This window comes from Streptomyces sp. NBRC 109706, assembly GCF_000974485.1.
Lineage (GTDB): Bacteria > Actinomycetota > Actinomycetes > Streptomycetales > Streptomycetaceae > Streptomyces.
Genome location: NZ_BBOM01000010.1, coordinates 1 through 453,229 on the forward strand (window position 1 = coordinate 1; position 453,229 = coordinate 453,229).

Here is a 453,229-nt window from a genome sequence, read left to right on the forward strand (position 1 = left end):
GACGGGCGGGTCGAGGCCCTGCGGGCGTTGCGGGTCGCCCGCCGCAGCGCGGTCCAGCAGCGCTCGGACGTGCAGCGGCAGGTCAAGAACCTGATCGTCACCGCGCCGGAAGGCGTCCGCACCATGCTGCGGCACCTGAAGGACAAGGACCTGCTGACCACCTGCGCGGGCTTCCGCCCGAGCCTGGACCAGGCCGGCGGTCCGCTCACCGCGACGAAGATCGCCCTTCGCTCTCTCGCCCGCCGCCACCGCGACCTGGGCCAGGAGATCGACGAACTGGACGAGCTGATAGCCCCGCTCACCCAGGAGATCAACCCGGCCCTGACCGAGCTGAACGGCGTCGGCCCGGACGTCGCCGGCCAGCTGCTGGTCACCGCGGGCGACAACCCCGACCGGCTCCGCTCGGAAGCGGCGTTCGCCATGCTCTGCGGCGTCGCCCCGCTGCCCGCGTCATCCGGCCGCACCCACCGCCACCGGCTCAACCGGGGCGGTGACCGGGCCGCGAACGCGGCCCTCTACCGGATCGTGCTCTGCCGCCTGCGCTGGGACCAGCGCACCAAGCAGTACATGGAGCGACGGACCAAGGAGGGCCTGTCCAAGAAGGAGATCATCCGCTGCCTCAAGCGGTTCGTCGCCCGCGAGGTCTACCACGTCCTGACCACCACGAACGCCACCGCACCGGCCCCGAATCACCTCGCAACCGCTGCTTGACATCCATAAGAGCATCTCCCTGGCCGTCGGTGCGCGGCACCTGGAGGTCGGTGGTGAGTGGGTGGCGAGCTTCGCAATCGTCGGCTACCCCCGTGAAGTGCACCCGGGGTGGCTCCAGCCGCTGCTGACCTACCCAGGCCGCATGGACGTCTCGGTCCACATCGAACCCATCGACCCGGTCACCGCCTCCGCCCGGTTGAAGAAGCAGCTGGCGAAGTTCGAGTCCGGCCGCAGGTCCAACGACGAGCACGGCCGCCTGCCCGACCCACACGTCGAGGCCGCCACCGAAGACGCCTACGACCTCAGCTCACGGGTCGCCCGTGGCGAGGGCCGGCTCTTTAGGCTCGGGCTGTATCTGACCGTGCACGCCGCCAGCCGCGAGGAACTGGTCACGGAAGTCGGGGCCGTGCGGTCGCTGGCCGCCAGCCTCCTGATGGACGCCAAACCGGCGAGCTACCGGGCATTGCAGGGCTGGGTGACCTGCCTGCCCATGGGGCTCGATCTCCTGTCGATGCGCCGGACGTTCGATACCTCCGCCCTCGCCGCGAGCTTCCCGTTCACCAGCCCCGACCTGCCGCCGGCCGACCCCACCTCGGTCGCCGCCCCCACCGGCGTGCTGTACGGCTACAACGTCGGCAGCCAGGGGCTGGTGCACTGGGACCGCTTCGCCCTCGACAACCACAACTCCGTCATCCTGGGCCGCTCCGGCGCCGGCAAGTCCTACCTGGTGAAACTCGAACTCCTACGGTCGCTGTACCGGGGAATCGAGATCTACGTCGTGGACCCGGAGGACGAGTACGCCCGCCTCGCCCAGGCCGTGGGCGGCACCTATGTGCATCTCGGCGCCGAGGGAGTCAGGCTCAACCCTCTCGACCTGCCCGTTCACACCCGGCCCGACGGCCGGCGCACCGCGCCCCGCGACGCCCCGGTGCGACGCTCGTTGTTCCTGCACACCGTCATCGGCGTGCTCCTCGGCACCCAGCTCACCCCCGGCGAACGCGCCACCCTCGACCGCGCCATCACCGCCACCTACCAGCAGGCCGGGATCACCGGCGACGCCCGCACCTGGACCCGCCCGGCCCCGCTGCTGGCCGACCTCGCCCACACCCTCGAACGCTCCGAAGACACCGAGGCCGCCGACCTCGCCGCTCGCCTCCACCCCTATGTCCACGGCGCGTTCAGCGGCCTGTTCAACGGGCCCACCACGAGCCGGCCCGACGGACACCTCGTCGTCTTTTCCCTGCGCGACCTGCCCGACGAACTCAAGGCCATCGGCACCCTGCTCACGCTGGACGCCGTGTGGCGCCGGGTCTCCAACCCGGCCATCCGCCGTCCCCGCCTGGTGGTGGTCGACGAGGCGTGGCTGCTGATGCGGGACCCCGCCGGCGCGGACTTCCTCTTCCGGATGGCCAAGGCCAGCCGAAAGCAGTGGGCCGGCCTCACCGTCGCCACGCAGGACACCGCTGACGTGCTGGGCACCGAGCTGGGCAAGGCCGTCGTCGCCAACGCCGCCACCCAGATCCTGTTGCGCCAGGCATCCCAGGCCATCGACGAGATCACCACCGTCTTCAACCTCTCCGACGGAGAGCGCCAGTTCCTGCTCTCCGCCGAGCGCGGCCAAGGCCTCCTCTCGGCCGGCACGCAACGCGTCGCCTTCGAGGCCATCGCGTCGCCCGCAGAGCACCGGCTGGTCACCACCAACCCCGCCGAACTCGCCACCTACGACGACGAACCCGACACGACGGAACAGGAACGGGCCCCGTTCATCGACCTCGACCCCGCGAGCGACGACCCGCTGGCCGCCTGACCACTTCCCCTTGTCCCTCCCGAGCTTGGAGGTGAACTCCCCCTTGCCGCATCCACCCAACGTCATCGCGCGCCCCAAACGGCTCATCACCCAGAACCGCGCAATGAAGTCCATCGGGGTGTGGAACTGGACCCTGCCCGCATGGGCCGGCCGCTTCCCCGACGGCCGCACCTACAACACCTGCCCCTCCGCGGGGATATGCAGCTCGGTCTGCTACGCCCGCCACGGCACCTACTCCTGGCCCCAGGTCCTGGCCAAACACCAGGCCAACCTTCGCTTCGTCCTCGACGACCTCACCAGCTGGGAACACACCATGGTCACCGAGCTGGGCGCAGCACGGCTCCGTCGTGCCTGGGTGCGAATCCACGACTCCGGCGACTTCTTCTCCGACGCCTACACCCTGGCCTGGCTCCGCGTGGCGCGTGCCCACCCCGACGTGACCTTCTACGCCTACACCAAGGAAGTCAGCCGGTTCCGGGCACTCGTCGAACCCGCCCCGCCGGAGAACCTGTTGTGGGTCTACAGCTACGGCGGCACCCAGGACTCCACCCTTGACGCCGAACGGGACCGAGTCGCGGACGTCTTCCCCGACGAAGCCGCCATCCGCGAGGCCGGCTGGCACTCCCAAGAGGCGAACGACCTCCTCGCGGTACTGGGGCCCCGGCTGGTCGGCGTCCCGGCCAACCGCATCCCCCACCTCCTCAAGCGCCTGAACGGCCGAACGTTCCGCTCCTGGCAGGCCGAAGTCGACGCCGAACGACGCGCCCGCGCAACGCGACACGGCCATCTACGACTCCTGCCCGACGGCCGTGCTCGCAGCGCTGCCTCGCAGTCCGGGACGCGATCCCCCGGTGAGCGGCACGACCAGGCCGCATAGCCACTGCTCGCCCCTTCCGTCCCCGTTTCCAGAGAGGCGACCGTGAACCGCAACCCTGCCGAAGAGGAGCCGAACTCCCCGGTGCGCGACTATCTCCTCGACCCTTCCGGAGCGCTCGACCACCTGCTGGACGATGTCCTGGCGTGGGCCGCCCAGTGGGGCCTGCTGACCGGCACCATCGCCATGCTCGCTCTCGCGATGTTGGGCCTGGGATGGCTGTGGTGGCGACGGCATTGCCGGGAACGGATCGCCGCCGACGCCAGGATCGTCCGGATCCTCCCGCCACCGGAAGTCGACGCGAGCGGCGCCGCCGCCTTGTGGGCCAACCTGGTCGGGCTGCTGCGCCCGGCCATCAAACGCCTGGCGGGTCAGCCACATGTCGTCTTCGAGTACGTCACCGACCGGGAGACGCTGTCCCTCCAGATATGGGTACCGGGCGTCGTCCCACCGGGACTGGTGGAACGGGCCGTTGAGGCCGCCTGGCCCGGTGCGCACACCCGCACCACTCCGGCCACCAGCCCACTCCCCGGCCGGCTGGCCAAGGAGGGGGACGGGGAGATCGAGTTGGTGGCGGGCCAGTTGCGGCTGGCGCGCAGCGAAGCCCTGCCGATCCGCACCGACTTCGCCACCGATCCCATCCGAGCCCTGCTGGGTGCACCGGTCGGCCTGGGCCCCGGCGAACGCGCCGTCGTACAGATCCTCGCCCGCCCGGTGGCCGGGCGCCGGCTGCGCGCCGCCCGACGTGCCGCCCGTCGACTGCGCTCCGGGCGCTCCCCGCATACGATCAGCCGCCTGCTGGAGACGTTCCTGCTGCCCGGGCCCACCCCACGTCGCCCGACGCGCACAGCCCAACTCCAGGACCGGCACACGGTGTTGGAGACGGCGGCCGAGGACCGAGCGATCGTGAACAAGGCGCGCGGCGCGCACTACGAGACGCTGGTCCGCTTCGCGGTCTCCAGCACCCTGCCCCACCCGTCCGACAGCACCGAGCGGACGGTCGTGCGCGACCGGCTGACCGGCCGCGTCCACGCGCTGGCAGCGGCGTTCGCGACGTTCAGCGAGCACAACTACTACCGCCGCACCCGGCTCGGCGACCGGCGCGCCCTACCCCGACTGACCCAACGGCGCCTGGACCGGGGCGATCTGATGTCCGTCGACGAAGTCGCCGTGCTGGCCCATCTCCCCTGGGACACGGATATCCCGCAGCTGGATCGGGCCGGAGCACGCGCCGTCGCCCCACCCCCCGGCGTGCCAGCACATGGCCCCGGCGTCAAACCGCTCGGGCACACCGACACCGGCCGGCCCCGCCCCGTCGGCCTGCATGTGGCCGACTCCCGCCACCACCTTCACATCCTCGGGGCAACCGGCTCAGGAAAGTCCGAGTTGATGGCCCGCCTCATCCTGGACGACGCCGAGGCCGGCCGAGGAGTCGTCGCCGTGGACCCCAAGGGCGACCTGATCCAGGACGTGCTGGCCCGACTGCCCGAAGAACTCGGCGAGCGCGTCGTGCTCTTCGACGCCGACAGCTCCACCCGCCCCCCGATCCTCAACCCCCTCGAAGGGCCGGACACCACCCGCATCGTCGACAACCTCATGAGCATCTTCTCCCGGATCTACGCCTCCTCCTGGGGCCCGAGGACGGACGACATCCTGCGCGCCGGCCTCCTGACCCTGCGAGCCCGCCCCGGCGACGAGGCGCCGCTGCTGACCGACCTGCCCACCCTGCTCACCGACCCCGCCGCCCGCCAGCGCGCGGTCAACCAGCTCGACGACGACCTGCTGAAGGGCTTCTGGACCTGGTACGGAAAGCTCTCCGATCCCGCCGCCGCACAGATCACCGCCCCGCTGATGAACAAGCTCCGAGGGCTGCTGTTGCGGCCGTTCGTCCGCAACGCCCTGGCCGGCGGGCCCTCCACCGTCGATATCGACCGCGTCCTGAACGAAGGGGGCATCTGCCTGGTGCGCATCGCCCGAGACGCCCTCGGGCTGGAGACCTCCCGGCTGTTCGGCTCGCTGGTCGTGGCCCGCACCTGGCAGGCCGCCACCGCCCGCTCGCACGTCGGCCAGCATCAGCGCCCCGACGCCAGCCTCTACCTCGACGAGGCGCACAACTTCCTCAACCTGCCGTACCCGTTGGAGGACATGCTCGCCGAGGCACGCGGCTACCGGCTGTCCATCACCCTCGCCCACCAGTACCTGCGCCAGCTCCCCAGGGAGTTGGAAGAGGGCATCTCGGCCAACGCCCGCACGAAGGTCTACTTCAACGCCTCGCCCGAGGATGCCCGGGTCCTGGCCCGTCACACCGCTCCCCGACTGGCCGAGCAGGACCTCTCCCACCTCGGCGCCTACACCATCGCGGTCCGCCCAGTGCTACGAGGCGCGGAGACCGGCGCGTTCACCGCCATCACCGAGAAGCTTCCACCCCGAATCCCCGGCCGCGCCAAGACCATCCGCGCCACCGCCGCCCGCTCCGCACGCACCCGACTCACCGCGCCCCAGGCCCAAGGTCGACCGGCCGCCTCGGACCCCCGCCGCACGCCGTGACCCGGGGCCTTCCCGTCGACAACTCCGCGCCTGCAACGAGAGGTTCCTCCGTGACCGACGAATACCCCTTCCGCCGCCCCCTGCGCAGCCACCAGCCCGGCCGCATCACTTCCCGGCTCGCCGTCAACGGCGCACACCTGGCCCGACTGGCCGGACGCCTCACCGTCCGCGACCGGTGGCTGGCCCGCATGGTCCACGAGCACAAGGTCCTCACCACCCACCAGATCACGCAGATCGGTTGGCCGTCCGTCCGATCCGCCAACCTGCGCCTACTCCAGCTGTACCGGTGGCGCGTCCTCGACCGCTTCCAGCCGTTCACCGCCAGCGGCTCCGCCCCCATGCACTACGTCCTCGACACCGCCGGCGCCTCCATCCTCGCCGCCGAAGACGGCCTCGACCCCCGCAAGCTCTCCTACCGACACCACACCGCCATCGGCATCGCCCACTCCCGCCAGCTCGCCCACACCACCGGCACCAACGGGCTGTTCACCGCCCTCATCGCCCGTGCCCGACACCCCGCCGCGCAGGAGCGGCTGACGGCCTGGTGGTCCGAAACCCGCTGCACGTCGATCTTCGGCGACATCGTCCGCCCCGACGCCTACGGCCGCTGGCACCACCAGCGCGCCGGAACCACCGAATGGTTCCTGGAATACGACCGCGGCACCGAACCACTCACCAAGCTGGCCAGAAAACTCGGCCGGTACCACCAGCTCGCCCGCGCCTCCGCCATCACCACCCCCGTGCTGTTCTGGCTGCCGTCCGCCGAACGGGAAAGCGGCGCCCGCACCGCCCTCGCCGCCGCGCACCAGTCCCTGGAGGACCCCAGACTCGTTCCCGTCGCCACCACCCACACCAACGCCGCACCCCCGAACAACGGCGACCCCGCCGCACCCCGCTGGCTCCCCCTCCCCAGCAGCCAGAGCGGACGCCTCCCCCTGGCCGGCCTCACCCGCGCCTGGCTCCACCTTCCCCCCGTCTCCCCCACCGCCACACAGAACACCACCACCCCCGACTCCGGCCTCCGGCCGCCCACGCCCATGCCGCCCAACCAACTCGGATCCATGGCGACTTCAGGAAGGTGGTGAACCACCACGTTCAGGACCACAGCCGCGTTCCTCACCGGCCTTCTGCTTCTTGTCGTACTCGGCGCAGCCGGAGCAGCCGGCATGCTCTCCACCCTCACCGGACAAGGAGCCAGCTCACCCAGCCGCACCGCCATGGAGGACATCCCGCCCGAGAACTACGCCCTCTACACCGCCGCTGCAGGGACCTGCCCCGGCCTCGACTGGACCGTTCTCGCGGCCATCGGGAAGGTCGAGAGCGACCACGGCCGCTCCCCTCTCGACGGTGTCACCAACGGCACCAACCACAAAGGCGCTCGTGGACCGATGCAGTTCCTTCAACCCACATTCGACGAAGTCGTCACCGAACACCCCCCACCACCGGGCGAATCCCAACCGCCCTCGCCCTACAACCTCCACGACGCGACCTATGCCGCAGCCACCTACCTGTGCGACTCCGGCGCCCGAAACGGCGAGAACCTCCCCGGCGCCCTCTTTACGTACAACCGCGCCGACTGGTACGTCGCCGACGTCCTCACCCAGGCCACCCAGTACCAGAGCGCCACCACCATCGGCGACGACAACGACGCCTCCCCCATCGCCCTCCAAGCCATCAACTACGCCCAAGGACAACTCGGCCTCCCCTACCTCTGGGGCGGCGACGGACCCGCCGCAGGCGAAGACGGCTTCGACTGCTCCGGCCTCACCCGCGCCGCCTACGAAACCGCCGGCATCCCCATCCCCCGCGTCGCCCAAGACCAGTACAACGCCGGCCCCCACATCCCCGAAGACCAACTCCAACCCGGCGACCTCGTCTTCTACGGCACCCCAGACGACATCCACCACGTCGGCCTCTACATCGGAGCCGACCAAATGATCCACGCACCAAGAACCGGGGAGCTGATCCAGATCGCGCCGTACCGATACGCGGGAGACGACTTCGCGGCGGCAACTCGGCCTTCTACATCGCAACGGCAGGGCTAGGATCGAATGTCCGCGCTGGAGCCCTCGCGTCTTGCCCTTCCCATCTCGCACCTGGAGGCGCATCAGCCGAGCGACCCTTCTCTGTGAGCATTGAGCGATGTGCCTCGCGAAGTCACAGGTCACGGGCCTGCTATGAATGGCGATTGGAGTACTCGTGCGGTCGGTGCCCGATGACCATGGCGTAGATCATCGGGCCGGCTCGGGCAGGATGCTGGGTTCGACTGCTCCCACGGCCGACTGCCGCCTACGATCCGTCAGCAGGTCGACAAATCGCGAGAAAGCGGGGGCGCGGAGGGTACAGGAGCGGCAGTGGATCAGGGCCCGGCCGGAGCGAACTGCAACCCCTCGACGAGGAGTTGACCACGAGGCCCCAGGAAGTCCAGTCCGAACCGGATGAACTGGCAATCGCGCGGGAGGCCGAGGGCTCGGTCCAGGTCAGGGCGATCTGCGAGCGGCTGAGCCTGGACGCCTCGGTGCGCGGCAAGCTGGAACCTTCTCGGGTGAAGGTGACCAAGCTCGCCGAACCGCAACTGGCTACATACACGCTCTGACGGGCAGTTACCGCACGTCCGCAACTGCGTGGGGCGGGCCGTACCTGACAGGCCCGTGACGGCAGTCGAGTTGGTGTGAAGAGAAACAACAGTCCGTCGAGGGCCCTGACGGCCTTGTCTGCACCGCCCGCCTGCCGCTGTCGAGCGCCACTCTGAACCGGCTCGCCGACCTGTGTGGAGGAGAATGGTCTGCGCAGGTCTCGGTGAATCGGAAGGGCGAGGGGTGCTGCACGAAACCGCACATGGTGCGCTGGAACAACTCACGGATGATCTTGTTCTGGAGCGGGTGGCGCTATGGGTGCTGCGGGAGCGGTATCCCAGCCTCCGGCCTACCAGCGCCACGAGTGATACCGGTCTCGATGGCTACAGCCGGCCCCTGTTCAAAGACGAGATTGACGTGGCGTTGTGGGTCAGCCTGCAGCGCACATGGAGCACGAAGCTCACCATCGAGTTGGAGAAGCACAAGAAGCACGGGCGTACGGCGCCAGCCGTCTTCGTGATGAACCGCTCGACGACCGAGATCAAGAAGAGGCAAGCGCGGAAGCGGGCAAAGACGGAGTTCGGGGTGGACCTGGAGATCGTCGACCTTGCCGAGCTCGTCACGGAGCTGGAGTCGGACAGTCTGCGATGGGTGGCCGAGGCCGAACTCGGTGTCCGTCCGCGCCAGCCCCGGGCCCTGTCCACTGCGGAGATGTACCTGGAGCGACTCTCCGGCACCATCCCGGGAATGACCGCCGAACTCCACGGCGCAACTGAGATCCAGGACCGGATCCGTACCGAACTCGACGCGGAAGGCCCCACAAGCAGGATCGTCGTCGTGGAGGGCCCTGGAGGCAGCGGGAAGACCCGGATTGCGAATAGTCTAGCGTGGCCTCTCGTTATGACGACTGTCATAACGAGAGGTTGTCGAAGACCGAGGAGCTGCCATGCCGATGATCCGGTTGACCGTCCCGACCGGTGCCCTGACCAATCAGGGCCGCATGACGGATCCAGCGAGATCTCGCCGCTGTACTGCTGCGGTGGGAGGGCGCGCCCGACACCGCTTTCTTCCGGGCCGGGCGTGGAGCTACCTGACCGAGCTGTCCGAGGGGGCGCAGAAGACGGCCGAGGACGACGCGCCACGCTTCCTCGTGGAGGTGACGGTTCCGCAGGGGGCTCTTTCGGAGCGGCGCAAGGCGGGCCTGGTCGAGGAGGCCACCGTTACCGTGCTCGCGGCTGCAGATCTGTCCCCGGACCAGGCGCTGCGTGTGTGGGTGCTAGTGCACGAGCAGCCCGAGGGCACCTGGGGAGCCGGCGGTTCTGTCGTCCGCTACTCCGACCTGGTGGCCCTGGCGAAGGGGCAGCGGGCCGATGCGTGAACTGACCTACATCGCCCGGCGCACCGTTGAATGGCGCGAGGCGCCCGACCCCGAGATCGGTTCCGGCCTGGAGGCGATCGTCGCCCCCGTCGCCGCGACCTCCTGCGACGTGGACTCCGCGATCCTGGCCGGGCACGGCTTCATCGACCCGCCGTTCGCCCTCGGCCACGAATGCGTCGCCCGCGTCACCGACATCGGCGACCAGGTCACCACCGTGGCCCCCGGCGACCTGGTCGTGGTGCCCTGGTCCATCAGCTGCGGCACCTGCGCCCCCTGCCGCGCAGGACTCACCGCTCACTGCGGCTCGGTTCCGCACATGGCGATGTATGGCGCGCCGATCGGCGGCAGCTGGGGCGGCCTCTTCTCCGACCTGGTCCGCGTCCCGTACGCCGACGCCATGCTCGTCCCGCTGCCCACCGGCCTAGACCCGGTCGCCATGGCCTCGGCCAGCGACAACTGGTCCCTGTCCTGGCGGCTCGTCGCCCCCCATCTCAAGGCCCGTCCCGGCGCCCGGGTCCTGGTCGTCGCCCGAGGCAGCATCGGTCTGTACGTGTGCGACATCGCCCGCGCACTCGGCGCCTCCGACGTCCTCTACGTCGACCCCGACGCCGAGCACCGCAAGCTCGCCGAGGGCTTCGGCGCCCGCAGCGCCGAGACGCTCGAACCGATCCCGCACGGCTTCGACATCGCCGTCGAGGCCACCGGCCGCGTCGACCAGCTCGCGATCGCAGTCAGATCTCTCGCCCCCGAAGGCATCTGCGAGTCCGCCGGCAACCACTTCCGGCCCGGCGAGCTCCCCCTGCTCGACATGTACCTCACCGGCGTCACCCTGCGCATCGCCCGCGACAACGCCCGCACCCACATCCCCGACGCCCTCAACCTCGCTGCCTCCGGCACCGTCGACCCCGCCCGCGTCGTCTCCCACGTCCTCGACTGGGAACAGCTCCCCGACGCGCTGCCGGACAAGCACCTCAAGCCCGTCTTCGTACGGGACATCACCCCGACACGGGCCCCGGCCCCGAGCTGATCCCTCCGCCCGGCCGCTGCATGCGGCCACGCACCGAGAGGCCCCGATGACATCGCCCCTGCCCCACCGCTCCGCCACCAGCACCGCCCCCGAGCGACACGACGAGGAGGAACTCCACCAGCGACGGACAGCGATCGCCGCGCTCGGCCACGAGCTGCGCGCCCTGGTCGACGCGGCCGTCCGCACCACAGCCGCACCAAGCACCCTGAACCGCGTGTCAGACGGCGTGCACAGGCTCACCGCGCAGCTGACCGGACGTCGCCGCACCCGAGCGGAAGTCCCTGAGGTTGACGAGTTCCCGGGCGGAGTGCGGATGTACAGCCCCGTCACCGGGACCGGCAGCCCGCTCGCTCCGCCCCTGCGCGTGACACGACTGGACCGCGGCGCCGCGGGCACCTGCGCCCTGGCCATGGCCCACGAAGGGCCGCCCGGCTACGGACACGGCGGCATCAGCGCCACGCTGCTGGACGAGCTGATGGGCTGAGCCTGCGCCACCGGGGGAATGCCGGGTGTGACCGTCTCCCTTCAGATGCGCTACCACCGCCCCGTTCCGCTGGAATCCCCGCTGCGCGTGCTCGCCCATGTCACGGGCACCGAGGGCCGCAAGGTGTACGTGACGGGTTCGATCGCCACCGAAGAAGACCTCTCCTCTCCACGGTCCTGGTGGCGGCAGAGGGCGTCTTCGTCTCACCGGACCCCGAGCAAGCCCGGGCCCTGTTTCCCAGCCTGCGAAGCGCTCCTGGGTAGGCTAGCTCCGCTCCAGCAGGAGCCGTTCAGCGGCGGCTGCCTCCCGGGGCGAGCAGAGCCGTGAGTTCGGCGATCGCCTCTGGGGACGGCTTGAAGTACCGGCGGACGTTCTCCGGCTTCTTGTGCCGGGACTTCGCCATCAGCATCAGCAGCGACGCTCCCTGCTCACCGAGGTGGGACAGGGAGGAGTGGCGGTACTCGTGCAGGTCCCAGCCCGTACCCGGCCCGCGGGTGCGGCCCTTGAGCAGCCGCGGCAGGAGCCGGGCAGTGCCGGCGTCCCAGTACACGGTTTCCAGCACGAAGTCCTCGCGGACCTGGCCCCGGCGGCGGGACTTCGACTTCGCCCCCTTCGCCTTGACCGGGCAGCGGCGGCCTGCGAAGTCGAGGTCCTCGATGTTCACCCCGAGGATCTCCTCCGAGCGCCCGGCAGTCTCGTAGAGCATCCGCCACAACGTCTTCTCCCGCAGGTGCACCTCGCGCCGCGCGATCAGCCGGTCGATGGCCATGCGTGAGTGGGCCGGGGTCTCGGAGTCGGGCACTGCCAGCCGCTTCGCCCAGGCCGGGACGGCGGGACCGTCGTAGCCTCGCTCCCGCCACCAGCCGAGCCAGGACAGCACCGCCGCGCGCCGGGAGTTCCAGGTGTTCGCCGCGGAAGTGCCCCAGAGCAGTTCGAGGGCCTCGCCGATCTCGTCGTCCGCGACCGAGGCCAGCGGCCGGCCCTCGCCGAGCCGTTCGGCGGTCTTGCCGATCCCTATCCAGTAGTTGCGGACCGTGTTCGGGTTGCCGAGCGAGTCGAGGAAGACGTCGGCCGCCGTCCGGACGGTGAGCGCCTTGTCGGTCGGCAGCTGTACGACGGTGGGCACCGCTTCCCCCTTGCCGCAGATAACAGGGCCGCTTCACGTACGGCCCGGAGAGCATCACCGCAGGTGACGGATCAAGCTACCGCAGATATTGGGGTGTTATCTGTGGGACAACTTCAAACCGGTCCCATCGCCGACGGCCCGCCGGCCGCCCACCAGGGCCGACGAAGGCTTAGCGCACGATCTGACACCGATGTTCCTCAGGCCCCGACATCGACCGAGCCGGGGGCGAGTTCGCGACGGAGGGTCTCGACATACGGAGTGTGGTCGATAGCGCCATTGCGGCGCCACAAGCAAGCTTGAAGGACACACTCTGAGGGCCATCTGGGGCCTAGCCTCCTGACCTGGTAAAAATGGGAACATCGACCCGAACTCACGTGGTGCCACAGATGGCTCAGGCACCTGGCTGTACGACATCGTGCGGCGGCGGGCATCCCGCCGATCGGGTATGCGCGAGGACCGGATCACCCGGCGGGATGGCCCGCGTGGTCAGGCGCACGCTACAGTCATCGGGATGCGCCGGAGCGGCGCTGGTGTGCCGGGAAGGCTGGTCGGCGACAGAGATCGAACTGTCGGCCAGCGGATCCCGGAGTACTCCGATGTCAATCAAGTGCGGTAGGCGGAAGCCAGTTGGCGTCCGCCCCTCTGCCCGGTGGGAGGCGCGCCCAACGGGCGCACCGCTCACGTCGTCGCCCCGCGCCCCGGGCGGGACGGGTCAACCGCGCTCGCCTCGGCCCGTGTTCCGCGCCATGCCCTGCGGACGGCGCGGATGACCGGCATCTATCGAAGCCTCAAGGCTCATCGAGACGTGACTTCGTGGTGCGCGGAAAGGCTGGCCGGCTGGCCCGTCGACCACCGGACCACGTTGCTCGAAACGAGCCTCGGTCGAACCCATGTGGTGATGTCGGGAGAAGGAACCGGGCCGGAGGGGACACGGGTCGTTCTCGTTCCGGGGACCAACTTCAACGCGGCCACCAGTCTGTCGCTCGCAACGTCGCTCGCGGAACGGTGGTCGACCTCGGTGGTGGACGTGCCCGGGCAGCCCGGGCTCAGCGATCCCCGTCGCCCCGGACGGCAGCGGCTCGCGGTCTACGGGCGGTGGCTCAGCGAAGTCCTCGACCGCCTTGGCCATGAGCGTGTCGTGGTGGTGGGGCATTCGCTCGGTGGTGGCATCGCGCTGGCCTGCCCCGCACCACAGATCCGGGGGCGGATCCTCGTCGCGCCCGCCGGGCTGGTCGGGCTCAAGGTCACCGGCGATCTGCTCATGGCCACCGTGCCCTGGTTCACGCGGCCCACCGAGGTACGCAGTGCACGGCTTCTGCGGCACCTGTACGCACCGGGTGTGCAACCACCGGCGGAGATCGTCGCTTGGATGACGCTCCTGGCCCGCTCCTGTCGCTCCAGCCTGGCGCCCGCGCCGCTCCCGGGGCACCTGCTGGCCCGTGGCCTAAGCCCCATCGACCTGGTCGCCACGGGCGAGCACGACGTCTTCCTCCCTCCGTCGCGATTGATGCCCGCCGCTTCACAGCGTCTCGGGCTGTCGGTGCGTACCCTCCCCGGGGCCGGGCACCTCGCGGTCGAGGAACAGCCGGAGGCCATCGTCAACCTGGTGGAGCAGGCAATGAACAACGGCGAGAAGAACGGCTGTTGATCGCCGAGGCCACTCAGTCCAGCGCGGAGGCGACAAGGTCGAGTGAATGCCGCCCCGCTCAGGAGAAGAGGATCAAGGGTGCCCAGAACCGGAAGCAACCGGCAGAAGGCCCCCGAGCGGTGAATGCCGCTCACCGAGCACGCCGCCGATCTGCTCGACCACGCCTGGTACTCCCCCCAACGCACCATGCACACGGTCGACCTGTGCCTCAACGCGCTCTCCGCCGCCGTGCCCTTCGACGGCCAGGGCCAACTCCTGCGCGACCGCGCCCGCGAAGCCGCCGCCGAATGGCCCGAGAACCACCTCTTCGTCATCTGACTCGCCACCGGCCTGCACCTCAACAAGGAACACGACGCCGCACTCGAAGCCATCAACCTCGCGCTCGCCCTGCTCCCCTCCATCGGCAGCCGCGGCAGCCACGCCCAGCTCCAGGAGCAGTACCTCGCCAAGCGCGAACTCATCCTCGAAGGCCAGCAACGCGGCGCCGAGACAGCCGCCCACCGCCAACAGTGGGACCGGCAGCACGCCGCCTACCGCCGGGTCGAGGCCCGGCTCAACTCCGCCACCAACCACCTCATCACCATGATCACGGTCTTCGTCACCGCGATCGCCTTCATCATCAGCAGCATCCAACTCACCTACGGCGGCGACCTACCCCTCGGCGACCGCATCCTGCTCATCCTCGCCCAGGGCGCCGTCATGCTCGGCTTCTCCGCCCTCCTCATCCACGGCACCCACCTCCTCCTCCGCTACCGCCAACAACCAGACCCCCACCCCAACGACCCCGACGGCGCCCGGGACTGACGCGGCGCCGCCGCCCCAGCCACGGCTTCGCGTTCGGAGAACAGCCGCCAGGGACGGTGATCGTGGTGGTGCGCACGGACACCACGAGCTGAGGTGGTAAGCCGTCACGACCGAAGAGACGGCAGCTGGAGAGCACGCAGACCTTGAGCGGCTGCACCCGCGTGCCTCAGTCCGTCAGGGGATGGCGGAATGACCAGAAGCCACGTGCCGAGGGTGCTGCCGACACTCACGAGTGACGGTGGCGTGAAGCGAGATTTCAAGGTTCTCAGGGCTCTCTCCAGGGCGCACTCGTGGGCGGCCACGTCGTCGGCACATCCGCGTCTCGCCCCTCCGCCGTACTCGGGCCGGCGCTGGGCCTCAGGGGTCTGCCGGCGTGGCACTCGGGACGCGCCTCCGCAGGGCGAGGGAGACATAGACGAGGGCGACCAGGACCGGGACCTCGATGAGGGGGCCGACAACGCCGGCCAGGGCCTGTCCCGAGGTGACGCCGAAGGTGCCGATCGCTACGGCGATGGCGAGTTCGAAGTTGTTGCCGGCCGCGGTGAAGGCGAGGGTGGCGGTGCGCTCGTACGGCAGTCCGGCGGCCCGACCGATGGCGTAGGAGCCGAACCACATGAGCGCGAAGTAGGCCAGTAGCGGCAGGGCGAGCCGGAGGACATCCCCTGGGCGGTTGGTGATGGCGTCGCCCTGGAGCGCGAAGAGCAGCACGATGGTGAACAGCAACCCGTGGAGCGCCCATGGCCCGATCCGGGGGAGCACCTTCGCCTCGTAACGCTCGCGTCCCATCCGCCGCTCCCCCAGCCGGCGGGTGGCGAAGCCCGCGAGCAGCGGGACGCCGAGGAAGACCAGGACGTTCAAGGCGATCTCCGTCGCGGAGATGTCGAGATTCTCGCCTTCGCCCAGACCGAGCCAGCCGGGCAGGATGTCGAGATAGAACCAGCCCAGGACGCCGAAGGCGAGGACCTGGAAGACGGAGTTGAGGGCGACCAGAACGGCGGCGGCCTCACGGTCGCCGCAGGCCAGGTCGTTCCAGACCACGACCATGGCGATGCAGCGGGCCAGGCCGACGATGATCAGCCCGGTGCGGTACTCCGGCAGGTCGGGCAGGAAGATCCAGGCCAAGGTGAACATCACCGCGGGGCCGATCAGCCAGTTGATCATCAGGCTGGCGGCCATCAGGCGGCGGTCGGTGGCGACGGCGCGCCAACTGGCTGCGTCATAGCGGACTTTGGCCAGCACCGGATACATCATCACCAACAGGCCGAGCCCGATGGGCAGCGAGACTCCGCGAACCTCCAGGCCGGCCAGCATCTCGTCCAACCCGTCGACTGCCCGCCCGAGCAACAGGCCGGCGGCCATGGCGACGAGGATCCACACAGGCAGGAACCGGTCCAGCGGGGAGAGCTTCGCGACAATGGCGGCCCGGCCGACGTCCACGGCGGCGTGACCGCCCGCGGGTGCGGTGGTCACGGACAGGCCCGCTTCCGGTCGTTCTCCGCGGTGGCGCGGGCGATGCCGGCCAGGACACCGAACCGGCCGGCCAGGGCCTCCAAGACTTCGGGCCTGAGCTTGTAGTAGGTGAAACGGCCGCACGGTTCGGTCTCCACCACCCCGGCCTCGCGCAGCACCCGCAGATGGTTGGAGAGGTTGGTCTGCTTCGCTCCGGTCTCCTCCACCAGGTGCGTGGTACACAGCGTTTCGTGTGCCAGCAGCGTCACGATCCGCAACCGGAGCGGGTCGGCCAACACCCTGAACAGATCAGCATCCACTGAAATCAGCATGTGCTGATACTGTCACATCACCTGAGACTGACACCAGCCGCAGCTGACATCCTGCTGCGCTCCGTAAAGGAATGAACGAAATGCCCCCTCCCCCGACCGCGTCAGTGCTGTTCGTATGCGTGCACAACGCCGGCCGTTCCCAGATGGCCGCCGGCTTCCTCACCCACCTCGCGGGCGACCGGATCGAGGTCCGCTCCGCCGGCTCGCTGCCGGCCGAGCAGGTCACCCCGGCCACCGTCGAAGCCATGAAGGAGGTGGGCGTCGACATCTCGGCCGAGCGACCGAAGGTACTGACCACCGAGGCCATCCGGGCGTCCGACTACGTCATCACCATGGGCTGCGGCGACACCTGCCCGATCTTCCCCGGCAAGCACTACCTCGACTGGCAACTCGACGACCCGGCCGGCCAGGAACTCGACGCTGTCCGGCCCATTCGAGACGAGATCCAACGCCGGACCGAAGCACTGATCGCCGAGATCGACGCAAACCAGCAGGCGTGACCGGAGGAGCACGATCCCCGGTCCGGGCCGTCACGGCCCATCGACCGTCCCACTCGCCGAGCCCGCCGGCTGGACCTCCAACCGAGGTTCTTCCAACTGGATGGTGGTGTCGCACAACCGCGCGACCTGCGCGGGGTCGTGTGAGACCAGGAGAACGGTTCTGCGTCCGCGCAGGGAGGCCACGGACTGTTCGACGGTGTCGCGGCTCCGTTCGTCGAGCGCGCTGGTGGGCTCGTCGAGCAGCAGCGCCACGGGTTCGAGGGCGAGGGAACGCGCCAGACAGAGTCGCTGTTTCTGCCCGGCGGAGAGGTTGCCTGCTGGGGTGTCGAGGCGATCGCGAATTTCCTCCCAGAGACCGGCTTCGGCGAGTGCCAACTCCGCGCGCTGACGGAGTCGTTCCTTGCTCTCCCTGAGGACATGCCGGATGCCGAACAGGGCGTTGTCCAGGATGCTGCCGCCGAAGACGACGGGGGTCTGCGGCACCAGAACGACCTTGGACCGCAGATCGGCGTCCCCCTTGCGGTGGACGACGGGCCGGCCGAGTACGTGGATCTCCCCCTCGGTCCTCAGCTCGGGCGGCAACAGGTCGACGAGGGCCCGCAGCACGGTGGACTTCCCGGCGCCCGAGGGCCCGCAGAGGCCGGTGGTGGTTCCGTGCCGGAGTTCGAAGGAGAGCGGACCGACGAGAGTGGTCCCTCGCGTGAGGACCCGTAGTTCGTGAGCTGCTATGACGATGTCCATCGCTGTCCTTCCAGGCGGTTCCGCAGCACGACGGCGGCTGTGAGGAGGAGGGCGGTGATGACGATGAGGACGAGGGCGCTGGACCATGCCTGGGTTACGGCCTGGGGGTCGCCCGAGTCCTGGGAGAGGTTGAAAACATGGGTGGGTAGGGACTGCACCGGACTCTCGACGACACCGCCGGGCAAAGCCGGTGCACCGGCGAAGACGGTGGCGGTGAAGAGGAGCGGGGCGGTCTCACCGGCGGCGCGCGCGAGCCCCAGGAGGAGCCCGGTGATGGTGGCCGGCCAGGCGTAGGGGACAACGACGGAACGCAGGTACTGGGCCTGAGTCAGTCCCAGTGCCTTGGCACTCTCGGTCAGCTCCGGGGGCATGCCCCTGATCCTGGCCGCAGTGGCGAGGGCCACCACGGGGACGACAACGGGCACCAGGACGATGACGCCGGCGAGCCACGACTTCCCCCAGCCCATGGCCGTGGAGAGGACCACAAAGCCGGCGAGGCCGAGGAGGATGGTGGGCACGCCGCCGATGACGACGGTGAGCACGTTCAGCGTCCGGATCAGCCGCGAACTTCCGTAGACGCCCAGCAGGATGCCGGCGGCGAAGCCGAGTGGTAGGGCCGCGGCCGCGGTGCCGACGATGAAGAGCAGGGTGCCGGAGATCTGGTTGCGCACGCCGCCGCCGGAGGAGCCGACGGACTCGGTGAGCCAGAAGGTGGGGTCGAAGGCGGCGGTGCCGCGGGCGGCCAGCAGCATGAGCATCGCGATGAGCAGTGCGGTGGGCAGCAGGAGCGCGGCGAACCGCAACGCGGCGGTGGACCGGTCGCGTTGAAGTCGGAGGGCGGTGAACACGGCGCGGGGCGCGGGCAGTCGCTCGTCGCCCGGCCGCGCGTGGCGGGTTCTGGTGCCCAGGACGGTGGCCGCGGCGACGGCGGCGAGCAGGACGACGCCCAGCGCGCACAGGGCGGCGAAGTGCGGCCCCGATGTTCCGGCGAGCATGGATTCAGGGCCGGCCAGCTTGGTGGTGAGGGTCTGGCCCGGCTGGAAGAGGGAGTCGAAGAACTCGCCCGGTGTGGTGGGGAGCCTCCCGTCCGCGCGGCCGATGACGAGGTAGACGGCGATGGCCTCGCCGAGGGCGCGCGCCAGGCCGAGAAGCACGCCGGTGCGCATGGCGGGCCGGGCACGTGGGAGGACGGCGGAGCGGACCACCTCCTGTCGGGTGAGCCCGAGGGCGTATGCGGACTCGCGATAACGGTCGGGGACGGCCTTGAGCGCGTCGACACTGACCGCGATGACGGTGGGGGTGATCATGACCGCCAGCACGATGGCGGCAGCGAGCAGGCTGTCGCCCCCCGGCACCGCGCCGAGAGTGGAGACCAGCGGCCGGATGGCCATGATGCCAATCAGCCCGTAGACGATGGACGGGACGGCCGCCAGGAGTTCGACGCTGGTGCGCAACGGGCGGGCCAGCCGCAGCGGCAGGTACTCGTTCAGGGCGATCGCGGCGGCCCAGCTGACGGGAACGGCCAAGGCGAGGGCCATCAGGCAGACGATGCCAGAGCCGTAGATCATGGCCAGCCCGCCGAACGCGGCGTGCGTGGGACTCCAGGTGCCGGCGGTGAGGATCTCTCCCCAGTCGACCGACCCGCCGGTGAGGCCCGAGGTGAGATAGCCGACCAGCACGAGGAGGATGCCCAGGACGGTGGCGGCCCCGAGGACCGTCCAGGTCCAGATCCACCGCGAGGGTCGTGGACGTGGCTCGGTGGCCGGTGCGGCCGACAGGGGCCGCACCGGCGTCTGGCTGGTCAACTGTCAGCCCCCGAGTTCGCGGATTCCGAGGTAGCCGTGGGTGGGGAGGATCGCCTGCCCCTCGTCGGAGAGGACATAGTCGATGAAGTCCTTGAGCTGCCCCTCCGGTGGCCCGTCGGTGATGAGGTAGAGGGGGCGCGTCATCGGGTACTCGCCGGAGGCGACGTTCTCGATGTCAGGGGAGATGCCGTCGAGGTGGACCGCGACGAGGTCGTCGTGCCTGTCGATGAACCCGGTGGACAGGGGGGCGACGGCGCCGGCCGTGGACTTTACCTTGCTGCGGGTCTCAAGGTTGCCGCCCACGATGGCAAAGTTGTCGGTGTCGGGAGGTGGCGGGGGGTCACCTTCGCCGTAGAGGTACTTGTCGAGGACTTCGCGGGTACCTCGCCCCGGTTCCTTGTCGTAGACGAAGATGCCGAGGTCAGGACCGCCGACTTCAGACCAGTTGGTGATGGTCCCCTCGAAGATGCCCTGAACCTGTTCGCGGCTGAGGTTGGTGACTCCGGCGTCCGCTACCTCGCGGTGGATGATCACGCCGACGGCATCGGCGCCGATCTGGGTGGGGTGGAAGTCGGTGTCGGGGTGCGCCGCCTGATCCTCTGCGGAGAACGGCTTGGAACTCATGGCGATGTCGATCTGGTCCGCACCGAGTTGGGATATCGCGCCGGCGGACCCGCCGTCGGTGGCGACCGTGATGTCGTACCCCCGCTCCCGCAGCACCTCGCTGGCATCGGTCGCCACTGGAGCAACCGTGGTGGAACCGCTGACCCGCATCGTCCCGGAGCCGGCATCGCCGTCGGCGCACGCCGAGAGAGTGACGGCGAGCAGCATCACCACACATCCGACACCCACGCGATGCGTCAACGGGGCGCCGATGACCCGCTCGCATGTCTCCCTGTCACCGTTACGCCTTTTCCACCCCTTAGCGGGAAATGTCCCCGTGTGAGGCATGCAGCTCCTCCTGTGACTGGCATCGCTGATTCCATGGGAGTCTAAACAGCAGATGGCGCACAGGGGAACAGTTTCTGAACAGCCAGTAACTGTAAGGGAGTTCACACCCAAAGCGGTTGCATCGAGGACCTCCCCCACCCCGACAGCCACCACCGCGAACGCCGAACAGAGCCGCGCCGCTCCAGCAACAAGGACCACGCCGGACGCCCGCCAGAACTTCACGACACAAACCGCAGGCGAGGGGGCGTCGAGGGGATTCCGGACCCAGACCCCCTCTATGTTGACGTTTATCGAATCAAGTGGAAGTGTGTAATCGACAACCGTCGATATCGCATGGAGGAGCAGGCTGTGTCCCGCACCCAACTCGCACTGCGCGTCGCCGACCTGGAAGGGTCGATCACCTTCTATTCCCGACTTTTCAATACCGAGCCCGCGAAGCGGCGCGAGGGCTACGCCAATTTCGTCATCACCGAGCCGCCCCTGAAGCTGGTCCTCCTGGAAGGGGAGCCGGACCAGGACACGCGACTGGACCACCTTGGCATCGAGGTGGAGTCGACCGAGCAAGTGAGCTCGGCGACCGAGCGTCTGAAGGGCGCCGGGTTGGCGACGTTCGAGGAGAACGACACGTCCTGCTGCTACGCGCTACAGGACAAGGTGTGGGTGACAGCCCCCGGCAAGGAGCCCTGGGAGGTCTATGTGGTGAAGGCGGACGCGGACACGCTCGGCAAAAGCGCTGCCACCCGCCCCGAGAACCAGGGCTGCTGCTGATTCGTCAGTAGCAGAACAGGAACCACTGGACGCACACCCTCCCCCGCTCCGGGCCGACCGATCCGACGAACGCCCGGCGGCGGGCGGAGGGCCACGTCAGGCAGCGGGAACGCGCACGGGGCTCAGGAGCCGCCCCATGACCGCGAGAACAGAGGGCTCGACACGGTAGTAGACCCAGGTGCCCCGCCGATCGGCGAGCAACAACCCCGCCTCCCTCAGCTTCTTGAGGTGATGGGAAACCGTCGGCTGCGAGACACCGACATCCGCGATGTCACAGACACAGACCTCCCCCTCAGGATGTGAGGCCACCTTGGAGAAGAGGCGCAGCCGAACGGGATCACCCAGCGCCTTGAACATCACAGCCGCGATCCCGGCTTCGTCGGCGGTCAACTCCCGCTCGGTGAGGGCCGGACAGCACGGCTCAGCGGCGAGCATCGCCACCTTCACCCGGGGATTCGACATGCATCTATGTTGACACCAATCACCGGCGAATGCAAAGATCAAACAATTTGACATCTATCAAATCAATGGGGGACCCTCATGCCCGATACCGGGACCCGCCCCACTGCGGTGATCACCGGCGCCAGCAGCGGCATCGGAGCGGCCACCGCTCGTCGTCTGGCAGATGAGGGATTCGCCGTTGTCCTGATCGCGCGTCGGGAGGATCGGCTCGCCCGGGTCACGGAGGAGATAGGCGACGCGGGTGGGACGGCGCGAGCGCACGCCGTCGATGTGACCGACGCCGAGTCGGTGGCCGCTCTGGCCGCCACGGTGGAACAGTGCGACGTACTCGTCAACGTCGCCGGGGGCGCCTTCGGGGTGGAGGAGGTCTCCGAGGCGAACCCCGCCGACTGGCTGCGCATGTACGAAGTGAATGTCCTGGGCACGCTGCGCCTGACCCAGGCACTGCTCCCCCGGCTTCTACGCGGACGGGCCGGCACCGTCGTCGTCCTCACCTCCACCGCTTCATTCACCTGCTACGAGGGAGGCGGTGGCTACAGCGCGGCGAAGCATGGCGCCCACGCGCTGGCCCAGACGCTCCGGCTGGAGGTGTGTGGCACGCCGCTGCGCGTGGTAGAGATCGCGCCGGGCATGGTGCAGACCGAGGAGTTCTCCCTCAACCGCTACCGCGGGGACGCCACCAGGGCGGCCGACGTCTATGCCGGCGTACCGGATCCGCTGGTGGCCGAGGACATCGCCGACACCGTGGCGTGGGCGGTGACCCGCCCTCCGCACGTCAACGTGGACCTCCTGGTCGTCCGGCCTCGGGCGCAGGCCGCGCAGCACAAGGTGCACCGGCTGGGCTGAGGCGGCCCACGCGACTTGAGAGCTGGCTCCGTCACGGACGATGGAGCCAGCCCACATGTCGCCCCGAAGTCAGCAGGCGGGCGCCGCCCCGGGGGCGTCGAACTGTTCGGCGGTGTAGGCGGCGAGTTGGAGCGCGGCGGTGTGGTCAATGCCCAGCTCGGTGGCGGCGGTCAGCACGGCTTCCGAGGCGCTGGACGAGGTACCCAGGTGCCTGGCGGTGGCATGGAGAAGCTGATCGTAGCGTTCCTTGGTCAGACCCAGGCGTAGCGCGATGGCCTCCGCTCCCCCGGTGGCGGAACAGACCCCCGTCTCCGGCAGTTGCAGCTCGACGGACTCGGCCGCCGCCAGGTCTCCGGCGATGGCTGCGGCGACGGAGCGGACCTGCTCGTAGCCGGTGACCATCAGGAACGTGGGCGCACGCCCGTAGCTCTTCATCCCCACCACGTAGTAGCCGGGTTCGGGGTGCGCCAGCTCGCGGAAGCCGTGCGGGGTAACGGTTCCACAGGAGTGCTGGTTGGGGTCGATGAGGGGAGCGACCGCGCGGGGGGCGGACGTGACGGGGTCGAGGTCGAGGCGCAGTTCGTCGGTGATGCGGTGGTCGGGACGGAAGCCGGTGGCGGCGACCACGCGGTCGGCGGTGATGGCGTACTCGCTGTCGTCGTCGGTGTGGGAGTAGAGCCGGATCCGTCCGTCGTCGAGCGTGTGGACCCGGTGCGTGCGGAAGTTGGGCGCGAGGGTGACGCGTCCCGTGTCGACGAGCATGCGCAGTCCTGAGCCGAGCGCGCCGCGTGCGGGCAGTTCGTCGTCGCCTCCCCCGCCGAAGGAGCCGGCGGGCTCGGCGGCGCGGATGGCCCAGGTGACCGCAGTACCCTCGGCGGCGTCGGCGAGTTCGGCGAGCGCGAGGAGGGTGTTGGCTGCGGAGTGCCCGGCGCCGACCACCACCGTGTGGTGGCCAGCGTAGGCGGGGCGGTCGGCGCCCAGGACATCGGGCAGGCCGTGGCTAATCCGGGCGGCGGCCTCCCGCTCCCCATGGGCAGGCAGGCCGTTGGCCCCCAGGGGGTTGGGCTGGAGCCAGGTACCGGAGGCGTCGATGACGGCGCCAGCAAGGACCTCGTCCCCTTCGGACAGCCGGAGCACGAAGGGGACGGCGTCGCGCCCTGCGGTGCGCAGCCGGTCCACCCCGTGCCGGCTGATGGCCTCGACCCTGGCCCCGTAGCGGATGTGCGGGGCCAAGGCCGGATGTTCGGCCAGGGGCTGGAGATACCGCTTGACAAGGTCACCCCCAGTGGGGAGCTCCTCGCCCGGCGGCTCCTCCCAGCCGGCGGACGCGAGGAGACGGCGCCCGGCGGGGTCGGTGTTGAACTCCCAGGGGCTGAAGAGCTGGATATGGGACCAGGAGCGCACCGCCGCGGCTGGCGTGTCACCCGCTTCCAACAGCACGAAAGGAACCTCTCGTTCGGCGAGGTGCGCGGCGGCGGCGAGCCCGATGGGGCCAGCTCCGATGACGGCGACGGGATGTGCGAGGGGGAGGCGGTCGGCCACGGGGGGTCCTTTCGGCGTGCGGAGCGGGCGGGGCCCATCGGAGCGGGCCCGGGTAGTCACTCGACAACAACCCGCTATATAGACACTTAACGAAATAGAGGATTTCCAGGGTTCCCCGCGCGCCGAAGGATGTCAACCCGGCGGGTCCCGCCCGAGCCGCGCATGGCTGGGCCGGGGGTCGACGCGGCGCCAGGGGACCGGGTAGGGTCTATCTCGACAATCGTCTAATCAGGGCGGTGCGGCGGGGGTGCTCCCCTCGCCGGCGTCGCGGGGCGGGCTTCGCGGGTTGTGCCGACGACCTGCCGGCCCAGCATCCCCGGACGGCCGGTGTCCCGTCCCGTCCTTCGTCCTTCCGTCCGCGGGCACGTCCGCCACCGGGTACGGCCTCGTCCGTCCCCGCCCACCGTGCCTACTCACGGCTCTCCGTGCTGCTGCCCAGAACGGCTTCGCCATGCCCGGAGGACAGCAATGCCGCACGACCATCCCGTCCCCACCCCGCGTGAACCGATCGCCATCGTCGGTCTCGCGGGCAGATTCGCCGACGCGTCGACGCCCCCGGAACTGTGGCGGATGCTCGTCGACGGCCGCGACGCGGTGACCGAGATTCCCCCCGAGCGCTATGACATCGACAGCGTGTACGACCCCAGGCCACGCACCCCGGGCCGGACGATCAGCCGTTGGGGTGGCCTGCTGCGGGATGTCGACGCTTTCGACGCCGAGTTCTTCGGGATCTCACCGCGCGAGGCCGACCGGATGGACCCGCAACAGCGGCTGCTGTTGGAGACCGCCTACGAGGCCCTCGAAGACGCCGGCCAGACCAGGGCCAACCTCGCCGGCAGCGATGGCGGGGTCTTCATCGGCCAACTCGGCGGCGACTACTGGCATCTGCAGTACGCCGACCGGGAGCGGCTGAATCTGCACGCGATGACCGGCGCCGCCTCCCGGGCCATCACCTCGGGGCGGCTCTCATACGCTTTCGACCTGCGTGGACCCAGCGTCACCGTGGACACCGCCTGCTCATCCGCCCTGGTGGCGGTCCATCACGCCGTTCAGGCGCTGCGCCTGGGCGAATGTCCGGTGGCACTCGCCGGCGGCGTGAACCTTGTGCTGCTTCCCGAGGAGGGAGTGGTGTACTCGGGCGCCGGCATGCTCGCCGCCGACGGTCGCTGCAAGTTCGCAGACGCCTCGGGGGACGGGTTCGTCCGCAGCGACGGGGTCGGCGTCGTCGTGCTCAAGCGTCTGACCGACGCGCTCGCCGACGGCGACCGGGTACGGGCCGTGCTCCTGGGGTCGGCGATCGGCAACGACGGCGACTCCAGTGGCTACCTGGTCACGCCATCCGTCGAGGGGCAGCGGCGGGTGTTGCAGCGCGCCTATAGGGACGCTGGCGTGGACCCGCGCGACGTCGACTTTGTCGAGGCCCACGGGACCGGCACCAGCGTCGGCGACCCCGTGGAACTCGCCGCGCTCGCAGACGTTCTCGGCCCCCGCGCGGCGGGTGAGGAGTGCCTGGTCGGCTCGGTGAAGACCAATATCGGGCATGCCGAGGCGGCTGCCGGCATCGCCGGGCTGATCAAGGCCGTGCTCTGCCTGGAGCACGGCACAGTGCCGCCAAACCTGCACCTGGAGACCCCCAACCCGGCCGTCGACTGGGACGACCTCCCGCTCACCGTGCCGACCCGGGCCACCCCGCTGCCAGCACACGACCGACCCGCGCTGGCGGGGGTCAGCAGCTTCGGGTTCTCCGGCACCAACGCGCACCTGGTCCTCCGGGCCGCTCCCCCGGCCGACGACGCCGGCCTCGAAAACGATGACGGCCGAGCCCGACTGCTGACGCTGTCGGCCGCCACCACGCCGGCGCTGCGCGCAAGCGCGGCAGCCCTGGCCGACCATCTCACCGGCGATGGCACCCGCCAGTCGCTCCGCGACATCTGCCACACGGCCGCCACCCGGCGCACCCGCCACGAGGCTCGTCTCGCCCTCGCGGTCGAGGACCGGGCGGAGGCCGCCGAGTCGCTGCGCGCCTTCGCCGAGGGCCAGGCCGAGGCGGGCGTGGCCACCAGCGACTACACCGCCCCCGGCCACAGGCCGCGCATCGCCTTCGTCTTCCCGGGCCAGGGTTCGCAGTGGCCGGGAATGGCGCAGGAACTCCTCGACGACGAACCGGTCTTCGCGCGAACCATGGCAGCCTGCGACAGGGCGATCCATGCGGAGGCCGGCTGGTCGGTGCGCCAGGTGCTCCGCGAGGCCGACGAGGACCGGCTGGCTGAACTCGATGTCATTCAGCCGACCTTGTGGGCCATTGAGATTTCCCTGGCCGAGCTATGGCGCTCCTGGGGCGTGGAGCCTGATGTGGTCATCGGCCACAGCATGGGCGAATCGGCCGCCGCCTATGTCAGCGGGGCCCTCTCGCTGGCCGACGCCGCCTCGGTGATCTGCCGCCGCAGCCGGCTGGCCAAGGCGCTCACCGGCCGGGGCACCATGGCGTGGGTGGCGCTCCCCGTGGAAGAGGCGCGCCAGGCGCTGGCCGGCCACGAGGAGCGGGTGGCCGTGGCCGCCGTCAACAGCCCCACGTCCACTCTGCTCTCGGGGGAACACGAGGCGCTGGAGCAGATCCTGGCCGCCCTCGACGCACGCGAGGTGGACAACCGTCGCGTCAACGTCGACTTCGCCTCGCACTGTCCGCAGATGGACGAGCTGCGCGAACCACTGCTGGCGGCGCTTGAGCACCTTCGACCGCGCGCCGGACGCGTCCCGCTGCAATCGACCGTGCTCGGCGAGGCCATCGACGGCGCCGGCATGGACGCCGCCTACTGGGCCCGTAACCTCCGCGAACCCGTCGACTTCGTTTCCGCAGTCCGAGCCCAACTGGCAGACGGCGAGACCGTGTTCGTCGAAATGAGCCCGCACCCGCTGCTGGTCGCCGGCATTCGCGAGGTCGCCGACGCCCACCCGGGCGCCGAGGCGTGGGCCACCGGGAGCATCCGGCGGTACGCCGGCAGCCGGGCGGATCTGTTGGGCGCCGCAGCGGTGCTGCACACCGCCGGAGTCGAGTTGGATGCGGCAGCGCTCAACGACACCGGCCGGTTCGTTCCGCTGCCCGGCTATCCCTGGCAGCGGACCAGGCACTGGCTCGCCCCACCGAACACACCCGCCGAACAGGCCGCGACGCACCCGCTGTTGGGCGAGCCGGTGCCAGGCGTGGAGGGCGCGCTGGCCTGGGAGGGGTCACTGTCGCTCGACCAGCACGCCTATCTGCGCGACCACCGGGTCCAGGACTCCGTCATCGTCCCTGGCACCGCGCACCTGGAACTGATCACGGCGGCGGCCCGCTCCGCGATCGGCGCCGGCCCGCTGTCCCTGTCCGAGGTTCGGTACCACCGGGCACTGTTCCTGGATGAGGGCGGGCCGGCGCCCATGGTGCGGGTGACCCTCGCCGAGACCCCCCAGGGCGCCTGGCGGGCCAGGATCCTGGCCGAGGACGAGACGACCGACGGTGGCTGGCTCCTCCACACCGAGGCCGAGGTGCGGCGGCTGGAGGGGGCGACCCCGTCCGGCCTCGATGACCTCGCCACGGTGCGGGAGCGCTGCCAGGAACAGCAGCGCGGCGCGGAGTTCTACCCCTGGCACGCCGCGCGCGGAAACCAGTGGAACGGCGCGTTCCGCGCGATCGAGAGGGTGTGGCGCCGCGACGGAGAGGCGCTGGCGGAGCTGAGCTGCCCCATGTCGATCCGCGCGGACATCAAGGGCCATCACTTCCATCCGGCGCTGCTGGACGCGAGCGGGCACGCGATGGCAGCGGCCCGGGCGGCGACCGCGCCCGGCGATGAGGGCGTCTTCGTCCTAGGCGGCATAGAGGAGTTCCGGCTGTACCGCCGGCCGCCCGCCGAACTGTTCAGCCACGCCCGGCTCAGGGAGAGCGACCGTCAGGACTCGTTCACCGCGGACATCGACATCCGTGAGCGGGACGGGGCGCTGGTGGCACAACTGGTCGGCCTGCGCCTCCAGTATCTGAGCGGGCGCGCCCCCGAACCACTGGCAGTTCCGGAACCGCCCGCATCGACGTTGGGCAACCGGGCCCTGCACACCGTGGTCTGGGAGCCGGTCGCCGCCGAGCCGGCACCGACCAGTGGCACGGATCCGGAGAACTACTGGCTGGTGCTGAGCGACAGCGGCCCCACCGGCCGGGCCCTCGTCCGTGAACTCGGGGACCGTGGCGAGCGGGTCGTCGTGGTGACCGCCGGCGCCGGCCCGCTGGCGGGGGCAGGAGACCGCTACCGGATGGACCTGGGCCAGGGGGACCACTACCGGCAACTGCTCGCCGAGGTCGCCCGGGAACCCGGCCGGTGCCGGGGGATCGTCCACCTGTGGGCGCTCGACGCGGTCGCCGGACTCGACGCCAGCGACGCCGAGATCCGGCGCGCGCAACTACTTTCCGCCGACAGCGTGGTGTCGCTGTGTCAGGCGCTGGAGAACGAGGGCCTCGAAGGAGCCCCACTCTGGCTGGTGACTCAGCACGCGCAGGCCACCCATCCCGAGGAGCGGGTACGTGCACCGTTCCAGGCGCTCCTGTGGGGACTGGGCCGCACCATCGCTGCCGAGGCTTCCGGCCTCGGCAGCCGGTTGGTCGATCTGGACCGGTCGCCGGCGAGCGTCGCCCGGCTGGTGGCCTCGCTGCGCGCCCCGGATCGCGAGGACCAGATCGCCTTGCGCGGCGGCAGGCGGCTGGTCGCGCGCCTCGTCCCGGCCCCGACATCGGGCGCCCACGCGCTGACGCTCACCAGCCCGGGCGTCCTGGACGATCTGGGACTCGCCGAACTGCCGCCCGCCGAGCGCCTGGCGGACGACGAGGTCCGCATCCGGGTCAGCCACGCGGGCGTCAACTACCGCGATGTCCTGCTGAGCGTGGGGATGTACCCCGGCCAGGACGAGAGCGCACCGGTCCTGGGCTGGGAGTGCGCCGGCACGGTCATCGAGGTCGGCCGCCAGGTCCGTGACGTGGCCGTGGGGGACGAGGTCATCGCCCTCGCCGAGGGGGCGTTGGCCTCGCAGGTGACAACCCTGGCGTGCCTGACAGCGCCACGTCCACGGTCGATCGGCGCGGCCGAGGCGGCGGGGCTGCCCGCCGCCTATCTGACGGCCTTTCACGCGTTGCACGAGTTGGCCGGGGTGAGCCGGGGACAGACGGTCCTGGTGCACTCGGCTACGGGCGGCACCGGCCGCGCCGCGCTGGCGGTGGCCCGTTGGCGGGGTGCCCGGGTCTTCGCCACCGCGGGAAACGCCGAGAAGCGCCGGCTGCTGACGGAACTGGGAGTCGAGGCGGTCGCCGACTCCCGCACCCTGGAGTTCGCCAGTACCTTCCGCGACGCCGCGGGAAGTGACGGCTTCGACATCATTTGCAATACCCTGGCCGGCCCGGCGGTCGAGGCCAATCTCTCCCTCATGGCGCCCTACGGCCACTATCTGGAGCTGGGGAAGCGCGACATTCTGGAGAACAACGCCCTGCCGTTGGGAGCGTTCGCACGCAACCTCTCCTTCCATGCGGTCGACGTCGTCCACATGATCCAGCACGCGCCGCGACGCGCCGGTCGGATCCTGCGGGCGGTCGCCGAGCTGGTCGACCGTGGTGAGCTTCCGGCGCTGCCCCACAGCGTGCACCCGGCCGAGAAGGCCGCCGGTGCGTTCCGGTTGATGGCCACGTCCCAGCACACCGGGAAGCTCGTGATCGCCTTCGAGGCGGATGGCTCTTCCCCGGTGCCGGCCGCGCGCACCGCCCCGGTCTCGATCCACGCGGGCGGCACCTACCTGGTCACCGGCGGTGCCGGTGGTATCGGCAGGTCGTTGGTGCGCTGGCTGGCCGACCAGGGGGCGCGCCATCTGCTGCTGACAGGCCGTCGTCAACTCGCCGATGTCGCAGGTTCCGAAGGGTGGCAAGCGCTCCAGGACGAGTTGGCGGGGCGTGGGGTCCAGTTCACCTACGAGGCGGTCGATGTCGCGGACGCGGGTGCCATGCGGGCGCTCCTCCGTGCCCGGCGGGCCGCAGGGTCGCCGCCGGTGCGCGGCGTCTTCCACGCGGCGGGTGTCATCGACTACCGACCGCTGTCGGACCTGCGCCCGGCGGAACTGGCGCGCGTGCTGGCCGCGAAGGTGAGCGGAGCATGGAACCTGCACCGGATGCTGGCGGAGGAGCCGGTGGACGCGTTTGTGCTGTTCTCCTCCGGGTCCGCGCTCCTGGGATCCCCGCTGCTCGGCGGCTATGCGGCGGGCAACGCCTTCCTGGACGCGCTGGCCCAGCACCGGCACGGGGAAGGTCAGCCTGCCACGGTCGTCAACTGGGGCTTCTGGAACAGCGTCGGAATGGTCGCCCGGCAGGAACAGGCCGAGGAGCGACGGCTGGTACCGCAGGGGATGTCCTCCTTCAGCCCGGACGAGGGGCTGGAGCTGCTGGGGCGGATCCTCGCCGATGGTCGCCCGGCGACCGCGGTTCTGCCTGCCGACTGGCCCGAGTGGGCACGCGCCTACCCACGCGCCGCCCAGACGCCGCTGCTGGCCCACCTGGTCACCCACCCGGCGCCGGCCGCCGAGGCGGTGGATGGTGGCGACCGCGAACCGACCGTCGCCGTCACCGTGCCCAGGCGGGAACCAGCACAGGCACAGGTACCGGCACCAGAGAAGCCGTTGGCCAGGCAGGCAACGACGACGGAGCCCGCACCGGCCGCCGCCGAGGGCGGCGGGACCGACCTGGCTGAACTCCTCGACTTCCTCCGGCAGGAGGTCGCCGCCGTGATGGGGACCCGGCCTGAGCGGGTCAACCCGAACCGGCCGTTGAGCCGCATCGGGATGGACTCCCTGATGGCTGTGGAGCTGCGCAACCGGATACAACGCGCATACCGGGTGAAGCTCCCGATGGTGCGACTGCTCAAGGACGGGACCGTCACTACGGTCGCCGAGGCGCTGGCCACCGAACTCACCACCGTCCATGTCTCGGCCTGACCGAGCGCGCGAGAAGGACAGCTGACGATGAAGACACCCGACATTCGCATCGCGGGTCTGGGGACATACGTTCCCGAGACCGTCGACGCGCGCAAGGCCGTGGCGCTGGGCCTCTACGACGCGGAGGACTACGAGTTCTACGGCTGGACCGGCGCGGCCGTGGCCGATGACATGCCGGCCCCCGACATGGCGATCGCCGCCGCCCAGCAGGCGATGGAACGCTCGGGGGCCCACCCCCACGACCTCGATCTCCACATCCACGCCTGCGGGCACGAGCAGGGGCCGGAAGGCTGGTCGGCGCAGCACTACATCCTGCGGCACCTGACCGACCGCGACATTCCCTCCTTCCGGGTATGGCAGGCGTGCAGCGGCCTGATCGGCTCGCTGGAGCTGGCGGCCTGCTACCTGATGGCAGTGCCCGAGCGCACCACCGCGCTGCTGACCGGTTCGGACAACGTGGGGACCCCGAACTTCAACCGGTGGGCGTTCGGCATCCAGAACGGGGTGCTGGGCGATGCGGGCAGCGCGGTGCTGCTCTCCACCCGCGAGGGCTTCGCCACTCTGGTAGCGATCAACACAGGCTCCACCGCCGAGGTGGAGGAGCAGTACCGGGGCGCGGAGCCGCTGTTCCCGCCGTCGCTGACGGTGGGCCGTTCCATGGACTTCAAGGAACGGCTCGCCGCGGCCGGCGGCCTGGAGGAGACCGTCGCCGAAGTCGTCCGACGCCAGGGCGAGCTGCGGACGGAGATCGCGCTGCGCACGCTCGCCGAGGCGGGCCTTGAGCCGGCGGACGTGACCAGGGTGGCGCACGTCTTCACGGGTCAGGAGAGCTATCTCAAGGTCATTCTCGACCCTATGGGGCTCTCCCCCGACCAGGGGCTGTTGGAGTTCGGCCGGGCTCTCGGGCATCTGACCGTCAGCGATCAGGTCGTCGGCCTCGACCACCTCGTCGCCGAGGGTGAGGTCGGCCCCGGAGACCACGTCCTGATCGTCGCCCACGGCGGTGGGGTCTCCATCACCTGCGCCGTCGTGCGCATCGACCAACGGCCGCCCTGGGCCCGCCGCCGCTGACCGTCACCCACCGGGGCGGGCACCCCCGCCCCGGTGGGGCCGCATCCGACTCATCCACTCCTGGGGGCTTCTTCCCGTGTCCACGCTTGCCTCGTCGTCACCGCTGCTCGACGCGGAGGCGCTGATCTCCGCGTTCGGCTTGCTCGGCATCATGATCACCGTCTTCGCCCAGTGCGGCGTCGTCTTCTGCTTTTTCCTCCCCGGCGACTCCCTGTTGTTCACCTCGGGACTCCTGGTGGCCAACGACCAGTTCCTGCACCAGCCTCTCTGGGTGGTGATGCTGGTGGTGGTCGTGGCCGCCGTGCTGGGCAACCAGTTCGGCTACGCTTTCGGAAACCGGGTCGGGCCGGCTCTGTTCCGACGCCCCAACTCCCGTTTCTTCAAAGCGCAGAACGCGGAGCGCGCGCACGACTTCATGCTCAAGCACGGCCCCAAGGCCCTGCTCATGGCCCGGTTCATTCCCGTCTTCCGAACCTTCATCCCGATCATCGCCGGGGTGGGACGGATGCGGTATCGCACCTTCCTGCTCTACTCCATCGTCGGGGCCGTGGTGTGGTCGGTCAGCCTCAACCTGATCGGTTTCTATTTGGGGCAGATCGAGTTCGTCCGGAACAACATCGAATCCATCGTCATCGGGATCGTGTTGGTCTCCGGCATCCCCGTCATCATGGAAGCGGTCAAGATGCGCCGCCGAGCGAAGGCGGAGCGCTCCGCCGCTGCCACCGACTCACCCGCCGACGCCACCTCCGACGCCCAGGAAACGGAGCCGCAGCCGTGATCAGCGCCGAGGATTTCTGCACCCTGCTGGAGGCCCGTGGGTACACCACGGCCAGCGGCGTGCCCTGCTCCCACTTCGGAGGCCCCATCGCGCTGTTGGGAGCCAGGGAGGGGCGCTATGTGCCGGCGCCCAACGAGGGCAGCGCGCTGGCGGTGGCGGCTGGCGCCGCCCTCGCGGGACGGCGTGCCTATGTGATGCTGCAGAACTCGGGTCTTGGCAACCTCATCAACCCGCTCACCTCGCTGGTAATGATGTACCGCCTGCCGGTCCTGACGTTCACCAGCCTCAGGGGCTGGCCAGACCCCACGACCGACGAGCCACAGCACGCCGTCATGGGGCCGGCCACACCCCCGCTGCTCGAAGCGGTCGGCGCCCCTCACCACATCCTCCGCAAGAACGACGGCCCGTCCGAGTTCGAGCTCATACTCGACGCCACGGACAAGGAACTCACCGCGGGGCGCGCGCCCTTCGTCCTGGTCGAGCGGGGCGCCATCGGCAAGGTAACAGTCGAACTACCCCCCGAGAAGCTGGGGTTGACGGCAGCGCAAGCGATCCGGGTGGTGACGGACGCCTTGCCAGGAGCCATGGTCATCGCCACCACCGGCTACACCGGGCGCGACGCCTTCGCGGTCGCTGACCGCCCCGGCGCCTTCTATATGCAGGGGTCGATGGGACACGCCCCCTCCCTGGCGCTCGGGGTGGCGCTCTCCCATCCGGAACGGACCGTGGTCGTACTCGACGGCGACGGTGCCCTGTTGATGCACCTGGGGGCACTGTCGATGATCGGCCACATGGCTCCGCCGAATCTGGTCCATGTCGTACTGGACAACGGGGTCCACGAGTCGACGGGGGGCCAGGCGACGACGTCCGCGACCACGTCGTTCACCGAGTCGGCGCTGGCGGCGGGCTATGTGAGCGCCCTTTCCTGCACGGCCGAGCAGGACCTGGCGCGGGCGGTCGTCGCCGCCGACGCGGCCGAAGGCCCCGCGTTGGTGCGGGTCAGGACCCTGCCGCGTACCGGAGAGATGCCGCCACGAGCGACAGCGGCACTGGGGCCCGAGGCGATGCGGGACCGGTTCCTCAATGCACTCGACGCCGGCGAACCCCCTCAAAACTGACGGTCTGGCGGCCCGCCCGGGACGGGCCGCCGGACCGCGATCTCATCCCCCGGCACCCTCGGGAGCGCTATTGGAACAGGCCGCGACCGCCCGGGGATCCAGCGCGGCAAGGCTGGCGAAGACCCGCAAGGGCTCGGCCAACGCCTGACAGCACATCACGTACTGGTTGCTGCGCCCCTTGGGGATGGCCTCCACCAGCTGTTGTTCCCGCAGCGGAGCGAGGTGGTGGCTGACCAGGGTCTGGCTGAGCCCGGTCGCCTCCTGCAACTCCTTGACCGTGCGCGGGCGTTGAGCGATCAGCAGGACCAGGGTCAGGCGTGTCTCGTCAGCCAGGGCCCGAAGCTTGGGGGCGAGCACCTGGGCATGCTGGCGTTCGCCGAGCCAGCGCGCCGGGTCGCTGACGGCGACGTTGAGTTCGGATGGGCGTCCCATCGCCACCTCCTCCTGCCTCCTGGCCTCGGTGCCGGGCCGCGGCATGGCGGAGGCCCGGTCGATCCTACGTGTCACGGGGCGTCCGCGTCCGTCAGGAGCCGGTCGCTGTCTCGGCCGTCTCACGGTGCGGTTCCCCCGGCTCTGGGCCGTCCTCGTCCGGGTCGAGCCGGGTCCGTGGCAACACGAAGGCGGAGACGATCGCGCCGATCGCCGCGACAGCCGCCGCCACCGTGAGGGTCGCGGCGAAGCCGGAGACAAAGGCCTGTTGGGCGGTCTCCAGCAGCCGTTGACCGGTGGCTCCACCGGTCTGTTCAGCGACGGCAGTGGCGCCGGCGAGCGACTCCCGAACGGTGTCCCCCACGCCTGCGGGCAGTTGGTCGGCGGCGGGCAGCTCGGACCGGTAGAGGGTGACGATCAGACTGCCGGAGACAGCGATGCCCAGGGCGCCGCCGACCTGCATGCCGACGTCGGCGACGGCCGAACCGGCGCCGGCCTGGCGGGCGGCGGAGACCACCAGGATCGCGTCGACAGCGGCCGGCAGCGCGATGCCCATGCCCAGCCCGAAGACGGCCAGGCCAACCAGCGCCTGGGTCTGGTCATCGACCCCGAGACCGGCCAGGACGCCCAACCCGGCGGAGCACAGCACCAGGCCGACGACCACCGTGGCCTTCAACCCCAACCGCTCGACCAGGCGCGGCGAGAGCGGCGCGCCGATCATCATGGTCCCGATGGCGAGCATCCGCAGTCCGGCGCCGAGGGGGTCCAGTTCGAGGACCGACTGCAGGTACTGGGTGAGGAGATAGAGGCCGCTGTAGAGCCCGAAGGAGGTGCAGGCGATGGCGAGCGCCCCACCGCCGTAGCGACTGTTGAGGAAGAGCCCGATGGTGATCATGGGCTTGGAGGTGTGGCGCTCCCAGGCGACGAAGGCGGCCATCAGGGCAAGGCCGAGGGTCAGGGAGGCCAGTGTGACCGGGTCGGCCCACCCGTTGTGCGGGGCCTCGACGAGGCCGTAGACGATGGCGACCAGGCCCGCGACGGAGAGCAGGGCGCCCACCAGGTCGAGTCCCGGGTGGTTCTCCGCCCTGGATTCGGGGATGAGCTTGGCCGCGCCGACGAGGGCGACGGCGGCGAGCGGCACGTTGATGAGGAAGAGCGAGCCCCACCAGAAGTGCTCCAGGAGCAGGCCGCTGACGAGCGGGCCAAGTGGCACGCCGACAGCAGCGGCGCCCGACCAGATGCCGATGGCCTTGCCCTGTTCCTCCAGGGGAAAGACGTCCTTGATGATCGCCAGGGTGGCCGGCATCATCAGCGCCGCCGAGATGCCCATCAACGCCCGGAAGGTGATGAGCAGTTCCGGGCTGTTGGCGAACGCCGCTCCCAGGCTGGTGAGGGCGAAGGCCGTGAGGCCGAGCGCGAGCAGCCGCCTTCGGCCGAAGCGGTCGGAGAGGCCACCGGCCATCAGCAGCAGCCCGCCGAAGGCCAGCGCGTAGGAGTCGACCGTCCACTGCAGTTGGCTGCTGCTCGCGTCCAGGTCGGTCTGGATGCTGGGAAGGGCGAGGTTGAGGATCAGGGTGTCCAGGCCGATGAGGACCAGGCTCAGGCACAGGATGGCCAGAATCTTCCACCGGTCCGGATGACCGCCGGGGTGCTTCACGTACTTCTCCTCGGTGCGTGGCAGGAGGGCCCTGCTGTCTCGTCGGAGTGGGAGGGCCCTGTTTCGGCGCGCCACACTAACCACAGATGCTGTTATCAACAGCATGGACTGTTGAATTGAGAGACAATCAAGCGCGCAATCAAGCCAGTTGGGATCCGCCCTTCGACGCTCCCCCCGCCCCACCACCCTGACATGCCCGAACAGTCACACCCACGGATGCGGCGCACCGGACCGGCCGACACCCCCTCTCCCCCCCTCCGGCGGCCCGCAACGCTCCAGACCCCCTCGGAGCCGCCGACCAGAAGCGCTATAGCCCTACAGAAAGACCCCCGTCCGCCCCGGCGGGCCACGGGGCAAGGACTGGCGCAAAACACTCGGCGGCTGGAACTAACCCCTCGATTACTTCGATTGCCATCGATACATTGAGCAAGACGCAGCACGGGGGCCTCTGCGGACGGCTTCCCATGGATGCCTAGGGGGCTGGAATCATGCGCATACCCGGTAACGAACAGCATCAAGACGTGACCGGGCCACGCATCCGGCGGTAGCCCATCCGCCTTCTCCGTATCCCGACGGCGAGCCCGCGCGTGGCGGCGCGGGCGCCGAGAACACCTCTCCCATCCCGCGGCGGTGAACCGTGTCGGCACGCGGTCCACCCCGCCCAGGCAGCGGAGCGGTCCGGCATGTCCGGCTCCGGCCCGCCCAACGCAGCGAAAGGCCAGCGATGTCTCTTACCGACCGGCCCCGGCTCGCCCTGGTGGGCGATCGGGGCAACCACAACGAGCCGTCCCACCCTCGGATAGACGCGATGCGCGAACTGTGGGACCTCTCCACCCAGTGGGTGCCCACCGAGAACATAGGCGACGACGGAGTACTGGCCGGCTTCGACGGCGTCTGGGTCGTGCCCGGAGCCCCCTACCACAACCAGCGTGGGGTGCACATCGCGGTGCGCCACGCACGCGAGCGGCACCTCCCCTTCCTGGGAACCTGCGGAGGGTTCTTCAGCGCGCTGATCGAGCACGCCCAGAACGTGCTGAAGCTCCCCCAGGCGCAGGGCGTGGACGAGGACCCGGAGAAGCTGACACACCTGGTCACCCCCCTGACGTGCTCCCTCAACGGGGAGACGGCACCGTTGCGCGTCGCCGCGGGCTCGCTGCTGTCCACCATCTACGGGCGCACGGAGGCCGAGGAAGTCTTCCACTGTTCCTACGGGTTGACGCAGGAGTTCATGGACGAGGCCAGCGACGGCACGCTGCGGATCAGTGCCTGGGACGGTGACGGCGCGCCGCGCGCGCTGGAGATCACCGACCACCCGTTCTTCGTCGGCAGCCTCTTTCAACCCGAGCTGTCCTCCGAACCCGGCGCCGAACACCCCATCCTCACCGCGTTTCTTGACGCGGTACGGCGGCGCGCGGCGGCGCCAGTGGGAAACGCCGGCTGACCAGAGCCAACGAGAGGGCAGCCATGAGAAGGGAAACCAGAGGCGTGTCCCGCCGTGGACTCATGCGGAGCGGCGCTGGACTCGGCGTGCCGGCGTTGCTGCCGGTCATCCATCCCATCCAGGCCCACGCCGGCACCCCGGCCACCGGATCGGGCACGGCGACGGTAGCGGGGACGGGTTCGACGCAACTCCATGCGCCCGACCGGGCGGAGTTCGTCGAGCAGTCGGCCGCGATGACACCAGACCGCACGGCACGCACCGCCTGCCAGTTCTGCAACTCGAACTGCGGTCTGCGCGTTGACCTCAAGGCGGACCAGATCCTGGCCGTCCGCGGCGAGGAGGAAGACCCCGTCCAGCGCGGGCAGCTATGCGTCAAGGCCGAAATGATGCCGCAACTGACCTACAACGCACGGCGGTTGACCACTCCGCTGGTCCGCATCGGCGGCGTCAAGGGGTCGGGCGAGAGCCGCTTCGAAGAGGCCACCTGGGACGAGGCCCTGCGGGCGGTGGCAGAGCGGCTGCTGGAACTTCGGGACGCCGGGCAGGCCCACACCATCGCCAATCGGACCACCGGCCGGCTCCCCCGCGGCACGGGCTCGCTGGTGGCCCGTCTCTTCGCGATGCTGGGCAGCCCCAACAACACCGACGTGGGCCCGGTCTGCAACGACGCGGGCGCCAACGCCCTCGCCGCCACCTTCGGTCTCGGGAACTTCACCAACGGTTACGGCATCGACGGGGCGACCGGCCAGGAGGACCTCGGCGCCGCGCGCCACTACCTATTCCTGGGCACCAACCAGGCCGAGACCCATCCGGTGACTTTCGACCACCTCCTGCGCGCCCGGGAGTCGACCGGCGCGACGCTGACCGTCGTGGATCCGCGACTCACCCCCACGGGGGCCCTCGCCAACAGGTGGGTGGCTCCCAAGCCGCACACGGACCTCGCGCTGTTGCTGGGCATGCTGTACCACATCATCGAATGCGGTTTGTACGACGCGGAGTTCGTCGACCGGTGGGTCACCGGCTTCGCCGAGCTGCGCGACCACCTCGCCCAGCACGGCTACACCCCTCGGTGGGCGGCCGGTGTCACCGATGTGCCTGCGGCGACCATCGAGGCTATGGCCGAGGAGTACGCCACCGCCCGGCCCGCCGCGATCTTCTGCAACGCGGGGATATCCCACCAACTCGGTGCCTTCGACACCTATCGCGTGATCACCTTCCTCGCCGCGGTCACCGGCAACATCGGTCGCGCGGGCGGCGGTTGCAACTTCATGCACAACACCTGGCCCGGGGACCTCCACCTGCCGCCGCTGGACGTCGACCTCCCCGAACCGGCCACCGCGGCGCTGCCCGTCGGCCCCGACTACTTCGCCGAGTCGATCCTCACCGGCCAGCCCTACGGGCTGCGCGCGGTCATCACGCAGGGCAATCCGCTGGTGTCGTCCGCCAACACCACCAAGGTCAAGGAGGCGTTCGCCGCCCTCGACTTCTATGTCTATGCCGGCCTGTTCATGGAAGAGGCCGCCGACTACGCCGACGTGATCCTCCCGGTCTGCGGCGGTCTTGAGATGGAGGGGGTGTATATGCGGCGCGACGACCGGGCCATCCGTTGGCAGGAGCAAGTCCTCGCGCCCGTCGGCGAGTCCCGGCCCGACTGGCAGATCTGGATCGGCCTCGCCCACGCGCTCGCCGATCTCGACACCAGCCGCCCCGCCGCCGAGTGGCGCCGGGCCTTCCCGTCGGACTGGATGGACTACGGCGCGCTGTGGGCGGAGTTCGTCGCCCACACACCAGGCATGGGCGGCATGTCCCAGCAGCGCCTGGCGGACCGCGCCGAGCCACTGCGCTGGCCCTGTCCCACCGCCGAGCACCCAGGGGTGAGTACCCTCTACCTGGACCACCCCAGCTGGTACGAGGCGGCCGAATCCCTCGATGCGGCACACCGGGGCAAACGGTTCCTCACCCCCAGCGGCACCGTTGAGATCACCACGCCCGCACTCCAACGCAGCCTCGCGAGCGCCGGACACGACGCGCTGCCCACCTTCTACACCCACCCCGAGGTGACCGGAGCCCACCCCACCGTGGCCTATGGCACGGACTTCGTCACCAACCCGGTCAACCCCCAGGCGCTCACCCACCCGGTACGCCTGGGGGTACGGGGCGATGGCTCGGTACACCGTCGCTATCCCCTGATGGGCATGACGGGGCGCCCCAGCGTCGTGCACTTCGCGAGCGTCACGCACTGGACGGACACCGGGAAGCAGCTGAACGGGATCCGCTTCGTCCAGATCCACCCCGCCACCGCGCGCGCCGCCGGCATCTCCGACGGCGAGCCCGTCCGGGTCGAGTCCCCGCGTGGGTCGGTCACCGGCACAGCTCTGCTGTGGGAGGGCATCCGCCGGGACACCGTCTTCGTACCCAACACCTTCGGCCCTGCCCAGGAAAACGGCGATCTCTTCCAGGCGCCCCGATACTCAGCCGCCAACACCCTTGTCGACGACCGCTACTACGACAACCTCTCCGGCCAGCAGGCATACAAGTGCTTCGCCTGTCGGGTCGTCCCAATCTGATCCCCTCCGGCACCGCCCGCCCATCCTTCGCAGTCCTTCGAAAGGCAGCGCATGTCCCCCACCCCTGACGCCCGCCTCGCCGCGGCGGCGCTTACCGTGCGCCCCCTCAGTGGATTCGACGCCACGGTGCGCGTCCTCGGGTCCAAGAGCTACACCAACCGCTACCTCGCACTGGCCGCGCTCAGCGGCGAACCCACCGTCATCGATAACGCTCTGCTCTCCGACGACACCCGCTACCTGGCGCACGCCGTCGAAGCGTTCGACCACGTCAGCTGCGCGATCGACGAGACGTCCGCCCGCATAACCGTCACTCCCACCGGGCGTCCGATGCGCGCGCCCGACGAGGAGATCTTCGTCGGCGGGGCCGGCACCCCGTTGCGGTTCCTGATCTCCATGGCCGGCCACGCCTCCGGCACCACGGTGATCACCGGCAACGCCCGGATGCGGGAGCGGCCCATGGGGGACCTGCTCTCGGCGCTCGGCCCGTTGGGGGTGGCGGCCACCGCCGTGCACGGCAACGGCAGCCCGCCCATCCGGGTCACCGGCGGCTCCTTCAAGGGCGGCACCACCAGCATCAGCGGCGCGGTGTCGAGCCAGTTCACCTCCAGCCTCCTCATCAACGCGCTGCGCGCGGAGAGCGACACCGAGATCACCATCGCCGACGACCTCGTCTCCAAGCCCTATGTGGAGATGACGATCGCGGCAATGGCCGAGATGGGAGTTCACCTCTCCCGTGAGGGCTACCGACGCTTCACCGTGCCGGCCGGACAGCACATCCGGGGTGGTCAGGTCGCCGTCGAGCCGGATGCCTCCGGCATGTCCTACTTCCTCGCCGCGGCGGCGATCCTCGGATCCACCGTGACCATTCCCGGCATCGGCACCACCTCCCACCAGGGAGACGTCCACCTCGTCGACGCACTACGACGGATGGGCTGCGAAACGCGCGCCGACGCCGACTCGGTCACCCTCACCGGCGGCCAACTGACGCCCATCGACATCGACATGGAGGCGATGCCAGACGTCGTACCGACCCTCGCCATCGTCGCCGCGCACGCCACCGGCACCACCCGCATCACCAATATCGCCTCACTGCGCGTCAAGGAGTGCGACCGCATCGCCGCCGTCACCACCGAGCTCCGGAAGATGGGCATCGGCGTCGAGGAACACCACGACGCCATGTACATCACCGGCGGCACCCCGCACGGCGCGACCATCGACACGTATGACGACCACCGCATCGCGATGACCTTCGCCATCGCCGGGCTCCGCACCGAAGGGGTCGTCATCAACGACCCCGGGTGCGTCGCCAAGTCGTTCCCCACCTTCTGGTCCGCCCTCGACGCCCTCCACCCGGAAGGGGTCAGCACCAAGTGACCACGCCTCAGCCCGGTCTGCTCCTCATCCTCGACGGCTGGGGCCACGCGCCGCCCGCACCGGACAACGCGATCTCCCTGGCCCACACCCCCACCCTCGACGCGCTCACGGAACACGCCACCCTCGCCGAGGCGTCCGGAGACGCCGTCGGGCTACTGCCCGGCACCGTCGGCAACTCCGAGATCGGACACCTGGTCATCGGCGCCGGCCGCCCGCTGCCTTACGACAGCCTTCTGGTGCAACACGCCATCGACGACGGCAGCCTGGCGCGCGACCCGAGGCTCACACAGCTGATCTCAGACGTCGCGGCCCGAGACGGCACGCTCCACCTGATCGGCCTGTGCTCGGACGGCCAGATCCACGCCCATGTCGACCACCTCCGCATCCTATTGGCCGCTGCGGCGTCAGCGTCCACCCCACCACGCGTCGCGATCCACGCCATCACCGACGGCCGGGATGTCGCTGACCGCACCGCGGCCGGCTATCTCGACCGTGTCCTCGCCCACACCGGGGAGGCGGGCATCGGAACGCTGGCGACCGTCATCGGCCGCGGCTACGCCCTCGACAAGGCAGGCCGCTCCGACCTCACCGACCAGGCGGTCGCGCTGGTCGCGGACCTTCAGGGCCGCAGGACGGAGACCCCCGAGGCGGCCGTCTCCGGCGACAACGGCGACGAGTGGACCGCCCCTACCCGCTTCCCCGGCGCCGCCCCGATCGCCGACGGCGACGGACTGATCTGGTTCAACTTCCGCAGCGACCGCATCCAGCAATTCGCCGACGGCCTGCACGACCACCTCGCCGCCACAGGCCGCGCTGTGTCCGCGCTCAGCCTCGCCCGTTACGACACCCGCACCCCCATCACCCCACTCGTCGAGCGAGCGGACGCCTCAGGCGGTCTTGGTGACCAACTGCGGGCCGCCGGCATTCGCTCGGCGCGCATCGCCGAAGCCGAGAAGTTCGAACACGTCACCTATTACCTCAACGGCCGCGATCGTGCCGCCCGTTCGATCGAGGAGCACCTCCGGATCACCGACGCCACGCCCCCGGACTATGTCGCCCGCCCGGATATGAACATCGACCGGCTCACGGGCGCCATTCTGGCGGCGACCACCCGGGCCGACCTTCCCCTGGTGGTCGCCAACCTCCCCAATATGGATGTCGTCGGACACACCGGCGATCTCGAAGCCACCGTGGCCGCCTGCGAGTACACCGACCGCGCCATGGCGACCCTCCTCAAGGCCGCCCAGGAGAGGGGCCGTTGGATCCTCGCCGTAGGCGACCACGGCAACGCCGAGACCATGACCATCACCAGCGGCGCCGCGAGACGCCCCTACGGCGGCCACACCACCAACCCGGTCCCGTTGGCCATCCGCACCAGCGACGGAGGGACTCCCCCGGCAGCCCCGCACGCGACGCTCGCCGACGTCGCCCCCACCGTGCTCCGGCTGCTGGACGTGCCACCGGGGCTCACCATGACCGGCAAGCCCCTTCTCTGACACGGCAGAGGTTCACAGCCAGTGCCGCGCCCACGGAGCGACGGCCGGGACCAACCGGTAGTACACCCGACTCGCCCGACGTTCCGACACCAGCAGACCCGCCTCCCGCAGCTTTCGGAGGTGATGGCTCACGGTCGGCTGGGAAACGCCCACGTCCTGGATGTCACAGACACACGCCTCGCCCCCGGGTCGACTCGCGATCCGGGACAGTAACCGCAGCCGCACCGGATCCGACAGAGCCTTGAACATGCCGGCCAGCTTCTCCGCCTCCGACATCGAAAGCCCTTCGACCCCCGACGACCCACAGCACCCATCCGGCGACGTCACCAATCGGGACACGACACAGTCACACGAGGAAACCGACATGCGTCGATTTTGACAGCTGTCGATTCAGCACGCCAAGTGGGCCCCGGCCGGGAAAGGGAACCTCGCAAGGGGCCGCAGGCATCGTGACGCCCAGCAGCACCTGGGACACACGACCGGTGGGCAGCTGCTCGCGAACAGCCGACTCGGGAGCATCCGACCCGTGCGTCAGGTCCACCATCCGCCCTCAGCGCGTTCCTAGTACATCGGGCCTCGCGAACTTGCGGCACCGACGGCGGTAACCAGCGAGGGCATCAGCGTCGACACGGTATCTGTACCCGCAGTTCCCCCATCGGCCGACCCAGGGCGACGGCCAATGCCTGCCTGCCGCTACGTGGTAGCGACCTGCGGCCTCGCAACTCCGGGTGCCTACACGATTCCTTCGAGCCTCTCGCGGAAATCCGTCGCCAGCGAAACCCACTCGCTGAGCAGCCGATCACCGATGATGCCCACCGCGTCCTCGGGCATCCAACCATCGTGCACCGTGCCGATCGCGTACTCGCCACGGTCGCCCCGCCAGACAATGACCGCGCTCTTCCGCCGCTCTGACCTCGTGACGCCGCGCCAGAAGAGGTTGTCCGGCTTCGACGCGCGGCCGATGGAGGGGTACTGATCCGCATGCGGCCACCGCCGCCACGCGTAGGAGAACGCGAATTCAAGGTCGATCTTCTGCGAGGTTACACGGGAAGCTCCCAACGCTACGAGGCCAAGCCCAAGACCCTCGACAATCTCACGAACCTGCTGATCTCTGCTCGCCATCCGGCCCCACCCCTCGATCTCGACCCCACTTGGTCACACGTGGTGGCTCTACCCTGCCAAGGGCACCCCACCAAAAGTTTTCTACCACGCATCCGCTAGCAAACTGCCATTGTTGCATGGAGCACGTCGCAATCAGCTCCTCCGAACCATCGTGAGGCATCACTCCGATATACCGGATTCGGCGCTTCCCCTCACACCGCCAGATACCGTTTCAGACATCGAGCATCGAAATGCGGCTATGCGGGCGGCCTTACGAGCAGCGCGGTTCGCGGGTCGACATCCGGCGCACAGGCAAGGGTCGGGAGTTCATGATCAAGCAGGCCTGCTAGTTCGACAGCGGCTTGCCCGGAGCAGTGGGCAGCCAAGATCGATTGCCCATTAGCCACACTGGCGTAGAACTGACCAGCATAGTAGATTGCATCCGTGTCCCCAATTTCATCGGCCATCCCGATGGCGAAGGGAATCGAGCCGATCAGGTCGTCCAGATGGGCCGCTGAACTGCAGGAATTGAGCAGGACCAGCAGGGGTGGATCGTCGGTCGCGGTCACCGCACGGCGAAATGCGCGCGCGGTAACGATGGCACCCTCGTGAGGTTCGTCGAGATCCCGTTCGAAGACGACGAGGTCCTTGGTGCTGTGGCCAGAGAAATGGATCACATGTGGACGGAAGCGAGTGACGCCGTCCAGAAGATCTACCACCGTTGCCGCAGTGCGGAGGTCAAACGTGATCAGGTCACGATGTAGGGCTCGTTCAACCATGCTGCGAATACGTGCCTGTTCCCGGCCAACGCGCAAGTCGCCCTCCGAGGATGCGCCCAACATCAGTACACGCAGTTTCTCTGGTTTGGGTGGCCTCAGTTCCCGCAGGACCATGTGCATCTGGATCTCTGCGGCTGTCAGGCGCTCCTTAAGCTCGGCCTGTTCGTTCGCCACGCGGCGGGCCGCCGCCGCGTGCTCTTGCTGGAGCCTTTGCTTTTCAGCAGCATCGCGACGGTTCACTTCCGACTCCAGGCGCTTCCTTTTACGCTCCGCTGTATTGCGGTCCGATTCCTCCGCCTTGGCCAGCTTGCTCTGGAGATTTGCGGCTTCCTTGCTGTACTTGGCAGCCTTCGTGGTCCATCCGGCCGCGTCACGACTAGCGGTGTTGGCCTCCTGTTCGCGCCTTTCGGCCTCCCGGAGCTTGCTCTTGACCGTTGAAGCGTTCGTCGACCTCGCGGCGGCCTTCCGCGCCGCAGCCGCAGCAGAGCGCTTGCCAGCTTCCTTGCTCCGCTGCTCCCCGGCCTTCTTCTCAGCAGCAGCGCGTGCCTTCAACTTCGACTCCAGCTGACTACGGTAGTAACTCGCGTTCATCTTCACGTCCTTCGAGCCGTCCAGGCGCATCAGGCTACGCCCGGGCACTGACATCCGAGCTTGCTCCACGGTGCTTCGACCCGTATTCGGACTGGTCCCCCGATTCGTGGGCCTACACGGACAACTCGTTACGGGGACGCTGTCCGCACCCCGAGCCCCGGTTCGGGGGCGTCTCGGGCCGGCGTCGGACCCTCTCTCCCCACGTACTCCACTCAGGACCATGCATCGCCCAGACGGGAACGGGTCACGACCACTAGCGCAGCGATGAGTTCAACGCCACGGGAGCGCGATGCAGAGAGGCGGAGCCAGTCCCACCGCGCTGACGATGGCCCCGTGGAAGGAAGCTCAGAGAAGGAGACCCACGGGAGTTCTGGACCGAGCGCATGCGAGCCTTCCGGTCGACACCTCATGGCTCCCGCGGGGTGACGCTTCTTGCCTGTCGGCTTGCGTGGGATCCTGCCCTCCTTGCGGAGAGATGCGCACCCGAAGGTCTTGCTTCAGCACATTGCGCCCGCGTAGGCCGCAGCTTCGCTGACCTGATGCTGCGGTACGAACAGCTGGATCAGGATGGTCTCATGGTCCGCCGAGGTCTCGGGGAGATCAGTTACCAGTACCCGCCACTCGCCTATGAGCACCAGCCTTCCCACGTCTCCAGGCCAGGCCCTCATCACGAAGAAGCGGTCTTCCCCCTAGACCTTCACTGAGATCCACCCAAAGAATTCCTTAAAGAACTCCACACGGCGCGCGATCTGGTAATGGAAAGGTTGTGAACCAGAGTGCCAAGAAGCTGAGCTTCGCCAGCTCGTCTTGGCCCCAGACAAGCCGGTCTCTTCAACAACTCCCATGCCCACGCCGACACGGCGCCGACGCGTGGCTGAACAGGCGCCCAGAGAACATTGATATTTACCTCGAACAGTTCCTATGTCATGTCAACGACCAAGTTCCTCAGAGCCATATTAAGGGCTGAAGGGGCCGCGCCCTCCGCCAGGAAACTGGCGTCGCCGGCAGAGGGCCGCTCACTATATGGGCCGGGCATCGCTGTGTGACCCCCTCGAACCGGGTTCACCCCCCTCCCCAAGACGAACTGGAGCACCGAGGTCTTCCCGTCAGACCGCAGTTGTTTCGGAACGCACCGCAGCCACCAACGCGCGGGACTTCCGCGCGCCGACTCCGAGCCGCATACGGAGGGTCTCCGCCGAGATCGGCCGCTGGTGCTCCTGCTGGTGCTGGGCATCCTCCGCACGTGCCCGCTTCAGTAGTTCCTGTTCCAAGTGTGGTGTGTTCGTCCTCCGCGGCTGGACGCGGAGTTCCGAGACCGGCCGAGACCGCCCCTTGTCCAGAACCACAGCCGTCTTAGTCGCTTGGTGCACAGACTTCACCGGGGAGGAAGCCGACTCCGCCCCCGTATGGAATGGGCCGGACTGATCAGGTTGTGCCGTCGCCCCAGACGCCGTGCCCACGGCGGCGATGGCCTGGAGCAGGCCAGGGCCGACCTCGGCCCAGCCGATCAGCAGCAGCGGGCCGACCGCGTCGAAGGCGGCCTTGCCGTAGTGACCGGCCAGTACCGGCTCCGCCATGTTCAACGCCAGCGTCATCACGCTGGCCAGCACCAACAGGCGACGTGCGGGACGGATTTGCTCCTTCGGTGCTTCGTTCATCGCCAAGTAGCGCACTCCGAGCAGCAGTCCGAGAACCGACAGGTCCACAGCTGGCGCGACCAACGGGGCGACGTAGGCCGGCACCCCCAGGCGAAGCCCCAGTGCCAACACGTTCCCGAAGCCGAACAGGAACGTCAGGCCGATCACGGCGCCCACGATCCCGGTGACCGCACGCTCTATCGCCACATGTCCTGCGGCCGACCCCTGGCCGGGCGACGAGGGAGGTGCCATCATCGCCTCCCCAGTACGACCGCAGGCTCAAATCGCCCTTCGAACACCAGCCGACCCGCGAGAACCTGCGGGTCGGCCGTGCGACCATCTGCGTAGTGCCTTGCCAGGGGCACGAACTGGCACAAGCGGCGATGATTCCGCAGGCACCCACTTGCGCAGAGCCACCTCGGACCGGCGACCTCAGCGCCGCGAACGGCAACTCCCAAAGCGGTCATCGGGAACCACCCCGCGGGGACGACCGCTCCGGCTCTCCACCGCAAAGACGCAGGTCACCGCACAACAGGAGCGGTTGGGGTTTTGGGTCAAGTCCCCCCTCGGACACGAACCTTTACCCAACGGGATGATGTTGGGTCTGCCAGGTGCGGGTCGGGGGCAGCCTCGATCCGCACCTGGCGTTTTGCTGGGTGGTAGGTGCCTTGGATTCCCAGGGCGCGATAGATGGCGGTCTTCTCCTCCGCCGAGGCCCCCTGGACCGCATTCACGAGGTCCCCAAGCTCACGGATCATCGCTTCGATGTCGTCGCGGGAGAGCGTGGGCTCCTCAGGCCGGGAGACGGCGTTGAGACGGGCCTGAGCCTTGGTCCTGCGTGCCCTGACGTCGTTGGTCCAGGCGGCGATGGTGACGGGGTCGCCCCCCGCGTCCAGAGTTGTCTGATACCGGGCGAGCTTCTGGTCGCAGTCCTTGATCACCTGGCGAGCCTGCTCCTCCTCGGGATCGATGCCGGTGCCGGATGCGGTGGCATCGACCATGGCGTCGACGGTGGCCCGCAGGCGGTGCGGGGCGAACGCTCGGGCCAGCCATCGATCCAGCGGGGGCAGTACGTCGGCTTCCCTGAGGGTGATGTTGCGGGGATGTTGGACCCGGTTGGCCAGCGCGTACTCCTCCGGATACCGGCAGCGGTAGTACGCCTCTCCATGGCTCTGTTGTCCTTAGCCGTCCAGGAACTCCCGGAAGACCCGTTGGACGACCAGGGAAGCGACCGGATCTGGATCCAGGCCGTTGATCATTTTCCCCTCTGCGGCTTTGGCCGGGTGAGGGTGAGGGCCGAGGGGCACGATCGACGCGAACTCCGCGCAACACGTTGCCGTTGGCCCGCAGCCCCTTCAACCGGCGGTCCGCTTTCTTCGCCGCCTCCTGGATCTCAGGCTTGCGGCCAGCACGCTTCTGGTCGTCCAACTCTCTCAGAACTGCGGGCATCAGGCGGACCATGTACGGCTTCCCCAACAGCGGGGTGTAGATGGCCACAACGGGGTCATCCAGCAACATGTTGGTATCGACCACCAAGCGCACCGCCCACGGATCGGTGGGCAGAAAGTCGCCCAGTTACCGAAGCGTTGCCACAGCAATCCCGATGTGGTCGGTGGCCTTCTCAATGGTGGCCGGCACCGTGCCGGCAATCGGCCCAGCAGCTTCATCCTTCGTGCCTCCAACTCGCGGCTGCTGGGCGCCCAGCCCCACTTCGGCGCACCAAGATGCACGGCATAGCCGAGTCTGCGGTTGGGATCGACGTTGCGGACCTGCGAGTCCGCGAGGATCAGTACGAAGTCCTGCTCGATCAGGTCCAGTTCCGATCGCAGACGATCCAAATTGGTCAGCGGGGCCACAGGCATGGAAGCCATCTACCGGTGATGCCGCACACCGCTGACAGCTGGCGCATGCACCAGCGCGGGGCAGGGTAACGCCTCGACAGCGTCGCAGCCACGTTGCGCTCCACCTCCTGGGCGGTCATGGCCACTCCCCCCATATCCAGCCCTTATCCGACACGCCCACCTCTGCTCCGGGATCCGACATAAGTCATCCCGCCTGCCGGCTCCGCAGGGGCGATGATCGGCCGACCGGCCCTCGGTGGCGCCGCTGATCAGCTTCCGGCGGGAGTGTAGGTCTGGGAGCCTGGCAATAGCCAACGGGGCGACGGGGCGCCATGCACCCCGATAGGAGGGGATTCGTCGGTGGACTGGCACGTGGCGCTCGGGCTGGGGGCTCTGGGCGGACTGATCGTTGAGGCGGTGGTCTTCTACAGCCGCGTCTCGGCATGGCAGACCGCCCGACACAGGCAGCGAGAACAAGGCCGGAAACGGTTACCCCCACTGCGGAGATATGTCGACCCACTCGCCGACGCGTTGGCCGGGCTGACCCGAGTCATGCTGGGAGCTGGGGCGGGCTGGCTGTTCCACCCCCAGGTCACCGGCGTCTACGCCGCAGTCGCGGTAGGGGCCGCCGCTCCCGCCTTGCTCCAGCAATTCGGTGCTGCCCGTGCGGCCCGCATGACTTCGCAAGGCCCCGAGCCATCTGATACACCAGCCGCAGCAACAGGGCCACAATCCCCTGGCGTAAGAGGCACCGAACGCTTGCGGGGGGAGCAACCCTCGGCACAGGCCACCGTGGAGTCCCAGCGGCAGGGGGTCACAGAATGAGCCGGCCCTTCTCACGGCGTTACCTCGACTCCCTCCTGCCACTCGGCTTCACAGGCCGGGCACCTTCCCGCCATGAACGGCACGCCGACGGCAACACGCTGTGGCGCCGCTACCTCGCCTCCCTCCTCACCACACCGCTGCCTCCACCGGTGCCCGCCCAAGCCAGTCCCGAACCGGAACCAGAACCGGACACCCCGCCAGCGGAACATCCCGAGCAGGCCTTACCCGCGATACAGCTTCCCGTTTACCTACGGAGGGCAGCCGCGCGTTGGAAGACCGTGCACCCCCATGTTCGCCTTCAACACCGCACCGCCCTCCTCCACCTCTCGGACGCCCTCTACCGCACGGACACCAGCGCAGCATTCCTCGCCTTTGCCCTCACTCTCGACTTTGACTTCGACCGCGAACTCGCCCTCGCCCGCGACCTCGCCTTCGACCTCGACCGCGCCCGCGACCTCGCTCACGCCCTCGACTTCGACCGCGAACTCGATCTCACCCACGACCTCGCCCACGCCCTCGACCTCGTCTACGGCCTCGTGAACGACCTCGCCCACGCCGTCGACGGCACCCACACCCTCGACCTCGCACGCAACCTTGACAGCGACCTCGCCCGAGCTTTGGCCTCGGTTCAGGAGGATCTGGCTGCCGCCGCCAACGATTTCACCGGCGCCGATCTCAACCCCACCAGCCTCGAAAATCTCAACCTCGCGGGACTGCGCTGGGATCAGCACACCCGATGGCCCACCCCCCTATGGGAGCAACGCATTCGCCGAGCATCTGCCGAAGATCCCCCCGGTTCCGGTACCTACATCGTCCTTCCTGAACGGCACGACACCCCCACCGAACACATCCCCTCATAGTCACTCCCCCCGACGCATCCACAGAAGCCAGTGCGAGCGGGCCTCCGCTGCCGAGGCGCCAAGGAAGCACGTGCCGCGGGACCCTTGCCGCGGAATGCCAGCGCTGACCACCTCGGCCGTCTCCTGTCCGCCAGCCGCGCAACGGGCGGCCACGCCCAAGGCTCGCACCAGCGCGGTGGCGGCACGGGAACGGGCGGCCGAGTCCGGCTCCGGCGTCATGCTTAGACTCTTGGATGGCGACCGGCGCCCCCGCGCCCCGGGATCAGGAGAATGGTCTCCGCCACTTCCCTGGCCACCCACTGCGGGCGGCTCGCGGTGCTGCGCCACGACTGCCCGCTCAGCGGCGTGGCCTTCACTCACGCGGGTTCCGCGAAGGGAGTGGAGCCACCCATTCGACGCTCTTTCGCTCGGGGTGGGCGCCCAACCGCGATGGCTCCGACTTCGGCCGGTGGTTCGCCCGATGAGGATAGGAGGGAAGGTTGGCGAGCCGGTGTAGTCGCCACACCACCACCTGGTGGATGTCCTCGGCGGTGCCCAGTTCGCCTGGGGCGACGGCTTCTCGCAGGAGCCTCGGGGGCCCCTGGCGCGCAGTGGACGGAACGGCAACTGCCATGCTCGTCTCCGTCCTGCCGCCCAACGGCATCCATCCGCGTCGCCATCGGACACGAACTTGACGCTTTGGACCAGGCGGCACGCGACATCGCCCCACTCCTCATCGGTCAGCAGACGATCGCCGGGCGCGGTGCGGACCGAACAGTGCCAGACATGCTTGGCCGGGGCCCTGGAACCAGTCTGCTTGACGGGGAAATCCAGTGCGGCGGTGAGTCGGGACAGTGTCGCTTCGCTGTCGCGGCCAGGATCGGGGACGAAGCCGTCCCAACTTCTCACGAGGTGGGGGTCCGTGTGTTCGTCCCGCTTGCCGGGCCCGTAGAGATAGGCGAGCAGACCGGGTGTCCGCGAGCCGCGCCGAATCTTGGGGATCATCAGATCCGCCTCCGCACCAGCCTGTCAGCCGCTCGATCGATCTGCGCCAGCGAGTGTTTCAACATCGCAAGACCGCGCTGCAACTCGTCAGGGAACGGCGTTCCACCGACGTTGTAGACATAGTCGATCTGATTGAGGTTGTTGCCGACGCGAGAGATCTGGGTGCGGAGCGCGGCCAGCTCGTCGATGGCTGCGTCCAGTTGCTCGTTGAGATGCGTCGCCCCCGGACTGCGGGCGGCGATGAGCGCCAAGGTGGCGAGGAAACGTGCAGTAGTGATCGCCTTCTTCATGGCGGCGGCTTCGATCTCGCTCCTCTCAGCCTCTGAGAAGCGGACGGTGAGCTTGTCAGGGCGCTGGCTGGGGTTGCGGGATCGACGGCGCGGTTCTCGGTCGGGGAAAGCGGTGAAACTCGGCGGCTGCTGAAGAGCTGGATCACGGGGGCGGCTTCTCCCACAGTAACCGGTTCCTCCGGGTGCCCGGACTCTGGTTGCTCCTCGCACGCCCTCGTGCGAGGAGCAACCAAATCTCCCTCGCCCTCCTGGGCGAGGGAAGTGCATATGACGGGCCGTGGGACCGTCATATGCGATAACTTGCTCCGCCGGCGGCCCGATGTGGGTCACCCTCCGGTCCGGGGGTGGGAGCACCGGGTTGTCGACGCTCACCGACCATGGTCGAGGCCACGCCGCTGGAGGTTCCGGAGCAGCCTCTCCACCCGGTCCATCGCCAGGACTGGATGGTGCAAAGTCCACGGGCGGCTGTCGGGACGGCGGCGCACTGTCCAACTGCCCTCCGCAGCACGCTCGATGCGATGAAGGTGTCCGCGCTGCTGCAGCAGGGACAGCCAGCTGTCCACTTCGGTCGGACAGGGTGTCGTTGGACAGCGGGATGCGCTGGCCGCGAATGGCTCGCGCAACGACTTTTCGGGTCAGTTTGTCCTCCGCGCTGACCGCCACCCGAGCGATCCTGAGCAGCTGCTCGGTGTCTCGCTCACCTCGGCGGAAAGCAAGTTGCCGGCCTTCTCCAGCAGCCCCCGGCGGTCGGGCGCTGCCCGCTCGGGCACCGTTTGCTCACAATGTGTCCGGGCTGACCGAACCGTTGTCCTCCGAAGGAGGACAGACCTCGACGCTTGTCCCGGTGCGCTGACGCGGGTTGTCCGGGAAGAGGCCAGCCACAGGGGCAACTCGGGTGAATTAATTCCCGTTCGGGGATGATGCCCTGGGCGATCGAGCCGGGCGGTCGGTGGACACTGTCCTGGGACATCACAACCGGAGTGTCCGAAGTCCAACCGGACACCCCCATGTCCACCCGTGATCGAGCTTCGAACGATGAGGATGTACAAGTACACTGCTCCGGTCAGGACAAACGGTGCAAGGATGAGCAAGGTGGCCGCCACCATTCGCCCAGCCGGAGTCCGGTCAGTGACCCAGCCTGCTGATTGAGTCTGAACGCGTGGAGGGCGTTGGCCCAGATGCTCGCCGAGGTGGCGACTCCGAAGAGTGTCCAAACAGAGAGCCCAGCGCGTAGCGGAGCTTCACGGAGGACGAGCAAGGCCCGGACGCCATAGGCGATGAACCCGTCGATGACCGAAGGCAAAAGATAGATAAGCGCCGACGACCAAAGTGCACATCGAATCGATCGTGCCGCACGCGGCCCGCCTCAAGCCCGCGCACGCGCGGCACCGAACTTACCGCCAACTCGCAGTCTTCGCCTCCACAATCGCAACGATGACTTCTTCTGTTCACCATCGAGCAATCCGTGAACCATTTCCCGAAAATCCACATTCTTCACACCTTCACGTACACATGCTCCCTATTTTTCGCGATTAAAGAGCTTCTGCATCAGACCCTACGTCACGCGAAATTCACCAAAACCACCCCCATGCGCGTCGACTTTCGGATTCACACTGCCGCCGCTCGCGTGGTCAATCAGCAAGTACTTGCTCGACGTTGGGAAACTCATTCGCTCACTGCACTTCGCCCTCTATGAGAAGACCTTCCCACGGCGGTCCCAGAAATCGTCCTCCCTTCATCAGAATATGTCGCCGAGAGCGGTCCCGATAGGTCCAGCTTCACGCTGCATCGATATGTCATTGAGATCAATGACGGTATTCTCGCCTTCCGTCCGTCCCGATCTGTGGCTGAATATCAAGCCGCATGTCGGTCCGGGGCACGCCCCGCATCGTCCACCGCCCAGCTGCGGACCGAGACGCATCGGCTTCTCGCGGTCGCCCGTGCCTACGGCGACGAGGAACTCGTTTTTCTCCGCGAGTCGCAGCTACCGTCCTCCCCAACAGGAGCATGAAACACATGACCGCCCCTACACAGGACTCTCAATTCTTCCAGGACCCCTACCCCATGTACGCCAAGCTGCGCACCGAAGCCCCCGTGCAATTGGGTCCCATTCGCTCGGAAGGGCGGCGCCGCTACCTCGTGCTCGGCTATGACGAGGCCCGGCAGGCCCTGGCCGACCCTCGACTCTCCAAGGATCCGGCCCCCTTCTTCGCCGACCAGCCACCCCGCGACATCCACCCGGCCGTCTCCCGCAGCATGCTGGCCACCGACCCACCCGCCCACACCCGGCTGCGCAAACTGGTGGCAAAAGCGTTCACCACCGGAGCCGTCACCCGACTGCTCCCCCGCATCACGGAGTTGACCCACGAACTGCTGGACCGCTGGCCACTCGACGGCGAAGTCGACTTCGTCGAAAGCCTGGCCACCCCCCTCCCCGTCACCGTGATCTGCGAGCTCCTCGGCGTCCCGACCGACGACCGACCCACCCTCCAACGGTGGTCCGCCGACCTCTTCGCAGCCGGCGACCCCGCCCGCCACGACGCGGCCTCCCACCAGGTCGCCGACTACACGGCCGACCTCATCACCACCAAACGCAGCCACCCGGGCGACGACCTCCTCGACCACCTGATCGCCACCAGGGACAACGGCGACCACCTCAACGAGGACGAACTCGTCTCCCTCGCCGTCCTGTTGCTCATCGCAGGCCACGAAACCACCACCAACTTCCTCGGCAACGCCCTCCTCGCCCTCCTCCAACACCCCCAAGCACTAACCCACCTCCGCGACCACCCCGACCAGATCCCCCACGCCCTCGACGAACTCCTCCGCTACGACGGCCCCATCAACACCGCGACCTTCCGCCACACCACCCACGACATCCCCCTCGGCGACACCACCATCCCCGCCGGCACCGCCGTACTCATCTCCCCCGCAGCCGCCAACCACGACCCCCAACGCTTCCCCCACCCCGACCAACTCGACCTCACCCGCGACCCCACCGGCCACCTCGCCTTCGGCCACGGCATCCACCGCTGCCTCGGCGCCCCCCTCGCCAAAGCCGAGGCAGACATCGCGCTCACCACCACCCTCACCCGCTTCCCCAACCTCCGCCTCGCCATCCCACCCGACCAACTCCACTGGCGCCACACCCGCCTCACCCGCGGCCTCACCACACTCCCCCTCCACACCTGAACACCGAGCGGGCGTCGCCCGTTCGCACAACGGGCGCTGGCTAAGTCCTCTTTCTGGTGCGGCAGTGGCGGGCGCGTCAGGCCCAAGGGCGGGCACGACGGTGATCTCGACAGGTGCGGAGAGAGCACCGGGTGGGTGACTTCTGCGGTGAGGTCGTGGAGACCAGGAGCTGCCCGTTCATTCTCTGGGGCCGGGAGCTGGGATTTCGGCGAGGGTCAGGATCACGGAGCGCTTTCTGAGGTGGAGGCGATGAGGGACGTCCTGCGGCTTGGGGTCGATGGGTTGACGAGGCGCCCGGGAGGAGGCGTGGCCGCTCGGTCCGGGCAGGGGAAGGAAACGCGGGTCAGGTGGTCAGGGTGCTGTGGGCACGTTCGTGGAAGTCTCGGGCCTCGGGTGCGGAGGAGTTCCGCAGGTGGTTGGCGAGGTCGAGCGGCGGTGCGGTGGTGCGGCGTGAGGTGATGGCTTCGCTGAGGTCGAGAGCCTGGGAGGCGGTGGAACAGGCTGCTTCGATGTGGCCGGCGTCGTACTCGGCATCGGCCTGTCGGCTGAGGTAGAGCGCTCGATCTCGGACGTAGACCGGGTCGTACAGGTTGGCGGTCTGTGCGAACTGCAGGGCGGCGAGGTCGGGCTGGCCCTTGTCGCGGTGGCTGCCGGCGCGTGCGGCGGGGATGTCGGGAGTCCCGAACCAGTAGGCCCAGCCGGGATCTTGGTGGTCGCCGGCGTCGGCGAGCAGGTGCTCGGCGCGGTCGAGGTCGGCCCAGCATCCCTGATCGCGCAGGTGTGCGCGGGCGCGGGTTCGGCGTGTGGTGAGCATCGCCTCGACGCGTGGGGTGGTGCAGCCCCTGAGTGAGGAGAGCGCGACCGTGGTCATCGTCTCGGCGTCCTGTGGGCAGTCGGTGTTGTAGGCGGCCACCGCCCAGAACCCCAGGACGTTGGCGCCCAGTGCGTCGTCGCCGGCGATCCGGGCGGCCCGCAGGGCGCTCTCGAAGAGGGCGTCGGCGCACACGTTGTGTATGTCGAAGACGGCGGCGGGCAGCACGGTGACCGTGCTCGACATCGACGGGGCGCGGGCCTCTTGGACGGTGCGCACCCCCGGCGGTCCTCGCGTCCCTCGCCGCGTACGCGGCGGGCCGCGCCCTGGGCGAGGCGCCCGAAGCGTTGGCAGTCGGGCTGTCCGGCTTCGCGGGGGTGCACCGCAGGATGCAGAGGCTTCCCCGCACGCGGGACGAGGTGAGGGTGGTGGATACCTTCGCCCACCACCCCACCGCGATCCACGCGGACCTCACCACCGCGCGGGAACTGGCCGCCGGCGGCCGGGTGATCGTCGCTTTCAAGGCGTGTGGGGAGCCACGCGTTCGGGCTCTGGGCACGCGGATGGGCGCGGCACTCGCGGCGGCGGACGAGATCGTGCTCCGCCGGTGCGAGGCACGGACGCCGAGGCGACCGTGCCCACGAGCACGGACGGGATCGAGCGGGCCGCAGTCGTGGCCGGGGCCCGCGTTCACCGGGCCACAGGTCTGGTGGAGGCCGCCGCCGTGGTCACCGCCGCTGCCAGGCCCGGGGATGTGGTGGTGACGATGAGCGTGGGCGAGGTCGCCAGCCTCGCGACGCTGATCAAGCAGGCCCTCGACCGGCCGGTGGCCGCCGTTGTCTAACGGCCGTCGCTCACGGGGTCGGGCTGGGCCAGGCACACCGCCACATGCTCCAGCCCGACACTGTGGGAGCTCTTGACCAGGACGACGCCACCGGGGCGGAGCAGTTCACGGGCCACGGTCAGGGCGTGGTCCCGGTCGCGGGACTCGACGATCTCCAGGCCCGGCCGCGCCTGCTTCGGGGCGTCGACCATCACCCGCGCGTCATCACCGCCGACCGTCACCAACAAGCTGATCCCGGCGTCGGCGGCCAGACGGCCGACCCGAGCATGTTCCTCGCCGGCGCCCGGGGCGGACGGTGCAGTGGCGGGAGGGATCACGGCCCGGCAGTGGGCGCAGCGGACACAAACGCATTTACTCGCGCTTCGTGGCTCTGCGGATCCGGACCGCCGAGCGTGAAATCCACGAGGCCACGGCCGACACCGGCCTCCCGGTCCGCTGGCTGCTGGCCGAATGGCCCGCCGGCGGGGACGAGCCCGTCCAGTTCTGGCTCTCCAACCTGCCCGAGACCACACCGCTGCCCGTCCTCGTGCGCACCGCGAAGCTCCGTTGGCGCATCGAGAATGACTACCGCGAGATGAAACAGGCCCTGGGGCTGGCCCACTTCGAAGGCCGAACCTGGCCGGGATGGCACCACCACGTCACCCTCGTCTCGGTCGCCCACACCTTCTGCACCCTCCAACGACTGAGCCGATCTCCAAAAGAGACGGCGTCGGCCTGAGACTCTGCCGAGTCGTCCACGAGCTGCAGATAGTTCTCGTGATCTGGACCGGCGCCCGCCCCACCTGTCACCGTGACATGCCAGCCCCCGGTCCAACATGACCAAGCACTACTAGGTGGCGGCGTAGCTGTGCGACCTGTTCGATGGTGACGGGGCGGGTGGTGGCGGGGAGTTGGTCCAGCGCCATGGGTATGGGGGATGGTGAGGGTGCGGGCACGAGTCTGCCTGGTGGGCATGGGGCTCGACAACCACATGATCACCGACGCCGTGCCTGTTCCGCGTCCCGAACCTGTGCTCATCGAACGGGGCATGACCGCCCATTACGCATGAAGGACGCGAAGCGGGACTCTTCGCGATCTTGCAATGCCTGCACTCAGCCAAGTGGCGGACATCCGGCCGGTGATCTGCCTGGCACCGCGCGAGGTGTTGGGGCAACGGATCCGGACGCGCTTGGCCGAGAGCCCCTATCACCGCTGAACCGTTCCCCGACACGAGAGGGCTGGACCAACTCCGACACGCCTCACTGCCGCTCGACGAACTCGAAGACCTGCTCCTTCACGGCGCCCGCTTCACCTCACCGCACTGGTCGTCCCACATCCAGGCGGCGAAAGCGGAGCGCCTTCAGGGTGCGGCCTCCGCCCGCCATGTCGAGAACCAACTCATCCTGGCGCCAGGTGCCCTGGACCGTGACACGTGCATCATCGAAGTGCCCCCGGGTCGTGAAGGACAGCTGCTTCCCCCGGAGGGTGTACGTGGAACTGTGGGTACCGCGCGGAGCCGTGTCTGGGCGCAACCAGCGTTCGATCGCGGCCGCCTGATCGGGTCCCGGGGCCGGTTTGACCAACACGTCGAGAACTGTCCCGTCCGGGTAGAAGCGAAAGACTTGTACGTCTGCGGCGAAGATCCCCTCGATCCGTCGGGAACGGCCACGATGGCGGGAGGTGGGTGGCATGGTTGCGGCGTCCTGGCCCTTCGGTCATTGGTTCTGGATCTGATGCAGAAAGCCATTGAGGCGGTCGAGTTCGGTGACGGTCTCCTTGTGCTTCTGTACCAGGACATCCAGGCCGCGGTCTGTCATTGAATCAGGCGGGTTCTGCATTTCTCGCTCAAGAGCGCGGCGGATATTGTTCAAACCGTTTCGGCCCTGGGTGAGGTCGGCAACATGGTCGAACGGCGTGCCGTCGGGGCGCACGGCGACTACCTCGCCACCCGCCTCTCTGCGCGCGGCGGAGTAGTGGTTGTGGCCCGGTTGCGAATTGATGGCACCGACCGGGTCTTCCAAGATGTTGTGCAGCTTCTGGATGGCGTTGTCGGCCGTGCTGCTGAGGCCGAGCCGTCGCATCGGGTGCGCCGACAGGCCGAGCGGATCGAGCCAGGTGAACGGGTTGACCGGGTAGCTATACGGGTTCGGTGACGGTTCCAGACCGAGCGGGTCGGGGCTGGTGTAGCGGCCGATGGCCGGGTCGTAGTGCCGGTGGAAGTTGTAGAACCAACCGGTTTCCTCGTCGGCGTACTGACCGGGGAATCGCAGCGGGGTGGACGACGTGTCGGCCGAGTCGAGGCGACTGTTGCCCCACAGGGTGGACGGCTGCCAGGCGAGGTGCGTTCGGGCGTCATCGCCGACGAGGTGCGTCGGGGTGCCGACGAGATCGGTGACGATCCCGAAGAAACGCCGATCGATCTCGTTCTGGTCCAAGCTGCGGGCCTCGTTCTGGGTGAGGGGGTGATTCCCGTCGTGGTCCCAAGTGAGGGTGATTTCCGCGCCGTCGGCCGTGGTGTTCGTCGTCTCGACAAGGGTGGTGCCGTGCCAGGAGAACATGGTGCGTTCCACGACGAGGCCGTCCGCGTCATGGCGCTCCTTGGCCACGCGTCGACCGAAGGGGTCGTAGAGGTAGGTCCACACGGTGCCGTCCGGTGTCTCTGTCCGGATCAGCCGGTCATCCGCGTCCCACGCGTACTGCCAGGTGCCGGGCTTCTTCGACAGGCGCGTGCGTTGCCGCTGAACGGTGCGCCCGGCTTCGTCGTACGCGTAGCGCACACGTCCGGCCCGCACGAGCGTGCCGTCGTGGTAGTGGCGTTCACCGGTCACATCGGTGTCGGCCAAACCCGTGGGCCACTGAGCGTCGGTTTGGTTGCCCAGGGCGTCATAGCCGTAGCTCTCCCGCTCGCCGGGACCGGTCAGCGCGAGTACGCGACCTATCGGGTCGAGGTCGAATCGGTGGTGTCCAGTGGCGAGGTCGTCGAGTTCGGTCAGGTTACCGTCGGACCGGTAGTGGTAGCCGCGGCTGGTCAGCATTTGCTCGCCGGGACCGACGACACTCTGCCGGGACAGGCGCCCGGCGGCATCCCAGTACCGGGTGAGCGTCATTTCGGAGGCCAGCGCGCGACTTGACTCGCGACCGGTGGCGTCGTACGTGAACTCGATTGGGTGCCCGCCGGAGACGAGGCGTAGCGGCCGCCCGGCCGCGTCGTAGGTCCACGTGCTGAGATGACCGCTGGGGGTGATGCGCTCCGACAACTTTCCGCGCGGGTCGTGGGTGAGAGTGAGAGTGAGGCCGTTGACAGTCTCGGAAAGCAACTCGCCGCAGGCGTTGTAGGAGCGGGTCAGCTCAACTCCGGGGCTGGTGGCGCGGATGACGCGGCCCTGGGAATCGCGGATGAAGGTGGTGACCTCCCCTCCGGAGGAGATCCGGCGGGTCAGCAGACCCTGGGCGTCGTATACACAATCCACGCTCTGCCCTGCGGCATTGACGCGGCGAGTGAGTTGGCCGGCGGCGTCGTGCTCGTACGTCGTGGTGCGACCACCGAAGTCGGTTTCCGTGTTCAACCAGCCGTTCGGCGCGTAGTCGTACCGCCAGGACTGGTCGAGCGGATTGGTGACCTGGACGAGTCGCAGTTCAGTGTCGCGTTCGAAGCTGTGGGTCGCGCCGTCCGGAGTGGTATGAGAGATGGGCAGGTCGAAGGGGCCGTAGGTGAACGAGGTGACCCTGCCGTCGCCGTCGGTATGGGTGAGGAGGTTGCCCTCCGGATCGCGCTCGTATGTCTCCGAGGTGCCAGTGGAGCTGCTGCGCCGCAACAGGTGCCCGTCGGTGGACCACTCGAAGCCGGTTTCCCCGACACGGGAGTCGAAGATCCACACTGGGCGGCCGAAGGAGTCCCGCGTGATCGTTGTGATACTGCCTGCGGGATCGATAGCCTCCCGTAGGAGTCCCGCAGCGTCTCGGCGTATCCGGGTCTCCTCACCGAGAGCGTCCGTTATGCCGGTTATGCCACCGTGGGCATCGTAGGCGTAGCGGGTGCGGCGTCCAGCCGCATCCAGAGCCGAGGTGCAGTTGCCGGCGGCGTCGTACTCGAACGACCAGGACGTGCCGTCCTCGTGGACGACGGCGGTAAGGCAGCCAAGCGCGTTGTACTCGCAAAACACGCGGTTGCCCAGGGGCAGAACGATGGTCGTGACGTTGTCGTCCTGGTCGTACTCATGGCGCCTGACGCGGCCGAGCGGATCGGTGATCGCGACCAGTCGATTGCTGTCGTCCCACTCCTGGTGCGTGGTGTGACCCGCTGGGTCGGTCGTGGAGACGAGTCGGTACCGGTCGTTGAGTTGGTAGACCGTACGGTGCCCGAGGGAGTTGATGGTCGTGGTGCGAAGGTGTTCCTCTTCGTAGACGTACCGGTATTCGAGGACTCGGTCGGTGCCTGTCGTGTGCACACAACGGCCGGCGCCGTCATAGGTGTAGGCGTACCAGGTGTCGTTGCGGTCCTGCCAGCGGATCATGCGGTGTTGATCGTCGTAGTCGAACGTGAGGGGCATCCCCGACGAGTCGAATACCTTGGCCAGGTTTCCCGCCACGTCGTACTCGAACGCGCGCAGCAGGGGCTGACCTGGTGCGGACAACAGAGAGAGGGCGGTGACGCGGCCGTTCTGCACTGCCACGCCAACCCGGTAACCACTGGAGTGGAGGACCTCCCGAGGCACCGCGGTCTCTTCGTCATAGAGGATATCGATGCGGTTGGCGTTGCGGTCGGTTATGGCGGTCAACGGGAGTTCCACGTTCGGCTGGCCGGACACCGGAGCGAAGTGGAGGGTGTGGCCACTGGCCGGCTGGTGGATCATGAAGTCGCCGCCTCCCTGACCGTCCCAACTCAGTCCCCAGCGAGGGCCGGTGACGGGAAGGACGGGGGTCTCCGGATCAGCCAGGGGTACCGGGTAGTGCAACCGCATGCCGTCGGCCGCGAAGAAGTCTGCTCCGAACTCGCCCAGCACGAGTCGCTGGTCGAGCGTGGAGGCCCAGGATGCGCCGAACCAGCGACCGTCGCGGTACGCGGAGAGATGCTCACGCTCCAGGAGCAGTGGGAGAACTCCCGGAAGTTGCACGTCCGTATGGCGTAGCGTCATCTCGCCAGTGGCTATGTCGATGGGGTCGCCCACCAGAACCTTACCGATTCCGCGAATCCCGTCCAGCTGCCACATCTGGCCCAGATTGCGGAGATTGCCGGCGTAGGCCCGAAGCCCGGTGCGGGCGGCGGAGAGCCCGCCGCGCAGTCCTCTGGCGAGCCCACCGAGGGTGGTGAGTCCTTTCATGCCGGGGATGCAGTCGAGTGCCGCGAACGCGACGTCAAGAAGTCCAGCTTCTCCTCTGGCGTATTTGATCAGCGTGTCCGTGAGGACGACGAGGGCTGCCGCCAGCACCACCCAGGCCAGCGGTCCGCCGATGATCATGACGACAATGCCGAGTACGGCAACGATGACCTTGCAGATCTCGACGAGAGTGTCCCAGTTGTCGGTCACCCACTTGATGGCCTTCTCCCACCAACGCCGGTTCTGGATACCGGCATCCGAGGCCGCGTCGACGTCACGAGCGCACTCCCGCGCCGCCTCCTCCCGCATCTCCTGGGCATCGAGGGCGAGTTGGCGCGCGGCTGACAGCCGCTCCTCCGCATCGTTCACCCGGGACCGCGCGGCACCCGCCGCAGCCTCGGCCGCCTGCTGATCGCGGGCGGCGGAACGCACATCGGCCTCGTCCGGCGGCTCGACGTCCTCCCGCTCCCCCTCGCGCTGAAGGCGTTCCGCCTCCTCACCGGCCCGGCCGACCCAGTCGGTGGCATCCCCTAACGCCGACTGCGCGGAGTTGAGATCCGCCTGCGCACTGACCGCACGATCCAACGCGCGATCCGCCATCCCCTGCGCCGTCTGGAGCTTCGGCCAGTATGTGTGCAACGCCTGAGCGCAGAGGGAGTAGCTTTCCTCCAACTTGGTCAGGTTGTCCGGCACCCCATCGAACTCGGTGCGGAAGGCGTCCGCCGAAAGCCCCGCCCAGTCCAGCACCGCACGCTCCGAGGCCAGACCCCGGATCTTGCCGAGCGCCTCGCCAACGTCATCGGCGAACTCCTGTAGGTCATCAGCCAGTTCCCGTACCTCGTCCGGATCGCCAGGGGTGGGGTCCCGGTCCATGTCCACCGGGCTCCAGTCGAACGCACGTACCACGACCTACCTCCAGACAAAGAGCTAAGATCATCATAGAAAGGGTGGGGACAGAGCGTCAAAGCCGACGAACGCACCGTCGCCGAGTTTTATTTGATGAGCTGTCGCTTGTTGCCGTCGGCCGCAGTGACCCCGCGTAGAGGGAACGTCGAGGTGCCGTTCCGTACGCTGCCGCATTCGAGGGCTACAACCCGCGTAGCCGGTAACGCCGAACTCACAGTTAGCCGCAGCGGAGCTGCCCGGGCCTGCCTTAGGGTCTGTCTGATGTTGTGATCACGAGGTGGGTTGCAGGCTGCGGATCCAGAGGAGTGCTGCGCGGAGTCCGAGGCCGATTGATAGTTGGCGGGGTCTTTGTCGTAGCGTGTGGCCAGGCCCGCCAGGGCGTGATCTTGTTGATGCCGCGTTCGACGGTGTTGCGCTCGCGATAGAGGCCGGGGCCACAGCTGACGGGGCGCCCGCCGCGTGATCCCTTCCTCCGGCGGTTCGCTGCCTGGTCCTTCGGCTCGGAAACCACGGCCTTGATTCCGCCTCTGCGCAGGTAGGTGCGGATGCGGCGAGAGGAATAGGTCTTGCCGCCGGCTACGACACCGGGCCAGGTCCGGACGACAGTCCCTCGCGCACCGCCCCCACCAGTGGGTGCCGTGGACCGTCCGGTGGTTGCAGCATGTGGCCGGCAGCCACGCCCACACGGGGAATGCGGGGGTCCGGGAGGCACAGATAAGGTTTGCTCTTCACTGCCGCCTCGGGAGGGTGTCCTCAAGATGCAACGCGTCGCGGTCCACACCCGGTTGAAGCCCGGCCGGGAGGAGGAGTACGACCGTGTCCACGCCACCATCCCACCCGAGCTGGCGACGCGGCTGCGCGCCGCCGGCGTTCGGAGCTGGCGTATCTGGCGCAGTGGGCGTGAACTCTTCCACGAGATCGAGGTGACCGACTACCGGGCGATGCGCCACGCGCTCGCCGACGATCCGGTCAACCTGGCCTGGCAGGCGCGGATGGCCGATCTCCTGGAGGTCGAGGACGACTACTCGGGCGAGGACGACGGCCTGCCGATGGTGTGGAGTCTGGAGTGACCCACCGTGGCCGACCGCGCCGGTGGCCTCCCGCTAGGGTCCCGCCCCGGTGACGGGGGCGCCTCCCTCGGTGACCGGGAGCGGTCGGCCGGCGCCCGGCGGGTAGATTCTGGCGCATGGGAACCAAGCGCGTCACGATCAACGATGTCGCCGCCGCGGCCGGCGTCTCGCGACAGACGGTGACGCGCGCGATGAACGCGATGGCGGAGATCACGCCGGCCACGCGCGAGAAGGTGCTCCGGGTCAGCGAGGAACTCGGCTACCGTCCCAGCCGGTTCGCGAGCAACCTGGCCCGCCAGAAGCATCACTCGCTGGGCCTGGTCGTCGGCACCCTTCGCAACCCCTACTACACGGACCTGGCGGCGGACGTCCTCGACGTGGCTGCCGCCGAGGGGTGGCAGATCCTGATGGCGACCAGTGAGGGTTCCTCCGGCCCCGAGGTCGTCGCCCGGTTGGCGCCCCAGGTCGATGCCATCGCGGGCTACTTCGAAGAGCCCGAGGAGTCGGTCGTCCGCGCCGCCCGCCGCGTGCCCGTCGTGTTGATCGAGCGCCCCACGACGATGCCGGGAGCGCACTCGGTCCTGCTCGACTTCCGCGAGGGCATGGCGCGACTCATCGACGACCTGCGCCGACAGGGCTCGCGCAGGTTCGCCATGATCGACTCGGAACGCACCGGGCCTCCCTACCGGCCCACCCCGCGCCGGGAGGTCTTCGAGGAGTTCGCCGGCCGCTCCGGGGTTCCCGTCGAGACGGCGCCCGAGACCATTGAGGGCGCGGCCCACGCCTTCGTGCGGCTGCGCGGTGTGGCGCCGGACGTCGACACGGTGATCGTCTTCAACGACCTCATGGCCATGGGCGCCCTCCAGAGTGCCCACGCCCTGGGGCTGGCCGTTCCCGACGACGTCAGGGTCGTCGGCATCGACGGACTCTCGCTGGGAGCGGTGACATATCCCCCTCTGACCTCGCTTTCGATCGACCGTCACGCCATCGCTGTCGCTGCCCTCGACATCGCCAGGCGATGCCTCTCCGACGAGTCCCCGGGTCAGATCACCCGGGTCGTCACCCCTCACCTGCTGCGGCGGGAGTCCGCGTAGCGACCCGGTGCGCCCCGTGGTGGCCCGGTCCTCGCCCACGGACGTGGGCCTGCCGGTCTGTTGGAATCTGTCGGAGTGAGTTGAGGACGGCGGGGCACGGCTGAGGTCGGGTCAGCCGCAGGGACGGAACACGTCGTACGGATCCCCGCCGCGTTCGGGCGCCCTGTCGGCGCTCGCCACCGCCTCCCCCGCGCCCTCGCGACAGCTCGCAATCGCTCGCGACGGCTCACCCCAGGATCCGCCTTCTGGTGGTTTTTGTTCAATCTCTTGACATCGACACCGGGCTTCGTGAACATTCACGGGAATGTTCACGGACACGGAGGCGGACAGTCCCATGAGGGCCCAGGAGACAGCGGGACGGGTCGTGTCGGCGACCCGGTGGGGTGATCTCGGCCGCATCGCGCCGACCGCGCCTCCGGACGGCGCGCCTCGCCGGTGGCACCGACGACCGACCTCACCGGGTGGCACCGGTTCGACGTCCACCACCGGAAGGAGGCCGACATGACATCGCCGTCTCGGGCCGGCAGGCGGCTGGCGGCGCTGTGCGTCACGGGAGTCCTGGTGACGAGCGCCTGCACGGGCGGCGGCAGCTCCGGCGCGGAAGGCCCGGTGACCATCTCGTTCCGGGGCTGGGTGCCCGGAATCGAGCGTGCCGTCGACCTGTGGAACGCCCAACGCTCCGACATCCGGGTGGACTTCACCCGGATCGCCAGTGCGGACATCGCCAACATGCCGTCCCAGATCGACACCGGGACCGCGCCGGACATCGCCCAGCTGCAGGTCCACGCGCTGCCGGACTACGTCATCGACGGACGGGCCCAGGACCTCACCGAGTACCTCGGTGAGGACGAGGACCTCTACTCCGAGGCCGCCTGGGCGGGGGTCGTCTTCCGGGAACGCGTGTACGCGGTGCCGCAGGACGCCGCGCCCGTGGCGTTGATGTACCGCCGGGACATCTTCGAGGAGTACGGCATCGAGGTACCGCGGACCTGGGACGCGTATGCGGCGGCGGCAGAGGAGTTGCACGCGGCGAACCCCGACGTCTACCTCGCACACTTCTCCCCCAACGAGCCGTCCTTCTGGTACGGAGACCAGATCCAGAGCGGCGGCTCCTGGTACGGCATCGACGATGACGCCTGGACCGTCGAGATGGACAACGCCGAGACCCAACCGGTCGCGGAGCGCTGGCAGTACCTGCTGGAGAACGATCTGATCAAGGTCGAGCAGATGTGGACCCCCCAGTTCTGGGCCAACGTGAACAACGGCACGATCGCGTCCATCAACTACGCGGCGTGGTTCCCGGTGCTGCTGGAGGAGAACGCCCCGGCCCTGGCCGGCAAATGGGCCGTGGTGCCAAGCCCGTCGGACGACGGCGAGGGGCCCTACGGGGAGCTGGGCGGGTCGGTGAACATCGTCACCAGGACAGCCGACCATCCGGAGGAGGCCGCGGAGTTCCTCCGCTGGTTGAACGGTTCCCCGGAGTCCTTGGAGATCCTCATCCGGGACGGCGGGCTCTTCCCCGCGGCCGTCGCCGGTTTCGACTCCCCCGCGCTGAACGAGCCACGGGAGTTCTGGGGCGGGCAGAACATCGCCGAGCCCTTCGTCGAGTCCGCCGCGAACCCGTCGCGCACCGCCGTGGAGGGGCCCGCCTACGACCTGGCGCTCTCCGCGCTCGGCGACGAGTTCAACAGGGTGGCGAACGGCCAGATCACCTTCGCCTCGGCCCTGTCCAACGCGGCGGCCGAGACGCGGGAGATCATCGAGTCGACGGGGTTGACGGTCAGATGACTTCCTTCACCTCCGCCAGGAAGGCGGCCGGACCTCCCCGGCGCCGCAACCGGGGCAGGGCACGCAGCGCGCCGTACCTGTTCGTGGCCCCCTTCGTCGCGCTGTTCCTGGCGTTCCTGGTGGCGCCGACGCTCTACGCGATCGTCAGCAGCTTCTTCGGTATGCGACGCTCGGGCCTGGGCCTGGACGGCGAAGGGCCCTCGCTCGAATTCGTGGGTTTCGACAACTTCCGTGCTGCTCTGGGGGACTCCGAGTTCCTCGCCGGGTTCGGCCGCGTCTTCCTGTTCGGAATCGTTCAGGTGCCCGTCATGCTCGGTCTCGCGTTGGTGTTCGCGCTTCTCATCGACTCCGCCCTCGTGCGGTTCAAGAAGTCCGTCCAGCTGGTGATCTTCCTGCCGTACGCGATTCCCGGCGTCGTCGCGGCCCTCCTCTGGGGGTTCCTGTACCAGCCCGGGGTGAGTCCCGTGGTGGGCTTCCTGGAATCCGTCGGCGTCCAGGCGGACTTCCTGGCTCCCGGAACCGTCCTCTGGTCGATCGCGAACGTGACGACCTGGAGCTATATCGGCGTCAACATGGTCATCCTGTTCGCCGCGCTCCAGGCCATCCCGACGGACGTGTACGAGGCGGCGCGGCTGGACGGAGCGGGCGGGCTGCGGATCGCGCTGGGCATCAAACTGCCCCTGATCCTGCCGACGCTCCTCCTGACCTGCCTCATGTCGATCATCGGGACGCTGCAACTCTTCAACGAGCCCGAGGTGTTGCGCAGCCTCACCTCCAACGTCTCGTCCGACTTCACGCCGAACATGGCGATCCTGGAGGTCACCACGATGGGGAACAACCGCAACCTCGGGGCTGCGATGGCCATCGTCCTGGCCGTGGTGAGCCTGGTCCTGTCGCTCGCCGTGTCCCGGTTCGACCGCAGCAAGGAGAGCCCGAAGCGATGAGCGGTACGACAGCAACGGTGCGCGGCGGGCGCCGGCGGGCACGCGAAGGATCGTCCTGGTGGGCGCGGACCCTCTCCCGGGTGATGGTGACCGCCGCCGTCGTCTATTTCGTCGGGCCCGTGGCCTGGCTGTTCATCGCCTCGACCAAGTCGGCCGGCGACCTCTACTCGACGCCGGGGTTCGCGTTCGCCGACTGGCGGCTGTGGGAGAACATCGAGGCGCTGTTCGCGTACCGGTCGGGGATCTTCTCGCGCTGGCTCCTCAACTCCCTGGTCTACTCCGTGTTCGGCGCCTTGCTGACCGTCCTCGTCTGCGCCCTGTGCGGTTATGCCCTCGCCCTGTACGAGTTCCGTGGACGAAGGCTCCTCATGGGGGCGCTGCTGGCCAGCCTGCTGATCCCGGCCACGGTGGTCGCCCAGCCGATCTTCCTGCTCCTGGTGTGGCTCGGGCTGAACAACACCATGGCGGGCGTCGTCCTGCCCTCGCTCGTCTATCCGTTCGGCGTCATGTTGTGCTACGTGACGGCCAGGGCGTCGGTCCCGGACGAGATCGTCGAGGCCGCCCGGCTCGACGGGGCGGGCGAGTTCCGGATCTTCTTCACCATCGCGGTGCACCTGATGCGGACGGGGCTGACGACCGTGCTCCTGTTCGCCTTCACCGCGAGCTGGAACTCGTTCCTGCTGCCGCTGCTGGTCCTGGACGACGAGCGGCTGTTCCCGGTGACCCTCGGTCTGGTCGACTGGTCGCAGCAGTCGGCCTCGGTGGCCCAACTCGGCACGCTGACCATCGTCGGCGCCTTCGTCTCCGTGTTCCCGGTGGTGCTGGTCTTCGTCCTGCTGCAACGCTACTGGCGGTCCGGGGTGTCGGCGGGCAGCCTCAAGATGTAGCGGGGACGAGGGCGACGGCGGGGCGGGGCGTGCCCGGGGCGGTCGCCCCCGGCACGCCCGGGCCGTTCAGGACGCCTGGTCGGGACTGGTGCCGAACGGCCGGTCGTACAGCTCCAGTTCGCGGATCGACGCGTAGCTCCCCGCCCGCAGCGAGGTGACGGTGACCCGGACGTACCGGGCGTCGGCCGTGAAGGTGTGGGCCCGCACCCGCGCGGTGTCCGTCGACCCGGTGAGGTCGGCGAGCGTCGACCAGGTGGTGTTGTCGGTCGAACCCTCCACGCGGTAGCGGTAGTTCACCTCGTCCTTCTCCCAGACCAGGCGCGTTCCGGTCAGTGACCTGGTGGCGCCGAGGTCCACGGTCAGCCACTCCCCGGTGGCGCCGGTCGCGGCGCACCAGCGGGTGGCCGTGGAGCCGTCGACCGCGTTGCCGGCCGTGTTGCCGTGGTTGGTCTCCTCGCTGCTGGCGGTGGCCGTGGCCCCGACGGCGATGTCGGCGGGGACGACCGACCGGTCGAGGGTCACCCCGAACACGGTGTCCTCGGGGTGCCGCTCCCGGTCGATCCCGGTGACGGTGACCCGGGCGTCGCCGTCCACGCTGTGGGCCAACTCCTGCCCGGTGGCCACGTCGAACACCCGCCGCACCACGCCGTCGCCGACCGAAGGCGTGGTGAAGCCTGTTCCCGAGTAGCCGGGCAGCAGGTGCACATAGAAGGTGTCGTCCCGGTGGGTGAAGCCGTACCGGCCGTCCGTCGGGTTCCACGGCCCGCCGCGCGTGCCGTACACGGCGTCCCCGTAGGTGTCCAGGAACGCGCCGATGGCGCGGACGGCGTCCGCCTGGTCGGAGGGGATCGTCCCGGTCCGGTCGGGGCCGACGTTCACCAGGCAGGTGATGTCCCGGACCCAGGCGTTCACCAGGATGTTCATGGCCGTGCCGTAGGGCATCACGGGCTGTCCGGCGCGGTAGCCCCAACTGCCGCAGATCGTGAAGCACTTCTCCGCCAGGTGCCCGGTCCTGATGGCCCCTGTCGGAACGGATGGACCCTCTTCGTTGTCGTAGTCCCCGATCCAGCCGGAGCGCAGGTTGGCGACGACGTCGGGCTGGTGGTGGCGCACCAGTCCGCTGATTCCGAAGGGTTGTCCGGTCGCGGGGTCGGTCTCGCTGTAGGCGTCGTCCACGGGCCACTCGTTGGCGGCGTCGCGATGGGCGCCGGGCTCCCAGAAGAAGGCCGCGTCGGCGTCGGAACCCTGCTGTCCCAGCCAGCCGCCGTCGTAGAAGATGTCGTCGATGACGCCGTAGCGGGTCACCAGCTCCCTGATCTGCTGGTAGACCTCGTTCTTCATGATCCGCGCGTTCTCCTTGTGCGCCGGATCGGTCTGGTAACCCCAGCGGTTGGGAAGGCAGTTGGTTCCGGTCACGTCGTAGTAGCCGGGGTAGCGCCAGCTCATCGGGGAGTAGTAGAGGCCCACCCGGAGTCCGGCGGCGCGGACGGCGTCCACGTAGGGGGTGACAAGGTCGCGCTCCAGGGGCGCCTGGCCGGCGTGCCAGGCGTTCTCGTGGTCGCTGGGGAAGAGGGAGAACCCGTCGTGGTGGCGGGTGGTCAGCACGGTGTAGCGGGCGCCCATCTCGGTGGCGAGGGCGGCCCAGGCGGCAGGGTCGTAGGACTCGGCGGTGAACTGCTGATCGCCCTCCTCGGTCAGATAGCGCCGGTAGTCCTCGGGGGGCACGGCGTCGTTCTCCATGTGCCACTCGCCCTTGGCGGGGCCCGAATAGACGCCCCAGTGGATGAACATCCCCAGCTTGGCGTCCCGGAGCCAGCCGAGCTTCTCCTCCGGCTGCTGCGTCACACCCTGGTCCGTCTCGGGGACGCGGGGTGGCGGGACGGGCAGCGGCAGTGGCGCGGCGTGCGCGGGCGTGGCCGGCGCGTGGAGGGTCACGGCGGCGGCGGTCATGGCGGCCATGCCCGTGAGCACTCCGCGCCGGCTGAGGTGATGCGACATCACTGGTCTCCTCTCTCCCCCTCTCCAACAAAACCAAACATGGAGAAGGTGGGGACGGGATGGGATACAGAGGAACACACGCCTCAAGGAAGGGCGCATGGACATGGGATGCATTAGGAGGGTGCCAGCCGGCCCGTGTCCAGATGTGTGCGTGGTTTACGCAAACTTTCGCCCTGCAGGACTGGTTCGAGATGCCCTTCATCCAATGCCTGGAGCAAGATCGGGACAAACCGAGGGGGAGTCCGTTCGGTCGAGACGGTTGACGGGCCCCCGTCACCGCCCTAATCTCCACCGGAAAGACACTCGATCAAACATTTAACGACGGGAGGCCGACGCCTCCCCCGCTCCCGAGCCGCGTCCCCCGTTCTGGTCGAGCGCCCCCAGCACCCCCACACCCGGGCCGGAGGTCCGCTTCCGGTCCCCTCCGAAAGGACCTCGATGTCTCGTCGCGTCCTGACCATCCTGGTGGCGGCCGTCACCGGCCTGTGCGCCATGCTTCTGGCCGGACCACCGGCCCACGCCGCCCCCGTGACGGTCGTCAGCGGAACACAGTTCACCGACACCTCGGGCGCCCTCGTGCACGCGCACGGCGGCGGCGTGCTCCAGGTCGGCGACTACTACTACCTGTTCGGCGAGAACCGCCACGACGACAACACCTTCAGGGCCTTCTCCGTCTACCGCTCGACGGACCTGCGCGACTGGGAGTTCAGGAACGACGTCCTGACCCAGGCCAGCGACCCTGAGTTGGAGCTGTCCAACATCGAACGGCCCAAGGTCGTCTACAACGACTCCACGGGACAGTTCGTCATGTGGATGCACAAGGAGAACGGCACCGACTACACCGAGGCCCGCGCCGCCGTCGCCGTATCCGACACCGTCGACGGCGACTACGAGTGGCGGGGCAGCTTCCGGCCGCCGAGCGGCACCACCTCACGGGACCAGACCGTCTTTGTCGACGACGACGGCACCGCCTACCAGGCGACCTCGACGGAGGGCAACGCCGACCTGCACATCTACCGACTGACCGACGACTACCTCGGCTACGACACCCTCGTCGCGAACCCGTGGTCCGGTACCTTCCGCGAGGCTCCCGCCCTCTTCCGGCGGGACGGCGTCTACTTCATGCTGACGTCGGCGAACAGCGGTTGGGAACCCAACCAGCAGCGCTACGCGACCGCGCCGTCGATCGAGGGCCCCTGGACCCCGATGGCGGACGTGGGAGACGCGACCGGCTACGGCTCCCAGACCACGTTCGTCCTGCCGGTGCACGGCACCGAGGGCACCTCGTACCTCTACCTCGGCGACCGCTGGGGGAACTCCTTCGGAGGCACCGTCAACGACTCCCGTTACGTATGGCTGCCGTTGGGCTTCCCGACCAGAACCACGCTCAACCTGCCGTGGTACCCCGAAACCGTCATCGACACGGAGGCCGGCACCGTCACGGGCAGCGGCGGCGGCCCCTACCACACCCTGGTCGCCGGGCACAGCGGACGATGCGTGGACGTCGCCGACAACTCGTCAGCCGAGGACGCCTCGGTGGTGCAGTACGCGTGCAACGGCGGCCTCAACCAGCGGTGGCGGCTGGCGGACGCCGGCGAGGGACGCGTGCGGATCATGGCGCAGCACAGCGGCAAGTGCCTCGACGTCGCCGACGGGTCGTCCGCCGACGGGCAGCGCGTCATCCAGTACTCCTGCGGCACCGGCGACAACCAGCTGTGGCGCGTCGAGGACCGGCCCGACGGACTGAAGCGGCTGGTGGCGCAGCACAGCGGCAAGTGCCTGTCGGTGTCGGATGGTTCGGCCGAGAACGGCGCCGAACTCGTCCAGCAGACCTGCGGGAACGACGGCGCACAGGGATTCGAACTGCGCGCCATGGAGTGATACCACGTCAGCCTCCGGACACCCACCTCCCCTCGGTCGGGTGCCGGTACCAGTCCGCACTCGTTCTCCACGGCCTGGAAGGCTTCCTCGATCACCCAGCGGGTCCCGGCGATGCCGACGGGTGCGTGGGCGAGGCAGTACTCGATCTCATCGGACCTGGCCGCCGCACCGGGCCGACACCCGCCGCTGGTGGCGAACTCCCGCTCGTCCGGGATCTTCGCCGCCCCGCGGCGGTCCCGGCCGGAGGTCCAGGATGGGGCGGGTACAACTCCCCCCGCACAACCAGATTCACTGTCGTAGAAGTCGAAACGGCCGGTTTCGTTGGTAAATACCCCGCCCAGCACTCCCAAGGCACATGACGATCGTGGGTCCGCTCCCTGCTCCAGCGCTGACCCACCCTCCTCTCCTTCGGGGCTCTCTCCGGATCAGTCGAACAGCGCATCCAACCTGTCCTCGCCCGCCATGATCCGCCAGGCCGGCACCCGCAGCGTCCGACTCACCTCGCACGCCTTCGCCCCGTGGCCGCCAGACGGCAGCCCGGTGAGCAGGTTCTCGCGGGCGTGCGCCAGCCGCAGGTGCCGGGCCGGATCCTGGCCGGGGCGCGGGCCCGAATCGATCAGCACTGCTGTGTTCTCCCCGTCCGTGGTGAACACCAGGTCCACCGGGTGGCCGCCGACGACGGCCGCGCGCTCGAGATCGGTGACCCCGCGCCTTTCGAGGTACTGCTGAAACCGGTCGGCGAGTTCCTCACGGAACGCACCCGCCACACTCCCGGCGTGCACGGCCCCGGGCGCCCCACCAGTAAGGCCGCTTTCCGCTTCCTGGCCGAAGGCACCCGCCCCCGCCCCCAGCAGGACCGAGCGTCCGGCGAGGATCGCGGGAAGACCGCTCTGCCCCTGCCAGAACGCGTGGCTGCCCACGGTGATCAGCTGCGACTTGGCCCGGGTGATCGCCACGTTCCACAGGTTGACCTGGCTCGCCACCCAGTGCGTCGTCCTGGGCGGGGTGTTGAGCGTGGCCACCGGACTCAGCACCATCACGTCGCGCTGGCCGCCCTGGAAAGCGTGCACCGTCCCGACCCGCACCCGCTTGTCGTCGGGCCACATCCGAGCCAGGGCCACCGCCTGCGCCTTGAACGGCGTCACCACACCCACCTTGGCGTCCCGCGGCAGCCGCGCGAGCAGTTGGTCCACCACCCGCCGCGTGGCGGCAGCCTCGGCGTCGTTGCGCCAGGACCGATCGCCGCTGCCCCGCGCGGACAAGCCGCCCGGCACGTCGACCCAGCCCAGTACGGGCGCCGGTTCGGCCGTGCCCACCGGGTCGAGCGCGGGGACCTGCCGCCGCACGTCGGTGAGTACCCGCAACTGCCCTGCGTAGCAGTAGCCGTTGACGACATCGGCGATCTCCGGGTGGCACCGGTAGTGCTCGTCGAGCAGCAGCGCGGTGTCGCCGTGCTGCGCGGCCGCGTGGTACGCCGAGTGGACGTGGTAGGTGAGCCGGTGGTCCTCCAGTTGTGCCGCGCTCAGCCCGGCCCGGATCCGCGCCTGACGTTCCTGCTCCGGCGCGATGGTGGCGATGTGGTCGAGCTGCATGGGGTCACCGATGATCAGCGCCCGTCGAGCTCGGAACAGCAAGGGCAGCACCGACGGGATGGAGCACTGGCTGGCCTCGTCGATGACGACCAGGTCGAACAGCTTCGGCACCAGTTCCAACTGCCCCACGGAGTGGGTGCTGATCGCCCATCCCCTGATGTGCGCCATCAGGTTCCGCTGGCTCTTGCGCTTACCTGAACGTTCTCCTCGCAGCGCCTGAACCCGCTGCCCCATCAGCCCGCGCGCCCGCGCGAGGGTTTCCGCCGAGATCGCCCGGGACAGTTCCGTGGACAACTCCGACAGGGCACCGGCCGTCTCCAGCCGCGACTTCTTGAGCTCTTCCTCGTCCCAGTCGCCGTGCTCATGGACGAGTGCGCGCAGCTGGCGCTCCACGGCCACCACGTCCGCCAGGCTCTCCAACGTCTCAGGAGGCACGGGCCGCTCGTCCGCCCATCCGGGCCACGGCGGGCCGTCGCTCGTCGACGCGCAGCCGGACCGGAGCAGCGCGGCCAGCGCCCGCGCCCGGCGCCAACGGCCGAACCGCCAGGACGGTGCCCCGGCCGCGTTCCGGGCCCTGCTCTCCCAGCGCCGCAGCGCGGCCGTTCCGCTCCCCGTCGCCCAGGCACCTTCCAGCAGCGGCAGCGGCAGCTCAAGCGCGCCCGCCCGTTCCTCACGCTCCTGAAGCAGGTCCAGCAGCCGCACCTCCTCGCCGACCCGGCCCCCCGCCTCAGCCCGCTGTCGGGAGGCCAGCGCCCGGGTGTTGCGCAGCGCTCCGCCCACCGTGGCGGAGTTCCGCCGCTGTTGCTCCACGGGCTCGTCGAGCAGTCGATCCAGCTTGGCCGCCTCCAGCTGCTGCTTCTCGACGTTGCCCGTCCGCATCAGCAGCCCCGGCGCCACGTTGTCGCAGCGCTCGGCGACGACGTCCACCGCCTCGTTGTTGGTCGAGGCGACCAGCACGGACTGTCCCGCGGCGGCGCAGGTGGTGACCACGGCCGTGACCACCTCGCTCTTGCCCGTCCCCGGCGGCCCGGTGGCCACCGTCAGCGTCCGTGACATCGCCGAGGAGACCACCAGTTCCTGACTCTCGTTGCACGGCCCCGACGCCACCAGAACGGCCCTCGGGTCCGCCTCCGCTTCACCGCCGCTCAGCAACGCGTCCATCGCGGTGCCGGGAATCTGCCCGGTCCGCGTCGACATCTGCAGCAGGTTGTCCACCAGTGCCTGCGTGAAGTTGGTCTCGGCACTCGACGGTGTCAGCAGCACGGCGGCGTTGTGCGCCCCGGTCCGGAGCGTCTGCGCCACGGTCCGCTCGCTGAGCGCGGACGGGTCCAGCGGCTCAAGCTCCGGCAGCCCCAGCTCCTCCAACAACTGTCGTACGGCTCGCAGCATTTGGGCGTCGTTGCCCTCCTGCCAGGTCGGCTGCCAACTCGCGAGGAGGTCGGCCGCGTCCTCCTCGTCGAGCAGTTCCGAGACCACGCCGGCGTGCGGAACCGGCACCCCGGTCGGCCGGAGCACGTCCCGGCCGTCCTCGTCGGGCGCGAGTTCCATCTGCTGGATCAGCAGAGGCGCGATCCGCACGGCCCCACGACGTCCCTGACCGCCTCCCTCGGACCTGGGAAGCGTGACAGCCGGATACCCGTACCAGTACACGTGCTGAGTTCCGCCGTTGGCGTCCGCGCTGTCGCGCCTGGGCCGTGGTCGGGGGAGGCGGCCGGGGGCGGGGAAAGTCGAGCCCCGCCCCGACTGGATGATCTCCTCCCCACCGCCCAACAGGAAGTAGCCCTTCTCCCTTTCGCGGTCACGGTCGGGCAGCATACCGGCGGCCGCTTCGGCCGTCAGGCAGTGCACGTAGTAGCGCAGCAGCCACTCCCAGTCCACGCCGTTTCGCGCGTCCAGCGCCGCCAGCTCCCGCGCCTTCCGCAAGGTGGGGGAGGATCGCACCGCCTCCCGCGCGTCGCTGTTCGGTAGCACTGGCAGGTGTACGGGACGTGCCACCGACCGTGCGAAGTAGAGGATCTGCGTGGCCCGGAACGTGGACTTGGTGGGCCGTTGCTCCTCAGGGACGCCCTTGCGCACCATCTGCGCCGTCAGATACTCGAACAGGTCGTCCGGGGAGATCCACCCACCTCCCTTGATGTGCCCGTTGCGCAACCCCTCTACGATCTCGCCGGTGAACCGCGAGGTACCGAGCGTGGATCCGGGCGGCGCCATCGCGGAAGCGGACTGCAACGCGTCGGAGGCGGTGATGAAGTACACGCCGGTCGGTCGCAACAGCGTGCTGCCCGTGGGTGGCTGGTCGGCGTCGCCCGCGGCCCCCTTGGCTGTCCACCCCTGGACGACGGAGCCGCTGGAGCAGCAGTCCAGAAGCACGATTTTCGCAGAGGCGCGGCAGGCCGTCAGCATCCGCTCAAGGAAATCCGACGGCACCGCCGTGCTCGGCAGGTCGTTGGGGTCGGTGTCACGGGTGAGGAAGTACAGCTGGTTGTCGTCCTGGCAGAACTCCCCGTGCCCGCTGAAGTACAGCAAGGCGGTCTCGCTCGGCTGCCGTTCCGCCAGGAACGTCTCGATGGCGTGCAGCATCTCCGCGCGGGTCGGCTCGGCGACCATCGCGCAGTCGTTGTACAGGCCGATCTCGGTGTTCTCCAGCACCGCCCGCATGTAGTGCAGGTCGGCACGGACCGGCGGCAGATCGTGATATCTGTCGCTGTCGTACGTGGAGACGCCGATGAGCATGGCGTACCGGTCGTTGTCGGTCATGTGCCCTCAGCCCGCCGCCGATCCGTTGCCCGTGCCGTTGCCGTTCATGTCGTCGCTGCCTCCGTCGTCGCCGTCGGTGGCGCCGCCCGCGAGGAACCGCTCGATCCGCGTGTCGTCCTCGCGAGCCTCCCTCCCGGTGATCCGGAGGGTCACGCCATCGGGCCGCTCCACGACGATCGTCCGCTGCGGTACCCGGGACAGCCACAGCTGCACTCCGGCCACGGCCAGCGAGGCCGCACTGATCAGTACCCCGATGGTCTCGACGGACAGCCCGCCCTTGTCCGTGCCGCCGGGCGTACCACGAGGGGGGATGTCCAGGGCCGCGCCGGGGTCGGCGCCGGCAACCTCCGCGAGGAGTTCGCGTGCGTCCTTGCGCGCGCGCAGCGGATCGTCGTCGACGACTGAGATCCGGCACCCGGTCGGGTCGTTGAGCATGGTCGTCACTGTGCTTCCCTCGGCCATAGGCGGTCTGGGCAAGTCGCGCGACCGCACAGTTACACGAGGTTAGTGGGCGGCTCGGACAATGGTGAGGCCGTCGCCGAAAAGACACTGCTCGTTGGCGCGAAAGCCGTCGGTCGGTGACGGCCACGCGCCCCTCACCATCGCGGGCGCTGCTCCGGCGCCGAGACGCGGATCGTTCGCCCTGGGTGACGATCCGGGCCCCGCGATCAACTGAATGCCCCAGCGCCAAGAGTCCTGACGACCACTCACCGTGCCCCGCTTCAGGGCGCGTCCGGTCGGTGCCGGTCGGCGGGCCGGCCATGGGCGTGGGCGAGGTGACGTTGCAGCCGGATGTGCCGGAACTGGTACACGGCGCCGGTCTGACGCAACACGCCCCGGCGATAGGCGTCGTCGAGGAAGGCGGCGGTGTCCCAGGGCAGTTTGCCGGTGAGCGGCAGCCAGAACCGGGCCAGCGTCAGCCACTGCCCCCACGCGGTGAACACCAGGAGGTAGGTCGTCGCGCCGCCCAGTCCGCCGATCAGAGCCACCACCACCATGGCGTCCATCTGCCAGATCGGATTCCAGTGCAGCACCTGTTGCCACAGCTGGACTATGCCGTGCCCGCCGAGGGAGCAGCCGAGAGTAACGGCGGGAACCAGGAAGAGAAGCCGCTGGATCGCGATGGCACGGTTGACGGACAGCAGCCGGATCGGCGAGGCGGCGGCGGTGATGTCCATGGGGGCTTCGAACGCGGCGAGCAGCCCCAGGGCCACCCCGACCGTCAGGCCGAAGACCGTCCCGTAGGCCAGCATGTTGACGATCGCGTCGCTGACAGCCGGTTCCTGGGAGGAGCTGTTGGCGGATCGCACCAGGAAGTCACCCCAGGCCAACCCGGAGCCCAGTGCCGCCCCGCCCAGCAGCCCGGCCAGGAGGTGGACGAGCGCCTCGCGGGGTGGCCGGTACCCGGTCCGCCGGTGTGGCGCGGACAGCCTCAGTCGCACCTGGGAGGGGACGGCCACGGACCGGCCGAAGGCGGCCACCACGACGTGCACAAGGCTGAACGCGACCCCGGAGGACAGTCCGACCACCGCCACCGACCGCAGGTAGCCCGCCAGCCTGAACTCGAACGAGTACACGAAGACGTAGCCGAGGGGCTCTAGGAGCAGAGCGGCCAGCGACATGCACAGGGCGGACAACAGCGCGGTGTGCAGCAAGCGTGTCGGGAGCCGCACGGACTCGCCGAGACGCCACCAGGCGAGGTCCTGCCGCTCGCGCGAGCCGTTGGTCAGGTGGGAGGCGAGATACCCGAGCCAGCGCAACGCCTGGTCGGGGGCGTACTCGCGCCGCCCCCGGGCTGTGTCCAGCCGCTCGGGAGCGCGGTGTCGGTAGACGGTGGGCACGAACCCCGCCAGCAGGTGTTCCTCCAGGTGTCTCTCGGTGGGGAAGCGGGCGGTGTCGAAGAGTTCCGCGGGGTCCTGTCCCGGGGCCCCGCTGTACAGCGTCCGCGCCAGCATGACCATCAGCGGGGTGCTGAGGACCCGTCCGAGCCGTACGCTCGCCTGCGTGTCCTGCCTCCGCAGGCGCTCCAGGGCCGCGTCCCACACGCCCGCATCGTCGTGGCCACCGGAGGACATGACACGGCGGTCTGTCCGGGGGAGGTAGGCGTCGAGGTCATCGACGGTCAGTTCGGCGAGTTCGACGCACGCGGCCCACACCAGAGGTGAGTGCACTTCCCTGACCGCCTGGGCGTACTCGTCCCGGCGACTTGTCAGGATCAGGGGCAGGGAGGTCTCGTTGAGCGCGGCCAACGCCGGCCCGCGCAGTCCAGGGGCGAGTTCGTCGAAGCCGTCCAGGACCGGCAGGATCACGTCCGCGTCGACGAGGGCGGCGGCCAGCGTCGCCCCGTCAGGTAGCCGGCCGGCCAGATGGGGGTGGTCCTGCAGGAGGCGGTCGACCAGGAAGTCGCGCAGCCTGGTGCTGGTCGGATCCCAGGAGCCGATACCGAAGATCATCGGTATCCGGACCGGGGTGGCGGCGGCCGCGAGGAGATCGAGGACGAACGTGATGGCCAGGACCGACTTCCCCGAGCCGGCCCGCCCCAGGACGACCAGCCGCTGTGACGCGACCCCCTGGTAGGTGCCGACGACACCACGCAGATCGCCGCTGAGCCGCAGCTCCTGGGGCGCGGCTCCCGGCTGTAGGCGCTGGATGTTCTCTGGGAGGTCCATCAGGTCGGCGGGGGCCGGCCGGAACCGCACGGGCAGCGGAAACGGGTCGTGGACCCGGCGCTGCTGCTCCTCGCGCTGCCAGCGGCGCTTGACCTCACGAGCCAGCGAGGCGGCCGCGTCCGCGACCTCGTCGGCCAGCGGCCCGGCGGGAGCCCTGTCGGTCGGGACGAGGGGGGCGGGAAAGTCCCGCCGGTCGACCGGCTCCGACCGTGACCTGTCGAGAAGCGCGGTGAGTCGTTGCCGCTCCGAAGCGTCCAGCTCAAGCGCCTCCGCCAGCAGGTGCAGCGTCCTCAGCCGGAGATCGGGGGATCTTCCCGTCTCCAGCCGGCGAATCGTGCTCACGCTCACGGTGGAGCGCTCCGCCAGCTGTTCCTGGGTAAGGCGAGCGCGTCTACGGGCCTGGCGTAAGAGTGTGCCCAGCTCGTTGCTCACCTAGCTCCCACTTTCCACGGTCGCCACGAGGACAGGCCAGCCTAACGTGACGGCCGGTCACAGATGACCGGTTCCCGATGACCGGCCCCTGACCTGTTCTGTGAGCTGGGCGGACCCCCATGGTGGTCGAGCCGGCGGACCCGTCGGTCACCTCGCATCAAACGGCTCTGCTCCGACGCGGGTCACCGAACGCACGAACGGCGTCCGTGACGGGAGATCCCGCTCAGGGCCGCTGCGACGAAGTGACCGGTCAGGGCCTGCCGAACGGGAAACGCTTCCAGAGGAACGGAAACCATGGCAATCGCACGGAACAGCAAGATGCTCGTCCCCGTCGTCGGCGCTCTGTGCGCGTCGATGCTCGCACTGACGAGCCCGGTGGCTCATGCCGACACGACCGCCGAGGAACACCCCGCCACACTCGCGGCGCTCCGGGCGTTCCAGGCGGCGGCTGGCCCGGGCGCCGCGGTCTACGCCGGTGACAGCGGCGAGACCTGGACTGTCTCGGCGGGTACGGGAACCGTCAACGCCGACCGACCCATCAGCTCGGACGAACACTTCCGCATCGGCAGTCAGACCAAGACGTTCCTCGCGACGGTGGTGCTGCAACTCGCCGAGGAGGGCGGTGTCTCGCTGGACGCACCGATCGAGGACTACCTGCCGGGCGTGGTCACCGGCAACGGCTACGACGGCACCCTCGTCACCGTGCGCCAACTGCTCCAGCACACCAGCGGCATCGGGGCGTACTCGCCCTACCCCGGCCTGAACACGCCCCAGCCGGAACCGGACGGCTCCTTCAGCCTGGCGGCTCTGGTACGGCATGGGCTGAGTTCGTCGCCTCCGGCCTCCGAGCCGGGCGAGGGCTTCACCTACACCAACACGGGCTACTACATCCTCGGCATGCTCGTCGAGGAACTGACGGGGCAGCCGGTGGACCGGGCCGTGACCGAACGCGTCATCGAGCCCCTTGGCCTGTCCCGGACCGTCTTCCCCACATCCGGCGAGCACACCCTGCCGTCCCCGGCCGTCAACGGCTACCACGGCGTCCGGGTGGGCCCCGTCTACCTGTGGACGCCGGTGACCTCCTACTCCCCCTCCCTCTACAGCAGTGCTGGGGGAATGGTCTCCACGATGGAGGACCTGACCGCCTTCTACCACGCTCTGGACGACGGGGAGCTGCTCTCCGCCGAGAGCCTCGCTGAGATGCGCGGCACGCGGGTCGACGACAAGGACGTGGCCTACGGCCTGGGGATCATCAGGCACGATCTGTCCTGTGGTGGAACAGCGTGGGGCCACAACGGTGTCGTACCGGGCTACATGACCTACACCCTGACCACCGACGACGGCCGTCACGCCTCGCTGGTCACCAACTGGGCGGTCATGGTGGGGCATCGTCCGACCGCGCAGATGACCGAACTGATGGACACGGCGCTGTGCGAGGACGCACCGCAGCGTTCCTGACGCCTGGAAAACGACGCACGGGCCCCCGGCCCCTCGTTGACCCGGGGTTCGGGTGCGGCAGTTCGTGAAGCGAAGAGCCAATATGCCTGCTTCTTCAGCTGATCGGTGTTCCTGTCGGCCGCCGCACGGGGGGCGGCCGACAGGGCAGTCGGGACAGCTGCCGGAGAGGCCCCGGGTGGCAAGTGCCCTTGACCGCGCACCGGGCGTTCGCCGCGCGCCCGCTGTCAATGGTTCGCCACCCGCCCCCCGATGTCGAGGAGGTGACATGTCATACCGCTACCGGTGCGGCGAATGCTCTTATTCCGCTCGGTGGACCACCGAATCCGAGGCCGAGGACCTTGCCGCCGCCCATTACGCCCAGAGCCATCCCGGACTCGCTCCAGGAGGCGGCTCGGAACCCAACCGGATGAGCCGCAGGTCCCGCGGTTGCATCGCTGTGTTTGTTATCGCGCTTTTTCTGATTCTCGTCGTTGCGCTGTGAACGATCGACTCAATGCGAAGGGAACATCGTGGTGGATCTCAACACGCTCATCGGCCAGATCGCTCCGGCGGTCGGGGCGGCGGTGAGTGCCCATGGTGTCGGAGTGCTGAGCCAGGCAGAGGACGAGGCGGCCAGTGCGTCGGTGCGACTGGGACAACGGGTGCTCGTCCGGATTCCGAGCAGGGCCACCGATCCGGCCCCGGTCCGGGACGCGGTCGCCAACCTGGCAACCGCCGCCGGCGATCCGGACGCGCTCGCCTCGCTCCGTTGGCATCTTCTGCTGCCACGCGCCGGCGGGAGCAAAACGCTGGGGCAGCTCCACGGGCGCCTCGCCGGGTTGTTCTTCGGCAGGAACTTCCTGCGCGAGCCCGACGAAGCGATGCTCCGTACCGCCGTGGCCGGGACCACCGACCACGTCACCCTGAGCGACACGACCCTGAGCGGCGAGGACCTGTCCAGCCTGGTGGACACGTTCTCCGGTTGCACCTTTCTGATCACTTCCGAGGTCTCCCGGCTGCCCACACCCGCGATGTCCCAGCATGTGCAACCGTTGAGCCGCGCTGCCGCGGTCGAACTGCTCAGCGGCGAGCCTCGGTTGCCGCTCGGCCCGGTCGGCCTTCAGAACCTTCAGTTCGAGCATGTCTACGGCATGGCAGCGGCGGCAGTCGCCACCACAGCGGCGGCGGGGACCGCCATCGCGCTCGTCGTGGCGACGTCCGGCGGGAGCAGCGTGCCCGCCACCGCAGGCACCTCCGACGGGATCGCTTCGCCGGCCGGCTGCGCCGAGGCATACCAGGCCCACGACGCAGCCCTCCAGCGGCAGGTGAGCACGTTCGACGAACTGACGGAGCCTCAGCGTCGAAACACCACCGCTCTGCACGCCGCCGCCACGGCGACCGACACCTCGGTGAGATCCGCACGCACTCCAGGGCCCGGGCCACGGAGCGGGAGGCCCAGGCCGACTCGCCCCCCACCGCCGAGGACTCCTTCGGCCAGGACGTCCACCCCGACGTGACGGCGGCCGTCTACGACTCAAGAAGACGCGAAGCGACATCGAGACCTACCAGGTGATCATGAATGTCTGCCCTCCGCAGAACTGACTCCCCGACGCCCGCCCATCTTGCCGCCCGGTCCCGGCACGACTACCTCAAAAGTGAGAATCCTGCGTGGGCACACAACCCGGGAGAGGCCGGGTGGCAGGCGGAAGGACCGTTGACGCGTGGACAACAACGGTCAGGAGAAGACGAGAACCCCAGGTAGCGAGCACGAAGGACGATCCGTGCACCGGGCCCATCGAGCAGTGAGTACCGCAGGTCAGAAGTCCGATTACGTGGAGTCCGGGGGCAGTTCAACTCCCCACTCCGACACGGACTTTATCCCCGACTGGTACGGGTCGAGGCAGGCCTCGGCTCGCACCAGTTGTTTCTCGGGGTGGTAGGTCAGGGTCAGGCCCAGACTGCGGTAGATGTCGACCTCCGCTTCCGGGTCCGCCGTGGCGGGAGTCTTGCGGATCGATCCGAGCGGTTTGATCATGCTGTGGATCTCCTCCTTGGTCATCCTGCGCGAGGTTTCGGCTCGGTACGCTTGTGCCTTGGCGGTCCACACGGTGACGAGCTTGGGTCGGTGCCGGCTTCGAGGGCTTCTCGGTGGCGGGCGAGCGTCGGCCAGGCGGTCCGGGGTGAAGCCGCCTCCGAGCCAGTCGTCGAGCCGGGGCAGGAGGTCCGCCTCGTTGCGGTAGACGTTGCGCGGGTGGTCGACGGTCAGGCATGGGAGGACCCCAGATCCTGAAGATCTTCGGTGGGGCATCGCCCGGCGAAGGCGAACGTGGTCGTCATGCGACCCGCCTCCGAAACTGCTGTGGTGCGGCGCCGTTGTGGCCTTCCAGGTCCTGTTCCCCGGGGTTCCGGGGGCGCCGCTGGTGGGCGATCCGCAGTAGCCGCAGCAGTGCGCGGGCCGCCGGGTTGAATGACGGAGGCTGATCGGGCACCAGAGCCCTCAGTTCCCCAGCCACCCGAGCCTTGGCCGGTCGAGAGGAACGCGGCAGCGTCCGCAGGACGTGATCCGCACGTGACGCGTCCTCATATCGCGATCATCTGTAAGCGAATCGTGAGGGCCTGGTTTCGATGAGGTTGTCAATCCCGGCGCGTGGAGTTACCGGCCACAGACTGGAGCTAACAGCCCGCGCCGCCTTTCTCGGTAACAGACGAGCTTTCGGCGGCCTTGGCGGCAGCATCGGCAGTGGCCTGAGCAATCACCGGGCCGGCGACCTGTGGACGACCGGCGGTGCACGCAAGGCATCCATTTTGTCCTGTTACACCGGGGTCTTCTGACAACGGCTGCCGCCGGAACTGGGCTTCCGCTCCGGTCGGACCTGCTGACGCAGGTCGGGCCGGTGACACGGGGCCGGTGTCCTCGACCAGCTACACCGCATGCTCCTGGCCGAGTTGAACGTGGCCGGGAAGATCGACCGGACGCGAGCCTGCGTGGTTGTCTCCCCGCGAAGGTAAAAATGGGACGAGGCGACCGGCCCCTCACTCCGGTCGACGGCGTCCCACCGTCGCCGGCCGGGTCGGGCCACCCCCACAACCACCGTTGAGAACGGTCACTCGCGTCGCCACCATCGGGTGGTCACACGCACCACTGTTTGATCATGTTGATATTTGCGTGAAAGAAAGTTCGCTCCTGGGTATTTACGTCGTTGTAAGGCTGCGTCAGCCTGCCAGTGCGCACATCTTCGGCCTGAGAGCCGTCCCGCGCTCTCCCGACAAGAGGATCCCCACGTGAACAGACGCTGGCGCGGACCGAGTTCCGTCTGTCTGGCGGCGGCCCTGGCCGTGACCGCGGGGGCCTTCGCGCCCCCTGGCACGACCGACTCCAGTGCCCCGACCGATGCCCGGCCCGCCGGACGGCCACTCCAACCCACCAACGAAGACCCGCTCTTCGACCACGCCGAGAAGCTGGCCGGCTTTCCTGAACAGCAGTGGTTCGAGGGCTCCATCCCGTTTGTCGACCTGCCGGCGGACGAGGGCGGCGCGAGTATCGAGGAGATCTACTACTACCGGTGGTCCGTCACCAAGCGGATGCTCCGCTACGCCGGACCGCACGACGGCTGGTACGACGCGGTGTTCGTCTTCGGGCCCTGGATGGGACCCAACGCGATGCGCGACCTGAGGTGGCTCCGACACCCCGGCATCGTCGAGAACGACATCGCCACCCACCAGATCACCGAGGGCCTGCGCTACACCGACCCCACCGCCGACAACGTCCACCAGTACGCCCTGGCCACCGGCAGGACCGACCTGTTGGTCGACGCACTGCCGGACCTGGTGGACCAGTGGCACGCCAGGGACGACTACTTCGACGAGGAGGTCGGCCTCTACTGGCACCAACCCGTCTGGGACGCCACCGAACACACCATCGCCGCCAAGAAGACCGACTTCGTCGTGCCGATGGACGTGCAGTTCCCGAACCCCGAGGACTTCCTGCTACCGCTCCACGAGTTCTTCGGGGGCTGGGGCTACTCCACCCCGCTGAACACCGCGCAGGCCGCCGACGCCCGGGTGATCGCCGAGACCGCGCGGCTGGTCGGGGACGAGACGCTGGCCGAGGAGTTCGAACGGCGGTCCACGGATCTGACCGAGCGGATCATCGACCACCTCTGGGACGACGACCGCGACTTCTTCTACCACGTGATGCGGGACAACGAGGCCCAGGGCTATCTGGCGCCGGACGGCTCCGTCTACCCGGAGGGCACCGAGCTCTCCGGCCGTGAGATCTGGGGCTACTACCCCTGGCAGTTCGAACTCCTCCCCGACGACGCGCGGTTCGCCGGCGCCTGGGACTTCCTTGAGGACCCGGAGGGCTTCGGCACGCCCTACGGGCCGAGCACCGCCGAGGTGCGCGACCCGGACACCGACACTTCCGGCGCGTACTCCCCGGACAAGGACAACGGCAACTGCTGCCGCTGGGACGGCGCCGCCTGGCCCTACAGCCACGCTCGCACCCTCGTTTCCGCCGCCAACGCGCTCAACAGCTACGAGCAGTTGACACCGGAGGGTGCAGACGCCCCCGCCCTCACCGTCGACGACTATGTCGAGCTGCTGGACCGCTACGCGCGGCTCCAGTACAAGGACGGCGAGCCCTATGTGGCCGAGGCTGCCGACTCCGTGACCGGACAGTGGATCTACGACAAGCCCAACCGCTCGGAGCACTACAACGCCTATCCGTTCACCGACCTGGTGCTCAACGGGCTGCTCGGGGTGCGGCCCCAGGCGGACGAGACCCTGGTGCTGAACCCGCTGGTGCCCGAGGAGTGGACGCACTTCGCCGCCGAGAACATCCCCTACCACGGGCGGGACCTGGCCTTCGCCTGGGACCAGGACGGCAGCCACTACGGCCGCGGCGCCGGCCTCTCCGTCTGGCTGGACGGCGAACTGGTCGCCCAGGAAGCGGCGTTGGGCGAGCTGACCATCGATGTGGGTCCGACCGTGGTACCCGAGGCGGAGCCCCTTTCCACCGCCAGCCGCTACGACGGCTCGCGTGCCAACTTCGCCGCCGACACGCCGCAGGCGTTCCCCGCGTTCGACGCCTCCTACGCCGGCTATGACAACACCCGGGACGGTGGCGAGAACCGTCAGGCCGAGGAGGTGCGCAACGCCTTCGACGGTGCGCACCTCTATGACGACGACCTGGACTTCGCAAAGTGGTCCACCCGGGGCTCGCCGAACCAACAGGACTGGCTGTCCGTCGACTTCGGCACCGAACGGACGCTGGACGAGGCCCGGATCGCGATCTACCAGGACGAGGCGGTCGCCCCGCCGAGCGGACTGCGCCTGGAACGCTGGGACGGGGACGGCTGGGCACCACTCGCCGAGGCGGGGCCCGGGCAGCTGGTCGGCGACGACGTGCTCTCGCTGCCCTTCGCCGAGCCGGTGACGACCAGCCGACTGCGGCTCCTGCTGCCGGAGGGCGACGCGCCCGTCGGCATCACGGAGTTGGAGGCATGGGGCCCGGCCGAGCAGCTCGCCGAGCCGGTGAACTGCCCCAGCGCGGGCCCGCAGCACTACGAGGCCGAGCACGGCGTGGTCAACCTCGGCGGCAAACAACCGTCCGCCGCCGCCTGCGGTTACGGCGTCGTCGGCGGGCTGAACACCGAGCACGCCTACTTCGTCGACGACTGGTCTGCGGTGCGGCCCGGCGACTTCGGCGACACCAGGACCGGCCCGATGTGGCAGGGCTTCAACGGCACCAGCGATGTGAGCTTCTACGTCGATGTGCCCGAGGCCAGGACCTGGACCGTCCAGGTGCGCTATGCCAACGGCATCGCGGGCAGCGACGGGGCGTACTTTCTGTCGGTCAACGGCGGCGAGCGCACCCCCATCCAACTGCCCGCCACCGGCGGCTGGTCCGGCTCGGCGGACAACATCGCCACCGCCACCTTCGAGGTGGACCTGACCGCCGGGCCCAACACCATCACCTTCACCAAGGGGGCGGGCTTCGCCGAATTCGACTCCATCGATCTGGAGTAGACACCCCACACCACCCCCCGGCCTCGACGACGGGGCCACCCCGGCCGGCGGCCTCGGCCGGCAGGCCCGACGTGGGCCTATCGGCCGGGCCGGCCGGCTCCGTTGAGCCGGTGACCTTGTCCGATTCGGCCCGTTCGACCCTGCTGGTCGGACGGGCCGGGCCGGCGGGCTCGGCTGCGCCCTCTTGACCCATGGTGCGCGCAGCGGTGGTCGGGGCAGCAGCAGTGTCCTGGTCGGTCGCATCGGTCGTGCCCGTCGGACCCCGGCGCGCCCGAGCGGTGGATGCCGCTGCACCGAGGGAGTCCGCGGGGCTGGCCGCGCCCGGTATGCCAGCCGGCTTCTTCGTGGCGCCCATCCACCCGGTTGCACGGGCCTTACCAGCAACGCCGCCCGGCTCGGCCGCTTTTCGTGAACTCCGCGCACGGACCGCGCTGGTCGCACCGCCCGCGTCCCGGGTTCCCAGCTCACCACCCGAGCTGGCCGCCTCTGCCGGGCCAAGCGAACCCCGTCCATCCCACGCACCGACCAAGCTCGCCACATCCAGCGCGCCCCGCGCACCGCGCGTACCAGCGCTCGCCGCACCCCACGCGTCGGCCAAGCCCCGCGCACAGCACGGGTGTCACGCGCACCGTCCACCGCGCACACCGCGCGTACCGGCGCTCGCCGCACCGCGCGCATCGACCAAGTGCCGCACATCTCGCGGGCCCTGCGCCCCGCACCTACCGGCCAAGCCCCGCGCACGGCACAGGCGTCCCGCACACCATCCCGCACAGGCACCGCGTCCACCGCGCGCACCCCGCGCGGCGGGCAAGCCCCGCGCACCGCGCGCACGGCGCGGACCACGCGCACCCCGCCTGGCCTGGCTCGCGCAGCGAACCGCTGCCACATCCTCCGTCGGTCCGACATCGTCTCTCTCGTCTCCTCTCCGCTCAGCCACCCCCGGGTGGCTCCCAGACGGCAGCCACTCCGCTGGGCGGCCGCCCCGCCACCGTCACTTGCGGTTGCGCTACGCCATGGTATAGTCACTCTCAGTAATCAGCAAGCTCGACTCCGTTCCCTCCGACCGCAGTTGACCCCGGCGAGGGCCCCGCCCCGGCCCACCCGGGTCGCATCCATCCTCGTCCCATCTCGGAAAAGTTCAGAAAACCCTTTCCGGACCATTGACGAGGCCACCCACCCATCTCTACAACGTTGGAAACAACTCGTTGGAAAGCGCGCCGTTCGGCCCGAACCAGGGCCCGACGGTTGGCTCAACTCGCGCCGAGCCCTCCGACCCGCGATCACGTCGGTGCCGGGAGACGGAGCCAGAAGACGGACCGGGAAGGCATGACCAACAAGAAACTCTTCAGCAGACGACGCTGGCTCGGGATGACCGGCGCCGTCGCCCTGGGTTCCGCCGGGGTGGCCGGGCTCGCCGGCTGCACCGCGAGCGACGCGCCCGCCGGCGCGGAGGACGGTGACGATCCCGACCAGTACGCCGGTGAACGCGTCGACGGGCCCGAGCTGGTGGTCTGGGCGGACAGCTCCCGGGTTCCCGCGATGGTGGCGGCCAGCGCCGCCTTCAGCCGGGACTACCAGGTCAACGTCCGCTACCAGCCGTTGGCGTTCAACGACATCAACGCCAACTTCCAGAAGGCGGGCCCCTCCGGCGGTGGCCCGGATCTGCTCGACGGCAACATCGACTGGATGGGCACGCTCAACCGGGCCGGGCTGCTCGCCCCGGTCGAACTCGGTGCCCGCGCGCGGGACTTCGATCCCAGGGCGATCGACGGTTGGACCATGGACGAGACCCTGCTCGGGGTGCCGTACGCGGTCGAGTCGCTCTGTCTGTACCGCAATCCGAACGTGCTGCCGGAGCCGGTCGAGAGCTGGGACCAGTTCCGCGAGGTCGCGCCCGGCCTGTTGGAGCGCGGCGTCGAGTACCCGTTGATCATGGACGCGGGCAACGCGTACATGTGGCCGGGGGTGCTCACCTCGTTCGGCGGCTATGTGTTCGGCGAGCGGGACGGCGTGGTGGATGTCACGGACATCGGCCTGGACAGCAAGGGCGGTCTGGCTGCCGGCGCCTGGCTGGCCGAGATGGTCGCGGAGAGCTGGCTGCGCCCCGGCACCACCGACGACGTGGCGACCAGCGTCTTCGGCGAGGACAAGGCCGGGGTGCATCTCTCCGGGCCGTGGATGGCGCCGCGCTACGTGGAGTTGGGCGTCGACTTCGTGATCGACCCACTGCCCGCCGGTCCGGCCGGGCCCGCGCGGCCCTGGCTCTCGGCGCGCGGCTTCATGGTCAACCGCAACTCCGACCAGCTGGCGCTGGCCCGCACCTTTCTGACCCAGTACCTCGCGGACACCGGCCCGATGACCGCCATGGCCACCAAACTCAGCATGGAGTCGTCCTGGATGCCCACCCGCAGGGCGGATGACAACGACATCGTGGCCGCGCTGAGCGCGGCCGGCAGCGAGGCCCAGCCCATTCCGTCCGCGCCGGAGTTGGCCACCTACTGGGAGGCGGCCGGCGCGGGTCTGACCGCGATCCTCAACAGCCAGCAGGGCTCGGACGCGGCGATGCGCAACTCCGCGCGCCGGATGCGCAACGCGATCGAGGAGAGCTGAGCAGCCGCCATGACAACCACCCGAACACCCCCCAACCCCGGGAAATCTCCCCGGAAATCCCCCGGCAAGTCGCTCGGCAAGTCTCCCTGGAAGTCCCCGTTGGGACAGAGCCCGTTCGGGCGCCGGCGCGGCTCGGCCGCCTCGGCGGCGGCCAGCGCGCGCTCGCCCCTGGCCTGGACGCTGACGCTGCTCGCGCTGATGCTGATCGACACCTTCACCATCGTGGCGGTGCGGAGCTTCCTCGCCGAGGGCACGTGGTATCTGGCCGGCGCGTTGGCGCTGACCGTGATCGGCGTCAACGTGGTCGCGCTGGTGCCGAGTCTGGTGCCGATGCGCTGGCTGGCGCCCGGCATATCGCTGCTGGTGCTGCTGACCATCGCGCCCCAGGCGTACAGCTTCTACATCGCGTTCACCAACTACAGCGCCGACCATCTGCTGACCAGGTCGCAGGCGGTGGACGCGCTGGAGTCGGTCACCTATCTGCCGGACGACGGGCGCACCTACGACTGGCGGGCGTACGAGAACGACGCCGGCGAGGCGCTGTTGGTGGTCAAGCCGGGCGAGGACGCGGGGGCGGCGCCGCTGGTCGCCGCGCCGGGCGAGGAGCTGCGCACGGTCCGCGACACGGAGTTGAACGCGGACGGCTATCCGACCGAGGTCGACGGCCACCGGCTGCTGGACGTGCCGGAGACGGCGCGGGCGCTCGACGGGCTGACGGACCAGGAGTTCGGTCCCGAGGACACGCCGATCACCGTTCAGTCGATGGGCCTGGCCGGCGAGTACCAGCACCGTTACGCCTACGACGACGGGGTGCTGACCGACCTGCTGACGGGCCGCGAGTACGAGCCGGTCGAGGGCACGTTCACCACCGCCGACGGTCAGTTCGAGGTGTCGCCCTCGTTCCAGACCACCGTGGGCTGGGACAACTTCACCGAGGTCTTCAGCAACCCGGGCATCCGGGGGCCGCTGTTGGAGATCTTCCTGTGGACGATCGTCTACGCCGTGGTGGTGGTGGCCGGCCAGCTGGTGATCGGCATGATCATCGCGTTGGCGCTCAACAGCCGGGACATTCCCCGCAGGTTGGCGAAGTTCATCCGCTCGTTGCTGCTGCTGCCCTATGTGGTGCCGATGTATCTGACGGTGCTGGTGTGGGCGGCGATGCTCAACGCCAACCTGGGCATCATCACCGAGCTGGGCGAGACACTCTTCGGCCTGGACCGCAACTGGCTGGGCGATCCGACAATGGCGCGGCTGGCGCTGCTGGTGGTGACGTTCTGGCTGGGCTTCCCCTACTTCCTGCTGATCGTCTCGGGCGCGCTCCAGGCGATACCGGAGGACCTGCTGGAGGCGGCCCAGGTCGAGGGCGCCGGCTGGTGGGCGCGGTTCCGGCTGGTGGTGTTGCCGCTGCTGATGCGGATGATCTCGCCGTTGATCATCCTCGGCATGGTCAACAACTTCAACAACTTCGTGGTGACGTTCCTTCTCACCGAGGGCGGTCCACCCATGACGGACACGGACACGCCCGCCGGCTCGACCGACCTGCTGATCTCGTACACCTACAAGCTCGCGTTCGTCTTCGGCAACGGGTCCGACTACGCCCAGGCCGCCGTGATCACCATGATGATCTTCGTGGTGCTGATCCCCGTCGTGGCCTCGCAGTTCCGCCGGTACGCCGTCTGGGCAGAGGAGAACTGACATGGCGACCTCCACCCCCGTCCGCCGCGCGCCGCACCCCAATCCCAGGGCTCGCAGGCTGAAGCGCTGGCGTCAGGCCGGCATCGCCGTGATCCTGACCGTCTCGCTGGCCTTTGTGCTCTTCCCGCTCTGGTACGTGGTGGTCGCCGCGTTCGACGACACCGACGCGCTGGGCACCCAGGGCTTCTGGCCGAAGAACGCCTCGCTGGCGAACTTCCATGTCCTGGTGGACGATCCGACGTTCCCCTTCTTCCGCTGGCTGTGGAACACCCTCAAGGTGTCGTTCCTGGTCGCCGGGATATCGGTGGTCGTGACCACCATGTCGGCCTACGCCTTCTCCCGGTTCCGCTTCCGGGGCCGGCAGACGCTGATGCGGGCCATCGTGCTGGTCCAGCTCTTCCCCAACCTGCTGGCCCTGATCGCTCTCTACCTGATGGTGCAGGAGGCCGGGAGGCTGCTTCCGGTGCTGGGTCTGAACAGCAACTGGACGCTGGTGCTGATCTACCTCGGCGGTGTGCTGGGCGGCAACGTCTGGCTGGTGAAGGGGTATATCGACTCGCTGCCCAAGGAGTTGGACGAGTCCGCCATGGTGGACGGCGCCACCCACGCCCGGATCTTCTGGACCATCATCCTGCCGCTCGCGCGGCCCATGCTCGCGGTGATCGCCGTGCTGTCCTTCGTCGCCACCTATGGCGAGCTGATCGTGGCCAGCGTGTTGATCACCGACGCCCCCGAGATGACCCTGCCGGTCGGCATGTGGAGCTATCTCAGCGGCGAGTACACCAACCGCTGGGGGCCGTTCGCCGCCGGCGCGATCCTCGCCGCACTACCCGCCCTGCTGTTCTTCTACCTGCTCCAGGACTGGCTGGTGCGGGGACTCACTTCCGGAGCCGTCAAATCGTGACCGCCAACCCCACACCCACCGCCAACCCCACGCTCAACCCCACGCCCACCGCCGAGCCGACCCCCGTCGACCCACCCACTGCGCCCGGCGTCCGGCTGCGGCAGGCCGATCCGGCGCGCGTCCGGCTGCTGCCGGGGCCGTTCGCCGAACGGGCGGGCCACGCGGCGGGTGTCTACGGTGGGCTCTCGCCCGCCGATGTGCTCAAGGGCTTCCGCCGCAACGCCGGCCAGCCGGCGCCGGGCAACGATCTGGGCGGCTGGGCCAGCCGCACCACCGAGGCCACCTTCGGCCAGTGGGTGGGTGGCCTGGCCCGGCTCGCCCACACCCTGGGCGACACCACGCTGGCTGCCCGCGCCGTGGAGCTGGCCGACGGCTGGGCGGCGACGCTGCCCGCCGACGGCGACGCCCGGATGGCCACCTACGGTTGGGAGAAGGCCGCCTGCGGCCTGGTCGACGTCGCCGAGTACGCCGGCCACCAGGACGCGTTGCGCGCACTGTCCCGGATCACCGAGGCAGCCGCCCGCACGTTCGACCGCACCCGCAGCCCGGCCACCCGCACCGACCGCGACGGCCGGCTGCCGTACGGCACGCTGGAGTGGTACACGCTCGCGGAGAACCCCTACCGCGCGTTCACGCTGACCGGGGACACATCGTTCCGCGACTTCGCCGAGCTGTGGCACTACGACGCCTACTGGGACGCCTTCGCCACCCGCCCCGAGCCGGGGCAGCCGTGGGACGTGCCGGTGTGGCTGCACGCCTACAGCCATGTGAACACGTTCTGTTCGGCCGCCGAGGCCTATGTCGCCACCGGCGACCGCCGGATGCTGGACATCGCCCGCAACGGTCTGGAGTGGACGGCCGAGACACAGTCCTACGCGACCGGCGGCTACGGCCCGGGCGAGTGGTCGGTGCCGGACGACGGCTCGTTGGGCCGGGCGCTGGAGTGGCGCACGGATTCGGCGGAGATCCCGTGCGACACGTGGGCCGTCTTCAAGCTGACCCGTCGGCTGCTGCCCGCCACCGGCCAGGCAGCGCACGCCGAGTTGGCGGAACGGCTGCTCTTCAACGGGATCGGCGCGAGCCTGCCGATCCGCCCGGACGGCCGTTCGTACTACTACGCGGACTATCGACTGGGCGGACAGTCCACCAAGTTGCGGCACTGGGACGCCTGGCCCTGCTGCTCGGGCACCTATCTCCAGGCGGTGGCGGCCGTGCCCGATCTGATCTTCTGGCCGTCGGACGACGGGATCGCCGTCGCGCAGTTCCTCCCCGCCGAGATCCGCTGGTCCCATGCCGGGCAGGAGGTCACCCTGCGCCAGCACACCCTCTTCCCGGAGACGGACACCACCGAACTGCGGGTGGAGAGCGACAGTCCGGTCACCCTCACGCTGCGGGTGCGCATACCGTCCTGGAGCGAGGGCTTCGGGTTGCGCGTCAACGGGGAGCCGGTCGCCGGGTGGGACGCGGCGTACGGCTGGGCGCTGGTCACCAGGGAGTGGCAGCCGGGGGACCGCCTCCAGGTCACCCTGGGCGCCACCCTGCGGGCGGAGGCCGTGGACCGCTTCCATCCGGAGCGCGCCGCGCTGCTGCACGGCCCGGTGGTGCTCGCCCAGGAGGGCGTCTTCTCCTCGCCGTTCGCCCTGCCGGGCGCCGCCGCCGACCCGACACTGCTCGCCGCCGCGCTCACCCGGGTGGATCCGGACGACGGGGACGGCCCGTTCGCCCCCAGGCTGCGCTACCAGCCCACCGACCGGGGCGCGGAGGAACAGCCGGTCGGCCCGTTCCGGGCCCTGGCCGGCGTGAAGGAACGCTGGCCGCACCGGGTTTACCACGATCTGAACGCGCCACGATTCCTGTGAACCGGCATGGTGGAGGGGCGCCCCCGACGGGCTCGCCCCTCCCCCACGACCGCCCCCCGCCCCCCACCCCCGTCCAGCGTCCCCGAAGGCCCGACACAACCCCCTTTACCGGGTACCGATTTACCGGGTACCGAGCAAAACCGAGCACCGAGTACCGAGCACCAAGCACCCCGCACGGAGGGACCCCAACGTGCCGCACCACCGGCTCACCGACCTCTACCCGCGCGAGAAGCTCGCCACCGCCCTTCCCCCACCGGGCGGTTGGCGCCCGCTGCCGCCCGCCGCCGACCGCGCCGCCTGGGGGCGGGTGCCGGCCTCGACGCGCGGCCGGCTGCTCGACCTCACCGCCCGGCACCTCGCCGACGAGCTGCCGCCGCTGCCCGCCGACGGTTTCACCGCCTACGGACGGACCGGCGACCGCCAGCGCTACGAGCACGCCTACTTCGCCCGCCGCACCCGGCTCAACGCCGCCGTCCTGCGTACCCTGCTCCTCGGCCCCGGCGCGGCGAGCGCCGAACTCGACGCCGTGGTCCGGCTGATCTGCGCCGAGCTCACCTGGTGCCTCCCGGCCCACGAACTCGGCCACAGCGCCCAGGGCGACCCCGCGCCCGACCCCACCCGGCCCACCGTCGACCTGTTCGCGGCCGACACGGCCGCCCTGCTGGCCCACACCCGGCTGCTGGTCTGCGACGAGCTCCCGGCCGAGACGGAGCGCGTCCTGGTGCGCGAGGTCCGCGCCCGGGTGCTGGCGCCGTTCCGGGAGCGGGACGACTGGTGGTGGCTCGGCCGCTCCGGCGAACGGCTCAACAACTGGACCAGCTGGATCGTCTCCAATGTCCTGCCCGCCGCCCTGCTGCTGGAGGAGAGCGCCGACACCCTGCTGGCCAGCGTCTCCCGCGCGGTCGACACGCTGGACCGCTATCTGGCCTGCGCCCCGGCGGACGGCGGCTGCGACGAGGGCATCTGGTACTGGTGGCGCTCCGGCGCTTCCTACTTCGAGTGCCTGGAGAACCTCGCCGACGCCACCGGCGAGCAGGGCGCGTTCGCCCTGCCCGGCACGGCGGCGCTGGCCCGCTATCCGGTCACCGCACACATCGCCGGCGACTGGTACGTCAACTTCGCCGACGGCCGGCCCCTGTTGGGCCATGTCGAGCCGGGGCTGCTGCACCGCTACGGCGTGCGGGTCGGCGAGCCCGAGGTGGCCCAGCTCGCCACCGCGACGCCGCCGGCCGGTTCGCTGGCCGCCCCCGACGTCTCCCTCGCGCGGCTGGTCACGCCGCTGCTCGACGCCGACTGGCAGTCGGCCGCCGAGCGGCCGGGGAGGGCGCCGCTGCCCAGGCAACGCTGGCTGCCCGATACCGAGTTGCTGGTCGCACGGGAGCGCGCGGGCGACCCCGAGGGCCTGTTTCTGGCCGCCAAGGGGGGCCACAACGACGAGTTCCACAACCACAACGATGTGGGGTCCTTCGTCCTGGCCCATCGGGGCCGCCCGGTCGTCATCGACCTCGGCGTCGGCACCTACAGCCGCCAGACGTTCGGCCCGGACCGCTACGACATCTGGACCATGGGCTCGGCCTGGCACAACCTCCCCCTGGTCGACGGCCACCAACAGGCCTCCGGCGCCCGGCACACCGCGCGCGAGGTGACGGCCACCCTCACCGACCGCTCCGCCACGCTCTCCCTCGACCTGGCCGCCACCTGGCCCGACGAGGCCGGCATCGAGCGCTGGGACCGCACGTTGACGCTGCGCCGCGCCGCCGCCGACACCGGCCCCGCCGAGGTCTCCGTCACCGACCGCTGGCGGCTGTCCTCGCCGCCCGAGGCCCTCGCGCTGCACCTGGTGACCACCCACCCGGTGGACGTCGGGCCCACGCCCGGCAGCCTGCTGCTCGGCGCCCCCGGCCATCGGGTGCTGCTGGGCTACGACGCCGCCGCCTTCTCCCTCGAAGCGGAGGAACGCGCCGTCGACGACGCCAAGTTGGCGTCCGTGTGGGGCGCCACCGTGCACCGGGTGCGGCTGATCGCCACCGCCCCCGCCGCCGAGGGCCACACCCGGCTCACCTTCCGCGCCGCCGACACAGGCGCGGCCGACACAGGCGCCGCCGACACCGGGGAGCACGCCGATGCCGACTGACCCGCCCGCCCCCTACACCGGCTGGACCAGGCGCCGGTTCGAGGAGCACGCCGATCTGCTGCTGCGCGCGGTGCGCCCGCACGCGTCCGAGGCGCACGCGCTGATCCTGCCGCCGGGGCCGCACAGCGTCTCCGGCGAACGCAGCGACGGCCTGGAGGGCTTCGCGCGCACCTTTCTGCTGGCCGCGTTCCGGCTCGCCGGCGCGCGCGGCGACGACCCGCTGGGCCTGGCCGACTGGTACGCCCGGGGCCTGGCCGCCGGCACCGATCCCCACCACCCGGAACGCTGGCCGTCGTTGGTGAAGGTGCCGCAGGCCAGGGTGGAGGCCGCCTCGGTGGCGCTCGCCCTGCACGAGACCAGGCCGTGGCTCTGGGACCGGCTCGACGACGGCGTCCGGCAGCGCGTGGTGGCCTGGCTCTCCGGCTGCCTGGGCCTTGAGTACTACGCCACCAACTGGCTCTGGTTCCAGAACATCACCGAGGCGTTCCTCGCCTCGGTCGGCGCCGACTGGAACGAGGAGGACGTCGAACGCAACCTCGCCACCCACGAGAGCTTCTACCTCGCGGACGGCTGGTACGGGGACGGCGGCCGCACCCATATCGACCACTACAACGGCTGGGCGCTGCATCTCTACCCGCTGTGGTGGACGGCGATGGCCCCCGACCATCCGGCGGCGGCCCGCCAACGGCCACTGTGGCGGGAGAGGTTGCGGCAACAGCTGGCCGATCTGGTGCACACCGTCGGCTCCGACGGCGCCCCGCTGCACCAGGGCCGCTCGCTGACCTACCGGTTCGCCGCCGCCGCGCCGTTCTGGGTCGGCGCCCTGCACGACGCGACGCCGCTGGCCCCCGGGCTCACCCGCCGCGCCGCCGTCGGCATCGTCAAGCACTTCGCCGACCACGGGGCGCCGGCCGCCGACGGGCTGCTCAACCTCGGCTGGCACGCCGAGCATCCGGCGATGAAGCAGTACTACTCGGGCCCCGGATCGCCCTACTGGGCCAGCAAGGGCATGGCCGGACTGCTGCTGCCGCCCGACCATCCGGTGTGGACGGCGCCCGAGGAGCCGCTGCCGGTGGAACTCGGCGACACCCGACGGACGATCCGCCCGGCCGGCTGGCTGCTGCGCGGCACCCGCGCCGACGGGGTGATCCGCGTCTACAACCACGGCGCCGACCACGCGGAGCCCGGCCGGCCCGGCTGTGACGACGCGCTGTACTCGGCGATCGGCTATTCCGGGGCGTCGGCCCCCGGCAGCCGGCGGGCGGCGCATCTGGCGCCGCTTGAGTCCACGCTCACCCTGCTGGACGACGCCCAACGCCCCTCGCATCGCCGCGCGTTCCGGCTCGTCGCGCTCACCGAACACACCGCGGTCTCGGTTTCCCGGGCGCACTGGGTGGTGATGGGCGAGCAACAGCTGTTGCACGAGGCGCCGTTGCAGCTGACGGACGGCCCCGAGCTGTGGCTGGCCTCGGTGGTGCGCGGCCCGTGGGAGGTGCGGCTCGGCCGGATCGCGCCGGGGCCGGCTGCGGTTCCGTTCCGGCTGCGGGTCGGCGGCTGGTCCCTGGCCGGCGCGCGGGAGCCGGCGACGGAGACGGCCGCCGGGCGGGCCCTGGTGGAGAACGGGCGCCTCGCCTCGGTGCTGGTCGCGCTGCACGGCTTCGACCTGGCCGGCGTCGCCACGTTCACCGACGACAATCCGATGGGCCCGCACAGCGCCGTGCCCTGGCTCGCCACGGCCGAGCCCCGCGCGCCGGGCTCGCCGGTGGCCGCCCTGGTGGGCCTCGGCGCCGGCCTGACAGACGTCCGACCGCCGGACATCCACGTCTCGTTCGGGGCCGACGACCCGGCCGAGGCGCTCGTCGAATGGCCCGAGGGGCGGCGGGACACCGTCCGCCTCGGGCCCTGACGAGAGGGAACGGGGGCCCGGGAGGGCCAATGCAGTTGCTTTGAGTACCCGCCCGCGTACCCGCCCACTTCACTGGGCTCCTCTGCGCTTCGGCTTCGCCGCCGCGGGCGCTCGCAGCCATCACCCGCAGCTGCCATGCCCCGGGATACACTGCCGCGCCGCACCCCGACCGGAGGTCATCTCAGTGTTCCCCGCACGGGTACTCGCCGTCGCCCCGCTGGCTCTGGTGATTCTCGCCCTGTCCGGCTGCTCTTCCTGGGTCTGCACCGACACGACGGCAGAGCGCGGTAGGGCCGGTGTCCGGGTGCAGATCGTGGACACGGATGGGCAGCCTCTCGGCGTCACCGCCGCGGTTGTCGACTGGAGTCTTGAGCCCCACCCGCAGGTGCCATCCGAAGGTGACAAGGTCCACTTCCGCTTCCGCTTCGACGGCGCCGACGAATACTCCGACCCCGCAGTGGACGCCTGCGCGGTCGACAACAAGCACGTGACGTTGGGGTGTCAGAGGGTTTCCTCGTCCCAGGCGTTCGGGCCGGCCGAAGATCCCCTCACGGGCGATGACTGGCTCGGCGTCGAGCACCCCGAGCAGGTTGCCGAAGTGCTGTTCATCCCCAACGACCAGTCCTACGACCGCCCCTCCTGCAAAGTGGACGCCAAGGACGGTGGCGGGATACATCCACCAGGGCCGCCCAGCAGGGGGGACCAGCTGTAGGGAGGTCAAGGCGGTTGAGCGCGAGGCACGGGTCTGCCGGCGCCCCGGTGTTTGCGCCGTGCCGGGACGGTACGCTGCGCCGGCGATCCGGACACGGCGGAGGTAGGAGAGCCTGTCGGCATCCAGGTCGGGCCATGGGCACCGGACGTGGTGAAGGCGTGGACGAATTCGACCGACCAGAACCCGCGGTCGGCGATGACGAGATCCCCGGGGCCTGTCGAGCTGGCCAGCGGATAGGCAAGGCGCCGTTCGCTGTCCCGGTAGCCGCCCGGACCGGCGTCGAGGATGGCGTGGGTGCCGATCTCCGCGAGCACGGCGGCTCGCACCTGCGGAAAGCCGAACGGCGTCCCGCCTGTGGAGGGGCCGTCGAAGGTGTCGCTGTTGCCCACCGAGTCCGGCACGTCGAACTGTGTGCCCTACCAGTCCCGAAGGCCGTCCAGCGCCAGGAGGCGCAGACCACGCCACCACGCGCCCGGCGTCTCCGGGACCGCCGGCACCCCGCGCCCCCGCCCCTCCACGAGCAGGTCAACGGACCAGCCAGCTCAGAAGCAACTGCATTGGCCCGGGAGGGCCCGGCTCCGGGCGCGGCGGTGGTCCCGTCAGCCGGCGAGCGGGATCCACACCTGCATGGGGCCCGGGGTGCGGTTGGCCCAGAGGTGGTAGGGAAGCGCGGTCAGTTCGACGCGGCGCGGCGCGGTGGTCTCCGCCCGGGCCTGGCGGTAGAGGGGCGCGTCGGGGGCCGGTGCCGGTCGGGCCCAGCCGGGGCCGTGCAGGGTGACCGTGCCATCCCACAACTCGGGGCGCTGACGGACGGTCCACTCCGCGTCCACGTCGACCGAGACGTCCCGAATATCGACCTCCGGGTGGTCCATCTGTTCGAGACAGAACACCAGGGGGCCCCGGGTGAGCGCGATCCGCCCGTGCGTCGCCCGCACCCGGGGATGCGCGGCGAGTGGCCGCACCGGCATCGCGTAGGCGCCGGTCAGCCGCTCGCCGGCCCGCCAGCGGCGCCGCAGCACGGTGAACCCGTCCGCCGCCTCGACCGCCGCCTCGACCCCGTTCACCGACCAGGCCACGGGGCCCGCCCAGGCCGGCGCCGGCAGCGCTATCCCGCACGCCTCCTCGGGCGCGCGCACCACCTCCACGGCCACCGCGCCGTCCAGCGGATAGGCGGTCGCGATCCGCAACTCCAGTGTGCCGCCTGCCACTTCGGCCGTCACCGTGCCCTCGGCGAGCAGCAGCGTCCACAGCGTGTCGTCGCCCACGGCGTGCGCGTACGCCGGCAGGCTCGCCACCAGCCGGGCCAGGTTCGGCGGACAGCAGGCGGTGCCGAACCACGGGCTCCGCCGGTGCCGGCCGTTGTCCGCCAGCGGGTTGACATAGAAGAACTCCTCGCCGTCCTGGCCGAGCCCGGAGAGCAGCCCGTTGTGCAGTACCTCGTCCATCGCGTCCCGGTACTCGCCGGCGCCGGTGCGCAGGAACATCCGCCACGCCCACTGGAAATGGGCCACCGAGGCGCAGCTCTCCGCGTACGCCCGTTCGTCGCCCAACTCCCAGCGCTCGCCGAACGCCTCCCCGTCGTGCCGGGAGCCCGCGCCGCCCGTCACATAGCGCTTCCGGTCGGCGAAGTCCCGCCAGAGCGCGTCCACGGCCTCCGCCAACGGCGCGATCCCCGTGGTCCCCGTCGTCCCCGTGGCTTCCGTCGTTCCCGACGTCTCCGTGACCACATCCGTGGCGCCCGTGTACAGATACAGGGCACGCACCGCATGGCCGGTGACCTCCCGCTGCTTGTGCAGCGGCGCATGGTCGAGGTGGTACTCGCGGCCGCCGATCGCCGCCGGGCTGGCGCCGTGCTGGTCGATGAACCACCGCGCCTGGACGAGGAAACGTTCCTCGCCGGTCGCCCGCCACAGCTCGACCAGCGCCGTCTCGTACTCCGGATGCCCGTCGGCGCCGGGGCGGCGGCCGGGCCCGAAGACCGTCCACACATGGTCGACGAACCGGATCGCCACCTCGACCAGCCGCCGCTCCCCGGTGGCCCGCAGATGTGCCACCGCCGCCTGGACCAGATGGCCGCCGCAGTACATCTCGTGCTCGTCGCGGATATTGGTCCAACGACGGGCGGCCCGCTCGTTCATGAAGTACGAGTTGAGATAGCCGTCGTCCTGCTGGGCCGCCTCCAGGATGCTCACCATGGAGTCGATCCGGGCGCGCAGTTTCTCGTCCTCGGGGGACTCCGCGAGCTGCCAGCAGGCCGCCTCAAGCCATTTGAAGACGTCCGAGTCGGCGTAGTACTGGCCCTGGAAGTCCGCCACCGGATCACCGTCGAGCAGCCCGCCGGCCCGGCGCAGGTTGTCCACCGCGCCGCATTCCTCGCACCGCTGGTGGATGATCTCCAGCGTCACCTCGCGATTGCGCTCGCGCACCCGTGCCAACGGGCCGCCGGTGAGCGTGGCGGCCCGCAACGGAACGGGCGTCCGCAGCGCGCCCGGCGCCCCCCGGGGGTCGGCGGGCGCGGCGAACGGGGTCTCGGCTCGTGCTCTGGACATGCCTCAACGTCCTTTCGATCACATGAAGTCAGGTGAAGTCAGGTAATGCCGCATGCGGTCACGCGCGGACGCGTTCGGCCGCATGCGGTGGGTGTTTTTTGGGGGGCGGGTCAGTCCTGGCGGAGCGGGCCGACCCCGCCGCGGCCACGCGAGGGCGTCGGGGCGCCCGAGTCGCGCACCACCAGCCGGCAGGGCTGCCGCAGCAACCCCGACTCGCGATGGCCCTCGATCATGGAGAGCAGCCGGCGGGCCGCCAGCTCGCCCAACTCCTGGAGGTTCATGTCGACCGAGGTCAGCGGCGGACGGGCGTCCTCGGTCAGCACCCCCCAGTTGTCGAAGCCCACCACGCCGACGTCGTGCGGCACCCGCCGGCCGCCCTCGCGCAGCGTGTCCAGCACACCGCGCGCCAGCTGGTCGCTGCCGCAGAACACCGCGTCCACCTCGGGGTGCCGTTCGAGCAGATCGGCCGTGGCGTCCCGGCCGAACGCCTCCCGCCAGGGCCCCGAATAGACGCGCCGGTCCGGCAGTTCGAGGCCGGCCTCGGCCAGCGCGGCCCGGAAGCCGGCCAGTCGGTCCCGCACGGCGGCGAAGTCCATCGGCCCGGTGATATGCGCGAACACCCGCCGCCCGGCGGCCAGCAGATGCTCGGCGGCCAACCCGGCCCCCTGCTCGTCGTCCGGCAGCACCGAGAGATCCCCCGGATCGGTGGAGCGCGAGTACGCGTACACCACCGGCACGGGCAGCGGCGTGGCGGACAGCGGAGGCCGGGCGTCCGTCCGCACCCCGGTCACCACGATGCCGTCCACCCGGCGGGCGAGCAGCGACTCCAGATAGAACCGCTCGCGCAGCGGATCGGCCCGCCCGTCGCAGAGGAAGACGGAGACCCGGCCGGCGCCCAGCGCGTTCTCGATGCCCAGGTGGAGCGGGATATTGAACCGGTCGGCGCTCTCGGTGGAGAGCAACCCGACCGTGAAACTGCGTCGTTGCACCAGACTGCGCGCCAACGCGTTGGGCTGGTAACCCAGTTCGTTGGCGGCGGCGAGCACCCGCTCGCGCGTCTCCGCGCGCAGCTGCCCGCGCCCGTTGAGCGCCTTGGACGCGGTGCTGATCGCGACCCCGGCGCGCGCCGCGACCTCCGTGATGGTGACCGTGCCATGGCCCTGGCCGTCCGGCATCAAGGAAAACCCTTTCCGTCCTTTTCGTGAAAGTCTCCCCCGACCCCTCGACCCACGTCAAGCTCCGTCCGCCGCCGCCGACGCGACCAACGGGGCGACGTACGCCGGCACGCCCAGCCGCGACACGTTCCGGAACCCGAACAGGAACGTCAGGCCGATCAGGGCACCCGTGATCCCGGTGACTGCACGCCCGTTCACCACATGCCGCGCGGCTGCCCCCGGTTGGGCAACGGGCGTGATCTTGCTGAATCAGCCGACCGTGGACAAGACGATCCACTCGCCTATGGTTGCCTCAGCTGGTGCCCCGCTGGTCCGAGCGGGAGGGCGGCGACGACGGCTGCCATCCCGGCGCGGTGAGCAGGTGTAGCGCGCGCTGGCGAATAAGGGAGATCTGCGCCCCCCCCCCGGCGAAATTCGATTTTCGTCCGGAGATCTGCTCCGGGTGTTTGCGGTAGCGCAGTGTCGGTGCGCCGATGAGGACGCCGCCCGCGCGGGCGGAGGCGGCCATCAGGGTGCCGGTGTCCTCCATGCCCCGCATCGCCGCCCAGCCGCCGAGGGAGAGCAGGAGGTCGCGCCGCCACATCACCCCGGCCGGGTGGATGGGCAGGCGGTAGCGGCCGGTTTCGGTGGACCAGTGTTCCAGCAACACCCCGCGCGCCAACCATCCGCCCGACAGCGGTAGTTGATGCTCACGCAGTTCGCCCGATGGAAGGAGATCGCGTGCCTGGCCGGCGGCGAACCCGGCCAGGTGGTGACCGTCCAGCGCGTGGGAGAGGTCGGAGAGGGCCGACGGTTCGAGTTCGTCGTCGGCGTCGAGGTTCTGTATGAGGGGCGCGGTCGAGCGCCCCAGGGCGAGGTTCCTGGAGACGGCCGGGCCCTCGGTGGTGCTGTGGATCCCCACACTCACCCGGGGGTCGCTCGCCGCACCGCAGGCGCGCAGTGCGGCCCGGAGCGGGCCGGCGTCGGTGCCGTCGAGCTGGATCACCCACCGCCAGTCGCGGTGTGTCTGGGCACGCAGAGAGGACCAGGCCGCTGCGAGGTACCTGGCGTTCGGGGCATGAGCGGCGGTGACGACATCCACGCGCATGGCGGGAGATTTTACGCGGGTCCGGTCTCCCTGCACAGCGAGACATGTTGACGTGCTCCCTGGCCTAAAGTCCAGGGATTCCGGCCTGGGTCGTCTGCCCCTTCCGGGGGCTTCCTGCTTCACCGCGCTGTGCGGGCACGTGTGCCCGTCTTACCGGCGCTCCACAGGCGTTTAGCGTCTCCGCCCGTCCGGCGGCGACGATACGGCGTCCTTCGAAGAGGACGTTGCGGGCTGCGTTGTGGTCGCGGTCGTGCACCGTGCCGCACTCAGCGCACGCCCACTCACGGACGTGGAGAGGCTTCGGGCCGTCCCGGAATCCGCAGGCCGAGCAGACCTGAGAGGACGGGAAGGCCCGGTCCACCTTGGCGAAGGTGCGGCCGTGCTTGACCGCCTTGTACTCCAGCATGCCGACGAACGCGGACCATCCCGCGTCGTGCACGGACTTGGCGAGCCGGGTGCGGCCGAGGCCGGACACCGCGAGGTCTTCCACGTACACCGCTTGGTTGTCGCGGATGATCTGTGTGGATACCTTGTGGTGGAAGTCCCGGCGCCGGTCCGCCACCTTGGCGTGCTGGCGTGCGACCTTGATGCGGGCCCTGGCCCGGTTCTTCGATCCCTTGGCCTTGCGGGACAGCTCCCGCTGAAGGCGCTTGAGCTTCTTCTCGGCCCGGCGCAGGAAGCGTGGGCTGTTGATCTTCCGGCCGTCGGACAGGACGGCGAATGCGGACAGGCCGAGGTCGATACCGGCGTCGGTCTCCGCCTCGGGGAGGATGTCCGGCTCGGTGTCGACGACGAAGCTGACGAAGTACCGACCGGAGCTGTCCTTGGTGACGGTGAGAGAAGTCGGGGCTGCCGGAAGTCGGCGCGACCACTTCACCTTGAGGTTGCCGACCTTGGCCACGTACACCGTGCCGTCGCCCTGGAGGGAGAAGGCGTTGGTGTTGAGGCGGATCGACTGCCGGGTGTCCTTCTTCGACTTGTACCGGGGCGGCCCCATCTTGCGGCCCTGCCGCTTGCCCTTGACCGAGTCGAAGTAGTTCTTGTAGGCGGTGTCCAGGTCCCGGAGGGACTGTTGCAGGACGACCGCCGACACGTTGGCGAGCCAGGTGCGTTCCTCGGTGCGCTTGGCCTGGGTGATGCGCAGCCGGGACAGCTCGGCCGACTTCACGTACGGCAGCCCCGCCGCGTGCGCTTCCTTCCGGTCACGCAAGCAGTCGTTCCACACCACGCGGGCGCACCCGAACGCACTCGCCAGCGCACGGCGCTGGGAGGCATCCGGGTAAACCCGGTAGTTGTAGCGGAGCTGCACAGCCAAGATCCTACTACGATTGGTCTCATGGATGGGCAGAACGATTACAGGCGTGGCAGACATGTGGTTTCGGCGATGCACGTACACTTGGTCTTTGTGACGAAGTATCGGCGCGGGGTGTTCAACGACGAGATGCTGACGCGCTGCGAAGAGATCATGCGCAAGGTCTGCGAGGACTTCGAGGCGGAGCTGAGGGAGTTCAACGGCGAGCGCGATCACGTCCACCTCCTGGTGCACTACCCGCCGAAGGCCGCCGTCTCCAAGCTGGTCAACAGCCTCAAGGGCGTCTCCGCCCGGCGGATACGGCAGGAGTTCACCGGCAGGATCAACCGCGCCATCATGCACGGGCACCTGTGGTCACCTTCCTACTTCTCCGCGTCGTGCGGCGGTGCGCCGTTGGCGATCGTCCGCCAATACATCGAGCAGCAAAAACGTCCGCTCTAACGTGCACGTCAGAGCAGTCTTGAGATGCATTCATCTCCGGCGTGAACGCCGGGGCTTTCTGCAAGGAACCCGGTAAGTACGTTGCTATGGAGGGCAATTCGATCACCGCGCGCCTCAACCAGGTCGCCACCGAGGACTCCCGCGAGCTGGACCGCGTATGCGAGGAGGTGGCGCGTTCCCTGCTCGATTCCGGGACCGAACCACCGTTCCGCATCGGCTCGGCGAACTTCGCCGGCGACCCCTTCCTCATCTGCGCCGACCGCTACTGGCGGCTGCGCTTTCTGAACCGGCCCTCCGTGCGCACCGCCGCCGACTGTGCCAGCTGGCTCCACCAGCACCTCCAGGACGCCGCCGACGGCACCGGGCAGGCCCATCGCGCCGAGATCGAGCAGAAGTGGGCGCTGGGTTACGCCTTCATCACCCGGGACAGCGAGGAGTCCGCGACCGAGATCGCCGAAGCCTGCGCCGAGATCGTCGGCTCGGCCGACATCGCCTACTTCGCCGCGCTCTACCACGCGGGAAAACTCCGGGCGAACTTCCGCTTCGACGAGCTGCACTCCTTCGTCGAGTCGTCCATGCTCGCCCTGGCCACCGGCCCGTACCGCAGCGGTCCCGTCTTCACCGCCCTGCGCGCGTTCGCCGCCTTCGGCAGCCGCCGCGTCACCACCGAGCACGCCGCCGACCTGCTCGACCACGCCTGGTACTCCCCCCAACGCACCATGCACACGGTCGACCTGTGCCTCAACGCCCTCTCCGCCGCCGTGCCGTTCGACGGCCAGGGCCAACTCCTGCGCGACCGCGCCCGCGAGGCCGCCGCCGAATGGCCCGAGAACCATCTCTTCGTCTTCCGGCTCGCCACCGGTCTGCACCTGAACAAGGAGCACGACGCCGCGCTGGAGGCCATCGACCTCGCGCTCGCCCTGCTCCCCTCCATCGGCAGCCGCGGCAGCCACGCCCAGCTCCAGGAGCAGTACCTCGCCAAGCGCGAACTGATCCTCGAAGGCCAGCAACGGGGCGCCGAGACAGCCGCGCACCGCCAGCAGTGGGACCGGCAGCACGCCGCCTACCGCCGGGTCGAGGCCCGGCTCAACTCCGCCACCAACCACCTCATCACCATGATCACGGTCTTCGTCACCGCGATCGCCTTCATCATCAGCAGCATCCAACTCACCTACGGCGGCGACCTACCCCTCGGCGACCGCATCCTGCTCATCCTCGCCCAGGGCACCGTGATGCTCGGCTTCTCCGGCCTCCTCATCTACGGCACCCACCTCCTCCTCCGCTACCGCCAACAACCGGACCCCGAGCCCAACGGCCCCGACGGCGCCCGGGACTGACGCGGCACGGCGCCGCCACCCCGGCCCCGGCGTCACGTTCGGAGAACAGCCGCCAGGGACGGTGATCGTGGTGGTGCGCACGGACACCACGAGCTGAGGTGGTAAGCCGTCACGACCGAAGAGACGGCGGCCGGAGAGCGTGCGGACCTCGGACCGCTGGATCTGCGTACGCCTCGGATCGTCAGCGGACAGGACATCACCCACCGAGCACCTGACGTGGCACGCCGTCGGCTGCCCACGGTTCCGGCAGCTCGTCCAAAGGTGAGACGGAGAGCAATCGCTCACGGCCGAGACGGGTTTCCATGAGTGGTGGCGTCGCGGTGAGGCTGGTCCGCTCAACGGGCCCTGTAGGCGGGGTCGGTGTCGGATGGGCGGGTGCGTTGTCGTTCGAGGAAGAGGTCGGTGAAGACGGAGACCTTGGCGCGTAGGGCCCAGGGGTCGAAGGGTTTGCTGATGTAGTCCACGGCTCCCGCCGCGTAGCCGCGGGCGCTGTGTTCGGCGTCGATGCCCATCGCGGTGAGGAAGATGATGGGGATGTCGCGGGTTCGGGTGCGGCGTTTGATGTGTGCGGCGGTCTCGTAGCCGTCCATCTCCGGCATCTGGACGTCCATGATGATCACGGCGAAGTCGTCGTGGGTGAGTAGCGCCTTGAGGGTGTCCCGGCCGGAGTAGGCGATCACCAGCTTCTGGCCGAGGTTGGCCAGTGCCGCGGTCAGGGTCAGGATGTTCGGCCGTTGGTCGTCCACGATCAGGATCTTGGGTAGCCGCTCCCGCCTTCCTCGGGCTGCCGGCGAGGGCGGCAGCGAGTGCTCCGGGTCGGCGGCGCTCTGCTGTTCCACCAGTTCCATCTGCCGCTCCAGCAGGGCGCAGCGTGCCTCGGCCTCCTCGCGGCGGCGTTGGGCGTCCGTCAGTTCGTGCTTGAGCTGGGTGACCTCCGACTCCAGCCGGTCGCGTTCCTGGCGCAGCACATGGGCGTCGCCCCGCTCCGTCTCCAGTCGGTCGGCGCGGGCCCGTTCGGCGGCCCATTCGGACTCGAACTGGTTGAGCCTGACCTCCAGGTCGGCGATCCGGTGGCCACGGTCCAGGAGCGCTTCCTCCAGGACCTCCCCGTGGGCGAAGGAGCGGCGGGAGGTGCGGTCGGCGTCGGCGAGTTGTTGGGCGAGCACCTCGGCGGCGTGCCGTGGCGAGCTGCCGGCCTGGACGGCGTCGCGGTGGAGGCGTCGTATGTGCTCGATGGTCGCGGGCGTGGTGGGCCGGCCGTGGTGCTCGGCCAGGTCGGTGAAGAGGTCCATGACGACTTCCCACGGTGGGATACGGGTGCCGTTGAGGTAGCGGGACAGGGCCCCTGGATCCCGACGGCGCCGTGCGGCGTAGCGCCGTACCGAGATGCCGAGACCGGTGAACAGGCCCCGCAGGGCCTCGGCCAGGGCATGGCACTGAGGCGACAGATCGGCGGCCAGGGGGCGGAGGTCAGGCACGATCGATCTCCCCGGCGTCGGCGGCGATCAGCCGGTGCAGCGCCGGCACGGTCGCGCCGAACGCGCCACCGGCGGCCAGTAAGGCTCCGGCGGTGGTGCCGCCGGCGAGGAGCGTGAGCACGGCGGTGCTCGCGGCGGTGATACCGCCAAGGGTGAGGATGACCGCGGTACGCAGCGTCATCAGCGGGCCGTTCACGGCGGGCGCCTCCCGGGACGTCGAGCCGACACCGTGCCGGCCACCCGCCCAGGATCTCGCCCTCGCCCACCACCCCGGGCCCCGTTGCGCGGAGTTGCCCCACCGTTGCGCGCCGCCGACACGGATCGTCGCAGACCAGACCACCGGGCGTGCGCTGTTGCCGTACGAGCTGGCAACAGGACCGGCTGACCGCCCGTGGAGGGGTCAGTCTTCCGGCGCCGCCGCGCGGTCGATGGAGGAGGGACGGGCGGAGAGGCGCAGTTCCCCCCAGGGCATGAGGTTGAGGGCGACGGCCCTGAGCCGTTCGCCCACCGGGGGGAAGTCCTGGGGGTGACCTCGGTGCCGGCCTCCGCGAGGAGGACGGAGTCGATGAAGGCGGGCGTCCCGACGGGCGGAGAGACCACCTCGACATCGACTCCATGGTGGTCACGGTGTGCGGTGACCACACACTCCACGATCTGGTTCTCCCGAACCCCGCCGGGTTCCCATCGTGGGTCCGGTCTGACCATGCGCATCCCTGGTGGAGGTTGATGCCGGAAAACCTCTCGTCCCACCATGCCGCGCGCCGCCGGCAGGCGATGCGGACGTCGCGCACGTCGGGGATCGTCCGCTCGGCAGAGGTGCGCACGCGGGGCAGGGCCGCTGTGCGGGCCGGCGGCCCGAACAGCGGCCCGAGGCCGGGGGGCTAGCCGGCCAGTTCTCTCGCGCGGTCGATCAGTTGGCGGGCGGTGGTCTCCACCGCGTCGTAGCGGTCCGGGTAGGCCGAGATCTGTACGGCCTGGGCCACCTGCCCGGCGGTCAGGTTCGGGTTGTTCGCCGCCACCGTGATGGCGCGGGTGAAGAAGGAGTTGGACGCGTAGGACACGTTCATGATCTGTTCCGGTGTTCCCCAGCCCTGCGACGGGCGTTGCTGGAAGACCCCGAGCGAGTCCCGGTCGCCGCAGTCGAGGTTGTTCATGTTCGACTCGACCACGCCGGCCTCGAACCCGGCGAGCATCACCTTGTCGCTGACGCCGAGTCCGACGCCGGTCAGGTAGACGACCCTCAGCACCTCGGGGTCGGGCTCGGCCGGGACCCTGCAGCCGCCGCCGTCGTCTCCCCCGCCGGTGCCGAGGAGGGTCTGCCAGGTCTGGGGGCCGATGATGCCGTCGACGGCCAGCCCCTTGGCGCTCTGGAACGCGGTGGCCGCCGAGGCGGTGGCCGGGCCGAACTGACCGTCCACCGCGAGCCCGTAACCGTGCTTGTTCAACGCGGTCTGCGCCGCCGCCACCGCGTCACCGCTGTCCCCCTGCCGAACGGTCACGATCAACCCGGGCCAGGTCTCCGCCCCGATGATCCCGTCCACGGCGTAACCCCTGGACTGCTGGAAGGCGATCACCGTGTTCTCGGTCGCGGGGCCGAAGTCGCTGTCGACCGAGATGTCGTAGCCGTGGCCGCGCAGCAGGTACTGGGCGGTGGTGACGTTGGCCCCGGTGGTTCCGTTGGCGAGCACCGGCCAGGCCGGTGCGGCGGAGGCCGACGGCGCGAGGCCGAGGGAGACCACCAGGGCCGCGCAGAGCGCGGTGAGCGCGATCCACGCGCGGTAGGTCGCTGGTTTCGCGGACAGAGTTCTCGTGTGCAACCCGGACTCCCGTGGTGAGTGCGCTGGGACTGGTGAGCGGGCGAACGCCGGGGCCCGGCGGGCGGGTTGTCGTACCCCGCCGGCCGGGCCCCGGGGTGCGCTTATCCGACGCAGCCGCTGGTCGGCAGGCTGCCGGGCGAGGGCGGGCTGACGCCGTCGTAGATGGCGAGCATCGCGGGCTGCGGGCAGCGCTGCGCGCCCCCGGCGATGACCTCCAGGTGCAGGTGCGGGCCGGTGGAGTTGCCGGTGTTGCCCGACGAACCCAGGTGGGCGCCGGCGTTGACGCGGGCGCCGGAACCGACTCCGTACGCGGACAGGTGGCAGTAGAAGTAGGTCGCGCCGTCGTCACCGGCGAGCGAGTAGCCGAGACCGCACCGGTCGTTGCTGACCCGGGTCGCCACGCCGGAGTGCACCGCGTAGACCGGGGTCCCGGTGCCCACCGGCAGGTCGAGGGCCGGGTAGGTGTGGTGCGGGGCGTTGTAGTAGCCGCGGGACAGGGTGCCGCGCGGGATGGGCAGCGAGTAGGAGCCGCCACCGCCTCCGCCCTGGCCGAGGAGGTTCTGCCAGGTCTGGGGGCCGATGATGCCGTCGACGGCCAGCCCCTTGGCGCTCTGGAACGCGGTGGCCGCCGAGGCGGTGGCCGGGCCGAACTGACCGTCCACCGCGAGCCCGTAACCGTGCTTGTTCAACGCGGTCTGCGCCGCCGCCACCGCGTCACCGCTGTCCCCCTGCCGAACGGTCACGATCAACCCCGGCCAGGTCTCCGCCCCGATGATCCCGTCCACGCCGTAGCCCCTGGACTGCTGGAAGGAGCGGGTGGCGCCCTCGGTCGCGGGCCCGAACTGGCCGTCGGCGGCGATGTCGTGACCGTGGCTGCGCAGCAGGAACTGCGCGCTGGCGACATCGGGGCCCGACGACCCGTTGCTGATGACCGGCCAGCTCGGGGCGGCCACCGCCGGTGGCGTGAGACCGAACGAGAGCAGCGCGGCCACGCACACCGTGGCGACCGCGATCCACGCACGGCTGAATCTTGTTACCGGTATCAAGCCGACTCCCAGCGTCGAGGAACAGTCGAGAAAGTGTCGAGAAAAGGCGCACGCCGAACGTAGCAACGGACGGCCCGCCGGGCATCGGGTGTTCGACCGACCTGATGGGCCGGGACATGTCATTTTTCCCGCCTCCACCCCACCGTGGGCGGGTACTTCGGCGTCTCGGCGTCTCGGCGTCTCGGCGCGTGAAGCCGTTCATACGGCTCCGGTATAGTCCCGGCTCGTCGGAGTACGGGGTCGGCGGGTGCAGCGGCCGGCCCGACCTAGGGGACGGTGAACCGATGCTGGGGGCCGTCACGCCGCGGCTTCGCACCGGCGGCAGGGGGCTCTGCCCGTCGCTCCCCCGCGCGCGCCCGGCGGGTGGCGGCGGTGGCACGGCGGAGGGACCGGCTCGATGAGCCGTCCGGCTCCGGGTTCTTCGGGGAGTGGCGTCGAGGCGTCGTTCCTGGCGTCCGCGCGTCGGTGGGTTCCTCCCGTGCGCGGGATCGCGCTGGTCGTCATCAGTCTCTTCGGCCTTCTCGCGGTGCCGAACGAGGCTCTGCCGCTGGGCTTCGCGCTGCTCGGTCTTGTGCTCGTGGGGAGCGCGGTGGACTGCTGGGCGGGGTTCACCGGACGCGGCGCGGCGCTGTCGCTGGCGTTCGCCGTCGTGCGGGTCGTGGCGGTCTGCGTGACGCAGGAGTGGACCGGCGGGCCGGCGAACCTGTGGGCGCTGAACATGCTGACCACCACGGCGATCACGCTCCAGTGGGAGTGGTCGCCCGCGGTCGCCGTTCCGGTCACGGTCGGGATGCTCGCGGTCGACCTGGCGGTGGTCGGGGCCGGGGCCGTGGGCACCCTGGTGCCGCGCCTGTTCTTCGAATGTCTGCTGGCGCGCCTGGGGTTCGTTCTGCTGCGCCGGTCCGGCGCGCGCGTGGACCGGTTGCGGGAACGCCGTTCCGCGCTGACCCGCGCGGAGGCGGTGTCGTTGGCGCGGCACCGGCAGGAACGGGAGTACCTGGCCCTGCTGCACGACACGGCGGCCTCGACCTTTCTCCTGGTGACCGTGCAGGGGAAGGACCTGGCCCCGGATCAGGTCGCCGCGTACGCGCGGCGCGATCTCGCGGTGCTCACCGGCGCCGCCGGAGGAGCCACCGCGCAGGACAGCCCGGTGGACCTGACGGCCTCGCTGCGTACCGTCGCCGCCCGCGCCGGACTTGCCGTCGAGGTCAGGGCGGACGGCGCCCCACGGGTACCGGCCTCGGTGGCGCTCGCCTTCGTGCGGGCGGCTCGCGAGGCGCTGGTGAACGTCGAGCGGCACGCCGGGGTCGACCGTGCCGCCCTGGAGGTGCGCCGCGAGGGCGACCGGGTCGTCGTGGTGGTGGCCGACAGCGGTGCGGGGTTCCACCCGGAGGAGGTGGCGCGCGTCCGGCGTGGCATTCGGGGCTCGGTGGTCGAGCGGATGGCGGCCGCCGGCGGCGGTGCCACGGTCACCTCGTGTCCCGGCGCGGGGGCGACGGTGCGGATGGTGTGGCCCGGTGAGTAGGCGGAGCGCGGCGAGCGACCATGTCTACGCGACGATGCGGATCATTCTGGTCTGTGCCACCGGGGTCCTGCAGTTCGGTCTGTCCCTGCACCCCCTGCTCACCCGGGAGTACCGCGACCGGGGCCTGGCCGTGGCCGCCTTCGTCGCCCTGGCCTGTGTCACCGCCGTCTGCTGCGGGTGGGTGCTGCGGCGCAGGCCGTTGCCCGCGGCCGTCGCGGTGGGGGGCACGGCGGTCGTGCTCGTGGCGTCGTTCTGCGCCATGGTCGCGGTCGAGCCCGACCAGCGGTTCCAGGCGCCGGACTGGTCGTTGGGCCTGGTGGGGTGGCATCTGCTGTTGCTGCTTCTGGACCGGGTCCGGGTGCTGGTCACGGTGCTGGCCGCACATCTGGTGACGAGCATGGGGCTGTTCCTGTGGGCCGGCGCGCCGGACCGCGCCGCGTTGGGTGCCGCCGGAGCCGCCGCGTTCGGGGCGCTCAACGTCCAACTCGCGGTCATCCTGATCACCCGGATGCTGCACCGGCGGTCCCTGGAGGCGAGGGCGGCGGCCGAGGAACGGGACCGGCTGGTGCTCAGGGTGCTGATCGCGCGGCAGTGGGAACGGGACCAACGCGGCGTCTTCGCGGGGCAGTTGGGTTTGACGCTCCCCCTGCTGGCCGGACTGGCCGACGGCGAACTCGATCCGCGCGACAGCGGGACCCAGCGGCGGTGTGCCCTGGCCGCGACCCAGTTGCGTCGCCTGTTCGCCGAGAACGACGAGGTGCCGGACCCGTTGGTCCACGAGGTCACGGCCTGCTTGGACGCGGCCGAACGTCGGGGCGTCGACGTGTCGTTCGCGGTGAGCGGCGCGGCCGTGCCACTCCCCCCTCAGGTGCGGCGGGAGCTGACCGGCCCGGTGGTCGCGGCATTGTCGGCGGCGGACGACCGTGCCAGGGTGAGCGTGCTGCGCACCGGCGACGAGGTACGCATCGCGGTGGTGGCCGACGGCAGCGCCGACGTGGGCACCGCGTCCTCCTGGCAGGTGGAGGTCGAGTACGGCGTCTACGGTGAACAGCTGCGGATGGAGGCCCGATGGCGCAGGCAACACCGGTGACCGCGGTCATCGTCGACGACCACCCCGCCGTGCGCGCCGGGGTCGCCCAGTGGCTGTCCGCCGGGAGCCCGCCGATCCGGGTCGCCGCCTCGGGCGACGATGTCCGGGTCGCGTGGTCGGGCGACGGGGCCACCGCCGATGTGGTCATCCTCGACCTGCACCTGGGCGGGCCGACCCCCGCCATGGGCGAGCTGCGCAGGCTGGCCGAGGCGGGCCGCCGGGTCGTCGTCTACTCGATGCGCGCGGACGACGATATCGCCCTGCGCTGCCTGGAGTTGGGAGCGCTGAGCTATCTGACGAAGGCCGAGGGCGCGGAGCACCTGGTCGAGGCCACGGCCACGGCGGCGGCCGGCCGCGCGTACACCCCGCCCGCGCTGGCGGGGGCGCTGGCCGGTGACCGGTCCGCCAACCGTCCGACGCTGTCGGCGCGCGAGGCCGAGGTGCTGGTCGAGTGGTTCCAGTCCGAGTCCAAGGACCTCGTGGGCCAACGCCTGGGCATCTCGCCGCGCACGGTGAACACCCATCTCGAACGCATCCGGATCAAGTACGCGATGAACGGCAGGGCCGCCCCCACCAAGGCGGCCCTGCTGGCCCGGGCGATCCAGGACGGTCTGGTCCGCCTGGACGACCTGTGACGCGGGCCGGGATCCGCCGCCCGGCGCTCAGGGCGGTGGGGCGGGGAGGAAGGTCCCCTTGTCCAGGATGGCCTCGACGGCGTGGCCTTCGGCTGTGGTGAACCGGCCGTGGGCCGGGGTGACGCCCAGGGCCTCGGCGAGGGACAGGAGCTTGGTGTCCGTCAACGCCTCGACGAGGACGCCGAGTTCGGCCGCCGCGCGGCGGGCGGCGGCCCACGCCGACAGGTACAGCGCGCCGCCAGCCACCGCGGCCGGCCACCACAGGATGCCGAGCGCCAGATAGCCGAGGGCCCACGCGGCGCGCACCGCCGCCGCCGTGTAGCGGTCCCAGGCGGCCTGGAGGGGGGCGCGCTCGCTGTCGTCGCACAGCTGCCACAGCCGGGGCCAGGCCCGGACCAGCCGGACGCCGTACTGGGCCGCCACCCGCCGCTCGGCGAGCAGCAGACGGTCTCCGATCAGGGTGGCCCGTTCGGGCAGATACGGGGTGGGAACGCGGTGGCCGGGCGGCGCCTCGCGTTCGGCGCGGCGGACGCGTCGGCGGCGGAGCGGGGCCAGCAGCGCCCGGCTCAGCCGGCCCTGTCCCAGCCACAACCGGGCGATGGCACGGCCGAGTTCGGTGGCCGCCGCGGCCGAGGCCACGGCGCCGAGGACCACCAGCGCGGCCAGCACCAGCCGGTGCGCGGTGTCCGTCAACCAGCGGGGCGGGGTCCGCTCAAGACGGTCGCCGAGCACGGTCGGGTCCAGGGCGTGGGCGGCGCCGACCGGGTGCAGCCACCAGGACAGCGCCAGCGTCAGGGCGAACACCACGCCGGGCAGCGCCAGCAGGACCACCCAGCGCTCGGCGAACTTGGTGCCGAGGCCGTTGAGAAAACCGTCCACGCCGTTTCGCCCGCCTAGGTGTCGAGCCGGTGGGTGGTCGCCCGCAGCGGCCGGTCGTCCAGATGGCACCAGGGCTCGCCGGCGTCCTCGGCACGCGCGCGCGGCGGGCAGGTCGAGCGCGGGCAGTGGAAACGTTGCCCGATCGGCGCCCTGTCCCATACGTCCCGCAGCGGCACCTCGTCGGCGTGCCGCAGCGTGCCCTGGTCGGATAGGAGCAGCGCGTCCAGCGCCTCGGCGACGGGGCGGCCCTCCCGGACGGCCGTCACCTGAGCCTCCAACTCCCTGCGCCAGCCGTGCAGATCCGCCTGGGCGCGCAGCTGCGGCAGGCGCTCGCAGAACCAGGCGAGGGCCGGCGCCGGATCCTTCGGCGGGGCGCCGGGGCCGGCACCGGGCCGCGGCGGTGGCGCGGCCGGTTCGGCACGGCGTCGGCGTCGACGTCGCGGGAAGAGCGGGGACATGCGTCAAGTGTGCCCGAACGTAGGGGAGTTCAGGGCCCGATATGCACAAACGGCGCCCAGCGCGCGGGATCTCCGGGGGCCGCCGCGCGCAGCCGGCGTTGCGCCTGGTGAAGGGCCTCGGCGGGGGTGCGGCCCTCGGTCAGGAGCAGTCGGTAGAAGTCGTCGGCCAGGGTCGGCCCGTCCGAGCTGACGATGTCCCACAGCGTCCCGATCACCTGGGGGAAGCCGCTGATATGGAACGCGGCGGCCGGGTGCAGCACCTCGTCCACGGTCCTGGGGTCAGGGAGGGCCGTGACACAGGCGGAGAGGAACGCCAGCCGCTCCCCCGTCAGGTTCATGTCCGCCAGTTCGTCCAGGCCGAGGCGGCCGTCGTGCAGGACCAGCCCGCCCTGGTCGCCGTGGCAGGCGATATGTACCCACGGGTGGGTCGGCAGCGCGGCCCGGATCTCCCGCACGGTCGCCTCCTGGCCGGTCAGCCGGCGGGCCGCCGGGCACCGGCCGGCGACCCGTAGGGCCTCCTCCTCGGCGTGTGGCAGCGCCGGTTGGCCGGGGGTGTCGCGCAGCGAGGCGATCAGCATCGCGGCGGGAGACGGGGCGGCGGGGTGCGGGGCGGCCGGGGCCTGGGCCTGGGCCCGTCTGGCGTCGAGCAGCGCCCAGAGGCTGGGGGTGTAGGAGGAGACGACGTGATCGATCAACGCGGGCCCGTCCGTCCGGTCGTGGTGGCCGGCCAGGTGCAGGGGAACGGCCGCCAGCGGCCCGGTCGGGCACCACCAGATCCGGCGGTCGGGTCCGAGGTGCGGCTCGACGGCGGCCAGCACGGGGGCCGCGACGGTGTCCCACAGCTCGCGGGCGATGGAGCGGGCGTTGATGCGGCGCGTGGTGGGGGCCAGCAGCCCGCCGGTCCAGGTGGCGACCGTGGCCGAGTCCACGTCGGGGAGCACCACATGCACCGGATCCCCTTCGGCGAGCACGATGATCGCGTCGCAGCGGGCCTCGCCGACGTTGATGACGACGACCGGCCCGCCCGAGGCTGCCCGCCGGATTTCGGCGTACCTCATGCGGTGGCGCGCGCCGTGCGCGGCCGTCAGCGCCTCCCATTCGGCGTTCAACTCGGCGCGCCTGGCGGCGGCTTGGTGCGCCGCGAGGGGATCGTCCGGTTCCGGGTTCGCGTAGCCGGGCCGGTCCAGCGCGGCGCGGATCTCCGCCAGGCGCGCCTCGGTGTCGGGCGACGGGACGAAGCGGCGCAGGGTGCGGGTCCCGGACCAGATGACGGTCCGGCCCAGCTCCAGCAGTTCCACCGAGCGCTCGACCTGTCCCAGGGCCAGGAGGGTTCCGGCGAACTCGTCGGGGCCGGTGATCATTCCGCTGAGCTGTCGCTGGCGGTCCGCCCTGCTCAGTCCGAGGGACGCCGCGACGGCCAGCTGGGTCAGCGCGTGCTCGTAGTGACGCGTCCCGGCCTCGTGGTCGCCGCGTTGAAAGGCCGACAGGCCCTTGACGATCGCGATGAACTGGATTGTCCCGGGGGACAGTCGGGGCAGGGCGTCCAACCGTGCCAGCGCATCGGTCACCAGGTCGCTCCCGGGCCCGTGCCACCAGTTCGGCCGCTGCACCAGGGCGAGCAGCAGGGCGCCGAGCGCGGTCTCGGACGCGATATCGTCGGCGGCCGCCTCGTCGGTCACCGCCTCCTGGGCCAGGGCGGTGGCGACGGCCCGCGTCAGATCGTCCTGGCTGCCCGCCACCTGGTACCGGATGACCAGCGCGAACACCAGCTCGGGCGTGGGGCGCACCGGTCCCAGCAGGGCGACGGCCCGGTCGAGGGCGGCCCGGTCGTCGTTCTCCTCGTGCCGGTCGAGCAGCAGCCGGCCGAGGAACTGGACGGTCGCCTCGCGCTCGTCCGGGGGGAGCAGGGCGGCGGCGCCGTCGGCCAGTTGGAACGCCCGGTCGAGGTCGTGGCCGTCGGCCGTCATCTCGTGCCGATGGCGCACGGCGAGGGCGTGCGCAAGCGTCAGCGCGACCCAGGGGCGGAGCCGGCGGCCGACGAGGATCGGCGGGCGGCGATGGATCCCTTCCAGGATTCCGATGGCCAGCTCCAGATGCGGCCGGGCGCTGCTGTGGGCGAACCTGGTGATGAACGCGTCGGCGAGCAGGTAGCGGGCCCCGTACTCGGCCGACGAGGGCCCGATCCGGAACAGCCAGCCGGGCCGGTTCACCAGGCCGGGAACCCGGGCCAGGGCGTGCAGCGCCCGCTCCGCCGGTTCGGCGTTGGGCAGTTCGCTGTGGTAGCGCAGAAGCAGGTTGACCAGGATCTTCTTGCGGTAGGGCCGCTCGGTGACGCGCTCGCCCAGCTCCATGACCAGCTGCGCCGGAACGTGCCAGTCGCCCCGCTCCCGCGCCTGCCGCAACCGGCGTTCGTTCTCCCGCAGTCGGATGAGGTGATCCACCTGCCAGGGGCCGATGACGGCGCAGAAGGCGCTGATCACCAGCAGGAGGGTCGCGAGGAACCAGGCGAACGGCGGGTCGGCCCACACCAGGTGGCGGAGGTGGCTGCCCGGCGGCACCCGCCGTTTCAGGTCGTACAGCAGGATGACGACCAGCGCGGTGGTGGGCATCAAGGCGGCCGAGGACAGCGAGGCGAGGACGGCGACGGGACGCTTTCGCCAGCCCGCCAGCACCCGGCGGATGTCGGCGCCGCGCCGGTTGAGGAGGACGGCGATCAGCAGCAGCAGACCGATCACGGCGAGCGAGTGGGCCGGTAGGGCGCCGCCCGATCGCGTCGCGGTGCTGAGCGCGCCGCTGTCCGGGTCCCGGTACAGCTCGAGACGAACGGCGGGCCGCCGGTCGAGCCACCAGCCCCACCCCAGCAGACCTGTCCCCCCGGCGACCGCGAGGCCACGTAACCACACCATCACGGCAGTATGGCCACGACACCGGGCGGACGTCACACCCTCGGGCGGCGCCGGATCGACTGACGGCGCGGTGCGGCCGGTTGGCGAACGACGGCGGGCCCGGGACCGGTGGCGTCCGGCTCTGGCAGCGGCCGGCGGAGGATGGCCAGGGCGCCCGCCGCCGACAGCAGTGCGGCGAGGGGGAAGCTGATCCACAGCCAGGGTGTGCCGAAGAGGCTGAGGACGAGCAGAAGTGGGATATGGACGGCCAGGATCGATCCCACGGAGATCACAAACGAGGGGCGGGCCCGGCCGCGTGCCTGGAAGTAGGTGGCGATCAGGGCCGTCACCCCGGCGAAGGGGTAGCCGAGGGCGATCAGCCGCAGCACCCCCGCGGTCCGCTCCGCCGCGTCCCGGTCGTCGGTGAAGGCGGCGGCCAGGGGATCGGCGACGAGCAGCAGGACGAGTGCGGCGGCCGTTCCGTAGAGCACGGTGGCCCGGAGCGCGAGGACCCGGGTGCGTTCGGCCCTGGCGGTCAGGCCGCGGCCGGTGTTGTAGCCGATGAGCGGCTGCATGCCCTGGGCGATGCCGGTCTGGGGCATGAGGACGAAGGTGGTGACGCGGACGGAAGTGGCGTACGCGGTGGGGGCCACCGGATCGCCGAGCGCGGCCAGCCGGTTGTTGGCGATGAACATGACGAGGGTGGCACCGAATCCGGCGAGGAACGAGGGGGTGCCGACGGCCACCAGCTCCCGCAGGGTCGGGCCGTGCGGGCGCAGGTCGGCGAGGGTGATCCGGTAGGGGCGGTCGCGCTGGAGGAAGAAGAACCACAGGCTCAGCCCCATGGAGACGGCCTGGCCGCCGATGGTGCCGAAGGCGGCGCCGCGCACGCCCCAGCCGAGGCCGAAGATCAGCAGCGGATCGAGCACGATCTGGCAGAGCACCGGAAGGACCCACAGCAGGGTGGAGAACCGCAGCCGCCCCTCGGCCCGTACCAGGCTGGAGAATCCGGTCGCGGTGATCGAACCGGCCAGCACGATCAGCGCGTAGTCGTGGGCGTGTTCGCGGATCTCCGCCCTGGCGCCCAGCAGGGTGAGCAGCGGATCGAGCAGCAGCAGGCCGAGGACGGTGATGACGACGGCGGCCGTCCAGTAGACGAGGAACGTGTTGCCGGCCGCCCGGGCGGCCCCGCGGGGATCCCCACGGCCCAGGCTCCGCGAGACGATCGACGCGCCGCCGACGCCGACCGTGGTGGAGACCGCGCCGAGCAGCAGCAGGACGGGCGCCACGATGTTCACCGCCACCAGCGCCTCGGGCCCGACGCCCCGGGCGACGAACCAGGCGTTGGTCAGGGCGTAGATGCCGTAGGTGGCGACCGACATGGTGGTGTGGGCGCTGGTGCTCCACAGCAGCCGTCCGATCGGCCGGGTGCCGAGCGCCGCCGTGTGGTCGCGCCGGGTGGCGCGCTCCTCCCCCATGTCGTCCACGCCCCTCAGCGCGCGACGGGACCGCGGCCGAACTGGGCCATCAGCAGGTCGAGTTGTTCGCGGGCGAAGTCGTAGGTGGCCGGGTCCTGGTGGCCCCGGTACTTGGTCTCGACGACCATGATCACGGCGAGGTAGAGGGAGTAGAGACGCCGGCGGACGCGCTCGGAGGCGGACAGCTCCCCGATCCCGTATCCGGTCATGAAGTCGGTGGGGTCGCCGAACACCGGCAGGTCGATGCCGGTGAATCCGGCCTCCATCAGCGGATCTCCATAGACGGCACGTTCGTGATCGAGGATGGCGACGATCCGACCGTCTTTGATCATCGAGTTCTTGGTCCAGAGGTCCAGCTCGACAAAACGTGGCTCGGTCACCTCGTCGAGCGCGCCCGCGTGCTCCGCGAGCACGGCGCGGATCTCGTCATGGCTCCAGCCGATGTCGACCTGGACGCGCGCGCCGTCCGTCAGGGTGTCCTCGATCATCCGACTGAACGCGACCCGCCAGCTCGCCGAGCCCGGGCCGCGCAGCGGACCGAAGTGCGGGCCCACGATCGCGTTCAACTCGCGGTTGAGCGCGCCCAGTTGCCGGCCTGCCGCGACGACGACCTCGTTCGGGAGGCGCCCCTCGGCGGCGGCGATGCCGAAGTTGTCCGCGTCGACGTACTCCATGAAGAAGTAGTCGGCGTCGACCAGTTCCCGGGAGAGGTCGGCGTGGTCGATCCGGGGTATCGGCACCCGGGTGCGGTCGGCGACCAGCTCCATGGCGGCCAGCTCGGTGCGCATCATGTCCTGCTCGCGGGTCAGCACGGTTACATCGGCGGGCGGCGCGATCTTCAGCACCGCCTGTTGTCCGTCGCGCAGCCGGATCCGGTACGCCACGTTGAACCAGCCGTGCGTGATCTCCTCGGCGAAGTCGTCGCCCCCGGGCACCTGAGCGGCCCCGTAGGCGCGTTCGATCATGGCCCGCAGGGTCGCCGGCGGCTGCCGGTTCTTGGTGATGCTCTCGGTGACGGCTTTCACGGACGTTCCTCCGGGACGTGACGCGGGGAATCGGCCCGGCGGTGACCTGGTGTGTCTCCCGACGGGTGGCCGACGGATCACACCGTATGGCGGGATGGCGCTCCGGAACCATGAGAGCGTTCCCATCTTCGGCGGGCCGGCTCAGTGCGTCCCACAGCTCTCCCTCAGCAGCACCCTGACCGGCACCCGCAGGTCCTGCCGTGGCAGTTTCGGATCGGCCAGACAGGCGCGCAGCACACCCACCGCGAGCCGGCCCAGATCGGCCATCGGCTGCTCGACCGTGGTCAGGCGCGGCGAGGAGGTGCGCGCGCCGTCGACCCCGTCGAAGCCGGTGACCACCACGTCGCCCGGCACCTCGATGCCCTCGGCGTTGAACACGTCCAGAAAGCCCAGGGCCGTCTCGTCGTTGGCGCACACCAGCGCGCCGGGCAGCGGGCCATGGCCGTCGCGGTGCTCGGCCACCAGCCGCCGGGCCAGCGTCCGCCCCGTCGCCCGGGTGAAGTCGCCGCGCAGCGCCGGGTTCTGGGGCGCCGGGAGGCCCAGCGCCGTCAGGGCCGCGCGGTAGCCGCGGAAGCGGTCGATATCGTCGGAGGTGCGTACCCGGCCCGCCACGTACCGGACATCGTGGATGCCTTGCGCCCGGACGAGGTGTTCGACCAGGACCCGCACCCCGCGCGCGTTCTCGACACCGACATGGTCGTATCCGCCGGCCGGTCGCGGCCCGGCGAGGAGAACGACGGGCAGCCGGTGCGCCACATGCTCGATGAGCTGGTCCGACAGCGTCTCGGCGACCACGATCAACCCGTCGACCTGCCCGGCCAGATCCCGCGTCCGCTCGGCGGCCTGGGGTGGTCGGGCGACCACCACGGTCAACGCGTACCCGGCCTGCCAGGCCGCGTACTCGGCGCCCCGGACCACCTCGCCGAAGTACAGGCTGCCCCACGAGGGGCCACCGGGTACGTCGGCGTCGTCGGTGACCACCTCGACGCCCGAGCCGGTCCGTACCGGCACCCGCAGATCGGCCGCCGGCCCCACGTCGGGCAGGCACAGGCCCAGCATCCCGGTCCGGCGCGCCACCAGCCCCCGGGCGGCCCCGGAGGGCACATAGCCCAGCTCCTCGACCGCCCGCTCGACCAGCAGCCGGGTCTCGGGCGCCACATATCCCGTGCCGCTGACCACCCGCGACACCGTGGACACGGAGACGCCGGCGCGTCGGGACACGTCCCGCATGGTGGTGGCCCTGACCGAAGAGCCACCGCCGGCGAGCCCACCACCGCCCGACGGCCGGCTCACCGAAACCCCTTCTGAACGCACACGTGTACGAGCGTACATGTGCACGTTTCGGGGGGCCGCCCCGGCGCCCGGCGGTCGACAAAGCCGCCGGGCGTCGCCGCGCGCCGGCGGACGCGGACCGTCAGACCTCCCGCCCGGCGTCGATCTCGGCGATCAGGGACCGGACGCGTCGGTGGATCTCGTCGCGGACGGGGCGGACGGACTCGACTCCCTGACCGGCGGGGTCCGGCAGGGGCCAGTCGAGATACGTCTTGCCGGGGAAGATGGGGCAGGCGTCGCCGCAGCCCATGGTGATGACGTAGTCGGATGCCGTGACGGCCTCGGGGGTGAGTGTCTTCGGCCGCTCGGTCGAGATGTCGACGCCCACTTCCGCCATGGCCGCCACCGCCGCCGGGTTGACGCGCTCGGCCGGGAGCGATCCGGCGGAGCGGACCTCGACGCGGTCGCCCGCGAGACGGGTCAGGAACCCGGCGGCCATCTGGGAGCGGCCGGCGTTGTGGACGCAGACGAACAGCACCGAGGCGATCGGAGCGGCCGGGGACGGGGACGGGTCGGGCGACATGGCTTCGTTCCTTCACGGGGCGGGCCGGGGCAGGGCGGGGTTCGGCGGCGGCCGGGGCCGGGGATCGTGGTGCCGCCGGCGTGCGGGACGTCGTGCGCCACGGGGTCCCGGCGCCCGCCGGTCTCAGGCGGGGGTGGTGCCGGCGGTGCGCAGGTCGAGGGTGGCGGACAGCGCGGCCACCACCGAGGGGGCGACGGCGTAGTAGACCCAGGTGCCGCGCCGTTCGGCGGTCAGCAGGCCGGCCTCCCGCAGCTTCCTGAGGTGGTGGGAGACGGTCGGCTGGGAGACGCCGACGTCCTGGATATCGCAGACGCACGCCTCGCCGCCCGGATGCGAGGCCACCTTGGAGAACAGGCGCAGCCGCACCGGGTCGGACAGCGCCTTGAACATCAGGGCCATCCGCTCCGCGTCGGCCGCCGACAACTCCCCGGCGGTCAGCGGCGGGCAGCACGGCGCCGCCCCGTCCTCCGGTGTGAGCAGCGGGAGTTCCGCGCGCTTCTGCTTCGACATACGTCTATGTTGACATCCGTCGATACCGTGCGGCAAGCTCCCCATATCGACAGCTGTCGAAACAGTGAGGAGCGCTGATCATGCCGGACACCACCGGTCCCCCCGTCGCCGTCATCGGGGCCGGCCCCGTCGGTCTCGCCGCCGCCGCCCATCTGCTCGAACGCGGCATCGAACCCGTGGTCCTGGAGCGCGGCACCCGCGCCGGCGCCGCGGTGCGCGAGTGGGGGCATGTGCGGTTGTTCTCCACCTGGCGCGAGTTGGTCGATCCGGCCGCCGAGCGGCTGCTGCTCCCGACCGGTTGGGCCCGCCCCGAGGACGACCGCTACCCGACCGGGGCCCAGTGGGCCGACGCATACCTCCAGCCGCTCGCCGCCGCGCTGGGCGAACGCGTCCGCTACGGCACCACCGTCACCGGCGTGGCCCGGGCCGGACGGGACCGGGTCGTGGACTCGGGTCGCGCCGCCCAGCCCTTCACCGTGCATCTGGCGCCCGCCGACGGCGGACGGATCGCGGCCCGGGCGGTCATCGACGCCTCCGGCACCTACGCCACCCCCAACCCCCTTGGCGCGGACGGCTATCCGGCCGCCGGGGAGCGCGCCCTGGCCGCCGAGGGACGCATCGGCTACCGCGTCCCGGACTTCAGCGACCCGGCCGTCCGCGCGGTGTTCGCCGGCGGGCGCACGGCCGTGGTCGGCGCCGGCGCCTCCGCGTTCACCGCGCTCGCCGGCCTGGCCGAGCTGGCCAGGGCCGAGGGCGGCGGCGGGACCCGCGCCGTATGGGTGCTGCGCAGGGGCATCTCAGGCGCCACGTTCGGCGGCGGCGACGCCGACCAGCTGCCCGCCCGTGGCGCCCTGGGGCTGGCCGCCAGGGCGGCCGTCGACGAGGGCCACGCGGTCGCGGTCACCGGCTTCCGCACCGTCGCCGTCGAACGCGCGGGCGAGGGGCTGGTGTTGGTCTCCGACGACGGCCGCCGCACCGAACCCGTCGACCGGATCGTCGTCCTCACCGGGCTGCGTCCCGATCTGACCTTCCTGTCCGAGGTCCGGCTCGGGCTGGACGAACGCCTCGCCGCGCCGACCGCCCTGGCCCCCCTGATCGACCCGAACCAGCACTCCTGCGGCACCGTCCACCCGCATGGCGTCGACGAACTGTCCCATCCCGAGGAGGACTTGTTCCTGGCCGGGATGAAGTCCTACGGCCGCGCCCCCACCTTCCTGGCCATGACCGGCTACGAGCAGGTGCGCTCGATCGCCGCCGCCCTGGCCGGGGACCTGGAGTCCGCGCGGCGGGTGGAGCTGACCCTGCCGGAGACGGGGGTGTGCGGCGGGTCGGGACTCTTCGACCGGGCCGCCCCCGGGGACACCGGAACGGCCGGCGGATGCGGCGCCCCCGAACCCCGGCTCGTCCAACTCGGCGTCGGCGCCCCGGCGATGACGGAGACCGCGCCGCCGGGCGGCTGCTGCGGCTCCTGACCGACCCGACGCCCCGGACGAACGGGGGCGGAGGTCACTCCAGGACGCCGCGTTCTATCCGCTCGAGACGGTCGGCGATCTCCGTGAGGCGGGAGCGCAACCAGCCGTCCTCGGCGTCGCGTTCCAGCCGGATGCGGCCGAAGGAGACCCCGAAGTAGAGGGCGGAGAGCACGGCGGGGGTCACGGTGTCGGCCACGCCCGAGCGGCGCATCGCCTCGCCTGCCGGGCCTGCGTCGCGGATCAGGCCGAGGAGCAGATGGCTGGCGGTGGTGAGATCGGAACCGTGCTCGGTCGCCTGGTCCGCGCCCCTGGTGAGCGCGGTCCTGGTGCCGGCGGACAGGCTCGGCGGTGAGGCCGCCGCCGAGCCCCTGGCCGCCGGCACCGCCACCGCGTCGGCGCGGTGCGCGGCGGCGGCGCGCGCCAGCGCCTCGCCGATGAGCGCACGGGGGAAGCCGAGCCGTTCGACGGTGGTGAGGGCGACGCTCTCGCCCTCGTCGAGCATCGCCTGGAGCACATCGGCGGTGTCCACCTCGGCGGCGCCCCTGGCCTCGGCGGCCTCGTAGGACTGACGCAGGATCAGCGCGACATGGTGGTTGGGCGGGGGCGTCAGGGCGAGGGGTTCGGGCAGACCGAAGTCGCTCGCCCCCCACTCCGCCGCGTCGCCGACGGTCTCCAGCGCCTGGGTGAGCGCGATCTGACAGATGCGCGAGATCGGGAGCCTGGCCTCGCGCACGCGATCAGCGAGGCCGTCGGGCAGATAGACGTTGACCTTGGGCACGGGGTGCATCCTGTCACGGACCCGGCGTCGGTGGACGAGGGTTGAGGGACTTATACCCCTGGGGTTATAGTCCCCCCATGTTCGCGTTGCTGACCGCCCGCCGCGCCGTTGACTACGGCTTCGTCGCCAGCGCGCTCTGTCACGGTCGCTGACCTTCTCCGGCTCTCCTCCCCCGCCGCGCCGCCGCACGCCCGGGCCCTCGCGCCCGTCGGCCCCGCCGCGCCCCGGCACCACGAGACAAGGCTGCGACACCATGACTTCCTCTCCCCCTTCTCCCCTTTCTCCCCCTTCTCTTGACGGCACCGAGCCCTTCGGCGCCGACGAACTGCGGGCCGCGCGGACCGAACTCACCACGGCGGTCAACCGGCTCTTCGCCAACTCGGTGATGTCCGCCAGCGGACACGGCAACATCAGCGTCCGGTTGCCCGGCCACGACGATCTGCTCGCGGTCAACGCCGGTGAGCTGCTGCGCCCCTGGCCGGCGGACGATCCGAGGGTCGCCGTCCCCGGCCTGCGCACGGTCAACGACGAGGTGGTCGTGGTGAACCTCGACGGCGAGGTGGTCCACGGCCGGCCGAGTCCTTCGGTGGCCGCGATCCTGAAGATGCATGTCGGCGTCTATCTGACCCGGCCGGACCTCACCGCCGTCATCCACACCCACTCGCCACAGGCCACCGGTTACGCGCTGGCCTCGGTCGCGCTGCCCGCCCGGTACGAGGCGTTGCTCGTGCACGGTCAGCATGTCGACGTGCCCGTCGCCCCCTGGGCCCCCCGGGGCACGGAGGAGGCGGTGCGCGCCATCGCCGACACCTACCGGGCCCATCCGGAGACCTATGGCGTGCTGTTGGGCAACCACGGCCTGCTGGTCGCCGGTGACACCGCCGTGCACGCGGCGACGTTGGTGACCGCGATCGAGGAGGCCGCCGTCTCCAGCATCGGCGCGCTGCCCCTCGGCGGGCCCGTGCCCTTCCCCGAGTACGCGCGCGATCTCGATCTGCGCCTGCGCTTCTGACCTCCGCCGGGCCGGTTCGGGCCCGGTCCCCCGCCAACCGGCCCCGCCGTCAGCGCGTCAACCGGCCCCGGACGCCGCCACGTTGACCCTGGCCCGCGCCGGCCGGCCCCGCACGTCTCCCCCGTTCTTCCGAAAGTGAGCACCGCCATGTCCCCTGCCCGTTCCCACCCCCGTCCCGGCGCCTTCGGCGCCGCCTCGCCGCCGCGGTTACCGCCCTGCTGCTGGGCGGTGTGCTGGTCGCCTGCGGAGACGACGCCTCCCCCGCCGACGAGGCCGGCACCGGCGACGAGGGGCTGACCACCGTGAGGCTGGCCTCCGCCCCGCTCGGCCATCTCGCGCCGATCCGGATAGCCCAGGAGCGCGGCATCTTCGCCGAGCACGGGCTCGACGTCGAGGTGGACACGGAGAGTTCGGACCTCACCTCGGTCCCCTCCGTGCTGGCCGACCGGGTGGACTTCGCCACCGGCGACCTCACCACGCTGATCGTCGCCCGCTCCAAGGGGCTGGACGTCAAGGCCGTCGTGCCGGCCTCGGCCTCGACGGGGGTGCCGGGCGAGGACTACGGCGCGCTGGTCGTCGCCGGCGACTCCGGCATCACCAGGCCGAGTCAGCTGGAGGGCAGGACGGTGTCGGTCAACATCCTCACCAATATCGCCGCGGCGGCGGCACGCGAGGCCGTCACCGCCGACGGCGGCGACGCGGACGCGGTGGATCTGGTCGAACTGCCCTTCCCGCAGGTGCCCGCCGCGATCAGCACCGGGCAGGTCGACGGGGCCTGGGTGGTGGAGCCGTTCCTCTCCGCGGCCAAGGCCGAGGGGGCGGTGCCCATCGGCTGGGGCTTCACCGATCTGGCCGAGGACCTGACCGTCTCCTCCTGGTACACCTCGGGGAGCTACGCCGAGCAGAACCCGGAGACCGTCGAGGCGTTCCGCGACGCGGTGCGCGAGGCATACGCCTATGCCCGCGAACACGAGGACGAGGTACGGGAGATCATCCCCACCTTCACCGAGATCAGCCCCGAGGTGGCGGCGTCGATCACCATCACGGGCTGGCGCGACGAGGTGAGCCGCGAGGCGGCGGAGAAGCTGGTCGGCTACGCCCTGCGGGACGGGCTGATCACCGAGGAGCCCGATCTCGACGAGCTGATCCTGCCGTGAGCGCCGGCCACCGCGCGGTCGGGTGGCCCCGGCAGGACAGCCGCCTCCTGGGATCCGTCGGACTGGTGGGCACCGCCGTTCTCTACGAGGTTGTGGCCAGGGCGTTCTTCGACCCCCGGCATGTTCCCCCGCTGAGCGAAACCCTGCCGGAGGCCGTCGGCCTGCTGGGCGAGGAGGCGTTCTGGACGGCGACCTGGCGCACCCTGGGGGCCGCCGGCGCCGGGATCGGGATCGCGGCCGTGGCCGGGATCGCGTTGGGCTTCGGCATCAGTTCCCTTCCCCGGCTGCTGCGCGTGGTGTCGTCCACGCTGGACTTCCTGCGCCCGGTGCCGTCGATCGTGCTGATCCCGGTGCTGGTCTTCGTCCTGGACATCGCCCGGATCACCGTGCTGCTGGTCGCGGTCTCCTGCTTCTGGATCGTGCTGTTCCAGGTGCTCTACGGGGTGCGGGACGTGGACCCCGTCGCCAGGGAGACCGCGCGCTGTTTCGGTCTCGGCCGGCTGGCCAGGGCCGTCCATGTCACCTGGCCGACCGTGCTGCCCTACCTCGGCACGGCACTGCGGCTGGTGGTCTCGGTGGCGCTGGCGCTCGCCCTCACCGGAGGGCTGGTGATGGGCGCGGCCGGGCTGGGCGAGCTGATCTGGCGCAGCCAGGAGGCCGGCGACATCACCGGGATGTACGCGCTGGTGCTGCTGACCGGCGGCGTGGGAGTCGGTCTCGACCTGCTGGCGCGGCTGGCCGAACGGCGGCTGCTGCACTGGCATGTCGGCAGCAGGGAGGCCGTCCGATGAGCGGCCGGGGCGCGACCGTGCTGCGGGGACTGGCCGCGCTGGGTGCCGTGTTCGGGCTGCCGCTGGCGCTGCTGGCGCTGTGGTGGGTCGCCAGCGAGGACAGTTCCAACATCTTTCTGCCGCCGCTGCGCGACATCCTGGACGCGTTCGGCCGGGTCTGGTTCTCGTCGACGTTTGTCGACGATGTGGTGCCCAGCCTGCGGAGGTTGGGCCTCGGGCTGGCCATCGCGGTCACGGTCGGCGTCGGCGGCGGCTATCTGCTGGGGCGTTCGCCGCTGCTGCGGGCGCTGGCGAGTCCGGCGCTCGCCTGTGCGCGGGTGCTGCCGCCCCCGGTGATCATCCCGGTGCTGCTGGTGGCCGTCGGCATCGGGGAGACCACGAAGATCGTCGTGATCGCGCTGGGGGCGCTGTGGCCGATCCTGCTCAACACCTGCGACGGGGTCCGCGATGTCGACGAGGTGACCTGGGAGACGGCGGCGGCCTACGGGCTGCCGGGCTGGACCAGGCGCCGGTTGGTGCTGCGGGCCGCCAGCCCCCGCGTCTTCGCCGGCCTGCGGCAGGCGTTGGGCATCGCGATCATTCTGATGGTCGTCAGCGAGATGTTGATGAGCACCGACGGTCTGGGCTTCACCGTCGTGCAGTTCCAACGGTCGTTCGCCCTGCCGGAGATGTGGAGCGGCGTCCTGCTCCTCGGCCTGCTCGGCTTTGTCCTCGCCAAGCTCCTGGAGCTGGTCGAACGGCATGCGCTGCGCTGGCACCGGGGGCTGACCGGACGCGAGGAGGGATCACCGTGAGCGACCGGACCGAGAAGACCGACGCGCTGCTGCGGGTCGTCGGGCTGGGCAGGACGTACCAGGCCAGGGAGCGCACCGTGGTGGCGCTGGCCGGGATCGATCTGGCGGTGTGCGACGGGGAGTTCGTCTCCGTCGTCGGCGCGTCAGGGGGCGGCAAGACCACCCTGCTGAAGATCGTCGCCGGGCTGCTGCCCCCGACCACGGGGGAGGTGGTCCTCGACGGCCGCCGGGTCGAAGGGCCGCCCGCCGAGATGGGCGTCGTCTTCCAGGAGTACGGCCGCAGCCTGTTCGCCTGGAAGTCCGTCCGGGCCAACGTGGAGCTGCCGCTGCGGCAGCGACGGCTGTCCGGAGCCGAACGCCGGGAACGGGTGACGGAGGCGCTGGACGCCGTCGGCCTGGGCGACGCGGGGGACGCCTACCCGTGGCAGCTGTCCGGGGGGATGCAGCAACGGGTGGCCATCGCACGGGCGTTGGCCATTCGGCCCCGGCTGCTGCTGATGGACGAACCGTTCTCCGCGGTCGACGCCCAGACCAGGGGCGATCTGGAGGATCTGCTGGCCGGCCTGTGGCGGCGCTATGCCTTCACCGTGCTGTTTGTCACCCATGACATCGACGAGGCGGTCTATCTCGGCCAGCGGGTGGTGGTGCTCGGCCCGGCGCCGGCCGGGATCGAAACGGAGATCGCCGTCGATCTGCCGGGCCCACGCGACCAGTTGACGACCCGCTCCGACCCCCGCTTCGCCGAGCTGCGGGCCCGGGTGTACGAGCGGATCCGCCGCTCCCCGCGGCCGGGCACCCCCCACGACAACCGACAGGAGAGCACGAGCGGATGAGCACGCCTACCGAGAGAACGCCCCCCACCGCGCCGCGTTGGGTGGACACCGGCGGGGGCAGCGGACCGCTGTGGTCCTTCCCCGTGGGGGACATCAGGGTCCACCCCGTCAGGGAGGTGGACTACCTGCCGCTGCCGACGGACTTCTTCCCGCAGCTGGAGACCGAGTCCTGGACGGAGGGCGCCTTCTACACCAGGGAGCCCTTCACCCGCGACGGTCGTATCGTCCTCAACCAGGAGGCGCATCTGCTGGTGACCGGCGACCGGCGCATCCTCGTCGACGCGGGCGGCGGCAACGGCAAGCGCCGCAACGGGGGTGTCTTCGACCGCGCCGACCGCCCGTTCCTGGAGCAGTTCGCACGCGCCGGCGTGGCCGTGGAGGACATCGACACCGTGGTCTTCACCCATCTCCATGTGGACCATGTGGGCTTCGCGACCAGCGCCGACGGCGCCGGGGGCTGGGTGCCGACCTTCCCCAACGCCCGCTATCTGCTGGTCGAGGAGGAGTTCGCCTGGTGGACGGGGCCGGAGGGCGCCCGGCAGTTGGAGCGCACCGGGGACTATGTGGCGGACAGCATCCTGCCGTTGCACGCCGCCGGCGTGCTGGACCTGGTGCCGGCCGACCACGAGGTGGCGCCGGGCATCCGGCTGGTGCCGGCGTTCGGGCACACCCCGGGCAACGTGTACATCGAGGTGACCTCGGCCGGCAGCCGGGCGCTGTTCGCCGGGGACATGCTGCATCACGGCGTCCAGTTGGAGCGGCCGGAGTGGAGCATCCGCTACTGCGTGCTGCCGGGCGATTCGGCGGCGCAGCGCCGCGCCCTGCTGGAACGGGTCGCCGACACCGGGGACCTGCTGGTCCCGACGCACTTCCCCTTCCCTTCGGCCGGCCGCGTCAGCAGGGCCGAACGCGGGTTCACCTACACCTTTGTCGACCTGTGAGGCGGCTGAACGAGCCGGTGCGCCGCTATATCGCCGACTTCCACACCCACCACGCCAACCCCAGGATGCCGGCGCTGCCCCCGCCGCACTCCGCCGCGTCGTTGGCGGAGCGGTGGGACGGGCTCGCCGCCCGCATCGCCGATCTCGACGATCTGCTCGGCGAGACGGGCCGTCAGGACATCGATCTGCGGGTGCTGAGCGCGCCCCCCTCGCTGGTGACGCCGGCGGGACGCAGGATGACGCCGGCCGAACTGCGGCTGCTCAACGACCATTTGGCGGCGGTGACGGCCGAGGTGCCGGACCGGGTGGCGGGGCTGGCCACCGTCGACGCGTTCGCCGGTGACGCGGCGGCGGACGAGGTGGTGCGCGCCGTCACGGCGTTGGGGCTGCCGGGCATCGTCGTCGACTGTGCGACCGAGAGCCAGCTGCTCGGCGCGCCCGTCGCCCGCCCCACCCTGAGGGCGGCCGCCGAGCTGGGGGTGCCCGTTCTCGTCCATCCGGTCAGCACCCGGACGCTGTCGCTGGCCCTGACCGGCCTGGGCCGGTTCGGCACCTCGCTGGCGCGCGGGACGATCAACGCGGCGGCGCTGTTGTCCCTGCTCACCGACGGTGTGCTGGAGGAACTGCCGGAGCTGCGGGTGGTCTTCCCCATGCTCGGCGTCGCCGGGCTCGCCCTCGCCGCCGCCTCCGACGAGGGCGCGGTCCTCACCTCGCGCGCGCCCGGGCGGGAGCGGGCCCATGTCTATCTGGACACCATGGGCTTCGCGCCGGCCGCGATCCGTTTCGCCGTCGACGTGCTGGGCGCCGACCATGTGCTGGTGGGCAGCGACTGGCCGATCGGCGCCAGGTCCGCGAGCAGGGAGCGGGTGAACGCGGCGCTGGACGCGGCCGGCCTCACCACCGCGCAGGCGGATCTGGTCGCCGGCGACAACGCCGCCCGGCTCCTGCGCCGTGCCCTCCCGGGGCCCGGCGCGTGACCGGGGGCGGGCGGCTCAGTCGCGTTGGGCGTACTCGATGACATAGGCGATCGAGTCGCCGGTGTACCAGGAGCGGGCGAAGTCGATGACGGCACCGTCGGCGTCGGTGGAGACGCGTTCGGTGGCCATCACGGGGTCGCCGAGGCCGATCGACAGGGTCTCCGCCGCGTCCGCGTCGGCGTGCTGGGCGCGCAGCGTCTGGTGCGCGTGGGTGATGCGCACCCCCTGGTCGGTGAGCAGCCCGAAGATGCCCCTGGTGCGCAGTGCCTCGGCGCTCACCAGGCGTCCCGGCTCGTCGGGCAGGTAGTTGAGCAGCAGGCCGACGGGCCGGTCGGCCAGCCGCCGCACCCGGCGGATCACGGTGCCGACGGGCTCGGCGAGGCCCAACCGGCGTGCGGCGTACGGCGGCAGCGGCGCGGCATGGTCGACGCCGACGGTCTCGATCCGCGCGGAGACCACGCTGTTGGAGGTGCCGTGCAGATCCTCGATATCGCCGCGCAGCGAGTAGCCGATGCTCGCCCGGTCGACGTCCAGGACAAAGCTGCCGCGCCCCTTCTGGGTGACGATCAGATCGTCGGCCGCGAGCTCCTGCAGTGCCTGACGGACCGTCACCCGGCTGACCCCGAACTCCGTGGCGAGCCGTTCCTCCGACTCGATCTTGTTGCCGTGCTGCTCGTAGTAGCCCTCGATGATCCGCTGTCGGATGGCCCGCGAGATCTGGTAGTAGACGGGGATCGGCGAACGGCTGCCGTTCCACCCGCGCTCGGTGGGGTTGGCCCGCGGTCGTGTCATGCGTTCAGCCCTATCAGGATCTCCTCCAGCGTGTGGAGTACGGAGTTCACCGTCAGTTCCCCACCGAAGAGGACGATCAGTTCGGTCGTGTGTGGCCAGGTGCTCTCGGCGCGCAGCGAGTCGGCCACCCGTGCCCCGCTGCCCCGGTGCACCGACAGGCGGTCCAGACAGGCGCCGTCGGTGAGACCGGCCGGGAGGCGGCCGGCCGCCGTCGCCGCGTCGATGCGCTCACGGTACTCGGCGGCCAGCCTGGCCTCCAACGCCGCGTGGTCGTCGCCGATGTGGACCGCCCGCAGCACGCCGACTTCGGGCGGTTCCGTGCCGGGGTCGGCGTGGCCTTCCCGGTGGGCGTGGATCAGGTCGAGTTGGCTGTCGTCGGTCCGGCCGTCGAGTTCCTTGGCGTTGCTGGAGACGAGCAGGCCCAGGCCCGCGCGGCCGGCGCCGCGGGCCGTCGCCGGTGCGGAGGTGGCCCGCCACAGCCGCCGGCCCAGAGTGCCGGGCGCGGGCTGGAGGGAGAGCGTCGGATCGGCGTCGACGGTTCGGTCGCGCAGCAGGCGCAGCAGCCGGTCGAGGGTCCGTTCCGTGTGCCGGCCCCGGTCGTCGCCGGGGACGCCGAACTCCCGGTCGATGCGCGCGGACGTGGCGTTGTAGGCGAGTCCGAAGCCGCTGCCGAGGCCGAGTCGGAGTCGGCCGCCGGACAGCAGGTCGACGGTGGCCGCGTCCTCGGCCAGCCGCACCGGGTTCTCGAAGGGCAGCATGACGGTCGCGGTGCCGAGCCCGATGCGGGTGGTGGCCTGCGCCACGGCGGCGAGCACCACCAGGGGGGAGGGTGATCGGCCGGCCTCGAAGTGGTGTTGGGCCAGCCAGCCGGTGTGCGCGCCCAGCGCCTCGGCGCCCCGGAAGACCTCGACGGCGCCGGTGCGGGCGTCGGCCGCGTTCCACCGGCCCTGGAGCAGGAAGCCGAGCCTCGGTGTGTTCACGCGTCCTCCGGGCGGGTCAGTCCGTAGTGCTCGCGCAGGGTCCTTCCGGTGTACTCCGCGCGGAACACGCCGCGTCGGCGCAGGCGGGGCAGCACCTGGTCGACGAAGTGCGCCAGATCGGTGGGGACGACGGCCGGCTTGAGGTTGAAGCCGTCGGCGGCGCCGGTGCGGAACCACGACTCCAGTTCGTCGGCGACGCGTTCGGGCGTGCCGACCAGCCGGAAGTGTCCGGCGCCGGCCGCGGTGCGGTGCAGCACCTCGCGCAGGGTGTGGCCCGCGCGACGCGCCCGGCCGATCAGCACCTCGTGGAACGCCTGGCTGGTCGGCGCGGTCTCCGGCAGGTCGAGGTCGGCGACGCGTCGGTCGAGGTCGTCGGGGCCGATCGGCAGTCGCAGGAAGTGCGCCAGCCACGGCAGTTCGTTCTCGACATCGACCAGCGCGTCCAACTCGGCCTGCCGACGGCGCAGTTCCTCCTCGGTCGAGCCGATCAGCAGATAGACACCGGGCAGCACCCGTAGTCCGGCGGGGTCACGTCCGAGGGCGGCGGTCCGCCGTTTGATGTCGGCGTAGAAGGCGCGGGCCGTCTCCACCGAGGGTTGGACGGCGAAGAGCGCGTCGGCGTGGCGGGCGGCCAGGTCGCGGCCCTCGTCGGAGCCGCCGGCCTGCACCAGCACCGGATGGCCCTGTGGCGGGCGCGGGATGTTCAGCGGGCCGGCCACGGAGAAGTGCCGCCCGGTGTGGTCGACGGGCCGTGGCCCGTCGGACGACCAGCTGTCCCACAGGGCCCGCACGACCTCGATCGACTCGGCGGCGCGGGCGTACCGGTCGGCGCGGTCGGCGTGCGGGGCGTCGCTGAAGTTGCGGGCCTCGGCGTCGTGTCGGGAGGTCACCACGTTCCAGCCGGCCCGGCCGCCGCTGAGATGGTCGAGCGCGGCGAGGCGTCTGGCGATGTGGTACGGCGCGTTGTAGGTGGCCGACAGGGTGCCGATGAGGCCGATCCGTTCGGTGGCGGCGGCCAGCGCGCTCAGCGCGGTCACCGGCTCCAGGCAGGACGGCGGCGTGGCGGTGGCGGCCGGTGGGGCGTGCAGTACGTCGGCGAAGAACACCGAGTCCAGCGCGCCGCGTTCGGCCAGCCGCGCGATGCCGAGGAGATCGTCCAGGACGCCGCCGGGCTCGCCGCGCCCCAGCCGCCAGCTGGCGCGGTGGTGCCCGGTGCGGGAGAAGAAGAGGTTGAGGTTCATGGTGTCGGCGCGCTCGGCGCCGTCCCGGGGGTGGATGGTCATCCGGGGCTCCTGGTGGTCGTGGGAACGGGGTCGATCGACGGCACGGCCTCGACCAGCGCCCTGGTGTAGGGGTGGCGCGGCGCGCCGAAGACCCGGGAGACCGGGCCCGATTCGACGACGGCGCCCGCGCGCAGCACGGTCACCTCCTGGCACAGTCGGCTGATCACGCCGAGGTCGTGGGAGATGAAGAGCAGCGTCAGCCCGAGCCCGGCGCGCAGTTCGGCCAGCAGGTCGAGCACCTGGGCCTGGACGGTGGCGTCCAGTGCGGAGACCGCCTCGTCGCACAGCAGCACCCGGGGGCGGACGGCCAGGGCCCTGGCGATGGTGACGCGCTGCCGCTGGCCGCCGGACAGCTCCTGCGGGCGCCGGTCGAGCACCGTGTCGTCGAGTCCGACCGAGGCCAGCAGCTCCCGTGCGCGGTCGAGGGCGGCGGCCCGGTCGAGCCGGTCGTGGCGGCGGATCACCTCGGTGAGCGAGGCGCGCACCGGCCAGCGCGGGTCGAGCGCGTCGGCGGTGTTCTGCTGGATGGGTTGGATGGTGCGCACCCGGCGCGGGTCGCCGACCGGCAGCGGCGTTCCGTCGTCGGGTGAACGCAGCGTCGCCGTGCCGGAGTCGGGGCGCCGCAGCCCGAGGACGACCTGGGCCAGCGTCGACTTCCCCGATCCTGATTCGCCGACCAGTCCGACGGACTGTCCCGCGCGCACCGTCAGGTTCACGTTCCTGACGGCCTGGCGTCGGGTCCGTCCCGGGCCGGCGAAACTCACCGAGACATCGGCGAGTTCGATCACGGCCGGTGCTTCCGGCCCGGGTTCGGCCGCCGCCGTCGCGCGCTGCCCCGACGGGCGGGCGAGCCGTGGTACGGCCCTGACCAGCGCCCTGGTGTAGGGGTGGGTGGGGCGGCGCAGGATCTCCTCGGTGCCGGCGGTCTCCACGATCCGGCCCGCGCGCATCACCGCCACCCGGTCGGCCAGCCGGGCGACGGCGCCCAGGTCGTGGCTGACCAGCAGGACGCCGACGCCGCTCCGCCTGATCTCGGCGACGAGGTCGAGCACCCGCCGTTGGACCGTCGCGTCCAGCGCCGAGGTGGGTTCGTCGGCGAGCAGGATCGCCGGGTCGCCGGCGAGCGCCGAGGCGATCAGGGCGCGCTGGCGCAGCCCGCCGGACAGCTCGTGCGGGTACTGGCGGGCCCGGATCTCCGGGTCGGGGATCCCGGCGTCGGCCAGCAGCCGCAGCACCCGCCCGCCGGTCTCGCCGCGCGGCGCCAGCCGGTGTCTGCGGATGGTCTCGGCGACCTCGGCGCCCACCGTCCGCGCGGGGTCGAGCGCCACCAGCGCGTCCTGGAGGACGACGCCGATCCGCCGGCCGCGCAGCAGCTGCCAGCGGCGGTCGGTGCAGGGTCAGGGCGTCCTCGCCCAGGACGGACAGCTCGGCGGCCGTCACCTGGGCCCGGCCGCCGACCAGCCCGATCAGCGAGCGCAGGGTGACGCTCTTGCCGGAGCCGGACTCGCCGACGATCGCCAGGCACTCCCCGGCGCGCAGTTCGAGGTCGACGCCGCGCACCGCGTGGCTGCGCCGGCCGTGCCGGCCGACATAGACGTGCAGATCGCGGACCCGCAGCAGTGGTTCGGCCGGGTTCCGTTCCTGATGGTCGCCCATCATGCCTCCTGTCCGTGGGATCGGGCCCGCACCCAGCGGCCGAGGACGGTGAACGCCACCACGACCGCCGTGATGCTCAGTCCGGGGAAGACCACCAGCCACCAGCCGTGGGCCAGTTGGTTGCGGGCGTTGGCCAGCAGCAGGCCCCACTCCGGTTCGGGGGGCACGGCGCCCATGCCGAGGAAGCTCAGCCCGGAGCCGATGATCAGGGCGTTGCCGACCCCGGTGGTGGCGACCACGAGCAGCGGCCCGAGGGCGTTGGGCAGGACATGCCGGGTGAACAGCCGGAACCGGCCGATGCCCAGCAGCCGCAGCGCGCTCACGAACTCGGCCCCCGCCGTCACCACGACGCGGCTGCGGACCAGCCGGACGAAGACCGGCGCGGTGGCGAACGCGATCGACAGCAGGATGTTGGTCCGGCCGCCGCCGATCAGGGCGATCACCACCAGCGCGAAGAGCAGCGTCGGGAAGGCCATCACCAGGTCGGCGAGCCGGACGACGACCAGGTCGACGAAGCGGCCCAGCGTGGCCGCCGCCAGTCCGAGGGCGATGCCGATCAGCGCGGCCAGCGCGGTGGCGCCGACGCCGATGAGAAGCGAGGAGCGGGCGCCGTGGACGACCCTGGCGAAGACGTCGCGGCCCAACTCGTCCGTGCCGAACCAGGCGTTGGCCGACGGCGGGCTCAGGGCGGCGGCGTAGTCGCTGGCGTAGGGGTCGTCGCCGGCGACCAGGCCGGGGGCGAGCGCCGCCAGCACGGCGGCCACCACGACCAGCGCGCTGAGGAGGGCGCCGGCGGCGCCGGGGACGAGTCGTCCCCGCCCCCGGTCCGCCGGCGGCGCCTCGGTACCGGCGCTCATCCCACACCTCCGGCCGGGGCCGTCTCGGTGGCCGCCGGCGCCGGCGCCGACCGGCGGCTCCGCAGCCGTGGGTCGACCAGCCGGTGCAGGGCGTCGACGGTGATGCTGATCGCGGTGAACGCGACGGCCGACAGCATCACCACGCCCATCACCATCGGCATGTCGCGGGTGGTCACCGCCTGGAGCGTGACGCGGCCCAGGCCGGCCCGCCCGAACACGTTCTCCACCAGCACCGCGCCGCCGACCAGGCCGCCGACGAGGGTGCCCGACATGGTCAGCACCGGGCCGAAGGCGTGCCGCAGCGCGTGCGCGACGGTGACGGCGCGGCGGCTGAGGCCCCGGGCCCGCGCGGTCAGCGCGAACGGCTGCCGCAACGCCTCCTCCAGGCCGTCGCGCATCAGCTGGGCCATCACCCCGACGCTGCCGAGCGCCAGGGTGACGGCGGGCAGGGTGAGGCCGACCAGCCCGGACTTGGCGGTGACGGGGAACCAGCCGAGTTGGAAGGAGAACACATAGAGCAGCACCAGCCCGATGAAGAACGACGGCATGGCGACCGTGCTCAGCTCAAGCGCCGAGGCCACCGCCCGCGCCGGCCCCCGCCGCCCGGCGGTGCTCAGCGCCAGCGCGAGGGCCAGCAGCACGGTGAGCGCCGCCGCCAGCGCCGCCAACTGCACCGTCGGGCCCAGGTTCTCCGCCAGCAACTCGGTCACCGGGCGCCGCTGTTGGTAGGAGGTGCCCAGATCGCCGCGCGCCATGGCCAGCAGATAGTCCGCGTACTGTGCGGGCAGCGGCCGGTCGAGGCCGAGGTCCGCGCGGATCCGTTCGACGGTCTCGGGCAGCACGGCCTCCCCGCCGATCACCATGTCCACCGGATCGCCGGGGATGACCCGCATGGCCAGAAAGGTGACCGTGGCGGTGCCCCAGAGGATCGCCACCCCGGTCACCAGGCGGCGGGGCACGGCCGACGGCACGAACCCGGCCACCGCCTACTCCTCGATCCAGGTGTCGTACAACAGCTCGGGGAACCCGACGATGTCGTAGGTGACGTCGTGGACCCGGGATCCGGTGGCGCCCAGCCAGGCCCGCACCTGCAGCGGCACGGCGACGGCGTTGTCGAGGACCCAGCGCTGCACCTCGGCGTAGTTCCGGGCGCGGATGTCGTCGTCGGTCGTCGTCGAGGCGGCCAGCAGCCACTCGTCCACCTGCGGGTCCTGCACGCGGGCGTAGTTGTGCAGGCGGTTCTCGGGCAGCGCCCAGGAGGAGAACAGGTTGGAGCCTAGGATGTGCGCCTCGGCGCGGTTGGTGCCCTGTCGGACGATCTCGTAGTCGTTGGCCTCGCCGCGTTCGGCGAAGGTGCCGGCGTCCACGGTCTCCAGGACCACCTCGACGCCGATGCGCTTCGCGGCCTCCTGCAGTGCCTCCGCCAGGGTGGTGTCGAGGGTGTCGGCGCTGTCGCCGTTGATGAGCCAGCGGGCCGAGAGCCGTTCGCCGTCCCGCACCCGGTAGCCGTCGCCGTCCCGTTCGGTCCAACCGGCCTCGTCCAGCAACTCCTCGGCCAGGTCCGGGTCATGGGGCCAGCTGTTCTCCAACCCCGCGTCGTAGTAGGGGGTGTCGGGCGTCAGCACGCTCCAGGCGCGTTCGTCGGTGCCCTGGTAGATGGTGTCGATGATGGTTCCGATGTCGATCCCGCGCAGCAGGGCGGTCCGCACGTCGGGGTCGTCGAACGGGGCGCGGCTGGTGTTGAGCAGCCACAGATCGGGCGATCCGGCGTTGAGCGCCTTGAGCTTGGTGTACTCCCCCTCGGGCAGCGCGTTGTAGTCGGCGGGGGCGATGTCGTAGGCGTAGTCGACCTGTCCGCTGGTGAGCGCGCCGATGCGGACGGACGACTCGTTGAGGAAGGTGAACGTCACCTCGTCGAGGTAGGCGGGCCCCTCGTGGCCCGAACCCTCGGGCGGCCAGGCGTAGTCGGGGTTCCTGGTCAGGGTGATGTGGTCGTTGGGCGCGTAGTCGGCCACCACGAACGGGCCCGAGCCGACGAGGAGTTCACCGCCGCCGCAGAGGGTCTCCACATCGTGCGCGGCGGCGGCCGGCGACAGGATCGCGCCGCCGGGTGACGCGGCGATCTGGAGGAACGGCGCGTGCGGTTCGCTGAGGTCGATGCGGACGGTGTGGTCGTCCAGCGCCTCGGCGCCGGCGTAGGGGAAGTTGCCGGCGTAGGAGCGGGAGGCGGTCTCCTCGCTGGTCAGCCGGTCGAAGCTGGTCTTCACCGCCTCGGCGTCCAGCGGGGTGCCGTCGGAGAACGTCACATCCGTGCGCAGTCGGAAGGTGTAGGAGGTGCCGTCCTCGGAGATGTCCCAGCTCTCCGCCAGCCAGGGCACGATGTCGCCGTTCTGCGCCTGGTGCACCAGTCCGTCGAACAGGTTGCGCTGGATGGGGACCAGGGTGGCGCCCTGGCCGTTCTGGAAGTCCCAGCAGCCGGGGTCCTCGGGGTAGGCGACGGTCAGGGTGCCGCCGGAACGGGGCTCGCCGGCGGGGGAGTTGTCGGAGCCGCCGGTGGAGCCGGGGTCGGCCCCGCCGCAGGCGGCCAGCGCCAGGGCGAGGGCCGGGGCCAGGCCCGCGACCGCGGTACGCGCGCTTCTCATGGGAGGTGTCCTTGTCTCAGCTTCTGTCTCAGCCGGTGGTGGGCGGGTCGGCGGGGGGCGCCGTGGTGAACGGGGTCGGGGCGAGATGGCGGAGCAGCGGCCCTTCGAGGTCCCCGGAGCGGGCCCATTCGACGAACCTGACGATCTCGCCGGAGACCGAACGCGAGGTCCGGTCGTTGAGCACATCGCGCCGCCCGCCGCGCACCTCGACGCTGGTGACGCGCGGCAGCCGGGTCCGCAGCCGGCGCAGCAACTCCCGGTCGGGGATGGGGTCCTGATCGCCCGTCAGCAGCAGCACCGGGGCCTGGATCGCCGCCAGTGCGGACGGGTCGTCGGGCGGGGCGACGGCCGGCGGATCGACCAGCGTTCCGCGCGAGACGCCGGGGTCGGCGTCGAGTTGGCCGGTGTATCCGGGGCAGCCGGCCCGCAGCTCCAGCTCGGCGGCCCAGTCCACCGGGGCCGGCAGGGCGCGGCGTCCCGGAGAGGAGAGGACCAGCGCCGTCAGCCGCTCCCCGAGGGGGTCGGCCAGCCGCAGCGCCAGGTTGGCCCCGGCGTCGTGTCCGACGAGTACGAGGTGGTCGTGGCCGGCGGCCGCGACGCCTGCCGCGATCTGTTCGGCGACCCCGGGGATGTCGGCCTCGTCGGCGGTGGGTTCGAGCACGGTGACGGCGAGCGTGTCGTAGGCGAGGCGGGCCCCGAGGCGTCGGTAGGACCGCGTCGTCTCCCCCCGGCCGGGGAGGACGACGACCGCGGTGCGGGCCCGCGCCTCGGCGCTCGGGTCCCACTGGTTGCGGACAGGGAAGGGTGTGCTGCTGGTGGGCATGGGTGGTCTCCTCGCGCGGGAAGGACACCCGACGGCGTCCCCCCTGGGCGTGCGTGCGGAGCCGTCGTGACAACGGGCGCATCGGAAAAGGGGAAGGGCTGATCGGCGAGCGATCAGTGGGAGATCAGCGAGCGATCAACACCGGTCGGAAACCGGGGGGATCGAGGGAAGAGCGCGCCGGGAGAGGGGCGCGGGCCGAACCGGCGGCGTGCCGTTCAGCGCCCGGTACAGGACCGGCGGAGAAGCCGGGACCGGGGGCTGTGCGCGGACCGGAAGGACAACATGGAAAGGAATCTATACATGTTGTCCGGTGAAGGTCAACGGGCTCCGGGTCGCCCCCTGCGTGATCCACGTCCCGAACTCCGCCCACCGGCATGCCGGTTCTCGTTTCGCCGGTTTCTGACCGATCCGTTGACGCTCCCCCGGCGGGGCCCTAATCTCCGTGCTCTCACTTCCGGGAATCTTCCGGAAATTTTCGGAGCCGTCTATGTCACCCGAGGGACCTCCCATGAGATCCGTCCGTTCCGTCATCCTGATGTTCGCCACCGCGGCCCTGGCCGTTCCGCTGGCCGCGACGCCGGCCGCCGCCGCGCCTTCGGCCGGGGAGTCCGGGGAGTGGGGCGCCGCCGCGTCGCACGGCTTCGGCAACCGGACCGACAGCCTGCGTCGGGCCGCCCCCGAGGGCTTTTATATGGGCACCGCCGTGGCCGGCGGCGGCCACCACCTGGAGCAGGACTACCCGGACCCCTTCACCCATGACAGGGAGTACCGGAAAATTCTCGGTAAGCAGTTCAGCTCGCTCTCCGCCGAGAACCAGATGAAGTGGGAGTTCATCCACCCGGAGGCCGACCGCTACGACTTCGGGGCAGCCGACGCCATCGTCGAGTTCGCCGACCGCAACGACCAGGTGGTGCGCGGGCACACCCTGCTCTGGCACAGCCAGAACCCCGCATGGCTGGAGGAGGGCGACTTCACCGACGAGGAGCTGCGCGCCGTCCTGCGCGAGCACATCACCACCGTCGTCGGCCGCTACGCCGGACGGATCCAACAGTGGGACGTGGCCAACGAGATATTCGACGACCAGGGCGCGCTGCGCACCGAGGAGAACATCTGGATCCGGGAACTCGGCCCGGACATCGTCGCGGACGCCTTCCGTTGGGCCCATGAGGCCGATCCGGAGGCGCGGTTGTTCTTCAACGACTACGGGGTGGAGAGCGACAACGCCAAGAGCGACGCCTACCACGCACTCGCCCGGGAACTGCTCGCCGAGGGCGTGCCCGTGCACGGCTTCTCCGTGCAGGGCCATCTGAGCCTGCGGTACGGCTTCCCCGGCGATCTCGAACAGAATCTGACCCGGTTCGCCGATCTGGGCCTGGAGACCGCCATCACCGAGCTGGACGTCCGGATGGACCTGCCGGCGGACGGCCAACCGTCCGACGAGCAGCTGCGGCAGCAGGCCGACTACTACCAGCGGGCGCTCGCCGCCTGTCTGGCCGTCGAGGGCTGCGACTCGTTCACCATCTGGGGCTTCACCGACAAGTACTCCTGGGTGCCGGTGTTCTTCGAGGGCGAGGGCTCGGCCACCGTGATGACCGAGGACTTCGCCCGCAAGCCGGCCTATTTCGCGCTGCGTTCCACCCTGCGGGACGCCGCCGGCCGCTGCTGAGACCCCAGGCGCCGACCTTCGGTTCGGCGGGCGGGGTGGGGGCCCGTGCCTGAACGGCCCCGCCCCGTCCGCCGCTCAGCCGAAGGCGCCGAGCTTGTCCGGGTTGATCACGTGATGGATGGTGTGGACGCGCCCCTCGGGGCCCAGCACGACGGCGATCAGCCCCCAGGGGCGCCCGCCGGCCGAAAGCAGCGCCGCCGGCTCCCCGTTGACCTCCAGATGCCGGGTGCTCAGCCCGGCCGGAAGGCGCCGGGCGGTGGCGGCGACCAGCCGGAGGAACTTGTCCCGGCCCTCGATCACCCGCAGCGCGGTACGGGTCTTTCCGCCGCCGTCGCTGCACAGCCGCACATCGGGCGCGAGGATCTCCATCAGCGCGTCCAGATCGGCCCCGATGGCCGCCGCCAGAAAGCGTTCGGTGGCGGCCCGCACATCGTCGGAGTCCGAGGCATAGCGCGGACGGCGGCCGCGCACCCGTTTCCTCGCCCGGTGCGCCAACTGCCGTACCGCGTCGTTGGTCCGGTCCAGCATGTCGGCGATCTCGGTGTACTCGTAGCCGAACGCCTCGCGGAGCACGAACACCGCGCGCTCCAGCGGGGAAAGCGTCTCCAGCACGACCAGCATCGCGAACGAGACATGCTCGCTGCGCAGCGCGCTGTCCTCCGACGCCCCCTCGGTGACGACCGGCTCGGGCAGCCAGGTGCCCACATACCGCGCCCGTCTGAGCTGTTCGTCGCGCAGGCACCACAGCGCGCGGTTCACCGCGATCCGCACCAGATAGGCACGTTCGTTGACGATCTCCTCGCGTCGCACCCCGGCCCAGGACAGCCAGGCGTCCTGGAGGACGTCCTCCGTGTCGGCGACGGTCCCGAGCAGGTTGTAGACCAGGCCGAACAGCAGGTCCCGGTGCTGGTCGAAGGCGTCGCCCGCCGCTCCGTCGGCCGTCTCGCGACCGACCGGCACCGCCGTCGACACACTCGTGTCCATCGCGCGCGTCCCCTCCCTCGTCCGCAGCGGTCTCGGCACCCGCGCCCCCGAGCATAGGTTCGCGACAGACAGTCAGTTGTGAGCTGCGTCTCACTATCCCCGGTGATGTCACAGACGGAGGTCCCGCACTCTCTCATCCTCGCCGGTCGTCCGGCCGGCGTCGGGACAAGAGAGGAGCGGGGCAGGCATGTTGGCGAGGCTGGCAGGGCTGATCTGGCGTCGGAGCAGAGCCGTACTCGTGGTCGCCGCACTGCTCGCGGTGGTGGGCGGGGCACTGAGCGCGACGCTGTTCGACAAGCTGACCGCGGGCGGGCTGACGGACACCGGTGCGGAGTCGGGGCAGGCGGCACGGATCCTTCATGAGGCGGGCCAGGGCGCCCCCAACCTGACGCTTCTGGTGACCACCGAACAGGGCGTGGACGATCCGGGTGCCGTCGCCGCCGGGACGCTGCTGACCCAGCGGCTCGCCGAGGAGCCCGGGGTGCGGGCCGTCTCCTCGTACTGGTCCGCCGGCCGGCTGCCGCAGCTCCGCAGCGAGGACGAACGCCAGGCACTGGTCATCGCCACCATCACGGGCGACGAGACGACGGTGGGCGAACGCCTCGACGAACTGCTGCCGGAGTACGACGGCGAGCACGACGGCCTCGAAGTCGCCGTGGGCGGCATGGCGATGTTCGACAAGGAGTCCGCGACGCTCAGCCAGGAGGACGCCACCAAGGGAGAGATGATCGCCCTCCCCCTGACGTTGGTGATCCTGGTGCTGGTCTTCGGCAGCATCGTCTCGGCCGTGCTGCCGCTGATCGTCGCCGTCTTCTCGCTGCTGGTCGGCATGGGCGTCATGTGGGTGCTGGCGAGCGTGACCGATCTGTCGGTCTTCGCCATCAGCGTGGTCACCCTGCTGGGGCTCGGCCTGGCCATCGACTACTGCCTGCTGATGGTCAACCGCTATCGGGAGGAGCTTCGTTCGGGCACCCCCGAGCAGGCGCTGCGCACCACCATGGTGACCGCCGGGCGCACCGTTTCCTTCTCGGCCGTGACCGTCGCCGTGGTCCTGGCCGGGCTGCTGTTCTTCCCGCTGCAGGCGGTGCGCTCGCTGGCGTACGGCGGCATCATCACGGCGCTGCTCTCGGCGGTCGCCGCGCTGACCGTGCTGCCCGCCCTCTTCGTGGTGCTCGGCCCGCGCATCGAGAAGGGCCGGATCCTGCGCCGGCGCGCCGCCGCGCACGCCGGGACCAGCACGGAGAACGGGTTCTGGCACCGCCTCGCCGTCCTGGTGATGCGCCGCCCGCTGCCCGTCGCCACCCTGGCCGTGGTGGTGCTGCTGCTGTTCGGCGCCCCCGTTCTCGGCATGAACCTGGGGATGCCGGACGAGCGCAGCATGCCCGAATCGTCCCAGTCCCGGCAGGTCGCGACCGAGATCAAGGAGAGCTTCGACGCGGCGGAGCTCAACGCCGTGCAGGTGGTGGCCGGAGTCTCGCTGGGCGTGGGCGACACGGTCGAGGGCTACGCCCTGGACCTGTCCCGACTGCCGCACGCGGGCCGGGTGGACACCACGACGGGCTCCTATGTGGACGGCGAGCGGGTGCAGTCGGCGTCGGAGCTGCACCAGCGCTTCGCCATCAACAACACGGCGTACTTCTCGATCGTCCCCACGTCCGACTCCACGGCGGTGGCCGAGGAGCTGGTGGGCGAGGTGCGTTCCGTCGAGGCGCCCTTCCCCACCCTGATCGGCGGCACGGCGGCGGTGAACGAGGACACCACCGACGCGTTGAGCAACCGGCTGCCCTACGCCCTGGCCGCCGTCGGGCTCGCCATGGTCGTGCTGCTCTTCCTCCTCACCGGCAGCGTGCTGCTGCCGCTGCTCGCCCTGCTGCTGAGCGGGTTGAGCCTGACGGCCAGCTTCGGCGCGCTCGTCTGGATCTTCCAGGACGGCCATCTCGCGTTCCTCTTCGGCGACTTCACGGTGACCGGCTCGATCGCCTCGATCGTTCCGGTGATGCTCTTCGCCCTGGCCTTCGGACTCGCCATGGACTACCAGGTGTTCATGCTGGCCCGGATCAGGGAGGAGTACGAACGCACCGGATCCGGAACCACCGCCGTGGCCGTGGGACTTGAGCGCGTCGGCCGGATGGTCACCGCGGCCGCCGTGCTCATCTCCGTCGTCTTCATGGCGTTCCTGGTCTCGGACATCACCTTTGTCAAGGCGTACGGTGTCGGCCTGCCGCTGGCCGTGCTGATGGACGCGACGATCATCCGGGGGGCGCTGCTGCCCGCCGCGATGCGGCTGGGCGGCGACGCCATGTGGTGGGCCCCGGAGCGGCTGCGCCGGCTGCACGACCGGTTCGGCATCAGGGAGTCGGGGGAGCCGAACGGGCCTGCGGCGCCGGAGGAGGACCCGGCGACGACCACCAGGCACCAGTTCATCTGAGGCCCGTCGGGGCGGCCGCCCCCTTGTCGGGGCAAGGGGGCCGGCCGCCCGGCCGCATGACAGGTTGCTGTTGATGGGGCGTCAACTGTCGCCTACAAGCCCCTGCTATAGCGGTGTCGCGGAGGGCGTTTCTAGGGTGACGGACCGGCGGCCCCTGTGCGCTGCCGAGTCTGGCTCCCACCGGCTCCCCCTGGCCGAGGGATCGAGTGACCGCGATCGAGCGATATCGCGGACGACCGAGGACGGACACGCCCATGAACGAGGTCGGGAGAGCCGAGCCGGAGCAGCGCCTGCGGGTCTGCGTCATCGGTATGGGCCCACGCGGCCTGTCGGTCCTGGAGCGGATCTGCGCCAACGCCCGGCACGAGGCGCCTCCCGGCGGGGTGACCGTGCATGTCGTCGACCCCCATCCGCCGGGCGCCGGGCAGGTCTGGCGGGTCGACCAGTCGCGCCGGCTGTTGATGAACACGGTGGCCAGCCAGGTGTCGGCGTTCACCGACGAGACCGTCGTGATGGAGGGACCGCTGGAGCCGGGACCCAGCCTGTACGAGTGGGCCGCCGGGCTGCTGGAACCGCGCGAGGACGTGGGCCTCGACGGCGAACTGCTGCGCGAGGCCAGGGAACTCGGCCCGGACGACTACCCCAGCCGGGCGCTGTGCGGGGCCTACTACCGCTGGGTGTTCGCGCGGATCGTGGACAAGGCACCGCGCCGGGTGCGGATCGACGTCCACCGGCAGCGGGCCGTCGCCCTGTCCGACGAGCCCGGCCCAGGGCCCCGGCAGCGGGTGCGGCTGGCGGACGGCCGGACCCTGGAGGAACTGCACGCGGTGGTGCTGACCCAGGGGCATCTGCCGCTGCTGCCGGAGCCGGAGGAGTCCGCCCTGGCCGGCTTCGCCGCCACCCACCGCCTGCGGTACACGCCCCCGGCCAACCCCGCCGATCTGGATCCGTCCGCCGTCCCCGCCGGGGAACCGGTGCTGCTGCGGGGCCTTGGCCTGAACTTCTTCGACCATATGGCGCTCCTCACCGAGGGCAGGGGCGGTCGCTACCGGGACGCCGGCGGACGTCTCGTCTACGAGCCCTCCGGCGAGGAGCCGCTGCTCCACGCGGGCTCACGCGGCGGCATCCCCTACCACGCCAGGGGCGAGAACCAGAAGGGCGCCTACGGCCGCCACGAGCCGCTGCTGCTCACCGCCGAGCGGGCCCTGAAGCTGCGGGCCGGGACCGCGGCCGACGATGTGGGCCTGAACTTCCGCGAGACACTGTGGCCGCTGATCGCCACCGAGGTCGAACTGGTCTACTACCAGGGGCTGTTGGCCGAGCGTGGCCGGCTCTCCGAGGTCGAGCGGTTCCGGGCCGACTACGCCGCCGCGCCCTTCGGCACCGGGGAACGTGACCGGGTGCTGGGCCGGTACGGCCTCGCGCCCGGGGACCGCTGGGACTGGGACGCGCTCACCCGCCCCTGGGGCGCGCGGACCTTCGCCGGCCCCGAGGAGTTCCACCGGTGGCTCCTGGGGTACCTGCGCGCGGACATCGCCGAGGCGCGCCGGGGGAACCTGGCCAGCCCCCGCAAGTCGGCGCTGGACGTGCTGCGCGATCTGCGCAACGAGATCCGGCTCGCCATCGACCACGGCGGGGTGTCGGGCGACTCCTACGAGCGGGACGTCGACGGCTGGTACACGCCGCTGAACGCGCTGCTGTCCATCGGGCCGCCGGTGCGTCGGGTGGCGGAGATGGCCGCGCTGATCGAGGCGGGGGTGCTGCGGGTGGTCGGCCCCGGGCTCCGGGTGACGGCCTCGGCCGCCACCGGCGAGTTCGTCGCGGACTCCCCGCTGGTGCCCGGCTCCCGGGTGCGCGCGCGGGTGTTGGTGGAGGCGCGGCTGCCCGTGGTGGACCTGTCGCGGACGGCGGACCCGTTGCTGCGTCAGCTGCTCGAATCCGGCCGGTGCCGCCCGTACCGGATCCCGACCGAGGCCGGCGGGAGCTATCCGACCGGCGGCCTCGATGTGACCGAGCGGCCCTATCACGTGGTGGACGCCGGGGGCCGCCCCCATCCACGGCGGTTCGCGCTGGGGGTGCCCACCGAGTCGGTGCACTGGGTGACGGCGGCCGGTATCCGTCCGGGCGTCGGCTCGGTGACGCTGACCGACTCCGACGCCGTCGCCCGCACCGTGCTCGGCCTGGCAACCGACGCAACGGCCGACGCAACGGCGGACGGGGAGGTGGCGGCGGAAACGGACCGGGAGTTGACAGGTGATTGTCATAGCCGCGGCGCATCTGCCACCTGAAGGATTGCGGCCAGCCTGCCACGGGTGGAGCCGCTTCCGGGGACCCGAGGCGCAGGGACGCGCCGGTCCCCCGCGCACGCCCCACCTTCCCGGGAGCGGGGTCGGGGCTGTGCTCGGGGAGCGCGTCGACGCGGCCCGCGCGCGCTTCCGGGCGGGCCGCCCCGACCGAACGTGGGCAGGCGGTGCCGCGTTCCGTGATCGCCGAACGGACCTTTCGTTCCAGCACATCGACGACTACGACCCAGGAGGGACCTTGCCCACCAGAGCACAGGGCTCATTCAACATCGGTCTGCTCTTCGAGACCCAAGCCGCGCACCACCAGCAGGCGTTCACCCTGGACCGTCCCTTCGACATCGCGCCGGACCGTGGCGTCGGCTGGACCCTGTCCGGCTTCGCCCGGTTAGTCGCCGAGGCATCGGGCTGGCTGCACGCCAGCGGGGTGCGGCCCGGCGACAACGTGGCCGTCGTCAAGCGCAACCACTACGACATCGTGCTGCTCGCGGCCGCCGCCGCGCGCATCGGCGCGTTCCCCGCGATGATCTCCGCCGAGGTGCCGCCCAAGGCGCTGCGGGTGATGCTCGACCGGCTGAACCCGCGCACGGTCCTCGCCTCGCCCGAGGTCATCAGGGGCGCCCTCGACGACGGCGTCGACCTGGGCGGCCAGGAGAGCCGGATCGTCTCCATCGGCGAGCCGCCGGCCGACTCCGACGCCACCCCGCTCGACGAGTACCGTGACGCGCCCGTCCCGCCGGCGTCCCCCGTCGCCGACGACCAGCCGATGATCGCCACCCACACCTCGGGCACCACCGGGGTGCCCAAGCTGGTGGTGCACTCGGCCACCACCCTCTGCCGGGAGGCCCCGCGTCTGGAGCGGATCCGTTGGGCCCCGTGGACCCCGTCGGCCAAGGACGTGGTGGTCAACTGCACGGCGTTCAACCACGGCAGGAACGTCTCCTGGACCTCCGGGGTGCTGGCCTGCCCCTCCCGGGAGATCGTGATCATCTCCGAGGCCAACCCGGAGAACGTGGCCCGGGTGCTGAGCGACCGGCGCCCCACGCTCTTCGAGGCGCATCCGAACATGTACCAGCTCTGGGAGGACATCGTCCGGACCCATCCGGAGGTCTTCTCCCGCGTCCGGCAGTACATCAGCACCTTCGACGCCATCCATCCGCGGACGGTGCGCCGGTTCCTGAACGCCTCCAAGAGGCGGCTGCCGCTGTGGAGTCAGGGCTGGGGGCAGAGCGAGACCGCGGTGATCGCGTTCAGCACCTACACCCGACGCTCGATGCGGAAGTTCGGTCCTGGCAACCCGGCCCTGGCCGCCGGTGGCCGCCGCGCGCCCGGATCCAAGGTGAAGGTGGCCGGCTCGGCCGAGCAGCCGGCCCTGCCCAGGGGCGAGGTGGGCATCGTCTTCGTCCGCAGCGCCAGCCGCTGCGTCAACTACCTGGGCGAGGAGGAGCGTTGGCGGGAGAAGACCGCCGCGAACTGGTGGAACACCGGCGACCTCGGGCGCTTCGACGCGCGCGGCAGGGTCACCCTGGTCGACCGTGAGGTGGACCGTATCCCCGGCATCAGCTGCATCGAGGCCGAGGGCCTGCTGCTGGAACGGCTCGACCGCGCGCACGAGGTGGTCGTCCTCCCCAATCCGCAGGGGCTGCCCGTGCCCGTGGTCAGCATGCCGGACGGCGAGCTGAGCCCCGACGAGTGGAAGCGGGCCAGCGAGGGCCTGCCCCCGATGGAGGAGCCGCACCTCGTCAGTTGGGACGACATCCCCCGGACCTCGACCTGGAAGGTGCGCCGCCTGGAGCTGCGCGAACGGATCGTCGGCGGCACCGAGGGCTTCGGCACGGGCAAGTGGACCTGACACCGCCGGCGGCCGGGGCGCTGCCGGCGCGTCCGCCGGGCGGCGGACGCACTCCTCCCGACACCACACGAGAGACCGAACGGAAAGACTGAGCCGTGCTCATTACCACCATCGACATGCTGTCGGTGAGCTTCCCCTCTCCCCCACCCGTTCTCCAGGACCGTGAGGAGGTCAACTCCTTTGTCCTCCAGCTGCTGGTGCTCACCGGCGGCATACCCTGGATGCTCACCTATTTCTGGATCATCCGGCGCGGTTTCAAGGACCGCTATCTCGCGATGCCGCTGGTCCCGCTGTTCTTCAACTTCGGCTGGGAGTTCACCTACTCCTTCGTCTATGTGCCGCCGTTCACCGGTCAGCACTATGTGAACATCGCCTGGTTCTTCCTCGACATCCTGATCATCTGGCAGGGCATCAAATTCGGTCGCAAGGACTATCCGCATCTCACCCAGCGGCAGTTCCTGTGGATCTTCGCCGGTGTGCTGGTCCTCGCCTACGCGATCATGATCCTGATGAACCGGGACCTGGGCGACGACATCGGTGGCTACACCGCGTTCACGCTCAACGCCTTCATCAGCTACTGCTTCATCCTGATGCTGACCAAGCGCAAGTCCACGGTCGGCCAGACGATGTACATCGGCCTCGGCAAGCTCTTCGGGACGCTTTCCTCGTCGATTCTGTACATCCTCTTCTACCCGGACCGCTGGGGCATGATGGTGCTCTACACCACCATCCTGTTCCTGGACATCGTCTATCTGGTGATGCTGCGCCGCCAGTTCATCGCCGAGGGCTCCTCGCCGTGGAAGAAGTTCTGACCGACTGAACGAAAAACAGCAGCGGGACCCGCCGGATTCGTCCGGCGGGTCCCGCTTCCGTTGTTCTCCAGCCGTGGGCGCGACGGGCGCGCCCGGCCACCCGCATCCGCCCCGCCCTCCCCCGGGGACACGCGCCGCGTCCGGTCGATTACGGGCGATATTCGCTTGGTTCACCCTCTTGACCCGCTTCGGGGTCGGGTGCAGCCTGGTCCGCCCCAAAAGACGGAACAACTGTTCCGTTTAACGGAACGGCGCCGAGGGCGTGAAGTCGCGGGAGAGGACCATGATGGGAACACCGGCCAGGGCACGCCTGCACCGACTGTCGATCTTTCCGTTGGCCGCTTTGGTCATCGCCGGCTGCGGGGGCCCGGCCACCGGCGGCGGCGAGACGGAGGACGGGCTGACCACCGTCCGGTTCGGCTCGGTCGGTGGCCTCACCGACGCCGGGCTCTATCTGGCGGACGAGCGCGGCTACTTCGAGGAAGCCGGCATCGAGGTCACCTTCGAGCGGATGGACAGCGGCCCGGCGCTCACCAACGCGATCGCCACCGGACAGCTGGACGCGGCGGGCATCTCGGTGACGCCCGGCCTCTACAGCGCCTTCACCCAGAACATCGACATGCAGGTGGTGGGTGACAAGCAGAGCCTGCGCGAGGGCTTCTCCGCCACCCGGCTGGTGGCCAGGCCCGAACTGGTCGGCGCGGGCACCGAGGAGTCGCTGGAGAACCTGAGGGGCCGCACCGTCGCGGTCTCCGCCACCGCGTCGGGCGCCTATCTGCTGCTCAACGACCTGCTGGAGGCGCATGGGATGACCCTGGACGACATCGAGGTCACCGAGCTGTCCTACGCCAACATGTCCGGCGCCCTCTCCAGCGGCGCCATCGACGGAGCGGTGATGCTGGAGCCGTTCCTCGCCCAGGCGTTGGACTCGGGTGACGCCGAGCTGGTCTCCGACCTGCTGGAGGTGGTGCCGCCCGAGGGCATCACCCTGGTGCCGCTGGTCTACGGCCAGGACTTCATCGACGACGCCGAGACGGCCCAGAACTTCATGAACGCCTATGTGCGCGGGGTCCGCGACTACAACGCGGCCTTCGGCCAGGCCGAGGTCGACCAGGACGTGATCGAGCTGATCGCCGAACGGGCCGACGTCCCGCCGGAGTTGGTGCGCCAGGCGTCCCCCGGCGGGCTCCATCCCGACCAGCTGGTCAACGTCGACTACCTCGGCCATCTGCAGGACTTCTTCGTCGAGCAGGACCTGCTGCGGGAGCCCATCGACGTCGCCGACATGGTGGACAGCAGCTTCGCCGAGGCCGCCGTCGCCGCCCTGGAGGAGTCGTGACGGCCGGCCCGCCCGTCCGGCTGGTCGCCCTGCATCCGGTGGGCCTGGACTCCCGGGTCTGGGAGCTGGTACCCGGCCTCGGGCGGCTCGCCCCGGGCCGGGGCCCGACGTCCTGCTCGCTGACGGCCCTCGACCTGCCGGGGCACGGCTCCCGCCCGCCGGTCGAAGGGCCCCCGGAGCTGGAGCGGCTGGCGGACGAGGTGGCCCGGGCGCTGGCCGGCCGGCAGGCCGGCGCCCGCACCGTGCTGGTGGGTCTCTCGCTCGGTGGGATGGTCGCCCAGCTCACCGCCGCCAGACATCCGGAGTTGGTGGACGGCCTGGTGCTGGCGGACACCGTGGCCTGGGCCTCGCCACCGCTGCGCCGGGCGGTCGAGGCGCGGGCCGAACGCACCCTCGCCGGCGGGCTCGAAGCGGTGCTCGACGAGACCGAGGAACGGTGGTTCTCCGCCGGGTTCCGCCGGGCGCACGCGGGGACGGTGGCCCGGGTGCGGCGCTGGCTGGCCGGCGCGGAGCCGGTGGCGCACGCCTGGACCTGGCGGGCGATCGGCGCCTTCGACGCCCGGCCGTTCCTCCCCGCGCTGCGGATTCCCGCGCTGGTGGTGTGCGGTGCGGCGGACCGTTCGACGCCGCCGGCCGCGAGCCGGGAGCTGGCCGCGCTGATCCCGGGGGCCCGCTACGCCGAGCTGGCCGGCGCCGGCCATCTGGCGCCGCTGGAACGCCCGGAAGCGTTCGCCGGGTTGATCGCCGAGGCACTGGCACCCGGCGGACCGCTCGCCGCCCCCGGGCCACGGCCCGTCGGGAACTGAGCACACCCGCACATCCGAAGCACCGACCGAAGCACCGACCGAAGCACTGACCGAGAGAGGCATGCCATGGCCGATCCCAACCCCTTTGCCGTGACGGTGAGTGAACTCACCAAGGTCTTCCTGACCCGCAGGGACGAGACAGTGGAGGCCCTGCGCGATATCACCCTGTCCGTGGAACGCGGCCAGATCCTGGCGGTGCTCGGGCCGAGCGGCTGCGGCAAGAGCACCCTGCTGCGCATCCTGGCCGGTCTCGACCGTGGCTTTGTCGGCCGGGTGGACTGGCGGGAGGAGCGGTCCACCGGCCCGGCGGACCGGCTGCGCTGCGCCACGGTCTTCCAGACCGACTCCACGCTGCCCTGGATGTCCGTCGCGGAGAACGTCAGGCTCGGCCTGTCCAGCCTCCGGCTGTCCAGGGGCGAGGCCGAGGAACGGGTCGGCTGGGTGCTCGGCCTGGTGGGCCTCGCAGACTTCGCCGGCGCCTACCCGCACGAGCTGTCCGGCGGCATGCGGCAGCGCGTCGCCATCGCCAGGGCACTGGCGACCAGGCCACGACTCCTCCTCATGGACGAGCCGTTGGCCGCGCTCGACGCCCAGACCCGGCTGGTGATGCAGCAGGAGCTGCTGCGGCTGTGGGAGGACACCGGCTCCACCATCGTCTATGTCACCCATGACATCGAGGAGGCGGTGACGCTGGCGCACCGGGTGGTGGTGCTGTCCGCCCGCCCGGGACGGATCTGTCTCGACCAGCGCATCCCGTTCTCCTTCCCCCGGCAGGTCACCGAGGTCCGCCAGCGCGCGGAGTTCGGCCAACTCACCATGGGGCTCTGGCAGATGGTGGCCGACCAGGTCGGCCAGTCGCTGGCCGGCACGGGCCGCGACGAGCCCGCCGGGCCCGTCGAGCCGGTCGGCTCGGGCTCCGGCAGCGCGGGACGGGTGGCGGCGCGATGACCACGATGACGGAGCGCCCGCCGAGGGCACAGTCGGCCGTGGTGGCGGAGATCTCCCGGGAGCTGCGCCTCGGGCGCCGCCGCGCCCGGGTGACCCGGCTGGTGTTGAGCGTCGCGACCCCGGTGGCGCTGCTGCTGCTCTGGGAGGTGCTGTCCCGCTCCGGGGCGTTGGACGCGCGGTTCTTCCCGCCGCCGACGGAGGTGGCCGACCAGGCCGCCGCCTTTGTGACCGACGCCGAACAGCGGTCGGATCTGCTGCACAACCTGTCGGTCTCGGGCGTGCGGCTGTTCGCCGGCTTCGCCATAGGCGCGCTGGCCGGCTTTGTCGTCGGCCTGGCCATGGGCCTGTCCAAGCTCGCCCGCGACGCCCTGGACCTGCTGATCAACGCGACCTACCCGTTGCCCAAGCTGACGCTCTTCCCCCTGATGATCATCTTCTTCGGGATCGGCGACGCCAGCAAGATCGCGCTGGTGGCGCTCGGCGTGTTCTACATGCTGGCCATCAACACCGCGCTGGGCGTCCGGCAGTCCAACCCGGTCTACGGGGATGTCTCCACCGCCTTCCGGCTGCCGCTGTGGACGCGGTTCCGGCGGGTCGTGGTGCCGGCCGCGCTGCCGTCCATCCTGGCCGGGATGCGGCTGGGCTTCGGACAGGCGCTGATCCTGGTCGTCTCCACCGAGTTCCTTTCGTCCAACGACGGCATCGGCTACTTCATCTGGAACTCCTGGCAGGTCCTGGACGTCCCGGCGATGTTTGTCGGCCTGGCGATCGTCGGCGTGGTGGGCGGCCTGTCCGCGTGGGCCTTCAACGCCCTCGGCCAGTGGCTGGCGCCCTGGGCCGAACAGAAATAGCCGAGCAGTAACAGCTCAGGGGAGAGACAGCGGCCATGAGCGGATACCGACAACGAACCGAAGGGGAGTCTCCGGTGCACAGCAGCGACCAGTCACGCCGACCACGACCAGGGACCAGCCGACCGGGAGGTCGGGGGGACGGGCCGGAGATCGCCATCGTCGGCGCCGGCATCGGCGGCCTGGCGCTGGCCCGGGCGCTGCGCCAACGGGGCATCGCCAGCACCGTCTACGAGCGCACCGCCCGGTTCGACCGCATCGGCTCGGGGATCAACGTGTCCCCCAACGCCACCGCGGCGCTCGCGGGGCTCGGGGTGCTGCCGGCCGTCCGGCGTCATGCCTCGCTGCCCGGATCGTGGCGCAACTACGACGCCGGCACCGGGGAGTTGCGCCACGAGTTCCCGCTCGGCAGGAGCGCGGCGACCGCCTACGGGCAGCCGTTCATCCAGATGCACCGGGGCGATCTGCACGCCGCGCTCAGCGCCGCCGTGCCCGCCGGGTCCGTGCGGCTCGGCAAGCGGCTGGTGGGGCTCGACGACCGTGGCGAACGGATCGGGCTGCGCTTCCAGGACGGCTCCACCGCCGAGGCCGATCTGGTGGTGGGCGCCGACGGCATCCGCTCCCGGGTCAGGGCCGAACTGTTCGGCCCCGACGAGCCCACGTTCACCGGCCGGGTCGCCTACCGGGACGTGATCCCCACCGAGGGGCTCGACATCGCCGGTCTCGACGACTTCGCCAAATGGTGGGGCGAGGACCGGCATATCGTTCTCTACTTCATCAACGGCGGGCGCGAGATCTACTACGTGACCAGCGTCCCCGAGGACGAGTGGACGGACGAGTCCTGGTCCGCGCACGGCGATCCGGCCGAACTGCGCGCCGCGTTCGCCGACTTCCCCGAGCCGGTGCGCCGGGTCCTGGGCCACGGCACCCGCACCTACAAATGGGCGCTCTGCGACCGTCCGCCGATGGACAGTTGGGGCCGGGGCCGGGTGGTGCTGCTCGGCGACGCCTGCCATCCGATGGTGCCCTACATGGCGCAGGGCGCCGCCATGGCCCTTGAGGACGCGGTGCTGCTCGGCCGGGCGTTGGCCGAATCGCCGGACGATCCCGACCGGGCGCTCGCCGACTACCAGGCCACCCGGATACCGCGCACCGCCTGGATGCAGACGGAGTCCCACAAGAACACCTTCATGCGGGAGGCGGGACCCGTCGCGGCCGTGTACGGCTACGACCCGTGGACGGCGGAGCTGACCCGTGCCACCCCCGTTCCCCCGATGCCCGAGGAGTCCCTGTCATGACCGAGGCCCGTGTGTCCGGTACCGACCATCCGGCCGACTGGCAGCGGCGCGACGGCGGCTGGTGGCTGGTGGCCTCCCGCTGCGACGGGTGCGCCAACCACGCCTATCCGGCGGCCGACCACTGCCACCGCTGTGGCGCCGAGGGGCCGCTGCCCCGGGTGCCGATCCCCGCCCGCGGCCGGGTCTACACCCACACCCGGGTGCACACCGCGCCCGCCGGGTTCCCCACCCCCTACACCCTGGCCTATGTCGATCTGGACGACGGGCCACGGGTGTTGGGCCGGCTGGCCGAGGAGCCGCCGACGCCGGCGATCGGCGATCAGGTGCTGGCCGTCCCCCGGGTGATCGGCCACACCGCGCAGGGTGAGCCGCTGCACGCCCCGTACTTCGTCCGACAGGAGGGCTGAGCCATGTCCCAGCGGGATCAGGACATCTATGTGACGGCGGTCGGTATGGCCCCGTTCGGCAAGCATCGTGACCGTGACTTCGAGAGCCTGGGCCGGGAGGCGGTGACCAGGGCGCTCGCGGACGGCGGGCTCGGCCGGGAGGACATCGACGAGGCGTTCTGCGGCACCGGCTACGGCGGCCCGATGGCGGGACAGCGGGTGCTGGGCCGCCTCGGCCTCACCGGCATCCCGGTGAGCAACATGGAGAACGCCTGCTCGAGCGGCGCCACCGCGTTGCGCGACGCCATCGCCGCGATCCGCTCGGGACGCTCCGAGACCGTGCTGGTCATGGGCGTCGACCATCTCACCAGGTTCGGCGGCGGCACCCTCCCGCTGGAGACCACCGACCCCGAGGTGCGGGCCGGAATGGTGATGCCGGGCGTCTACGCCATGCGCGCCAACCGCTACCTGTACGAGACCGGCACCGATGTCTCCGCGTTGGCGCGGGTCAGCGTCAAGTCCCGGCACAACGGGGCCCGTAACCCCTATGCGCACTTCCGCAAGGAGAGCACGGTCGACGAGGTGCTGGCGGCGCGGCCGATCGCCGATCCGTTCACCCTGCCCATGTGCTCGCCGGTCAGCGACGGCGCCGCCGCGCTGGTGGTGATGTCCGGCACGGCCAGGGACCGGCACGGTGCCTCGGGGCCCAGAATCGACGCCTCGGTGCTGTTGTCCGGGCAGTTCGAGACCGGGTTCCGCGATATGGCGCACAGCGATCTGGCCCGGCGGACCGCCGAGGCCGCCTACGAACAGGCCGGCGTCGGCCCGGAGGATCTGGACCTGGTGGAGCTGCACGACGCCTTCAGCAGCGCCGAGTTGATGTACTACGAGTCGTTCGGACTGTGCGGCCCCGGGGAGGCGGCCGAACTGCTGGAACGGGGGGAGACCGCGCTCGACGGGCGGATACCGGTGAACCCCAGCGGCGGCCTGCTGTCCAGGGGCCACCCGGTGGGCGCCACCGGCGTCGCGCAGATCTGCGAGGCCGTCTGGCAGCTGCGCGGCGAGGCGGGCGACCGGCAGGTCCGCGCGCCGAGGGTGGCGATGACGCACTGCAGCGGCGGGGGGATCTCCGGGTTCGACCACGGCGCCTCCTGCGTCCACATCCTCACCAAACCCTGAAGTGCCGAAGTTCCGAAGTCCTGAAGTTCCGAAGTCCTGACGTCGCGACCGAGCAGGGGATTACTGATGACGACCCAACCGTCCGCGGGTCCGTTGGCCGGCCTCCGGGTACTCGATCTGACCACCTTTCTGTCCGGCCCCTACTGCACGCTGATCCTGGGCGATCTGGGCGCCGATGTGATCAAGGTCGAGTCGCCCGCCGGGGATGCCACCCGGCGGCTGCCACCGCACTTTGTGGCGGAGGACAGCGCCTACTTCCTGAGCGTCAACCGCAACAAGCGCAGCGTGGTCCTGGACCTCAAGTCCGAGGCCGGGCGGTCCGCCCTGCTGCGGCTGGTCGAGGGGTGCGACGCCGTGGTGGAGAACTTCAGGGCCGGGGTGCTCGACCGGCTCGGTCTGGACTACGAGACGCTGCGGACGGCCAACCCCGGCGTGGTGCTCTGCTCGATCAGCGGCTACGGCCAGCAGGGGCCGCGTCGCGACGCGCCCGCCTATGACGCCATCATCCAGGCGCTCTCCGGCGGGATGAGCATCACCGGGGAGGAGGGCGGACCACCGGTGCGGGCCGGGATACCCGTGGGCGACCTGGCCGCCGGCATGTTCGCCGCCACCGGGCTGCTCGCCGGCCTCTACCGTCGTCAACAGACCGGCGAGGGAAGCCGGTTCGACGTCTCCATGCTGGACGCCCAGGTCTCGATGCTCACCTACCAGGCCGCCTACTACCTACTCTCCGGTCAGGTGCCCGGCCCCCAGGGCAGGGGGCATCTCAGCATCCCCACCTACCGCTCGTTCACCTGCGGCGACGGTCAGGACGTGATCGTCACCGCCAACACCGAGGCCATGTGGCGGGGACTGTGCGGGGTGCTGGGCCGGGACGAGCTGCCGGCCGATCCCCGGTTCGTCGACAACGGCAGCCGGCTGGCCCACCGGGCCGAGCTGGACGCCCTGTTGGAGGCCGCGTTCGCCGCCCGTCCCTCGGCGGAGCTGCTGGCCGGGCTGAGCGCGGCCGGGGTGCCCTGCGCGCCGGTGAACTCGGTGGCCGACGCGCTGGCCGACCCCCAGGTGCGGCATCGCGACATGGTGGTGGAGCTGGCCGACGAGGCGGCCGGGCGGCGGATCGAACTGGCCGGCAACCCGGTGAAGCTCGCCGAACCGGCCGCCGACCAACCCCTGCGCTATCCACCAAGGTTGGGCGAGCACACCGAGGAGGTGTTGCGGGAGTTCAAGGCGCCCGACGAGCTGATCGCCTCGGTGCTCGGCCGGACCACCACCACCGCCGCCGGAGGCCGCTCGTGACCACCACCCGGCCCCCACACCCCGATCCCGCCTCCCCCCGTGGGCCGGGACCGCACGCCCCTGGCGAGCCGAGGGAACGTGGCCAGAGCCCGGTGGGCCGCGCCTTCCAGGTGCTGCGCTGCCTGGTGGAGAGCGGCGACGACTGGGGGGTGCGCGAGCTGGCGAACCATCTGGGCATGCCACCGTCCGCCGCGCACCGCGCCCTCGGCATGCTGGAGGACGAGGGCGCCGTCCGCCGGGACCCGGCAACGGGCCGCTATCTGCTGGGCTTCGACTTCCTGCGGCTGGCCAGGGTGGCCACCGACAGCTTCCCGCTGTGGCGGGCCGCCAGGCCGATGCTCCAGGAGCTGGTAGGCCGGCGGGACGAGACGGCGCTGATGAACATCTACGACTACCAGCGGATGGAGCTGTTCGTCGCCGCCTGTGTGGAGTCCACCCAGCCCATCCGCTACACCGAACAGCTCCACAAGTGGCTGCCGGTGCACGCCGGGGCGACCGGCCTGGCCATCCTGGCGTTCCTGTGCGAGGCCGACCGGGAACGGGTCCTCGACCAGCGGGGGCTGCCCGCGCTGACCGAGCGCACCGTGCCCGACCGGGAGACGCTGGACCGCGCGCTGGAGCGGATCAGGGCCGACGGCTACGCCGTCTCCCGGGGCCAACGGGTGCCGGGCGCGGCGGCCATCGCGGCGCCGATCTTCGACCGCCACCGGGTGATCGGCGATATCGCGCTGACCATCCCCGACTTCCGCTATCCCGAGGACCACCTGGAAGAGGTGGCCGCCGATGTGATCAGCTGCGCCAGGGCGGTCAGCGCCGCCCACGGCGCGAACGGCTGACGGGTGTCCGCCGAGGCGGCACGGCCGCGCGCCGGCTGGGGTGCGAACGCCCTGCTGCTGGCGGCGGTGATGGTCAGCGCCAGCCTGACCCAGTTCCTGCTGGGGGCGCTCGGCCCGTTCCTGCTGGCCGAGTTCCGTCTGGAACCCTCGGCGCTCGGCCTGTTGACCGCCTGCTACTACCTGGCGGCGGCGGGGCTCTCCCCGCTGATGGGCCGCTGGGTCGCGGCGCTCGGCGGCGTCGGCGGGATGCTGCTCTCCGCCGGCCTCGGCGCGGCCGGCACCGCGCTGCTGGCCGGCTCTGCCGGGCTCGGCTGGCTGATCGCCGGACTGCTGGTCGCCGGCGCCGCCGCTGCCGCCGCCAATCCGGCGACCAATCTGGTCATCGTGGCCCTGCCCCGGCCGCACGGCTCGCTGATCGGGATCAAACAGTCGGGTGTGCAGGCCGCCGCCTTTCTCACCGGGGCGCTGCTGCCCGCCGTGGCGCTCGGCGTCGGCTGGCGGGCCGCCGTGCTGTGCTGCACCGGCGGCTGTCTGCTGGCCCTTTCGCTGGTGCTGGCGCGGCGGGCCGACCTGGGCGCCGGCCGCCCGGCGCGGCGGGAGCGGGCCGCCCGGTCGGGGCGCGCCGCAGCCCGGCCCTGGCTGGCGCCGCTCACCGGCTATGCGGCGCTGATGGGCGCGGGCGCGGCCAGCGTCAACACCTATCTGGTGGTCTACGGGCACCAGCGGCTCGGCCTCGATATCCGGCTGGCCGGCGCCCAGTTCGCGCTGGTCGGCCTGGTCGCGGTGGTGGCCAGGATCTGGCTGCCGGGGATCGCCGACCGCTCGCCCCGGCCGGCGGCGCGCGGTCTGACCATGCTGCGCGATCTGGCGTGCGGCGCCACCGTCGCGGCGCTGGTGATCGCCGGCGCGCAGTGGGCGGGGTCCTGGGCGCTGTGGGTGGGGGCGGTGCTCGCCGGGCTCAGCTCGGCGTCCTGGAACGGCCTCGCCATGCTGGTGGTGGTCCACGACAGCCCACCCGAGGCGGTGCCCAGGGCGTCGGCGCGGGTCCAGGGCGCGTTCTTCCTCGGCCTGATGGTCAGCCCGCTGGTCTTCGGCGGGCTGCTGGCCTGGTTCGGCAGCTATCTCGCCGGCTGGCTCTGGACCGTCGGCTGCTTCCTCGCCGCCGCGCCCCTGGCCCACCGGGCACTGGCCCACACCCGAGGGGGCCCGGGCGCGGACCTGTAGTGCGTGCGCACCCGTGCGGACACCCCGCTGGTCCCGGCCCGCCGGCTGTCGGCCGTCCGCGCCCATCTCCAGCGCGCCATGGGCACACCGGAGGCCCGCGACCGGGCCCAGCTCGTCGTCATCGTCTACCGTACGGGCCTGGTCCGCCCCGATCCCCCGGCCTGGCGCCACCCACCCCACCCACGACGGAAAGGGCCCCGCATGCCGTCACCGACCACACGTTCAACGGCCGAACCGCGGCCGGCCACGGACGACCCCGCCGGCCTCTTCGTCTACGGCACGCTGCGGCTCGCGCCCGTGCTCGAAGCGCTCCTGGGCCGGATACCGGCCCGGACACCGTCCGCCGTGCACGGCTGGCGGGCGGCGGCGCTGGACGGGCGGATCTACCCCGGGCTGGTTCCCGCCGCCGGCGGCACGGCGGCCGGTCAGCTGCTCACGGATCTCAGCGCCCTGGAACACGCCGTGCTCGACGCCTTCGAGGGCGAGGAGTACCGTAGGACCGTGCTCGCCCTGGCCTCCGGCGAACCCGCCTGGGCCTACCTCTGGACCGGCGGCGACATACGCGCCGACAACTGGGACATCGACCTCTTCACGGCCCGCCATCTGCCGGCCTACGCCGCCCGCTGCGCCAGGATCGCCCCGGGGTTGACCGCGCTCGCCACCGGCCGTGGCAGGCCGTGACCGGCGGCCCGGCCGCACGTTCCCGGGGGTGTCCTCGGCGCCCGCGCCCGCCCTTGGGACAGGATCGGTCCATGCACGCGCATGCCACACCCGAGGAACCCCCCGGCGGGCCGGCCCGGATCCTGATCGTCGAGGACGATCCCAATATCCTCGAACTCCTCACCGCCTCACTGGAGTTGAACGGCTTCACCACCTGTGGCGCGGCCGACGCCCACGCGGCGCTACGGGCGGCCGACGCCCATGCCCCCGATATCGCGATGGTGGATGTGACGCTGCCCGACCGCAGCGGTCTGGCGCTGGTGGGCGATCTGCGCGGCCTCCTCCCCGATCTGCCGGTGCTCTTCCTCACCGCCCGGGACACCGTCGAGGACCGTCTCGCCGGCTTCCGGGCCGGCGCGGACGACTATGTGACCAAACCGTTCAGCCTGGAGGAGGTCGTCTTCCGGCTGCGGGCGATCCTGCGCCGCACGGGCCGCGCCGAGGAGCGGGCGGAGCCGCTGCGCTACGCCGATCTGGAGCTGGACGAGGACGCGCACGAGGCGCGGCGGGCCGGCCGTCCGGTGGCGCTCTCCCCCACCGAGTTCGCCCTGCTGCGCTATCTGCTGGTCAACTCGGGCCGGACGGTCACCAAGTCCCAGATCCTGGAACAGGTCTGGCACGGCGGGACCGAGGACACCCGGGTGGTGGAGACCTACATCAGCTATCTGCGGCGCAAGGTGGACTCCCTGGGCCGCCCGCTGATCCAGACCGTGCGGAGCGTCGGCTACAGCCTGCGGCTGACCAGGGAGGACCGGCGGTGAACGGGGGCCGTCCCCGGCTGCGGCCGCGCGGCCTCGGCGCCCGGCTCACCCTGACCCTGCTCTGCCTGACCACGCTGGGCCTGCTCGCCTTCGGCACGGCCGGCACGGTGCTGCTGCGCCGTTCGCTGATCGCCGAGGTGGACGACCAGCTCGCCGCCCTGCCGGCCAGCCGTGGCCCGGCCCCGTCCCAGCCGGTCGAGGAGCGGCCCCCGCCGTTCCCCACCGAGCTGCGGAGCATCCAGCTGGACGCCTCCGGCGAGGTGGCGCGGGTGGTCGGCCGCACCTCGTCCGACGAGGCGCTGCCCGACCTCGCCGACCGGGACCTGGAAGGGCTGCGCGCGGCCGGGGGCGAACCCTTCACCGTCCCGAGCACCCAGGGCGACGGCTCCTGGCGGGTGTTGACCACGCCGGAACCGGACGGCGGGGTGCGGATCACCGCGCGGTCCCTGAACGATGTGGAGCACACCCTCGACCGGTTGCTGATCATCGAGACGGTGGTCGGTCTGGCCCTGCTGCTGGCCCTCGGGGCCGGCGCGGTGGCGACGGTCCGCCTCCAGCTGCGGCCGCTGCGCGAGATCGAACGGACGGCGCAGGCCATCGCCGGCGGCGACTTCGACCGCCGGGTGCCGGCGCAGGACCCGGCGACGGAGACCGGCCGGCTGGGCGCGGCGCTCAACACCATGCTCGGCGAGCTCGCCCGGGCCATCGGGGAGCGCGACCGGTCGGCCGAGACCACCAAGCGCTTTGTGGCGGACGCCTCCCACGAGCTGCGCACCCCCCTCTCCTCCATCCTCGGGTTCGCCGAACTGCACCGGCAGGGCCGGGCGCGGGGGGTGGTCGCCGAGGACCCGCGCACCGAGCGCTGGATGTCCAGGATCGAGGAGGAGTCCCAGCGCATGAGCACCATGGTCAACAATCTGCTGATCCTCTCCCGGTTCGACGAGACCCCCCATCTCCAGCCGGCCGACGTGGAGTTGGGGGAGATCGCGACGCGCGTGGCACAGGCGGCCAGGGCCCGGGAGCCGGGCGCCCGCATCGAACTCCGGGTGCCCGAGCCGGTGTTGGCGGTGGCCGACAGCGAACGGATCCGCCAGGTGCTGGAGAACCTGGTGGGCAACGCCCTCGTCCACACCCCGCCCGGCACCCCGGTGCTGGTGGAGGTGCGCCGCGCCGCCCAGGCCCCGCCGCCCGGCCCCTCGACGGTGGGCACCCTGCCGGCCGGCGTCGCCGAGGTCGCCGTGATCACCGTCCGGGACAGCGGCCCCGGCATCCCCGCCAACGAACTCCCCCGGCTCTTCGACCGGTTCTATCGCGCCAACTCGCCCCAGGGGCGCGGCGGCGCCGGTCTCGGCCTGGCCATCGGCGCGGCGTTTGTCACCGCCCACGACGGCCGGCTGTCCGTCGCTTCGACGCCGGGCCGGGGCACCGTCTTCACCGTGGTGCTGCCCCTCGGCTGAGCCGACCCGGCGGGCGCGTCGCGGGCGGCCCGCTTCACGGGCGGCCCGCACGGCGGGCTCTCAGGGTTCTCTCAGGAAGTTCTCCGGGTTCTCCCACACTCGTCGTGTTCCATTCGTCTTCGGATCACCACGATGTCGAGAGGAGCCGCTATGTCGCCGCCGGGCACGTCCCGACTGCACGCCTTCAACCGTTACGAACTGAAGTACCTCGTCCCGGCCACCCAGGTCGAGGAGATCCGCGAGGAGATCGCCGCCCGGATGCGTCCCGACGGCAACGCGGGCGCGCATGGCTACGGCGTCTGGAGCGTGTACTACGACACCACGGGACTGCGCTTCTACTGGGAGAAGATCGAGGGCCTGCGGTTCCGCCGCAAGCTGCGCATCCGCCGCTACGGCCCGCTCGGCGCGGCGCCCGACGACACCCCGGTCTCCGTCGAGATCAAACAGCGGGTGAACCGCGTCACCCAGAAGCGTCGGGTGCTGCTGCCGTACCACCTGGCCGGCGAGCTGTGCGACGGGCGGCGCCGGATCGCGCATCCGGACGCCGACCAGGGCTTCGTCGACGAGGTGCTGGAGCTGATCCAGCGGCTCGACCTGCGCCCGGTCGCCATGACCGGCTACCGGCGTGAACCCTATGTGGGCACCCACGCCGACCTGGGGCTTCGGGTGACGTTCGACCACCGGGTCCGTGGCCGGGACCGCGACTTCGACCTGCGCGCCGAGGCCGAGAGCCGCTACATCATCAGCCCTCATCTGGTGGTGATGGAGGTCAAGGCGAACGAACGGGTCCCGTACTGGATCACCGACCTCGCGGCCAGGTTCGGCCTCCAGGTGCAGCGCATCTCCAAGTACTGCCAGAGCGTGGAGGCCTTCGGCCACGCGCCGCGCTCCGTCTTCCACGTCCCGGAGAGCGAGGCGCCGCCGGCACCCCCGGTCGCCGCGCCGGAGACCGCCGCGCCGGAGGCGCCCGTCCGGACCCACCGCTAGACCCGGCCTGCCCCCCCACCAGACAAGGAACCCCGTATGGAACTCGACTTCGGGATCACCGACCTCTCCGGCACCTTCAGCGTGCTGGACGTGACGGTCGCCCTCGCCCTCGCCTTCGCCGCCAGCCTGGTGGTGGCGTGGACCTACCGGGCCACCCACCGCAACATCTCCTACAGCCAGAGCTATGTGCACACCCTGATCATCCTGGGGATGCTGATCGCCCTGATCATGCTGGTGGTCGGCTCCAACATCGCCCGGGCCTTCGCCCTGGTCGGCGCCCTGTCCGTGGTGCGGTTCCGCAACGCGATCAAGGAGACCAGGGACGTCGGCTTCATCTTCCTGGTGATGGCCATCGGCATGGCCTGCGGAACCCGCTTCTACGCGCTGGCCGCCATAGCCACCGTGCTGATCTGCACCGTGGTCCTACTGATGCACAAGTTCAACTGGTTCGCGCTCCAGGTGCAGCGCCAGGTGGTCAAGATCCAGGTCCCGGCGGACGACTACGACTACGGCCCGAGCGTCGACGACGTGCTGCTGCGCTACGCCGACGAGCACGAGCTGATCAGCACCGAGGCCGTGCGCGGCGGAATTATCCTGGAGATGGCGTACACCACCCGGCTGAGGAAGAACGTGAAGCCGGCCGAACTGGTCCAGGCGCTCCGCGGGCTCAACGCGGGCCAGAAGGTCGCCGTACTCACCGGCTACGACCAGACGGACCTGTGACCATGGCCGGCCACTCAACTGCGCGACGTCGCCCCTGGCGTCACCTGGTTCCGCTCCGGCTGCGGCGCCACTGGAAGGCCCTGGCCGGCGCAGCGCTCGTCGTGCTGCTCCTCGCCGTGGTGCTGGGCGGGATGCGGGTACGCCCCTATGTCAGCTCGGAGTTGGTCGCCGAGGACACCGTCACCCAGAACATCGAGGGCGAGGGCGATCTCTTCGACGACGGGGAGCACGAGATCGAGATCACCTTCAACGAGGACGAGTACGCCGAGATGCTGCGCGTCTTCCGCGAGGAGGGCGAGAAGGAGTTCATCCGCGCGGATATCGTCATCGACGGCACCGTGCTCAACGACGTGGGGCTGCGGCTCAAGGGCAACTCCACGCTGATGAGCCTGCGTTCGGACGGCGACGGCGCCGCCGGCGAGGGCGGCGGCTTCGGTGCCGGCGGCCCCGGTGGGACGACCCTCTCCGACGAGGAGCCCGAGAACCTGCCCTGGCTGATCAGCTTCGACGAGTACCAGAGCGGACGGGCCTTCCAGGGCCGCACCGAGATCGCGCTGCGCCCGGGCACGGCCACCTCGGACACCGCGCTCAACGAGGCGTTGGCCCTGTCCCTGACGGCGGCCGACGGACAGGCCACCCAGGACTTCACCTTCACCTCGGTCGCCGTCAACGGCGGGGACTCCGTGCCCCGGCTGCTGCTGGAGTCGCCCGACGAACCCTGGGCGGCGGAGCTGGGCGACGGCGTCCTCTACAAGGCCCGCGCGGGCGGGTCACTCGACTACCTGGGCGACGACCCCACCGACTACGAGGAGGCGTTCCGCCAGGTCAACGCGGAGGGCAGCTACGATCTGACACCGGTGATGCGGCTCCTCCAGTTCGTGGCCGACGCCGACGACGAGGAGTTCGCCACGGAGCTGGAGAACCACCTCGACGTGGACTCCTTCGCCCGCTATCTGGCCACCCAGGCCCTGATCTCCAACGGCGACGCGATGGACGGCCCGGGCAACAACTACTACCTCTGGTACGACACCGACAACGAACGGTTCACCGTCCTCTCCTGGGACCTCAACCTGGCGCTCGGCTCCATGGGCACCCCGGGCGGCGGCGAGGACACGGACCCGCCCGAAGGCATGGACCCTCCGGACGACATGGAACTCCCCGAAGGCATGGAGCTGCCGGACGGCATGGAACTCCCCGAGGGCTTCGAACCCCCCGAAGGCATGGTCCCTCCCGGCGACAGGGAACTCCCCGAAGGGATGGAACTCCCCGAAGAGGGGGCCGGCGGCGGCAGGGGCAGCGGCGCGTTGAAGGAACGCTTCCTCGCCGACGACACCTTCCAGGAACTCTACGAGCGGGCCTATGCCGAACTGCGCGAGGAACTGATCGACGACGGGGTGGCGCTGGACCTCCTGGACTCCCTGACGGAGCAGGCCGGCAACGCCGGCGACGACGGCGCCGCCGAGGCCGGGGAACAGCTCGCCACCCAGCTCTCCACCATCTCCGAGACGCCCCAGGAGAGTTCGATGTTCGGCGGTGGCGGTGGCGGTGGCCGTGGCGGCCAGGGCCGCACCCGACCGGCCGCGTAATCCGACATACGAGACTCCCGTCCCAGAACCATTCCCCCGCCTCTAACGTCTCGGTACGCACAGAACATCCCAAAGAGCGCGGAGAACCACCATGCGACGTATCAGTCGGAGCCGGATAGCGGCGGGAACAACCCTGGCAGCACTCACCGTGCTGCTCACCGGCGGCTGTTCGTCGGGTGACCCGACCATCGACAAGGAGAATGTCGCCGAGAAGGTCTCGGCCGCCCTGACGGAGGAGACCGGCCAGACCCCCGACGACGTCACCTGCGCCGAGGACCTACCGGCCGAGGTCGGCGCCACCGTCCGCTGCGAAGTGACCGCCGGCAGCGACACCATCGGCGTAACGGTCACCGCGACCGCGGTCGAGGGCACCAACGCGGAACTCGACATCCAGGTCGACGAAACCTTCTAGCCCGGGCAGCGGCACCCCGCGACGCTACTCCGACGCGGTCCCGTCGTCCCACTCGCCGGTTTCCGGCGGTGGGGCGACGAGATCCGCGAGTTCGTCCGCCTCCTCCTTTCGGTCCTCGGCGCGCAGCAGATCGGCCAACCGGTCGGCCAGCAGGGCGATATCGGGGTCGTCCGCGCCGATCCGAAGCCAGTCGGCCAGAGCGTCCACGACGCGCTCCGCGCCGGCCACCGGCGGTTCCTCGGGGGTGAAGGCGTCCTCGGCGACCGGCTCGGGGGCGGGCGGCAGCGCCCACTCGTAGAACGGGGACGGCACCTCGCTGTTGTTGGCGGCGGCGGAGAGCCGGGCCAGCAGCCCGATCCGGTCCACTGTTCCCTCCACTTCGTCGTCGTTCCTGGCCAACCACCAGACCACCGCGCTGCCCGGGTCCTTCAGCACGTCCTGGCTGAGGTAACTCCGCTTGCTGCGCTCGTAGTTGCGTTCGTGCTCCCAGACCTCCTCGTCCTTGCGGACGGCGGAGAGCTTGCTGAGCCGGTCCTGGTCAGTCTCGCTGAGCGTCAGCGTCACGTTTCTCGCCATGGCCAGTACGCGTCCGGAGGGGTCCGTCTCCATCACCCCGAGCACCCCGTTGAGGTGGTGCTGGGCCAGACTGCTGTCCGCCGGATCCTGCCGGGAGGTGAACGCCTTGGCACGCATCAGCACAGACCGCACGGCGAGGCCACCCGGATCGAAGTAGGCCATGCCCTCCACCTCGTGTGGCAGCCAGCGGACCGTGGCGGAGAACAGGAACTGGTAGTCGGGCTCCGCGCTGGGCAGGGCGACCTGGCTCACCCGCTGTTCCAGGGCGTTCTCCTGCGGCATCCGGTCGCGCGACCCGCCGGTCAGCGCCAGCAGAACGCCGGCGCCCAGCAACAGCGCTCCGCCCAGCGTGGGCCACAGCCACCCGGGCCACCCTGTGACGAGGCCGAGGATCGAGGCGACCAACAGGTAGAGGACGGCGAGAAACACCGTGAGGGTGCGGTGTCCTGAACTCATCGAACATTCTCCGTGGTGTGGTGGTTCGGGGTCGGCGCGGGGCGGGTCCAGGCGTCGAGCCCCTGTGCCGTGTCCAGGGCGCGGCGAAGGTGGTCGGCGACGGGACGTCGTGCCGTACGTTCCTCGGGGACCTCGTTGGCCCAGGTCCGGGAGATCACATACATGCGGCCCACGGCACGGGGGCTTGCCGCGCCAGCGGTGGCCAGGGTGGTCACCAGGCAGTCGCCCAGCTGGCCTTCGGCCTCCAGCACGGCGGCCAACCAGCGCCGGACGGGGGGCTCCCACTCCTGGTGCGGCAGATGTCCCAGGGCCTCGGCCCAGCCCAGGACGAGCGGTTCCTGGACGGTGTCGTCGGCGCAGAGCGCGGGTCGTGCGGCGATCGTTCCGGTGAGTGCCAGCAGAATCCTGCGGTCGGCCGTGAGGTGCGCCGCACCGTCCCCGATATGGCGGAGCAGGCGTTGCAGCAGCTGGGCGCAGCGTCGCGGCCCCTCGGCGGCCAGCCCCAGCAGCGCGTCCCAGGCGGGGCGCCGAGGCAAGTCGGCCTCGGCCCGGGCCAGATGGTGCAGCCGGACCAGCGCCTGGTCCGGGTGGTGCACCGCCATCACCTCGGAGCAGACCAGGGCCAGGGCCAGCCGGAAAGGCTCGGACAGTCCTGGCTCCCTGGCACGCTCCAGGATTTTCCGGCGCACGGCCCGGCCGTGGCGTGGGTGCCTGACCCCGATGGCCAGGGCCTGGGTGGCGTCCGGCACCAGGCGCCGGTCGGAACCGCGGCCTGTCCACCCGCCGGCCACATCGACGAGCCGCACGGGCTCATCTGATCGAAGCACCTGCTCGGCGAACCGGGCGACCACGGGCGCCCGTTCCGCACCGTCCAGCGGAAGGTGCCGCAGGCACTGCTCGACCCACCATTGGACGGCGCCCCGCAGGTCGGGGAAGTAGGTCCAGAAGTGGTGGAGGACGGCGGTCTCCCGAACCGTCTTCGCGAAGCGGGTCCGCCCGTCCCGCCCCGGCAACGCCCCAATCTTCCCGAGTTCCGCGCCCAGATCGGTCCGGTCGAAGCGCGGCCGGTCGTCCCTGGTGTGGTCCACCAGGTTCAGCAGCTCGGTGCAGGCGCGGTGGATGATCTCCGGCGGCGCGCCGTGGAAGAGGGCCACGGTCAACGCCAGGGCGCGGCGCCGCCCGTCGGGCAGGCCGGCGACAAAGGTCGCGGCCAGGGAGCCGTCCTCGGAGAGCCGGTTCCGAGCGGCGCGCAGCCAGTCCTGGAAGGTCGCCTCGGGGTCGGCGCCGCGCGCCTCGTCGACCAGTCGTGCCAGATCGGCGACTTCGGCGAGCGAGGAGCTGGCCAGTTCGGGGAGGTCGAGTTCGTCAGGTTTCGGGGTGATGCCGGCGCGGCGCAGATAGCGCGCCAACACGTGGTGAGGGGGAGGGCGCTGGATCGTCACCTCGACGGGCCGCAGTTCCGGGTCGACATGGCCCTCGGCGTGCTGCGGCAGCACCACGACCAGATGCGCGTCCTGTCGTTCCACCACGGCGCGGAAGCCGGTCAACTCGCGTTGTGCCCGCAGGAACTGGGGGATGTCGCTGCCGGAGAGATCGAGCAGCAGCCGGTCGCCACGGCCGATCGTCCGCGCGTCCAGCGCGCTGCCCTCGTCCTCCTCCCCCAGATCGATCTCGTGGATGTCGTCGCCGTCGGGAGCCAACTCGTGGAGAAGCATCCATGCGGTGGTCCGCCGTCCGCTTCCTGGCGGGCCGGCGAGGGCGACGGTGTGCCACTCCCCCAGCCGGCGGCGGGCCCTGGCGCTGCCGGAGGGCGGCACGAACCGGGCACGCAGCCAGCGCAGGTTCCGGCCGGCCATCGTGCGCGGATCACGACCCGGCCGGCCCAGCCGCTCCAGGGTCTCGGCCATCACGCCCTGGATATACGTCACATGGCCGGAGCCCGTGTTGGCGAAGCCGGTGTTGCCGATGAACGTCCGGGCGTCCCCCGTCATGCGTCCTCCCCCGTGTCGCGGTTTCGGACCGGGCCGAAGTGCAGCTGGCTGCCCGACGCATCGCCCTGGCCACCGCTGAGCACCTGGCCGTTGACCTGGTCGGCCTTCACCTGACCGCCGGCGACTTGGTCCCCGTTCACCTGGTCGCCGCGAACCTGGGTTCCGATCCGGTCACCGTGGTAGGTATCGCCGCTGACCCGGTTTCCGAGCACCAGATCGCCCGTACCCGAGTGGACCGGGCCTTGGGAGGTGCCGATCAGCGTTCCGCTGTTGTCCTGCGCGGTACTGAACTGCGACGCCCCGTCCGCGCTCCCGTTCCTTCTGTCGTTCCCGTCGTCGCCGGGTCGCGGTCGGTCGTCGCCCTGGGCGGGGGCGTCGCGGTCGGTCGTGGCGAGATCGGGGACGATCCTGACCAGTTCGTCGCCGAGTTCCCGCAGGTCATGGGCTGCGGTGCGCAGCGCGAACCGCGTGTACTGGCACTCGGCCAGCGGCGCGATGCTCGACGGCAGTCGCCTCGCGTCCAGTTGTTCGACATGCCTGCCGATCAGCACCGGCAGGATCACCAGCCCGCACCTGATGGCCTCCTCGATCTCCCGGCGGACCCAGTCCTGCTCGTTGTCCAGGGCGCGCCGGTCGGGCCGGTCGCGCTCGGGCGCGTCCAGCCAGCGGGAGCCGATCAGGACCAGCAGCACCTCGCTGCGGCGTACGCCCCGGTCGAGGGCGCTCTCATAGTTGTCGCCCTTGGGGATCGACTGGCCGGCTAGGAACGCCCGGCCCTCGCCGAAGCGTCGCGTCAGCTCGTCATAGATTCGGTAGGCGATTTCCTTACCGTCGATGGTGCGGTAGTTGATGAAGATTTCGGGCATGGCGAGGTTCCCTCTCTCGGGTGGGTCGGGGGGTGAGGATCGAGGTGCTGGTTCAGAGGCGGCCGAGTGCCCCCGCCAGATCGGGGCTCAGTTCCTTGACAGCCGGGTTGGCGCGGTGTCGTCCCCAGATCTGGGCCGTGCGGCGCAGTTCGGCGGCGATGGTGGCCGAGCGCACCGGCCCCAGCCGGGGCAGCAGCGGTGCGAGGACGGCCGTCGACTCCTCGATCTCGCCGGCCGCCGCGTGCGCGAGACCGAGGCGTACTCCGTGGCGGATGAGGGCGCGTTGGGCGTGTGGCGGTACCCGGGCCGCCTCGGCCGCGAACACCTCGGCGGCGCGGGCCGGTTGACCCAGGTGGTGCAGGCACCAGCCGGTGTAGGTGGCCACCAGGTCGGGAACGTGAGACGAACCGATCATGGTGCCGTCGCCCTCCTGGGCGGCCCGGGTGAGCAGATCGCGTGCCCGGTCCAGACCGTGCATCGTGGCCCGGTGGTCGCCGGCGACCGCGTGTGCCTGGGCAAGGTGTTGGGCTGCCAGTCCGCGCACCCGGGGCGTGTGGGCTTCGTCCGCCGCCCGTTCGGTGAGCGCGATGGTGGTCGCCACATCGCCGCGCAGCAGATGCACCAGCCCGCGTCTGACCAGGCCATATGCGGCGAAGCTCGGATCGCCCCCGGCATCGGCGAGGTCGACCGCGCGGTCGGTCCACCACAGCGCGGCGCGGTCGTCGCCCGACTCCTGTGCCATCCAGCCGGTGTATTCGGCGAACCGAGCGGCCAGGGCGAGGAGTTCGCGGCGGGTGCGTCCGGAGGCGGTCAGTGCCAGTTGTTCCATGCTGTGGGTCTGTGCGGTGAGCGCGGGGATCAGGAGGCCGGGGTCGGAGGTCTGGCCGAGGCCGCGGAACTGGGTGAAGAGCGAACGGGCGGCCTTCAGCAGAGTGGTGCCCTCGTCGTCGGCGACGGAACGCAGGCCACCAAGTCCGACCGCCAGCACCGAGCCGGCTCCGGCGGCCGTGACCCGGCGACGGTCCATGGCCGCGAAGCGACTTGAGCCGTCTGCTCTGTTCATGCTCAGCACCCACACCTCTCCGTCGTCACTGGCGTCGGGGACCTGGACCGGGGTGGCACGCCCGGGGACGAGCGAGGCGAGCGCGCCTCCCGCGTGCAGCGCGGCATCGCAGAGCTTGGCCAGATCGGGGGTGGGTCTCTTGCTGCCCGTCTCGACCTTGCTCAGATGGCTCTTGCTGTAGTGCACCCGGCCGGAGAGACGGTCCAACGTCCACCCCTCGGCCAGGCGTCGCCTGCGGAGTTCCGGCCCGAACCGTGCTGTTTCGTCAGGCACATGAACCCCCGCGACCTTCGCACCTGTTAGTCCGTCGGTCACCGGCAGTAAGACTGCGGCACCCCGCATCACGGCGGCAAGGAGAATCAGCGTGTTTCCCGTTTCCCATGCGGAGAGTGAAGAGCCATCACCGCACGGTGTCGAGAGGGCCTTGGGCGGGTGGGGGTGCGGCGACCGGGTGTCCCGCCGCGCGGGAGAGGATCGACCGTGGCGGAGCGTAACCCCCCGTACCGGACAGTGGCGTTGCCGCGTCGGCGTGCCATGCGATGGGATGAGACCGGCCGGATGTGGGGTGTCCGTCCGTGGTCGTCGAACGGCCCGTCGTGGGCCGGGCACGGTGGTTGTCGGCACCGGGGCCCGCACGGTCCGCCTGGGGAAGGGAAGTTGGCGTGGATGTTGCCGCGACCGTGGGGCTGCGCCTCGGATCGGCCGTGGTCGCACCGCTGGTGCGACGGCTGTTCCGTGCTGAGCAGCCGGGCGCCGGCCTGGTCGACGGGCCGGTTCGGATCGACTCGCTGCTGTCGTTCCGGGGCGAGCGACCCACCCTGACCCGCCGTGGCCTGGAGAAGCTGTCCGGACGGCTGGTGAACCGTGCCGTGGCGGCGATGGGGCCGCATGACGCGCCCCCCGTCGAGGATCGCCTCCCCGTCACGATGGCGCTGGTCGACACCCTCTCCGGCCTCGGGGACCTGACCATGGACGATGTGCAGGCCGTCCAACTCGGCGCCGACGGCCTGGCCGAGGCGTTGCGCCACGGGCGTCCCGCTCCGCTGTCCCGGGACGCCGAGCTGTTTCACGATCGACTGGTGCGGCTGGCCGCCCTGCACATCATCGACTATTTCACCCGGCGTTCCACGTTTGTGGCCCGCACCCTGGTGGAGCAGAGCCGGGCGAACGCCCGCGTTGTCGAGACATTGAATCTGTTGGTCGAGCGCCTGCCCGCGCCGCACAGCGAGGACGCGCGGTTCGAGGAAACCTACCGACGCCATCTCGTGCGCCGCCATGGCACGCTCACCATCCTGGGCATCGACGTGGACGACGAATGGCCGCTGGACGACGCCTATCTGAGCCTGGAGACCACCGAGACCGAGCGGCGGAAGGGGGGCGGTCCGGAGCACGGCCGGCGGCCCGTCGCCACACCGCCGCAACGCGCCGAGCAGGCGCTCGCCGGCCTGAACCGGGTGCTGCTGCGCGGGGTGGCCGGCGCCGGGAAGACCACGCTGGTGCAATGGCTCGCCGTCACCATCGCCGAGCACCGGGCCGATGCGGGCCCACCGCACCTGGTCGGTCGGATCCCGTTCGTGCTTCCCCTGCGCACCCTGCTGCGGGCCGGGCGGGAGCTGCCGCCCCCTCGTGACTTCCTGGCGGCCGTCAACTGTCCGCACACCCCGCCGGCCGGTTGGGCGGAGCGGGTGTTGACCGCCGGCCGCGCCCTGCTGCTGGTCGACGGCATCGACGAGGTACCGCAGGACCGGAGGGAGCAGACCCGCTGGTGGCTGCGGGAGATGCTGCGGGACTTCCCCGGCAACGCCTGCCTGGTCACTGCCCGTCCGTCCGCCGTCCGGGAGGACTGGCTGGCCGCCGACGACTTCCGTGAGCTGTCCCTCTCCCCGATGAGCCACGCGGATGTGGCGGCGTTCGTCACGCGCTGGCACCATGCCGCCCGCGCCGGCCGGAACGAGGCGACGGCCCTGCTGACGGCCGTGCGCAGCCGCCAGGACCTGAGCCGGCTGGCCACCAACCCGCTGATGTGCGGCCTGATCTGTGCCCTGCACCGCGCCAGCCACGGCTTTCTGCCGCAGGGCCGGGAGGAGCTGTACGAGGCCGCGCTGCGGATGCTCCTGGAGCGGCGGGACCTGCAGCGGAGCGTCGACCAGGGTCTGCGGATGGACGCCAGGTCCCAACGCGTGCTGCTGGAACGGCTCGCCTACTGGCTGATCCGCAACGGCCACTCGCAGATGGAACGCGAGGACGCGGTGGAGCTGATCGAACAGGCGCTGCCCACCATGCGGCAGGACGCGGTGCGCGGCTCGGCCGAGGAGGTGTACCGGCAGCTGCTCGACCGTTCGGGCCTGCTGCGCGAACCGGCCGAGGGCGTCGTCGACTTCGTGCACCGAACCTTTCAGGACTATCTCGCCGCCCACGCGGCCGTGGAGAACCGGGACTTCCCACTGCTGGTGCGGAACGCGCACCTGGACCTGTGGGAGGACGTGGTGCGGATGGCCGTGGCCCACGGTCGGCCGGACGAACGGCGCCGGCTGCTTGGGCAGTTGCTCCGTCGGGGCGACACGGTGCGCAAGCACCGGGTGCGGCTGCACCTGCTGGCCATGGCCTGTCTTGAGCACGCCACCCAGCTCGATCCCGAGGTGCGCGCCGAGGTGGAGCGCCGGGGGGCGGCGCTGCTGCCGCCCAGGACCTTCGGCGAGGCGACGTCGCTCGCCTCCGCCGGTCAGGTGGTGCTGGAACTGCTCCCCGGGCCGGAGGGGTTGCCATCGGAGGAGGCCCATGCGGTGGTGGAGACGGCGAGGTTGGTAGGGGGCGACGCAGCGCTGGCCAAGCTGGCGCCGTTCCGTACGCATCCGTCGCCGACGGTGCGGGAGCGGCTTCTCCGGGCGCGGAAATCCTTCGACCCCCACCGGTTCGTCGTCGAGATCATGCCAGGACTGTCGCTCGAAGGGGCGCCGCATATCACCGTGTACGAACTGGCGGAGCTGAGCACCCACCGCCGGCTCGCCGAACATCCCTATCTCTCGCTGTTCGGCGCGTTCTCCCGGGAGGAGATCGTCAAGGTGCTGGCCGGGGCACCGGTTCGACAACTTTCGCTCTCCTGCGAGCGCCTCGGTGACCTGACGGTCCTTGACGCCTTTCCCCGGCTGGAGCGCCTTTCGCTGATCGACGGTCCCGCGCTCACGGATATCTCGGCGGTCGCCGGTCTGCCGCTCCGACGCCTGCTGGTGCGGAAGCTGCCGAGGGTGTCCGACCTCACCTGTCTCAACGCCCTGCCGGAGCTTCGTTCCCTCTATGTGGGCGACGAGATGCCGGGCACGAGTCTGTCCTCCCTTCCCACCCTGGCCCCGCTCACGGATCTCGGGGTTCCTCCCGGGGTCACCGATCTCACCGGGATCGGCGTCTGGGAGGAGCTGACAACGCTGCGGGTCGTCGAGGGGAAGAACGACTTCGGGCCGGCGAGTCTGGCCGCGGTGGCGGCGCTGCCCGCGCTGAACCACCTGGCGACCACCCCGCCCCTGATGACCGCGCTGCGCGTCCACGGACCCGCACTGCCCCGGATCACCAGACTGGACCTGTTCGGCCTGGGCGGCGAGGTGGATCTGCGGCAGGTCGTCGACCTCTTCCCCGGACTGCGGACACTGCAACTGGCCGGTGAGGATGCCATGGTGGATCTGGCCCCGCTGGCCGAGCTGAACGACCTGCGCGCGCTGACGGTCTGGGAATCGATCACCACACGGAACGACGACCGGTTGCGGGAGCGCACGGGATTCGCGCCGCTGACGTCGCGGTACTGACGGCCGGGTCGCCCGCCCGGAAGGATCAGCGGCGGGTGGCCAGGACCAGGCGGCAGTGGGGGGCGCCGTCCGGGCGGTGGCCCGGTTCGGCGAGGGCCGGGGTTTCGACCGTGAAGCCGGCCCGCGTCAACTCGGCCCGGACATCGGGGAGTCGGAAGGTGCGGTAGTACATCACAAACGGCGGGTGCCAGAGCGCGTTGCGCACCCGCATCGCCGTGTCGAAGCCCCAGAGCAGCCAGTAGCCGGCGGAGCCGACCCGGGGTGGGGCGGTGACGGGGAAGGCGAGCAGCCCGCCGGGGCGCAGCGCGGCGTGTGCCTGGGCGAAGAGGGTGGGGCGCTGGTGCGGGAGGAAGTGGCCGAAGGCGCCGAAGCTGACGATCAGATCGAAGGCGTTCCGGAAGGGTAGTGCCAGCGCGTCGGCCCGCACCAACGAGGTCGCCGGGGCGGCCGAGGCCGCCGCGACGGCCAGCATCCCGGCGCTGCGGTCGACGCCGACGACGCGCTCCCGGCAGACCTCCTGCAGCACGCGGAGGCCGGCGCCCGTACCGCAGCAGAGGTCGAGGCCGGCCGCGTACCCGCCGCGCGCGGCGAGGGCACGGGCGGTCGCGGAGAGAAACACCTCGGGGGTGCGGAACGGGGTCTCGTCGAACTTGGGGGCGAGCAGATCGTAGCCACGCTCGACGGAGGACAACGCCTGAACGACGAGCTCGCGAACCGTGGGCCCCCGCTCGGTGAACACCCACCCACCCTAACCCGCCGGACGGACGGGCCCGGGTACCTCCCGGTCGCGGCCCCGAACGGCAGCTTCCGACGGACGACACCCCCTCACCGACCCAACGGCCCGCCCGCCCACCGACTTCACCGGGCCGGCCACCCGCCATCAACCCCACCGCCCGGCACCGCCAGCCACTCACCACCAACTCACCGTCCACGACCGCCTTCTGACAGACCGTCGGACAACCAGACCCCTGCCGTCCCGGCGAAGCCCGACGCGCAACCCATCCGCCACGACACCCCCACCGCCAAGGACCTATCCCCCCACGTCCCCGGCCCCGCCGCTCGGCCCCGCCCGCCACCCGCCACCGACCTCTCGTCGCCGCCCGGCACCAGGCCCCGACGACCGGACGCACCTCCCGACAGACCGTCGGACCGTCGGCCCGTCGGCCCGGCCGCCCGCCGTCCGGGCGGAGCCCGACGCGCCGTTCCGCCTGGCCCCGCCGGCCAGGCGTCAGCGGGTCGCCGTCAACAGCGCTTCGTTCACCTGTTCCGGGGAGAGCGCGTGGTCGATGGCGAGCAGCCCCGCGCCCAGGGCGACCGCGTCGCGGCCGGACTGGCTGGGTTCGATGCGGAGGTTGCGGGTGGCCAGCGGGTGGGAGCGGCGGTAGACCACCTCCCGTACGCCGGCGAGGAGTTGGTCATGGGCGGCGGCCAGGGCGCCGCCGAAGACGACGGCCTCGGGGTTGAAGAAGTTGACCAGCCCGGACAGCACCTCGCCGACGGACCGGCCGGCCTCCCGCACCAGCCGGACGGCCTCGCGGTCGCCGGACTTCACCAGGGTGGCCACCTCGATGGTGCTGGTCAGCGGCGCTTCCGGGGTGCTGAGCCGGCGGGCCAGGGCGGCGCCGCCGACGGTGGCCTCCAGGCAGCCGAGGTTGCCGCAGCGGCAGGGCGTCTCGTCGGTGCCGACGCGGATATGGCCGATGTCGCCGGCCGATCCCCGGGCGCCACGGTGGAGTTGGCCGCCGGCGATGATGCCGCAGCCGATGCCGGTGCCCATCTTGACGAAGAGCAGATGGGCGGCGTCCGGCAGATGCCGGCGGCGTTCGGCGAGCGCCATCAGGTTGACGTCGTTGTCGACCAGCGTCGCGGCGCCCAGCCGGGTGGTGAGGAACGCCGGCACGGGGAAGCGGTGCCAGCCGGGCATGATCGGCGGGTCGACGGGTTGGCCGGCGCGGAACTCGACGGGGCCCGGCAGGCCGACGCCGATGGCGCGCAGCACGGAGGGCGGTTGGCCGACCGCTTCGAGGAGTTGGTGGGCGAGGACGACCACCCGGCCGAGGACCCGTTCAGGACCGTCGGCGACGCGCAGCGGCTCCTCGTCGGTGGCCAACTCGGCGCCGGCGACGTCCAGGAGGGAGACCCGGCCGTGGGTGGCGCCGAGCCCGACGCCCAGCACGAGCTGGTCCCGGGTGCGCAGCCGGAGGCGGCGGGAGAGGCGCCGGCCGCCGGCGCCCGTCTCGGTGGGTTCGTCCAGCAGGCCGTGCGCGATCAGGGCGTCGACGCGTTGCGAGACGGTGGAACGGGCGAGGCCGGTGAGTCTGGCGATATCGGCGCGGGTCTCGGCGGAGCCGCCGGCGATGAGGGAGAGCACCCGGCCGGGGGAGGCGGGGGCTGACCCCCCGTCCGTGCGCGTGTCGCTCCGCGTTCGACTTCGCATCTCGGCCCGCACCGGCCCCAGTTCGGACATAACACCTCCATGCCCTCCACTTTCGCCTCTCCGAAGCGAAAGTTACCAACCATTCAGTCTTAGTTTTGCCCAACCGTTCGATCCTGAAGCTGCTTTGTGTCTTGACAGGCGCAACTTTCACCTCAACATTGCTTCCATGCTGTCGATGCAGGACATGACAAAAAGTTTCCTCGGCATCCGCGTACTCAACGGCGTCTCCCTCGATCTGAAGGCGGGAGAGGTGCACGCCGTCGTCGGTGAGAACGGCGCCGGCAAGTCGACTCTGATGAAGCTGCTCAGCGGGGAGCACGTCCCCGACAGCGGGCGGATCGAGATCGACGGAACCCCCCACTCCTTCAGCCACCCCGCACAGGCCCAGGCCGCCGGGGTCGGGATCATCCACCAGGAGCTGGCCCTGCTCCCCGACCGCACCGTCGCGGAGAACGTCTTTCTCGGCCGGGAGCCCACCCGGCGGGGCCTGGTGGACCGTGCCGCGATGGCCGAGCGAACGGCCGCCCTGCTCGCCGAGTTGAACGCCGAGGGAGTGAGCCCGGGCACCCCCGTGCGCGAACTGTCCGTCGCCCGTCAGCAGACCGTCGAGGTGGCCAAGGCGCTCGCCGCCGACGTGCGGATCCTGATCATGGACGAGCCCACCGCTGCCCTCGCCGAACACGAGGTCGCCACCCTCTTCGACCTGGTCCGCCGGCTCACCGCCCGGGGTCTCGGCATCCTCTATGTCTCGCACCGGATGCGGGAGATCTTCGAACTCTCCGAGCGCATCACGGTGTTGAAGGACGGTCAGCTGGTCACCTGCGTGCCGACCGACCGGACCGATGTGGACGGCATCGTCCGGGCCATGGTGGGAAGGGAGTTGAGCGCCTACTACCCGCCCAGGGCCACCGAGAAGGAACTGGGCGAGCCGGTGCTCACCATCAGGGACGGCGGCAACGAACGGCTGTCGGGCATCTCCCTCTCCGTGCGCGCCGGCGAGGTCCTGGGCATCGGCGGGCTCCAGGGCTCGGGCCGCAGCGCCCTGGCCCGGGCGGTCTTCGGCGCCGACCCGTTCACCCGGGGCGAGTTGACCGTGGCGGGACGGACGATCAGGCCGCGCCGTCCCAGGGAGGCCATCCGCGCCGGCATCGCCCTGGTCGGCGAGGACCGTAAGGCCGAGGGACTGGCGCTCCGTCAGTCGGTGCGGGACAACGCCCTGTTGGTGACCCGCGCGGTGCGGATGCCGAGGGAGCGGCGCGAGGACGTGCCGGTGGCCGAGCTGTTGCGACGGGTCAGGCTCGCCTCGCGCGGCGGCGCCGGGCAGGAGGTGCGCTATCTCTCGGGCGGCAACCAGCAGAAGGTGGTGATCGCCAAATGGCTGGCCGCCGGGCCCAGGGTGCTGCTGTTCGACGAGCCGACCCGGGGCGTCGACGTCGGTGCCAAGGCCGCGATCCACACCCTGGTAAGGGAGTTGGCGCGCGAGGGCCTGGCCGTGCTGCTGATCTCGTCCGAGCTTCCCGAACTCATCGGCATGAGCGACCGGGTCCTGGTGATGGCCGAGGGCCGGATCGCCGGCGAACTGCCCGCCGGTCCTTCCGAGGAGGAGATCATGCTGCTCGCCACCACGGCCCCTGGCCGGCAGGCCGAGGCGGGTGCCGCCTGATGGCCGCCACCACCGACGCCAGGGCGCTGCCCGCCATCGGCGGTGCGGACCTGCGACGTTGGCGCCGCAACCTCAGCGATCCGGCCGTCGGCATCTGGCTCGCCGCGCTCGCCGTCACCGTGCTGGGCTGGGCGGTGGTCGCCGTCAGGGGCGGCGAGTTCCTCACCCAGTCCAACATCACGGGCATCCTGCAGAACTGTGTGGCGCTCGGCCTGATCGCCCTGGGCCAGACCATGGTGATCCTCACCGGCTCGCTCGATCTCTCCGTCGCCTATCTGGCGAGCCTGGGCACCCTGGTCGCCGCCGAGACCATGGCCGGCGACGACGGCAATCTGGTGCTCGGCATCCTGGCGGTGCTGGCGCTGTGCACGGGCGTCGGGCTGGCCAACGGGCTGATCGTCACCAAGCTGAAGGTCAACGCCTTCATCGCCACGCTGGGCGTCGCGCTGATCCTGCGCGGCTGGATCGAGGACAACTACACCGGCCCCGCCGGGCAGGTCTCCCCGGGCTTCCAGCGGCTGGGCTATGACCGGATCGGGCCGATCCCCGTCTCCCTCTTCCTGCTGGTGGGCGTGGCGCTGGCGCTGTGGTTCGTGCTGCGGCACACCCGCCTCGGCCATCACATGTTCGCCACCGGTGGCGACGAGCACGCGGCGCGGCTCTCCGGAGTAAGGACCGGGCGCACGGTGCTGATCGCCCATGTGCTGTGCGCGCTCTGCGTGGGCATGGCCGCGCTGTTCCTGACGGCACGCTTCGGCTCCGGCTCGCCCTGGGCCGGCACCGAGGCGTCCTACGACCTGGAGTCCATCGCCGCCGTGGTGTTGGGCGGCACCATCCTGGCCGGTGGACGCGGCGGCGTGGTCGGCACGTTGGGCGGCGTCGTCGTCCTCGCCGTGCTGGACAGCGTCTTCGACCAGCTCGCCATCGATCCGTTCTTCAAGAACGTGCTGCGCGGCGTGGTGATCATCGCGGCCGTGGCCGTCTACGCCCGCCGCCGTCGCTCGACGAGGAGGTCGGCATGACCACCGTCACCGCAACCCCGGTGCGGGTCACGGAGAGCCGACGCGTTCGGCTGACCCAGGCGCTGGGCACCGCGCTGCCCGTCTACGCCCTGCTGTTGCTGCTTTTCGGGGCCCTGGCGATCACCGATCCCAACTTCTTCGAGGCGGACCGCTTCCTGGCGTGGGTGCGCCGCGCGGCGCCCCTGGTGCTGTTGGCCGCCGGCCAGTATCTGGTGATCGTCAGCGGGCACTTCGACCTGTCGGTCGGCGCCGTCGTCACCACCGGCGTGGTCGTCGCCTCCGAGCTGTACCAGGAGTTCCCCGGGGCGCACTGGCTGGTGGTCACCCTGGCCCTGATGGCCGCGGGGGCGCTGGTCGGCCTGGTCAACGGGATGGTGACCACGCTGCTCAGAGTGCCGTCGTTCATCACCACACTGGGCATGATGCTGATCCTCCAAGGCGGCGTCTTCTACTGGACGGGCGGCTCGCCCACCGGCCATCTGCCGCAGGACTTCCGGGCGATGGGCCGCGAGGAGGTCTTCGGCTGGCTGCCGTGGGCGGTGCTGGTCTGCGCCGCCGTCGGGGTCGGCGTCGCGCTGCTGATGCGGTCACGTTATGGCCGCACGCTGATCGCCACCGGCGACAGCGACCGCACCGCCGAGTTGTCGGGCGTCTCGGTGCACCGGGTGCGGATCGTCGCCTTCGTTCTCTCCGGCACGGCGGCCGCGCTGGCGGCCGTGCTGGTCGCCGGCTACTCCGGGCTGTCCGCCCAGGCGGGCAACGGGATGGAGTTCGAGGCCATCACCGCCGTGGTGCTGGGCGGGGTGCTGCTCGGCGGTGGCCGGGGCTCGGTGCTGGGCGCGATGGCCGGGGCGTTCGCGCTGACCGCGCTGTTCAGCCTGCTCAATCTGCGCGGCGTCTCCGGATCCCTGGAGCCCACCGTGCAGGGCGTCATCGTGATCGCCGCCGTCGCCCTCGGCGCCGCCAACTGGTCCCGCCCACGCCGCCGTTCCCCCACCGGCCCCGCACCGGGCCCCACTACCCCAGCCGACTCCAGAAACCCACGAGATCCACAAGAACCACGAGATTCCAGCGATTCCAGCGATTCCGCAGGTTCCCCGGGAGGTTCCACCGCATGAGAAGCCCCACCCGCAAGAGACTGACGCTGGCCGTCTCCGCCGTGCTGACGGCGGCCCTGATCACCTCCTGTTCCTCCGACTCCCCGACCGAGGGGCCGCCCGACCCGGCCGGCTCCGCACAGCCGGGGGACGGGGACGGGGGTGACGCCGAGGAGGCGGAGTTCTTCGAGGAGGACGAGTACACCCGGCAGCTCGCCCTCACCGGGGAGACGCCCGAGGGCCCGGCGGACCGGCCCTGGGAGCAGATGCTGCGTCCGGAGCTGGTGAGCACCGAGGAGTACGCGATCCCCGACGAGGAGATCCACCTCTGCTTCTCCAACGCCGGCGTCTTCAACCCCTGGCGTCAGGTCGGCATGACCACCATGCGGGCCGAGGTGGCGCAGCATCCGGAGATCACCGAGTTCACCGTCCTCGACGCCGAGGGCAAGGACGACAAGCAGATATCCGATATCCAGAACCTCAGCAACCAGGACTGCGATCTGCTGATCGTCTCGCCCAACACCACCGCGACGCTGACCCCGGCGGTCGAGGAGGCCTGCCAGAAGCTGCCGGTGATCGTCTTCGACCGGGGGGTGAACACCGACTGCGCGGTCACCTTCATCCACCCGATCGGCGGCTACGCCTATGGCGCGGCGGCGGCCGACTTCCTGGTGGAGCACGTGGACTCCGGTGGGAAGATCCTGGCGCTGCGGATCTCCCCCGGCGTCGACGTGTTGGAGAACCGCTGGTCGGCGGCGGAGATCGCGTTGGAGGAGGCCGGACTCGAAGTCGCCGACGTGGAGTTCACCGAGGGCGACCCGGCCGCGACCAAGTCGATCGTGACGGACGCCATCCAGCGGCACGGTTCGATCGACGGCGTCTGGATGGACTCCGGCGCCACCGCCGTGGCCGCGATCGAGGCGTTCGAGGACGCCGGCGTCGACGTGCCGCCGATCACCGGCGAGGACCAGCAGGACTTCCTCCAGGCGTGGGCCGACAACGACCTCACCGCGATCGCCCCCGGCTACCCCACCTTCCAGTGGCGCACCCCGGTGATCGCGGCGCTGGCGGTGCTGCGCGGCGAGGAGGTGCCCGGCGAGTGGGTGCTGCCGCAGCCGGTGATCACCAGCGAGAACCGCGACGACTATCTGCGGGCCGAGATGCCGCCGCTGCACTACGGGCTGTGCGGCTGCGAGGACCTGCCGGGCTACCCGCAGGACTGGGGAGGCCGCGGGTGAGACTCTCCGTCGGAGCCAACCCGTGGATCTGGCACTCGCCGGTGAACGACGCGGCGCTCGCCGAAACCCTGCCCAGGCTGGCCGAATGGGGCTTTGACGCGGTCGAGTTGCCGCTGGAGTCGGCGGACGACTGGAACTACGCCGCCACGGCCGAGCTGCTGAAGCGGCACGAGCTGCAGCCGGCGGCCGTGATCGCCGTGATGCCGCCGGGCCGCGATCTGGTGCGGACCGAACCGGCGGCGGTCCGCGGCACCCAGGACTATCTGCTGCACTGTGTGGACGCGGCCCAACTGACCGGCGCGCCCGTGGTGGCCGGGCCGATCTACTCGGCGGTCGGCCGCACCTGGCGGATGACCCCGGACGAACGCGAGGCGGCCTACGCCGAATGGCGTGAGCATCTGGCGCCGGTGGTCGAACAGGCCCTGGCCGCCGGGGTGCGGCTGGCCGTCGAACCGCTGAACCGTTACGAGACCAGCCTGTTCAACACCGTCGGCCAGACCCTCCACGCCATGGAGGGGATGCCGCCGGCCGGTATCGGTGTGGCCCTGGACACCTACCACCAGAACATCGAGGAACGGTCCCTGCCGGACGCCGTGCGTCAGGCCGCCGGCCGGATCGCGCATGTGCAGGTGTGTGCCAACGACCGGGGCACCCCCGGCGCCGACCACCTCGACTGGTCGGGCTTTCTGCGCGCGTTGCGGGACGCCGGCCACACGGGACCGCTCTGCATCGAGTCCTTCACCGCGCACAACGACAGCATCGCGGTGGCCGCCTCCGTCTGGCGTCCGCTCGCGGAGAGCCAGGACGAGATCGCGGTGGCCGGCCTGCGCTTCCTGCGCCGCGCCGGCGCCGCCCTCTGACCCAGCACCTTGGGAGCCGCAGCACAAGGAGCGAGAGAGGAAGCAACCCCCACATGAAACGCCCATCGAGAATCAGACGACGCACGGTGGTGGCGATGGTCGCCGCGCCGCTGCTCGCCGTCGGCGCACTACCGGTTCTGGCGACCGAGGCCCAGGCCGCCGAGTTCCGGGCCCTGCTCTTCACCCGGGCCGTGGGCTATGTCCACGGCTCCATCCCCGCGGGCATCGAGATGTTCGAGGAACAGGCCGCCTCGAACGACTTCGAGATCGTCGAGACCGACGATCCCGCCGTGTTCAACGATGAAGAACTCGCCACCTACGACGTGGTGATCATGCTCCAGAACTCGGGCATGGTCTGGGACACCGACGAACAGCGCGCCGCCATCCAGACCTATGTCAACAACGGCGGTGGGGTGGCGGCCATCCACAACACCCTCGACATGGGCATCGAGGAGGAGTTCCCGTGGTGGGACGACCTCATCAACGGCGGCGCCCATATGCCGACGCACTCCCCCGGCACGCTGGACGGCACCGCGCATGTCGCCGACCGGGTGCACCCCTCCACCGCCGGACTGCCCGAACGCTGGGAGCGCGCGGAGGAGTGGTACAACTTCGACCCCAACCCGCGCGGCGACGTGCATGTGCTGGTGACGGCCGACGAGTCCACCTACGACCCGGGCGGCGACGCCATGGGCGCCGACCATCCGATCTCCTGGTGCCGCGAGGCCGAGGGCGGCAAGGTGTGGGCCACGGCCATGGGCCACGAGTCCGGCGCCTACAGCGAGGCGGAGTTCATCGACCATGTGGTCGGCGGCGTCAAATGGGCGGCCGGCAATCTGCCGGGCGACTGCGGCGGCACCGTCTGGAGCAAGTTCGACAAGGTGACGCTGGACGACAACACGTCCGACCCGATGGAGCTGGCTGTCGCCGACGACGGCCGGGTGTTCTTCGCCCAGCGCGGCGGCGAGCTGAAGATCTACGATCCGGCGACCAACTCCACCGTCACCGCAGGGGTGTTGGACGTCTACACCGGCGGCGAGGACGGACTGGTAGGGCTCGCGCTCGACCCGGACTTCGCCGACAACGGCTGGGTCTATCTCTACTACGCGCCGGCGGACGCCGACGAGGACATCAACCGGCTGTCCCGTTTCACCGTCGAGGGCAACTCCCTGGACCAGGCGAGCGAGCAGACGGTGATCGAGGTGCCGGCCTACCGGGACCGGACGTATCCGGAGCCCGGACACACCGGCGGCAGCGTGGACTTCGGTCCCGACGGCAGCCTCTACCTCTCCACCGGTGACGATGTGCCGCCCAACCTCTCCAGCCACTGGCAGGGTTGGGCCCCGATCGACTGGCGCGACGGCGAGGAGATGCTGGACGCCGCGCGCACCTCGGGCAACACCAACGACCTGCGGGGCAAGATCCTTCGGGTGCTGCCCGAGGACGGCGGCGGCTACTCCGTCCCGGACGGCAACCTCTTCGCCGAGGGCACCGAGGACACCCGGCCCGAGATCTACGCCATGGGCTTCCGCAACCCGTTCCGCTTCACCGTGGACTCCGAGACCGGCTATGTCCATGTCGCGGACTACGGCCCCGACCGGGGCGGGCCCACCACCGAGCGGGGTCCCGAGGGCCTGGTGGAGTACAACATCATCAAGGAGCCGGGCAACTTCGGTTGGCAATAATATCGTTTAGGGGTAACACTCTGTAAGGAGCGTCGCGTTGGGCATCACCACTGTGTATCGGGCCTATGACCAGCAGAAACGCCTGCTGTATGTCGGAATCAGCGACGGCGAGTTCATCCGCCTCAGCCAGCACGCCGCCTCGTCCCCTTGGACCCGGTACGCCGTCACCATCACGCTGGAGCGGCACCCCTCCCGGGCCCACGCCATGCGAGCCGAGCGCGCGGCAATCGCCACCGAGGACCCCGTCTGGAACATGGACGGACGCCCCCTGAGCCGGTTCCGCGCGTGGATGGCTTCCTACCCGTACACCCCGCCGGACGACACCGAGCCCCAAGACACACAGGCGTAAGTTGCCGCAGCACGGCCCCTGACCGACTCGGGCTGTCCCGCGGGACCGGAGGACAGCCCGCGCCTATTCGTTCTACGCCAGGGCGTACCGCAGCCGCTCCAGGTCGAACTCCGCGAGCACCAACGCGTGATCCGAGCAGGCAACGACCTCTGATGAGTCATCCACCCACAACCTGAGCAGCGCCGACACCAGATCCCGCGTGCAATACATGCGATCCAGACGCTGAGGCGGGCCCTGGTCTGTACGCCACAGGCTCGCCGTCGGCGTCAGGGCGTCCCGCTGGTGCAGCACGGTGGCGGCCCACACCCCCAGCTCCACATACGGCGCCTCGCCGTTCTCCGTCGGCCCGGACAGGATCCGGTCCGGCCCGATATGCGACACCTACCGGCCGCCCTCCCAGATCGTGAACCGCCGGGCGTGCGCCGTGTCTGCCACCATCCGCCAGTCCGGCAGCCTGTGCCGCTCCATGGCGGTGTGGGGGTAGGAGTTGCCGTCCATGCCGATGAGCGCCGAGCGGCCCTTGTCTGCGAGGACCAGGAGCCGCTGGGCCTCGCGTTCCCGCCACGCCGGATCCCACGAGCACAGGTGAGCCGACGCGAGGCCCAGCGGTTTGCTGGTACCTCGGAGACGTACGACGGGGTTGGCGATCGGGTGCCACATACCAGTGGTGTGGACGTATCGGTGCTCGACCTCGAACAGCTCCGGATCGACCAACACCGCGGTTGCGTTCGGGGACTCGTCCGTGCCTGGCGCGAGCACGGCGATCTCCAGCCCCAGTGCGGCAGCCTCCGTCTCCAGCTCGGTCAATGCCGACTCGAATGTGCCTTTCGGGCCGCGCACCTCCTGGCGCAGCACGATGTGCGGCCGGTGAGCGGCCAGCACGGCGCGCGCTCGGGCGCGGCGGTCAGGCTGTCCGCCGATGGGGATTCCGTTGTGCTCGATGTTCCAACTCACAACGCGCAGCACCTCGCCGTCACTGGCCGGGGCGTTCATGCGGGCTGCCCGGTGGCGAGGTTGGTGACTCGCTCTGCGTCCTGGTGTGCGCCGATGGCGCGGTAGATGTCGGCTGCGGCGGTGTAGTGCTGGCGCGCTGCCTCCGCGCTGCCGGCGGCGGTCTCGACTTCTCCCAGCGCTTCTTGGGTCGCCGCCAGGTCCGGTGTGGCGCCGAGCTGATCGAGTACCCGCGCGGCGGCGTGCAGTGCGCCGCGCGCCGCACCGAGGTCACCGGCGCGTGCGTGTGCCTGCCCGAGCCACCGCTGGGCGATGCCGACGCTGTGCGGGTCGTCGACGCCGAGGAGTGTGTCGCGGGCGTTGGTGAGGTGGGTGATGGCTTCCTGGTGGCGGCCTGCCATGCTCTCCGTCGCGCCGAGGAGGGCGCGTGCGCGGGCCGCGCCGCGCGTGTCGCCGATGTGTTGGCGGATCGTCACGACCTGGACGAGGAGACCGCGGGCCTGGTCGAGGTCTCCGGTGCGCTGGTGGATGACGGCCATGTGGTGCAGCGCGGTCGCCTCGCCGTGCGGGTCGTCGATCTCGCGGCGGATGGTGAGCGCGATGCCGTACTCGTCCAGGGCCTGGTCGTACCGCTGGTGCTCGCGCAGTGCGGCGCCGAGGCCGGTGCGCATGCGTGCCTCGCCCAGGCGGTGGCCGGCCAGAACGGCGGCCTGGACGCCGAGCCGGTAGCAGTCCACCCACTCCGGCGCGTGGAGGTGGGTGAACAGCGACCAGGCGGCATCAGCCAGCTGCCACACCGTGGCGTTGTCGCCACGGCCGTACAGAATGCGCTGCATCGCGAGGAGGTTCGCGCGCTCGGCGTCCAGCCAGGTGAGGGCTGCTGCACGGTCGCTCGGCGCCTCGACGAGCGGGGCGGGGGCGGTGTGGTGGTAGGTGGGTCGGGGGCGGCGCCGGTTGGGGGTGAGGACGATGTCGGCGGCGTCCGAGCCGGCCAGGTAGTAGTCCGCCATGCGGTCCAGCACCTCGGTGCGGGTGTGCTCGGCGTCCTCGGTCTGGGCGAGCTGGGCGGCGTGCTCGTGGATGACGTCGTGCATCGTGACGAAACCGGGGCGGTCGGAGGTGGTGAGGAGGCTGGCTTCGGCGAGCGTGGCCAGTGCCAGGGCAGGGTCGGTGATGGGCGGCGCGGTGTGGGCGATGGCGTGGGCGCAGGCGGTGGACAGGGTGGGGGTGGGGTGGAGGCCGATATGGCGGTAGAGCTGCTGGGCGGGGGGTGGGAGGGCGCGGTAGGACTGGGTGAGTGTTGTTGTCATGGTGTGCTCCGCGGTGGGTGGGGTGGTTGGCCAGTGCAGTCCGGTGGCGAGGAGAGCGCCGGTGAGGCGGATCTCCAGGGGCCAGGCGCCGGTGGGGCGCAGGAGTGCGCGGGTGGCGGGGTGGGGGGTTGGTTGGGGGCCGGCGATGCGGGTGATGAGTTGGAGGGTCGCCTCGGGGTTGAGGGGGTTCAGGGGGAGGGGGGTGGCGCCGTCGATGACGAGGTCGAGGAGTCTGTGGCGGCTGGTGATGAGGGTGGTGGTGTGGGGTGAGGTGGGGATGAGGGGCCGCACCTGGTGGGCGCTGGATGCGTTGTCGATCAGCAGCGCGAGGCGGCGGGTGGCGGTGAGGGTGCGGTAGAGCGCCAGCTGGTCGTCTGGGTTGGTGGGGATGTGGGCTGGTGGTGTGCCCAGGGCGCGTAGCCACCCGGGGAGTGGGGCGAGTGGCTGGGCGGGGGTGGTGGTGTGGCCGCGGAGGTCGGTGTAGAGCTGGCCGTCGGTGAACTGGTGGGCGTGCTGGTGGATCCAGTGGAGTGCGAGGGCCGATTTGCCGGCGCCGCCGGGTCCGGTGAGGAGCGCGAGGCGGTGGTCGCCGAGGGCGTTCAGCTGGGCGAGTGGTGTGTCGCGGTTGGTGAAATGTGTCGGGGCCGGGGGGAGTTGTCGTGGCGGGTCGGGCTGGTGGGTGGGCGGGGTGGTGATGTGCACGCCGCCGTGCACTGTGCCGGCCTGGACGGCGGGTCCGGATACGGCCCCGGAAAGTGCATTCGTTGTGTGGGAGTGGGCGGGCTGCGTCACCGTGTTCCTCGTCCGGGTCGCGTGGCGGACCAACCCGCTGTGCGGCGGGGGCGCACCGTTCCTCGTTGGGCGCCCCGCCGCACAGGGGGTTGGGTGTCAGTGGGTGAGGCCGAGCGTGGCGAGCATCGGTACGCCGGCCGCCAGCTGGCGCAGGCCGGGCGGGGCGAGCCGCAGGCCGGCGACGAGTGCCTGTGTCTCGCCCCGGCGGCGCGGTGTGATGCGAAGTCCGGCCTCGGTGGCGATGCCCGAGGCGGTCTCGACCTGTCCGGTCGGGCAGCCGGCGACGTCCACCGCGAGGTGCGTCGTCGCCAGCGCGGAGCGCGCCGGTAGTACGCCAGTGATGCGGCCGATAGTGCGCGCAGTGAGGGGCCACGTGGCTGGCATTGGCCACAGGATCCCGACCGGTCGGGAGAGGTCGGCGCCGGCGGCCCGGGCGGCGGTGAGGATCGCGGCAGGGTCGGTATCGGTGCACAGGGCGTGCTGCACGGTGCAGCCCGGGGCGTCGATCGGCCGGCTGGCGCCGCCCAGACGCACCGCCGTGGCGTCGCGGTGGATATATCCGATGTGGGCGCTGGCACGGTTGGGTGCGGCCGCCGCGATCCGGGGCGCGAGACACGCCCCGGGCCAGTCCACGACGAGAAGCTGCCGAATACTCAGGTCGGCCACCATGCGGGTTGCCGCCCACGCGCTGTAGGCGAGCGCGGCCCGCCAGGTTCGAGGGGCGCCTGGCCACGCCTTGATGACGCGGTCGGCCAGGACCCGCTCGGGGCCCCTTGTGTCAGGATCGAGCAGCGCGGCGTGGAGCGCTCCGTATGTCAGGGCTGGAACCGTGGTCGTGGCCATCATGTGTCCCGGGGGCATGGTGAGGGGTGGATGTAGAGGGAGTGGGTACGGCCGTCCGGATCCGTGGCAGTCCCTGCCGGGTGGGGGTAGACCCCCGGGGCGCACAGGGTCCGGCCGCAGCGCGCGCACTCGCGGCCCGCGAGCTGCAGAGGCGTCAGGTTCTCGCCCCGCACAATCCCGCGCAGGGGTTCGGGGAGGGTCCACACCGCGCACCGGTGCAGTCGCCCCTCCTCAGGGGTCGCGCCGCAGGTGGTACAGCGGATCAGGAGCCGAGCGGGCTGGCTGAAGCTATCGGGCACGCCGGCTCCTGCCATGTCGTGACGCCGTATCCAGCTCGTCCAGGGCGCGGCGCAGCGCGGCAGAGTCCGTGATCGGCGCTGTGGGTGGGGCGGTCCACCACACCGGGGGCGGTCCGGCTGCGGGGTGCGGCGGCGCGGTGTCCGGCGCCGGCACGACGACCTGCCCGAGTGTCACCAGCTCGACCTCAGCCGGCAGCTGCCAGCCCCTCGCCGCGCCGAGCGGCACGAGCCAGATGCTGGTGAACCACCCCTCATGCCGGATCGCGGTCGTACCGTCGGGCAGGCACCGGGCAATCGCAGGCGCGTCCAGGATCGGGGCCCGGATCGCATCCCACCACTCCCCGGCCGGCACCAGCTGCGGCCGAGCGCCGTCCGGTGGCATCCACGGCGGCCAGGCGGCGGTCACGGCTCATCCCACCCAACGGTGGGAAAGAGGCGCGCCATTCTGGCCAGCACGTCCCGTAGGCCGTCAACGTTATGGACGATTCCGTTGCCAGGAGCAGACGTCCAGTACACGACTGGCGGCGACTCAGGGGGGAGAGTCCAGGGTGCTGGCGGGACCCGCACCGGCTGCCCCGCCACCAAAAGGCGCGCGACGCTCGGAAGTTGCCAACCTGTGGCCGCGCCGAGTGGGACGAGCCAGGTCACGGTCATGTGCTCGCGGTCGTGGATCACCGGGGCGCGGTAGCCGCACTGGACCACCGCCCCATCAAATGCGTGCACCTGGATTGCATCCCAGTGGCGGCCCGCAGGGATCACGTGCAGGTCCGGGGCGGTGGGCACCCAGGAGGCGGCATCAGGCGTCATAGCGGCAGCCCCTCGTGACTGGACAACAGCTCCGAGCGCGTCCCGTCGGCAAGAGGGCGCCCTTCGTGCTTCACGCAGCTCACGGTCTGCCACTCGCGACCGCCGACAATCACAGGGCCGGTAGGGGTGAGGGAGCAGTAGACCGCGCCACAGTGCCAGCATGCCTCGCCATGGAGGCGAGCGATGCTGACCCCGTCGGTCTCATCTGGGGTGGTGATGTGCACGCTGTGTCCTATCTGCCGAAGGCGTCGGCAGATGGTTGCGCGCGAACTGGGCCAGATCTGACCCAACGCGGGTCAGTGACCCAGGTTGGGTCAGATCATTCCGCGCCGCACCACTGAGCGAAGCTCGTCAGAGACTCCACGCTGGTCTTGCGGCGCCGGATGAGCGCTGAGATGTCCTCGCGCACCCAGCGGTGCTCGCGCACGTGCTGCGGTGCGAGGCGTTGCGCGACCTTCAGCGCCTCGAAAGCGTGGCCCGGGTGCCCCGCATGAAGTTGGGCTCTGGCCATCTCGATGTAGAAGCCGCTGCGCCGCTCCGCGCACATACTCCGAGGCGGTGCCCATTCGCGGGCGATGGCGAGCGCCTGCCCGAGGCGCGTCCCGCCCAGGGACACCGACAGCGACACCTGGTGGATGCGCACCGAGTCCGGCCCGACGGCAGTCCCGGCGTAGACCCCCTCGCGGACCGTTTCCGCGAGTCGGGTGGCGTGGCTGGTGTGCTCGTCGGCTGCGTCACCGTCGCCCGCGCGCGCTGCGATCACGGCCGCGCGCATATGCAGCGCCGCGCGCGCCGCTACCGCTCCGCTGGTCGTTGGCGCGGGTGCCACGTCGATCGCGCGTTCCAGAGCGCGCTGGCCGGCCGCGTGCGCGCGGCTCGCGAAATACTGCTCAGTGCGAACGTAGGCCACAGTGGCGTGGGTGATCGGATCGTCGGCGACATGGGCCAGCCAGCGCATCGTGTCAATGATCCTGCCCGAGAGGTCCACGGCGCCGTACTTGTAGGCGGCGGCGTCCACGGTGCGGCAGGCCGAGATCGCGATCCGCGCCGCCTCTGCCCTCTCTGCTGGTTGGGCGGCCGCCAGGGCGCGCAGCGCTTCGGCAAGGAGGGCCGGCCCCTCGCGCATGATGCGCGCGTACTGCGCCGCCAGGCGGTACTGCTGCACCTCGTCAACGGCTTCGCGTAGCTCTGGCAGGAAGCGCGTCGGCCCGTCGTCTGGGTCGTCCCAACTGGCCAGGATGGCCCGCAGGTTGGGCATCATGGTGTGTGCTCGCTCTGCCGATGGCAGGTGGTGCTCGCGCAGGCTGGCTGGGTCGATACCGAGCGCGTCTGCGATCGATTGGAGCACGTGGTCGCTGGGCAGGCGGGCGCCGCGCTCGATCTTAGGCAGGGTGCCGCTACCGAGGCCCGCCCGGTCGGCGAGGCGGTCCTGAGTCAGGTTGGCGAGATGCCGGTGGTAGGCGATACGGCGCCCTACCTCGGCGGGGCTGTCTGCGGGCATACTGGCTCCCGTTCGGTACTCAACACCCGAACGGTACCCGGGCGGTGACGCCCGGGTACTTGCTTTCACTCTTCCGTGACGATGGCGGCCAGCTCGTTGAGACTGGTGATAGACCAGTCCGCCGCCTCCCGCACACCAGCATCATCCGCCCACAGGTGCCCCCATGGGCCGCGCCGCAGATGTGCTGTCAACAGGCCCAGGTCGCGCGCCGGGTAGATGTCGTTCTGTGGATGGTCACCGACGTAGAGAACCTCCTCGGCCCGAGCTTCGGCGAGGCTGATCACCCGAACGAAGAACTCTTCTGATGGCTTGGCCGCGCCCCAGTCCCCGGACACGGCAACCGCTTCCGCCGGCAAGTCCAGCGCCCGCAGCAACTCCCCTGCCCGCGACGTCTGGTTGCCGGCCACGATCACCCGCACACCGAGCCCACGCAGCGCGGCCAGGGCCGGACGCACGTCCGGGTACAGGTCGGACTCGTCCAGGCACTCTCCCCGCCCGGCCGCCTCGCGGGCGGCGTACTCGGCCGCCAGGTCCAGGCCCGGGCGCACCAGGCGCAGCGCATCGGCGTTGTCCTGACCGCGTGCCACTACCGAGCCGACGAGCGCTGACAGCGTGTGGCGTGGGACGTCCAGCCAGTCCGCCCAGGCCGCCCAATACCGGTCATCGCGGGTGAGGGTCTCTCCGATGTCGAGGGCGACGCATCTGATCACGGCGCCAGCCTAGGGCCGCAGCAGCACCACGGCGGTCGCGTCGTCTCGGTATCCCTCGCTGTCCTGCTCGGCTGCTGCCACGAGCGCGTCCGCGAGGGCCTGAGGATCATCCGCATACTCGGCTACCAGGCGGGCCATGTCCGGAACCTGGTCCGAGACGCCGTCCGACACCAGCAGCACCAGCCCCACCTCGGCGGGGATCTCCGCCTCTCGGCAGGTCGCCGCAGACGCCTGCGCCAGGCCGAGCCGCGCCCACTCATCATGATGCTCAACCAGATCCACCGCGACGCCGCCGTGCCGCCGCAGGTACTGGCCCATGGTCTGGTCCGTGGACCACTGCGTCTGCTCGCCGGTCCATCCGTAGATGCGGCAGTCCCCGATCCAATGCACCCCAGTCGGTTCCCCTGGCACGGCGCGGGCGTAGACCGCAGAGGCGTGCACATAGTGGTCGTACGCCTCAGCCATCTGACCGGCCGTCATCAGACCGGCCAGCCCGCCCAGCGTCATGCCGATCTGGGTGATCACCGGAGCGGCGCACTGCACGTACTGGACGGTGTCGGGGTGATGCCCGGCCCCGTCGACCACCGCCGCGGTGACCTCTCCACCACGGCGCTGCACGTGCGTGCCGTCCGCGCACGGCGGCTCGGTCCCCGGCCGCTGCGCCGTCCGCACCGCGATCGCTCCCACCGGCTGCTGCTCGGCCTCAGGCACGTCTACTCTCCCCTGCTCGCACGCTGGCCCCCTACCGTCGCCAGAGATACTCGGCGCCCCGCAGGCACTCCGGTGCTCCCCCGATCAGCCCTGCCCGCCTGGCCCCACCCGGCGCGGGGACGCACGCTCGACGTGTGCCCTCACCGAGGATCGTCGTGTACCCGCCCACACCCGGCGGCGGGCGGCGCGTGCGCGCCGATGGGCAGGCCATCGGCCTCGCACGTTCCGCCCGCGAGCTGCTCGAATTCCTCCGGCGCGCCGGCCTCGACCCGGACCTGATCGACCTGCGCGATCCGACCCTGATCGAGTGGCGCGGCGGCGGCCCCGACACCTGGGAGTGAGCCCCGGGCCGCAACGGCGCCCCACCGCCCCAGTCAGGCTGGGAGGGCCGAGACGCGTTCCCGGAGCGCCCGCACGTCCGGTAGGTCAGCGCTCCCAGCCATCTGCCCGGCCAGATCCCGCAGCGGCCCGGCCGGCGGGCCCTCGTCGAACACGACGGCCCGCGGGATCTGTGGGACGAGCGGCTGCCCCTCACCGCGGGCTGGCTCGCCGCCGGCCGCCCCCACCCGGCGGACTACACTCTCACCGTCGTTGCGGGCATCCACACCCTCCGGCGAGAAGGGGCACGGCCGGCGGCGTGGTCTGTCTAAGCCTCGTGGCGCCTGGCTGCTTGAATGCCGGGGTGAGCCACGGAAACGGCGACCGCGCACCGCAGACCAGCCCTCCTGATGCCGTGCGCGCCCGACCGTGGGGCCCCGACGACGGGTCAGAGCCCCGTGTGCACGTCTATCCGGCCAGATCACAGCCCGTGATGTGGGTACGCGCCGGCGGACAGTGGCTACGCGGTCGGGTCATGGCCCGTCAGGACTGGGCCGGGGCTGGCCCGGTGTACCAGATCGCGGTCCCCACCCCCAGCCTGAGCTATCGCATCGTCTCCTACCGGTGGCCCCAGCCCGGACTGGTCGCCGAGACACCGCCCGCGCGCGATACCGAGGATCAGCGCTGAGACGCCGCAGGCAAGAGCCGATCGGGGGTGTCCAGCCAGACCCGCGCCGCGCCCCCCGGCCGGCGGTCGACCCCGAACCGGTCCACCCCCGGAGCACCCACACCGATCCACCAGCGCCACGCCGCGCCGACCTCGTCCCACAGGCGGCGCGCACCGGCCTGTCGAACCGTCATCGTCCCGCCGGTGGCCACCTCCACCACCGCCGTGCTGCCGCCGTCCTCCGCATACAGCCACAGCTGGGCGTGCACGCCGGGGGTGTCGTCTGCGGTGTCCCAGGCGTGCCACACCCCAGCGGTCAGCAGCCCGATCGCGAACTGAGCCTCGTAGTCCTCGCCAGCCACGACCCATGGAGACAGAGAGGTCACCTCGGCGGGCACCGCCGACAGGTCAGAAGCGTCCGCCATCACCCCGGGCCCGTGGCCCACACGACGCATCGGCATATAGGACCCGCCCGCAACCCAGCGACCCCGCAGCGCCCCGCCCGCCTCCATGTCGGCAACCAGCGTGCCGTAGGTGCACCACGCGGTATCCCACGGCGCGACGATCCGCCCGCCCTCCGCCAACTGCGACGCCCACTCCGCAGGGATCCCCCGCACCGAGCACGTGGCGATGATCCGGTCATACGGCGAGCCCGCCGCCCAGCCCTCCACACCATCCCCCCGCACCACCAGCGGGCGCAGCCCAACAGCCTCCAGCGTCGCGCGGGCACGCTCCACCAGGTCGCGGTCCAACTCGACGCTGACGACCTGGGAGTCACCCAGGTACGCGGACAGCAGCCCCGCGTGCCACCCCGTCCCCGTGCCGATCTCCAACACCCTCCCGCCAGGCGGCACATCCGCCAGATCGAGCATGGCGATCACTGTGCCAGGCGCAGACGCCGACGACATCGGCCGCACGCCTCCGCCCAGCTCAGCCTTCACCTGCACCACCACCGGAACATCCCCCCAGGCCGCCTCCTGCCACCGGGCAGGCTCCAACTCCCGGTCACACACCCGATAGCCGCCCAGCCCATCCCGCAGCCACACCCGCGCCGGCAGGAACCGATCGCGAGGCACAGCACGCATCGCGGCCAGCCACTCCGGCGACACAGGCCGACCCAAGCGGGCGGCGATCTGCCCGGTGAGCTGATCCAGCAGCGGCGTGCTGGCGACCGCAGTCACGACCCGCCCTCGGGCTGATCAGCCGTGTCATCCCGCTGCGGCGGGGGCGGGTCCTCGGGGAGCGGCGGCGGGATCGGCCGCCCCGGCTGGTGCCCGTCATCACTGATCGGCGACCGATGTTTCCGCTCCGGCACCTGCATCGTCTAACCTCCCCACACCTCGGTGATTGTCACCTGACGCACCGTAAGGGCGCGCGAGGGGCGCGCGAAAGGGCGCACGCCGGCAGACCTCAGAACTCCCCGTGCCGACGCGTTTTGCCAGACTGTCGAACCGGTCCACGCACAGCCGCCGTGCGCGCTACGCTCCCGTTCGTCACCCAACTGGTCGGAGGAGGATCCCTTGAGCCGGTACGCATACCGCTGCGGCGCCTGCCAGGCCCGAGACCCATGGCGCCGCTCCCGCTGGGACGCCTGGGCCGACCAGGACACCCACCGCGCCAACCACCACGGCGGCATGACACCTGATGGGGACACCATCCTCGTCTACCAGGAGGGCCCCACCACCGGTCAACTCCTCACCGGCATCGTCACCGGCATCGGCCGCGTGCTGGGCGCGATAGCCGACGCGTGGCGCCGCTCCCCACTCATCCGCGCGATCCGCGTCGAGCTGGGCCGCACCAGGTGGTGGAAGCCCACCATCATCGGCCTACGCCTCGCGTTCTTCGCCTGGGTGATCCTGCTGCTCCTCAAACCGGAGTGGGGGGCGATTCCGCTCGGGTTGGTGCTATAGCCAACCACGTCCCCTGGCAGCTCTTACCATGAATTTCGCTGTTCGCGCTCCGCGCGTTCCAGCTCTCGCTGATCCCACAGGAATGTCTCCCAGGCATCACATGCATTGACGAACCCTTCATTCCGATCCGGAAGTGAATCTTCCCTCCTAAGCGCTCCAAGGCACTCCACTGCATGAGCGGCAACGTCAGAAAGAACCGACGAGGGGTCGATCTGTACTTGGCCGTAGTTCGAGTACGCAGTCCCAAGGTGACGCCAGTTACGGAGCAGTTCAATGGCCTTCGCCAGGGTGGCGCGCGCTGATTCATCTCGAACAGTTAGTACCGACACTTCCAAGGGCGCCAGAATCTCCATGAGTTCACGCTCCCAGGAATCCTCTGCTGCTCTGAGGCGTTCCTGCTCCTCGAGTGACCGATTGCGGCGAGAGATCCTGGAGCCCGGCACGTCGCGCACGTGGCGCAGGACTCGTCCGATGCCATCGGCCAGGGCCGCCAGAATGGCATCTTGCTGCTCACGGACACGTTCGTCTTTGGCCGCCAGGAGTGCTCTCCCATGTACCCGGTACGCAAAGTACGCCGTAATAGCCGAACCCGATAGAGCAGAGCCCGCAGCGATCAGGCCGCTGGTGATGGTGGAATCTAAGGCCATGCCACTAGTCTGGTGCAACAGCCGCCGTCAGGCCATGAACAGCGCGACGACCGCGACCACAGCTCCGGCCACACCCGTCACTCCGCCGATGACCGGCAACGGCCACCGCCGCGCCTCCAACCCCGCTACCCTCGCCCCCAACGAGTCCAACTCCTCCCGCAGCGCGGCCACGTCCTGGTCCGCACGTTTAGAGCGCTCCACCAGTACAGCAACGTCCGTGTGCACCTCACCCATGCGAGTCAGCAGCGAGGCGAGCTGCGCACGCACCTGGTCCAGGCTGTCCGACAGCATCCGCACCTCCGCGTCCGTCACCGGTCCGCCCCTGCGCGGGAGTTGGCCAGCGCCACATCCAGCGAGCGGCCGGCCGGGGCCGGGTACTGGGGCGGCCGGGCCCAGCCCAGCAGCACGCCGGCCACGCGCCGCAGCTGCGGGTGCTGCGCGCGGCCAGCCCACTCCTCCACCCCGCGCAGCCCGGTGTAGTAGGCGGCGGACAGGGCGGTGCCCACCGCAGCAGTCACCTCGGCCTCGTCCAGATCCAGACCGACCCGGGCGGCCAGCGTGAGGACCAGGCCGGCCACCATCGGCACCACCGTGCGGGCGATCGACACCAGCATCTCTACCTCCTAAGCAGACCGGCCGCGTTCGGCGAGCCAGCGCCGCACGATCTGGTTGTGACGGGCGTCCGCGAGCGCATGATGCTCGCTCTCCTGCTGCGCTGGCAGAGCGCCGACCGGCAACCCGAGTCGGGACCGCTCCTGCTGGATGTCGTGAGTGAACATCGGCACCCCTTCGGGCAGCGCGACCATGGGGCCCCAGAGCTGGGCGAGGCAGACATGGTCGTAGGCGCCGTAGTTCGCCCACAGCTCGACCTCCGGCCCTGCGGCCAGGATGAAGTCGGCGACGGCGCGGGCGATCTGCGCACGAGGCCGAACTGCCGGGTCGTCGAGGTCGAGACGATCTACTCCGCGCACGCCGGGCGGGTTCTGTACGACGGGGAGATGCGGCCACACGTTCCCCCGCAACCACGGGTGCCCCCGCACGGCCGCCTGGTCGAACTCGGCGTTCACGGCGTAGAGTTCGCGGCCGTCGTCAGCCACCATGCCGATCGAGATCAGCTCGATGGTGCGCCCGTCCTCCAGGAACTCCAGGTCGTAGTCGATGGCGGTCACAGCGGCCACGCCAGCAGGCTGGCGGTCAGCTCGTCGATCGGCACCGGGGAGTCCCCGTTGACCAGCACCTCCGCGACCAACCGGTTGTCGTCGGAGCCGGGCAGGTGGCCCTGCCAGTGGTGCGCCGCGTGGAGCCGGCCGCCGTCGTGCACCGGGGAGGAGATCGGCCAAGACTTGGCGCGGGCCCAGACGCCATCCTTCTTCGCGTTGCGCGCGACGCGGAGCTGGATCTCCTGGCCGCGGCCCAATCCCCCGGCGCGCACCGCGAAGTCGAGGCTGAACAGGCGCTCGCCCTTCAGGAGGGTCTGCTCCCGGTCACGGTCGGACCAGCCCTTCCCTGGCGTCCAGACGCGATCCCAGGTGATCGTGTACCACTCACCGGGGCGCAGGGTGACGCCGGACGTCCGCTCGAAGTAGGTGTGCATGGGGGTCTCCTCTGGGGGCGAGCCTCCTGGGCTCCAGTCGGCGGGATGCTTCAGGCGCTCGGCCACGCGTCGGCGGATGTCGCCCATGGAGACGCCGGGACCGCGCGGGTCGATCTTCCCCGGCTGCCATTCCAGATGGCCGATCACGGAGGTGTCTCCGTCCTTGCCCCAGTCGTGTGCGCGCAGCAGCGCGGCCGAGGCCCGGACAATCGCCTCCACCTGTTCGGCCGGCCAAGGGTCCTTGTTGTCACCGAGGTTGACGCACTCGAATCCGTAGAAGTGCTTGTTCCCGTCGGTGTCGGCCTTCTGGTCGGGAGGCAGTTTGCCTTCGGCGATCACCGCGTCCAGCACGGCGCGGTCGCCGCTGCCGGCGTGGTTCGCCCGGCCGTGCCCGACCAGATAGACCGTGCCGTCCTTGGCGATGACGCCGTGACAGAGCGGCCCCGGCAGGGAGGAGTGCCCGTTGTAGCAGAGGTCGACCGAGCTGGCGGTGCCCGAGGTGACCGTGTGGTGGACCATGACGCCGTGCACCGGCCCCCAGGATCCGGCGTGGTTCCGGTTGTGGGTGCGCCAACTCTTGTGCTCTGCGACCCTGACGCCCTCGGCGCGTAGCGCGGCCACCAGTCGGTCAGCGGACAGCGGTGTGGCCATCAGGCACTCTCGCTGGGTGCTGGCCACGTGGCGCCGGCCGGCGTCACCGTTCCGCTGTAACGCCGCGACGCTGTCATGGGAGCCGTGGGGTGTGCTTCCAGCACGGCGGCGAGCATGGCGTCGGCCATGGCCTGTAGGACTGCGTGGTTGAGGGCACGCGAGCCGTAGCGCACGCGCACGACCCCGTCACGGTCATGGAGCGGCCCGTCGAAGGGTGCGTCGATTTCGATCTCGACCAAGGGGTCGTCCATTGGTGCACCGTCCACGCGGAGGTAGTAGATCGCGCGCTGGGCATCCTCCGGCACGGCATCGGTATCGGTCGTACGGAGTTGCGGTGCAGCGCAGACACCTCCGCAGCAGACCTGCGGCGTGGCGAGGTTCAGAGTCCGGTCGTCCGTCATGTGCTGCTCCGGTCGGTCGAGGGGGTGGCTGGTGAGGGAAGCGTTTCCACGTCAACGGGCCATAATGGAAAAGAATTTCCGCTACCTGGAAGTAGGTTACTGTGGCCGATCACCACCCAGGCGAACAGCAACCCCGCGACGAGGCCCACGAGTTCGAGCCGTGGCAGCAGCGCCCCGACGAGGAGGCCGCCGAGCACGAGCTGTTCATGAGGTTCTGCGGGTTGCTCGATGACCGCCTGGACCGAGTCGCCGACGCCCTGGGTGAGCCCCTCAACCGCATCGCGCCCCTGTACGATCGGCATGCCTGGGCGCCCCGCCGTGACGCCTACTGGGACCACCGCACCCAGCGCGCTGCCGACTCCCGGGTACGGCAACTCACCGCCCTGTCGGAGCAGATGGTGGCGCTGGCCGCCGTCGCCATCGCCAAGGCAACCAGGGCGACCCACACGCTGGATGCGGACATGCTCACGCCGCTGGACATCTCCCGCCTGTCCGCGTCCGCGTCCCGCCTAGCCGAGTCCGCCGCCACCCTCACCGGCATCCGCTCGGTCGTCTCCACCCTCAACCCGGCCGAGGAGGGCGTCACCAACGACGAGATCGCGGCCCGCATCGATCAGCTCCTGGAGCGCGCCGACGGGGACCGTATCGCCGACCTGGAGCGCCTGGTCACCGGCGGCCGGCCGTCGTGAGCACGCCGGCCGTCTCGGACCGCATCCGGGACATGCTCGCCCTCAACGCCCCGCACCTGACGGCCGCGCGCCTCGAACCGTCCTGGGAGCTGCGGGACCACACGCGACTCATCGGCGAGGCCCTGGCCACAGCCGCCAGCACTCCTGGGGCGCGGGTCGCGATCTCCTGCCCCCCACAGGTCGGCAAGAGCCAACTCTCCGCAATTTGGGCGCCGTTCTGGATGCTCGCCCGCTCCCCAGGGCGGCGCATCATCACCACCAGCTACGGCACCGACCTCGCCACCCGCAACGGCCGCGCCGTCCGCGCCCTGGTCCGCGACTACGGCGCCCGGTACGGGCTGGAGTTGGAGCACGGCACCGCATCCGCAGCCGAGTGGTACACCCCCCAAGGCGGCGGCGTGAAGAGCGCGGGCGTCGGCGCTGGCATCACCGGCTTCCCGGCCGACGTACTGCTCGTCGACGACGTATACAAGAACCGGGCAGAAGCCGAATCCCCCGCGACGCGCGAAGCGGTCTGGGAGTGGCTGTCCGGCTCGGCACTCACCCGGCTCGCCCCCCACGCCCCGGTCGTCATGATCGGCACCCTGTGGACCCCCGACGACCCGATGCTGCGCCTCATCGACCGCGAGGGCCGCATCGAGGACGGCGGACGATGGCGCGTCATCACCCTCCCGGCCTTGGCCGACCGCGAACTCACCCCACACGGCGACCCGCTGGGGCGGGCGGACGGTGAACCGCTGCCCCACCCGATGATCCCCGAGGGGGACGTTGAGGCGCTGCGCGCCCACTGGGCCGACAAGCAGACATCGGTGCTGCCCAGGGACTGGGAGTCGCTGTACCAGTGCAACCCGAGCCCGCGTGAGGGCGCGTTGGTCTCGTGGGACGTGATTGAGGCGGCGACCGTCGCGCCGTCCGCCGTCCCCCATGCCGTGCGCACCATCGTGACCGTCGACCCGGCCGGCGGCGGAGAGGACGAGGTCGGCATCACCGTAGCGATCCTCGGGGCAGACGACTGCTGCTACATCGTCGCGGACGCCTCCGGCGCCATGCCGGTGACGGAGTGGCCCGACCGCGTCTGCGACCAGGCAGAGGAGTACCAGGCCGACAGGATCGTGCTGGAGACCAACTACGGCGGCCAGTTGACCGTGCAGCCGATCCGCGTGGCATGGCAGGCGCGGGAGCGCACGTGCATGATGCCGGCCATCCACACCGTCACCGCCAAGCGCGGCAAAATCCTGCGGGCCGAACCGATCGCCCAGCAGATGGCCATGGGGCGATTCCGGATCGTGCGCGGTCTGACGAAGTTGGCGCGGCAGTGGGCCTCGTACCGGCCTGGGCAGCCCAGCCCCGGTCGGCTCGATGCCAGCGTGTATGCCGCGATCGACCTGCTGCGCCCGCCAGCCGGGCACCTGGTGAGGCAGTCCGGGCCGCGCCGTATCGAGCAGATCGTGCGGCCCCCGTCCCCGGACCAGCGCCGCATCCCCGGTCGCTAAGAGGAGCGGCGGCGCACCGGGTAGGGCTGGGCCCGCTCCAGCGCCTCGACCAGCCACGGCTGGCCGGCCGCGCCCCGCACCCGGCGCACGAACCTGGGGTACGGCGGCGGCAACGGCCCCAACGCCTTCCCCGGCTTCGCGCGGATAGGGCCGCGGCCTTCGTGCACGTAGATCGCGTACGGTGCCGAGTTCCACACCCGCCCGACGATAACGGGCCCTGAGTCGTCAACGTCCATGTGGTGGGAGCGCTGCAACTCCCCCCGGCCACTGCCCGGGGTGGTGCGCTCCGCTTCGGCGAGCACGTCGGCGGTGAGCTGGCGGACGTGGTCGGCGACGATGCGCCGCAGCTCGGCGTCATTCATGCGGGTCAGTCTCGCCACAACAGGCCGCCAATCGGTCTCGTGTAGGGGGAGGGTTGGGTGCCCACGGCACGGGGGGAGGTGGTGGGCACCCAACCCGGTCTACTCGGGCTGCACGTCCTCGGCGCGCAGCGCCTCACCGCCATACAGGGTGGCGGCCTGCTGCGCTTCGGACTCGGTCGCGTAGTACGACATCGCGCCGCCGCTGGCTGCGCGGTGGATCCACGGCAACCGGCCCTTACGGGACGCCATTCGCGCCGGCCGTCCGCCGGCCACCGTGGTGGTGGTGCGGGTCTTGCGCGCCCCGCCGCAGCAACCTGCCATGTCAGTTCCCCTTCTTCCGGGCCTTGTACTCGGACAGCAGGCGGCACGCCATCATGCGCACCCCCACGTGCTCGACCGCGTCCGACCGGCAGATCGACTCCGCTGCCCGCACAGCCGCGCTGCGCGCCTGCGGCGACGACGTACCGGCCTCCGTAAGCCAGTCCGCCAGCACCTGTAGCGGGCGCGGCAGGTCCACACCGGGCAGCACATGAGCGGCGGTCACGCTCCCATCGGCCAGGGCCTCCCGTGCGGCCGCCGCCAGCTCGGCCGGCACACCGTCAGGAAGGGGCGGCCCGTCCTGCTCGGCCGGTTCGGTGCGCGCCGGCTCCCCGCCGCCGTTGTCGCTCTCAGGTGCCGGTGGTGCGTCGGCGCTGGATACGGCGGTGGCGATGATGCGGCGCAGCGTCTCGGCAGCCGCGCCCATCTGCTCCGCCAGCTCCCGCAGGACGTCGACACTGCCGGCGCCGCCAGCTGCGGCGGCCAGCGACGCGGCCAACTCCCATGAGCCCGACTTCGACCGCTGCGGGAAACCGGGGCGCGGGACGGCCGTGACCGCGACCAGCTCCATCGGAGCGCCCAACTGCGTTTCCGACCAGTGTCCGGAGACCGGCATCAGCCGCAGCCGCGTCATCCGGTCCGCGTCACGCAGCACCTCGGGCAGGACCGCTCCGGCCATCCAGATCCCGGTGTCGTCCTCGCCGACGATGACCGCGGCAGCAGTCGCCAGTGGGTTGTCGTAGTGCGCGACCTGGTCGGCGAGATCGCCGTCAGCGGTGCCGTGCCCGATGTCGGTGGTCAGCGCCCCAGGGTGCAGCTGGCTGCCGTCGTCGAGCGTGAGGATCACGTTGCCAGCGTGGAAGTAGCCGTAGGAGCCGCCCTTGGGCACGTGGATCGCCTCGCCGTTGGGGGCGTACCCGGCGTGCACCATGGGGCGGCCGTCCACATCCAGCCAGGGGGCGACGTAGCCCGACACCCGGCCCTCCGGCGACACCAGCGGGCCGTCCTCACCGGCCGGGGGCTGGAACCACTCGGCCGGCGGACGCCACTCGGGCGCTGCTTCGATCGCCTGACCCAGCGCGGACGCGGCGAGGGAGCGGCGTCGCGCGGACTCCGCGATGCGCAGTGCGTCATCCCGCGCGGCAGCCAGGGCCTTCATCAGGTGCTCGCTCGTCTCCGGCGCGGCGATGATGGCGGCCCGCAGCGCAGCAGCGACGGCCTCCTCGCGCTGCCACGGGGAGATGATCTCCTCGTCCCCCCACTCGGCAGCAGCGCGCACGTACAGGGAGTCCAGCACCTCGCGTAGCTGCGCGGCCTCCTCGTCGGCCAGGCCGAGTTCGCCGCCCTGCACCAGGTCGGCAGCTGCGGCGACCGCGTCCCACACCAGCACCAGCTGGCCGTCGACGATGTCCGCGACGGGCAGCAGCCAGTCGGCAGGCGGTCCGTCGGTACGCCACAGGTAGGCGCGCGCCAGCTGGTCCTCTTCCAGCTCCCCATCGTCGGTGGCCCATTCCTGGAGCCGGGACAGTGCCTCGTCCGGCTCCCATGGGGTGTCTCGTGGCGCCCATGGCGCCTCCAGGTCGGCGGTCACCGCCGCCGTGACCTTCGGTTGGGTAGCAGCGGTCACGCTGTCCTCCTGAGTGATGAGATACATGTCGCAGCGGCAGCGGAGCACCTCGTCGGCCGGACCCGACGGGTCGCCCGGGTACTGGAGACTGGCGCTGCCGATACGGAACGGGGTGTCGATGGGGACGGTCTGTCCGGACGCGGCCCGGTGGGAGCGGCGGGTGCGGTCATCGCCGCGGGACCGCCACCGTTTGCGGGTCCCGCCGGGTGCGGTGTCGGCCGCGGCCTGCATGGCAGTGACCTGGGCCTCGTGGCTGCCGATCAGCGCTGCGCGGGACCGCCATGGCAGGGCGTCCCCGTCTGAGCCGGCCCAGTCGGGGGAGAGCACGGCGTCACCATGCTGGGCGTGGGCGGCCCGCACATCGGCCGGCACCGTGGATGCCGCCAGCCGGTCCACCATGCCGCCGACGAACCGGGCGACCGTGTCATCGTCCGGGGCTGTTGCGGCAGCTGCGAGGTAGAAGCGGCGGGAGACCGGGGCAACGATCCGCTCCACCAGGCCGCGCCACGCCCCTGTTGCGGGCCACGCGACGGCAGCCGTCACGCGGGCCTGACCGAGCCATTCCGTGATGGCCTCCTCGACCGCGCCAGTCAGCTCGTCCTCGCCGACCGGCTGCACCCGCTGTTCAGGCATCAGTCGGCTCCAGCAGCGCCTCGTTGTCGCGCATCGCGGACTCCTCGGCGACGCGCGACAGGGTGTCGGCCAGCAGGTCACGCGAGTGGGGTATCTGGTTGTCGATGAGGTAGTCCACATAGGACGACACCAGCGGTACGACTCCGGGGAGTGTGTCCTCCCACACCGTGTACGCGCCCTTCAGCATCCGGTCCTTCATGGCTGCGGTCACCGGCAGGTGCGCGTGCATCTGGATGATGGGTACCTCACGCAGCTCCGGTCGTACCGAGCGGGAGTGCGCGCGCCACAGGCGGTTGTTAGCACGCTCCAGTACCCGGATGACAGCGGCCTCGACGCCGGTGAGCAATGCCTCGGCGGGGTCGGGGGGCATGATCGGCGGGTCCATAGACAGCAGGTTGGCGGTTGCGCTAGGAGCTGCGGGGCGCTGTGGGCGGCCTGGAGTAGTGGGCGGCTCGGCAGCTTCCTGAGTGTCCGTGCTCTGGTCTGTGGAGTTGCCCTCGCCGCTGCCGGGCTGGTCCTGCGCGGCGTCGGTGGGGCGCGTATCGGTGTAGCCAGAGACGTCGTAGCCGAGGACAGGCAGCAGGTAGGGGGCCTGACTGGGGGCGTTGCGCACGACGTCTTCGATCAGATTCTGTAGGCGCTCGTCCGCAGACGGTAGGTCCTGCTCACTGAATCCCTCGTAGCGGGCCCACGCCTCGTTGGACAGCAGGCCGTTCTGTCGGGCGCTGCGCGCGGCTTGGGAGCGGTCAGGGGGCACGATGAGGTCGGTCAGGTCAGGCCGTACAGCTACGCGGGGGAGCGTGATGCCGCGGCGTTTCAGCTCGGGCCGCAGGATTCCGATGGTGGCGGCGTGAGTGATCAGGTCTGCCTCGGGCTCGACCATCGTCGTGACGGCCTGGTCCACGATTTCGAACGCGTTCCAGTGGTTGCTGCCTCCCAGGCCGAGAACGATCTCCGGTGGCAGAGACATCGACATGGCCATGCGGCGCAGCCCCTGCTCCAGGTGCTCAGTGAGTTTGCCGTCCAGCTCGGAGGCCATGGTGATCCAGCGGATGCCGGCGATGTCCTCGCGTGCGCCAACCAGGGTGAACGGGACGACGGATGAGGCCAGCCCGCGGTCGGTCATGGGCTGGACCATCGCCTCCTCCAGTGCGGTGATCACGTCTGGTGGGCGAACGGGGTTGGGCTGCCCCTCGGAGGTGGGTACGGGGGTCGATAGCCCGTCGGGTAGGCCGAGGATTCCATTGCCGGCGAGGCGGGACTCGTTGACGGCGATGGAGCGGGCTGTCAGCGCGATGATCTGCCGCAGTAGCGGCTCCATCGCCAGCACCTGGGAGTGGGCGCGCCAGCCGTGCTCGGGGTCGGGGTGCCACAGGCGGACCATGCGGTCGGCGTGGATCGGAGCCCATGAGGCGGCGTCGGTCTGGTACTCCAGGCCGGCGACGCCCGTGCGCAGTTCAGAGGGGCAGGCCACCGCCCACGCAGTGTCCCGGCTGTCGTTGTAGGGGAACAGGAAAGTTTCGCCCGCGACCTTGAGGTGGGTGACGATGCGGCGGAGGATCTCGCCTTGGGCGGCGCCGTCGCCGAACACCTCGTCCACGATCGCGGTGACGTTGGGGTCGGTGACGCGTTCGTAGTCTCCGTCGGTCTGTCGTAGCGCGACGTAGAGCCGGGCGCGGGATACCGCGTTGGCCAGCCACTCGATTCCCGATTGAAGTTCGGGGACTAGGCGGTACAGATCCCACGGGGCGCCGGCCACGGTGCGGGTGGGGAGGTAGCCGGCGACGCCACGTGGGTCGACGGTGGCTGCGGCGACGATGCGACGTCGGGGCGTCCTGACTACTCCCACTCAGCGCTCCAGGATGCCGTTGGTTTGGTCGGTGTAGTCGCTGGCTAGCTGGGCGATCGCGAGGGTTGTCACGGGGTAGAGCCACCAACTCCAGCTCATGTGGTGGTGGACATAGGCGGTGACGGCGGCAGAGAACCAGATGCCGGTGCACCAGTGGCACATGAGGAGAGCGGTGGCCCAGCGTGCCGCCGCTGCGTGGGGGGCGCGCGCTTTGAGGGCGTGGCGCAGCGGGGCCGTGATGATGTCTCTCACGGCCAGCCGATTGAGGCGCGCGAGGGCGAGGACGGCGAGCGCCCCTACTGCGAAGTCAAATACCACTCGGTCATGGTACCTAGGCACCTTAGACATTTGGATAAACGCATGGGTAGCCTGTTGATGTCTGCTGACTGGTGACTCTGGGCCGGGCGACGAGGAATCGCCCTTCTATGTCCAGAGGTAGACCGAAATGAACCTCGAAGAAATCCTCGCGCAACTCCGCGAGATCGACTCCAACCTCACCGCCGAGGAGCAGACCCAGGCCCGCCGACACCTCCTCGACGAGGTCTTCGCCTCCACCAGCATCGACCTCGCCGCCATGAGCGCAGCCGTGCGCGAGAAGGGCGGAGCGGTCGACCCGACCAACGCCGACATCAGCGAAGAAGCCCTCGCCGAGTTCGGCCTGCTGTCCGAGGTGTCCGACGCGGTCAACACCCGCATCGCCGCCATCGAGGAGCAGCGCGCGAAGGAGCAGCGCGCCGCCCACGCCGCAAAGCTCGCGGAGAAGATCGCCGCTACGAAGGCGCTCGACGCCGCCCCCGCTGGCGGGGGTGGCGGGGGCGGCGGCGCCCCGGTCACCGCCTCCGGCGGCAGCCGCGGCCCGTCCGCCGGCGGCCCCGCCCGCCGCGAGCACGTCATCATGGTCGCCGCCTCGGACCTCCCGAATCACTTCTCCGGGCAGACCATCGCTGACGGCCGCGCCCTGACCGCCGCCGCGATCGCCCGCGCCCGGTCCCTGGCCCGCTCCGGCTCCGGCCAGCGCGTCCCCCTGGTCTCCCTCCAGCGGCAGGCTCCCGACACGCACCTCGTCACTGACGAGATCCGCGACTGGGAGCGCCTGAACACCGCCGCCGACGAGTCCCGCCTCCCCGGCGGCTCCCTGGCTGCCTCCATGCTCAAGCGGCAGTCCCTGACCGCCTCGACGCCGATCCCCGGCGGCCCGTTCGGCGGCTACGCCTGGTGCGCGCCGATGGAGCTGCGCGAGGAGTACTGCCCGGTTGACGGGTCGTTGGACGCGATGCTCGACATCCCGACGCTGGTCACCACCCGCGGCGGCGTCATGTTTCCCCGCACCCCCGACTTCAGCGCCCTGTACGAGCCGTTTTGTTTCTCGGACGACGACGTGCAGCTGGGCTACGACCTCCAGAAGCCGTGTGTCAGCCTGCCGTGCCCGGATGGCTGGGACGAGTTCAAGTTGGAGGGCTGCTCCTTCTGCCTGGAGACCGGGATCCTGCAGGCGCGGATCGAGCCGCTGACGGTGCAACGCGCCATCACCGAGCTGACGATCGCGCACCAGCGGCACGCCAACCGGATGCGCATCCAGTCGATCGTCGACCAGATCGGCGGCATGTCCGGCGGCCACACCGACCTGACCGAGTGGGGCAACCACGGTCCGGGCCTCATCGAGAGCCTGCTGTCGTTCGTGGAGTTGCAGGCTGAGCACATCCGCACCCGCCGCCGCCTGGCGCTCAACACGACGTTGGAGGCCATCTTCCCGCGCTTCGCGCTGGGCGTGCTGCGCGCTGACCTGTCCAAGAAGAACGCGATCGCGGGCCGCTGGGCCGCCAGCGAGCAGGACGTCATCAACTACCTGCTCACCAGGGGTATTCGCCCGCAGTTCGTGTGGGACTGGCAGGACGAAGAGCTGTCCTCCGACGCCACGCCCACCCAGTGGCCGGACCAGATGTCGTTCGTCATCTACCAGGCCGGCGCATTCGTGGCGATCACCGGCCCGAGCGTCCAGATCGAGATGGTTCACGACAAGGCCCTGTTGCAGGCCAACCGCGAGATCAGGCTGTTTTCTGAGGACACCACCACCATCGCCTACCGGTGCGGCGCCGCCAAGAGTTACACCGTGCCGCTGTGCCCCACCGGCGTCTCCGGCGGCCAGGAGGTCATCACCTGCTCCCCGGGTGGCGGGGACGGCGGCGGCGAGGGCCAGGCTCAGGCGCAGACGACTGTCATCAACGAGCTGGTCGCCGCGCTCCAGCAGATGCTAGCCACTGCCCAGTCGCCGCAGCTCGCTGCCGTTGGCGCTCCCGTGGCGGCGGCCGGGGCCGGCCAGGGCGCCGCTGCCCCGCAGCAGGCCGCCGTCGCCGAGCCTCTGCTGGAGGCCGCCGTGGCTACGCCGGTCGCGTCGGCCGGAGCCAGCGTCACCGCGCCCAGCACCGCGGCGCAGAACGGGGCCGGCTCTAGGGGCTCGCGGTCAAGCAAGGGCTCCAAGTAGCCCTCCTCAACCCTGAGGAGGGGACATGACGACTCCCGTGGACTACATGGTCCGCCACCAGGTCGCCGCCCCGCCTGCAGCTCCTCGCCTCTACGGCCTCCTCTCGGTGGCCGTAGAGGCCGAGGAGTCCGGCACGGTGGCCGAAGAGGGCGAGGGGTCAGGCGCGGATGCCCCCGCGCCGTGGGAGCGGGGCGTTGAGTATTACAGCCCGCTCTGCAACATGGAGACCGGATCGCTGGAGGGCTGGTGCCCCACCGGCGACAGGGTTCTGTCGCCGTTTCGTCCGGTGCGGGTCGAGGGTGCGCCGGTCACGGTCACGTCCGGATCGGTGTGCGTCGCGCCGACATTCGACGCTGAACAGGCTGCGCGGGAACAGCTGGAGCGCGGCGAGGAATACCGGATCGAGCAGGAGTGGTGGGATCGTGCCATCGCTCAGGCGCCGATGGTCGCGCCCGGCCCGATGCCGCTGGACTGTGCCATCGGCCGCCTGGAGGGCATGGCAACGCGGGTGTACGGCGGGCAGCCCGTGTTGCACGTCCCGCGCCAGCTGCTGCCACAGCTGTTCCGACACAACCTGGCGCAGCGCACCACAGACGGCGCGCAGTTGGAGACGCCCTGGGGCACGCCCATCGCCGCTGGCGCCGGCTACGCCCTCGACACCGTCGATGCCGAGGACACCCTGGTCCTGCTGACCGGCCAGGTCACGGTCTGGCGCACCTCCCCCATCGCCACCGGGCATTTCGAGGCCCGCAGCAACGAGCGCATCGGTGAGGCCGATCGCATCTACGTCGTCACGGCTGACTGCCTCGCGCTGAGCGCGGCCGTCCCGAACTGCCCTGGAGGGGGTGTCCTGTGAGTACCTGCATCACTCCTGCCCGGTGGGAGGTCGTGCGCATCACCCGGGTCGATGTGTGTGGCCGGCCCGTGTATGGGCCGTGCAACGCCGTCATCAGTAGGTGTATCGCGACGATCACCGACAGCCCGCAGGTGACGGAGGCCGAGCCGCGTACACAGACCGGGTTCGACGGTCAGGCGTGCTGGACCGAGCCCGGCTGCGACCGGGTGGACTACCACTCCCTGGGCATCAACTGGTCCCAGATCAGCCTCGATGGGTTCAACTTCATGAACCCATCGGCACGCATCAGCCGGAACTCCTCGGGCGAGGCGATAGGCCGGTTCGAGTCGAATGTCATCGACTGCTCGGCCGGGTACGCGGTCGAGGTGTGGGCGTCGGCTGGCGGCACGAACGACATGTGCGCTGCTGGCGACGGCGGCGAGGGGCAGTGGTACTACCGGGTTTACCCGTGGGTGACTGGTGGCACGCCGGGCGAGATCACCATGGGCGGCGCCGACGAAGTCGCTTTCCCGTTCACCGGCCGCACCAAGCGGGGCACGCAATGGGGCCGTGGCCCGTACCAGATCACGTTGCAGGACGGCGTGCCGGCTGGCCTGCCCGACCCGTTCGACCCCGACCTGGACGAGCCGTACTGGGAGGGCATCGTCACCCTCCCCCCGCCGGAGGCGGACTGCGACTGCGCCGATGTCGACCGGCCCATCCCCGAGCCGGCCACCCTGGTCATCTCCGGCCGGCCCGAGGAGTCCCCGCGCCTGACCGTCGACTTGTGGGCGGACAACGCTGGCCTTGGCCCGGTGTTGGTGGACTGGGGTGATGGCTCCCCCGTGGTCGAGGTCGCCGAGCTGACCACGGTCTCGCACCGCTACTCGGACGACTCCTACGGCTCCCCCGGCGGGGCCGCCGTCATCCGCGTCTGTGATGCGCAGGACCCGGTGGTGTGCGCTCAGCGGGAGATTCCGCTGCCGCTCCCGCCGGATGAGCCGGAGATCGCGCTGGGGGATGCCGGCACGCCGGAGGAGCCCAACAGGGTCACCGCCACGGTGGTGTTGCCGCCGCAGGCTGAGGGTGAGGTCGTCATCAACTGGGGTGACCGGCAGACCACGGAGATCGTGGCGGACCCGGCGACGCTGGTGGTGGAGGCGCAGCACGTCTACCGCTACCCGGGCCGCTACCGGGTGTGCGCGACCAGGGCGGAGCGCACCTCGTTCCGTGGCTGCCAGGTCGCGCAGGTCCCCATCACCGGCAGCTGACCAGCGGATCGAACCGAGAGGAGGTGGGGCCGGATGCCAGCCGTGGGTGACATGTGTGACTGCCTGCCGTGGCCGATCGACCCGACGTGCTGCCCGACGTGGCCGGAGACGTGGGAGGAGATCTCCGGCCCCACCCCTCCCGACCGCGGCCTCACCTCGGAGGAGGTCGCGGCGTTGCGGGCCCGCGCGATCGCCTCGGAGCGGCTGCGGACGCTGACCGCCTGGCGGTGGGGGCTGTGCGAGGACCTGGTGAGGCCGTGTGGCCCGCCGCAGTGCCAGACGCGTGGCTACCCGGCGAACGTGTACGGGGCCGGGTACGGGGTGCTCAACCCGGCGCTGTCCGCAGGGCGCATGTACAACTCGGGGTGCTGCGCCTGCTCGTCGTGTGAGCCGTGCTGCACCGTCTACCTGCCGGGCCCGGTGCACGACGTGCTGCACGTGCGGATCGACGGGCGTGAGTTGGAGCGCGGCGTTGAGTGGGACGTGAACGGCGAGGGCGGCATCTACTTGATGGACGGCTGCTGGCCGCACGGGCAGGATCTGCGGCGCCCCTGCGGCGCCCCGGGCACGTGGTGCGTTCGCTACCTGCGTGGCATCGACCCGGCATCCAGTTGGGACGCGATCCGCGCCGTCTCGGCGCTGGCGTGCCATCTGTTTCAGGACGCGTGCGGTGTCGACTGCGGGCCGCCCCGGGATGCGACGAGCGTGCGGCGCGGTGATGTTGAGTGGGAGCGGGCTCCGTCGACGCGGGACACCGGCGTGGCTGCGGCTGACGAGTGGCTGGACATCGTGAACCCGCTGCGCACCCTCCAGGTGCCGCGCGTGTACGACCCCGGTGCGCCGCGGTGGCGGTTCCGCGGCCATTCCGAATGCCGCCGGGCCGTGACTGTGGGGGGTGTGGCTGGTGGCGGGTGACGAGCGGGCTGAGGAGATGGTGCACGACCTGATCGCCTGCCTGTGCGCCCAACTGGCCGAGGCCGGGCGGGCGGTCTGCTGCTGCCAGTGGATCACCCACGAGCGGCGCCTCCTGCCCGATGGGTGCGACTGTGAGTGCCCGGGTGGGCAGGGCGTGGGGTGGGTGCGGATCATCGAGCGCCGCTACCGCCCGTCGGAGGCGCCCCGGTCGCGTGGGTTCGACGGCGGGGTGTGCGGGCCGGCGTCGTGGGGTGAGGAGTGGCTGATGGAGGCCGGTGTCGCGCGCTGCTGGCCCACCCGCAAGGAGGGGCTGGGGTGCGATGAGGCGTCGGAGCTGTCGGCTGACCTGGCGTGGGATCAGGATCTGCTGATGCAGGCGCTGGTGTGCTGCGAGCCGCTGGCCCGCTACGGGATTACGCCGGTCGTCGCCCGGACGCTGGGTCCGCAGGGCGGCTGCGTGGCCGGCGTGCTGGAGTTCACCGCTCGGCCCGCTCCCCGTTACCCCTACTCGTCTGTAAAGTAGGGGTGCGCTCTGCCGTGCCCAGGGTCCCCGGCGGATGTACCAAGCGGCCCACCCATTCCGGTAGTTGAGGAAAGGGGGGCGCCGGTCATGAGCGCTCCAGATGCACCCGTCATCGAGATCGACACAGCCACCCTCGCCAAGCCCGTCGGGCGTCCTGCGCACGTGCGGATCGGCGGCGAGGTGTTCATCGCCCGCTGCCCTAAGGACGCCGTGCTGGCACGGATGGCCGACACGGCCACCAACCGGCGCATGGACCTGGTCGCCGGCTACACCGCCGCCATCTTCGGCAGCGAGGCGGGTGAGCGCATCGGCGAGATGCTGGTCGACCCGGATGTCGAGGACGTGACGCTGGCGACCCTCATGGAGCTGGTGCGCTACCTGCTGTCCGACGAGAACGGCCCCCAGTGGTCGAAGGCGCTCGAAGAGTCGTTCAAGGCGTTGGGGTCCGGGCCGAAGCCGCGCACTGTCCGCACCGCGCCGACGAAGAAGGCGCCGGCGAAGAGGGCCGCCACCAAGAGGGCACCGGCCAGGCGGCGTTGATGCTGTTCGGACTGCAACTGCCGATCGTGGTGGACGCGGACCTGGACGGCGATCCCATCCGCATCATCATGGACCAGCCCGACGGCCCCACCGCCTGCCTGTGGGCCCTCGTCGACGACTGGTCTCCTCTCATGCCCGGGGCGCTGCCCGACGGCCAGCGCCGCTACTGGGAGGATCGGCTCGCTGACCCTGACGACCAGCTCGACCGGCCCGCGCTGCGCCCTCTCGCGTTCGCGTTGGCGCGCCGGGTGTATGGGGTGGCGTGGTGGACGGCGCACCGCATCCTCCAGGAGGCGGCCGAGGCGCGGCTGGCGTACGAGATGTGGTGCGTGAACCACGGATTCGATGCCGCCAGCCAGCCGGCGCACCGGATCGTCGCCTCGGCCGCAGCGTGGGCGGCATCGACATGGTCGGAGGAGGCGCAGGCCGCGTCGTGGTCTCAGCGGGTCTCCATGCCGCCGCCTGGGGTGGTGGCGTAGATGACGCTGGGCACAGCCGAGGTCGAGGTAGAGGCCGACACCCGCAACTTCTGGACCAGGTTCCAGGAGGAGGCTCGGCGGCAGCCTGCCGTCAAGGTCAAGGTCACACTGGACAAGAAGTCCCTCAGCGATTCCCTGAAGAGCGTTGACGCCGAGGTCGAGGTGCGGGCCGCGACCGCCCGCATGGTGCGGGAGATCGAGGATGCTCTCGGGCGCGTTCGAGTACCCGACATCACCGTCCCGGTCACCGCTGACATAGACCAGGCGCAGGCCCAGTTGAGGTCTCTGACCGTGCCGGACCTGACAGCGCAGGTTGGGGCCGACGCCGAGATCGAGGTACGTGCCGCGACCGACCGCATGGTGCGGGAGGTCGAGGAGGCGCTGCGCCGCGTCTCAGTGCCCGACATCGTCATCCCGGTCACGGCCGATGTCGACCGCGCTCAGGCGCAGTTGCGCTCGCTCACCCCGCCGGACCTGACGGTGCCGGTCACGATCGACGCCGACGATGCGCTCCAGCAGCTGCGGGACGAAATCGACGCCATCACCGGCACCATCACGATCGGCCCCGGTGGCGGGGGCGGGGGGGATGGCGACCCGGGCGGCGCTGGCCGGCGCGCCGGGGGCGGCATGCTCGCCGGGATGACGGCGGCGCTCCGCTCCGCCGGGCCCGCCGCGCTGGCCGCTGTCGGCGCCCTGTACGCCGCTGCTCTGATCGCCGCGTTCAACGCCGGGTTCCAGGGGCTGCTGGAAGAGCAGCAGATCGCGGGGATGCTGCAGGCGCAGCTCGGAGTCACCGCTGACGAGGCACATCAGGCAGGCACCGTGGCGGGCGACCTGTACGCCCGCGGCGTCGCGGACAGCGTGGAGGAGGGCAGCCAGGCCGTCCAGGCCGCGGTCCGCGCAGGGTTCGCCGGGGCTGGCGACATCCCTGAGCTGACGGAGATCTCCACGCAACTGTCAGACGTCGCGCGGCTGATGGAGGAGGACGTCGGCCAGACGGCGCGCGCCGTCGGCCAGATGGTGCGCACGGGCCTGGTGGATAACGCCACCGAGGGCCTGGACCTGTTGACGCGCGGCGTGCAGGGCGGCGCGAACGCAGCCGAGGATCTCCTCGACACATTCACTGAGTACTCCACGCAGTTCCGGCAGTTGGGGCTGACGGGCGAGGAGGCGCTGGGGCTGATCCAGCAGGGCCTGGCCGGCGGCGCCCGCGACGCGGACACCGTCGCCGATGCCCTCAAAGAATTTTCGATCGAAGCCGCGCAGGGCGGCGAGCGTGTCGTGGACGCGTTCGAGGACCTGGGGCTGAACGCCGACCAGCTGTCGGACGCATTCGCCGCCGGGGGATCGGACGCGCGGGCCGCGCTGGACGAGGTGTTCGACACGCTCCAGGCGATCGAGGATCCGCTGGAACGCAACCAGCTCGCGATCGGGTTGTTCGGCACCAAAGCAGAGGATTTGGGCCAGGCGTGGGAAAGCCTCGATCTGAACAGCGCGGCCGGCGAGTTGGACAACGTCGCCGGGGCCGCAGACCGCGCCGGGGATGCACTGCGGGACAACATGGGCACCCGGTTGCAGCGCGTCGGCCGCGAGTTCCAGCAGGCCATGACCGGCCTGTTCACCGGTGATTTCAGCCAGTTCGGGGACCTGCGAGACGCGGTCGAGGACGTGCTACCGGACTTGCGCGATGTCGGCGTGCGCCTGATCGGCAACATCGAGTCCGGCATCTCCGCAGCCCTACCGCGCATCCCGGGCATCGTCTACCGGATCGGTCAGCGGATCGGCGACTCGATCGGCGACTGGGGGCCGCTCGTCCTCAAAGGGCTGGGGTTCCTGGTCGCGCTGCCGGCGCTGCTGGCGGGGCTGGTGCTGACCGGGCTGGCGGGCGCGTTCGTCAGTATCGGGCGGCAGTTGCTGCCATACCTACAGTCGGCGTGGCAGGCCGTCTCCGACTTCTTCACCAGCACGGTGCCCGCTTTCTTCTCGGATCTCGGCGGGCTGATCTCCGACGCGTTCGGCGCCGCGTGGCAGGCGACGGCGGAATTTCTGACGGAGACCGTGCCGGAGATGTTCCTCGGCCTCCTCCAATGGTTCTTGGACCTGCCAGCGCTGATCGCGATGGGCCTCGGCGCGCTGGCCGGACTGCTGGTGCTGGCGTTCGTCACCGCGATCGAGGCTGTTGTCGATTTCCTGACCGACGATGCAGGACCCGCGATCGGCGAGTTCTTCGTCAACCTCCCTGGTCAGGCGGCTGATGGGCTGGCGTCGCTGGGCTCCACACTGTGGGACGCGATGGGCGCCGCGTTCGAGTACGTGGCATCGCGCATTCCGGGAGCGCTTGAGGCGAGTCTCCAGTTTCTCCGCGATTTCCCGGGCAACGCGGTCTCCGCGTTGGGGGATCTCGGGCGCCTCCTGGGCGACGTGATGTCGTCCGCGCTCGACACTGCCGGGGACTGGGTGGAGGAGGGACTGGCGAGCATAGTCGGTTTCTTCGAGGGGTTGCGGGGTCAGATCGAGTCCGCGCTCTCGTCGTTCGGGTCGTCGGTGTGGGACGGGCTGAAATCGCTCCTCAACGAGGGCATCCGGCTCGTGAACTCGGCCATCGACGGGTTCAACAAGTTCTCCCCCGTCAACGTGAGCAAAATTCCCGAGCTGGCCAACGGAGCGATCGTGTATGGCGACACGATCGCCCGCATCGGAGAGGCCGGCCCTGAGGTCGTCATCCCCCTCACCAGGCCGGCGCGCGCCGCTCAACTCGCGCAGCAGTCCGGGCTGATCGACCTGCTGATCCAGCGTGGTGCGCTCCAGGCGCCGCAGCAGACGACGCAGTACCACACGTGGAACGTGACCTCCCCGGCCGCAGACAGCCGGGTGGTCGCCACGCAGGTGCATCGCATGTTCGTGACGGCAGGGGTGTGACGTGTATCCGGGCTATCTGAACGTGGGCTGCAACGAGATCATCAACAACGAGCGCGCCGCGACCTACGCGGCAGAGTATGGGATCCAGCTGAACTGCGACCGGTGCGAGGCTCTGCCGGAGGTGCTGGGGCATGCCCCGTACAGCAACCCGGCGGCGGATGACGCGCCCTGGTATGACCCGATCGTGCCGGAGTCGGTGGAATTCCTCGGCGTGTGGTCGAACTCGGGGATCGACGGGTTGGGGATGTCGACCCTCACCCAGGGCTCGCAGGAACGCTCGCAGGGTGGCGGCGTGCCGGGCGCGCCGCGGCGCGCGGCGCGGGACATGACCGTGGTGATGACGCTGGTTGCCGCCTCGGAGTGTGCCCTGGTGTACGGGTTGGGCTGGTTGTCGCGGGCGCTGGGCGGGGACTCGTGCTCGGCCGGGTGCCGGGGCATGGAGATGGCGGTGTTCGCCTGCTGCCCGACCGCGCCGGATGACGGGTCGCTGCGGTACCTGTACGACGTCGGGGTGGCGCGGGGGGTGCAGTCCGGGGCGCGGCAGTACGCGGGTGACGGCCTGGTGTTGTTGCAGGTGACGGTCAACCTGTTCGCGGGCAACCCCTGGATCTACAGCGATCCGCTCGCTGGGGAGGAGTGGGTGCCGCTGGGTGGCGGGGAGTTGGTGCGGCAGGACCCGGACCAGGTGTACCAGCGGTGTCTGGAGCCGGAGCCGTGCGCGACTGATCCGCTGTGTCCGCCGCCGATCCTGCCGCCGGCTCCACCGGCGCCGGTCTCGCCGTGCTACGGCATGGGCGTTGCGGAGTTCCGGGTGACCCGGCTGTCGGTCGCGGCGGATGAGTATCCGGCGTGGACGACGCTGGTCCCGGTGATCGAGGTGGAGCCGGGCGGGGCCGACATGCGCAGGTTGCTGGTCAGGTTCTGGGCCAACCCGGCTGGCGGCGAGTGTGGCGTGGATGAGTTGGACCCGTGCGACTCGTGCGGCGATGCCAACGTTTCCTATGTGCCGGCGGAGTCGGTGTTGACGATCGACGGCCGCACGGAGCGTTCCCAGATCGCGTGCGAGACGGAGTTCGTCGGCACGGCATTGGCGCGGCCGGACCTGTATGGGCAGCAGGGTGGCCTCTACAGGTATCCGTATTTCCCTTGCCCGTCCGGGCTGTGTGTGGAGGTGTGGTCCCTCGCCACGGACACGTCGGAGGACGCGCGGGCGCGGGTGCTGCTGGTGCCCAGGACGGACGTGATCTGACATGGCTGTCCTCCTCGACCCCACCGGGCCGGTGTCGCCGCTGCTGCCGGTCGGCACCCGCCTTTCGCAGGGGCGGGTGCATCAGCAGGCCGCGGTCGATCCGGTCACCGGCGAGGTGTATGTCACGCAGGTGGTGGACGGTGGGCGGCAACTGGCCGGCGAGGACGCCCCGGTATCCGGCGCGGCGCGGGCAGCGCGCGGCGACCTGGCGATCAGCCGCGTCTCCCCCGACGGCGACCTGCTGGGCAGCATGTACGTGCGGCGCTTCGACCACGGCTCGGGCCTGGGCGTCGAGTGGGTGGGCGAGCAGCTGCACCTGTGGACTGGCTACGACGCGGCTGAGGTCGCGGAGGGCCGCAACGCCCACGGGCGCTTGGTTGCCCGGTTCCCGTTCCAGGACGGTGCGGTGCTGGATGTCGGGGCGCCGGAGGTCGAGGTGTTCGATCCGGTGCCGGGGGCGCGGTCGATCACCCCGGGCTTGGACCTGGCGCACGGCCAGGTCGGCGCCCGCTACTCGGCCGGCGGCGAGTTGCGGTACCGCGTGTGGAGCCATGAGGCGTTCGTGGCCCACGAGTTCGACGATCCGCTATGGGACGCCCCCTTCCCTGACGGCGCAGCATCGGACTACCAGGCGTGGACGCTGTTCGGGGAGTACATCTACCAGCACCACGGCACCGGCTACAGCGACAGCAACCCGGGCGGCAACGCCCGGTTCGTCATCGTCTCCCTGCGCACCGGCACGGTAGTGCGCAACGTGCCCAACGAGCACCACGAGGAGTTGGAGTACCGCGAGGCGGAGGCCATCGGCGTCCTGGCGAGCGGGCCGCTGGCGGCCGACGGGCCCCGCCTGTTCTTCGGGTTCGCGGTCGGCGCCGCCGGTGAGCGCGGGGTGGCGCTGTACGCGACCGAACCCGAGCCGGGCCCCGGCACCTTCATATCCGCCGTGCCAGCCCCGTCCGGCGCCGGTATCGAGCTGACGGTCGCGATCCAGGACCCGGCCAGCGTGGTGACGTGGCGCGTCACCCGCCCCGGCGGACATCTGTTGTTCGCCGGGACGGGCGCGGAGGCCGAGGCGATCGACTGGCCATCAACGATGCTGGACACGGCGCCGCCACGGTGTACGCCGACACACTACGTCCTCACCATCGAACGCGTCGGCCAAGCGCCGCAGACCCTCACCACCGAGGAGATCACCTACACGCCGCCGGGCGGCTGCGGCACAGTCGCGCCGGTCGCCGGCGGCGCCAACGTGCTGGGCTGCGCAGGCGAGTATGCGGCGCGGGTCCACTGGCGCGGCGGCGCACTGGAGTTGCCGCTGCAACTCCTCGACGACGCCGATGCGATGGAGTGGTCCCGCACCGAGCGGGACGTGGCAGACGCGTCGGTCACCATCCCCAAGGGCGCGCACCCGGACTGCTGCACGGAGGTGCAGCAGATCCACCCCTGGGTGCACGAGCTGTCGATCTACCGGGCGGATGACCGCACACCGATCTGGCAGGGCCCGATCACCCGGGTGCGCTCCCGCCGCGGGGAAATCGTCATCGAGGCGCAGGACGTCACTGCCTGGCTGGAGCAGCTGGTCAACACCTACCGCGTCGGCTACACCACGGCGACACCGGACGCCCAGGGGCGCCGTCGCGGCACGATCGCCTACATCGCGGCCAACCATCTCAGGCTGAACATGATCGAGTCGGCGCTGTCTGACCCTGCGGATTACGCGGGGATCATGCAGCACCTGGTGGTGCGTGAGGACGGCCTGCCCACCATCAAGGTCGAGCGCGACGGATCAACGAACGACGCGATCTGGACGGTGCCGATGGCGGACGCCTGGCGGGAGTGGACCAAACGCGGCCTGACCTGGACCACCGTGGGCAGGTCGATCGTGCTGCGTGGCTCACCGACCGAGCAGACGATCCCGCAGGCCCGCCTGACCATGGATGATTTCGCCGGCGACGTGGAGATCATCCGCGACGGCCTGGAGGCTGCCACCTACGCATTCGCCACGACCCAACGACCGGGCAGCCAGGACATCTCCGAGGGTGTGACGGTCGGCACCGGCCGCACGGGGACGCCGTACGGGCGGCTGGATCGGATCGTCGTGGTCGATGAGGACGACCCGGACCCGGCCGACCTGGAGCGCGCCGCGCGGGAGGAACTGTCAGGCCGCTACCCGGCGCCAATGGTGATCTCCATGCCGGCCGACGCGCAACTCGCCCCCGACGCACCGATCACGGTGCGGCAGCTGGTGCCCGGGGAGCGCATCGACGTGACCGGCGACGAGTGCTGGCGCATCCAGCGAGGGTTCCGACTCACCGACGTGCGCGGGGTGTGGCAGTCCGGGGTGGAGCGGATCTCGATCGGCCTGGTGCCGCTCGGCGATACGGAGGTGCCGACGGGTTGACTTCCTCCCCCGCCTAAAGGCGGGGGATTCCAGCGGTCGCCCGCTGGGTTTCCTGCTTCACCAACGACCGCCCCGTCCGGGAGGACTCCCGTTGAGGTCTTACACCGTCTCCACAGGCAGACGCCGCCAGCCCGGCGGCCAGGATGTTGCGTGCCGCGTTCACGTCACGGTCATGCGCCGTGCCGCACTCGCACGTCCACTCGCGGACGTTGAGCGGCATCTTCGCCGTGACCGTGCCGCAGGCCCCGCACAGCTTGCTGGAGGGGAACCAGCGGTCGATCACGACGAGTTCACGCCCGTACCAGGCGCACTTGTACTCCAGCATGGAGCGCAGTTCCGTCCACGATGCGTCCGAGATAGCGCGCGCCAGGGAATGACTCTTCAGCAGGTTGCGGACCGACAGGTCCTCGATCACGACCACTTGGTTCTCATGGACGAGTCGAGTCGACAGCTTGTGCAGGAAGTCACGACGCCGGTCGACGATCCGCGCATGGACCTTGGCCACCTTGCGCCGGGCCTTCTCCCGGTTCGCCGATCCCTTCGCCTTGCGGCACAGCTCACGCTGTGCCTTCGCCAGGCGCGCCCGGTCCCGCCGTTCATGCCGGGGATTGGCGATCTTCTCCCCGGTGGACAGGGTCACCAGCGAGGTGATGCCCGCGTCGATGCCGACCGCCGCCGTGGTGGGCCGTGCCGGGGTAATGGTGTCCTCGCACAGCAGGGACACGAACCAACGTCCGGCACTGTCGCGAGAGACGGTCACCGTCGTCGGTACCGAACCTTCGGGAAGCGGACGCGACCAACGGATATCCAACGGCTCGGCCATCTTCGCCAGCGTCAGCTTCCCGTCGCGCCACTTGAAGGCGCTGCGGGTGTACTCGGCCGACGCGCGGGACTTCTTCCGGCTCTTGTACCGGGGGTACTTCGCCCGCTTGGCGAAGAAGTTGGCGAACGCCGTCTGAAGATGTCTGAGCGCCTGCTGGAGCGGGACGGAGGACACCTCCCTCAGGAAGGCGAGTTCCTCGGTCTTCTTCCACTCCGTGAGCGCGGTCGAGGACTGCACGTAGGAGACACGGCGGTGTTCGCCGTACCACGCGCGAGTGCGCTCCTCCAGCGCCTTGTTGTACACGAGACGGACGCAGCCGAACGTGCGCGACAGCTCAGCTGCCTGCTCGTCCGTGGGGTAAAAGCGGTACCGAAAAGCCCGCTTGACCTGCTGCGTCATGCCTCACATTCTATCAACTTCCCTGTCAGCGCCGGGCGTTGGCTGTTGGCCGGTGGACGCCGGTCCGCCCTGGCGGCGAACCGGCTTTCCCTGCCCTGCTCCGCAGGAGCTTCGTTTCCTCCCCGACCTGAAGGCCGGGGTATCCACGAAGGAAGGCGCCGATGAGCGGGAGTTTGGTGCCGGGGCAGCGATCGGCGCAGGACCCGCAGCGCGCGGCTGGGTACGCGGTGCGGGCGATGGGACGCGGCTCCCGGCCACAGGCCGGTCTGTCGAGCGTGATGTGGCTGACGATCAAGGGCCGCCGTATGCGGCTCACCGTGGGCGAGGACGGCCGGGAGCGGCTGGAGAGCATGGAGGGAGACGGCTGATGGGTGTGCCGTGTGGGTGCGGCGGCGGGCAGGTCACGGTGTCGGGTATCGCCCCGATCTACGTGAACCGATCCGGGGTACGGCCGGTGGACTACCAGGTGGGGATCGGGCCGCCCGGGGCCGATCCGTGTCAGGCGATCACGGACTGTGTGCACCTGGGACCCGGGCTCGTGCGGGACGAGGGCACCGGCGCCATCCAGGCGTTCCTGTCCCGCGATGCGGGCAACACGCTGCACTTCGGGACCGACGGCGGGCTGAAGAACCTGGAGGGCGGCGAACCTTCCCCTGATGAGTGCCGGGTGACGGTCGACTCACTGCCCGAGGCCGACCTGATCGGTGCCAAAGCGTTGGCCGGCCTCCACAACCCCTACAGCTCGCCGTACGGGCTGGAGTACTGCCTGGCCAACCGGATCGACCTGATCCACTACATCGTCGGCACCACCGCTGACGGGGTCGGCGTGGTGTCGGACTACTGGGCGATGGAGATGGTGACCCGCCGCTCCAGCATCTACGTCGACACCCCGATCGCCCTCCTCAACTCCGCCACAGTCAAGACCGCCTACAACTACGCCGGCAACGTAGACGATCCGGTCTCCCATACTCCGACGAGCCGATCTGACCGGGGCGGAGGCTGGTACGGGTGGCTCGCCCAGCGCTACCACCAGCCGTTGGCCGAGGATTTCCTGCGCACCATCAACGGCCGGGCGATCGCGGTGATGGCGTGCGTGCCGTCCGGGGCCACCGTTGGTTCGGAGGCGCACCACGTGCAGGGCGCGATCCGCGCCGCGATGCAGACCTGCACGCAGGACTCCGTGATGATCGCCGTGGCCGAGATCCCCAACGCCACCACGGTCCTCAACGCCGGCATCACGCCGATCATGATGCCGGACGGGCAGAACCCGCCCGCGACGTGGGGCGTGGACACCCTGCCGTACCCGCCCGCCGATCTCACCGCGGCCGGCATCGGCTGGATCATCCTGTCCGACCACTACACGGACGCGGTGATCTCGGCCTACGTGGACGCAGGGCTGAGCGTCATCCTCATGGGCAACTCCCGCCACGAGCAGCGCCCCCGCGAACAGGCGCTGGGAGTGCGCGGCGTGATGGGCCTGGACCCGGTGTACTACCGAGCCGGGCGCGGCGCCCCCAGCTACGTGGGCGAGTACGACCCGATAGGGCTGCGCCGCCCCGGGGTCGGGCAGCTGACGCACCGCACCGACCAGCACGGCGTGATCGACAACGCCGGCCTGGTCCGTGGCCGACCCAAGGCCGAGGGGCAGGGCCTGATCCTGCCGCCAGGGTTCGGCGGCGGCCTCGGGCGGCCGAGCGTGCTGTGCGGCTGGGAGTCCGACGGCACCCCGGCGCCGGCGTCGTACCGCATCACCTACGACTGCCGGTGGAACACGCTCGCCCCGGACTCAGCCGGCCGCGCCAAGATGTCGCTGCTGTTTGGGGCGTTGACCGACGAGAGCACGCTGGCCTACCCGCAGGACAACCCGGACCTGAACCCGGCCGGCTACCCGGACGGGCAGGTCACCATGTACCGCGCGTTCCAACGCCAGTCCGGGGAGATCGGGATCGCGAAATGGGGCGCGCCTGGCGAGACCATCACCTACCTCGCGACGCTCGACACCCCGCCGATCGCCGCCGGGTTCTGGAGCACGTACACGATCGAGGTCAGCGGCGACCAGATCGTGTTCTCCCGCGAGCTGACGGACGGCACCACCTACTCGGTGACGGCGGCCGATGACCAGTACCGCGGGCCGTACATGTACATCGAGAAGGAAGAGACGTTCGTCGGCGCGAGTGGCGACGAGCCGAACGAGTTCGAGGGAGAGTTCCGCAACGTGGACAGGGTGGCACTGTGAGGGTTGTTGCGTCGGTGCACTTCGCGGCACCACACCGGATGGCCGGCAGCGAGACGATGCTGCACACCATGATGCGGTCCGTGGCCGAGGCCGGGCACGAGGCGCACGTTGTCGTCTCCGACCTACCCGACGCCCCACCAACGTGGGAGTACCAGGGCGTGACGGGGCACTCCCGCCGTGGGGTGGCTGAGGCGACGCGGTTCCTGCGGCAGCTGCGGCCGGACGTGATCGTGACGCACCACCAGAACGCCATCCAGGGCATCATGGAGGCGCGCCGGCTGGGCGTGCAGTCCGTGTTCATCCAGCACAACTCGTTCGGCCTCAACCGGCAGATCCTCGCACTGCGCCCGGACCTGACGGTGTTCAACACGGAGTGGATCAAGGCGATGTGGGGCCAGCAGGCCGGCCGCAGCATCGTGATCCACCCACCGGTGCGGGCCGACGACCACGCGACCACCCCGGGCAACCACGTCACCCTCATCAACCTCAACCGGCACAAAGGCGTCGACCTGTTCTACAGGCTCGCTCGCCATTTCCCCCACCAGCCGTTCCTGGGTGTGCATGGGGGACACGGGCAGCAGATCGTGCACGGCGCCCCACCGAACGTTCGGATCATCCCGCAGACCAACAACATGCGCGACGACGTGTGGGCCCGCACCCGCGTGCTCCTCGTCCCCTCGGTGTACGAGTCGTACGGCATGGTCGCAGCCGAGGCCCTGTGCTCCGGCATCCCCGTGATGGCCAACGCCACCCCTGGCCTCCAGGAGTGCCTGGGCGCGGCCGGGATCTGGCCGGGCGGGGTGCGGGCCGTGACCCAGCCGGTGCCCTCCAACATCGTCCACACCAGCGCGGGGGCCCTCGCGCAGTGGGTGGCGATCCTGCGCCGCCTGCTGACTGACCACGAGGAGTGGGAGCGGGTCTCGGCCGTGTGCCGGCAGCGGTCGGCCGAGCTGGCCCCTGGGCCGGAGATGGCCCGCTGGGTCGCCGAGCTGGAGGCGATGGCGCCCGCCAAGGCGTGAGCGTGTCCGGGTGCGCGCCTACCAGCGGGGCGCGCGCCCGACCCGCTTCCTCCACTCGGCGTGCAACTGGGCTCGCTCGTCCAGGAGTTCCGCGTGCCGTGCAGCCAACTGCGCCGCTGCTTCGCTGTGTAGCTGGCGGGCCTCGGCGGCTGCTGCGTCCGCGTCCCGCTGGACCTGGGCCAAGCGCTGCTGGAGCGACTTGATGGTGAGCTTGTCCTCTTGGAGCCGGCCAGGCAGCCTTTTGGCCGTGGTGTACAGGTCGTTGAAGAAGTCGGTGCGCGCCTCGGCTGAACCGAAAGGGAGCGGGAGCGAGTAGTACTCGTGCTCGCCATTCGGCCAGCGGAACACCAGCTCTTCCTCACCTCGAACTCGGGTGATGTCGTGGGTGATGCCCTGGAGAGGGATCTCGACGGGCTTCGGTGGTAGCGCCGGCTCTACGGCAGGAGGCGCGTCGGCTGGCGCAGTACTGGTCTCCACCCGTGGTTCCTCCTGGACGCGGAAAAGGACCCGTTCGTGGAGGACGAGAGGCAGGAGCCGATTCACCTCTTGGCCGCTCCCTGGGAACTGCGCCGCTTCGATCTCTGGCTCTAGCTCTGCGGCTTGCCGCTCGAAGGGCTGGCGTGCGGCCTGCTCATCGACCTCAACTGAGTTCTGTCCGCGTGCGTTGACGGCGGCCTTCCGGAGCGCCATGCGGTTGTGGTGTAGTCGCTGACGGAGGTCTGCCAGGTCTGCGCGGAACGGTGCGCCCGGGTAGGCCGTCCAGCGCCAGAACACCCATGCCGCGCCAGCGGCCAGCAGTGTCAGCAGTAACGCCACGGTAAGCCCCTCCCATGTCCCGTCGTCGGCGGGAGGGATTCTGCCAGCGCGAGCGGGCACGGGGGGCCACATTCACCAGATCGTGTGACCGGTCGAGCACTTCATGTCAACGCGAGGCGCGTGCTTGGATCTTCGCTGTTTCTACCCGGGCGCGGGTGACGATGTACGTGATGAGGGTGACGCCAGCGACAGCGCAGACGCCCAGGAGTGCGGTGACGATCGCGGTGGTTCCGGCCATGAGCAATACACCTCCGGGGGCACGTCGATGATGTGGTGCCCCCTGGTCGCCCTCGCTGTGCACACCGGGCAGCGAGGGCGACCCACACGCATCGCACTGCAACAGCCGCCAACCAGGAACATGTTGACGCAGGTCAGTGTACGTGGGATCGCCCTCAGGCGGGCGGGTTGATAGTGCCGCGCCAGACGGGCGGCTCGTGCTCGGCGAGCTGCCATCGGTTGATGGTGATGGCGATGTCGCGCCCGTACCGGTCTAGGTCCATGGCGTAGATCTCGCGGTGCTCCATCTGATGGCCGGGGGCCAGTTCGCCCTGGAGGGAGGCGCTGACGTCGGGTACCCATGCGGGGGTTGCGCTGCCGCCGGTGGTGGTTCCCTCGACGCGGGTCCCGATGTCGCTGAGGTCGAGGGGTGCGTCGCTGTCGTTAACGAGGGTCATGTTGATCCAGAACGCGGTGAGGCCGTCGTCGACGGTGTAGCCCTCGGGGAGGTCGGTGGGTCCGATCTCGTGGGCGCTGGTGATGGTGGTGGTGATGCCGTCGCCCCAGTCATGAGCGTCTCCAGGGACGAGGTCACCGAGTGCCGTGGTGTCGCGGGCCTCCTCGCTGTCCGTGGGCTGCCCCTCCTGGGCCTGCTCGGACTGGCCGGCGGGCGGCGCGTCGCCAGCGTCGTCGCTGGAGCAGCCAGTGAGGGCGAGCAGGGTCGCTGCGGCGAGCGCGGTGGCCGTGGCTCTGCGTGTACTCACGGTGCTGGGCATGTCAGGTTCCCCCCGGGGGTGAGTGGGCGTGTCGAGAGGATAATGCCTCACCGATCGCTGGACGCGAGCGCCGTTTGACGCAGTGTGACACCCCTGTGATGCGGTCGCGCCATCGCAGTTGGTCCAGCAGACGAGTGCGGACATGCTGGAGGCCGCACAGTGGGCGGTTGAGCCAGGGAGGCAGCATGTCGAGTCTGAGTCCGCGCGGGACGTATCTCCAGGTCGCCGATGCGATTCGTGGGCGGATCGAGGAGGACGAGGAGCTGGTGTGGCTGCCGCCGGTGAGCGCGCTGCGCGCCGAGTGCGGCGGCGTGTCCCGAGGGCTCGTGACGCGAGCACTCAAGGCGTTGGAGTCCGAGGGGGTGGTGGTGTCGATGCAGGGGCGAGGGTGGCGTGTGGCTAGGGGGGTGGATCGGCGTCCGCTGGTGGAGCGGATGCGGGCGCTGTTCTCCGAGGACGGGCTGACGCTGGGGGGCGAGTACCCGAGCGAGGCCGAGCTGGGTGAGCGATTCGGCTACTCGCGGGTGGCGGTGCGGTCCGCCCTGGCGGAGCTGGAAGGGGCTGGGCTGTTGGAGTCGCGGCAGGGGCATCGGCGGGTGGTGCTGCGGCTGCCGACAGCGGACGGTGACGGCGGAGTCCGATAGGGGCGGCGGTCTGACCGCTCCTCGCGGGGATGTTGGCCGGTTGTCGCTACCGCCCTGGTGGCGAGACGCGCCAGGGTGAGGGCCTGCCAGCGCCCGGGCGGGCGCTGGCAGGCCCCGACCAGAGGAGCAGCATGGTGCACACCCGCGAGACAGCCCCCGCAGTGAGCGAGACGCCGGCGGTGCCGGCCGGGCGGCGAGCCGCAGCGGCCGTTGTGGTGACCGATCCTGCGGGCCGGGTGCTGCTCGTGCAGACCGTGGACGAGGACCCGCCGCGGTGGGGTCTGCCCGCCGGAGGCGTGGAGCCCGGCGAGCTGGCGCACGTGGGGGCGGCGCGGGAGCTGTGGGAGGAGACCGGGCTGCGCGCCGAGGTCGCCGAGGTCCTGGTGGTGGATCAGATGCCGGCCCGCCCTGCGGTGGCCGTGCCGCAGGGCGAGCCGGTGCCGCCGGGGGCGCGGTGGCTGTCGGAGGGGCTGACGCTGGTGTTCCGGGGCCCGCAGCTGTCCGCCGAGGAGGCTGCGGCCGTCACGGTGCCGGCGCACGCCGCCGGGGAGATCGGCGCGGTGGCGTGGGTGGCGGAGGGCGAGCTGGACGGGTGGGTGTCCGAGACGCAGGCAGGGCGGATCAGGCAGGCCCTGGTGCGGTTGCGTGCTGGTGCCGGCTGGCCGCTGCTCGTGCTCGGTGAGCCTGTCGGCAGCTAGACGGAAAGTAGTGGCGTCACGCCACGAAAATGTGGACAGATGCCAATGCGGCGTGTAGTGTTGTTCTCACGGCAAGCGCAGAGCTTCACGCAACGGAGGACACCCCATGCACCCCATGATCGACACCATCAGGGAACTCACCACCGCCGCCGCCACCGCCGGCCAGGTCATCACGATCCAGGCGTACGGCCCGGACGGTGAGCGCCTGCGCGGCACCTACCTCGGAACCAACGGCAAGGTCGTCAGCATCGACACCGGCGACGACGTGGTGTACGTGACCGGCGACCGCATCGCCGGCGTGGACGCCGCCTGATGACCAACACGCCCGCCAACGCTGCTGCGGCAGCCCAACTCGCTACCGCCGTACGGAAGGCCGTCACCGCCTACGAGACAGCCACCGGCACCACGCCGAGCACACTCACCACCAGCCTCGCCCGCCGCTACCGCGCCGCACACACCGCAGACGAGCGCCGGCAGTTGGCCGACGACGTAGCGGGACTTCAGTTGGATGAGATCGCGGACATCGTCGTCGCCGCTCGCGCCGTTGAGCTGGCGCTGCCGCGCATCATCTCGGCCGCCGTCGACACTGGCACACCGGTCTCGGAGATCACCCGGGCACTGGGGTATCGGGACCCCAAGGGGGTCTACCGGCTCCTCCAGCGCGATGATGCGCCCCGCCGCACGCAAGACGTCCCGAGATAGCCCCTGGGGCGGGGCCTTGCTGGTCCCTGCGCCCGTCCACTGCCGGTGTGCGGCGTCCCCGTCAGCCAGTGACGACGACTCGCCACGGCGAGCCCGAGACGCTGGCGGTGTCGATGGGTTCGTATCCGTTGGCCTCTGGGGCTGGGCCCCAGTTGGGGTTGTCGGCGAGCCATCCCGTGATGATGCGGCCTCCTGGGCCGGGTTGGGTGCTCGGCGTGAGGTTGGGCAGGCAGGCGCGGACAGTGCGCTGATCCGTGTGGTGCCAGGTCTCAACTGCGACCCTCTCGTGCCCGCTGGGCACGATGGGGAGCGGTGGTCCACCCGACCGGATGGAGATGGTGGCGTGGCAGCGGAGCGGGGCGCGGACTGCAACCAGGTCCCCGGTGTGCCCCTCGACATGGTGGATGGTGAGGCTGCCTGGAGCCCATGCCGGGGTGGCGCAGGCGTGCTGGTGGAGCGGAGCGCCGTCGAGCTGGAGCGGGGTGATGCGTATCCAGTCCACGAAGTAGTAGGCCACCAGGTTGTCGTCGTGCTCGGGCTGGATGTCGATCACGTGTGCTCCTGCTGTCGCTGGGCGTATGCCTCGATGTCCGCTGTGGTGATCGGGCGCTGCTGCCTGCGGTAGATCAGGTCTCTGATGTCGTCGATGTAACCGGGGTGTTCGCCGCCGAGGACGTACCCGTATGCGGTGAGCGCGGCCGTTCGGTTGGCGTAGATGCCGGGGAGCCAGCCGCTTGCTGCGGCGAGTTGGAAGCTGCCGTCCTCAAGCCGTAGCTCGGGGGGGCACGGGAAGGAGGCGGTTGTACTCGTCTGTCGAGTACAGCTTGGCGCATCCGACGTGTTCGACCAACGGCGTGGGCTGCTCTTGCCGTCTGCGTTCCTCACGTTCCTGTACTTGTTCGGGGTCGCTGAACAGCTCGGGGGCGATGGCTCGTTCGAGGTGTTCGACAGTGCGCGCGTTGTCGAGTTGGGCGAGGTGTGGGGAGCCGGGTGGGCTGCCGAGGTGGATGCCGTGGGCGACTGCTGCCGTGTCGGCCGGGGTGCTGGTGGGGTCGTTCTTACCGCTGTGGCTGTCGGCGAGCCAGGCCCGGTCGAAGTCAGGCCGGGCCTGGTAGCGGCGCGCGAACACCCTGAGCACGTAGGTGTGGGCGATGGCGTCCAGCGTGGTGGGGTCGTATGCGAGGTGCGCCTCGGCGACGGCGGCGCACACGCGCTTGCCCTCGATGGCGTCGCGCTCGAAGTCGGTCGGGCCTGCCTGGGCCTCCTCATCCCATCGGGCCCGGAGGTAGGCGATCAGTCCAGGGTTGAGGTGGGCGGCCTGCGTGTCTGGCGCCGGATGCTGGCTCACGGGGCCCACTCCTGCTGGTAGTCGGGGTGGCCGGACCAGACGGAGGCGAGGAGTCGGATCGTTTGGCACCAGCCCTCTGGGTTGCCGTTGTAGCCAGCGTGGGGACCGCATTCGAGGCATCCTCGCTTGCGGGCATCGGGCTCGTTGTTGAGCCAATCTTCCCAGTCGTGGCTTCCGATGCGTCCGTGGACGTTGGCGATAGCTCGCAGGGCTGTGGTCTGCTGTAGAGCGCGGGCCGGGTCGTGGCGGGCGAGGTGGTTGAGGACTCCGGGCTTGAAGGGGCGACCGTCCGGCAGGTGAGCCAGGACGTGGCCGTTGGCCGTGCGTAGGGCCGTGTTGCTGTCTGCTTCCCACTGGCCATCGAACGGGGCGCTCCGATCCTGTACAGCACGGGCAGTCGCCTCGTCCTCGTCCAGGCGAGCGCGCAGGAACTCGACGAGCATCACGGTGTCCATGGGCTATCGCCTCGAGGGCTCTGGGGGCGTTTGCCCGTCCTGCACGATCGCGAAATACATCCTGGCGCAGGCTCCGGCTGGGCCGTCCCATAGGACGTCGGCGGACTCGATCATGTAGGGCTCCTCGGGGTTGACGGCCCCCTCAAGGAGACGTTGCACGAGCAGCACGGCGTTGCCTTCGTCCCATCGCATGGCGCGCATGATCATGTGGGCGATGGCCTCAGTTCGCGTGAGGCTGACGTCATCGAGCCCCCACCGGGCGCCCGGTGGGGCGTCTGCGGCGCGGGACACGACGTCATAGGTGGGAGCGGGCGTATCGGCAGAGGGCATGGCGGCATTGTCTCGTGTTGCTCTGCAACGCGGACGATTGCGCCCCGCGCCGGTTGGTGCCGGGCGGGGCGCTGGGTGGTGGCCGGTCAGTCGGCGTTGGGGGCGTTGCGCTTCTCGCGCTTCCTCGCGGCCTGGGACTGCTCGTTGCGGCGGCGCACCTCGTCCACGGTGATCGTCTTCTCCAGTGGCATGATGCGGGTTCCTCTCCTGCTCGGTTTGCGGGTGGGTGGGGGCCCGGGGCGGCCGGTGAGGTGTGGCAGCCGTGGTCGGCCGCCCCGGGGCGTTATCGCTTCGCGCTGCGCGCGAGGAACTGTCCTTCGGGACACATGTCGTGGGTCGTGCGCGCGCTCTTGCACTGGGCGCAGTCACGGTTGTGGGCTGCGGCCTCGGAGGGTCGGGGGTGTGTCGGTTTGGGGATCGGGGTGGGCTTGCGGCGCTTACCGAACATGTCGGCCTCGTCGGGGTGTGGCGGCGGTGACCGCGGCGGCGGCGAGCACGATGCGGTGCAGGGCCTGGTCGACGGTGGCGCCGGCGGACGGGTCGCGTTGGAGCCAGGCCCCCTTGCCAGCCTTGTGGAACAGGCGGACGAGGCCGCGGGCCGTCTCGGGCGGGTCCTGCCATTGTCCGGCGTGACGGTCGATCCAGTAGTGCGTGGCGCCGCTGATGGTGAGTGCGAGAGCGGCGCGGCGTGGGGTGAGGCCGAGGCGCAGGGCGCGGTTGGTGGCGTAGAGCGCAGCTCCCTGGGTGGCGACGTAGCTGAGGACGTGGGCGGTGCACGCGGCGCGGCCCTCGCGGGCGCCGCAGACGATGGTGCGTCCGGTAGCTGGGTCCGCGTAGGTGACGGGCCGTCGCTTTCGGCCGCCCTTGGGGTCTGCCCAGCGGTCAAGCTGGACGATGTAGTCGCCGGCGTCGTGGCTGGCGCTGAGCGCGAGCCAGACGGCGCCAGCTCGGGCTGCTGGGGATGTCACAGGGGCCTCCAGGTAGGTGGGTGTTATGCGTTTCAGGGTCAGGGAGTTAGTGGGTCTGGTCTGCACAGTCAGTGGCGGCCAGGGGGTGATGTGCGGCACTCGGCTGGTACTGGTTGATGGCCTTGATGGCGGTGGTGATCGTGTCGGGCAGGGTGTGCCGGACCGGTACGCCGTGGAGGCCAGCGAGGTGGATCAGGTACCTGTTGCGTTCGGGGTTGGGGCAGTCCGGGGGGCAGCCGAGGACGACGCGGCGGCCGGAAGCGATGTCGTAGCCGTACTCGACGTTGGTAGTCATGCCGGGCAGGGTGCGCAGGTCGCGGGGTATCCAGAACACGATCACGTCGGCGTCGGCGCGGGCGGCGTGTTCCCACTCAACCTGATCGTCGTAGTGGGCTGCCCTGATACCGCCGCGTGACTCGGGGGTCAGCACGGTCAACTCGGGGCCGTCGTCCGGCCACTGGGCGGAGAGCTCGCGGATGGCTTCGGGACGCCAGGAGTCGACGGGGTCGCCGGCGCGGGGGGTGGGGCCGGCGATGAACACGGTTGGGCTGGCCCCGGGGGCGGGGAGGGGTTCGCGGGCCCAGATGATGCGCAGGTTCGGTGTGACGGGCCAGGGGTCGGGCAGAGGGCTCACAGGGTCTCCTGGGTGTGTCGGATGCCTCGGCGGTTGGGCCACGGCAGAGTGATGTCGTCATGGGCGGCGCGCGGGATCAGGTGCCAGTGAAGATGCATCACCGTCTGCGTGGCGTCCTCGCCGGCGCTGGTGATCAAGTTGCTTTGCACACCGAGCGCCCTGCCGAGTTGCGCGGCGCGACGGGCGCTCGCGCCGGTGACATCGGGGTCGTCGGCGTAGTCGACGACGTGGCGGCGTGGGATGACGAGGACGTGTCCGGGGTGGACGCCGCCTCTGGGGAGGATGGCTATGGTGTCGGGCCATTCGCGGACGACTGCGGCGGGTGCGCGGCCGGCGATGATCTCGCAGAACGGGCAGGGTGCGGCGTTGTCAGGCATGGCGTCCTCGGCTGGCGCGGACGGTGACGCCGTCATCGGCTTCGGCGGCCAACTCAACGGCGTCCATGGCTTGGTCGACGCTGTCGGAGCCGATGACCTCGGCACGGCGGGTCTGGGTCCCGGCGGGGGTGTCGAGATCGACCTCGACGATATGCCGGTTGTTGGGCATGGTGGCTCCTCGCGGTGTTGGTGTGGGGGTGCCGGCTCTCGGGTTGGTCCGGCTCTCCTCACCGCCCTGGTGGGGCGGTGAGGAGAGCTGTCCGGGCCTGGGTTGCTCGGCGCGTGGGGCGGTAGATGGGGTGGGAGATGGCCGGTAGATAGGGGGTAGATGGGCCGGTAGATGGGGGCGGTAGATGGGGTCTGAGCTGGTGATCTACCTCTGCCTGGGGCGGGTCACGCGGCGGTCTCGGGTGAGTGGTTGGGGACGGCGGTGAGGTGGCGCTGGGGTGGGGTGGGTTCGGTGGTTGTGGCGGGGGTCGGGTGTGGGGTGTTGGTGGGGTCCTCGGGGTGGGGTTGGTCGGGGGTTGGCTGGGGGGTGTGGGTGGGGGGTTGGTCGAGGAGGGTGAGGGCGTCTCGGAGGGGGGCTCCGAGGGCGTGGGTGAGGGCGTCGACGCGCACGCCCCATGTGGGGCCGGCGCCGCGGATTTTGACGTTGCGGTCGGTGGGGAATCCGCATGCCTCTAGGACCTCGCGGAGTGAGGTCACGTCGGGGAAGTTATGGATGCCTTCGCCCTCGTCGCTGAGCGTCTTGACGAGCTGGTTGATGTGGACGCCCTTGAGTCCGGCGCCTTCGGCGTCGGCGACGGCGGCGATGACGTGACGGGATATGCGGTGGGTGAGGTTTGTGGGGTTGGGCTGCTCCCCTGTGTCCGCCTCATTTTCATGATCATCGTGGGTGGCGTGGCCGGTGGCTGCCGGGCTCTCCTCGCCCGGGGCCGGGTGGTCGTCCCGTGCTGGCGCGACGAATTGGGCGGTGATGAACCACGCCAGGGCCAGGCCGATGAGGATCAGCGGCATGTGAGGCGCGATGTGGGGCCAGGCGATGGAGATGGCTGTGGCCGCGGTGCCTCCCGCGACGGCGAGTGCGATAGCGGCTGTCAGGCATCCGAGGCCGATGGTCTCCAGGCGGTCACCGGCCGAGGGCGCCGACCTCTTCTTCGTGCTCTTCTTACCCTTGGGGGTCTTGCCTTTGGTGAGGTTGGGCGTGCTCTCGGATGCCTGGCTGTCGCCCTCGGAGGCATCCCCTGTGGCGTCGCTGTCGGTCGTGTAGCTGGTGCCGGTGGCTGCTCTCCAGCCGTACCTGATGGCGTAGATGGCGCCCCTGGTGAGGGCAGTGAGGATGATGCGGGAGCCAGCGGCGAGGTCCCGGCCGGCCTCGCCGATGCCCTGGAACGGGATGGCGAGGGCGTTGCGGATGCTGCGGAGGGCCACGTCACTCGGCTCCGGCGAGGCGGAGGATGGTGGAGCGAATGAGGTCGGTGAGGATCGTTCCGTAGCCTCCGGAGCGGGTGGCGGCGACAGCTGTGGCGATCCCAAGGAACGCGGGGATGATCATCCGCTTCCACTTGGGGCCGAATGTCAGGAGTGCGAGGACGATCGATACGGCGGCCGGGCCCGGGTCGCCGAATCGGCCGCTCGCGTCCCCTTCGAGGGCTCCGGAAGGGATGGAGTGGATGCCGTTGGCGATGTCGGCCCAGGCGCCGCCGGCGGCGAGGGCGACGATGCCGAAAATGATCGAGGTGACACCGACGGACTGCTTGGTGTTGATCCGGATGGTGTCAGATCCGCGGAGCCCGAGGAGCAGCAGCGTGCCGATGATGAGGGCGACGCCGGAGGCTGTGATGGTGCCGAGGACCTGGGCGCCCGGGGCGGCCTCGGCGGCGAACTCCGCTGCGTGGGTGAGGTGACTGTTCATGGTCTTTCCAGGTCAGGCGATGCCGGGCCCGTAGAGGGCGCAGGCGAGGACGGATGAGACGAAGGGGATACGGGCCAGCCAGCGGGTGAGGGGGCCTTGGTGGCGGAGGCGCCACACGAGCCCTCCGGTGGGGCCGCAGATACCGGCGGCGACAACGAGGAGCGCGGTCTGCTGGTAGGTGAGGCCGGCGTACTGGGCGGCGTAGGGGGCGATGGCGGTGACGGCCAGCTCGCCGGATTGGCGGCCGACCTCGGCGGCGATGAGGATGGCGGCGATCTGCCCGAGGATGTGCAGGTACCGGGAGATGATGGGCGTGGTCACCAGCCACCACGTGCCGTAGCCGCAGGCGATGGCGCCTGCGGCGCCGAAAACTCCGCCGGCGGCCCATTCCGCTGCCGGGGGCAGGAGGCTGAGGTAGCTGGTGAGGCCGATATACGAGCCAGCCGCAGCGGCTGACCCGTTGTAGGCCAGCCACCTCCAGAACGGCTGCTGGAGGCGCTTGGGTACCAGCGCGGCGAGTGCGCCGCGTTCCCCGTCTTGAGCCGGGGCGGAGCGGGGTGCGGGTGGGTTGTCGGGCTCGTCTTCCGGGGGGGTCTCGCGTGGGCTGCGTGGGGGCCGGAGGCGTGCCGGCTCGTCGTCGCCTCCCTCGTCCTCAGGGTCGTCTTCCAGGCCGTCGTCCTTGGCGCCGTCGCCGCCCGACTTCGGCTGGGTGGGGCGATGCTCCTTGCCGAGGTCGATGGTTTGGCCGGGGGGCGGGAGGCTGCCGGCCGTGGTGACGCGCATGGGGCGGACACGGGGCTCGGGCGAGATCTCAGGGACCTCAGGGGGCGGGAGGGTGTTGTCCGGGACCAGTGCGCGGCTCTGCCCAGAGCTGCGCTTGATGCCGTCCTCGGCCCGGTCGGCGTAGTCCTTGGTGTCGTTGTCCTCGGATCCCGGGGCGGCGGCGGATGTCCCATCGAGGACGGCGTCGATGTTGGCGAGCACATCGTCGACGGAGTTGGTGCTCACCGTGGGCCTCCAAAAGGGTGTGCGTCGGCTGCTATGAGTCGGTCGCGTATGGCGAGTTCGGGGTCGATCATCGGTTTCGTGCTCGGGGCGAGGGCTTGTTCGGGTGCCTGCTGTTTGAACTCTGCGGGGATGGGCGGGAGTTCGGTTTCGGGCGTGAGGTGTACAGGGCTGGGCTGTTGGGGCCCGGGGAGGAGGAGCCGCACGGTGGGGCTCCCCTCCCCCGGGGTGGTGGCCGGCCGGTAGCGGGCACGCCACCAGGTAGACGCCCAGGTCAGGGGGCTCATGGTCACCATCTCCCTCGGCGCCTCTGCCGGCCGCGGAGGGGTTCGCCGAACCGTTCGGCGGCGCGCTGTTGGTCCTCGTCGGCGGCGGCTCGCCGCTTGGAGAGCCGGGTGGTTCGGTCGGGACGGCCCATAGAGGAGCGTGGGGTTCGGCGGGGCCACATCAGCTGGCCTTGGGGAGGAGACGGCGCAGGATGCGCCTGGTGGAGTCCTCGTTGGTGTCCGGGCCGTGGACGGTGCGGGCGTAGGCCACGACGTCATCCGGGTGCGTCTTGCCCATGCTGATCGCTGTCCGGACGGTGTCGGACAGGCGGCCGGACACGGTCTCGATCGGCCGGACTACGCGCTCCTTTTTGGCGGGGCGTTGCGTGGCGATGTACCGAGTGATGTTCGGGGCGAGGTCGAACCATTCGGTGTTGCCGTTGCGGTGTTGCGCGAAATGGCGGTGCAACGCCCGTTCCAGTTCGGGGCCGCCGTGCAACGCCAATAGGACGGCGTCGGAACGCAGAGCGAGGGAGCCGAGGCGGTTCTTGAGGTTGGTGGTGTAGCCGATCTTGACTCGTCCGCCGTTGGCGATGAAGTACACGACGCTGTCGTGGACGCCGTGCAACAGGTCCTCGACCGTTGCGGTGCGGGTTGTTGCAACGAGGTCGTTGCGCACGGGGGGCGTCGCGGTGTTGCGCAACGCTGTTGCGAGTTGGTCGCGCAACACCTCGGGGATGAGAGTGAGGGCGATCTCGATGCGATGGGCGTTGCACAGCGGGACGGGGCGGAGTGCGACGGCGTTGCGGTGGCAGGGCCGGCCGTCGTCCTCGGCGTTGCAGGTGGGTTCGGTGTTCATGGCGGGGGCCTTAGTCGAGTTCGGCTACGTCGGCGGGGTGGAAGAGGTTGTGGCCGTTGTCGTCGCGGCTGCGGGGGGTGAGGCGGCCTCGGTTGACCCAGGAGCGGACGGTGCCGGGAGAGACGCCTTTGAGCTTGGCGACCTGGGCGCCGGTGAGGAGGGGCTGGTCGTTGTCTGCTGCGACGTTGCGGGCGGCTTCCTCGACGACCTGTTCCAGATGCGACGTGTCGGCCGTTGCGGTGTTGCGGCTGCTGGGTGTTGCGGGCTCAGGCGCTGCAACGTCTTGGGGGGTGGTGTTGGGTGTTGCGACCGTTGCTGCCACGGGAGTTGCGGTGTTGCGGGGTGCACCGGGTGTTGCGATGCCTGGTGTTGCGGGCGGCGTTGCGGTGTTGCGGGTGCCGTTGCGGCGTTGCAGTGTCGCGGTGTTGCGGGCTGGCGTTGCGGGTCGGCGTTGCGATGCTTCGAGCACACGACGGTTCGCTTCCTCCCGCTCGGTGTTGATGCGCTCGATCTCGGCCTGGGCGCGGGCGTCTTCGATCTGCTCCTGCCGGCGGGCGGCGCGTTCCTCACGCTCCCGCTCGGCGGCGAGGCGGGCGGCCTCGGCGCGGGCGCGTTCCTCGGCGATGCGGCGTGCCTCCTCGGCTGCGGCCTGAGCGCGGGCCTGGGCAGCCTCGGTGTCGGCGTCCGCGGCGGCCTGGCGGGCGCGCAGTTCGGCGAGCCGGGTGGCCTCCTCTTCGTCGGCGAGGCGCCGCTGCCGTTCCGCCTCCTCGCGGCGGGCTTCCTCTTCCTCGGCGGCGCGCTTCCGCTCCTTCTCGGCGGCCTCGTCGGCGCGCCGCAGCTCCTCGTCGACGTCGCGCTTCTGGTTGGTGTGCTGGCTGGTGCGGCGCATGGCGCGCAGGCTCTGCTGGTGCGCTGCTTCGGCGCGTTCCTCGCGCTCCTGGTCAGGCAGGGCGAGGGCCTCGGCGAGGGGGAGACCGTAGCGGGCCATGCGCAGTGGCAGGACGCGTTCCGCGCTGCGCCACCACAGCCGGCCGTGCTCCTCCCGCATCCGGGCGCGGTAGACCTTCATGTCGCGGCGGCGGTCGACCACTTCGCGGTAGGTGGTGAGGCCGTGGCGGGTCTGGGCGCGCCAGATGCGGGCGGTGGCGATGGGGGCGACGAGCCACATGCGGCCGGGTGGGTATTCGGTGGCGGTTCCGGCGTTGATGTCGGCGGCGCGGGCGATGGCGTGCCGGGCGGCCTCGGCGACGAGGATGAACAGGCATGGGGTGGTGGCGTGCATGGCCATGGCCAGCATGTCGGGGTAGGCCGACCAGGCGTTGAACACTACGGTGGCGGCGGTCAGCGTCCATGCGGCGGGGCGCAGCAGGGGGAAGGGGATACGCAGCCACGTGAGGAGGAGGTCCAGGGCGACGCAGATCCCGATGCCGAAGTCGAGGCCGATGGGGAACCAGGCCGCGAACGACCCGAAGCCCTTGCGCTCGGCCAGCTCGGCGACGGCGTGGTAGGAGCCGACGAACCCGATGCCGGCGATGACGAGGGCGCCGGCGATGACGATGCCGACGAGGGCCCACTGGCCGCGGCTCAGCTCAACGCGCGGCCGGAGGGCTTCGCGGGGCTGGGTGGCGGGGTGAGGCTGCTCCCGGGGTGGGGTGGGGGCGGCCTGGGCTTGCATGGCAGTGGGTCCTCTCTCGGGTGGGAGTCGGGGGTCGGGTCAGGGGAGGAAGGCGGCGAGGGTGGTGATGCCGATCAGTTCGAGCGAGAGGTAGGCCCCGATGGCGCTGGCGGCGATGATGAGGGCCGCGATGACGGCGACCGTGGGGTGCCCGACGATGACGTTTTCGATCAGGTTGGGGTGCCGGATGCCGTCCCGGTCGATGGGGATGAGGCCGTCGTGGGCCGCGTTGCGGTGGGCGAACATGTCGTCGTGGGCGTCGGCGTGCTCAATGTCGCCGGTGCGCAGGGGCCCGATGTAGGGGCACTGGTTGCACTGGTAGACGAGAGGCATGGGGCTGCTCCTGGCGGCGGGTTAGGTGAGTGCGGTGGTGGCCCAGATGGCGAGTGCCAGGGCGTGTGCGATGAGCGCGATGAGGGCGACGGTGCGGAGGCTCACGAGGTGGTGAGGACGAGAGCGAGGGCCACGATGGCGCCCGCGATCAGGCAGGCGAACAAGAGGAGGTCGTGCCCGGTGGGCTCGGTGCCGGTGGCGGGGCGCGTGGTGTTGAGGAGCGCGGTGCATTGAGCCGCGTGGGCCTGGGCTTGTCCGTGAGCGTTCTCGTGCCAGATGTGGTGGCGGCTGGCCGGGCAGGCGGCGCAGGACCATTCGGAGTCGGACGCCTGGTCGTCGGTGACGTTCACGACGTGGTCGCGGTCACCGAGCGCGGTGCCGGCGGCGGTGAGGTAGCGGTGGGTGGTGCTGGCCGGCGAGGGATGCGGGTCGGCGGGGCGGGGTGTGCGTCCGATGTGGAGATGGGCGCGGAGGCGGCGGCTGTTCATGGCTGCGGGGTCTCCTGACTGTGGCGATGGGGCGGAGTGGTGCGGGTCAGCCAGCGGTGGCGTTGGCGGCGTGGGCGCGGAGGTGGCGGATCTCCGCGCAGGGCCCGTTGGTGGCGCACCCGGATTCCCAACTGGTCTCGGGCACGGTCCGGCCGAACATGTCGCTGGCGACCTGAGCGACGATCCGGCTCATCTGCGGGTCGGAGGGCCGGCACAGGCTGGCCTGGGTTCCGACGCCGTGGCGTTGGGCGCTGAGGACGTGTTGGCGGGCCTGCTTCCCGGCCCACCTGCGGGCGTTGGGGCCGGTGTTGGCCTGCACGTGCCCGATGTCGTGGAGGGTGTTGGCGTGGCAGCGAGTGCAGTGGTAGGTGACGAGCGGCTGATCGGGCCGGTTGGGGCTCCGGGAGCCGTGGTACTCGTAGACGATGACCTGGCTGTTCCCGTCGGGGTGGGGGTGGGTGGTGAGGATGCCGCGGCCGTCCGGGTGCCAGGTGAGGTTGGGGATGTAGTCGGCCCACCCGGAGCCTTCGGGCCAGAACTCGTAGATGTGGCCCTGACGCTGGTCGAAGGTCGCGGTGCCGTCGGCGTTCTCAGCCTGGTACTGCTGCACCTGCTCAATGGGGCCGAAGTAGAGGGCGGAGTGTTCCTCCGACTCCAGGAAGATGAGGCCGTAGCCGTCGGGCCGCTTGTGCTCGTCAGCGAGGAAGGCGGTCATCTCGTCGAACCGGGGGTGGGCGGGGGTGAGGTAGCCGACGATCGGGAGCCGGTAGCGGTCGGCGCCGGTGACTCGGGCGGGGTGGGTGTCGCTGACGTAGTGGTACGTGGTCATGGCTGGGCCTCTCGTGGTCCTAGGGCGGATGGCGGATGGGGGCTGCTTATCGCTGCGGGATGCGGACGCGGCCGGACTTGGTGCGGGTGCGCACAGACAGGCGGGCGGCGATGGCCGGTGCGGTGGCGGTGATGGTGATGTCGCCGGACCTCGTGTCGGCGGTGATGCCGCACTCTGCGGTGGCGTGGGCGGCGATGTCGCCGGACTCGGTGGTGGCCCAGATGTGGCCGCTCGCGTTGAGGATGTTGATGTCGCCGGATCGGGTGTTGGCGTCGGCGATTTGGGTGTGGCCGAGGGTGATGTTGCCGAGGTGGGTTTTCGCGCTGGTGTTGGCGGCCCGCTCGATGTGGATGTGGCCGGACTGGGTGGCGGCGGTGGCGTCTGTGATCGTCCCGGCGATGGTGATGTCCGCCGAGTTGGTGCGGGCGGTGACCGAGCTGTTCTCGGGCACGGTGACGTCGATGGTGATCGGCGCCGGTTGTTGGGGCGCGGTGGCGGTGAGTGTGGCCTGGCTGCCGCCGAGGTGGATAGCGCCGTTGATGGTGTCGGCCTGGATGGTGGGCGCCCCGCTGCTGGCGGGGTTGATGATGTTCCGTGCGTGGTGGCGGGTGGCGTGGCTGTTGTTGATGGCCCTGACGATGAGCCTCGCGCCGTCCTGTCGGAGGGTGGCCGTGCGGACGATGTCGGCGGCCGGGCCCGACCGGCTGCTGGTGCGGATGGTGAGGGTGGCGCGCGTGCACTGGGGGGTGGCGCGGACGGTGATGGTGCCGGGGTGGTTGAGGAGGTGGGCGTCGATGGTGATGGGTCCGGTGGTGTTGGCGGTGAGGGTGCGGATGGTCACGGTGTCGTCTCCTGGTAGGGGCGCGGTGATGGTTGGGGGTTGGTGCCCTGGGCGGGTCTCGAATCCGCTGTGCTGCTCCCCTGGTTGGGGCCAGCTGCCAGGGCTGGGGGCCTACTGGCCTCGGGTGGCGGCCTCGCGGGCCTGTCGGACGTGGTCGGGCGAGTCGGGGGGTGGGGGCGGCGGGTCGCTGCCTTCGGCGGGCGCGGAGGGGTTGCTCATCTTGGTTGTTGTGTCCTGTTCTGGGTGGGGGCTGGCCGGCCGTGTGCAGGTGGGCCGGCCAGCCCCAGGGTTATCGGTTGGGGCGTCTCATCGGGGCGGAGGTGGGGGGTTGGGGCAGGCGTGCACGTCCCCGACGGGGATGGGCCGCTGGCACCCGGGGCAGGTCACGAACGGCCGCGCGGGCGGGTAGTTCGTCATCGCCGCCCCTGTGCGGTGCTGGGGTGCGGGGCGGGGATGGTCCTCGACTTGAGTACTTGGGCTCCGCAGGAGCAGGCCCACCATCCGTTGCCCACGCTGTTCGTGAAGCCGCACTTGTGGGCCACGTCAGAACCCCTCGCTGCTCCGGTCGCAGGCGCCGCACGTGCAGGTGCGGGTCCGGCGATCAGCGCTGTAGGTCCACTTGTGCTTGTGCGCCATCAGCGGCCCCCGTTCGTGGGCCCGCTGTCCGGCTGGGGGGGCTCGCTGCGCTGGGTGGGGTCGGGGTACCAGGGGTGCGGGTCGCATTGCGGGCAGCCGCTGCTGGCGGAGCAGTTGGGGCCGTGGGTTCCGCTGGTCACCGGGTGCCTCCGATGAGGGTGGCGGCGTGGTGGCCGGCCCGGGCGCGCCCGGTGGGGGTGTAGGGCGGGATGGTGGGCGGGGTGGTGCCGGTGGGCCGCACGGGGGTGCGGCGTGTACAGGTAGCGCGTTCGCGGATACGCTGCACGGCGATCCTCCTTCTTGATCTTGCGGTTGGGTTGGGGGTCAGCGGTCCCCGCTGCCATATGGCGCTGCAATCGCCGGCAGTCGGGGGCCGTTTCTCGCGTCCGGGCTCAGGTGGCCGGGGACAGCTCCTCGGCGTGGACGGTGGACTCGCGGCCGTCGTCCTCGCGGATGCGGACCAGGTTGCCGTTGGCGGTGGTGACCTTGCCGGTCTCGCCGCCCTTGTGTCGGGTGGGCTGGATCGGGCTGGTGACGGTGACGCGGTCACCCGGGCTGTACGTCATATGACATTCCTGTTTGCTCATCAGGGTTGGGTTGGGACCAGCGGCCCGGGGCGTTCCAGCGCCCGGCGGGCCTCAGGGGTCAGGCCGCGAGGTGGCCTTTCACCTCGGACTCGGGGATACGGATCGCGCCTCCCGGGCCACTGTCCGGGGCGCCCGGGGTCACGAGGCGGCCGTAGCGGTACGCCTGAAGGCGTCCGATCTTGACCCATCGGTAGACGGTGGACGGGTGCACCTTGAGTCGGGCCGCCACCTCCTTCACGCGCAGCATTTGTCGCTCCTGATCTGGTAGTTGCAGGCTTCGCGCCTGTCGCAGAGCTTAATAGCTCGCCGACCTTTTTAGCAAGCTCTTGGGGGTAGAAGTGGATCTACGCAGGTGGGAGGCTTACTCATTAAGGATCTAAGGTGGCGCCTGCCGTCACATGGAGGGGCAGCATGACTAAGAAGCAGTGGGACAGGCGTCCGGCCGCCGAACGGATCGCGGCCAGCATCCGAACAATGATCATGAGAGGAGAGGAAGGGTGGGAGCCGGCGGCACAGCTCCCGACCACAGCAGACTTGATGGCCGAGCACGGGGTCTCCAACGTGACGATCCAGAGGGCTGTCGGCGTTCTCAAGTCGGAGGGCCTGCTGGTTGGGCGCTCCGGGAGTGGCGTCTACGTGAGGGATGAGGCGCCACACGTCATCACACCGGCGTCGTACATCTCGCCGGAACCCGACAGCGCTGCGGACCGCTGGAAAATCAGCGCCTCTCACCGCGGCCGAGAGACCAACCGCGTCCTGGCAGCCGGGGAGATCGTCGCCCCCAAGCGGGTCGCCGAGGCGTTGGGCGAGGAGACGGTGATCCGCCGCAAGCGCCTGGGGTTGCTCGATGGGGAGCCTGCGGAGGTGACCTACTCGTACTACCCCGCCTCATGGGCGCGGGGGACAGAGCTTGCGCAGCGGAGGAAGATCCGCGGCGGATCGCCACGGGTCCTCGCCGAGCTGGGGCACCGCTTGGCACCTCCTCAGGTGGATGAGGTTTCCGCGAGGTGGGCGACGCCTGAGGAGTACGAGCTGCTCCAACTCCCTGGCGATGTACCGGTTTTCGACGTGTTCCGCATGGTGCCCGACAGCGAGGGGGTGGCGGTTGAGGTCACCGAGCTGATTAAGCCTGGGCACATTTTCAAGCTGGGGTACCGCGTGTCCTGACCTGCGAGGCCAGCCTCAACAGGCACACAACAAACGCAAAGCTTGCCGCAATTTCTATTATGCTTTACGGTGTTACTCAGTGCCACGCAGTGAACGCGTAAAGACCCCCAGGGCGCCGCAGTGGCGACATCCTGAGGGCCGGCACCAGCGGACTGCCATCCGCTGATCAATGAGTCCCTGCTGGAAGGACTACGCAATGAGCGTAGCAACGCCGATGCCGCCTGCCCGTGTGCAGGCTGAGCACGCCCGCCCCACCCCGGCCGCCGAGGCTGACGGCTGGTGGCCCGCCGGCCATCCGCACCCCGCGTGGTGTGCGCGTGACGAGCATGACGACACCGAGCCGGCCATGTACTCCTGTGTGGGTGACTCCGCCCGTACGGACCTGTCTCTCCCTCAGCATCAGGCCGTTGCTGGCATGGGCCTGTGGCTCCAGGTTGAGGTGCAGCAGCATGTGGCTGATGAGGCGCCGACGGTCCACGTGATGGCGGGGGACCTGGCTGAGCAGGAGCGTGTGTTGACAGTGGATGAGGCTGAGGCGCATGCGCGGGATCTGCTGGAGGCGGTGCGCGCGGTGCGGGCCGAGTCCGGGGCGTGCTTCGGAGCGTCCGTGGCTGCTGTCTCGGTGCCGGCGTGGTCGCCGGGGCCAGGTGTGGCGGTGGAGTGGGGTGTGCGTTTGCCGGACATTGGTGGTGAGCCGGCTGAGGTGGATGTGCGGGATAACCTGGCGGACGCCTTGGCGGCGTTGGGGCGGTACTCGTCGGTGGTGACGGGCGTGGCGCTGGTGTGGCGTGCGGTGCAGCTCGGCGAGTGGGTGGTGGCTGCTGAGGCGGGGGGGAGCCTGGCGCCTGCTGTGGCTGACGGGAACTGCTCGGTGACGCACGGCCGTTCGCAGGGTGAGGGCTACAGCACCCACGGTGAGGCCGTGGCGCAGAATGGGGGCAGGGCGTGACCGAGCGGAGTGTGGTTGAGCACGCACTGACGGTCTACTACGACAGCGCCGAGATGGCGCGGCGGGTCCTCGCACAGCACGACGAGGCTGAGGTCGCCCGCCTGCGGGGCGCGTTGTCGGACGCGGCGGACCAAGTTGCGGGGTTGGAGTCCGATCTGGGGGGCGAGTCCGCCGAGGTCACCCGGCTGCGGGCCCGCGTTGAGGAGCTGGTGCGGCAGCGGGATGACGCGCTGGTGGGGATCGTCACGGCCAAGGCCGATGACGAGTTGGGGCCGGTGACTCCGCTCCGCTGGGGCCTGGGCGATGTGGAGGCGGACGACGACGGCAACCTGATGATCCTCATGTCCGGGCCCGACCGCGAGCCGTACATGCTGGAGCTGGACGCCGAGCGCGCCGCCGCGCTGCGCGACGAGCTGCCGGTCGCCGGCCCGGCCAGCGGAGGCTACCCGCCGGCCCTGCCCTGGGCGGCCTGGCTGGACGCCGACGACCTGTCCGCGCTGCTGGACGCCGTATCCGACGTGGTGGTGCCGCATGCGCCGGCCGGCGAGCGGCTGACCGCGCTGGAGGAGGTGCTGGCCATGTACCGGCTGATCGCCGAGGTCGACCACGCCCAGGCGGTCGTATCCGGGCCCGGTCCGGATAGTGACGGGGACGTGTTGGTGGCGGTGCTGGACGCCCACGGCGTCGCCGACATCCCGGTCAGGGGTGACGGCCGTGGCTAACCGGACGCCGATGAGTGCCCGCGCGACGCTGGAGGTCATGGTCCGCACGGGCCGGGGCCAGATGACGGTCTGGTCTCCGACCGAGGTCAAGCAGGCGCTCGACCGCTACCGGGCTGAGGCGCGGGCCGACGTGCTGGTCGAGCAGGCCGACGAGATGGTGGACGCCTGCCCGGCGCACGGGGAGGCCGAGGAGGCGTGGACGGTGTGCCACTGCGAGGTCGCCGACGAGATGCGGCGCCTCGCCGACCTGATGCGTCCGGGAGGTGACCGGTGAGCGCGACGACCAAGATCGAATGGACGGACGCTACATGGAACCCGGTGACGGGCTACACGAAAGTCTCCCCAGGGTGCGACAACTGCTACGCGGAGACGCTGGCGGAGCGCTTCCGGGGCACCGGCGGCCACTACTTCGAGCAGGGCTTCGACGTGACATTGCGGCCGGAAAAGCTGCTGGAGCCGCTGCGGTGGCGGAAGCCGCGCCGGGTGTTTGTCAATTCGATGAGCGATCTCTTCCATGCCTCGGTGCCGGACGAGTATGTGGCGCGGGTGTGGGCGGTGATGGCCCTGGCCCCGCAGCACACATTCCAGGTGCTGACGAAGCGGCACGGGCGGCTGCGGGCGCTGCTCAGCAGCCCCCAGTTCCGGGAGCTGTGCGAGGCAGAGTGGAACTGGTTGGTGGGCGACGAGTCCACTCCGATGCCGCAGTACCGGCGTGACGCGTTCATGCGGCAGTGGTGGAGCGAGTTCTCCAGGCCGTTGCGCAACGTCTGGTTGGGCGTCTCTGCGGAGGACCAGGAGCGCGCCGATCTGCGGGTGCCGGCCCTGTTGGAAACGCCGGCTGCTGTGCGGTTCCTGTCCTGTGAACCACTCCTCGGGCCGATCGACCTCGAAGGGCCGCTGGACGGGCCCGGGACCCGCCGGCAGTTGACGTACTGGCTGACGGGACGCCCCGGGGTCGGGGCGCCGAGCCCGACGCTCAGCGGTGTGGACATGCGGCCCCTGACGGTGGGGCCGCGCCTTGACTGGGTGATTGCTGGGGGTGAGTCCGGGCGCGGTGCGCGTCCGATGCACCCCGACTGGGCCCGCCGGCTGCGGGACCAGTGCCAGCAGGCGGGCGTGCCGTTCCTGTTCAAGCAGTGGGGCGAGTACGTGCCGACTGGCTACCTGGTGATCGGTGGCACGGGCAGCGGCACGCTGGCCTTCAAGGACCCGGTGGACGAGTTGGGCCACCGGGTGGAGGTGCGGCGCGTGGGGAAGGGGCGCGCTGGCCGTGAGTTGGATGGACGGGTCTGGGACGAGTTCCCGACCCCGAGCCGGGCGCGCGGGGGTGAGGCGTCGTGAGCGTGGAAACCCTCACTGCCGAGCTGCCGGCCGATGTGGAGGCCCTGCGGGAGCTGTGTCTGGCGCAGCGGGAGCAGCTGCGGCGGCTGGAGCGGGACGCGTTGACGGGGCTGCTGCGGCGTGAGCCCTGGCACGACCGCGCGGAGGCGTGGCTGGCCGATCCGGAGACCGGCCCGTGGGCGCTGGCATTCCTGGATCTGGACGGGTTCAAGCCGGTCAACGACCGGCTGGGGCACGCGGCCGGCGACGAGCTGCTGCGCGCCATCGGTGGCCGCCTCTCCGCGTGGGCCGAGCGGGCGGGCGCTCTGGTTGGCCGGCTGGGCGGCGACGAGTTCGCCGCGCTGTGGCCGTCTGCCGGGCCGGAGGCGGCCCGAGTGGGGGCGGCCGAGGTGGCGCGGCGCATCGCCGTCCCGGTGCTGCTGACCGGGGACGGGCTGCCGCCTGCTGTGCGCGGCGCCCAGGTACGGGTGACGGCCTCGGTCGGCGTTGTTCGGCAGGCGGACCATCCGGACGCTGGGCTGGGCGAGTTGCTGGGGCTGGCCGACGCGGCGATGTACCGGGCCAAGGAGGCCGGCGAGGCCGGCGCTCCGGGGCCCCGGGTGTGGCTGGCCGACCCGGACGTCGCCGCATGGCGCGAGCGGGCTGCCTGCCAGCGGCCGGCTGGTGAGCGGCGGGCGGGACGGCCCTACCCAGCCCCCACCACCCCGCCCGAATAACCACTGGGGACGGCCACCGCGCCGCCCCCACCTCTCCCACGCCAGGGCCCTGGCCGCGCACACCTGCGTCTGGCCGGGGCCCTGGCCCACCCATGCCTCACACACCCCCAACGCCCTGCCCGGGGCGGCTGGTTGAGCTGGCGCGGCGCGCTGGCGGGTCGGCGGTTTTCACGCGCTCCTGTGAACCGTCGCGCCGCCCTCGTGCGCCCGTGCCGCCGCTCCCACCCCCCGGGTCGGCCTGACCGGAGAACTACCGTGCCCCCGCACAAGAACCACCCCACCCACGACCGCCGCCAGGCACAGGCCGGAGCGTCCCGCCAGGCGGTGTCCCGGTGAGCATCGAGGCGCTGAACTACGCCGTGAGAGTCCGGGTAGGCGACCTGACGGCGAAATTTGTTCTCGGCCGTCTGGCCGACCGCGCTGACGAGCGCTACTCCTGCTACCCCTCGGTCCCGCTGCTGGCCGCCGAGGCCGAGAAATCACCGCGCGTCATCCAGCGGGCGCTGGCCACGCTCCGCACGTTGGGTCTGGTCTCCGACCGTGTGACCATGCGCGCCGACGGCAGCCAAGGGGCGAACAGGTACTACCTGCACGGCCCTTGGGACGACTACGGCGGCACTGGGACGCCGTTCCCGGAGATCGTGACGCCCAAGGAGGCGCGGGCCGCGCGGTGGGCTCAGGCGCCAGCTGAGGGCGAGTTCCGGGCTGGTACGGCGGCGGCCGTCGCCGAGGACGGGGACGAGGAGGCCGCCGCCGAAGTGCGGCGGCGCGTGGCCGAGGCGGCGCAGGCCGGACAGGAACGCCTCGAAGCGCGACGCGAGAAGGCAAGGAAAGCGGCCGCGGCAGCCCACGCGAAATCGCAGGTCAGCGACATTTCCGCAGGTGGGGATGGGGTGACGTCCACGTCGTCCCCCCCGGTGACGTGCACGTCGCCCCCCGGGGTGACGCCCACGTCACCCCTAGAACCATCAGTAGTAACCACCAACGAGGAACCCTCTCCCGTCCGTCCGTCTCGTAACGGTGAGGAGTGTGCGCGTGAGGCCGGAGACGAAACGGAGGGACGGACGGGCAGCGGCTCCCCCAGGGCAGGCGGTGGCACATCCGGCGCCCGGCCGGGGCCGGGTACCCCGGGTGTGCCGACGACCGAGGCCGAGGGCGAGGACCAGGGGCAGGACGTGCCGGCGGTGCGCGGCGCCGCAGCCCGGCCAGTGCCGTCCGGCGCACCTGCCGGCCGCCGGTCGCCCGGTGTCGAGTTGCTGCTCGCGATCGGCCAGGAGCGGCCGGAGTATCTGCTGACCGGCCGGACGCTGTCGGATCAGGGCCTGATGGTCACGGGGATGCTGGACGCCGGGTGGTCGCCGGAGTTGGTGCGGCAGATCGTGGCGGGCCGGCCGCTGCCGCCGGCGGGTGAGATCCGGGCGAGCGTGGGGGCGATCGTCGCCGCCCGGCTGCGGGATGCGGTCAGCTCTGGCCCCCCGCCCCCACCCGGGCAACACCCGTTCGGGGCCGGCTCGTTGAACGGGAATGACCACGGCCACAGCCTCGACCACGGCGCCGGCAGTTCGGGCAGGCCCGGCAGTCCCGGGCGGCCCTGGGACACGCCCACGCCGACCGCGCCCACCTACGGCCAGCACCTCACCCGGGTCATGTCGGAATGCGAGGGCCAGGACGGGGCGTGCGGCCGACCCGTGCGCCCCGGCTACGACCTGTGCACCGGCTGCCTGGACCTGCCCTGGTGCGAGTGCGGCGCGGCCCGCATCGACCCCGGCCGAGGCGAGGAGCGCTGCCCGGACTGCGGGGCGGCGGCCGAGGCCCTGGGCGCCGCGCTCCACGCTCCGCACACGGCCCGCTGAACCACTAACCGCCACCCGATACCGGAGGAGCCCGATGATGGACGACTACGAAACGCCCGACGCTCTCGAAGCGCTGCTCGACGACCTCCGCCTACCGGCCGGCGTCCACGCTGCCGTGCTGTCCGATACCAGCGCATACGACAACAGCCTCGTCACGCGCTGCGTGGTGTGGAGCGACCGCCCCGACCGCACTTGCCCCATGTGCACGCAGCCCATCAATCAGGACCTGAGCGAGTACTGCCCGGTCGTCCTCGACGGCAGCGCGGCCCCCGCCCCCACGGTGCTGGACCGAGACCAGGAGCACGGCTGCGGGCACTGGCTGGCCGTCTACACCGACGTCGTGCAGGGCACCGGAGATGAGGGCGAGGTCACCGAGGCCGACGTCCTCGAATCCGCGCAGGGGGTTGCTGAGGAGCTGCGTGACCACAAGCAGAGGCTCCACGAAGCGGCGATGCGGAGACTGCACGAGGAGCTGACGGACGTGCTGGAGAGGCTGGCCGCGCCCCTCGCCCCTGGCGAGACCAGGCGGGAGAGGGAGGAGTCGCTGGTCACTGGCAGCGAGATGTATCCCGGCGCCTTCCGCAACGACGGTGGCCAGTGGGTCGCCTGGGACTACAACCCCAACCTGCCCGGCGAGATCATCGAGGTTACCGCTGACGCGGACCGCCGGGCGGGCTGACCGGCAGCGCCGCAGGGGCCCCGCCCCTCGCTGTCAAGGCAGGGCGCGACCCCATTCGGCAGCGTCCGTCGCAAGCTGGCTACCGTGGAGACCATGAGCGACACAACCGACCTACCGGCAACTTCCCTGCCTCACGCCCTCACCAAAGGCCAGTTGGTGCGGATGCTCAGCGAAGGCGACTTCAGGGACCTACCTGACGACACCCCCCTCATCCTCAGCAAGGATGCTGAGGGCAACGGGTACTCGCCGGTATCTGGCGCGACCCTCGCGATGTACGTGGCGGAGACCACATGGTCCGGCGAGACCTACCCGCCCGACAGCGTCATCGACGCGTCCGACGTCTACGGGGACGAGGATCGCGCCCCCGAGGGAGCCGTGCTGGTGATCGAGTTCTCGCCTGTCAACTGACCGGGGCGATCAGAACCCGCCTCCGCCCGCGTCGCCACCTGCCGAGCCGCCGCTGTCGCCACCGCCGCCCCACGATGATGAGTCGCTACCGCTCGACGACGACCAGCCCGAGGACGACGACGGGGGAACGGACCAGAACGAGGCCCCAGGGTCGGCCACAGGGGCAGCCGCCTGCGTCGACGTGTCCGCGGGCAACGGCGCGGGCGGGGGCGCTTCGCCCGGCAGGTCGGGTGCCTCGGTGGTGATGATGTCGATTGCGGCCCCGGCGGCCCCCTCGAACCCACTGTGGTTGTGCCGGCCGTGATCGCGGCGGTTCGTGCTGCGCCTGCTGCGGCGCTTGAAAATACCCATGCCTTGAGGGTGCCCGACGGTCAGTCAACTGATGGGCGATTTGAGGGAGTTCAGAGGGTTCACGCGGCTCATCCCTGGCGGGCGAACACCAGGAACAACACCACGACCACGACCACCAGCGCGCACGACACCCACCGATCCAGGCCGGACAGTTCGTCCGGTTCGGGCTCAGGGGCGTCCTGGTACGGCTCGGACGGTTCCGGCAGCTGAACGTCGATCCGCTCGCCGTCCGGGGCCAGCCCGTGGTGGGCCGCGGCGCGGTGCTCGGTCTGGTCGTCCTGGGCCTGGCGACGGGTACGGCGGGGCTCGGCGGTGACACCGCACAGGGCGCAGCGGTAGGTGTAGGGGCGGGACACGACCGGTGAGCGTAGTGGTCAGTCGGCCGTGCCGCAGCGAGATCATGCGGATTCACCGGCCGCCCCACGCCGGCCGACCGTGCGGGCTATCCTCGTCCTGATCATCAGTCCCTGGAGGGATCATGCCTCGGGCTCCAGCCGGTGCCCGTCGTCCCCCTGGGAGCCCTTTCGTGACTACTACCACTGTCCTGTCGCTCACTCACCACCCCCTCCAGCGTGCTGGCGCATGGGCTGTCACGCACATCGCGGGCCGGTTCCGGCCCGAGGAGGTGTCAGGGGATGACCTGGAGCTGGTCGTTGGGCTGATCGTCCGAGACGCGACTCGGGCTGCTGTCGCGCCGAAGGACGATGGCCCGGCTGGCTACGACTGGTGGAAGGTACTCTTCGCGCTCTTCCCGAACTCCAAGCCGACCCACGCCAAGCGCGGCCGGGACCAGGAGGTGATCCGTAGCAAGGTCGCGGCGCTGTTCGCCCCGGACGGCGTCACCGGCCGGTCGTGGCCGTGTACGTTCTGCGCCCAGATGACGGGCACGGCGTGGGGGAAGTCGAATCTCCCCCTGTTCGACACGTCCAAGGCGTTGAACAACGTGCCGCCGGGCGTGCCGGGTTGGCCGATCTGCCGTGGATGCCGGGTCGCGATCTGGACCCTGCCCTACGGGGCGTGGGTGACGGCTGGCTCGGCGACGGTTTTCACCTGCGAGGACGAGGCAGCCGAGCGCCGGTTCGTCGAGCACAGCGTGGCCCGGTCCCGGCGGATCGTCGACGGCGGGTTCGAGGCGCTGGCGGCGGACGGGGTGGAGGACGGGCCGTTCGCCCTCGCCCTCCAGCAGCTGCGGGATGTCGGGGGCCGGCAGCACGCCGCCGGCGGGCTGGCCAGTTCCACGTTGTGGCGGTTCAAGAACGACAACGAGGAGCCCTGGCTGCGGGCGTCCTTCACCCGTCGGGCCGTGCCGCGCTTCCTGGCTCTGGTGCAGGGCAACGCGCCGCTGCGGGAGGCATGGGCGCTGCTGGAGGAGGCGTTGGTACAGCGGGACCGGCGCGGCAGGGTCGTGGCCAGCGGTGCGGGAGAGGCGGCGCGGCTGGTGTTCGAGGCCGAGGACGGAACGAGCCGGTCGTTGCTGTGGGCGTTGCACGAACTACGAGGCTCTGAGCGCCTGACCTCGGCGCAGCGGCACAACATCGCCCGGCTGGCCGGCGAGTACGGCCGGCATGTACTGGGGATCGATGATGGCAATCTGGCGCCGGCTGCCGAGGTGTTGGCCACGTGGATCTGGCGTGGCGGTCCCGAGGGGCAGCGGCAGCAGCGGCGGGCGGAGTACCTGGAGGCCGCGCCCAACCCCTACAAGTTGGGGTTGGTGATGATGCGGGCGAACTCCCGGCTGTTCCTGGCCGGTCTGCCGGTCAGGGCGACGGTGGAGGACTGGCGTCCGCTGCTCCAGTCTGACGCGCGTGCGTGGGCGCGTCGGCTGCTGTTGGGTGCGGCCGTGGATCGGCAACCCGTCGGCTGATCTCGTGGGGTGGTCTGCGTGGCTCCCCCAACCCGCTTGTAACGTGCCCCCGTTGACTTTCGTAACGGGGGCACGTTACATTCGTGGTGTTGGGCCACCCACTCACCATGGAGGACACCATGACCGACGCCCCCCTCGCCACCGTCACCGTCGCCGACTGGGACGCCGCCGAGGTGTACCTCGCCGAGCACACCAGCGACGCCACCTACACCCTCACCGAGCTGACCGCCGCCCACGACGCCGACCTCCACGAGATCCGCCTCGACCCCGAAACCCGCACCATCTGGTGGGCCTACGACAACGGCCCCGTCCGCGGCAAGGGCTGGACCGTCGACCACCTCACCCCGGCGGCCGCCGCCGAACAGGCCGAGCCCATCATCGACACGACCCAGGACCGCATGGGCGACCCCGAGGGGTACGCCGGGCAGATCCACCGCCTCGACGACGACCAGGCGCTCCTCGACGAGTACACCGAGATCCTGCGCCTGACCCTCCCTGCCGACCCGCAGGCCGCCCGCGCCGAGATCCGCACCCGCCGTGCTCTCGCCGACGCCTTGTGGCAGCGCGCCGACGCCGAGCTGGTCCGCAGCCTCGCCGGCAGCGACCGGGGCGGCAAGGCCGCCGCCGCACGGACCCTGGGCATCACCCGGATGCAGGTCACCCGTCTCATCAGCGACGACGACAGGCGGCGGGACGCCCTCACCCAGGCCGTGCGGGAGGCGGAAGCCGACTACCCCGACCGCTGATCGACCCAGCCGCGCCGCGCTATAGTGCTAACCTCATCGCCCCTACGAGGGGACCCCTGCCAGCCAGCCGTGGCCCATGGTGCGCCACGGCCGACCGACGGACGGCCCTCGTGCACTACGGCGACCGCGACGGATACGGCCAGTACGGCATCCTGGACGACGACGGCGAGCGGGTGCTGTGCCACGAGTGCGGGCGGCGCTACCGCCAGCTCCCGTACCACATCAATCGGGCGCACGGGATGACGGCAGTCGAGTACCGGGCAGCCCACGGCCTGAGCGTGACGCAGCCGTTGGCGTCCGACAGCCTGACGGCGACGCAGCGCGCCAACTCCACCAGGGTCTACGCCCAACGCCCCGACATCCGGGCCATGCTCGCCGACGCGCTGAGCCGGGGCTGCTCCGCGGCGGCGTCCCGGGCTGCGCAGGCCGCCGCGCCGGACTCCCTCGCCCGTGCCGCCGAGCGGCATCGCCGCCGGGTCGCATCTGCTCGCCTGGCGGAGCGCGAGCGGGCCGCGAAGCGGCGCAGGCTCGACGAGGCCGCCCGGGCTCACGGCTATGCCGATATCGACGCGTGGCTGACGGATCACGCGGATCTCACCGCCAGCCAGATCAGGGAGGTGCTGGGGGTGTCGGGGGCAGCGGCGCGCGAGTTGCGGCGTGGCGTGGTCAGCGCGCAGCGACCAAGCGCGCTGGCCAAGGAGCGCGCCATAGATAGGGTGATCGATGGCGAACAGCTCAGGGCCGTGGCCCCAGACGCAGGAGTGGGCCCGGATGCACTGCGGGCGTGGGTAGTCGCCTCCCCCCAGGGCGTGGCAGCAGCCACGGCGGCCGGCTACGCGGACGCGGGCACATGGCTCACTGAACGCTCCCGTGTGAACGCCGATATGCGCCGGGCTGCTGTAGATGTCGTCAGCGGCGGAGAGTCCAAAGCGGCGGTGGCTCGACGGCTCGGCGTCAGCGATGTGGCTGTGGGGAAGTGGGTTCGGGCTGCGGGCCACCGTCAACGCCTGGAGCCGGGGATCGACACAACGCCCCAATCCACTCCTCCAGCGTCGACTCGGGAGGTCGAGCGGCAGCGCGCGTACGACGAGATCCGCCGCCTGTGGCTCACCGGCATGACGCTCCAGCAGATCGGGCTGCAGGTCGACCGATCCCCGTCTAGCGTGTCCCACGCCGCGCGCCGCCTCGGCCTGCCCCCGCGCCTCACACGGGCATCGGACGAGTCGATCCAGCGGGTGCGCGAGCTGTGGCCTGACAGGTCGCTCACCACGGACGAGATCGCGCGCCAGGTGGGCGTCTCGCGTGCGTCGGTCTCCTACATCGCCCACCAACTGGGGCTGCCCCGCCGTCGCGCAAAAGAGCGACTGCGCGGTGAGCAGCTACGGACGGCCCGCGCCCGGCTGCCCGAGCTATGGATGGACGAGTCCCTGAGTCTGCCGGCCATCGCTCAGCGGCTCGGGGTCGGCAGCTCACCGACCCTGTCCAGGTGGGCGCGCGAGATGGGCCTCCCGCCAAGGAGTCGGGGGCGGAAACGGCCGCACCCCAAGAGTGATCGCTGACAGACGACGTCGCACTCGTCGACCTCCTGGTCCACTGGATCGAGCAGCCGGAGGACCAGCGGGAGCGGGTGACGCGGATGTCGGAGCTCGTGGGCGCCCTCCCCACCCGCAGCGCCTCGGAGCGGCTCCTGCGGCGCGTGCGCGACGAGGCGCCCGCTGACGCCGTGGCAGCCTGTGCGGAGGAGACGCGCGAGCGGGCGGCCCGCAGGGCGCGGGGGGAGAGGAATCCTCCCGTGCCCGGTCGGGGCCGTCGGGCCGCGGTCGCCCGTGTCATCAGGCAGACCGACCGCAACATCCGGAACCTCTACGAGGCGCAGCTGGCCGCCCGGGCGGAGGCGCGCGAGCCGCGCCGCCTCCGTCCGCCGGATGACGCCTACGCGATGCTGCCCGACGCCCAGGCCGCGGTGGACGAGGTCAGGCGAGCCCGGGACGCCTACTACGCGGCCATCGCCGACGCCCTGCCGCCCCACACCGCGGGGACCCGGCCCAGCGGGGCCGACGCTGCCCGCTTCGCCGAGGTGCGGTCGGTCACCGGCCTTGATCCCGCGCACCTACGACGCATCCAGCGCACCGTCCACGCCCGTTGAATCACACAGAGTGGGTAGCACGGCGGCAGCCCGGCCGTTATCGTGTGGGGCACGCCCGCTGAGCGGGTTGAGACCCTTTTCCCCGCATGAGCGGGGGTGAGCCCACGTACAGCTACTCGCATACGTGTAGCCCCTCGTGGTCCCCGCGCCAGCGGGGGTAACCCAGCTGCGGTCTCTTGTGTCCCCGCGCAAGCGGGGGTGACCCTATTCTCGCCTCCCTGTGATTGCCGTGTATCGAGTCCTGTACGACCTGCCGTCCCTGGGGTACCTGCGTCCGTCCGAGGTGTGGCGGGGCATCACCTCCCGCGTGCCGACGGAGCACACGGAAGCGTCTGAGGGCCCGCGACTGCTCTGGCGTCTGGAATCCCCCACAGAACTCCTGGTCCAGTACCCTGTGCGCCCGGACCCCACATGGCTGCTACCGGGCGCGCGCAGCCGTCCCAAGGCGTTCGCCATGCAGCAGCTCATGGATTCGCTGGCCGCCGGCCAGCGGTGGGACTTCGTGTTGGCCGCCAACACGGTCCGCCGATCAACCGGACGAGCACGTGCCCGGCAGGCGCAGGCCCAACGGGTGTCGGCACGAGAGTGGCTCACAGGTGAGACGGATGTGGATGCTGACAGCGGCACGTCCCGCGCGTACCAGTCCGGATTCCGGGTGCTGGCAATCGCCGAGACCACTCAGCGCCGCGGCGGCCCGCGCCAGGCGCACTTGGTGCGCATCACAGGTCGCCTGGAGGTTGAGGACACCGAGGCGCTGCAAGCCGCCCTTGAGGAAGGCATTGGCCGAGGGAAGGCCCAGGGGGCCGGGATGCTATCCCTCTCCCCGCTACCGCGGGGTTGATCCAAGTTCCGGGTTGGCCACCTGTGGTGGCTTGCACTGAATCCCCGCGTGCGCGGGGATGCCCCGATGAGGATGCCGTGGACACCACGGCCCCTGCATACGCGGGGAGAGATCAACGAGACCCCGGCCACGCCGGGGTCTCGTCGTGTCCCGCTCGGTCGGCTGGGCACAATGCCGAGGTGACGATCAACACCATCCCCGGCCGCACCCTGTCCGCCTCCGTGCTCGCCACGGTCCTCACCCTGACCGCCGTGGCATGCACGGAAGCTGACGACGCGGCAGCCGACACCAGTACCAGCGGCAGCCCCAGCGCGCCGGCCGACGACGCCAACCCGCCAGCCGACGACGGTTCCGACGCGGGCGGCACCGAGGCCGGGGACGCGCTCGCCCTACTCGCCGAGCTGGAGGTCGCTGCCGAGGACCGCACCGGCTACGACCGTGACCTGTTCGACCATTGGTCCAGCCAGGGCAACAACTGCAACACCCGCGAGGCCGTCCTCGCCCGCGACGGCCAGGACGTCGAGACCGACGACCAGTGCCGCGCCACCGCCGGCACCTGGGAGTCCGTCTACGACGGAGAGACCTGGACGGACGCCGCCGACCTCGACATCGACCACGTCGTGCCGCTCGCCGAGGCATGGGACTCCGGCGCCGACACCTGGACCGACGAAGAGCGGGAGGCGTTCGCCAACGACCTCGACGGGCCGCAGCTGCTGGCCGTCACCAGCAGCGTCAACCGCGCCAAGGGCGACAAAGACCCTGCCGAATGGATGCCGCCGCTGGAGTCGTACCACTGCACCTACGCCGCGGACTGGATCCAGGTGAAGCACGACTACGGCCTGGCCGTCGACCAGGACGAGCACGACGCCCTGACCGGCATCCTGGAGAGCTGCTGAACCCGATAGCCTGACGGGACGGCAGGGCATGCACGCCAAGCCGCCGCCACCCGGGCGTCCACAGTGGTGGCCGGCGGCCGAGGCCCACGGGGCCCATGCGAGAGCGCCCCTACACCAGCTCGGTGTGGGGGCGCTCTGCTGAGCGGGGGTCAGACATCCAGGCTGGCGATCCTCACCGCATCCACCAGGTGCGGGGTGGCGGCCAGAGCGAGCTCGGCGCCAGCGGACGGATCGGTTGGAGCCCGGCCCGCAGCCTCCTGGAGAGCGATACAGGCCGAGGCAGTGTGCTGCACGATCGCGCCAGCCAGCAGCTCGGCCACCGGAACCTCGAACTCGGCAGCAACAGTTCGGACACGTCCGGGGGTGACCTCCTCGCCCAGGAGCGCATCGATCGCCCCAGCCGGCGCCAGAGCTGCCCCCTGCTGGGCCGTCATCTCCGGCACCGCCGGCCGCGCCACCGGCTCGGCAGCGGTGTCCGGCTCCATGTCGAGCAGCTGCTCGACCTCAGCGAGTACCGCCCGTTCCCGGGCCGCACGCTGGCTGTCGGCCTCCTCGCTGCGCGAGATGGCAGCCCATTGGTCGCGGTCCATCTGTGTCGCCCGGTCGAGCCGCGTGGCCGCAGTGATCCCCAACATGTAGATCTCCCGGCCGGAGACGACGACCGGCTCACCTCCCGCGCCCGCAACCGTGTTGTAGACCTCGGCTGCGGCATGGCCGATCTCGGCAATGAGTTGGGCGCAGGTGGCGATGAGGTGGGTGTTCCGGCGGCGGGCGGCCGGCGGGGTGTGCGCGGTCACGTCGATCTCCAGGGAGCGGTTGGCGGGTTGATGGTGATGGTCGCTGGTCGGGCCCGGGTGTTGGGCCCGACCAGGGGCAGGATCACCCGTTCGGGTGTGTGAGGCGGTCGATGAGGCGGGCGCCGGCGGGGGTAATCGCGCTGCTCCAGCGGATACCGGGCCAGCGCCCCACGATGAGTGGCCATGCCCGGTCGACCAAGCGCTGCCCCCGGTAGGCGGGGGCGACGTATACCCAGCTGACATGCGGTGTCTCGGGCTCAACCGCGACCGCTCCGGCGAGGGATAGCCCACCTCTGGCCGATGCGGCCGGGAACGGGGTGGGCAGGGCCACGATGGTCTCGGTGCCGGGGCACCGGGCCAGGTAGGCATGGTCCTGTCCCAGGCCGGTCTCGTCGCAGAACGCCCGACTCAGCTGCTCTACCGCCTCACGGGCAGCCAGGGGCGCGGTGGGGCCGACGATCGGGTAGGACGCCCAGGGCTGGAGCTGGGCGCCCTCCTCGGGGGTCGGCGGGGTCATCAGCGGTTCCTCTCCTGATACGACGGCAGTGCGGCGCGTGCGCGGTCGGCGAGTTGACGGGCGGCGGGCGGGGCGGGGGTGGTGGTGCCGGCGCGCAGCTCAGCGAGGAGCCCAGCGGTGGGGATGATGCGGACGCCGCGCACGGTGATACCGCCACCGGCGACCGGAGCGCCGTGCACCACGATGACTGGGGTGACGGTGACGCCGCCGAGGGCGCGGGACACCTCCCGAGCCTCGTACTCGACAGAGTCCAGCGCGCGCGTCCAGTCCTCGGAGCCCCGGTAGAGGCGGCCCCGGCGGGCGTGCACGGTGCCGGTGCGTGCCGACCAGCGCTTGCTGTCCGGCATCCACACCCGGGCGCACGGCGAGATCACCAGGTGGTCGACGTTGGCCCGCCCCCGGGGCAGCGCCCGGTCGTGCAGCACCGTCCAGCCGGCGGGCAGCTGGCGGAGGATGCCAGCGGTGGCCCGCTCCCCAGCGGCGCCAGCCTCCCAGCGTGCCGCCTGGGCGCGCTGCCGGTCCCCGGCCGCATCCGGCACGCCGAGCGCGGCGAGGGCCTGGCGGCCGAGGCCGCCGCGCGCGGAACGACGCAGGTGTGCGGCGCGGGCGGCGGCCGAACTCCCGGCGTCGCCGGTGGGGTTCGGGCGGTGGCGCGGGCCGGGGACGCGGCCGGCCGGGCGCCGGCCACCGGCGGCGGTGCGCCGGCGAACGGGGGAAGCGCCCCGCCGGCCAGGCCGGCGAGGTGGTCCACCACGGCGGCGGGGCCGCCGGCCGGCCGGGGCGCGGCGGTACAGCCACACCCCGACCGCCACGAGAGCGGCGAGCAGCAGATCCACGGCTACTCCTCGTCAACGGGGTCGACAACCAGGGTGAACGTGCCGCAGTGATCGGCGGTATCGGTGGCGTGCTCGTCGTGCGCGGCGTAGCACCCTGGGCGGGTGCAGTACGCCGAGGGCCCCTCGTCCGGGGCCTCACAGTCGCTCTCCTCGCAGACCGGGCACACCTGCTCGCCCGCCAGCGCGAGAGACACCCTGATCACAGCGTCCTCATCGCAGCAGGAGCAGCCCACCACCAAAGTCCCGGCCACCCGGGCGCACCTCATCAGTGCGTCCATCAGGGGCTGCCCGGGCTCCACCCGCTCGACATGGCCGGCAACGGGCAGGCTGGCGTTGGTGGCGGCGATGGCCACGGACTGGCCGTGCGGGTCATGCAGGATCAGGTGGGCGCCGCTGACCGCCGCGCGGGTCAGCGCGGTCAGCAGGGCGTCAGGATCGTCAGCCGGGGTGCGTAGGGTGATGTGCATGGTGCTCTCTCTGGTGGGGGCCGGCCAGCCCCGGCTCGCAGGGCCGGCCAGCCAGCGGGGCGTGGTCAGGGGCGGGTGTTGGAGGTAAGCGCGGCGACGCGGGCGACGATGCCCTCGGCCGAGTCGGCGCCGACCATGTCGCGCACATGCGCCAGCAGGCCCGCGTACCGGGTCACCAGCGCCTCCAGCTCTGCGATGCGCTCGGCCTCGGCCCGCACCCGGCGCAGGTCGGAGCAGACGCGCTCTCCGATACCGGCGAGCTGCTCGGCGAGCCGCGCCGCCTCGCCCAGATCAGCGACGAGCGGGGCCAGTTCGCGTCCGCCGGCCTGCGGGGTCGGGACGGCGCCAGCGCCACGCGCCTGTTCGTCCTCCCGCTCCCACCGGGTCTGGTAGCGGGCCAGCGCCCGCCGGAACCCGCGCTCCTCCTCCGTACGCCCGTTGTTCCGGGCCTGCTCAATCTCCTCCAGCAGGGCGACGCGCACGGCCTCACGGCTGGCAGGCGGGGTGAGTTGGATGGTCTGCATATGACGTTTCTCCTCAGGGTGTTGGTGGCCGGCCCCGCCCGGGCGCCGGCCGGTGTGTGGTCAGGGGCGGATGTCGGCGGGTCGGGAAGTCCCGGCCGACCGGCAGGGTCAGTGGCTGTAGGGGCGGCGGTACGCCTCGGGGATGTCCTCCGACGGCGCCTTGGCGAGGGTCGATGCCTGGGCGGCGCTCAGGCCACGCGGGCGGCCGTCGTGCCCGGACCAGATACCCAGGGCGGCGCGGGCCGTCGCGGTCCACAGCTCCTCCCGGCTCCCGTACGCCTCCGGGTACACATCGCCCTCCACGTAGGTGACCAGGCCGTGCAGGTCGCGGTGCGACAGGTGGATGTGAGCGACGACGACGTAGGGCCACAGTCCGAGGTCCCAGCCCTCGGAGCCCCACACGCCAGGCGTTTCCCAGCCCTCGCCCCTGATGCGGGTCATCCAGTCCCAGCCGTCCTCGCCGGACTCCAGGTCGGGGGTGATGTCGGGCAGTTGGCTGGTGTGCGGCGCGGCCAGCGAGGTGACCGGCACGGTCTCGTGGGGCAGCAGGCAGACGGGCAGGCCGCCGACCCACAACGCGACGAACGGGCTGTCCTCGTCGGGCTGGCTGGTGCCGGAGACCATGCCGGTCTCGCCGTGCAGGGTGACGGTGTCGCCAACGGCGATCTGGTCGGCGCGGAGGGTGCGGGTGGCGTTCATCGGGCGCGGCTCCTTCGAGGGCTGGTCAGTTGGTGCAGCCGCCGGCGGGGCCGGCGCAGGAGTAGAGCGGGTACTGGCAGGGGGCGGGGTGGCGGACGGTGGCCTGCATCGCGGCGTGCATCTCCACGGGGTCGGTGATCAGCAGGGCCGGCGCGGGGCGCTCGGCGAGCGAGATGACGGCCAGTGGCCAGTCCGGATGCTGGACCTCGATCGGGTCCGGCCAGGTCTCGCCGGTGGCGGTGAGTGCGTAGATGCGCTGCCAGGAGGCGGGGCGCGGCCCGCTGGTGGGGGCGGTCTGGACGGAGGTGACGGTGGCTGGGGCGCCGCCGTCGGTCCGGATGACGTCGCCAGCACGGACGTGGCGGGCCTTGATCCAGGTGTAGGTCATCTCGGTGCCTCCGTAGACGTGAGAGCGGCGGGTCAGCCGTAGTAGGCGGGGTCGTAGGGGCCGGTCGGCCCGTCGGTGGCGCAGCTCCCGCAGAGCAGGTCGCCGGTGTCGGGGTCGAGGTCCCAGTCGTGGTTGTCGCGGGCGGTGTCCGGGCCGCCGGGGGCCGGGGCCCAGCAGCCGGAGCACAGGGCCTCGTCGTCCTCGGCGGGGGCCGCGTCGGCGGTGCTGATGGTGGTGAGGAGGCCAGCGAGGGCGGGGATGGCGGTGGTGATCAGCACGGCGGGCCTCCTACGGGGCGGGTCTGCGGACGGTGGTGGTCGGTCAGGCGGCGAGGGCGAGCGCGGTGTAGTCGTCGAGCGCGTAGTCGTCGTCGTCGCGGGACAGTTCGCGGGCAATGACCTCGCCGGGGGTGGCCGGCCGCTGCTCGGGGTCGGCACCGTCCACGGCCACGGTGATGGCCGGGAGCGGGGTGTCGGTGATGTAGCTCATGTGGCGGTGGACGGTGTAGGCGGTGATCCGGTCCAGGCGCCAGGAGCGCTGCTCGCCGGTCGCGCGGTCGATGATGTGGCCGGCGCCGGTGGTGTGGATGTCGTAGATCTCGATCGTGCGCACCGTCTCAACCAAGCGGCCGGTGGGGCGGCCGGTCTCATCCCACTCCTGCTTGAGGGCGGTGATGGTGACGGGCTGGTGGCGGTCGGCGGCGCGGAGGAGGTCCGCGAGGGTGCGGGTGGTGGTCTGGGTGGCGGTGCGCCTCATCGGTCCCCCTGAGGTGTTGTCCCTGTGTGGTGACTCCACCATATAGCCCAACACGTTGGGCTGTCAAGCCCAACGTGTTGGGCTATCCTGGGTGCCGTGACCCACTCCCCCCAAGGGCCCAACATGCCCACCACGAAACCGATAGCCCAACGCTGTGGGACCATGCCCCGCATGGCCAGCAGCAGCTACACACCACCTGAGAACGCCGCCGAGGTGTTCGAGCAGTACAGAGACGCCCTCGCAACAGCCCGACGCCTCAAACCTCAGGTACGCAAGCTCGCCGAGGAGGAGCTGCGCCGTGGCGTGACCGCCGGCCAGCTCGCCCACGCCACCGGCGAGACAGACGAGGTGTACCGACGCATAGCGAGAAGCCTCGGGATCGACCAAAAGCGCCCCCCCACCCGCACCTCGTTTCCGTCCGGAGAGAGCGGCGGCACCAGCTGACCTGCCGAAACTGTCAGTGCCGTGTGCTATTAGTGGATCGTCCCGGCCGGCCAACCCGCGGATAACCGGCCAACACATCCCCACGACACGGGAGTTCACATGCTCGGCGGACTGATCGTTCACCTGGGTCTGATTGTGACTGTCCTCTTCTGACAGTCAGCAGCCCCACACGTCTGTGCCCCCACCAATCATGGGTGGGGGCACAGGTGTTTCCGGGTTCTGCCCGGCGGCCGGCGCGACGAGCGGCTGTCGGCTCACGCGTCTGCGCTACTGCCGGTTGTAGGCGCGCCTGCTGCCGAGCACCCTCATGACGGTGGAGCCGCGCCACCGGCGGACGCCGTCGGTGATGTCGTCGGCGGCCGGCCACCGGCCGCGCGGGTCTGCTCCTGCTGGGCCAGATGCTCGGACGGGAGCTGCGGGGTCATCGCGCACCCCCGGCGGTGTCGATGCCGGCCAGCCAGTCGTCGGTGAGATCCGGACGATGCCGGGCCCACTGGGCGCGCGCCGCCTCGTACCGGGGCGGGTCGTAGTCCTCGGACCAATTCTCGGCGTGGGTGCGCCAGCTGGCGCGCACGGTCTCGTAGGCGGCGTCGGAGTAGTCGTAGCCCGTCGCCGGATCAATGTCGGCGATGGCAGTTCCGCGTGCGAGGCACAGCGCCGTGCGCGCGTCCGCGAGGCTGGTCCGCCTGTCGGGTCCGGGCGTCGCCGCTACGGCCATCAGCCGTGCGATGGCCCGGCGGGTGGCGCGCTCAGCCACGGTCGCCACCCCCGGCGGTGTCAGCCTCGTCGGCCATGCTGGCGACCACCCGGGCGGCAGCCGCCCAGACGGCAGACTCCAGCCGCTCAGCGTGCAGCAGCAGGCGGGCCTCCGCCTCCCGCAGCACCTCGGCGCGGGTCGTGTCGCCGTGGGGTCCGGCGAGGGCGGTGCGCAGCGCGGCGGCCTGCTCCGGCTCCAGCTCCAGCGTGTAGGGCTCCAGGTCCTCGTCGGACAGCAGCACCCGCGTCGTGTCGTCGTCGCCGTACTCGATGTCGTCCAGCCCCCACCGCAGCTGGGGCGGGTCGACCAGGTCGTCCTGCTGCTCCGCCACCACCGCGCGGGCCGCGTCACGCTGGTGCGTCAGGTCCGCGACCTGGGTGCGCAGCCGCTCCACCTCGGCCAGCAGGGCGGGCACGTCGGCGCGGCTGTGGGCGATGAACCGCCAGTCGGCCTCGGGGTACTCACTGACGTCGTCGCGACGCTCGCCGTCCGCATAGAGCGCGGAGACGTAGGCGCCGTGGTGGCAGTAGCCGTCTGAGCAGTCGCACAGCTCCGTCTCCAACCGCCACGGCCCCGGGGTCGCGGCCTCCACGCGGGCGGCGATCTCCGCCAACCGCTCCGGCACACCTACGTGCTCCGTGTGCAGCGCCGTCATCCGCGACCGCCCGCCCCCGACGTGCACCAGCACGTCGCCGGACGGCCTCACGTCGCCGCCCATCAGGCGGTGCGCCGCCTCCAGCAACTCCGGCCCGTCGGGACCCACGGCGCTGACACGCAGCCCCACCGTGCCATCCGGCTGACGCCCCACATCCCAGGAGACGCCCGTCGGGTCGCCCATGTCGGGCAGCAGGTCCAGCAACTCACCCATCACGCGATGCAGATCGCGCATTGTCGGGTGCGGGGAGGGTTCGGTCTTGCGGGTAGGCTCGGACACGGCCTACTCCTCTCTCGTAGTGGTGCAGGGGATAGGTCAGGCGCCGCGGCTGCGGCGCCCGGGCCGCTGTGTGGGGCGGCCCTCCGGCGTGGGCGGGGGTTAGGCGGCGTGCTGCTCGGCCGCAGTGATGAGGTGGCGCAGCGCGTGCTCGTCGCTCCCCGTGCGCAGCGGGACGCCGGCCGTCGGCGTCGCCTCGAATCCGGCGATCGTGGTACGGACCTCGCCAAGCCGGCGGCCCGTCTCGTCATCGACCAGCACGCCCTTCCAGCCCGGCGCCAGCACCAGCCGGCGGCCGGCGACGACCCGGATGGTCGGCATCACCACCACCAACAGGTCGGGGTGCGGGTCAGGGTCGACCTGCCCGCAGTAGGTGCGGCGGACGCGTGCGGTGAGGTTGGTCATGGTGATTGGTCCTCCGGCCGATCAATTAACTATGTGGGTACACGGTAACGTAAAACCGTGTACCCACACAAGCTGGGGTGTGGTCGAACCGTGTGGGAACATGACCGGCATGGCCGACGACGACAAGGACCACACCTTCTCGACCCGCTTCCGCATCCCACGCCGCATGTGGGCCGCCTACGGCCGCGCCCTCGGGCCCGGCCAGGACCGGACCGCCGACCTCCTCGACCACATCCGAGCCGTCATCACCACCCGCGGCGACGACCACGACCGCGCCGAGCTGGCCGGCGCAGAAGAGGAGTTGGCCGCGCGCCGCGCACGAAGAGGGGGCAGGCCGCGAAAAAGCCCGTCGAAACCCCCGCCGGACGCCAGCACCTGAACGCCGCATCACCCCCAACCACCAGCCGCTCGCACCAGCTCAGCGGGGAGCCCGTGCCCTCCCCGCGGCACCAGGGCCAGCCCGACCTCCGTCAACTCGACCTGTCTCCCTCGCGTCCCCTCACGCCACTCGCGTCCAGCCGGCCCGTGCAGGTACTGCGGCATCTCGGCCAGGTCGCCCAGGGTGATGAGCCCGCGCTCGACGGCCAGCCGTATCTGGCTGGCCTGGTAGGTGTGGCCCCACTCGTACCGCTCCAGCACGGGCTGGACCAGACCGTGCTCCCCGCTGGGGTCGCCCTCGGGCGGGGGCACCAGCCACGAGTGCGAGCCGAACTCGGCCAGCGGGTGGGAGAGTTGCAGGTCGCGCACGAGGCGGCGCACGGGCAGGGCGATGATCTGCTCAGACATGAGTGGTCCTCACGTAGTAGCGGGGGCGGTGCGACGGACGGGCCGGAAGCGGCGGGCGAGGGCGCGTAGCCGGCGGCGCGTGCCGTCACCGCCACCGGAGTTCCACCAGTTCCACGCCGCCCAGGCCGCGCCCGCCGTGTTGATCGCAGCACCGGCCCGGCTGTCGACGGAGATCGATCCCGCGAGTAGCAGGACGTGTGCCAGGACCATCCACGCGAAGAACGCGCGCGGCCGGATGTGTCCACACCTGAGGGCGAGGGATGCGCATACAAACACGCCGAGGCTGGCACTGGCAGAAACTTCCCACAACGCCATCAGAACGTCCCGTAGTTGACCTGCCAGGTCGGCAGTCCCAGGCGCCGCCACAGGGCGACGACGCGGTCGCGGTCGTCCAGCACGAGCCGCACGTTGTAGCGGCCCCTCACCTGGGCGTCGAACAGCTCGGCTTTCAGGATGTCGTCGCGGCGGTAGTCGTCGGCCGGCCGCATCCACAACTCGTCGTGCGGCACTCCGTTGCTGTACAGCCATGCCTCGGTCTCGGTCCGCCAGGTGTCGGGCCGGCCGGAGAGCAGCACGATGCCGGCGCCATAGGTATGCCGCCATGCCACCAGCGTGTCGCGCACCGGGTGGTTGAGGCGGTCGGTGTCGCAGCGGGCGAACTCGAAGGGGGCGCGGTCGTGGTGAAGGGCGAGGGTGCCGTCGATGTCGCAGAGCACGACCGGCGGCAGGGATGGGTCGGGCGTGTAGGAACGCGTAGGGAAATGTATGAAGTTGCCCCGGCCATGCTGTTTGTCGACGAGCCCCTGAGTGACGAGCACGGCAAGAGCCTGGCGCAGGGTCGGGACTGAGACCCCGTAGTGGCTAGCGAGGCGGGCCTCGGACGGCAGGATCTGACCGTGAGCCAGGCTGCCGCCCATGATCTGCTCGCGGACGTCGGCGGCTATGCGCTGGTAGTGCGGCTGGCGACGTTCGGGGGGCGGTTCGAGCACAGGGCTTCCTCTTCGTCTATCGGCGCGGCCTGCGGCGGCGCACGGTCTTACGGTCGTCTTGGGTGAGGCCGCCCCAGACGGCGGTGCCGGCCTCGGTGGGGTGGTCCAGTGCCCAGTCGCGGCATGCCTGCCGGACGGGGCAGGTGGCACAGATGGCGCATGCGTCTCGCTGTTGGGCTGGGGTGCCGCCGTCGTGGATGCGGCTGCCAGTACAGGGCGGGGGCTCCGGCAGCCCGCGGAGGAATGGGGGTACGCCTCGGAGCCATTCGGCGGGCCAGGCAGGGTCAGGGCTCATGTGCGCCTCCGGCGGCGGTAGTCGGTGAGGGACACCACGCCGGCCGGCAGCCCGGTGGCGCTACGGCGGCGAGCCTGCGGCGCGGGACGGGGCTGTTCGGCGTGCGTGTCGGCCCGTCCGCCGGGCCGCTGTGGCTGGTTGGCCGCGCACGTCGCGGCGTGCGGGACGCACACGCGTTCCCACGGCATCGCCGGCCGCTCCGCAGTGATCCGGCGGGAGCGCAGGCGTCCGGTCGCGTCCCGGTGCACGGCGGTGTTGCCGTACTGAGGGTCCGGGGTCGGGTCGATGAGCAGCATGCGGCCGGCCTCGGTCGTCGTGACGGCGACCGGGGCCAGGCAGCGGCGGCACAGCGGGTGTCGGGCGGGCATGGCGTCAGGCGTCGTCCTTGCCGAACGCCGGCAGGCCGGGAGTGGTGGGCCCGACGTCCTCGACCCTGATCTGGCGGGGGCGCCCAGCAGCGTCTACGTCGGCGGGGTGGCAGGCCGCGTAGACCTGCCCGGGGTGGATGGTGTGCATCAAAAGGGCTCCTGTCAGTCGTCGACAAGGACGATCAGTGCGTGGCCGAGCCAGGTGACGACGGCGACGATCAGGCCGACGATGGCGGCGAGTTGACTGTCTGAGGTGAGGGCGTAGGTGCCGCCGCCGGAGAGGGCGCCGAGGAGCAGGCCGAGGAGGAAGAGAGGCATGTGAGGGTCCGTTCGTTCAGGGGTGGTTGAGGCGGCCGCGGACCCACTTGGTCACGGTTGCTCTCCCTGCTGGCCGGTGAATGCGTTGGTGTCGATGAGGTGTTGGATACGGCCGGTGAAGCGCTGGCCGAACTCGGGGCCCATGCGGTGGGCGAGGGCGAGGAGTTCGGTGACGAGCGCGGCGGCGCCGTCCTCATTCATCAGGTAGAGGTTCCTGGCGCGATCGCTGCTGCGGTTGATGCGCCCTTCGAGGAGCATGGCCAGGGCGGGGGTACCGTCGGCGGTCTCGACCTGCGAGACGGTGGAGGCATCGAGGAGGACAGCGTTGGTGGTGTCGACGATCACGGCGTTGCGGTCGTGGGGCCCGCCGGGGCCAGCGATGTCGCCGCCGCTCCGGCGGGGGTCTCCGCTGACGCGGCGGCCGTTGGGCTTACGGGGCATGGCTCTCCTATGAGTGAGGGCGGGCTGTCTGGGCAGTTGATGGTGCGGCAGCCCTGGTCGCTGTAGCAGCCGTGGGCGCACCGAGGCCGGTTGTACTCGGGATCGGACTCGCGGTGTGGGGCTCGTCTCGCCGGATGTGTGGCGCGCTTGTGCCAGCCGTCCGGCTCGTCCTGGGTGTTGGGGTCCCAGGCGGTGTAGGCGGCCTCGACGGCGGCCGGGTCGCGCGGGTAGCACCAGCCGTGGTCGTAGCTGGTCAGCCCCTCGGAGCCGTGTGGTGTGGCGATGAGGCGGATGTTGTAGCCGTACCAGAGCCACAGGTATCGGTGGCTGGCATCGGCACCGAGGACATGGCCCTGCCAGTGCTCGTCGTAGGGCAGGCGGGCAGGCGTGCTCATCGTCGCGCTCCGGGCGGGGTGCGGTTTTCGCGGATGGCGTCGCCGAGGTAGACAAGCGCTGCGGCCATCGCGAGCTGGGCACGGGCCTGGACGATGCCTGTCAGCTCTTTCCGGTTGACAGAAACGCCGTCGAGCTTGTGGATCTCGCTGCTTGCAGAGTTGAAATGGTTGATCGCGCCTTCTCGTGCGCCGAGGGCATCGCTGTGGCTCATATCTGACTCCGGGGTGGCTCAGGCCGCGTCGCGGCGGTTGGTGTGGGCGAGGCAGGGGGTCATCACAATGGCGAATCGTGGGTGTGACAGGAGCACGGCTCTGGCCAGGAACCGCCGGCGTCCCGGAGGATCGACTCCAGGTCTGATATGTGCGTCGGGACGTCTTGCTGTGACGCGATGGTGTCCATGTCCTGTGTCCAGTCCACGAGCGCAGCCACCGCGCTGGCCGCATCGGTCGCGGCCTGCTGCGTGGGGAAACAGGCGAGGGAGTATCCGTTGCTCCGGTGCGCCAGGTACCAGCGGTCGCTCGCCTCATCGCAGAATCCGGGCGGCAGCTCGTAGACGAGCAGACCGGGGATCGGCTCTGCCGCGTCTACTCCTACGGTGCCGGCGGTGGTGTCGATGTGGTGGTGCGGCATGTGTGCTCCCGGTCGATCAGGCCGCGGCGGGGCGGCGGTTGGTGTGGGCGAGGCAGCGCCAGCACGCGTGGTGCTGGGCGCGGCCGTGGGGGCAGGTGGCCTGGTCGTGCTGGTCGTCGGCGTGCGCGTCGGCGAGGCTTGCGCGGAGCATGTCCAGGCGGTCGTTGAGGAGTTGGCGGCCGGTGCCCGCCGGGGCAGCGCCGGTGGCCGGTGTGGGGGTGCTGCGGGTGAGGCGCGTGGTCGCCTCGCGGGTGGCGCGGTCGCGCAGCTCGGTGGCGGCGAGCCGGCCCGCGAGGGCCTGAGCGTGCCGGTCGGCGCCCTGGGCGCGGGCGGCGTGCTGCGCTTGGTCGATCGAGAGGTAGGCGAGGCTGCGGCCGTGCTCGGCGCGCTCCTCGATGTCGGCCAGATCGTTCAGGTCGCCGACCGCTGGGGCGATCTCTGCGATGTCGGCCACCAACTCGGTCGTCTCGGCCTCGATCCGGCAGGTGGCACACACACCGTGGGTGAGCGCGTCGGTGTGCGTGCCGCAGTCGGAGCAGCGGCCGGCAGTGCGCCGGAGGATGGCCGGGGCCGGAAGGACGCCAGGGGCCTGACTGTGGGTTTGACCTGGCTTTTTCGTGGTGTCACGAACAAGCCCGTCGGGGCGCGAGCTTCGTGTCGAAGTGGCGCCCGCCCTGGGCTGGGGCGGCGGCAGCAGTTCCGGGATCGGCACGCCGGCCGCCCGGTCGGTCACGCACCCGGGGCAGGCCCCGGAACGCGTCATGGGGGTGGCGTGGTGAGGGCACAGGCCGGCAGCGATTCGCTCGTGCTGGACCCGGGCCAGCCGGCGGCGTGCCACCTCGGCCGAGCACACCGGGCACTCCACCGGTTCGCCGGGCGCCCATGGCCGGTACAGCAGCCCGCCGTCGCAGTCGGGCAGGTTGCAGCCCCAGCGGGCGATGCCGACATGCAGCAACCAGGCTGCGGGGTCGTGGGGCCGGCCGCCGTCCAACCTGGCGCGGCGGGCCTCGATGCGGCGCCGGATGCGGTCGACCATCCCCGGCTCGGCCGGCCCACCAGCAGGCCCGAGTTCGGCGCCGATGGCGCGGGCAGCACGGCGCAACATGTACGGCCGGATCTCGGGCAGCAGGTCCCGCACCGGCTCCAGGACAGCCCAGATCCGCGGCGCGAGCGTCAGGCCTGGCCCGGTGTAGCCGGCTGGGGCAGTGCCGGCCGCGCGGTCGCCGCTGGCCGGAGAGCGCCGCTGACGTTCGCCGGTGGCGGGGCTGCTGCTGGCCGTGCCGATGCCGGCACCGGGATGGCTCGCGCCGGCCCCCGGCCGCTGCTCCTGGCCGGCGCCGCTGGCGGTGGGCTCGCGGCGGGCCCACCCCGGGACGTGGCCCGGCCGGGCAGCAGCCCGCGCCGGGTCCTCGCTGCTGCTTCCGTCGCGCCCGCTGTCGCCGCTGCTGATGGTCTGGTTGGTGGTCGAGCTGTGGTTGTCCGTCCGGGCCGCGAAGCGGTCCGAGCCCACGCCCGCGCGCGCTACGCGTAGTTGCCGCCTACGGCGGGACGTAGAGACGGCAGTGGGCAGGTACTCAACGTCAGTGAGTGGTAGGTCTTCCTCTGTCGCGAGGGATCCGCCGGAGTGATCATGACCCGATCCGCCTGAGAGGTGAGGACTCGCCCCGCCCATCTCGTCAGCGGCCAGGGGGAGTTCGAGTTGGCCCGGCAGTTCCTCCGGGGCGCCGAGGGCGAGTTCGAGCTGGCACCCATCGGCCGCCGGCGTGCTGGCGGAACCTTCGCCGTACTCCTGGCCCTCGTCCAGGTCGTGGCCATCCCCGTGCAGGACAGCGAGCCGGGCCCGGCCGGCGGCCAGCGCCTGGTCCTCGCCTCCGCACGCCGGCCCCTCGGGCGCCTCTCCCCGGCCAGCGTCCGGCACCTCGGCAGATGCCCCGGTAGGTGCCTCAGTCTCACCAGCCCCGGGCACAGCGTGCAGGGGATGCCGGTGCGCCACGTACACGTGCCGGCCCTGCCGACCGGAGCGCTGCTGGACGCCGATCCACCCGGTGGCCTCCAGCTCACGCACCAGCACCCGGGCGCGGCTGGCTCCCACCCCGAGCAGCCGGCCCAGCTCCGCGAGGGTGACGGGCAGTTGACGGGCCTGAGCGTAGGCGATGCCGGCGTACAGCCGCAGCAGCCGCGGCGGCAGGGCCTCGGCCGCCGCCACCGGCAGCCACACCCACCGCTCGCCGTCGGCGACGGGCCGGACGGACCGCTCGGCGGTCTGGCCGCGCCCCCCGCGGTGCGTGCGCCGCCGGGAGTGCACCTCGGTCAGCTCGTCGGCCCCGGTGGGGCGCATCAGCGCGGTGAGCCCCTTCTCAACCGAGGACACCGGCATCCCGAGCGACGCCGCTATGTAGTGGACGCCGGCCGTGCACGACTCGCGCCGCGCGGACAGGGCCGCGACCTTGACGTACACCGGCAACGCCCGGTCGTCGTACGCCTGGTCGGCCACCACGCGCCAGGGGACCTGGACACGCTGACCACGCCGGCCGCAGCCGGCAGCCACGCCGCGCGGCGTGGTGTGTGGTGAGCGCATCGAGGTCCCCTGGCGCGTGGTGGTGTACGGGAGAGGGCGGCTACTGTCCGGCCGCGATGGCGCGCAGTCGCTCCAGTCCGCCGCGCTGTCCGACCAGGGCCAGGGCTGCGGCGTACTCGGGCCACGCATCGCTGAGGCGGGAGGCGTTGTCGTCGTCGGCCCACGCCCAGGCTTCGAGCAGCTTGGCGGTGAACGATCCGGGCGGGTAGCCGCCGCGGTTCTCGTGGTAGAGGACGTGCGCGGCGACCTTGGCGGGGATGGTGACGGGCTGCTGGTTCATGGCGTGCTCGCTCTCGGGGTTGGGGTAGTTGGTTCAGTCGGCGTTGGTGAGCCAGCGGTCGTAGGTGTCGCACTCACAGGCGCAGCGGTGGCTGCGCGAGCACGGGCACGGCTCGCAGCAGTAGTGGGTCGGGCAATCCCGGCAGTAGGGCTGTCCGCATTCCTCGCAGCGGTCCATCACGCACCTCCGGTCGCTGAGCCGACGGCCCGGCGGCGCACGTCCGCCGCACGCCTGGCCCGCATCCGGGCGAGGATCTGGGCGCGGGTGGGCTGCTCCCACTGGTGCATCCCGGCCGACGCGACCCACCGGGAGCCGTGGCCGCGCTGCTCGGTGCCGCACCAGCGGCAGCCGAACGGCGTGGGCGGCTGGCTGTCGGGGTAGCGGGTCACGGGCGTCACGACTCACCTCCGTCGCCTCCGGGCCGTCGGTGCTCCTCGCACCGGATGCCCACACGAGGCAGCAACCACCGCAGCCGCGCCCAGCCAGCGAACCTGGCCGAGCAGCGGCAGCAGGTGTAGATATGCCACGGGCGAGGCTCCTCGGCGGACACCGCAACCGCATGGCAGCCAGGGCAGCGGTGGGGTTTGTCGCTGTTCCACGGCAGCACCGGCCTGGGCGGGCGACCCATCACAGGACACCTCCCGCCACGGTGGTGATGTACCGGTAGCCGCTGCTGGTCGGCCGCAGACGGCGCAACTGCACGCGCGTCTGCCGCCTCCGGCCACGCGCGACAGGCTGAGGAGTAACGCCACCCGTCGCCGGGTCGTAGGCGACGGGGATCATCACGGCGTGCGTGTCGGTGATCTCCTGGATCAGCAGGTAGCGGCCAGGCACACGCCGGTCGGCGTCCTGCCACACCTGCCCCACCGCAGGCTCCGGAGCGGCAGCGCCCTCCTCCGCCGGGGAAGCCAGCGCCAGAGGGAACCCCCACAGGCTCCGGCCGTCCGGCAGCACGATCTCCCATGGCCCCCTGAACAGGCCGTACGCCGCCCACCGCGCCGTATCGTCGCCGAACCGCTCCCGGGCCTCGGCCAGCAGCTCGTCCTGCGTCAGCTTGCGGTACTCAGCCACGGCCGTCACCGCCCTCGGCAGCGCGGTCCCACTCGCCAGCAGCCCGAGCCACCCCCACTTCAGCGATACGCTCCAAATAGTCCAGCCGCGCCCCCTCAGCCCGCGCGTCCTTCCAGACCAGCCACACGGTCGCGGCATCGGGCACGCGGTACGCCTCGTGCAGATAGTCCCGGCCAGCAGGCGTCAACGACCCGGGCGACACATCCGACAGGGCCTCTCGCACGATCGCCGCCGGCGTAGCCCACTGGCTCGCCCCGCCCGCCTCGGCCTTGCCCCAGGCATTGTGGAGATCCCGCCGAGTCAATTCGTGACGGTCAGCACCTCCCGCCGCCTCCCGCAACCCCTCGGCGCGACAGGCGTCCGTCGCGGGTCCCGCAGCGACCGGCGCCCCGGTGGCCGTCTCGCGCCGAGCGTCCTCCACAAGCAGGTCGTCGCGCTGCTGGATCGGCTCGGTGATGCGAGCACGCAGCTGCTCCAGCTCCTCGCGGTCCGCGTTGTGCTCCCGCAGGAGCCGCCCGTACCGCTGCGCCTGCTCGGCCAGAGCAGCGGCGGCATGGGCATGCTCGGTCCGCAGGCGGCGGATCTCGGTCGTGGAGAGGAGTACCGCGCGCCCCAGGTCAGCCAGGGCTGACGGCTCATCGCCATAGGCGCGCAGCATGGTCTCGGCCATGGCCTCCAGCGCCACCACACCCGGCGGCACATCCAACCCGACCGCCCGCGCCGCTTCCTCCGAGCACACCGGGCCGTCCGTGATGGCCCGCAGCCGCTCGACCTCGGTGGCGAGCGCCCCGGCGATGTCGGCCAGAGCGCGCTCGGTGCCGTCGTTGTAGGTGGCGGTGGACCACGTGCTGGTGCGCTCTCGGTACTGGCTCAGCCGCACCAACGCCTGACCAGCAGTCAACGGCTCCGGGGCAATCACCGGCCCTCACCGCTCTCGGCATCCCACGCATCGGCGATGTGCCGCAGCACGCGGGCCGCGTCCGGCTTACTCACCCCGTTGGCAGCGGCCAGCCGGATCGTGGGCACCTGCCCAGGGATGAGCCGCGGCATCAGGCGTCACCACCCGCGCCGCCGGAGACGGGCGTCACCTGCACGGGCCGCCACCCGTAGTAGTCCGGCGTCGTATACGCCTCGACGTGGTGTGAGGGGATGGAGATCCTGTAGTGATCCGTCCCGGCCAACGGGATGTCCCGCAGGATCCGCCGCCATCCGAACGCCACCCCGAGCCCGTCACCAGGGGAGTCCCACCCAGGCGGCGGGACAGCAACGTGCGAGACGTGGAACTCGCCCTCCGTCGGGTGCCCGTAGGAACGGCCCGGCATGAAAAATCCGTGCAGGCCACGCAACCACTCGCTCACGCGCCTGACCGCCACCGTGGCCGCAGCGATCTCGCGCTGTACCTCGTCCGGGCGCTGATCCAGGGCGAGAGGCATCTCACCGTGGTGGGTCTCCCACTCGTCGTGCACCAGGTACTCGGTCACTCGATCGCCGTGGGTGCACACCAGCTCGGCATATCGGCCCAGCAGCGCGTCACCCACGGCCGGCAGTTCGGTGGCCAGGGACACACGGGCACGCTCCATCAAAGTTGTCACAGGGGCTCTCTCTCGGGCGGGATGTGGGCGGCCTGGGCGCCGCCCGACGGCAAACCTCGCAGGGCGCGCGGCAGTTGGGGCCTGGCGGCCCGCGCCGGGGGCAAGACAGGGGAGCGCGAGCCACCAGGGGCTCAAGGGGTGCGGAGGTCAGGCGGGGAGGACGCCAGCCGCCCGGGCAGCCTCCAGCCACGCCGGATACTCGTGGAGCAGCCCGTCGTACAGCTCGGCGTCGCCCATGGCGTGCGGGTCGGCGGCGTGCACCAGGCTGGCGTTGTCCACCCGCCGGCCCCTCAGAGAGTCCAGCTTCTCCAGGAACTCGATCCGGTCCCCGAACCCCACGAACGACCAAAACAGCGGCAGCCCAGAGACATCTCGCATCGTGTGGGCCGCGTCCCTGCGCGAGTTGGGATTGCCGTCCGTCTGTGTGATGACCAGCGCCGGGTCCGCCGAGCCCGAGGCCCGATAGTGCGCCACCACCGCCCGCATCGCCGCCGGCAGATTCGTCGTCCCCCACGGCTGCCGCACATGCAGGTGCTCAATGACGCCCTCGTACTCCGACAGGCGCACGTCCACGGCCGGCGCCGCCTCCGATCCGAAGAACACCACCGGCACCACGCCGTCATCGTCCAAGTGGGCGCACAGCGCCAACGCCTGCTCGGCGAGCCGCTGCACCGCGCCACTGCGGTAGTGCGGCTGCATCGAGCGGGAGTGGTCCAGCACCAGGTACACCGCAGCCGAGGCGTCGCCGAGGCCGCGCTGCTCCAACGCGACCGCAGCCTGCTTCGCCAGCGACACCAACGCGGGCGCCTCGGTCTCGACCTTGCTCAGGTTGATCGGCACGTCAGTAACTCCTCATCGTCATCGGATCGTTGATGTCCGTCGCGCCGGCCGGCGCAACGGGATGTCCTACACAGGCAGCCCGGTGCTCGCCTCGCACCTGGGCCACGAACGGCGGCACGGCCTCCTCGCCAGCTGCCGACAGCAACGCACCGCACCGGCCGCACCAGTAGTCCGCCGCCGGTACCTCCATCCACGTCCCATCCCGTAGCCGGCGCCCGAGGCCGACCCACAGCGAGGCGGCCACCCCGGGCACCGCCACCTCCGCGTGCGTCACCGGCCGGCCTCCCGCAGCTCGGCGATGTACCGAGACACCGTCCGCTGGCACACACCGAGCCGGCCGGCGATCTGCCGCGCACTCCACCCCCGTGAACGCAGCCGCGCCGTGGCCTCCACCCGCTCCCTGCGGGACAGGCCATCCGGCGGGCCGCCAGACAGCACCGCGTCCACAGCCATCTTGTCGATGCCACTCACCCCAGCCCCTGCCTCTCCCGCACACAGGCATGGCAGTAGGCGGTGCCATCAGGCAGCCGGCGCCGCCACACCGCCTGGTCGTGGCCTCGCCGGCACTCCTCCGCGTTGGCAATCCCGAGCAGCGCAGCCAGCGCCTCACGCACCCGCTGACGTCCGGCGGTGTCGTCCAGATGGGTCGGGGCTACGCAGTCCTCGGGCATGTCACACTCGGGCAGCACATGCCCCACGGGCTCGCGACCGTTGGCCCAAACGAAAGCGAGGCGGCGCACGGGGTAGTGACGGCCACGGTGGTTGATCTCCGGCATCCTGCGGTCTCGGGGGCCGTCCCACCTCACATGACCGCCGTCGACCAGCACGGCGTGCTGTGCCCACCGATGCAGCAACGGCGCAGTGGCGCGGCGCCCCCGGGACCGAGGCGGCATCCCCGCCTCGTCCCGGATGCGGTTGACCGTGCGCCACGCGAGCCCGAGATCACGGGCTACCCGCTGCACCGGGGCACCAGCACGCAACCGCCGCTCGATCTCGGCCCGTTGCCCGAACGTCACCTGCGCCACGGGCCAACCTCCGGCCAGCCCACCCTTTCCAGGCGTGCCCGTTGCGCCGCCGGCAGCTCAACCATCGGCACGCCGAGGTGTTCGAGGCCAGCAGCGCGCAGCCACCAGGCGTCGCACTGGTTGTCGTCGGTGAACTCGACCCCACCGCGCTTGTAGGCGGCGATCGCCATGGCCGCCTTGTCGCCGTTGCCGCGGCCGGTGGCAAACGCCTTGAGAGTGGCCGGGGTGATGACCGCGTAGGGGATGTCGAGCCGGCACAGCAGCGTCCGGACGGCGCCGTGGACCATACCGACGATCCCTGCCGCCTTCGCGTGGGTCGGCAGGTCCTCCAGCACTACGAGGTCCGGTCCGGGGCCGAGCGCCAGAGCGAGTTCGCCCCCGAGCGCGATCTGGACAGCCTCCTCGATCTGGAGGAGCCGGCGGTCACCGTCCCTGGTCTTGGTCTTCACGGTTCCGGTGGTGCCATCGCGGTAGGCGATACCCGTGGCGGTGAGCGACAGGTCGAGCCCGACAACCTGGGGCCGCCGGCCGGCGCCGGGGTCAGGGCTTGTGGTGGTGTGCATGGGGTGTGTGGTCTCCTGGTTAGTGCGGCCCGCCACGCCCCCAGCGCGAATGGGGGCGGGGCGGGTTTCGCGCGTCGTGATCACCGGCGGCGGTCAGTCGTATTGGCGGCCCACGCGGGCCGGGGAGGCTGCGGCGGCCCGGTCGCCACGAACGGCCGGTACACCGGCCTCGGCGGGGCGGGCAGCTCCGGCGGACGGCCGGCCGAGACCCGCAGCCGGGGGCCGTAATTGCCGGGGATGGGCGGGAGAGGCGCAACCCACCAGCCGGCGTCGATGAGCGCCCGCTCGACCGCTATGGCGTGCTGGCCGAACAGCAGGTGCAGCACCACGACCGCCCCGCCGTCACCGTCCCGCTCGTCGGCAACCGCCGACCGGATGCCCTCCGGGTATGGGTGCCCGGTGTGCCGCCCGATCGCGGCCTCCGCGATACGCCGCACCTCGGCCACGGCCTGGTCGTCATCCACGGCGCGCCTCCGGCATCGACACGGTCAGCGTCGGCCCATCCGGATCGGGCTGCGTGATCTCCTGTGTGGTCTCCGCACGCCAGCAGCCACATCGCCCCCCACGGGACGGGTGAGCAGCCGTGGCGAGGTGACGCTCCAGCAGCTCCCGCGTCTCGTCCGGGCCCAGGCCCCAGTCCAGGCAGATGCCCGCCAGCCGGGCCCGAGGCCCGAGCTGCTGCTCGACCTCGGCCGGCGGGCGCACCCGCCGCCACACCGCGCGTACTCCGGCGGTGACGGCCATGCCCGTGGTGCCGAGGAGCACCGAGGTGCCCAGCAGCCACGGGCCGCCCCACACCACCACCATGGTGGTCAGGTCAGCCACGACCCTCACCTCGCGCGGCCAGTTCGTCAGCCAGCTCCTCCACAGGGCTGGTTGTGCGGCAGAGCGCGGCGGCGGGGAGCCCCGCCACCGCGACCAGCCACAACGTGATCGATGTCATCGTCATCAGTGCTCCGGCAGTCGTGTTGGATGCCGCCGCCCCGGCCGGCCCGGCGCTGCATGGGGGGAGGGGCAGCGGCACGGCGGGGGCGGCGGCGGTCAGTTGGGAGACCCCTGGTGGGTCTCCATCGGGGGCGGCGTAAGCCGCACCCACTCCCGGACAGAACCGGCCTCAGGCTCAGGCTCAGGCGGAGGATCGGCAGCGAGGCGAACCAGTAGCCCCGGGCGCGGGGCGCGGCGGCGGCCAGTCGGCACCAGCCGCGCCCACCACGCCCACACCAGCACGACCGCGCACACCGCCAGCGCGACGGCCGCCACGACGGTCACCGGTCTCCCCTATCCCTCGGCGCGGGGAGCGCCAGCACCGACGTCAGCTGGGACGCCAGCACGGAGCATCGGCCACGCTCCCTGTGCATCCGCGCGTAGTAGTACGCCGCTCGTCGCCGCGCCGACTGCCACGCAGACCGATACCGAGCCGTCTGCGCGCGAGACACGCACCGTTCCATGCGCAGCGCGGCGATCAGCTCCAACTGGTGGTTCAGGTGGCGGTTAGCTCCCATGAGCCGGCTGTCCAGCTCCTTCAACTCGCGCGCCAAGTCGGCAGCGGACGCAGCCGCGGCCGCTGCACGCTGCTCTGCGGTACGCCGAGCCGCCCGCTCCCGGGCCACGACCGCACGCAAGGCCACGACCCGCCGCAGCAGACCGCGTCTCCTCCTACGCATCGGCAACCGCCTTCCCCACCGGGATCAGCGCCCGTTCCGTCCCCGGGTCGAAACCGACCATGGGACCCGTGTGCCGGGTCACGCCCCGCCTCCCATCGCTGCCAGGAACGCAGCCAGCCGCTCCGGCCCAGCCTCGGCCGGAAGCAGCCCCTCGTTGAGGCGCGCGAACGCCGCCTCGGCCTGTCGCTCGGACAGGCCCCGCTCGGCAGCCCGAGTGAGGATGCTGCGCCACAGCCCTGCCGGCTCGTCATCCGGGACGATCTCCGCCTCAACGGGCGGCTCCTCTACCGCCGGGGGCGGGGCGGCGGTCGCGTCGCGCACGTCCTCCTCGAACTCCCGCTGCCGGCGGGCGGCGATCTCCGTCAGCTGTTGCGAGAGCGGGTCGGAGCCGTCGGCCGCACAGTGCCCGGCCGCACGCGCCTCCCGCCACACATCGCGCACATCCTCGGCAGTCAGGCCGGCCTCGGCCCGCGCGGTGTAGTCCGGCCGGCTGGAGCGCGGCGCCTCCAGAGCGCGCGGCCCCGTGTCCCCACTGGGGTTGAGCGCAACAGAGGTGGGGATCGGCCCGGACAGCGCCTGGCGCGGCGTCAACCCGCGCACCTCAACGGCCACGACAGGGAAACGCTTAGTCATGCCGCTGGCGACACGTTGACGCGGCTCGATCCGCAGCCGCACCGGCACCAGCCCTTTACCGCCGGTGCCAGCCAGCACCATGTCCACCGTCGACGGCCACTCACCCGAGGCATAGAACGAGTGGGTCTCGGCCCGCCACACCCCCACGTCGGGGAGGTCCGGCAGCACCACGCTGATCCGCGAGGTGACCGAGCACACCGTGCCCTTGGGCATCTGGTACCAGAACTCGCCGTGCTCGGCCTCGCACAGGCACGACCGGCGGGAGATCAACTCCCGTTGCCCGTCACACCGCCGCTGGCAGCCGCCCTTGGACCACATCTCGTTGTACTGAGACAACGGGTCCCCAGGGGGCAGCAGGGCATCGATCGCCTCCGCTTCGGTGATGACCCGCCACTGCTCCGGCCCAGTGCCCTGCGGCTGCCACCGCTCAACGGTGCCGCCCCACTGCTCGGCGGCGGCCTGCACGTAGTGCTCGGCGTGCGAGGTCACCACCCACGTGCGGGACTTGACCGGGCGGGGCCGCTTGTTCGGGTCCTCGCTGGGCTGGCTGTAGCCGGTACGCAACCGGCCCAGCTCCCGGGCCGTGCGCTGCCGGGTGATGATGCGCGCCCCCATCAGGCGGCCCTCCCCGCACCGGCGTCGACCAGTTCCCGGGACTCGGCTGGCGGCGGCGTCAGCGCCTCGTAGGTGTTGCCGGCGCTGGCGTGCATCCACTTCGTGGTTTCCAGCGCGCCACGGAACGCCCGCCACGCCCGCCGGTCACCCGGCATCGGCACCAGCGCCCGCGACCGGCGCCGCAAGTTCAAGATCCCGGTGCGGGCCACGGCCGGCACCGCCATCTCGGAGTCGTCCGGCAGCAGCACGGTCTCGGCGTACCGCAGCGCGGCCAACTGCATGGCCTGCTCGGGGAAGACCTGCTTCGCCGGCCGCTTCGCCGACGTCTTGTAGTCGATCAACCACAACTCCAGCGACCAGCCAGGGCCTGTGGGCAGCCAGATCAGGCAGTCTCCCGTGCCGGCATAGCCCAACGCCCTGTGCAGGAACGTCATCTCGGCGGCCTCAATGTGCCGATCGAGATCGACTCCCCAGGACTCCCACCAGCGCGCCAACTGCCGCGCGTACGGGTCCACCTCGGGATCCGGCGGGTACGGGGCGCCCAGCGCCATCATGTGCGCCCGGTGGTGGATGCGCGTACCCAGATCGGCCGCGCTCTCCCGTGCGTCCCGGTGCACCTTCTTGATGTCCTTCAGCAGCTCCGCGCGGTCCCGCAGCGCACGCCGCGCCACGGTCAGCCGGTTGTTCACGCAGTACTCGGCCGTGACCTTCACGGCCCACGGAGTGATCGCGTGCTTCGCGACCCCGGTGGACAGCACGTTGGTGACGGACACCAGGTCCGGGCCGCCCTGCGGGTCCTCGTAGTAACGCCCGTTGTCGGTCTCCCGGGCCCACCTCGGATCGGTCACCGTGCGCCTCCGGCGATCTCGTACCAGCACTCGCCATCAACACCAGGCCCGTGGCCGATCGCGAACCCGCGATCGGCTAGCGCCACCAGGTCCCGCTCGGCCTCGGCCGGATCGGTCAGCACCACACCATGGCCGGCGTACAGGGCACACACCCGCGCCCCGTCCCACCGACGGCCGTCCTCGGCCCGGACCATCGCACCGAGCAGCGTCACCTGGCGCATCGTCAGCCCGGAGGTGATCCCGCCGGAGACAGCAGCGCCCCCGGTGACCTTCCTCCCCAGCGTGTCCCTCGTGCCGGTCACAGGCCGACCTCCTCACGACGCGCACGCGCGTACTCCGGCGAGGCCATCTCCAGCAGAGCCCGCGTCGCCGCGTCCCTGCGCCGCCTCGGCCGCCCCTTGGCCTCCTCAGCAGCCCCTGCACCAGACAGGTTGGCCAGCTCGCTGGTGTGGTTGGCGACGATCCGCAGGCGATCCGTGACCGCGTGCGGGTCAGCCAGATACGCCACAGCCAGCCCCTGCACCAGCGACTCACGGTCACCCAACACCTCAGCGGCACGCCTCTCCGACCGCCCGCTACTCACACCGCGCAGCGCCAGCCAAAACGCGACCAGGGCAACAATCGCGCCGAGGATCATCGCGATGGGCAGCCGTACCGTCATGCCGCCACCCCCGGGCCAGCCGGAGGGATCGGCCGCCGCGCCTCAGCCATGAGGCTCCGCTCCTCCGGAGAGGCACACGCCGCCAGCTGGTCAGCCATGCGGCCCGGCTGCCACAGGCGGATCTCACCCGCGTCCAGGGAGTCGATCAGGCCATCCATCTCCCGGGCCGGCCCGAACTCCGGCTCCACCAGCAGCCGCTCAAAAATCTCCCCGATCTCGTCCGGGGTGTCCACGTACGCCTCTGCGAGGGTGCGCAGTACCCGCTCCATGTGCGCGGTGATATCCAACGCGGCCCCAACGGGCCGCCGATCCACATAGATCGGGGTGGGGACCGCGCCCAGCCTCATACGGGAGGCACCCTCCAGCGCAGGGGGCACCGGGGCGTCGACCGGCGCCAGCGCGGCGACCCGGGCACGCAAGCGACGCCGATCGTCCCCGACGGGGATGGTGGTGTGGAGGGCCCACGTCTCAACGCCGTCCCACGGCGGGGAGATCGCCGGCGTGCCTCCCAGCGCGAGGGCCCACTCCGCCAGGTCATCCAGGGTGGCAACGGTCACGCCGACCTCGGTTGGGGTCGGGGTGATAGTGGAGTGCGGCAGTGGCATGTAGCCCAGCAGCGCATCCATCTCTCGCGCGTTCCGGTCGCGGGCAATGCCGCGCGCGACGGCCGGATCAGGCGGTGTCAGTGCCGCCGGGGGGACAGTAGGGTTGGGCATAGCGCCTACCTCTCGTCATCGGTGTTCGGGGATGCAGGTGGGCCTGGGCCGTCCCCCCGTAGCGGGTAGGGGGCGGCCCCAGTCGTTATGCGGCGTTGGCTGCAGTCGAGTTGTGGCGTGTCAGGAGTGTCGCGACCAGTGCGATCTCCCGATCCGTCATGCGGCAGTCGGCGCAGTGCGTCGGGCTGGAGCGGTGCACACACTGCGCGGCCCACCCCGCCTGCCAGACCAACTCGACGTCGTCGAGACGACGGTGGTGCGCCCGGCCACGGCCACATGACCCGCAGGAACTGCGCTCATCGCCGTTCGATGCGCCGCAATCGCACGGCCACGCGGCGCTCATCGCCGCGCATCCATAGTCAAAACCTCCAGCACTGGGGCCCCCTCTGCGGGCTCCTTGCGCTCCAGCAGCATCGGAGGGCACCCCAGGGCGCCGGCCAAGCGGGCGCGATTCTCCGGAGTGGCATTCCGCCGACCGTTCTCCATGTCCCTGACCAGGGAACACGCGATGCCAGCGCGGTCTGCGAGCTGCTGCTGCGTCAGCCCTGCGTGCTGTCGCGCCCACCGCAGCGCCTCCGGGTCGTGATCCAGCGGTGAACCCCGTTTGCGGTACTTACGCACGGTCATGCCGGTAACGGTAGCGCCGCACTGCGCGCAGTGCAACTCGAGTGCGCGCAGAAGTGCGCGCAGCTCCTATTTGTGACATTCACCGTGGCACCTCGGGGCGACTCACGCGCACGCAGATGCCCTCTGACCTGGCCAATCTCCGCTACAGGTGGATTCAATGTGCCACGGTATGGAATGGTGACCGCATGAGTGAACGCCCACCGCAGCGCCCAGAGGGCGCCCTTATCGAGACGGCACAAAGGAGTCTGCGCATCCAAGTCAAGGACGCCGCCCAAGCGGCCGGCATCTCTCTGAGTCACTGGCGCCAAATCGTCACCGGCTGCCAAGCGATCAAGGGCGGCTACAAAAGCGTGCGAGCACCCGACGGGACCCTCGCCAAAATGGCCAACGCGGTCGGCGTCACCCCCGAAGAGCTGGAGTCGGCCGGCCGCGCGGGCGCCGCATCTGCGCTCCGCGCCATCAAGGACGGCCTGACCAGGCCACCCGGACCACCGAGCGCGGCCACACCAACCGCGAGCGACATCCCCCCACCACCCGATGAGGTCGTCTTCAGCCATCCGGTCGAGCTGGAAATCTGGCGCCAGCACGCCACAACCCCCGCAGAGCGCGCCGACTACATCGCCACCGTGCGCGTGCGTCGAGTCGCCACAGAGCTACGCCAAGAGAATCGGCAACTGCGCGCAGAAGTGCGCGAACTGCGAGCGCAACTAGAACAGCTACAGCACCAGAATGAATCGACCTCTGCCATCGCAACCCCCAGAGGCTCCCAGTAACAAAACGATCACATCGGAAGCACTTTCGATTCGCAGGATGCGCCCCCCGTGACAGTGTGACCACGGAGGGACATGTATGCCACAAATAGTGCTACTCGCAGTCAGCGCCACCGCCATCGTCATCGCCAGCGCGGCCCTGGTCTACGCGCGCCACATCCGCCGCGCCATACAGACGCAACTGAACGCCCTACACCTCGACATCGCCCACCTACGCGGCATCCTCATCCAGCACGAACGCAACACACAGCCCAACCCGGAAGAGCGCACACTCCGCCTCATACGCCCCCCCGACTCCCCGCCAATACCCCGCCAACGCGGACGCCCCCGCTAGCCACCCTCCCCGAGACGCCGCTCCACCAACACCGACGACGGATCAAACCCCGGCCCCCGCCGCCCCACCGGCATGATCACCACCCGAAACAACGCCGCAACCACCGCCGACCGCACATCCACCGGCTCCGCCTCCCACTCCTCCCGCGACACACCCATCAGTCGCCCCACCATCCGCAACCGCGAACTCCCCGCCAACTCCTGCCGCAACCCATCCAGCCGCCGCTTGTATCCGGCCAACGTCCGCATGGCAAGCACCGGATCGACATCGGGGTCATCAGCCGCCTGCTCAATCACCCGTTCCAGCTCCGCTTTGCGTGCCTCCAGAGCACCGATCTCCGCAGCCACCCCAGGACGCCCAGCGCCCCGCGCAAGTTCCTCAGCCAGCCGCGGATCCTGCAACAGCTGCACCACATGCCCCTCCACCCAGGCATCCACGTACTGCATGTTCCGTGCAAGGCCACAGCCCTCGCACGCATAGAGCCTGGACGCCTTCCGGCGCCCCCCTGACGCCGCCCGGAACCGCCCACCACAGCCACGCCCGCACTCGGCGACACCCGACAGCAAACTCCGACGCTCGCGCCCCCTGTGCGGCTGCGCCTCGGCATTGTGCCGGTACACCGCCCGCACCCCCTCCCACATCTCGTGCGAGATAATCGGATCCCACACCGCGCGATACAGCGTCCCCTCGTACTCCGTCAGACCAGCGATCCGCGGCGACAACAACATCGCCCGCAACGCGGGACGACTCCACGGATTGCCGGCCGTCGTCGAGCACCTAGTGCTCAACCACCTCGCAATGGCATACGTCCGCTGCCCCGCTAGCAGCCGCTCCGCCGCCTGAACAATGAGTTTCGCCTCATCAGGCCGCACCTGGTTCCAGTCCACCTCCGGCACCAGTCGTTCCCCCTGGCCCGGCCGCCGCCCCTGCCGCACCACCACACGCCCCGTCTCCACCCCAAAACCAAACGGCCGATACCGCCCCCCACCCCTCCGCAACCCCTTCTCCGCCAACATCTGATTTGCGCGCCTCACCCGGCGCACCAGGGCGTCCACCTCACGGCAGGCCCCCGCCGCCTCAATCCTGAGGATGTATCGGTCGTCCGGCGAGTCCAGGTCCCGCGTCCCAGACGGAGACGCAACGCGAAACCCCTTGTGCTCAGCGAGACCGATCAGCGTCTCCAGGTCGTACGGCTGACGGATCAGGCGGTCCCCGTGGTAGATCAGCAGCCCGTCGATCCCGTCACCCTCGTAGCCGGCCTCTACCGCCTCCAGCATTCGATCCCAGGCCGGGCGCTTGCGGTTCCGCTGCCATGCCGAGCGGGAGTTGTCCACGTAGACGTGCTGCTCAGAGATCGGCCAATCCAGCCTGGCACCGAGCTGCCGGCAGTCCGTCTCCTGCCGCTCGACCTTCTCCAGTGAGCCGTCGGGCGCGTACGAGAGCCGACAGTAGATCCCCACACGGCGCGGCAGCTTCCGATGATCCAGCACGGGCAACTCCCCCTACATCCAGTCAACCTGTCAAGACAGACAGCCTATTACCCCTTGCCGAAAGTAGCGCTGGCCGTTCTGCCACGGCGACAACCAGCCGTACGCGCCCTACAACCCCGACACCGGGGAGGTCGGGGAGAAGTTCGACTGCGACAACCTGACCAATCCCTCGCCGAACAACACCGGCCTTGAGCAACTGCCCCCGGTGCAGCAGCCGGTGATCTGGTACGGCTACGACGAGTCGCCGACCTTCCCCGAGTTGGGCTCGGGCGGCTCGGGCCCGATGGGCGGCCCGGTCTACCGCTATGACGCGGACAACCCCTCGACCACCAAGTTCCCCGAGTACTACGACGGGACGCAGTTCCTCTTCGAGTGGACCCGCAACTACGTCAAGGAAGTCCAACTGGACTCCGACAGCGGCGTGTTGAAGATCAACGACTTCCTGCCCACCGAGGACTTCGTCAAGCCGATGGACCTCACCTTCGGCCCCGACGGTTCGCTGTACGTCCTGGAATGGGGCAGCCAGTTCGGCGGCGGCAACTCCGATTCGGGCCTCTACCGCATCGACTACGCCCCCGGCGGGCAGGCCCCGCACGCCCAGGCCAGCGCCTCGGTCACCAGCGGCCCCGCGCCGTTGACGGTCGACTTCAGCGGCGAGGGCTCCTCCAACCCCAACGGCGGTTCGCTGGACTACGCCTGGGACTTCGACGGTGACGGCACCTTCGACGCCGAGGGATCCGAGGTGACCCACACCTACCAGGAGGTGGGCGAGTTCAACGCCCAACTCCGAGTCACCACCGCCGAGGACGTCTCCGGCTACGCCAACGTCCCCATCACCGTGGGGAACACGACGCCGACGGTGACCATCGACTTCCCGACCAGCGGTCAACTGATCGAGTTCGGCGACCAGATCCCCTACCGGGTGACGGTCACCGACCCGGAGGACGGGGAGATCGACTGCCAGCAGGTCATCGTCAACCCGGCCCTCGGCCATGACGACCACGAGCATCCGACCACCGACCTGCGCGGCTGCGAGGGCACGCTGAACACCGGCGACCTCGGCGGCCATCCGGAGGGCGCCGACCTCTGGTACGTCCTCAACGCCCGCTACACCGACCAGGGAGGCGAGGGCACCGGATCGCTCACCGGCTACGGCCGGGCGGTCCTCCAGCCGAAGCACAAGCAGGCCGAGTACTACCACGACCAGGCGGGGACGCGGATCGTCTCCCAGGAAGGAGCCGAGAACGGCCAGCGGATCGGCGATATCAGCGACGGCGACTGGATCGCCTTCGAACCGATGAGCGTCGAGGGCGTGGAGAGCGTCGGCTACCGCTTCTCCTCACCCGACGGCGGCGGCGCGGTCGAGCTGCGCGCCGGAGCCCCCGACGGTGAACTGCTCGCCACCACGCCGATCCACGCCACCGGCGACTGGGACGCCTACGAGCTGACCGAGTCCACCTCGGTCACCGATCTCGCCGGCACCCACAAGCTGTATCTGGTGTTCGACGCGCCGGCGGAGAACAGCTTCGACATCGACTCCATCCTCTTCACCACCTCCTGATCCCGCTCACTCACCCCCGCCCCGTGGCCGACCGGACCACGGGGCGGGGTCCCGCGCGCGCCGGGGGAAACCCGGTGCGTGGCCGCGCGTCGAGCCGGTAACGTGCGCCCGGCCCATGGCAGCGCGAGAGGGAACACGTATGGATCTGCTGGTGACGACCGCCGCCCGAAACCCCGAACTGGTGCCGCTGCTGGGCGACTTCAGCCCCTGGCCCACCTTTATGCTGCAGGACCAGATCAGCCCGCTCTACTACGCCGACGCGCGGACCGCCTGGCCGGAGCATGTGCTGATCGCCGTCGACCGGGACCGTCCCGACCGGCTGGTCGCCAGCGGCTACAGCGTGCCGTTCCACTGGGACGACGATCCCGACGCCCCCCTGCCGGCCGGCGGTTGGGACGAGGTCATCCGCAACGCGACCCTCGACCGGCTCGCCGGCCGCCGGGGCAATCTGGTCTCCGCGCTGGAGATCTCCGTCCGACCCGATCTGCGCGGCACCGGCCTCTCGTCGACGATGCTCGCCGCGATGCGCGCCAACGCCGCCGAGTCGGGCTTCGGCACCCTTGTCGCCCCGGTCCGGCCCAACGCCAAACACCACCGCCCGAAGGAGCCGGTCGCCGACTACGCGGCCAGGCTCCGCGCCGACGGGCTGCCCGAGGACCCCTGGCTGCGGGTCCATGTCCGGGCCGGCGGCGTCATCGCCGGCGTCTCCGTCCGGGCGATGACCATCGCCGGCACCCTCGCCGAGTGGCGCGCCTGGACGGGCCTGCCGTTCGACACCACAGGACCGGTCGAGGTCCCCGGCGCCCTGGTCCCGGTCCACTGCGACACCGCCCACGACCACGCCGTCTACTGCGAACCCTGCGTCTGGGTGCGCCACCGACTCGACTGACCCGGCCCCGGCGGCCGCCGACTCCGTTCGCCGGGCGCGGCACGTACATTGACGAAATGGAGGACCACACCGCCACCGGGATCGCCGCCCGTCCGGCGCCCGTTCTGCGGCAGTACGTCGACTCGTATGTCGGCTTCGACCTCCGTGGGCTCCCGGCGGGGGTGCACTGCGGTCCGCGCCACCCTGGTAGCCGACGTCATCGACGCCGGTCTCCCGACCCGAAGCGGGTAAAAACCCCCTACGAGACGGGAGGCCCGCCCGCCGGGGCCCGCAGTTCCGCCGCCAGCTCGGCCAGCAGCGCGTCCACATCCGTCACCGTCTCCCCGCCGGGCCGGAAACCGGCGTCCCGGTCCACCAGCTCGTCCACGCCGGGAACGGCCAGCGAGGGCGCGACGACCCGCATCCCCAGCCGCCCCAGCACCGGCTTGATCCCCTCGGCGGCCGGGGCGCCGCCGGAGGATCCCGCGCTGTAGCTGAGCAGCGCCACCGGCTTGTCCCGCCACTCCGCGTAGAGGAAGTCCAGCGCGTTCTTCAGCGCCGCGCCATAGCCCCCGTTGTACATCGGCAGCACGATCACAAAGGCGTCGGACGCGGCGACCAACGCGCTCCATTCCTTGGTGTGTTGATGCTGGTAGTTGCCGGCGGACGGATGCTCCGGCTCGTCCAGGAACGGGAGCCCGATCCGGGCCAGGTCCACCAGCTCCACCTCGCCGAAGACATCGAGGGCGGACGCCCGCTCGACGACCCAGGAGCCGATGGGAAGCCCGTTGGAGCGGGGACGGTTACTGCCGACGATCACGCTGAGACGAGGCACGAGGCGACTGCTTTCTCTGTTCGGGACGGGCCCCCGCGCCGCTTGCCGCGCGGGGGCTCACCGCAGGGTTCGTTCGATATCTCGGATGGTACGGAGCGCGGGGTCGCGGCCATCGCCGCCCGGCGGAGCCGGCGCGCCCCCTGGTCAACGCGGTTCGCCGGCGCCGGTCACGCCCAGGGGCCCGCCCGGGCGGGCGGGCGGAGCGGCGGGCCGAAAACTCAGCCGGGCCAGGGCGATCTGCACCAGCGGACCGATGGCCAGCGCGTAGAGCACGGTGCCGACGCCGACCGTTCCGCCGAGCAGCCACCCCAGGGCCAGCACCGACAGCTCGATCACCGCACGGGCCCGCCGGATGGACAGCCCCCGCCCGGCCAGCCCGGTCATCAGCCCGTCACGCGGCCCGGCCCCCAGCCCCGCGCCCACATAGAGCCCGGTGCCCACGGCCGCCGTCACCACGCCCAGCAGCAGAAAGGCCCAGCGCAACGCCAACTGCTCGGGCCCCGGGAGCAGTTCGAGCGCGGCCTCGGCGGCGAGACCGACCAGCAGCACATTGCAGACCGTCCCCACCCCCGGGCGCTCCCGCAGCGGCACCCACGCGAGCAGCACCAGGCCGGCCGTCAGGGTGACGATCAGCCCCAGCGGCGCACCCGTGCGGTCGGCCAGGCCCTGGTGGAGCACATCCCAGGACGGCAACCCCAGCTCGGCACGGACCAGCAGCCCGAGCGAGACCCCGAAGAGAGCGAGCCCGACCAGCAGCCGGACCAGCCGACGCGGCTCCGGCACTATTTTCCATGACACGTCATTCACATTAACAGGGTTACATGACACGTCAAGCATTGGCCTAGAATGGCCCCCATGACCGATCAGGCCCCGCGTTGGCTCACCCCGGAGGAGGAGCGCGCCTGGCGCGCCTGGCGCCGGATGCAGCTGCTGCTCACCGCCAGGATCGCGGCCGACCATGTCGCGGACAGCGGCCTGTCCGACCCCGACTACGATGTGCTCTCCAAGCTCTCCGAGGCCCAAGGGGAGCTGCGCGTCAGCGAGTTGGCCAGCTCGATGCTCTGGTCACAGAGCCGGCTCTCCCACCATCTGGCCCGGATGGAACGCCGCTCGCTGATCAGCCGGGACGCCTGCGCCGACGACCGCAGGGGCACGGTGGCCCGGCTCACCGACACCGGCTGGCGCGCCATCGAGGAGGCCGCCCCGGCTCATCTCTCCTCGGTCCGCCGCCACTTGGTCGACCGCCTCACCCCCGCCCAGCTCGCCGCCCTCGCCGAGATCGCCGAAACGGTGACCGCCCCCCTGCTCCCCGACGCGGATGCCTCCGGCGGCTGAACGTCCCGGCCGTGCGCGCCTTGGCCGTGAGCGTTTTAGGCTGGCGAGATGACAGGGACCCCGCCCCCCGCCGACCAGTTGGCCGCCAGGATGGATCTGGCCGATCGGCTGCCCGGCGCCGAAGAGCTGCGCACCGCCTCCTACCAAACGTTGACCACCGCGCCCGCGCCCGTGGTCGACGTCGGCTGCGGCGCCGGCCGGGCCGTTGCCGAACTGATCGAACGTGGTGTGCCGGCGATCGGCATCGATCCCGATCCGACCATGATCGCCCTGGCCAAGGACCGTTGGCCGACGGCCGACTTCCGGATCGCCGACGCGTACGCGCTGCCGCTCGCCGACGCCTCGGTCGCCGGCTACCGCGCGGACAAGGTGTTCCATGAACTGGCCGAGCCCGAACGGGCGTTGGCCGAGGCCCGCCGGGTCCTCGTGCCCGGCGGCCAGATGGTGCTGGTCGGCCAGGACTGGGACGGGATGCTGATCGATTCCGACCGCCCCGACCTCACCCGCGCCCTGGTACACGCCCGCGCCGACCGGATCACCCGCCCGCGCGCCGCCCGCGGCTACCGTGGCCTGCTGCTGGAGGCCGGCTTCGCCGAGGTCTCCCTCACCGTGCACACCCATGTGCTCACCGGCCCGACGGCCCTCCCCCTCCTGCTCTCCCTGACCGGCGGCGCCGAGGAGACCTTCGGCGCCGCGGAGGTGGCCAACTGGGTCGCGGAGCAGCGCCTCCGCGCCCAGCTCGACCGTCTGCTGCTGACCGTCCCCTTCTTCCTGGCCACCGCCACGGCGCCCTGACCTGGCCGGTCGGGCCGGCCGCTCGGGCCCGCTCAGAGGAACGCGGACTCGGGACGATCGCCGTTGATCAGCAGGGGCAGTCGGTTGCGACGCCCGGCGGACATCACCGCGTACTGCGCCAACGGCGGCGCCTCGCCCCACTCCTGCAACGGCATCCAGGCCGCGGAGGAAGGCAGCTGCTTGGCGTCCGCCGGCACCTTCGGCAGCACATGACCGTCCAACACATAGACGATGCGGTTGACTTCACCCTCGCCGTCGGTGTCGGTCGTGACCGCCAGGATGTCGGTCAGCCCCCGCTCATAGCCGGTGGCCTTCCACAGTGCCTCCCGCGCGGCCAGGATCATGCACTTCCCCGGCGGCAGCTCCCCACCCGGCAACACCCACCCGTCCGGACCATGCACCATCAGCACATGATCGGTGGCGGTCGTCGCCAGCACCTGGAACACCAGCCGGATGGGCGAACGGGCAATCACGGTACGCACCACAGCGTTCAACTCTCCTTGATCGACAATATGGTTGGGGCTCAACGCAGGGCGGGCAGCAAACCGGCCCCGGCGGTCAACAAACACATCAGCCCGACGAACACCGGCCCGAACCACCCGCCGGTCTGCTCGTCCGACTCCTCCGCCGTCACCTCGTCGGCGGCGGCCGCGAAGTCCTGGACCAGATGCTGAACACGCCAGTGCTTCTCGGTCCGCAGCAGGAACATCGTGTGCCTCGGCTGCTGTTGGGTGTGCCCTATGGCCCAGACCGCCATCCGCTGCGGATCGACGTCGTCGACGAGCGGCGAACGCGCCTCACACGTCATGCACTCCGCCCCCTGGATGGCCGGCGGCGCCCCCCGATCCCGCACCTCGCTGAGTATCCAGTCCGCCCCCTTCACCACCTGCGACGCCACCAGACTCACGGCAACTCCCCACTCTTGATCCGATAGTTGACCTCACTCGCCGAATTCCGCGCCCTCAACCGCGCGCGCAGCCGCTCACGCGAATCCACGGGAGTTTCGTCGACGACAGGAGCCGACCCCGGCCCGTCCAGACGGCACGCGAACCAGACGGACTTACCGACCACCCCGTCATCCCACACATGCCGAAAACACCCGAACCCATCCGCCATCTCCCGCAACAACCAGAGCCCACGCCCCGACTCCGCATCCCACGCCGGGCAACGGACGACGGGCTGCACCGGCGAACGGTCCAGCACCTGGACAACCACGAGCGGAAGTTGCGACTGGCAGACCGTCAAACTGCACCAGCGGCCCTCAACGTGCTTGAGCACATTTGACAGCAGCTCGGACACCCCCAACCGCGCCACCTCCACGGCCTGGGGCGCCGCCCCCAACCCCCGCACGAGCCCGGCCACTTCCCCCCGCCGGCCCTCGATCGCCCCAGCGCTGACCGTTAACGCCCACCCGTGAACCTGCTGACCAGCGAGGGATCGAACCGGAACGGTCATAGCTCCTCCAAACGGGGCTCACCGGCGGCCAGTTGGGAGTGGCCGTGGCCGAGCGGACACGCTCAGTGCTTGACCCAAGGCTGCCATGGCGGGAACGTTGTCCGCAAGCAGCATCTCCCGGAAGGTTAACTATCGAATGTCTTTGCGAGATGCGGACCATTCCCACTATGCGTAAGCTGATGAACCAAGGAGGTTTACTGATGACGGAAGCTCAACCCAACTTGCATCGGCGACGTTTGGGGTTGGAGTTGAGGTCACTGCGCAAGGTGACTGGCTTCTCCCTGGCCGAGGCGGCCGAACAGCTCGATCTACCCGGAGCGCCTTCGCTCAGCCGCATCGAGAACGGCAAGCAGCGGGTGCCGCCCACCTCGGTGCTCGCGTTCTTCGAGATCTACGGCCTCAAGGACGAGCAACGCCGCCACCACATCCGGGAGCTGGCCAAGCTCGCCAACACCGGCAAGCGGAGCAATCTCTTCGACCAGTACCGCCATGCCATCCCCGACTTCTTCGCGGACTATGTCCAGCTGGAGGAGATGGCCCTGAAGAGCGAGACCTTCGCCAGTGTCGTTCCCGGACTGCTTCAGACCGAGGAGTATGCGCGGGCCATCATCGAGAACGGCCGCGCCTGGCGACACCAGCGGGAGATCAACAACTTCGTCGAGCTACGCATGGCCAGGCAGCGGACGGTCTTCAATCGGGAAAATCCGCTTCAACTCTGGTGTGTGCTGGACGAGGCCGCGCTGCTGCGCCGGGTCGGCGGCGATTCCGTGATGAAGGCACAGTTGGAGCACCTGCTGGCCGTCTCCGAGGAGTTCAAACACGTGGATGTTCAGGTACTCCCCTTCGACCAGGGTTCCCACGCGGGAGTGGACGGCGACTTCCACCTGCTCCACTTCGCGGCCGGCCCGCCGGTGGCCGTGGTTGAGGAGATGACAACCTCGCTCTACCTGGAGGAAGATGGCCACCTGGCCCGCTATGAGAGCGGCTTCGATCACCTGCGGACCGAGGCCCTCAATGTGCGGGCATCACGGGATCTCATCCGCACCGCAATCAAGGAACGCTATTCATGATCAACCGGCCCGACCTCACCAACGCCGCCTGGACCAAGAGCCACCGCAGCAACGGCAGCGCGAACTGCCTTGAGGTCGCCTTCGTCGATGGCGTCGTGGCCCTGCGGGACTCCAAGGACGTCGGACACCCCGACGCACAGATCCTGGTCCTCTCCCACGACGACTACCAGGCCTTCGTCGGCGGCATCCAGGACGGCCAAAGCGACCTCCTCCCCTGACCCCTCTCAACCAGCCGCACCCCCCAACAACGGGCCTCCACCTACCAGGCGGAGGCCCGTTCGCCTTCCACAAGGAGCGCAGCCCATGATCATCCGGCCCGGCCTCACCAACGCCGTCTGGACCAAGAGCCACCGCAGCAACGGTGGCGACAACTGCCTTGAGGTCGCCTTCGTCGACGGGGTCGTCGCTCTCCGCGACTCCAAGGACATCGGACACCCCGACGCCCAGATCCTGGTCCTCTCCCACGACGACTACCAGGCCTTCGTCGGCGGCATCCAGGACGGCCAACCCGGCCTCCTCCCCTGACCAGAGGAACGGGCCTCCATCCACCGGGTGGAGGCCCGTTCCACTGCCCCTGCTCCCCCATCGCCCCGGGCCCAGCCGCGCCCTCTGGACCAAGGGCCACCATGTAATCGGCCTGAGCCGGCAGGCGGAGCCGGTTCGAATGGCGTTCTCCCTGCTGACCTTCACCCACGGCTGATTCTTTGGCATATGCCATTGCCCGGGAGGGGAACACCTCATAGCCCCACGCATGTCACCATGTGGTGGACGCGGCGACACACGGGAGGAACAGTGCCCGACAAACGCTCACCTCAAGAAACAGCCTCAGTTACTCCCTGGGGCGTTCGTAGGCTGGTTCCCCTGAGAAACGGCGAGGGGCCGACCTCACGGTATGAGGGAATCGACCCCGCCACACAGACAGGCAGGTGGGTCGACCTCGGCGGGGTCTCCTCCCCCGCCGATCTCGGTAAACACGGAACCTCCGTCAACACCTACCCGCCCACGCAGGTGAGCAAGGATGGCAGAATCGATGCGGACTCCGGTCACGATGCTCAGCAGGACGAAGGGCAGCATTAGTTGCTGAGGGGCCCGGTTCTGGTGGCGACCGAACGCGAGGATGCTACTGCGGATTTGATTATCACCGAACTCAATCGACGCCGGGTTCCGGTTCTGCGATATGACCCGGGGAGGGACTTTCCGGGTTCTGTCCGGATCTCCGCCCACATGGGCTCGGACGGCTGGGAAGGAACCCTCGCGTTCGGCAAACGCAGGGCCAGCCTGGCGGAGGTGCGATCGTTATACCACCGCAGGCCAAGCGGCTACGCCGCCTCGGACGACAGCCAGACCGCCCGCTTCGCAGCTGCTGAGAACCGTCGCGGTCTGGGGGGAGTCCTGGGCAGCCTGCCGAACTGCCTTTACCTGAGCCATCCGCTGGCGATCGCACGTGCTGAATACAAGCCGTTCCAGCTCGCGGTCGCAGCACGCGAAGGCTTTCGTGTGCCCGCCACGCTGATAACCAACTGCCCGAGCGAGGCCAGATCGTTTATCAGGCGGCAACGCAGCATCTACAAGCCTCTACATGCCGGCGCCTACCAGGTAGACGGGGAGGCTGCGGGGGTCTGGGCCGCAGAGGTTCTTCCCGAGGAGATCGACGACTCGGTACGAAACAGTGCCCATCTCTTCCAGGAACTCGTCCAGAAGACCCACGATGTCCGCGCCATCGCCATCGGGAGCCGGATCTTCGCCGCCCGTATCCAAGCATCGGAAGGTGTTCTGGATTGGCGATCCGACTATCGCAATCTCAGTTACTCAGCGATAGCGTGCCCGGATGACGTCGCCTCTGGTATCCACCGTTTCCTCGCGGAGTTCGGCCTCAGCTTCGGCGCGTTCGACTTCGCCGTAACGGCCGATGGCACATGGTGGTTTCTGGAGTGCAACCCGAACGGTCAATGGGCGTGGCTGGAGTATTCCGCTGGGCTGCCCCTCACTCAGGCCATCGCTGATGTACTGGAGAACGGAAAGGTCGGCGAATGACGGAGCAGGACGCGTCGCGGGAGGCTCGCGCGGCGATGGTACGGCGGTTGGCGGATGGCGGGGTGCTGCGAAGTCCGAGGTGGCGGGCGGCAGTTGAGGCGATGCCACGGGAAGCCTTCCTGTCCGGTGGCTGGTTCGAGTATGAGGACGGCGGCTGGTACCGCCCGGCGTTTCCGGATGACGGGGTGGAGGGTCCCCGGCGCGTCTACGAGGACGACACCCTGGTCACCCAACTGGCCGGCTCGGTGTTCCCCTGGCAGGTGGAGGGACGACTGGCCCACCGCCCCACGTCCTCCTCGACCCTGCCATCCCTTGTGGTGCGGATGCTGGAGGAGCTGACACCCAACGGGCAGGTGCTGGAGATCGGCACGGGAACCGGCTATTCGACAGGGCTTCTCTGTCACGCACTGGGGGACGAGCGCGTCACCTCGGTGGAGGTGGACGCGGAGATCTCCGCGCGGGCGAGTGTCGCTCTCGGATCCTTGGGCCACTGGCCGGACCTGGTGGTGGGTGACGGGCTGCTGGGGCACGCAGCCGCGGCGCCATACGACGAGTTGATCGCCACCTGTGGCGTCCGCGAGGTTCCCAGGCACTGGCTGACACAGGTGCGGCCCGGGGGGCGGATTCTGGTGGCCGTCGGCGGGTGGCTGAACGCCTCGGAGTTGGTGCGGCTCACCGTGGAGGAGGACGGTTCCGCGAGCGGGCCAGTGTTGGGCGGACAGGTGTCCTTCATGCTGGCACGTTCCCAAGAAGCACCTCCCATCGGGATGTTGCCGGACCTGAGCGCGCGGGACTCCTCCCCCACGGACATCGGGGCCGACGCCCTGGAGGAATGGACCGCCCGCTTTGTGGCCCAGTTCGCGGTACCGGGCGCCCAACGCTTTGTCATTCCGCGCGAGGGGCGGGAGGAGCATGTGCTGATCGACGTGGGAACGGGGGCCTGGGCGGCGCTCTGGCTGGACGGGACCGGACGGTGGTGCGTGCGGCAAGGCGGCCGCGAACCACTGTGGGACGTTGTGACACGGTCGCTGACCGCCTGGCGAGCGGCGGGCGCTCCCCAGGCCGAGCGGCTTCGGGTGCGGGTGGGACCGAAAGGACAGGAACTGCTCCTGCCCGGCTCTCATGCGTGACCAGAGCCGGTCAGTGCCCTCCCCTGACCGAACAACGGGCCTCCACCCACCGGGTGGAGGCCCGTTCACTTTCCGCCGCAGGGGTCACCGCCCCGCGTTCAGCACCACTCGTCGCCCGAGGCCGCCGCCCGCTGGAACGCCTCCTGCGTTCCCTTGCCGGCGATGCCGTCAATGGGCCCGGTGTAGTCCCAACTCCGCAGGCTCCGCTGCAACGCCTTCACCGTTCCCTCGCCGACAATTCCGTCGATGGGACCGGTGTAGCCCCAGCCGGCCTTGAGCATCCGCTGGATGGCCTTCCAACTCTCCGTTCCCAGCCAGCCGTCGATGGCGCCGTTATAGCCCCATGTCGCCGCCAACCAGTTCTGCAGACACTTGGCGTCCTCCCTGGGGACGCCCAGATTGACCGTCGCGAGCGGGGTGATCGCCTGCGTGGTCGCCCCCTGCCTCGACGCCGACTCCGATGCCGCAACACTCGCGCCGGCACCCACGACGCTCCCGGCCATGATGGCGGCCGTGGCGGTGGCGCAGACGACCGCTCGTGTCAAACGACGCATTTTCTCCCCCAGTTGTCCGTTCCCGGTCGTGGCGACGGTCCCTCTCACCACGACTGACCTGAAGGCTAGGGACCCCACTTTCACGGCACTATCACCGCTATGTCTTCTCCGCCCCCACCGGGAGTGGGCGCGTACGCGATCGACAACGGTTCGGCACTCCGCACGGCGGCCCGCGACCGGGAGCGCGGGCCGGCGCGTCGGTGATGCCCGGCTCCTAGAATGCCTCTGTGGAACTTTCGCATCTCGGCACGCCGACCGGGCCGATGATCCGCGTCCATGGCGGGTTCGCCAACCGGATGTACCGGCTCGACACCGACCAGGGGGCGTTCGCGGTCAAGGAGTTGAACGTCGTCGACCGCCGCTGGCCCTATCGCGTCGAGGACGTGTTCAGGTTTGAGCGGGCGGCCTTCGCGGCGGGCGTTCCGATGCCGGAGCCCATCTCGGCCGGGCACGACACGCTGGTGCACCGGTGGGTCGAGGGCGAGAGGGTGCCCGAGGCGCCGGTGTCGGCGGGGTACGCCTTCGAGATCGGTGAGATCCTTGCGCGGATCCACGCGCTCGACGTCCCCTGGGCCCGGGGGGCGGTCAAGGAGCCGACGTCCCGGGACTGGCCCGAGCTGGCCGCTCGGGCGGTGGCGACCGGGCAGCCGTGGGGGGACGAACTCGCCTCGCACGTCGAGACGTTCCTCGCCATCGCCCGGTTCGTCGACACCTGCGAACGGCCGGGGCCCGTCGTGCTGACGCACCGGGACATCCAACCGTGGAACCTGCTGGCCCGGGAGGGCCGGCCGGTGGTGCTCGACTGGGAGCTGGCGGGGATGCTCGACCTGTCGGGCGAGTTGGGGTCGACCGCGTTGAGCCTGGCCAAGGGGCCCGGCTTCGACTCCGTCGAGCCGGCCGTTTTCCGTTCGGTTCTCGACGGCTATGTCGCGGGGGGCGGAGAGCTGCCGCCGGCGGGGCCGAGCTGGTTTGTGTTCCTGATCGGCGGTTGGCTGGGGCACACGCGGTGGAACATCCTCCGCTGCCTCGCCGGCGCCGAGGCGACCACCGGCCCCGACCTCGCGCTGTCGCACGAGTCCGCGGGGGACGGGGTGCGCGGCCTCCCCGACCTCTTCGGTCGACTTCCGGAGCTTGAGGCACTGCTCCTCTGACAGGGAGTCCCGGACGAGGTCAGGGGGCGATGCTGAGTTCGCCGATCAGCCCGTGGGTCAGAACGAAGCGGCAGCGCAGATCGACCTTCCCGCCGGGGAAGTTCCCTTCGAGATGCTGGTGGACGGTGTACCGGTCGGGTGCGTCGCGCTCGGCGGCGGTGAGCGTGGTGGTGTAGGTGTACTCGGTGTCGGTCTGCCCGAGCCATCGGGCGATGGCCTCGGCGCCCTCGTGGGTCCGTCCGTCGTCGGTGACCGTGGCGTCCGGCGCGAACGCCGGAGCGGCGGCGGACACGTCCCTGGCGGCGCGGGCGGTCAGATAGCGGGTGATCGCCTCGGGCAGATCGCCGGGGTCGATCGACGTCGGGAACTCGGACATGTGGTCCTCCGTGGGGTGCGGACGGTCATCGACTGCTAATCTAGAAGCCGGTGACTTCTAGATTAGCAGTGACCGCGGACGACTTCTGGAGGGTGGCATGCCGAGCCGCATACGGCTGGAGGACCGGGAGTGTCCGCTGTCCACGACGGTGCAGCACATCGGCGAGTGGTGGACGCTGCTGATCCTGCACGACGCGTTCGACGGCTATACGCGCTTCGACCAGTTCCAGCGGAACCTGAACATCTCCACCAGCATGCTCACCGCGCGGCTGAAGACGCTGGTCGCGGACGACCTGCTGGAACGGCGGCGCTACCAGGACCGGCCGGCCCGTTACGAGTATGTGCTCACCGAACGGGGCCGATCCCTCCGGCCGGTGATCGTGGCCCTGGCCGCCTGGGGGAACCAACGCCTGGCCCCGGAGGATCGCGCCATGATCCTGGTGGACGCCACCAGCGGCGAGGAGGTCGAGCCGGTGCTGGTCGACGCCCACACCGGAAGAAGCCTCGACGACAGCGAAGCCTTCGTCTTCACCGCCGGCCCAGCCGCCAGCCCGTCGATGCGCGCCCGCTACCCGGAACCCCACGACAATCGGCCGTACGGATGACCAACCCATCGCTTCGCCGCTCGATCAGCGGTGCGTGGTGCTTGTACTTCCCGCCGTTGTAGACCTCGCAGAACGCGAAGTAGACGGGGGTGTCGAGGATCAGCGTGTGCACGCCGATATCAACGATCCTGCCCACGCCGATATGGATATCGGGCCGCTCCATGGCCGTGATCGTGTATGCGATGGCATTCGCCATGATCCGCTCGGCCATGTCCCGGAGCATGATGTTGTCACGCATCATGATCCGGATCTCCCGCTCCCAGAGCGAGATTTCCGATCCGGGGCTCTCCAACACGTTGTACGTGCACTCCTTGACATACGGCCGTACCGCGTTGAGGAGTAACCGAGGGTCACGGTGAGCCGTGCTCACCAGGCCCTCAACCATGATCGTCATTGATCCCTGCCTTCCGTTCTGCTTCTCTCCTGTGATACCGGAGTGGTACCAACAGTAGAATTCCACAGGCGGATTCCTAGCCAGTTTCCTGTTGCCGCAAAAACTCGTCCCTTATCCCGGTCAGCGCAGTCCGCATCTCGTCACCCTGAAGGGCGGCAACACCGAACCGTTCGAACTTCTGCACATACACGGCGACATCTCTGGGATCGGTGACGACAACCTTCGCATGCACCGTCTCCAAAGAGACCGTCCTATCGTCTCGGATAACGAACGCATGGCTGGCAATATCATTCTGCCGCGCCGCAGTTGGGACGAGCCGCACGTCGACGTTGGGCAGTCGAGACAGAGAGATAATCCGGTCGATTTGCTCAGCCATCCGACTGTCCGACACTATGCGCCACCGTAGAACATGTTCGGTGATAACAAATTTCAGGGCCTTGGACTCGTCATACAGAACACCCTGCCGCTCCAGCCGGGCCTGCGCGGTTCGCCTGAGCACGTCGGGGGTCATCCCGTATCGCCCCAAGATGACTCTGATGTACTCATGGGTCTGCAGGAGACCGGGAACAAGCGCGGGCTGAAAGACCTTCATCGAGGTCATTTGACCCTCAATAGCTTTCAGTTGCTCCTGCAGCTTATGAATTCCCATACGACGGAGTTCACGCCAGGCTACTGACTCCGTCACCTGCTCTCTCGCAATTTTTAGGTACTCGGCTTTAACGTCGTCCGATACACCAAGAGCTATCAGAATCTGATCGACGTCGGTGATGGATGGGGTGACCTTACCCGTTTCAATCTTGCTGAGCTTGCTCACCGACATGGCAGAACTCCGGGCGACGGCCTTTGCTTCCTTCCCGGAAGCCTGCCGAAGTGTCCGGAGCGCTGCCCCTAGTTCTCCCCTGCTCATTCCCGGTACTTTTCCCACCATTCACCAAAGGGCACCGCATGACGCATAGCGACGTCCCGGCACTCGATGAACTCCGAGGCACTCCCCTGCGGCAGGAGTTCCGAGTCGATATACGTGCCGTCGTCCTCGTAGTGCATGACCTGAACGTCTGCTTCATCGAACATCCAGAAGTCGCCCACCCCGGCAAGGGGGTTGGGCTGTTCCGTGGTGTCCAGAATGAAGAATTCTTCCCCGGCCGCCATGTTCCGGTGGTATCCCCAGCCCAGCTCGTACCGAAGGTAGTCGGTCAGCGGACGACGGAGGATGTGGACGCGGTACATCCGCTTGCCGCCCTGAACAGCGTTGCGGACGGTCGAGACCCAACCCGAGTTCTTGAAGTCCTCCGGCTGCGGCTCCCCGTTCAGGAACGCCCGGAAGTGGCCCTCCAGACGGGACACCCCATAGCTGTCGAGAGTCTCCAACCGGAACGCTTCCGCTCGGAAGTCCTCGAAGAGGTTCCTAGATGACGCCATCGGCAACAGCCTTCCGCAGAAGCGAGATCGGGATCTCCACGACGCCCTCACCGTCGGAGAGCCTGATGCCGTGATCGGCCAACAGATCCCCCTGAACAGCCAGCGTCCCTCGATCGGTCGAGTAAAGCGTCGGGCACTCGCCCTCTTCGCATTCGCCTACTAAGCGGATCAGCTTCACGTCTGCCTACCTGCCTTCCTGCCGCTGCTTGTGCTTGTTCCCATGACGAAGTTCCCACAGATGTGGCCATGGACAACCAGGGATCTTTTTCCAACACAGGAAACCGGACATCCCGGCGCCCTGGGGCTGGGGGCGCCGCCCGAGGCTCAGCAGCACTGGAAGAAGAAGTCGGCTTCGCCTCCGTCCGGTGAGAAGAAGAGGTAACCAACGCCGGTGTCGCCGAAGTTGACGGGGAAAGGGAGCTGGACGGAATCGAACTGGGCGACCAGCTGCCAGTCGGTGCCCGGGTGGTCGTCGGCCTGCAGCCAGACCGGGACCACATCGGGGCCGCCCAGTTGGTTCATCCGGATGCTGCCCTCGGCGTTCTTCCGGCGCTCTTCGAGCAGGTCCTCCAGCCGCTCCTCCCGGTCCCCCTCGTACTCGTCCTCGACCGGCTCCAGCTCCCGCTCCAGCTGGGCGAGGTCGAGCTCCTCCTCCACCCGCAGCAGATGGACGCGGTCCAGCGCGGTCGGCCCCGTGGTCTCGGCCCGGGTGTCGAAGGACTCGGTGACATGGCCGCCGGGCTGGACGACCGTGGCGTGTTCGCCCGAGAAGCCGATGGCGAACAGATACACCATCCGGGCCCCGCCCTCCCCGCCGTCCGCCGCCGGTATCCGAAACTGGCCCATGAACTCCGCGAGTTCGTTCTCATACGGATCGACCGGCCACTGCGGCTCCGCCAGCCAGTGCGGCTGGCCGCCCAGCCTGGTGCCGTCCGAGACGGCCGCCGCCTCGGCTTCGCTCGCCGGCTGGTAGGTCATGAAGCTGTGTCGCATAACGATCCCCCGTGGTTGCTCAACGTGCTGTGCTGTCGGACAAGTTACCGGCTGTCACTGACAATCGGCGCCCCGCCCCGTCGCCCCCACTGCGCGGGCGCCGAGGCGGGGTTCCGGTGCTCCACGAACTCCGGCGCCTTCCCCTGCGGCATGGCCTCCGCGTTGACACGGGTGCCGTCGCCGTCGGGGCGCGTGCACGGGACGGTGGGTTCGTCGGGCATCCGGAGTTCTCCTCCCGGACGGCCGGCACACCGGGAGTGATGCCGGAAACGGGCGCGGACCCCAGGAAACCAGGGCGTCCGCACAGAACGGGAGGCACACGGAGGGGGCTGAAAACTCACAGAACGGCCACCGGCGACGCCGCTTCTCCTACGCTTGGTGGGGACACGGTGACACCCCATCAGGAGGTGAGGCCCGGTGCCCCGATCACCCAACAGGTCGCTGGCCGCCGTCGTCACCGCGTCCGGTGCCAGCCACAAAGCCATAGCGCACCGCGTCAACCAACTCGCCGCCGCAGCGGGGCGATCGACCTCCTACACCCACACCAGCGTGATGAACTGGCTCGACGGCATGCGCCCGAGACAGCCGGTGCCCGCGTTACTGGCACAGGTGCTGGGGGAACGCCTCGGCCGCGCGGTGGATGTCGCCGAGATCGGCATGGCCACCACCAGCCCGGGCGATGCCGGCGGGTTGGAGTTTCCCCGTGACCCCGCCGACGCCGCACGTCGGGCGGCCGATTTCTGGAGCACCATGCACCGCCGTTCCTTCGTCAGGCGGGCGTTCGCCGTCAGCGCCTACTCCCTGCCCGTCACCCGCTGGCTGATCCAACCGGCCGCCGCCGCCCCCGCCGAGAGCAACGACAGCAACGACAGCAACAACGCCGGCGGCAACAACAGCAACGGCGGCAGCGGCCAACGCGTCGGACAACGGGAGCTCACCGAGCTGTGGGAGCACGCCGAACAGGCCCGCCAGTGGGACGCCCGCTACGGCGGCGGGAACTGGCGCACCAGTCAGGTCGTTGACTGCCTCAACACCCGCGCCGCTCCGCTGCTCGCCGGGCGGGCCACCCAGCAGATCAGCGACGGCCTCTACTCGGCATCCGCCGAACTCTCCCGACTCGCCGGCTGGGCGGCGTTCGACGCGGGCGACCACGCCATCGCCCAGCGGCACTTCATCCAGGCCCTGAGCCTGGCGCGGGCCGGCGGCAACGCCGAGTTGGGCGCCTATGTCACGGCCACCATGGCGCTGCAGACCATGCGCCGTGGCTATCCGAGCGAGGCCATCGACATGGCCCAGGGCGCCTATGAGCGCGCGGGCCGGGACGCCACCCCCAAGGTGCGGGCGTTCGCCAGGCTGATCGAGGCCCGCGCCCACGCCAGGACGGGCGACGAACGGGCGGCGGCGCGGGCCCTGTCCGGCTGCGAGCGACTGCTGGACGCCGCACGGGAGCAGGACTCCCCCACCTATATCGCCTACTTCGGCCCCGCCCGGATGGCAAGCGACGCGGTCGAGATCTACCGGGACCTGGGGAAACCCCATGTCGCCGCCGGCTGGGACGCGCAGTGCGCGATGCCCGTCGGCCACACCAGGGCCGTCGGGCTGCGGCTGTCCGTCACGGCGACCGCGCATCTCCAGGACCGGGATCTCGACCAGGGCCTGGCCGTCGGCCGCCGCGCGGTGGACATCCTCGCCGGCGTCGCCTCCGCACGCGCCCGCGAATACGTCGAGGACATCCACACCGCCCTCGCCCCCTGGGCACGAGAGCCCCGCGTACGGTCCTGGCAACACCACGCCCGCCGCCAGCTCGGCGGCGCCCCGACCGGCTGACACACCCCGCCGGAGGCACCAGGAGGACCCGAAAGTTTTCAGATAAGCCTGCCGGCATTTCCGGAAGATGTCCGGAAGTTTCCATGGCTGACGAGGGTCGACGGGGCGACAACCGGGAAACTTCCGCCGTTTGCTGGGGGTTTGCCCGCACGAGGGGCGCCGGGCGCGGGTGGGAGATGGGCCAACCTGAGGGACCGATGTCCCGCGTGTTGTCACCCCCGGGGCGTCTCCCTACTCTGGGAGCGCTCCCAACCCTCAGCTCCGCCCTCTCCCGTTCCGCGCCCCGCGAGCCGCCCGGCCGGAACCGGAGGGTCCCCCATCATCCGGCGTGCGCCGGCGACCGTCCGTTGTGGCGTCGGCCGGCTGGGACGGCGCGCCCTTTTTCGGAGGTTCCCCATGCGCTTCCACCGACCACGCCCCCGGGTGTGGGCCGCCGCGGCCTGTGTCGCGGTCGCGAGTCTGGCCGTGACCACCCTCAACCCGGCGGCGGTCGCCGCCGAGGACGCCGGGTCCGTCGTCCTGGTCGCCCCGGCCGACGAGAACGACGGCGCCCACTGTCCGGTGCCCGATCCCGGCGCCGTGGCGCCCGAGCAGCTGCTGCCCGACCCGTTCACCCGGGTGGACGGGACCCGGATCTCCGAGGTCGCCGACTGGGAGTGCCGGCGTGCGGAGATCAGGGAGTTGGCGGAGGCGACCGTCTACGGCGAGAAGCCGGACCCGCCGGAGAGTGTCACGGGCACGGTCTCGGCCAACAGCATCACCGTCAACGTGACCGACCAGGGGCGGAGCACCAGCTTCTCGGCCGGCGTCGAGCTGCCGAACAACCCCGGCGGCGGGCCCGTTCCGGCGGTGGTGGTCCTCGGCGGCTTCGGCGCGGACACCAACACCATCAAGGCGGCGGGCGCCGCCGTCATCAGCTTCGACCCCTATGCGGTGGGGCGCGAGGGCACCCCGCGCAGCAACAAGCAGGGCGCGTTCTACGACCTCTACGGTTCCGGGAGCCGTACCGGACTGTTGATGGCCTGGTCGTGGGGGGTGAGCCGGATCATCGATGTCATCGAGCAGTCGGACGGCGGCGTGCTGAGCACGGACGCCACCGGGGTCACCGGCTGTTCGCGCTTCGGCAAGGGCGCGTTCGTGGCCGGTGCGTTCGACCAGCGGATCGATCTGACGATGCCGATCGAGTCGGGCACCGCTGGGGCGCCGATCCTGCGCGGGATCCCGGGCGAGAGCGGTTCCCAGCCGCTGGACAGCGCCTATGGCGAACAGCCGTGGCTGGGCGACGCGTTCGGTTCGTATGTCGGGAATCCGAGCGGGTTGCCGGTGGACACGCACGAGATCGTGGCGATGGTCGCGCCGCGCGGGTTGTTCGTGATGGAGAACCCGCATGTGGACTGGCTGGGCGCCAGGTCGGGGAGCGTGGCGGCGCTGGGCGGCGCCGAGGTGTACCGGGCGCTGGGCGCCGGGGCGAACATCAGCTATTCGTCCGATGTGGGGGATGGCACGCACTGCGCGGCCAGGTCGGAGTGGCAGGGGCCGCTGCGGGCGAGCATCGAGACGTTCCTGCTGGGCACGGGCCAGCCGCCCGGGGTGTTCGCCATCGCGCCGGGCAAGGCGGGTGATCTGAGCCAGTGGCGCAACTGGCAGACGCCGGTGCTGAACTGACCCCGGCACACCCGCGCGGATGAACGGTCCCGCCCCGGCGCCCCACCACGCCGCCGGGGTGGGACTTCCCTTCGGGACGCCGCGTGTCCGGCCTGCCTCCCGGGTGGGGTACGGGTGGCGGGTCAGGATGCGTGGTGTGCCTGACTTGTTGACCGGCCAGTGGCCGCTGGGCTGGAGTGTCGCCCTCTTTCTCGCCGCCGGTCTGCTGACCGTGCTGGGCAGTGTGCGGCTGGCGACGCTGGGCGATGTGCTGGCGGACCGGACGGGTTGGGGTGAGGCGCTGTTCGGCGCGGTGTTCTTCGGCCTGGTGACGTCGCTCTCCGGCATTGTGATGACGGCGGTGAGCGCGGCCGACAACCATCCGGATCTGGCCTACTCCAACGCGGTGGGCGGTATCGCGGCGCAGACTCTCGCGGTGGCGGCGGCGGACGCGGTCTACCGGCGGGTGAATCTGGAGCACGCGACGGCGTCGTTGCCGAATCTGCTGTTCGGCTGTCTGCTGATCGGCCTGTTGGGGCTGGCGTTGATGGGCACGTTCAGTCCCGAGGTGACGGTGTGGGGGGTGCATCCGGTGTCGCTGGCGATGGTGGCGTTCTACTGGGGTGGGCTGCGGTTGATCAGCGACCGGTCCCGGCCGATGTGGACGGCGGTGCGCACCCCGGACACGGTGCCGGATCTGCCGCATGCGGAGGGGGCCACCAGGACGCGGCCGACCCGGGCGTTGTGGGCCGAGTTCCTGGGCGTCGCGGTGCTGGTGATGGCGGGGGGTTGGGTGATCGCGCGGGCGGCGGAGACCTTTGTCGCGGTGACCGGGCTGCGGGCCGGTTTTGTGGGCGCGGTGTTGATGGGGGTGGTCAACGCGCTGCCGGAGACAGTGACGGCGATCGCGGCGGTGCGGCGGGGGGCCGTCACGCTGGCCATCGCGGCGGTGATCGGCGGCAACTGTCTGGACGCGCTCAATCTGGTGGTGGGGGATGTGGCCTACCGTGGCGGTTCGCTGTTCCACGCGGCGGACGCCGACCAGTTGTTTCTGACGGCGGCGGCACTGGTGATGACGACGGTGCTGTTGGGCGGCCTGTTGGTGCGTCAGGAACGCGGGTGGTTGCGGTTGGGGTTCGACGGGGTGTTGTTGATCGGGATCTACGCGGCCACGGTGGCGGTGCTCGCGTTCTGAGGCCGGGATCGCGGGGTCGCGTCGGAGGGCGTCTTCTGACCCGGCCGCCCTGGCATGGTCCCGCCGGGTCAGAAGACGTTTTCCGGCCACGCACGCGTCGCCCGTTCCCGTGCCGGGTCGACGCGCGGGACCCGGTCTAGTGGTGGGCTGTTCCGTCGGCCGCTGGTCCCGTGCCGTGGTGGCCTGGGTCGCCGGGGGCGTTCCCTTCGGCGTCGTTGACGATCAGCATGCCGCCCATGCCCATGTCGGAATGGCTCTGGACATGGCAGTGGTACATCCAGTGGCCGGGGCCGACGTGTTCGCCGGCGATCACCTGGAAGCCGAAGGAGTCGGCGGGTCCGCAGATCTTGTTGTCGATGATCCGGCTGGGGTCGTTCTCGCTCTCCAGCAGCCCGGTGCGGTTGTCCGCCCAGCGGTGACCGTGCAGATGGAACGTGTGGTAGAACTCGCCGTGCGTGATCATGATGATCTCGACGCGGTCGCCCAGGTCGGCCTCGAAGTCGGGCCCGTCGGGCAGGTTGTTGACGGTCATGTCGTTGAAGACGATGGTGAACTGCTTGTCCGGCAGGACGTCGCCGGCGCGGCGGACGACCAGTCCGCCGTAGAGGCCCATCTGGAGGCCGGCGGTGCCGTGGGCGGTGCCGACGATGTGGTCGTGGTAGTGCCAGTAGCCGGCGCTGCCGGGGATCAGGGTGCCGTCGTCGCGCACGCCGGGGACGTGGGTGGTCCAGGTGTAGACGCGGCTCTCGCCGGGTGGGACGGTGCTGCCGGAGTGCGCGGTGCCGTCGTTCTCGATGGTGTAGTCGACGCCGTGGACATGCAGGCTGACCTCGACGTCCATGGTGTTGACGAGTTCGATCTCGTAGGTGTCGCCCTCGGTCATCTCCAACAGCGGTCCCGGGATGGTGGCTTCGCCGGGGGCGAGGCCGTAGCCGGCCTGCCCGTCCGAGATCTCCTCGGCGTAGAGGGTGATGGTGTGCACCTCGTTGGTGGTGGGCTGGCCCGAGTTCGCGGTGGGCTGGCCTGCCGCGCGGCCCGAGGTCAGCCCCACGGCCCCGGCGGCGAGGCCCGCGGGGGCCAGGGCCGCGACCGCCGCGCCACTGGTGAACTTGCGCCGGGAGAAGCCTGGACGCCTCATATCGAGCCTTCCTCACTCGTCGTGCAACGACTCCGATGGCGCCTCATGGTATGAGCACGACAATAGTTTGCCCACCCTCAGGACAAAGTTTCCTCTTTTACGGTCATAGCCATTGGCGACCCAGCAAAAGAGGTCTAGCTTCCTGGGCGTTGCTGCAGTCACCCGAGAGGGGCGGGCGAGCTCTATGGGTCGCAAGCCATACGTCTTCGCACTTGCTGCCACCCTGTCGATCACGCTGCTGGGCATCAGCCCGACAGCCTCAGGAAACGAGGAGGGAACCCGAGATCCGGCCGCGCCGCCCGGTGCCGCCGCTGACGCGCAGGTGCTGGTCTTCCACGCGGCCGACGCGCCAACCGACCGCACCCAGGCCGCCGTTGAGGCCATCCAGGCCATCGGCGCCGAGGGACCGGCGGAGGAGCAGTTCGATGTCCAGACGACGGACGACCCGTCCGTCTTCGACGCCGACGGGCTGCTCGCCTTCGACGCGGTCGTCTTCCTGTCGGCCGACGGCGCGGTGCTCGACGCCGGCCAGGAGTCCGCGCTCCAGTCCTATGTGCAAGCCGGCGGCGGCTTCCTCGGCGTGCACGACGCGGCGAACGCCCAGCCGGATTCGTCCTGGTTCACCGGCCTGATCGGCTCCCGCGCCGACCCGGACAGCCCCGGCGAGGCCCAGGACGCCGTCGTCGAGGTCGGCGACCGGACCCATCCGGCCACCGCCGGGCTCCCGTTGGAGTGGGAGCGCTCGGACGTCTGGCTCAACTGGGAGGAGAACCCCAGCGGCGAGGTGCACACCGTGGCCCGGGTGCGCGAGAGCAGCTACGCCCCCGGCGGCGGTGCCCTCGGCTGGGACCACCCGATCTCCTGGTGCCGCGACTACGACGGCGGGCGTTCGTTCTACACCGGCATGGGCGGCACCGCCGAGAGCTTCGGCGAGGACGAGTTCCGCGCCCATCTGCGCGGGGCCCTGCTGTGGACCGGCGGGCTGACCCGCGCGGACTGCCAGGCCACCATCACCGACAACTATGTCGCCGAGCGGATCACCGAGCCCAACCAGCCCGAACAGCTCGACCAGATCGGCGAGCCGCACGGCCTGGACATCGCCGACGACGGGCGGGTGTTCTACATCGGCCGGGCCGGCGAGTGGTCGGGCGCCGAGGTGGTCACCGACTGGGACAACCCGGAGATCGGCCTCGGCCAGGGCACGCTGCACGTCTACGACCCGGCGACCGAGGGGGTCAGCCTCGCGGCCAACCTTGAGGTCTTCGGCAACAAGGGCGGCGGCGACGAACTGACCAAGACCGAGGAGGGGTTGCTGGGCATCGCCCTGGACCCGGACTTCGCCGACAACCAGTGGATCTACCTCTACTGGATGCCGCACGACACCATCGACCGGGAGAGCCGGATCGGTGAACGGCGCATCTCCCGCTTCACCTTCGACGAGGCGTCCGGCGAGCTGGACCTGGCCTCCGAGGTTCAGGTGCTGAGCTGGGAGGCACAGATCCACAGCTGCTGCCACGCGGGCGGCGGCCTGGACTTCGACTCCGACGGCAACCTCTACATCGCCACCGGGGACAACAACTCCTCGGGCTTCAGCGACGGTTACTCGGGCAACAACCCGGAGCCCTCGTTCGCCGGCGTCTCCTTCGCCGACGCCCGTCGCACCTCGGGCAACACCAACAACCTCAACGGCAAGATCCTGCGGATCCACCCGGAGGCCGACGGGAGTTACACCGTTCCCGAGGGGAACCTCTTCACCGGGGACGAGGAGGGCGGCGGCAAGACCAGGGCCGAGATCTATGTGATGGGCGTGCGCAACCCCACGCGGCTCGCGGTCGACCCGGTGACCGACTGGCTCTACACCGGCTGGGTCGGCCCGGACGCCGGCGCGCCCAGCACCACCTGGGGCCCGGCCAAGTACGACACCTTCGCCGTCATCACCGAGGCGGGCAACCGGGGTTGGCCGTACTGCATGGGCAACAACCAGCCCTACCGGGACCGCAACCTGCCCGATCCGACGGTGCCGTTGGACTGGTACGACTGCGACAACCCGGTCAACGAGTCGCCCCACAACGACGGGCTGGTGGAACTGCCCCCGGTCACGCCGAACAACATCTGGTACTCGCCGCAGGGCGGCGCCCCCGACTACCCGCGCGACGAGAACGGCGTGCCGAGCTACGAGGCGGGCGAGCAGACGTTCCTGCTGCCCTGGCTCACCGGCGGCGGACAGGCCACGATGAGCGGCCCGCTCTACCGCTATGACGAGTCGGTGGACTCCGATGTCGCCTGGCCCGCCTACTGGGAGGGCAAGTGGTTCGTCGGCGACCACTACGACGCCGACCAGCCCCGGCACGCCGTGGTGATGGACCCGGACAACGCGGGCGCCGGCGGTCTTCCGGTGCACGCCGAGAGCCTGGACGACATCGTCCCGGCCGGCCAGGACGGCATCCGCAACCTGATGGACTGGAAGTTCGCGCCCGACGGCTCGCTCTATGTCCTCGACTACGGGCGGGGCTTCTTCAACCTCACCGACGAGTCCGCGCTCTGGCGGATCACCTACGAGGGCGGCCCCGCGACCCCCTCGCCCGAGCGGCCGGCCATCCGGTAGACCCCGCAGTCACCCCCACGCAGGACCCCCACACACAGCACCCCCACAGCACCCCCACAGCAGGAGGTAAGGAACGATGACGCACGAGAGCGCTCTCGGGGAGGATCCCCAGGAGCGACGCACGCCCCGGCGCCGCTGGCGGCCGCTGGCGGCGGCGGTGAGCCTGTCGGTGGCCGCGCTCGGCCTGGCCGCGCTGCCCTCGGCGCAGGCCCAACAGCCCGCGTCCGCCGCCGTGTTGATGCCCGCCGTCGACGAGCCGGAGCCGGATCCGGAGCCGGCCGAACAGGTGCTGACCTGGACGGCCGACGACGATCTGGACAGCTATGAGACCGCGCCCGTCGAGGCGGTGGCGGGCCCGGCGACCCTGGTCTTCGAGAACAGCGTGGACACCGGCAACACCACCGGGATGGCGCACACCCTCACCTTCGACGTCTCCAACTCGCAGTACAACAACGACGTCCGGGTGAACATCCTGGCCAACCCGAACGACGCCAAGGGCGGACTGCACGAGATCGACGTCGAGTTGACCCCGGGCACCTACCGCTACTTCTGCACCATCCCCGGCCATCTCGCCATGCAGGGCACCCTGGTGGTCACCGAGGACGGTGGCGGGGGCGGCGAGGACGATGTCACCCCGCCGGAGGTCACCGCCACGGTCGACGGCGAGCAGGACGCGGACGGCGCCTATCTCGGCAGCGCCACCGTCGAGTTGACGGCCACGGACGACGACTCCGGCGTGGAGAGCATCGACTACGCGGTGGGCACCACGGCGTTCGCCGCCTACGAGGAGCCCATCGTCCTGGACACCCCGGGCAGCCACCGGGTCACCTACCGGGCCACCGACGTGGCCGGGAACGTGTCGACCAGCGAGAGCGTCACGGTCGATGTCGTCGAGGCGCCGGGCGGCGGGGAGGACACCACGCCGCCCGAGGTGGTCGCCACGGTCGAGGGCGAACAGGACGCGGACGACGCGTATCTGGGCATGGCGACCGTGACGCTCGATGCCACGGACGACGGCTCGGGCGTGGACACCGTCGAGTACGCGCTCGACGACGACGAGGAGTTCGTCGCGTACACCGCGCCGTTCATGGTGCACGACCTCGGCGAGCAGACGGTGACCTTCCGGGCCACCGACCTGGCGGGCAATGTCTCCGAGGAGGAGACGGTGACCTTCACCGTCGTCTCCGGCGGGGGCCCGGTGCACCACCACTGAGCATCGACTGAGCACCCCCCACAGGAAACCCCCACGGCCCGAGGGCCCGCCGCAGCCAGCGGTGGGCCCTCGGGCCGTTGGCCACAGGGGTCACTGGGCCAGCGGCTCACTGGGCCAGGGCGACGACCTCGTTCTCATGGCTCTCCAGCCGGTGCGGGCCCGGCATCGCCGGCAGCGTCGCACGGTCCCCGTGCACCACCCGCCGGCTGCCGTCCGGGCAGACCAGCGCGGTGCCCTCCGCGTCCAGCGCCAGCAGTTCGTCGCCAAGACGCAGCAGCATCGGCGCGCGCGGCCCGGCCGAGACGGCGACCCGGCCGGCGGCCAGCGCCGCCAGCACGCCGGCCGGGCTCGGGTCGGCGGCCAGCACCCAGGTGGTGGGCCGGCCCGGTAGCGCGTCGTCGCCCAGTCGGTGGAAGTCGCTGCCACCCAGCGCGATCACATCGGGGCGCCAGGCCCCGGCCCAGGCCAGCGGGGCGCCCCACCGGCGGTCCGGCCAGCCCGAGTGCCATACCTCCACATGGCGCGGACGTTCGGTGAGCGGATTGCGCCAGGCACAGTCGGTGCCCACCGGATGGTTGATGGAGAGCAGACCGCCACGCTCCCCGGCATGCGCCAGCCAACGGTCGGGCGGCTCCCTGAAGTCCACCCAGCCGACGTCGCCGAGCACGTTCGCGTGCCCGGTGTCCGTGGTGACCTCCTGCCCCGGCAGCAGGGTGAGGCCGTAACGGGCGCCGACGGCGGGGAGTTCGGGGTGGTGGCTGACCGTGTTGTGGTCGGTGACGGCGAGGAAGTCCAGGCCCTGACCGGCGGCCAGCGCGGCCAGCTCGGCGGGCGTGAGCGCCCCGTCACTGTGCACGGTGTGGCTGTGGCAGTCGCCCGCCAGCCAGCGCAGCCCGTCCACCTCGGGCAGCGGGCGGCGTCCGGGCCGCTCCGGCACCGGGGGCGCGGCCGTCGTGGCGGGCTCCTCGGGCGCGCGGCCGGTGGTGGTGATCCGCAGCTGGTACTCAAGCCCGGTGGGCGGCACCCGGTGCAGCCGCAGCAGCACCGCCCACTGACCCGGCTCGGGCTCGCCCGGCAGATAGCCGGGTGTGGCCCACCCCGTGCTGATCGTGAAGTGGTCGCGGGCGCCGCCCGACCAGCCCCGGAAGCCGTCCGGGCCCTGACAGCCCAGATCGAGCACGCCCGCCGCCCGTTCGAAGGACAGCTCGACGGTGATCCCGGCGGTGGCGCGCGGCACCTCGAACGGCAGCGCGCGCAGCGGCTGTTCCAGCCGGTCGGCCAGGGTCCAGCGGCCCTTGTGCACCAGATCGGTGGCCGGGCTCATGACGCCTCCGCTCTCGGCCCGGGGGAACGGCCGGTGGGGGTGAGCAGTTCGCCCTCACGGTAGACCAGGGCGCGGTCCTGCCGGGGACGCGCCCAGCCGCGCTCGCCTGGCGCCACCGGAACGTCCTCGTCGACCACCGTCTGCACGGGCCCCGCCCGGCCTTCCAGGGTGACCAGTTGGGCGCTGCCCAGGTTCTCCACCACCCGCACCTCGCCGGCGAGCGCCCCGTCGACCGGGGTGGGGTGGTAGGTCAGGTACTCCGGCCTGATGCCGTAGACCAGCTCCCCTTCCCCGCCCGGATCGATCCCCTCGGGGGTGGGCAGCAGCGCGTCGGCGACCCGGACGGCGCCGTCCTCGGCGCGGCCCGGCAGCAGGTTCATCGGGGTCGAGCCGATGAAGGACGCCACAAAGGTGTTGGCCGGACGCCGGAACACCTCGGCGGGCGTGCCGAGTTGACGTATCCGGCCGTGCTCCATGACGGCGATCCGGTCGGCCATGGCCAGCGCCTCGGCCTGGTCGTGGGTGACGAACACGGTGGTGACGCCGAGTTCCCGCTGCAGCCGTTTGAGGAAGGTGCGGGCCTCAAGGCGCATCCGGGCGTCCAGGTTGGAGAGCGGTTCGTCGAAGAGGAACGCCTGCGGATGGCAGGCCATCGCCCTGGCCAGCGCCACGCGTTGCTGCTGTCCGCCGGAGAGCTGGTCGGGGCGGCGGGCCAGCAGCTCGGCGAGGCCGAGTTCGGCGGCGGTCTCGGCCGCCTTGGCGCGGCGTTCCCCGCCGGGCACCTTTCGGATCCGCAGCGGATAGGCGATGTTGTCGGTGACCGTCATATGCGGGAAGAGCGCGTAGTCCTGGAAGACCATCGCCACATCGCGGCGCCCGGGGGCCAGGGCGGTGACGTCGCGGCCGCCGATCGTCACGCTGCCCGAGGTGGCCGTCTCCAGACCGGCGAGGGTGCGCAGCAGGGTGGTCTTTCCGCATCCCGAGGGGCCGAGCAGGGCGAAGAACTCGCCGTCCTCGACGGTCAGATCGACGGCGTCCAGGGCGCGGACGCCGCCGGCGTAGACCTTGGTCAGGGCGGCCAGTGCGATAGCGGCCATCAGCGTTTGATCCCTCCGTGGAACCGGAAGCCGTACCGGGAGCTGACCAGCAGGAACATCAGCACCACCGGCAGGGAGTAGAGCAGCGAGAAGGTGGAGATGAGCGCCAGGTTGGGTTGGCCGCCCTCGGTGTAGAAGGTGTACATCACCACGGCGGCCGGGGACTTCTCGGGCGAGCGCAGCAGCAGGAACGGGATCAGGAAGTTGCCCCACACCTGGGCGACCGACCAGACGGCGATGGTGGCCAGCCCCGGGCGCACCAGCGGGACCACCACATGCCTGACCACCTGCAGCGGGGAGGCGCCGAACACCTGCGCCGACTCCTCGTAGGAGCGGGGCGTGCCGTCCATGAAGTCCTTGAGGATGAAGACGGCACTGGGCAGCAGCCCGCCGCTGAGCACCAGGATCACGCCCAACTGGGAGTCGATCAGGTCGAGTTCATAGGCGAGGTTGAAGAGCGGCACCATCGCGGCGGTGCCGGTGACGATGGAGGAGAGCAGCAGCAGGAGGTAGAGCAGCCCGTCGCGTCCGGGGAGTCTGACCCGGCTCAGCGCGTAGGCGGCCAGCGCGGAGAACACCACCACGACGGTGCCTGTGCCGGCGGCCAGCAGGGTGGAGTTGCCCAGCGAACGCATCGCGTAGCGGTTGTCCAGCAGGGTCCGGAAGTTGTCCAGGGTGAACGACGGCAGTCCGGCGGTGATGCCGGGCGTGTCGTCGAAGGGGGCGCTGGCCAGCCAGAGCAGCGGCAGCGAGAAGAAGGCCAGGATCAGCGAGCAGAAGGTGTAGAAGCCGATCCGGCCCAGCAGGCGTCTGGCGCCGTCGATGCCGGCGGAGTGCCGGTCGGCGGCGGCTTCCGTGACGGTGTCGACGGTCTCCCCGCCGGGGTTCCTGGCCATCAGACGGGGTCCTTCCGCTGCCGCAGCAGACGTACATAGAGCACCGCGATCACCAGGTTGATCAGCAGCATCAACACCGAGATGGCCGCGCCGAAGCCCAACTCGCCGCCGAACACGGCCGTCTTGTAGACGAAGACCGGCATGATCTCGGTGCGGTCCTCCGGCCCGCCGTTGGTCAGCAGGAACGGCGTGAAGTCGTTGAACGTCCACAGGCTGATCAGCAGCAGGTTGGTGAGCACATGACCCCGGATGCGGGGGAATACCACATCCCGCAGCTGCTGCCAGGAGGAGGCGCCGGCGAGCCTGGCGGTCTCCAGCTGGGACGGGGGGACGTTCCCGAGCGCCGCGGCGTAGAGCATCATCGAGAAGGCGGTGCCGCGCCAGATGTTGAACACGATGATGGTGAGCATCGGATGTTCCAACAGCCAGGCGGTGCCCGGGGTGTTGAGCAGTGCGTTGAGGGTGCCGTCGTCGCGGTCGAGCAGGGCGATCCACAGGAAGGCGATCACCGAGCTGGGCAGGATCCAGGCCAGCAGCACCATGGCCTCGATCAGCCGGCGTCCGGCGCCGCGTCGGTCGCGCAGCGTCCAGGCGATCAGAAAGCCGAGCCCGGCCTGTCCGATGACGGCCGAGCCGACCACGAACTGCAGGGTGAGACCGAGGGAGTTGGCGAACCCGTCGTCGTCCAGGGCGCGTTCGAAGTTGTCCAGGCCGACCAGCTCGGGCTCGGCCGCCGCAAGGCCGGTGAGCTGGTAGTTGGTCAGGCCCAGATAGAGCGTCCACAGCGCCGGGAACACCAGGAAGCCGGTGATCAGGAGCAGCGCCGGGGTGACAAAGGCCGCCGCCCTGGCCCGGCCGAGCCCGGCGGCGTCCCGTTCGCCGCCGGACCGGACGGGCGTCGGATCAGGGGGTGACGTCGTCGCCATCCACGGTTCCTTCCAGGCTCTCCTGGTAGTCGGCGGCGGCCTGTGCGGGGTCGGTGCCGCCGATCACGGCGGCCGTCGCCTCCTGCAGCAGCACCGAGACCCGCGGATAGACGTCGAGCGCCGGCCGGTAGGAAGTGAGGGGCAGCACCTGCTCGTTGACAAAGGCGAGCATCGGATCGGCGCCCAGCACCCGCTCGTTGACATCGGTGCGGGCGGTGATCCTGGGATCGTCGCCGACCAGCGCGGTGAACGCGTCGGCCGAGTGCATGAAGGTCAGCAGCTCATGGGCGAGTTCGGACTGGTCACTGGCCGGGTTGACCACCCGGACATTGCCGCCCGAGGTGCTGACGAAGTCCTGTCCGCGCAGCCCCGAGCCGGGCTCGGCCGCCGGGATCAGGGCATAGCCGACGGCCTCGTCGCGGTCCGCCATGGGGGCGACCCCGTTGGCCGGGTTGACCACGCTGCGCCAGAAGTAGTCGCTCTCCACCAGGATGCCGATCTCGTTCGCGGCGAACTCCTCGAACGACTTGTCGCGGCCCTGGGTCTCCTGCTGCAGCTGGGGATCGCCCAGGCCCCGGCCGTAGATGTCGGCATAGAGGCCGAGGACCCGCTCCACGCCCGGCGTCGCGCCCGTCCAGGCGCCGTCGGCGGTGTGGATCTCCTCCCCGACGCCGGCCAGCAGCGGCAGCACCCCCTGCATGGTGGTGGCCTCGCCCATCGCGGAGCCGCCGTTGAGCTGGATCGGCGTCACCCCGTCCAGGGTGGCCAGCGCCTCGCCGGCGGCCAGGATCTCGTCCCAGCCGGTGGGCTGCCACTCCGTCGGCAGCCCGGCCTCGGCGAAGAGGTTCCGGTTGTAGAAGAGCACCCGGCCGTCGGTGCCGGCCGGGATCCCGTACAGCTCCCCCTCGAAGGTGCCCAACTCCTGGACGGCGTCCGGGATCTGCTCCCAGCCGTCCCAGGAGTCGCGGTCCGCGCCGGTGCCCGCGAGCGGTTCGACATAGCCGGCCTGGGCGAACTCCCCCAGCCAGATGCCGTCCAGCGTGTAGATGTCGGGGCCGGCCCCCGACTGGAGGTCGAGCGCCAGCCGCGACTTGTACTGCTCGTCGTCCACGCCGCTCGGCTCGAAGGAGACCTCGACGGAGACGCCCGCCGCCGCCTGCGCCGCCTCGAACTCCGGTATCACCCACTGCTCGACCCAGTCGGCCTCCGCGGCGTTCTTGCCGTCGGCGATCGCGTTCATGGCGATGGTCAGCCGGACCGCTCCTCCGTCGCCTTCACCATCGGAACCACAGGCCGCCAGGCCCCCGGCCAGGGCCATCGCCCCGGTCAGCGCCACGACGCGTCTGGTCAGCACTCGCATGAGTCATCCCCTCGTGAGGTTCGCTCCGTGAGCTTCGCTCCGGGAGAGTCGCATAGCGGTCAGGGGAGGTAAAGGGCCCGGTGGCCCAAGACTTTCCAGCTGACGAGCCGTCAATGTTTTGTTGTGCGGCGATGTTGACGGTGCGCCCGGTCGGCAACCTCGCCGAATCGGCGGAAAACCCCCCCTGCGGCGACGGATGCGGCACGCGCCCGCTGGGGAGAATCCGGTGGGCGTGCGCCCCGGTGGTGGCGCCGGATGTCGGGACAACCCCTGTTGTGGAGGCGGCTGATGAGCCAATCCGAGCCCGTGACCCTGGATCCGACGGGCGCCGATCGGCACGCCGAGGGCGCCGCGTTACACGCCGGCGGGCCCGCCGTGCTGGTCGATCTGCTGGGCGTCACCGCCTGGGCGGTCAACGACCCCGATCTGCTGCGGCAGTTGCTCACGGACGACCGGGTCTCCAAGGATCCCGATCAGCACTGGCCGCCGTACCCGGAGAAGATCGTCGGCCAGTGGCCGCTCGATCTGTGGGTCTCCGTGGAGAACATGTTCACCGCCTACGGCAAGGACCACCGCAGGCTGCGCCGCCTCGTCGCCCCCGCCTTCGCCGCCCGCCGGGTCAACGCGCTCCTGCCCCGCGTCCGGGTGATCGCCGACGAGCTGATGGACGCCATCGCGGCCGCGCCCAGGGACGAGCCGGTGGACCTGCGGGAGTACCTCGCCTATCCGCTGCCGGTCCGGGTGATCAGCGAACTGATGGGCCTGCCGGAGGAGTTGGCCGGCGACTTCCGCAGAACGGTGTACGGCATCTTCGACACCACGCTCGACATCGAACAGGCCACCGCCAACAACGTCGAACTGCGCGAGCTGTTGCGCTCCGTGGTCGCGGACAAGCGCGCCGATCCGGGCGACGACATGACGTCGGTGCTGATCGCCGCCAGGGACGAGGAGGGCGACGGCTCCGTTCTCACCGAGGAGGAGCTGGTCGACACCCTGATGCTGGTGATCAGCGCGGGCCATGAGACCACCACCAACCTGCTGGACCAGGCGGTCACCGCGCTGTTGACGCACCCGGAGCAGCTGGCGCTGGTGCGCGCCGGGAAGGTCGGCTGGGGCGATGTGATCGAGGAGACGCTGCGCTTCGAGGCCCCGGTCGCCTATCTGCCGCTGCGGTTCGCCGTCTCCGACATCCCGCTGCCCGGCGGCGTCGTCATCCGGCAGGGCGATCCGATCCTGGCGGCCTACGCGGCGGCCGGCCGCCACCCCCGGATCCACGGGGGGAGCGCGGACCGCTTCGACATCACCCGCGTCAACAAGGAGCATCTGGCGTTCGGCCACGGCGCGCACTTCTGCCTGGGCGCCCCGCTGGCCAGGGCGGAGGCCGCCATCGCGCTGCCGGCGCTCTTCGACCGCTTCCCCGACCTCCGACTCGCCGTCCCCGCCGAGGAGTTGCACCCCACCCCCAGCATGATCTCCAACGGGCACCAGACGCTGCCGGTCTACCCGCACCCGGCCTGACCGGCCGGCTCGCGCGCGCTGGCGCGGGGCGCGCGTCCAGCGTCTCACGCGCCCTCCGAGGGGCCCTCGGCTACGCCTCCACCGCCGGGAGCACCCGGCCCGCGCCCTCGACGGGGTGGCGGGCGTGTGGCACCACCATGGGGGTCAGGGTGTGCGGGTCGGGGACGATATCGCAGGCGAGGCCGAAGACGTCGGCGACCAGTTCGGCCGTCATCACCTCGGCCGGCGGCCCCTGGGCGACCAGCCGCCCGTCGTGCATCACCACCAGATGGGTGGCGAACCTGGCGGCCTGGTTGAGATCGTGCAGCACCGCCACCACGGTGCGGCCCTCGCGGTGCAACTCGGCGCACAGCTCCAGCAGTTCGTACTGGTGGGCCACGTCGAGGAAGGTGGTGGGCTCGTCCAGCAGCAGCAGATCGGTCTGTTGGGCCAGCACCATCGCGATCCACACCCGTTGCCGCTGGCCACCGGAGAGTTCGCCGACCCTGGCGTCGCCGAGTTCGGTCAGCCCGGTGCGCTCCAGGGCGAACGAGATGGCCGTGTCGTCGTCCGGCGACCACTGCCGCAGCAGGGTGTGGTGCGGGTAGCGGCCGCGTCGGACCAGGCCCCGGACGCTGATGCCCTCGGGCGCGATGGGGCTCTGCGGCAGCAACGCGATCTGCCGGGCGACCTCCTTGCCCCGATAGGAGTGCAGGTCGGCGCCGTTGAGGAGGATCCGTCCCGACTCCGGCTTGACCGACCGGGCCAGGGCCTTGACCAGGGTGGACTTCCCGCAGCCGTTGGGCCCGATGATCATGGTGAGTTCGCCCTGGGGGATGTCCAGGCTGAGGTCCTTGACGACCGGTGGGCCGCCGCCGTAGGAGATCGTCACCTCGTGTGCGGCGAGGCCCTTCTCGGCGGGTGCCGCCTCGTCCGTCCGCTCCTGGGTCGTCACAGTCGCCCCTTTCTCCATTCCCGGGTCAGCAGATAGCCGAGGTAGATGCCGCCGATGGCCATGGTGTAGACCCCGACGGGCAGCCTGTCCTCCAACGGCAGCTGCTGGGCGGCCAGATCGGCCGAGACCAGCAGCAGTGCGCCCATCAGCGCGGAGAGCGTGAGATGGGCGCCCCAGGCGCCGGTGAGCCGGCGCACGATCTGGGGCGCGGTGAGCGCGATGAAGGAGACCGGCCCCGCGACGCTGATCGCGCCGGCCGACAGCAGCACCGAGAGCACCACGGCCTGCGCCCTGGTGCGCTTCGGCTCACCGCCCAGCGCGGCGGCCAGCTCGTCGCCCATCTCGCCGATGTCGAGACGGCGGGCCAGCAGCCAGGTCAGCGGCACCAGCACCAGCAGCACCAGGCCGATGGTCCTGGCGTCGTCCCAGGACTTGGCGGCCAGGCTGCCGCTGACATAGGAGGCCAGCGCGGTGGCCCGGTCCCGTTCGACGGCGTAGACCACGTACTGGATGATCGCGACGGCGATCGCCGCCACCCCGATACCGGCGACGATCAGCCGTCCCGGATCGCGGAATCCGGTGCCGGTGGCGAAGTACACCAGGGTGACCGCCGCCAGCGCGCCGATCAGCGCGCCGAGCGACACCGGGATGGTGCCCGGCAGCCTCAGCGCCACCACGGCGGCGCCCGCGCCGGCGCCGGCGCTCAGGCCGATGACATCGGGGCTGCCCAGCGGATTGCGGGTGACGGACTGGAAGAGCGCGCCCGACAGGCCGAGCGCGGCGCCGGCGCCGATGGCGACGGTCAGCCGGGGGCCGCGCAGCCGGTCCAGGACGAACAGCTCCTTGCCCTCGGCGCCGCCGGTCAGCGCGGTGGGCAACTGGCCCAGCGGGATGCCGAGTCGGCCCATGCTCAGGGTCGCGACGCCGGCGACGACGATCAGCAGCACCGTGACGGCGGCGGCCAGCACGGAGGCGCGTCCCACCGGCACGGCCAGCCAGCGGCCGACCACCAGCATGTCGCGGGGCCGGTGGGACGTCCGGGCGGCGGGGCGCTCGTCGATCTTCCCGGTCGGTTGCCCGGTCATGCGTTCCCCCTCATCCGGCGCACCACCAGGAGCAGCACGGGCGCCCCCACCAACGCGGTGACCACGCCGACCGGCAGCTCCTGGGGCCGCAGGGCGAGCCGGCCGATGACATCGGCGCACAGCAGCAGGGTGGGCCCGACCAGCGCGGAGAACGCCAGCTGGAGCCGGAAGTCGATGCCGACCAGGGCCCGCACGATATGCGGAACGGCCAGGCCCACAAAGGCGATCGGGCCGACGGCGGCCGTCGCCGCGGCGCAGAGCAGGGTGGCGGCGAGCAGACCGCCGGCCCGGGTGAGCGTCGGGTTGGCGCCCAACGCGCGGGCCGACTCGTCGCCCAGCGCCAGGGTGTTGAGGCCGGCGGCGACCACGGCGGCCAGCACCAGTCCGATGATCGCGAACGGCAGCACGGAGCGGAACACCTCGAAGTTCCGGCCGCCGAGCGAGCCCACCACCCAGACCCGGGTGGTGTCGAAGACCAGCGGTTTGCTGAGCGTCACGGCCTGGATATAGGCGCCGAGCACGGCCGAGACCACGGCGCCGGCCAGCACCAGCCGCACCAGTCCCGCGCTCGCCCCGGCCGAGCCGACGGCGTAGACCAGCAGGCCGGCGATCAGCGCGCCGGGCAGCGCCCACCAGACGGCGCCGGCCCGACCGCTCGCGCCCAGGAACGCGGTGGCGGTGACCACCCCGGCCGAGGCGCCGGCGTTGATGCCCAACAGCCCGGGATCGGCCAGCGGGTTGCGGGTGATGCCCTGCATCAGGGTGCCGCCGACGGCCAGGCCGATGCCCGCCAGGATCCCCAACGCGGTGCGCGGGTAACGGCTTTCGACCACGGTCTCGATATAGGGGTCGGGGTCCCCGAAGAGCACGGCGAACACGTCGCCGAGCGAGGTGGTCCTGCTGCCGAAGACGACGCTCGCCAGCGCGGCGAGCGTGAGGGCGAGCAGCCCGAGGAACCCGAGGAGGAGGAAGCGGAGCAGCCGGGTGGGGCGGGCACTGTTGGTGCCCGCCCCACCCGACGTGTGCTTCGTCAGGGTGACGGTCATCGCGTGAGCGCTGCCTCGATCGGGACGGTCAGTCGTCGAGGGTGGTGAGGGCCTCGTCGATCAGCGGCAGATAGCGGTCGATGCTCCACGGCACGGTCAGCGGGTTGATGATCGAGGAGGCGGTGACAAACGGGGTGTCGTCGCTGGCCACGACGCCGCCGCGGGCCACGGCCGGGATGGCGGCGTAGAGCGGCTGGGCCTCGGTCTCCCGCCGCGTCTCCTCGTCGGTGTAGAAGGTGAACACCAGATCGCTGTCGTTGAGCTTGTCGGCGTTCTCCAGGCCGATCAGGGCGGAGTCGGTGCCCTCCAGCTCCTCGAACTCGTTGACCACGGGGTCGATGGTCAGGCCGAGCGAGGTGACCATCTCGACCCGCTGCTCCTCGGGCAGGAAGACGCCCAGGCTGCCGGGTTCGGCGGTGTAGATGTAGGAGAAGGTGACGCCCTCGTACTCGGGGCGGGTCTCGGCGGCGGCGGCCAGCTGGTCCCTGATGTCGCCGATCAGCACCTCGGCCTGGTCGGGCTGGCCGAGCGCGGTGGCTATCAGCTCGATCTGCTCGTCCCAGTTGGTGGACCAGGGCAGGTCGGGGTAGGCCACGGTGGGCGCGATGTCGTTGAGGATGTCGAACTGGTCCTGGCTGATGCCCGACCAGGCGGCCAGGATCACGTCCGGCTCCAGTTCGAGGATGGTGTCGAAGTCGATGTCCTCGCCGCCGGCGAACTGCGTGGGCAGCTCGTCGCCCCGTTCGGTCACCGCCTCGTGGATCCAGGGCAGATAGCCCGTCTCGTCGCTGCCCCACTCGTAGGACTCGATGCCCACCGGGGTGTTGCCCAGGGCGATGGCGGTCTCGGCCGAGCCCTGGCCGAGGGTGACCACCCGCTGGGGCTGCTCGGTGATCTCGGCCTCGCCGAGCGCGCTCTCGATGGTGACGGGGAACGCCTCGGCGCCGCCCCCACCGCCGGTTTCGGACGAGGAGTCCGAGGACGCGTCGTCGTCCGCGTCGTCCGAGTCGTCCGACGAGGAGCAGCCGCTGAGCACCAGCGCGGCGGCGGTGGCTGCGGCGGCGAGAGCGACGCTGTGACGGCGCGCACGGGGGAGGTAGGACGGCATGGACGTTCCTTTGTCTCGTAGCGGACCCGAGGAGGATAGCTTAGGTAAGCCTAAGTTTAGCCATGTTCCCGCCCCCCGGGACCACCGGGCCACCCCCTGGAGTCGACCCGCTCCGCACCGAACCCGCCACCCCCGTCCGGCGGATGACGTCGACCCGCCCCCGCCGGCCGGCAACACCGGGCGACGGAAGGCGGGTTGACGGATACCCGTGGGTCAGGACTTCGCGAACGAGGGCTCGGCGGCCGGCTCATCCGGCTCGGCCGCCGGCTCCAGGTCCAGGCTGTCCCGCAGTCTGGTCGCGCTGAGGAAGAGGGTCGCCACCAGGCCGACCACCGCGATGGCCGCCGAGATCAGGAAGATATGGCCGGTCGCGTCGCCATAGGCGCCCCGGACGATCTCCTGGACGGGCCCCGGCATCGCCGCCACATTGAGCGTGGAGGCGTCCGCGTCCCCGCCCGAGGGATCGATACCGGCGGCGGAGAGCCCCTGGGCGATCTTGGTGCTCACCTGGTTGGCGAGCACGGCGCCCAGCACCGACACCCCGATGGTGCCGCCGAGGGAACGGAAGAACGTGATCGCGCCACTGGCCGCGCCGACCTCGTGCAACGAGACGGTGTTCTGCACCACCAGCAGCAGGTTCTGCATCGACGCGCCGACGCCCACGCCGACCAGGAACATCCCGATGCCGACAAAGACCAGCGAGGTGGTGTGGTCGATGGTGGACAGGGCCGCGAAGCCCACCGCCAGGACGACCACGCCGCCGACGATATACGGCTTGACCTTGCCCGTCCTGGACACCAGCCGACCGGCCACGGCGGCGCTGATCAGCACGCCGAGCATCAGCGGGATGGTGAGCAGCCCGGCCTCGGTGGGCGAGTAACCGCGCCCGGTCTGGAAGTACTGCCCCAGGAAGACGGCGCCGCCGAACATCGCCATGCCCACCGAGGCGCTGGCGACGATCGCCAGGGCCGGGTCCCTGCGGCGCACCACGTGCACCGGCACGATGGGCTCCCTGACCCGGACCTCGACCCAGACGGCGACGATCCCGAGCAGCACGCTGGAGCCCAGCAGGGCGCCCGTCTGCCAGGACACCCAGGCGAACTCGTTGTTGACGAAGGTCACCCAGAGCAACAGCAGGCTGACGCTGACAGCGATCAGCGAGGCACCGAGGTAGTCCACCTTGACGTCGGGGCGGCGCACCTCGTCCAGCCGGAGCGTGCGGGAGAGCAGCACCAGGGCGAGCAGGGTGAAGGGGACGCCGATGAAGAAGCACCAGCGCCAGCCGAGCCAGGACACATCGGTGATCGCGCCGCCCAGCAGCGGCCCGCCGACGGTGGCGACGGCCATGACCCCGCCGAGGTAGCCGTTGTAGCGGCCCCGCTCCTTGGGCGTGACCATCGCCGCGATGATCACCTGGACCAGCACCTGGAGGGCGCCGAGGCCCAGCCCCTGCACCGCCCTGAAGCCGATCAACTGGCCGGTGTTCTGCGCGAACCCGCAGGCCAGCGAGGAGAGGGTGAAGATCAGGATGCCGACCTGCAGCAACAGCTTCTTGCTGAACAGGTCCGCCAGCTTGCCCCAGATCGGCGTGGACGCGGTGGACGTCAACAGGGTGGCGGTGACCACCCAGGTGTACTGGGACTGCGTGCCGTTGAGCGAGCCGATGATCTGGGGCAGGGCCACCGAGACGATCGTGGAACTGATCATCGCCATGAACAGGACGATGAACAGCCCGCTCATGGCCCGCAGGACATGGCGATGATCCATCGGCGCGCCCTTCGGCTGCGCGACGGTTGTTGCGCTCACGCGCGACCTCCAGCAGAGACGTTCGAGGGAGACCGATTCACTGTACATGCACATTGGGCATAATTGCGCAGAGGGTAATTTTGCTCACCAGGCAGAAACGCGCGAGTAGGATCACGGAGTCATGGAGAGCATCACAGGACTGCGCGAGCGCAAGAAGGCGGCCACCCGACAGGCCGTCCACGAGGCCGCCCTGCGCCTCACCGTCGAGCACGGGATCGAGAACGTGACGGTGGAGGCCATCGCGGACGCGGCCGGCATCTCCCGGCGCACCTTCTCCAACTACTTCTCCAGCAAGGAGGACGCCCTGCTCTTCGGCGAGGAGCAGCAGACCAGGGCCCTCGTCGAGATGCTGCGCCAGCGCCCCGCCGACGAGCCGGCCTGGGCCGCGCTCACCGCCTCGGCCACCGCGCTCTCCGCCCGCATGGGCACCCCCGAGGAACGGGCCTGGGCGGCGCGCAGCAAGCTCGCCAAACGCCACCCCTCGCTGCTGGCCCGCCAGATGGGGAGCCATATCGCGCTGGAACGGGATCTGGTGGAGGCCATTCGGGGCCGCCCGGGCACGGAGCGGGTTCGCCCCGAGGTCTACGCCGGCGCGTTCCTGACCTCGCTGCGGATCGCCACCCGGAGCTGGATCGAGGCGGGCGGCACGGGCGAGCTGCTGGACTTCTTCGAAGAGGTCCAGAGCGAGATGGCCCTACCTTTCGAATAGCTGCGGAATAAGCCCTCGACCACGTCATCAATCTGTCTGCCAAAGATCAGCAAACAGACCGAATCGCCCACTTACCCATGCGGTTCCGGACTGTTTCCTACATTGACGATCGCCCCGAACCTCTCTAGGAGTGTAGGGAGAGCGGTTTCCCGGCCCTGGCCTCGCGTCCCGGAAACCCAGCCCCCACTTCCCCCACGGAGAGGCCGTCATGCGAAAACCGAACCTCCTACCGCGCCGCACGCTCCGCATCCCCGCCCTGCTGCTCGGCGCGGCGTTGCTCGCGACCCCGCTCGCCGCCACGGCGACCAACGCCCAGGAACCGAACGCCGCCCCCGAGCCCGAGCCCACCACCGTCGCCCCAGACGCCGCTCTCCCTCCCGCCGTCGCCCCTGCCGCCGTTGTCTGCAACGCGCACTGCGACGGCCGCGACGCCGCCGAAGCGGACACGGACCGACTCGCCGTCGGCGCCGAACTCCACGGCAGAACAGTCGAGTTGCGCTTCGACGACAGCACCGCCATGGGCTGGGCCACCGTCTCCGACAGCTCCCCGGGCGACCAGGTCTGGCTCGACCGCTCCTTCGACGGCGGCGCCACCTGGGCCGACGACAGCCGCATCGGCGACACCACGACGCCCGGCGGCGCGAACTCCGCGTCCACCCCCATGTTCAACGTGGACAACTGGGACGAGCGGGGCGTCGGCGCCCTCCGCGCCTGCCTCCAGGCCACCGGTCAGCCCGAGATCACCTGCACCGACTGGGCCCGGTCCACCTGGAACGCCGGCGAGCCGGCCACCGCCGCCGCGACCGCGCTGATGATGCGCTACGACACCGACAACGGGCTCTTCGAGAACCACTGGTGGGTCAGCGCCAACGCGCTCACCGCCGTCATCGACAACATCCGGGTCACCGGGATGCCCTCCTACTCCTATGTCATGGAGACCACCTACGAGGAGCAGATCGACGGCGCCGACGGCCAGTTCAGAAACGAGTACCTGGACGACACCGGCTGGTGGGCACTCGCCTGGGTCGGCGCCTACGACCTCACCGGCGAGGAACGCTATCTGGAGACCGCACGCGCCGGCGCCGAGCACATGTACAGCTACTGGACCGACCTCTGCGGCGGCGGCGTCCAGTGGATGGTCGACAACCCCTACAAGAACGCCGTCACCAACGAGCTCTACATCCAGCTCAACGCCGCGCTGCACAACCGGATCCCCGATGACAACGTCTACCTCCAGCGCGCCGAACAGGGCTGGGCATGGCTGGCGAACAGCGGGATGATCAACGGCGACAACCTGATCAACGACGGCCTCGACGCCAACAACGGCTGCGTCAACAACGGCCAGACCACCTGGACCTACAACCAGGGCATCATCCTGGGCGCGCTCGCCGAACTCAGCGAGGCCAACGGCGACCAGGGCCTGCTGGACACCGCCCGCACCCTGGCCGACGCCTCCACCACCGCGCCGGGACTGTACCAGGACGGCGTGCTGACCGAACCCTGCGAACCCAACTGCGGTGCGGACGGCCCCTCGTTCAAGGGCCCCTACGCCCGCGGCCTCGGCGCGCTCAACGAGGCCCTGCCCGACCGGCCCTACACCGACTACCTCCAGCACCAGGCGAACGCGGCCTACGCGAACGCCCGTACCGCGATCGACATGTACGACCTCTCCTGGCGCGGCCTGGCCGACAGCTACGGCGTCGGCCAACAGCACTCCGCGCTCGACCTGTTGAACGCCGCACGCTGAAAAGCCCCGCCGGACGCATGGCGCGTCCGGCGGGGCCTCGCCCTACGGGCGGGGTGGCGGCTCAGCCTCGAAGCGGCGTCGAACCTCCGGCGAATCAGCCGAAGTTGACGTCACTGCAGAGGTAGTACGACTGGTCCAGGTGCGACGCCTGCCAGATGGTGAAGACGACATGGTGCCCGGTGCGGCCCGGGGCGCTCACGTCGAAGGAGATGTTCTGCGACGGGGCGTAGGAGCCCGTGGTCTCCACCAGCTCCAGGTTGCCCCAGCCGAGCGACTGGGTGGCGGGGTCGAAGCCCTGCCTGGTCACATAGACCTGGAAGTAGTCGGCACCGTGGCTGGCCTGGTCGTACAGCTCGACGGTGAAGTTGGAGCTGGAGCTGATGTCGGTGGTCTTCCAGGGCCCGACGGCGTCCAGCGAGTCGTAACGACCGCCCTCGGTGTTACCACCACTGCAGAGGGTGCCGTTCGGGATGGCCCCCTGGTGGTTGCCACCGACGTTCTCGCGGTACAGACCGTTCCAGTTCCACATGGCGTTGGGGTTGTCCTGCCACGCCTGCCAGCACATGGGGTCTTCCTGCGCCATGTCCGGGTTCAGGTGGTCGCTGCCCCAACGGTCGAAACAGCTGTAGTTCCGCGAGGCCGGGTCGACGATCGACCCGTGGGCGCTGGCGGTCTCGGTCCAGGGAATCAGGAAGAGCATCGCCGCCGCGAGCAGGGCGCCGAGCCTGACGGTCCATGATTTTGCAGGTGCATGCCAATACATAATGCGCGAACTCCGTTTTCCGGGCTTGGGGGTTCCGGTTGGGAGCGCTCCCATATCTGTGGGGAGTGTACCCCGGAGGCAACACAGTCGAAACACTCTTCGACGACCGCTTCGACGGCAGTTTCGACGGCGACGGCAGCCGGCGCCGCGCGGAGCGGGGGTGGCGCGGCGCGGGGTGGCGGCGAGTGGCAACGGCCGTGTGCAAAGGGGGCGTTGGCTTACGACGGGGACGGGGACGGGGACGGGGGCGGCGACAGGGACGGGGACGGGAGGGGCTGGCCGGCGCACTTTCGCGAACGGCTTGCGAAGCGACCGTGACCGGGAACGGTGCGGGTGCTGCCGTGACAGAAACCACCGGTCCCCGCAGTGACCGCGACGGCTGCGCCCCCCGAGCAACGGGCGGGCGCTGCTCCGCAACAACCGTGCCAGGGAAGGAGGGTCGCCCGGAGCCAGCCACACCCCACGACGGCGTCAACCGGAAACGACCCCGCTCGGCAACTGCCGCTCCCCGCAACGGCCGTGGTCACGGACAGCCATAGCCAGCCACAGCCATAACCGGGAACGACGGCGGAGGCCCCCGCAACTCCCCCGGCCGGGAAGGACCGTCACCGTTCGCAACCACGACCTTGCCCAGCCCAAGAACGACCGCAACCAGCAACGGCGCCGGAACGCCCCCGGCCGGGAAGGACCATGGCCACCCGCGACCCCGACCGGATCACCCCAGGACACGGCCGCAACCAGCAACGACCACGCCCCCGAAACAACAGTGGCCCCGCAACTCCCGCAGCGGGGAAGAGCCGTGACCACTCGCAACCGCGACCGGATCGGCCAAGGGAACGGCGGCAGCCAGCAACGACCCGGCCCCGGAACAGCGCGGGTCCCGCAACTCCCCTGATCCGGAACTGTTGTGGCCCGTCACAACCGCGTCCGGGCCCAGCCCGGAGAAGGGCCGCAACCAGCAGCAGCGGGACGCCGAAACAGCAGTGCCCCCGGAACGCCCTCGTCGGGAAGAGCCATGGCCACTCGCAACCCCGACCGGACCCGCCCAGGGAACGGCCCGCAACCAGCAACAGCCCCGCCCCGGAACAACTGTGGCCCCGCGACTCCCCGGGTCGGGAACGGTCGCGGCCGGTGGGAGTTGTCACCCGGAACGACGCCGGCCAGGGGACGTTCCCGGAGCGGCCGCCGTGGGCCCGTTCCCGCCCCGGAACGGCCGGGCCCCCGCCTCGGAGTTGGTCCGGGGCGGGGGCCGGCGTTCGACGTTCGGACGTGCGGGGCCTCGGTCAGGAGGCGATCCAGCCGTGGCCGCGCGCCAGGCGCTCGACCCCCTGCCGCACCTGAAGAATCTGCGCGGCGGTCAGGCTGGAGACACCTTCGAGAAGGGACTCGGTCAGCTCCTGCCGGAACTCCCGGGGCGACAGCACATCGCAGAGGCCGTCCTCGACCACGGCGGAGGACTGCTCGGAGCGGGCGGGCATGGCCGCGACACTCTCCGGCGAACTCTGCTTGACCACACTCACCAGCGACGCCTTCGGGCCACGTTCGCCCTGCGCCACCTCGAACTCCACAACCGCACCGGGCTGATAGAGATGCTTGTCGTCCAACAAGTCATTCGCGTGCATAAAGACGTCTTCACCACCCTGATCGGGAATGATGAATCCATATCCGCGAATGTCATCAAAACGAACAACCCTGCCCTGCGCCATAGCACACCTCACCACAAGAGCCAGTTAGCTCAACAGCCAATCCTCCCGGAAGACTACCAAGTTCGCCGCGCCGCGTCGGCCCCCCTCCCGGGAAGCCGGCCGCAACCGCGCGGCGCGGCGACGGCGCGGCGCAGGGCACGGCCCCGTTGGTACGGACTATTGACCGCGACAATTGGCTGACTCTACGTTCAGGGCGACCCAACTTCCGTACTTCCCCCACGCTCCGGGGCACCACGCCCCGGCACGAACGGAGACGAAGGCCATGGCTGTCACCCCCTCCCCCCACCCCGAAGAGTCGATGGAACCGGCGGCAACCGACCGCCGTCGCCGGCGCCCCGGCTGGCGCGCGTTGTTGGCCGGCGTGCTCGCCACCGGCGCCGCCGTCGCAGGCGCCTCGCTCGCCAGCGCAGGAGAAAACGACCGGGCGGCGGACGTCGCCCCGTTCGCCGAGCACGGCGCGCTTGCGGTCTGCGGGACCGCCCTCTGCGGGGAGAGCGGCGAGCCGGTGCAGCTGCGCGGCATGAGCACCCACGGCACCCAGTGGTACGAGCAGTGCGTCACCGAGGAGTCCCTCGACGTGCTGGCCCACGACTGGGGCGCCGGCGTGATCCGGGTGTCCACCTATGTGCAGGAGGACGGCTACGAGACCGACCCGGCGTACTTCACCGATGTGGCCAGCCGGATCATCGACCAGGCCACGGAGCGCGGGCTCTATGTGATCGTCGACTGGCACATGCTCACTCCGGGCGACCCCAATGTGAACACCGAACTCGCGAAGCAGTTCTTCACGGAGATCACCGCCCGCCACGGCGACCAGGGCAACCTTCTCTACGAGATCGCCAACGAGCCCAACGGGGTGAGCTGGAACGGCATCAAGAGCTACGCCGAGGAGGTGATCCCGGTGGTGAGGGCCGGGGACCCGGACGGCGTGGTCCTCGTGGGCACCCGTGGCTGGTCGTCCCTCGGTGTCTCTGAGGGCTCCGACGAATCGGAGATCGTGGCCAACCCGGTGAACGCCGACAACGTGATGTACACCTTCCACTTCTACGCGGCCAGCCACCAGGAAGGCTACCTGGACACCCTGGACCGGGCCTCCGACCAACTGCCGATCTTCGTCACCGAGTTCGGCACCGAGGAGTACACCGGCGACGGCGGGCACGACTTCGCCTACGCGCAGCGCTACCTCGATCTGATGGCGGAGAAGAACATCGGCTGGACCAACTGGAACTTCTCCGACGACTTCCGCAGCGGCGCGGTCTTCGAGCCGGGCACCTGCGACGCGGGGTCCTGGGGCGACCCGGGCTCGCTCAAGGAGTCGGGCGCCTGGATCAGCGCACGCATCGGCTGACCCCCGGCACCTCCAGGTCCCGCTCCCCCACACCCCCGCCGATGCCGCGCCCCCACCCCCGGGGGCGCGGCATCGGCATGCCCGGCGCACCCCGCCCCGAAGGCACCGCCGGCCCCACGCCGTTCACGCAGGAAAAGGGCTCCGACGACACAACATGACAGAGAGCGCTCTCTCAGATTCCCCGTCCCCAACCCCGCGCCCGGTCGGCAGATCCGGAACCGGGTGCGGGGCCGTGAACTGCCCTTTTCCCACGGCCGTCGCCGAACTGCGGTTCCGGAGCGCCGGGTGCCTTGACAGTCCTCGCGCAGGCCAAGAAACTCGCCGCGAGTACCACTGAGAGCGCTCTCTCAGTGCCCGGGGCGTGGTGGGACGCCAACTCCCCGGGTGCCACCTGCTGTTGTCGCGAGCGCGTCGAGCGTCGTCCCCGCCCGTCGCGGTCGCGCCTCTTCTGCACCCCCCACCAGGAGATCCCATGAGAGCAGACACACGCGGCCGGTTGCCGCTGTCCCGCCGCGGCATGGTCACGGCCGGCGCCGCGGTGCTGGTGTCGGCCGGCCTGTTGGCCGGACCGCTGCCGGGCGCCATCGCCGGCGAGGAGAGCGGCGGGGAGTCGGCGCCGCTCGCCGTCCCCGAGACCGACCCGTACGCGCCCGACCTGGGCCCCAACGTCCATGTCTACAGCCCCTCGACGCCGGTGGGCCAGATCCAGGGCGAGCTGGACGCCATCTACGCCCAGCAGCACACCAACCAGTTCGGCACCGAGCGCCACGCGGTGCTCTTCGAGCCCGGCGACTACCCGCTCGACATCAACGTCGGCTTCTACACCCAGATCGCCGGTCTCGGCCTGTCGCCCGGCGATGTGAACGTCAACGGTCATGTCCGGGTCGAGGCCGACTGGTTGGAGCAGGGCGACGACCCCAACAACCTCGGCAACGCCACCCAGAACTTCTGGCGCGGCGCGGAGAACCTCACGGTCTCGGTGCCGGACGGCGAGATCGAACGCTGGGCGGTGTCCCAGGCCGTGTCGTATCGGCGGATGCATCTCAAGGGCATCGGCGTCCAGCTCTGGAACGGCTATGACGGCTGGGCCAGCGGCGGCTTCTACGCCGACACCAAGATCGACGGCTTTGTGGAGTCCGGTTCCCAGCAGCAGTGGCTGACCCGCAACACCGAGCTGGACGGCGGCTGGAGCGGATCGGTGTGGAACATGGTGTTCGTGGGTTCCACGGGCACCCCGCCGCCGAACTTCCCCAACCCCTCGCACACGGTGGTCGACGAGAGCCCGGTGATCCGCGAGAAGCCGTTCCTCTACATCGGCGAGGGCGGCGAGTACCGGGTCTTCGTGCCCGATCTGCGGCGTAACGCGGTGGGCACCAGCTGGTCGGGCGGGCAGGCCGCGGGCGAGTCGATCTCGTTGAGCGAGTTCTTCGTGGTGCACCCGGACGCCTCGGCGGCGACCATCAACGAGGCGCTGGCCGAGGGCAAGCACCTGCTCTTCACCCCCGGCGTCCACCACCTGGACCAGGCGCTCGAAGTGCGGAACCCGGACACGGTGGTGCTGGGCCTGGGCCTGGCGACGCTGGTGCCCGACACCGGTGAGGAGGCGATCCGGGTCGCCGACGTGGACGGCGTCAAGCTGGCCGGCATCCTGATCGACGCGGGCGCGGACAGCTCCCCGACGCTGATCGAGCTGGGCCCGGAGGGTTCGTCCGCCGACCACGCGGACAACCCGACCTCGCTGCACGACGTCTACTTCCGCATCGGCGGCTCGCACCTGGGCCGGGCGGACAACAGCCTCACCGTCAACAGCAACCATGTGATCGGCGACAACCTGTGGGTCTGGCGGGCCGACCACGGTGAGGACGGCACCTGGGGCTGGGACGTCAACACGGCGGCCAACGGCGTGATCGTCAACGGCGATGACGTCACCATGTACGGCCTCTTCGTCGAGCACTACCAGGAGTACCAGACCATCTGGAACGGCGAGCGCGGCCGGACGTACTTCTACCAGAACGAGATGCCGTACGACCCGCCCACCCAGGAGGCCTGGGGCAGCAGCGGCAACGGGTCGTTGGGCTGGGCCTCCTACAAGGTCGCCGACTCGGTGACCGAGCACGAGGCGTGGGGCGTCGGCGCCTACTCGTTCTTCAACGTGAACCCGGACATCCACGCCAGCCGCGGCTTCGAGGCGCCCAACACGCCGGGGGTGCGGTTCCACAACCTGGTGACGGTGTCGCTGGGCGGGGTCGGCACCATCGACCGGGTGATCAACGACGTGGGTGACGCGGCCAACCTGGCGAGCCAGCAGTCCTATGTCACCAGCTACCCGTAACGGGATGTTCGCCACGCGAACGGAACCGTAGGGATCCCGGGCCGGCCGGGTGGGGCGCGCTCTCCCCACCCGGCCGGCCCCGTTCGCGTTCCTCGACGCGGTCTTTCGAGGTGAGCATGACAGGTGGTACGTTCCGCCGACGCCAGGACCCGACGTGCAACGGAGCTCGCCATGTCCACCGAAGAGGAGTGGGTTCAGACGCTGTCGACCGGGCCGCTGCTGGCCATCGCGGCGGTGGCGGTCGCCGCCCTGCTCTTTCTGATCGTCGTCCTGCGTCTGCACGCCTTTCTCGCCCTGGTCGCGGTCAGCCTGCTGACCGCCTTCGCCACCGGCATCCCGTCCGAGCAGGTGGTGCCGACGCTGACCGGCGGCTTCGGGGACACCCTCGCCAATGTGGCGTTGTTGGTCGGCCTCGGCGCGATCCTGGGCCGGTTGATCGAGGTGAGCGGCGGCGCGCAGGCGTTGACCGACGCGATGATCCGCCGCTTCGGGGAGCGGCGCGCGCCGCTGGCCCTCGGCGTGGCCTCGCTGATCTTCGGCTTTCCGATCTTCTTCGACGCCGGTCTGGTCGTGATGCTGCCCATCGTCTTCGCGGTGGCCAGACGGCTGGGCGGCGGGGTGCTGCGCTACGGGCTGCCGGCGGCCGGGGCGTTCTCGGTGATGCACGCCTTTCTGCCGCCGCACCCGGGGCCGGTGGCGGCGACCGAACTGCTCGGCGCCGACATGGGATTGGTCACCGTGACGGGGCTGCTGATCGCCCTGCCCACCTGGTACGCGACCAGCTATCTGTTCGGCCTGTGGGTCGGTCGGCGGGTGGTGCTCCCGGTGCCCGATCTGCTCACCGGCGGCCCCGAGGCCGCCAGGGACGAGGAGCCGCCGCGCCCGGGGACCGTGATCGGCCTGCTGCTGCTCCCGCTGGTGATGATCTTCGCCAACACCGGCCTTGACGCGGCGCGCGCCGCCGGCTGGATCAGCGGTGAGGAGAGCTGGTACGAGCTGGCCAGGGCGCTGGGCTCGACGCCGATCGCGCTGCTGGTGGCGGTGCTGGTGACCAGCTATGTGCTGGGCACCAGGCGCGGCCGGGGCCGGGGTGTGTTGGAGGAGTTGACGGACTCGGCGCTGGGGCCGGTCTGCTCGATCATCCTGATCACCGGCGCCGGCGGCATGTTCGGCGCGGTGCTGCGCGCCAGCGGCATCGGGGACGCCCTCTCGCAGAGCCTGGACGAGCTGGGGCTGCCGGTGATCGTGGCGGCCTTCGTGGTGGCGTCGGCGCTGCGCGTGGCGCAGGGGTCGGCGACGGTCGCGCTGACCACGGCGGCCGGCCTGATGCAACCCGTCGTGGACGGCGGGGACTTCAGCGCGCTGCGGCTGGCGGCCGTCGTGATGGCCCTGGCCGCCGGCTCGGTCATCGCCAGCCATGTCAACGATTCGGGGTTCTGGCTGGTGGGGCGCTTTATGAACATGGACGTCAAGACGACGCTCAAGACCTGGACGGTGCTCCAGACGTTGATCGCCGTCACGGGCTTCGCCCTGGCCTGCGCGCTCTACGCGGTGGCGTAGGGGCTCTCCCTCGGATCGCCGCTCCGCGCGACGCGCGGGCGGCGGCCCCGGGCCGTCCCCGGCGCCGGGTGCCGCCTACCGTGTGAGGGCACCAACAGCACGACGGACGGAGCGAGATGGCGGATCGGCTGATCTGTGTGGGGTCCTACACGCCGGACAGCGGCGGCAGCGGGGCCGGGCTCACGGTGTTCCGGGAGGACGCGGACAGCGGGGCGCTGACCCTGCTGGCCGAGCTGGACCTGCCCGGCGCCTCCTGGCTCGCCTGGCACCCTCGGCTGCCGGTGGGCTATGCGGTCAACGAGTTGGAGAAGGGCGGCGTGACCGCGTTCTCGTTGGCTCAGGACGGCACCCCCCGGGTGCTGGGGCGGGTGGACAGCGGCGGTTCCGCGCCCTGTCATCTGGTGGTGACGCCGGACGGGCGCCATGTGGTGGTGGCGCACTACGGCAGCGGCAGCGCCGCGGTGTTCGCGGTGGACGAGGAGGGCCGTCTCCAGGAGCGGACCGACCTCGCGGTGCTCAGCGGCAGCGGCCCGCACCGGGAGCGGCAGGAGGCGCCGCACGCCCATATGGTGGTGCTGGACGCGAGCGGTTCCCTGGTCACGGTGGTCGATCTGGGTACCGACACCCTCTGGTCCTTCTCGCTCACCCCGGACGGCCGGCTGGTGGACCGGACGGCGGCCATGTTGCCCGCCGGATGCGGGCCCCGGCAGCTGGTCAGGGACGGTGCGGGACGCGCCTATCTGGTGGCCGAGTTGACCGGCGAGCTGATCGCGCTGCGGGAGCCGGCGCCCGGCGCCTTCGAGGTGGTGGCGTCCGTTCCGGCGTCGGGCCGGCCCGAGGAGAACGCCGGCGCGCAGCTCACCCTGGGCGCGGACGGCCGCTTCGGCTATGTGTCCAACCGGGGTCCGGACACCGTGACGGTCTTCGCGCTGCCGCCGGAGGCGGCGGGTCGGGACGCGGCTCCCGAGGTGGCGGGCGAGTATGTGCTGGACGCCGCCTGGCCCCGGCATTTCGCGCTGGACGGCGGACGGCTCTACGCGGCGGGGCAGTTCGACGACGTCCTGGTCACATTGGATCTGGACCCGGCGACCGGGCTCCCGACGGAGCGCGCCCGGCAGTCGGTCGCCTCGCCCGCCTTTGTCACGGTGGTGCCGGAACGCTGAACGGATGCGGTCGGACCTGGGCGCTTCGTCGTCAGGTCCGACCGTGTCTCGGTCCGTTTCGGGCGGGGCCGTGCGTCAGCGGTAGACCTTGCCGGGCTGGGCGGCCCCGGGCGCGAAGAGCTGGCTGACGGTGACAAAGGTGTAGTGCTCGGCCTTCAGTTCCTCGATGATGCCGGGCACCGCCGGCACCGTGCCGTCGTAGAGGTCGTGCAGCAGGATGATGCCGTCCTCGTCGGCGCCGTCCAGGACCCGGCTGCGGATCAGGTCGGAGTCGGTGGTCTCGTAGTCCTTGGCGGTGACGCTCCAGAGGATCTGGGCCAGTCCGAGTTCCCGGCTGATGTCGCCCACCTCGTCGTTGGTGCGGCCCTGCGGCGGGCGCATCAGGGTCATGGTGATCCCGGTCAGCTCCTCGACGGCCTCCTGGGTGCGCCGCAGTTCCTCCCGGACCTCCTCCGGCTCGATCTCGGTGAGCCGGGGATGGGTCCAGGTGTGGTTGGCCAGCTCGTGGCCCTCGTCGACCATCTGCTGGACGAGTTCCGGATAGGTTTCGATGTGGTTCCTGCCCATCAGGAAAAAGGTGACCGGCACCTCCTCCTCGCGCAGGATCTCCAGCAGTTCCGGGGTGTGTTCGCTGGGCGCCGAGTCGAAGGTCAGGGCTATGCACTTGAGTTCGTCGCAATCCGGCCCCTCCAGCTGCACCGCGCCGTCCACCGGCTCGCCGCGCACATCGGCCGGGGAGACGGTGGACATCGAGCAGCCGCTCAGGGTCAACGCCAGCGAGGCCGCCGCGGCCAGCAGGGCGACGGACTTTCCCCCGGTGCGCACGTTCTTTCGCGGCACGACAGATTCCCCCCGTATTCAGGTGCTGTTCGAAACGCCGATCCCTCGTATCGACGTTTTTCTTCAGACAACCAACCGGGGGACGGGCTTTAGTCGGTTTATCCTAGAACTGCCTCCGTGGGGTCCTTCGGCGGGGGTCTTCCCGACTGTCTCCGGGCCGGTTGCCGCCGCTGCTCCCTCAGCCGGGGGTGCCGGTCAGCTCCTCGGCCGCGCGGCCGGCGACCCGGTAGGCCAGGGCCAGGATGGTCAGCACCGGATTGACGCCGCCGTTGGTGACATGCAGCGAGGCGTCCACCACCCGCACATTGTCGTGACCCCATACCGTGCCCCAGGAATCGGTCACCGACGTCCGGGGATCGTCGCCCATCCGGCAGGTGCCGGCCTGGTGTTGGCCCCCGCTGGGATGGGTGGGCTCATGGGTGCCGAACGGAAAGACGGCGCGGGCGCCGCTGGCCCGCAACCACTCCGTCGCCCGCTCGGACAGCAGTCTCGCGCTCGCCAGATCGGCCCGATGGGGCCGCCCGCTCAACCGCGCCACCGGAACACCGAACGCGTCCCGGGTGCCGGGGTCGACCGTCACCCGGGAGGCGGGGTTGGGCACCTCGTGCACCGGCCCCGTCACCATGGCCAGCCGAGGATAGAGCTGCCGCAGACCATGGACCGCCGCCGCACCCCAACTCGGGATCTGACCGAGTGCGACCAGCGTCTGATAGGCCTGGAGCGGAGTTGGCACAAAGTCGTTCGCCAGCATTCCGCCCCCGATCACTCCCGGGTTGTGGTGGCGGAAGTCGTTGCAAGCGATGCTCGGCCCGGGACCCACGCAGTCCTGCACCGGGGTGTCGAACAACGCGTGTGCGCCGGCGTAGAGATGGCCCTGGAGATGGCGGCCGACCTGGTCGTGGTTGTTGCCGAGCCCCTGGGGCTCGCGTTCGGACGGGCTGTTGAGCAGCAGCCGGGCGGTCTCGATCGCGCCGGCGCCCAGGAAGAACGCGCGCGCCGACACGGTGCGGCGCGCCACTCGGCCACTGGAACCGTCGGCGACGCCGGCGGCTTCGGTGGCTTCGGCGGCACCGGCGGCTTCGGTGGCCAGCTCGACCGCGACCACGCGTCCCCGCGCGTCGCTGACCAGCCGCACCGCCCGGGTGCCGGTGACCACATGGCAGCGCCCGGTGGCCAACGCCCGGGGAAGCACGGTGTTCCTGGTCTCGTTCTTGAAGTCCCCCGGGCAACCGAAGCCCACACAGGTGGCGCAGCCCAGACAGCCGCCGCGCCCGTTGTACGCGGTGGAGTTGATCAGCAGCGGCACCGGCGAGGTGGCCAGGCCCAGCGCCTTCGCCCCCTCGCGCAGGGGCGCGGCCACCGCGTTGGGGCGCACCGGCGGCATGGGATAGCCCCGGGAGCGTGCCCCGGCGAAGGCGTTGCCCGCCGCGTCCCCGCTGACTCCGACCTCCCATTCGGCGCGCTCGTAGCAGGGGGCCAACTCCTCGTAGCTCAGCGGCCAGTCGGCCAGCGAGCTGCCCTCGGGCACCCCGTAGACGGTGGCCATGCGGAAGTCCTCGGGGCACATCCGCCATGCCTGCGCGCCATACACCCGGGTGCCGCCGCCCAGCGTCATGGCGTTGTTGTTCCACCGGGGATCGGCCGGCCCCACGGCCTCCTCGCCATCGGCTCCGGCGACGACGCGCGGATTGCCCCGGGCCGGCGGCCCGGCCAGGCTGTCGTAGTGGCCGACCAGACCGACCGCGCGTTGACTCCGCAGATGGTCACGGCCCAGCTCGCTCGGGATCAGCCAGTCGCCGCGCTCCACCAGCAGGACCCGGAGACCCGCCTCGGCCAGCACACATGCGGCCACCCCGCCGCCGGCGCCGGAACCGACCACCACCGCGTCGTAGTCGTCGGCTATTCGCTCCCAGTCGGTACCGGCTGGCGGGGTGTCGTCCGGTCGCGGCCAGGAGGCGTCCGCCGGCCGCTCGCGGTAGCCGATCAGCCGCCAGGAGATCCCGTCCCGGTTGCCGCCGTTGCCCGGATCCCCCCAGAACCCCTGCCCACAGAGGCGGATCAGGGTGCGCAGAAAACCGGCGGGATCCGCCCCTCCCCCGACGGCCTCGGCGCGGCCGGCGAGCGACTCCTCGATCAGGCGATCCTGTTCGGCGGGAGCCAGGGCGGCGAAGGCCGCCCCGGCATGCCGCGCCGCGGCCTCCCCGTCGAGCCAGGCCAGCCCGGCCTCCACCAGCGGCGCCTGCTCCCGGGCCGCCGCGCCGAGCGCCGCCGGGAGGAAGGCGTCGAGCCCGGCCTCCCAGCCGCCGGGGTGGCCGTCGGGCGGGATCAGCCGGTTCACCACCGCGCGGAGGGTGTCCAACAGGGCTGGTGCGGCGGGCTGCCACGGCGTCATCGGCTCTCCCTCGGGGTGGGCCTCGGGCATGCCAGGCGCGTCCGACGCCACCCCACCCGATGCTTGATCAGCACACCATCACATCAAACCCGGTCGGAACGACCGCGCACCGGGACCGTCCAGGAGCGCCGCCCGGCCACCCGCCGCGCGCCGGGTGACTCCCTAGAGCAGCCGACCGAGCCCGTCCAGCGCCCCGACCGGATCGGGGCCCACCGGGAACAGCACCGCCTCGTCGAGCCCCGCCTCGCCCAACTCCGCGATCCTCGCCCCGGCCTGCTCCGGCGTGCCGACCACGGCCAGCCGATCCACCCAGGCGTCCGGCAACCGCCTCGCGAACTCCTCGGCACTGCCCGCCTGTTGGCGCAGCTCGGCCAGCTCGTCCGCGAACGGGAGCGGCGCGATATGGGGAGCCCATGCCGGCTCTCCGACCGCCCCCAGGGTGACTCTAGCCCGCTCGCGCGCGACGGCGGGATCGTTGTCCACAGCCCCGACGTTGTAGCCGACCACCCGATGATCATCCCGGTCGCGGCCGGTCCCCCGCCGGACCGCCGTCAGATACTCGGGGGTGACCGGCTCGGCCAGCAGCGTGCCGTCCGCCGACCGGCCGGCGACCTCGACGGAGCGCGGCCCCCGCACCCCGGCCAGCACGGCGGGCGCCCGCAGCGGCGGCGCGGCCAGGCGCACCCCGTCCAGCCGCACATAGCGGCCCTCGACGGTGACCGTCTCGCCCGCCAACAGCCGGCGCAGCGCCTCCAGATACTCGGCGAGCAGGGTCAGCGGGCTGGCGGGCCACGAGCCGACCTGCCGCATCCAGTCGGGCATCCCGTGGCCCACGCTCACCTCCAGCCGACCGGGGTGAAAGTTCTCCAGCGTGGCCAGCTCCATGGCCGCGAACGCCGGATTGCGCGCCCCGGCCGGCAACAGGCCGAGCCCCACGGTGATCCGCTCGGTCGTCGCCAGCACGGTGGCCGCCTGTGCGATCCCCCCGTTCAGAAAGCAGTCCTCGACGATCCAGAGCGAGGCAAAACCGTTCTCTTCCGCTCGCCGGGCGAAAGCCAACAGCGTCGGGCCGTCCAGACTCGGCGGCACGATCACACCCACGGGAACACTCACGACGACTCCCTCGTTCCTCACCAACGGATCCGGTTCCAACACATCTGGTTCCGACAGGTCCGGTCCCAACAGATCCGGTTCCAACAGATCCGGCCCCTGCGCATCCAGTACGCCGACGACGGTATGCGGGCAGGGTTCCAGCGCGGAGTAACCGGTGGCGGGGCGGCGGGCGAATGGCCAGGATCTTCCGCATGCGTTCCTTCCTTGAGACCGATCGACTCACGCTCCGTCCGTTCGCCGAGGACGATCTGGACCGGCTGGTGGAGCTGAACAGCGATCCGGAGGTCACCCGCTTCATCAACGGCGGCCGGCCGATCCCCCGGACGACGCTCCGGGCACGCTCCCTGCCCAGGGTCACCCATATCCACCCGTGCTGGGGAACGCCGGGCTACTGGGTGGCCGAGGAGCGCGCGACGGGCGAGTTCCTCGGCTGGTTCGAGTTCCGCCCCCTGGTCGATGACAGCCCGGCCGAGGTCGAGCTCGGCTACCGGCTGCGGGCAGCGTCCTGGGGGCGCGGCTATGCGACGGAGGGTTCACTGGCCCTGATCGACAAGGGTTTCGCCGAGTTGGGGGTGGAACGCGTCACGGCCAACACCATGGCCGTCAACGCGCGTTCCCGCCGGGTGATGGAGAAGTCCGGGCTCTCCTTCGACCACGCGTTCACCGGCGACTGGCCGGAGGCGATCCCCGGCTCCGAGCACGGCGAGGTCGCGTATGTGCTCACCCGTGCCGACTGGGCGGCACGTCGGCACCCGTAGAAGAGGCACCGAAACGGCGACGGTGCCGCCCGCGCGTGGACGGCACCGCCGATCCGTTCAGTCCCGGGTGAGGACCGGCCCCTGGGGAGCCCCCTGGGGAGCGACGAACGCGCCCCCGAAGTAGCTCTCGACGGCCGCCCGCTCGGCGGCGTCGGGGTAGGGGTTGACGCAACCGACGCCGGCCGTCGAGCCGGACATCAGGCTGCTGCACGGGCCCGGCTTGATGTCCGGCAGGCCGAGGATGTGCCCGAGTTCGTGGGCGGCGATCCGGGTGGTGTCATAGCCCTCGGTCACGGCCTGACGGCCGAACCAGACGGTGCCGTTGCCCAGGCTGGTCATCAGCGCGCGCGGCCAGCCGTTGTCGGCGATGATCCGGATGTTGGCGGACTGGCCGGGCGCCACCGGTTCGAGACGCACCCCGGTGACGCTCTCGTTCCAGATGTCGGCGCCCGCGTGGACGGCGTCGACGAACTCGGCGGCGCCGCTGACGTCATAGGTGAGGGTGGTCGCGGCGGCGGACTGCTCGTCGGCGACGGCCTGGCCGCCGGTGAGGATCAACGCGACGCTGGCCAGCAGGGTGACCAGCACCCGGAGAACCCTTCCGGGGAGTGCCCGTTCGGCTCTGGTGGGGGACATCTCAGCCTCCTGTGGGGGGACGATGCGAGACGCGCCATAAGACGTGCTCATGACAGAAACCATCTGCCCAGTCACCGCCCGGACCAACCGGCGGGGGCCGTCGGCCGGTTCAGCGCCCCCGGCCGCCGGGGGTCGGCAGATAGTCCCTGACCTCCTGCGGCGCCTTGGCGTAGGAGCCGGAGTCGAACGGCGGCCGCGGATCGTACTCGATCATCAGCTGCGCCGCCTGCGCGGCCACCGGCCCGGACAGTCGCTCGGCGAGCACCAGCGCCATGTCGATGCCGGAGGAGACCCCGGCGGCGGTGATGACGCGGCCCCTGACCACCACCCGCTCCTCGGTGTAGCGCGCGCCGTGCGCCTCCAGATCGGCGACCGCGCGGAAGTGGGTGGTGGCGTCGAGACCGCGCAACAGGCCGGCGGCGCCCAGAAGCAACGAGCCGGTGCAGACGGACGTGGTCCAGCTCGTCGTGGCGTGGATCCGGAGGATCCAGTCGAGGAAGGCGCGGTCGCGCTGGAGCGGCCGGGCACCGGGACCGCCGGGGACCACCAGCACATCGGCCGAGGAGAAGTCGTCGAACCGGTGGGTGGCCGACAGCCGCAGGGAGTCGGCGCCGTCCGGCACTGGCCCGAGGTCGGCGGCGGGGAAGAAGACCTCGGCGCCCGGCAGTTGCCGCAGGACCTCATAGGGGCCGATGGCGTCCAGGGTGGTGATGCCGGGGAAGACGGGAATCAGGATGCGCATGATGACGTGGGTGACCTTTCGGGAAGACCGAGGGGAATCGGCCGACTTGAGTCGGGGACGGGCGGAACAGGGCAAGGAACGAAAGACGCGAAAGGCGGGCGAAAGAGACCTGGCAGGGTGGCGTCAGGCGGGGGTCGGCTGGATCCCGCGCGTGAAGCGCTGCCGGTAGGCCCCTGGGGTGACATGGAGCGTGCGCTTGAAGCTCCGGTGGAAGGTCTCCACCGTGCCGAACCCACAGGAGCGGGCCACGGCATCGACGGTCATATCGGTGGTTTCCAGGAGCCGCAGGGCCGCCTCGACGCGGGTCGTCTCGACATAGGCGGCCGGCGTCCGTCCGACGGAGTCGCGGAAGACCCGGGCGAAGTTCCGCTCGCTCATCCCGGCGCGGGCGGCGAGCGCGGCGACGCTCAGATCGTGGTCGAGATGGTCGGCGATCCACTCCAGCACCTCACGCAGCGGCGACCTGGCCGGGCGCTGGGCCGCCAACTGCGTGCTGAACTGCGCCTGGTCACCGGGGCGCTGGACGAACATGACCAGCTGTCGGGCGATCCGCCGGGACAGCTCGGGGCCGTGGTCGTCCTCCACCATGGCGAGAGCCAGATCGATCCCGGCGGTCACCCCGGCGGAGGTCCAGACGTTCCCGTCCCGTACGAAGATCGGTACGGGATCGACCGTGACGGCGGGGTGGGCGCCGGCCAGCAGATCGCAGGCGGACCAGTGGGTGACGGCCCGCCGCCCGTTCAACAGCCCGGCCCGGGCCAGCAGAAAGGCGCCGCTGCAGACGGAGGCGACCCGGCGCGCCCGGCGCGCGGCCCGGGAGACCCAGTCCACCAGCCGCTCGTCCTCAGCGGCCCGGTGGACTCCCGCGCCGCCGACGGCGATCAGGGTGTCGACCGAGGCGGGGTCGAGCTGTCCGAGCGTGGCGGTCGTCGCCACGCCGAGGCCCGAGCTGGAGGTGACCGGCCCCGGCTCGGCGGCCACCACCTCGATGGACGTGCCGGGGATGTCCCGGGCCGCCTGGGCGAACACCTCGTGCGGGCCTGCCAGATCGAGGGCCTGGAACTGCGGGAAGGTCACGAAGACGACGCTGCGCGTGCGGCGATTGGTCACCCCACGATTCTGGGCGGGACCCGATCGTGGCGGCAATGACCTTGTTATGACGATTCCTGCCAGCCCCGGCCGTCCTGCGGTGGCCAGGGGCGGCGAACACGGAACGGCGGGAGCCGCGCCCCGTGGGGCCCGACTCCCGCCGCTTCTGGGACTTCGCCCGGGCGCTCAGCCCAGGTGGCCCTCGATCTCGGCCAGTTCCTCGTCGCTGAAGTCGAGCCGGTGGATGGCGCCGACGCTGTCCTCCAGCTGCTTGACGCTGCTGGCGCCGACCAGGGCCGAGGTGACCCGACCGCCGCGCAGCACCCAGGCGATGGCCATCTGGGCGAGCGTCTGACCACGGCGCTCGGCGATCGCGTTCAGTGCCCTGACCTTGTCCAACTTCTCCTGGGTCAGGCCGTCCTTGGTGAGGAACGGGCTGGAACCCGCGGCACGCGAGCCCTCCGGGACGCCGCCCAGATAGCGGTTAGTGAGCAGGCCCTGGGCGAGCGGCGAGAAGGCGATGGAGCCGGCGCCGACCTCGTCGAGGGTGTCCAGCAGACCGTCCTCGACCCAGCGGTTGAACATCGAGTAGGACGGCTGGTGGATCAGCAGCGGGGTGCCCAGCTCGCGGAGGATACGGGCCGCCTCGCGGGTCTGCTCGGGCGAGTAGTTGGAGATGCCGACATAGAGCGCCTTGCCCTGGCGCACCGCGGAGTCCAGCGCGCCCATGGTCTCCTCAAGCGGAGTGTCCGGGTCGGGGCGGTGGGAGTAGAAGATGTCCACATAGTCCAGGCCCAGCCGGCCGAGGCTCTGGTCCAGGCTGGAGAGCAGGCCCTTGCGGGAGCCCCACTCGCCGTAGGGGCCGTCCCACATGAGATAGCCGGCCTTGGTGGAGACGATGATCTCGTCGCGGTAGGGGCGCAGGTTCCTGGCGAAGAGCCGGCCGAAGTTGGCCTCGGCGGCGCCGGGGGGCGGGCCGTAGTTGTTGGCCAGATCGAAGTGGGTGACCCCCAGGTCGAAGGCGCGGCGGAGGATAGCGGCCTGCACGTCGAGGGGCCGCTCGTCGCCGAAGTTGTGCCAGAGCCCGAGGGAGACGGCGGGCAGCCTCAGTCCGCTGCGGCCGGAACGACGGTAGGACATGTCCTGGTAGCGGGAATCCGCGGCGACATAGGTCACGATGCGTCCTCGATCGATTCGGTGTGAAGAGTCCGGTTCAGGCTGGACCGCCGAGTATCGTCACACGCGGCGGCAACGGTGGGCAACCGGCCCCCATGCGCCTCCGCGCCCTCAGAGCTTTCGTTTGAAGACCCACACCGAGAGCGGGGCGAAGACCGCCGCGATGGCGACGGCCCAGGCCAGCGACTTGAGCACGGGGGCGGCGACGGCACCGCCCAGCATCAGCCCGCGGCAGGCCTCGGCCAGGATGCTGACCGGGTTGATGTCCACAAACGCCTGGAGCCAGCCGGGCATGGTGTCGGTGGGCACGAAGACATTGCTGACGAAGGTGAGGGGGAAGAGCGCGGTGAAGCCGAAGATCTGCACCCGCTCGGCGTCCTTGGCCAACAGGCCGACCAGCACGGCGACCCAGGAGAAGGCCAACGCGAACACCAGCAGCAGCACCACGGCGGCCAGCATGCCGATCGGGCCGGGAGAGCCCAGCCGGAAGCCGAGGATCAGCCCCACGACGAAGACCAGCAGGATCGACCACGCCTGTTTGACCTGATCGGCCGCGATCCGGCCGGCCAACGGGGCCCAGCGGGCGATGGGGAGCGAACGGAGTCGGTCGAACACCCCCTTGGTGAGATCGGTGTTGAGGCCCTGCCCCACATAGAGCGTGACGAACAGCATGTTCATCACGATCATCCCGGGGAGCATGAAGGTGAGGTAGTCGTGCACCGAGCCGGCGATCGCGCCGCCGAACACATAGGTGAACAGCAGCACGAACATGATCGGTTGGATGCTGAAATCGCTCAGCTCGAACGGGTTGTGCCGCACCTGGACGAGGGTGCGCCAGGCCAGGGTGAGGCTCTGTCGCACCCCTTCGGCCAGGCCCACCCGGGCGCCGGGCTCGGCGCCCGCACCGGACGGGCCCCGGGGGGCCGCTTCGCTGGTCAACGTGGAGCCTCCTCGCTCGGGCCGCGCCTCCGCTCGGGGGCGCCGGTGGCCGACGGCATCCCCTGCCCGCGGCCGGGTCCCTCCCCCTCGCTCGCCTTCCCCGCCTTCCCCGCCTCCCCCGCCTTCTGGTCACCCTTGTCGCCCTCGTCGCCCCGGGCCGGACGACCGGTGAGACCGAGGAAGACCTCGTTGAGGCTGGCGCCGCGCAGCGCCAACTCCGTGACCCGCACCCGGGCGTCGTCCAGCCGGCGCACCACGGCGGGCAGCACATCGGGATCGCTGATCGGCACGGTGACGAGGGCGCCCTGCACCTCCGGATCGGCACCGGCCAGCTCGGCGACGGTGCGTCGGACCAGCGGCAGCTGGTCGGCGTCCTCGGGACGGACCGCGAGGGTGCTCCCGCCGGCCTTCGCCTTCAACTCCTGTGGCGTGCCCTGGGCGATCAGCCGACCACGGTCGATCACCACGATGGTGTCGGCGAGTTCGTCCGCCTCGTCCAGATACTGCGTGGTCAGCAGCACCGTGGTGCCTTCCGCGACAAGCTCCCGGGTCAGCTGCCACATCTCGGTGCGGGCACGGGGGTCGAGGCCCGTGGTCGGCTCGTCCAGGAAGAGCACCGGTGGCCGCCCCACCAGACTGGCCGCCAGGTCCAGCCGGCGCCGCATGCCTCCCGAGTAGGTGCCCACGGCCTGATGGCCGGCCTCGGCCAGCCCGAAGCGCTCCAGCAGCTCCTCGCCCCGCTGCCGGGCGACCCCGCGCCGCAGGCCCAGCAGACGGCCGATCAGCACCAGGTTCTCGATGCCGGTGAGTTGCTCGTCCACCGAGGCGTACTGCCCGGTGAGGCCGATCAGCCGACGGACCCGATGGGCGTCGCGGCAGACGTCGTGGCCGTGCACACTGGCCCGCCCGGAGTCGGGCCGGAGCAGGGTGGCCAGCACCCGGACCACCGTCGTCTTCCCCGCGCCGTTGGGGCCGAGCAGACCGAGCACGGTGCCGGGCCGGACCCGGATGTCGACCCCGTCCAGCGCGGTGGTGCCGCCGAAGCGCTTGACCAGCCCCTCGGCCCAGATGGCGTGCTCCATGCGCGCTCCTTCCGAGCCCTTCCACTATGCGGTTGTCCCGGGGGCGGCCGCGACCGGAGGATCACCTGGACGCGGCCGAACGTATGCCGAGGGTGAGCAGCACCAGGGCGCTGACCCGGGCGATGGCCGTGCGTGTCCTGGGGCTGTCCATCAGCCGTCTGGCGCCGGTGATCAGCGCGGTCCACAGCAGCAGCCAGCCGGCTATCAGCGTGGCGTGCACGCTGACCAGCAGCACCAGCTGTCCGGCGAAGGAGCGGTGGGGATCGAGGAACTGGGGGACCAGCGTCAGATAGATGGCGGCGGCCTTGGGATTCAGCACATTGCCCAGCAGGGCCTGGGCCCAGGCGGACGAGCCGAGCGGACGGGACAACCTCCTCGGGAGCGAGCGCGCGGGGCGCATGGTCGGTGGGCGAGGATCCGGGGGAGCGTGCGGGCGGATGTGTGGGCGAGGGGCAGCCGAACGCCAGGTCCAGACGGCGAGGGCCACCAGATAGGCCGCGCCCAGCAGGCGGAGCGTGGTGTACGCCTGGCTGGAGCGGGCGATCAGGGCGGAAAGCCCGACGAGCGCCAGCGCGCCATGGACATAGAGCCCGCCGACCGTGCCGGCGATGACGGGAATCGCCTGCCGCCGGCCGCCGGCGCCGACATGGCGCGTCAGCAGGGCCAAGCTGGCACCCGGGGTGACGACCAGCGGCAGCACCGCCATGGCGAAGCCGACAGCCGCCACCGAAGGGGTCAGGACACCACCCGGAAGTGCGTGGTCAACCGGCGGTCGTCGTCCAGCACATGGAAGGCGAGGCCGGGAGGCGCGGCTCTGTCTGCCGGATCGTCCGACTCCCAGGGCATGCGCAGCGTCCATGTGACGGCGGGGGCGACCACCACGGGGACGCCGGCGAAGAGGGAGACGGCCGCGGTGTGCGCATGGCCGGTGAGCAGGGCCACCACCTGTGGATGGGCGGCCAGCAACTCCGCCAGCTCCTCCGTGTCGCCCAGGCAGGAGCCGTCCGGCAGCGGATGGTGCAACGCCACCGGCGGCTGGTGGAAGGCGATCAGCGCGGGGACACCGGGGCCGAAGGCGGTGAGCGTGGCGTCGATCCAGGAGACCGTCTCCGGGGCCAACCACCCCTCGTTCCGGCCCGGGATGGTGGCATCGCACATCAACACGACCGCGTCTCCCACGCGGTGCGCCCGATTGATCGGGCCGGGCTCGGCCGCCTCCCCCAGCAACACCTCGCGGTAGGCGCGGCGTTCGTCGTGGTTGCCCGGGCAGCACAGCACCGGGAACGGGGCGGTCAGCAGGCCGGCGGCCTCGCGATACTCCTCCGGGGCGCCGTGGTCGGCGATATCGCCCGTGACCAACAGGGCGTCCGGAGCGGTGGGCAGCGCCCGCAGATGGTCCATCACCCGAAGGGCGCGCTCGGTGGATCGCGCGGTGCCGTCCAGATGGAAGTCACTGAGCTGTGCCAGCAGAAGGGCCATGAGCCCTCCCCCCTCTCGAAGTTCTTCTCACGGTAAATTTCCTCTTTACCGTGAGAAGCAATCTAGACTAGACTCGTGACCCAGCGCAACCACCCCGGCGGATAAAGTGACACATCGTGATCCACAGGGGTTCCTGGCGGCGCGAACGACGAGCGGAGAGGAAGGGGCGATGGGGACACGACGGCATCTGGCGGTGGAGCTGGCCAGCACCATCCGGCACGACGGGCATGGCGGCGTGGCCGACGACCTCCTCGCCCCCGAGGATCTCGACCAATGGGTGGTGGAGCACGCCGAGTTGTTCGACTCCCGGCTCGATATCGGGCGGTTCCGCGCCGACGACGCGCTGCTGGCCGAGGTGGTGGCGCTGCGCCAGGCGGTGCGCGCCCTCTTCGCCCACGCCGTCCGCCCCGGTCCGGCCAGCCCGGCGGACGCCCATCGGCTGCTTCCCGTCGACGAGGCCCTGGCCCGGCTCAACGAGGCGGTCGCCAGGGAGCCGCTCACCGCCTGGATCGACTGGCCGGACGGGGCGCCGCCGGTCATGGTCTCGCTCTCCGCGACGGACGATCAGGGCACCCGCCTCGCCGCGGCGCTCGCCCGGGCCACCATCGCGTTTCTGACCGGCCCCTTCCGGGAGCGGCTGCGTGCCTGCACGGCCCCGCGCTGCGTGCGGTACTTCGTGCAGGGCCATGGCCGTCAGGAGTGGTGCAAGCCCAGCTGCGCCGACCGTGTCCGCGCCGCCCGGCACTACCGGCGGCAGCGCGCCAGAAAGCCGGAGGAGGAGGCGCCATGACGGGCCGTCGCACAGCCACGCGATGGTGGGTGGCAGCCCTCCGCGCAGGGGTGGCGGCCCTCACCGCACCGGTGAGAGCCGCCGTCCGAAAGGTGCTGTCCGGATCAGCCGGCGTTCTCCGTCCGGCGCAGCACCGTCACACCGCGCGGCGGGAGCGTGTCGAACCGCTCGCCGTCGACGGGCGACAGCCGCCCGTCGTCCAGCTCGGCCAACTCGCCCAGCCCGACGGCCTCGTCCGTGCGGTTGATCAGGAACCAGTAGGCGCTCCCGCCGGTGCCCCGAACAACCAACTCCACCCGCCCCCGCAGGTCCTCTGGCAGTTCGCTCTCCACCCCGGCGCCGGCCAGGAGCCGAGCCAGCACGGCGGGCAGCCCCGAGGCCCCGAGCCGGGTGGAGACATAGGCGGCGGAGCCGTGCCCCACCGCTCGGCGGGTGATGGCCGGTCGCCCGGCCTGCGCTCCGTCCCGGTAGCCGGCCAGCACGGACACCTCGGGGTCCACCACGCTGATCCGGTCGGTCCACAGCGTGCCCGTGCCCCCGTCGTCCAGCCGAACGGACTCGTCGGGGAGCAGCGGCCCGAACTCCTCGATCCGGATGCCCAGCAGATCGCGCAACGCCCCCGGGTAGCCGCCCAGCCAGGCATGGTCGTTCTCGTCCACCACACCGGAGAAGTAGGTGGTGACCAGGTGCCCACCGCGCTCGACGAAGCAGGTCAGCTCCTTGGCCAGCTCCTCCGGCACCACATGCAGCACCGGGGCCACCACCAGGTCATAGGCGTCCAGCGCGGCACCCCGGTGGATCACGTCGGCCCGCACGCCAAGCGCGAGGAAGGCCGAGTACCAGTCCAGTGCCTCCTGCCGGTAGTTCAGCAGGGAGGAGGGGTGCGAGTCCTGCTCGCTGGCCCACCAGGACTCCCAGTCGAACAGGATGGCCGCCCGCGCCGGGCGCCGCTCCGCGCCCACCACCTCGGCCAACCGTCCGAGACGGCCGCCCAGTTCGACCACCGAGCGGAACACCTCGGAGTCCGCCCCGGCGTGCGGCACCATCGCCGAGTGGTACTTCTCGGCGCCGGCCGCCGACTGCCGCCACTGGAAGTAGCAGACGGCGTCCGCGCCGTGCGCCACATGCAGCAGGGAGTCGCGGGCCAGATCCCCGTCCCGCTTGGCCACGTTCACCGGCTGCCAGTTGACCGCGCTGGTGGAGTGCTCCATGAGGAACCAGGGCCGGCCCCCCGCGATGTTGCCCGTGAGGTTGGCCGAGAACGACAGCTCGTCCCGCGCCTGCGGCCCTGGGTGCACATAGTGGTCGTTGGAGACGAAGTCCACCTCGCCGGCCCAGTCGGCGTAGTGCATCCCCTTGGTCTCGCCCATCACCATGAAGTTGGTGGTCACCGGCACATCCGGGGTGATCCGGCGGAGCAGGTCCCGCTCCGCCCGCAGATAGTCCTTGAGCGCGTCCGAGGAGAAGCGCTTGAAGTCCAGCTGCTGGGTCGGGTTGGGGTGCGAGGCGGCGAGCCGAGGCGGCAGCACCTCGTCGAAGGAGCCGTAGCGCTGCGACCAGAACGCCGTGCCCCAGGCCGTGTTGAGCGCGTCGACCTGGCCGTAGCGGGCGCGCAGCCAGTCCCGGAAGGCGGTGGCCGCGTCCTCGGAGTAGTCGTAGATGTTGTGGCAGCCCAACTCGTTGCTGATATGCCAGGCCGTCAACGCCGGATGGTCCTGGTAGCGCTCGGCCATCGCCTCGGCGAGGCGCAGCGCGTGCTCGCGGAAGACCGGGGAGGTCGGTCGCCAGTGCTGCCTGGCCCCGGGCGAGATGGTCTGCCCCCGCTCGTTGACCGGCAGGATCTCGGGGTGCAGCGTGCTCAGCCAGGGCGGCGGGGAGGCCGTCGCGGTCGCCAGGTCCACGGCGATACCGCCCGCGTGCAGCAGGTCCATCACCTCGTCCAGCCAGGCGAAGTCCCAGATGTCCGGCGCGGGTTGGATCCGAGCCCAGGAGAAGATCGCGAGTGAGACGATGTTCACGCCCGCCTCGCGCATCAGCCGGACGTCCTCCTGCCACACCTCGCGCGGCCACTGCTCCGGGTTGTAGTCGGCCCCATAGGCGAACCTGGGCGTTGACTCATCGGTCGGCCAGCGCAGCCAGCGCGGCGACGGGTCGCGGGTCATCGTGCTCCTCGGAAAAGTCGAACGGCGCGGAGGCGGTGCCGCCCCCGCGCCGTCATCGGGTGCGACCGGGGTCAGTCGGTGATGGTGAAGCCCTGGTCCTCGCCGTAGCGGCGAGAGCTGTCCTGCCAGTCGGCGAGCCCGTCGGCGAGCCGGGTGTTGGACACATAGGCCTGGCCGACGGTGTCGTTGAAGATGGAGTTGGCGTACACCTGGAACGGCAGGTAGGACCAGTCGTCCGCGACGTTGGCCGCCGAATCGGCGAACACCTCGTTGGCCCGCTGGCCGCCGAAGTAGGGGAACTCCGTGGCAAGGAACTCCTCGGAGCCCAGCTCGGCGGTGGTGGCGGGGAAGGCGCCGTTGTCCAGCCTGGTCCCCACGCCGTCGCCCACGTTGGCGTACTGCAGGAAGCCGTAGGCCAGTTCCTTTTTGCTGCTGGCGTCCGGGATGGTCAGCGCGCTACCGCCGTTCTCCGCGCTGGCCGGGTTGCCCTCCTCCCACTGCGGAAGCGGGGCGACGCGCCAGGAGCCGGCGCCGCCGGGCAGGCTCGACTCCAGGTTGGCCGGCATCCAGGCGCCGGTGGCCAGGCTGGCGATGGTGCCGTCGCCCATCCCCTGGAACCACTCGTCGCTCCAGGAGGTGATCGGGGCCAGCAGGTCCTCGTCCAGCATCTGCTGCCACAGCTCGGTGTAGGCCGCGGTGCCCTCGTCGGAGAAGTCGATCCCCACCTCGGTGCCGTCCACCTGGTAGGGGCGCCCGCCGGCCTGCCAGATCAGGCTGGTGGCGAAGCCGCCGTCGCCGGTGTCGTTGGTCATATAGGCGCTGGGATCGGCCTCGTGCAGATCGCGGGCGGCCTGCAGGTACTCGTCCCAGGTGGTGGGCACCTCGATGCCGTGCTCGTCGAAGAGGTCCTTGTTGTAGTAGAGCGCCATCGGGCCGGAGTCCATCGGCAGGCCGTAGACGCCGTCGTTCGCCTGCACGGCGCTCCAGGGGCCCGGCGAGAAGGTGTCGCCGAGGTCCTTGGCGCCGAAGCCGGACAGATCGCTGATCGACTCGTTCAACGAGAACTGGCCCATGGCGTAGTACTCGATCTGTGCGACATCCGGCACTCCGGAGCCGGCCTGCATGGCGTTCTGCAGCGCGGTGTACTGGTCGTTGGCGGTGCCCGCGTTGACCAGGTTGACCTTCACATTGGGGTATTCGTCCTCGAAGTCCTCGACGACCTGCCCCAGCGTGGGCTCCCATGCCCACACGGTGATCTCGCCGCCCTCTTCCAGGGCCTGGGTCAGCTCGTCGGCGGAGGCGCTGCCCCCGCCGGAGCCGCCGTCGTCGGAGCCACAGGCGGTCAGCCCCAGGGCCACGACGGTGGCCAGCCCGACCCCGCGCAGCGCGCGGCGCGTTGTTTTGGTCATCACAGTCAACTCACTTCGCTGTCAGAACTGTTGGAAGGAAAAAGAAGAGACGCAAACAAGGGAGGAAAAGCAGGGGGATCACTCCTTGACGCTTCCGGCGGCGAGCCCGGACTGCCAGTAGCGCTGGAGCAGCAGGAAGGCGACGACCAGCGGCAGGATGGTCAGCAGCGAACCGGTGATCACCAGGTGGAAGATGGCCTCCCCACCGGCGGTGGACGCCTGCGCGTTCCACGCGTTGAGGCCGAGGGTCAGCGGATACCAGTCCGGATCCTTGATCATGATCAGCGGCAGGAAGTAGTTGTTCCAGGTCGCGACCATGGTGAACAGCAGCACGGTGACGATCCCGGGGGCGAGCATCGGCAGGCTAACCCGGAAGAAGGTCCGCAGTTCGCTGGCCCCGTCGATCCGCGCGGCCTCCAGCAGCTCGACGGGGATCGCGTCGGCCGCGAAGACCCACATCAGATAGAGGCCGAACGGCGAGATCAGCGAGGGGATGATCACAGCCCAGGGGGTGTTGGTGAGGCCCATCTCGCTGAACATCAGGAAGGTCGGCACCGCCAGCGCCGTCCCGGGTACCGCCACGGCACCGATCACCACGGCGAACACGGCCCGCTTCCCGGGAAACTGGAACTTCGCCAACGCATAGCCGCCCAGCACCGCGAGGAACGTCGCCCCGCCAGCGCCCACCACCACATAGAGCAGCGTGTTGAACAGCCAGCGCACAAAGACGCCGTCGTCGTAGGTGAGCGTGTCGGAGATGTTGCTCCACAGCGCGAAGTCCCCGTCGAACCACAGGCCGAAGGAGTCGAAGAGCCCGGCCTGGGTCTTGGTGGCGTTGATCGCCAGCCAGACCAGCGGCACCAGCGAGTAGATCAGCACCAGTGCGGTGAGCACCGTGAGCAGCGGGCTGCGGCGCGGCCGGTTCACGGAGTGCGGACGCCGCGGCCTCCTGGTGCGCAGCCGAGGAGCCGGACGACCGTTCGCGCCCCGCCCCGTGGTGGTCGTGGTGGCTGCCATCGGTCACGCTTCCTTTCGCATGCCGCGAAGCTGCACGACGTAGGCGATGACCATGGTGAGCAGGCCCATCAGGATCGCCACGGTGGCGGCGTAGTTGTGCTGCTGGCCGGAGAAGGACAGCGAGTAGGTGAACAGGTTGGGCGTGAAGTAGGTGGTGATCGCGTTGGGCGCGAGGTTCTGCAGGATGCTCGGCTCGTTGAACAGCTGGAAGCTGCCGATGATCGAGAAGATGGTGGCGATCGCCAGGGCGCCACGGATCGCGGGCAGCTTGATCGCGGTGATCACCCGCCACTGGCCGGCGCCGTCGATCTCCGCCGCCTCGTAGAGCGAGTGCGGGACCACCCGCAGCGCGGCATAGAAGATCAACATGTTGTACCCGACGAACTCCCAGGTCACGATGTTGCCGATGGAGGCGAGCACCAGATCAGGCGAGAGCGGGTTGGGCAGCGAGATGCCGAACGCGTCGTTGATGTTGCCGACCAGACCGAAGCGGTTGCCGTAGATGAACCCCCACATCAGGGTGGCGACCACGGCGGGCACCGCATAGGGCATGAAGATCGCGATCCGGAAGAAGCTCTTCCCGTAGAGCCGCCCGCTGTCGATGGCCAACGCGACCAGCAGGGCGATCCCCAGCATGATCGGCACCTGGATCAGCAGGAACAGGGTGACCCGGCCCAGCGCCTCCCAGAACTTCGGATCCTCGAACGCCCGCTGGTAGTTCTCCAGTCCGACGAACGAGGTGCCGCCGACCATCTGCTCGCGGAAAAGGCTCAGATAGATCGAGTAGGCGATCGGCGCCAGGAAGACCACGACAAAAACGATCATGAAGGGCGCGAGGAATCCCCAACCGACCCAGGAGCGCCGGCTCCGTGCGGCCTTGGGCGGCGGAGCGGCCGGGCGTCCCGCCACGGAGGGCGGTGACAACGTCGTCATGGGCATACCTCGCTGGTCGTACCGAATGTTTACGCAAACACACCATGGCCGAGCGGCTCACCCGCAGTGGGTGTTTACGTAAACATTGATTAATGTGATGCTTACACTGCCTGCTGGGGAGCGTCAAGCGCCGGCCCGGTACCGGTTCGGTCGGGCGCCCCCGTACATCGGGCACGAAACAGGAGAGCGGCGTGGACGAGTTGGGATCTGGCGCGGACGCGGAGGGCGTCTGGGGGCCGGCCGCCGATCCGGGCGCCCGACGGCCGCTTCGGCAGAAGCGGGTGTCCATGGCGGACGTGGCCCGGCTGGCCGGCGTCTCCTCCCAGACGGTCTCCCGGGTCTCCAACGGGCACCCCGGTGTGGTGGAGAGCACCCGGCAGCAGGTGCTAGCCGCGATGAAGGAGTTGGGCTATCGACCCAACAGCGCCGCGCGAGCGCTCAAGAGCGGAGAGTTCCGGACGATAGGCGTCATCCTGTTTACCCTCTCGACCACGGGAAACGTTAGGACCCTGGAGGCCATCGCCAGTTCCGCCGCCGAACAGGGCTATGCGATCACGCTGTTGCCGGTGGCCGCACCCACCCAGGACCAGGTGCGCGGGGCCTTCACCCGGCTGGGAGAGCTGGCCGTCGACGCGATCATCGTGATCATGGAGGTGCACCTCCTCGACGCCGGAACGGTCACCCTGCCGCCGAACGTCAGCGTGGTGGTGATGGACTCCGACGCGGGCGACCGCTACAGCGTGGTGGACACCGACCAGGCCGGGGGCGCCAGGGACGCCGTTCAGCACCTGCTGGACCTCGGCCACGAGACGGTCTGGCATGTGACGGGACCGGACGACTCGTTCTCCGCCCAGCGGAGGACCGACGCCTGGCGGGACACCCTGACCGAGGCCGGCCGGGAGGTGCCGCCACCGCTGCGGGGCGACTGGACGGCGGATTCCGGCTACCTGGCCGGACTGAAGCTGGCCGAGGAGCCGCGCTGCACCGCCGTGTTCGCCGCCAACGACCAGATGGCGCTCGGCCTGTTGCGCGCCTTCCATGAGCGCGGCCGCGCGGTCCCCGGGGAGATCAGCGTGGTCGGCTTCGACGACATCCCGGACTCCGGCTCCTTCACCCCACCCCTGACCACCATCCACCAGGACTTCGCCGAGGTGGGCCGGCGGTGCGTGGAGGGTGTGCTCCGACAGTTGCGGACGGACACCATGGAGCGGGGCACAACGCTGGTGCCGACCTGGATGGTGCCGAGGGCGAGCACCGCACCGCCGCCCGGCCGCTGACCGCTTCGGTCGCGCCTCGCGACCGGGCTCAGCGGCCTGTCAACGCCGCCAGCAGATCCTCGGACGCGGCCGTCCAGCCGAAGCTGTTCTCCACCAGCGCCACCGTGGAGTCGTGGTGACGGCGGCCCTGCGGCTCGGCGACGCAGTCGGTGAGCACCAGCGGCCGGTAGTCGCGGAACATCGCGTCCCTGACCGTCGACTCCACGCAGACGCTGGTGGTGCAGCCCGTGACGATCAGGTCGTTGACGCCGAGCCGGCGCAGGGTGGCGTCCAGGGCCCTGTCGTGGAACCCGCTGAATCGGTTCTTGCGCAGCACGTGATCACCTCCGACCGGTGTCAGCCGATCCACGATCATGGTGTTCCAGGTGTCGTGGACCAATACCCTGAGCGAGGCGTCAAGCCCCTCCTGGCCGGCCAGGTAGTCGAAGAGCGCGGTGACCAGCTCGCCGCGCGAGCCGAAGTGCAGATAGAGCCCGCGTCGGGAGACGCCGACCCGCTCGGCGACGGCGGCCATGGTCAGGGCGGGCAGCCTCGATGTCGGTGGCGGCGATCCCTCGGTGGTCGGCGCGATCGTCGAGCCGATCGCGCGGGTGCTCGCCGGGGCCAGGGAGGCCCGGATCCCGGTGCTCTACCTCCAACACGGCTACCGTGCCGACCTGGCCGGTCTCGGCGCCGAGGGAAACAAGAACCGCCTGATCCACGCGGCGGTCGGCCGGTGCCGGCCCCCGACGGCACGGACGAGCGGCGGGTCTGGTCCGCCGACGACTCCGTCGCCGCGCTGACCGAGTGGGCCCACCATCTGGCGCGCTACCACCCCCGGGTGCTCGCCGTCGACCAGGCGGTGCAGCAGGTGCGCCGGCAGGACGCGGACGCCGGGCGACACCACCGACGCGCCAGCGACGCCCAGCTGGCGAACTGCAGCCGGCTCGCCGAATGGCTCGCGGACGAGGGGCGGCTGGCCGAGCCCTGGACGGTGGAGACGGGGGCCGACCTGCTCTGGTCACTGGTCTCCAGCGAGGTGATCGCGGGACTGCTCAACGAACGTGGCTGGTCACAGGCGGAGTTGGGCGATCGGCTCGCGATCCTTTACCGACGGACTCTGACCACCTGAGAACCACTGTTGACCGAACCGGGCGGGAGGACTCCGCTGGGGCAACGATTGTCAGTGGCCGCTGATAGACCTGGTCTCACCTCAAGCAACTACGGAGTGTGACCATGTCGACTCATCCCGCGTTCGTCCAGCTGCCCCTTCCCTCCTCTCCCCCGGCCGGCACGGCACGGTGCCGGGGCCGACGAGCGACACCGCCCTACGGTGAGAGCACAGGTGCGCCCCACGGGCGCCCGCACACCGAGGAAGAGGAGCAGGCCGGCATGACGGATCGTCCTGATACCGCCGAGGAGTTCGGTGCCGACACGTCGAGGGCCCCCGCCGGGGCCGTGGCCCCGGCGGACGGCGATGTGATCGATGTGTTCGATGTGATCGTCATCGGCGCCGGGCCCCCCGGGGAGAACCTTGCGGAGCGCACCCAGGCCGCCGGGCTTCGCACCGCCCTGGTGGAGGGCGATCTGGTGGGCGGCGAGTGCTCGTACTGGGCCTGTATGCCGAGCAAGGCCCTGCTGCGCCCGGCGGCCGCGCTGGCCGCGGCGCGTGCGGTCCCCGGCGCCCGGGAGGCGGCGGGCGGTGAGCTGGCCGCGGCGGCGGTGCTCGCCAGCCGGAACGCCTTCGCCAGCAACTGGCGGGACGAGGGGCAGGTCTCCTGGCTTGAGTCCGTCGATGTCGAACTCGTCCGTGGTCAGGGCCGGTTGGCCGGGCCGAGAAAGGTGGTGGTCACGGCGTCGGACGGGACGGAGCGGCGCCTGACCGCCCGGCACGCGGTGGCGCTCTGCACGGGCTCGCGCCCCGCCCTGCCGCCGCTGCCCGGCATGGACGAGGCGCGCCCGTGGACCAGCCATGAGGCCACCTCGTCGCAGCGGGTGCCGGAGCGGCTGGCCGTGGTCGGCGGCGGGGTCGTGGGGGTGGAGATGGCCGCCGCCTGGCAGGCGTTGGGCGCCAGGGTGACGCTCCTGGTGCGAGGGGACACCCTGTTGCCGCACTGGGAGCCGTTCGCGGGCGAGCTGGTGGCGGAGGGGTTGGCCAGGGCGGGGGTCGAGCTGCGCACCGGCGCCTCCGTCGCGGCGCTGCGCCGGCCGGATCCCGATGGCCCCGCGGTGGTCGAGCTGTCCGGGGGCAACACCGTGATCGCCGACGAGGTGTTGTTCGCGACGGGGCGCCGGGCCCGCACGGACGAGCTGGGTCTTGAGACGGTGGGGCTCACCCCGGGCGACTGGCTCGCGGCGGACGACTCGCTCCGGGTCCAGGGGGTGCCAGGCGACTGGCTCTACTGCGCGGGGGATGTCAACCACCGCGCGATGCTCACCCACCAGGGGAAGTACCAGGCGCGGATCGCGGCGAGCGCGATCGTGGCCCGAGCCCGCGGTGCGGGGGTCGATGACGGGCCATGGGGTGCCCAGGCCGCGACGGCCGACCATCAGGCGGTGCCCCAGGTGGTGTTCACGGACCCGGAGGCGGCCTCCGTGGGACTGACGCTGGCCTCGGCCGAGAAGGCGGGCCTGCGGGTGCGGGCGGTGGACTACGACCTGGGCTCCGTCGCCGGCGCGGCACTCTTCGCCGAGGGCTATCGGGGTCGGGCGCGGATGGTGGTGGACGAGGACCGCCAGGTGGTGGTCGGAGCGAGCTTTGTGGGGCCGGGGGCCGGCGAGTTGCTGCACGCGGCGACGATCGCCGTGGTCGGGGAGGTGCCGCTGGCGCGGCTGTGGCACGCGGTCCCCGCGTATCCGACGATCAGCGAGGTGTGGCTGCGCCTGCTGGAGGCCTATCGGGGGTAGCGGGCAGGGGCGGCGGGAGCGCGGCCCGCGCCGGGCCGGAGGCGCCCCGGTTCGGGATCCGGGGGCGTCCGCCCGGCGCCGGAGGAGACGCCTGGGCCTAGCGGCCGAGCGCCGAGCGGCAGACCGCGTTCATGGTCGGGTCGGGGAAGGCGCAGAAGGAGTCCGGGAGTTCGACGGGCGGGGCTTCCTGGCCGGCGGGGGCGTGGGCCGGCTCCTCGACGGGCCCCGGCGCGATCGGTTCGGGCCCCGAGGGCTGGGGGGCGGGCGCCGTGGGGGTGGGGGTGGGGTCGGGGGCGGCCGATCCGTCCTCCCGCTTCCCCGCCGGTCCCTCGGGTCCGGCGGCCGGGCTCGGTTCGCTGGCCGGCGCCACGGCGTGGGCGGTGGCCAGGGGCGTGGGCTTCTTCAGGGCGCCGTCCTCGGCGTCCTCGCCGCCGGCGGTCCCGGCGCAGCCGCCGAGCAGCAGCGCCAGAGCCGCCATGCCGAGTGCCTGCCGTGCGGTGGTGCCTGGGATGTTCATCGAGTGGGCCTTCCCTCGCGTGGGTGGGTGCCCCCGACAGCGCGGGGGCACGCTGTCCAACGCGGCCGGCGGCCCAGGTTTCCGCTGGCTCACCCCATTGCAGCAACGTTCCGTCAAGTGCCGTCGTCGGTTCGCCCGTTCCGGCCCGGCCGGGCCGCCGGCCGGTCGGCAGCCCGGGTCGGGTCCGGTCGGTCGGTCAGACGGCGACGCGGGGGTCGGCCACCCCCTGGAGGATGTCGGCCGCGGTGTTGGCGACGATGTACACCGCGCCCAGGACGAAGGTGACCCCCGCGACCGCGGGGAAGTCGGAGACCGGGATGCCGGCCCCCAGATAGCTGCCGAGCCCCGGCCAGCTGAAAACGCTCTCCACGACCAGCACCCCGGCGAACATGAAGCCGATCTGGAGCCCGGTCATGGAGAGGGCGGCGTTGACGGAGTTCCGTGCCACATGCCGGAGCACGAGGGAGCGTTCGCCGAGCCCCTTGGCGCGGGCGGTGCGCACATACTCCGCGTCCAGGGTCGACCGCAGGCTGGAGCGGAACACCCGGCCGATGGCGAGGGCGGGGCCCACCGCCAGGGCCAGGGCCGGCAGCAGCAGGTGGCGCAGCGCGTCGACGCTGGTGGCCGGGTCCCCGGCGAGCAGCCCGTCGAGGACGAGCAGGCCCGTCGGCCCGTCCACGTCCCCGCCGCCGCTGACCCGGCCGTTGGCGGGCAGCCAGTCCAGCTGTTGGTAGAAGACGATCAGGAAGAAGATGCCCAGCAGAAAGGTGGGAGCGGTGGAGAGGACGAAGAGCAGTCCGCGCAGGGCGCCGGTGCCCTTCCAGCGCAGCGTGCTGGAGAGGGCGAACAGCAGGGCCAGCACCAGCGCCAACAGGAAGGCGAAGAGCACGAGTTCGAGGGTGGCCGGCAGATAGCTCCCGATGTCCTCGGTGACCGGCCGCTTGGTGCGGAAGGAGATGCCCAGATCGCCGGTGAACAGGCCACCGAGGTAGTCGAAGTAACGGGTGACGGGCGGCGCGTCCAGGCCGAGCCTGGCGCGTTCCGCCGCGATGGCCTCGGGCGAGGCGGTCGGTCCGAGGGTCGCGGCGGCGGCGTCGGTCGCCGAGATCTCCTGGAGAACGAACAACACCACGGAGAGCACCAGCAGCAGCGCGACCAGGGAGGCCAGCCGGGTGCCGAGAAAACGCGGGGTCATGGTCCGTTGGGCCTTTCATGAGCGGAGCCGGGGTGGGGTCACACGGCTCGGCGCGGGGTCAGTGACCGCGCCGAGCCATGATGTTGCGCACCGCGTCACCGCCGAGGTTGGCGATCAGGCTGAGCAGCATCACGGTGATCCCGGGGATGACCGGTATCCACCAGTGGGTGAGCAGTTCGGGCAGGGCGCGGGAGGTGTCGGCGCCCAGCTCGGGGGCCGGGGCGGACTGGCCGAGCCCGAGGAAGGAGAGGCTGGCCAGCACGAGGACCACGCTGCCCACGTCGAGGCTGGCGGTGATCACGGCGGACGGCACCACGCCGGGGAGGAGGTGGCGCAGGATGATCCGGGGGGTGCCGACGCCCGCCATCCGGGCGGCCTCGACATGCGGTCGGGCCGCGAGGGACCGCACCTCGCCGCGCACGATTCTGGCGTAGTAGGGCCACCAGACCACGGAGATGGCGAGGAAGGTGTTGCCGAGCCCGGAGCCGAGGGCGGCGGCAACGGCGACCGCGACCAGGGTGCCGGGCAGTGCCAGGAAGAGGTCGGTGACCCGCATCAGCACGGCGTCCAGCCAGCCGCCGAAGGCGCCGGCGAGCAGTCCGACCACTCCGCCGACCAGCAGTCCCAGGGCGACGACGGCCAGCGCCATCAACCAGCTGGTGCGCAGGCCCAGCAGGGTGCGGGAGAGCAGGTCGCGGCCGATGCCGTCGGTGCCCAGCAGATGGTCGGAGCTGCCGATGCCGGCGTAGAGCTCGCCGCTGGTGCCGACCGGATCGGCCGGCGCGAGCAGGGGCGCGGCCAGCGCGACCAGGGTCACCAGGCCGAGCAGCGCCACCATGAGGTGGTCCAACAGCCGTCCGCCGCCGAGGTGTCGGCGGGGCATCCGGACCGGGGGGCGGACCTCGGCTATCTCGGCGGCCATCAGAACTCCCCCCGGTGCACACAGGCGACGGCGCGGCGGGCCGACGGGGGCGCGGTGCGGGCCGGGCCAGGCGGGCGGGGCCCGATGGGCACCAGCTGGATGCCGGTCAGGGTGTCGGCACACGCGTCGACGGCGACCGGGCAGCGCGGGTGAAAGGCGCAGCCGGAGGGCGGCGCGAGGGGGCTGGCCGGCTCGCCGTCGAGCGTCGGCAGCGCGACGTCGAGCCCGGGGACAGCGGAGATCAGGGCCTTGGTGTAGGGGTGTTTGGGGTCCGCGATCAGTTCCTCCGCCGAGCCGACCTCGACCAGCCGCCCCAGGTACATCACGGCGATCCGGTCGCCGATGATCCGGGCCACGGACAGGTCGTGGGTGACGAAGACGACGGTCATGCCCAGTTCCTCGCGGAGTCGTCTGATGAGGTTGAGCACATTGGCGGCGAGGGAGACGTCGAGGGCGCTGGTCGGTTCGTCGCAGAGCAGCAGCCGGGGCGGGACGATGGTGGCCCGGGCGAGGGCGACGCGTTGCCGCTGGCCGCCGGAGAGTTCGGCGGGTCGGGCGTGCAGGGTGTCCTCGGCGAGGCCGACGGCCGCCAGCGCGGCGCGGGCCCGTTCGAGTCGGGTGGCCCGGTCGAGCCGCTGTGCCCTGAGGCGTTCGACGAGCAGTTCGCGGACGGTCAGCCAGGGCGTGAGGGAGGCGCCGGCGTCCTGGAAGACCATCTGCACCTCCTGTCCCGACGGTCCGTCGATGCCACCGCCGGTGGCCTTCTGGAGTCCGGCGAGCACCCGCAGCAGGGTGGACTTGCCGGATCCGCTCTCGCCGACGAGGGCGAGGGATTCACCCGCCTCGATATCGAGGGTGACGCCGCGCAGGGCGGCCAGCCTGGCCTTGCGCCCACGGCGGTCCCGCACGGTGAACTCGCAGGTCAGCTCGGTGGTGCCGAGGATCGCCCCGGGTGCCCCGGGCGGCGCCCCCGTGGCAGGGGGCGGCGCCTCGGCGGTGGCGACTGCGGTGCCGGTGGGGGCGGTGCGGGCGGCCAGGGCGAGGAGACGTTCCCCCGCGTTCTCCGCGTGGAAGCAGGCGGCGTCGTGTTCGGGTGCGCTCTCGGGCGCCGGCAGGGTGGGGAGTTCGGCGCGGCAGCGGTCGGTGGCGAGGGGGCAGCGCGGGTGGTAGGCGCAGCCGTCGGAGGCGGTGGCCTCTGCGGTGTCGGGCACCAGGGTGCGCAGGGGGCCGTCCCGGTCGGTGTGGAAGTCCAGCCTGGACGCCAACAGGCCCAGGGTGTAGGGGTGTCGGGGCTGGTTCAGCACCTGTCGGGTGGGGCCGACCTCGGCGAGCCTGCCGCTGTACATCACCGCGATCCGGTCGGCGATCTGTCCCGCGACGCCCAGGTCGTGGGTGATCATCAGCACGCTGCAGCCGAGTTCGTCGGCGAGCCCCCGCAGCACCCTGAGGACCTGGGACTGAACGGTCACGTCGAGTGCGGTGGTGGGTTCGTCGGCGATGATCAGTCGGGGTTCCCCGGCGACCGCCATGGCGATCATGACGCGTTGCCGCAGCCCGCCGGAGAGTTCGTGCGGGAACGCCCGCATCCGGCGTTCGGGGTCCGGGACGCCGACGGCGCTGAGCAGGCGGACGGCCTCGGCGCCGCTGCCGGCCGCCTCGATCACCTGGTCGCCGACGCGCATGGTGGGGTTGAGCGAGGTCATCGGGTCCTGGAAGACGACGCCGAGGCTGGACTTCCGCACCCGGCGCCGCTCCTCCTCCGTTCCGCCGAGCATGTCCACGCCGGCGACCCGGAGGGTGCCGCCGACCCGGGGCGCGGCCGAGGCGGGGAGCAGGCCGAGCAGGGCGAGGGAGAGCATGCTCTTGCCCGATCCCGACTCGCCGACCAGGCCCAGGATCTCGCCGGCGTTGATGTCCAGGTCCACACCCTTGAGGACGGTGGCACGGGTCCCGTTGCGGGACATGCTGACCCGCAGGTCGCGCAGGGTGGCCACGGGCGTGGCCTCGGTGGGTTGGTCGCCGGCCTGTTCCGGCCTGGCGTGTTGGGTGTCCAGCATGTGCGGTCCTCCCGATGGTTTTCGGTGGCCGAGTGGCTACCGGCCCTGCCGGTCCACGCGGTCCCGCCGCGGTGCGGGATCGCTGAGGGGTTCTGGTTCTCCGGTGCGGGGGCGGCTGAGGGGTGGTTCGGTCGGCGGGCCGTCGTCCGTCGCGGGCTCCTGGGGCGCGGGCGCCCCGGGGGGTTCACCGGCGCCCGTCGCGCCCCCGGCCGTCCCCGACACACCGCCGGGGATCCCCGCCGCCAGGCGCCGTTCCCTGGTGCGGGCGGTGAGGGTGAGGAAGCCGGCGAGCAGCACGCAGGCCACCGAGCAGCCGCCCCAGAGCCAGCCGCTGCCCCACCGTTGGATGACGGTGCCGCCGACCAGCGGTCCGATCATGGTGGCCATGCTGAACGCCAGGGCGTAGGTGCCCAGATAGCGGCCCCTGGCCTGACGGGTGGACATGTCGGCGGCGATGGACTGGGCGGACGGATGGGCGCCCATCTCGCCGACGGTCCAGATGGAGACGGCCGTCGCGTAGAAGATCCAGGAGTTGGCGAACGCCTGGAGCCCGACGCCCAGCGCGGTGAAGAGCAGCGCGCCGGCCAGCACCGCCTCGCGGCGCCAGCGGGCGACGAGCCGCGCCGAGGGGATCTGCAGGGCGCAGAGCAGCACCCCGTTGAGGGTGAGCAGAAAGCCGTACTCGGCGGAGCTGAAGCCGTCCTCCACCATCGCCACCGGAAGCGAGGACGTGGACTGCACATAGACCACCGAGTAGACGAGCATCGCCAGGACGAAGGTGATGAACACCCGGTCGCGCAGCACCTGGCGCAGTCCGCCGGGCGGCGCCGGCGGGGCGTCGGCGTCCCGCCGGCCACGGCGCCCGGTGGGCACATGGCTGTCGGTGACCCGGGCCAGCACGATGCTGGCCGAGACCAGCAGCACGCCGGCCTGGGCGTAGAAGAGGTAGGAGAAGGCACGGTCGGCGATGAAGCCGGCCAGCAGGGGGCCGATGGCGTAGCCGAGGTTGACCGCCCAGAAGTTGTAGGCGAACGCGGCGCGCCGGTGTGCCTGGGGCACCAGATCGGTGATCAGCGCGGCGACGGCCGGCTGGGCCGCGCCGTTCACCAGGCCGAAGACGAACAACAGCACCGCGATGGCGGCGGGTTGGGGGAAGGACGGGATCACCAGCATGGTGCCGGCGGAGAGCAGCAGGCTGCCGATCAGGGTGCGGCGGCGGCCGACCACGTCGGAGAGCACGCCGCCGGCCAGGGCGGAGAGCACCACTCCCCCGCCGTAGCCGGAGACGATCATGCCGGCCTCCGAGGTGCTGAGCCCGGCGTCGCGGGTGAGGAAGAGCGTCATGAACGGGACGACGAAGCGTCCGGTCCAGGTGACGAGGACGGCGAACCAGAGCCACCAGAAGCTCGCGGGGAGATCCGCCGCGCGGGTGGGCCGTTCGTGGGACCGGCGGTGTGGCATGGGGTTCCTTCGGGCCGATCCCGGGGGCGCGGGCGGCGCCCCCGGGCGGGGACTACTGGTCCTGGACCGTCAGCGTGTGGAAGTCGAGGGTGTAGGGCTCCGCGATGCTGTGGGACTCGGCGATCCGGCCGATCCAGGGCTGGGCGACCACGAAGTCGTTGACATAGGCCCAGGCCGGGGTGCAGGAGGCCGCCTCGTTGGCCGCCGCGGCGGCCACATAGGTCTCGGGGTCGCCGGTGACCAGGGCGTCGGAGAGCAGTTCCGTGGTCTCGTCCGAGAAGCACTGGAGGTGGTTGAGGCCACCGTCCTGGTCCCAGAACACATGCCCGTACATATAGGGGTTGCTGGAGTCGGGCCAGGTGCCGGAGGCGAGATAGATGTCGGGGGCGTTCTCCGGGTCGGCGGCGAACTCGCCGAAGACCTGGGCGGTCTGGTAGCTGGTGATGGTGGCGTCCAGGCCCAGACCCTGGAGTTGGGCGGCGATCAGGTTGGCGATCTGGGCGTCGTCGGCGCTGGCCGCCGAATGCCCGATCACCACGGTCTTCTCCGGTCCGGACAGGCCCGCCGCGTAGTCGGCCAGGGGCGCGGGATCGTGGACGATCTCGCGGGATTCGGTGCCCTCGGGCAGCGCGCCGCGCGAGTAGCTTCCGGTCGCCAACTCGGCCTTGTGGGCCACCACCTGGTCGATGACGCTTGCCCAGTCCACCGACTGGAACATGGCCTGCCGCGCCTCGGGCGTGGCCATGAAGGGGCGGTTGGGGTTCATGTAGAGGACGCCCACCTGGAACGAGGGCAGGCTGTACGCCTGGAGGCTGTCGTCCTCGATGTAGCGGGCCTGGGAGGCCGACGGCACCGCGCCGATGATGGCCGACAGATCGCCGTTGTTCAGGGCCAGTTGCATGGCCGACGTGTCGGTGTACACCGGCAGGTCGATGGTGGTGAACGTGGCCTCGCCGCCCCAGTAGTCCGGGTAGGCGGTCATCTCGTAGCGTTCGCCGACGCGGGCCTCGGACAGTTGGTAGGGACCGGTGCCGGCCGAGTGGGTGGCCAGATAGCGCTGCGCGTGGTCGTCGCCGGCGTTCTCGGTCAGCGCGGTGGGGCTGATCATGCGCGGGCCGTAGGGCGAGGCCAGATAGTCGAGGAACGCGGAGTTGGGCTCGGACAGGTGGACGGTCACCGTGGTCGCGTCCACCACCTCGACGCTGTCGACGCCGGCGACCATATAGGCGGGGCCGGCGCCGACGGCGGTCCGCCGGTCGAACGACGCCTCGACGGCCTCGGGGGTGAACGGGGTCCCGTCGTGGAAGGTGACCCCCTCGCGCAGGGTGAAGGTGTAGCTGGTGTTGTCCTCGGACACCTCCCAGTCGGTGGCCAGCGCCGGACCGATGGTGGTGGTGTCCACGCCCGGCTCGTAACGGACCAGCCCCTCGTACATGTTGGTGGTCAGCGCCAGGCCGTTGCCCGAGTAGTAGACGTCGGGGTCGGGCGGTTGGCCGATGTCGTTGAGCAGGCCGACGCGCAGCACCCCGTCGGTGGGCGCGGCGGAGCCGGTGCCGCCGTCGCCGTTGCCGCCGCAGGCGGCGACCGTGAGGGCCAACACGGCGGCCAGGGACGCGGCGCGCCGGATGGCGGATTGCCGTCTCATGGGTAACTCCTCGGTGTTTCGGGCGGGGTGGCGCGGAGCCGGCGCCTCAGCGGTGGAGTGAGGTCAAGCACGATCAAGCACGGCCAGGCACGATCAGGCACGGTCCCGCAGCGCGCGGGAGTGGCCGGGACCCAGGGCGCCGGGGTGCAGGTAGTCGGGTTCGGTCAGCCCCTTGCGGCGCATGGCGATGCCGGTGAGCGCCTCGCGCACGGCGCGGTTGGCGAGCAGCGCGGTGATCTCGCCCCGGTCGTCGTAGGGCGGGCTGACCTCGACGACGTCCATCCCGACGATGCCCACCTCGGCCGCCAGTCGGCGCACGGCGGTGAGCACGTCGATGCTGGTCAGCCCGCCGGGCTCGGGGGTTCCTGTGCCGGGCGCGTAGGCCGGGTCGGCGACGTCGATGTCGAGCGAGATATAGAGGTGGTCGGCCTGGTCCAGGGCCTCGTCCACGGCGCGTTCCAGGACCTTGGCGAAGCCGTCCCGGTTGATCTCGGCCATGAAGTGGGTGCGCATCCGCCGCTCGTCCATCCAGTCGATGGTCTCCTGGTCGGGCCAGTAGCCGCGCAGGCCGACCTGGACGAAGTTCTTGCCGGGGACCGCGCCGCTCTCGATCAGCTTGCGCATCGGGGTGCCATGGCTGGCGAGGCTGCCCGGGGTGTCGGTTCCGGTGTCGGCGTGCGCGTCGAAGTGCACGATGCCGACCTTTCCGTAGCCGTAGTGGTCGGCCAGCGCGGTGGCCGACGGCCAGGTGGTGGCGTGGTCGCCGCCGAGAATGATCGGGATCACGCCCGAGTCGACGATGGTGCCGACGAACTTGCGGATCTCCTCGAAGGTGGTCCAGGTGTTGCCGACCCTGATCGGCGCGTCGCCGTAGTCGCAGATCCTCAGCTCCTCGAACGCGTCGACCCGCACGTCGAGGGAGTAGTGCGCCCGGCCGTAGCCGCCCTTGTAGTCGCACGAACGGATGGCCAGCGGGCCGTGGTTGGTGCCGCTGCGCCCGGACGCGGTCGCGTCCCACGGCACCCCGCAGATGGCGACGTCCATCTCCCCGGCCACCAGGTCCTCCGGGGTCAGACAGACCGGGAGCTTGGCGAAGGTCTGGATCCCGGCGAAGCCTCCCTCGCCCTTGCGGTTGACGAAGATGGGGCCCGGCTTGCGGCCGACGTTGAAGTCGTCCACGGCGCCATGGCCGTCAAGTCCCCTGCCCAGCCGGGGCGGTTGCTCCCAGAAGCCCTCGCCGAAGTCGTGGTGGTGATGGTGGTGACCGCCGTCGGAGCCGTGCTGGTGCTCCCCGTGCGGGTCCAACGGCTGGCTGGAATCACTGCGGTTCTCGGTCATGGGCCCTCTCTGCGGATGCGCCGTACCTGACCCGATGCGGCGGGATCGTGACCCGCTTCGCCCCGTGTTGGGGTGAGTTGCCGCCGGTGTGAACCTCGTTGTCCCCTCGGCACGGCCTGATCGCCGTCTCGTTCGGGTAGGACGAGAAACTAGGTACTGCGAAATCGATTCGTCAATGGCCAAGTGGGGTGCGACAGACGGTGTTTACACAGCTGGTGCGAGAACGGACCGCTCCGCCGGTGCCCGAAGCGCCGACGAAGCCTGGCCGTAACAAGGGCGATTGTTTTCGGCCGCCCGGCGCCCGAGGGGCGACCACCCCCGGGACGCGACTCCCCGGCGAGCGGGGTGGCGCTCGTATGATGTGCCCATGAGGCGCCAGACAGTGACGCTCAAGGACGTGGCCAGGGCCGCGAACGTCTCCCCCAGCACGGCGTCCCAGGCGCTCTCCGGCACCGGCCGGATGACCGACGCCACCCGCAGGGCCGTCGCCCGGGCCGCCGAGGAGTTGAACTACCGCCCCAACGCGGTCGCTCAGGGCCTGCGCACCGGATCGGTCCGGTCCATCGGGCTACATCATCTGCACGCCGGTGACCGCTTCGCCTCCGACTACTTCCGGGAGTTTGTGACCGGCGTGCTGGACGGCACCCAGGCCGCCGACTACGACCTGACCCTGCTCTCCAGCGACCCCCAGGTGCCTCGGAACCGGGTACCCCGGGTGGACGGCGTGATCATCGCGGACCCGATCGCCGACGATCTGCGCGCCCGCCAACTCCTGGAGTCCGGGCTGCCGGTGGTCGCCGGCGAACATCTGCCCCCCGGGATGCCGGACTGCCCGGTGATCGTCGCCGACCACGCGGCGGCGCTCCGCGCGATCCTGGACCGGGCGCTGGCGCACGGCGTGACCCGCCCCGCGTTCGTCGGCCCCGACGCCAACAGCGGCTGGGGGGTGCTGCTCCGCGCGGAGTTCCTGGCCTGGTGCGAGGAGCGAGGGCTGCCCGCCACCACCGGGGAGAGCCGCTTCGGCGACATGTCGGTGGGCGAACACCAGGCGCAGATCGAGGCGTTGCTCGCCCGGGAGCCGGCGACCGACCTGCTGGTGATGTCCTCCGAGCCCATCGTGCGCGGCGCGCTGCCGGCCCTGGCGGCGGCGGGCCGGCGGGTGGGCGACGATCTGCTGCTGGCCTGCTGCGGGGACAGCCGCACGCTGACCATGACCACGCCGCCGGTGACCGCCGTCGACCTCCATCCGCGCGCGCTGGGCCAGGCCTGCGCCGAGCTGCTGATCCGGGTGGTCGAGCACACGGTGGACCCGCCCACCTCCCCCACCGTGCTGCCGGCCGAGGTCCACTGGCGCGCGTCCCTCCCCCACCGCCCCACGGCCGCCGTGCCCGGCCGGTGAGCCCCGGCGACGGCGGTCCAGCGTCGGACGGCGGTGGCGGTCGGTCGGTCGGTCGGTCGGTCGGTCGGAAAAAGTATGAGCTGATCGGGGGCGAGGGCATAGGCTCGGGGCATGGCCGGTGAGCAGGGAAGCGTGCGGGTGGACACCTGGATCTGGGCGGTGCGGCTGATCAAGACGCGGTCGATGGCGGCGTCCGCCTGCCGCGCGGGCCATGTCAAGGTGAACGGCGAGCGGGTCAAGCCCGCGCAGGCGGTGAAGGTCGGCGACGAGGTCCGGGTCTGGCACGCGGGGCGGGAGCGGGTGGTCGAGGCGACCCGGCTCATCCGCAAGCGGGTCGGCGCGCCCACCGCGGCCGAGTGCCTGATCGACAACAGTCCCCCGCCGCCGCCCCGGGTGGAGGTTCCCGCCGTCCCGGTGCGCGACCGGGGCGCGGGCCGGCCCACCAAGCGCGACCGGCGCGAACTGGAGCGGCTGCGCCGCCAGGACTGACGCCACCCACCCGCCCCGAGGACCGGGCGCGAGATCGGGAGGCGGCGTCCCCGGTCAGCGCTCCCGGTCAGGCGCTCAGCGTCAGGCGCTCTGGGTCAGGTGCTGGTACTCGGGGTGCCGTTCCAGCCAGCCGATGATGAACGGGCAGGTGGCGAGGACGCGCAGCCCCCGGCGGTCGGCGTCCTCCAGCGCGGTTCTGGCCAGCGCGCCGCCGACCCCGCGCCCCTCGAACTCGGCGCGGACCTCGGTGTGCGGATAGACCACCAGGTCCCCGGTGCGCACATGGTCGGCGAAACCGGCGAACTCGCCGTCCACCCAAGCCTCGAACCGACTCCGCTGGTCGTTGTCCCGCACCGCTGTGCTCATGGCGTCATCCTGCCTCGCGCGCCCGTCCGCCGCATCGCCGGCGACGCCGTTCGGGCTCAGCCGGCGCCCCGTCCACCGCCGGCAGAACCGTCGGCGGCGGGTTCGTCCGCGCGCGCGGCCGCCTCGGCGACGCGGTCCCGGAAGGAGCGGCGGGTCAGCGCCTCCTCCAGCTCGGTGAGCAGCCGTGCGAGCGGGACGGAGAGTTCGGTGTCCAGATCGGCGACCGCGGCCTCGGCCAGGGCCCACTCCCGGTCCAGCACGGGGCGCATCGCCTCCGCCTCCTCGGTCAGCCGGACCACCCGCTGCCGCGCGTCCTCGCCCACCGACAGTTCGACCAGGCCCCGCCGGACGAGTTGCGCGACGGTCTGGCTGGCCGCCGAGTGGGTCACCGAAAGGGCCTCGGCCAGTTCCCTGATGGTGCTGGGCCCCCGGGCGGTCAGGGCCCGGATCACCGGCGTGAACCGGGGCCGGTAGTCGGTCAGCCCCAGGGACGGGTAGACGTCGGCGAGGTCGTTCTCCAGCAGGTCGAGCAGATGGCGCAGCCGGGTGCCGATGCCGGTGAGCGCGGGAGTGGTGGCCATGCGCAGAAAGATAACCGAACGCGCCAGGTATAACAGCACTGATATAACAGCGCTGCGACAATTCGCTTCGCGACCGTCCCCACCGTCCCCGGGAGGTACCCCATGTCCGCGCTCCATCCCCCGATCGAGCCCCATGACCACGGCTGGCTGTCGGTCGGCGACGGCCACCGGATGTACTGGGAGGTCTGCGGCAATCCCGAGGGCCGGCCCGTGCTGGTGGTGCACGGCGGCCCCGGCTCGGGGTGCTCACCGGGCAGCCGTCGGTTCTTCGATCCCGGGGCCTATCGGATCATCCTCTTCGACCAGCGCAACAGCGGCCGGTCCACCCCGCACGCCGCCGACCCCGAGGTCGATCTGTCGACCAACACCACCGAGCATCTGCTGGCCGACATGGAGCTGCTGCGGGAGACGCTGGGCGTCGAACGCTGGCAGCTCTTCGGCGGCTCCTGGGGCTCGGCGCTCGCCCTGCACTACGCCCAGCGCCACCCCGACCGGGTCACCGAGCTGGTGCTGATGGGCCTGGCCACCGGGCGCCGGGCGGAAACCGACCTGCTCACCCGGGGTCTTGGCGCCTACTTCCCGGACGCCTGGCGCGCCTTCCGGGAGGCCGTTCCCGCCGCTGAGCGGGACGGCGATCTGGCCGCCGCCTACGACCGGCTGCTCCACGATCCCGACCCGGCGGTACGGGCCAGGGCGGCGCGCGACTGGTGCGACTGGGAGGAGGCGATCGACATCAGCGGCCCGGGGTCCCCCTCCCGTTACGACGACGCGGACTTCCGGCTGGCGTTCGCCCGGATCGTCACCCACTACTGGAGCCGGGGCTCCTGGCTGCCCGAGGGCGAGGTGCTGCGCCGGGCCCCCGAGCTGGCCGGCATCCCCGGCGTGGTGGTGCAGGGCGTCCTGGACCCGGGCAACCTGCTGGGCACGCCCTGGGAGCTGGCGCACCGCTGGGGCTCCGACTGCCGGCTGGTGGTGGTGGGCGCGGCCGGGCACAGCACCGCCGACACGGGGATGGCCGAGGCGCTGGTCGCCGCGACCGACCGTTTCGCGTCCCGTGGGTCGGGGACGCGATAGCGTTTGAAGAGGCGCGCAGCCGGGGCCAGTTGACGAGCCGCCGGCCGGCGTGACCTCGGTTGACGGACTGACGACACATGTCGTTACGACACAAGAGGAGAACGCCGCGATGGTGTTCAAGCGGTTGCTCGGCAAGCTGGGCGTGGGTGGCCCCTCCGTGGACACGGTGCTGCACCGGGAGCTGGTGCTCCCCGGCGACACCCTCTCGGGTGACGTGCTGGTACGCGGCGGCACGATGGACGTGGAGATCACCGAGCTGACGCTGGATCTGGTCGCCCGGGTGGAGTCGGAGGCCGGGGAGGAGGAGCGGGAGGGCAACGTCAGGTTCCACCGGGTGGTGGTGGGCGGCGGCTTCCGGCTGGCCGAGGCGGAGGAGCTGTCCATCCCGTTCTCCTTCCCGGTGCCCTGGGAGACGCCGATCACCGAGGTCTTCGGGCAGCCGTTGGGCTTCCCGTTGGGCGTGCGCACCGAGCTGGCGGTGGCCGGCGCGGTGGACCAGGGCGATCTGGACCGGCTGCTGATCCGTCCGCTGCCCGCGCAGGAGGCGGTGTTGGACGCCTTCGGCCAGTTGGGCTTCGGGTTCCGCTCGTCCGATCTGGAGCTGGGCCATATCCGGGACAGCGGGCAGACGCTGCCGTTCTACCAGGAGATCGAGCTGACGCCGGGGCCGAACCACGCGCACGCCATGAGCGAGGTCGAGGTGAGCTTCCTGGCCAACCCGACCGGCCTGACCGTGGTGCTGGAGGCGGATCGGCGCGGCGGGCTGTTCGGGGGCGGCGGCGACGCGGTGAACCGCTTCTCGGTCGCCCATCAGGACGTGGGCCAGGTCGACTTCACCGCGCTGGTCGACTCCTGGCTGGGGCAGCTGACGGCGGGGGGCCACGGCGGCTTCGGGCACGGCCAGCACGGCTACCACGGCCATCACGGTGAGGAGCACGAGGGCCACGGCGGAGGCGGCGGCCTGGGCATCGGCGGCGTGGTGGCCGGGGTGGCCGCCGGCGTGGTGGGCGGCTTTGTCGCCGCCGAGATCATCGACGAGATCGGCGACGCCTTCGAGGGCGACGACGACTGACCCGTCGGCGTACGCGCCCGGCGCGCGCCGTTGACGTTCGAGACGCGATCAATGCGCTCCGGGGAACGGTGTCCGTGCCACGGTGGCATCCGTGTTCAGTTTCTTTGCCACCGTGGTGGGGCTCGCCCTCGCCGGGCTCGACCCGATCGGCGCGCTGATCGCCGTGGGCGGGCTGGCGGCCGGGGCGACCCGGCGGGCGATCCTGGTCTTCACCGCGCTCTCGCTGCTGATCCCGCCGGCGCTCGGCGTTCCGCTGTCGCTCCTCGTCGGGGCGAGCGTGGCCAGGGTCGATCTCTCCGGGGTCGACTGGCACTCCCCGTGGTGGGCGCTGGGCGAGGCGGCCATCGCGCTCGCGCTGCTCTGGTGGGCGGTCAGACGGCGCCGCCGGCCGCATCCGGGCGTCTCGGCCGGGACGGCGCGCGGCGGCGGAGCCGGCCGACTCGCCCTGCTCGCCGTCCTGTTGGCGCTGACCATCCTGCTGGACCCGACGTTCCTCGGGCTGGTGGTGCTGGCCGGTCGGGAGCCGGTGTGGGAGCTGGTGGTCGCCCATCTGCTGTGGAGTCTGGTCAGCCAGGCGCCGCTGGTGCTGGTCGGCGGCGCGGTGGCGGCCGGCCGGCACCGGGCGGCGGTGCGGCTGCTGGAGCGCGCGTCGGCGCGGCTGGGGCCGGCCGTCCGACACGGCGTCACGCTGCTGCTGGTGCTGGTCGCCCTGGTGCTGCTGGCCGATGTCGCGGTCTATGTGGCCACCGGCGGCGAGGAGTACCTGCTGGGCTGAGCGGGCCGGGCGCCCGTCAGTCCTTGCCGTCGTCCCAGTTGGAGCCGATCCACCCCTCGTGGGTGTGGAGCAGCGCGAGCAGCGCCATCGTCACCCGGGGGTCCCAGCGGTTGTCGACCTCGGTCAGTCGGAACTGGGTGGATCCGTTGGCGAAGTCGAGCGTCACCGCGCCGCCGATCCGCCAGCGGGTGCGGCGTGGCGGACGGGCCACGTCGCCGCCGAGGAGGGCGAGCACCAGCATCACCGCCTGGATCGGGGAGAGCAGCCACCAGACCCACCACCAGAAGAGGTTGCCCTTCTTCCCGACGGCCACGGTGCCGTCCACCTGACGCACCGTCCAGCGGGTGCGGCGCGGGGTGGTGAAGGACGCCGGATCGCGGACGACGAGGGCCAGCGGCTCGCCGGCCGCGCCCAGCACCTCGTACTCGGCGGGGCCGCGTCGGCTCGCCGACCGGGTCACCACCTCCGCCAGGCGTTCCCGGCGATCGGGGTCGCGCCACAGTGTGAAGGCGCGTACCCCGCCGCGACGTTCGGCGAGATAGCGCTCGACGGTGCCTCCCGGGGGCAGTCGGCGCTCCGCGTAGGCGCTCGCCTCGACGGCGGACGCATGGCGCGAATCATCCGCCGCGGCCCTCCGTATCTCGACCGGCACCTGCCCGTCGGACGGGTGCGGTCCCTTCGCCTTGAGTCGGGCTTTGCGATTCGGCCCATGGTCCTGGAGCCATAGATTGTTTCCCACGTCGGGACCCTAGCGGGCGCCCGTGGGAGCCCGATCACGGGGCCGGCCCCCACCGGGATCGGCGCCACCCCGGCCGGGGCGGGACGGGGCGAGGGGGACGCCGACGGGGGAGCTTTTTTCGGCCAGCCGTCCGGAGGCCCCGCGCCCGCCCTCCGCTCCTCGTATACGAAGCCTGACGTGCGCTTTGACCGACAGCACGTCAACTCGTGGGCCGCTACGCGGAGATGTCGTTCTTGTGAAGCATCGCTCCGCCCTCTTGCGAATCTGCACGCGTAGATCAACAGTTGTGACGTGCTCATGGAAAGTCTGACTTGACATGGGCACATAAGGTCCTTCGATGTGCCCTCACAAGGAGCAAACCTCTTCATGGACAAGACGCGTAAGCCGACGCGACTCCTCCTGGGATCCGGTGTGGCCACCGCCGCCGTGCTGGCCCTCACCGGTGCGGTCCTGCCAGCCGCCGCCCACGCCAGCGAGACCCCCACCGGGGTGATCGCCAACGCGGGTGCCGAGAACCTCATCCCCGGCAGCTACCTCGTCACGCTGAACAGTGCGGAGATTTCGACCAGTGTCGAGCGGACGGCCGACTCCCTGGCCGACGCCCACGGGGTCGAGGTGACCGACGTCTACCAGCACGCGCTGGAAGGCTTCGCCTTCGAGGCCACCGAGGCCGAGGCCCTGGAACTGGCCGCTGACCCGGCGGTCGCCGAGGTCACGCAGAACCAGCGGGTGTACGCCAGCGGGACCCAGACCAACCCGCCGTCCTGGGGCCTTGACCGGATCGACCAGGCTTCGCTGCCGCTGGACAACTCCTACACCTACCCGGACCACGCGGGTGAGGGCGTCACCATCTACGTCATCGACACCGGCGTCCGCTACAGCCACGCGGACTTCGGCGGTCGCGCCAGCTTCGGCTTCGACGCCTACGGCGGCGACGGCAGCGACGGCCAGGGCCACGGCACCCATGTCGCGGGCACCGCGGCCGGCACCGCCTACGGTGTCGCCAAGGAGGCCGACATCGTCTCGGTCCGGGTGCTCGACAACAACGGCTCCGGGACCATCGCCGCCGTGGTCGGCGGCGTGGACTGGGTGACCGGCAACGCCGACGGTCCGTCCGTGGCCAACATGAGCCTGGGCGGCGCCGCCAACTCGACGCTGGACACGGCGGTCGCGAACTCCGTCGCCTCCGGCGTCACCTACGCCGTCGCCGCGGGCAACGAGTACGGCACCGACGCCTCCACCCGTTCCCCCGCCCGCGTCGCCAGCGCGATCACCGTCGGTTCGACGACCAACACCGACGCCATCTCGCCGTTCTCCAACGTCGGTTCGGTGGTGGACCTGTTCGCCCCGGGCAGCAACATCACCTCGGCGTGGAACACCGGTGACAGCGCGGAGAACACCATCTCCGGCACCTCGATGGCCGCCCCGCACGTCGCCGGCGGCGCCGCGCTGTACCTGGCCGAGAACCCGGACGCCACCCCGGCCGAGGTCGAGGCGGCGCTGACCGGCTCCGCCGTCGCCGACGCCATCACCGGCATCCCCGGCGGCACCGCCAACCTGCTGCTCAACGTCAGCGGCGACGGCAGCGGCCCGGGCAACCCCCCGTCCGGTGAGCGCTTCGAGAGCACCAGCCCGGTCGCCATCGTCGACAACTCCACGATCTCCTCGGAGATCGAGGTCAGCGGCGTGGGCGCGTTGGAGGGCGCGTTCGAGGTCGAGGTCGACATCACCCACACCTGGGTCGGCGACCTGACCGTGAGCCTGGTCAGCCCCGAGGGCACCTCCTACGTCCTGCGGGAGCGCAGCGGCGGCAGCGCGGACGACATCCAGGCCACCTACCGGGTCGCCGGTAGCGGTGTGGACGCCGACGGCACCTGGACCCTTCAGGTGACGGACAGCGCCACCCTGGACCAGGGCACCCTCAACAGCTGGGCCCTGCAGTTCTGATCGGGTCTGATCCAGTCCTGATCTGAACGGAACACCAACGATGGCCCTCCCCTCCTCCGAGGGGAGGGCCGTCGCGTTCCCCGACCCGATGCGCTCAGGAGACGATGTCCTTGCGCGCGAAGTGCCGGTAGGCCAGGGCCACCAGGATCACCGCATAGGAGAAGGAGATGGCCGTTCCGCGCGCCATGCCGTTCCACTCCACCCCCTGCTGCAGGGCGTCCAACCAGGCGAACTGCCAGTGCGCCGGGATGAGTTCGCGCCAGTCGCCGAGCGCGGTGACGGCGTCCAGGATGGAGCCGACCACGGTCAGCGCGATGGCGCCGCCCACCGCGCCCAGCGGGGCGTCGGTCACCGTCGAGAGATAGAACGCCAGGGCGGCCGTGACCAGTTGGCTCGCGAAGACAAAGGCGATGGCGAGGCCGATCCTGGCCACCGCCTCGGAGCCCGGCAACGAGCCCCCGGTGGGCAGCTCCAACGGGCCCCAGCCGTAGGCGGCGGTGCCCACGCCCAGCGCGACCAGGGGCAGCGACAGCATCGCCACGGCCGAGAACGCCAACGCCACCAGCAGTTTGGCGGTCAGCAGCCGCGCGCGCGGCACCGGGGCGGCCAGCAGATAGCGCAGCGACGACCAGCCGGCCTCGGCGGCGACCGTGTCGCCGCAGAACAGCGCGACGGGCACCACCAGCAGAAAGCCGGCCGAGAGATAGAGGCAGACGGCGGCGAAGTTGGGCCCGGAGGCCGTCGCCGTGTCCAACAGCGTGTCGACGTTCGAGTCGGGGGTGCCGCCCACCGCGAAGGCGACCGCCACCAGCGGTGGCAGGGCGACCAGCAGCAGGCCCACGACCAGGGTGCGGCGCCGGCGCAGCTGCCGGATCGCCTCCACCCGCAACGGCAGGGTCCGGCGCGGGACATAGCCCGGGGCGGCGGAGGCGGGGCTTTCGCGGAAGCGCTCGCGGACGGGGGTTGGCATCGTCAGGCACCGCCGATCAGGGTGAGGAAGGCGTCTTCCAGGCGCCGGTGCGGGGTCAGTCCGTGCACCGGGACGCCGGCGGCGACCAGTTCGGCCAGGAGAACGTCGGGGCCGGCGCCGTCCAGTCGGACCAGCACCCCGTCCTCGACGCGGGTGGCGGCGGCGACGCCCGGCAGCTCCCGGAAGGTGGCCAGCGCGTCGTCGGTCACCGGCCCGCCGACATCGACCAGCACGGTGTCCCCCGAGCCCACGATCTCGGCCACCGGCCCTGAACGCAGCAGCCGCCCCTTGTCCATCACGACCAGATGGCTACAGCTCTGTTCGACCTCGGCCAACAGATGACTGGAGACGATCACGGTGCGTCCGCCGGCCGCATAGCGGATCATCACCTCGCGCATGGCGCGGATCTGGGGCGGGTCGAGCCCGTTGGTCGGCTCGTCGAGGATCAGCAGATCGGGCAGGCCCAGCATGGCCTGGGCGATGGCGAGGCGTTGACGCATGCCCTGCGAGTAGGTGCGGACCGCGCGGTCCAGCGCGGTGCCCAGATCGGCGATCTCCAGCGCCTCCTCGATCCTGGCGTCCTCGGCGGGGCGGCCGGTGGCGCGCCAGTAGAGCTCCAGGTTGGCGCGGCCGGTCAGATGCGGCAGGAAGCCGGCGCCCTCGACAAAGGCGCCGACCCTGGAGAGAACGGGGGCGCCAGGACCGACGAGCCGGCCGAAGATCCGGATCGTGCCGGCGTCCGGGGTGATCAGGCCCATCAGCATCCGCAGGCTGGTGGTCTTGCCCGCGCCGTTGGGGCCCAGCAGCCCCAGCACCTGCCCGCGCGCCACCCGGAAGGTGAGGTCGCGCACCGCGTACCGGTCGCTGGAGCGGCTGTAGCGCTTGGTCAACCCCTCGATGGCGAGCGGGACTTCGGCCAGCTCGGGGTCGAAGTCCGGGCCGCCCGCCCGGGGTCGGCGGCGGACCAGCACCAGGGCGAGGCCGACGGCCACGGCGATCAGCGGCAGCCCGGGGACCCACCAGGGCAGCGCGGCGGGGGCGGTGTCCACCTCGGGTGCGGTCGGCAGGGTGAGTCCCGGCTCGGCGAGCGCGACGGTGTAACGGGCGGTCCCGGCCGGCGAGGCATAGCCGATATCGGTGCTGGAGATCACCAGCCGCAGCCGGTGCCCCGCCTCAAACGGGTAGTCGATGGCGGGCAGTTGGAAGGTGACGGTGGGCTCTGTGTCCGCGTCGTCGATCCGCAGCGGGGCGACGAGCTGGGCCGGCAGCGACTGGGTCTCGCCGTCCGGGGACACGTCGTAGAGCTTGCCGAAGAGCACCGCCGAGGGGGTGTCGGAGCTGACGGTGAGCCGCACGCTCGGCGCGCCGGTGACCCGGGTGCTCTCGGTCAGCGGCAGCGAGTCGAAGCGCGCGTACTGGCCGGGGAAGTCGATCGCGGGGCCGAAGCCGAGCCCCGAGAGCTGGCTGAGCCCGCCGAGCCCGGGCACCGAGGAGACGGCGGCCGGCGCGCCGCCCGGCGGGTTGACGAAGGTCTGTGGTTCGCCGGTCAGATCGACGGTCAGCGGCGGGCCGGAAAGGCCCGGATAGCTGTCGCTGGCGGCGCCGCGCAGCAGGGTGTCGCCGTTGGTGGTGTCGATCCCGGTGATCCTGGTCACCCGGAACGGCGGTCCGGTGTCCACGTCGGTGTCGTCGCGGAGATAGCGGTCGAACCAGTCGACGACGCGTCGGTCGGTGCGCTCGGCCTCGGAGATGCCGCCGTCGTGGCCGGCCCAGATCCACTCGACGGCGACGGGGGCCCCGTTGGCCTCGATGGCGGCGGCCATGGCGTCGGACTGGTCGAGCGGGAAGAGCGAGTCGTGCTGCCCCTGGATGATCAGCGTGGGCACGTCGATCCGGTCGGCGACGGCGGCCGGGCTGTGCGCGGCGAGCAGGTCGAGCGCCTCCTGGTCGGGGCTGCCGGCGACGGCGACCCGCTGGTAGAGGGCGCACAGCTCGGGGGTGAAGCGCCCGCAGCCGGGGTCGGCCGTGGTCTCGTCGGGCGGCGAGCCGACGCCGGGGTCGGTGGCGCCGGTGGTGAAGAGGATGCCGGCCCAGAGCTGTTTGAAGACGCCCCGGGGGAAGAGCGATTCGGCGAGGTCCCAGTAGGTGATGGCCGGCGCGATGGCGTCGACGCGGCCGTCGTGTCCGGCGGTCAGCAGCGCGATGGCGCCGCCGTAGGAGGCGCCGGCCATGCCGACCCGTGGGTCGCCCTGGCCGTCCAGGGTGACCTCGGGCCGCTCGGCCAGCCAGTCGATGAGCCCGGAGACATCGGCCACCTCGCGCTCCGGGTCGTTGAGGCCGATCTGGCCGCTGGAGTCGCCGAAGCCACGCGCCGACCAGGTCAGCACGGCATAGCCGGCCCCGGCCAGCTCCTCCGCCTGGGCCTGGGTGTCCACCTTGCTGCCGCCGAAGCCGTGTCCGAGCAGCACGGCGGGGCGGGGCGTCCCGTCGTCGGCGACGAAGAAGGAGGTGTCGATCTCCACGGTGCGTGCGGAGCCCGGGGTCTCCGGCAGGGTGAGCACCTGGTCGGTGCGGCGGACGGTGGGCTCGTCCGAGGCGATGGCGAGGCTGAGGGCGCCGAGCCCGGCCAGGAGGGCGAGTGCGGCCAGTCCGGCCAGGATCGGCCCCGGCCGTCTGAGCCGGTGAAGCCATCGGAGTTCGGTCACCGAAAGGCGTCCCTTCGGGGCGGGAGTGATCAGCCCACGCTACCCAACGCCCACCCCTCGCCCGGACGTTCGACCTGCGGGCCGGGCGCGGGGGCCGGGCCGGGGAGAATCGTGTCGGCGCACTCCGGGGGCGCGTGCGCGTGCGCACCCGCCGGCTGTCCCGGGAACAGACGGCGCCTGCGGACGGTTACCTGTCGCACCGTCCGGGGACCGACGCGCTCCGTCGCGCCGGGGCGCGCGGGGATGGTGACCGATCACCCCAAAACGTCTAAAGCTTTCCCCAACTCGTTTACGTGTAGTAAGCAACTTGTCGTAAGGTCGCGAACGGACCACATCATGGGGAGATCGTTTGACCACGCAAAGTAAGGAATCCATACCCGACCCGGCGACCTCGCCCACGGTCGGGCCGCCGGGACCACCGGACATCGCGTCCACCACCATGACGCACGCGGAGATCATGCGCGCCCTATCCGGGCTGTTGCTGGGCATGTTCGCCGCGATCCTCTCCTCAACGATCGTCACCAACGCCTTGCCGCGCATCCTTTCGGATCTGCGGGGCGGCCAGTCGGCCTTCACCTGGGTCGTGACGGCCACGCTGTTGGCGATGACCGCTTCCATGCCGCTCTGGGGCAAACTCGCCGACCTTTTCGACAAGAAGCTGCTGATCCAGATCGCCCTGAGCATCTATGTGATCGGCTCCATGATCGCCGGGCTCTCGCAGAGCCCCGCGATGCTGATCACCCTGCGGGTGGTCCAGGGTCTCGGCGTCGGCGGACTGATCGGGCTCTCCCAGATCATCCTCGCGGCGATGATCCCGCCCAGGGAACGCGGCCGCTACAGCGGCTATCTGGGCGCCACCTTCGCGGCCGCGACGGTCAGCGGTCCGCTGGTCGGCGGCGTGATCACCGACACCTCCTGGCTGGGCTGGCGCTGGTGCTTCTATATCGGGGTCCCGTTCGCGCTGGCCGCGCTGGTGGTGCTGCACCGCACGCTCAAGCTGCCGTCCGTGCGCCGCCCCGGGGTGCGCATCGACTGGGCCGGCGCGCTGCTGGTCAGCGCCTCGGTCTCGCTGCTGCTGATCTGGGTGACCCTGGCGGGCGACTCCTACGACTGGGCGTCCTGGCAGAGCTTCGCCATGGTCGGCGGGTCGGTGGCGCTGGGCGCCCTCTTCGTGTTCGTCGAGACCAGGGCCGCCGAGCCGATCATTCCGCTGCGGCTCTTCCGGGACCGCACCATCGCGCTCGCTTCGGCCGTCTCCCTGCTGGTGGGCGTGGCGATGCTCAGCGGCACGGTGTTCTTCAGCCAGTACTTCCAGCTGGCCCGGGGCGAGAGCGCCACCATGTCGGGCGTGATGACCATCCCCATGATCATCGGGATGACGGCCGCCTCGACGGTGTCGGGCTGGCTGATCACCCGCACCGGCCGTTGGAAGCACTGGCTGGTGGTGGGCGGCGTCCTGCTGACGGCCGGCTGCGGTCTGCTGGGCACCATCCGGCACGACACCCCCTACGGGCAGGTCGCCGTGTTCATGGCCCTGCTGGGCCTCGGCGTCGGGATGACCATGCAGAACCTGGTCCTCGCGGCGCAGAACGTGGTGAGCCCCAGGGACCTGGGCGCCGCCAGCTCGATGGTCGCCTTCTTCCGCACCTTCGGGGGCGCCATCGGCGTCGCCGTGCTGGGCGCCCTGCTGGCGAACCGGGTGACCGGCTATGCCAGCGGCCCGCTGGCCGAGCTGGGCGTCGCGGGCGGAGGCGGCGGCGCGATCCCCGACATGGCGTCCCTCCCCGGCCCGGTGCGGGGCGCGCTGGAGAACGCGTACGGGCACGGCGTCGCCGACATCTTCCTGTTCGCCGCGCCCACCGCGCTGGCCTCGCTGCTGCTGACCTTCTTCATCCGGGAGATCGCACTGCGCACCAGGACCGACGGCGCCCGATGAGCGACGGCGCCCCGCCCTCCCCGGTCAGGGGTGGACGGGGCGCCGTCGTCGTGTCGGCCCGGGGATCAGGCGTCGGCGCTGATCGCCCGCGCGAAACGCACCACCCGCTCGGCCTGCACCCGGGCGGCATTGATCACCACATCATCGACCGGAAGGCTGCCCTGACCGTCGACATGCGACGTGCCATAGGGGTTCCCGTCCGCGAACTTCGCCGGGTCGGTGAACCCCGGGGGCACCAGAACGCCACCGAAGTGGTACACCGAGTTGTAGAGCGCCAGCAGTGTGGACTCCTGGCCGCCGTGCTGGGTGCTGGTGCCGACGAAACCGCTGTAGACCTTGTCGGCGAGCTTGCCCTGCGCCCAGAGGCCGCCCAACTGGTCGAGGAACTGCTTCAGTTGCGCGGCCACATTGCCGAACCTGGTCGGCGTGCCGAAGATCACGGCGTCCGCCCACTCGACGTCGCCCGGGGTGGCCACCGGCACCTCGGCGCTGGCGGCGGCGTGCGCGGCCCAGGCCTCGTTGGAGGCTATGGCCTCGGCGGGGGCGAGTTCGGCGACCTTGAGCAACCGCACCTCGGCGCCGGCCTTGGTCGCCGCCTCGGCCAACTCCTGGGCGATCCGGGCAACGGTCCCGGTCGAGGAGTAGTGGATGATGGCGAGCTTCACGGGAGTGCTCATGCTGAGTGGAACCTCCGGATGGGACGGATGATCAGTACGGTGTAGTTGAACCTACAACTACACCGGGATCTTCCCGCCCCGGAGGAGACATAGATCACACCCATAAAAGCGACCCCCACGCCTTGGCCCGGGGGTCGTTGGGAACAACCCACCCTCGGGGTGGGTCGGTTGGGGGGGACGGTCGGCGTCGGCCCGTCCGGTCGGGACGACGGCCTCGGGCTCGACTCAGGGGGGACTCAGACGAAAAAAAGCGGATGCGGACTCAGGCGAAGAGGAAGTCGGCCTCACCGCGCTTGGCGCCTCGGATGAAGCTCTCGATCTCGTGCATGGTGTAGATCAACGCCGGACCGTCGGGATCCGTCGACTGGCGTATGGCCACCCGCCCGTCCGCCAGTTTCAGGGCCTCGACGCAGTTCCCGCCGTTGGTGCCGCTCCACGGCTTGCGCCAGCCCTCGCTGCCCAACTCCCTGGCGGGCATTCCGTTGTAGATGTGGTTGATCATGCGGTCAGCTCCTTGCGAATCTCACCGAGAAGGGCCTCGGTGTCCTGCGCTGACGCCGCTTGCGTACCCATGCGGTCCAGAACCTCCAGATAGGCCACGGTGTCGGGCCGTTCGTCGAGGTAGGTCGCGCCGGTCAGACTTTCGGCGTAGATGATGTCGGGCAGTTCCGGGATCTCGAATCGGAAGAGCTGGAACGGCCCGAACATGCCGGGATGGGGTCCGGCGCTGAACGGCATGATCTGCAGGGTGACGTTGGGCAACTGCGTCGCCTCGATCAGCCGGTCAATCTGCTCCAGCATCTCGGAACACGTTCCGACCCGACGCCGCAGCACATGCTCCTCGACCACGGCCCACAACAGCGGGGCCCGGGGCCGGGAAAGCAACTCCTGACGTTCCATCCGCAGCGCTACCCGACGCTCCAACTCCTCTTCCGAAGCGCCGGGAAACCCAGTGCGCAGCAGGGCGCGCGCATAACCAGCGGTCTGCAACAGACCTGGCACGCAGTGTGGTTCATAGGCCCGGATCAGGCTGGCCTCGCCCTCCAGGCTCACATAGAGGCTGAACCAGTCGGGCAGCACATCGCGGAAGCGGTGCCACCAGCCGGGCCGGTTGGCCTCGTCGACCAGCCGGAGGAAGGACTCCGCCTCCTCGGCCCGCACCCCGTAACGCTCCAGCAGCGCCTTCACATAGAGCGGCTTCAGGCCGACCTCGGCCTTCTCCATGCGCCGCACCGTCGTGGTGTTGACGCTCAACGCGGCGGCGGCCTCGGCGAAGGAACAGCCCGCCCGTTCCCGCAGCTCCCGGAGCCGCAGGCCAAGGACGATCTGCCCCACGGTCGGCCCGGACCGTGCCTCTGCCACGTCGTCTCCCCTTGCCGCGTTCCGTCTCGCCGAATGTCATCTCACCTACGCCGCACAGAAGTTTGCCACACCGGGTAGCGATATCCACAGAGATCCCTTCGCTTTCTGCGAATTGCAGAACTACCCTTGCGTGGACGCCCCACCAGCCCGCATAGTGAACACGTGTCCCGGCTCACGACGGCTCCAGCTCCCCGGAAGGCGACCCCGCCCGTGTCCCCTGCTCGCGGCCTGCCGCCGTCCCCCTTCCAGGCACCGGAGATACGCTCCGCCCCCTCGCCAGGCGAGAGCTTCGCGCTCCCCGCGCGGGACACCTCGGTGGCTACGGCCCGCCACCGGACGCGCGTCCAACTCTACGGCTGGGGTCTGTCATCCTCCACGTCGGACACCGCGCAGCTCATCGTCTCCGAGCTGGTCACCAACGCCATTCTGCATACGCACAGTAGCCAGGTCCGCTGTCTCCTGTGGTCCTCAGGACAGTTCCTCAGGATCGAGGTCGCCGACGAGGGCGCGGGCCCGGCCCGGGGCCCCGTCGGGGTGGCCGACAGTGATCAGGAGCACGGCCGCGGGCTGCTGTTGCTGGACGCCCTCGCGGCGCGTTGGGGCGTGATCTCCCCCGACCGGCGCGCCGGTTGTACGGTCTGGGCCGAGCTGCCCGCGCACTGAGCCGGCCGGCCGCCCGGAACGCCGCCCACCCTCGGCTCCGAGCACGGTCTTTGCTAGCCTTTCGAGGTTATTCCTTCCCGCGTCGCCCGCCCGACCGTCGCCTCAAGGGAGTTCCGTGGCCGTCATCCCACCGATCCCGGCCCAGCCCCCTCGGATACCCGGCCAGGACCCGGCGCCCTGGCGTCGCTGGGCCCTGTGGGGCGGTGCGGGTCTGCTCGCGGTTCTTCTGCTCTCCCTGCTGCTCGGCGCCCTCGGCGTCTTCCAGAGCGGCCGGATAGCCTCCGGCACCACGGTGTTGGGGGTCGATATCGGCGGGCTGTCCCCCGAGGACGCCAGGGCGCGGCTGACGGCCGAGCTGGTCGAGGTGCGGGCGGCCCCGATCCGGGTGGTGCTCGGCGAGACGGACGAGCCGGTCTACGAGGTGGATCCCGAGGACGCGGGGCTCGTGCTGGACGTCTCCGCCACGGTCGAGTTGGCCGACCGCCCCGGGCTGTGGGGCCGGGTCTTCGGCGGCGGGGGCGGCGCGATCGATCCGGTGGTGGTCCACCACCGGGAGCAGTCGGGCGAGACGCTCGGCCGGCTGGCCGAGGAGGCCGACAGCGCCGTCACCGAGGGGGCCGTCGCCTTCGCCGACGGCGAGGTGGTGGTCACCGAGCCGAGCGCCGGCAGCGCCCTGGATGTCGAGCCCGCCGTCGAACTGCTGCGCACCGGGTACCTCAACGAGGAGATCCAGCCCGTGCGGCTGCCCGTCTCCCAGGCCCAGCCGCTGGTCGACGAGGAGGAGGTGGCCCGCGCCGTCCGGGAGTTCGCCGAGCCCGCCATGTCGGGCCCGGTGACGCTGCGCACCGAGGACGGCACGGCGCAGCTCTCCCTCTCCCCCGATCTGCTGAGCGACCATCTGCGGCTGACGGCCGACGACGGGGGTCGGCTGGAACCGGCCCTGGCCGACGACGAGTTGGTCGCGGACGAACGGCTGGCGCCGCAGCTCGCGGCCGCCACAGAGGAGCCGACGGACGCCACGGTCCGCCTGGAGGGCGGCTCCGTGGTCGCCTCGGGCGGCTCGCCCGGCCGCGAGGTGGCCGCGGACGAGTTGGGCGAGGTGGTGCTGCCGCTGCTCACCGGCGTCGGCACGGCGGCCAGGACGGGTGTGCTGCCGACCGAGGAGGTCGAGCCGACGCTCACCGCCGAAACCCTCGACGATCTCGGCCTGGTGGAGGAGGTCTCCAGCTTCACCGTCGAGTTCGAGCCGGCGGCCTACCGGATCACCAACATCGGCCGGGCCGCCGAGCTGATCAACGGCTCCCTGGTGGAGCCGGACGAGGTCTGGAGCTTCAACGAGCGGGTCGGCGAACGCACCGAGGCCAACGGCTTCGTCGAGGGCGTGATCATTCTCGACGACCGCTACCAGACGGCGCAGGGCGGCGGCGTCTCGGCGGTGGCCACCACGATGTTCAACGCGGCCTTCTTCGCCGGCGTCGAGTTCGTCGAGTACGGCGCGCACTCCTTCTATATCGAGCGCTATCCGGAGGGCCGGGAGGCCACCGTCGCCTGGGGCAGCCTGGACCTGCGCTTCCGCAACGACTCGGGGAACGCGCTCTATGTGCTGGCCTCGGCCGACGACCACTCGGTGACCATCACCTTCCTGGGCACCAAGCGCTACGACGAGGTCCGCTCCGAGACCGGCCCCCGGGAGAACGTGGTGGAGCCGGAGCGCCGGGAGAACGACGACGAGGAGTGCGTCCCCCAACCCCCGCTTGAGGGCTTCGACGTGGTCGTCGAGCGGGTCTTCGTGCGGGGCGGCGACGAGGTGAACCGGCAGCGGTTCGAGACGGCGTACACCCCCAGGAACGAGATCGTCTGTGTGGCGGCCGAAGAGGACGACGAGGGCGACGACTGAGCCCCGATGCCGGGCGTCCGATCCGCCCGGCACCGCGCGGGGTCAGACGCTGAGCGCCTCCCGCACCCGGGCCTGGGCGTTCTCGTCCCCCTCGCCCGACGACGTGATCCGGCCGGCCTCCAGCACGTGGTAGCGCTGGGCGGCGCGCAGCGCGAAGCCGATGTGCTGCTCGACCAGCAGCACCGACAGCCCGCCACGGCCCGCGAGCTCCAGGATGGTCCGCTGGATCTCGGCCACCACCGACGGCTGGATGCCCTCGGTCGGCTCGTCCAGCAGCAGCAGCCGGGGGCGGGTGATCAGCGCCCGGGCGATGGCGAGTTGCTGCCGCTGGCCGCCGGAGAGCAACCCGGCGCGGCGGCCGGCGAGTTCGCGCAGGGCGGGGAAGAGGTCAAGTGCCTCGTCCAGCGCCTCGGCGCCCCCGCGCCCGCGTCCGTCGGCGACCAGCCGCAGGTTCTCCAGGGCGGTGAGCTGCGGGAAGCTCTGCTGTCCCTGCGGCACATAGGCGAGCCCCAGGCGCACCCGCCGGTGCGCCGGCAGCCGGGTCACGTCCCGCCCGTCGAACCGCACCCGGCCGGCCGCCGGGCGCAGCAGGCCGAGCGCGGCGCGCAGCAGGGTGGACTTGCCGGCGCCGTTGTGGCCCAGCACGGCGGCGACGCCGTCCGCCGGCACGGTCAGGCTGACGCCGTGCAGCACATGGCTTCGGCCGTAGCCGGCGACCAGATCGGTGATCTCCAGCATCACGACTCCTCGACTCCGGTGGCCGCCACGGCGGTGGTCGACCGGTCGGCGGGCGGCTCGGTGGACGACGCCTCGGGCGGGTGGCCCAGATAGACCTCCTGGACGCGGGGGTCGGCCCGCACCTCGGCCACCGTTCCCTCGCTGAGCACCCGCCCGGCGTGCAGCACGGTGACGCTGGCCGCGTAGGCGCGCATGAAGTCCATATCGTGTTCGATCACCACGACCGTGCGGTCGCCGCCGGCCACGGTGCGCAGCAACTCCCCGGTGGCGTCCCGTTCGTCGTGGCTCATTCCGGCCACCGGCTCGTCCAGGAGCAGCAGTCGGACGTCCTGCACCAGCAGCATCCCGATCTCCAGCCACTGCTTCTGTCCGTGGGCCAGGGTGCCGGCGGGGCGGTGGGCGTGGGCGGTCAGGCCGACGGTGGTCAGCGCCTCCTCCACGGCCGGCGGGACGGTGCGGCGCTGCCGCAGCAGGGTGCCGGGGCGGCGGCGGGCGCCGGCGGCGATGTCGAGGTTCTGCAGGACGGTGAGCTGTTCGAAGACGGTCGCGGTCTGGAAGGTGCGGCCGATGCCGAGCCGGGCGATCCGGTGGACGGGCCGGCCCAGCAGCTCCCGGCCGCCGAACCGCACCGAGCCGGTGGCCCGGGCCAGTCCGGTGACGGCGTCCACCAGGGTGGTCTTGCCGGCTCCGTTGGGTCCGATCAGAAACCGCAGGTCGCCGGGGCCGACCGTGAGACTGACGCCGTCCACGGCGGTGAACCCGTCGAAGGAGACGCGCAGTTCGTCGATGGTCAGGCCGGATGCTCGCGACGGTTTCGGCGGTTGCGGCGGGGGCGCCTCGGTCATGGGGTTCCTCCCACGGGGCTCGGGCGGCGGCGGGCGACCAGCTGCCGCAGGGAGATCAGTCCGCCGGGCAGGAAGGCCACCACCACGATGAAGAGGCCGGCCTGGAAGTAGGTCCAGGCGGCGGGGAACTCCTCGGAGAGGGTGGTCTGGGCCCAGGCGACGGCGATGGCGCCCAGGGCGGCGCCCACCAGACTGGCCCGGCCGCCGATGGCCGCGCCGATCAGGAACTGGATGGAGGGCACGATGCCGATCAGCGCGGGCGAGATGATCCCCACCGCCGGCACGAACAGCGCCCCGGCGAGACCGGCCATGCCGGCCGAGACCACATAGGCGGCCAGCTTGACCAGGGCCGGATCGTAGCCGAGGAAGCGCACCCGCTCCTCCGAGTCCCGGACGGCGACCAGCAGTTCGCCGTAGCGGCTGAGGAACAGCTGACGGGTGAGGAGCATCGTGGCCAGCAGGGTGCCGGCGATGATGAAGTACACCATCCTGCGGTTGATCGGATCGTGCAGCGCGAAGCCGAAGAACCCCTGGAAGTTGGTCAGCCCGTTGGTGCCGCCGGTGGTGGCCTGCTGGCCGATCAGCAGGATGGCGAACGCGGCGGCGAGCGCCTGGCTGAGGATGGCGAAGTAGGCGCCCTTGACGCGGCGTCGGAACACCAGGTAGCCGATCAGCGCGGCGACCGCCATGGGCACCAGGAACACCGCGGCGACCGCGACCACCGGGGACCTGAACGGCTCCCACCACCACGGGAGTTGGTCCGTGGAGCCGTAGAGCAGCATGAAGTCGGGCAGCTGCCCTGGCCCGGCGTCGGCCAGCTTGAGGTGCATCGCCATGGCATAGCCGCCCAGGCCGAAGAACAGGCCCTGGCCCAGGGTGAGCATGCCGCCGCGCCCCCACGCCAGCGAGATGCCGACGGCGACCAGCGCGAAGCAGAGGTAACGGGCCAGCTGTTCGAGACGGAAGTCGGAGAGCAGGGCGGGGGCGACGGCGAACAGCAGCACCGCGCCCAGCGCGTAGCCGGCGGCCAGCCGCCAGCGGGCGGCGAGGCGCCCGTTCGGGTTCTCGATCATGCCAGGCTCCGGGTGCGCAGGGTGTAGATGCCTTGGGGACGCCACTGGAGAAAGGCGACGATGGCGACGAGCACCACGACGCGGGCGAGGCTCACGGTGGTGGAGTACTCCATCACGGCCTGCAGCACGCCCAGCGCGAAGGCCGCGATGACCGCGCCGCGCAGCTGTCTGATGCCGCCGACCACGATCACCAGGAACGCGTCGATGATGATGTTGGTGCCCATGGTCGGCCCGATGGGCCCGACCAGCGTCAACGCGACGCCGGCCAGCCCGGCGAGCCCGGACCCGATGAAGAACGTGATCCGGTCCACCCGACCGGTGGCGATCCCGGACGCCTCGGCGAGATCGCGGTGTTGCACCACGGCCCGCATCCGCCGCCCCAGCGGGGTCAGCCGCAGCGTGAGGGTCAGCGCCAGCACGGCGGACAGCGCCAGCGCCAGGATGAACAGCCGGCTGTGCGCCAGCGTCAACGGATGCTCACCGCCGATCAGGGTGATCCGCCCGCTGAGCCAACTCGGCGCCTGGGTGTGGACGTTGGGCGCGCCGAAGATGTCGCGGGCGAGCTGCTGCAGCATCAGCGACACACCCCAGGTGACCAGCAGGGTGTCCAGCGGCCGGGTGTAGAGGCGCCGGATCAGCAGCCATTCGAGAAGCACCCCCATGGCGCCGGCGACCAGGAAGGCGATCGGCAGGGCGAGGAGCAGCGAGGTGCCGGGCGCCTCGACGGACCGCTGGACGACATAGACGGTGTAGGCGCCGGCCATGATGAACTCGCCGTGCGCCATGTTGATCACGCCCATCTGACCGAAGGTCAGGGACAGGCCCAGGGCGATCAGCAGCAGCACGGCGCCGATACTGACGCCGGTGAAGGACTGGCTGAGGATGACGGTCATGGGTCAGGACAGGCCCTCGGCCCAGTCGTACGCGCGCAGGTAGGGGTCGGGCCTGATGGGTCCCTCGCTGCTCCACACCTCGGTGATCAGTCCGTCGGCGCCGATCTCCCCGATGCGGTTGGTCTTGTGGATGTGCTGGGTCTCGCCGTCCACCGTGACGGTGCCCTCGGGCGCCTCGAACGTGATCCCGTCGGCCGCCGCGCGGACGTCGGCCACCTCGAAGGAGCCGGCCTCCTCGACCATCGCCGCCCACAGGTGGACGGAGGTGTAAGCCGCCTCCATCGGATCGGACGTCGGCCGGTCGGCGCCGTAACGTTCCTGGTAGGCGGCGACAAACGCCTCGTTGGCCGCGCCCTCGGTGGTCTGGTAGTAGTTCCACGACGTCAGCTGGCCGGCCAGGTTCTCCGCGCCGATGCTGTTGACCTCCTCCTCGGCGATGGAGACGGAGAGCACCGGCATGGTCTCGGCGGTCAGCCCGGTGGCGGCGTACTCCGAGAAGAAGGAGACATTGCTGTCCCCGTTGAGCGTGTTGAACACGGCGTCGGCGCCGGAGCGTTCGACCTTGTTGGCGATGGTGGCGAACTCGGTGGAGCCCAGCGGGGCGTAGTCCTCGCCGGAGATCTCGATGCCGTACTCCTCCGCGTAGGCGCGGATGATCCGGTTGGCGGTGCGCGGGAAGACATAGTCGCTGCCCACCAGGTAGAGCGATTCCACGCCCTGCTCGACCAGGTAGTCGAGGGCCGGCACGATCTGCTGGTTGGTGGTGGCGCCGGTGTAGAAGATGTTGGGCGACTGCTCCAGGCCCTCGTACTGCACCGGATAGAACAGCAGCGAGTCGTTCTGCTCGAAGACCGGCAGCACGGCCTTGCGGCTGGCCGAGGTCCAGCAGCCGAACACGGCGGCCACCTGGTCCTGTTGGATCAGCTTCTCCGACTTCTCGGCGAACGTCGGCCAGTCGGAGGCGCCGTCCTCGCTGATCGGCTCGATCTGCTTGCCCAACACGCCGCCGTCGGCGTTGATCTCGTCGATGGCGAGCAGCAGCGCGTCGCGGACCGTCACCTCGCTGATGGCCATGGTGCCGGAGAGCGAGTTGAGCAGGCCCACCTTGACGGTGTCGCCCGAGGTGTCGATGGTGGCGGCGGCGCTGGTGCTCTCCTCGCCCGCTCTGGCTCCGCAGGCGGTGAGCGCGAGGGCGGTCGCGCCGGCGACGGCGATCGCGGCCAGGTGGCGTACCCGGGCTATGGCGGGCATCTCGTCCTCCTTGTCCCCGGCGGCTCCGGGGAGTCTTGTCCCCGGGAACGGGGGGAGGCTTCTCCCCGGTGGACGCGGGGAAGCTTCCCCCTGACGACCACGGGGAGGATGAGGGAAACGCCGGGCAACGCCGCCCGACGAGGGCACGCCACAGCTTCAATTCGCCCTATTACCCGGGAATTTCACGACCGTTAATACTTCCGTTCGGAAGTATCACGGTGCCTCAGCTCCAGGCGTCCAGGTCGGCGGTGACGGCGAAGTCCAGGCCGTCCGCCTGCGCCAGATAGATGCGCTGCCGCACATGACGCCCCCTCAGCCGCAGCTCGCCCCGCGCCCCCTGATAGCTCACCTCGGGCGCCACCCCCTCGATCGCCGGCACCGCCACCGAACCGGCCCGACCGACCAGCGCGGCCAGTAACAACACGCCCTCGTAGCACGACTCCCCCAACGCGCTGGGCGCCGGCGCCTGCAGACCGAACCTGGCGGTATAGCGCCCCTGGAAGTCGAGCGTGTCGGCGGTGGCCAGCGCCGCGAAGAAACCACCCGTCGCGCTCAACCCCCTGGTGGCGTCCGGCCCGCTGGCCACCAGCATGTTCTCGTCCATCAGGGTGCTCAGCCGCAGGCTGCGCCGGTCAAGACCCGCGGCGGCGAACGCCCGGTTGAACCGCACCGCGTCGCTGCCGACCAGCAGCATCAGGACGGCGTCCGCCTCGGCGCGCTCGACACGGCGCAGCGCGGCGTCGAAGTCCTCGGTGCCCAACGGCAGATAGTCGGCGCCGACGACCCGGCCGCCGTCCGCCCTGGCATAGCGTTCGGCGGCCCGCGCGGTACGCCGGGGCCAGATGTAGTCGTTGCCGACCACATACCAGCGCCGCACCCGCAGCTCGGCGGCGAACAACCGCATCGCGGGACGCAGTTGACCTTCCGGGGTCTCGCTGGTCAGAAAGACGCCCTCGGTGTTCTCCCCGCCCTCGTAGAGCGCCGTATACACATAGGGCACCCGCTGGGCGATGCGCGGCGCCACCGCGCGCCGCACCGAGGAGATATGCCACCCCGTCACCCCGTGCACGATTCCCGCCCCGACCAGCGCCGCCACCTCGTCCGCCACCCGCCCCGGCGGGGCGCCGCCGTCGACCGGCACCAGCCGCAGCGCGCGCCCCAACACCCCGCCGTCCGCGTTGACCTCGTCGGCGGCCAGCCGCGCGCACAGCTCGCAGGCCGGGCCGAAGATCCCCGCCGGGCCGCTCCTGGGCACCACCAGGGCGACGCCGAGCGCGTCGGCGTCGGGGGCCAGCCAGTCGCTGTGGGCCATCCGCCCATCATGGCCCCGAGGCGCCCACCCCGCCGGACGCTCCCACCCAGCGAGACGACGCCCGCCCCGGCCCGGCGGACGCCGTTTGTACCATGGAGACCAGGACCGCCCCTCAAGGAGTGCGATGCCCTCAACTCCCGCGCCCAGCGCCGACACACCCGAGGATCTGTCCTTCCTGCTCACCCGGGCGGAACGGCTGGCGGCCCGCAGGCTGCGCGAGGCGCTGGACGAGACGGGCTGCTCGGTCGACGGCTGGCGGGTGCTGGCCCTGCTGGCCGACGGGCAGGGCCACGGGATGACGGCCATCGCCGACCGGATGCTGCTCCCGCCGCCCAGCCTCACCCGGCTGATGGACCAGCTGGTGGACGACGGGTTGGTGCACCGCCGGGTCGATCCCCTGGACCGCCGCCGGGTGTTGGCCGGGCTCACCCCGCACGGCGTGACGGTCCAGGCGGAGCTGGCCCACCGGGTGCGGACGGCCTGGACCACCCTCCCGACCGACCCGGACGACGCCCTGCTCGCCACCCTCCTGGACCGCCTGATCACCCGCCTCGAACTGCCCGCCGCCACACCGGCGGTGCGGTGACCCACCGGGACCTGGCGTGGCAGGGCTGCTTCAACGCCCGCGATCTGGGCGGACTTCCCACCCTCGACGGCGGAACGACCCGCCGGGGCGCGGTGGTCAGGGCCGACCGGCTCGACCACCTCACCGACGCCGGCTGGGCGGCACTGCGCGCGCACGGGGTGCGAACCGTCGTGGACCTGCGCGAGGTTGACGAGACCGCGGAGGCCCCCGTGCCACCCGCCGGCGTCGAGCGGATGAGCGTCCCCCTGGACGACGCGGCCGACACGGCGTTCTGGCGACGCCTGCGCGAGCAGGGGCTCAGCAGCGGCACACCGCTGTACTTCGCGCCGTTCCTCCGGGCCAAGGCCGACCGCTGCGCCCGCGCGGTCACGGCCGTCGCCGAGGCGCCGCCGGGCGGAGTGGTGGTGCACTGCGCCTCCGGACGCGACCGCACTGGTCTGATCTCACTCCTGCTGCTCGCCCTGGTGGGCGCGCGCCCGGGCGATATCGCGGACGACTACGGGCGGAGCGGGGAACGTCTGCCACCGCTCTTCGCCCAGCTGGGTCGGGAGGATGAGGCTCCGTTGATTCGCGCACTCCTCCGCGCCCGGGGCACCACCGCCCGCGCCGAGATCCTGGCCGTGCTGCGGGAGTTCGACGTCGCCGCGCTGCTGCGCGCCGCCGGGCTCACCGACCGGGCCCTGGCCGCGCTGCGCGCCCGGCTCACCGACCCGCCGCCGACCGAGGCGGCGCGCCGACGGTGAACCGGCGAGGTCCCCATGGCGGGACCCGTTCGGACCCCCGCTAGCGCGGAGTGCGATCCCCTTACTACACAATGTAGTTGAGCCCGATACTGAGTCCGGTAGTCCAGCACGGCAAACGTCTGTCTCCCACGGAATCGGAGAGATCATCCATGCCCCTGCACCATGAGCTGCCGATCCGCGTCAACGTTCTCTGCACCACGCGCACCCTGCGCGTTCTCATGATCCGGCGCCCCGACGGCGACGCCTGGGAGCTGCCGGGCGGGATGGTCCCGGCCGGCGCCTCGGTCGCGGAGACCGGCGTCGAGGTGCTGGCGGCCAGGACCGGGTACCGGAGGACGATCGACTCGGGGCTGTCCTTCAGCCTGGAGACGGACGAGCGGGGCGCGGTACGGGAGTTGAGCTATGTCCTGGACGGCGGGATCACGGAGGGCATCCCCACCGAGGCGATCGAGCTCAAGCCGGGGTGCCGGTGGGCACCCATGGCGGAGTTACGCAAGCTTGCCCCCGTCGTCCAGTACGCCATCATCGCCTCGGGCCGCTCGGCCGCGTTCCCGCTCCTCACCAACGGCGACTTCGCCGCGCGGGCGCCCAGCCGTCTCCGCACGGCCTGACCGACGGCCGGCGTCGGCAGCGGTGGGGGCGGGTGGTCCGGTGCCTGGGCATCGGACCACCCGCCCCGAGGAGAGACAGCCGCGGCTCGGTCGGCGTCAGTCGTTGGCGTTGAGCACCGGGAAGTACCCGTTGGCGTGGCCCCGAGCGGTCGGGTGGTACGCCTCCCAGAGCGGCAGCGCCAGATCGTGCAGCCAGTTGTCGCCGGAGCACAGCTCATGTCCGTTGAAGGCGGCGGCCACATTGCCGTAGGTGAACCCGTGCGCCGAGGCCCGCGCCGAGATCACGGAGTTCAGCAGATCGGCGGCCTGGTTGATGGCGGTGCGCTTGGTCTGGCTCAGGCCCAGGCACAGCCCGGTGGGCTGGGTGTAGAAGCGCGGGTACCCGAGCACCACGACATGGGCGTTGGGCGCCCTGGTCTTGATGGCGTTGTACACGGTGTTCAGCCGGGCCGGCAGGGTGTTGCTGACAAAGGTGCGAGCGGTCGCGATCCGGTTCAGGCAGGTGGCGTCGCTGCTCGTCACGCAGGTGGTCATCACGTCGGCGAAGCCGGCGTCGTTACCGCCGATGGTGATGGTCACCAGGCCGGTCGACGAGTTGAGCGCGTTGACCTGGGAGCCGGTCACATCGCTGGTCACGGCGCCCGAGCAGGCCTGGAAGGAGAAGGACGAGGGGTTGTTCGCCTGGGCCCAGAGGGACGGGTAGGCGTTGTTGCTGCGGTGACAGGTGGAGTCGATGTAGCTGCCCGCCCCGTTGCCCGAGGAGTACGAGTCTCCGAGGGCCACATAGGCGGGAGCCGCGGCCTGCGCCGGCCCCGCGCCGATCAGGCCGAGCACAATCCCGAAGATGAGCACGGCAACGGCGGACAGGCGTCTGGTCAGTCTCACGGAACCTCCATGGGGGGTCGCTGTGGCACTGTTTGTACCAAGCAACGCGCGTTGATGGAAGTGCCCATGTCAATAGCCGGCAGTTTCTGGCGATCCGTTCACGCCACTGATCACTGCGCGTCGCGAACTGATCAACCAACGGTCTCCTACCGCCCGTTGCCCCCGACCGGGCACGCTCGCCGGCATGGGCGAGCGACGCGGGGCGGGTCCGGGGGAGGCGGCGGCGGTCGGGGACCGGCGCGTGTTCCGGCAGAAGAGTGAACCGGGCGCCGGCGTCGGTCGGCAGCCGCGTCGTCCACCGGGCCGCAACACCGCCACGCCAAGGGCGACATCCGCGGACACACCAGCCGGAGAAGGCGTTCCCCCACCCCGAAATAAAGGGCTTCCGTCGCCTCGCACGCTACTTTTTGCGATGACTCGCGAATGCCCGGCGAAAGCCCGGGAACCACCCGCGAACGACTTACCCACGACTTGCCGACGACTTGCCAAAACACCGTCACCGAACGCCGTGGCCAGGAGGTACCGGCTGGATAACCTTCGCGCACGGCGGTGCGGACCTCGGACAACCGCCCCCGCCCACCCACGGGGAAATGACCAAGAAAGACAGGCGGAATCGCGTGCCAGGCGACCAGAACCCACCGACGTCGGAAGAGCCCGTACGGGCGGCTTTCCAAAAGCCACGAACGGATTCCGTGGTGTTCGGCGTATCCGCCGCCGCGACTCTTGCCTTTGTCATCTGGGGAGCCGTCGCCACGGACTCGCTGTCCGACGTCTCAAGTGATCTGCTGAACCGCATCATCAAGAACGCGGGCTGGGGATTCGTCCTCGCCGCGTCCGGTTTCGTGGTGTTCGCGCTGTGGCTGGCGATCAGCCGCTACGGCCGGATCACCCTGGGCAAGGAGGGCGAGTCCCCCGAGTTCAGAACCGTTTCCTGGGTGGCGATGATGTTCAGCGCCGGCATGGGCATCGGGCTGATGTTCTGGGGCGTGGCGGAGCCGCTCGCCCACTACACCGCCGCTCCCCCCGGAACGTCGCCCGACGATTCGGGCGAGGCCATGGCCACCGCCATGGCGACCACGCTCTTCCACTGGACCCTGCATCCCTGGGCGATCTATGCCGTCGTCGGCATGGCCATCGCGTACAGCGCCTACCGGCGCGGACGCCGACAGACCATCAGCGCCGTCTTCACCCCGCTGATCGGCGCCCGGCGCGCCAACAGCGGCGCCGGCAAGGTCATCGACATCCTGGCCATCGTCGCCACCCTCTTCGGCTCGGCCGCCTCGCTGGGCCTCGGCGCCCTCCAGATCGGCAGCGGCATGGAGGAACTGGACTGGATGGAGAACGTCGGCAACGGTCTGCTGGTGGCGATCATCGCCTTCCTGACCGCGGCGTTCGTGCTCTCCGCCGTCTCCGGTGTGGCCAAGGGCATCCAGTGGCTCTCCAACATCAACATGGTGCTGGCCGCCGTGCTGGCGCTGTTCGTCTTCGTCGCCGGGCCTACCGTGCTGATCCTCGATCTGATCCCCACCTCGGTCGGCTCGTTCGTCGACCAGCTGCCCCGGATGGCGGCGCGCACCGATGTCAGCGGCGGCGAGGACGTGGCCGGTTGGCTCTCCGGTTGGACGGTCTTCTACTGGGCGTGGTGGATCTCCTGGACGCCCTTCGTCGGCATGTTCATCGCCCGGATCAGCCGGGGCCGCACCATCCGGCAGTTCGTCGGCGGGGTGATTCTGGTGCCCAGCGCGGTCAGTCTGGTCTGGTTCGTCATCTTCGGCGGCACCGGGATGCGGGAACAGGAGAAGGGCGTCGACATCGCCGGCGAGTCGACCACCGAGGGGCAGCTGTTCTCGGTGCTGGCGGAGTATCCGCTCGTCACCCTGACGTCGTTGCTGGTGATGGTCCTGGTGGGCATCTTCTTCGTCTCGGGCGCCGACGCGGCCTCCGTCGTGATGGGCACCCTGTCGCAGAACGGCTCGCAGGAGCCGCACCGGCTGGTGGTGATCTTCTGGGGCGCGCTCACCGGCGCGGTGGCCGCGATCATGCTGCTGGTCGGCAGCGGCGAGGGGGATTCGGGCTCCGAGGAGAATCCGGCGCTCGAAGGGCTGCAGAACCTGACGATTCTGGCGGCCGTTCCCTTCACCCTGGTGATGGTCGGGCTCTGCTTCGCGTTCATGCGCGATCTGCGGCGGGACTCGCTGGTGCTGCGCGAGCGCAAGGGCGAGGAGGTCGTCGAGATGGCCGTGATCGCCGGCAGCGAGAAGTACGCGGGCGACTTCGAGATCAGGATCGGCCCGGGCACGGCCGACCTCCCCGGCGCCCCGTCGAAGGACCGGCGGACCTCGGGGTCCGGTGGCACGGGGCCGGGTGACGCCGGATCGGGCGGCGGCGCGGGCCGCGACGCGGGCTGATCCCCGCGGCGCGGCCACGCGCCGGACCGGCCCCGGCACCCCGGGCCGTGCGGCCGCGCGGCCGCACGGCGGATCGGGGCCGAGGTCAGAGCGCCTGGGCGGCGGCGCGGCCGGCGGCCCGGCCGGAGAAGATGCAGCCGCCGAGGAAGGTGCCCTCCAGGGAGCGGTAGCCGTGCATGCCCCCGCCGCCGAAGCCGGCCGCCTCGCCCGCCGCGTACACCCCGGGCAGCGGTTCGCCGCCCTCGGTGAGCACCCGGCCGGAGAGGTCGGTCTCCAGACCGCCCAACGTCTTCCGGGTGAGCAGGTGCAGCCGCACCGCGATCAGCGGCCCGGCCTTGGGGTCCAGCAGGCGGTGCGGGGTGGCGATCCGGATCAGCCGGTCGCCGAGATAGCCACGGGCCCCGCGCAGCGCGGTGATCTGCAGGTCCTTGGTGAACCTGTTGCCGATCTCGCGGTCGCGGGCCTCGATCTGGCGGCGCAGCGCCGGCTCCTCGATCAGTTTCTCGCCGGCGACCGCGTTCATCCCCCTGACCAGGGCGCCGAGTTCGTGCTCCACGACGAAGTCGGCGCCGCGGTCGAGGAACGCCCGCACGGGCGCCGGCGCCCCGGAGCGGGCGCGGCCCAGGACCTGGCGCACGCTCTTGCCGGTGAGGTCCGGGTTCTGTTCGGACCCGGAGAGCGCGAACTCCTTCTCGACGATCTTTTGGGTGAGCACGAACCAGGTGTGGTCGTGTCCGGTGCGGCGGATGTGCTCCAGGGTGCCCAGGGTGTCGAACCCGGGGAAGAGCGGCACCGGGAGGCGCTGGCCGGTGGCGTCCAGCCAGAGCGAGGAGGGGCCGGGGAGGATGCGGATGCCGTGTCGGGCCCAGATCGGGTCCCAGTTGGTGATGCCCTCGGTGTAGTGCCACATCCGGTCGCGGTTGATCAGTCGGGCCCCGGCGCGTTCGGCGACGCCCAGCATCCGGCCGTCTACATGGGCGGGCACCCCGCTGAGCATGTGCTCCGGCGGCGGGCCGAGCCGCTGCGGCCAGGCGGCGCGCACCAGTTCCGGGTTGCCGCCGATGCCGCCCGAGGTGACGATGACCGCCTGGGCGCGCAGTTCGAACGCGCCGACCACCTCCCGGTTGCTGGCCACGCCCCGGCGGGCGGTGTCGTCGGCCAGGACTTCGCCGGTGACCGTGTCCACGGTGCCCTCGCCGCGCGCCAGTCCGCTGACCCGATGGCGGAACCGCAGGTCGACGAGGCCGCGTTCGACGGCCTGCCGCACCCGGCGTTCGAACGGGGCGACCACGCCCGGCCCGGTGCCCCAGGTGACATGGAAGCGCGGCACCGAGTTGCCGTGCCCGACCGCGTCATAGCCGCCGCGCTCCGCCCAGCCGACGGCGGGAAAGAACCTGACGCCCTGGGCGCGCAGCCAGGAGCGCTTCTCGCCGGCCGCGAAGTCGACATAGGCCTCGGCCCAGCGGCGGGGCCAGTGGTCCTCGCGACGGTCGAAGCCGGCCGTGCCCAGCCAGTCCTGCCAGGCCAACTCGTGGCTGTCGCGCACCCGCAGCCGACGCTGCTCGGGAGAGTTCACCAGGAAGAGGCCGCCGAAGGACCAGTGCGCCTGGCCGCCCAACGACGCCTCGGGTTCCTGGTCGAGCACGATGACCTTGCGGCCGGCGTCGGCCACCTCGGCGGCGGCCACGAGGCCGGCCAGCCCGGCACCGATCACGATCACGTCGGCGTCATATGCCATCCCCACGGTCCTCCCAGTCGGTAGACAGCGATCCTCGGTGGGCCGGGACGCCTCGTCAACCGCGATCACACGCTCACCGCCGGGCCGGCCGGGATCGCCCGGGAGCGGTGGGGGCGCGCCCTAGGCTCGGCGGCATGATCGGACGAGCGCGCGACACGGTGCGTGGATGGTTCTCGCCGCAGCGGCTGCGGGAGGAGGGGCGCACCCCGGACTTTCGGTTCTCGCTTGCCAATGAGCGAACCTTTTTGGCCTGGTTGCGCACCGCGCTCGCCCTGCTTGCGGGTGGGATCGCTGTGCAGCAGTTCCTGACCGAGATCCCCCATGGCTTCCGCACCGTGGTGGCGCTGCTGTTGCTGGCGGGTGGCGCGCTGTGCGCGGTGCGGGGGGTGAACCACTGGGTGCGGACGGAGCGGGCGATAAGGCGCGGTGACGATCTTCCGTTGAGCCGCTTCCCGGCGTTTCTCGCCCTCGGTACGGTGCTCACCGCCCTGCTGGTGATCGGGGCCCTGCTGTGGCCGAGGTAGGCCGGGCCGGGGCGCCGGCGGCGGACGGGCAGGAGGAGCGGACCAGGATGGCCTGGCGACGGACCACGCTGGCCTTCGTGTTGACGCTGGCGCTGGCCGGGCGCGGTCTGCTGACGGCGGACGGCGGACTGCTCGTCGGCGGGGTGACGGTGTCCGTCGGCGCCCTGGTGTGGGCGGCGTTCCTGGCGTTGGCGCAGCGCCGGATGGTGACGTTGGCGCGGGGCGAGGGCGCCCGGGTGGGGTCGCGCACCGTGCTGCTGGCGGCTGCCTCGGTGGTGGTACTGGCGTCGCTGGCCGCGCTGTTGACGCTGGCGTCGGCCGGCTGACGGGCCGGTCGCCCGCGTGCTACTCGCGAGTATCCTGGGCGCATGGCTGAACCACGGATCTTCGCCTCCCCCGACGAGTTGGCCGACGCGGTGGGCGCGCGCCTCGGCGTGAGCGACTGGCTGCTGATCGATCAGGAACGGATCGATCAGTTCGCCGACGCCACCGGTGATCACCAATGGATTCACACCGATCCTGAGCGCGCGGCGACCGGTCCCTTTCAGGGCACGATCGCTCATGGCTATCTGACTTTGGCCCTGTTGCCCCGGCTGACCCCCGAGGTGCTGCGGGTGGAGGGGGCGCGGTTGGCCGTGAACTACGGGCTGAACCGGGTCCGGTTCCCCGCCCCCGTGCCGGTGGGCTCCCGGGTGCGGGCCACCGCCTCCGTGCTGGACGCCCAGGCCGTCACGGGCGGCTGGCAGTTGACGCTCGCGGTGACGGTGGAGCGGGAGGGCGGGGAGAAGCCGGTCTGCGTCGCTGAGACCGTCACCCGTTATCTGGTCTGAGCCCCCGCCGCGTCCGCCGCCCTCGTGGGGGGCCCGAAGGGACGGTGGCCCCGGGCCGGGGAACGGAGTTGGCCGCCGGCGCCGCGGGGTTCGAGCCGCCGGCTCGGGGGTGCCGGGGCGGCGGGAAGACGGCGGCGTAGATGTTCGGATCGTTCATGCCCTCACGGTCAACGACGCTGACCCCGCACGCCACTTGCGTGTGACCGAATGCCAGAAAAGCAACTCGATAGTGTGATCGGGAGGCAGGCGCCCCGCGTCGTGTGCCTCCGTGCGCCCTGGCGACTCGCGCCCCCACCGTGAGACCACTGAGGCATGACGAAGCGGCAGGTGCCGAACCACCGACTGCGCGCCTTGTTGACCGAGGCGGGATGGACGCAGGAGGCGCTGGCGCGTTCCGTGAACATCCTGGGTGCCGAGATCGGCTCCGCCCTGCGCTACGACCGCACGGCGGTGGCGCACTGGCTCTCCGGCACACAGCCCCGACACCCCGTTCCCCAGCTGGCCGCCGAGGCGTTGTCCCGTCGCATCGGGCGCGCGATCACCCCCGAGGCGGCGGGCTTTGTCGACACCCCGAGCGAGGCCGGCCCCGTCGACCCGGTCACCGGCTTCACCGCGCTGTGCCGCTCGGACGCGGACGCCACCCGCCGGGTGCCGCTGCACCAGCGTCCCTACCGGGTCGCCGACGCGGTGGCGCCCGGCGGGCCGCCGACCGCGCAGCAGCTCAGGGGGTTGGGGCAGCGCACGGAGGACACCAAGGCCCTGCACGACGCGGTGGAGTTCTTCGCCGCCTCCATCGACTCGCACGGCGGACGGCACGCCCGCAGCGCGCTCTCGGCCTATCTCGCCGACGACGTGGTGCCGTTGCTCGGCGCCCGGCTGCCGGCCAGGACCCGGGCCGAACTCCTGGTCCTCGCCAGCCGGCTGGCCTTTCTGCTGGCCCGGATGTACGAGGACGGGCTGCTCCACGGCGTGGCACAGCGGTACTACGGCTATGCCCAACGGTTGGCCGGCGAGTCCGGCGACCGCACCTCCTGGAGCGTTGTCCTGCGGGCGATGAGCGCCCAGGCCCAGCGGCTGGGGCATCTGCCCTCGGCGCTCCAGCTCGCCGAGGCGGCGCAGCAGGGGGCGCGGAGCGCGCCGGCAGCCCATCAGGCCTATGTGCAGATCCAGTTGGCCGTGGTGCTGGCGCGCGGTGGGGACCGCAGGGAGTGCCTGGGGGCGCTCAACCGGGCGGAGCGCTCCGCCGAGCGCGCGGCCGGCACCGGCGCGCCGTTCGACAGCTATCCGTCGGCGGCGCTGCACTTCCAGCTGGCTTCGGTGCTGGAGGCGCTGGGCGATCTGCCGGGCGCGCTGGGCGCGCTGCGCCGCTCCTCGCTGGAGCGGTCGGCGGCCGATCTGCGCGGTCGGACGCTGACCCAGGCCAGATTCGGCCAACTCCTGCTGAAGGCGGGGCACCTCGACGAGGCGTGCGTGGCCTGGGGAAACTTCCTCGACGGCCGCGAGCGACTGCGCTCGGGCGACGCCGAGCAGGCGCTCAGGGACATGCGCCAGGCGCTGCACCCCTACCGCAACCGCAAGCAGACGGCCGAGTTGTTGGGGCGGACGCCGTCGGGTCGTTGACTTGCCCCTCCGCCCTTCCTACGGTTTCTACCGTCAATTCCTCAGCATCATCACAGGAATCAGCGGCGGGAGTGTGGGATGAACGGCGACGAGGCGGCCGGGAGGTCAGCGGTCACCGACGGTGAGTCGGCGAACGGCGAGCCGCGCTATCTGTCCGGCTTCGGCAACGAACACAGCAGCGAGGCGGTGCCGGGCGCGCTGCCGCTGGGGCGCAACTCCCCCCAGCGCGCGCCGCTGGGGCTCTACGCGGAACAGCTCAGCGGCACCGCCTTCACCGAGCCGAGGGCGCACAACCGGCGCTCCTGGCTGTATCGGATCCGCCCATCGGCGGCCCATCCGCCGCTGCGCCGGATCGCCCACGGCACGCTGCGCGGCGCCCCGTTCGACGAGGTCGAGCCCGACCCCAACCGGATGCGCTGGGATCCGCTGCCGGACCCGCCGGCCGGCACCGACTTCGTCGCCGGCCTGTGGACCCTCGGCGGCAACGGCGACATTCGGCAGCGGACCGGGCTGTCCATCCATCTCTTCGCCGCCAACACCTCTATGGCCGACCGGGTCTTCGGCGACTCGGACGGCGAGCTGCTGCTGGTGCCCGAACGCGGCACGCTGCGGCTGCGCACCGAGTTCGGCGTGCTGGTGGCCGGGCCGGGGCAGGTGGCGCTGATCCCCCGTGGGGTGCGCTTCCGCGTCGAGCTGCCGGACGGGCCGGCCAGGGGCTATGTCTGCGAGAACCACGGCCAGCCGTTCACCCTCCCGGAGTTGGGCCCGATCGGGGCCAACGGGCTGGCCAACCCGAGGGACTTCCTGGCGCCGACCGCCGCGTTCGAGGAGGACGGCGGCCCCGTCGAGGTGGTCGACAAGTTCTGCGGCCGGCTGTGGGCGTCCGAACGGGACCACACCCCGCTGGACGTGGTCGCCTGGCACGGCAACCATCTTCCGTATCTGTACGACCTTCGACGGTTCAATGTGCTGGGTTCGATCAGCTATGACCACCCCGATCCGTCGATCTTCACCGTGCTCACCTCGCCGTCCGAGATCCCCGGGCAGGCCAACGCCGACTTCGTGGTCTTCGCGCCCCGCTGGCTGGTGGGCGAGGACACCTTCCGGCCGCCGTACTTCCACCGCAATGTGATGACCGAGTACATGGGGCTGATCGAGGGCGCCTATGACGCCAAAGCGGAAGGATTCCGCCCGGGGGGTGGCTCCCTGCACAACATGATGTCCGCCCACGGTCCGGATCGGACCACCTTCGACCGGGCGAGCACGGCGGAGCTCCGTCCCGAACGCATCGACCAGGGGCTCGCGTTCATGTTCGAGACCCGCTGGCCGGTGACCCTCGCGGCACAGGCCGCGGACGCGCCCCATCGACAGCGCGCCTACGACGATGTGTGGCAGGGTCTTGGGCGGAACTTCCCCGAGAGCGACAGCACCGCCGACTCCTGACCACCCGCAGATCCACCCGACTGGGAGCCAACCCCGTGACCGTCTTCGCCCCCGACTCCCTTGAGCTCAACCGCAAGCTCCCCCTGTGGTACCAGGTGTCCCAGTCGTTACGCGCCTCGATACTCGGCCGGCCGCCGGGCTCGCCCTCCCGGCTGCCCACGGAGGAGCGGCTGGCCGAGCACTACGGGGTGAGCGTGCTGACCATGCGCCAGGCGCTCAAGGAACTGGAGGACGAGGGGCTGATCAGCCGGCACCGGCGACGCGGCACCTTTATCGAGCCACCGGCCCAACGCGGGGCGCCGGTCCGGCTGTTCGGCTCCCTGGACAGCATCGTGGCCCAGCAGTCGGGCGAGCACAGCACCCTGCTGGAGGTCGCCCCGAGGGCGATCCCGGTGCCGGCCGAGGTCGCCGAGCACTTCCCCGGGGTGGCCGAGGTGGTGCGCTTCCGCCGGCTGCGCCGCGACCGGCCGGACGGGGAGCCGGTCAACTGGGTGGAGAACCTGATCCATCCCGAGGTGGCCGACCGGATCGACCCGGCCGCGCTGGAACGCTGGCCCATGACCAGGGTGTTGCGGGATGTCGCCGGGGTGCGGGTGCGGCGGATCGACAACACGGCCCAGGCCCGCCTCGCCGACCCCGTCACCGCCCGCCTGCTCGAAGTGCCGCTGCTCAGCCCGATCCTGCACATCACGGGGGTGGAGTACGACGAGAGCGAACGGGTCGTCGACGTGGCGCTGATGCACTACCGGGGGGACCGGTTCTCCTTCGCCGTCACCGTGCGGGCCACCCCCGAGGGGGACGACGGGGGCGCGGCGACAACCGGGCCCTGAGCGCGGGCGACCCCGCGCCACGGGGCGGGAAACGGGTGCGCCGACGAGCACGGGTGGGAGCTCGTCGGCGAGGAAACGCGAACCGTGGTGCGACGCGGGGGGAACGGTGCGGGCGAACGGTGGAGGACGGGAGCGCTGGGACCGGGAGCGCCGTCACACCGGGGAGAGGGTGGGTGTTGCCGCCGGGCGGGGCCCGGCGGCAACAACGATCAGCCGCGCCCGCCGAACAGCGTGCGGCGCAGGCGCCGCAGCGGTGCGAAGAGCAGGACCCGAGCCGTGCGGTTGGTCCTGGTCGGGCTCTTGTGATCCCGCCTGGTCAGCTCACGCATCAGGGTGGTGGCCTCCTCGGCCTCCACCGCCGGCACCGCGGGACCGGAGAGCACACTCAGATGCCGGTCGAGGCGCGCGCTGTTGGCGGCGCTCCCGCAGTTGATCGCAGGCACTCGTGGCGGCCTGCCGTGCGCTGTTATCTGCTCCATGACTCTCCCACCCGTACAGCGGCACCCGGTCCGGGCAGGGTAACCCTAACGCCCCACAAGGACACGTGGGTATCCCGGTCCCACGATCAGCTTTCCCGCTACGGGGTTGACGAACACGCCCACCTCACGTGCCGACCGGAAACTCCACGCTGGCACTGTCACAACTGCCACAGGCACCTCTTGCACACCATCAGTACCACCATCATGGCATCCACCCGTCGGGACCAACGCTCGGCGGACCCTCCGTTCACCCCCGGTACACCCCCTGTACCCATGTGCCCCCGGCGCCTCCCGACTCCGACGCCGCCGCCCCCGGGCTCCACCGCCCCGCCGCGCCCCCCTGCCGCCCGGCCGGCCACGGCGGCCGGGCGCCGCGCCACCGGTCCACCCGACGGAGGTCGGCGGCGCCGGATGCCCACCGCCCTGACCTGGGCCGTCATCGATCCCATAGCAGCTGTTCCGCGATAAGTCCATTTTCGGGAATCCGGACGTGACGGACGACCCGCCGAATCGCAGCCGGCGGACGGGGAAATGAGGTCGGGGCGGCGTGCGGATCGCACCGCCCCGGAAACAGGCCATGATGCCGCTCCGGCGCCCCCGTGCTACCGTCGATCTCAGTTGCAGTTGTGGTTCCCAAGACTTCGAGTACTCTCACTGATTCACCAGAACGGCGAGAATTACTTTGTATTTCCCGGGTCTGTATACCGGGCGGGGCAATCATCGCGGCGACACGGAATCCACACAGTGTGGGTTACGTAACTGCCCCGAGAAGGAGAGCAAGACATGGCTACTGGCACCGTCAAGTGGTTCAACGCGGAAAAGGGCTTCGGCTTCATCGAGCAGGAGGGTGGCGGCGCCGACGTCTTCGCCCACTACTCGAACATCGCCACCCAGGGCTTCCGCGAGCTCCACGAGGGCCAGAAGGTGACCTTCGACGTCACCCAGGGCCAGAAGGGCCCGCAGGCGGAGAACATCGTTCCTGCCTGAGCAGCCCTCCCGTACCACATCGGCTGGGGCCCCACACCTTTCGAGGCGGGGGCCCCAGCTCCGGGTTTTCCCCAACATCGCGCACGTTCCAACCGTGCTTCACCCCCGGGCACCCGGCGCCGCGGGCGCCGTGGCAGCGACCGGGCTTCCCCCGAATTCCTGTCCTTCCCGCTCAGTGAATTCCCAGGCGACCACGGGGCCGCTTCGCGCCTCCCCGTCCTCGCCCCCGTCTCTCCGCCGGTCCGTTCTTGCGATTCTTCGGGTGACATGGGTCACCAGGAATTCCTCGATACGCACCGCATCGAGGAAGGTTCCCCATGAACCGCTCAGTCCAGGCCGGTCACCGTCCCCGCACGGGGCCGGGCGCCGGAAAACGCCGGGACGGTCTCGGCTCGCCGGCCCAGCGCGGCAAGGGCCCGCGCGGCGGCTCCGGTGGTGGCTCCGGCGGCAAGAGCCGTCGTCCCGCCGCTCCGCCCGGTGAGTTCGCGCTCCCCGAGACCATCTCTCCCCCGCTTCCCCCCGTCGAGTCCTTCGACCAGCTGGAGCTGCCCGCCCCGCTGCTCGCCGCCCTCGGCGTCGAAGGGGTGTCGATACCGTTCCCCATCCAGGCGGCGACGCTGCCCAACGCGCTGGCCGGCCGCGACGTGCTGGGCCGGGGGCGCACCGGATCGGGCAAGACCCTCGCCTTCGGCCTCGCCCTGCTGGCGCGGACCGCCGGCCAGCGGGCCGAGCCGCGCCGACCGCTGGCGCTGGTCCTGGTCCCCACCCGCGAGCTGGCCCAGCAGGTCACCGAGGCGCTGACCCCGTACGCCAGGGCCCTGCGGCTGCGGATGACGACCGTCATCGGCGGGGTCTCCATCCGCCGCCAGACCAACGCGCTGCGCGACGGCGCGGAGATCGTGGTGGCCACCCCCGGTCGACTGAACGACCTGGTCACCCGGGGTGACTGCACCCTGGAACGGGTCGCCATCACGGTGCTGGACGAGGCCGACCAGATGACCGACATGGGCTTTCTGCCGCAGGTCACCGCGCTGATGACGCAGGTGACCCCGGACGGCCAACGGATGCTGTTCTCGGCGACCCTGGACCGCAACGTGGACCGGCTGGTCCGGCGGTTCCTGCGCGACCCCGTGGTCCACTCGGTCGATCCCTCGGCCGGCGCGGTGAGCACGATGGAGCACCATCTGCTGTATGTCCCGGACACCGACAAGCGGGCGACGGCCACCGAGATCGCGGCCCGCGACGGCCGGGTGATCATGTTCCTGGACACCAGGCGGGCGGTCGACCGGCTCGCCAAGCATCTGGCGCTCAACGGCGTGCGCGCCGCCGCCCTGCACGGCAGCAAGTCGCAGGCACAGCGCACCCGCACCCTGGACTGGTTCCGGAGCGGGCATGTCACCGTGCTGCTGGCCACCAATGTGGCGGCCCGCGGTCTGCATGTGGACGATCTGGACCTGGTCGTCAACGTGGATCCGCCGGGGGACCACAAGGACTATCTGCACCGGGGCGGCCGGACCGCGCGCGCCGGTGCCTCGGGCCGGGTGGTGACGCTGGTACTGCCGGAGCAGCGGCGTGAGATCCACCGGCTGATGGACCATGCCGGTATCACCCCGCAGGTCGCCCATGTCCGTTCGGGCAGCGACGAGTTGCGGCGCGTCACCGGCGCGCAGGCACCCTCCGGGGTGCCGGTGACCCTGGAGGCGCCCGCCACCAAGCCCGTCGCCAAGAGCACCGCCAACCCCGCGGCCAAGAACACCGCCCGGGGGGCCGCCGCGCGCGGCTCCGGCTCGGCGCCCGGGGGCGGGCAGCGGCGCGGCCGCCGCCCCGGCGGGCGGCGTTCCGGCTCGACCCCGCGCCAGGGGGGCGGCGGCACGCGCCGCGCCCCCGGGGCGGAATCCTGAGAGTCCCCTCCTTCACCCTCCTCGCCCCACTCCCCCGGGACCGCCGATCGGCGTCCCCATCACCCCAGTTGAGGCCCTATGCGTTGCATCATCGCCCGCTTTCCCTTCGACCTGGTCAAGAGTGAGGTCGAGCATCTGATGAAGGGCGTCAAGCCCGAGCCCGTCACCGGGGAGTCGGTGACCATCGGCCGTCGCGAGTACCCGGTCATGCAGGTCGGCCAGGTGATCACCAAGCAGGACCGCCGGGACTTCTCCGCGCGAGAGGTGACCCGGGCGCTCAACAAGCTGGGCTTCACCTGCCGCACCACGAGCGACAGCCTCGGCATCCCCGGCTGAGACCGGCCGAGTCCGGCCGAGTCCGCCGCAGGGTCACCGCGCCGCCCGCCCCGCCCTTGACCGGGCGGGGCGGGCGTTCGCGTCAGTCGTCGCCCGGAGCGCGCCGCAGAACGGCGGCGATCGTCTTCCCCTTCGGATGGCAGCGGACGCTCACCTCGGCGGCGAGGGAGCGCACCAGCGGCCAGCCGAAGCCTCCGCAGCGCAGCACGTCCGGCCCCCGGGCCTTCGGCGGTCGGGGCTCGCCGTCGCTGACCGCGACCCGCACCGCCTCCGGGGTCGCGGAGAGTTCGAGCAGATAGCGCCCGCCGCCATGGCGCAGCGCGTTGGTGACCAACTCGGAGACGACCAGCAGCAGGGCGTCCACCGCGTCGCGCGGCGGCGCCGGGGTCAGTCGCGCGCAGAAGGCGCGGGTGAGATCGCGTGCGTTCCGTACCTCGGCCATCGAGGTCCCGGCCACGCTGGCGACGGGGGGCGCGACCCCGTCCGACCTGTTCATGATCCCTGTGCCATGCATATGTCCACACCTCGGTTCGTGTCGGTGGTTGCCACCTCCCTGAGAGCGAGCGTTCCCGATATGCGGCTTTCTAGGCGCACTTCGACGATTCCGGGGCCGCGCCGGGCGGCCGGGCGTCCGGGCGGAGCGGCGGGCCCGTGGGGCCCGCGACCGGTACACATCGGACGTACTGATCTAGGCTGGGGACATGCGCGCCCTCATCGTGGAGAACGACGACAAGGTGGCGCGCGCGCTGCGCCGGACCCTGCAGGCCGAGCGGTTCGAGGTGGAGCGGGTCGGCACGGTGCGGGGCGCGGTGAGCGCGATCGGCCATTCGGAGTTCGATATCGCGCTGGTCGATCTGGGCCTGGACGACGGGGACGGCGTCGAGGTGATCAGGGCGCTGCGCGACTACGCGTCGACCGGCATCATCGCGGTGACCGCGCGCAGCGAGGAGACGCACCGGGTGCGCGGGCTGCGCGCGGGCGCGGACGACTACCTGGTCAAGCCGTTCGGGGTGGCCGAGCTGCTGGCCCGGATCGAGGCCGTCAGCCGACGGCTGCGGGTGGTGCGGAGCGTGCCGTCGGTGCACGGCACCGTCGCCCACGGCGAGCTGGTGATCGACCGGGACCAGCACCGGGTGTCGCACCGGGGCAGCCCGCTGCCGTTGACCCGCAAGGAGTTCGACCTCTTTCTCATACTGGTCCGCAATGTCGGGGTGGTGGTCGAGCGGGACCACATCCTGGACCAGGTCTGGCGCTCCACCCAGGAGGGCAGCAGCCGCTCCCTGGACACCCATATGGCCTCGCTGCGCGCCAAGCTCGGCACGGCGGCGCGCATCCGCACCGTGCGGGGCATCGGCTACCGGCTGGAGCCCTCCGAGCGATCGGGCGGGTAGCCGTCGATGCGCCGACGGATCGTCGTCGCCCTGCTGCCCGTGCTCGCCCTGCTGATCGCCGGCGTGGGGATCAGCTATGCCGTGGTGGTGACCGAGCGGCTGACGCAGGAGGTACAGATCGACCGGGGCGGGGACGCGGTGCGGTTCGCCAGCCTGACCGATGCCGCGATCGGCTCCGGCGACCTGGCCCGGCTGAAGACGGAACTCGACGCCTACCAGGCGCTGTTCGACTCCCCGGTGTGGGTGCTCGGCCTGGACGGCAGCCTGGTGCACGATCCCGGCGTGCCGGTGCCCACCGGGGCGGATGTCGACCAGAACATCCAGCAGGCGTTCGCCGGCAGCCGCACGACGGAGAACCCGGTGGTGTGGCCGTGGTCCCCGGGGCCGCTGCGGGTGGTGGAGCCGGTGGGCCGGGACTCGCAGGTGACGGCCGTGGTGGTGCTGGAGGCGCCGACGGACGGGCTGCGACGGGCCACCCTGCGGCAGTGGGGGGTGGGAGCGGCGCTGTTGCTGCTCCCGGTGACCGCCCTGGTCGCGGGTCTCTGGCCGCTCACCCGGTGGATCCTGCGGCCGGTGCGGGATCTGGAGCGGATCGCGGCCGATGTGCGCGGCGGGGACCTCAACGCGCGGGCCGAGGTGGAGCACGGCCCTTCGGAGCTGCGCGGGCTCGCCTCGTCGTTCAACGCCATGGTGGACACGGTGCAGCGGTCCCTTGAGCGGCAGCGGGCCTTTGTCGCCGACGCCGCCCACCAGCTGCGGAACCCGCTCGCCAGCCTGCGGCTCTCGGTGGAGAACCTGCGCCCCTGGCTGCGCGAGCCGGCGGCGCGGGAGGCCGGCGACGAGGCGGTCTCCGAGGCCGTGGAGATGGGCGAGATGTTCGAGGCGATGCTGGCGGCCACCGCCGTCTCCGGGGCCGAGCGGGTGCGGGACCGGGAGGCATGGACGCTCACCCAGGTGTTCGACGTCGGCCGGCCGCACTGGGAGCGGGCCGTGCGGGAGCACGGGTTGACGCTTGAGGTGGCCGAGCCGGAGCGGGGCCTGGTGCTGCGCCAGCCGCCGGGCGGCCTGGTCGCCGTGCTGGACGAGCTGGTGGAGAACGCCGCCCGGCTCTCGGACGGCTCGACGGTGCGGGTGGGCTGGTCGGTGGACCCGGACCGGTCGCTGGGCGCGGTCTGGGTCGCCGACGACGGGGTGGGCCTGACGGCGGAGGAACGGAGCGCGGCCAGAGGCAGGTTCTGGCGGGCCCAGCGCCATCAGAACGCGCCGGGCACCGGGCTCGGCCTGGCGATCGTCCACGATGTCGTCGAGGACGTCGGCGGGGAGGTGCGGCTGGAGGCGGCCGAGCCGCGCGGACTTCGCGTGCTGGTCCGCCTTCCGGTGGTCCGCTGACCCCCTCGGGGGGAGGTGCGCAGGACGGGCCGGGCGTGCTGTCCCTGGCCGCGCCGGTGGCAGCCGGGCCGGTCACGTGAACGGGGCGGGGCGTCCCGGTGCGGTGCGGACGGCGAACGGCCCGGCGGCCGGGGCACCTCCGGGACGGAGTCCGACGGAGCCCGGGCCCCCGGAGATCCGCCGCCGGCGTCACGTCCCCGCCTCACGGCTTGGCGTCGCGGAACCAATCGGCCGCGCCGGGGTGGAGGGCGATGGGAGCGGTGGCGGCGGCCGTGCGGGGGTTGATCTGGTGGGCCTCGGGACGGGTGCGGGCCAGCCGGTGGGCCTCGTCGATCGTCGTCCCGGTCAGCCGCCTGGCGAGGTCGAAGGGGAAGTCGGGGCGCACCGCGATCAGGGTGGGGACGGCCACGGTGTCGGTGGTCTCGACGCCCGGGTAGACCGTGTTGGAGATCGTCACCGAAAGGTACTCGCCGGGGTGCGCCTGCTGCAGGGCGTGGGCCTCGACGCCCAGATCGACGAAGCGCATCTCCGGACCGTTCTCCAGCAGCCAGGAGATCGCCGGGGTGGGCATCGCGGTGAGCGACATCACGGCATCCACCTCGTCGTCCAACAGCGCCTGTGCGGCGCTCTGTTGGCCGTAGTCGCGGGTTTCGACCTCCACCCCGGCCGCCCGGAACAGGCGCTCGGCGGTGTAGCGGGTGCCGGAGCCCGGCAGCCCGACGGCGACCCGGCGGCCCGGCAGGTCCGAGAGCGCGCGCACCCCGTTGTCCCGCAGCGTCACCAGATGGACCACGGAGTCGAAGATGCGCAGCAACGCGACCACGTCGGCGCCGTGCGGGCGCAGCACGTCGACGTTGGCATAGGCCAGGTCGACCTCGTCGCCGAGGAGCAGCCGGGTGTTGTCGACGGATGCCTCGGTGGGCAGGGTCCGCACCACGGGGCGGTCGAGCGCGTCGTTCCACAGCTCGGCGAGCGCGGCGCCCGATTCGCGGTAGGTCGCGCCCTCGGGCCCGGTGGCCAGGGTGAGTTGGGCGATATCGAGATCAGGGGCGCGGTCGCAGGCGGTGGCCGCGCCGATACCGAGGGCGGCGGCCAGCACCGTCCGTCTCCTGGGGCCCCGTCCACGCAATGTCAGATCAACCTTAAATTTTAACCGGCGTCATTGCTGTTACACGCCGTTAAGCCTCACCTTGCTGTGATCTCGACCATAACAAGTCACAGGGATGGGGACGCCCATGACGAATGAGCCGGCGCCGCAGGCGCCCACGGCGAAGAAGAAAAAGCTCTACCACCACCTGTATTTCTGGGTGTTGCTCGGCATCAGCGTCGGCATCGTCATCGGGCTGGTGGCCCCCGGTGTCGGTGCCGACATGAAGTGGCTGGCCGACCTCTTCGTCAAGCTGGTCAAGGTCGTGATCGCGCCGACCATCTTCGCCACCGTGGTGGTGGGCATCGCCGGAATGGGCAATCTGGCCCGTGCGGGTGGGCTGGCCTTCAAGACCGTTCTGTACTTCAACATCACCACCGTGTTCGCGCTGGGCATCGGCCTGGTGGTGGTGAACGTCCTCACGCCGGGCGGCGGCCTCGACTACGACATCGAGTCCTTCGACACCTCGGCCGCGGATGCCGCCATCGCCTCGGCCGGCGAGGTGGACCAGGGCGGGATCACCGGCTTTGTGCTCGATCTGGTGCCGACGTCCTTCGCCAGCGCCTTCGTGGACGGCAAGCTGCTCCAGGTGCTGCTGCTGGCGATCCTGGTGGCGATCGCGCTGAGCATGCTGGGCAGCAGGGCCGAGCCCGTGGTGCAGTCGCTGGACACCTTCGCCAAAATCATGTTCGGCGTGATCAAGCTGGTGATGTGGGTGGCCCCGCTGGGCGCGATGGGCGGCATCGCGTTCACCATCGGTGAGCACGGCAGCGCGATCCTCGGCTCGTTGGCCTCGTTCATGCTGTCCTTCTGGCTGACCTGCCTGCTCTTCATCTTCCTGGTGCTCGGCCCGATCTGTTACGCGGCCGGCTTCAGCCTGCTGAAGTACATCCGCTACATCAAGGACGAGTTGCTGATCGTGCTCGGCACCTCGTCGTCCGAGACGGTGCTGCCCCGGATGATGGGCAAGATGGAGGCGGCGGGTACGCCCAAGCACGTCGTGGGCATGACGATTCCGACCGGGTACTCGTTCAACCTGGACGGCACCGCGATCTATATGTCGATGGGCGCGCTCTTCATCGCCCAGGCGTTCGGCATCGATGTGCCGATCGCGACGCAGATCGGCCTGCTGGCCTTCATGCTGATCTCCTCCAACGGCGCCGCCGGGGTCTCGGGCGCCGGCCTGGTCACCCTGGCCGCCTCGCTGACCGCCTTCGACTCGGTGATCCCGGTCGCCGGCATCGCGCTGATCGTCGGCATCGACCGCTTCATGAGCGAGGGCCGCGCGCTGACCAACCTGACCGGCAACGGCCTGGGCACGCTGGTGATCGCCCGGTGGACCGGCGATCTGGACCGCGAGCGGCTCGCCTATGTGCTCGACAACCCGGGCACGGTCGACGTGGACGAGTGGATGAAGGACGAGGCGCCGCCGACGGTGGACCCGTCCGCCGAGTCCGAGGAGGACGGCCCGTCCGACGAGGGTCCGTCCGCCGAAGGGGACGAGGAGCAGACCAGGGTCACGGTCGCCAAGCAGCGTTAGCCGGCGCCGTCCGACGCAACGCCCGCGCCCCGAAGCGGCCTTCCGCTCCGGGGCGCGGGCGCGTCACGTCACGTCAGGGGTGTGGCCGGTCCGCAGCGCCTGCTCCCGGTAGTCGCGGGGCGGCACGCCATAGGCCGCCCGGAAGGCGCGGGTGAAGTCGGCCGGCCGGCTGAACCCGTGCTGGCGCGCGATCGTGGCGATCGTCAGCTGGGCCAACAGCGGGTCCCCCAGCGCCAGTCGGGCCCGCTGGAGACGTTGCTCCCTGATGAAGGCCCCCACGGTGGTCCCGTTCTGCTGGAACAACCGGTGCAACGAACGTGGCGACACATGGTGGGCCGCGGCGATCGTCGCCGGCGTCAGATCGTCCTCGTGCAGATGTCGCTGGACGAACTCGTGGACGCGCAGGGTGAGGATCCGCTGCCGCTCCGCCGGCGGCAGCGGCCGGTCGAGGTGATGGGTGAGCAGGGCCGCCACCAGATCGACGGCGGCGGTGCCGAGCGAGTGGGTGTGCGCCGGGCGGTACATCGCGTAGTCGTCCACCAGATGGGTCAGCAGCTGGGCGAGCAACGCGGCCAGCCCCGTGGGGGCGTTGAACCACAGGGCGGCCGAATGGGCGTCGGGCCGCACGGAGTCCGGCAGCAACGACCGGGGGATGAGCAGATCCTGCAACGCGAAGGTGCCGCTCTCGCCCACCAGCCGGTTCTGGAAGGGGTAGGAACTGCTCATCAGCAGCAGATCGCCGGGCCCGACGACAAACCGGCTGTCCCCCCGGCTGACCTCGGCCCGCCCCCGCCTGGGCATCGCCAGATAGACCACCTCGGGGTCGTCCTGCCGGATCAGCCTGGGCGTTCTGGCCGAGGACAGCGGTGGGCACTCGAAGGACGTGCCCCACACCGCCCCCAGTTCGAGCAGACGGAGGCTGGCGTCGAAGTCCTCCGGCCGGTCGATCTGCATCTCGCAGCAGAGCTATCCGGAGCTGGAGGAGGTGCTGATGGCGGAGGCCGCGCGGATGCTGACCTATGGCATCCATCTGGTCGTCACCGGCAACCGCTGGCTCGACATGCGGATGGCGCTGCGCGATCTGCTGGGCACCAAGGTGGAGTTGAAGCTGGGCGACGCGCTGGACTCCGAGGTGGACCGCAACGCGCAGCGCGCCATCCCGGCGGGCCGCCCCGGGCGCGGCGTGACCGACGGGGAGCTGCACTTCCTGACCGCCGTGCCCCGGGTGGACGGCGAACGTTCCGACGAGGGGCTGGCGGAGGCCGTGGCCGAGCTGGTGCGGAGCGTCGACGAGGCATGGCAGGGGCCGCGCCCGCCGGGGGTGCGGCTGCTGCCGACGGTGTGGAGCGCCCCGAAGGCGCCCGCGGAACGGGGCGGCGTGCTGATCGGCGTCGAGGGCAACCGGCTCGACCCGGTCGCGTTGACGCCGGGCGAGGAGGCGGGCCTGGTCGTCATCGGCGACACCGAGTCGGGCAAGACGTCGCTGCTGCGGTCCGTCGCCCACCAGGTGATCGGCTCCTATCCGCCGGAGCGGGCCAAGCTGATCGTCCTCGATCACCGGATGACGATGCTCAGGGAGTTCGAGGGGCCGCATCTGATGGGCTATTCGACCACCCTGGAGCGGTCCCTTGAGGTCGTCGGCGGGCTGGCCGAGGGGCTGCAGAAGCGGCTGCCGGGAACGGATGTGACGCCCGAGCAGCTGCGGGATCGCTCCTGGTGGACCGGGCCCGAGATCTATCTGCTGGTCGACGACTACGACCTGGTCGCCACCTCGCGCAGCAACCCGCTGGCCGCGCTGCTCGACCATCTGCCGCACGCGCGGGCGATGGGTCTGAACATCTTCCTCACCCGGCAGGCCGGCGGCGCCTCCCGGGCCGTGCTCGACCCGGTGCTCAGCCGGATGAAGGAGCTGAACTACCCCGTGGTGCTGCTCAGCGTGCCCACCGACGAGATGCCGATCTGGGGGATCAAACCGGACCGGCGCGCCAAGGGTCGCGGCGTGCTGCTGCACCGCCGCCTGGGCACCGTGCTGGTGCAACTGGCCCATGCCGACTCGCCGTTGGCGACCGCTTCGACGGGGGACGAACGGCGATGACCAGCAGTCTCGATCCGGATCCCGGGGTCCTGACCGATCCGGAGCCGGCGCCGGTGGAGTTCGTCAGGATCGGCCTGGCCTCGCCCGCCGGGCGCGCGGATCTGGCGGTGCCGGCCTCCGTGCCGCTGGCGCGGCTGCTGCCCATGCTGCTGCGGCACTCCGGCGAGGACCCGACGCCGGACGCGGGGCTGGGGCACGGCGGCTGGGTGCTGCGCCGCGCCGAGGGCACGGAGCTGGACGCCGCCGCCTCGCTCGGTCAACAGGGCGTCGAGGAGGGCGAGTTGCTTTTCCTCGGCCATGGCGTCGAGAGCGTCGTGCCGCCGGTGTACGACGACGTCGTGGAGGTCGTCGGCGAGCAGAGCGTGCGCGCGCCCTGGCCGACCTGGGCGACGCGCGCGGGCGCCGGGACGTTGGCGGCGCTGGCCGTGGCGACGGTCTCGGGGGCGCTGGCGGTGGCCCCGGGGCGGGCCGTGCCCGGTGGTCTCGGCCTGGCGACGGCGCTGCTGGCGCTGGCGGTCGGGGTGCTGATGTCCCGTGGGTTCGGCGATCTCAGGGCGGGCACGTTCGCCGGGGTGCTGGCCGCTCCGCCGGCGGCCGTGGGCGCGGCCGGGCTGCTGGGCGGGGACGGTCCGACGGCCGGCCGTCTGCTGCTCGGCTGCGCGGTGGTGGCCGTGGTCGGCGGGCTGGGTCCGGTGCTGATCGGCGGCGGGGACGGCACCTTCGCGGCGCTGGCCGTGGCGGGTCCGCTGGCCGCCGTCGGCGCGGCGGTGGCCGCGGTCGGGCGGAACGTCACCCCGGCGGAGGCGGCTGCGGTCGCCGCCCCGTTGGCGCTGGCGCTGACCGCGCTCTGGCCCTCGCTGGCGCTGCGGATCGCCCGGGTGCCGACGCCGCAGCTGGCCGCCACCTCGGAGGATCTGGACCGGCTGCCGGCGCAGCCGGCGCACGAGCGGCTGACGGAGCGGGTCGCGGCGGCCAGGCGGCTGTTGGGCGGGCTGCTGGTGGGCGGTCATCTGGTGGCGGTCGGGGGCACCCTGGTGCTGTTCGCCGCGACGGAGCTGTGGGCGGGGGTGCTGGGGGCGGTGCTCACCGCGTTGATGCTGCTGCGGACCCGGTTGTTCCGGGAGTCCTGGCAGGTGGCGACGGCGCTGGTGTCGGCCCTGGTCGCGGTGGCCGGCGCCGGGGCGTGGACGGTGGCGGACCGCGCCTCCCAGGGGCTGCCGCTGCTCGGTTTCGTGCTGCCCCTGGCGCTGGTGGCCGGCTGTGTGGCGCTGGCCGCCGGCCGGTACCGGGGCAACCCCAGGCTGGCGCGGACCCTCGACGCGCTGGAGACGTTGCTGCTGGTGTCGGTGGTGCCGCTGGTGCTCGCGGTCTGGGGCGTGTACGGCGCGCTGCTCGATCTGAAGGTCTGAGGGGTGTCCCGGATGCGTGGAGGGTCGAACGCCCCGGTCGCCACGGTGGCCGCTCTGCTGGTCGCGGTCGCCGGCCCGGTGGTGCTGCCGGGCGCGGCGGAGCGGGCGGCGGCGGCCGAGCCGTGCCGTGCCGGAGATACGCGGCGAGGAGCTGCCGGACGGCGCGGGGCGGTATCCGCTGATCGATCTGCTGGGCCTGCCCCAGGCGTGGGATCTGGCCAACGGCGAGGGCGTCACGGTCGCCGTGATCGACTCGGGCGTGGACGCCGACCACCCCGATCTGGCCGGATCGGTCGTGCACGGCAGCGAGTTCACGGCCGTCGCCGACGAGCGGGAGTTCGTGCGGACCGCCCCGCCGCCGGAGCAGGACTGTGTGGGCCATGGCACGGCGGTGGCCGGGATGGTCGCCGCCGGGCGCGGGGAGGGCGACCGGATGACCGGGGTGGCGCCCGACGCCACCGTCTATCCGGTGCGCATCGCCGACGGGGTGGACCAGGCCACCCCGGGGCTGCTCGCCGCCGCGATCGAGGACGCCGTGGCGGCGGGCGCCGGCGTGCTCAACCTGTCGTTCGCCCGCCCGCACGACGACGAGCCGGTGCGGGAGGCGATCGAGGCGGCGTTGGAAGCCGGTGTGGTGGTCGTCGCCGCCGCCGGCAACGAGGGCGGTCAGGGCCCGACGGGTGGCCGGATGTACCCGGCCGCCTACGACGGCGTCATCGCCGTCGGTCGCCTCCGCGACCGACTGGGAACGGCTGGTGTCCGGCCTGGGGGCCTCCGCTGTCGAACGGACGGTGGCCGCCGCCACGCTGACGCTGACGGACGGGACGCTGCGGGTCCGCGCCGGGGGGCGGCTGATCAGCGGCTTCGCCCAACAGCCGGTGGCCCGGAGCCATGCGCTGCGCTCGGCCGGTGTCACCGGACCGCCGGCCGAGGACCAGGCCGCCGGGCTGCTGGCCACCCTGCCCCTGGCCCATCCGGGCCGTCCGCTGGACGAGGCCATCGGCTTTGTCCCCGCCGCTCCGCTGGAGGGCACCGCCCGATGACGACTCCCGACACCGACTGGGCGGACGCGCTCCGTCCGTCCTTCCGACTCACCCCGCGCGGGGTCGGGATCCGGCTGGGCACCGACCTGGCGGGCGGGCTGGTGAACCTGCCGGCGCCGGGGCCGGCGGGGTGCCGGATCGCGGTGTTCGGCGAATCGCTGTTCGGCCGGCTGATCGCGCTGCGCCTGCTGGCCGTCGGCGCCCGGGTCACCGCGACGACCCGGGTGCCCGAGCAGTGGGGTGGCCTGCTCGCCGCGGCCGACGACCGGCTGCGGCTCGCCGCCAGCGGCGACCCCTGGCCCCGCCACCCGCCGGCCCCGCCCACGGTCGCGGGCGGCCCGCAGGCGCTGGTCACCGACCGGAGCGCCGCCCCGCCGGCCGCGCTGGCCGACGGGCCCTGGCGCACCGTCGTCCATGTGACCCGTTCGGCGCCGCGCCGCGCCGCGTTCTGGCACCGCCCCGATGTCCTTCTCGCGTTGGACGCCACGCACGCCCGGCAGGTGGGCCAGGTCCTGGGCGCGGAGGCCGCCGCCCGCACCGCGCGGCTGGTGTCGGGCGAGATCGCCCTCTTCCGCCCCGACGGCGGGCAGACGCTGCGCGTCGACATCTCCCCCGCCGAGACGGCCCTGCTGACCCCACCCCGACAAGCGGCGGACCAGTAGACCCGGCTCAGTGGCCCGCGCTCTCGTAGCGGCGCAGTCCGCGGCGGAAGAACGCCAGGGCGACAGAGAGGCAGTAGGCGGCGACCAGCGGCGTGAGCAGCCCGAGCCAGTGGTGTCCGCCCTCGCCGGTGAGGACGGTCACCGGGTAGAAGCTCACAAAGGCAAAGGGGATGACAAAACCGAGCACGATCCGCATCGCCATCGGATAGATGGTGAGCGGGAACCGGAGGAGTTCGCCCACCTGGTGCATGGCCGCGCCGAAGAGCGGGTTGGGGCCCGGGATCCAGAACGAGGTGACATTGCTCGCCAGGCTGATGGCGATCTTGACCAGCATCGCGCTGACGAACACCACCAGGGCCACCAGCACCGTCCCGATCGACCAGTCGATGTCCGCGCCCACCAGGCCGAGCACCAACATGCCCGTCCCCGACAGCAGGTTGCCCAACCCGTTGAGGCCGACCTGGGCGCTCGTCACCTGGAGGACGACCGGGTAGGGCCGGACCAGGAAGTAGTCCAGCGCACCCTCGTTGATCTGCCGGGGCAGCTGCCACATCCCCTCGAAGAACAGGCTGACCACCCCCTCGGCCAGCGTCACCAGGGCGAACATCAGCACGATGTCGGAGAACGTCCACCCCTCCAGGGCGGGCACCTGCAGGAAGATGGCGGAGAGGAAGACGACGCTGGTCAGCTGCGTCACGATCGCCGCGCCGACCATCACCCAGAAGTCCGACTCGTGCTCCAGGGCGGCGCGTAGGTGGACCGAGAGCAACCGCACATAGAGCCTGGCCGTCCGGGGAGCCTGCCGCAGACGCATCGTCATCCTCCCTGAATCGTCAGGCGCCGCAGCGCCCGGTGCCACACCAGCCGGGCGCCGGCCCACAGGACCACGACCCACAGCAGCTGGAGGGCGATCAGCCGCAGCGCCTCGCCGCCGGTCGCCTCGCCCACAAAGATGAGGGCCGGCGTGGAGGCCATGCCGGGGAACGGCGACCACCGGGCGATCACGTCGAGATACCGCGGCAGCAGGCTGATCGGGATCATGGCGCCGGAGAGCAGCCCGGTGATCGCGAGCCTGGCCCAGTGCACACCGAGGAAGCTCTTCGTCCAGAAGCAGGCGAGCCCCGTGGTGTAGACGAGCGCGAACTTCAGCGGGACCACCAGCGCCATGCTGACCAGGAAGAGCACCGCCTGGGCCGCCCCCGGCGCCGGGATCCCGCCGCTGAGGACCACGGTCGTGGCGCAGACCAGGGTGATGAGCCCCGTCTCGACCGCGACGCCGCCCAACGCCTCGGCGAGCCGCGCCCGCTGGTAGTCGACGGGCTTGACCAGGTCGAGTGAGACCAGTCCGCTGCGGATGCGGAACGACATCCGGAAGTCCGTCAGGGCGGAGACCAGCACCCCGCAGGCGAAGGTCACCAGCAGATAGGCGCGCATCTCCGGCCAGCCGAAGCCGACCTCGACGCCCGAGCCCATCAGCACCCGCCAGACCGCGAGCAGGGCGGCGAACTGGAACACCGTGCCCAGCAGGCCGAGGAAGAACTGGAGCTTGTACGCCAGGGTCGTGCGGACGGTGGCGCGGGCGATCGAGACATAGGGCCGCATCCGCACCCCGGGGGCACGGGGCCTCATCCGTGCCCCGCCTCCGCGTCGACGACGCCTTGGGCAGCGCCCCCGACGGCGCCTTGGACGTCGACCTCACCGGCGTAGACCCTGCGGATCACGTCCTCGATCGCCGGCTCGTCCACCGAGAAGTCGACGATCTCCACGACGCTGTTGACCGCGGCGACGACCTGTCCCGCCGTGGTCGTGAACCGGTCGAAGCGGATGCGGAAGCGATGGGGGGCGTCGCCCTCGCTCACCACGGCCCGGTCCAGCGCGACCCGCAGGGCGTCGAGGTCGGCCGGCCCCGCGGTCTCGATGTGCAGGATGCGGTCGCGGGCATGGGTGTCCATCAGATGCCGCAGCGCGCCGTCGAAGATGATCCGCCCCTTGTCGATGATCACCAGCCGCCGGCAGATGCCCTCGATGTCCGCCAGATCGTGGCTGGTCAGCATGAGCGCCGTGCCGTCGTCCGTCAGCTCGCGCAGAAACTGGCGCAGCCGGTGCTTGACGGCGACGTCGAGGCCGATCGTGGGCTCGTCCAGATACACCACCGACGGGCTGTGCAGCAGGGCGGCGGCGATGTCGGCGCGCATCCGTTCGCCGAGCGAGAGCCGCCGGGCGACCACGGGGAGCATCCGCCCCAGCTCCAGGACCTCGTCGAAGTAGGCGAGCCGACGCCGGTAGGTGTCGGGGGCGATCCCGTAGATGTCCCGGAGCACGTCCAGCGAGTCGCGGACCGTGAGGTCCCACCACAGCTGGGTCCGTTGGCCGAACAGCACGCCGATGTGCTGGGCGACGGCCATCCGTTCGCGGTGCGGCACCAGGCCCTTGATCCGGACCTCGCCCGAGGTCGGCACCAGGATGCCGCTCAGCATCTTCACGGTGGTCGACTTGCCGGCCCCGTTGGCGCCGACGTAGGCGACCGACTCGCCCTCCTCGATGTCCAGGTCGACGTGATCGACCACGACGCGCTCGGTGAACCGCCGGTTGAAGAGGTGACGGACCGATCCGGCCAGCCCCGGAGCCTTGTCCGGCTGGCGATACGACTTGGTCAGTCCGCGCGTTTCGATCAGTGACATGGGATTCCTCACCGGGCCGGCGACCGTCGGCCGGCCGAGCGTGCTGTGGTGGACCGTCGTCCCCCGGCGAGGCCGGTGACGGCCGCGATCTCGTCCAACGCCACCTCGCGCCCGGCCAGTTCGGCGAGCAGCCGGTCCAACCCCAGGGCGAACGCCTCGACCTCGGGAGCCGGGAACTGGAACATGTCGGCGAGCAGAACGACATGCAGGACCCCGGGACCCCCGAACACGTCGACCATCAGGGTCACCTGGTCGTCGTCGAAGCCCTCCAGCCAGTCGAAGGCCGGCTCGGGCGCCGGAAGGTCCCGTGGCCCCCCGCGGTCCGTCGCGTGCGTCGGGCTCCACATGTCGTTGAGCCGGATCAGCCGGTTGAACCGGACGCCGCGCTCCCGTTCGATCTCGTCGATCAACGCGTCGGCCGCCACGGGGTCGTAACCGCCGTGCCGGTAGGCCCTGAGCGCCGTGGCCGTGTTCCGTCGGAGCAGGTCGGTGAAGGTCGTCCCCTGACGGGTGAACCGACCCACCACCTCCTGGCTGACATTGCCGACGGCATGGCGCAGCTCCGGCTCCGACCGATTGCCGTAGATAAGGCTCAGCAGGCACTCGTCGGCGTCGGCCGTCGCGTACAGCATCGCGGTCAGCGCGGCGAGCAGCACGGCGGCGGGACTGCTGCGGGTCCTGACGGCGACGGCGCGCAGCTGGTCCGGCATCGTGTGGGACGTCAACCGGCCCCGGCGGAAGCGCGGTCCCTCGGTCGGCACGATCTCGCCGAAGAGGCTGGGGGCGCCGGTCTCCAGCACCGACCGCAGATGGGCCAGCGCCGCCTCGTTGCGCCGGGTCCCCTCCGCCGACTGTTCGATGAGGGCCTGGTCGACCGGCTGACGGGCCGGCGATGCGGGCGGTGCGGGCTCGCCGGCGGCGCGGGCGGCGAGCAGGGCCGTCAGCTCCTTGGCGCAGAGGGTCGCGCTCTGCATGTCCAACGTCACATGGGAGAAGATCAGCCCGACCATCGCCGGCTCGCCCGCCCGCGACGCGACGATCACCCGAAGCGACAGTTCGGACTCGTGCGCGAACGCCACCGACGTCTGGCGGTGTTGGTGCGCGTCGAGGGCCGCGACGCACTCCTCCCGGGTCGGGGCGTCGGCGATCTCGGCTTCGAGGACGCCGCTCCGCACGATGTGCTGCTCAAGTCCTGCGTCCGAAGGGATCAGTCGGGTGCGCAGCGTCTCGTGCCGGCTGATCAGGGTGCCGATGGTGTCGAGCACGGCCGCCAGGTCCAGGCCCTCGGGGACCTCGACCCGGCGCCGGATGAAGAAGAAAGGCATGACGGTGGGCAGAAAGTGCGCGACGTCCTTCCAGGTCTCGCGCTGCCCCCAGGTCATCGGCGCCGTGGCGGTGCGGGAGCCGGTGAACGCGATCTTCCCGATCATCTGATCGGGTCCCCCTTCTGTCGTGTGCCGTCGGCGCTCGTGTGTCGCCGGCGCTGTGGTGGGCCCGTGTCGGTCAACGGTGCTGCTCAAGCAGGCCGAGCACCTCGTCGTACCAGGAGAGCCCCTCCGAGAGGTCGCTCTCGTCGCTGAGGTACCAGTCGTCCGACTGGGCGAGCCCCATCGCGCCGCTGATCTCGCGCAGCACCTTGACGCCCTCGGCCCAGTGCTGGATCGAGTCGGCCCGGTTGGCGGCCGGGACACCGAGCCGGTCGGTGATGAACGCGCGGACGGCCGTGATCTCCGAGCGCAGCGCCTCGTCGTCCGTCGGCGCCGGAAGCGTCAACAGCTCCCACACCTCGTCGGCGAGCCGCCCGTCGACATGTTCCAGCGTGTGCATGACGGCACAGGTCTGCTCCGCGAGATCGGCGGGGCGCGGTCCGAAGTTGCCGCGTTCCAGCAGATACAACTCGACGGCGAAGGCCAGGAAGTTGTTCCTGACCTGCCAGGCCAGCTCGGGCTGCCCCGCGCCCAACGCGCCGTCCAGGTCGAAGCTGTAGGTCATGCACAGCAGCTGAAGTTCGTTCGCGCGGCGCCGGGTCTTGAGCCAGTCGAACAGCGGCTCGCTGCGGATGGGACCGATCATCGCTCGACCTCCCGCAGGAAGCCGTCGCGACGCAGCGACGCCGACGTGTACCAGGCGGCGACCGCCACATCGGACGGGGAGATCCCGAGCTGGTCGGCCGACCGTTCGACCGCCGCGGACCAGGTCCCGCTCTCGACCAGATGCCGCAACACCGCCGTGAGCGGCCCGGAGACCTGTGCGAAGTGCCGCTTGCCCTGGATGAGATGGACACTTCCGTCCGCCGGGACGACGCGCACCCCCGGGGCCGCCTCCGCCTCGCCGGCGAGGAGACGCAGATCCTCCGACGACACAGCCAGTTCGGCCCGCAGCGCCGGCAGGGCCTGGTCGACCGGCGCCGGCCGCAGACAGCCGTCGACAAGATCCCGGAACGCGGCCGATCCGCGGCCGTACCGCCGGGCTGCCTTCTCGCCGAACCACTTGGGGGACACATAGCCCTCGCCCTCGGCGGCCAGCCGCGCGGTGGCGCGCCACATGGCGGTGTCCCGGGCGAGGATCCGGGCCTTCCTGCCCTCGCCCCAGGCCTGCGACCACGAGGCCCGGGCCAGATGCTCGATGGCCCGCAGCCTCGACCAGGTGGCGAAGCGCCGGCAGGCGACGCTCTTGTCGAAGCGGGAAAGGACCTCCTCGCCCCGCTCGGTGACCGTCACGGGCAGGGAGACGGCGACCCGGTAGTACCGGTCGAGGTCGGAGACGCGCAGCGCGTGTACCGCGTCGGGAGAGGGGTCCGCCAGCAGCTCGGCCGTCCGGGACAGGCCGCGCGCGGTCATGCTCTCGCAGTCCACGTAGCGGGAGCCCCGCAGGCCGATGGCGGTCCCCGTCGGCGGCACGTCCTCGTCGTGGATGACATACAGGTCGATGTCGGACTGGTCGTTGCCGAAGCCCTCGACCAGGGACCCGGTCGCGACGCAGGACGTGTGGGCCGGGAGCGAGGCGGCTATCCGGTTCACCTCGGAGATCAGATCGGCCGGCAGTCCGGCCGCGACGAGCCGGGAGCCGTCGTCCATGACGGCCCCTTCGGCGTTAATGGGCATGCTTATCGATCCTCTACGCGAGAAGTGCTGGTTTCCGGCGCTGTCCGCCGTCGCGACGCCGAATTCAACGTGCCGATCGCGGCGCCTCCGGCAGACTTCTGTCGAGCTCCCCCACGAATTTCTCGATCGGGTCGCCCGAAACCAGGCCGTCCAGGTCGACCGGCACTCCGAGACGATCCTCCAGGCGCTGCGCGAATTCCACGATCCGTAGCGAGTCGGCCCCGAGATCGAAGAATGTGTCATCCGGCCGCACCGGGGACTCGAAGACCCCTTCGGCGACCGCGATCACGGTGTTCAGAACAGATGCCATAGCTCTCCCTCGACCACTCTCGACCCGCGCTGCACATGCCTCTGGGAAAATCGACAGAAGGGAAGCCGTATCGGTCTGCCCATATCCCAGGTCAACCGTGTGCTGTCTTTGCAAGTTACGTGAAACGCACAGGAAACGGGGCGCTCAGCGCCCACCCCTGCAACCAGGACAGCTAACTCCCCGTAGCCACCTCAGCGCAAAAAGAGATTGCATGAGCAAAGACAACGGAGATAACCCTGGCACCGACCGCACCCCTCCGTCAAGCGGTGCAGAAGTTCCGGAACCAGCCGGCCCGGTGGACGATCGGCCGCATATCAGACCCGCTCACCCGCGCCCCAACCTTCCCCCCAGACGCGCATCAAAGCGGACAGAACAGCGCCAACGCCTTGGCCTGTCACCGAATTCGACTCCGGCACACCGGAAAGATCGCACTCGGTGTATGGTCGGGCCTCACTATCGCCGCCACCGCATCGGGGGCATGAATGACGCCTTTGGAACTTGCCCCATCGGACGCGGCATTGCGCGATGTCGCGACGGGTGAACACCCGGCGGGACGGCATTTGCGCGCGGCGATGGAGAAGGCCGCCTATGCGGCCATGAATCTTCCGGCCGGACCGGTTTTTCTCTCGATGCCCACCGATATCCCGGCCGTGATCAGGCTGCCGGGAGCGCTGCCTGCCGGACGCCCGGCCCTCCCCTTCGAACAGCACGGACGAAAGGGCGGCCGCCCGGAGACCGCCGTCCCGAGGAGCACCACGTCTGGGCTCCGGCCGGCGTCGAGACGGCGCGGGAGGGGAGCCACCGCACCCCATCACCGAGGCGCCGCGGCTCGACGGCGGCCAACGCCCGAGCGGTCGAAGCCCTTCAGGGGCCGGATGAACAGGCACCGCCAGAGGAAGTCGCCCGGCGCCTGGACGGCGAGGTCTCCTCAGCCGTCCTCGCCCTGATGAAGGCCCTGCCGGTGCGATCCGGCGGGCTCGGCACGGTCACGAAGACCGTGGGGAGCTTCGGCGGGTTCGCCCAGCAGTACGAGCAGGAGGTGTTGCTCCACGGCCCGATCGGCCGGGACAGGGCGCTGATGTTCAACCTGGCCGAGAAGCTGCCCGCCTACCCCGGCCGCTGTCCCACCGGGGGAAAGGGCCGGATGCTGTTCGCCATGGCGCGGGTGTTCACGAGCCGGGCCGACCCGCGGTGAGGGGAGCCGGTTGGAGATGGCTTCCCACCCACCGTGTGATCGTTTCCCGTGGTCGGTGGCTGTCGGGCCGGGTCATCTGGGTTCTTCGGGTCAGCGGCTCACTGTGGTCTCAAGGCCGATCCGCGCCGGTTTCTCGGGATTGCACACGGCATGGAGCCCGGTGACGAGGCCGTCGTCAATGCGCGTCGAGCGCGTCGCGGGCCCTGGCCGGGGAAGAGTCCCCCCGCGGTCGGCGCGCGGCGACCTGGTTGCGCGCGCGGTGGGCGATCTGGCGGACGGCAGCCGGGGGCTTGTCGACGGCGTCCGCGATCTCGTCATAGCCGAGGTCGAAGACCTGGCCTCGCGAGCAAGATGCTCGACGGTATCGGTGGTTCGCTCGCCGCCCTCGTCCATTCCCCGCTCCTGCCCGTCCGTTCTTGCCGGAGTTCACCGAATTCCCAGGGTGGGGGGATCAGACCGTGGCTGCCCGCAGCCGTCGGGAGAGGAACTCCTCGAAGGTCATCAGCGCCGGATGCAGACCACGCAGGGCGGGGATGTCCGCTCGGTAGCCCGCCTCCGCGAACCACTCGAACATGCGCTCTTCGATGGGCTGCGCCTCGAAGCGGGTGGGGACCCCGGTGACGCGTTCGTAGATCTCGGCCACTTCGGGGAAGGTGATCTCATCGCCGGCCAGCTCAAGATGACGGCCGATGTAGGTGTGCGGGGCGTCGAAGGCGGTGGCGGCAAAGACCCCGATGTCGTCGGCGGCGATCATCTGCATGGGCTTGTCCGGCTTGACGGGCAGTGACATGAGGCGCTCGCCCCGGGCGTCGGCGTAGTGCAGCAGGTTGTTCATGAAGAAGGCGGGCCGCAGGAGGGTGGCGGGCAGGCCGAGGGCGAGGATGTGCCGCTCGATCTCGGCTTTGCTCTCGAAGTGGTCGATGCCGGTCCGCCGTTCGGCACCACCCACGGAGCTGTACACGAAGTGCCCGACTCCGGCCGCCTTGGCGGCATCCGCCACCGCCTTGCCCTGGCGGACCTCGGCGGCCAGGGACTCCGGCTCGTACGCCAGCGCCTGCACACTGAACACACCGTGGACGCCGGTCATGGCGCGGTGCAGAGATGCTTCGTCGTCCATGTCGCCCTGGACGAGCACCGCCCCCCGCTTCTGCAGTGCCTGGGCCTCGGGCTTGTCCGGGCTGCGGACCAGGGCACGCACCTCCCGGCCACGGGAGAGCAACTCCCTCGCGGCCGCGCCGCCCTGGTTTCCGGTACCGCCGATGACCAGGACGCTCTTCGCTTCAGTCACGGAAATCTCCTCACTGTAGGCGCCCACCCTCCCGGTGGCCGACTGGACGGGCCCCACCCTGCGACCTCAAGTGCGGTTGAGGTCAAGAGCGGGGTTGCGTATCCGTGCGGCACGGGACCCGCGCCGAGCAGACCCGGGAACACGGGAACGCGCACAAGATGCCGCCCCCGACCACTTTGTTCAGCCAAAGGGCATGCCGGAGTTGAGGGTCAGTCAGATCAACGGCTGCGGCTGGTGCGTCGACGTCCCCACCAAGAAGGCCGCGGGCGCCGGCGAGAGCGCGACCCGGATCAACCTGGTCGCCGCCTGGCGCGAGTCCACCGTGTCGACCGAAGCCGAGCGGGCCGCGCCGGCACTCCAGGCCCCCGGCGAGCATCGTGACGAACAGCTCGGTCCGCGGGTCGTCGGCCGCGAGATCGAAGCCGGACCAGGCGCCGGTCGCGATGCGCAGGCGCAGCCCGCACCGCTGGCCGAGCGGAACAGCCGCGCGGCATCCGCGATCCGGATGGTGTCACCGACCGCCGCCTCGTCGAGCAGCGCGCGGAACCCGGACCGGTTGACCGCGTACACGCGGGACGACGTCGCCGGATCCTCGTACCCGAGGGAGCCGGACTCGGCTTGCCCTGGCATGCCCGGCTCGGCTCATGGGATCGACGCCCGGTGCGAGAGCGTCCAGCGGCTCGGCCTTCTCGGTCGCGTGTTCGTCGCCTGCGGGGCATCAGAGCATCAGGATCATCCCATGACCCCTTTTTGGGCCTACCTCGGCGATCTCCCTGGCAGGGGGCACGGCGCCGCAGCCGTGCCCGCCGGGCTCGTGAGGGGACGGACGGTCAGGGGCGAGAGGCGCTGCCCACGCCGAGGGACCTGAGGACGTCCCCTCCGTGGTAGAAGGTGCGTCCGTTGACGGTGCGCCGACGCCACCGCTGTTCGCTGGCGTGGCGGTAGACGCTGCCGGAGGCGATTCTCCACAGCCGGGAGATGTCCCTGGCGCTGAGCCACCGCACCACAGGTTCCGTGACCGCCTGGCCGTCCCGCCGCGCTCCCCCCGGTGACGCAACGCGGTGCAGCGCTATCCATTCCTGGGCCGACCAACGGTGCGAGGAGACCGCGTCGCAGCCGACCTCGACGGGTGTGTCGGGCCGGTCGGCGCGCACCGTGGCGGTCAACACGCCCTCGCAGCGGGCGACGGCGCATGTCCCGACGCGCACACGCCGACCCGGGGACGGGTCGGTGACGTGCTGCGCCCGGCGCACCTCTCGCTCCACCTCTTCGGACAGCGCGCCCGCAGCCTCGTGCGCCGCCAGCCACCGCGCCTGCCGGATCAGGAACTCGGCGATGTCCCCCACCGTGTCACGGGGAGCTGCGACGGCCCGCTCCCGCACGACCAGCCCCGCCCAGGAGCGCAGCACTCCGAGGATCGTGGCGCGGGCCTCGGCCGCGGCGGTGTTGAACGGGAGCCCGGGCAGCGAACCACCGCCCGAGGTGGACTCGCGCGGCCGGTCGGAGCCCCCGAGGAGCAGTCCGCACTCGTGGTACAGACGGGGCAGCCGCGTCAGACCCCTCGTCAGACGCAGGACGCAGGTCGGGCACAACCGGCTCCCGACCACGGCGAGTTCCCGGGGGCGGTCCGGCGTCTCACGTCCGCCGCGGCACGCGAGTCCCGCACATTCCGCGAGGTCCCGCACCGCATGGTTCACCTGAGTGGTATGTGTCATGTCGTCGAATTCGCGCTTCATGTTCCCCACCGTCTCGAGTGTGGCGAACGTAATTCACGAATTCAACGACGAACAAAGAAAAGGCCCACTGCATGTAGATCTCATGTAGTGGGCCTTGCAATTTCTTGATGGAGCTGCCCTGGAGATGTCGATCGGCCGGAACCGATCGGCATCCGTCACTTTTCAGACGGGACGTCATCCACTTCAAGTCGCGCCGTGATCCCCTCAAGGACGCAGTCGAGGCCGGTTTCGAACTGCCACCCCGCGTCGTCCTTGCGGGCCGCCTCGCCGAGATAGCGCTCGTACAGCGGATAGCGACCGGTCTTGATCAACCACTGCATCTGCGGGGCCAGTTCGGAGCGCGCCTCCTCGTGACTGGACCAGCCCCTCGCCCGCAGCATCTGGTTCAGGCCGATCTCCGAGTCGACAGCGCCCCGGACATACGCGGTGACGGTGCTGTAGACCGCCATGGCTGTATCGGCGTCGAGCCGATTGCCGGCGAGCGCCGTCAGCGCGCCCTCCAGCACCGCCAGCTGATTCGGGGTGGGCCCGCACCAGTCGACCCGGGACACCCACGGGTGCCTCAGCATCACGTCGCGAAGGCGCAGGGCGAGCACCCGGGTGACCTGCCGCCAGTCGGCCTCCCCGGAGGGCAGCTCCAGCTCGCCGTACGCGTGGTCGACCATCAGCTCCAGGAGCTCGTCCTTGCCGGTGACATAACGGTAGGCGGCCATGGGGGCGACGCCCAACGCGGAGGCCAGACGCCGCATCGTGACGGCGTCAAGACCCTCGGCGTCGGCGATCCCCACGGCCGCCTCCGCGATCCGCTCCGGGCTCAACGGCGTACGGGGGGCCGGCGCCGGGCGCTCAAGTCGCTGCCACAGCGGGAGGGTCTCGCGCTCGTTGCTCTTGCCCTGCCTGTCCCCAACGGCCATCGGCGGGACTCCTTCCTGGGTACGCCGGACGTGTACGACGTATCGTCAGTAGATGGCGTACACTTCGACGTGTACATTGTACGTACCGGATGCGCTGAACGTAACATAGCGGAGGTTTCTCGCATGACCGACTCGAAGAGCACGCCCCTGCAGGTCGCCGTGATCATCGGCAGCACCAGGAACGGGCGGTTCGGTCCCGTCGTCGCCGACTGGGTGATCTCCCATATCGATCAGCGCGACGACATGGTGGCAGACCGCGTCGACCTCGTGGAGACGCCCCTGCCCACCCAGTTCCCGGCGTTCGGCGAGGCCCCGTCCGAAGAGGTCCAGGAAATGGTCGGCGCGGTGGCTCCCCGGCTGACCGCGGCCGACGCGTTCATCGTGGTGACGCCGGAATACAATCACAGCTTCCCTGCCCCGCTGAAGAACGCCATCGACTGGCACAACGAGCAGTGGCACGCCAAGCCGGTCGGTTTCGTGTCGTACGGAGGCATCGCCGGCGGCCTGCGGGCCGTCGAGCAACTGCGGGTCGTGTTCGCCGAGGTGCACGCCGTCACAATTCGTAACACCGTCAGCTTCCACAACTACGGCGACCTCTTCGACGCGAACGGCAAGTCGACCGACCCCACGTCCGACGTCGCGGCCAAGGGCATGCTCGGCCAGCTGGCCTGGTGGGGCCAGACGCTGCGGGACGCCAAGCGGACCCGGCCGTACGCCGTCTGACGAACCAGCGAGCGCGCCTTGGGGGCAGCGATGACCGACCATGCAGCCGAGACACCCGCACCCGTCCGTCCACCCCTGCCCCGCCTTGGCGTCTTCGGGCTGATGCTCGGCATCGTCCTGGCGACGCTCGACGGGCAGATCATCAGCACCGCACTCCCCACGGTCGTCGGGGACCTGGGCGGCCTGAACCACTTCTCCTGGGTGGTGACGGTGTATCTGCTCGCGATGTCGGCGTCGACGCCGATCTGGGGCAAACTGGGTGACCTGTACGGCCGCAAGGGCGCCTACATGTCCTCCGTGGTGGTCTTCCTCATCGGGTCGATCCTGTGCGGCATGGCGCAGGACATGACGCAGCTCATCGTGTTCCGTGCCCTCCAGGGGCTCGGCGCCGGCGGCCTGATGGTGGGGGCCCTGTCGGTCATCGGCGTTCTGGTGGCTCCGACGGAGAGAGGCCGCGTCCAGTCGATCGTCGCCATGATGCTCCCGGTGGCCTTCGTCGGCGGGCCCCTCCTCGGCGGATTCATCACCGACTACATGAGCTGGCGCTGGACCTTCTATGTGAACGTCCCCGTCGGCGCGATCGCGCTGCTGGCGGTCGCACGCGGCGTGAATCTGCGCACCGAGCGCACCAGGGGCCGGATCGACTACCTCGGCGCGCTCCTGCTCACCGTGGCCATCATGGCGCTGACCCTGATGGCCACCTGGGCCGGTGGCAGGTACTCCTGGCTCTCACCACAGATCATCGGCCTCGGCGCGGTGAGCGTTCTGTCGCTGGCCTGGTTCGTCCGTGTGGAACGACGAGCCGACGAGCCGGTCACGCCTCCCCGCCTGTTCCGCAGCCGGGAGTTCACCCTCGCGCAGATCCTGAGTTTCCTTACCGGCGCGGTCATGATCGCCATCATCAGCTACCTGCCGCAGTACATGCAGTTCGTCCAAGGCGCCTCATCCACGGTCAGCGGCATGCTGATCCTGCCGATGATGCTCGGGATGCTGGTGGCGCAACTGACCGCGGGACGATTGATGGACCGGGGCGGACTGGAGCGTGTCCTGCCCGTCACCGGCAGCGCCGTCATGATCGTCGGCGCGCTGGTCCTGCTCATGCTCGGCACCGACACCCCGGTCGGCCTCGCCTCCGCTTCCACCCTCGTCATGGGGGCCGGCGTCGGCATCCTGATGCAGAGCACCCTGCTCACGACGATGAACCACGCCGACAAGAAGGACATGGGTGCCGCGTCCGGGACGGTCACTCTCACCCGCACCATCGGCGGTTCCCTGGGAGTCGCGGTGCTCGGGGCCGTACAGGCCAGCCGCATGAGCGAGACGCTGGCGCGGCGGCTCGGCCCCGACGCGGAGCAACGCCTCACCGGTGGCGGCGAGTTCACCCCCGACCTGCTGAAGGGCATGCCCCCGGCCGTTCGCGAGGGCGTCCAGGCGGCCATCACCAGCGGTCTGCGCGGAGTCGTCATCGGAGCCGGTCTCCTGTCCCTCGTCGCGTTCGTCACGACGTGGTTCATCCGCTCGGCCTCCAGCAGTGAGCCGTCGCCGACCGACGCCCCCGGCCCCGGCCCCGGCCCCGGTGGGAAGGACGAGGCGGGCGACGCCCGCACCGACCACGGCCAGAACCAGGCAGCCGTACGCACGCCGCCCTCGGACTGACCGGACCGCAGGACCCGACCCCACCGCGGGGGCCGCGAACACGCCCCCACCATGCCCCCTTTCGAACCCTCAGTGTCCGCTGCTGCCGAGGGCCGCGCCCGCGGCCGACCGCAGCCCCAACCGAAGGCGAACATTCCTATGTCCACTGCCTCCGCCGAACGCGCCACATCCGTACTGATGCGCCCCCTGTCACTGGGGAGCCTCCTGCTGCCCAACCGCATCGTCATGGCGCCCATGACACGTGAGCACTCCCCCGACGGCATCCCCGGCGACGACGTGGCCCGGTACTACGGACGGCGCGCGGCGGGAGGCGTCGGCCTGATCATCACCGAGGGGACGTACGTCGGCCACGAATCGGCGGGCAACAGCGCCCGCGTCCCCTGTTTCCACGGCGCCGAGGCACTCGCCGGCTGGTCAGCGGTGGCGGACGAAGTCCACCGGGCCGGCGGCAGGATCGTGCCGCAGCTGTGGCACACGGGCATGGACCGCGCCGTCGGCGCTCCCCCAGTCCCCGACGCACCTCGGATCGGCCCCTCGGGAGTCCCCCTGGACGACTCGGAACCGGGGGTGACCATGACCCAGTCGGACATCGACAACGTGATCGCGGCGTTCGCGACGGCCGCGGCGGAGGCGGAGGCCATCGGCTTCGACGGTGTCGAGATCCACGGCGCCCACGGCTACCTCGTCGACCAGTTCCTCTGGTCCCACACCAATCGGCGCACCGACACGTACGGCGGTGACACGGCCTCGCGCGCCCGTTTCGCCGCCGAGATCGTCGAAGCCTGCCGGGAGGCCGTCTCGCCCGACTTCCCGATCCTCTTCCGGCTGTCCCAGTGGAAGATGCAGCACTTCCAGGCGCGGATCGCCGAAACCCCACAGGAACTGGAGGTCATCCTCGGCCGCCTGGCCGAGGCCGGCGCCGACGTCTTCCACTGCTCCACCCGCCGCTTCCACCTCCCCGAGTTCGAGGGCTCCGACCTCAACCTCGCGGGGTGGGCGAGGAAGCTCTCGGGGAGGCCCTCGATCAGCGTCGGATCCGTCGGCTTCGACAACGAGTTCCTCCAGTCGTTCCAGGGGCAGCAGGGCAAGGTCACGGGCATCGACGGACTGCTGGACCGCATGGAGCGTGACGAGTTCGACCTCGTGGCGGTCGGGCGGGGCCTCCTGGCCAACCCCGACTGGACGGCCAAGGTCCTGAACGACCGCTGGGACGAACTGCGGCCCTTCCACGTCGGCCTCCTCGGCACGCTGCACTGAATCCCCCCGCACGCCACACCCTGAAGGCTCCGCACCGACCGGACGAACCCGGCTGGTCGAACGTCGGCCGGCCGCCGGTCAACCGCCCGTCCAGCCGCCCAGCTCCGGGAAGTGCACCAGGGCCTCGGCGGAGCCGTCGCCGCTGGTGCGGAACGGCAGCCCGCCGTCGTCGAGGCGCAGGGTGCCGCTCCGGTCGCCGGCGCTCCACTCCAACTCGATGTACCAGTCGCAGTCGCAACCGGTGGTGCGCGCCTCGACGCGCAGGACCAGCGGCTCGTCCAGGCTGACGGCGAACGGCAGCGTCGGCGCGGACAGCCGCTCCCCCGCGTCGCCGTCGTACCCCTCCCTGGCGCGGACCACCGGCCGTTCGGCGTCCAGGTCCACCTCGTAGGCGGCCGGGGTGAGGGCCCCGCCGCAGCCGGGGGACATGTCGTAGGCCGTCCAGTCGAGCGGCGCGCGCCGTTCGGCGACGCGGACATGCAGCGCCTCGATCACCACGGGATCGGCCGTGGTGCCCCGGACGGTGGCCTCCACGATGGTGGACTCCCCGTGCACCGCGCCCTGTTCGAGCGCCCAGCGTTCCGCGTCCTGGGCGAGCGGGGGCGGTGGCACCAGGCTCGGATCGCGGTCCACGAGATAGCGGTGGGCGCAGCCCTCGGCCCAGACATGCGAGCGGGCGCTGTAGTCCAGCGAGGCGGCCTCGGCCGTGTCGTCGGCGGCCTGTGGGCGGGCGGAACGGGCGTCGGCGTCCGGATCGCCGGGGCCGAGGGACCAGAACACGCCTAATCCGACCAGCGCCGCCACCACGGCGGCCGCCAGCCACAGCGGGCGCCGCCGGGGGGCGGGCGCCGGCGCGGGAGCCGGGGCGGGCGCGGCGTCCCGCGGAGCGCGCTCGGCGGCGACGGGCGGCGCCGGCTCGGGCGGCGCGGCGCGGCCCCTGGCGCTGTCGGCCAGCAGCCAGAGCCGGTGCAGCGCCAACAGCTCGTCCCGCTCGGCGCCGCAGGCGCGCGCCAGGCGCTCGACGGGCGCGTAGTCGGCGGGGAGCACCGCGCCCGAGCAGTAGCGGTGCAGCGTCGAGGTGCTGGTGTGCGTCCGCTTGGCCAGACTGCCGAAGCTCTGGCCCGAGCGCTCCTTGAGCGCGCGCAGCCGGGCCGCGAAGACCTCGGTCGGCGTGTTTTCCATCGGCTCTCCCCGTTGTGCCCTGTCCCGTTCCGCGTCCCGTTCCGCGTCCCAGGGACATCACGTTGTTCGACGTCAGAGGCGTCTCAGGCGTTCCACCGTCCCAGATGGGGCCGGGACGCTTGTGGCCGGGTGTCGGCCGACCGCACGCTGCTCCCGAGATATCCATTCGATGATCATTTCGATGACTCGACGACACCCGAGGGGGGATGGAGCCATGCGGCACACCCGGTTCTCCGGACGCGGCCTCGCGCTCACGATCGGCGCGGCCGTCGGAGCCTGCGCGTTGGCCTCGACGACGCTCGCCAGCACGGCGACCGCCGACGAGGCGAGCGCCACCACCGACGAGGTGGTGGCGGCCGCCGCGATACCGGACACCGCCTTTGTCAGCACGGACGAACTGCCGCCCCATGACTGGGGCTGGTACACCGCGGGCCCCGGTGAGGGGAGGCCCGAGGTGCCGGTGTTCTGCTTCGGGGCGCTGCTGCCCGACGCGGAGGACGGCAGCACGGCACACCAGGAGTACTGGACGGAGTTGGACGCCACCGCCAGCCAGGTGGTGGTGGACCTCGGCGACGAGAGCGAGGCGGCCCTCCTGGTCGAGGTGCTGCACGAGGCGGGCACCGACTGCGCCTCCGACTGGCTGTGGCAGAACCCGGGGGGCACCGCCTCCTGGGACGAGTTCGGCGAGTTGGAGAACGCGGACTACGGCCGGATCTTCGGCGTGTGGACAGCGCCCGAGGAGGCCGGACACGATGTCAACCTGTTCGCCGTGATCCGTGACGGGAGCAAGGTCACGGTGGTTCGCTGGGGCCAGATGGGCACACTGTCACAGGCACCGGTCGCGGAGTTCACCGAGACCGCCGAGGCGGCGCTGGAGCGGCTGAACGGCTGACCCGGCGGGGGCGGCTCGTCCGTCGGCCCGATCGTTCGACGCCGAGAGGCGCGGGCGGTCGGGCCGTGGCATGTGAACGCCGCGCTGCACACGTTTACAGGATCGCCTGTCGGGGTTTCAGTCGTGGAGAGGGTGGTAACCGGGCCTTGCATGGCCTGAGTTGGCCAAAAACACAAGATCTTTTCATGTAAGCGATTGCATTCCCTCGGGGATCGGCAGTACGTTCGGCTCACTGCCGTGATCGGAGGGTTATGGCCGCGAGCATCATGGATGTGGCTCGGCGCGCGGAGGTGTCCACCGCGACCGTCTCCCGCGCCCTGCGCGGGCTGCCGAACGTGTCGGAGGCGACCCGGGCGCGCGTGCTGCGCGCCGCCGAGGAGCTGTCGTACTCGATCTCGCCGCACGCCTCCTCGCTGGCCTCGGGGCGCACGGGGACGGTCGGCGTGGTCCTGCCGTTCGTCAACCGCTGGTTCTACAGCCAGGTGCTGTCCGGGATCGATTCGGTGCTCCGCGCCCACGATCTGGATCTGCTGCTGTACAACCTCGGGGACGAGCGCGTGCACGAGCGGTTCTTCGCCAGGATGCCGCTGCGCCGCCGGGTGGACGCCTTGATCGTGCTCAACCTCCCGCTGTCCACCGCCGAGAGCGAGGCGCTGGTGTCGATGGAGGTGCCGATCGCCGTGCTCGGCACCCGCATTCCCGGCTGTTGGCACGTCTCCATCGACAACGCGGAGGGCGCGAGCACCGCCGTCCGCCATCTCATTAACCTGGGGCACCGCCGGATCGGTATGATCACCGCCGCCCCCGGAGATCCCCGGGGCTTCACCAGCCCGATCGTTCGCCAGCACGCCTACCGCACGGTGCTCGCGCAGGCCGGGATTCCGTACGACCCGGATCTGGAAGTGCCGGGTCATCTGAGTATCGACAAGGGTGCGTCAGCGATGGCACAGCTGCTGAGCCTGCCGGTGCCGCCCACCGCCGTCTTCGCGGAGTCGGACCAGATGGCGTTCGGCGCCCTGCGGACGTTGGGCCGCATGGGGCTTCGCGCCCCCCACGATGTCTCGGTCATCGGGTTCGACAACCACGAGACGGCCGAGCTGCTCGATCTCACCACGATCGCGCAACCCGTAGCCCACCAGGGCGAGTTGCTCGCCGGCCAGATACTGGACGCGCTGTCCGGCAGCAGCGAGGAACCCGCCCAGGTGGTGGTGCCGACCCGGCTGGTCGTCCGGGGCACCACCGGCGCGGCTAGGGAACATCCGCCCCGATATCACTCCACTACCTCGGCCGGGACCTGAACCGGACCAGCACAGCCGCACAACCGCGCGGTGAGCCGCCCCCCGACCGCGCATCTCCCAGGGTCAACTCGCAAGAGGAATGGAAGATACGTGCCCCGCACCCGCACAGACCAGAAGTCGGCCACGCCATGGTGGCGTGACGCCGTCATCTACCAGGTCTACATCAGAAGCTTCGCCGACGGCAACGGCGACGGGATCGGCGATATCGCCGGTCTCCGCGCGCGGTTGCCCTACCTCCAGGAACTGGGGGTGGACGCGCTGTGGATCAACCCCTGGTATCCATCGCCGATGGCGGACGGCGGCTACGACGTCGCCGACTACCGCAACATCGACCCGCTCTTCGGCACACTCGCCGAGGCCGAGGAGCTGATCGCCGAGGCGCACACCCGCGGGATGCGCGTCGTGCTGGACATCGTCCCCAACCACACATCGGACCAACACCGTTGGTTCGTCGAGGCGGTCGCCGCGCCGCCCGGTTCGCCGGAGCGGGACCGCTATGTCTTCAGGGACGGTACCGGGCCGGACGGCTCGCGGCCGCCCAACGACTGGCGCAGCCGGTTCGGCGGCCCGGCCTGGACCAGGGTCACCGAGGCCGACGGCAGCCCCGGGCAGTGGTACCTGCACCTGTTCGCGTCCGAGCAGCCCGATCTCAACTGGGCCAGCCGGGAGGTGCGGGCGGAGTTCGAGTCCATCCTGCGGTTCTGGTTCGACCGTGGCGTGGACGGGTTCCGCATCGATGTGGCGCACGGGTTGGCGAAGGATCCGGCGCTGCCCGATCTGGGCATCCCCGACGACGCGCTGTTCGAGCACGAGCGGCACAAGGAGGACCACCCGCACTGGGATCAGGAGGGGGTCCACGAGATCTACCAGACCTGGCGCAAGATCGCGGACTCCTACGCGGGCGACCGGCTCTTCGTGGCCGAGGCGCATGTCCGGGAGGACCGGCTGGTCGACTACCTGCGCCAGGACGAACTGCACACCGCGTTCAACTTCCCCTTCCTGAAGTCCTCCTGGGAGCCGAACGCCATGCGGGAGGTGATCGACCGCGCCGTGACCAGCCTGGCCACCGTGGACGCGCCGCCCACCTGGGTGCTCTCCAACCACGATGTGCCCCGGCACGTGACCCGTTACGGGCGGGGGGACACCCAGACCCATGAGCACGACGTCAAGGCCGGGCCCGCCGATCTGGAGCTGGGCACCCGCAGGGCCAGGGCGGCGGCGCTGCTGACGCTCGCGCTGCCCGGCAGCGCCTATCTCTACCAGGGCGAGGAGCTGGGCCTGTGGGAGGTGGAGGACCTGCCCGACGAGGTGCTCGCCGACCCCACGTTCCGGCGGTCGGGTGGCGCCGTGCGCGGCCGGGACGGCTGTCGGGTGCCGCTGCCCTGGTCGGGTCTTGACGAGCCGTTCGGTTTCGGCCCGAAGGGCACCGAGGCGTGGCTGCCGCAGCCCGGGGAGTGGAAGGCCCTGACGGCGCAGGCGCAGTCCGGCATCCCCTGGTCGATGTTGGAGCTGTACCGCTCGGCGCTGCGGCTGCGCAGGGAGCAGTCCGGCTTCGACAGCGGCACGCTGCGCTGGCTGGAGATGCCGGAGGGGGTGCTGGCCTTCGAGCGGTCCCCGGTGCTGCGCTGCGCGGTGAACTTCTCCGGGGAGCCGTTCCCGCTGCCGAAGAACTGGGGCGTGCTGCTGGCCAGCGAGCGGATCACGGGCGGTCAGCTGCCCGCCGACACCGCCGTCTGGCTCTGGGGCGGCGGCGCTTCCCGCTGGTAGCCGCCGGGGCGTCGACTCCCGTTCCGGGAGCGGGAGTCGACGAACCGCTGACACCTGGTCGGCCGGGTCAGTCGGCCTGGTAGGCGGCGCGGACGGCGTCGGTCGCGGCGGCCAGCGCGGCGTCCCGGTCCAGGCCGAGGCGCCGCACCCGCCGCGCGTAGGTCTCGGCCGCCGCTGCCGCCTCGCGCGCGGCGGCGGCCCTGGCGGGGGCGACAAAGGTGCCCTGCCGGCCCCTGGTCTCCACCACGCCGTCGGCCTCCAACGTCCGGTACGCCTTGGCCACGGTGCCGGCGGCGACGCCGAGTTCGGCGGCGAGCGCCCGCACCGTGGGCAGTCTGTACCCCACCGGGAGCGTGCCGCCGCGCGCCTGTTCGGAGACCTGGGCGCACAGTTGCTCGTAGGGCGGCGCGGACGAGTGGGGGTCGATACGCACTGTCATCCCGTTCATCCCGCCGATTGTGCCCCACTTCGGGCCCCGTGCCCGAACGTGTCCACGGACCGTTCGTTCAGCGGTTCGGCGCCTCGGGATCGGGCCCGAACGTCTGGAACGCGGTGTGCCGGGGGATGCGGAAGACGTCCCGGCCGGTCACCGCGTTCAGGATGAGCGCGCTGCGGTAGGCGCCGATGCCCAGGTCGGGCGCGGCGGCGCCGTGCGTGTGCAGTTCGGCGTTCTGCACGAAGAGCCCGCCGGTCACCTCGGGAACGGTGGCCACCCGGTGCCCCTCGGAGACGTCGTAACGGCCGTGCTGGTCCCAGGCGATGAGCTTCTCCACCGGCGCCAGACAGTCGGGGCGGCGCGCGGCATAGCCGGTGGCGGCGACGATCGCCCCGGTGTCGCGGGTGGTCTCCCGCTCGGTGTCGGCGTGCCGGGTGGTCAGCCGCACTCCCCCGCCGTCCGGCAGCGCCTCGGCGCCCAGCACTGCGGTGGCGGGCAGCAGGGTGACGGGGGGCCGGTCGCCGTCCAGCAGGTGGTCGTACAGCTCCTGGTGGATCAGGTCGATGGTCTCGCTGTCGATGCCCTTGTAGAGCTGCCACTGGGAGGCGACCAGCCGGTCCCTGGTCTCCGGCGGCAGGGCGTTGAAGTACCGCATATAGGCGGGGGTGGTGTATTCCAGGACCAGCTTGGAGTAGTCCAGCGGCGCGAAGCCCCAGGAGCGGGTGAGCCAGCTGACGGCCCAGCCGGCGGCGCGTTGGCGGCGCAGCAGGTCGAGGAAGACCTCGGCGCCCGACTGTCCCGAGCCGACGACGGTGATCTCCCGCACCCCGGCCTCGGCCAGCGCGTCAATCCGGTGCAGGTACTCGCCCGAGTGGAAGACCTGCTCGCCGGCGAGCCGGCGCAGCGGTTCGGGGAGCGCCGGCTGGGTGCCGACGCCGAGCACCAGATGGCGGGCCAGCTGGTGACGGACGGCGCCGGTGGCCACCTCGCGCAGGGTGAGCCGCCAGCGTTGGCTCTCCTCCTGCCAGGCCACCTCCGTCACCTCGGTGCCGAAGTGGCAGCCGGGCAGTCGGGCGGCGGCCCAGGCGCAGTAGTCGGCGTACTCGCGGCGCGGCACATGGAAGCGTTCGGCGATGTAGAAGGGGTACATCCGGTCGTGCTCGACCAGGTAGTTGAGGAAGGACCAGCGGCTGGTGGGGCGGATCAGCGAGACCAGGTCGGCCAGGAAGCCCACCTGGAGCGAGGCCCAGTCGAACATCAGCCCTGGGTGCCAGTCGTAGCTCTCGCGCCGGTCGAAGGCGGCGAACCGCAGCTCGGGCAGTTCGTCGGCCAGCGCCGACAGGGCGAGGTTGAACGGGCCGATGCCCACCGCCGCGAGGTCGAGTTCCGGTTCGCTCACGCGTAGTCCTCCGTCTCCACGGCGCGTCCGGCCGCGTCAACGGCGGCCAGCAGCTCCTGGATGTCGTCCTTGGTCGCCTGCGGGTTGAGCAGGGTGAGTTTCAGCCGCACCCGACCGGTCTCCGCCGTTCCGGCGAGATCGTCGGTGCGGCCTATCAGCGCCCGGCCCTGGCGCAGCAGCCGGCGGCGGAGCGCGCCGTTGATGGCGTCGGCGTGCGCCCGGTTGGCCTCGGCCGGCCGGTAGCGGAAGACCACGGTGGTGAGCACCGGGGTGGCGACCAGCTCCAGGCGCGGGTGGGCGGTGATGGCGTCGGCGGCATGGCCGGCGAGGTCGTGGCAGGTGTCCAGCAGGGCGCCGACGCCGCGTCGGCCCAGCGCGAGGAAGGTGGCGACCACCTTGAGCGCGTCGGCCCTGCGGGTGGTGGCCAGGGAGTGGCCGAGCAGCCCGTCGTAGCCGGCGGCGCCGTCGTCGTCCGGGTTGAGATAGGCGACCCGCAGCCCGGTGCTGGCGGTGAGGTCGGTGCGCTCCCGCACCAGCAGCACGCTGGCGGCCGCCGGCTGCCAGGCGGTCTTGTGCAGGTCGATGGTGATCGAGTCGGCCGCTTCGAGGCCCCGCAGCAGGGGGCGCAGCCGGTCGGAGAAGAGCGCGCCGCCCCCGTAGGCGGCGTCCACATGCAGCCGCACCCCGTGCCGCCTGGCGACGGCGGCCAGTTCGGGGAGCGGGTCGATGGAGCCGTAGTCGGTGGTGCCCGCGGTGGCGACCACGGCGATGGGCAGCTCGTTCTCGGCGCGTTCGGCGAGCGCCCGTTCCAGCGTCTCCGGCGCCATCCGGCGGTCGGCGTCGGCGGGCAGCGGGCGCACCGCGCCCTCGCCGAGGCCCAGCACCGCGCAGGCCCTGGCGACCGAGAAGTGCGCCAACTCCGAGCAGTAGACGACCGGTTGGACGTCCACGCCGAGCAGACCGCGCAGCCTGACGTCGCGGTGGTCGCCCAGGGCGACGTCCCTGGCGATCAGCAGGGCCTGGAGGTTGGACGCGGTGCCGCCCGGGGTGAGCACGCCGTCGGCGCGCGGGCCGTAGCCGGCCAGCGCGGTCAGGGCGCGTACCAGCCGGCTCTCCAGCTCCACCGCGTAGGGACCGCTGTCCCAGGTGTCGACGGAGGCGTTGAACGCGGAGGCCAGCACGTCGGTCGCGGTGGCCACGCCCAGGGCCGGGGGCTGGAGGTGGGCGGCGGCGCGGGGGTCGGCCAGGTCGACGGTGTAGGTGGCGTAGGCGCGGGCCAGCGCGAGCAGCGCGTCCCGGCCGCCGCCCTCGGCGGGCAGCGGGCCCTCGGGGAGCTGGGCGTCGACCACATGGGCCAACTCGGTGGGGGTCATGGGGGGCAGCGGTCCGCCTCTGCGGCGGAGTGCCTTCGCGGCTTCACTGGTCAACTCGCCTACCAGGCGCCCGACTTCCGCGATCCCCTCGGGATCGGCGGCCAGCAGGGCGGAGTTCGGCAGGGTGGCGGGCACGGGCACGGGCACGGTTGGTGCGTGGCCGGACATGCTCATGAGTCGGTGACGTCCCTTGTCTCGGGTGTCGCGGCAGTCTGGGGAGGCTGTCTCGTGGGGGGAAGTGGGGATACGGGGTGAACAGCGTTGCCCTGGACCGACGTTGGCGGCGCGGTCCGGCGCGACGACCCCACGATAATTTAGGTTAGGCACACCTAAGTCTGTCAACCGGGCCCGCGCCGTCCCCCGGAGTCCCCCGCCCTCCCGACGCCCCCTCGAACAGCGGGGCACGCGCTCAACACCGGCCGGCGGGACACATCGACGGGAGGCGCCGTGAGGACGATCACACCCGCGGCGCGCCCCGGGACCCGGCGCCGAAACCGCCGAGGGCCCCCGCCCGGAACACCGGAACGGGGGCCCTCGACGCCGCCGTCACTCCGGCAGGAGCTCGCATCCGGTGGGCTCGGCACTGGCCGGGTCCAGCGCGTTGGCCACCTCGTGGAAGGCCATCTCGTCGCTGAGCGCGAGAGCCATATGCCCCGACTCGTTCTCCGGACAGAGGTCCTGGAGCAGCACGTTGGTGACCCCGGGTTCATCGATGAACTGGGTGTCGTACGGGGTGATCACGTGGTCGCGGTTGGTGCCGATCACCGTGTAGTCGACGCCGGGCAGGGTGTAGCCGCCCTCGTTCAACTCGGTGATGAACCGCGACCCGGTGGCCTGCTGGACGAACACCGGCGAGTGCTCGTTCAGGAAGTCGGACAGGCCGGGGACGAGGTCCAGCAGCGCGATCAGCCCGCTGGCCGTGGTGCCGTTGGTGCTGGGCGCGAGGGCGATCAGCGCGTTGACCTGCTCCTCGCCCTCGGGGTGGTGCTTCAGGTAGTAGCGGGGCATCATCCCACCCTGGGAGTGACCGACGATGTCCACCTCGTCGGCCCCCGTGGTGGCGAGCACCCCGTCGACGAAGTCGGCGAGTTGGTCCGCCGAGCCCTCGATGGGCGCCAGCCCGTGCAGGATCGGCACGCCCGACATCTGCCCGTAGTTCAGCGAGTAGACGCAGTACCCGCGCTCCACCAGATAGGGCGCGAGGCCGAACCAGCTCAGCCACGCGTTGCCGCCGGTGCCGTGCACCAGCACCACGGGGCGTTCACGCTCGGAGGTACAGCCCGGCTTGTTCCAGCCGCCCTCGCCCCCACTCGCCGCGACACCGCTGCCGGCCGGCAGCAGCGTCAACGGAGCGGCCAGCAGAGTGGTGAGGAGGGCCCCCCGAAGGCGCCGCGACCGTTTCGACCGTCTCTGTAATGTCATGAGTGTCTCCCTCACTCCGGATGTTCGGTCATGGTTTTCGATCGCAAGCGAAAACCTCTGCCAAATTACGGACTGGTAACCCCTGGCGCACACACCGGCAAGGTAAAGAGCTGGCCACATTTTCCTCACAGGCCCCGCCAGCAACACCCGCCCCTTCCGCCCCAGTGCCAAACCGCACACTACTTCGCCAACTCCAGCACCCCGTAAAGAGGCTGACGGAGGAACACCTTTCGGCCACCCTCCCCATCCCGCCCGGCAGTCGATCACGAGTTCGACCCAGGTCGCTGACCAGCGCCGACAGGGTTTACAGTAATCGAACTGAGGTGCGATAACGCGTCTGGGTCAGTGGCTGGAACGGGGGCGGAGCGAGGGAGGTGCGGCATGGCGGGCTTCGTCCACACCCATGTCGCGTCCGGCTACTCCGCGCGGTACGGCGCCGCCCATCCCGAACAGCTGGTCCTGAGGGCGGCCGAGCGCGGCATGACGGCGCTCGCGCTCACCGACCGGGACACCGTCACCGGTGCCGTGCGGTTCGCTGAGTCCTGTGCCGAGCACGGGATACGGCCGATCTTCGGCGTCGAGCTGGCGGTGGAGGCCGTCGCGCCCCCGCCGCCCACCGCCCGCAGGACCCGCGCCCCGGCGCGCGGCGGCGCCCATGTCGACGAGCCGCCCCTGCGGTTCACGCTGCTCGCCCGGGACCGGGCCGGGTGGGCCCGGCTCTGCCGGATCACCTCGGCCGCCCATGGCACCTCGGCCGGCGGAACGCCCGTGGTGCCCTGGCGGGCGCTGCGCGAACACGGCGGCCCGGGGCTGACCGCGCTGCTCGGCCCCGTCTCGGAACCGGTGCGCGCGCTGACGGTGGGCCGGGAGGACGTCGCGGTGAAGCTGCTGACGCCCTGGCGGGAGGTCTTCGGCGACGGGATCAGGCTGGAGGCCGTCGCGCACCACCGCCTCGGCACCGGGCCCGGATCGCTGCGGCTGGCCGCCCGCACCCTGGCGCTGGCCGACCGCACCCGCACCACCGCCGTGCTCTCCAACGCCGTCCGCTACGCCGACCGGGACCAGCACCGTCTCGCCGATGTGCTGGACGCCGCACGGCTGTTGCGGCCCGTCGACCGGCGCCGGCTGGACAGCGGACAGCGCTGGCTCAAGAGCGAGGGGGAGATGGCGGACGTCGCGCGCCTGATCGCCGAGTGCGCGGGCGCCGACGCCCGGCGGGCGCACCGGCTGCTGACGGACACCGCCGCCACGGCCGCCGCGTGCGTCGTCGATCCGGCGGCCGATCTGGGGCTCGGCCGGCCGCATCTCCCGGAGCCCGAGGCGCTGGGCGCCGACCCGGGACCCGGCGGCGCCGCCAGGACGCTGCGGCAGCGGGCCGAGGAGGGGCTGGCCCGCCGGGGGCTGGGCCGGGACCGGGCCGCCCACGACCGGCTGGCCGCGGAGCTGGGCGTGATCTCCCGGCTGGAATACGACGCGTACTTCCTCGCCGTCGGCCAGGTGGTGGCCGATATCAGGGCCAAGGGCATCCGGGTCGCCGCCCGGGGCTCGGGCGCCGGATCGATGGTCTGCCACGCGCTGGACATCGCGACCGCGAACCCCCTCGACCACCGGCTGCTGTTCGAACGCTTTCTGAGCGAACGCCGGGCGTCGCTGCCCGATATCGACATCGACGTGGAGTCCGCCCGGCGGTTGGAGTGCTATGACGCGATCTTCGAACGGTTCGGCGCGGAACGGGTCGCGGTCACCGCGATGCCCGAGACCTACCGGGCCCGCCGGGCGCTGCGGGACACCGGGCTCGCCCTGGGGATCCCGCCGGCGGACGTCGACCGGATCGCCAAGAGCTTCCCGCACCTGCGGGCGTCGGACATCACCGGCGCGCTCGCCGAGCTGCCCGAACTGCGGGCGCTGGCCGCCGAGAAGGACGACTACGGGCCGCTGTGGGAACTCGCCGAGGGCCTGGACTCCCTGGTCCACGGCATGGCCATGCACCCCTGCGGCGTGGTGATCAGCGATGCGACGCTGCTCGACCGGCTGCCCGTGCAGCCGACCCCGCAGGGCGACTACCCCATGGCGATGGCCGCCAAGGAGGAGATCGAGAAGCTGGGCAACATCAAGCTCGACGTCCTGGGCGTCCGGATGCAGTCGGCCATGGCCCATGCCGTCGACGAGCTGGAACGGGCCACCGGGGACCGCGTCGACCTGGACGATCCCCGTCAGGTGCCGCTCGACGACCCGTTCGCGTTCAAGCTCATCCAGGAGAGCGAGACGCTGGGCCTCTTCCAGCTCGAATCGCCGGGCCAGCAGGACCTGCTCTCCCGGCTCAAGCCGCGCGATCCACAGGATGTCATCGCGGACATCAGCCTCTTCCGTCCGGGCCCGGTCGCCGGCGGGATGCCCGAACGGTATGTCGCCGCCCGGCACGGCGGCGCGCCGGCCTATGCCCACCGGGATCTGGAGCCGGTGCTCGCCGACACCTACGGGGTGACCATCTGGCATGAGCAGGTGATCGAGACGCTTTCGGTGCTGACCGGTTGCGAACCCGCGCTGGCCGAGGTCGCCCGACGCGCGCTCGGGGACCGGGAGCGGCTGCCGGGGATCAGGGACTGGTTCCACCGCACGGCGGGCGAACGCGGCTACTCGGCGGCCGTCAGGGACGAGGTCTGGAAGACCGTCGAGTCCTTCGGCGCCTACGGCTTCTGCCGGGCCCACGCGGTCGCCTTCGCCGTGCCGGCGCTGCAGAGCGCCTGGCTCAAGGCGCACCATCCGGCGTTTCTGCTGGCCGGCCTCCTGGAGCACGATCCGGGCATGTGGCCCAAGCGCGTCCTGGTCGCCGACGCCCGCCGCCGGGGCGTGACGGTCCTCCCCGTCGACGTCAACCGGTCCCGGGTCCGGCACATCGTGGAGCGCACCGACGAGGGGCAGTGGGGGGTGCGGCTGGCGCTGGCCGGGGTGCACGGCATCGGCGAGGAGGAGTGCGCCCGGATCGAGGAGGGCCAGCCCTATGACTCGCTGTCGGACTTCTGGCAGCGGGCGCGGCCCAGCCGGCCGGTCGCCGAACGCCTCGCCGAGGTGGGGGCGTTGGGCCCGCTCCACGACGGGCGGCTCAGCCGGCGTGACCTGCTGCTGGAGATCGCCGAACTCCACCGGGCCGCCCGCGCCGGGGCCGCGGTCCCCGGACAGCTGCCGATCGACACCGGCGCCCTGGGCGGGACCGAGCCGAGCGGCCTCCCCGAGATGACCGGCCGGGAGGCCCTGGGCGCCGAGCTGGGCACCCTGGGCATCGACGTCTCCCGGCATCTGATGGAGCACCACCACCGGCTGCTGCGGGAGATCGGCGCGACCGACGCCGCGCATCTGGCGGCGCTGCGTCCCGGCCGACGGGTGCTCGTCGCCGGCGCGCGCGCCTCGACCCAGACCCCGCCGATCGCCAGCGGCAAACGCATCATCTTCGTCACCCTGGAGGACGGCTCCGGCCTGGTCGACCTGGCGTTCTTCGAGGACTCCCACCCGGCCTGCGCGCACACCGTCTTCCACAGCGGGCTGCTGCTGGTCAGGGGTACGGTCCAGGTGCGCGGCGGCCGTCGCACCGTGGTGGGCACGATGGCCTGGGACCTCGAACGGATCGCCGCCGCCCGCCGGGACGAGGGCCCCGAGGCCGCGCTCGCCCTGCTCGGCGCCGACCGCCCCCACCCGACCCCCGCCCAGCCGGGGCGCACCCTGACCGACGGCACCGCGGGCGCCAGGCTGCACCCGTACGCCGATCTGCGGCCCGCCGGCAGCCCCTCGATCGACCTGCGGAAGTTCGGCCACGCCAGCCCGGGGAGCGCCGGATGACCGGGGACGACCGAACGGGCCCGCGCCAGCGGCATATCGCCCATCTCTCCCTGACCGCACCGGATATCGCGTCCGACGCCGCGCCGGACGGGGAGCGGTATGCCGACATCCTCGACCTGCTGACCGGGATCACCCCGCATGTCAAGGCCGTCCCCCCGGACGCCGTCCAGCTCGATCTGACGTCGGCGCTCAGATACTTCGACCTCTCCCCCTACCGGGTGGTCCAGTTGGCGCAGCTGCGGCTGAAGGCGCTGCACGGCATCGACGCCCGCGCCGGGCTCGCCGGCAACCGCATGCTGGCGGCCATGGCGGCCGAAACGGCCGCGCCGGGAGAGGTCGTCCTGGTCCCCGCCGAACGGGTCACCGCCTGGCTGCGCCCCCGCCCGGTCACCGCGCTGCCCGAGGTCGACCGCTCCCTGGCGACCACCCTCGGCCGATACGGGCTGCACACCATCGGCCAGATCGCCGATCTGCCGGCGGCCACCCTGCAACGTCTCCTCGGCGTCGGCCGGGCGCGGCTGTTGGCCGAGCGCGCCCGGGGCCACGACCCCCGTCCGGTCGCCCCCGAGGAACCGGCCGCGCGGCTGACCGCCGATCTCGCGCTGGAGCGGGACTGCCTCGATCCGGAGCGACAACACCGTTCGGTGCTGGGGCTGGTCGAGCATCTGGGCCACCGGCTGCGCGGCGCCGGCCAGGTCGCCGGCCGCGTCATCCTGACGGTGCGCTACGCCGACCGTTCCGCCAGCACCCGCGCCAAGCGGCTGGCCGAGCCGACCGACCACTCCCCCGCCCTCGCCTCGGCCGCGCTCGAACTGCTGGCGGGGCTCGGGCTGCAACGCGCCCGGGTGCGCGCCTTCACCGTCCGCGCCGAGGATCTGCGGCCCGCCGAATCCGCGCCCCGTCAGCTCTCCCTCGACCCCGGCGACGACCGGGCCCGGGCCGCGGAGGCGGTGGCGGACCGGATCCGCCGCCGGTTCGGGGCGACGGCCGTGGGCCCGCCCTCCTGGTACGGCCATCCGGACGCCGACCGACCGCCCCGGGTGATCGCCTCGACCACCGGCGACCCTTAACCCCCGGGGAGCCGGCAGCGCCCGCTGGCCAGCGCGGCGCGTACCGCGTCGGCGGTGGCCGCCGGGGGCTGGCCGGTGGTGTCCAGGGCGTGCCGCTCATAGCGGCCGAGATCGGCGAACTGTCGATACATCGCCTCGATGGGCCCGGGATCGGTCAACGGATGATCGGGCCTGGTCGTGCCCCGTTCCAGAGTGGTCTCCCGGTCGGGGCGCAGCACCACATAGTGCGGCGTCGCGCCGAGCGCCCGTACGGTCTCGGCCAGAAAGGGTTCGACGAACCACGGGCCGATCACCCCGTCCACCACCGTCAGATAGCCACCGGCCGCATAGCCGGCCGCCGCCCGCGCCAGCACCCCGATGACCACCTCGTTCTGGTGCCGCGCCGCCGGCAGATAGGGCGGCACGGCGTCATGCCCGAGCACCGCCCAGTAGTCGTCCGCGTGCAGCCAGGCGCTGGCGGGCTCCCCCGGCGCCTCGGTCAGCAACCGCGCGACGGTGCTCTTGCCCACCCCGGGCGGGCCGCTCAGCAGGACGACCGCGCCCGAGTCCCGTTCTTCGTCAGGGGAGTTCGGACTGGTCATGGGCAATATGGGCAAGGTCGGCACCTTCCGGTCGTGGCTCTCCCAGCTCGGCGATCCGCCGAGCGTACTCCCCGGCGATCGCCTCGTTCGGCGCGAGCGCCGCCGCCGCCCGATAGGCCGCCCCGGCCTCACCGGCGCGACCGAGACGGCGCAGCGCGTCCGCGCGGACGGCCGGCAGCGCGTGCGCCCCGGCCAGCTCAGCCGGCTCGCCGAGGGCGGCGACGGCGTCCAGCTGCGCCTGCGGCCCGTCGCGCATCCCGACGGCGACGGCCCGGTTGAGCGCCACCACCGGGTTGGCCCGCAGGGCGAGCAGCCGGTCGTACAGCGCCACGATCGCCGCCCAGTCGGTCGCGGCGGCGACCGGGGCGACGGCATGCCGCGCGGCGATCGCCGCCTGGAGCGCGTAGGGGCCACCCGCCGCGACCGCCGTGCGGGCGAGGGCCACCCCCTCGGCGATCAGCTCACCGTCCCACCGCGTCCGGTCCTGGCGTTCCAGGGTGACCAGACCGCCGTCCGCGTCGACCCTGGCGGCGCGCCGCGCGTGCTGGCACAGCAGCAGCGCGAGCAGCCCCCGCGCCTCCGGCTCGTCCGGCGCCTCGGCGACGAGCAGCCTGGCCAGCCGGATCGCCTCCTCGGCGAGGGCGTCGCGGACGGTGCTCCCGTCGCTCGGCGCGTACCCCTCGGTGAACACGAGGTAGACGACGGCGAGCACCCCGTCCAGCCGTTCGGCGCGGGCCCCCGGGGGCGGGACCCGGTACGGGATGCCGGCCGCCGCGATCTTGCGTTTCGCCCGCAGGATCCGCTGCGCGACGGTGTCCTCGCGGACCAGGAAGGCGCGGGCGATCTCGCGGGTGGTGAGGCCGCAGACCGCGCGGAGGGTCAGCGCGACCCGGGATTCGAGAGGCAGCGCCGGATGGCAGCAGGTGAACACCAGCCGCAGCCGTTCGTCCCCGGGCGGCCGCGGTTCGCGGACCGCCTCGACCGCGGCGAGCTGGGCCAGCCTGCCGCGCTCCGCCGTCCGGCGGCGCAGCACGTCCAGGGCATGGTGCCGGGCGGCGGTCACCAGCCATGCCCCCGGCCTGCGCGGCACCCCGTCCCGTTCCCAGGCCGGCAGGGCGCGGGCGAACGCCTCCTGCGCGCAGTCCTCGGCCAGCTCCCAGTCGCCGGTCAGCCGCACGACCGTGCCGAACACGACGCCCCACTCGTCGCGGTGCGCCTCGGCGAGCGCCGCCCGCGCCTCGGCCGGCCCGGCCCCCGTCACAGATCCGTCCAGAACTCGCGCAGTTCGGCGATCCCCGACCGTGCCATCGGGCAACGGGCCAGGTAGTCGATCGCCTCGTCCCATCCGCCGTCGACGAACACCAGCCCGGTGACCCACTCCCGCACCTCCGTGTACGGGCCGTCGGTGACCAGCCGCCGCCCGCCCCGGTGGCGCACCAGGGTGGCGTCCTCGACGGGGCGCAGATGCTCGCCGCCGAGGTAGCGGCCGGTGGCGCGTCCCGCGCGGATCCACTCCGCCACCGCCGGGGGTTCGACGGCGAACGGCGGCGCGCCCGGGTCCGTGCGGAAGATCCCGAGGAAACGGGAGGCGGGCGCGTCGCCCTCGTGCGGGACGTTTCCGGTGTCCCGGCCGTGGTCGAGCGGTTCGACCGGCCGGATCTCGATGCGCCCGGCGGTCGCCATCGGATGCGAGCCGGCGACCTCGATGGCCTCGTCGAGGTCGGCGGCCTCGATGAGGTCGTAGCCGGCGATCCACTCCGTGGTCTCGGCGAACGGCCCGTCGGTGACCAGCACCCGGTCGCCACGGACCCGGACCGTCCTGGTCTCGGCGACCGGCTTGAGCGGCATCCCCTCGATCCGGACACCCCGGCCGTTCCACTTCTCGACCCAGGCCCCCGGATCCTCGTCGGTCGGCTCCCCGGCGGGATCGGTGGCGACAAACAGCACATACTTCATGACGTTCTCCTCTTTCGGGCGGTTCATCAGGACGAC

Annotated in this window: 422 protein-coding genes and 13 pseudogenes; 199 read left to right on the forward strand and 236 right to left on the reverse strand. The window is 70.9% G+C overall.

The annotated features are described in order from the left end of the window. From AOM46_RS22355 to AOM46_RS35530, 11 genes and pseudogenes are all read left to right on the forward strand, one after another. On the forward strand, positions 1 to 711 hold a 711-nt coding region (locus tag AOM46_RS22355; protein ID WP_158920545.1), incomplete at its 5' end, for a transposase. A gap of 61 nt (positions 712 to 772) precedes the next feature. Continuing rightward, positions 773 to 2,518, forward strand: coding sequence for a VirB4 family type IV secretion system protein (locus tag AOM46_RS22360; RefSeq protein WP_199824045.1), 1,746 nt, complete (start codon positions 773 to 775; stop codon positions 2,516 to 2,518). 43 nt (positions 2,519 to 2,561) lie between these two features. Beyond that, a complete protein-coding gene (locus AOM46_RS22365; protein WP_234313914.1) occupies positions 2,562 to 3,395 on the forward strand; it encodes a hypothetical protein in 834 nt (277 codons plus the stop codon). Positions 3,396 to 3,437: 42 nt separating this feature from the next. Next, the gene (locus AOM46_RS22370; RefSeq protein ID WP_062214423.1) at positions 3,438 to 5,939 is read left to right on the forward strand and encodes a type IV secretory system conjugative DNA transfer family protein; all 2,502 of its coding nucleotides are present in this window, start codon (positions 3,438 to 3,440) and stop codon (positions 5,937 to 5,939) included. Positions 5,940 to 5,989: 50 nt separating this feature from the next. Continuing rightward, on the forward strand, positions 5,990 to 7,024 hold the full coding sequence (locus AOM46_RS22375; protein WP_062214424.1) for a replication-relaxation family protein: 1,035 nt from the start codon (positions 5,990 to 5,992) through the stop codon (positions 7,022 to 7,024). Between the two features lie 81 nt (positions 7,025 to 7,105). Next, positions 7,106 to 7,984 (forward strand): bifunctional lysozyme/C40 family peptidase, encoded by an 879-nt coding sequence (locus AOM46_RS22380; protein WP_078857091.1) that lies wholly within the window; start codon positions 7,106 to 7,108, stop codon positions 7,982 to 7,984. A 356-nt stretch (positions 7,985 to 8,340) separates the two neighbouring features. Next, positions 8,341 to 8,535, forward strand: coding sequence for a hypothetical protein (locus AOM46_RS22385; RefSeq protein ID WP_234313915.1), 195 nt, complete (start codon positions 8,341 to 8,343; stop codon positions 8,533 to 8,535). A gap of 926 nt (positions 8,536 to 9,461) precedes the next feature. Continuing rightward, positions 9,462 to 9,893: pseudogene (locus AOM46_RS22395) on the forward strand (4-oxalocrotonate tautomerase family protein). Next, positions 9,886 to 10,920, forward strand: a complete 1,035-nt coding sequence (locus AOM46_RS22400; RefSeq protein ID WP_062214427.1) for a zinc-binding dehydrogenase — start codon at positions 9,886 to 9,888, stop codon at positions 10,918 to 10,920. The pseudogene AOM46_RS22395 and the gene AOM46_RS22400 overlap by 8 nt, the downstream one beginning before the upstream one ends. Before the next feature lie 46 nt (positions 10,921 to 10,966). Next, positions 10,967 to 11,404: a hypothetical protein gene (locus AOM46_RS35525; protein ID WP_234313916.1), complete on the forward strand. Its 438-nt coding sequence runs from the start codon at positions 10,967 to 10,969 to the stop codon at positions 11,402 to 11,404. Between the two features lie 45 nt (positions 11,405 to 11,449). Next, complete coding sequence (locus AOM46_RS35530; RefSeq protein ID WP_234313956.1) at positions 11,450 to 11,731, forward strand: hotdog fold domain-containing protein; 282 nt, start codon at positions 11,450 to 11,452, stop codon at positions 11,729 to 11,731. On the opposite strand, the gene AOM46_RS22410 is transcribed toward AOM46_RS35530, so the two are convergent. Continuing rightward, a complete protein-coding gene (locus AOM46_RS22410; protein ID WP_062214428.1) occupies positions 11,694 to 12,530 on the reverse strand; it encodes a site-specific integrase in 837 nt (278 codons plus the stop codon). The two genes, AOM46_RS35530 and AOM46_RS22410, sit on opposite strands and share 38 nt — an antisense overlap. Before the next feature lie 766 nt (positions 12,531 to 13,296). Here AOM46_RS22410 and AOM46_RS22415 point away from each other — a divergent pair. The 3 genes from AOM46_RS22415 (at position 13,297) to AOM46_RS22425 (ending at position 14,982) form a co-directional block, all read left to right on the forward strand. After that, a complete protein-coding gene (locus AOM46_RS22415) occupies positions 13,297 to 14,178 on the forward strand; it encodes an alpha/beta fold hydrolase (protein WP_067226483.1) in 882 nt (293 codons plus the stop codon). A gap of 123 nt (positions 14,179 to 14,301) precedes the next feature. Continuing rightward, positions 14,302 to 14,496, forward strand: a complete 195-nt coding sequence (locus AOM46_RS22420) for a hypothetical protein (protein WP_062214430.1) — start codon at positions 14,302 to 14,304, stop codon at positions 14,494 to 14,496. Between the two features lie 264 nt (positions 14,497 to 14,760). Then, positions 14,761 to 14,982, forward strand: coding sequence for a hypothetical protein (locus tag AOM46_RS22425; protein WP_062214431.1), 222 nt, complete (start codon positions 14,761 to 14,763; stop codon positions 14,980 to 14,982). A gap of 357 nt (positions 14,983 to 15,339) precedes the next feature. Here AOM46_RS22425 and arsB read toward each other — a convergent pair whose 3' ends face one another. Together arsB and AOM46_RS22435 are read right to left on the reverse strand one after the other, a co-directional pair. Then, positions 15,340 to 16,458 (reverse strand): ACR3 family arsenite efflux transporter, encoded by a 1,119-nt coding sequence (gene arsB, locus AOM46_RS22430; RefSeq protein WP_370592761.1) that lies wholly within the window; start codon positions 16,456 to 16,458, stop codon positions 15,340 to 15,342. Further along, positions 16,449 to 16,763: a helix-turn-helix transcriptional regulator gene (locus tag AOM46_RS22435; protein WP_062214432.1), complete on the reverse strand. Its 315-nt coding sequence runs from the start codon at positions 16,761 to 16,763 to the stop codon at positions 16,449 to 16,451. The genes arsB and AOM46_RS22435 overlap by 10 nt, the downstream gene beginning before the upstream one ends. 80 nt (positions 16,764 to 16,843) lie before the next feature. Between AOM46_RS22435 and AOM46_RS22440 the strand changes: the two genes are divergently transcribed. After that, positions 16,844 to 17,263 carry an arsenate reductase ArsC gene (locus AOM46_RS22440; RefSeq protein ID WP_062214433.1) on the forward strand — a complete coding sequence of 140 codons (420 nt, stop codon included), beginning with the start codon at positions 16,844 to 16,846 and terminating at the stop codon, positions 17,261 to 17,263. A gap of 30 nt (positions 17,264 to 17,293) precedes the next feature. Here AOM46_RS22440 and AOM46_RS22445 read toward each other — a convergent pair whose 3' ends face one another. From AOM46_RS22445 to AOM46_RS22455, 3 genes are read right to left on the reverse strand one after another with little or no spacing between them, the layout of a single operon-like run. Next, positions 17,294 to 18,004 carry a phosphate ABC transporter ATP-binding protein gene (locus AOM46_RS22445; protein ID WP_062214434.1) on the reverse strand — a complete coding sequence of 237 codons (711 nt, stop codon included), beginning with the start codon at positions 18,002 to 18,004 and terminating at the stop codon, positions 17,294 to 17,296. Further along, positions 17,989 to 19,809, reverse strand: coding sequence for a phosphate ABC transporter permease subunit PstC (gene pstC / locus AOM46_RS22450; RefSeq protein WP_107080149.1), 1,821 nt, complete (start codon positions 19,807 to 19,809; stop codon positions 17,989 to 17,991). The genes AOM46_RS22445 and pstC overlap by 16 nt, the downstream gene beginning before the upstream one ends. A gap of 3 nt (positions 19,810 to 19,812) precedes the next feature. Continuing rightward, entirely contained in the window at positions 19,813 to 20,982 is a 1,170-nt protein-coding gene (locus AOM46_RS22455) for a phosphate ABC transporter substrate-binding protein (RefSeq protein WP_234313917.1), read from the reverse strand. 126 nt (positions 20,983 to 21,108) lie between these two features. Between AOM46_RS22455 and AOM46_RS22460 the strand changes: the two genes are divergently transcribed. Beyond that, complete coding sequence (locus AOM46_RS22460) at positions 21,109 to 21,528, forward strand: ArsI/CadI family heavy metal resistance metalloenzyme (RefSeq protein WP_062215111.1); 420 nt, start codon at positions 21,109 to 21,111, stop codon at positions 21,526 to 21,528. Between the two features lie 96 nt (positions 21,529 to 21,624). Here AOM46_RS22460 and AOM46_RS22465 read toward each other — a convergent pair whose 3' ends face one another. Beyond that, positions 21,625 to 21,990 (reverse strand): metalloregulator ArsR/SmtB family transcription factor, encoded by a 366-nt coding sequence (locus AOM46_RS22465; RefSeq protein ID WP_062214436.1) that lies wholly within the window; start codon positions 21,988 to 21,990, stop codon positions 21,625 to 21,627. Positions 21,991 to 22,068: 78 nt separating this feature from the next. Here AOM46_RS22465 and AOM46_RS22470 point away from each other — a divergent pair, with 78 nt between their 5' ends. Then, complete coding sequence (locus AOM46_RS22470; protein WP_062214437.1) at positions 22,069 to 22,836, forward strand: SDR family oxidoreductase; 768 nt, start codon at positions 22,069 to 22,071, stop codon at positions 22,834 to 22,836. Between the two features lie 69 nt (positions 22,837 to 22,905). Here AOM46_RS22470 and AOM46_RS22475 read toward each other — a convergent pair whose 3' ends face one another. Continuing rightward, on the reverse strand, positions 22,906 to 24,378 hold the full coding sequence (locus AOM46_RS22475; protein WP_062214438.1) for an NAD(P)-binding domain-containing protein: 1,473 nt from the start codon (positions 24,376 to 24,378) through the stop codon (positions 22,906 to 22,908). A 468-nt stretch (positions 24,379 to 24,846) separates the two neighbouring features. Here AOM46_RS22475 and AOM46_RS22480 point away from each other — a divergent pair, with 468 nt between their 5' ends. The 4 genes from AOM46_RS22480 to aepY all read left to right on the forward strand — a co-directional run bounded on the left by AOM46_RS22480 (position 24,847) and on the right by aepY (position 34,338). Next, the gene (locus AOM46_RS22480; RefSeq protein WP_062214439.1) at positions 24,847 to 31,371 is read left to right on the forward strand and encodes a type I polyketide synthase; all 6,525 of its coding nucleotides are present in this window, start codon (positions 24,847 to 24,849) and stop codon (positions 31,369 to 31,371) included. Positions 31,372 to 31,398: 27 nt separating this feature from the next. Next, positions 31,399 to 32,442: a ketoacyl-ACP synthase III family protein gene (locus AOM46_RS22485; protein WP_062214440.1), complete on the forward strand. Its 1,044-nt coding sequence runs from the start codon at positions 31,399 to 31,401 to the stop codon at positions 32,440 to 32,442. A 76-nt stretch (positions 32,443 to 32,518) separates the two neighbouring features. After that, positions 32,519 to 33,220: a DedA family protein gene (locus tag AOM46_RS22490; protein WP_107080150.1), complete on the forward strand. Its 702-nt coding sequence runs from the start codon at positions 32,519 to 32,521 to the stop codon at positions 33,218 to 33,220. Further along, positions 33,217 to 34,338, forward strand: a complete 1,122-nt coding sequence (aepY, locus tag AOM46_RS22495; RefSeq protein ID WP_062214441.1) for a phosphonopyruvate decarboxylase — start codon at positions 33,217 to 33,219, stop codon at positions 34,336 to 34,338. Before AOM46_RS22490 ends, aepY begins: the two co-directional genes overlap by 4 nt. 42 nt (positions 34,339 to 34,380) lie before the next feature. Here aepY and AOM46_RS22500 read toward each other — a convergent pair whose 3' ends face one another. Together AOM46_RS22500 and AOM46_RS22505 are read right to left on the reverse strand one after the other, a co-directional pair. After that, positions 34,381 to 34,770 carry a helix-turn-helix transcriptional regulator gene (locus AOM46_RS22500; protein ID WP_062215115.1) on the reverse strand — a complete coding sequence of 130 codons (390 nt, stop codon included), beginning with the start codon at positions 34,768 to 34,770 and terminating at the stop codon, positions 34,381 to 34,383. 91 nt (positions 34,771 to 34,861) lie between these two features. Next, positions 34,862 to 36,424, reverse strand: coding sequence for an MFS transporter (locus AOM46_RS22505; RefSeq protein WP_062214442.1), 1,563 nt, complete (start codon positions 36,422 to 36,424; stop codon positions 34,862 to 34,864). 724 nt (positions 36,425 to 37,148) lie between these two features. On the opposite strand from AOM46_RS22505, the gene AOM46_RS22510 reads away from it, so the two are divergent. The 4 genes from AOM46_RS22510 to gpmI are packed head-to-tail and all read left to right on the forward strand — an operon-like array spanning position 37,149 to position 43,302. Next, positions 37,149 to 37,865, forward strand: coding sequence for a hypothetical protein (locus AOM46_RS22510; RefSeq protein ID WP_062214443.1), 717 nt, complete (start codon positions 37,149 to 37,151; stop codon positions 37,863 to 37,865). Between the two features lie 23 nt (positions 37,866 to 37,888). After that, positions 37,889 to 40,432, forward strand: coding sequence for a molybdopterin-dependent oxidoreductase (locus AOM46_RS22515; protein WP_062214444.1), 2,544 nt, complete (start codon positions 37,889 to 37,891; stop codon positions 40,430 to 40,432). Between the two features lie 51 nt (positions 40,433 to 40,483). Continuing rightward, entirely contained in the window at positions 40,484 to 41,806 is a 1,323-nt protein-coding gene (gene aroA, locus AOM46_RS22520; protein ID WP_062214445.1) for a 3-phosphoshikimate 1-carboxyvinyltransferase, read from the forward strand. Further along, on the forward strand, positions 41,803 to 43,302 hold the full coding sequence (gpmI, locus tag AOM46_RS22525; RefSeq protein ID WP_062214446.1) for a 2,3-bisphosphoglycerate-independent phosphoglycerate mutase: 1,500 nt from the start codon (positions 41,803 to 41,805) through the stop codon (positions 43,300 to 43,302). Before aroA ends, gpmI begins: the two co-directional genes overlap by 4 nt. Positions 43,303 to 43,314: 12 nt before the next feature. Here gpmI and AOM46_RS22530 read toward each other — a convergent pair whose 3' ends face one another. The 6 genes and pseudogenes from AOM46_RS22530 to AOM46_RS36150 all read right to left on the reverse strand — a co-directional run. Further along, the gene (locus tag AOM46_RS22530; RefSeq protein WP_062214447.1) at positions 43,315 to 43,668 is read right to left on the reverse strand and encodes a helix-turn-helix transcriptional regulator; all 354 of its coding nucleotides are present in this window, start codon (positions 43,666 to 43,668) and stop codon (positions 43,315 to 43,317) included. Positions 43,669 to 44,034: 366 nt separating this feature from the next. After that, a complete protein-coding gene (locus tag AOM46_RS22535; RefSeq protein WP_062214448.1) occupies positions 44,035 to 44,424 on the reverse strand; it encodes a hypothetical protein in 390 nt (129 codons plus the stop codon). Positions 44,425 to 44,660: 236 nt separating this feature from the next. Then, positions 44,661 to 45,827, reverse strand: a complete 1,167-nt coding sequence (locus AOM46_RS22540; protein ID WP_234313918.1) for a hypothetical protein — start codon at positions 45,825 to 45,827, stop codon at positions 44,661 to 44,663. Between the two features lie 1,052 nt (positions 45,828 to 46,879). Beyond that, positions 46,880 to 47,578 (reverse strand): SpdA protein, encoded by a 699-nt coding sequence (locus AOM46_RS22545; RefSeq protein WP_234313919.1) that lies wholly within the window; start codon positions 47,576 to 47,578, stop codon positions 46,880 to 46,882. A gap of 386 nt (positions 47,579 to 47,964) precedes the next feature. Beyond that, positions 47,965 to 48,411, reverse strand: coding sequence for a hypothetical protein (locus AOM46_RS35535; RefSeq protein WP_078857094.1), 447 nt, complete (start codon positions 48,409 to 48,411; stop codon positions 47,965 to 47,967). A 328-nt stretch (positions 48,412 to 48,739) separates the two neighbouring features. Then, positions 48,740 to 48,952: pseudogene (locus tag AOM46_RS36150) on the reverse strand (PIN domain-containing protein); the annotation flags it as partial. Between the two features lie 1,120 nt (positions 48,953 to 50,072). Here AOM46_RS36150 and AOM46_RS34160 point away from each other — a divergent pair. Beyond that, positions 50,073 to 50,936: a hypothetical protein gene (locus AOM46_RS34160; RefSeq protein ID WP_158920549.1), complete on the forward strand. Its 864-nt coding sequence runs from the start codon at positions 50,073 to 50,075 to the stop codon at positions 50,934 to 50,936. Positions 50,937 to 51,919: 983 nt separating this feature from the next. Here AOM46_RS34160 and AOM46_RS35545 read toward each other — a convergent pair. Continuing rightward, positions 51,920 to 52,210: a hypothetical protein gene (locus tag AOM46_RS35545; protein WP_067226486.1), complete on the reverse strand. Its 291-nt coding sequence runs from the start codon at positions 52,208 to 52,210 to the stop codon at positions 51,920 to 51,922. Between the two features lie 1,711 nt (positions 52,211 to 53,921). Between AOM46_RS35545 and AOM46_RS36155 the strand changes: the two are divergent. Then, positions 53,922 to 54,221, forward strand: a pseudogene (locus tag AOM46_RS36155) (DUF6545 domain-containing protein); the annotation flags it as partial. 5 nt (positions 54,222 to 54,226) lie between these two features. Continuing rightward, the gene (locus AOM46_RS22570) at positions 54,227 to 55,402 is read left to right on the forward strand and encodes a cytochrome P450 (RefSeq protein WP_062214452.1); all 1,176 of its coding nucleotides are present in this window, start codon (positions 54,227 to 54,229) and stop codon (positions 55,400 to 55,402) included. 343 nt (positions 55,403 to 55,745) lie between these two features. On the opposite strand, the gene AOM46_RS22575 is transcribed toward AOM46_RS22570, so the two are convergent. Then, a complete protein-coding gene (locus AOM46_RS22575) occupies positions 55,746 to 56,492 on the reverse strand; it encodes a hypothetical protein (protein WP_062214453.1) in 747 nt (248 codons plus the stop codon). Between the two features lie 110 nt (positions 56,493 to 56,602). Between AOM46_RS22575 and AOM46_RS36160 the strand changes: the two are divergent. Then, a pseudogene (locus tag AOM46_RS36160) lies at positions 56,603 to 56,803 on the forward strand (glutamate ligase domain-containing protein); the annotation flags it as partial. Between the two features lie 17 nt (positions 56,804 to 56,820). Further along, a complete protein-coding gene (locus tag AOM46_RS35550; protein WP_062214454.1) occupies positions 56,821 to 57,057 on the forward strand; it encodes a hypothetical protein in 237 nt (78 codons plus the stop codon). On the opposite strand, the gene AOM46_RS22585 is transcribed toward AOM46_RS35550, so the two are convergent. Then, positions 57,054 to 57,374, reverse strand: coding sequence for a hypothetical protein (locus tag AOM46_RS22585; protein WP_062214455.1), 321 nt, complete (start codon positions 57,372 to 57,374; stop codon positions 57,054 to 57,056). The two genes, AOM46_RS35550 and AOM46_RS22585, sit on opposite strands and share 4 nt — an antisense overlap. Here AOM46_RS22585 and AOM46_RS36165 point away from each other — a divergent pair. Next, positions 57,335 to 57,775 (forward strand): annotated as a pseudogene (locus AOM46_RS36165) (transposase); the annotation flags it as partial. The gene AOM46_RS22585 and the pseudogene AOM46_RS36165 overlap by 40 nt on opposite strands. Before the next feature lie 976 nt (positions 57,776 to 58,751). Here AOM46_RS36165 and AOM46_RS22595 read toward each other — a convergent pair. Then, positions 58,752 to 63,260 (reverse strand): polymorphic toxin type 28 domain-containing protein, encoded by a 4,509-nt coding sequence (locus tag AOM46_RS22595; RefSeq protein ID WP_062214456.1) that lies wholly within the window; start codon positions 63,258 to 63,260, stop codon positions 58,752 to 58,754. Positions 63,261 to 63,530: 270 nt separating this feature from the next. Then, a pseudogene (locus AOM46_RS35560) lies at positions 63,531 to 63,858 on the reverse strand (IS5/IS1182 family transposase); the annotation flags it as partial. 160 nt (positions 63,859 to 64,018) lie between these two features. Between AOM46_RS35560 and AOM46_RS22600 the strand changes: the two are divergent. From AOM46_RS22600 to AOM46_RS22620, 5 genes are all read left to right on the forward strand, one after another. Further along, on the forward strand, positions 64,019 to 64,330 hold the full coding sequence (locus AOM46_RS22600; RefSeq protein ID WP_062214457.1) for an L-rhamnose mutarotase: 312 nt from the start codon (positions 64,019 to 64,021) through the stop codon (positions 64,328 to 64,330). Positions 64,331 to 64,446: 116 nt separating this feature from the next. Further along, the gene (locus AOM46_RS22605; protein ID WP_062214458.1) at positions 64,447 to 65,424 is read left to right on the forward strand and encodes a LacI family DNA-binding transcriptional regulator; all 978 of its coding nucleotides are present in this window, start codon (positions 64,447 to 64,449) and stop codon (positions 65,422 to 65,424) included. 501 nt (positions 65,425 to 65,925) lie between these two features. Beyond that, entirely contained in the window at positions 65,926 to 67,212 is a 1,287-nt protein-coding gene (locus AOM46_RS22610) for an ABC transporter substrate-binding protein (protein WP_158920555.1), read from the forward strand. Continuing rightward, positions 67,209 to 68,156 carry a carbohydrate ABC transporter permease gene (locus AOM46_RS22615; protein ID WP_062214460.1) on the forward strand — a complete coding sequence of 316 codons (948 nt, stop codon included), beginning with the start codon at positions 67,209 to 67,211 and terminating at the stop codon, positions 68,154 to 68,156. The genes AOM46_RS22610 and AOM46_RS22615 overlap by 4 nt, the downstream gene beginning before the upstream one ends. Further along, a complete protein-coding gene (locus AOM46_RS22620) occupies positions 68,153 to 69,043 on the forward strand; it encodes a carbohydrate ABC transporter permease (protein ID WP_062214461.1) in 891 nt (296 codons plus the stop codon). Before AOM46_RS22615 ends, AOM46_RS22620 begins: the two co-directional genes overlap by 4 nt. Positions 69,044 to 69,109: 66 nt before the next feature. Here AOM46_RS22620 and AOM46_RS22625 read toward each other — a convergent pair whose 3' ends face one another. Then, positions 69,110 to 71,041 carry an alpha-L-fucosidase gene (locus tag AOM46_RS22625; RefSeq protein WP_062214462.1) on the reverse strand — a complete coding sequence of 644 codons (1,932 nt, stop codon included), beginning with the start codon at positions 71,039 to 71,041 and terminating at the stop codon, positions 69,110 to 69,112. A 438-nt stretch (positions 71,042 to 71,479) separates the two neighbouring features. Here AOM46_RS22625 and AOM46_RS22630 point away from each other — a divergent pair, with 438 nt between their 5' ends. Then, positions 71,480 to 72,922 (forward strand): RICIN domain-containing protein, encoded by a 1,443-nt coding sequence (locus tag AOM46_RS22630; RefSeq protein WP_107080153.1) that lies wholly within the window; start codon positions 71,480 to 71,482, stop codon positions 72,920 to 72,922. 425 nt (positions 72,923 to 73,347) lie between these two features. Here AOM46_RS22630 and AOM46_RS22635 read toward each other — a convergent pair whose 3' ends face one another. The 3 genes from AOM46_RS22635 to AOM46_RS22645 all read right to left on the reverse strand — a co-directional run bounded on the left by AOM46_RS22635 (position 73,348) and on the right by AOM46_RS22645 (position 80,372). Next, positions 73,348 to 77,271 (reverse strand): AAA domain-containing protein, encoded by a 3,924-nt coding sequence (locus AOM46_RS22635; RefSeq protein WP_062214463.1) that lies wholly within the window; start codon positions 77,269 to 77,271, stop codon positions 73,348 to 73,350. Positions 77,272 to 77,277: 6 nt separating this feature from the next. Then, on the reverse strand, positions 77,278 to 77,706 hold the full coding sequence (locus AOM46_RS22640) for a hypothetical protein (RefSeq protein ID WP_062215127.1): 429 nt from the start codon (positions 77,704 to 77,706) through the stop codon (positions 77,278 to 77,280). Positions 77,707 to 77,993: 287 nt separating this feature from the next. Further along, the gene (locus AOM46_RS22645) at positions 77,994 to 80,372 is read right to left on the reverse strand and encodes a helix-turn-helix domain-containing protein (protein ID WP_062214464.1); all 2,379 of its coding nucleotides are present in this window, start codon (positions 80,370 to 80,372) and stop codon (positions 77,994 to 77,996) included. Positions 80,373 to 80,666: 294 nt separating this feature from the next. Between AOM46_RS22645 and AOM46_RS22650 the strand changes: the two genes are divergently transcribed. Both AOM46_RS22650 and AOM46_RS22655 read left to right on the forward strand, forming a co-directional pair. Then, positions 80,667 to 81,830, forward strand: coding sequence for a serine hydrolase (locus AOM46_RS22650; protein ID WP_067226489.1), 1,164 nt, complete (start codon positions 80,667 to 80,669; stop codon positions 81,828 to 81,830). 512 nt (positions 81,831 to 82,342) lie between these two features. After that, positions 82,343 to 83,326, forward strand: a complete 984-nt coding sequence (locus tag AOM46_RS22655) for a hypothetical protein (RefSeq protein WP_062214465.1) — start codon at positions 82,343 to 82,345, stop codon at positions 83,324 to 83,326. A gap of 311 nt (positions 83,327 to 83,637) precedes the next feature. On the opposite strand, the gene AOM46_RS22660 is transcribed toward AOM46_RS22655, so the two are convergent. Next, positions 83,638 to 83,868, reverse strand: a complete 231-nt coding sequence (locus AOM46_RS22660; protein WP_062214466.1) for a hypothetical protein — start codon at positions 83,866 to 83,868, stop codon at positions 83,638 to 83,640. 1,223 nt (positions 83,869 to 85,091) lie between these two features. Between AOM46_RS22660 and AOM46_RS34165 the strand changes: the two genes are divergently transcribed. The 8 genes from AOM46_RS34165 (at position 85,092) to AOM46_RS22700 (ending at position 99,659) form a co-directional block, all read left to right on the forward strand. Beyond that, a complete protein-coding gene (locus tag AOM46_RS34165; protein ID WP_062214467.1) occupies positions 85,092 to 87,839 on the forward strand; it encodes a glycosyl hydrolase family 65 protein in 2,748 nt (915 codons plus the stop codon). Positions 87,840 to 89,165: 1,326 nt separating this feature from the next. Further along, the gene (locus tag AOM46_RS22670; protein WP_062214468.1) at positions 89,166 to 90,449 is read left to right on the forward strand and encodes an extracellular solute-binding protein; all 1,284 of its coding nucleotides are present in this window, start codon (positions 89,166 to 89,168) and stop codon (positions 90,447 to 90,449) included. 99 nt (positions 90,450 to 90,548) lie between these two features. Next, positions 90,549 to 92,144: an ABC transporter permease subunit gene (locus AOM46_RS22675; protein WP_062214469.1), complete on the forward strand. Its 1,596-nt coding sequence runs from the start codon at positions 90,549 to 90,551 to the stop codon at positions 92,142 to 92,144. 1 nt (position 92,145) lies between these two features. After that, positions 92,146 to 93,048, forward strand: coding sequence for a sugar ABC transporter permease (locus AOM46_RS22680; RefSeq protein WP_062214470.1), 903 nt, complete (start codon positions 92,146 to 92,148; stop codon positions 93,046 to 93,048). Next, positions 93,045 to 94,907, forward strand: coding sequence for a beta-L-arabinofuranosidase domain-containing protein (locus AOM46_RS22685; protein WP_062214471.1), 1,863 nt, complete (start codon positions 93,045 to 93,047; stop codon positions 94,905 to 94,907). Before AOM46_RS22680 ends, AOM46_RS22685 begins: the two co-directional genes overlap by 4 nt. Positions 94,908 to 95,097: 190 nt before the next feature. Then, on the forward strand, positions 95,098 to 97,041 hold the full coding sequence (locus tag AOM46_RS22690) for a heparinase II/III family protein (protein WP_062214472.1): 1,944 nt from the start codon (positions 95,098 to 95,100) through the stop codon (positions 97,039 to 97,041). After that, the gene (locus AOM46_RS22695) at positions 97,031 to 98,947 is read left to right on the forward strand and encodes a DUF2264 domain-containing protein (protein WP_062214473.1); all 1,917 of its coding nucleotides are present in this window, start codon (positions 97,031 to 97,033) and stop codon (positions 98,945 to 98,947) included. Before AOM46_RS22690 ends, AOM46_RS22695 begins: the two co-directional genes overlap by 11 nt. Before the next feature lie 184 nt (positions 98,948 to 99,131). After that, positions 99,132 to 99,659 (forward strand): hypothetical protein, encoded by a 528-nt coding sequence (locus tag AOM46_RS22700; RefSeq protein WP_199824046.1) that lies wholly within the window; start codon positions 99,132 to 99,134, stop codon positions 99,657 to 99,659. Positions 99,660 to 99,664: 5 nt separating this feature from the next. Here AOM46_RS22700 and AOM46_RS22705 read toward each other — a convergent pair whose 3' ends face one another. The 5 genes from AOM46_RS22705 to AOM46_RS22725 form a co-directional block, all read right to left on the reverse strand. Next, entirely contained in the window at positions 99,665 to 100,060 is a 396-nt protein-coding gene (locus AOM46_RS22705; protein WP_062214474.1) for a hypothetical protein, read from the reverse strand. A gap of 198 nt (positions 100,061 to 100,258) precedes the next feature. Beyond that, on the reverse strand, positions 100,259 to 102,208 hold the full coding sequence (locus AOM46_RS22710; protein WP_062214475.1) for a glycoside hydrolase family 127 protein: 1,950 nt from the start codon (positions 102,206 to 102,208) through the stop codon (positions 100,259 to 100,261). Between the two features lie 110 nt (positions 102,209 to 102,318). Further along, positions 102,319 to 103,383 carry a LacI family DNA-binding transcriptional regulator gene (locus AOM46_RS22715; protein ID WP_062214476.1) on the reverse strand — a complete coding sequence of 355 codons (1,065 nt, stop codon included), beginning with the start codon at positions 103,381 to 103,383 and terminating at the stop codon, positions 102,319 to 102,321. Between the two features lie 292 nt (positions 103,384 to 103,675). Further along, a complete protein-coding gene (locus tag AOM46_RS22720; RefSeq protein ID WP_062214477.1) occupies positions 103,676 to 104,470 on the reverse strand; it encodes a glycosyltransferase family A protein in 795 nt (264 codons plus the stop codon). Between the two features lie 64 nt (positions 104,471 to 104,534). Continuing rightward, positions 104,535 to 105,779, reverse strand: coding sequence for an RNA-guided endonuclease TnpB family protein (locus AOM46_RS22725; RefSeq protein ID WP_062214478.1), 1,245 nt, complete (start codon positions 105,777 to 105,779; stop codon positions 104,535 to 104,537). Between the two features lie 27 nt (positions 105,780 to 105,806). Between AOM46_RS22725 and tnpA the strand changes: the two genes are divergently transcribed. Together tnpA and AOM46_RS22735 are read left to right on the forward strand one after the other, a co-directional pair. Next, complete coding sequence (gene tnpA, locus AOM46_RS22730; protein WP_078857100.1) at positions 105,807 to 106,223, forward strand: IS200/IS605 family transposase; 417 nt, start codon at positions 105,807 to 105,809, stop codon at positions 106,221 to 106,223. An 86-nt stretch (positions 106,224 to 106,309) separates the two neighbouring features. Further along, a complete protein-coding gene (locus AOM46_RS22735; RefSeq protein WP_062214480.1) occupies positions 106,310 to 107,560 on the forward strand; it encodes a hypothetical protein in 1,251 nt (416 codons plus the stop codon). A 335-nt stretch (positions 107,561 to 107,895) separates the two neighbouring features. Here the strand turns inward: AOM46_RS22735 and AOM46_RS22740 are convergent, their stop codons facing one another. The 4 genes from AOM46_RS22740 to AOM46_RS22755 form a co-directional block, all read right to left on the reverse strand. Then, a complete protein-coding gene (locus AOM46_RS22740; RefSeq protein WP_062214481.1) occupies positions 107,896 to 109,038 on the reverse strand; it encodes a PleD family two-component system response regulator in 1,143 nt (380 codons plus the stop codon). After that, positions 109,031 to 109,234 carry a hypothetical protein gene (locus tag AOM46_RS22745; protein ID WP_234313920.1) on the reverse strand — a complete coding sequence of 68 codons (204 nt, stop codon included), beginning with the start codon at positions 109,232 to 109,234 and terminating at the stop codon, positions 109,031 to 109,033. The genes AOM46_RS22740 and AOM46_RS22745 overlap by 8 nt, the downstream gene beginning before the upstream one ends. 685 nt (positions 109,235 to 109,919) lie before the next feature. Further along, positions 109,920 to 110,855, reverse strand: a complete 936-nt coding sequence (locus AOM46_RS22750; protein ID WP_234313921.1) for a peptidoglycan-binding protein — start codon at positions 110,853 to 110,855, stop codon at positions 109,920 to 109,922. A 101-nt stretch (positions 110,856 to 110,956) separates the two neighbouring features. Continuing rightward, complete coding sequence (locus AOM46_RS22755; protein ID WP_234313922.1) at positions 110,957 to 111,901, reverse strand: peptidoglycan-binding protein; 945 nt, start codon at positions 111,899 to 111,901, stop codon at positions 110,957 to 110,959. A 397-nt stretch (positions 111,902 to 112,298) separates the two neighbouring features. Here AOM46_RS22755 and AOM46_RS22760 point away from each other — a divergent pair, with 397 nt between their 5' ends. The 3 genes from AOM46_RS22760 to AOM46_RS22770 are packed head-to-tail and all read left to right on the forward strand — an operon-like array spanning position 112,299 to position 115,151. Beyond that, complete coding sequence (locus tag AOM46_RS22760) at positions 112,299 to 113,426, forward strand: sensor histidine kinase (protein WP_234313923.1); 1,128 nt, start codon at positions 112,299 to 112,301, stop codon at positions 113,424 to 113,426. Continuing rightward, on the forward strand, positions 113,419 to 114,516 hold the full coding sequence (locus AOM46_RS22765; RefSeq protein ID WP_234313924.1) for a hypothetical protein: 1,098 nt from the start codon (positions 113,419 to 113,421) through the stop codon (positions 114,514 to 114,516). The genes AOM46_RS22760 and AOM46_RS22765 overlap by 8 nt, the downstream gene beginning before the upstream one ends. Then, positions 114,495 to 115,151, forward strand: coding sequence for a response regulator transcription factor (locus AOM46_RS22770; protein WP_062214484.1), 657 nt, complete (start codon positions 114,495 to 114,497; stop codon positions 115,149 to 115,151). Before AOM46_RS22765 ends, AOM46_RS22770 begins: the two co-directional genes overlap by 22 nt. A 27-nt stretch (positions 115,152 to 115,178) precedes the next feature. On the opposite strand, the gene AOM46_RS22775 is transcribed toward AOM46_RS22770, so the two are convergent. The 8 genes from AOM46_RS22775 to AOM46_RS22810 all read right to left on the reverse strand — a co-directional run bounded on the left by AOM46_RS22775 (position 115,179) and on the right by AOM46_RS22810 (position 124,241). Further along, positions 115,179 to 116,030: a hypothetical protein gene (locus AOM46_RS22775; protein ID WP_062214485.1), complete on the reverse strand. Its 852-nt coding sequence runs from the start codon at positions 116,028 to 116,030 to the stop codon at positions 115,179 to 115,181. Between the two features lie 14 nt (positions 116,031 to 116,044). Then, on the reverse strand, positions 116,045 to 116,488 hold the full coding sequence (locus AOM46_RS22780; protein WP_062214486.1) for a hypothetical protein: 444 nt from the start codon (positions 116,486 to 116,488) through the stop codon (positions 116,045 to 116,047). 29 nt (positions 116,489 to 116,517) lie between these two features. Continuing rightward, positions 116,518 to 119,394: a CHAT domain-containing protein gene (locus AOM46_RS22785; RefSeq protein ID WP_158920557.1), complete on the reverse strand. Its 2,877-nt coding sequence runs from the start codon at positions 119,392 to 119,394 to the stop codon at positions 116,518 to 116,520. Positions 119,395 to 119,426: 32 nt separating this feature from the next. Next, positions 119,427 to 120,851, reverse strand: coding sequence for an MATE family efflux transporter (locus AOM46_RS22790; RefSeq protein ID WP_062215144.1), 1,425 nt, complete (start codon positions 120,849 to 120,851; stop codon positions 119,427 to 119,429). Between the two features lie 14 nt (positions 120,852 to 120,865). Beyond that, a complete protein-coding gene (locus tag AOM46_RS22795; protein ID WP_234313925.1) occupies positions 120,866 to 121,876 on the reverse strand; it encodes a phosphotransferase family protein in 1,011 nt (336 codons plus the stop codon). Between the two features lie 141 nt (positions 121,877 to 122,017). Continuing rightward, positions 122,018 to 123,169, reverse strand: a complete 1,152-nt coding sequence (locus AOM46_RS22800) for a LacI family DNA-binding transcriptional regulator (RefSeq protein WP_234313926.1) — start codon at positions 123,167 to 123,169, stop codon at positions 122,018 to 122,020. Between the two features lie 121 nt (positions 123,170 to 123,290). Then, the gene (locus tag AOM46_RS22805; RefSeq protein WP_062214489.1) at positions 123,291 to 123,731 is read right to left on the reverse strand and encodes an arsenate reductase ArsC; all 441 of its coding nucleotides are present in this window, start codon (positions 123,729 to 123,731) and stop codon (positions 123,291 to 123,293) included. 123 nt (positions 123,732 to 123,854) lie between these two features. After that, positions 123,855 to 124,241 (reverse strand): helix-turn-helix transcriptional regulator, encoded by a 387-nt coding sequence (locus AOM46_RS22810; protein ID WP_062214490.1) that lies wholly within the window; start codon positions 124,239 to 124,241, stop codon positions 123,855 to 123,857. Between the two features lie 80 nt (positions 124,242 to 124,321). Here AOM46_RS22810 and AOM46_RS22815 point away from each other — a divergent pair, with 80 nt between their 5' ends. Next, positions 124,322 to 125,713, forward strand: a complete 1,392-nt coding sequence (locus AOM46_RS22815) for an FAD-dependent oxidoreductase (protein ID WP_062214491.1) — start codon at positions 124,322 to 124,324, stop codon at positions 125,711 to 125,713. Between the two features lie 34 nt (positions 125,714 to 125,747). Here AOM46_RS22815 and AOM46_RS34170 read toward each other — a convergent pair whose 3' ends face one another. After that, on the reverse strand, positions 125,748 to 126,491 hold the full coding sequence (locus tag AOM46_RS34170) for a Clp protease N-terminal domain-containing protein (protein ID WP_062214492.1): 744 nt from the start codon (positions 126,489 to 126,491) through the stop codon (positions 125,748 to 125,750). Positions 126,492 to 126,744: 253 nt separating this feature from the next. On the opposite strand from AOM46_RS34170, the gene AOM46_RS22825 reads away from it, so the two are divergent. The 7 genes from AOM46_RS22825 (at position 126,745) to AOM46_RS22855 (ending at position 132,996) form a co-directional block, all read left to right on the forward strand. Beyond that, complete coding sequence (locus tag AOM46_RS22825) at positions 126,745 to 127,503, forward strand: class II aldolase/adducin family protein (protein WP_062214493.1); 759 nt, start codon at positions 126,745 to 126,747, stop codon at positions 127,501 to 127,503. A gap of 230 nt (positions 127,504 to 127,733) precedes the next feature. After that, on the forward strand, positions 127,734 to 128,660 hold the full coding sequence (locus AOM46_RS22830) for an ABC transporter substrate-binding protein (RefSeq protein WP_062214494.1): 927 nt from the start codon (positions 127,734 to 127,736) through the stop codon (positions 128,658 to 128,660). Further along, the gene (locus AOM46_RS22835) at positions 128,657 to 129,451 is read left to right on the forward strand and encodes an ABC transporter permease (RefSeq protein ID WP_062214495.1); all 795 of its coding nucleotides are present in this window, start codon (positions 128,657 to 128,659) and stop codon (positions 129,449 to 129,451) included. The genes AOM46_RS22830 and AOM46_RS22835 overlap by 4 nt, the downstream gene beginning before the upstream one ends. Next, the gene (locus tag AOM46_RS33465) at positions 129,448 to 130,245 is read left to right on the forward strand and encodes an ABC transporter permease (protein ID WP_062214496.1); all 798 of its coding nucleotides are present in this window, start codon (positions 129,448 to 129,450) and stop codon (positions 130,243 to 130,245) included. The genes AOM46_RS22835 and AOM46_RS33465 overlap by 4 nt, the downstream gene beginning before the upstream one ends. Beyond that, positions 130,242 to 131,078, forward strand: coding sequence for an ABC transporter ATP-binding protein (locus AOM46_RS33470; protein WP_062214497.1), 837 nt, complete (start codon positions 130,242 to 130,244; stop codon positions 131,076 to 131,078). Before AOM46_RS33465 ends, AOM46_RS33470 begins: the two co-directional genes overlap by 4 nt. After that, complete coding sequence (locus AOM46_RS22850; RefSeq protein WP_078857104.1) at positions 131,075 to 132,019, forward strand: MBL fold metallo-hydrolase; 945 nt, start codon at positions 131,075 to 131,077, stop codon at positions 132,017 to 132,019. Before AOM46_RS33470 ends, AOM46_RS22850 begins: the two co-directional genes overlap by 4 nt. Then, entirely contained in the window at positions 132,016 to 132,996 is a 981-nt protein-coding gene (locus AOM46_RS22855) for an amidohydrolase family protein (RefSeq protein ID WP_062214499.1), read from the forward strand. The genes AOM46_RS22850 and AOM46_RS22855 overlap by 4 nt, the downstream gene beginning before the upstream one ends. A 15-nt stretch (positions 132,997 to 133,011) precedes the next feature. Here AOM46_RS22855 and AOM46_RS22860 read toward each other — a convergent pair whose 3' ends face one another. From AOM46_RS22860 to AOM46_RS33475, 9 genes and pseudogenes are all read right to left on the reverse strand, one after another. Further along, entirely contained in the window at positions 133,012 to 133,788 is a 777-nt protein-coding gene (locus AOM46_RS22860) for a GntR family transcriptional regulator (protein ID WP_062214500.1), read from the reverse strand. Next, on the reverse strand, positions 133,785 to 134,768 hold the full coding sequence (locus tag AOM46_RS22865; protein ID WP_062214501.1) for an LLM class flavin-dependent oxidoreductase: 984 nt from the start codon (positions 134,766 to 134,768) through the stop codon (positions 133,785 to 133,787). The genes AOM46_RS22860 and AOM46_RS22865 overlap by 4 nt, the downstream gene beginning before the upstream one ends. Further along, positions 134,765 to 136,051, reverse strand: coding sequence for an NtaA/DmoA family FMN-dependent monooxygenase (locus AOM46_RS22870; RefSeq protein ID WP_062214502.1), 1,287 nt, complete (start codon positions 136,049 to 136,051; stop codon positions 134,765 to 134,767). Before AOM46_RS22870 ends, AOM46_RS22865 begins: the two co-directional genes overlap by 4 nt. After that, positions 136,048 to 137,379 carry an ABC transporter ATP-binding protein gene (locus tag AOM46_RS22875; RefSeq protein ID WP_199824047.1) on the reverse strand — a complete coding sequence of 444 codons (1,332 nt, stop codon included), beginning with the start codon at positions 137,377 to 137,379 and terminating at the stop codon, positions 136,048 to 136,050. The genes AOM46_RS22870 and AOM46_RS22875 overlap by 4 nt, the downstream gene beginning before the upstream one ends. A 172-nt stretch (positions 137,380 to 137,551) precedes the next feature. Continuing rightward, positions 137,552 to 137,710, reverse strand: a pseudogene (locus AOM46_RS35870) (ABC transporter ATP-binding protein); the annotation flags it as partial. Then, a complete protein-coding gene (locus AOM46_RS22880; RefSeq protein ID WP_062214503.1) occupies positions 137,707 to 138,564 on the reverse strand; it encodes an ABC transporter permease in 858 nt (285 codons plus the stop codon). The pseudogene AOM46_RS35870 and the gene AOM46_RS22880, both read right to left, overlap by 4 nt. Beyond that, on the reverse strand, positions 138,561 to 139,547 hold the full coding sequence (locus AOM46_RS22885; RefSeq protein ID WP_062214504.1) for an ABC transporter permease: 987 nt from the start codon (positions 139,545 to 139,547) through the stop codon (positions 138,561 to 138,563). Before AOM46_RS22885 ends, AOM46_RS22880 begins: the two co-directional genes overlap by 4 nt. A gap of 3 nt (positions 139,548 to 139,550) precedes the next feature. After that, positions 139,551 to 141,206 carry an ABC transporter substrate-binding protein gene (locus tag AOM46_RS22890; protein ID WP_062214505.1) on the reverse strand — a complete coding sequence of 552 codons (1,656 nt, stop codon included), beginning with the start codon at positions 141,204 to 141,206 and terminating at the stop codon, positions 139,551 to 139,553. A 28-nt stretch (positions 141,207 to 141,234) separates the two neighbouring features. Next, positions 141,235 to 142,029 (reverse strand): alpha/beta hydrolase, encoded by a 795-nt coding sequence (locus AOM46_RS33475; RefSeq protein WP_062214506.1) that lies wholly within the window; start codon positions 142,027 to 142,029, stop codon positions 141,235 to 141,237. 508 nt (positions 142,030 to 142,537) lie between these two features. Here AOM46_RS33475 and AOM46_RS22900 point away from each other — a divergent pair. Then, a complete protein-coding gene (locus AOM46_RS22900; RefSeq protein ID WP_062214507.1) occupies positions 142,538 to 143,695 on the forward strand; it encodes an endo-1,4-beta-xylanase in 1,158 nt (385 codons plus the stop codon). 75 nt (positions 143,696 to 143,770) lie between these two features. Here AOM46_RS22900 and sigJ read toward each other — a convergent pair whose 3' ends face one another. Continuing rightward, entirely contained in the window at positions 143,771 to 144,679 is a 909-nt protein-coding gene (gene sigJ, locus AOM46_RS22905) for an RNA polymerase sigma factor SigJ (protein ID WP_062214508.1), read from the reverse strand. 187 nt (positions 144,680 to 144,866) lie between these two features. Between sigJ and AOM46_RS22910 the strand changes: the two genes are divergently transcribed. The 22 genes and pseudogenes from AOM46_RS22910 (at position 144,867) to AOM46_RS23010 (ending at position 168,877) form a co-directional block, all read left to right on the forward strand. Continuing rightward, on the forward strand, positions 144,867 to 147,107 hold the full coding sequence (locus AOM46_RS22910; protein WP_062214509.1) for an MMPL family transporter: 2,241 nt from the start codon (positions 144,867 to 144,869) through the stop codon (positions 147,105 to 147,107). 254 nt (positions 147,108 to 147,361) lie between these two features. Continuing rightward, positions 147,362 to 149,395 (forward strand): FAD/NAD(P)-binding domain-containing protein, encoded by a 2,034-nt coding sequence (locus AOM46_RS22915; protein WP_067226495.1) that lies wholly within the window; start codon positions 147,362 to 147,364, stop codon positions 149,393 to 149,395. 253 nt (positions 149,396 to 149,648) lie between these two features. Then, positions 149,649 to 151,259 carry a class I adenylate-forming enzyme family protein gene (locus AOM46_RS22920; RefSeq protein ID WP_158920559.1) on the forward strand — a complete coding sequence of 537 codons (1,611 nt, stop codon included), beginning with the start codon at positions 149,649 to 149,651 and terminating at the stop codon, positions 151,257 to 151,259. Between the two features lie 95 nt (positions 151,260 to 151,354). Further along, positions 151,355 to 152,071, forward strand: a complete 717-nt coding sequence (locus tag AOM46_RS22925; RefSeq protein ID WP_062214511.1) for a hypothetical protein — start codon at positions 151,355 to 151,357, stop codon at positions 152,069 to 152,071. Between the two features lie 283 nt (positions 152,072 to 152,354). Further along, complete coding sequence (locus AOM46_RS22930) at positions 152,355 to 153,410, forward strand: ABC transporter substrate-binding protein (protein ID WP_158920561.1); 1,056 nt, start codon at positions 152,355 to 152,357, stop codon at positions 153,408 to 153,410. After that, a complete protein-coding gene (locus tag AOM46_RS22935; protein ID WP_062214513.1) occupies positions 153,407 to 154,216 on the forward strand; it encodes an alpha/beta fold hydrolase in 810 nt (269 codons plus the stop codon). Before AOM46_RS22930 ends, AOM46_RS22935 begins: the two co-directional genes overlap by 4 nt. A 66-nt stretch (positions 154,217 to 154,282) precedes the next feature. Then, positions 154,283 to 155,164 carry an ABC transporter ATP-binding protein gene (locus AOM46_RS22940; protein ID WP_062214514.1) on the forward strand — a complete coding sequence of 294 codons (882 nt, stop codon included), beginning with the start codon at positions 154,283 to 154,285 and terminating at the stop codon, positions 155,162 to 155,164. Beyond that, positions 155,161 to 156,015, forward strand: a complete 855-nt coding sequence (locus AOM46_RS22945) for an ABC transporter permease (RefSeq protein ID WP_078857107.1) — start codon at positions 155,161 to 155,163, stop codon at positions 156,013 to 156,015. Before AOM46_RS22940 ends, AOM46_RS22945 begins: the two co-directional genes overlap by 4 nt. A 74-nt stretch (positions 156,016 to 156,089) precedes the next feature. Beyond that, positions 156,090 to 157,310 (forward strand): FAD-dependent monooxygenase, encoded by a 1,221-nt coding sequence (locus tag AOM46_RS22950; RefSeq protein ID WP_062214516.1) that lies wholly within the window; start codon positions 156,090 to 156,092, stop codon positions 157,308 to 157,310. After that, on the forward strand, positions 157,307 to 157,717 hold the full coding sequence (locus AOM46_RS22955; protein ID WP_062214517.1) for a Zn-ribbon domain-containing OB-fold protein: 411 nt from the start codon (positions 157,307 to 157,309) through the stop codon (positions 157,715 to 157,717). The genes AOM46_RS22950 and AOM46_RS22955 overlap by 4 nt, the downstream gene beginning before the upstream one ends. Positions 157,718 to 157,720: 3 nt before the next feature. After that, on the forward strand, positions 157,721 to 158,875 hold the full coding sequence (locus AOM46_RS22960) for a thiolase family protein (RefSeq protein ID WP_062214518.1): 1,155 nt from the start codon (positions 157,721 to 157,723) through the stop codon (positions 158,873 to 158,875). A 66-nt stretch (positions 158,876 to 158,941) separates the two neighbouring features. Further along, complete coding sequence (locus AOM46_RS22965; RefSeq protein ID WP_062214519.1) at positions 158,942 to 160,171, forward strand: CaiB/BaiF CoA-transferase family protein; 1,230 nt, start codon at positions 158,942 to 158,944, stop codon at positions 160,169 to 160,171. Then, a complete protein-coding gene (locus AOM46_RS22970) occupies positions 160,168 to 161,007 on the forward strand; it encodes an IclR family transcriptional regulator (protein ID WP_078857109.1) in 840 nt (279 codons plus the stop codon). Before AOM46_RS22965 ends, AOM46_RS22970 begins: the two co-directional genes overlap by 4 nt. A gap of 3 nt (positions 161,008 to 161,010) precedes the next feature. Next, positions 161,011 to 162,231 carry an MFS transporter gene (locus AOM46_RS22975; RefSeq protein WP_062214521.1) on the forward strand — a complete coding sequence of 407 codons (1,221 nt, stop codon included), beginning with the start codon at positions 161,011 to 161,013 and terminating at the stop codon, positions 162,229 to 162,231. A 54-nt stretch (positions 162,232 to 162,285) separates the two neighbouring features. Further along, positions 162,286 to 162,387, forward strand: a pseudogene (locus AOM46_RS35575) (DNA-binding response regulator); the annotation flags it as partial. A gap of 45 nt (positions 162,388 to 162,432) precedes the next feature. Beyond that, on the forward strand, positions 162,433 to 162,912 hold the full coding sequence (locus AOM46_RS22980) for a gamma-glutamylcyclotransferase family protein (RefSeq protein ID WP_062215150.1): 480 nt from the start codon (positions 162,433 to 162,435) through the stop codon (positions 162,910 to 162,912). A gap of 71 nt (positions 162,913 to 162,983) precedes the next feature. Next, entirely contained in the window at positions 162,984 to 163,712 is a 729-nt protein-coding gene (locus AOM46_RS22985; protein ID WP_062214522.1) for a response regulator transcription factor, read from the forward strand. Then, positions 163,709 to 165,169, forward strand: coding sequence for a cell wall metabolism sensor histidine kinase WalK (locus AOM46_RS22990; RefSeq protein WP_062214523.1), 1,461 nt, complete (start codon positions 163,709 to 163,711; stop codon positions 165,167 to 165,169). The genes AOM46_RS22985 and AOM46_RS22990 overlap by 4 nt, the downstream gene beginning before the upstream one ends. Before the next feature lie 150 nt (positions 165,170 to 165,319). After that, positions 165,320 to 166,156, forward strand: a complete 837-nt coding sequence (locus AOM46_RS22995; protein WP_234313927.1) for a polyphosphate polymerase domain-containing protein — start codon at positions 165,320 to 165,322, stop codon at positions 166,154 to 166,156. Positions 166,157 to 166,192: 36 nt separating this feature from the next. Beyond that, positions 166,193 to 166,879, forward strand: a complete 687-nt coding sequence (locus AOM46_RS23000; RefSeq protein ID WP_062214526.1) for a DUF4956 domain-containing protein — start codon at positions 166,193 to 166,195, stop codon at positions 166,877 to 166,879. Between the two features lie 2 nt (positions 166,880 to 166,881). Further along, entirely contained in the window at positions 166,882 to 168,465 is a 1,584-nt protein-coding gene (locus AOM46_RS23005) for a CotH kinase family protein (protein ID WP_078857110.1), read from the forward strand. A 91-nt stretch (positions 168,466 to 168,556) separates the two neighbouring features. Further along, positions 168,557 to 168,877, forward strand: coding sequence for a DUF4333 domain-containing protein (locus AOM46_RS23010; protein WP_062214528.1), 321 nt, complete (start codon positions 168,557 to 168,559; stop codon positions 168,875 to 168,877). A gap of 24 nt (positions 168,878 to 168,901) precedes the next feature. On the opposite strand, the gene AOM46_RS23015 is transcribed toward AOM46_RS23010, so the two are convergent. Genes AOM46_RS23015 through AOM46_RS23030 form a run of 4 tightly spaced genes read right to left on the reverse strand, consistent with a single transcriptional unit; the run spans position 168,902 to position 174,102 of the window. Continuing rightward, positions 168,902 to 169,909, reverse strand: a complete 1,008-nt coding sequence (locus AOM46_RS23015; RefSeq protein ID WP_062214529.1) for a hypothetical protein — start codon at positions 169,907 to 169,909, stop codon at positions 168,902 to 168,904. Then, entirely contained in the window at positions 169,906 to 171,900 is a 1,995-nt protein-coding gene (locus tag AOM46_RS23020) for an ATP-binding protein (RefSeq protein ID WP_062214531.1), read from the reverse strand. Before AOM46_RS23020 ends, AOM46_RS23015 begins: the two co-directional genes overlap by 4 nt. Further along, positions 171,897 to 172,766 carry a toll/interleukin-1 receptor domain-containing protein gene (locus AOM46_RS23025; RefSeq protein ID WP_062214532.1) on the reverse strand — a complete coding sequence of 290 codons (870 nt, stop codon included), beginning with the start codon at positions 172,764 to 172,766 and terminating at the stop codon, positions 171,897 to 171,899. Before AOM46_RS23025 ends, AOM46_RS23020 begins: the two co-directional genes overlap by 4 nt. 52 nt (positions 172,767 to 172,818) lie before the next feature. After that, on the reverse strand, positions 172,819 to 174,102 hold the full coding sequence (locus AOM46_RS23030; RefSeq protein ID WP_062214533.1) for a helix-turn-helix domain-containing protein: 1,284 nt from the start codon (positions 174,100 to 174,102) through the stop codon (positions 172,819 to 172,821). A gap of 389 nt (positions 174,103 to 174,491) precedes the next feature. On the opposite strand from AOM46_RS23030, the gene AOM46_RS23035 reads away from it, so the two are divergent. Next, entirely contained in the window at positions 174,492 to 177,626 is a 3,135-nt protein-coding gene (locus AOM46_RS23035; RefSeq protein WP_062214535.1) for an NACHT domain-containing NTPase, read from the forward strand. 25 nt (positions 177,627 to 177,651) lie between these two features. Here the strand turns inward: AOM46_RS23035 and AOM46_RS23040 are convergent, their stop codons facing one another. Both AOM46_RS23040 and AOM46_RS23045 read right to left on the reverse strand, forming a co-directional pair. After that, entirely contained in the window at positions 177,652 to 178,365 is a 714-nt protein-coding gene (locus AOM46_RS23040) for a class I SAM-dependent methyltransferase (RefSeq protein WP_062214536.1), read from the reverse strand. Between the two features lie 489 nt (positions 178,366 to 178,854). After that, positions 178,855 to 180,093 carry an ROK family transcriptional regulator gene (locus tag AOM46_RS23045; protein WP_234313928.1) on the reverse strand — a complete coding sequence of 413 codons (1,239 nt, stop codon included), beginning with the start codon at positions 180,091 to 180,093 and terminating at the stop codon, positions 178,855 to 178,857. Positions 180,094 to 180,229: 136 nt separating this feature from the next. On the opposite strand from AOM46_RS23045, the gene AOM46_RS23050 reads away from it, so the two are divergent. The 7 genes and pseudogenes from AOM46_RS23050 to AOM46_RS23080 all read left to right on the forward strand — a co-directional run bounded on the left by AOM46_RS23050 (position 180,230) and on the right by AOM46_RS23080 (position 187,977). Then, on the forward strand, positions 180,230 to 181,726 hold the full coding sequence (locus AOM46_RS23050; protein ID WP_062214538.1) for a sugar ABC transporter ATP-binding protein: 1,497 nt from the start codon (positions 180,230 to 180,232) through the stop codon (positions 181,724 to 181,726). Continuing rightward, positions 181,723 to 182,748, forward strand: coding sequence for an ABC transporter permease (locus AOM46_RS23055; RefSeq protein ID WP_370592762.1), 1,026 nt, complete (start codon positions 181,723 to 181,725; stop codon positions 182,746 to 182,748). The genes AOM46_RS23050 and AOM46_RS23055 overlap by 4 nt, the downstream gene beginning before the upstream one ends. Then, entirely contained in the window at positions 182,745 to 183,866 is a 1,122-nt protein-coding gene (locus AOM46_RS23060; RefSeq protein WP_078857112.1) for an ABC transporter permease, read from the forward strand. Before AOM46_RS23055 ends, AOM46_RS23060 begins: the two co-directional genes overlap by 4 nt. Then, positions 183,863 to 185,083, forward strand: coding sequence for a substrate-binding domain-containing protein (locus tag AOM46_RS23065; RefSeq protein ID WP_062214539.1), 1,221 nt, complete (start codon positions 183,863 to 183,865; stop codon positions 185,081 to 185,083). The genes AOM46_RS23060 and AOM46_RS23065 overlap by 4 nt, the downstream gene beginning before the upstream one ends. Continuing rightward, positions 185,080 to 185,943 (forward strand): sugar phosphate isomerase/epimerase, encoded by an 864-nt coding sequence (locus AOM46_RS23070; RefSeq protein ID WP_062214541.1) that lies wholly within the window; start codon positions 185,080 to 185,082, stop codon positions 185,941 to 185,943. The genes AOM46_RS23065 and AOM46_RS23070 overlap by 4 nt, the downstream gene beginning before the upstream one ends. Before the next feature lie 53 nt (positions 185,944 to 185,996). Further along, positions 185,997 to 187,622, forward strand: a pseudogene (locus AOM46_RS23075) (ThuA domain-containing protein); the annotation flags it as partial. Between the two features lie 43 nt (positions 187,623 to 187,665). Continuing rightward, positions 187,666 to 187,977: a hypothetical protein gene (locus AOM46_RS23080; RefSeq protein WP_062214542.1), complete on the forward strand. Its 312-nt coding sequence runs from the start codon at positions 187,666 to 187,668 to the stop codon at positions 187,975 to 187,977. Between the two features lie 72 nt (positions 187,978 to 188,049). Here the strand turns inward: AOM46_RS23080 and AOM46_RS32435 are convergent, their stop codons facing one another. From AOM46_RS32435 to AOM46_RS23130, 7 genes are all read right to left on the reverse strand, one after another. After that, a complete protein-coding gene (locus tag AOM46_RS32435) occupies positions 188,050 to 188,358 on the reverse strand; it encodes a hypothetical protein (RefSeq protein ID WP_062214543.1) in 309 nt (102 codons plus the stop codon). After that, positions 188,359 to 188,970 (reverse strand): endonuclease/exonuclease/phosphatase family protein, encoded by a 612-nt coding sequence (locus tag AOM46_RS23090; protein ID WP_062214546.1) that lies wholly within the window; start codon positions 188,968 to 188,970, stop codon positions 188,359 to 188,361. Beyond that, positions 188,967 to 190,940, reverse strand: a complete 1,974-nt coding sequence (locus AOM46_RS35875) for a tetratricopeptide repeat protein (RefSeq protein ID WP_158920563.1) — start codon at positions 190,938 to 190,940, stop codon at positions 188,967 to 188,969. Before AOM46_RS35875 ends, AOM46_RS23090 begins: the two co-directional genes overlap by 4 nt. 186 nt (positions 190,941 to 191,126) lie before the next feature. Then, the gene (locus AOM46_RS23100) at positions 191,127 to 191,876 is read right to left on the reverse strand and encodes an SAM-dependent methyltransferase (protein WP_158920565.1); all 750 of its coding nucleotides are present in this window, start codon (positions 191,874 to 191,876) and stop codon (positions 191,127 to 191,129) included. Positions 191,877 to 193,298: 1,422 nt separating this feature from the next. Further along, complete coding sequence (locus AOM46_RS23120; protein ID WP_062214557.1) at positions 193,299 to 194,480, reverse strand: helix-turn-helix domain-containing protein; 1,182 nt, start codon at positions 194,478 to 194,480, stop codon at positions 193,299 to 193,301. A 65-nt stretch (positions 194,481 to 194,545) separates the two neighbouring features. Beyond that, positions 194,546 to 195,190 (reverse strand): HAD family hydrolase, encoded by a 645-nt coding sequence (locus AOM46_RS23125; protein WP_062214559.1) that lies wholly within the window; start codon positions 195,188 to 195,190, stop codon positions 194,546 to 194,548. A 9-nt stretch (positions 195,191 to 195,199) separates the two neighbouring features. Next, positions 195,200 to 195,901 carry a SpoIIE family protein phosphatase gene (locus AOM46_RS23130; protein WP_234313929.1) on the reverse strand — a complete coding sequence of 234 codons (702 nt, stop codon included), beginning with the start codon at positions 195,899 to 195,901 and terminating at the stop codon, positions 195,200 to 195,202. Between the two features lie 155 nt (positions 195,902 to 196,056). Between AOM46_RS23130 and AOM46_RS23135 the strand changes: the two genes are divergently transcribed. Together AOM46_RS23135 and AOM46_RS34175 are read left to right on the forward strand one after the other, a co-directional pair. Then, positions 196,057 to 196,242, forward strand: a complete 186-nt coding sequence (locus AOM46_RS23135; RefSeq protein ID WP_062214561.1) for a hypothetical protein — start codon at positions 196,057 to 196,059, stop codon at positions 196,240 to 196,242. Between the two features lie 437 nt (positions 196,243 to 196,679). After that, a complete protein-coding gene (locus AOM46_RS34175; RefSeq protein ID WP_158920567.1) occupies positions 196,680 to 196,907 on the forward strand; it encodes a hypothetical protein in 228 nt (75 codons plus the stop codon). Here AOM46_RS34175 and AOM46_RS23145 read toward each other — a convergent pair. Continuing rightward, on the reverse strand, positions 196,898 to 198,067 hold the full coding sequence (locus AOM46_RS23145) for a methyltransferase domain-containing protein (protein WP_062214566.1): 1,170 nt from the start codon (positions 198,065 to 198,067) through the stop codon (positions 196,898 to 196,900). The genes AOM46_RS34175 and AOM46_RS23145 overlap by 10 nt on opposite strands. A 339-nt stretch (positions 198,068 to 198,406) precedes the next feature. Between AOM46_RS23145 and AOM46_RS23150 the strand changes: the two genes are divergently transcribed. Beyond that, the gene (locus tag AOM46_RS23150) at positions 198,407 to 198,796 is read left to right on the forward strand and encodes a hypothetical protein (protein WP_062214568.1); all 390 of its coding nucleotides are present in this window, start codon (positions 198,407 to 198,409) and stop codon (positions 198,794 to 198,796) included. 23 nt (positions 198,797 to 198,819) lie between these two features. On the opposite strand, the gene AOM46_RS34180 is transcribed toward AOM46_RS23150, so the two are convergent. The 6 genes and pseudogenes from AOM46_RS34180 to AOM46_RS23175 all read right to left on the reverse strand — a co-directional run bounded on the left by AOM46_RS34180 (position 198,820) and on the right by AOM46_RS23175 (position 202,089). Further along, a complete protein-coding gene (locus AOM46_RS34180; protein WP_158920569.1) occupies positions 198,820 to 199,443 on the reverse strand; it encodes a hypothetical protein in 624 nt (207 codons plus the stop codon). Positions 199,444 to 199,470: 27 nt separating this feature from the next. Further along, on the reverse strand, positions 199,471 to 199,755 hold the full coding sequence (locus AOM46_RS23155) for a hypothetical protein (RefSeq protein ID WP_062214570.1): 285 nt from the start codon (positions 199,753 to 199,755) through the stop codon (positions 199,471 to 199,473). Next, on the reverse strand, positions 199,752 to 200,057 hold the full coding sequence (locus tag AOM46_RS23160) for a hypothetical protein (protein WP_062214572.1): 306 nt from the start codon (positions 200,055 to 200,057) through the stop codon (positions 199,752 to 199,754). Before AOM46_RS23160 ends, AOM46_RS23155 begins: the two co-directional genes overlap by 4 nt. Before the next feature lie 9 nt (positions 200,058 to 200,066). Further along, positions 200,067 to 200,621, reverse strand: a complete 555-nt coding sequence (locus AOM46_RS23165; protein WP_267887820.1) for a 3'-5' exoribonuclease domain-containing protein — start codon at positions 200,619 to 200,621, stop codon at positions 200,067 to 200,069. Positions 200,622 to 200,920: 299 nt separating this feature from the next. Next, positions 200,921 to 201,688 (reverse strand): annotated as a pseudogene (locus AOM46_RS32440) (N-acetylmuramoyl-L-alanine amidase); the annotation flags it as partial. Then, positions 201,688 to 202,089, reverse strand: coding sequence for a hypothetical protein (locus AOM46_RS23175; protein ID WP_062214574.1), 402 nt, complete (start codon positions 202,087 to 202,089; stop codon positions 201,688 to 201,690). The gene AOM46_RS23175 and the pseudogene AOM46_RS32440, both read right to left, overlap by 1 nt. A gap of 101 nt (positions 202,090 to 202,190) precedes the next feature. Between AOM46_RS23175 and AOM46_RS23180 the strand changes: the two genes are divergently transcribed. Both AOM46_RS23180 and AOM46_RS23185 read left to right on the forward strand, forming a co-directional pair. Next, on the forward strand, positions 202,191 to 202,778 hold the full coding sequence (locus AOM46_RS23180) for a hypothetical protein (protein WP_062214576.1): 588 nt from the start codon (positions 202,191 to 202,193) through the stop codon (positions 202,776 to 202,778). Next, complete coding sequence (locus AOM46_RS23185) at positions 202,775 to 204,271, forward strand: terminase large subunit domain-containing protein (RefSeq protein ID WP_062214578.1); 1,497 nt, start codon at positions 202,775 to 202,777, stop codon at positions 204,269 to 204,271. Before AOM46_RS23180 ends, AOM46_RS23185 begins: the two co-directional genes overlap by 4 nt. Here AOM46_RS23185 and AOM46_RS23190 read toward each other — a convergent pair. From AOM46_RS23190 to AOM46_RS23210, 5 genes are all read right to left on the reverse strand, one after another. Next, positions 204,268 to 204,633: an HK97 gp10 family phage protein gene (locus AOM46_RS23190; RefSeq protein ID WP_062214580.1), complete on the reverse strand. Its 366-nt coding sequence runs from the start codon at positions 204,631 to 204,633 to the stop codon at positions 204,268 to 204,270. The genes AOM46_RS23185 and AOM46_RS23190 overlap by 4 nt on opposite strands. 99 nt (positions 204,634 to 204,732) lie before the next feature. Beyond that, a complete protein-coding gene (locus AOM46_RS23195; protein ID WP_062214582.1) occupies positions 204,733 to 204,954 on the reverse strand; it encodes a hypothetical protein in 222 nt (73 codons plus the stop codon). 1 nt (position 204,955) lies between these two features. Beyond that, complete coding sequence (locus tag AOM46_RS23200; RefSeq protein ID WP_062214584.1) at positions 204,956 to 207,211, reverse strand: hypothetical protein; 2,256 nt, start codon at positions 207,209 to 207,211, stop codon at positions 204,956 to 204,958. Further along, complete coding sequence (locus tag AOM46_RS23205) at positions 207,204 to 209,060, reverse strand: hypothetical protein (protein WP_062214586.1); 1,857 nt, start codon at positions 209,058 to 209,060, stop codon at positions 207,204 to 207,206. The genes AOM46_RS23200 and AOM46_RS23205 overlap by 8 nt, the downstream gene beginning before the upstream one ends. Continuing rightward, positions 209,061 to 209,378: a hypothetical protein gene (locus AOM46_RS23210; RefSeq protein WP_062214588.1), complete on the reverse strand. Its 318-nt coding sequence runs from the start codon at positions 209,376 to 209,378 to the stop codon at positions 209,061 to 209,063. It lies immediately after the preceding gene. A 127-nt stretch (positions 209,379 to 209,505) separates the two neighbouring features. On the opposite strand from AOM46_RS23210, the gene AOM46_RS23215 reads away from it, so the two are divergent. The 10 genes from AOM46_RS23215 (at position 209,506) to AOM46_RS23260 (ending at position 222,674) form a co-directional block, all read left to right on the forward strand. Continuing rightward, positions 209,506 to 211,542 (forward strand): major capsid protein, encoded by a 2,037-nt coding sequence (locus AOM46_RS23215; protein ID WP_062214591.1) that lies wholly within the window; start codon positions 209,506 to 209,508, stop codon positions 211,540 to 211,542. A 25-nt stretch (positions 211,543 to 211,567) separates the two neighbouring features. Then, positions 211,568 to 212,398, forward strand: a complete 831-nt coding sequence (locus AOM46_RS23220; protein WP_062214593.1) for a hypothetical protein — start codon at positions 211,568 to 211,570, stop codon at positions 212,396 to 212,398. A 131-nt stretch (positions 212,399 to 212,529) separates the two neighbouring features. Further along, positions 212,530 to 213,648 (forward strand): hypothetical protein, encoded by a 1,119-nt coding sequence (locus AOM46_RS23225; RefSeq protein ID WP_234313930.1) that lies wholly within the window; start codon positions 212,530 to 212,532, stop codon positions 213,646 to 213,648. Positions 213,649 to 213,681: 33 nt separating this feature from the next. Then, positions 213,682 to 214,563, forward strand: coding sequence for a hypothetical protein (locus AOM46_RS23230; RefSeq protein WP_062214597.1), 882 nt, complete (start codon positions 213,682 to 213,684; stop codon positions 214,561 to 214,563). Continuing rightward, complete coding sequence (locus tag AOM46_RS23235; RefSeq protein WP_158920573.1) at positions 214,553 to 215,086, forward strand: hypothetical protein; 534 nt, start codon at positions 214,553 to 214,555, stop codon at positions 215,084 to 215,086. Before AOM46_RS23230 ends, AOM46_RS23235 begins: the two co-directional genes overlap by 11 nt. Before the next feature lie 87 nt (positions 215,087 to 215,173). Next, complete coding sequence (locus AOM46_RS23240; protein WP_062214600.1) at positions 215,174 to 215,626, forward strand: hypothetical protein; 453 nt, start codon at positions 215,174 to 215,176, stop codon at positions 215,624 to 215,626. Continuing rightward, entirely contained in the window at positions 215,626 to 216,105 is a 480-nt protein-coding gene (locus AOM46_RS23245; RefSeq protein WP_062214602.1) for a hypothetical protein, read from the forward strand. Before AOM46_RS23240 ends, AOM46_RS23245 begins: the two co-directional genes overlap by 1 nt. After that, a complete protein-coding gene (locus AOM46_RS23250; RefSeq protein ID WP_062214604.1) occupies positions 216,106 to 219,024 on the forward strand; it encodes a phage tail tape measure protein in 2,919 nt (972 codons plus the stop codon). Between the two features lies 1 nt (position 219,025). Continuing rightward, the gene (locus AOM46_RS23255) at positions 219,026 to 220,273 is read left to right on the forward strand and encodes a hypothetical protein (protein ID WP_062214606.1); all 1,248 of its coding nucleotides are present in this window, start codon (positions 219,026 to 219,028) and stop codon (positions 220,271 to 220,273) included. A 1-nt stretch (position 220,274) separates the two neighbouring features. Further along, the gene (locus AOM46_RS23260) at positions 220,275 to 222,674 is read left to right on the forward strand and encodes a hypothetical protein (RefSeq protein WP_062214608.1); all 2,400 of its coding nucleotides are present in this window, start codon (positions 220,275 to 220,277) and stop codon (positions 222,672 to 222,674) included. Between the two features lie 13 nt (positions 222,675 to 222,687). Here the strand turns inward: AOM46_RS23260 and AOM46_RS23265 are convergent, their stop codons facing one another. Further along, positions 222,688 to 223,896 (reverse strand): RNA-guided endonuclease TnpB family protein, encoded by a 1,209-nt coding sequence (locus tag AOM46_RS23265; protein ID WP_062214610.1) that lies wholly within the window; start codon positions 223,894 to 223,896, stop codon positions 222,688 to 222,690. 161 nt (positions 223,897 to 224,057) lie between these two features. Here AOM46_RS23265 and AOM46_RS34185 point away from each other — a divergent pair, with 161 nt between their 5' ends. From AOM46_RS34185 to AOM46_RS23280, 3 genes are read left to right on the forward strand one after another with little or no spacing between them, the layout of a single operon-like run. Then, entirely contained in the window at positions 224,058 to 224,264 is a 207-nt protein-coding gene (locus AOM46_RS34185) for a hypothetical protein (protein WP_062214612.1), read from the forward strand. Continuing rightward, the gene (locus tag AOM46_RS23275; RefSeq protein ID WP_062214614.1) at positions 224,264 to 226,132 is read left to right on the forward strand and encodes a hypothetical protein; all 1,869 of its coding nucleotides are present in this window, start codon (positions 224,264 to 224,266) and stop codon (positions 226,130 to 226,132) included. The genes AOM46_RS34185 and AOM46_RS23275 overlap by 1 nt, the downstream gene beginning before the upstream one ends. Further along, the gene (locus AOM46_RS23280) at positions 226,129 to 227,151 is read left to right on the forward strand and encodes a glycosyltransferase (protein ID WP_062214616.1); all 1,023 of its coding nucleotides are present in this window, start codon (positions 226,129 to 226,131) and stop codon (positions 227,149 to 227,151) included. The genes AOM46_RS23275 and AOM46_RS23280 overlap by 4 nt, the downstream gene beginning before the upstream one ends. An 18-nt stretch (positions 227,152 to 227,169) precedes the next feature. On the opposite strand, the gene AOM46_RS23285 is transcribed toward AOM46_RS23280, so the two are convergent. The 3 genes from AOM46_RS23285 to AOM46_RS23290 form a co-directional block, all read right to left on the reverse strand. Then, positions 227,170 to 227,967, reverse strand: coding sequence for a hypothetical protein (locus AOM46_RS23285; RefSeq protein ID WP_062214618.1), 798 nt, complete (start codon positions 227,965 to 227,967; stop codon positions 227,170 to 227,172). Positions 227,968 to 228,073: 106 nt separating this feature from the next. Then, on the reverse strand, positions 228,074 to 228,205 hold the full coding sequence (locus AOM46_RS35880) for a hypothetical protein (RefSeq protein WP_267887822.1): 132 nt from the start codon (positions 228,203 to 228,205) through the stop codon (positions 228,074 to 228,076). Positions 228,206 to 228,359: 154 nt separating this feature from the next. Then, positions 228,360 to 228,947: a hypothetical protein gene (locus AOM46_RS23290; protein WP_158920574.1), complete on the reverse strand. Its 588-nt coding sequence runs from the start codon at positions 228,945 to 228,947 to the stop codon at positions 228,360 to 228,362. Positions 228,948 to 229,144: 197 nt separating this feature from the next. On the opposite strand from AOM46_RS23290, the gene AOM46_RS23295 reads away from it, so the two are divergent. From AOM46_RS23295 to AOM46_RS23310, 4 genes are all read left to right on the forward strand, one after another. Beyond that, positions 229,145 to 229,603 carry a GntR family transcriptional regulator gene (locus AOM46_RS23295; RefSeq protein WP_062214623.1) on the forward strand — a complete coding sequence of 153 codons (459 nt, stop codon included), beginning with the start codon at positions 229,145 to 229,147 and terminating at the stop codon, positions 229,601 to 229,603. Positions 229,604 to 229,734: 131 nt separating this feature from the next. Then, positions 229,735 to 230,301: an NUDIX domain-containing protein gene (locus AOM46_RS23300; protein WP_158920577.1), complete on the forward strand. Its 567-nt coding sequence runs from the start codon at positions 229,735 to 229,737 to the stop codon at positions 230,299 to 230,301. A 106-nt stretch (positions 230,302 to 230,407) separates the two neighbouring features. Next, positions 230,408 to 230,614, forward strand: coding sequence for a hypothetical protein (locus AOM46_RS23305; RefSeq protein ID WP_062214627.1), 207 nt, complete (start codon positions 230,408 to 230,410; stop codon positions 230,612 to 230,614). Continuing rightward, positions 230,614 to 231,003, forward strand: coding sequence for a hypothetical protein (locus AOM46_RS23310; protein ID WP_062214628.1), 390 nt, complete (start codon positions 230,614 to 230,616; stop codon positions 231,001 to 231,003). The genes AOM46_RS23305 and AOM46_RS23310 overlap by 1 nt, the downstream gene beginning before the upstream one ends. 61 nt (positions 231,004 to 231,064) lie before the next feature. Here the strand turns inward: AOM46_RS23310 and AOM46_RS23315 are convergent, their stop codons facing one another. From AOM46_RS23315 to AOM46_RS23395, 20 genes are all read right to left on the reverse strand, one after another. Continuing rightward, positions 231,065 to 231,556: a hypothetical protein gene (locus AOM46_RS23315; protein ID WP_062214629.1), complete on the reverse strand. Its 492-nt coding sequence runs from the start codon at positions 231,554 to 231,556 to the stop codon at positions 231,065 to 231,067. A 210-nt stretch (positions 231,557 to 231,766) separates the two neighbouring features. Further along, positions 231,767 to 232,351 (reverse strand): hypothetical protein, encoded by a 585-nt coding sequence (locus tag AOM46_RS23320; protein ID WP_062214631.1) that lies wholly within the window; start codon positions 232,349 to 232,351, stop codon positions 231,767 to 231,769. Then, positions 232,348 to 232,806 (reverse strand): DUF6221 family protein, encoded by a 459-nt coding sequence (locus AOM46_RS23325; RefSeq protein ID WP_062214632.1) that lies wholly within the window; start codon positions 232,804 to 232,806, stop codon positions 232,348 to 232,350. The genes AOM46_RS23320 and AOM46_RS23325 overlap by 4 nt, the downstream gene beginning before the upstream one ends. A 3-nt stretch (positions 232,807 to 232,809) precedes the next feature. After that, entirely contained in the window at positions 232,810 to 233,136 is a 327-nt protein-coding gene (locus AOM46_RS23330; RefSeq protein WP_062214633.1) for a hypothetical protein, read from the reverse strand. 437 nt (positions 233,137 to 233,573) lie between these two features. Beyond that, positions 233,574 to 234,104, reverse strand: coding sequence for a hypothetical protein (locus AOM46_RS23335; protein WP_067226509.1), 531 nt, complete (start codon positions 234,102 to 234,104; stop codon positions 233,574 to 233,576). A 46-nt stretch (positions 234,105 to 234,150) separates the two neighbouring features. Further along, positions 234,151 to 234,738 carry a nucleoside 2-deoxyribosyltransferase domain-containing protein gene (locus AOM46_RS23340; RefSeq protein ID WP_067226512.1) on the reverse strand — a complete coding sequence of 196 codons (588 nt, stop codon included), beginning with the start codon at positions 234,736 to 234,738 and terminating at the stop codon, positions 234,151 to 234,153. Beyond that, entirely contained in the window at positions 234,735 to 235,115 is a 381-nt protein-coding gene (locus AOM46_RS23345) for an HIT family protein (RefSeq protein WP_062214635.1), read from the reverse strand. Before AOM46_RS23345 ends, AOM46_RS23340 begins: the two co-directional genes overlap by 4 nt. Continuing rightward, positions 235,108 to 235,284: a hypothetical protein gene (locus tag AOM46_RS34190; RefSeq protein ID WP_158920579.1), complete on the reverse strand. Its 177-nt coding sequence runs from the start codon at positions 235,282 to 235,284 to the stop codon at positions 235,108 to 235,110. Before AOM46_RS34190 ends, AOM46_RS23345 begins: the two co-directional genes overlap by 8 nt. A 224-nt stretch (positions 235,285 to 235,508) precedes the next feature. Further along, the gene (locus AOM46_RS23350; RefSeq protein ID WP_062214636.1) at positions 235,509 to 236,546 is read right to left on the reverse strand and encodes a hypothetical protein; all 1,038 of its coding nucleotides are present in this window, start codon (positions 236,544 to 236,546) and stop codon (positions 235,509 to 235,511) included. 1 nt (position 236,547) lies between these two features. Then, the gene (locus tag AOM46_RS23355; protein ID WP_062214638.1) at positions 236,548 to 237,030 is read right to left on the reverse strand and encodes a hypothetical protein; all 483 of its coding nucleotides are present in this window, start codon (positions 237,028 to 237,030) and stop codon (positions 236,548 to 236,550) included. A gap of 12 nt (positions 237,031 to 237,042) precedes the next feature. Continuing rightward, a complete protein-coding gene (locus tag AOM46_RS23360) occupies positions 237,043 to 238,038 on the reverse strand; it encodes a hypothetical protein (RefSeq protein ID WP_062214640.1) in 996 nt (331 codons plus the stop codon). A gap of 444 nt (positions 238,039 to 238,482) precedes the next feature. Next, entirely contained in the window at positions 238,483 to 239,160 is a 678-nt protein-coding gene (locus AOM46_RS23365; protein WP_062214642.1) for a GIY-YIG nuclease family protein, read from the reverse strand. 10 nt (positions 239,161 to 239,170) lie between these two features. Next, positions 239,171 to 240,835 carry a DUF2637 domain-containing protein gene (locus tag AOM46_RS23370; RefSeq protein WP_062214644.1) on the reverse strand — a complete coding sequence of 555 codons (1,665 nt, stop codon included), beginning with the start codon at positions 240,833 to 240,835 and terminating at the stop codon, positions 239,171 to 239,173. A 39-nt stretch (positions 240,836 to 240,874) separates the two neighbouring features. Next, positions 240,875 to 241,168: a hypothetical protein gene (locus AOM46_RS23375; protein ID WP_062214646.1), complete on the reverse strand. Its 294-nt coding sequence runs from the start codon at positions 241,166 to 241,168 to the stop codon at positions 240,875 to 240,877. A 101-nt stretch (positions 241,169 to 241,269) separates the two neighbouring features. Next, the gene (locus AOM46_RS23380; protein ID WP_062214647.1) at positions 241,270 to 241,656 is read right to left on the reverse strand and encodes a hypothetical protein; all 387 of its coding nucleotides are present in this window, start codon (positions 241,654 to 241,656) and stop codon (positions 241,270 to 241,272) included. A gap of 46 nt (positions 241,657 to 241,702) precedes the next feature. Beyond that, positions 241,703 to 242,485: a hypothetical protein gene (locus AOM46_RS23385; protein ID WP_062214649.1), complete on the reverse strand. Its 783-nt coding sequence runs from the start codon at positions 242,483 to 242,485 to the stop codon at positions 241,703 to 241,705. A gap of 46 nt (positions 242,486 to 242,531) precedes the next feature. After that, a complete protein-coding gene (locus AOM46_RS23390; RefSeq protein ID WP_062214651.1) occupies positions 242,532 to 243,326 on the reverse strand; it encodes a DUF4097 family beta strand repeat-containing protein in 795 nt (264 codons plus the stop codon). A gap of 772 nt (positions 243,327 to 244,098) precedes the next feature. Then, on the reverse strand, positions 244,099 to 244,248 hold the full coding sequence (locus tag AOM46_RS34195; protein ID WP_158920581.1) for a hypothetical protein: 150 nt from the start codon (positions 244,246 to 244,248) through the stop codon (positions 244,099 to 244,101). 106 nt (positions 244,249 to 244,354) lie between these two features. After that, entirely contained in the window at positions 244,355 to 244,528 is a 174-nt protein-coding gene (locus AOM46_RS34200) for a hypothetical protein (protein WP_158920582.1), read from the reverse strand. Positions 244,529 to 244,607: 79 nt separating this feature from the next. Next, positions 244,608 to 244,841, reverse strand: a complete 234-nt coding sequence (locus AOM46_RS23395; RefSeq protein WP_370592763.1) for an excisionase family DNA-binding protein — start codon at positions 244,839 to 244,841, stop codon at positions 244,608 to 244,610. Between the two features lie 119 nt (positions 244,842 to 244,960). Between AOM46_RS23395 and AOM46_RS23400 the strand changes: the two genes are divergently transcribed. From AOM46_RS23400 to AOM46_RS23440, 9 genes are all read left to right on the forward strand, one after another. Then, the gene (locus AOM46_RS23400; RefSeq protein ID WP_062214655.1) at positions 244,961 to 245,716 is read left to right on the forward strand and encodes a GntR family transcriptional regulator; all 756 of its coding nucleotides are present in this window, start codon (positions 244,961 to 244,963) and stop codon (positions 245,714 to 245,716) included. Positions 245,717 to 245,912: 196 nt separating this feature from the next. Then, positions 245,913 to 246,665: a hypothetical protein gene (locus AOM46_RS23405; protein WP_158920584.1), complete on the forward strand. Its 753-nt coding sequence runs from the start codon at positions 245,913 to 245,915 to the stop codon at positions 246,663 to 246,665. Continuing rightward, positions 246,662 to 247,387, forward strand: a complete 726-nt coding sequence (locus AOM46_RS23410) for a hypothetical protein (protein WP_062214659.1) — start codon at positions 246,662 to 246,664, stop codon at positions 247,385 to 247,387. Before AOM46_RS23405 ends, AOM46_RS23410 begins: the two co-directional genes overlap by 4 nt. A 10-nt stretch (positions 247,388 to 247,397) precedes the next feature. Then, a complete protein-coding gene (locus AOM46_RS23415) occupies positions 247,398 to 247,661 on the forward strand; it encodes a hypothetical protein (RefSeq protein ID WP_062214661.1) in 264 nt (87 codons plus the stop codon). After that, entirely contained in the window at positions 247,658 to 248,728 is a 1,071-nt protein-coding gene (locus AOM46_RS23420) for a DUF5131 family protein (RefSeq protein ID WP_062214663.1), read from the forward strand. Before AOM46_RS23415 ends, AOM46_RS23420 begins: the two co-directional genes overlap by 4 nt. After that, complete coding sequence (locus AOM46_RS23425) at positions 248,725 to 249,444, forward strand: GGDEF domain-containing protein (protein ID WP_078857120.1); 720 nt, start codon at positions 248,725 to 248,727, stop codon at positions 249,442 to 249,444. Before AOM46_RS23420 ends, AOM46_RS23425 begins: the two co-directional genes overlap by 4 nt. 332 nt (positions 249,445 to 249,776) lie before the next feature. Beyond that, positions 249,777 to 251,297: a helix-turn-helix domain-containing protein gene (locus tag AOM46_RS23430; protein ID WP_062214666.1), complete on the forward strand. Its 1,521-nt coding sequence runs from the start codon at positions 249,777 to 249,779 to the stop codon at positions 251,295 to 251,297. Positions 251,298 to 251,334: 37 nt separating this feature from the next. Continuing rightward, complete coding sequence (locus AOM46_RS23435; RefSeq protein ID WP_158920586.1) at positions 251,335 to 251,976, forward strand: hypothetical protein; 642 nt, start codon at positions 251,335 to 251,337, stop codon at positions 251,974 to 251,976. 93 nt (positions 251,977 to 252,069) lie between these two features. Next, positions 252,070 to 252,384: a hypothetical protein gene (locus tag AOM46_RS23440; RefSeq protein ID WP_062214670.1), complete on the forward strand. Its 315-nt coding sequence runs from the start codon at positions 252,070 to 252,072 to the stop codon at positions 252,382 to 252,384. 9 nt (positions 252,385 to 252,393) lie between these two features. On the opposite strand, the gene AOM46_RS33485 is transcribed toward AOM46_RS23440, so the two are convergent. Together AOM46_RS33485 and AOM46_RS23445 are read right to left on the reverse strand one after the other, a co-directional pair. Then, entirely contained in the window at positions 252,394 to 252,735 is a 342-nt protein-coding gene (locus tag AOM46_RS33485) for a hypothetical protein (RefSeq protein WP_107080156.1), read from the reverse strand. 68 nt (positions 252,736 to 252,803) lie between these two features. After that, complete coding sequence (locus AOM46_RS23445) at positions 252,804 to 253,091, reverse strand: hypothetical protein (protein ID WP_062214672.1); 288 nt, start codon at positions 253,089 to 253,091, stop codon at positions 252,804 to 252,806. A gap of 269 nt (positions 253,092 to 253,360) precedes the next feature. Here AOM46_RS23445 and AOM46_RS23450 point away from each other — a divergent pair, with 269 nt between their 5' ends. The 6 genes from AOM46_RS23450 to AOM46_RS23475 all read left to right on the forward strand — a co-directional run bounded on the left by AOM46_RS23450 (position 253,361) and on the right by AOM46_RS23475 (position 259,228). Continuing rightward, the gene (locus tag AOM46_RS23450; RefSeq protein WP_062214674.1) at positions 253,361 to 254,599 is read left to right on the forward strand and encodes a hypothetical protein; all 1,239 of its coding nucleotides are present in this window, start codon (positions 253,361 to 253,363) and stop codon (positions 254,597 to 254,599) included. 119 nt (positions 254,600 to 254,718) lie between these two features. After that, positions 254,719 to 255,345 (forward strand): hypothetical protein, encoded by a 627-nt coding sequence (locus AOM46_RS34205; protein ID WP_062214676.1) that lies wholly within the window; start codon positions 254,719 to 254,721, stop codon positions 255,343 to 255,345. 110 nt (positions 255,346 to 255,455) lie between these two features. Next, entirely contained in the window at positions 255,456 to 256,904 is a 1,449-nt protein-coding gene (locus AOM46_RS23460) for a MucR family transcriptional regulator (protein ID WP_062214678.1), read from the forward strand. A gap of 77 nt (positions 256,905 to 256,981) precedes the next feature. Beyond that, a complete protein-coding gene (locus AOM46_RS23465; RefSeq protein WP_062214680.1) occupies positions 256,982 to 257,491 on the forward strand; it encodes a hypothetical protein in 510 nt (169 codons plus the stop codon). Positions 257,492 to 257,798: 307 nt separating this feature from the next. Next, a complete protein-coding gene (locus tag AOM46_RS23470) occupies positions 257,799 to 258,332 on the forward strand; it encodes a type I-E CRISPR-associated protein Cas6/Cse3/CasE (protein ID WP_234313970.1) in 534 nt (177 codons plus the stop codon). 242 nt (positions 258,333 to 258,574) lie between these two features. Continuing rightward, complete coding sequence (locus tag AOM46_RS23475; protein WP_370592764.1) at positions 258,575 to 259,228, forward strand: HNH endonuclease family protein; 654 nt, start codon at positions 258,575 to 258,577, stop codon at positions 259,226 to 259,228. Between the two features lie 149 nt (positions 259,229 to 259,377). Here the strand turns inward: AOM46_RS23475 and AOM46_RS23480 are convergent, their stop codons facing one another. From AOM46_RS23480 to AOM46_RS23520, 9 genes are all read right to left on the reverse strand, one after another. Beyond that, positions 259,378 to 260,025 carry a hypothetical protein gene (locus AOM46_RS23480; protein WP_062214684.1) on the reverse strand — a complete coding sequence of 216 codons (648 nt, stop codon included), beginning with the start codon at positions 260,023 to 260,025 and terminating at the stop codon, positions 259,378 to 259,380. 82 nt (positions 260,026 to 260,107) lie between these two features. Beyond that, positions 260,108 to 260,542, reverse strand: a complete 435-nt coding sequence (locus tag AOM46_RS23485; protein WP_062214686.1) for a hypothetical protein — start codon at positions 260,540 to 260,542, stop codon at positions 260,108 to 260,110. Continuing rightward, entirely contained in the window at positions 260,542 to 261,378 is an 837-nt protein-coding gene (locus AOM46_RS23490) for a nuclease-related domain-containing protein (protein WP_062214688.1), read from the reverse strand. Before AOM46_RS23490 ends, AOM46_RS23485 begins: the two co-directional genes overlap by 1 nt. A gap of 2 nt (positions 261,379 to 261,380) precedes the next feature. After that, positions 261,381 to 261,845, reverse strand: a complete 465-nt coding sequence (locus AOM46_RS23495; protein ID WP_062214690.1) for a hypothetical protein — start codon at positions 261,843 to 261,845, stop codon at positions 261,381 to 261,383. Positions 261,846 to 261,910: 65 nt separating this feature from the next. Next, positions 261,911 to 262,369 (reverse strand): hypothetical protein, encoded by a 459-nt coding sequence (locus tag AOM46_RS23500; protein ID WP_062214692.1) that lies wholly within the window; start codon positions 262,367 to 262,369, stop codon positions 261,911 to 261,913. Between the two features lie 108 nt (positions 262,370 to 262,477). Then, positions 262,478 to 263,068, reverse strand: a complete 591-nt coding sequence (locus tag AOM46_RS23505; RefSeq protein WP_062214694.1) for a hypothetical protein — start codon at positions 263,066 to 263,068, stop codon at positions 262,478 to 262,480. Between the two features lie 25 nt (positions 263,069 to 263,093). Further along, the gene (locus AOM46_RS23510) at positions 263,094 to 263,456 is read right to left on the reverse strand and encodes a hypothetical protein (protein WP_062214696.1); all 363 of its coding nucleotides are present in this window, start codon (positions 263,454 to 263,456) and stop codon (positions 263,094 to 263,096) included. Positions 263,457 to 263,488: 32 nt separating this feature from the next. Further along, complete coding sequence (locus AOM46_RS23515) at positions 263,489 to 263,734, reverse strand: hypothetical protein (RefSeq protein WP_062214698.1); 246 nt, start codon at positions 263,732 to 263,734, stop codon at positions 263,489 to 263,491. A 43-nt stretch (positions 263,735 to 263,777) separates the two neighbouring features. Continuing rightward, positions 263,778 to 264,212: a hypothetical protein gene (locus AOM46_RS23520; RefSeq protein WP_062214700.1), complete on the reverse strand. Its 435-nt coding sequence runs from the start codon at positions 264,210 to 264,212 to the stop codon at positions 263,778 to 263,780. 171 nt (positions 264,213 to 264,383) lie between these two features. Between AOM46_RS23520 and AOM46_RS23525 the strand changes: the two genes are divergently transcribed. Next, positions 264,384 to 264,656: a hypothetical protein gene (locus AOM46_RS23525; protein WP_062214702.1), complete on the forward strand. Its 273-nt coding sequence runs from the start codon at positions 264,384 to 264,386 to the stop codon at positions 264,654 to 264,656. Between the two features lie 421 nt (positions 264,657 to 265,077). Here the strand turns inward: AOM46_RS23525 and AOM46_RS34210 are convergent, their stop codons facing one another. The 3 genes from AOM46_RS34210 to AOM46_RS23540 form a co-directional block, all read right to left on the reverse strand. Continuing rightward, on the reverse strand, positions 265,078 to 265,413 hold the full coding sequence (locus tag AOM46_RS34210) for a hypothetical protein (protein WP_158920588.1): 336 nt from the start codon (positions 265,411 to 265,413) through the stop codon (positions 265,078 to 265,080). Next, positions 265,406 to 266,347: a hypothetical protein gene (locus AOM46_RS23535; protein ID WP_158920590.1), complete on the reverse strand. Its 942-nt coding sequence runs from the start codon at positions 266,345 to 266,347 to the stop codon at positions 265,406 to 265,408. The genes AOM46_RS34210 and AOM46_RS23535 overlap by 8 nt, the downstream gene beginning before the upstream one ends. A 99-nt stretch (positions 266,348 to 266,446) precedes the next feature. Continuing rightward, a complete protein-coding gene (locus AOM46_RS23540) occupies positions 266,447 to 266,749 on the reverse strand; it encodes a hypothetical protein (protein WP_062214708.1) in 303 nt (100 codons plus the stop codon). A gap of 109 nt (positions 266,750 to 266,858) precedes the next feature. On the opposite strand from AOM46_RS23540, the gene AOM46_RS23545 reads away from it, so the two are divergent. Next, positions 266,859 to 267,128, forward strand: coding sequence for a hypothetical protein (locus AOM46_RS23545; protein ID WP_158920592.1), 270 nt, complete (start codon positions 266,859 to 266,861; stop codon positions 267,126 to 267,128). Between the two features lie 8 nt (positions 267,129 to 267,136). Here AOM46_RS23545 and AOM46_RS23550 read toward each other — a convergent pair whose 3' ends face one another. The 31 genes from AOM46_RS23550 to AOM46_RS32470 form a co-directional block, all read right to left on the reverse strand. Further along, positions 267,137 to 267,535 (reverse strand): hypothetical protein, encoded by a 399-nt coding sequence (locus AOM46_RS23550; protein WP_062214711.1) that lies wholly within the window; start codon positions 267,533 to 267,535, stop codon positions 267,137 to 267,139. A 314-nt stretch (positions 267,536 to 267,849) separates the two neighbouring features. Further along, on the reverse strand, positions 267,850 to 268,524 hold the full coding sequence (locus tag AOM46_RS35590; protein ID WP_062214713.1) for a GntR family transcriptional regulator: 675 nt from the start codon (positions 268,522 to 268,524) through the stop codon (positions 267,850 to 267,852). Between the two features lie 16 nt (positions 268,525 to 268,540). Continuing rightward, positions 268,541 to 268,819, reverse strand: a complete 279-nt coding sequence (locus AOM46_RS36170; RefSeq protein ID WP_078857122.1) for a WhiB family transcriptional regulator — start codon at positions 268,817 to 268,819, stop codon at positions 268,541 to 268,543. After that, positions 268,816 to 269,187 carry a hypothetical protein gene (locus AOM46_RS23560; RefSeq protein WP_062214715.1) on the reverse strand — a complete coding sequence of 124 codons (372 nt, stop codon included), beginning with the start codon at positions 269,185 to 269,187 and terminating at the stop codon, positions 268,816 to 268,818. Before AOM46_RS23560 ends, AOM46_RS36170 begins: the two co-directional genes overlap by 4 nt. Positions 269,188 to 269,191: 4 nt before the next feature. Then, positions 269,192 to 269,335: a hypothetical protein gene (locus tag AOM46_RS34215; protein WP_158920594.1), complete on the reverse strand. Its 144-nt coding sequence runs from the start codon at positions 269,333 to 269,335 to the stop codon at positions 269,192 to 269,194. A gap of 14 nt (positions 269,336 to 269,349) precedes the next feature. Beyond that, entirely contained in the window at positions 269,350 to 269,505 is a 156-nt protein-coding gene (locus AOM46_RS34220) for a hypothetical protein (RefSeq protein WP_158920596.1), read from the reverse strand. A 51-nt stretch (positions 269,506 to 269,556) separates the two neighbouring features. Then, positions 269,557 to 269,850, reverse strand: coding sequence for a hypothetical protein (locus AOM46_RS23565; RefSeq protein ID WP_158920598.1), 294 nt, complete (start codon positions 269,848 to 269,850; stop codon positions 269,557 to 269,559). Beyond that, positions 269,847 to 270,341, reverse strand: a complete 495-nt coding sequence (locus AOM46_RS34225; RefSeq protein ID WP_158920600.1) for a hypothetical protein — start codon at positions 270,339 to 270,341, stop codon at positions 269,847 to 269,849. Before AOM46_RS34225 ends, AOM46_RS23565 begins: the two co-directional genes overlap by 4 nt. Beyond that, a complete protein-coding gene (locus AOM46_RS34230; protein WP_158920602.1) occupies positions 270,338 to 270,553 on the reverse strand; it encodes a hypothetical protein in 216 nt (71 codons plus the stop codon). The genes AOM46_RS34225 and AOM46_RS34230 overlap by 4 nt, the downstream gene beginning before the upstream one ends. A gap of 62 nt (positions 270,554 to 270,615) precedes the next feature. Continuing rightward, complete coding sequence (locus tag AOM46_RS23570) at positions 270,616 to 270,972, reverse strand: hypothetical protein (protein WP_062214719.1); 357 nt, start codon at positions 270,970 to 270,972, stop codon at positions 270,616 to 270,618. A 16-nt stretch (positions 270,973 to 270,988) separates the two neighbouring features. After that, positions 270,989 to 273,550, reverse strand: coding sequence for a hypothetical protein (locus tag AOM46_RS33490; RefSeq protein ID WP_158920604.1), 2,562 nt, complete (start codon positions 273,548 to 273,550; stop codon positions 270,989 to 270,991). Between the two features lie 40 nt (positions 273,551 to 273,590). Next, a complete protein-coding gene (locus AOM46_RS23580; protein WP_062214723.1) occupies positions 273,591 to 273,830 on the reverse strand; it encodes a hypothetical protein in 240 nt (79 codons plus the stop codon). A 176-nt stretch (positions 273,831 to 274,006) separates the two neighbouring features. Next, positions 274,007 to 274,228: a hypothetical protein gene (locus tag AOM46_RS23585; protein ID WP_062214725.1), complete on the reverse strand. Its 222-nt coding sequence runs from the start codon at positions 274,226 to 274,228 to the stop codon at positions 274,007 to 274,009. A 229-nt stretch (positions 274,229 to 274,457) separates the two neighbouring features. Continuing rightward, positions 274,458 to 274,901 carry a hypothetical protein gene (locus AOM46_RS23590; RefSeq protein ID WP_158920606.1) on the reverse strand — a complete coding sequence of 148 codons (444 nt, stop codon included), beginning with the start codon at positions 274,899 to 274,901 and terminating at the stop codon, positions 274,458 to 274,460. Further along, positions 274,894 to 275,820: a hypothetical protein gene (locus tag AOM46_RS23595; protein ID WP_062214730.1), complete on the reverse strand. Its 927-nt coding sequence runs from the start codon at positions 275,818 to 275,820 to the stop codon at positions 274,894 to 274,896. The genes AOM46_RS23590 and AOM46_RS23595 overlap by 8 nt, the downstream gene beginning before the upstream one ends. After that, complete coding sequence (locus tag AOM46_RS35885; RefSeq protein ID WP_267887823.1) at positions 275,817 to 275,951, reverse strand: hypothetical protein; 135 nt, start codon at positions 275,949 to 275,951, stop codon at positions 275,817 to 275,819. Before AOM46_RS35885 ends, AOM46_RS23595 begins: the two co-directional genes overlap by 4 nt. Continuing rightward, positions 275,951 to 276,466 carry a hypothetical protein gene (locus AOM46_RS23600; RefSeq protein WP_062214732.1) on the reverse strand — a complete coding sequence of 172 codons (516 nt, stop codon included), beginning with the start codon at positions 276,464 to 276,466 and terminating at the stop codon, positions 275,951 to 275,953. Before AOM46_RS23600 ends, AOM46_RS35885 begins: the two co-directional genes overlap by 1 nt. Before the next feature lie 174 nt (positions 276,467 to 276,640). Continuing rightward, the gene (locus tag AOM46_RS23605) at positions 276,641 to 277,333 is read right to left on the reverse strand and encodes a VWA domain-containing protein (RefSeq protein WP_062214734.1); all 693 of its coding nucleotides are present in this window, start codon (positions 277,331 to 277,333) and stop codon (positions 276,641 to 276,643) included. Position 277,334: 1 nt separating this feature from the next. Continuing rightward, positions 277,335 to 277,607: a hypothetical protein gene (locus AOM46_RS23610; protein ID WP_062214736.1), complete on the reverse strand. Its 273-nt coding sequence runs from the start codon at positions 277,605 to 277,607 to the stop codon at positions 277,335 to 277,337. Then, a complete protein-coding gene (locus AOM46_RS23615) occupies positions 277,604 to 277,804 on the reverse strand; it encodes a helix-turn-helix domain-containing protein (RefSeq protein ID WP_062214738.1) in 201 nt (66 codons plus the stop codon). Before AOM46_RS23615 ends, AOM46_RS23610 begins: the two co-directional genes overlap by 4 nt. Beyond that, positions 277,801 to 278,358, reverse strand: a complete 558-nt coding sequence (locus AOM46_RS23620; protein WP_062214740.1) for a hypothetical protein — start codon at positions 278,356 to 278,358, stop codon at positions 277,801 to 277,803. Before AOM46_RS23620 ends, AOM46_RS23615 begins: the two co-directional genes overlap by 4 nt. After that, a complete protein-coding gene (locus tag AOM46_RS23625; protein WP_062214742.1) occupies positions 278,346 to 278,921 on the reverse strand; it encodes a hypothetical protein in 576 nt (191 codons plus the stop codon). The genes AOM46_RS23620 and AOM46_RS23625 overlap by 13 nt, the downstream gene beginning before the upstream one ends. Positions 278,922 to 279,001: 80 nt before the next feature. Beyond that, entirely contained in the window at positions 279,002 to 279,385 is a 384-nt protein-coding gene (locus tag AOM46_RS23630; RefSeq protein ID WP_062214744.1) for a hypothetical protein, read from the reverse strand. Beyond that, positions 279,378 to 279,746 carry a hypothetical protein gene (locus AOM46_RS23635; RefSeq protein ID WP_062214746.1) on the reverse strand — a complete coding sequence of 123 codons (369 nt, stop codon included), beginning with the start codon at positions 279,744 to 279,746 and terminating at the stop codon, positions 279,378 to 279,380. Before AOM46_RS23635 ends, AOM46_RS23630 begins: the two co-directional genes overlap by 8 nt. Continuing rightward, a complete protein-coding gene (locus AOM46_RS35890; RefSeq protein WP_267887824.1) occupies positions 279,739 to 279,870 on the reverse strand; it encodes a hypothetical protein in 132 nt (43 codons plus the stop codon). The genes AOM46_RS23635 and AOM46_RS35890 overlap by 8 nt, the downstream gene beginning before the upstream one ends. Before the next feature lie 793 nt (positions 279,871 to 280,663). After that, positions 280,664 to 281,833, reverse strand: coding sequence for a hypothetical protein (locus AOM46_RS23645; RefSeq protein WP_062214749.1), 1,170 nt, complete (start codon positions 281,831 to 281,833; stop codon positions 280,664 to 280,666). Continuing rightward, a complete protein-coding gene (locus AOM46_RS23650; protein WP_062214750.1) occupies positions 281,833 to 282,681 on the reverse strand; it encodes a hypothetical protein in 849 nt (282 codons plus the stop codon). The genes AOM46_RS23645 and AOM46_RS23650 overlap by 1 nt, the downstream gene beginning before the upstream one ends. After that, a complete protein-coding gene (locus AOM46_RS23655; RefSeq protein WP_062214751.1) occupies positions 282,678 to 282,983 on the reverse strand; it encodes a hypothetical protein in 306 nt (101 codons plus the stop codon). Before AOM46_RS23655 ends, AOM46_RS23650 begins: the two co-directional genes overlap by 4 nt. After that, positions 282,980 to 283,342, reverse strand: a complete 363-nt coding sequence (locus AOM46_RS23660) for a hypothetical protein (protein ID WP_062214753.1) — start codon at positions 283,340 to 283,342, stop codon at positions 282,980 to 282,982. The genes AOM46_RS23655 and AOM46_RS23660 overlap by 4 nt, the downstream gene beginning before the upstream one ends. Next, positions 283,339 to 283,968 (reverse strand): hypothetical protein, encoded by a 630-nt coding sequence (locus AOM46_RS23665; RefSeq protein WP_062214755.1) that lies wholly within the window; start codon positions 283,966 to 283,968, stop codon positions 283,339 to 283,341. The genes AOM46_RS23660 and AOM46_RS23665 overlap by 4 nt, the downstream gene beginning before the upstream one ends. 429 nt (positions 283,969 to 284,397) lie before the next feature. Beyond that, positions 284,398 to 284,685, reverse strand: a complete 288-nt coding sequence (locus AOM46_RS32470; RefSeq protein ID WP_078857159.1) for a helix-turn-helix domain-containing protein — start codon at positions 284,683 to 284,685, stop codon at positions 284,398 to 284,400. A 185-nt stretch (positions 284,686 to 284,870) separates the two neighbouring features. Between AOM46_RS32470 and AOM46_RS34235 the strand changes: the two genes are divergently transcribed. Further along, entirely contained in the window at positions 284,871 to 285,458 is a 588-nt protein-coding gene (locus AOM46_RS34235; RefSeq protein WP_158920608.1) for a hypothetical protein, read from the forward strand. 327 nt (positions 285,459 to 285,785) lie between these two features. Here the strand turns inward: AOM46_RS34235 and AOM46_RS35895 are convergent, their stop codons facing one another. Next, positions 285,786 to 287,279: a recombinase family protein gene (locus tag AOM46_RS35895; RefSeq protein ID WP_062214759.1), complete on the reverse strand. Its 1,494-nt coding sequence runs from the start codon at positions 287,277 to 287,279 to the stop codon at positions 285,786 to 285,788. 70 nt (positions 287,280 to 287,349) lie between these two features. Here AOM46_RS35895 and AOM46_RS23680 point away from each other — a divergent pair. Together AOM46_RS23680 and AOM46_RS23685 are read left to right on the forward strand one after the other, a co-directional pair. Beyond that, a pseudogene (locus tag AOM46_RS23680) lies at positions 287,350 to 288,840 on the forward strand (carbohydrate-binding protein); the annotation flags it as partial. A gap of 139 nt (positions 288,841 to 288,979) precedes the next feature. Continuing rightward, positions 288,980 to 289,729 carry a hypothetical protein gene (locus AOM46_RS23685; RefSeq protein WP_062214761.1) on the forward strand — a complete coding sequence of 250 codons (750 nt, stop codon included), beginning with the start codon at positions 288,980 to 288,982 and terminating at the stop codon, positions 289,727 to 289,729. 238 nt (positions 289,730 to 289,967) lie between these two features. Here the strand turns inward: AOM46_RS23685 and AOM46_RS23690 are convergent, their stop codons facing one another. Both AOM46_RS23690 and AOM46_RS23695 read right to left on the reverse strand, forming a co-directional pair. Next, entirely contained in the window at positions 289,968 to 290,543 is a 576-nt protein-coding gene (locus AOM46_RS23690; protein WP_062214763.1) for an NADPH-dependent FMN reductase, read from the reverse strand. Between the two features lie 144 nt (positions 290,544 to 290,687). Then, the gene (locus AOM46_RS23695; RefSeq protein WP_062214765.1) at positions 290,688 to 291,341 is read right to left on the reverse strand and encodes a YitT family protein; all 654 of its coding nucleotides are present in this window, start codon (positions 291,339 to 291,341) and stop codon (positions 290,688 to 290,690) included. Between the two features lie 57 nt (positions 291,342 to 291,398). Between AOM46_RS23695 and AOM46_RS23700 the strand changes: the two genes are divergently transcribed. Next, complete coding sequence (locus tag AOM46_RS23700) at positions 291,399 to 291,878, forward strand: MarR family winged helix-turn-helix transcriptional regulator (protein ID WP_062214766.1); 480 nt, start codon at positions 291,399 to 291,401, stop codon at positions 291,876 to 291,878. Positions 291,879 to 291,926: 48 nt separating this feature from the next. Continuing rightward, the gene (locus AOM46_RS23705; protein WP_062214767.1) at positions 291,927 to 292,673 is read left to right on the forward strand and encodes a methyltransferase domain-containing protein; all 747 of its coding nucleotides are present in this window, start codon (positions 291,927 to 291,929) and stop codon (positions 292,671 to 292,673) included. Between the two features lie 32 nt (positions 292,674 to 292,705). Here AOM46_RS23705 and AOM46_RS23710 read toward each other — a convergent pair whose 3' ends face one another. From AOM46_RS23710 to AOM46_RS33500, 3 genes are read right to left on the reverse strand one after another with little or no spacing between them, the layout of a single operon-like run. Then, positions 292,706 to 293,155: an NUDIX domain-containing protein gene (locus AOM46_RS23710; RefSeq protein WP_158920610.1), complete on the reverse strand. Its 450-nt coding sequence runs from the start codon at positions 293,153 to 293,155 to the stop codon at positions 292,706 to 292,708. A gap of 41 nt (positions 293,156 to 293,196) precedes the next feature. Next, positions 293,197 to 293,580, reverse strand: a complete 384-nt coding sequence (locus AOM46_RS23715; protein ID WP_062214770.1) for a hypothetical protein — start codon at positions 293,578 to 293,580, stop codon at positions 293,197 to 293,199. Beyond that, positions 293,577 to 293,972: an ATP-binding protein gene (locus AOM46_RS33500; RefSeq protein WP_158920612.1), complete on the reverse strand. Its 396-nt coding sequence runs from the start codon at positions 293,970 to 293,972 to the stop codon at positions 293,577 to 293,579. The genes AOM46_RS23715 and AOM46_RS33500 overlap by 4 nt, the downstream gene beginning before the upstream one ends. Before the next feature lie 356 nt (positions 293,973 to 294,328). Between AOM46_RS33500 and AOM46_RS23725 the strand changes: the two genes are divergently transcribed. From AOM46_RS23725 to tgmC, 6 genes are all read left to right on the forward strand, one after another. Next, the gene (locus AOM46_RS23725) at positions 294,329 to 295,198 is read left to right on the forward strand and encodes a helix-turn-helix transcriptional regulator (protein WP_062214774.1); all 870 of its coding nucleotides are present in this window, start codon (positions 294,329 to 294,331) and stop codon (positions 295,196 to 295,198) included. Continuing rightward, positions 295,195 to 295,416, forward strand: a complete 222-nt coding sequence (locus AOM46_RS23730) for a DUF397 domain-containing protein (protein WP_062214776.1) — start codon at positions 295,195 to 295,197, stop codon at positions 295,414 to 295,416. The genes AOM46_RS23725 and AOM46_RS23730 overlap by 4 nt, the downstream gene beginning before the upstream one ends. Before the next feature lie 85 nt (positions 295,417 to 295,501). Then, positions 295,502 to 295,723, forward strand: a complete 222-nt coding sequence (locus tag AOM46_RS23735) for a DUF397 domain-containing protein (RefSeq protein WP_062214778.1) — start codon at positions 295,502 to 295,504, stop codon at positions 295,721 to 295,723. 234 nt (positions 295,724 to 295,957) lie between these two features. Next, positions 295,958 to 296,275 (forward strand): putative ATP-grasp-modified RiPP, encoded by a 318-nt coding sequence (gene tgmA, locus AOM46_RS32480; RefSeq protein ID WP_078857128.1) that lies wholly within the window; start codon positions 295,958 to 295,960, stop codon positions 296,273 to 296,275. Between the two features lie 21 nt (positions 296,276 to 296,296). Next, complete coding sequence (gene tgmB, locus AOM46_RS23740; protein WP_234313932.1) at positions 296,297 to 297,232, forward strand: ATP-grasp ribosomal peptide maturase; 936 nt, start codon at positions 296,297 to 296,299, stop codon at positions 297,230 to 297,232. Between the two features lie 35 nt (positions 297,233 to 297,267). After that, complete coding sequence (tgmC, locus tag AOM46_RS23745; protein ID WP_234313973.1) at positions 297,268 to 298,362, forward strand: ATP-grasp peptide maturase system methyltransferase; 1,095 nt, start codon at positions 297,268 to 297,270, stop codon at positions 298,360 to 298,362. A 98-nt stretch (positions 298,363 to 298,460) separates the two neighbouring features. On the opposite strand, the gene AOM46_RS23750 is transcribed toward tgmC, so the two are convergent. After that, the gene (locus AOM46_RS23750) at positions 298,461 to 298,916 is read right to left on the reverse strand and encodes a peptidoglycan-binding domain-containing protein (RefSeq protein ID WP_062214782.1); all 456 of its coding nucleotides are present in this window, start codon (positions 298,914 to 298,916) and stop codon (positions 298,461 to 298,463) included. Between the two features lie 227 nt (positions 298,917 to 299,143). On the opposite strand from AOM46_RS23750, the gene AOM46_RS23755 reads away from it, so the two are divergent. Further along, a complete protein-coding gene (locus AOM46_RS23755) occupies positions 299,144 to 300,067 on the forward strand; it encodes a phosphotransferase family protein (RefSeq protein ID WP_062214784.1) in 924 nt (307 codons plus the stop codon). 19 nt (positions 300,068 to 300,086) lie between these two features. On the opposite strand, the gene AOM46_RS23760 is transcribed toward AOM46_RS23755, so the two are convergent. Then, positions 300,087 to 300,443 carry a nuclear transport factor 2 family protein gene (locus AOM46_RS23760; protein WP_199824049.1) on the reverse strand — a complete coding sequence of 119 codons (357 nt, stop codon included), beginning with the start codon at positions 300,441 to 300,443 and terminating at the stop codon, positions 300,087 to 300,089. Between the two features lie 97 nt (positions 300,444 to 300,540). Between AOM46_RS23760 and AOM46_RS23765 the strand changes: the two genes are divergently transcribed. Beyond that, positions 300,541 to 301,047 carry a helix-turn-helix domain-containing protein gene (locus AOM46_RS23765; RefSeq protein WP_062214786.1) on the forward strand — a complete coding sequence of 169 codons (507 nt, stop codon included), beginning with the start codon at positions 300,541 to 300,543 and terminating at the stop codon, positions 301,045 to 301,047. Here AOM46_RS23765 and AOM46_RS34240 read toward each other — a convergent pair. From AOM46_RS34240 to AOM46_RS23790, 5 genes are all read right to left on the reverse strand, one after another. Further along, a complete protein-coding gene (locus tag AOM46_RS34240) occupies positions 300,971 to 301,441 on the reverse strand; it encodes a hypothetical protein (protein WP_158920614.1) in 471 nt (156 codons plus the stop codon). The two genes, AOM46_RS23765 and AOM46_RS34240, sit on opposite strands and share 77 nt — an antisense overlap. 76 nt (positions 301,442 to 301,517) lie before the next feature. Next, entirely contained in the window at positions 301,518 to 302,348 is an 831-nt protein-coding gene (locus AOM46_RS23775; protein WP_078857129.1) for a helix-turn-helix transcriptional regulator, read from the reverse strand. Beyond that, the gene (locus AOM46_RS23780) at positions 302,345 to 302,809 is read right to left on the reverse strand and encodes a DUF6879 family protein (protein WP_370592759.1); all 465 of its coding nucleotides are present in this window, start codon (positions 302,807 to 302,809) and stop codon (positions 302,345 to 302,347) included. Before AOM46_RS23780 ends, AOM46_RS23775 begins: the two co-directional genes overlap by 4 nt. 37 nt (positions 302,810 to 302,846) lie before the next feature. Continuing rightward, positions 302,847 to 303,038 carry a hypothetical protein gene (locus AOM46_RS23785; protein WP_062214794.1) on the reverse strand — a complete coding sequence of 64 codons (192 nt, stop codon included), beginning with the start codon at positions 303,036 to 303,038 and terminating at the stop codon, positions 302,847 to 302,849. 146 nt (positions 303,039 to 303,184) lie between these two features. Beyond that, positions 303,185 to 303,853: a hypothetical protein gene (locus AOM46_RS23790; RefSeq protein WP_062214796.1), complete on the reverse strand. Its 669-nt coding sequence runs from the start codon at positions 303,851 to 303,853 to the stop codon at positions 303,185 to 303,187. A gap of 417 nt (positions 303,854 to 304,270) precedes the next feature. Here AOM46_RS23790 and AOM46_RS23795 point away from each other — a divergent pair, with 417 nt between their 5' ends. The 3 genes from AOM46_RS23795 to AOM46_RS23805 all read left to right on the forward strand — a co-directional run bounded on the left by AOM46_RS23795 (position 304,271) and on the right by AOM46_RS23805 (position 308,519). Next, positions 304,271 to 305,680 carry a hypothetical protein gene (locus tag AOM46_RS23795; RefSeq protein WP_062214798.1) on the forward strand — a complete coding sequence of 470 codons (1,410 nt, stop codon included), beginning with the start codon at positions 304,271 to 304,273 and terminating at the stop codon, positions 305,678 to 305,680. Positions 305,681 to 306,076: 396 nt separating this feature from the next. After that, on the forward strand, positions 306,077 to 307,345 hold the full coding sequence (locus AOM46_RS23800; RefSeq protein WP_062214800.1) for a hypothetical protein: 1,269 nt from the start codon (positions 306,077 to 306,079) through the stop codon (positions 307,343 to 307,345). A gap of 145 nt (positions 307,346 to 307,490) precedes the next feature. After that, positions 307,491 to 308,519 carry a sodium:calcium antiporter gene (locus tag AOM46_RS23805; protein WP_078857160.1) on the forward strand — a complete coding sequence of 343 codons (1,029 nt, stop codon included), beginning with the start codon at positions 307,491 to 307,493 and terminating at the stop codon, positions 308,517 to 308,519. Between the two features lie 136 nt (positions 308,520 to 308,655). On the opposite strand, the gene AOM46_RS23810 is transcribed toward AOM46_RS23805, so the two are convergent. Next, positions 308,656 to 309,657, reverse strand: a complete 1,002-nt coding sequence (locus AOM46_RS23810) for a multicopper oxidase domain-containing protein (RefSeq protein WP_062214804.1) — start codon at positions 309,655 to 309,657, stop codon at positions 308,656 to 308,658. A gap of 184 nt (positions 309,658 to 309,841) precedes the next feature. On the opposite strand from AOM46_RS23810, the gene AOM46_RS23815 reads away from it, so the two are divergent. Then, on the forward strand, positions 309,842 to 312,262 hold the full coding sequence (locus AOM46_RS23815) for a ThuA domain-containing protein (protein WP_078857130.1): 2,421 nt from the start codon (positions 309,842 to 309,844) through the stop codon (positions 312,260 to 312,262). A 76-nt stretch (positions 312,263 to 312,338) separates the two neighbouring features. Then, positions 312,339 to 313,475 (forward strand): plastocyanin/azurin family copper-binding protein, encoded by a 1,137-nt coding sequence (locus tag AOM46_RS23820; RefSeq protein WP_062214805.1) that lies wholly within the window; start codon positions 312,339 to 312,341, stop codon positions 313,473 to 313,475. Positions 313,476 to 313,581: 106 nt separating this feature from the next. On the opposite strand, the gene AOM46_RS23825 is transcribed toward AOM46_RS23820, so the two are convergent. Genes AOM46_RS23825 through AOM46_RS23845 form a run of 5 tightly spaced genes read right to left on the reverse strand, consistent with a single transcriptional unit; the run spans position 313,582 to position 319,078 of the window. Then, positions 313,582 to 314,799, reverse strand: coding sequence for a CehA/McbA family metallohydrolase (locus AOM46_RS23825; RefSeq protein ID WP_062214807.1), 1,218 nt, complete (start codon positions 314,797 to 314,799; stop codon positions 313,582 to 313,584). Continuing rightward, the gene (locus tag AOM46_RS23830) at positions 314,796 to 315,896 is read right to left on the reverse strand and encodes an ABC transporter ATP-binding protein (RefSeq protein ID WP_062214809.1); all 1,101 of its coding nucleotides are present in this window, start codon (positions 315,894 to 315,896) and stop codon (positions 314,796 to 314,798) included. The genes AOM46_RS23825 and AOM46_RS23830 overlap by 4 nt, the downstream gene beginning before the upstream one ends. Then, positions 315,896 to 316,792, reverse strand: coding sequence for a carbohydrate ABC transporter permease (locus AOM46_RS23835; RefSeq protein WP_078857131.1), 897 nt, complete (start codon positions 316,790 to 316,792; stop codon positions 315,896 to 315,898). Before AOM46_RS23835 ends, AOM46_RS23830 begins: the two co-directional genes overlap by 1 nt. Next, positions 316,792 to 317,718, reverse strand: coding sequence for a carbohydrate ABC transporter permease (locus tag AOM46_RS23840; RefSeq protein ID WP_062214811.1), 927 nt, complete (start codon positions 317,716 to 317,718; stop codon positions 316,792 to 316,794). The genes AOM46_RS23835 and AOM46_RS23840 overlap by 1 nt, the downstream gene beginning before the upstream one ends. Then, a complete protein-coding gene (locus AOM46_RS23845) occupies positions 317,696 to 319,078 on the reverse strand; it encodes an extracellular solute-binding protein (protein WP_062214813.1) in 1,383 nt (460 codons plus the stop codon). The genes AOM46_RS23840 and AOM46_RS23845 overlap by 23 nt, the downstream gene beginning before the upstream one ends. 288 nt (positions 319,079 to 319,366) lie before the next feature. On the opposite strand from AOM46_RS23845, the gene AOM46_RS23850 reads away from it, so the two are divergent. Then, a complete protein-coding gene (locus AOM46_RS23850) occupies positions 319,367 to 320,596 on the forward strand; it encodes a cytochrome P450 (RefSeq protein WP_107080157.1) in 1,230 nt (409 codons plus the stop codon). A gap of 70 nt (positions 320,597 to 320,666) precedes the next feature. On the opposite strand, the gene AOM46_RS23855 is transcribed toward AOM46_RS23850, so the two are convergent. The 5 genes from AOM46_RS23855 to AOM46_RS23875 all read right to left on the reverse strand — a co-directional run bounded on the left by AOM46_RS23855 (position 320,667) and on the right by AOM46_RS23875 (position 326,536). Further along, positions 320,667 to 321,548 carry an ABC transporter ATP-binding protein gene (locus AOM46_RS23855; protein WP_078857132.1) on the reverse strand — a complete coding sequence of 294 codons (882 nt, stop codon included), beginning with the start codon at positions 321,546 to 321,548 and terminating at the stop codon, positions 320,667 to 320,669. Continuing rightward, positions 321,527 to 322,615, reverse strand: a complete 1,089-nt coding sequence (locus tag AOM46_RS23860) for an iron chelate uptake ABC transporter family permease subunit (protein WP_062214817.1) — start codon at positions 322,613 to 322,615, stop codon at positions 321,527 to 321,529. The genes AOM46_RS23855 and AOM46_RS23860 overlap by 22 nt, the downstream gene beginning before the upstream one ends. After that, positions 322,612 to 323,661, reverse strand: coding sequence for an iron ABC transporter permease (locus AOM46_RS23865; RefSeq protein WP_062214818.1), 1,050 nt, complete (start codon positions 323,659 to 323,661; stop codon positions 322,612 to 322,614). The genes AOM46_RS23860 and AOM46_RS23865 overlap by 4 nt, the downstream gene beginning before the upstream one ends. A gap of 28 nt (positions 323,662 to 323,689) precedes the next feature. Further along, positions 323,690 to 324,769 (reverse strand): iron-siderophore ABC transporter substrate-binding protein, encoded by a 1,080-nt coding sequence (locus AOM46_RS23870; RefSeq protein WP_062214821.1) that lies wholly within the window; start codon positions 324,767 to 324,769, stop codon positions 323,690 to 323,692. Between the two features lie 213 nt (positions 324,770 to 324,982). Further along, a complete protein-coding gene (locus AOM46_RS23875) occupies positions 324,983 to 326,536 on the reverse strand; it encodes an MDR family MFS transporter (RefSeq protein WP_078857133.1) in 1,554 nt (517 codons plus the stop codon). 160 nt (positions 326,537 to 326,696) lie between these two features. Between AOM46_RS23875 and AOM46_RS23880 the strand changes: the two genes are divergently transcribed. Continuing rightward, complete coding sequence (locus AOM46_RS23880; protein WP_062214825.1) at positions 326,697 to 327,284, forward strand: TetR/AcrR family transcriptional regulator; 588 nt, start codon at positions 326,697 to 326,699, stop codon at positions 327,282 to 327,284. A 208-nt stretch (positions 327,285 to 327,492) separates the two neighbouring features. Next, a complete protein-coding gene (locus AOM46_RS23885; RefSeq protein ID WP_078857134.1) occupies positions 327,493 to 329,031 on the forward strand; it encodes a glycoside hydrolase family 76 protein in 1,539 nt (512 codons plus the stop codon). A 94-nt stretch (positions 329,032 to 329,125) separates the two neighbouring features. Here the strand turns inward: AOM46_RS23885 and AOM46_RS23890 are convergent, their stop codons facing one another. Further along, positions 329,126 to 329,794: a lytic polysaccharide monooxygenase gene (locus tag AOM46_RS23890; RefSeq protein ID WP_062214827.1), complete on the reverse strand. Its 669-nt coding sequence runs from the start codon at positions 329,792 to 329,794 to the stop codon at positions 329,126 to 329,128. 1,283 nt (positions 329,795 to 331,077) lie between these two features. Next, the gene (locus tag AOM46_RS23895) at positions 331,078 to 331,500 is read right to left on the reverse strand and encodes a cold-shock protein (RefSeq protein WP_062214829.1); all 423 of its coding nucleotides are present in this window, start codon (positions 331,498 to 331,500) and stop codon (positions 331,078 to 331,080) included. Between the two features lie 298 nt (positions 331,501 to 331,798). Here AOM46_RS23895 and AOM46_RS23900 point away from each other — a divergent pair, with 298 nt between their 5' ends. The 4 genes from AOM46_RS23900 to AOM46_RS23915 all read left to right on the forward strand — a co-directional run bounded on the left by AOM46_RS23900 (position 331,799) and on the right by AOM46_RS23915 (position 337,903). After that, positions 331,799 to 332,848, forward strand: coding sequence for a glycoside hydrolase family 5 protein (locus AOM46_RS23900; RefSeq protein WP_062215202.1), 1,050 nt, complete (start codon positions 331,799 to 331,801; stop codon positions 332,846 to 332,848). Positions 332,849 to 333,320: 472 nt separating this feature from the next. Next, positions 333,321 to 335,180, forward strand: coding sequence for a hypothetical protein (locus tag AOM46_RS23905; protein ID WP_078857135.1), 1,860 nt, complete (start codon positions 333,321 to 333,323; stop codon positions 335,178 to 335,180). A gap of 171 nt (positions 335,181 to 335,351) precedes the next feature. Further along, on the forward strand, positions 335,352 to 336,740 hold the full coding sequence (locus AOM46_RS23910) for a GntP family permease (RefSeq protein WP_062214831.1): 1,389 nt from the start codon (positions 335,352 to 335,354) through the stop codon (positions 336,738 to 336,740). 116 nt (positions 336,741 to 336,856) lie between these two features. Next, complete coding sequence (locus AOM46_RS23915; protein ID WP_062214838.1) at positions 336,857 to 337,903, forward strand: lactonase family protein; 1,047 nt, start codon at positions 336,857 to 336,859, stop codon at positions 337,901 to 337,903. Positions 337,904 to 337,978: 75 nt separating this feature from the next. Here AOM46_RS23915 and AOM46_RS23920 read toward each other — a convergent pair whose 3' ends face one another. The 3 genes from AOM46_RS23920 to AOM46_RS23930 all read right to left on the reverse strand — a co-directional run bounded on the left by AOM46_RS23920 (position 337,979) and on the right by AOM46_RS23930 (position 342,248). Further along, positions 337,979 to 338,743 (reverse strand): polysaccharide deacetylase family protein, encoded by a 765-nt coding sequence (locus AOM46_RS23920; RefSeq protein WP_062214841.1) that lies wholly within the window; start codon positions 338,741 to 338,743, stop codon positions 337,979 to 337,981. A gap of 178 nt (positions 338,744 to 338,921) precedes the next feature. Next, on the reverse strand, positions 338,922 to 341,135 hold the full coding sequence (locus AOM46_RS23925; protein WP_078857136.1) for a GMC oxidoreductase: 2,214 nt from the start codon (positions 341,133 to 341,135) through the stop codon (positions 338,922 to 338,924). A 162-nt stretch (positions 341,136 to 341,297) separates the two neighbouring features. Beyond that, entirely contained in the window at positions 341,298 to 342,248 is a 951-nt protein-coding gene (locus AOM46_RS23930; RefSeq protein WP_062215208.1) for an LLM class flavin-dependent oxidoreductase, read from the reverse strand. A 191-nt stretch (positions 342,249 to 342,439) separates the two neighbouring features. Here AOM46_RS23930 and AOM46_RS23935 point away from each other — a divergent pair, with 191 nt between their 5' ends. Next, positions 342,440 to 343,006: a GNAT family N-acetyltransferase gene (locus AOM46_RS23935; protein ID WP_062215211.1), complete on the forward strand. Its 567-nt coding sequence runs from the start codon at positions 342,440 to 342,442 to the stop codon at positions 343,004 to 343,006. Between the two features lie 57 nt (positions 343,007 to 343,063). On the opposite strand, the gene AOM46_RS23940 is transcribed toward AOM46_RS23935, so the two are convergent. The 8 genes from AOM46_RS23940 to AOM46_RS23975 all read right to left on the reverse strand — a co-directional run bounded on the left by AOM46_RS23940 (position 343,064) and on the right by AOM46_RS23975 (position 350,149). Further along, positions 343,064 to 343,642 carry a snapalysin family zinc-dependent metalloprotease gene (locus AOM46_RS23940; RefSeq protein ID WP_062214843.1) on the reverse strand — a complete coding sequence of 193 codons (579 nt, stop codon included), beginning with the start codon at positions 343,640 to 343,642 and terminating at the stop codon, positions 343,064 to 343,066. 109 nt (positions 343,643 to 343,751) lie between these two features. Further along, positions 343,752 to 344,384, reverse strand: a complete 633-nt coding sequence (locus AOM46_RS23945) for a DJ-1/PfpI family protein (protein WP_062214845.1) — start codon at positions 344,382 to 344,384, stop codon at positions 343,752 to 343,754. A 123-nt stretch (positions 344,385 to 344,507) separates the two neighbouring features. After that, positions 344,508 to 345,494 carry a GlxA family transcriptional regulator gene (locus tag AOM46_RS23950; RefSeq protein ID WP_062214847.1) on the reverse strand — a complete coding sequence of 329 codons (987 nt, stop codon included), beginning with the start codon at positions 345,492 to 345,494 and terminating at the stop codon, positions 344,508 to 344,510. Between the two features lie 165 nt (positions 345,495 to 345,659). Next, positions 345,660 to 346,649, reverse strand: coding sequence for an L-glyceraldehyde 3-phosphate reductase (gene mgrA, locus AOM46_RS23955; protein ID WP_062214849.1), 990 nt, complete (start codon positions 346,647 to 346,649; stop codon positions 345,660 to 345,662). A gap of 111 nt (positions 346,650 to 346,760) precedes the next feature. Then, positions 346,761 to 347,588 carry an ABC transporter permease gene (locus AOM46_RS23960; RefSeq protein ID WP_199824050.1) on the reverse strand — a complete coding sequence of 276 codons (828 nt, stop codon included), beginning with the start codon at positions 347,586 to 347,588 and terminating at the stop codon, positions 346,761 to 346,763. Continuing rightward, positions 347,585 to 348,670, reverse strand: coding sequence for an ATP-binding cassette domain-containing protein (locus tag AOM46_RS23965; RefSeq protein ID WP_078857137.1), 1,086 nt, complete (start codon positions 348,668 to 348,670; stop codon positions 347,585 to 347,587). Before AOM46_RS23965 ends, AOM46_RS23960 begins: the two co-directional genes overlap by 4 nt. Before the next feature lie 61 nt (positions 348,671 to 348,731). Next, positions 348,732 to 349,397, reverse strand: coding sequence for a LysE family translocator (locus AOM46_RS23970; protein ID WP_234313934.1), 666 nt, complete (start codon positions 349,395 to 349,397; stop codon positions 348,732 to 348,734). A gap of 8 nt (positions 349,398 to 349,405) precedes the next feature. Continuing rightward, on the reverse strand, positions 349,406 to 350,149 hold the full coding sequence (locus AOM46_RS23975) for a metallophosphoesterase (protein WP_062214852.1): 744 nt from the start codon (positions 350,147 to 350,149) through the stop codon (positions 349,406 to 349,408). Between the two features lie 169 nt (positions 350,150 to 350,318). Between AOM46_RS23975 and AOM46_RS23980 the strand changes: the two genes are divergently transcribed. Next, positions 350,319 to 350,939, forward strand: a complete 621-nt coding sequence (locus tag AOM46_RS23980; protein WP_062214853.1) for an ABATE domain-containing protein — start codon at positions 350,319 to 350,321, stop codon at positions 350,937 to 350,939. A 104-nt stretch (positions 350,940 to 351,043) separates the two neighbouring features. Here AOM46_RS23980 and AOM46_RS23985 read toward each other — a convergent pair whose 3' ends face one another. From AOM46_RS23985 to AOM46_RS24000, 4 genes are all read right to left on the reverse strand, one after another. After that, positions 351,044 to 353,101 (reverse strand): beta-galactosidase, encoded by a 2,058-nt coding sequence (locus AOM46_RS23985; RefSeq protein WP_062214855.1) that lies wholly within the window; start codon positions 353,099 to 353,101, stop codon positions 351,044 to 351,046. Between the two features lie 71 nt (positions 353,102 to 353,172). Next, positions 353,173 to 354,510 (reverse strand): ABC transporter substrate-binding protein, encoded by a 1,338-nt coding sequence (locus AOM46_RS23990; protein ID WP_062214857.1) that lies wholly within the window; start codon positions 354,508 to 354,510, stop codon positions 353,173 to 353,175. 78 nt (positions 354,511 to 354,588) lie between these two features. Then, a complete protein-coding gene (locus AOM46_RS23995) occupies positions 354,589 to 355,527 on the reverse strand; it encodes a carbohydrate ABC transporter permease (protein WP_062214859.1) in 939 nt (312 codons plus the stop codon). Between the two features lie 3 nt (positions 355,528 to 355,530). Further along, on the reverse strand, positions 355,531 to 356,460 hold the full coding sequence (locus AOM46_RS24000) for a carbohydrate ABC transporter permease (protein WP_062214861.1): 930 nt from the start codon (positions 356,458 to 356,460) through the stop codon (positions 355,531 to 355,533). Between the two features lie 191 nt (positions 356,461 to 356,651). Here AOM46_RS24000 and AOM46_RS24005 point away from each other — a divergent pair, with 191 nt between their 5' ends. Further along, complete coding sequence (locus AOM46_RS24005; RefSeq protein ID WP_234313935.1) at positions 356,652 to 357,737, forward strand: LacI family DNA-binding transcriptional regulator; 1,086 nt, start codon at positions 356,652 to 356,654, stop codon at positions 357,735 to 357,737. A 28-nt stretch (positions 357,738 to 357,765) separates the two neighbouring features. Here the strand turns inward: AOM46_RS24005 and AOM46_RS24010 are convergent, their stop codons facing one another. Further along, positions 357,766 to 358,251, reverse strand: a complete 486-nt coding sequence (locus AOM46_RS24010) for an isochorismatase family protein (protein ID WP_062214863.1) — start codon at positions 358,249 to 358,251, stop codon at positions 357,766 to 357,768. On the opposite strand from AOM46_RS24010, the gene AOM46_RS24015 reads away from it, so the two are divergent. The 3 genes from AOM46_RS24015 (at position 358,250) to AOM46_RS24025 (ending at position 360,623) form a co-directional block, all read left to right on the forward strand. Beyond that, the gene (locus tag AOM46_RS24015) at positions 358,250 to 358,519 is read left to right on the forward strand and encodes a hypothetical protein (RefSeq protein WP_062214865.1); all 270 of its coding nucleotides are present in this window, start codon (positions 358,250 to 358,252) and stop codon (positions 358,517 to 358,519) included. The two genes, AOM46_RS24010 and AOM46_RS24015, sit on opposite strands and share 2 nt — an antisense overlap. After that, complete coding sequence (locus AOM46_RS24020) at positions 358,453 to 358,848, forward strand: hypothetical protein (RefSeq protein WP_062214867.1); 396 nt, start codon at positions 358,453 to 358,455, stop codon at positions 358,846 to 358,848. Before AOM46_RS24015 ends, AOM46_RS24020 begins: the two co-directional genes overlap by 67 nt. A gap of 260 nt (positions 358,849 to 359,108) precedes the next feature. Further along, positions 359,109 to 360,623, forward strand: coding sequence for an NAD(P)/FAD-dependent oxidoreductase (locus AOM46_RS24025; protein WP_078857138.1), 1,515 nt, complete (start codon positions 359,109 to 359,111; stop codon positions 360,621 to 360,623). A 97-nt stretch (positions 360,624 to 360,720) separates the two neighbouring features. On the opposite strand, the gene AOM46_RS24030 is transcribed toward AOM46_RS24025, so the two are convergent. The 7 genes from AOM46_RS24030 to speB all read right to left on the reverse strand — a co-directional run bounded on the left by AOM46_RS24030 (position 360,721) and on the right by speB (position 369,758). After that, positions 360,721 to 361,140 (reverse strand): hypothetical protein, encoded by a 420-nt coding sequence (locus tag AOM46_RS24030; RefSeq protein WP_062214869.1) that lies wholly within the window; start codon positions 361,138 to 361,140, stop codon positions 360,721 to 360,723. Positions 361,141 to 361,336: 196 nt separating this feature from the next. Next, positions 361,337 to 362,335: an ABC transporter permease gene (locus AOM46_RS24035; RefSeq protein WP_062214872.1), complete on the reverse strand. Its 999-nt coding sequence runs from the start codon at positions 362,333 to 362,335 to the stop codon at positions 361,337 to 361,339. Between the two features lie 58 nt (positions 362,336 to 362,393). Continuing rightward, on the reverse strand, positions 362,394 to 363,257 hold the full coding sequence (locus tag AOM46_RS24040; protein WP_062214874.1) for an ABC transporter permease: 864 nt from the start codon (positions 363,255 to 363,257) through the stop codon (positions 362,394 to 362,396). Next, positions 363,257 to 365,314, reverse strand: coding sequence for an ABC transporter ATP-binding protein (locus AOM46_RS24045; RefSeq protein WP_067226517.1), 2,058 nt, complete (start codon positions 365,312 to 365,314; stop codon positions 363,257 to 363,259). Before AOM46_RS24045 ends, AOM46_RS24040 begins: the two co-directional genes overlap by 1 nt. Before the next feature lie 36 nt (positions 365,315 to 365,350). Next, positions 365,351 to 366,775 carry an MFS transporter gene (locus tag AOM46_RS24050; protein ID WP_062214877.1) on the reverse strand — a complete coding sequence of 475 codons (1,425 nt, stop codon included), beginning with the start codon at positions 366,773 to 366,775 and terminating at the stop codon, positions 365,351 to 365,353. A gap of 52 nt (positions 366,776 to 366,827) precedes the next feature. After that, complete coding sequence (locus AOM46_RS24055) at positions 366,828 to 368,420, reverse strand: ABC transporter substrate-binding protein (RefSeq protein WP_062214879.1); 1,593 nt, start codon at positions 368,418 to 368,420, stop codon at positions 366,828 to 366,830. A gap of 93 nt (positions 368,421 to 368,513) precedes the next feature. Further along, positions 368,514 to 369,758, reverse strand: coding sequence for an agmatinase (gene speB / locus AOM46_RS24060; protein ID WP_107080159.1), 1,245 nt, complete (start codon positions 369,756 to 369,758; stop codon positions 368,514 to 368,516). Between the two features lie 367 nt (positions 369,759 to 370,125). Here speB and AOM46_RS24065 point away from each other — a divergent pair, with 367 nt between their 5' ends. Together AOM46_RS24065 and AOM46_RS24070 are read left to right on the forward strand one after the other, a co-directional pair. Further along, positions 370,126 to 371,157 (forward strand): LacI family DNA-binding transcriptional regulator, encoded by a 1,032-nt coding sequence (locus AOM46_RS24065; protein WP_067226519.1) that lies wholly within the window; start codon positions 370,126 to 370,128, stop codon positions 371,155 to 371,157. A gap of 111 nt (positions 371,158 to 371,268) precedes the next feature. Continuing rightward, positions 371,269 to 371,646: an RNA-binding S4 domain-containing protein gene (locus AOM46_RS24070; protein WP_062214883.1), complete on the forward strand. Its 378-nt coding sequence runs from the start codon at positions 371,269 to 371,271 to the stop codon at positions 371,644 to 371,646. Positions 371,647 to 371,727: 81 nt separating this feature from the next. Here the strand turns inward: AOM46_RS24070 and AOM46_RS24075 are convergent, their stop codons facing one another. Further along, entirely contained in the window at positions 371,728 to 372,012 is a 285-nt protein-coding gene (locus AOM46_RS24075; RefSeq protein WP_062214885.1) for a GNAT family N-acetyltransferase, read from the reverse strand. Positions 372,013 to 372,068: 56 nt separating this feature from the next. Next, the gene (locus AOM46_RS24080) at positions 372,069 to 372,593 is read right to left on the reverse strand and encodes a MarR family winged helix-turn-helix transcriptional regulator (protein ID WP_062215229.1); all 525 of its coding nucleotides are present in this window, start codon (positions 372,591 to 372,593) and stop codon (positions 372,069 to 372,071) included. A gap of 102 nt (positions 372,594 to 372,695) precedes the next feature. On the opposite strand from AOM46_RS24080, the gene pip reads away from it, so the two are divergent. The 3 genes from pip to AOM46_RS34245 all read left to right on the forward strand — a co-directional run bounded on the left by pip (position 372,696) and on the right by AOM46_RS34245 (position 375,514). Beyond that, on the forward strand, positions 372,696 to 373,667 hold the full coding sequence (gene pip, locus AOM46_RS24085; RefSeq protein ID WP_062214887.1) for a prolyl aminopeptidase: 972 nt from the start codon (positions 372,696 to 372,698) through the stop codon (positions 373,665 to 373,667). A 109-nt stretch (positions 373,668 to 373,776) separates the two neighbouring features. After that, positions 373,777 to 374,739: a sporulation protein gene (locus AOM46_RS24090; protein WP_062214889.1), complete on the forward strand. Its 963-nt coding sequence runs from the start codon at positions 373,777 to 373,779 to the stop codon at positions 374,737 to 374,739. 91 nt (positions 374,740 to 374,830) lie between these two features. Then, positions 374,831 to 375,514 (forward strand): hypothetical protein, encoded by a 684-nt coding sequence (locus AOM46_RS34245; RefSeq protein WP_062214891.1) that lies wholly within the window; start codon positions 374,831 to 374,833, stop codon positions 375,512 to 375,514. Positions 375,515 to 375,530: 16 nt separating this feature from the next. Here the strand turns inward: AOM46_RS34245 and AOM46_RS24100 are convergent, their stop codons facing one another. Then, positions 375,531 to 376,166, reverse strand: a complete 636-nt coding sequence (locus AOM46_RS24100; RefSeq protein WP_234313936.1) for a hypothetical protein — start codon at positions 376,164 to 376,166, stop codon at positions 375,531 to 375,533. Positions 376,167 to 376,619: 453 nt separating this feature from the next. Between AOM46_RS24100 and AOM46_RS24105 the strand changes: the two genes are divergently transcribed. Continuing rightward, positions 376,620 to 378,200, forward strand: coding sequence for a S8 family serine peptidase (locus AOM46_RS24105; protein WP_062214894.1), 1,581 nt, complete (start codon positions 376,620 to 376,622; stop codon positions 378,198 to 378,200). 94 nt (positions 378,201 to 378,294) lie between these two features. On the opposite strand, the gene AOM46_RS24110 is transcribed toward AOM46_RS24105, so the two are convergent. Together AOM46_RS24110 and AOM46_RS24115 are read right to left on the reverse strand one after the other, a co-directional pair. Continuing rightward, positions 378,295 to 379,170 (reverse strand): ABC transporter permease, encoded by an 876-nt coding sequence (locus AOM46_RS24110; protein ID WP_062214896.1) that lies wholly within the window; start codon positions 379,168 to 379,170, stop codon positions 378,295 to 378,297. 2 nt (positions 379,171 to 379,172) lie between these two features. Next, a complete protein-coding gene (locus tag AOM46_RS24115) occupies positions 379,173 to 381,875 on the reverse strand; it encodes an alpha/beta fold hydrolase (RefSeq protein WP_062214898.1) in 2,703 nt (900 codons plus the stop codon). Positions 381,876 to 382,314: 439 nt separating this feature from the next. Here AOM46_RS24115 and AOM46_RS24120 point away from each other — a divergent pair, with 439 nt between their 5' ends. Next, the gene (locus AOM46_RS24120; protein ID WP_062214900.1) at positions 382,315 to 383,811 is read left to right on the forward strand and encodes an MDR family MFS transporter; all 1,497 of its coding nucleotides are present in this window, start codon (positions 382,315 to 382,317) and stop codon (positions 383,809 to 383,811) included. A gap of 65 nt (positions 383,812 to 383,876) precedes the next feature. On the opposite strand, the gene wrbA is transcribed toward AOM46_RS24120, so the two are convergent. The 3 genes from wrbA to AOM46_RS24135 form a co-directional block, all read right to left on the reverse strand. After that, the gene (gene wrbA, locus AOM46_RS24125; RefSeq protein ID WP_062214902.1) at positions 383,877 to 384,488 is read right to left on the reverse strand and encodes an NAD(P)H:quinone oxidoreductase type IV; all 612 of its coding nucleotides are present in this window, start codon (positions 384,486 to 384,488) and stop codon (positions 383,877 to 383,879) included. 262 nt (positions 384,489 to 384,750) lie between these two features. Continuing rightward, the gene (locus tag AOM46_RS24130; RefSeq protein ID WP_062214904.1) at positions 384,751 to 384,990 is read right to left on the reverse strand and encodes a DUF397 domain-containing protein; all 240 of its coding nucleotides are present in this window, start codon (positions 384,988 to 384,990) and stop codon (positions 384,751 to 384,753) included. Then, the gene (locus tag AOM46_RS24135) at positions 384,987 to 385,850 is read right to left on the reverse strand and encodes a helix-turn-helix transcriptional regulator (protein ID WP_062214905.1); all 864 of its coding nucleotides are present in this window, start codon (positions 385,848 to 385,850) and stop codon (positions 384,987 to 384,989) included. Before AOM46_RS24135 ends, AOM46_RS24130 begins: the two co-directional genes overlap by 4 nt. 210 nt (positions 385,851 to 386,060) lie before the next feature. Between AOM46_RS24135 and AOM46_RS24140 the strand changes: the two genes are divergently transcribed. Together AOM46_RS24140 and AOM46_RS24145 are read left to right on the forward strand one after the other, a co-directional pair. Next, a complete protein-coding gene (locus tag AOM46_RS24140) occupies positions 386,061 to 386,513 on the forward strand; it encodes an ATP-binding protein (protein ID WP_062214907.1) in 453 nt (150 codons plus the stop codon). Between the two features lie 115 nt (positions 386,514 to 386,628). Next, positions 386,629 to 388,410, forward strand: a complete 1,782-nt coding sequence (locus AOM46_RS24145; RefSeq protein ID WP_234313945.1) for a VanW family protein — start codon at positions 386,629 to 386,631, stop codon at positions 388,408 to 388,410. Between the two features lie 42 nt (positions 388,411 to 388,452). On the opposite strand, the gene urtE is transcribed toward AOM46_RS24145, so the two are convergent. The 6 genes from urtE to AOM46_RS24175 all read right to left on the reverse strand — a co-directional run bounded on the left by urtE (position 388,453) and on the right by AOM46_RS24175 (position 394,522). After that, positions 388,453 to 389,148: an urea ABC transporter ATP-binding subunit UrtE gene (gene urtE / locus AOM46_RS24150; protein WP_062214909.1), complete on the reverse strand. Its 696-nt coding sequence runs from the start codon at positions 389,146 to 389,148 to the stop codon at positions 388,453 to 388,455. Further along, positions 389,148 to 389,993, reverse strand: coding sequence for an urea ABC transporter ATP-binding protein UrtD (gene urtD / locus AOM46_RS24155; RefSeq protein ID WP_062214911.1), 846 nt, complete (start codon positions 389,991 to 389,993; stop codon positions 389,148 to 389,150). The genes urtE and urtD overlap by 1 nt, the downstream gene beginning before the upstream one ends. Then, positions 389,990 to 391,066 (reverse strand): urea ABC transporter permease subunit UrtC, encoded by a 1,077-nt coding sequence (gene urtC, locus AOM46_RS24160; protein ID WP_062214913.1) that lies wholly within the window; start codon positions 391,064 to 391,066, stop codon positions 389,990 to 389,992. The genes urtD and urtC overlap by 4 nt, the downstream gene beginning before the upstream one ends. Continuing rightward, positions 391,063 to 391,959: an urea ABC transporter permease subunit UrtB gene (urtB, locus tag AOM46_RS24165; RefSeq protein ID WP_062214915.1), complete on the reverse strand. Its 897-nt coding sequence runs from the start codon at positions 391,957 to 391,959 to the stop codon at positions 391,063 to 391,065. Before urtB ends, urtC begins: the two co-directional genes overlap by 4 nt. A gap of 3 nt (positions 391,960 to 391,962) precedes the next feature. Beyond that, entirely contained in the window at positions 391,963 to 393,210 is a 1,248-nt protein-coding gene (urtA, locus tag AOM46_RS24170) for an urea ABC transporter substrate-binding protein (RefSeq protein WP_062214917.1), read from the reverse strand. 223 nt (positions 393,211 to 393,433) lie between these two features. Then, positions 393,434 to 394,522, reverse strand: coding sequence for a substrate-binding domain-containing protein (locus AOM46_RS24175; protein WP_062214919.1), 1,089 nt, complete (start codon positions 394,520 to 394,522; stop codon positions 393,434 to 393,436). 124 nt (positions 394,523 to 394,646) lie between these two features. Here AOM46_RS24175 and AOM46_RS24180 point away from each other — a divergent pair, with 124 nt between their 5' ends. The 3 genes from AOM46_RS24180 to AOM46_RS24190 all read left to right on the forward strand — a co-directional run bounded on the left by AOM46_RS24180 (position 394,647) and on the right by AOM46_RS24190 (position 396,462). Then, complete coding sequence (locus AOM46_RS24180) at positions 394,647 to 395,108, forward strand: MarR family winged helix-turn-helix transcriptional regulator (RefSeq protein WP_062214922.1); 462 nt, start codon at positions 394,647 to 394,649, stop codon at positions 395,106 to 395,108. Next, positions 395,105 to 395,851, forward strand: coding sequence for a tyrosine-protein phosphatase (locus AOM46_RS24185; protein ID WP_062214925.1), 747 nt, complete (start codon positions 395,105 to 395,107; stop codon positions 395,849 to 395,851). Before AOM46_RS24180 ends, AOM46_RS24185 begins: the two co-directional genes overlap by 4 nt. A gap of 149 nt (positions 395,852 to 396,000) precedes the next feature. Continuing rightward, positions 396,001 to 396,462 carry an NUDIX domain-containing protein gene (locus AOM46_RS24190; protein WP_062214927.1) on the forward strand — a complete coding sequence of 154 codons (462 nt, stop codon included), beginning with the start codon at positions 396,001 to 396,003 and terminating at the stop codon, positions 396,460 to 396,462. Between the two features lie 96 nt (positions 396,463 to 396,558). Here AOM46_RS24190 and AOM46_RS24195 read toward each other — a convergent pair whose 3' ends face one another. Then, the gene (locus tag AOM46_RS24195; RefSeq protein ID WP_234313947.1) at positions 396,559 to 397,347 is read right to left on the reverse strand and encodes an SGNH/GDSL hydrolase family protein; all 789 of its coding nucleotides are present in this window, start codon (positions 397,345 to 397,347) and stop codon (positions 396,559 to 396,561) included. 590 nt (positions 397,348 to 397,937) lie between these two features. On the opposite strand from AOM46_RS24195, the gene AOM46_RS24200 reads away from it, so the two are divergent. After that, a complete protein-coding gene (locus AOM46_RS24200) occupies positions 397,938 to 399,755 on the forward strand; it encodes a BCCT family transporter (RefSeq protein WP_078857141.1) in 1,818 nt (605 codons plus the stop codon). Between the two features lie 85 nt (positions 399,756 to 399,840). Here AOM46_RS24200 and AOM46_RS24205 read toward each other — a convergent pair whose 3' ends face one another. Beyond that, positions 399,841 to 401,493, reverse strand: coding sequence for an FAD-binding dehydrogenase (locus AOM46_RS24205; RefSeq protein WP_062214929.1), 1,653 nt, complete (start codon positions 401,491 to 401,493; stop codon positions 399,841 to 399,843). A gap of 134 nt (positions 401,494 to 401,627) precedes the next feature. Here AOM46_RS24205 and AOM46_RS24210 point away from each other — a divergent pair, with 134 nt between their 5' ends. From AOM46_RS24210 to AOM46_RS24235, 6 genes are all read left to right on the forward strand, one after another. Then, positions 401,628 to 402,017, forward strand: a complete 390-nt coding sequence (locus AOM46_RS24210; RefSeq protein WP_062214931.1) for a YidH family protein — start codon at positions 401,628 to 401,630, stop codon at positions 402,015 to 402,017. Positions 402,018 to 402,064: 47 nt separating this feature from the next. After that, positions 402,065 to 402,343 carry a hypothetical protein gene (locus AOM46_RS24215; RefSeq protein ID WP_062215236.1) on the forward strand — a complete coding sequence of 93 codons (279 nt, stop codon included), beginning with the start codon at positions 402,065 to 402,067 and terminating at the stop codon, positions 402,341 to 402,343. 42 nt (positions 402,344 to 402,385) lie between these two features. Then, positions 402,386 to 402,847 carry a MaoC family dehydratase gene (locus tag AOM46_RS24220; RefSeq protein WP_062214934.1) on the forward strand — a complete coding sequence of 154 codons (462 nt, stop codon included), beginning with the start codon at positions 402,386 to 402,388 and terminating at the stop codon, positions 402,845 to 402,847. A gap of 312 nt (positions 402,848 to 403,159) precedes the next feature. Then, the gene (locus tag AOM46_RS24225) at positions 403,160 to 404,467 is read left to right on the forward strand and encodes a hypothetical protein (protein ID WP_062214936.1); all 1,308 of its coding nucleotides are present in this window, start codon (positions 403,160 to 403,162) and stop codon (positions 404,465 to 404,467) included. A 78-nt stretch (positions 404,468 to 404,545) separates the two neighbouring features. Further along, positions 404,546 to 405,910 (forward strand): homogentisate 1,2-dioxygenase, encoded by a 1,365-nt coding sequence (gene hmgA, locus AOM46_RS24230; protein WP_062214938.1) that lies wholly within the window; start codon positions 404,546 to 404,548, stop codon positions 405,908 to 405,910. A 35-nt stretch (positions 405,911 to 405,945) separates the two neighbouring features. After that, positions 405,946 to 406,740, forward strand: coding sequence for a GntR family transcriptional regulator (locus AOM46_RS24235; RefSeq protein ID WP_062214940.1), 795 nt, complete (start codon positions 405,946 to 405,948; stop codon positions 406,738 to 406,740). Positions 406,741 to 406,949: 209 nt separating this feature from the next. On the opposite strand, the gene AOM46_RS24240 is transcribed toward AOM46_RS24235, so the two are convergent. Further along, positions 406,950 to 407,219 carry a hypothetical protein gene (locus AOM46_RS24240; protein ID WP_062214944.1) on the reverse strand — a complete coding sequence of 90 codons (270 nt, stop codon included), beginning with the start codon at positions 407,217 to 407,219 and terminating at the stop codon, positions 406,950 to 406,952. Between the two features lie 783 nt (positions 407,220 to 408,002). Here AOM46_RS24240 and AOM46_RS24245 point away from each other — a divergent pair. The 3 genes from AOM46_RS24245 (at position 408,003) to AOM46_RS24255 (ending at position 410,443) form a co-directional block, all read left to right on the forward strand. Further along, positions 408,003 to 408,206, forward strand: coding sequence for a cold-shock protein (locus AOM46_RS24245; RefSeq protein WP_062214946.1), 204 nt, complete (start codon positions 408,003 to 408,005; stop codon positions 408,204 to 408,206). A gap of 317 nt (positions 408,207 to 408,523) precedes the next feature. Beyond that, positions 408,524 to 410,107 (forward strand): DEAD/DEAH box helicase, encoded by a 1,584-nt coding sequence (locus AOM46_RS24250; RefSeq protein ID WP_067226520.1) that lies wholly within the window; start codon positions 408,524 to 408,526, stop codon positions 410,105 to 410,107. A gap of 78 nt (positions 410,108 to 410,185) precedes the next feature. Then, entirely contained in the window at positions 410,186 to 410,443 is a 258-nt protein-coding gene (locus tag AOM46_RS24255) for an SCO5918 family protein (protein ID WP_062214948.1), read from the forward strand. Positions 410,444 to 410,525: 82 nt separating this feature from the next. Here AOM46_RS24255 and AOM46_RS24260 read toward each other — a convergent pair whose 3' ends face one another. Beyond that, complete coding sequence (locus tag AOM46_RS24260; protein WP_078857143.1) at positions 410,526 to 410,957, reverse strand: ATP-binding protein; 432 nt, start codon at positions 410,955 to 410,957, stop codon at positions 410,526 to 410,528. A 187-nt stretch (positions 410,958 to 411,144) separates the two neighbouring features. On the opposite strand from AOM46_RS24260, the gene AOM46_RS24265 reads away from it, so the two are divergent. Next, positions 411,145 to 411,834 carry a response regulator transcription factor gene (locus AOM46_RS24265; RefSeq protein ID WP_062214952.1) on the forward strand — a complete coding sequence of 230 codons (690 nt, stop codon included), beginning with the start codon at positions 411,145 to 411,147 and terminating at the stop codon, positions 411,832 to 411,834. A gap of 6 nt (positions 411,835 to 411,840) precedes the next feature. Beyond that, entirely contained in the window at positions 411,841 to 413,223 is a 1,383-nt protein-coding gene (locus AOM46_RS24270; protein WP_062214954.1) for a HAMP domain-containing sensor histidine kinase, read from the forward strand. Between the two features lie 202 nt (positions 413,224 to 413,425). On the opposite strand, the gene AOM46_RS24275 is transcribed toward AOM46_RS24270, so the two are convergent. Continuing rightward, complete coding sequence (locus tag AOM46_RS24275) at positions 413,426 to 414,322, reverse strand: TAXI family TRAP transporter solute-binding subunit (RefSeq protein WP_234313948.1); 897 nt, start codon at positions 414,320 to 414,322, stop codon at positions 413,426 to 413,428. A 136-nt stretch (positions 414,323 to 414,458) separates the two neighbouring features. Between AOM46_RS24275 and dctA the strand changes: the two genes are divergently transcribed. After that, positions 414,459 to 415,910, forward strand: coding sequence for a C4-dicarboxylate transporter DctA (dctA, locus tag AOM46_RS24280; RefSeq protein WP_107080161.1), 1,452 nt, complete (start codon positions 414,459 to 414,461; stop codon positions 415,908 to 415,910). Positions 415,911 to 415,973: 63 nt separating this feature from the next. Here dctA and AOM46_RS24285 read toward each other — a convergent pair whose 3' ends face one another. Then, a complete protein-coding gene (locus AOM46_RS24285; RefSeq protein WP_062214958.1) occupies positions 415,974 to 416,864 on the reverse strand; it encodes a helix-turn-helix domain-containing protein in 891 nt (296 codons plus the stop codon). On the opposite strand from AOM46_RS24285, the gene eccCb reads away from it, so the two are divergent. The 3 genes from eccCb (at position 416,794) to AOM46_RS32500 (ending at position 421,119) form a co-directional block, all read left to right on the forward strand. Beyond that, positions 416,794 to 418,005 carry a type VII secretion protein EccCb gene (eccCb, locus tag AOM46_RS24290; protein WP_267887826.1) on the forward strand — a complete coding sequence of 404 codons (1,212 nt, stop codon included), beginning with the start codon at positions 416,794 to 416,796 and terminating at the stop codon, positions 418,003 to 418,005. The two genes, AOM46_RS24285 and eccCb, sit on opposite strands and share 71 nt — an antisense overlap. Further along, positions 418,002 to 419,414, forward strand: a complete 1,413-nt coding sequence (gene eccD, locus AOM46_RS24295) for a type VII secretion integral membrane protein EccD (RefSeq protein WP_062214962.1) — start codon at positions 418,002 to 418,004, stop codon at positions 419,412 to 419,414. Before eccCb ends, eccD begins: the two co-directional genes overlap by 4 nt. 127 nt (positions 419,415 to 419,541) lie before the next feature. Beyond that, positions 419,542 to 421,119 carry a S8 family serine peptidase gene (locus AOM46_RS32500; RefSeq protein ID WP_158920615.1) on the forward strand — a complete coding sequence of 526 codons (1,578 nt, stop codon included), beginning with the start codon at positions 419,542 to 419,544 and terminating at the stop codon, positions 421,117 to 421,119. A 7-nt stretch (positions 421,120 to 421,126) separates the two neighbouring features. Here the strand turns inward: AOM46_RS32500 and AOM46_RS24305 are convergent, their stop codons facing one another. From AOM46_RS24305 to AOM46_RS24335, 7 genes are all read right to left on the reverse strand, one after another. Continuing rightward, positions 421,127 to 421,933 (reverse strand): ABC transporter permease, encoded by an 807-nt coding sequence (locus AOM46_RS24305; protein WP_062214964.1) that lies wholly within the window; start codon positions 421,931 to 421,933, stop codon positions 421,127 to 421,129. Positions 421,934 to 421,935: 2 nt separating this feature from the next. Next, positions 421,936 to 422,748: an ABC-2 family transporter protein gene (locus tag AOM46_RS24310; protein ID WP_199824051.1), complete on the reverse strand. Its 813-nt coding sequence runs from the start codon at positions 422,746 to 422,748 to the stop codon at positions 421,936 to 421,938. Next, positions 422,745 to 423,800, reverse strand: coding sequence for an ATP-binding cassette domain-containing protein (locus AOM46_RS24315; protein ID WP_062214968.1), 1,056 nt, complete (start codon positions 423,798 to 423,800; stop codon positions 422,745 to 422,747). Before AOM46_RS24315 ends, AOM46_RS24310 begins: the two co-directional genes overlap by 4 nt. Before the next feature lie 8 nt (positions 423,801 to 423,808). Further along, positions 423,809 to 425,230, reverse strand: coding sequence for a condensation domain-containing protein (locus tag AOM46_RS24320; protein WP_062214970.1), 1,422 nt, complete (start codon positions 425,228 to 425,230; stop codon positions 423,809 to 423,811). Positions 425,231 to 425,303: 73 nt separating this feature from the next. Continuing rightward, complete coding sequence (locus AOM46_RS24325) at positions 425,304 to 425,873, reverse strand: hypothetical protein (protein WP_062214972.1); 570 nt, start codon at positions 425,871 to 425,873, stop codon at positions 425,304 to 425,306. Continuing rightward, positions 425,870 to 426,904: a hypothetical protein gene (locus AOM46_RS24330; protein WP_158920616.1), complete on the reverse strand. Its 1,035-nt coding sequence runs from the start codon at positions 426,902 to 426,904 to the stop codon at positions 425,870 to 425,872. Before AOM46_RS24330 ends, AOM46_RS24325 begins: the two co-directional genes overlap by 4 nt. A 64-nt stretch (positions 426,905 to 426,968) precedes the next feature. Further along, positions 426,969 to 427,214, reverse strand: a complete 246-nt coding sequence (locus tag AOM46_RS24335; RefSeq protein WP_062214976.1) for an acyl carrier protein — start codon at positions 427,212 to 427,214, stop codon at positions 426,969 to 426,971. 946 nt (positions 427,215 to 428,160) lie between these two features. On the opposite strand from AOM46_RS24335, the gene AOM46_RS24340 reads away from it, so the two are divergent. Further along, the gene (locus tag AOM46_RS24340) at positions 428,161 to 428,409 is read left to right on the forward strand and encodes a hypothetical protein (RefSeq protein WP_062214978.1); all 249 of its coding nucleotides are present in this window, start codon (positions 428,161 to 428,163) and stop codon (positions 428,407 to 428,409) included. Positions 428,410 to 428,590: 181 nt separating this feature from the next. On the opposite strand, the pseudogene AOM46_RS35605 reads toward AOM46_RS24340, so the two are convergent. Next, positions 428,591 to 428,746, reverse strand: a pseudogene (locus AOM46_RS35605) (RNA polymerase subunit sigma-24); the annotation flags it as partial. Between the two features lie 114 nt (positions 428,747 to 428,860). After that, positions 428,861 to 429,697: an NmrA/HSCARG family protein gene (locus AOM46_RS24345; RefSeq protein WP_062214980.1), complete on the reverse strand. Its 837-nt coding sequence runs from the start codon at positions 429,695 to 429,697 to the stop codon at positions 428,861 to 428,863. Positions 429,698 to 429,899: 202 nt separating this feature from the next. Here AOM46_RS24345 and AOM46_RS35610 point away from each other — a divergent pair. Beyond that, a pseudogene (locus AOM46_RS35610) lies at positions 429,900 to 430,067 on the forward strand (carboxymuconolactone decarboxylase family protein); the annotation flags it as partial. Between the two features lie 460 nt (positions 430,068 to 430,527). Here AOM46_RS35610 and AOM46_RS24355 read toward each other — a convergent pair. Beyond that, positions 430,528 to 431,289, reverse strand: coding sequence for a hypothetical protein (locus AOM46_RS24355; RefSeq protein ID WP_158920617.1), 762 nt, complete (start codon positions 431,287 to 431,289; stop codon positions 430,528 to 430,530). Positions 431,290 to 431,588: 299 nt separating this feature from the next. Further along, entirely contained in the window at positions 431,589 to 432,347 is a 759-nt protein-coding gene (locus tag AOM46_RS24360; protein WP_062214985.1) for a TetR/AcrR family transcriptional regulator, read from the reverse strand. Positions 432,348 to 432,470: 123 nt separating this feature from the next. On the opposite strand from AOM46_RS24360, the gene AOM46_RS24365 reads away from it, so the two are divergent. The 3 genes from AOM46_RS24365 to AOM46_RS24375 all read left to right on the forward strand — a co-directional run bounded on the left by AOM46_RS24365 (position 432,471) and on the right by AOM46_RS24375 (position 435,983). Then, positions 432,471 to 433,070: an NADPH-dependent FMN reductase gene (locus tag AOM46_RS24365; RefSeq protein WP_062214987.1), complete on the forward strand. Its 600-nt coding sequence runs from the start codon at positions 432,471 to 432,473 to the stop codon at positions 433,068 to 433,070. Positions 433,071 to 433,172: 102 nt separating this feature from the next. After that, the gene (locus AOM46_RS24370; RefSeq protein WP_062215243.1) at positions 433,173 to 434,726 is read left to right on the forward strand and encodes an MDR family MFS transporter; all 1,554 of its coding nucleotides are present in this window, start codon (positions 433,173 to 433,175) and stop codon (positions 434,724 to 434,726) included. Between the two features lie 138 nt (positions 434,727 to 434,864). Next, the gene (locus AOM46_RS24375; RefSeq protein ID WP_199824052.1) at positions 434,865 to 435,983 is read left to right on the forward strand and encodes an NADH:flavin oxidoreductase; all 1,119 of its coding nucleotides are present in this window, start codon (positions 434,865 to 434,867) and stop codon (positions 435,981 to 435,983) included. A 78-nt stretch (positions 435,984 to 436,061) separates the two neighbouring features. Here the strand turns inward: AOM46_RS24375 and AOM46_RS24380 are convergent, their stop codons facing one another. Continuing rightward, on the reverse strand, positions 436,062 to 437,165 hold the full coding sequence (locus tag AOM46_RS24380) for a helix-turn-helix transcriptional regulator (protein WP_062214989.1): 1,104 nt from the start codon (positions 437,163 to 437,165) through the stop codon (positions 436,062 to 436,064). A gap of 214 nt (positions 437,166 to 437,379) precedes the next feature. On the opposite strand from AOM46_RS24380, the gene AOM46_RS24385 reads away from it, so the two are divergent. From AOM46_RS24385 to AOM46_RS24395, 3 genes are all read left to right on the forward strand, one after another. After that, positions 437,380 to 438,057, forward strand: coding sequence for a hypothetical protein (locus tag AOM46_RS24385; protein ID WP_062214991.1), 678 nt, complete (start codon positions 437,380 to 437,382; stop codon positions 438,055 to 438,057). A 251-nt stretch (positions 438,058 to 438,308) separates the two neighbouring features. After that, positions 438,309 to 439,355: a LacI family DNA-binding transcriptional regulator gene (locus tag AOM46_RS24390; RefSeq protein WP_062214993.1), complete on the forward strand. Its 1,047-nt coding sequence runs from the start codon at positions 438,309 to 438,311 to the stop codon at positions 439,353 to 439,355. Positions 439,356 to 439,445: 90 nt separating this feature from the next. After that, positions 439,446 to 441,122 (forward strand): glycoside hydrolase family 13 protein, encoded by a 1,677-nt coding sequence (locus AOM46_RS24395; RefSeq protein ID WP_062214995.1) that lies wholly within the window; start codon positions 439,446 to 439,448, stop codon positions 441,120 to 441,122. Positions 441,123 to 441,189: 67 nt separating this feature from the next. Here AOM46_RS24395 and AOM46_RS24400 read toward each other — a convergent pair whose 3' ends face one another. The 4 genes from AOM46_RS24400 to AOM46_RS24415 form a co-directional block, all read right to left on the reverse strand. Next, positions 441,190 to 441,561: a GntR family transcriptional regulator gene (locus AOM46_RS24400; RefSeq protein WP_062214997.1), complete on the reverse strand. Its 372-nt coding sequence runs from the start codon at positions 441,559 to 441,561 to the stop codon at positions 441,190 to 441,192. Between the two features lie 67 nt (positions 441,562 to 441,628). Next, positions 441,629 to 442,957, reverse strand: coding sequence for a lysine N(6)-hydroxylase/L-ornithine N(5)-oxygenase family protein (locus tag AOM46_RS24405; protein ID WP_062214999.1), 1,329 nt, complete (start codon positions 442,955 to 442,957; stop codon positions 441,629 to 441,631). Continuing rightward, the gene (locus AOM46_RS24410; protein WP_107080162.1) at positions 442,954 to 444,504 is read right to left on the reverse strand and encodes a pyridoxal-dependent decarboxylase; all 1,551 of its coding nucleotides are present in this window, start codon (positions 444,502 to 444,504) and stop codon (positions 442,954 to 442,956) included. The genes AOM46_RS24405 and AOM46_RS24410 overlap by 4 nt, the downstream gene beginning before the upstream one ends. A gap of 372 nt (positions 444,505 to 444,876) precedes the next feature. Beyond that, a complete protein-coding gene (locus AOM46_RS24415; protein ID WP_062215001.1) occupies positions 444,877 to 445,752 on the reverse strand; it encodes an alpha/beta fold hydrolase in 876 nt (291 codons plus the stop codon). Between the two features lie 381 nt (positions 445,753 to 446,133). On the opposite strand from AOM46_RS24415, the gene AOM46_RS24420 reads away from it, so the two are divergent. Together AOM46_RS24420 and AOM46_RS24425 are read left to right on the forward strand one after the other, a co-directional pair. Then, positions 446,134 to 449,586 (forward strand): DNA polymerase III subunit alpha, encoded by a 3,453-nt coding sequence (locus tag AOM46_RS24420; protein ID WP_062215002.1) that lies wholly within the window; start codon positions 446,134 to 446,136, stop codon positions 449,584 to 449,586. After that, the gene (locus AOM46_RS24425) at positions 449,583 to 450,656 is read left to right on the forward strand and encodes an ImpB/MucB/SamB family protein (RefSeq protein WP_078857149.1); all 1,074 of its coding nucleotides are present in this window, start codon (positions 449,583 to 449,585) and stop codon (positions 450,654 to 450,656) included. Before AOM46_RS24420 ends, AOM46_RS24425 begins: the two co-directional genes overlap by 4 nt. On the opposite strand, the gene AOM46_RS24430 is transcribed toward AOM46_RS24425, so the two are convergent. Genes AOM46_RS24430 through AOM46_RS24440 form a run of 3 tightly spaced genes read right to left on the reverse strand, consistent with a single transcriptional unit; the run spans position 450,653 to position 453,193 of the window. Continuing rightward, positions 450,653 to 451,237: an AAA family ATPase gene (locus AOM46_RS24430; protein ID WP_062215004.1), complete on the reverse strand. Its 585-nt coding sequence runs from the start codon at positions 451,235 to 451,237 to the stop codon at positions 450,653 to 450,655. The genes AOM46_RS24425 and AOM46_RS24430 overlap by 4 nt on opposite strands. Next, complete coding sequence (locus AOM46_RS24435; RefSeq protein ID WP_062215006.1) at positions 451,215 to 452,498, reverse strand: RNA polymerase sigma factor; 1,284 nt, start codon at positions 452,496 to 452,498, stop codon at positions 451,215 to 451,217. Before AOM46_RS24435 ends, AOM46_RS24430 begins: the two co-directional genes overlap by 23 nt. After that, positions 452,495 to 453,193: a YciI family protein gene (locus tag AOM46_RS24440; protein ID WP_062215008.1), complete on the reverse strand. Its 699-nt coding sequence runs from the start codon at positions 453,191 to 453,193 to the stop codon at positions 452,495 to 452,497. Before AOM46_RS24440 ends, AOM46_RS24435 begins: the two co-directional genes overlap by 4 nt. Positions 453,194 to 453,229: the final 36 nt, after the last annotated feature.

What these genes read in the sequence shown, in the direction of transcription:
- AOM46_RS22870 (WP_062214502.1), bottom strand. Translation starts at nt 136,051, where the DNA reads ATGACCATCCACCCCCGGGACGGCGCCGAGCGCGCCGACACCATGAAC.
- urtB (WP_062214915.1), bottom strand. Translation starts at nt 391,959, where the DNA reads ATGACCGTCATCCTCAGCCAGTCCTTCACCGGCGTCAGTATCGGCGCC.
- AOM46_RS24310 (WP_199824051.1), bottom strand. Translation starts at nt 422,748, where the DNA reads ATGAGGCCCCGTGCCCCCGGGGTGCGGATGCGGCCCTATGTCTCGATC.
- AOM46_RS22420 (WP_062214430.1), top strand. Translation starts at nt 14,302, where the DNA reads ATGCCGCTCACCGAGCACGCCGCCGATCTGCTCGACCACGCCTGGTAC.
- AOM46_RS22825 (WP_062214493.1), top strand. Translation starts at nt 126,745, where the DNA reads ATGACTTCCTCTCCCCCTTCTCCCCTTTCTCCCCCTTCTCTTGACGGC.
- AOM46_RS34200 (WP_158920582.1), bottom strand. Translation starts at nt 244,528, where the DNA reads ATGACGTACAGCCCGGGTGACCGCGTCACCGTCACCAGCCCGATCCAG.
- AOM46_RS24385 (WP_062214991.1), top strand. Translation starts at nt 437,380, where the DNA reads ATGCGGCACACCCGGTTCTCCGGACGCGGCCTCGCGCTCACGATCGGC.
- AOM46_RS24025 (WP_078857138.1), top strand. Translation starts at nt 359,109, where the DNA reads ATGACGGATCGTCCTGATACCGCCGAGGAGTTCGGTGCCGACACGTCG.
- wrbA (WP_062214902.1), bottom strand. Translation starts at nt 384,488, where the DNA reads ATGAGCACTCCCGTGAAGCTCGCCATCATCCACTACTCCTCGACCGGG.
- AOM46_RS22570 (WP_062214452.1), top strand. Translation starts at nt 54,227, where the DNA reads ATGACCGCCCCTACACAGGACTCTCAATTCTTCCAGGACCCCTACCCC.
- AOM46_RS22630 (WP_107080153.1), top strand. Translation starts at nt 71,480, where the DNA reads ATGTCTCGTCGCGTCCTGACCATCCTGGTGGCGGCCGTCACCGGCCTG.
- AOM46_RS22930 (WP_158920561.1), top strand. Translation starts at nt 152,355, where the DNA reads ATGATGGGAACACCGGCCAGGGCACGCCTGCACCGACTGTCGATCTTT.
- AOM46_RS22965 (WP_062214519.1), top strand. Translation starts at nt 158,942, where the DNA reads ATGACGACCCAACCGTCCGCGGGTCCGTTGGCCGGCCTCCGGGTACTC.
- AOM46_RS23830 (WP_062214809.1), bottom strand. Translation starts at nt 315,896, where the DNA reads ATGGCCGCTATCGCACTGGCCGCCCTGACCAAGGTCTACGCCGGCGGC.
- urtD (WP_062214911.1), bottom strand. Translation starts at nt 389,993, where the DNA reads ATGACCGAGGCGCCCCCGCCGCAACCGCCGAAACCGTCGCGAGCATCC.
- AOM46_RS24325 (WP_062214972.1), bottom strand. Translation starts at nt 425,873, where the DNA reads ATGATCGGTCCCATCCGCAGCGAGCCGCTGTTCGACTGGCTCAAGACC.
- dctA (WP_107080161.1), top strand. Translation starts at nt 414,459, where the DNA reads ATGACGAATGAGCCGGCGCCGCAGGCGCCCACGGCGAAGAAGAAAAAG.
- AOM46_RS24360 (WP_062214985.1), bottom strand. Translation starts at nt 432,347, where the DNA reads ATGGCCGTTGGGGACAGGCAGGGCAAGAGCAACGAGCGCGAGACCCTC.
- AOM46_RS23010 (WP_062214528.1), top strand. Translation starts at nt 168,557, where the DNA reads ATGCGACGTATCAGTCGGAGCCGGATAGCGGCGGGAACAACCCTGGCA.
- AOM46_RS24430 (WP_062215004.1), bottom strand. Translation starts at nt 451,237, where the DNA reads ATGACCAGTCCGAACTCCCCTGACGAAGAACGGGACTCGGGCGCGGTC.
- AOM46_RS23190 (WP_062214580.1), bottom strand. Translation starts at nt 204,633, where the DNA reads ATGAATGACGCCGAGCTGCGGCGCATCGTCGCCGACCACGTCCGCCAG.
- AOM46_RS22960 (WP_062214518.1), top strand. Translation starts at nt 157,721, where the DNA reads ATGTCCCAGCGGGATCAGGACATCTATGTGACGGCGGTCGGTATGGCC.
- AOM46_RS23975 (WP_062214852.1), bottom strand. Translation starts at nt 350,149, where the DNA reads ATGGCCCTTCTGCTGGCACAGCTCAGTGACTTCCATCTGGACGGCACC.
- AOM46_RS24440 (WP_062215008.1), bottom strand. Translation starts at nt 453,193, where the DNA reads ATGAAGTATGTGCTGTTTGTCGCCACCGATCCCGCCGGGGAGCCGACC.
- AOM46_RS24410 (WP_107080162.1), bottom strand. Translation starts at nt 444,504, where the DNA reads ATGAGCATGTCCGGCCACGCACCAACCGTGCCCGTGCCCGTGCCCGCC.
- AOM46_RS23840 (WP_062214811.1), bottom strand. Translation starts at nt 317,718, where the DNA reads ATGGCGACGACGTCACCCCCTGATCCGACGCCCGTCCGGTCCGGCGGC.
- AOM46_RS24035 (WP_062214872.1), bottom strand. Translation starts at nt 362,335, where the DNA reads ATGACCCCGCGTTTTCTCGGCACCCGGCTGGCCTCCCTGGTCGCGCTG.
- AOM46_RS23540 (WP_062214708.1), bottom strand. Translation starts at nt 266,749, where the DNA reads ATGACCAACCTCACCGCACGCGTCCGCCGCACCTACTGCGGGCAGGTC.
- AOM46_RS23345 (WP_062214635.1), bottom strand. Translation starts at nt 235,115, where the DNA reads ATGCCTGACAACGCCGCACCCTGCCCGTTCTGCGAGATCATCGCCGGC.
- AOM46_RS24090 (WP_062214889.1), top strand. Translation starts at nt 373,777, where the DNA reads ATGGTGTTCAAGCGGTTGCTCGGCAAGCTGGGCGTGGGTGGCCCCTCC.
- AOM46_RS23860 (WP_062214817.1), bottom strand. Translation starts at nt 322,615, where the DNA reads ATGACCGGGCAACCGACCGGGAAGATCGACGAGCGCCCCGCCGCCCGG.
- AOM46_RS22380 (WP_078857091.1), top strand. Translation starts at nt 7,106, where the DNA reads ATGCTCTCCACCCTCACCGGACAAGGAGCCAGCTCACCCAGCCGCACC.
- AOM46_RS23260 (WP_062214608.1), top strand. Translation starts at nt 220,275, where the DNA reads ATGGCTGTCCTCCTCGACCCCACCGGGCCGGTGTCGCCGCTGCTGCCG.
- AOM46_RS23065 (WP_062214539.1), top strand. Translation starts at nt 183,863, where the DNA reads ATGAGAAGCCCCACCCGCAAGAGACTGACGCTGGCCGTCTCCGCCGTG.
- AOM46_RS23875 (WP_078857133.1), bottom strand. Translation starts at nt 326,536, where the DNA reads ATGGATCATCGCCATGTCCTGCGGGCCATGAGCGGGCTGTTCATCGTC.
- pip (WP_062214887.1), top strand. Translation starts at nt 372,696, where the DNA reads ATGTCCGCGCTCCATCCCCCGATCGAGCCCCATGACCACGGCTGGCTG.
- AOM46_RS33485 (WP_107080156.1), bottom strand. Translation starts at nt 252,735, where the DNA reads ATGGGTATTTTCAAGCGCCGCAGCAGGCGCAGCACGAACCGCCGCGAT.
- AOM46_RS22890 (WP_062214505.1), bottom strand. Translation starts at nt 141,206, where the DNA reads ATGAGAAGCGCGCGTACCGCGGTCGCGGGCCTGGCCCCGGCCCTCGCC.
- AOM46_RS23725 (WP_062214774.1), top strand. Translation starts at nt 294,329, where the DNA reads ATGACGGAAGCTCAACCCAACTTGCATCGGCGACGTTTGGGGTTGGAG.
- AOM46_RS22760 (WP_234313923.1), top strand. Translation starts at nt 112,299, where the DNA reads ATGAGCCGTCCGGCTCCGGGTTCTTCGGGGAGTGGCGTCGAGGCGTCG.
- AOM46_RS23195 (WP_062214582.1), bottom strand. Translation starts at nt 204,954, where the DNA reads ATGGCAGGTTGCTGCGGCGGGGCGCGCAAGACCCGCACCACCACCACG.
- AOM46_RS24365 (WP_062214987.1), top strand. Translation starts at nt 432,471, where the DNA reads ATGACCGACTCGAAGAGCACGCCCCTGCAGGTCGCCGTGATCATCGGC.
- AOM46_RS24070 (WP_062214883.1), top strand. Translation starts at nt 371,269, where the DNA reads ATGGCCGGTGAGCAGGGAAGCGTGCGGGTGGACACCTGGATCTGGGCG.
- AOM46_RS22620 (WP_062214461.1), top strand. Translation starts at nt 68,153, where the DNA reads ATGAGCGGTACGACAGCAACGGTGCGCGGCGGGCGCCGGCGGGCACGC.
- AOM46_RS34205 (WP_062214676.1), top strand. Translation starts at nt 254,719, where the DNA reads ATGACCGACGCCCCCCTCGCCACCGTCACCGTCGCCGACTGGGACGCC.
- AOM46_RS22445 (WP_062214434.1), bottom strand. Translation starts at nt 18,004, where the DNA reads ATGGACATCGTCATAGCAGCTCACGAACTACGGGTCCTCACGCGAGGG.
- AOM46_RS24210 (WP_062214931.1), top strand. Translation starts at nt 401,628, where the DNA reads ATGATCGGACGAGCGCGCGACACGGTGCGTGGATGGTTCTCGCCGCAG.
- AOM46_RS23405 (WP_158920584.1), top strand. Translation starts at nt 245,913, where the DNA reads ATGAGCGTAGCAACGCCGATGCCGCCTGCCCGTGTGCAGGCTGAGCAC.
- AOM46_RS23790 (WP_062214796.1), bottom strand. Translation starts at nt 303,853, where the DNA reads ATGCGACACAGCTTCATGACCTACCAGCCGGCGAGCGAAGCCGAGGCG.
- AOM46_RS23510 (WP_062214696.1), bottom strand. Translation starts at nt 263,456, where the DNA reads ATGACCTACACCTGGATCAAGGCCCGCCACGTCCGTGCTGGCGACGTC.
- AOM46_RS23945 (WP_062214845.1), bottom strand. Translation starts at nt 344,384, where the DNA reads ATGCGCATCCTGATTCCCGTCTTCCCCGGCATCACCACCCTGGACGCC.
- AOM46_RS35880 (WP_267887822.1), bottom strand. Translation starts at nt 228,205, where the DNA reads ATGGCCGGAACCACCGCGATCGTCACCGCACTCCTGGGCGTCTGCGCT.
- AOM46_RS24265 (WP_062214952.1), top strand. Translation starts at nt 411,145, where the DNA reads ATGCGCGCCCTCATCGTGGAGAACGACGACAAGGTGGCGCGCGCGCTG.
- AOM46_RS23495 (WP_062214690.1), bottom strand. Translation starts at nt 261,845, where the DNA reads ATGCACATCACCCTACGCACCCCGGCTGACGATCCTGACGCCCTGCTG.
- AOM46_RS22660 (WP_062214466.1), bottom strand. Translation starts at nt 83,868, where the DNA reads ATGACCAAGGAGGAGATCCACAGCATGATCAAACCGCTCGGATCGATC.
- AOM46_RS23015 (WP_062214529.1), bottom strand. Translation starts at nt 169,909, where the DNA reads ATGAGTTCAGGACACCGCACCCTCACGGTGTTTCTCGCCGTCCTCTAC.
- AOM46_RS34225 (WP_158920600.1), bottom strand. Translation starts at nt 270,341, where the DNA reads ATGAGCACGCCTGCCCGCCTGCCCTACGACGAGCACTGGCAGGGCCAT.
- AOM46_RS22940 (WP_062214514.1), top strand. Translation starts at nt 154,283, where the DNA reads ATGGCCGATCCCAACCCCTTTGCCGTGACGGTGAGTGAACTCACCAAG.
- AOM46_RS24370 (WP_062215243.1), top strand. Translation starts at nt 433,173, where the DNA reads ATGCTCGGCATCGTCCTGGCGACGCTCGACGGGCAGATCATCAGCACC.
- AOM46_RS22510 (WP_062214443.1), top strand. Translation starts at nt 37,149, where the DNA reads ATGTCTCTTACCGACCGGCCCCGGCTCGCCCTGGTGGGCGATCGGGGC.
- urtC (WP_062214913.1), bottom strand. Translation starts at nt 391,066, where the DNA reads ATGATCGAGAACCCGAACGGGCGCCTCGCCGCCCGCTGGCGGCTGGCC.
- AOM46_RS23985 (WP_062214855.1), bottom strand. Translation starts at nt 353,101, where the DNA reads ATGACCCGCGACCCGTCGCCGCGCTGGCTGCGCTGGCCGACCGATGAG.
- AOM46_RS24415 (WP_062215001.1), bottom strand. Translation starts at nt 445,752, where the DNA reads ATGACATTACAGAGACGGTCGAAACGGTCGCGGCGCCTTCGGGGGGCC.
- AOM46_RS22810 (WP_062214490.1), bottom strand. Translation starts at nt 124,241, where the DNA reads ATGTCGAAGCAGAAGCGCGCGGAACTCCCGCTGCTCACACCGGAGGAC.
- aroA (WP_062214445.1), top strand. Translation starts at nt 40,484, where the DNA reads ATGTCCCCCACCCCTGACGCCCGCCTCGCCGCGGCGGCGCTTACCGTG.
- AOM46_RS22500 (WP_062215115.1), bottom strand. Translation starts at nt 34,770, where the DNA reads ATGGGACGCCCATCCGAACTCAACGTCGCCGTCAGCGACCCGGCGCGC.
- AOM46_RS23435 (WP_158920586.1), top strand. Translation starts at nt 251,335, where the DNA reads ATGGACGACTACGAAACGCCCGACGCTCTCGAAGCGCTGCTCGACGAC.
- AOM46_RS23485 (WP_062214686.1), bottom strand. Translation starts at nt 260,542, where the DNA reads ATGACCCCGCCGACCCCCGAGGAGGGCGCCCAGCTCCAGCCCTGGGCG.
- AOM46_RS23000 (WP_062214526.1), top strand. Translation starts at nt 166,193, where the DNA reads ATGGAACTCGACTTCGGGATCACCGACCTCTCCGGCACCTTCAGCGTG.
- AOM46_RS23440 (WP_062214670.1), top strand. Translation starts at nt 252,070, where the DNA reads ATGAGCGACACAACCGACCTACCGGCAACTTCCCTGCCTCACGCCCTC.
- AOM46_RS22470 (WP_062214437.1), top strand. Translation starts at nt 22,069, where the DNA reads ATGCCCGATACCGGGACCCGCCCCACTGCGGTGATCACCGGCGCCAGC.
- AOM46_RS23815 (WP_078857130.1), top strand. Translation starts at nt 309,842, where the DNA reads ATGGGTCGCAAGCCATACGTCTTCGCACTTGCTGCCACCCTGTCGATC.
- AOM46_RS23160 (WP_062214572.1), bottom strand. Translation starts at nt 200,057, where the DNA reads ATGCTGGTGTCGATCGCCCGCACGGTGGTGCCGATGGTGGCCGGCCTG.
- AOM46_RS24000 (WP_062214861.1), bottom strand. Translation starts at nt 356,460, where the DNA reads ATGACGACGTTGTCACCGCCCTCCGTGGCGGGACGCCCGGCCGCTCCG.
- AOM46_RS34235 (WP_158920608.1), top strand. Translation starts at nt 284,871, where the DNA reads ATGAGTGAACGCCCACCGCAGCGCCCAGAGGGCGCCCTTATCGAGACG.
- AOM46_RS23865 (WP_062214818.1), bottom strand. Translation starts at nt 323,661, where the DNA reads ATGACCGTCACCCTGACGAAGCACACGTCGGGTGGGGCGGGCACCAAC.
- AOM46_RS23025 (WP_062214532.1), bottom strand. Translation starts at nt 172,766, where the DNA reads ATGCCCGAAATCTTCATCAACTACCGCACCATCGACGGTAAGGAAATC.
- AOM46_RS22670 (WP_062214468.1), top strand. Translation starts at nt 89,166, where the DNA reads ATGACCAACAAGAAACTCTTCAGCAGACGACGCTGGCTCGGGATGACC.
- AOM46_RS23660 (WP_062214753.1), bottom strand. Translation starts at nt 283,342, where the DNA reads ATGACGGTACGGCTGCCCATCGCGATGATCCTCGGCGCGATTGTTGCC.
- AOM46_RS23965 (WP_078857137.1), bottom strand. Translation starts at nt 348,670, where the DNA reads ATGGAGCACGCCATCTGGGCCGAGGGGCTGGTCAAGCGCTTCGGCGGC.
- eccD (WP_062214962.1), top strand. Translation starts at nt 418,002, where the DNA reads ATGACCAGCAGTCTCGATCCGGATCCCGGGGTCCTGACCGATCCGGAG.
- AOM46_RS34240 (WP_158920614.1), bottom strand. Translation starts at nt 301,441, where the DNA reads ATGACGATCATGGTTGAGGGCCTGGTGAGCACGGCTCACCGTGACCCT.
- tnpA (WP_078857100.1), top strand. Translation starts at nt 105,807, where the DNA reads ATGGATGGGCAGAACGATTACAGGCGTGGCAGACATGTGGTTTCGGCG.
- AOM46_RS23120 (WP_062214557.1), bottom strand. Translation starts at nt 194,480, where the DNA reads ATGCCCGCAGACAGCCCCGCCGAGGTAGGGCGCCGTATCGCCTACCAC.
- AOM46_RS35525 (WP_234313916.1), top strand. Translation starts at nt 10,967, where the DNA reads ATGACATCGCCCCTGCCCCACCGCTCCGCCACCAGCACCGCCCCCGAG.
- AOM46_RS24075 (WP_062214885.1), bottom strand. Translation starts at nt 372,012, where the DNA reads ATGAGCACAGCGGTGCGGGACAACGACCAGCGGAGTCGGTTCGAGGCT.
- AOM46_RS22790 (WP_062215144.1), bottom strand. Translation starts at nt 120,851, where the DNA reads ATGGGGGAGGAGCGCGCCACCCGGCGCGACCACACGGCGGCGCTCGGC.
- AOM46_RS23645 (WP_062214749.1), bottom strand. Translation starts at nt 281,833, where the DNA reads ATGGGGGCGCGCATCATCACCCGGCAGCGCACGGCCCGGGAGCTGGGC.
- AOM46_RS22515 (WP_062214444.1), top strand. Translation starts at nt 37,889, where the DNA reads ATGAGAAGGGAAACCAGAGGCGTGTCCCGCCGTGGACTCATGCGGAGC.
- AOM46_RS24335 (WP_062214976.1), bottom strand. Translation starts at nt 427,214, where the DNA reads ATGGCATCTGTTCTGAACACCGTGATCGCGGTCGCCGAAGGGGTCTTC.
- AOM46_RS22480 (WP_062214439.1), top strand. Translation starts at nt 24,847, where the DNA reads ATGCCGCACGACCATCCCGTCCCCACCCCGCGTGAACCGATCGCCATC.
- AOM46_RS24315 (WP_062214968.1), bottom strand. Translation starts at nt 423,800, where the DNA reads ATGTCACTGATCGAAACGCGCGGACTGACCAAGTCGTATCGCCAGCCG.
- AOM46_RS23020 (WP_062214531.1), bottom strand. Translation starts at nt 171,900, where the DNA reads ATGACGGGGGACGCCCGGACGTTCATCGGCAACACCGGCTTCGCCAAC.
- AOM46_RS23545 (WP_158920592.1), top strand. Translation starts at nt 266,859, where the DNA reads ATGGCCGACGACGACAAGGACCACACCTTCTCGACCCGCTTCCGCATC.
- AOM46_RS24040 (WP_062214874.1), bottom strand. Translation starts at nt 363,257, where the DNA reads ATGGCCGCCGAGATAGCCGAGGTCCGCCCCCCGGTCCGGATGCCCCGC.
- AOM46_RS24030 (WP_062214869.1), bottom strand. Translation starts at nt 361,140, where the DNA reads ATGAACATCCCAGGCACCACCGCACGGCAGGCACTCGGCATGGCGGCT.
- AOM46_RS23465 (WP_062214680.1), top strand. Translation starts at nt 256,982, where the DNA reads ATGTCGGAGCTCGTGGGCGCCCTCCCCACCCGCAGCGCCTCGGAGCGG.
- AOM46_RS24015 (WP_062214865.1), top strand. Translation starts at nt 358,250, where the DNA reads ATGGTCAGGGCGGGCAGCCTCGATGTCGGTGGCGGCGATCCCTCGGTG.
- AOM46_RS22770 (WP_062214484.1), top strand. Translation starts at nt 114,495, where the DNA reads ATGGCGCAGGCAACACCGGTGACCGCGGTCATCGTCGACGACCACCCC.
- AOM46_RS24340 (WP_062214978.1), top strand. Translation starts at nt 428,161, where the DNA reads ATGAAGGCCCTGCCGGTGCGATCCGGCGGGCTCGGCACGGTCACGAAG.
- AOM46_RS23820 (WP_062214805.1), top strand. Translation starts at nt 312,339, where the DNA reads ATGACGCACGAGAGCGCTCTCGGGGAGGATCCCCAGGAGCGACGCACG.
- AOM46_RS22915 (WP_067226495.1), top strand. Translation starts at nt 147,362, where the DNA reads ATGAACGAGGTCGGGAGAGCCGAGCCGGAGCAGCGCCTGCGGGTCTGC.
- hmgA (WP_062214938.1), top strand. Translation starts at nt 404,546, where the DNA reads ATGAACGGCGACGAGGCGGCCGGGAGGTCAGCGGTCACCGACGGTGAG.
- AOM46_RS23050 (WP_062214538.1), top strand. Translation starts at nt 180,230, where the DNA reads ATGCTGTCGATGCAGGACATGACAAAAAGTTTCCTCGGCATCCGCGTA.
- AOM46_RS23775 (WP_078857129.1), bottom strand. Translation starts at nt 302,348, where the DNA reads ATGAGCAGGGGAGAACTAGGGGCAGCGCTCCGGACACTTCGGCAGGCT.
- AOM46_RS23935 (WP_062215211.1), top strand. Translation starts at nt 342,440, where the DNA reads ATGCGTTCCTTCCTTGAGACCGATCGACTCACGCTCCGTCCGTTCGCC.
- AOM46_RS23705 (WP_062214767.1), top strand. Translation starts at nt 291,927, where the DNA reads ATGACAGGGACCCCGCCCCCCGCCGACCAGTTGGCCGCCAGGATGGAT.
- AOM46_RS23060 (WP_078857112.1), top strand. Translation starts at nt 182,745, where the DNA reads ATGACCACCGTCACCGCAACCCCGGTGCGGGTCACGGAGAGCCGACGC.
- AOM46_RS23980 (WP_062214853.1), top strand. Translation starts at nt 350,319, where the DNA reads ATGGGGACACGACGGCATCTGGCGGTGGAGCTGGCCAGCACCATCCGG.
- AOM46_RS23910 (WP_062214831.1), top strand. Translation starts at nt 335,352, where the DNA reads ATGTCCACCGAAGAGGAGTGGGTTCAGACGCTGTCGACCGGGCCGCTG.
- AOM46_RS23250 (WP_062214604.1), top strand. Translation starts at nt 216,106, where the DNA reads ATGACGCTGGGCACAGCCGAGGTCGAGGTAGAGGCCGACACCCGCAAC.
- AOM46_RS24215 (WP_062215236.1), top strand. Translation starts at nt 402,065, where the DNA reads ATGGCCTGGCGACGGACCACGCTGGCCTTCGTGTTGACGCTGGCGCTG.
- AOM46_RS23825 (WP_062214807.1), bottom strand. Translation starts at nt 314,799, where the DNA reads ATGAGCCCGGCCACCGATCTGGTGCACAAGGGCCGCTGGACCCTGGCC.
- AOM46_RS23520 (WP_062214700.1), bottom strand. Translation starts at nt 264,212, where the DNA reads ATGAGGCGCACCGCCACCCAGACCACCACCCGCACCCTCGCGGACCTC.
- AOM46_RS22400 (WP_062214427.1), top strand. Translation starts at nt 9,886, where the DNA reads ATGCGTGAACTGACCTACATCGCCCGGCGCACCGTTGAATGGCGCGAG.
- AOM46_RS24250 (WP_067226520.1), top strand. Translation starts at nt 408,524, where the DNA reads ATGAACCGCTCAGTCCAGGCCGGTCACCGTCCCCGCACGGGGCCGGGC.
- AOM46_RS22680 (WP_062214470.1), top strand. Translation starts at nt 92,146, where the DNA reads ATGGCGACCTCCACCCCCGTCCGCCGCGCGCCGCACCCCAATCCCAGG.
- AOM46_RS34215 (WP_158920594.1), bottom strand. Translation starts at nt 269,335, where the DNA reads ATGCACACCATCCACCCCGGGCAGGTCTACGCGGCCTGCCACCCCGCC.
- AOM46_RS22440 (WP_062214433.1), top strand. Translation starts at nt 16,844, where the DNA reads ATGCCCCCTCCCCCGACCGCGTCAGTGCTGTTCGTATGCGTGCACAAC.
- AOM46_RS24305 (WP_062214964.1), bottom strand. Translation starts at nt 421,933, where the DNA reads ATGCGTCTGCGGCAGGCTCCCCGGACGGCCAGGCTCTATGTGCGGTTG.
- AOM46_RS22860 (WP_062214500.1), bottom strand. Translation starts at nt 133,788, where the DNA reads ATGACACGACCGCGGGCCAACCCCACCGAGCGCGGGTGGAACGGCAGC.
- AOM46_RS23700 (WP_062214766.1), top strand. Translation starts at nt 291,399, where the DNA reads ATGACCGATCAGGCCCCGCGTTGGCTCACCCCGGAGGAGGAGCGCGCC.
- AOM46_RS23900 (WP_062215202.1), top strand. Translation starts at nt 331,799, where the DNA reads ATGGAACCGGCGGCAACCGACCGCCGTCGCCGGCGCCCCGGCTGGCGC.
- AOM46_RS23905 (WP_078857135.1), top strand. Translation starts at nt 333,321, where the DNA reads ATGAGAGCAGACACACGCGGCCGGTTGCCGCTGTCCCGCCGCGGCATG.
- AOM46_RS22485 (WP_062214440.1), top strand. Translation starts at nt 31,399, where the DNA reads ATGAAGACACCCGACATTCGCATCGCGGGTCTGGGGACATACGTTCCC.
- AOM46_RS23200 (WP_062214584.1), bottom strand. Translation starts at nt 207,211, where the DNA reads ATGCCTGAACAGCGGGTGCAGCCGGTCGGCGAGGACGAGCTGACTGGC.
- AOM46_RS22945 (WP_078857107.1), top strand. Translation starts at nt 155,161, where the DNA reads ATGACCACGATGACGGAGCGCCCGCCGAGGGCACAGTCGGCCGTGGTG.
- AOM46_RS22955 (WP_062214517.1), top strand. Translation starts at nt 157,307, where the DNA reads ATGACCGAGGCCCGTGTGTCCGGTACCGACCATCCGGCCGACTGGCAG.
- AOM46_RS23750 (WP_062214782.1), bottom strand. Translation starts at nt 298,916, where the DNA reads ATGCGTCGTTTGACACGAGCGGTCGTCTGCGCCACCGCCACGGCCGCC.
- AOM46_RS23810 (WP_062214804.1), bottom strand. Translation starts at nt 309,657, where the DNA reads ATGAGGCGTCCAGGCTTCTCCCGGCGCAAGTTCACCAGTGGCGCGGCG.
- AOM46_RS22815 (WP_062214491.1), top strand. Translation starts at nt 124,322, where the DNA reads ATGCCGGACACCACCGGTCCCCCCGTCGCCGTCATCGGGGCCGGCCCC.
- AOM46_RS22540 (WP_234313918.1), bottom strand. Translation starts at nt 45,827, where the DNA reads ATGTCAGTGCCCGGGCGTAGCCTGATGCGCCTGGACGGCTCGAAGGAC.
- AOM46_RS23995 (WP_062214859.1), bottom strand. Translation starts at nt 355,527, where the DNA reads ATGGCAGCCACCACGACCACCACGGGGCGGGGCGCGAACGGTCGTCCG.
- AOM46_RS24225 (WP_062214936.1), top strand. Translation starts at nt 403,160, where the DNA reads ATGACGAAGCGGCAGGTGCCGAACCACCGACTGCGCGCCTTGTTGACC.
- AOM46_RS23415 (WP_062214661.1), top strand. Translation starts at nt 247,398, where the DNA reads ATGAGTGCCCGCGCGACGCTGGAGGTCATGGTCCGCACGGGCCGGGGC.
- AOM46_RS23990 (WP_062214857.1), bottom strand. Translation starts at nt 354,510, where the DNA reads ATGACCAAAACAACGCGCCGCGCGCTGCGCGGGGTCGGGCTGGCCACC.
- AOM46_RS35530 (WP_234313956.1), top strand. Translation starts at nt 11,450, where the DNA reads ATGCGCTACCACCGCCCCGTTCCGCTGGAATCCCCGCTGCGCGTGCTC.
- AOM46_RS23850 (WP_107080157.1), top strand. Translation starts at nt 319,367, where the DNA reads ATGAGCCAATCCGAGCCCGTGACCCTGGATCCGACGGGCGCCGATCGG.
- AOM46_RS22650 (WP_067226489.1), top strand. Translation starts at nt 80,667, where the DNA reads ATGGCAATCGCACGGAACAGCAAGATGCTCGTCCCCGTCGTCGGCGCT.
- AOM46_RS32470 (WP_078857159.1), bottom strand. Translation starts at nt 284,685, where the DNA reads ATGACCGTGCGTAAGTACCGCAAACGGGGTTCACCGCTGGATCACGAC.
- AOM46_RS23685 (WP_062214761.1), top strand. Translation starts at nt 288,980, where the DNA reads ATGGATCTGCTGGTGACGACCGCCGCCCGAAACCCCGAACTGGTGCCG.
- AOM46_RS23385 (WP_062214649.1), bottom strand. Translation starts at nt 242,485, where the DNA reads ATGACCACGTACCACTACGTCAGCGACACCCACCCCGCCCGAGTCACC.
- AOM46_RS22625 (WP_062214462.1), bottom strand. Translation starts at nt 71,041, where the DNA reads ATGTCGCATCACCTCAGCCGGCGCGGAGTGCTCACGGGCATGGCCGCC.
- AOM46_RS22600 (WP_062214457.1), top strand. Translation starts at nt 64,019, where the DNA reads ATGCAACGCGTCGCGGTCCACACCCGGTTGAAGCCCGGCCGGGAGGAG.
- AOM46_RS23855 (WP_078857132.1), bottom strand. Translation starts at nt 321,548, where the DNA reads ATGGAGAAAGGGGCGACTGTGACGACCCAGGAGCGGACGGACGAGGCG.
- AOM46_RS22695 (WP_062214473.1), top strand. Translation starts at nt 97,031, where the DNA reads ATGCCGACTGACCCGCCCGCCCCCTACACCGGCTGGACCAGGCGCCGG.
- AOM46_RS24320 (WP_062214970.1), bottom strand. Translation starts at nt 425,230, where the DNA reads ATGATCGGGAAGATCGCGTTCACCGGCTCCCGCACCGCCACGGCGCCG.
- AOM46_RS23525 (WP_062214702.1), top strand. Translation starts at nt 264,384, where the DNA reads ATGGCCAGCAGCAGCTACACACCACCTGAGAACGCCGCCGAGGTGTTC.
- AOM46_RS22640 (WP_062215127.1), bottom strand. Translation starts at nt 77,706, where the DNA reads ATGCTCAACGACCCGACCGGGTGCCGGATCTCAGTCGTCGACGACGAT.
- AOM46_RS24260 (WP_078857143.1), bottom strand. Translation starts at nt 410,957, where the DNA reads ATGCATGGCACAGGGATCATGAACAGGTCGGACGGGGTCGCGCCCCCC.
- AOM46_RS24130 (WP_062214904.1), bottom strand. Translation starts at nt 384,990, where the DNA reads ATGATCAACCACATCTACAACGGAATGCCCGCCAGGGAGTTGGGCAGC.
- AOM46_RS24425 (WP_078857149.1), top strand. Translation starts at nt 449,583, where the DNA reads ATGACCGGGGACGACCGAACGGGCCCGCGCCAGCGGCATATCGCCCAT.
- AOM46_RS23885 (WP_078857134.1), top strand. Translation starts at nt 327,493, where the DNA reads ATGCGAAAACCGAACCTCCTACCGCGCCGCACGCTCCGCATCCCCGCC.
- AOM46_RS23005 (WP_078857110.1), top strand. Translation starts at nt 166,882, where the DNA reads ATGGCCGGCCACTCAACTGCGCGACGTCGCCCCTGGCGTCACCTGGTT.
- AOM46_RS23330 (WP_062214633.1), bottom strand. Translation starts at nt 233,136, where the DNA reads ATGCCCTCTGCCGATACGCCCGCTCCCACCTATGACGTCGTGTCCCGC.
- AOM46_RS23365 (WP_062214642.1), bottom strand. Translation starts at nt 239,160, where the DNA reads ATGAACACCGAACCCACCTGCAACGCCGAGGACGACGGCCGGCCCTGC.
- AOM46_RS34185 (WP_062214612.1), top strand. Translation starts at nt 224,058, where the DNA reads ATGAGCGGGAGTTTGGTGCCGGGGCAGCGATCGGCGCAGGACCCGCAG.
- AOM46_RS23560 (WP_062214715.1), bottom strand. Translation starts at nt 269,187, where the DNA reads ATGCCCGCCCGACACCCGCTGTGCCGCCGCTGCCTGGCCCCGGTCGCC.
- AOM46_RS24380 (WP_062214989.1), bottom strand. Translation starts at nt 437,165, where the DNA reads ATGGAAAACACGCCGACCGAGGTCTTCGCGGCCCGGCTGCGCGCGCTC.
- AOM46_RS24200 (WP_078857141.1), top strand. Translation starts at nt 397,938, where the DNA reads ATGACCAAGAAAGACAGGCGGAATCGCGTGCCAGGCGACCAGAACCCA.
- AOM46_RS24010 (WP_062214863.1), bottom strand. Translation starts at nt 358,251, where the DNA reads ATGGCCGCCGTCGCCGAGCGGGTCGGCGTCTCCCGACGCGGGCTCTAT.
- AOM46_RS23275 (WP_062214614.1), top strand. Translation starts at nt 224,264, where the DNA reads ATGGGTGTGCCGTGTGGGTGCGGCGGCGGGCAGGTCACGGTGTCGGGT.
- AOM46_RS24190 (WP_062214927.1), top strand. Translation starts at nt 396,001, where the DNA reads ATGCCCCTGCACCATGAGCTGCCGATCCGCGTCAACGTTCTCTGCACC.
- tgmC (WP_234313973.1), top strand. Translation starts at nt 297,268, where the DNA reads ATGGTACGGCGGTTGGCGGATGGCGGGGTGCTGCGAAGTCCGAGGTGG.
- AOM46_RS22615 (WP_062214460.1), top strand. Translation starts at nt 67,209, where the DNA reads ATGACTTCCTTCACCTCCGCCAGGAAGGCGGCCGGACCTCCCCGGCGC.
- AOM46_RS23310 (WP_062214628.1), top strand. Translation starts at nt 230,614, where the DNA reads ATGACCAACACGCCCGCCAACGCTGCTGCGGCAGCCCAACTCGCTACC.
- AOM46_RS23245 (WP_062214602.1), top strand. Translation starts at nt 215,626, where the DNA reads ATGCTGTTCGGACTGCAACTGCCGATCGTGGTGGACGCGGACCTGGAC.
- AOM46_RS23240 (WP_062214600.1), top strand. Translation starts at nt 215,174, where the DNA reads ATGAGCGCTCCAGATGCACCCGTCATCGAGATCGACACAGCCACCCTC.
- AOM46_RS23800 (WP_062214800.1), top strand. Translation starts at nt 306,077, where the DNA reads ATGCGCTTCCACCGACCACGCCCCCGGGTGTGGGCCGCCGCGGCCTGT.
- AOM46_RS22635 (WP_062214463.1), bottom strand. Translation starts at nt 77,271, where the DNA reads ATGACCGACAACGACCGGTACGCCATGCTCATCGGCGTCTCCACGTAC.
- AOM46_RS22465 (WP_062214436.1), bottom strand. Translation starts at nt 21,990, where the DNA reads ATGTCGAATCCCCGGGTGAAGGTGGCGATGCTCGCCGCTGAGCCGTGC.
- AOM46_RS23940 (WP_062214843.1), bottom strand. Translation starts at nt 343,642, where the DNA reads ATGTCCCCCACCAGAGCCGAACGGGCACTCCCCGGAAGGGTTCTCCGG.
- AOM46_RS23880 (WP_062214825.1), top strand. Translation starts at nt 326,697, where the DNA reads ATGGAGAGCATCACAGGACTGCGCGAGCGCAAGAAGGCGGCCACCCGA.
- urtA (WP_062214917.1), bottom strand. Translation starts at nt 393,210, where the DNA reads ATGCCCGCCATAGCCCGGGTACGCCACCTGGCCGCGATCGCCGTCGCC.
- AOM46_RS35885 (WP_267887823.1), bottom strand. Translation starts at nt 275,951, where the DNA reads ATGCCGCGGCTCATCCCTGGGCAGGTGCCCACGATCCGGCTGGCCGCT.
- AOM46_RS34160 (WP_158920549.1), top strand. Translation starts at nt 50,073, where the DNA reads ATGAGCCGGCCCTTCTCACGGCGTTACCTCGACTCCCTCCTGCCACTC.
- AOM46_RS23665 (WP_062214755.1), bottom strand. Translation starts at nt 283,968, where the DNA reads ATGGATGCGCTGCTGGGCTACATGCCACTGCCGCACTCCACTATCACC.
- AOM46_RS23765 (WP_062214786.1), top strand. Translation starts at nt 300,541, where the DNA reads ATGCCGAGCCGCATACGGCTGGAGGACCGGGAGTGTCCGCTGTCCACG.
- AOM46_RS23300 (WP_158920577.1), top strand. Translation starts at nt 229,735, where the DNA reads ATGGTGCACACCCGCGAGACAGCCCCCGCAGTGAGCGAGACGCCGGCG.
- AOM46_RS22605 (WP_062214458.1), top strand. Translation starts at nt 64,447, where the DNA reads ATGGGAACCAAGCGCGTCACGATCAACGATGTCGCCGCCGCGGCCGGC.
- AOM46_RS24045 (WP_067226517.1), bottom strand. Translation starts at nt 365,314, where the DNA reads ATGCTGGACACCCAACACGCCAGGCCGGAACAGGCCGGCGACCAACCC.
- AOM46_RS24065 (WP_067226519.1), top strand. Translation starts at nt 370,126, where the DNA reads ATGAGGCGCCAGACAGTGACGCTCAAGGACGTGGCCAGGGCCGCGAAC.
- AOM46_RS36170 (WP_078857122.1), bottom strand. Translation starts at nt 268,819, where the DNA reads ATGAGCCCTGACCCTGCCTGGCCCGCCGAATGGCTCCGAGGCGTACCC.
- AOM46_RS33490 (WP_158920604.1), bottom strand. Translation starts at nt 273,550, where the DNA reads ATGCGCTCACCACACACCACGCCGCGCGGCGTGGCTGCCGGCTGCGGC.
- AOM46_RS22425 (WP_062214431.1), top strand. Translation starts at nt 14,761, where the DNA reads ATGATCACGGTCTTCGTCACCGCGATCGCCTTCATCATCAGCAGCATC.
- AOM46_RS22435 (WP_062214432.1), bottom strand. Translation starts at nt 16,763, where the DNA reads ATGCTGATTTCAGTGGATGCTGATCTGTTCAGGGTGTTGGCCGACCCG.
- AOM46_RS23895 (WP_062214829.1), bottom strand. Translation starts at nt 331,500, where the DNA reads ATGGCGCAGGGCAGGGTTGTTCGTTTTGATGACATTCGCGGATATGGA.
- AOM46_RS23305 (WP_062214627.1), top strand. Translation starts at nt 230,408, where the DNA reads ATGCACCCCATGATCGACACCATCAGGGAACTCACCACCGCCGCCGCC.
- AOM46_RS24220 (WP_062214934.1), top strand. Translation starts at nt 402,386, where the DNA reads ATGGCTGAACCACGGATCTTCGCCTCCCCCGACGAGTTGGCCGACGCG.
- AOM46_RS24120 (WP_062214900.1), top strand. Translation starts at nt 382,315, where the DNA reads ATGACGCACGCGGAGATCATGCGCGCCCTATCCGGGCTGTTGCTGGGC.
- AOM46_RS23090 (WP_062214546.1), bottom strand. Translation starts at nt 188,970, where the DNA reads ATGAACGCCCCGGCCAGTGACGGCGAGGTGCTGCGCGTTGTGAGTTGG.
- AOM46_RS22985 (WP_062214522.1), top strand. Translation starts at nt 162,984, where the DNA reads ATGCACGCGCATGCCACACCCGAGGAACCCCCCGGCGGGCCGGCCCGG.
- AOM46_RS24180 (WP_062214922.1), top strand. Translation starts at nt 394,647, where the DNA reads ATGCCCTCAACTCCCGCGCCCAGCGCCGACACACCCGAGGATCTGTCC.
- AOM46_RS22910 (WP_062214509.1), top strand. Translation starts at nt 144,867, where the DNA reads ATGTTGGCGAGGCTGGCAGGGCTGATCTGGCGTCGGAGCAGAGCCGTA.
- sigJ (WP_062214508.1), bottom strand. Translation starts at nt 144,679, where the DNA reads ATGGACACGAGTGTGTCGACGGCGGTGCCGGTCGGTCGCGAGACGGCC.
- AOM46_RS22850 (WP_078857104.1), top strand. Translation starts at nt 131,075, where the DNA reads ATGAGCACGCCTACCGAGAGAACGCCCCCCACCGCGCCGCGTTGGGTG.
- AOM46_RS22735 (WP_062214480.1), top strand. Translation starts at nt 106,310, where the DNA reads ATGGAGGGCAATTCGATCACCGCGCGCCTCAACCAGGTCGCCACCGAG.
- AOM46_RS23100 (WP_158920565.1), bottom strand. Translation starts at nt 191,876, where the DNA reads ATGATGGCCACGACCACGGTTCCAGCCCTGACATACGGAGCGCTCCAC.
- AOM46_RS24240 (WP_062214944.1), bottom strand. Translation starts at nt 407,219, where the DNA reads ATGGAGCAGATAACAGCGCACGGCAGGCCGCCACGAGTGCCTGCGATC.
- AOM46_RS23915 (WP_062214838.1), top strand. Translation starts at nt 336,857, where the DNA reads ATGGCGGATCGGCTGATCTGTGTGGGGTCCTACACGCCGGACAGCGGC.
- AOM46_RS24400 (WP_062214997.1), bottom strand. Translation starts at nt 441,561, where the DNA reads ATGACAGTGCGTATCGACCCCCACTCGTCCGCGCCGCCCTACGAGCAA.
- AOM46_RS23325 (WP_062214632.1), bottom strand. Translation starts at nt 232,806, where the DNA reads ATGGACACCGTGATGCTCGTCGAGTTCCTGCGCGCTCGCCTGGACGAG.
- AOM46_RS23570 (WP_062214719.1), bottom strand. Translation starts at nt 270,972, where the DNA reads ATGCCGCACCACCACATCGACACCACCGCCGGCACCGTAGGAGTAGAC.
- AOM46_RS23730 (WP_062214776.1), top strand. Translation starts at nt 295,195, where the DNA reads ATGATCAACCGGCCCGACCTCACCAACGCCGCCTGGACCAAGAGCCAC.
- AOM46_RS34230 (WP_158920602.1), bottom strand. Translation starts at nt 270,553, where the DNA reads ATGAGCCACAGCGATGCCCTCGGCGCACGAGAAGGCGCGATCAACCAT.
- AOM46_RS24055 (WP_062214879.1), bottom strand. Translation starts at nt 368,420, where the DNA reads ATGAGACGGCAATCCGCCATCCGGCGCGCCGCGTCCCTGGCCGCCGTG.
- AOM46_RS24330 (WP_158920616.1), bottom strand. Translation starts at nt 426,904, where the DNA reads ATGCCCATTAACGCCGAAGGGGCCGTCATGGACGACGGCTCCCGGCTC.
- AOM46_RS23835 (WP_078857131.1), bottom strand. Translation starts at nt 316,792, where the DNA reads ATGGCCAGGAACCCCGGCGGGGAGACCGTCGACACCGTCACGGAAGCC.
- AOM46_RS22610 (WP_158920555.1), top strand. Translation starts at nt 65,926, where the DNA reads ATGACATCGCCGTCTCGGGCCGGCAGGCGGCTGGCGGCGCTGTGCGTC.
- AOM46_RS22980 (WP_062215150.1), top strand. Translation starts at nt 162,433, where the DNA reads ATGCCGTCACCGACCACACGTTCAACGGCCGAACCGCGGCCGGCCACG.
- AOM46_RS24245 (WP_062214946.1), top strand. Translation starts at nt 408,003, where the DNA reads ATGGCTACTGGCACCGTCAAGTGGTTCAACGCGGAAAAGGGCTTCGGC.
- AOM46_RS23625 (WP_062214742.1), bottom strand. Translation starts at nt 278,921, where the DNA reads ATGCACACCACCACAAGCCCTGACCCCGGCGCCGGCCGGCGGCCCCAG.
- AOM46_RS23375 (WP_062214646.1), bottom strand. Translation starts at nt 241,168, where the DNA reads ATGCCTCTCGTCTACCAGTGCAACCAGTGCCCCTACATCGGGCCCCTG.
- urtE (WP_062214909.1), bottom strand. Translation starts at nt 389,148, where the DNA reads ATGCTGGAGATCACCGATCTGGTCGCCGGCTACGGCCGAAGCCATGTG.
- AOM46_RS24390 (WP_062214993.1), top strand. Translation starts at nt 438,309, where the DNA reads ATGGCCGCGAGCATCATGGATGTGGCTCGGCGCGCGGAGGTGTCCACC.
- AOM46_RS22805 (WP_062214489.1), bottom strand. Translation starts at nt 123,731, where the DNA reads ATGTCGCCCGACCCGTCCCCGTCCCCGGCCGCTCCGATCGCCTCGGTG.
- AOM46_RS34220 (WP_158920596.1), bottom strand. Translation starts at nt 269,505, where the DNA reads ATGCCTCTCTTCCTCCTCGGCCTGCTCCTCGGCGCCCTCTCCGGCGGC.
- tgmA (WP_078857128.1), top strand. Translation starts at nt 295,958, where the DNA reads ATGTGGTGGACGCGGCGACACACGGGAGGAACAGTGCCCGACAAACGC.
- AOM46_RS22900 (WP_062214507.1), top strand. Translation starts at nt 142,538, where the DNA reads ATGAGATCCGTCCGTTCCGTCATCCTGATGTTCGCCACCGCGGCCCTG.
- AOM46_RS23845 (WP_062214813.1), bottom strand. Translation starts at nt 319,078, where the DNA reads ATGCGAGTGCTGACCAGACGCGTCGTGGCGCTGACCGGGGCGATGGCC.
- AOM46_RS23045 (WP_234313928.1), bottom strand. Translation starts at nt 180,093, where the DNA reads ATGTCCGAACTGGGGCCGGTGCGGGCCGAGATGCGAAGTCGAACGCGG.
- AOM46_RS22415 (WP_067226483.1), top strand. Translation starts at nt 13,297, where the DNA reads ATGACCGGCATCTATCGAAGCCTCAAGGCTCATCGAGACGTGACTTCG.
- AOM46_RS23215 (WP_062214591.1), top strand. Translation starts at nt 209,506, where the DNA reads ATGAACCTCGAAGAAATCCTCGCGCAACTCCGCGAGATCGACTCCAAC.
- AOM46_RS23265 (WP_062214610.1), bottom strand. Translation starts at nt 223,896, where the DNA reads ATGACGCAGCAGGTCAAGCGGGCTTTTCGGTACCGCTTTTACCCCACG.
- AOM46_RS23230 (WP_062214597.1), top strand. Translation starts at nt 213,682, where the DNA reads ATGCCAGCCGTGGGTGACATGTGTGACTGCCTGCCGTGGCCGATCGAC.
- AOM46_RS24080 (WP_062215229.1), bottom strand. Translation starts at nt 372,593, where the DNA reads ATGGCCACCACTCCCGCGCTCACCGGCATCGGCACCCGGCTGCGCCAT.
- AOM46_RS24175 (WP_062214919.1), bottom strand. Translation starts at nt 394,522, where the DNA reads ATGGCCCACAGCGACTGGCTGGCCCCCGACGCCGACGCGCTCGGCGTC.
- AOM46_RS24375 (WP_199824052.1), top strand. Translation starts at nt 434,865, where the DNA reads ATGTCCACTGCCTCCGCCGAACGCGCCACATCCGTACTGATGCGCCCC.
- AOM46_RS23380 (WP_062214647.1), bottom strand. Translation starts at nt 241,656, where the DNA reads ATGAACAGCCGCCGCCTCCGCGCCCATCTCCACATCGGACGCACACCC.
- AOM46_RS24105 (WP_062214894.1), top strand. Translation starts at nt 376,620, where the DNA reads ATGGACAAGACGCGTAAGCCGACGCGACTCCTCCTGGGATCCGGTGTG.
- AOM46_RS22710 (WP_062214475.1), bottom strand. Translation starts at nt 102,208, where the DNA reads ATGTCCAGAGCACGAGCCGAGACCCCGTTCGCCGCGCCCGCCGACCCC.
- AOM46_RS33465 (WP_062214496.1), top strand. Translation starts at nt 129,448, where the DNA reads ATGAGCGGCCGGGGCGCGACCGTGCTGCGGGGACTGGCCGCGCTGGGT.
- AOM46_RS24205 (WP_062214929.1), bottom strand. Translation starts at nt 401,493, where the DNA reads ATGGCATATGACGCCGACGTGATCGTGATCGGTGCCGGGCTGGCCGGC.
- AOM46_RS24285 (WP_062214958.1), bottom strand. Translation starts at nt 416,864, where the DNA reads ATGCAGATCGACCGGCCGGAGGACTTCGACGCCAGCCTCCGTCTGCTC.
- AOM46_RS24110 (WP_062214896.1), bottom strand. Translation starts at nt 379,170, where the DNA reads ATGCCAACCCCCGTCCGCGAGCGCTTCCGCGAAAGCCCCGCCTCCGCC.
- AOM46_RS23500 (WP_062214692.1), bottom strand. Translation starts at nt 262,369, where the DNA reads ATGCAGACCATCCAACTCACCCCGCCTGCCAGCCGTGAGGCCGTGCGC.
- AOM46_RS24270 (WP_062214954.1), top strand. Translation starts at nt 411,841, where the DNA reads ATGCGCCGACGGATCGTCGTCGCCCTGCTGCCCGTGCTCGCCCTGCTG.
- AOM46_RS35545 (WP_067226486.1), bottom strand. Translation starts at nt 52,210, where the DNA reads ATGAAGAAGGCGATCACTACTGCACGTTTCCTCGCCACCTTGGCGCTC.
- AOM46_RS22785 (WP_158920557.1), bottom strand. Translation starts at nt 119,394, where the DNA reads ATGGTGTGGTTACGTGGCCTCGCGGTCGCCGGGGGGACAGGTCTGCTG.
- AOM46_RS22530 (WP_062214447.1), bottom strand. Translation starts at nt 43,668, where the DNA reads ATGTCGGTTTCCTCGTGTGACTGTGTCGTGTCCCGATTGGTGACGTCG.
- AOM46_RS23505 (WP_062214694.1), bottom strand. Translation starts at nt 263,068, where the DNA reads ATGAACGCCACCCGCACCCTCCGCGCCGACCAGATCGCCGTTGGCGAC.
- AOM46_RS22715 (WP_062214476.1), bottom strand. Translation starts at nt 103,383, where the DNA reads ATGCCGGACGGCCAGGGCCATGGCACGGTCACCATCACGGAGGTCGCG.
- AOM46_RS23735 (WP_062214778.1), top strand. Translation starts at nt 295,502, where the DNA reads ATGATCATCCGGCCCGGCCTCACCAACGCCGTCTGGACCAAGAGCCAC.
- AOM46_RS35890 (WP_267887824.1), bottom strand. Translation starts at nt 279,870, where the DNA reads ATGACGATGACATCGATCACGTTGTGGCTGGTCGCGGTGGCGGGGCTC.
- AOM46_RS22780 (WP_062214486.1), bottom strand. Translation starts at nt 116,488, where the DNA reads ATGTCCCCGCTCTTCCCGCGACGTCGACGCCGACGCCGTGCCGAACCG.
- AOM46_RS23175 (WP_062214574.1), bottom strand. Translation starts at nt 202,089, where the DNA reads ATGACGGACGACCGGACTCTGAACCTCGCCACGCCGCAGGTCTGCTGC.
- AOM46_RS23370 (WP_062214644.1), bottom strand. Translation starts at nt 240,835, where the DNA reads ATGCAAGCCCAGGCCGCCCCCACCCCACCCCGGGAGCAGCCTCACCCC.
- AOM46_RS23580 (WP_062214723.1), bottom strand. Translation starts at nt 273,830, where the DNA reads ATGAACCAGCAGCCCGTCACCATCCCCGCCAAGGTCGCCGCGCACGTC.
- AOM46_RS23890 (WP_062214827.1), bottom strand. Translation starts at nt 329,794, where the DNA reads ATGTATTGGCATGCACCTGCAAAATCATGGACCGTCAGGCTCGGCGCC.
- speB (WP_107080159.1), bottom strand. Translation starts at nt 369,758, where the DNA reads ATGACCGAGAACCGCAGTGATTCCAGCCAGCCGTTGGACCCGCACGGG.
- AOM46_RS22995 (WP_234313927.1), top strand. Translation starts at nt 165,320, where the DNA reads ATGTCGCCGCCGGGCACGTCCCGACTGCACGCCTTCAACCGTTACGAA.
- AOM46_RS22720 (WP_062214477.1), bottom strand. Translation starts at nt 104,470, where the DNA reads ATGCGCGTGGATGTCGTCACCGCCGCTCATGCCCCGAACGCCAGGTAC.
- AOM46_RS34190 (WP_158920579.1), bottom strand. Translation starts at nt 235,284, where the DNA reads ATGCCCAACAACCGGCATATCGTCGAGGTCGATCTCGACACCCCCGCC.
- AOM46_RS34180 (WP_158920569.1), bottom strand. Translation starts at nt 199,443, where the DNA reads ATGGCCTTAGATTCCACCATCACCAGCGGCCTGATCGCTGCGGGCTCT.
- AOM46_RS24420 (WP_062215002.1), top strand. Translation starts at nt 446,134, where the DNA reads ATGGCGGGCTTCGTCCACACCCATGTCGCGTCCGGCTACTCCGCGCGG.
- AOM46_RS23355 (WP_062214638.1), bottom strand. Translation starts at nt 237,030, where the DNA reads ATGAACAGTCACCTCACCCACGCAGCGGAGTTCGCCGCCGAGGCCGCC.
- AOM46_RS23400 (WP_062214655.1), top strand. Translation starts at nt 244,961, where the DNA reads ATGACTAAGAAGCAGTGGGACAGGCGTCCGGCCGCCGAACGGATCGCG.
- AOM46_RS22535 (WP_062214448.1), bottom strand. Translation starts at nt 44,424, where the DNA reads ATGGCGAGCAGAGATCAGCAGGTTCGTGAGATTGTCGAGGGTCTTGGG.
- AOM46_RS23760 (WP_199824049.1), bottom strand. Translation starts at nt 300,443, where the DNA reads ATGTCCGAGTTCCCGACGTCGATCGACCCCGGCGATCTGCCCGAGGCG.
- AOM46_RS23220 (WP_062214593.1), top strand. Translation starts at nt 211,568, where the DNA reads ATGACGACTCCCGTGGACTACATGGTCCGCCACCAGGTCGCCGCCCCG.
- AOM46_RS33475 (WP_062214506.1), bottom strand. Translation starts at nt 142,029, where the DNA reads ATGCCCACCAGCAGCACACCCTTCCCTGTCCGCAACCAGTGGGACCCG.
- AOM46_RS22880 (WP_062214503.1), bottom strand. Translation starts at nt 138,564, where the DNA reads ATGAGCGCCGGTACCGAGGCGCCGCCGGCGGACCGGGGGCGGGGACGA.
- AOM46_RS23550 (WP_062214711.1), bottom strand. Translation starts at nt 267,535, where the DNA reads ATGTCTGAGCAGATCATCGCCCTGCCCGTGCGCCGCCTCGTGCGCGAC.
- AOM46_RS24050 (WP_062214877.1), bottom strand. Translation starts at nt 366,775, where the DNA reads ATGCCACACCGCCGGTCCCACGAACGGCCCACCCGCGCGGCGGATCTC.
- AOM46_RS23295 (WP_062214623.1), top strand. Translation starts at nt 229,145, where the DNA reads ATGTCGAGTCTGAGTCCGCGCGGGACGTATCTCCAGGTCGCCGATGCG.
- AOM46_RS35535 (WP_078857094.1), bottom strand. Translation starts at nt 48,411, where the DNA reads ATGGTCGATGCCACCGCATCCGGCACCGGCATCGATCCCGAGGAGGAG.
- AOM46_RS24255 (WP_062214948.1), top strand. Translation starts at nt 410,186, where the DNA reads ATGCGTTGCATCATCGCCCGCTTTCCCTTCGACCTGGTCAAGAGTGAG.
- AOM46_RS23870 (WP_062214821.1), bottom strand. Translation starts at nt 324,769, where the DNA reads ATGCCGTCCTACCTCCCCCGTGCGCGCCGTCACAGCGTCGCTCTCGCC.
- AOM46_RS23925 (WP_078857136.1), bottom strand. Translation starts at nt 341,135, where the DNA reads ATGACGCCGTGGCAGCCCGCCGCACCAGCCCTGTTGGACACCCTCCGC.